Source organism: Roseibium sp. 10G30-5, from assembly GCF_055809635.1.
On record NZ_CM147918.1, the window covers coordinates 1,260,998 to 1,630,000 of the forward strand.

Genomic DNA, 369,003 nt, shown 5'->3' on the forward strand with positions numbered 1-369,003 from the left:
GATTTTGCAATTGAGCCGTCAACATCGTCAGGAACAGGTCATAGTTGGCCATCAGGCCACTCGTCGCGGCCGATGCTGACGCTGTATTGGACGAGACCGAACTTACATCACTCATAACAAGCACTCCTTGTCGTTACGGCATCCCCGATGGCTGAGTCCCCACTCAGATTCTAAGATCAAGCCCCGATGCACCCCCGCCAGCGAGCTGATACTCGGCCACAGAACCAGCGACATCCTCATCTACACCACTGGTGGCGTCCACAGACGACAGAGAGCCAGACCCGTTGCCATACTGCCCATCCTGTTGCTGCTGAAAGGCAGATGAGCCCTGCTGGCCGCTCTGGTCACCCAGAGAGAATTGCAAGTTGCTGCCGTCAGCATTCAGTCCGGCATTGGTCAACGCCTTTTCAAGTCCGCGCTGATCGCGCATGAACATGTCCAGTGTTTCCGGACGATCAACGATCAAATGCGCCTGAACCTTACCGTCCGACGAAACTTTCATATGCACGTCAACGCGGCCAAGCTCTGGCGGGTCAAAGCGCATCTTGAACTGCGTGTTGCCCTGATCGAAATTCTTGACCATGGCGCCAGCCACCTGTGCTGCCACCTGTGCGCTCTGTGCTTGCGGCGGCATACTCTGGACATCGGCCCGCGCCGTCTGGGTGGCATAGGCTTGAGTCGAGGCTCTTGCGTCGCCGAGCAAGCCAAGATCCGACAGGGTCTTGTCATCACCCTTCCTAGCCCCACCGGCGGCGGCTGCGCTGCCAATGGCAGCGGCAAATCCTGCGTCATCCGACTTGGCCGTTCCACTGCCAGCCTCAGCGGCATTGGCAGCATTTGTGTTGACCGCAAGCGCTGCCGCGGTCGGGGCCAACGGCACTTGCGCACTACTGTTCCCTGTAGCAACGGCTGCTGCACCAGCATCACTTGCTGTCGCCTGCGAGGCCGCAGTCGCGGTTGCCGCCGTTGTCGTCGCCGCCATCTGCCCCAAAATGGACGATGGGTCCGACGCGGCAGCAGCCCCCTGCGCCCCCGACGACGCCTGAGCGCCCGTTGCAACATTGGCAGATGCCTGCGCTGCGACATTTGCTGTATTTTGCTGCGGCTCATTGGCAGCCTGTGCCGCCTGCGCGCCAGCCGTGGCATTGGCAACCGCAGCAGATGCTGCCGTAGCGCTACCAGTGGCAGGAGCCTGAGCAGGCGCTGACGTCTGAGCCGTTGTGGCAACATTTGCGACTTGAGCCGCTTCAGCCGAAGACAGTTTTCCCGACACCGTCTTGAGGCCAGCCGCGTTCGCCTGATCAGCTGACAACAAGCTCGCCAGCGTCTGAGCTGCTGCCTGTGCTTGTTGCGTCTGCGAAGGCAGAGCCCCAGCTGCGGCCTGCAGTTGCGCGGCCTGTGCCTGACTGGCTTGCTGTGCCGCCTGCGCCGATGGCGTCGCACCTGTCGATACGACTTGTGCCGCCACCGCCTGATTTGCAGCCTTCGCCAACGCGACGTCCGGCAGCTCGGTTTTCCAACGGCGCACCGCAGGCGCGTCGCCTTGGGTCACAGCATTAGATTCATCAGCTTTTGACGTTCCTGCCGACATGTTTGCTGCGGTCGCCCCAACATTCGCAGGGGCCTGCAGGGCCGCATCCTGTGCCGTAGTCGCTGCTGTTGCAGCCAAACCTGCGGGCACCGCAGCCGGGGTTGACGTATCCGGTGTCCCATCTGAATTGGCCACCAGCGCGGCCGCGATCGCCGCTGCGTCATCACCGGAGGCCACTGCCTGTCCATTGGCCAGGACTTGCGCGGAAGACATTCCGTCTTGCAATGCAGAACCAGTCTGCGCCCCGGTTAAAGCAGGTTGACCCGGCAGTTGCGCACTCAGCGTTCCAGACGTCTTGGCACCACCCGCAGCCGTGCTGGAGACACCCGCCCCAAAAGACGCCGCCAGCTGGCCGCCAACAGAAGCACCCGTACCCGCAGCAGCCTGCGTGGCCCCATTTGCGCCAGAGGCCTGCTTCGCCGCCCCAACATCAGCACCGGACTGTGCCGAACCTCTAGCCGCCGTCTGTCCCGCGCTTGCCTGCCCAGCCCCACCGAGCCCTGGAGTGACAGAAGCACCCGCAGCGGCGGTCGCAGCATTGGCAGCAACAACATCGGCGGTGGTCTGCGCGCTTGCAACCCCTTGAACAGCGGCAGGACTATAAGCGACTTGCACCGCAAGGGTGGACGAAAGCGCGTCAAGAGCATCCGCTGACTGCCCGCCGGCCTGCGCAACATCTGTCGCGCCAGTGCCAGTGCTTGTGTCTGCATCAGTACCTTGTTGCGCCGTAGCATCTGCATCAGCAAGAGCCGTCGCATCATCTGACGTCTCGTTCTTGGCCGAAGACTGCCCTTCTGATTTGCCAGAAGAAGACTTTGTCGAGCCGTTCGCGGCCCCCTGTCCAGTCGCAGCGGAAGCGGTCTTTTTGCCATCCACAGCACTGGCTGACGCGGGAACTTGCGATTTTGCATCATCCGCCTTCGTTGAGGCGGCCGTTCCAGCCCCAACCATCCTCGTACCGGAGGATGCCCCGTCTGTGGTTTTTGCCTGACGATCAGACGCATCAGCGCTCAGGAATTGGCCGAACGCATTTCCGCGCTCGCCTGTATCAGATGCGGCACCAGCAGACCGGGAGGAGCCACCAGACACACTTCCCTTTGCAACAGCTTCCACAATCGGACCAACCGGCAACACATTTGATCCCATTTCACACATCCTCTTCAGGGCACAATCACTCACGCACTTGAATGCAAACAGCAAGCCAACTCTGGAAATTAAATAATCTATTATTTTCAATAAGTTGAAGAATTGTCATTTCTACAGATGTCTTGTTTGCATCAGCAGGTTTTGCCGCACCGGCAAAGCTTGCCGACCCGAACGCAGACGATTGGCAGACCTTGCCGATTTCTGTATAGTGCCCTTCAAAGAGCAAGATTTCCGCACGTAACAACGCTTGCAGGACCAGCAAGCGCTATGAGAACCCTACCGTGCGCTGACCTTAGCACCCTATATGAGGGCCACAGTTGAAGCGCAGGTTTGCCCGCCCCGAATGGCAGGCAGTCTCACATGCGACGGACAGACCCATTCGATCTAGGTGCAGTCGATGAAAAACAGTTTGGATCTCCCGGGACGCCCGGAAGACACCCGTGTCGTGGTTGCGATGTCCGGGGGCGTCGACAGCTCGGTCGTCGCCGCGCTGATGAAAGCGCAAGGCTATGATGTCGTCGGGGTGACCCTGCAATTGTATGATCATGGCGCCGCCGTCAGCCGGGCCAAATCCTGTTGCGCCGGTCAGGATATTCACGACGCCAGACGGGCAGCCGAGAAAATCGGCATTCCACATTATGTGCTGGATTACGAAAGCCGCTTCAAGGAAGCGGTCATGGATCGCTTTGCCGACAGTTATATTGCCGGCGAAACACCCGTACCCTGCGTGTCCTGCAACCAGACAGTCAAATTTCAGGATCTTTTGAAGACCGCTCGCGATCTGGGCGCCGACGCCCTTGCCACGGGTCATTATGTGCGTTCAGAACTTGAGGGCAACAAGCGCATCATGCGGCGCCCGTCAGACCTTGATCGTGACCAGAGCTACTTCCTGTTTGCCACCACACAGGATCAGCTCAATTTCATCCGCTTTCCGCTGGGCGGCATGCCCAAATCGAAAGTCCGCGAACTGGCGCATGAGTTTGGCCTGTCCGTAGCCGACAAGCCGGACAGCCAGGACATCTGCTTTGTCCCTGATGGTGATTATGCGGCCGTCATTCGCAAACTGCGCCCCCATGCAGCCGAACCCGGCGAGATCGTTCATATCGACGGGCGCGTTCTGGGCACACACGAGGGCATTATTCATTACACCATCGGGCAGCGGCGTGGCCTTGGCGTGGCAACGGGCGACCCGCTCTATGTTGTCAAGCTGGACGCCACCAGCCGCCGGGTTCTGGTTGGCCCGCGCGAGGCGCTGGCCACTCGCACGGTTGTTCTGCGTGAAGTCAACTGGATTGGCGACATGCCGCTGGACGACGGGTCGGAGATCGACATTTTCGCCAAGGTGCGCTCCACACGCCCGCCAGCCCCTGCCAAGCTGCGCATGGATCAGGGCGTCGCGCGCGTGGATCTGATGAGTGGTGAAACCGGCGTCGCACCAGTGCCAGGCCTGTGTGTTTTTCGAGAACGACAGCGAGACTGCCCGCGTAATGGGTGGCGGCTGGATTGACCGTGCGGAAAATCAGGGTGTCTGGGCAACAGATGTGCTCGCGACACCTGCCGCCGCGATAAAGGAAAATGTAACAGCATGAAGCGTATCGAGACCCTGCCCGACCGCCTGCGCAACCTTGCTCTTCAGCTCAAGGCGCGGCTGGCGCGCACGACCGGCAAGGTCTCGAAGCTCGACGAAATGGCCGTCAAGGCCGCCTATGCGCGCTGGGCCCCTTACTATGATCTGGTTTTCGGCCTGCCGTTCTATTGGGGGCGGCGCGCAGCCGTTCGCCACATCAATGCGCTCCCCGACGCCAACCATGTGCTGGAAGCCGGCATTGGCACCGGCATGTCACTGAAGCGCTATCGCAAGGATCTGCGCATCACCGGTATCGACCTTTCAAGCGAAATGCTGCAACGGGCAGCCGCCCGAGCCAGGAAGCTCGATAATGTCGACACACCTGTGTCGATGGATGCCAGTCACCTCGCCTTTCCCGACGCTCATTTTGATGTGGTGGTGGCCATGTATTTCATCACCGTGGTGCCGGACCCCGCGCAGGTGATGCGCGAACTGGCCCGCGTCACCAAACCGGGCGGGCGCGTCATTCTCGTCAACCATTTTTCAGCCGCGAGCGGCTTGCGCGCCAGCGTCGAACGGCTGATGGAACGCTTCGCCGACAAACTGGGCTGGAACCCGGACTTTCCCAAATCCCGCATCGTCAACCGCACGCGCCTGACCCTGACCCACGATGAACCCGTGCCGCCCTTCGGCTTGTTCACACTGTTGAGCTTCCAGAAGCTCGCCGAGCCAGACAGCTCTTCCAGCTAGATCAAGCAAGCACGGAGCACGGAGCACGGAGCACGGAGCACGGAGCACGGAGCACGGAGCACGGAGCACGGAGCACGGAGCACGGAGCACGGAGCACGGAAGGTACCTGCGCAAAGGGCCCATTCACAAGCCTATCCACAGCCGCCTGCGCCGGTTTGAAAGTCTTTTCACAGCTTCGCATTTTTCCATGCCGGGGCCGCTTGACAGAGACGCCCCGCCGTTACTATAAGCTGCCCACGCTTCACAATTTCAGAAGCGCTTGGCGGAGTAGCTCAGCCGGTTAGAGCAGCGGAATCATAATCCGCGTGTCGGGGGTTCGAGTCCCTCCTCCGCTACCAAATCTCATTGATTTTATTGATGAATTTTCAGTATAAGAAATTCTACCCACAATCTACCCCATGCGGAGCGAGGTTCAGGCGGGCACAAGATTGGCGATGCGCGCGGCGGGCCAGTTGTAGCCGGACGTGCTGAACGCGCGACGCGACGATACCTCTATCAACAGGTCTTCGGCCCCGTACGGCCCCTCTAGGCTAAGCTCCTTGAAGCGTTTGGAATACTTCCAGAACCCGCCGCCGTAGTTTTCTTCGCCGCCTTCTGAATACCACGTTGTTTCTTCGACGTAAGATTGGTGCCCTGCGAGACGACCTAGCCAAAACGCCTTGTCTTTGGGGTCGTACATCCACATACCGTTCTTGCCGTTGAAACCGTGAACCCACCGTTCAAAGGTGCGAGGCGAGTAACGCTCGACAAACCAGCCGTCGTGTCGTGGCGCGCCTTCATCCCAAACGTTCGATTTGAGGAAGGGTATCCAGATTTGAGCAATGCCCACACGCGCATACGACAAAGCGCGCTGCTCGATTTCGTCTAGACCTATCGGCGTGTGTTGCAGTTCGAACGCGATTTGAAGCCACTTCGGCGACCACGCCATAACATCGGCGCGGCGGTCGCCCGGCAAGGTGTTGACGATAAATTCAACTTCCGCCCGTAGCCTGCGCACCTTTAGCGCGTTCGACACGAGAATCTTTGCTTCCATATGGGCGCGTGTTTCGCCTGTCGCCCATGTGCAGTCTGTCGGCGGCTTGTGCGCGAAGTGGTGAACGACCTTCCGGCCCTTCTTAAGCACGACCTCGCCACGGCACTTCGGACAATGATAGGTCGGCCCGCGTTCGGCAGAAAATGCGTCGATTCGGCCCCCATTAAGTTTAGCAACAAGCATTGCCTAGGACGACCACTTTCCAAAATCCGCTTTTACCGCCGTTGGAACGCTCTTAGCACTGAGTTCGCCAACCAGCGATTTGAACTTGGTGCGACACTTCTCATAGTTTTTCAGCCGGGCCGCAATCGTTCCTGTTCCCTTTGTAAGTTGGAACATTATCTGGATTTCTGCCGGAGAAAACGAACGGACCATTTGCCTATATGATGGCATCGCTGCGTGAGAAACCCCGTACTGATTCCCAATGCCGCATGTGATCACGGCTTCGACAAATACGGCCTGCGCAGTGTTTGGAACGGAGTTCTTTTCGGAAAGTGCAGCAAGGCGTTCGGCGAACGGGGGTTCGTTATAGAAGTTGTCGAAACCGTTGTGGACAGTCAGCAGTTTCTGGCAAGCCTTGGTTATCGCGCCATGCACTTCGGCTTCGCCAAGCAGACCAAGCAAACCGATTTTTTCAAAAAACAAGCTGGATGCGGATGCGCGCTTGTCCTCGCCTTTCGCTTTATAATCTTGGTGCTGATCGATGAGCGCCGAACGAGCCTTTGGACTGAAGCTCTTCGCTAGTTTTTCACATATCGTAAGCGCGTTGTTTCTAGCTTCTTCGCCTGCTGCCGGATCACAATAAATGCCATGCAGCATTGGGAAAATAAGCTCCCGTTGCGCGTCAAATGTTTCTTCAATTCTACGAAGCCATTCGTCGCGTTGATCCTTCTTAAATCTACCAGCCTTTAGTGCCGCGATAAGCTTGCGTACATCTACCCCTTTGGGGTTTTTCTGGCTGACTAGCGCGTGCTTTCGACAGCGATTTACAAAATTGATGAATTCATACTCATCTATCGCGCCGTCGGCAGGATGAGCAGCGGAGAAATTGTTTCGGGTCGCGCGACATTGATCCAAGAAGAAAAAATCATCATCACCGATCAAATTCAACTTGAGACATAAATCGATAAGTTCGGAGTCTTTCAGATCGACGAGCGTTGATTCATCGAAGTTAGACTTATCAAGTACTTGTGGGATAATTTCGATGCCGAAGTGTCGAACTTTACTGCGAAGTTCCAGAACTGCGGCGTTCCAGATATAATTGATCCCAGCATCAAATAGGCCGCACGAAACTGCCACGCACATTTTGACAAGGCGCTCATCGCGTAGTTCTGGCGGAATGCTTGTAAGTAGGCGGGGCAATTGGTCCCAAGCGTGCTTAATCTGGTCATCGCTTGGTAAAATATCCCGTGGCAGCCCAAGGGCATCCGTCACCTTCACAATCATCGATTCAGACGAAGCCAGAACGTCCGGCATCGAAACCTTTTTGACTGCGACGGCAGTAGATTTAGCGGAACTACTCATTCAGAATTTCTCCGGCATACGCGAAAATCACAAATCATTTCCCATTGGCTTCATGATGCCTCATAACTCGTCTCTATCAGCGTAGATACCTTATCGATATCCTTCTTCGACTTAAGGGTGATTTCCAAGTCGCCCGTGCCGAAATGACCAATCTGGCGCACGTCGCGCATTACTGCTGGGTCTAGCTCAACCGCTTCGGGATCAAGGTTCAGGTAGACGCGCACAACACGTTTCTGGTTGTAGATTTGGACGGATGCGAAATTCCGGTTCCGACGAAACGCCATATAGTGCTTCTGTGGGTGAACGGTCACGTCATCGCCCAGCGCCCGAAGCTTTCCGGCCAGTTCGTCGTAGATAGCCCGCAAATCCTTCGGTGCTGCGTCGATCTTGTCCTTTACGGTGACGACCGGCTTCCCCGCTTTGGCTTTCCCGCCGCCGCCACGGCTCGGCACAGCCTCTTTCAATTCTTCGGCTAGCGTAGGAAGTACCAAGAGCCGGTGGATTAGCCCTTCAACGGTATCGAGGATGACGGCAATCTGTTCTTTTGTTGGTGCCCAACCACGGTGCGCAGCGGCGTTTCCAGCTTTCACCACGGGGTCTAGAATCTCACGCTCTTGCGGAGAAAGCTTCCCCTCGTCCTCCAAAGCTTGAAGACCTTTGGTAAAGTTGCCTTTGTCGCCGACGGTCAGAACAATCAGGCGGTCAATCAGAGTTCGAGAACCGAAGGTTGCGAGATAGTGCGACCCGGTTTGAAGCGACTTGTAAATTTCAGCAGAAATTTCCCTTAGTGTATCGTCAGGCAGGTCTTCGAACCACGTTGGAGGACTACGGTAGGTGACAGGCGGATAAATGACCTCATCCCACTTGCCTTCACTGTCCGGCTCACCGGTATCCGGGTTGTCGAAATACTCAACATCTTCCGAAAACAAAGTCATCTTGACGAGTTCAAGATTCTCGCAACCGCAGCACTCAATGATTAGCATACGGTGCTTGTACCAGTAGGCAGCGTCGCCATCGTGTTTGTTGTATTCGCCACGAATGAAGTGCTTGGTCTTCTGTTTGCAGGCATTGCAGAAAAACCGTTCGATCCGCTCTTCTGTCATTCGTCGTCCAACCAGTCGTCGTCGATGTCGTCATCTTCCTGATGTGTGGGCATCCATTCTAACCAACTCTGAGCATATTCGCGCGTTTTGAGGTCACCAAAGTTGGAGCCGATCCCGAGGACTGTTCCGCGAACGACCAAACGTCCTTCTTCGCGGCCCAAGTCCTTCACTTGTACAAGGCTGCCTTGATCGCGGGTTCCGGTAAGCCATTGGCTTTGCGCTGAACTCGAAGTTGCTTCCCACCGATCAAAAACGAAACGAACCTCAACTTCGTTTGCCCGCCGTACGCCCTCGCAAGTTTGCCCACGTCCTTGATACTTATGCCTGTTTTTTATAGGTGAAAAAACGTGTTTTCCCTGAACAAATATATAATCGCCCGCTTTCAAGGCAAAGCCCAAGACACCTTTGTCTAGAAAATCCGATACGTTGATTATTGGTATTCGCCTGACAACTTCGTTAAAGACGCCTGCTATGTAGAGATAGCGCGGTAGAATTGTTGGACCTTGGTACATGTAGAAGAGATTTTCGTTATCGACTGGAATTGGTATTCCATCTGATTCAATCACGGCTGCGGCAAGGGCGTTCGAAAAGTATTTGATCCTAGAAAAATTGATCCCTAATTTGTTCGCGATCTCAAAAACGCGTAGCTCATTGATGTAATTCCAATTGCTGTATTCGAGACGCATTGCTGCATATACAGATTCGGCGTCACGCTTCTTGACTTCAGATTCCCACTCCGCCTTCAAGCCGCGCAACGTGGTTGCGTCCAAATTCTGTGACAACGTGCTCTTGGTGTGCGCCCTGTCATGATGTTGGAGGCACAGGACGGCCAAGTTTTCCAAGTCATGGCTCCGGCTCTGCGCCCATTCATCTATGTGGTGGACGATAATTGACTGATTGGAGTCTCTGCACACGCAACATTGAAAGCGATTGTCAAACAGCACCTTCATGAGATTGTCGGTTGGAATAGGGGGACGCTGTTCCTTGAAAAGCGCATTGATGAAGCTTTCACCCAACCCTATGGCCTTCAATTCGGTCTCGCTGGACAACTTTAACTTGTTAAGCGTCCAACCATCTTGTGCGAGCTTCGCCGCGCCGTTCGAATCCATTCCACGCGCCATCAGCGCTTTTTGCGTTGCTCGCATCAGACGCCACCTCCCACATCCGCAAACAAGCTTTCAAGCTCGACCATCACGTTCTGGATCGACGCTTCGGTGAGGCGTAGCTTGTCAATCTTGGGACGCCATTCGTCGTCGGCTTCGATGTAGGAAAGGATCGCCGCCGGGGCTGGGCGGGTGCCGTCATGGTCTAGTGCCAGCACGGCGTAGTCGATGGTTGCGAGTGCTTCCCACAGGTCGTTGGATTTGTACTTGAAGCGGTCGCGTACCCACGCGGCAGCGGGGGCGAACTGGTAGCGCTCAATCCATTCGTCCATATCGTGGGCAGCTTTACCGAGTACGCTGCCTTCCCATTCGCCTTTCTTTCCGCGTGCAATCCAATTCTTATCAGTGGCAATCTTGATGCCGCCGGAATAGCGCATTTTGGGATTGTAGGGGCCTGCGGCTTTGCGGAGATAATCCTTGTCGAGCGCGCTTTCGCCCATCTGGCGACGCGCGAAGTAGACGGCCTTCTGTAGACGGAAGTTACCTATCGGTTGGCCATTGTCTTCGTGGAAGGCTTTGACGATAGCTCCGACTAGAACGGCCTCCTTGAACGGAGTGTCGATTTCAGCCTTTTGCTTAGCTGGAAGCTGAACAACGTTTGCTTCCGATGTCACAAGAGCTGCTTCAGGCTCGTTTGCTTGCCGCTCGAAAATCTCGTTCAGCATGGCGGGGATAAGGGCTTCCGTGTCTTTCGCTGTGGAAGCACGAATGGCACGCACTTGTTCGACCTGAGCGCATAGCTGCACAAATCGCTTCTGTACGTTGATATCGGGAACAGGAACGTGAATGTTTTCCGCTTTCTTGATCCCCAAAGTCCGGTTCCGTCCCGCCCCGCCGGGCGATGCTTCGCCAACTTTTTGCAGTCCTTCAGGGCTGAGAAGATAGAAGCGCAGGAATTCGGCAAGTGCGAGTTCGGGCTTGGGAACACAGGTCAAGAAGCGATGCGATCCGACACGGCCATTATCTTCGGCACCGGGAACAGCAATCGCGCCCTCCCATGCGAACACGATGTTGAATAGTAAGTCGCCTTGATGGATTTCGAACAAGCGTTTGTTGCCCACATCGGCACCGGTGAGCGTGGGCTTGTGAAAGGTTCCCTTGCCAAAAGAGCGAACGCCTAGCTCTGGATATTCTCCATCAAGTGCGACTTCGACGGGACGACGTACGAGCGGCGCTACTTCGGAAAGCGGTAAGTGCTCAACGCCGTCGGTTATTTCTTGAAACGCGTTGAACAACATAGCGTTGGCTTCGCGTTCGACGGCTGCTAGTTCGACTTCTCGTTTTCCGAGCTTTGCCTGAACTTCGTCAAGCCGAAGAATAATTTCTTTCTGTGCATCGAGCGGTGGAATGGGAATTGAGACATTAAGAAACGCTTGAGGTTTGAGCCTATTCTGCCCGCTTGTCCCGCGAGAAAGCTTGTCGCATTGGTCCCAAAGCAAATTGGACTTGGTGAACCAATAAAAGTATCTCGGTAGCAACTCCGTTTGGTCTATCTCGTAAAGCGGGAATTCTGGCGAAGCGTAACAACCATGCAATTCCTTACTGACTACGCTTACGCTACCATTTCGCGCCCAAATCTTATTGACGACAATATCGTCAGCCTTGAGCCGCGACAAAGCGGGGTAACGAGTTTCCGCGCCTAAAATGGTTTCGCGCTCGTACGCGCCCGCACCCCAGAGGCGGACCCCAACTTGTCGATATTGCTTAGTCGGTTCAACTGGTTCTGATCGCGCGGCCAAACGCGCCAGAGAACTTAATTGCATTGTTTTCCAGGCCACTATGCCATCTCCGACAGAGTGCGCTTGATGTCGCCCATTATGGAAAGAATGCGCTGTTCCTTGACCTCTATGCTTTCGACGATTTCGAGCGGGGTGCGATGATCTACCACACCGGTTGTGTTTGGGTTCTTCAGGTCAAGATTGCAGGCGCTAATCCGGCCTGCATCGTCGGTTTCGATAAGGTCGGGACCATGTACTTTCCACGCTTGTTCGTTTTCTTCGCGGGCGCTCCACCAATCGAGGCAGGGCTTGAGTTCGTCGAAGGTCAGCGGCGCAGTTTTGGAGTACTTCTTCCGCCCTTCCGGCTTGGGTTGTTCATAGAACCAAATGTCGCCGGTTGCCTTGGTGGTGTCGAAGAAGATTATGTTTGTGGAAATATCGGTATAGGGCGCAAAAACGCCTTCAGGCAGACGCATGACAGTGTGCAGGTTGAATTCCTTCAACAGGTCCGCCTTGATGCGCGCAGCAATGCCGCCGCCAAACAGAACACCGTGCGGCACGACAACAGCGGCGCGACCTTTGCCGCCCCGCTTCACCCGCCGCATGATGAGTTGCAGGAACAGCAGTGCCGTTTCCGCCGTGCGCCGGTCTTCGGGGAAGTTGTTCAGGATGCCGGTTTCTTCCTCCCCGCCGAAGGGTGGGTTCGTCAAAATAACGTCTACACGGTCGGCCTCGCCAATCTCCGACAGGCGAACTTTCAATGAATTGTCCGGCGTGATCTTTGGGGCCTCCAAACCGTGTAGCAGAAGGTTCATTTGCACCAGAAGGAAGGGAAGCGGCTTCGCTTCCCCGCCGAAGATGCTCGACGATTGGAGGATTTCGCGCTTTTCGACCGTATCGGCCTGTTTGGCCATGTGCGCATAGGCTTCGGTCAAAAAGCCGCCTGTGCCGCAGGCCGGATCAAGAACCGCTTCGCCAAGCTGTGGGTCCGTGACCTCGACCATGAAGCGCACAATGGAACGCGGCGTGTAGAACTCGCCGGAATCGCCTGCGGCATCGCGCATTTCGCGCAGCAGGGTTTCATATAGCCGACCGAGCGTATGAATTTCGTCAGAGGAATCGAAGTGAATGCCGTCAATAAGATTGATGACATCGCGGAGCAGATAGCCGCTTTCCATGCGGTTCGACAGACCCCGGAACACGGTCGCGATTACGTCCTTGCGTCCGCGCGTGCCATTGTTCCCGCGAAGGTTTCGCAGATAGGCGAACAAGCCCGGCCCTTTGGTTCCGTCCGGGCGTTCGGCTACGTCCAACGTCAAAAAGTCAATCAGGTCGGGACCGGTAATGCCACCTTCTTCCGCAGCCCAATCACGCCAACGGTAGGGTGCTTCGATAGCGCCCCGATACGCCTTGCCCGCAATCTCCGCGCGCTCTTCCTCGATATGCTCCATGTCGTCCAAGAACTTCAGGAACATAATCCATGTGAGCATCGGCAGACGATCAAGGTCGCCGCTCAGTCCCTTGTCCTTACGCATGATCTTGCGCGCCGACTTGATGATGCTGTCAAGGCGTTGGGCGGTTGTCTGTGGCTGCTTCTTCTTCGGTTGCCGGGCCAAGGATATTTCTCTTTCTTATGCGCCGTATAGGCGTTTTTGCAGTTCGTTGACGGCTTCGCGCATGGCCTTGCCGCCGCCGAAGCGGGCGGCGATTTCCACGACGTTTCCCCAATCGTTGAAAGGCGGGATTTCGAGCACGTCTGGCATTTTGAATTGCGCAGTTCCGTGCTCCGCATATTTCTCAATGAGCGCGTCGAGCACTTCGCGGGCTTTGTCCCCGTGCTGCTCGAAGAACGCCGATTCTTCACGCTTCAGACGTTCGGCGCGCTCACGGCGCGTGCGAAGTGGTGCGTTATAGGCAAGATGGCAAAGCAGGTCGAACGGGTCGGCATCGGGTTTGCCCACAGCCTCACCAAGCGTTTGGGTGTCGATGCCCTTGTCTTCAAGCTGTTCGATAATGTCGGCACGACGAGCGGGGTCGAGCCAATCCTTCCTGAGTTCGGAAGCGTTAGGATAGAGCGTGCGAACCTTTTCGCCCGTGTAGTCAGTTAGCTGACGGACGGCGAGTTGCTTGCCTTCGGAATCGAGTTCGTAGACCAGTTGGCGAATAATCTCGACGCTGCCACCGTCATAGTAGAATTTTCGTGGCAAGCCGGGTTCGGTGTCGTCGGGTAGGCCACCGTTCGTATCGTCTATTTCGGTGGTGTCGATGTCGCCGGGGGTATCGGTTTCTTCGGTGATTTCAGTTTCGTCAACAACATCGCCGTCTTCGTCGATGACCTGTTCACGCTCTCTGACCGGATCACCGTCAAAAGCAGGGTCAGCAAATTTTTCGGTGGCGGTACCGGTGTAATCAATGATGTTGAAAGCAAGCTTGCCATAGTCGGGCCGCAGCCGGGTTCCGCGCCCGATGATCTGCTTAAATTCCGACATTGAGCCAACGACACGCGCCAGCACCACGTTCTTGCATGTCGGCGCATCGACACCCGTTGTGAGCAATTGTGACGTTGTGAGAATAACGGGCGTTGCTTTGTCGATATCTTGAAACTTGGCGCGGTGTGCGGAGCCAATGTCGCCTTCGTCGGAAGTCACGCGGCACACATAGTCGGGGTGCTGTTTCACAAGATCGGCGTTGAGACGCGCAAGCGCACTGCGCATCTCAAGCGCGTGCTCTTGGTTCACACAAAAGACGATGGTTTTTGCGAAGCGATCTGTTTGCTTGAGGAAGCTTGTCAGGTGCGTTGCGAAGGCCTCGGTTCGCGCGCGCAGAGCAACCACGCGTTCAAAATCGCGGGTTCCGTACTGCGCATCGGGGATTTCACGCCCATAGCGGTCAAGTTCGCCTTGAGACGGACGCCAGCCCGCCGCATCGAAATCAGAAATCACACGGTGAACGCGGTAGGGTGCCAAAAAGCCATCGGCGATGCCTTGGGCAAGGCTGTATTCGTAGACTGGATCGCCGAAGTAATTGTAGGTGTCGGCGTTGTCTTCCCGCTTTGGTGTCGCGGTCATTCCGATCTGGTAGGCGGGTTCAAACCATTCCAGAATTTCACGCCAATTGCTGTCGTCGCGGGCGCTGCCACGGTGGCATTCATCGACAATGATGAGGTCGAAGAAATCCTTCGCATACTCCTTGAATAAGCCATCGCGGGATTCATCGCCCGCAATGGCTTGGTATATTGCGAAATAAATGTCGCGTCCCTTGCTGATTTCCCCGCCGCTGATTTTGAAGCGGGCATCACCAAAGGCGCTAAAGTCCTTGTCTTTAGGGTCGTCTACCAGCACGTTCCGGTCAGCCAAGAACAGGATTTTCGGTTTCCGGTTCTTGCCCTTCGGGTTCCAGCCGCCGTTCCAGAGCTTCCAACAAATCTGGAATGCAACAGCGGTTTTTCCCGCGCCGGTGCAAAGGGTTAGCAGAACGCGCTTGCGGTGCTGAAGGATCGACTGCACAGCGCGATTGACCGCGATTTCCTGATAGTACCGAAGCGGCTTGTCCTTGTCGGGAAAGGTCGGTGAGAGCAAGTGTTCCTTGATATCGTCGTCAAGCTTTTCGGATCGCGAGAGACGCTCCCAAAGCTCTTCGGGTGACGGGAATGAGGTCAGGTCGCATTCAATGCCGGTGGTGTAGTCTATCTCGACGATTTCCCGGCCATTGGTTGCGTAGGCGAACTTCAGACCAAGGATTTCCGCGTAATCCTTTGCCTGTTGAAGGCCGTCGGCAGCGTGTTTGTATTTGGATTTTGCCTCGACTACAGCAATGGGGAAGTCCGACCGATAGCGCAGGATGAAGTCGGCTCGCTTTTGCCGCCCCCGACGCGCCTTACCGCCAACGAACACGATGCGTCCGTCGGTGAATGACCGTTGCTCGTTGATGGCGTAGGGTGGGTTATCCCAACCGGCCTCAACAAGTTTCGGTATCACCTCTTTCCGGCATGTGTCGGCCTCGGTCTCCAAAAACGCTCTCCCACAATAATTTTACCAACAAGTTTCGAATCATTTCTTAGACGCAACTATCGCTTCGGCCTGTATGACACAGAGTTCAAGTTCTTCTCTGGCCATTCCTGAAGCAGCATTTGAAAATCTATCAATCAATGCAGCTTTTTCCGGTTCTTTCTCAAGCTTGTCGATCACGCCAAGCAGCCAGTTAGGCGTTGTCCCGAGCGCTTCCGATATAGTCTTCAAAGTGGCCAAGTCCGGTTCCCGTCGTCCCGACGCATAGTGTGCGTAGCGCCGCTCTTCCAATCCCCCACGCCGCGCAGCTTCGGCGTTTGATATGCCGAGTTGCTTCGCGCGTTCCTGTAGCCGTTTAGCGAATATCTCCATGGGAACATTTTGTTCCCTATAGACACACATCTGGCTACGTACGATATGTAGTGATATAAGAACATATTGTAGTCAACGTTCGTGTGGTGCTGGATATGTCGGAAGCATGGGTATCCGCCATAATTTGGGTGGTTTGTTTGTCGCCGATTTGGGGAATGATACTCTGGTCGGTCTGGCAGGGTTCCGTTCGCCCCCGCCTCATCCCGTGTCGCGAAATCGCCGCGAAGGTCGAAGAGGTCTACGCCCAGCACGGCGAGCTGGCGTTTGACATCGCCTGCATGGAAGAGCATCGCGCGTGGTACGACAGCGACATTCTTGAGCAGGGCAGGTGGGCGCGGGTGCGCTCTGAGATAATGCGACGGGAACGTGCGCTGGGTTTCAGTTTTTCTCGGGTTGACTGACCGTAGCGGCTTCGGTGAGCGCGCGCTGTTGTGTCCGCAGCTTGGCCTCCCACTCGGCATCCGTGCCGTGATCCTTGACGACCATTACGCGTCGCTGGTCTACGAGCGTGTTGTTGGTCACGTTGACTTCGGCCAACGGAACCTTGGCGGTAATGGCAGCAATGATTTGCAGGTAGGATTTCGGGTCCGTACGACGCAAAGCTTCGATTGCCTCCGTCCCATGCGTGCTGAAATCATCCGCTAAGCTCGAAAGAAATGCCTCGGATAGCTTGCTGCGTGCACCCCTCGGCCTGCCTGCCGGGTTACCGCTCTGCCCCTTTTTGAACGGCTTGCCCACAGCGCTGTTTTCCGCTGTATCATCAGCGAGTGAAGGCGTTTTTGGTTTCCGCGTCGTCAAAGTCACGCCCCTTTCTCTACGTTGCGGCGGTTCTTAGCCTCTAAGTCCTTCGTCGGCGGCATTAGATGCCATAAGTAATTGAAAATAATGTCAAATATAGAACTTTTCTAATGGTCTAAGGGTATTGCGTGTATTCCCCGGTTGGCATTTGGGCTGGTTTGATGTTTCTGGCGTTAGAAACATTAGAACATTATATTTTCGCAATTCCATGCACTTAGGCGATTATCGACCCTTTGAAACCTTAGATTTCCTCCCCCGGCGGCGTGCCCGCCATGATGCCCTTGAGGGCTTGCTTTGCCCTTCGGTCTTCGCCAACGCGTCGTTTGAATTCGCCGCCGAACACGTTGCTTTCTTCCGCCAGCATAAAAAATTCGGCGTTGCTATTTGTAATCTTCGCTAATTGCTCATTCGGCACACGTGCGATTTCCCCACAGGCCATCAATTCCCTGACGGCTTGGCGGATTGCGCTCGTTGCTCCGTTTCGGGCTTGTTTGAATGCCACAACGTTCGTTAGGCGCTTGGAAATATAGGACCACGGGATAACCTGCTTTCCGTGCACGTCAGCGTCCGCGATCTTGTAACGCTGCATTTCAGACCACGGGCGTTCGATCCACTCGCGGATAACACGTCGCACATGCTCTTGTTGTGCCTTGTCCGACTTCGATTGGTCGCCAACTTCGCCCGCTTCATAGCGACGCAAGAGGCGTTGGACGCTATCGTGTTCGATCATTGCGGCCCAACGGGCTTGGTCGAAGTTCACGACGGGGTTGAGCGGATCAACAGCGACGGCGGCAATTGCGGCAAGCTTCATTGCCTTGAGGTGCGCGCGGTTCCAAAGCTGGCGGTGCACTTCGCCGCTACCCCGGATTTGACTATCGCAATAATCGTTGAAACTGCGAAGTTCCCATCCCGCGTCTTCAGTCATATTGACCATTGTGGGCACACCCTTTTGGTTGATCCGGTGCGCAAGTTCGCAATGCTCGGTCAGCTTTCCCACTAAGGCGTCGGGCGGCTGTTTTAGCCGATGCTCATTCAGGTATGGGCGGTCGCCGGGGTAATCTATGATAGTCCAGCGCGGCATAAAGCCATCGGCGATTTGCGTTTCGTCCAGTAAAGCGAAGACCGTTTCAGGCACGCTTTCGGCCACGATGCTAAGTGCCGGGGATGCGATGGGCGCAATGTCTTTTTCTCGCTCGCTGTATTTGATGCCGCCAAGCGTCTCGCCTGCGCCGCTCTTGCTGTAGGACATGAGAAGAAGTTTCTTCATGTTCTGGACATGTTGCGGCGCTTTTGGGCTGTTCATCTGCGAAAAGCTGATCCCGGCTTCGCCGTTCACGAATAGCGTGCTGGTACACTTCGCTAGGTGCTTGTGCATGGCCTGCCCGGACGCCATGTCGCTGAACGACACGAATTCCTTTGCAGCGGGAAAGACTTCCGGTGCTCCCGGCGTCATGTTGCCGCCGTGAACGACCGCCTGCATTAACTTCGATAGGCTGGAAGCGATAGCGTCCTTGCCGGTGCCGGTCAGCGCGAGAAACAGCAACCACACGTTCAACCCTGTGCCAGACACGTTGAACGCCCGGCCATAGATGCCCGCCGAAAGCGCAATCGCTGCCACCATGGCGGCTTCTTGTGTCGGGCGCGGGGCTTGCCGGTAGACGTAATCGGCAATGTCTTCTAGCAAGCCAAGTGTGCCGGGCGATGGGGTTAGAAGTGGACTATTCGACATTTTCGCAGCACGCCTGTGGGTAGTATGTGGGTAGAGTGCTTTGATTTGCACATTCCCAGATATTTTTGACGGAATTCTAGTTATTTGAATGAAAAGCGCGGTAGAGATATTCTCTACCGTACGGCTACGCGCGATGCTTCCGCGCTTCCACGAGTTCGCCGACAAGCACGCGGATTTCGTCGTCACCCTTTCCGGCAATGCGGGCGTTCAAGATTGCCTGCACTTCGTCGGACGGCCACACGGCGAAACGCTCGCCCAACTTCACGGGGCGGGGGAACGTGCCCTTGTCGATATGGTTGTAGAGCGTGCTGCGCTTCATACCGGTGATGCGGGACACGTCGGCGGGGCGCATGAGGGTGCAGGCAGCGGGCGGCGCGGGGGTGTTGGCGTGGGTGTTCATGGTCGGGTATCCTTGTGCTTATCGAGACAAGGACGACCCTAACGGCTCGTTCCAGAGCTGGTCATGGTGACAAATTCCTACGAAAGTCAGATGCTTACGCTAGTTCTCCGCTCAAGTTCGGCTAATCTGCGCACGATGTACTTTATCTTGTCTTCGCGTTCGTCGTGCGGAAGCTGCGTCGCCCACTCGCCATAGTATGAAGGCAAGAATGCTTCGGCAGCTTGGCGCTTGCTTGGGAAGTCGCCCCGTTTGAACGCGGCCAAGGCGTCGCGGTCCAATGTGGCCTTGGCTGGGTCAGGTTGCTTCTTGCCCACAGGTGGGTGCGGTACGTTGTCGTCTATCGGAAAGGTCCGCTTCGCCATCACACGGCCCCCGCGTGAAGTTGCACGACGTTACCGGCGTTCGCCTCGCCACGAGAATACGCCGCCCAATCCGCCATCATGGCGCGGCGACGCTCTACCATGTCACTGCGCTGATACGCCCGTTCGACGGTCGAACCCACATTGTGGGCAAGGGCCATTTCCGACATGTGGTGGTCGTAGCCCCGTTCTGCCGTCCATACGCGGAAGGTCGAGCGCAAGCCGTGGGGCACCGCAGGAAGCCCGCTGTCCGGGTCTAGCCACCCTTTCCGCCCCGCCTTCAATTCGGTCGCGTGCATCCGGCGCATGACGGCTGACAGGGCCGCATCGGACAGGGCACCGCCCCGGACGGCAGGGAACACATAGTCGGACCCTTCAACGCGCGGAAGCGCCTCTAGCACCGCAACTGCGGCGTCAGACAACGGCACGCGGTGGTCGCGTTCCATCTTCATGCGCGCGCCCGGTATCTTCCACATGCGTGCGTCTAGGTCGATTTCCTGCCATTTCGCGCCGCGTATTTCGCCCGAACGCGACGCGCACAACGTCAAGAATTCCAACGCCCGCGCGGCCACGCCATCGCGCTTGCGCAGGGCGGCAAACCATTTTGGAAGGTCGGATTGCGAGAGGGCCGGTTGCTTCGTGACCTTCGCTACCTTGGAAGGCGTCGGCAAAAGTTCTTTTAGATTGCCCATCCATCGCGCCGGATTGTCGCCGGTACGGAAGCCCGCGACCGTGGCCCACGACAGGACGTTTTCAATGCGGCCACGAAGACGCGACGCGGTTTCGGTTCTGTTTTCCCACAGGGTGCCATCGTCAACCGGCTGGTTCAGCACTCGCAGAATGTCTTGTGTCGTGACGTGCGCAACGTTCATGTCACCAATGATCGGCACCGCATACGCGTCCATGCTGCGACGCCAGTTCTTGCGGTGCCTATCGCTGCGAAATTCGCCTTCCTTCCGCGCGATGCACTTTTCTACGGCGTCTTTGAATAGGATGGAAGTTGCGGCCTCTATCTGCGCTTTCAGCTTCGCGGCGTTGCGCGCCTCTATGGGGTCGTTGCCTTCGCGTACGACTTGACGAAGGGCTTCGGCTTCTTCCCGCGCCTTCTTGAGCGGCACAAGTTCGTACTGGCCTAGCCCCATGGTGCGGGTCTTGCCGTGAAGCGTGAACCGGAATTCCCAAGACTTCGTGCCCCACGTGCTGACTTGCAGGTAAAGCCCGCCGCCGTCCGACAGTCGCCCGCGTTGCTTGTGCGCTTTGATTTGCCGATCCGAAAGCCGGTGAATGCCGCTTGCCATAGCTGTTACCTACCCATTATCTACCCCTAAAATATGGAGGAAACATGTAGGCATATCAAGACCTATATGGACAAAAAGTGCAACTAAATTGCTGATTTACATAGACAACACAGGGTATCGGCGAACATCGCCAGACGGTAATTTGGTGGCCTCCTCCGCTACCAAATTTTCCCATAAATTCCTGACAGTTAGATCTCACTCACAGTGAGCCCGATTGCGCACGGAATGCTCAGGGTTGCATTCTGGGTTTCAAATGCGTGCGCTTGAATGCGACGGTTTGGAGGTAGATCACTATATCCAATAAGACGACCACAAAGACCTTGTCAGTAGACACTTAGGTGTTTGGTCCGCAATAAAAGCGCACCTCACCGAGACTCTCGCGCGAAGCGTACTGTGGTCTTTTTCAAGATGTTGCGCTCCTCCGTCACCCGGGCCAGTTCAGCCTTGACCCGGCGAAGCTCGACCGCCACCGCGTCATCTTCCCGCCTGAGCTTGGCTGGCTTCGGGACAAAGCCAACAAGACATCAAAATAAAGCCATCTGCAGCGGGACGGCCTCAAACCTGCGACAGGCCGGCGCATATCCCTCCAGCCTTTTTTGCTGTTCGGTCAAATAGCTCAGATACTTTCACGCGTCTTCGCGTCACAAATCGGCCTGCGCGAACAGGTTTGCAGCCCAGTCAACGAAAACCCGCAGCTTGTTGCTGACATGTCGATTGGGCGGATAGACGATGTGGATCGGCATTGGATCGCGCTCCCAGTCTGGCAAGACCTGAACCAGTCGCCGCTCCGCCAGCGCATTTCGGATCATGAAGGTCGCCGCTTGTGCAACGCCGTGCCCTGCCTCTGCCGCTGCGATATAGGTCGCAGCATCATCGACTGACACAGTGGTGTTGCCTACCATTTCGATGGTCTCGCCGCCGCGCTTGAAAACAAAAGGAATGGATTGCCCGTTCGGTGGACGAAAGAAGCGGACCGCCTTATGCCTCTCTTCCAGATCTCCTGGATGCATCGGCGTACCGTAGCGCCCAAGATAAGAGGGAGCAGCACAGGTGATCAGATGTAACTGCCCGATCCGCCGGGCAATGAGAGACTGATCACGCAAGACCCCGATCCGGATGGCGCAATCGACGTTCTCCGCCAGAATATCGATCTGCCTGTCCGAGACGCCAAGATCAATAGCAATATCCGGATAGCGCATGTGAAAATCACAAAGCGCTGGCACAACAATCTGGGTTGCAAGAGCGCCTGACATCTCGACGCGCAACCGACCTTGCGGCAAGGCTTGAGAGCTCGCCATCGTGCCATCAAGCTCGTCGATTTCGCCCAAGAGCCGGGCCGCCCGCTCGTAATACAATGCCCCATCAACCGTCACGAACACACGCCGGGTTGTCCGGTTCAACAACTTGGTTCGCAAATGGGCTTCCAACCCCTGCACCAATTTGGTCATCGTCGCCTTGGGGATGTCGAGTTGGTCAGATGCCCGCGTGAAGCTTCCGGCATCGACCACCCCAATAAAGGCACGCATTGCGGCAAGTTGGTCCATCTCAATTTCCTTCCCGCTAATCGAGGAACCAGAATACGCCTGATTGTTCCCATGTGGAAATAATCTTATTCATTTTCAGGCTCTTTTTCTAAAACCAAACAATCCTACCTTGGCAGCGGAAGAGGTGATGGCTTTTTTGTGTCACCAAAATGTCAACCGGATTGATGAGCATGTCCTTTGAACACACCCTTGATTGCAAAACGTCCGGTCTCGTAACCGTTCGCGTTCATGCGTCTGATGTGTTGTCAAAAAAGCCACCTCTCGTCCTCCACATGCATGGTGGACATTTCGTGTCCGGCGCCTGTGCCGGCAGCGACGTGGCTGCCAAAACGCTTGCCGACGCCGGTGCTGTTGTCATCTCACTCGACTATGCGCGAGCCACCGAGCGACCATTTCCCGCACCTCTTGAACTGGTCTTCGACGTTTTTGAAGCCCTGAAGCGTCAGTGCAGCATGTTTGCTGCACGTCAATCGATGTTGTTCGTCGCCGGAGAAGAAGCTGGCGGCAATCTCGCAGCAGGGGTTGCGCTTATGGCGCGGGACCGCGGCGAGACGGCGTTGCGGGGCCAGATCCTGATTTCTCCCATGCTGGATCCCACCCTAGCAACCCAGTCCGTTCGTCAAGGCTCAGGCAACAACAAAGACCTGTCGCTGGGCAGCGGGCTGGAACCGTTACCTTGGCTCCTCCGCCAAGGCTTGCCACCCCTATGCCGCCCCGGCGCTGTGCCAACGGCTTGCCAATGTGGCCCCGGCGCTGATCCTCACGGCGGAAGACGATCCGTTGAAAGACGAAAGCATCGCCTACGCCGAAAGACTTCGACAAGCAGGCATCACGGTGCGCAACCGTGTCCTGCAAAAACCAACCGGCTGGCCCGCCAGTCTGAACCAGAAGGTCGACCAGCCTCCCATCTGGCAGCCCTTCTTGCATACCCAATTTACCGAATTCTTCGAACAAACCGGTGCTTTGCCCCCCGCCCAGCGGGAGAGACGGCGACGGCCGGAAATCGCCATGGAGACGTCTCATGACCGTATTCACTCTTCGCCGCACGCTTTATACCACCGTTGCAGCGCTCGTTATCGCCGCAGGTGCGTCCACTTATCTGGGCGCTGTCTGGCAGCCGACAACGCCGGCCGTTGCCGCAGAAGCCGCCGCGGCCCCTTCCGGCATCCCCGTATCCGTCGCCCCGGTTGAAGTTCGAAAGATTTCGGCCATGGCAGGATTTTTCCGGACGGCTGGAAGCTGTTGATTCCGTCGAAATCCGGTCGCGTGTTGCCGGAGCCCTGCTCTCGACCGAGTTCGCCGAAGGCGCCCTTGTCAAAAAGGGTGATGTTCTGGTGAAAATTGATCCGGCGCCCTTTGAGGCCACTGTCGCACGGGCCAAGGCCCAGCTTGCCGCCGCCGCAGCACAGGCGTCCTACGCCAAACTGGAATTTGATCGCGGCAACAAACTGTTGAACGGCGCACTCGCACGCAGCGAAGTCGACCACCGCAAGGCCACCTATGATGAAGCACTGGCCAATCAACGCGCCGCCGAAGCCGCCCTGCAATCAGCCCAACTCGATCTCAACTATACTGACATTCGTGCGCCAATCTCGGGTCGTGTCGGCAAGATCCAGGTCACACCGGGCAACCTCGTCGCCAGCGGAGCAAGCTCTCCCGTCTTGACCAGCCTTGTATCGGTCGATCCGATTTACGCAAGCTTCAACGTCGACGAGCGTGTCGTCAACCAACTGCTGGCCTCCCTGCCCGCAAAGAAGGATGGCTCTATGTCGTTTGCCGCCATTCCGGTGCAGATCCAGAGCGATGGCATCGACAAGCCAATCGATGGGCACCTGCAGTTTATCGACAATCAAGTCGATACGGGCACCGGCACCGTGCATTTGCGCGCCACCTTCAAGAACCCACAGGACAAGCTGCGTCGCTGGCCAGTTTGTGCGCGTCAGACTGGGACAGCCAGAAGCCCAATCGCATGTGCTGATCAGCGAAAGGGCTGTTGGCACTGATCAGGATCGCAAGTTCGTCCTGCTCGTCGGCAAAGACAACAAGCTCGCCTACCGCGAAGTGACGCTGGGAAGCCGGTCAGATGGGCTGCGGATTGTCACCGCCGGGCTGAAGCCGGGTGACCGCATCGTGGTCGATGGGTTGCAACGTGTGCGTCCGGGGGCAACCGTCGCCCCCCAGCAAGTGGCTATGGGCTCCGTCGATACAGCATCCGCAAGCCAGTAAGCCGATCCTTTTGATTTCTCTGGCCCGGTGATCAGTCACCGGGCCAGTTCATTTCCTTCCGTTTTGGTTGGTTGCCTGCGTGTGTCCAAGCCCTCCCGCCAGCCACGCAAAGATCAACCCGAAGAGGCAAATCATGACCTTCTCTCGCTTCTTTATCGACAGGCCGGTTTTTGCCGGCGTTCTGTCTGTTCTCATCCTCGTTGCGGGGCTTCTCGGCCTTCGGGCACTGCCAATTTCGGAGTACCCGGAAGTCGTTCCGCCGTCCGTCGTTGTGACCGCCCAGTATCCGGGCGCAAACCCGAAGGTCATTGCGGAAACCGTCGCAACTCCCATTGAAGAATCCATCAATGGTGTCGAGGGCATGCTCTACATGTCATCGCAAGGCACGACCGATGGCAAGATGACACTGACCGTCACCTTCAAACTCGGCACCGACCCGGACAAGGCGCAACAGCTCGTTCAAAACCGCGTATCACAGGCCGAAGCTCGCTTGCCGGAAGAAGTCCGCGAGCTTGGAATCACCACCGTCAAGAGTTCACCAGACTTGATGATGGTCGTGAATATCTTGTCGCCGGACGGACGTTACAGCCCCGTTTATCTGCGCAACTATGCCGTCTTGAATATCAAGGATCGCCTCGCACGTATCGGTGGCGTCGGTAAGGTTCAGGTGTTTGGCTCAGGCGATTATTCCATGCGCGTCTGGCTGGATCCGGAAAAGCTGGCACAGCGGGATATGACGGCTACGGACGTCGTCACCGCCATCCGTGAGCAGAACGTACAGGCAGCCGCCGGCATCATTGGCGCATCTCCGGGCGTCAAGGGACTGGATGTCCAGCTCTCGGTGAATGCGCAAGGCCGTCTCCAGACGCCAGAGCAATTCGGTAACATCATCGTCAAGACCGGCGCCACAGGGCAGATTACCCACCTGCGAGATGTCGCCAGGGTCGAACTCGGTGCGGACGGCTATGCCCTGCGTTCTCTCCTCGACAACAAAGACGCCGTCGCTCTGCCGGTGTTCCAGTCTCCCGGCTCCAACGCCATCGAGATCTCGGACAACGTGCACAAGGTCATGGCAGAGCTGAAAAAGACCATGCCGGATGGCGTGTCCTACAGCATCGTCTATGACACCACCGCCTTCGTGCGCTCCTCGATTGAGGCTGTGGTTCACACACTGCTTGAAGCAATCGTTCTGGTGGTGCTGGTGGTGATCCTGTTCCTCCAGACATGGCGCGCGTCCATCATTCCACTCATCGCGGTTCCGGTCTCGGTAATCGGCACTTTCGCAGTCATGGAAGCGATGGGATTCTCGATCAACGCGCTGTCGTTGTTCGGGCTTGTGCTCGCGATCGGCATCGTCGTCGATGATGCCATCGTGGTGGTCGAAAACGTCGAGCGTAATATCGAACTGGGATTGAGCCCGCGTGACGCCGCCTATCAGGCCATGCGTGAAGTCTCTGGCCCAATCATCGCTATTGCGCTCGTGCTGGTGGCCGTGTTCGTACCACTAGCCTTCATCACCGGCCTCAGCGGCCAGTTCTACCGCCAGTTTGCGTTGACAATTGCCATTTCCACCGTGATCTCGGCCTTCAATTCACTGACCCTGTCTCCCGCGCTGGCCGCAATGCTGCTACGTGGCCATGATGCCCCCAAGGATCGCCTGACCCGGATCATCGAATGGCCTCTCGGCTGGTTTTTCCGAGGCTTCAACCGCGCCTTCAATGGCGGCTCCAATGCATACAGTGGGGGCATTCGTCGTCTGCTGGGCACCAAGACGCTGGTGATGATCGTCTACTTCCTGCTGGTTGGAGCGACCTACTTCATGTTCCAGACCGTGCCCGGCGGCTTCGTCCCGGCACAGGACAAGGGCTACCTTGTCGGCTTCGCCCAGTTGCCGGATGGCGCCACGCTGGATCGCACCGACGATGTCATTCGCAAGATGAGCAAGATCGCGCTGGATCAGCCCGGCGTTGAGCACGCCATCTCATTCCCCGGTCTGTCGATCAACGGCTTCACCAACTCCTCCAATGCCGGTATTGTCTTTGCAACGCTCAAGCCGTTCAGCGAACGCCAGTCTCCCAATCTGTCCGGAGGCGCCATTGCACAGGCACTGAACCAGAAGTACGCCGGGATCAAAGGCGCTTATATTGCCATGTTCCCGCCGCCTCCGGTACAGGGACTGGGCACCATTGGCGGCTTCAAGTTGCAGATCGAAGATCGCAATGGCACTGGGGTACTCAGCCCTCGACAAGGCAACGAAGGCTTTCCTTGCGAAGGCCTATCAGACCCCGTCGCTTGCTGGCCTGTTTTCCAGCTATCAGATCAACGTGCCGCAGCTCTACGCCGATCTCGATCGCGCCAAGGCGCACCAGCTTGGGGTTTCGGTCACAGATGTCTTCGACACGTTGCAGATCTATCTCGGCTCGCTTTACGTGAACGACTTCAACCGCTTCGGGAGAACTTACTCGGTCCGTGTACAGGCCGACGCGCCCTATCGCGCCTATCCGGATGACATCGGACGTCTTCAGGTCCGCTCGTCAAACGGCGACATGATCCCGCTATCGGCTCTTCTCACCGTCACGCCGACGGCGGGACCCGAGCGCGTCACACGCTATAATGGCTTCCTGTCCGCCGACATCAACGGCGGCCCGGCACCGGGCTATTCCTCCGGTCAGGCTCAGGCTGCAATCGACAAGATCGCATCTGAAACCTTGCCGAAGGGCATCGACTACGAGTGGACGGATCTGACCTATCAGCAGATTATCGCGGGCGACTCGGGCCTGATTATCTTTCCGCTGGCTGTTCTGCTCGTCTTCCTGGTGCTCGCAGCCCAGTATGAAAGCCTCGCCCTGCCACTTGCGATCATCATGATCGTGCCAACAGGACTGCTGGCCGCGCTGGCCGGTGTGTGGCTGACGCAAGGCGACAACAACATCTTCACCCAGATCGGCTTCATGGTGCTGGTGGGACTGTCGGTAAAGAACGCCATTCTGATTGTCGAATTTGCCCGCGAACTCGAAATCGACGGGCGAACGCCGGTACAAGCCGCCATTGAGGCCAGTCGTCTGCGACTGCGTCCCATCCTGATGACATCCATGGCGTTCATCATGGGCGTAGTGCCGCTCGCAACATCAACGGGTGCCGGGTCAGAAATGCGGACCGCGATGGGGATTGCGGTGCTGTTCGGCATGATTGGCGTCACTGCCTTCGGGATTTTCCTGACGCCGATCTTCTACGTCGTCATTCGGCGCTTGAGCGGCAACAAACCGCTGGTGACCCACGGCGACCACGGCACCTTGAGCGGTGAGCCGGCACACGAGGCAGACGCTTCGTAAACGGTGCCCAAGACCTCCGGGCACCCTTTGCGATGACGTTTCAGGCGACGCTGATCCCCCAGCGTCGCCTAAGTTTTTTCAGCATCCCTTTTATAGCAAGCCTGCCACACCACGCCCCTGTTCAGCCATCAATTGCGCCCGCAGGGACACACCTGGCCTTGCGATACCGTCATATGAACCGGCCGTTCCCGAACGGCGACTGTATCGGCTTGAAAGCCCCTCCCCTTTTCGACCCATTTCCCAGGCCGGAGACGGCAATGGAAACACGAGAAACCATGACACCCCTTTGGCTTTTCTGACGGTTGACGAGCGTTATACAGGGTTGTCATCGCGGCATGTCTCGATCAAATAAGTCATTAATATTCAGATATTTGTATGTTACCGATCAAAAACAATCAAAAATTAGATTGACTCTGACTTATTCCTTTTGTTGTATTCAATCCAGAATGTGTTTGAGGATTGAAACGTGAAAGACGATCGTCTCCTGGAAATTCGCAAGTTGCTCTATGCCGATGGCACCTGTTCGGTTCAGGACATCGCAGACGCTATCGGTGCCTCAATGGCGACGGTGCGCCGGGATCTGATAGAGCTTGAAGATCAGGGGATGATCAGTCGCACCCGAGGCGGCGCCAAGATTGCGGAATCTGCCGGTCAGGAAGTCGCTTTTTCCCTCCGCGAGCAGCAAAATCTAAGCCAAAAACGTGCCATTGCCGAGGCGGCGTATACCCGGCTCCGCCCCCGAAGCACGGTGCTGATGGACGCGGGAACGACTGTCCTGCAGCTTGCGCGATGCATCAGGCTGCGGCCGATGGCCCTGACGGTCTTCACCAACTGCATTCCGGTGGCGCAAATCCTGATGGACGTGCCTGATGTCAAGGTTACGCTTCTTGGTGGCATGCTGCGCACCGAGAATGCCTCAATGGTTGGCGGGCTGGCAGAACGGATGTTGGAGGAATTGTGGTTTGACCAACTCTTCCTCGGAGCTGGGGCTTTGGCTCCCGATGGCTGCATCTACACACTGGATGAAGCCGAAGCGAGCCTTAACGCCAAGATGATTTCTCGCTCATCAGAACGCATGTTGCTGATCGATTCCGGAAAATTCGGCAATCATCTGACCTACCGAGTTTCCCCCTTGAAAGAGACCCTTGAAGTCATCACCGACAGCAGTCTTGCGCGCGAGTGGCAAGACCGCTTTGCAGATCGCGGTATTGGTCTGACCTTGGCCCCCTTGCTTGCCGAGCAGAAAGGCGAAGGCTGAGATGACATTGGTATTCGGACTGGACAGCGGCGGCACCAAAACCCTGGCCGCAGTGGCCGATGAAACCGGCAAGATCCTGCGTTGCCAGAAAGCAGGCAGCCTCGATCCACTTGCCGTTCCGGACTGGCAGTCTCATCTTGATCATCTTGTCCACGGCATGACCAGCGACTTGCCTGAACCGATTGCAGCGGCGGTTCTCGGGTTGCCATTTCACGGCGAGATTAACGAGCTCTCGACAGCACAGATCCAAGCGGCAGCGGCACTTTTTTCGTGTCCTGTTGTGGTCGAAAACGATGTCCGCATTGCCTTTGATGGTGCGTTCGCCGGTGACGGTGGCGTGCTCATTCTGGCAGGCACCGGGGCCATGGCGCTGGGCCAGCAGCGGAGGCCCACAGGCACCGCAAGTGCGCACCAGCGGCTGGGGGGATCTGTTTGGCGACGAAGGCAGTGCGCACTGGATTGGCCGCGAAGCGCTCTCGCGCGTATCGCAAGAGCTGGATGGACGCGCTCCGAAAGGAGATTTCTCAGTTAACTTATTATCACGCTTAGGCATCCGTGCGGATGACCTCCTGACCTTGGCTATACGGGCAAAAGAACCCGCGTCAGGACATCGCTGGCGTGGCCCGCTTCATTGGCGAGTTGGCCGATGAAGCGGATCCCGTTGCCGTCACACTTCTAGAACGCGCCGCAGATTGCCTTGGCTTTGGCAGCACAGGCAGCCTGGAGGCAGACTTCTGGCGCAGATCCTCTGCGCTGGAGCTTCGCAGGAGGTGTCATGCAGAGCGACGTCGTCAAAGCTCATCTGACCAGACGGCTTGGTACACCACCGTCAGCCCCATGCCTCCCTCCTGTCGGAGGAGCGCTTTTGCGCGCAGCACAGATCGCTGATCTGCCTGCCTGTCAAAACTGGACAAAACAGCTTTCCAAGGAACTCGACGCGAACCAGCGTCAGTAAAAAATAAGTCAAAAAACCAACCAGAGGTACTGAAATGAAAAGAAGAACGTTCCTTGCGGCCCTCGGGGCGGCCAATCTTACCGCAGCCTTTCCTCGCATTGCCTTTGCAAACAGCAAGCAACTCAATGTCCTGTTGCCGCCATGGGGCACGTTGCCCAAAACCATGATTGACCGTTTCACAAAGGAAACGGGTATTCCACTACAGATCCAGACCATGGGCTGGGATGATATTCGCACCAAAGTCGTGACCTCCATGGTCGCCAGAACGGCACCGGCTGACGGCGTGGAATTCGACTGGTCCTGGGTTGGGCAGTTCGGAGCCGCAGGCTGGTTCGATAGCCTTGAAGACATTGTCCCGGCAGAAACGGTGGCCGACATTCCAACGGCGAAGATCTTCAACTACGACAGCAAGCTGCTGGCACTGCCATATAACAATGACTTCCGGGTACTGATCTACAACAAAGCCCATCTGGACAAGGCCGGCCTCAAGGAGGCCCCGAAGACACCGACTGACATGCTGGAAGCTGCCCGTGCCATCAAGAAGGCAGGCATCTCCGAGCATCCGATCGGCCTGCCGCTCTCGGCAACAGAAGGCACTTCAACAGCGTGGTATCTGCTGGCGATGGCCTTCGGTGGTGATCTCTTCGACAACGACCTCAAGCCTCTCTTCACCGATGAAAAATCTGGTGGCTATCTGGCTCTGAATTTCATCTTGACCGCGCTGAAGGAAGGCTTGATCGACCCGGCCGCGACCGGCCTCAAGGACACTCAAGTCCAGCAGGTTTTCCAAGCTGGTGAAAGCACGTTTGATGTCGCGGGTTGGGCTGGCAATCTCGCGGTCTATAGCGACCCGAAGAAGTCCAAGATCGCCGATCAGGTGGCTGCGGCGCTCATGCCGTCCGCAGTTGGCAAGTCGCGCACATTCGGTTTGCCGGAAGCTGTCGGTATCCCGGCCCTTGCCTCCAACAAGAAGGCCGCAGCAACTTTCATCAACTGGATTGCGAAGCCGGAAAACGAGATTGAAATTTACAACACTCTCGGCGATCTGCCGCCGCGTCTCAGCGTACTGGAGCAGCTCAACAAGGAAGGCAAGCTTTTCGCCGGTGATGTTCTCATTGCCCAGTCCAAGACAACGGAGCCGCTTTTCAAACAGGGCACGCCAGGTTGGTATCCGCAGTTCTCCAGCGCGGTCTGTTCAACGATCAACGCCGCGGCCAAGGGTCAGTATGACGCCAAGCAGGCCGTGACGGAGATCGCGTCGCAGGCTGAAAAAGCGAAGAACCGCTAAATCGAGAGAACAGGACACATGGCAAGCCAGTCCGGTGCCGATTTTCGGCAACCTTACAAGCGTGATGAAGTCGGCCTCGGCGCTGGCTTTCGTCATTCCCATTGTCGTCATCATGGGCGGGCTGGTCTTCGGACCGCTCGTCAATACGGTGGTCGACAGCTTTTACCGCGTCGATCCGATGCAGGCAGGACAGCCTTTCATCGGGCTGACGAACTACACCCGGCTGGTCAGCGACAGCGACGTTCAGACAGCCTGGGTCAACAGCGTCTTCTATGTCGTGGTGGCGGTTGTCGCCGAAACCCTGATTGGCCTTGCCATGGCCCTTCTTCTCAACCGCGTTCGGCATGGGCGGCAATGGCTTCTGGCCGCTGCCGTTCTGCCTTGGTGTCTTCCGCCAGTGGTCAATGCGATCGTTTGGATGTGGATCTATAACCCTGGCTACGGATTGCTGAATCATGTGCTCGAAGCACTCGGCATCATCGATCATACTGTCGTGTGGTCCAACGACCGGATTGCCGGACTGCTGATGGTTACAGTGGTTCACGTGTGGCGTATGGCCCCGCTAACGGCAATCATTCTTCTGGCATCCTTGCAAAGCGTACCGGAGGAACTCTATGAGGCAGCGCGTCTGGATGGAGCCGGGCCCTTGCGCAGTTTCCAGCAAGTGACGCTCCCATTGATTTCCGGCGGGTTGGCGATTGCCCTCAGTCAATCAACCGTCTTTGCCTTCAACCTTTTTGACGAAGCCTGGATCATGGGTGGATCAAGTCTGGGCACACGCTCGGTCATTATTCAGACCTATCTCTCCGCATTTCAGGATCTGCGTTTCAGCTATGGCATGGCCTTGTCGCTGCTGGCAATGATCGCTTCGCTAGTGGTCTCGCTGATCTACGTCCTCAAGATTTCCCGCGATACGAGGATGGGTTGATGACCTCGAAAAAGCTCTTTCATGCCGCCCTGTTCATTGGCAAGGCTGTTTCTGTTCTCTTTCTGCTCGTCTGGTCACTTGGACCCATCTACTGGGCACTGGCGACCAGTTTCACCCCGTCGAATGAGATCATCTCGAAAACTCTGCGTCTATGGCCCGAACACCCAACGCTTGCGCATTATGCCAGACTTCTGGGCGCGACCAGCATGGCAAACGGCAACGAGGCAGCATCCGTCTGGCCACAGTTCCATGCTGCGATGCTCAACAGCATCATCACATCGGGTCTGGCGACCATTGTTACGGTGACTATTGCCGCTTTCGGTGCCTATGCCTTCGTCCGGCTGCGCTTTCCCGGTCGCAACATCCTGTTTGCTCTCGTGGTCGCCACCATGGCGATCCCGGCCTATACGGTGATGATCCCGCTTTATCGGCTGATGATCAGCCTCCATCTCATCGACACCTACGTCGGCATCACGCTGATCTACGTCTCCGCCTTCCTGCCATTGGCCCTCTGGCTCATGCGAACGGTCTATGAGGCGATGCCGCTGTCATTGGAAGAAGCCGCATGGCTGGACGGCGCAGGGCGTCTATATACCCTGGTATTCATTGTCATGCCGCTGGCGGCTCCCGGCCTGATTGCTGCGGCGATCCTTACCTTCCTCAATGCATGGGGTCAGTTCATCGTCCCCTTGGTGTTCTCGCCGACGCTTGCCACCAAATCACTCACGGTCTTGATCCCAGAGTTCGCCACCCGCTCCAACATCGATTACGGGCTGATGAATGCTGCAGGCATCTTGGCAATCATTCCACCGGTGGCGCTGGTGCTTTTCCTCAATCGCTATCTCGTCAGTGGCCTGATGGCCGGAGCTCAGAAATGAGTCCCTTCCGTCTGCACGCTGCACCAGTCACGAAGCTGCGCCGCCTGAGGGCAGAGCGCGCCCACTTAACGGAGTTCAACGCATGGCTACCCTGAAATTCGAGGCGCTGAAGAAGCGGTATGGTCAGGTCGAGGTCATTCACAACATCGATCTTCAGGTCAATGACGGCGAGCTGATCTCGCTGGTCGGGGCTTCCGGGTGCGGCAAGTCTACGTTGCTGCGCATGGTCGCAGGTCTGGAAGATATCAGTGGCGGACGTCTGTTGCTGAACGACAAGGTGATCAACGATGTTGCTCCGAAGCATCGCGACATCGCCATGGTCTTTCAAAACTATGCGCTGTACCCGCATAAGACCGTGGCCGAGAATATGGGGTTCAGTCTGAAGCTGCGCTCCATCCCTAAGGCCGAAATCAAGGCGGCAGTGCATCAGGCGGCAGAACTTCTGGGCCTGACGCCCTATCTGGAGCGCTATCCCAAAGCGCTTTCGGGCGGCCAGCGACAACGTGTTGCAATGGGCCGAGCCATTGTGCGCAAGCCGCGAGTCTTCCTGTTTGATGAACCTTTGTCCAATCTGGATGCGACATTGCGTGTGCAGATGCGTTCGGAAATTCGTGCCCTGCAACTGCGGCTCGGCACAACATCGCTGTATGTGACCCACGACCAGTTGGAAGCCATGACCATGTCCGACCGGATTGTGGTGCTGAATGGAGGCAAAATCGAACAGGTTGGCACGCCGGTCGAGATTTATGACATGCCGCAGAACCTCTTCGTGGCACAGTTCATTGGTTCGCCGAAGATGAACCTGTTTGATGGCGTTGCATCGCCGGAAGGTGTGCGCCTCGGTGAAACCTTGCTTCCATTTAACGCCAACGTGGCACTAGGAACTTCGGTGGTGGTGGGCATTCGCCCGGAAAGTCTTGAGCTTTCCAACGAGGCCGATGGCCTTCTTCCCATGGCATTGGAAGCACGTGAACTGACTGGCGCGGAAACCTACCTCTTCGGAGAAATGGCAGGAACCCGTGGCATTGCCACACATGCTGGCCGCATTAATGCGGGGCCCGGCGATACGCTTTGGCTGAACAATCCATCTGGCGTCTTCCACTTTTTCGACAAGACCACTGGCAAGCGTCTTGACTGACCCCATCCAATCGGCTCTGCGCCTCCGGCGCGCACGCCAGACATAAGATACCCCGAAACGGGACCCAAGGAGATACTATGACGACCGCACTTGACAGCGCAACGTGGCGCGAAATTCATGCTCAGCCTGCAATCTGGGCGGATTGGGCGCCGAAGCTGACTGAGCGAGCCGCCGAAATCCGCGCGTGGATTGCAGCTTCTGGTTTTGAAGAGGTGATTTTTGCTGGCGCGGGCACTTCGGCCTTTATTGGCGAGATAGCTGCTTTCGCGTCGCAAGACCACCTGAAGCTGCATGAAGTGCCAACCACTGACATCGTCTCCAACCCGCACGAATGCCTGCGTGACGATGCCAAACTGCTTCTGGTTCAGTTCGGCCGTTCTGGCGACAGTTCCGAAAGTGTCGGCACGCTGGATATTCTCGACAGCCTGTTCCCTAAAGTTGGCCGTTTGCACATCACCTGCAACCCGGAGGGTGTGCTGGCGACGCGTGTCCCGGCACAAGGAGACCTGCAGCAGGTGCTGCTTTTGCCCGAGGCAACGCATGATGCAGGCTTTGCCATGACATCCAGCTTCTCCACCATGCTGTTGTCTGCACTTGCCTGTTTCGCACCAACGGAAGACTTGCCTGCCACAATCAATGCGTTGGCGAACAGGGCACCGCAGTTGCTGGAGGCCTATGACGCGATGACGCCTCCACGTCCGGACCGCGTGATCTTTTTGGGCTCAGGCGCCCTCAAGGGAGCCGCCCATGAATCCGCTCTCAAGGTTTTGGAACTCACCGCCGGTCAATCCGTCTCCAGTCACGACGGTACGCTTGCATTCCGTCATGGGCCGAAGTCTGTCATTACAGGCAAGGATTTGATTGTCGTGATGATCCATCCCGATGCGCTGACCGCCCGCTACGACAGGGATGTGGCCGCTGAAATCCTTGTTCAGTTTCCTGACGCGACGGTGCTGACCATGGGGGACGCCGGATGCGATGTGAATTTGCGCTGTATTGGCGATGCACGCTGGGAAGCGGCTCTCTACGTGATGGCAGCACAGATCTGGGCCGTTCGCTGGGCCGAGGCGCTGGGCCTCAATATCGATAATCCCTTTGTTGATCAGGGAAATCTCTCCCGCGTGGTCACAGGCGTCACGCTTTATCCGGCCGCTTGACCCCGCACGGAGAGAGAACCAATGACACAGAATGTTTTAAAAGACATCGCAACCTGGTCCGACGTGCAAGGACCGTCGGGCATTCCATCGGTTTGTTCTGCTCATCCGATCGTTCTGGAAGCGGCCATGCGCGCCACGCTGGATACGTGTCTTCCATTGCTGATCGAGGCAACCTGCAACCAGGTCAATCAGGATGGTGGCTATACCGGCATGACGCCTGCCGATTTCTGCCAATTTGTCGAAGAGATTGCTTTTCGAACCGGGTTTCCGACACAACGTCTGATCTTCGGCGGTGACCATCTGGGCCCAAACCCCTGGAAGGATCTGCCTGCGGACGAGGCCATGGACAAGGCAGAGGTGATGATCCGTGCCTTTGCGGCGGCGGGTTTCACCAAGCTGCATCTCGATTGTTCCATGGGCTGCGCCGGCGAGCCGATCGCGCTTGGCGACGACGAGACTGCACGTCGTGCTGTGCGTCTTGCACGGGCAGCGGAAGCCTCACTGCCCGGCGGGGATGTGCCGCGTCCCGTCTACATCGTCGGCACGGAAGTTCCGGTTCCCGGCGGTGCTCTGGGTGAAGAGGAAGAGCTTCAGGTAACGACGCCGGAAGCGGCCCTCAATACCTACCGCGTAACGCGGGACACTTTTCTCGCTGCGGGGCAAGGTGATGCCTTTGACCGGGTAATTGCCATAGTCGTGCAGCCTGGCGTGGAGTTCTCCAGTCATGGCGTGGATGATTACGACGCGTCAAAGACTCCGGCTCTGACCGCCAGCCTGTCAGAAATGCCTGGTCTGGTGTTTGAATGTCACTCGACCGACTATCAGACCCGCGACAATCTTGCGGCGCTGGTGGCCAACCGCTTTTCCATCCTCAAGGTGGGGCCGGGCCTGACCTTCCGTCTACGGGAAGCGCTTTATGGTCTCGATGCGATTGCAGCCACGCTGTATCCGCACCAACGCAGCGAAACCCTGCGCTCTACAATGGAACGGATCATGCTGGAAGAGCCAGATAACTGGAAGAAGTATTATCCCGGAAACGACGTCGAACAAGCCACGCAGAGGCATTATTCCTACAGCGACCGCATTCGCTACTACTGGCCGCATCCGCAGGCCTCGGCGGCGGTCAGTGAGCTGATGGACATGCTAAAGGGAGTGGACTTGCCTGAAACGCTTATCGGTCAGCATTTGGGCGCGCATTATGCGGCCGTGCGTGCAGGCAAACTCGCACCGCATTCAGACGCTCTGGTGCTCGCCAGCATCACCGACATGATGGACGACTACATCAGCGCCTGCCTCTGACAGCGGCTTTCACACAAACCTTGCGATTTCTCTGTTTGGAGCTGGGGGCTTATCGAGAGATAAAGCCCCCAGAGTTGCGCAGATGCCCCTGATCTTGCCCCGACCAACAGACCACGCTATCAGACGCGCGCGTTAGTGATCGGCAAAACGACCCGGAGGCCTGAGCTGGCAACCGGAACGGTCCAGAGCCACTGCCCTTAGCGCCGATGGGCGTGATGTCCAAAACGCCATAGTCAACTACCATGACCGTAACAAAGCTGTTGCTGGCCCCATCTCCTTGTCCGCATACGTCCAGCCGGAACGCCACCTTTGAAATCCCCACCGCAGAGCTCGCAATTATCTGGTGCGAGAAAACCCGCACGCCGGTCGGCAGGCAGGCCACGTAGCTTAGAAACTCACCGTGTCGTACTTGATGCCGCCTACGCCATTCTAGATTGTATCGAATTATAAAGTCGTTTTTGAAGCGGACCGATACCAGCAGCGCATCACATGATCGGACAGCACATGACTGCACTCGACGTTCCCGGATTTGGCCCCTCAATATGATCCGCACCGGGGCACAAAATGCAGATCGTATTGTCTTTTTGCATCCTGTCGGGCTGGACCTGACCGTGTGGGACACTCAGATTGCCGCATTTTCCAAGACCCACGATGTGATGGCTTTCGACATGCCCGGTCACAGACTATCGCCACGGCCAGATCAGCCGCCGACGTTTTCACTGATGGCGAGAGCGCTTGAAGCGGTGCTGGACGCTACCGGAGGTCAACCTGCACATCTGATCGGAATGTCTGTTGGTGGTATGATTTTACAGGAGTTTGCGCTGTATATCCGTCTGCGTCAGACGGCTCTTTGCGCTTTATGACGCCATTAAGCGGATTTATGAGTTCGCGCCCCACTCAGTGGCACGCGCTGCTGTGGGCACATGACTTCGCTCAAGACGCAACGCCATGTGCCTTTGGTGTTTTTACTCAGCAGCAATCGGACGCGGTTGCAGTGGTGGCATGACGTCGACGGGGATCGGGCAGATGTAAGGATCGCGGGCAAGCTGGTCCGCATGGGCCTTTTTGGCACGGGCCATCAACGTTTCGTCTTCTATGGCTTTCTGCGCCAGTTGCGCCATGGCCTTGGCGGCGTAAATCATGCCTTTATGGGCAATGCCGGATTTTCCTTGGGCCGTCACCTGCCAGCTATGCCCCGGTGTGCCGATGGCCCATGTGGCCGCATTCAACTGAACCGTTGGAACAGCCCAACTGACATCGGCCACATCCGTCGAGCCGCCCAACACGCGCGGCACCACAGGGCGCGGCAGAACGGTCTCGCACAGCACTTCCGGCTCATCAGCGAAGTTGCCCTGCCCCTTTTCCGCATAAGCAGTGCGAATGTCTTCGTCGCTCAGGGTCGCCTGAATATCAGCTGCAAACTTGCGATCCGCATCGTCAAACGGCACCGGCCCAAGCTCTTCCAGAACACTTTGCATAGCCACCTCAAGCGGCTCACACGGGATCAGATTGGACACCGCCGACATGACAGAATGAGACACGGACGTCTCCGTCATCAAGGCAGCGCCATCGGCAACCTTCTTCACGCGCTCGATCAGCGCAAACATACCTTTCAAGGTCACAGAGCGAACAGTATAGCGGATCTTGGCTTTTGCCTGCACGACATTGGGCGCCGTGCCACCCGCATCCAGATAGGCATAGTGCAGGCGGCAATCGCTGGTCATATGCTCACGCATATAGTTGACACCGACATTCATCAGTTCAATTGCATCCAGCGCGGAGCGACCCAAATGCGGCGCGCCTGCGGCATGAGCTGCCCGGCCGATGAACTCGAAGTCGATGCGTGTGTTGGCCAGACTGCTGGATTCTGCCACCTTGGTGAAAATCCCCGGATCGCCAGGTGACGGCAATGTCGACATCGTCAAAGCATCCTTCCCGCACCATGAAGGCTTTGGCAGCCCCCCTTCTTCGGCCGGACACCCATAATAGCGCACCCGCCCGGCCGTACCTGTTTCCGCAAGCCAATCCTTCAAGCCACAGGCAGCAAGAAGAGCAGCAGACCCAAGCAGGTTATGGCCACAACCATGCCCGGCACCACCAGTCTCCACAGGGCGGGGCTCGGCTACATTTGCCTCCTGGCTCAGACCTAGCAAGGCATCATACTCACCCAGGATGGCAATCACCGGACCACCTGATCCTGCCTCTCCCATGACCGCAGTGGGAATCCCGGCAAGATTTTCAGTGACCGTAAAGCCCTTGTCCTTCAGCATCGTCGTATGTTCAGCGCAAGAGGCATATTCAGCGTAAAGCGTTTCCGGCATGCCCCACACGCGATCAGCCAGTCCGATCAAATCCTCGGCATGGGCATCGACGTGATCCCAAATGGGCTCGGCGTTCTTCATCAGTTTCAACCTTTTTGTCAGTAGATAGTCAGCGACCACGAATTCTTGGATCAAGAGCGTCGCGCAATCCGTCACCGAGATAGTTCACGGAGAGAACCGTAAGCGAAATGGCAACCCCCGGCAGGATCACCCGCAAGGGATAGAGCTGGATCTGATCGACCGCATCAAAGAGAAGACGCCCCACAGGTCGGAAAGTCCGGCGGGAAGCCAAGCCCGAGGAAGGACAGAGACGATTCCGTGATGATGGCATTGGCAATGCCCAATGTGGCGGACACCATGATGGGGCTCAAAACATTGGGCAGCAGATGCCGGATGATCATCTTACCAGGCCGTGTCCCGATAGAGCGCGCGGCCAAAATGAACTCACGCTCCTTGAGAGCCAGCACATCACCACGCACAATCCGCGCCGTCTGCATCCAGCTCGTGACCCCGATCGCCGTCACGATCAGCAGAAAAACGCCCATTTCAGGTCCAAAGGCCTGATTAAGCGCCCCACGAAACAGCATCACCATGACCAGAAGAAGGGGGAGAAGCGGCAAGGCAAGAAACAGATCGGTGAACCGCATGAGCGGACCATCCAGTCTGCGGAAATATCCGGCCAAGACGCCAACGAGCGTGCCAAGCACCAGCGATAGCAGCATCGCCACCATGCCCACGGCCAGCGACACCTGCCCGCCGGCGATCAGGCGCGCCAGAAGATCACGGCCCAGTTGGTCCGTGCCCAAAGGATGTGAAAAGGATATTCCGGAGTTGCGCGCCAGAATATTCACCTTTGTCGGACTGTAGGGCCAGATATACGGCCCCACCAGACAGGCAAAGACAATGATCCCGAAGATCGTCGCGCCCAGCAAAGCACCGCGATGCCGGCGAAACTGCCGCCAGACATCCCCCCACTGCGAGGAAGACCCCGTGTCTTCGAGATTGGAAGAGTGAACAGCATCAGTCATAGCGAATTCTCGGATCAAGGACGCCGTACAGAACGTCTGCGACGATGTTGAAGAGCACGATGAGAATGGCGAAGATGAAGGTCAGGGTCTGCACCATTGGCAGATCATTGGCCTGAATGGCCGTGATCAGCAGCTGGCCGATGCCATTCACCTTGAACACCTGCTCCGTGATGATGGCGCCGCCGAAGATATGCGGCACGCTCATGGTAATGACAGTGACAACCGGGATCATCGAGTTGCGCAGCACATGGACCAGAACAACCGTGCGCTCCTTCAGCCCCTTGGCACGGGCAGTGCGAACATAGTCCTGGCGCAGGTTGTCCAGCATCGAAGCCCGCATGAAACGGCTCATCTGCGCCGTGATCTGCAAAGCCAGAACCATCACCGGCATGATCATCTGACGCACCTGCTCGACAAACGAACTCCAGTTCGTCACCTCCAGCGTCGTGTCGTAGACCGAGGGCAGCCAGTGAACGTAGATTGAGAACAGGATGATGACGGCGACACCGCTGAAGAACGGCGGGATCGAATAGCCGACCATCGAAACGAACGTTCCGACCTGATCAAAGATCGAATATTGACGATAGGCGGAAATAACCCCGATCGGCAGGGCAATCATGATGCCCACCACATAAGCCATACCCACGACCCAAAGCGTCTGCGGCAGGCGCTGCGCAATGATGTCAGCCACGGGGCTACGTGTCTGCCACGACAGGATGCGCTGCGCATTCTCAGCAAAATGGGTGCCGAAAAGGTTGTTCACCACATGCAGCGGCTCGATCCAGAAAAACTGCTTCAACCAAAGCAGATAGCGGATCCAGACCGACTGATCGAGACCCAGCGCAGCCCGCATTTTCTCACGCACTTCCGGGGGAATGGTCAGCGGCATGTTGGCCAGCGGATCGCCGGGCGCAAAATCAAGGAGGAGGAAGATGACCAGGCTGATGAACAGCAAGGTCGGGATCGCAATCACAAGACGGCGAAGGGTATAATTGAACATAAGGCAAGGCCTCAGTTGGGGTCATAAGACCCGCAGACGTCCGGTTTGGCTCTCGTTGCAATGCTCGGGAGGCCTCGCGCCTCCCGAGCATTGCCGGTATTGGAGGCGGAAAGACGAGCGTAAAGCCCACTCCTCATTCCGGTTCCCCATCGCCCTCCGGTCACGGCGAACCGCGACCGGAGGGCTGCGCCTTACTTCTTGATGCGATACCAGTCAGCGATATTCCAGAGTTCGGAATCCCAGCCGTTGATCTCGACATTGCCAATGGTGTTGGACTTGGCAGACTGCGTGCCGCGATAAACGATTGGCAGCAGAACCATAGCCTTGTGGGTCAGCATGTCATTGAGCTGCTGAACGATCTTGCCGCGTGCTTCGATACCTGCCGTGCTGCCCAGCTTCTTGACCAGCGCGTCATAGTCCTTGTTGCAATAGCGGTTGACGTTCTCACCCTGCCACCCAGTGGACGGCCGCGGGATCTTTTCGCAGGTGTACTGAGCCACATACTGCTCCGGATCAGTGCCGGGGAAATTGTTGGCGTACATTTCAACGTCTGCATAGAACTTCTGGAATGTGTCCGGAGAGTTCGGATCACCACCGAAGAACACGGAGCCATCAACGTTGCGAAGCTGCGTGTCGACGCCAATCTCAGACCACCACTGCTTGATGATCGACTGGAAGTCCTGACGCACGCCATTGGTCGAGGTCTGAAACAGGACGCTCAACTTGTGGCCATCCTTTTCGCGGATACCATCGCCATTGGTATCAACCCAGCCGTCGTCCTGAAGAATTTTCTTGGCTCCGGCGATATCCTGCGTGAGACACCAGTTGTTGTTCGGATTAACATAGGCGGCGGGAGCCGGAACCCAGTTACAGGAGGCCTTGCCGGCCTTGCCATAGCCGATTTCAGCCAGTGTCTTGCGGTCGATCGCCATGCTCAGAGCCTTGCGCACGGCAGGATCGCCGGTCACCGGGTTCTTGTGTTTGGTGGTCGAGCGGTCATCCGGGCCAAGCTCAGGAGACGCATCGGTCTGGTTCATCTGCAAACGCTCAACCAGGCTGCCAAAAGCCACAACCGTCTTGCCTTTGCCGCCCTTCATCATGTTGGCCAGAACGTCTGGTGCAAGCTGCGTGTTCCAGGCGTAATCAAATTCGCCGGTTTCCAGAACAGAGCGTGCCGCAGAGGCTGCATCACCGCCACCCTTCAACAGAGCGGTTGCGAAATGCGGCTCACCCTTGGTGCGATAATGTGGGTTTGCCTTGAATTTGATCGTATCATTCGGGCGGAAGTCAGTGACAACGAACGGACCTGTGCCATGTGGATAGAAGTTGGCTTTGGTACAGGTCGGCGCTTTGGCCCCAAGACAGTCAGCGAACTGGGCTTTCTCAATGATCGGCGATTCCTGCGTTGCAAAGAGAGAGTACGGATAAGGCTTTGGCGCATCGAACGTGACCTTGACGGTCATCGGATCAACCGCATCTACCGTCTTTACACCTTGGAAATGCGAGGCCTGTGCGCAACCACCACCCGGATCCATGCAGTATTTCGCCGTGAAGACCACATCGGCTGAGGTAAAGTCGGTGCCATCAGACCATTTGATACCTGGCTTCAGGTGGTAGGTGACCGTCGTCATGTCTTTCGAAATGCCACCGTTATCGACGGTCGGGATCTCGGTGATGAGCCAAGGCAGCATCTTGCCTTGCGGATTGAACCGGATCAACGGCTCAAGCACCATGCTGGCGGACACCAGATCCTTGGTGCCGCCGGAAAGATACGGGTTCAGGATGGACGGCGCTTGAGAGAACACCAGCTTCAATTCTCCGCCGGTCGCCTCTGCTGCCATCGCGTTTGTCGACAAGGAGGCCGCAAGTGCGAGGGCCCCAAGTGACAACGCTGTCAATTTCTTCATGCTTTCTATCCCCTACCAGCCAAAGTTCCGGCTCAAGCTTTTGGCCTGCTGCTGCGGTACGCATTGACTGCTCTGTGTCAAAAGGCGGGCCTCAGAGTGCCTTTGCGACATTTTTTCATTGAGGCCGATTGAACAGGAACAACTATTCGATTTTGAGGGACAAACCGGAAGTAGAGAGTTGCAGTACACCGCGTTGCCGGAACAGCAACACCGTGTACTTGGATGCATCGCTTCCCCTTTCCGGGCAATGTGGAAACACTCGCTGTAATGATGAATTCTGCCGAAATCAGAATGCATCACCCCGACGGCAGGTCTTTTCAGGCCGGATGGGTGACCCGGGACCAAATCAGCCTTTCCCGGCCCGCTTCTGACCAACGGCAGATCACTGCGAGAGAGTGCATGTTGCAAGATCAGATTTCCGCGTCTCTGAATACCGGACAGGGGTCGTCCGCCGCCAATACGTCAGACCAGCTTCTGTCTATCCGCAATTTGCGGGTGGCCTTCGAGACCCATGATGGCCCGGTGCTGGGTGTCGAAGATCTGAGTTTTGACATTGCCCTGGCGAATGCGTCTGCGTTGTCGGCGGATCCGGGTCGGGAAAATCAGTGTCGTCTCTGTCGCTCATGCGGCTGATCGAATATGGCGGCGGCACGATTGCCGGTGGCGAACTCAAGTTCCAACGTGGCAGCGGCGAAATCATCGATCTGGCGCAGGCCACCAACAACACGATGCGCAGCGTACGTGGCAATGAGATCGGCATGATCTTTCAGGAGCCGATGACATCGCTCAATCCGGTTTTTACCGTCGGGCGTCAGCTCATGGAAGGGCTGCGGGTTCACCGCGGCATGAGTAAGGCGCAGGCAAGGGACCGAGCGCTGGAACTGCTTAAAATGGTCAAGATCAACGAACCGGAGCGTCGACTGGACCAATTTCCGCATGAACTCTCGGGTGGAATGCGGCAACGCGTTGTCATCGCCATTGCCATGGCCTGCGAACCGCGGCTTTTGATCTGCGACGAACCAACCACCGCACTGGATGTGACCATTCAGGCGGAAATTCTCGCGCTCATCAACCAGCTCAAGGACGAAAGAGGGACGGCAGTCATGTTCATCACCCACGACATGTCTGTCGTGGCGCAGATGGCAGACCGCGTCGTTGTCATGTATCGCGGCAACAAAGTGGAAGAAGGCCCGGTCGAAACAATTTTCAACGCGCCACAACATCCCTACACACAAGCGCTGCTTGCAGCTGTGCCACATCTGGGAGAGATGACCGGCAAGGATGCGCCGGAACCCATGCGCATCCTGACCCGCGACAGTACGGCGGAGACAAGCCCTCTTGCCAGCACGGCAGCCGAACCCTTGCCTGAAAAACCCAAGATGGAAAAGCCGGTGCTGCTGGATGTCCGCCATCTCACAACACGGTTTGCCGTAAAGGGTGGTCTGCTGCGTCGGACCAAAGCCCACGTTCATGCCGTCGAAGATATCAGTTTCAAAATCCGTGCCGGAGAGACCCTTAGTCTCGTTGGCGAATCCGGTTGCGGGAAATCAACATGCGGCCGCTCGCTGCTGCGTCTCGTCGACCCGATGGACGGCAGTATCTGGCTGGATGGCAAGGACATCCTGGGACTCAATGAGGCCCAGTTGCATCTGGCCCGGCGGGACATGCAGATGGTGTTTCAAGATCCCTTCGCCAGTCTCAATCCACAGATGAAGCTGTTCGATCAGGTCGCCGAACCTTTGCGCAACTACGCCATCTGTTCAGGCTCGGAGTTGCAGGATCGTGTTGCTACTCTGTTTGAGCGGGTGGAACTGCCGCGTGCCTTCATGCGCCGCTTTCCGCATGAGTTGTCCGGTGGGCAACGCCAGCGCGTCGCCATTGCCCGCGCGCTGGCGCTCAATCCCAAGCTCATCGTGGCCGATGAGGCCGTCTCCGCGCTGGACGTCTCCGTGCAGGCACAGGTGCTCAACCTGATGATGGAATTGCAGAATGATCTCGGCGTCTCTTTCCTGTTCATCTCGCATGACATGGCGGTGGTTGAGCGGGTCAGTCATCAGGTCGGCGTCATGTATCTCGGCCGTCTGGTCGAAATCGGATCCCGTCAGGCGATTTTCGAAAACCCCACGCATGAATACACCAAAACCCTGCTCTCGGCAGTTCCCATTGCCGATCCCACCAAGCGCAAGCTGCGCGGTGACGTAAGCTACAAGCCGATCCCCTCGCCGATCTTCCCGCTCGATTACCAGCCAGAAGCCAGCGCATATGAAAAGGTCTCCGACGGCCATTATGTGCTGACCAACTGATCTCAACGCTAAAAATCTGATTAATTTGCAAGGAGTTGCCAGATGGCAATCAAGAACCGTTTCGCCGAACTTTTGCCGGAAATCACTGCATGGCGGCGCGACTTTCATACCCACCCCGAACTCGGCCTGGAAGAAACACGCACTGCGGGAAAAGTCGCAGAATTGCTGAGAAGCTTCGGCTGTGATGAAGTCACTGAAGGCATCGGCAAGACGGGGGTCGTTGGTGTTATCAAGGGACGCGGTGGCACTGGCCCGTCGATTGGCCTGCGCGCCGACATGGACGCCTTGCCGATCACCGAACTCACCGGCTTGGAGTATGCCTCTGAAAACACTGGCAAGATGCATGCCTGCGGCCATGATGGTCACACAGCAATGTTGCTCGGGGCGGCAAAATACCTGGCAGAGACGCGCAATTTTGCCGGTCAGGCAATCCTGATCTTTCAGCCGGGCGAGGAAGGCCATTTTGGTGCACGCGGCATGTTGGAAGACGGACTTTTCGAACGCTGGCAGGTAGATGAAGTCTATGGCATGCACAACATGCCCGGGATTGATGCGGGCAAGTTTGCCGGCTGCGCTGGCCCCTTTATGGCGGCTGTCGGCACCCCGACTTTCAAAATCACCGGCAAGGGGGGACATGCCGCCCAACCGCATAAATGCATCGACCCGATGCCGGTGGCCGCACAGCTCATTCAGGCATGTCAGACGATTGTGGCCCGTAATGCCAGCCCACTCGATTCCATGGTCGTATCGCTCACCTCGATGAAGACCGATTCTCCGGCCAGTAACGTGATCCCGGAGACGGTCGAGATTTTCGGCACAGTTCGGGCGCTCAATGATGATGTGATGGTTCTGGCAGAGAAGCGTCTGCGCGAGCTGTGCGAGGGCATTGCACTGGCCAATAACGTCAAGATCGAATTCGCTTTCGCTCCCGGCTATCCTGTCACCGTCAATGATGTGGCGGCCACGGAATACGGCCTGAAAGTTGCCAGCGACATCGTTGGGCCGGACAATGTCGATCCGGAATTGCCGCCAAGCATGGGCGGGGAGGATTTCTCCTATTATCTGCAACAGCGACCCGGCACCTTCGTGAACGTCGGCAATGGCGACAGCGCCGGCCTGCATTCGCCGTATTACAACTTCAACGACGAGATCATTCCGTTCGGCTCAAGTTGGCTCGTCGGCATGGTCGAGACCCGCAGCCCGCTGCAATAATATCACGACAAGAACCTGTCGCTCATCCAGAGCGGCAGGCCCCTGACACACTATGGAAGAGGAAAGCTTGTTTTCAAGACTACAAGCGTGTGGACCCGGTCGACAATTGGTCGTTTTACCGGACAGATCAACTGATGCTGGCGTCCTGAGAATTGACAAAAGTGAACATACTTCGAGACAGGAGAGTGGCGACTGTTTCAACATCCTTCGCCAATCGTCGTCGCCCTCGAACCATCAGCCGCACCTCGGTCTGCAACAGCGTCGCATCGGCGATCTCAACCACAGCCACGCGACCTTGCAGCTCCGGCATACTGGCAACGCTATAGGGCAGGAAGGTAACGCCCATGCCTGCGGCCACAAAATGCAGCAGGGATGCCACGGAATTCGTCTCAACCTGAGGCCGCAACGTGACGCCTTGTCGTCGTGAGGCCAAAGACAGAAGCTCGCGAATGGCGTGGTCCTTGCGGACCAATGCCAGAGGCAGGTCCGCCATTTCGGCAAGACTGATCTGATTGCACCGAGCAAAGGGTGACTTGATGGGGAAAACACCGCATAGCGGCTGCCGTGCAGCAACAGCAGTGCGCATCATCGGACTTTCTGCAATGCCATAGGCGATCCCGAGATCAGCTGTGCCCTGTGCCAATGCTTCTTGCACATCCGGCGAAGGCATTTGCGAAATCTGCACATTCAGGCCTGGTACCTTGCTCAGTATATCGCGCAGGCCATTTTCCATCAGATCCGCCATGAAGCCTTCGCTGCACGCAATGCGAACAGGCTTCACTTCAGCGCCACGAAACCGGTTGAGCTGATCCATCAGCTCAACCTGATCCTCATTCAGTTGCGCTGCGTGTTGCAACATCAACTCCCCCGCTGCCGTCAACACGACACCGTTGGAGCGGCGCTCCAACAGCTTGACCCCCAGCCGCAATTCCACATCTGAAATCTTGCGACTGATAGCAGACGGAACGATGTTCATTTGTTCCGCCGCTCTGCGGATGGATCCACTTTGTGCGACAACGGAAAATTCACGCAAGAACCTGGAATTCAAGTCGTCCAAAAGCATTTTGATCTTTGCCCCCTGCCATACGGCAGCCTGTTGAGATGCCTCTTCAGATCATCTTTTCAAACGGGCCAGCGTCTGGAGACACAGGATAACCCCTTGAATAAATTCACTATAGGAACCAGAAACAAAAGAAACGAAGCCCATTTAAACGCCATACAGCGACCAGCAATCGGGCATCCGCGCCAAGGGGGTGGCAAACATCTGTATCATGGCCCCCGCAATTTTAAATAAAGATAATTATTTCATACACTTAAATAAAAACAAAGGTTTCTAAGCCTTGTTTACAGAGCGGAAAAATCACGCAGTACGAGCTATTTAAGCTCACAAAAGCAGCAAGCCTATTATTAAATCAAATTTTCCCAAATTATCGCTGACGTAGGGATATCAAATAGCCGAGACTTCATGGAACCGGAAAGGTTGCCCGCCAGCGATGCAGGAAAGCCTGTCGTGTTTCCTGATCCAGCATCACCAGCAGCGCTGGCGACAACTCGATGGGGCGCTGCGCTGTTGCGGGCAAAGTGTCTGCACTGTCATCCTCCTTGGCATCCAGCAAGGGAGAAATCAGCAAAGCCTTGCGCAAGGCTATCTTGCCCGCAGTCGAGAGCAGGAAATTCAAAAATGCTGTTGCTTCACCGTAGTGTTTCGCGTGTTTAGGGATCATGAAAGCCCGCGACAGAACCAACGTATAATCGGTGGGCAGAACTATCCCGACCCGGTTGTCGCTCTGCTGATATTCCTGCGCATAGGATCCCAGCACATTATAGGCGATCAGATACCGCCCCTCGGCCACGCCACGAATAATGTCAAACGAACAGCAGGTGGAAACGGCTCCGGTCCGACTGAAAGATTCCTGCAAGGCACCAAAGGTTGTCGCCTCGCGCAGAATCTGCAAACGCAAACAGATACCCCAGCCCCGACGCTTCAATGTCGTAAGTTGCAACCCGACCAGCAAACCGGCTGTCAGAAGGGCGCAGCAGATCCAGCAGATCAAAGCGGGTTCTCGGCACTTCGTCCGGCTTCACCAGTTTCCGGTTGTAGACCATCACGGCCGGTTCGCGGGTCACCCCCCAAAGCTCGTCTCGCCAGCGCAGGGCTGACGGCAATTGCTCCGTCAAGGTTGAACGATAAGAAGCGGCACACGCGTCATTCACCAGTTTCACCATCTGATGCGCACCGGAACTGAACACCACATCCGCCCTAGGACGACCTGCCCGACATTCATTCATCGACAGAGAATAAAGATCATTCGTGCCCCACTGCTCATAACGCACGGAAATGTCAGGACGGACCTTGCGAAAAGCCTTCACCACCGCCCCGAAGATAGCCAGATCTGTAGGCGATCGCACGACCAATTCATGCGAAGTGTCCAAGGGGCCGAACTGCCCGACCATCTCTTGCGCCTGAACCGGAGCAATCAGCAGACCCGCACAGCCCACCAACACCAGCGCCTTCAACACCCCCGCCAGTCCTGACAGCGTTCTCATGCGGCATCCTCCTGCACCAGAGCAAAGACCAAAGCAGCCCGAAAACCACCCTCATCCGGACATTGCAACACCAGTCGTCCACCGAAGGCCTGCCCGACGGAGTGAGCAATCGCCAATCCAAGCCCGGAACCATTGCCACTTATCTGACGATCCGGACGATTGAACCGCGATCCAACCCCCTGAAGCACGATTGCGTCCGGTCCCCGCCCCGCGTCCCGCACCCACATTACGGCCTCGCCTTCCTCGACACCGGCACCAATAATCACCGGCGTTTCCCCGTATTTCAGCGCGTTGTTCAAGAGGTTCTTCAAGGCTTCCTGCAAGGACGGTGCATCGGCAAGCGTCAATGCCGGTTCATCACCCAAGTGAAGCCGGACATCGGCCAACGGTGCCAGAATGGAATGATCCCCGTCTTCATACACATCCAGTGCCAGATCGCGCAAATCGACACACTCGCGTTTCGCACTGTCGACGCGATGAGTGACAAGCGCCCGACTGAGAAGCTGATCAAGGAGGCGTCCAAGAGTCAGGGATCGACTGTGAATACGCTGTACAATGCGCTTGCGTCGCCCCTCATCCTCTTCGTCGGCCAGAAGATCCGCCTGCGCGCGCATGGCGGCCACGGGCGTGCGCAACTGATGTGCCGTGTCGGAGATCAGATGCCGCATGGACGACATTTGCCGATCCAGCCGATCCATGAAGCCATTGACGGCATTGACCATGACCACGGCCTCCCGTGGAACATTGGTGTCCATGGGCGTGAGATCATGCGGATCGCGCCGCGCCAGCCCCCCGGCAATCCGCTCCAGTGGTTTCAACGCAGACCGTACAACCACAGCCGCCAGAAGCAGCATCGCCACCCCAAAGGCGGCAAGCGCATAAAGCGCCTTACGGGTAATATCCAGAGCCAACGCGTTGCGGGCCCGCAGGGTCTGACCGACAACCACCTTCACCGTTCCCGTCAAGGTGCGTTCGGCAAAGCGACGCGACACCACTGCAAAGCGCGCAGGCTCGCCAAAAAAACGACCATCGAAATAGCCGTCGGTCATACGCTTGTCGCGCGCTGGCAGAGTGATCTGATCATAGCCGGTCAGAGTCTCGCCATCGACGCCAATCACCCGGTAGCCGATGCGGTCATCCGGGGCGAGGGCCAGAAGCTCAAAAGCTGAAATGGGCAACACCACATGCGGCGCACCATTCTGAATGGCAATAGACGAGGCAATGTCATTGGCCGCCCCAAGAAGCAACCTGTCATAAGCTTGTTGCGCCGCCTGACGGCCATAGGCAAAGGCCGCCAGAGACACCACCACGCCACCGATCAGCAACAAGGTTATAACACCGGTTGCCAAACGGGCCGACAACGACATGGTGACAAAAGGACGTCGCAGATCAATCAATCGTTTCAAGCCTATAACCAAGCCCTCTCTGCGTAGCAATGCGCACACCACTTCCCGAAACCTTTTTGCGCAACCGGGCAATGTAAAGCTCCACGGCATTCATGCCGACATCGACTTCGTCGAAACTGAACATGCCGTCGAAAAGCCTTTCCTTGCTTGTCACCTTGTCCCGATTGCGCACCAGAAGTTCAAGCAAGGTGAACTCACGCCGAGTGAGCGGGATCGGCGTATCGCCATTGCGGATGGTGCGCGCCGCTGGATTGAATGTCAGCGACCCCAACACGATTTCCTCCGCCTTGTCGGCGGCCTCTCGCCGATGCAGCGCCCGCAGTCGAGCTTCCAGCTCGCGGTGATCGAAAGGCTTGACCAGATAATCATCCGCGCCGGAGTTGAGGGACGAAATGCGGTCATCGACGGAAAACTCTGCTGTCAGCATAAGAACCGGCGTACGATCTCCGCGGGCACGCATCTGCTTCAACAGATCGGTCCCTAGCCCGTCCGGCAAATTGATGTCCAGAATGATGATGTCATACCGCTGCACGGCAAGGCATTCGCGTGCCCGCTCCAGAGACTTCGCCAGATCGCAGGCAACGCCGGAGCGGCCAAGCCTGATCATGATGGCCTCGGCCATGTCAAACGTGTCTTCGACAAGCAATACGCGCAAGATCTCATCCTCCCGCTTCGGGTTTGACTCGACTTTGCCTGCCTTGCAAGAGCCGATTGAAGTCCCGGTGACAGCTTCGTGACAGGCTTTGCCAGTAAACTATGCTTTCATGACCGCCGGGAGGTTTCCGCACATTGCGGATTGGCGGCAATTCGACACCCCGCGCAAGGGTTGTCATGAGGAGGAAATACATCATGGTATTCAAATTGGGCCGCGTGCTTCTTGCGGCTGCTTTCATCGGCGCTTCGGCGTTTGGCGCATCTGCTGCCGACTTCCAGCCAGAGAACCCGGAATGTATCGCACCGGCCAATCCGGGCGGTGGCTGGGACTTCACCTGTCGCCAGGTTGGCAAGTCCCTTCAGGATCAGGGTCTCATCAAAAAGACCATGCAGGTCGTGAACCTTTCTGGCGGCGGCGGTGGCGTGGCTTATGCTTCGGTTGTCAACAAGCGCAACACCGATAATGACCTGATTGTGGCTGCGTCTTCTGCAACTGCAACACGTCTGGCTCAGGGCGCCTTCCCGGGCAACACGATGAAACAAGTTCGCTGGGTCGCGTCCGTCGGTGCTGACTACGGCGTCATTGCCGTTGCCGCAAACAGCCCGATCAAGACGCTGCCGGAACTGTTGGACAAGATCAAGAAGGATCCGTCCTCCGTTGCCATCGCTGGCGGTTCGGCTGTTGGCGGCTGGGATCACCTGAAGGTTCTGATCGCTGCAAATGCTTACGGCATCAAGGACGTTCGCAAAGTCAAATACATCGCCTTCGCTGGTGGTGGTGAAGCTGTCACCCAGCTTTTGGCCGGGTCAGTTCAGGCTTTCACAGGCGATCTGTCCGAAGCCAAAGGCTTTGTGGATAGCGGCGACATTCGCGTTCTCGCCGTTCTGGCTCCTGAGCGCCTGAAGGGCAAGTTCTCCAAGTTCCCAACTGCCAAGGAACAGGGCGTTGATGCAATCGGTGCAAACTGGCGCGGTTTTTACGCCTACAGGTGGCATGTCCGACGAGGCTTACAATGCCTGGGTTTCCAAGATCGGCACGCTCTACAAGAGCGCCGAATGGCAGAAGATCATGGAAGCAAACGGTCTGGCGCCACTTGATCTTCAAGGCAAGGATTTCAGGATTTTGTTGCCAAATCGGTTGCGCAAATCCAGTCGATTTCCCGCAATATCGGCATCATCCAGTAAGATGCTCCCTTGAACTGATAGGGGTCGGAAGCGCTGCAACACGCCTTCCGACCCCTTTTTACACAATGAGGCGGGGCTCCTGTTTGCAAAACAAGGCCTCGAGGATGGAGGACGTCCAATGAGTGATCGCATATTCGGTGTGATCGGCCTGGTTCTGGCACTCGGCTATACCTTAGGCAGCACTTATCATCAAGGAGAGCTTTCTGTCCGATACGGTCGGCCCCAAAGCATTTCCCTTGATCATCGCCGCCGTTCTCGCGCTGGCGTCAATTGCAATTTTCCTGAAGCCTGATGCAGATCCCAAGTGGCCGTCATTCGCGCGTCTTCTGGAGATCGCCTTCGCCGTTCTCGTCATGGTCCTTTATGCCATCGCGCTGCCGGACGTCGGCTTCGTCGTCGCAACAGCGGTCGCCTCAGCCTATCTGACCTGGCGGCTTGGCACGGCACCTGTCGCCTCACTCATTGTCGGCGTGTGCACCTCTGTCGGCATCTACGTGATTTTTCATCTCATTCTTGGCCTCGCGCTGGCCAAGGGTCCCCTCGGATTTTGACGGAGCTGACTGATGGACACATTCTCATCTCTCTATGACGGCTTCGCCATCGCCCTGACTTGGCAAAACCTGCTGCTGGCCCTGTTTGGATGCTTTCTCGGCACCATCATGGGTGCGCTTCCCGGTCTTGGGCCCTCGAACGGCGTGGCCATTCTCATTCCGCTGGCCTTCACGCTCGGCCTGGGTGCAACCCCCTCGCTCATTCTGCTGACCTCAGTCTATTATGGCGCCATGTACGGTGGCCGTATTTCGTCAATCCTGTTGAATATCCCAGGCGACGAACCCGCGATGATGACCTGTCTCGACGGGTATCCCATGGCGCAAAAGGGACGAGCGGGCGAAGCCCTGTCCCTGTCTGGCATTGCCTCTTTCGTTGGCGCGTTTCTGGCTACCTGTGGGCCTGATCCTGCTGGCACCCCAGCTTGTCAAGATCGCCCTGCTGTTCGGTCCGGCTGAGTATTTTGCCCTGTTCACGCTTGCCTTTGCCACGTTGGGCGGCGTCGCCTCCAACAATCAGGCCAAGACAGCCTTTGCCGCAGCTCTTGGTCTGGGTCTGGCCATGGTTGGCGTCGACACGCAGACAGGTGTGCCGCGCTTTACCTTTGGCGAAGTCCACCTTTATGACGGCATCGACTTTCTCGTTGCCATTGTGGGTCTGTTTGCCCTTTCAGAGGTCTTTGTTTTCCTGGAAACCCGCCACGGCTCCTCGGATGCCGCCGGTAAAAAGGTCGAGATCGGCCGCCTGACCCCATCGTGGAGTGTGTTGAAGCAATGCACGCCAACGATGCTGCGCAGCAGTCTGCTGGGCTTCCTGGCAGGCGTTCTTCCCGGTGCAGGCGCCTCGCTTGGCTCTTTCATCTCCTATTCGATGGAAAAGCGGCTGGTCGACAAGGAAGGCACTTTCGGCACAGGCGATCCGCGCGGCGTGGCGGCTCCTGAGGCCGGCAACAATGCTGCCGCCGGTGGCGCGCTCGTCCCCATGCTCGCGCTCGGCGTACCGGGTTCTGGCACCACGGCCGTGCTGCTCGCTGTGCTCCTGTCGCTCAACATCACCCCCGGCCCCCTGCTGTTTTCGCAGAACCCGGATGTGGTCTGGGGTCTGATCGCTGCCCTGTTCATTGCCAATTTCATGCTCCTGGCGCTCAACATCCCGATGGTCGGCCTGTTCACCCGTGTGCTGATGGTGCCTCCGCGCATCCTTATGCCCATCGTTGCCATGGTCAGCTTTGTTGGTATCTATGGCATTTCCGGATCGTCCTTCGACCTTCTCGTGATGATTGCCTTCGGTGTCGCCGGCTGGCTTTTGCGCAAAATGGATGTGCCCCTGGTGCCGGTTATCCTGGGCACTCTTTTGGGCAACTCCATGGAGAGCAATCTGCGCCGCGCCGTCAGTATCTCCAATGGGGATTGGTGGACGCTGGTGCACAGCCCGCTGTCCATGGGTCTCTGGACCATCGCGATCATCGGCTTTCTGCTGCCAATCGTTATGGGCAAGGTAATGAAGCGCAAGGTTGGAATGCCGCCCAAGAACGACGAAGTGGGTCTCTGATCGCATAAGCGATCCTCCCTGAACGCAAGACATCAATGGCCCTGCCGAGCACCCTGTTCGGCGGGGCCATTGATTTTGGCCAGCGCATGGAAGTCACCATGGGCTTCAACTGAAGTGCTCTCGCTCAGACCAACTGACAGACTTGTCGTTCAAGTCCGAATATGGTTCAAAGATCGAAGATCTCATATGAACCAGCAGGACCGACGCCATGCAGTGCTTTTTTATCGAGTTCAAATGCAAGCTCGGCCGCACCTATGAAGTCGCTGACGAGTTGGCCGCCCGTGAGATTGCCTCCGAGATCTATTCCATCAGCGGGGATTTCGATCTGCACGCCAAGTTCTATGTCGACGACGGTATCGACATCGGTCACTTCGTCGCCAAGCAGGTTCAAACCATCGACGGCATTGAGCGCACCCACACGATCCTGACCTTCAAGGCGTTTTGATTACTCCCTGAGCGCGACCGCCCTGCCCCCTTCGCCAGAGGCAAGACCGCTGGCAAGATCCCGTACGATGGATGCAATGCGTTCCATCCGCGCAGGAAGCTGACGCCCTTGGCGATGCAACAGCCATAATCGTCTGTGCACCCTATGTGGCAGAGGTGAAATCCTCAGCCGCTCTTTCAAAGGAGAACCATCCACGCCACTGCGGGGAAGGACAGTGAACCCGACCCCCTCGGCGATCGGGGACAGGATTTGTCCGATCTGATTGATAAACCCGCGACTGGGAAATCTGTCCATTCCCTGAAACCCATGACGATAGTTCAAAGACAACAGACGCGCGGCATAGTTGAACCCATCCGGGTGGCCGATAAACCCCAGATCCATCAGGTCCTGAAGGCTCGGGACGGCATCTCGTGTCTGAGACGGCAGCACCAGACACAACTCTTCCTGCCCTATCATTTCGGCTGCAATCCGGGGATGCTTTGGTTTGCGATCCAGAATTCCAAGATCAAACTCACCCTCCGCAACGCCAAAAAGCACGCTCTCCTGTGGGGCTGCCGTCAGGTTCACCTGAAATTTCCGTGAGGCCCGCATCAGAGGCAGTAAGTGCGGAAAGAGCAGCATGGCAAAACTGCCCGAACAGCTGATCTTGGTTTCCCCGACCCCAGCATCATCCTCGCCAATGCTCTCGCGCAATTCGGCTTCTTGCAAACGCCGCGCCTGGCCCAGCGCCAAAACCGCCTCACCTGCCGCCGTGAGAGAGAAACTCCGGCCGGAGCGCGAGATCAGCGACTGGCCAAGGTCGGCTTCCAGCTTGCGCAAATGCTGTGAAACACCGGGCTGCGTCATGTGCAGCGCCTCGGCTGCCCGGGTGAAATTTCGCGTCTCGCAAAGGGTGGTGAATGTTTCCAGCCATTGATTGTTCAGCATTGCGGCACTCGTGTATCATTTCATTTTGTTATCAATAAACTTACAAATCATAATTTTTAAAACAAGCCAAGCTTCCTACATTCGGTGCAAAGAGAACAAGGAAATCCGCATGCTGCCTTATCCAAGAAGCTTTTCCCACATCGGCTTGTCCGTCCCTGACCTCGACGCTGCCCTGCGGTTTTATGGGGAAGTGCTCGGCTTTTATGTGATCATGCCACCGACCGAAGTCGTCGAAGATGACAGCGAGATTGGCCGCATGTGTAGCGATGTCTTTGGCGCGGGCTGGACAAAACTGCGCATCGCGCATCTTGCAACTGCCGATCGTATCGGAATCGAGATCTTTGAATTCGACGGCAATCATGCGCCACAGGCAAATCTCGATTACCGCAAGCACGGTTTGTTCCATTTCTGTATTCAGGATCCGGACGTCGAGGGACTGGCCGCCAAAATCGTTGCCGCCGGTGGAAAGCAGCGAATGCCGGTCCGCGAATATTTCCCCAACGAAAAGCCTTATCGCATGGTCTACGTCGAAGACCCGTTCGGCATCGTCTTCGAGATCTACAGCCACAGCTACGAACTCACCTATTCCGCCGGTGCCTATGCCGTGCCATCGCGTTGAACACCCTATCTCTGCCAAATCTCCCAAACAGGTTTTGCCAATGACCACTCTTTTTGACAGCTATGTCCTGGCGGGCAGGCCCTTGCGCAATCGTGCCGTCATGGCCCCGATGACGCGTGCCCGCGCTCAGGGCCATATCGCAAACGATGCCACGGTCACCTACTATCGCCAACGTGCAGGTGCCGGACTGATCGTTACCGAGGGAACCCCCATCAGCCAGGAAGGCACAGGCTTCGTCGCCTGCCCCGGCATCTGGTCCAAAGACCAGGTGGAGGCCTGCAAACCCGTGACTGCCGCAGTGCATGAGCAAGGGGGAACGATCTACGCACAGATCTGGCACGTTGGCCGGGTCTCGCATACGTCCCTGCAACCCGACAGCCGCGCGCCCGTCAGCCCCAGCACCCAGACTGCGGAAACCAGTTCCGCCTATGCGTATCAGGCCAATGGCACACCCGGCTTTGTGTCCGCCAGCACGCCGCGCCCACTCGAGACGCAAGATGTCTCCCGCATCGTCAATGACTTCGCAGAAGCAGCTATCAATGCGGCCCGCGCGGGCTTCGACGGCGTTGAGATTCATGGAGCCAACGGCTATCTCATTGAGCAGTTCCTCAATGCCCCAGTGAATGACAGAACAGATCTGTATGGCGGCGATACGATTGAAAACCGCAGTCGTTTCCTGCTGGAGGTGGTAGATGCCTGTTGCGAGGCCATCGGGCCAGAGAGCATTGCCCTGCGGCTGTCACCGTTCGGACGTCTGCACGATCTGAAAGCCTTTGATGGGGAAGATGATACATTTCTTCACCTCGCCCGAGAACTGTCGCGCCGCAAGCTGTCCTATATTCACCTGATGGATCAGGCGAGCCGAGGCGCGGCTGCCATGCCGGACGGGTTTCTGGAACGCTTCCGTGCGGCTTATGATGGAACCCTGATTTTGGCCGGCGGACTGACCCTGAAAACTGCCAATGAATTGATCGGCAACGGCACGATCGATCTTGCAGCCTTTGGCATGCCCTTCGTTGCCAACCCGGACCTGGTCGAACGCCTGCGCCATGACTGGCCCTTGGCAGAGACCAATCGAGAGACCCTCTATGGCGGAGGGGCCAAGGGGTACACCGATTATCCAGCCTACCCACAAAGCATCCTCATCTGATAAGGCTTGCCACCTGCCGACGATCCATGGCTCGGCAGGGGGGCAAAACGCCAACTCCCGTTGCTTTTTTCGTTATTGCCCAGATCTTTGTTGCGTATCGCATATTATTCAAAAATAAAGATCAGATGCAAAATACAAAACGTTTCATGACGCCATTTCGTCTCAATCTGTTCGCCCTCATTTTGGGTGTCGCCAGCATTGGCTCCAACTCGCTGATCATCAGTCCCATTGCCAGCCGTATCGCTGCAAGCTTTCCCGGAGCAACCGGCACATCGGTGTTGATCGCCTCGGCGGCTTATGGCCTTGGAACGGGCATCTCGGCGGCGGCTCTTGGCTGGCGCATTGACAGAATGGGAGCCACCCGAGCGCTGCGCATGGGACTGGCGACCCTGATGGCCGCCCTCACCGCGAGTACCTTTGCCCCGACACTTTGGGCGCTTATCGGTGCACAGACGATTGCCGGACTTGGCGCAGGCATCGCCTTACCTGCCATTTACGCCCTTTCTGCGAAAATCGCTCCGAAGGGACAGGAAAGCCGCACGCTCAGTCTGGTGTTGATGGGATGGACTCTCAGTCTGGTCCTTGGCGTTGCTGTCGCCGCATTCATCGCTGACGCACTGCATTGGCGTGTGGTTTATGCCCTTCTGACACTTGGCACATTGCTGTCGCTTTTGATGGTCAAAACGCCACAAACCACCTCGCACAAGGTGTCACCTGTTTCCCACACAAGCAGCCCCTGGGCAGTCCTAGGTCTACCGGGCGTCAGAATTCGCCTCGTACTTTGCGCAGGCTTCATGAGCGCTTTTTACGGCCTTTATGCCTTTCTTGGAGTGCAGGCAACCACAGTTCTGGGGGTCAGTGTCAGCGGCGCAGGTCTGCTCACCGCAGCTTATGGCATCGGCTTCGGACTAGGGGCCCTCAGCGGTGGCACCATGGACAGATTAGGGTCAGTCCGTGCGCGTCAACTGGTGTACACCATATTGGTTGGCGTCTACATTGTGCTCGGGTTACTGTCCGGCAGCTTTCTCACACTCGCTGCGGCCTGCCTTCTTCTTGGCATTTTCAACCATCTGGGGCTTAATCTGGTGGTCCGTGGCCTGACCGACATCAGCGCAGGACACAGCGGTGCCGTTCTGGGCCTGTACAGCGCGGTCAGTTACCTCAGTGTCTTCGTTGGCACCCTTCTCTACCGGCCAGTGTTTGTGCATCATTCATTCGAGGTTTGTGCATTCATCTCGGCTGCGCTGATCGCCGGGTCAGCTGTTCATGCCTTCGCAAAGACCCCGCATCAGCCAGAAACGGCTTCCGCTGACGGCTGATAACACGAGAAAGTCTGCGATCTGTCGTCTGCATGACACAGTCAATGGGGCATTCTGAAGGTTCTCTTTCCCTCTTCCATTTCCTCTCAGTCGAGCCCACATCTTGTCTATCCTCTACGCCATCGGCGATGTGCATGGTCGCGCCGATCTTCTTGAAGCGCTGTTGACCGCCATCAAGACCCATGCCTCCGCCCACGGCGCAACACCGCGTGTCTTTTTCCTCGGCGATCTGATCAACAAAGGCGCGCAGAACCGCGAAGCACTGGAGCTGGTTCGTGTCACCTTGGAAAAGTGGCCGGGTTCTGAATTCATTCTTGGCAATCACGAGGAATTCCTGCTGAACGTCCTGAGCGACGATGAGGATTCTGCTGCGGCCATGGAGCTTTGGCTCAAGAAGGGCGGCGGCAAAACCATCGCCTCTTACGGGCTGGAGGCAGCCGCAGACAACATCTCGGCCCTCTCACGAAAGTTTCGCCATGGAGCATGCCCTCCATTACGACATGCTGCTTCAGGCAAGCTCTGTGATCATCGAAGGGGATTTTGTCTTTGTTCATGCAGGCATTGACCCCGCTCTGCCGATCGACCAGCAGAATGCCCGCACGACACGCTGGATCGGCGAGCCCTTCTGGCAGCATACGCAAGATCTGTCACATTGGGTGATCCATGGCCACACGGTAACACCCGACTTCCGCCCCATGGTGCTGCGCACCCGCATCGCCCTCGACACAGGCGCGCAAATTTCCGGGCGTCTGACTGCTCTTGTCATCCCCGAAGACCAGAAAGACCTGCAGTTTCTGTCCACAGTGCCAGACACCCATCCCGTACAGACAGAACTCTCTGCTCCAATCCAGCGTCCTCCACGTCACTCCTGACAAGGAACCAGACGCGTGACGAGCATCCGGACTGGATCAATCCAGCCCTGCAATGCGGCTTTTGCGGAAAGTCAGCCGGATCAGAAAGATCAACAGCATGGGAATGAAGGTCGTGACGACGATAGCCACAAAGGCCATCGCCATGCCCAGTCCAAGCGATCCCTGATCAAACTGCCGCCAGATGAACGTGGCAATCGTGTCCATCCCCACAGGTGCCAGCAGAAGCGAGGCTACCAGTTCACGGGTTGCCACCGCAAACACCAGCAGCATGGACGTTAACACGCTAGGCAAGACCAACGGCAGCATAATCCGGCGGAACACCTTGAAAGGCGTTGCGCCGGACACCCGCGCCGCCGCCGCCAGATTGTCGTTCACCTGTTGGAAGGCCGCTGTTGCAAAGCGAACCGGTTGCGGAAGCAAGATGCAGCTATAGGCCAGAAGCAGGATCAACGCCGTGTTGTAAGGCGTAATTGGCAAAGATGGCTGGTTCCAGGCGAGAATGATGCCAACCGCGACCACCACCCCTGAAGCGCGCTCGGCAGAATGCTCAGGACATCCAGCACACCACGGCTTCGCCCCTTGCCCTTGACCACACAATAGGCGGCTACTGCGCCAAGTGCACCGGTAAACAGGGCCGTCGACACTCCCAGAATCAGAGAATTCTGCAAGGCGGTCAAACCACCGGAGGCCTCGCCAAGAAGACTGGTGAAATTGGAAACCGACATATTGGACCAGACCAGACCACCAGAGACGGTACGTGAGAAGGCCGTCGCCAGAATGGCCAGCAGGGGCAGAAACGTTGCCAGAAATGCAATGAAGGCAAAGGCAACTGTCACAGGCAGAGCCCAGATTCCCAAAGCGCGCTTGGACTGCGCCTGCAGGGCTTGCCGCTCGTCACCCGGTAGTCGCGCCGTGTCAAAATCCATCGTTGCACCAGAAAGGCCACCAGCGACAAAAGCACCAGCAACAACGACAAGGTGGCAGCGCCAGGAAGATCAATCGGCCAATCGGAAAGCTTTTCCTCCACGCCCGTCACAAGCACCTGATAGCCAAAACTGGAACCAAGGGCTGCTGGCGTACCAAATTCCTCGATGCTCATGGCAAACGCCAGCAACAGGCTTGCGGCAAGTCCAGGCGTTGCCAGAGGCAGAGTGATGCGCCAGAAGCTCTTGGCCGTTGTCGCGCCGAACACCCGCCCCACATCGCCGTAGCGCGCGCCGACAGCCTCAATGGTGCGGTAGAGCGCAAAGTAAACCACCGGAAACGCATGCAGCGTCATGATGATGACGATGCCCGGCACCGTGAAGAGGATCGAGGCAAGATTGAATCCGAGAAGCTGCTGAACATAGCCGCTGGGTTGCAAGGACATGATCCAGCCCAAAGTCGCGATATAGGGCGGGATCATGAAAGGGATCAGGAACAGAAGATCCCACACCCTGGCGAATGGAACCTTGAACAAGGCACGGGCAAAAGCCAGTGGCGCGGCAACAATCGTCACCGCGACAACAACCGACAGGCCGAGGGTCAGGCTGTTGCCAGCCAGCTCAAACAGCTTTGCATCACTCAACGTCTCGACAAGATGCGAGAACGGCGCCTGCAATGACCCGCTGCCCAGATCTGGAAAGATCGCCTGCAGAACAACAAAGACGAAGGGCACCGCCACCACGACACTGAGCCCGACAAGGGCAACCCAGCTGAGGACATCGGTTCTTTCCGTCTTTGCCAACATTCTGCGATCCAGGCCTTTCTTACTTGCCGAAAATCTTGTTGAACTTGGCGAGAACCGCATCACGATCCGGCTCTTCGCCAGACGTCTGGATCAGGGCCAGATCATTGATTGTCGGACGCGATGCCTTGATGTCGGTGCGAGCCGGCATCAGGTAAACGCTGGCAACGGCCTGCTGACCTTCTTCGGACAAAATGTAATCGACGAACTTCTTCGCGTCGTCTGCGTTCTTGGTCCATTTCATGATCATGACCGGGCGCGGAGCCGTGATGGTGCCGCTCTTCGGGAAGATGACGTCGACGCTTTCACCCTTGGCCTTGGCAGCCAGAGCAATGTAGTCGACAGCACCGAAGACGGCGGCCTTGGCACCCTGAAGAACCGGGTTGAGCGCTGCTGCGTTGGCCCCAGCCGCATTCATGTCATTGGCAGCCAGATCTTCAAACAGACCCCAGCCCATTTTGGCCTGCAACGCTGCCGTCAGTTCGTAAGCCGTGCCAGAACGTGCCGGATCCGGCATATTGACCTTGCCTTTGTAGACAGGCTTGGCGAGATCAGACCATTCGGCAGGCTTGGGCGTACCGGACTTGGTGTTCCAGGCGATGGCCAGACCGGCAGCGCCTTCAGCAACGGCATTGTCGGTCTTCAGGAAATCAGGAACCTTGGCAGCGTTCGGGCTGTCATAATGCATCAGCCAGCCACGCTTGTCATAATCCTTAGCGGTGCCCCAGCTTGCGGAAATCACAACGTCTGCAACCGGGTTGGCGGCTTCAGCCTCGACACGAGCCATCACCTTGCCGGTGGTTGCCTGAAACACATTGACCTTAATGCCGGTCTGCTTTTGAAAGCCAGCCGACAGTTTCTTGATAAGGCCGCCAGGGCCTGCGGAATAAACGGTCACATCAGCCATGGCGCTGGTGGACAGAAGGCTGGCAGCCAGCGTCAGAGATACGGTCAAAAGGCGCATTATGATTTCTCCTCTGTGTAGGTCAGGCCGGACCCTGCGAAAAACACCGCAAATCCCGGGATGCAAAAGTCAGGAATGTTCTGTCACCAGCGTGAAGCCGAACGGAGCTCGACACCTGGACATCATGGTCCGTGCCGCAGATCCGAACCACGGTCTCGAAATGCGCGCCGCGAAACTGGCAGCGACGCACGTCTGCGGGAAGGCCAGTGCCCGAGGCTGTGTCAAGGCGTGCCGAATGGCCGGGGATCAACACCTGTGCCTGTGCGGCCTCGCCAATGCTGGAAGGTACTTCAATCGGCAGATCCGTCCCCGCAATGACCCAGCCGTCAACCCCACGGTCAACCGGAACGATGCATCCAAGGCGCAGAAACTCGGCAATTTCAGGATCGGCGGGCGCTGCCACCAGATCTTCAGGCGGGCACATTTGCAAAATCTCGCCCCGCCGCATCACCGCAATTTCGTCGGCAAGCGCAAAGGCTTCAGAATGATCATGCGTGACATAAATCGCGGTCAGGCCCAGCGACGAGACAAGGTCCCCCAGTTCGCCGACCATGATCTCTCGCAATTCGCGATCAAGATTGGACAATGGCTCATCGAAGAGCACCAAAGGCGGCTCGGCGACAATTGCCCGAGCAATGGCAACGCGCTGCTGCTGACCGCCCGAAAGCTCTGAAGGCTGACGCGTTTCCATACCCGCCAGACCGACACGATCCAGCGCCTTGCGAACGCGGTCCTCACGCTCCCCTCTGGACACGCCACGCATTTCGAGCGGAAAGGACACATTTGCCGCCACAGACATATGCGGCCAAAGGGCATAATCCTGAAACACCAAACCCAGCCCACGCCTTTCAGGCGGCAGGAACACGGCTTCAGCCGGATTGCTGACGGTTTCTCCAAGAATGGAAATCGATCCAGCCGTCGGCACTTCCAGCCCGGCGATCAGACGCAGAAGGGTAGTCTTGCCACATCCGGATGCACCAAGCAGCGCCAACACTTTTCCACGCTCGAGAGAAAACCCCACGTTGCGAAGAATATGTGCGTCGCCATAAGAAAGAGAAACATCACTTACAGAAACCGCAAGTGCAGAGGAACCGACCATGTATGCTACCTTGTAGAATAGATGGGTGATTATCCTCCTAGCATGACAAAGCGGTGACACACTTCACATGCGAGACACGTTCAGAGACACACAACAGAGATGACCGCGTGTCTAACGTTGGTCTTGAACGGCCTTTTGCACCTTATCTCCACGGCTGGCCACCAGATCCAGAAACGCAAGAACCGCGCCGGATGTTTCATTTTTGCGGCTGACCACACTGAGCGAGGTTTCCGGCTCCAACCCCGCCACCGGACGGTAGACGACACCCGGCACCTTCAGCCGATCAACCTCCGCCGGGCCCAGGGCAATTCCGAAGCCGCTCGCAACAGCCGCCAGAACGCTCAAGGTGCTCGGCACATACAGAACACGCGAGAGATCACACCCACTTTCGCGCAAACGGTGCAAACGCCCCTCCTGCTCATTTTCATGGCCATACAACACAAGCGTCTGGCCTGAAAGATCGTCAACACGCAAGTCGTCTCGCGCGGCGAACGGATGATTCTCGCTCACAAAGACCCAGATCGGCGAAGACAGCACAGGCGTGTGGTTCGTTTGCGGATCCAGTGCCCGCAAGCTCTATCGGCACATAGGCAACGTCAATTTCCGCCGCAAGCAAAGCCTCTAGCTGAACGTCAGGGGCAGCTTCGAGAAAAGAGACATGCACTGCCGGATAACCTTGGTGGAACAGTTTGAGATCGCGGATCACAACACCGGTCAACACGGCATTGCCCACAAAGCCGACGCTCACAGTGCCAATATCGCCACGCAAAGAACGACTCGCGGTCGCCTTGGCCCGATCCGCCTGCATCAGCGTGCGTCGCGCTTCGGGCAACAAGGCCCGCCCGGCTTCTGTCAATTCGACCCGTCTGCTGGTGCGAGAGAAAAGGGGCCCGCCCAGTTCCTCTTCAAAGGAACGGATCTGCTTGCTGAGAGCAGGCTGCACGATATGCAGCCGTGCCGCCGCCCGGCCAAAATGCCCCTCTTCCGCCACCGCAACGAAGTATTTCAGGTGACGCAGGTCCATCGTATTAATCACTTTTAGTTATCAATCAATCACATCAATATATTTAAAATATCGCTTTGGTCGACCTATTTTCAATCCAATACAAAATGGATTGGAGACACAAATGAACACGACCGTTCAGGATCAGAGTGACATCGCAACCTTGATGACGGGCTGGATCCACCGTGATCTTGGCGAATGGGATCAACTGCGAGGTCTCTTTCATGAAGGCGCAACAATCGAGATCACCTGGTTCCGGGGTCTGGCGACCGATTTCGTCAACGGCTCCATGCGCATGGGCGCGTCAGCCCTGCGGAGCAAACATATGGTCGCCTCGCCTCTCATCACCTTTCAGGGGGATCGTGCACTGGTGGAAACCAACGCGATGATCATCATTGAGAATGCCAAGGCATCGCTGGGGTGCACCAGTTACAACCGGTTCTATGACCGTGTTGAAAAGCGGGACGGCATCTGGAAGCTCGTTCATCGGCAAAGCATCTATGATTTTGGCAGCTTCAACTTCCCGCTTGGCGCTGTCGAGATCGATCAGGAGAAGTGCAAGACATTCCCGATTGAATACGCAGCGCTCGCCTATCTTCTGGACACCGCTGGCTTTCCCGTCAAAGGCACTTTTGCAACGCAAAACAGCGATCTGGAAAGCGCCATGAAGGCAGAAGGCACCGCATGGCTCCAAGGCAGAAGCGTAACATACCCCATTCTCGCGGAGGCACTCCCATGACAGGCTTCGTGCCAAACCTTGACCTGCTTCGACGCCTGCGCGCGCCCACCGCCATGCTGGTGGGCAGCAGAAGCGACAATGCCTTTTACGCACAGACGGCTCGCTATCTGGCCAAAAGCCTGCCGTACCGCATCGAAACAGTTCCGGGCAACCACGTTGGCTAGCCCTTGAGACGGCGGCTTTTGGCGAAGCCTTGCACAGGGTCATCCAGTCCTGAGCTAGGATGCAGGCTCCCAGAGTGTGAACCTCACTCTGCCTCTGCTTGTGCGTACAATCGCAGGATAGCCTGAATACCGTCGATCAATGTTGCCTCACCCAGCTTTCCGGCTGCAACCGAAGGGGCATCGAACGGCAGGTACTGATGCGCAACAGGCGCGGGAACGCTCTTGTTGGACACCCGCGCCAGCAGATCTTTCACACCCTGTCGGGCTTTGGCATCGGGCCAATAATAGCGAATGCGGTCCGAGTAACTGAACTGACGCTGTAGCCAGAGATCCAGATCATCGCCCTCATAATACTTTTGCCAATGACCCGGTTGCGCCTGCATAACCTGATCCATTGTCGCCATCAGCCGTCCGCTTGGCACGGTTCCCTCCAACACATCGGCGATGCCGTCGAGACCATACAGCGCTTCACGCAACGCATAAGTCAGCCATGGCCCGACCTTGAGAATGGCAAATCCATCTTCCACCAGCGCCCTTAGGCCATCCGCAGACTGATAATCAGTGGAGTGTGCCTCAAACACAATATTCGGCAGACCAGACAGACAGGCTGTCAACTCACGGGATTTCGAGCGATCATACTGAATGACATCGGCATGGCCGAACTCAACACCCGGCTGCACCACCATCGCAATAACACGGGCAAAGGCATCATCCAGACCAAGATCCGCGAAGGCCGTGCGGTGCACATCATAGGTCTGTGCAACAGACTGCGGCGTAGTGATCTGCATATGATCCAGCGCCTCCACGGCCCCACCTAGCACAGGCACTTCCGTGCCGATGACATAGACCGGATCGACATCGCCCTTATGGGCTTCCGCAGTCTGCGCCAGACGCGCGGCACGCTCGGCCGTCAAGGCATCGGCCAGCGCCACTGGCTCGCCCTTACATCCCATCGACGTATCGAGATGAAGCTTGGTAAAACCGGCCTCCGCATAGGCTGCGATCATCGCGGTCGCCCTGAGTCATAGCTTCGTCCGGGGAAGATGCTTCCAGGGTTTGGCCCCAAATGATCACCACCCAAGATAATTTGGGAAAATGGCACACCAACCTTTGCGGCGATGGCCTCAACAAAGATGCGAAAGTCGCGCGGCGTCATACCGGTATAACCGCCGTCCTGATTGACCTGATTACAGGTTGCCTCGATCAAGGCTGGACGACCGCTGTCTTTGACGAGACGCAACGCGGCCTCAATCACCAACGGATGCGCGGAGCAGACAGAGGTAATGCCCACGACCTGACCGGAGCGATGCGTTGCGACAAGTTCACGAAGGACATGGGGCATCACGAAACCTTTTTCTGGCTGTCAGCGAACCGACGCAGCGTATCAAGATCGAAAGCGCCTTCCATCGGCCCCTTGTGGCTAACGGCAAGTGCCCCCGCAGCAGAGGCAAGCCTCAGTGCCTCGGAAATATCTAAACCGCGCAGCCAGAGCGCCGTGAATACGCCGCCAAAGCAATCCCCCGCCCCGGTCGGGTCGACTTCCTTAACCCTGAAAGCAGGCGCATCCAGCGACTTTTGCGCATCGACATAACACACGCCGTCACTGCCCCGCTTTTGCACGATTGCCTGAATACCCAGATCGAGAAGCTCGGCAATTGCGCCAGCTTCATCCTTGGCCTGTGTCAGAAGGGTCAATTCCTCACCACTTGGCAAAAACAAATCAGTCACCGCGAGAATGCGGTCCATGGCGGGACGCAAACCCGGCGCATCCAGAATTTCCTTGCGTAGATTAGGGTCGAACGACACCGTCCCACCCCACGACTTTACTGCTTCAACAACGGCCAGGTTCAACTCAACGAACTGGGTGCTCGACAGCGAAGACCCCATGACATGCACATGGTCAACGCTCTCGATCAATGGACTGTCCAGCGAAACACTTGGCACCTGTCCGCATGCGCTGTGGCGAATGTTGAAGACGAAATCGCGGGAGCCATCAGTCCGGTAGCGCACAAAGGCGCTGCCAGTCGGACGCTCGGTATCAATGGCAATGCCGGAGATATCAACGCCATCCCGCTTTAAACGATCCACATTCAAACGTCCGAAATCATCGTCCCCCACCGCTGACAGAATCGCGCAGGGTTGGCCGAGGCGCGCAACCTGGTCGATAAAGATTGCCGGCGCGCCGGAGGGAAAAGGCCCAATCAATGCGATCGGCTCATGGAACCCGTCTCCAGGCTCCACTGCCATGATCTCGACGAGAATTTCACCAATGACGACAATCTTTTTCACGCCAGTTCCTCTCCCAACGGGCTAAGTCACTCGCAAACAGACCAGATATACAGATCGCTTGCGACAGCCTCCACCTCCTCCTCGACACATTTCAAACGCGGCATCAAGATGCATCCGGACGTATCTAATAATTTTACGCGCGTCAAGTTTTACTTGACATCAATCCACTTGTGTCAAGCATGGACGTCTTGAGGATCATAAAGCCAACGCAGTAAAACACCTGCAGGCAGATGGACAGGACCAAAAAATGGACGATCAGAAAATTCGCACAATGGAGGAGTTCTCCAACGTCAGCGGCATCTCCCGGCCAACCGTGTCCAAATATTTCAACGATCCATCCAGCGTCCGCTCATCAACGCGGACCCGCATCGAAGCCGCCCTGAAGAAATACGACTATCGGCCAAACCTCTTTGCGGTCAATCAGAACCGCAAATTGACTCGAAACATCGGCATTGTCGTTCCGCATATCGTTGATCCATTTTATGCCGAGATCGTGCGGCGCATCGAAACACGCTGTATCGCCGAGGGCTATTGGGCCATCGTCCTCAGCTCACACGGAGAAGCAGAGCTGGAGGAAAATGCCCTTGAAATGCTGCGCTCATTGCGCATTGCGGGCGCAGTCATCGCCCCGCTTGGACAACCCCACGGTGTCGAGCGCCTGCGCAAATTCACAAGTGATATTCCCACAGTCATCTTCGACAGCAGCCTTGGCGAAGACGAGGTTTTCGTTGGCGCCGACAACTTCCATGGCATTGGTTTAATGGTGAATTATCTGTGCCGCACGGGCGAGCCGCCCTGCTTCTTTGAGATGCCACACGTCAATACCAATGCCCTTGAACGCCGTAACGCCTATATCCAGGCTGATGGACCGCCTTGGCTTTGAGCCACACGTTCTTTCGGCTCCGCACTCGACAGACTGGGAATTTGAAAAGCTCGGCCACCGCGAAGGCTCCAGGCTGATTTCCAGCCGATGTTTTCCGAGCTCCACCGTGCTTTGCGCCAACGACCGCCTGGCCATCGGCCTGCTATCTGCCGCTTACGAAAAAGGCCTGAGGGTTGGTCGGGGACCAGCCTGCGCCATGCGCATTGCCGGGCATGACGACCACCCGCTGTCGCGCTTCACCTGCCCGCCCCTGACAACCGTCGCCCAGGACTACAGCACGATCGCCGATCGCAGCGTCAGCACCCTGTTTGAAATGATCGACGCTGGCACGACAGATATAGATCAACGCCAGATGCGCCTCAAAGGCCGCCTCATCATGCGTGATTCCGCCTGACGTCAAACCGGCACATCTTCTTGTAGTCACAATCAATTCAGTCAAAAAATTTCCGCGCGTAAAAAATTTACTTGACGCGGCGATGCCGTCACCGTTAGCTGACCTCGGTTTACATCCTTGGAGATTAGGGAGGCTACGGATGAGACACTCGAAATTGCTCCTCGCTGCCACAGCGTTGGGCCTAGCCGCAACGAGCGGCGCGTATGCAGATACGATCACGATCGCGACCGTGAACAACGGCGACATGATCATCATGCAGCAACTGTCCAAAAAATGGGAAGAGAAAACCGGCAACAAGATCAACTGGGTCGTTTTGGAGGAAAACGTCCTGCGCCAACGTCTGACGACCGATATTGCCACAAATGGCGGCCAGTATGACGTCATGACCATCGGGTCCTACGAGGCACCGATCTGGGGCAAGCGCGGCTGGCTAAAGTCGCTTGATGATCTTGGCGCCGATTATAATTACAAGGATCTTATTCCGGCTGTCCGCAAGGGCCTGTCCGCCGATGGCAAGCTTTGGGCTGTGCCGTTTTACGCGGAAAGCTCTTTCACGCTGTATCGGACCGACCTTTTCAAAAAGGCCGGGCTGACAATGCCTGAGCATCCAACCTACAAGCAGATTGAGGGCTTCGCCGCCAAGCTGACCGACAAGGACAAAGAACAGTACGGCATCTGTCTGCGAGGCAAGCCGGGCTGGGGTGAAAACATGGCGTTCTTCGGCACGCTCGTGAACACCAACGGCGGTCGCTGGTTCAATCAGAAGTGGGAACCGGAAATCGATTCCCCCGCCTGGAAAACGGCGCTCAACTACTACCTTGACGTGATGCACAAGTATGGCCCTCCGGGTGCCACCAGCAACGGCTACAACGAAAACCAGTCGCTGTTTGCCAACGGTCACTGCGCCATCTGGATTGACGCAACGTCCGCTGCCGGTCGCGTCTACGATCCAAGCCAGTCCAAGGTTGCCAAGGATGTCGGCTTTGCCGCCGCTCCGACTGCCAAGGTCAAGAACGGCAGTTCGTGGTTCTGGGCATGGTCGCTGGCCATCCCGAAAAGCACCAAGCACACCAAGGTTGCCAAGGAATTCGTCAAGTGGGCAACCTCGCAGCAGTATGTCGAGCTTGTCGGCAAGGACAAGGGCTGGGTGGCTGTTCCTCCCGGAACACGTCTCTCGACCTACAAGAATGCCAACTACCAGAAGGCTGCGCCTTTTGCCGCAACCGTACTGAAATCCATTGAGTCGGCTGATCCTGAGCATCCGACTGAAAAACCGGTGCCCTACACGGGTGTCCAGTATGTTTCCATTCCGGAGTTCCAGGGAATTGGCAACACTGTTGGTCAGAACATCTCGGCCGCTTTGTCGGGCAAGATGTCTGCCGCGGACGCCCTCTCACAGTCCCAAACGTCTGTGAAGCGCACCATGGAGCGTGCTGGCTACATCAAGTAATCAGCCCCTCCCAAGAGGGGTGCAGGATGATTTCCTCATGATCCTGCACCCCGCCCTTTTCACCCAAACATGCCCTCGCTTTTCGCCAAGGACGGCTCAACCGACACCCGTCCTTGGCCAAGATCGATCCCGACATCCACCATGATAAACGCCCAACCTCACCAGAGGCCACGTCTGACTGGACGCCGGATCGAGCTGGAGACGACAGGCGGGACATATCGGATTTCTTGTAAAGTGTGAGCCCGCTCACCGCGATCTTCTTCTCCAAACCATTTCTCTCAAAATCAAGGACTTAGGGTCAAATGAGCAGACTGACAGGCAAGGTCGCCCTCGTAACGGGCGGCGCTCGTGGCATCGGTAAGGCAATCTGTGAGGCACTGGCCCGCGAAGGCGCAAAGGTGGCCGTGTCCGATCTGCAGGAAGACGCTGCAGCTGCAACCGCAGCACCGTTTGGCGACAACGGGATGGCGTTGGCTCTCAACGTGACGGATCTAACCTCGATCAAGACAGGCGTCGCTACGGTCGAAGAAAAATGGGGCGGCATCGACATTCTGGTCAATAACGCGGGTATCTTCAACATGGCCACGGTCGAAGAAATCACCTTTGAGGACTACCGCCGTCAGTACGATGTCAATGTGGCCGGAACGCTGTTCACCATTCAGGCCGTCGTGCCGGGCATGAAGTCCCGCGGCAAGGGCGGCGCAATCATCAACTTCTCCTCACAGGCAGGCCGACGGGGCGAGCCCAATATTGCTCTATATTGTTCGTCCAAGGCTGCGGTCATTTCCCTGACGCAGTCGCTGGCGCTTGAGTTGGCCGACAACAAGATCCGGGTCAATGCAATAGCCCCCGGCGTGGTCGATACACCGATGTGGGATCAAGTCGATGCCTTGTTCGCCAAATACGAGCACCGGGCACCGGGCGAAAAAAAGCGCCTTGTGGGCGACGCTGTTCCGCTTGGTCGTATGGGCTACCCGGAAGAGATAGCAGATCCTGTCGTCTTTCTCGCCTCGGACGATGCGCGCTACGTCACCGCACAGACCCTCAACGTGGACGGCGGCAACTGGATGAGCTGACGAAGTTCACCGCCCTTTGCGAGGGCGCACCTGACATCCTCCAGCCAGACAAGCGTAAAAGAAGGTCTGACTCATGAAAGCCGTTCTTTATCCTGCCCACAATGAGGTCAGACTTGACCAACTTGCCGACCCCATTGCCGGTCCCAGCGACGTGGTCATCAACGTGCGCGCTTCCGGCATCTGTCATACAGATCTTGACGTTCTGCATGGAAACTATGGCAGCTCGGCGTTCCCCCTTGTACCCGGCCATGAATTTGCGGGAGAGGTCATCGACATCGGCAGCGACGTGACCGGAGTTACAATTGGTGATCGTGTTGTCGTTGACCCGAACCTCAACTGTGGAGACTGTCAGGCCTGCCAGCGCGGCTGGGCGCATCTTTGTGAGAACCTCGGCGCTTATGGGGTCACCCAGAACGGTGGATTTGCAGAAAAGTGCGTCGTGAACGCCAGCGCTGTGCATTCGATCGGCACGATGAGCTGGTCCATGGCGGCGCTGGCCGAGCCTCTGGGGTGTGTTTTGAATGGCCTCTCCCCGCTGGACGGACGCATCATTGAACACAGCCTGATCTTTGGTGCTGGACCAATGGGACTTCTGCTTGGCATGGCCCTGCTTGCAACCGGACGCGGCAAGGTTACGGTGGTCGATCTGGATGAAGACCGCCTGGCACTGGCGCAAACCTTTGGCTGCACCGCTGTCCACGCCCACTCGGACGAGATCAAGGCTTTGCATCAAACCTGTGATCTGGCTGTCGCCGCAACGGGCGTGCCACAAGTTGCGGCCAAACTGCCAACCTACGTCTCCAATGGCGGCAGCGTGCTGTATTTCGGCGTTTGCCCGCAGGATACGCGCATCGAAATTTCACCCTTTGAAATCTTTCGCCGCCAGCTCTCTCTTTTCGGAACGCATTCGCTGAACCACAACATTCCAGCAGCCTTGAACGTGCTCGCTGACATTGGTCCGGCCGCCGAAAAGCTCGTGACCCATCATCTGTCTCTTGATGAGATCGCACATGTGTTCACAAGCCACGCCCCGAAAGGGGCCATGAAGATACAGTTGGCGCGCTGACCGGCGATCGCCCCCCTTGTCCCGGTCAAGCACCCCAACAGAAAGGCCGTCGTGACCAGATGTCACGGCGGCCTTTGTAATTCACCGGCCTACTCAATCCGGCTAGACGATCAGAACGTCGCTTCACGCGGATCAGGTCCAAGACGGCTGTCGGCCGCATCCAGCTTGGCCATCTTTGCCAGGTCTTCCTCATCCAGTGCAAAGTCGAAGACTTGGAAGTTCTGCTCAATCCGTGACGGGTTGACCGATTTCGGAATGACGACCAGACCTTGCTGAATGTGCCAGCGAATGATCACCTGCGCTGAGGTGCGGCCATGCTTTTCAGCAATGCGCACGATATCGCCCTGCTCAAGCAGTTTACCCTGCCCCAGCGGGCTCCAGCTTTCGGTGAGGATATTGTGCTTGTCGTGGAACGCCCGCAGCTCAGTCTGCTGGAAATCCGGATGCAGCTCGACCTGATTGATCACCGGCGTCACACCAGTCTCGTCAATAATCTTCTCCAGATGCTCCTGACAGAAGTTGGACACGCCAATCGACTTGGCTCGGCCATCCTGTTGCAGCTTGACGAAAGCCTTCCACGTATCGAGATAGAGATCATGGCTCGGGCGCGGCCAATGGATCAGATACAGGTCCACATAGTCGGTGCCCAGACGCTCAAGGCTCTTATCGAAAGCCTTCAACGTGCTGTCATAGCCCTGCTCTTCGTTCCACAATTTGGTCGTCAGGAAAATGTCTTCACGCGCCACGCCGGATGCGCGCATGCCTTCGCCAACGCCTTCTTCGTTGCCATAGATCGCGGCTGTATCAATATGACGGTAGCCAGCGTTCAGGGCAGCTTCCACGGCCGTGCCAGCATTCTCGTTCGGTGTCTGCCAGACACCAAGGCCGACCTGCGGGATGGACCGGCCATCCGTAAACTTGAGTGTAGGTTGCGTAACCACTTTAAACCCTCCTGAAATAATCATGAGACGGGTCCGAAAACTCGCCCACTAGAATAGCAACCGTGACGTGGTCATCTTGCCGGGGTGTTTCAAGCAAACATTCCCATTGTTTTGCTCAACGACCCCCTGCAAATCATGCAAGCAAGCTCAACGATCAAACAAAAGGCGCGGACGGGTGTCCGCCCGTTCGCGCCTCATTTCATCTCAATTTAGTAAAAGCAATCAGCGCCTTCACACGTAGCGGTTCAGAACGCCTTCCAGATACTCCTGTCGACCAGAGCGCGGCTGAGGATCAAGCGCCTCGGCCTTTGCCGCAATATCCTCCAGAGTATGCTTACCTGCCAGAATATCCTGGAATTCAGGCGCGTCCCAACCACTGTATCGCTCCGTGAGCGGGCCTTCGAGCGCCTTTTCCTCCAGCATCTTTTCAGCCGCCAGAAGGCCGCGCGCGCAAACATCCATCGAGCCGACATGAGCGATCAGAAGATCGTCCGGGTCAATCGACTGACGACGGATCTTGGCGTCGAAATTCATGCCGCCAGTTGTCATGCCGCCGTTCTTGAGGATCTCATGGAACAGCAGAGCCGCTTCTGGAACATTCATGGCGAACTGGTCCGTATCCCAGCCCAGCAGATCATCGCCACGGTTGATATCCACCGACCCGAAGATGCCCAGCGCATAGGCCAGACGGATTTCATGATCAAAGGAGTGACCTGCCAGAATGGCGTGGTTCTGCTCGATGTTGACCTTCACGTCTTTCAGCAGATCATAGCGCTCAAGAAAGCCATAGACGGTTGCCACATCAAAGTCATACTGATGCTTTGTCGGCTCTTTCGGCTTCGGCTCAATAAGGATCGGGCCATCAAAACCGATTTTGTGCTTGTAATCGACAAGCATTGACAGGAAGCGGCCCAGTTGGTCCAACTCGCGCTTCATATTGGTGTTGAGCAGCGTTTCATAACCCTCACGACCACCCCAACAGACGTAATTTGCACCGTTCAGACGCTTGGTCACGTCCATGGCGGCTTTCACCTGACCACACGCATAGGTGAACACATCCGGGTCTGGATTGGTCGCGGCCCCCGCCATATAGCGACGGTTGGAGAACATGTTCGCCGTTCCCCAGAGAAGACGAACCTTGGCGGTCTCCATCTTCTTTTCGAAAATATCCGCAATCGCATTCAGGTTGGACGTAGATTCAGCCAGCGTTGCGCCTTCCGGTGCCACATCAACATCGTGAAACGCGAAGAATGGAATATCAAGGATCTCGAACATGTCGAAGGCCACATCGGCTTTCTGGCGCGCAAGTTCCAGCGGATCGGCGCCGTGCATCCACGGACGGTTCAGCGTTTCACCGCCAAACGGATCGCCACCCGGCCACGTAAAGGAATGCCAATAGGCGGCGGAAAACCGCAGGTGGTCTTCCATGCGCTTGCCCATGACAAGCTTGTCCTTGTCGTAGTAGCGGAAGGCCAGCGGATCTGTGCTCTCCGGTCCTTCGTAGCGAAGCGGTCCGCGATCTCCAAAGAACGATGTAACAGTCATCCTAAATCTCTTTCCTTTGATTTCGGCACGGGACGAACTATCCGATATGTCCCGGCTTGCGTAAAGATACGTGTTCAAACTGCCGTTGCTTCAAAACGGCTTTCCATGCGCCAGTCACGCGGAAGCGGACGAACGTTGCCGACCACCTCCACGGTGCTGCGCAACCTGATATCCGCACTGGAAGCTCCGACCATGAGATCAAACGCTCCAGGCTCAACGATGCGATTGCCTTGTGCACCGGTAAAATTGAGCATATCGACGGGCACCGTGACGCGAACCCGTGCAGCCTGTCCGGCCTTGATTTCGACACGCCCAAAGGCCTTCAATTCCTTGACCGGGCGCACCATGGAGGCAAGCGTGTCACGCACATACAACTGCGGCACGGCAATGCCATCACAGTCACCTGTGTTGCGGATGACAAACGACAGACCAACCTCTCCCGTTTCAATATCAACCTGATCGTTCTCCAGCACGAGGTCTTCAAAGGTGAAGTTGGTGTAGGCCTGTCCATGTCCGAAGGGGTAACGACTGCCGAAATGGCGCGCAATCGGTGTGCCGGAACTCTTCAGACTGTGGTTGTAGAAATACGGCACAGCACCGACATTGCGCGGCACGGAAAGGGTCAATCGACCCGATGGCTGCTTTGTACCAGACAGCACATCGGCCAGGGCAGTGCCTGCCTCCTGACCACCGAAGAAGGCCATCACCTGCGCCGCAATCGCATCTTCCTGACCGCCAAGATTGTAAGGCCGCCCGCTGGTGATGACGACAATCACCGGCTTGCCTGTAGCGACGATCGCATCCAGCAGGGCTTGCTGAACGCCCGGCAGATCAAGTGTGTCAACGTCGGAGCCTTCGCCAACGGTTCCTGTCTGGAAAATGCCGGAGAGATCCCCGACGCAGACCACGGCGACATCGGCCGCCTGCGCACAAGCGACAGCTTCCGGGATGAGATCAAGACGGGTCGACAGAGACGAGGCCTGCTGCAAGCTGGTGCTGTCATCCACGTCGCCGGGAAACACCGGGGCTCCGGCATGGCGCTCTTCCAGAATGAAGCAACCCTGTGCATGACTGACCTGCCCCGCCCCGAACCGCTCCATGAACCCTTGCAACGGTGTCACGACTGAGGCTTTGCCGACCTTGTCGGACTGGATCAAATGCACCGGGAAACTATAGTCCCCCAGCATTGCCAACGGATCATTTGCCGTCGGGCCGATGACCGCCACGTTCGTGTTTTTATCCAACGGCAAGATACCGTTATTGTCCAGAATGACGACGGACTGCTCGGCTACCTCACGCGCCAGATCGATGGCCTCTTTCGTCTGCAAGGCAACTTTACCATCGTCTGCATAGGGCTGTTCGAACAGCCCTATGCGAGATCTTTTCCCGCAGCACCCGGCTGACAATCTCGTCAATCTTGTCCATCGAGATCAGGCCGCGTTCCAAAGCATCTTTCAGGTGCGGTGTGCAATCATCGCCGGGGAGCTCCACATCCAATCCGGCGTTGAACAGCCAGGGCAGCAGCTTCTGCCTGATCCGCTGCCAGCCCATGATGTTGGTAAAGCAAACTGATGCCGACATAATCGGCAACCACAAGTCCATCAAAGCCCCAATCCTCACGCAGCACCTTGGTCAAAAGGTGAGCGGAAGCATGTGAGGGTTCGCCGTCAATGTCGTGATAGGCAGGCATCACCGATCCGGCATTTGACGTTTTCACCGCCATCTCGAAGGGAAGCAGGAAAATATCGTTCAACTCGCGCCAGCCCATATGAATGGGAGCATGATTACGGCCGCCTTCGCTGAAGGAGTGACCGGCATAATGCTTCAAGGTTGCCAGCAACCGCCGGTCTTTACCTTGCAGTCCGCGCACATAGCGGCTCGCCAGAACGCCAACCAGATACGGGTCTTCGCCAAAGCTTTCTTCTGTGCGCCCCCACCGCGCATCCCGCGCCACATCCAGCACCGGCGCCAGCCCCTGATGACATCCAACGGAGCGCGCTTCAGCGCCAATTGCCTCGCCGACCCTTTCGATCAGATCCGGGTTGCAGGTTGCACCATAGTTCAGCGACGAGGGAAACAGCGTCGCGCCATCGGCCATCAACCCTGACAGGCATTCCTCATGCGACATGACCGGAATGCCAAGACGGCTTTCTTCCAGAAGGAATTTCTGCAAGCGGTTCAGGGCACGTACGCCTCTGGCCGGATCAACGCTACGAGTGCCGAGCGGCCGGGTAATCTGACCCAGACCTTTTTTGAGAAACTGTTTCAGCGTAGCCGGATCACTTGCGCCGGTAAACTGATCACTGCGGACCTGATGTTCGCCATTCTCTTCCAGAACCAGCCACATGGCATGCATCTGGCCAAGCTTCTCGTCCAGCGTCATCTGACCCAGCAGGTCATCAACACGGGACTCAACGGATTGTGCCGGGTCTTTATAAATTTGGGTCATAAGCTGTCCAGACATCTTGAAACAAACGACGTTGCAAAGCTGGCAGGGATGACGAATGACCAAGCACGCCTGAAGACGGCCCGGGAAGCGCGCATGATATTGATGTTTTGATCGACTAAATTGTTTGAAACCAGGCAGGAGACCCGCCGTCCGGAGAGCACGGCAATCCAGTTTTCAGCGCGCCAAAACCACGTGCTTGAAAGCAAGGCTGTCATCCTCTCCATCCTCCCGAATGCACTGCGTCCTCCCTCCCGAGAACGAGCGAACGTTATCGGTAACGTAATTTGATTGTCAATCTCCGTTTTGGTCTTCGGAGTTGTTTTTTTCGACCCCGGAAAAAATTCCAGACGCGTCAGCCGAATATGTCAAAGATGGCGCGAGGGCCTTGCAAGGTTAGGGTTTCTGTTTCAATCAAGAACAGTGATTTATTCAAGTGAGGCTCATGCATGACTGCTCGCCATCCAGACCGGCCTTCTGCTTTCGCAGCGCCTGCGCAAGGGGATGGAGCTGCCGAGATCCGAACGCGCGCAGCAGCCCCGGCATCCGCTGGCGAGACAAACGACAGTCAAGGCCTTCACGCCAACCGACCCGCCACTTTGGCGGAGGTCGCACGCGTGGCTGGCGTCTCGCGCATGACCGTCTCCCGAGCCATCAACAACCGGTCGGGCGTTTCACCCAAGGTGCGCGAAGACATTCTCCGCATTGCCAACGAAATGGGCTATGTCGTCAACTGGATGGCGCAAAAACTGTCGGCAGGGCGCAGTGGTGCAATGCACAATGTCATCGGCGTCACAGCTCATCTGCACACCCCTATCATCGGCGATTTTGTGACTGCCATTGGCGCGGCCTTGCGCGGTGCAGGTCTCGATATGATGGCCTATTCGTTGCCCGGCCAACCGCATCACCCGGTCGGTAGTATGCTGGACATTCTGCAACAGGTGACAGATGGCGTAATCGCCGTCTTGCCTTATGAAGTGGATTATCTCGCAGCTCTCGCCAACAGCCGGCTGCCGGTCGTCACCATCGACCGAAGTCTGGATGGCACCAACGGCATTCCCTCCGTCTCCGCCGACAACTTCCACGGCGGCTGTCTTGCAACTCAGCACCTGATTGACCTGGGACATCGCCGTATCGGGTTCATTTCCGGGCCAAGTCTGTTTGTCTCGGCACAGGACCGTCTGCGCGGCTACAAAACGACACTGGAAGCCGCCGGGATAGCCTTTGACCCTGCACTTGTCTCAGATGGCAATTACCAGCAACTCGGCGGCTTCAATGCAGCGCAAAACCTCCTCGCTCTCACCCCGCGCCCAACAGCAATTTTTTCAGCCAACGACCTCAGTGCCTTTGGCGCGATTACCGCCTGTCAAACCGCGGGATTGCAAATTCCGCAGGACATCTCGATTGTCGGCTTTGATGACATGGCACTTTCCGCCCACCTGCCGCCTGCTTTGACAACTGTTCGCCAACCGCTGACCCTGCTTGGCCTCTCTGCCGTGCGGTTGCTGTCCGACATGATCATCAACCCCGGAAAGACACAAACGGATGTGATTATTCCAGTCGAGCTGATCGTGCGGGACACCACGGCCAGACCCACATTTTAACCCCCTTTAAAAGGTCAAAGGACCATCAGACGCAGAGAGAGCCGGCGGACGCCGGCCTTGCAAAATGAGGCTCCTTCCCTTAGTAAAAATTTACTGTTCTTAACTGCAAGGATTTTAGGCCCGCATGGTCACGCTGCGCGAAATTGCCGAGGCGGTGGGCGTTTCCTCTGGAACCGTGTCGCGCGTCCTCAATTATGATCCGACCCTGTCGATCACGGACACAAAACGGCAAGCGATCATCGAGACAGCGGAAGCGCTCAACTACGCAACGCCGCGCAGCCGCAAACGGACCCGCCAGAACACTGCCAATCCAACCGATGAGCTTGCGCTGAACATAACGGGCCGCAAGGTCGCGGTGGTGCACTCGCTCCGCCAGGATGAAGAGCTGTTGGACCCCTATTATATCGGCGTTCGGCTGGGCATCGAGAACCGATGCCGGGAGCTACAACTTGATCTGACGAGAGTATTCAATGCCGATTTTACAGGCTTGATCGAGGGGCTTGAAGAAGTGTCCGGCATCATTGTGATCGGCAAGCATCCCGCAAAAATGATCAAGGCCCTCGACCGGCAATGTGACGCCCTGGTTTATGCCGACCATCACCCGCACCGGGACACGCATGACTGCGTCATCGCCGATCTCTATGCGTGCACACGCCAGATTCTCGATGCACTGGAAACCTCAGGATACCGCCGAATTGCAATGATCGGGGGCTATAATTCGACCCTTGACGCAGCAGAACTTCACAGCGAGCGACGTTATCAGGCCTATCAGGACTGGCAGCGGCAACGCGGCACCTTTGATGCGGACCTGCTTGGCCCCGGAGCCACACCGGATTTTCGTCAAACCGTCTACCTTGAAACAGGCTATCAGCAGGCAAAACGGCTGCTCGCTCTTGACGACCGGCCTGATGCTATCTTTACGGCGACGGACAATATGGCCATCGGCGCATACCGGGCCATTCAGGAGGCAGGCCTTGCCATTCCTGAAGACATCGCCATTGCCTCCCTCAACGATATTCCAGCGGCGCAATTCCTGAGCCCGCCGCTGTCAACCATGCATATACCGGCGGAGCCTATTGGTGAAACCGCTGTCGACCTGCTGGTTGAACGATTTAAGGGCCGCGACTATGCAAAACACATCACCATTCCGGCGCGCATGATGTGGCGTCACAGTTGTCGTACGCCAACGGCACGCAAGCCCAAACGCACCTGAAAAACAAATGTCTGTTCTGGTTCAAAGTCTGGCGCAAAACAGTTTCGTGCACGCGCTGCTTCAAGCTTCGCTGTCTTCTGGTAAAATATTTAGTAAATTTTACTTGCGTTTTCACAACTCTGTTCGATAGTAACGCCACGACACGGGAGGGTGTCGAGATTGAACAAGCTGCGCGCCAGCTCCGCGTCGAAACCGACACAGCCGAACGTGTGCCGCGATGCACTGCCGGTCCAGCCCAAACAACATGCCCTTCACCGTGATGCAGATTTCGTTTTCCGCCTGACATCCAAGCGGAACCAGTCAGGCCCGTTTATCAGGATCTCACATGCGCAGCATTTCCAGCTTCAATGCCGATTGGACCTTCAAAGACGGTTTCGACCCGCAATCGACGAAGGCTCCAATCTCCGGCGAAACCGTGCGCTTGCCGCATACCGCCGTCGAACTGCCGTATAATTATTTCGACGAAACAAGTTTTCAGAGACCTTTCACCTATCAGAAAACGATTTTCTGGCAGGATACCTTTGACGGCAAGGAAGTCAGCCTGGTCTTTGATGGCGCCATGGCCGACAGCGTCGTCTATCTGAACGGACAGGAAATTGCCGCCCACAAAGATGGCTACACACCATTTGAAGTGCGCCTGACGAACAAGCTCGCCAAGGGCAACAACCTGCTCACCGTCAAGATTGATGGCTCAGAAAATCCTGAAATTCCACCATTTGGCGGTCAGATCGACTATTTGACCTATGCTGGGATCTATCGCGACGTCTGGCTGAAAGTTACATCACCGGTGTCTCTTGCCAACGTCAAGATCGAAACGCCTGATGTCCTGAGCGCAAGCAAATCGGCTGTGGCGAAGGTGTTTCTTGCCAACCCGCAGGGGCTCGCGCTTGAAGGCACATTGAAGGCAAGTCTGACCGATGCAGATGGCAAGGTGATCGCCAGCCAAACTGTCGAAACTATCAACTCGGACGTGTCGCTGGTCTTTGATGGCCTGTCGGATATCACTTTGTGGGACATCGAAACGCCAACGCTTTACACGCTGGCTCTGACACTGGAGACGGCTGCCGGCAGCGACACGTTGGATGCCCGCTTTGGCTTCCGGCAGGTTGAATTCACCACTGAAGGTTTTTTCCTCAATGGCAAGCCTTTGAAGCTGCGCGGTCTCAACCGACATCAGGCATGGCCACACCTCGGCTATGCCATGGGCTGGCGAGGGCAGGTGAAGGACGCGGATATCCTGAAGCACGAACTGCGGTGCAACGTCGTTCGCACCTCGCACTATCCGCAGTCAAAGTATTTTCTTGATCGGTGCGATGAACTGGGTCTGCTGGTCTTTGAAGAAATTCCGGGCTGGCAGCACATTGGTGGCGAGGGCTGGAAACAGGAATCCGTTCAGAACGTCAAACGCATGATCGAGCGGGATTGGAACCATCCGTCCATCATCATCTGGGGTGTCCGGATCAACGAAAGCCCTGATGATCACGATTTCTATGTCGCCACCAACAAGATGGCCAAGTCGCTCGACACAACACGTCAGATCGGCGGTGTGCGCTGCATTCCCGACAGCGAATTGCTGGAAGACGTGTACACGATGAACGACTTCATTCTTGGCATGGACGAGCTTCCGGAAAACGACTTCGAGCGCCTGCACCTGCGCGACCAGCAGGCCGTCACCGGTCTGGATCACAAGGTTCCCTATCTGGTGACAGAATACAACGGCCACATGTACCCGACCAAGCGCTTTGATCAGGAGCAACGCCAGAACGAGCACGTCACCCGACATCTACAGGTCCTCAATGCGGCGGCAGGCGACGCCTCCATCTCCGGCAGCATCGGTTGGTGCATGTACGACTACAACACCCACTCCGATTTTGGATCCGGTGACCGCATCTGCTACCACGGTGTCATGGATCATTACCGCGAACCAAAGTTCGCGGCCTTCGCCTATGCCTCGCAAAGCGACCCGAAGGTCGACGGTCCGGTCATGCAGCCGGTGACATTCTGGGCACGCGGCGAACGCAATATCGGCGGAGTTCTTCCGTTGATCGTGCTGACCAACTGCGATTACATCGAGATCCAGATCGGCAACATGCCTGCGAAAAAAGCCTATCCCGACACCGAAACCTATCCGCATCTCCCACATCCGCCAGTCATCCTCGACAGCCGAACCGTGGAAAAGGGCGAGTTTGGAGAATGGGGCAAACAATGGCTGGACGGCAAGATTACCGGGTATGTGGACGGCAAGCCGGTCAAAACCATGGATCTGACAGCCAGCCCGTTGCCAACGACGCTTGAGATTGTCCCAGATGACCTGTCGTTGAGCGCCGCCGCAAAGGACACCGTGCGCGTGATCATCCGCGCCCTTGACCAATGCGGCAACGTGCTGCCGTTTTTTGACGACCCCGTTGCAATCAGCCTTGAGGGCGATGGACGCGTGATCGGTCCTGATCTGTTGACGCTGAAAGGCGGCTCAGTCGGCCTTCTCGTGGAAGCGGGTGAAAGCGTTGGTGAATTGAGCCTGACGGTCAAGTGCCGTCCATTCGACGATCAGACCATCACCTTTACAGTCGGCTGACCCTGTCTCCCAATTAAAAGGGCGCCCCGGTGCAGCACCGAGACGCCCTTTTTGCTTTAAAGAAAGTCCAGAGCGCTACATACTTGGTGCTGCAAGCAGTTCAAGCCGCTCTTGGCGCAGAATATCACGATAGCGTTTCTGACTGCCTTTCAGGTGCGTCTGCATGGCTTGGCGCGCGCCATCCTCATCAGCATTGGAAATCGCCAGAACAATCGCCTCATGCTCTGCGTGGATCAGCTTGCGATACGCAATTTTGGCATCTGTATTCCGATCGCGCACCGCGCTGGACAGGGGAATAGACCTGGTCTGTCGCATGAGCAGAAATTCAGCGAACAGCGGATTGTTCGTCGCCTCGGCAATCGCAAGATGAAGCGCGAAATCCGCCGCGCGAATTGAAGCCCCCTCCTGGATCAGGCGCGCCACTGCCGCGTGACCTTGAAAGATCTTCTCTTCTTGCGCAGGCGATCGTCGCAGAGCTGCAAGACCTGCCGCCTCAATTTCGATAGGCGTACGGATTTCAAGCAATTCGAGATCGGAATAAATGCCATCCGGATCCAGTCCCTGACCAGAAGCATTCCGCGCGTTCTCCGGCAGCACGAAAATACCCGCTCCCTGACGCACCTCGACCAGCCCATCATAGCGCAAGACGGCAACAGCTTCGCGCACCACGGTGCGGCTGACGCCAAAGTTTTCTGTCAGTTGCGCCTCGCTCGGCAGCTTGTCGCCCACTGCATAGTGACCTTCAAGAATAGCGGTGCGCAAGTCGTCACTGACCTTTGCAGCCAGTGTCCCGGTGCGTGCCCTGTTCTGCCCCCCACGTTCCTTCAAAAGGTCGTCCTTCCGGATACCGACAGTCAGCCGCCAGCCAACCCGCCACTAGATTTGTCTCAAACTTGTCATTATTTGTCAGACAATTCAAGTCATCCGGTCCAAGACATGGCCTGCTGCGCTCCTCAATCAGGTGATTGAAAGGACGAGCATTTCACTCCTCAGCTCCAGCACAACACGATAAAGGCATGTGGGCCAGGCGGCACGCAAACGCTCATCAGTGAGTGGCAAAGACTCCACCGCCAGCACATGCGCGCCCGAAAGGCGGATCACACAAGCCTCTCCAAGATGCAATTCATTGGCCGTCACAACAGGCTCTTCTGCAAACATCAAGGACAATTGAGCCGGTTGATCGCCGTCGAACCGATCTTCGATGATCACACTCTTGCCCTTGATCAGCCTGACGCTGCGCCGATATGACCGGAGAAGCGCATCTGCCGGATAAGCCCCTGCGATTTCCATTGCCAGGGAGACATACTCCTGCCCCAGATCAACGACCACATCGCGCGCACAGAACCGCGCCCCGGCGGCCTGCATGACACCGGAAAAACTGGGCAGGTTGTGAAAGGCGGATTGCATGGTCCAGATATCGTAGCGCTGGGCCGAAAACGTCTTGGCCTTGTAGGTTTCCACGCCGACATCGATCAGGATCGGGCGCTTGTCCTTATATAAAATGACGCTACCGACATCATTGTGATTGTGGCTGTCGCCGTTATGACCAGCCTTGACCGCCAGATCAAAGCGATCATCCCGCGCGATCATCAACCCAATGCTTGGATACCAAACGTCGGAAATCTCCTCGTGATGCTCCCCGTCGTCGATCGCCTTTTCTTTCAATGCTTTGACGGTAAAAGCCATTTGCAGCCGATAGAACAGATTGATCTCAAGCGGCAGAGTGACAGCGGCGTCCACGGCCCAGCTTAGCGCCGCGAACCGCGCCAGTCGCTCCGATCCGACGGACTGCCCAAAAAGAAACTCGCGCGCGCTGCAAAACCCCACCACGGCAGAACTATCAGCGAAATTGAAATAGCGCTTGTCGGCCACATGCATATTGGCAACAAACTCAGCCATATTGCGGATCTTCGTTTCGCTCCATAGCGGCGAGAAGCTGTCTGTTGCGCAACTTGACAGAACCAGCAAGGCATTGAAAAGGCACAGCGCAGCGTGGCCATAGTAAAGCACGCCTTCTGCACACGCGCCGTCGTCGCCATAATCTTTCACGAAAGCATCAAGGCTTTTGGCTGCCTTAGCAGAAAACGTCCGACCGGTCTTTTTCAAAAGCAGGACGGGTGCAAACCGTTAGCAAGATGTTCTGGGTACACCACGCTGTCCAGTTATTCATCGGCTCATTGCCGTGTCCCATCCACCAGAAATGCGAGGTAAGATAAGGGTGAACGATGCGTTGGCGCAATTCCGCGTCAATGCGCTCCAGCACCTGTGGTGCGACCTGCGCGAGATCCTCCGCCAGCACCTGAGCGAGCACGGCCAGCAACGCACCGGTTTCTGCGGCAAAAAGATCGATGACCGGCCGAGCAGGATCCGGCAGAGGCAAGCGACCCTCACCTCGCTTGCAAGCATTGTGCGCAGGCAATTGCCATCCGGTTTCTTCACAAATCAAGACGATTCCATCAATGATTTCATCGAGAAACCGCCCCTGCCGCTCAACACATTCGGCCAGCACAAGAGCATTCAGCCGCCGCCGTCTGGCGAAATACAACGCCTCAAAATCAACCCGATTGCCGGTGCGACTAAACGCCAGATAATCGCTGGCCGTGATCAAAGACCAAGTCCCCGCGAGCGCATCTTCCCCTTCGCGAAGCAAAGCCGATTTCACAGTCTGAGGCAGCGCATCCCAAGCCTCACGATCCCCAATACGAGGAGCGGCCATGAACACAGGCAGTACCTCGGGCAAGCCATTGAGCCTTTCAGTAAACACGCCCCATCCTCCTGTTTCCCTCTTTGTCATCCACGTCGACAGCCCTCTACCGTCTGTGCCGCCAAGCGAACCTAGTCAGAAAACTATACTTCTCTTATAATTTGTATGATTTATGGTAAGTTATAGTACAACATCATGATCATAAGGCCTCTTCACGGTGCGTGATCTGCGGTACGACCCACTCCAAATATAAAGGCTGATCACGTGACCTGGCTTGAAGAACTCACACGCCTTCCGTCAATTTCCGACACGGAGATCAACGCTGCGCTGACTGTCGCCGTTGACCAAGGTGCGCCGCAACCTTCCAGCCTTCACCTATCAGTGCCAGAACCACTCAAGCGTCAACAGCGTCTATCCCGCAGTAGCCAATGACCAATGGACCTCGGGCTTCTGGCCCGGACAGATCTGGCTGGCCTATGAGGCGACTGGCGACAAGATTTTTCAACATGCGGCGCAAATCCATGTGCAAAGTTTCCTGCACCGCATCCGCCATCGTATTGCCACCGATCATCACGACATGGGTTTTTTGTATTCTCCCACCTGCGTGGCCGCCTGAAGCTCGTCGGCGACACAGACGGACGCGAAGCGGCCATTCTGGCGGCGGATCAATTGCTGGACCGCTTTCATGAACGCGGCGGCTTTCTGCAAGCCTGGGGCGTCATGGGAGCGCCCGACAATTATCGCTACATCATCGACTGCCTGTTGAACCTGCCGCTGCTGTATTGGGCCAGCCAGTAAAACCGGCAACCCGCGGTACCGCGAGATTGCCCTGAGACATGCCCGCACGACGCTGGCCAACTCGATCCGGGATAACGCTTCCACCTATCACACGTTCTACATGAACCCGGAAACCGGCGCGCCCTCGCATGGAGCCACCAATCAGGGCTATCGCGATGACAGCGACTGGTCTCGAGGCCAGGCTTGGGGCATTTATGGCATGGCACTGTCCTATCGCTATGAAGCGCTCACAGACTATGCCGATACGTTCAACCGACTTCTCGGCTTCTACTGCAAACGACTGCCCGAAGACCTCGTCCCTTATTGGGACCTGATCTTCACGGAGGGCGACGAACCACGCGATTCCTCTTCCGCCAGCATCGTCATCTGCGGCCTTCTGGAAATGGCTGATCTGGTTGATGCCGCCAAGGCGAAAACCTATCGCGATCTGGCACGGCGCATGCTGAAAAGTCTGATCGATCACTACGCCGTCACCGACCCGGCCATTTCGAATGGCCAGCTTCTTCATGGCACCTACTCGAAGAAGTCGCCCTACAACACCTGCCGCGGTGAAGGGGTCGACGAATGCGTCGCATGGGGCGATTACTATTACATGGAAGCGCTGATCCGCCTGACCCGCAAATGGTCAAGCTATTGGTGACAAACGCCGCATGACCACAAGGCACCTCCCCTCCGCCCCCTCTCCGGACCGAGACATAAACGTCACTTGACTTCATTCGATGCGGGCAGCATCAAGATCTCGCACTGCAATATTCGCAGGGGTGAGCCTGCACAAAGACGCGGCGCAATCCCTCTGCCGACAGACATGAAAGGTCTGGGAATGGCACTCGAAAAGGTCGTTCTGATCGTACTCGATGGTCTGCGCTACGATGTGGCGCGTGAAACATTGGGCTGGATAGAAGGCATGGTGGAGCACGGGCGCTGCGGCGTTCACCGTATCAGCAGTGAACTTCCGGCGATTTCCCGTCCGCTGTATGAAACCATCCTGACTGGTCGCCCGCCTGTCGATCATGGGATCATCTCCAACGACATCATCCGTCGCTCTGTCGGCGATAATGTGTTTGCCCGGGTCCGCAAGGCTGGTGGCACGACAGCGGCTGCCGCGTATCACTGGGTAAGCGAACTTTACGTCTCTTCGCCATTTGATCCCCTCTCCGATCGGTTGCTGATTGATGCGGATGCCGACATTCAGAATGGCGTCTTTTATTGGGATGATACCTATCCCGACGACCATCTGTTTGCTGATGCGAACGCGTTGATCACCCGCAGCACGCCGAATTTCGTGCTGCTGCACCCGATGAATGTTGACGATACGGGTCATAAGGCTGGTGGCATATCGACAGCCTATCGCAACAAGGCACGCAAGCAAGGTGACCTGCTGGCCCGCTATGTGCCGGTGTGGCTGGAACGCGGATACAAGATCATCGTCACCGCAGATCACGGCATGTCCGATGATGGCAATCACGGTGGCCCGGTGGCCAGTGAGCGCGACGTGCCGCTCTATACGCTCGGTATGCGTCTTGACCCGGCACCCAAGCAAATCGAGATTGCCGGCATGGTCTGCCGCCTGATTGGTGTCGAGGCTGGTTCCCTGCCAACCTTCACTGGAACCATCGACGCGCTTTGATCCGCTTCTTCCCCACTGGAGCCGTGGTCCTGACCACGCTCCTTGCCTTTCAGATAGCCTTCTCATCAGGTCTATGCGGGAGGAAAACCTTTACCGTGGCGGGCAAAAAAACGACGTAAATCCTGATCACGCGGGGCAACTCCGGTGAAGGTTTCAACATAGGCTGGAACACGCTTCATTCTGAGGTCCTTGCCCTCATCAACGCGCATGGAAATATAGCCGATCTGCGCCAGATAGAATGTCCGCGCCCGTACATCCGCCAGCGCCTCGGGGCAACCGAATCGACGAAACATGACAGCCAGTGCCTCGAGCCTTATCCGGTCAGCCTCTTCGATAATTCCGGCCACTTGCGCGGATTGCAAGCCCCAGCCCCGCAAGGCAAATTCAAGCCGTGAATCAAACAGAGCCTCATCGAACCAGCAATCGTAAACGTTGAGAACGGCTTCGCCGATGGTCTCAGCGTAAGCCTCGCTTTGCGCCACAAGACTGCCGGTATTCTTATCACGCCAACGCCACATCAGTGCATCCAGAAGCGCTTCACGATCCTTGAAAAACCAATAAAAACTGGTGCGCGACAGGTTCATCGCCTTGGCCAGCTTCTGTATTCGCACCCCGTCGATGCCCGCTTCGATCAACGCCTGATGGGCCGCGTCCAGCCAGATCTTTTCAGAGCCGCGCCAGCCCGTATCATTGCTTGTATCCGTCATGCGGCTGCCTTCTATCAGGGCCTTTGGGCAAAGACAAACGTGAAATGTACACTTATGTCAATTTAATTGACGTTAGTGAACATTCACGTTTAGGATTTTCGACAGAACAAAAGAATTCCAGAGGTCAGCCATGTCGAACGATCCCCTTTTGCAGCCGTATCACCTCAAGCATCTGAAATTGAAGAACCGGATCATGATTACGTCGCATGAGCCGTTTTACAGCGAAGACGGAATGCCGAAGGAACGGTACCGAGCCTACCACGCAGAACGCGCCAAGGCGGGTGTCGCCCTGACGATGACAGCCGGGTCCGCCACTGTATCGCGCGACAGCCCCCCGGCCTTTGGCAATTTGTTGGTCTACAAGGACGAGATCGTAAAATGGATGCGCGACCTCTCCGATGCCTGCCACGAGCATGGCTGTGCGGTGATGATCCAGCTCACGCACCTTGGCCGCCGGACCCGCTGGGACACAGGCGACTGGTTGCCAACCCTGTCGCCGTCTCTGCAACGCGAACCCGCCCATCGCGCAGCACCCAAGCTGATTGAAGATTGGGACATTGAGCGCATCATCAAAGACTATGCCGATGGCGCCGAACGGATGCAGGACGCCGGACTGGATGGCATCGAAATCAATGCCTATGGCCATCTGCCGGACCAGTTTGCTTCACCGCGCACCAATGCACTCGGCGATGCCTATGGCGGCGGACTGGACAATCGACTGAAGTTCACCTTCGACATTCTGCAAGCCATCCGTAAGCGCTGTGGGCCGCGGTTTCTTGTCGGCGTGCGCGGCACCTTCGACGAGATGGCAGACGGCGGCATCGACAAGGAGGAAGGGTTGGAGATTGCTCGTCGTCTGAAAGGCAGCGGGTTGGTCGACTTCCTCAACATCATTCGCGGCCATATGGAGACGGATGCCGCCCTGACGGACGTGATCCCCATTCAGGGAATGCCCAGCGCACCACATCTTGATTTTGCTGGAGATATTCGCACTGAGACGAAATTCCCGGTTTTCCATGCCGCGCGTATTGCCGATGTCGCAACGGCACGACATGCCATCGCCTCAGGCAAGCTCGATATGGTGGGCATGACACGGCCCCACATCGCCGACCCACTGATCGTCAAGAAGATCATAGAAGGCCGTGAAGACCAGATCCGCCCTTGCGTCGGGGCTAATTACTGCCTCGACCGCATCTATCTGGGCGGGGAAGCACTTTGCATTCATAACCCCGCTTCTGGCCGCGAATTGACAATGCCAAACGAGATCCCACCTGCAACGCTCAAGCGTAAGATCGTCGTGATCGGCGCAGGACCCGGCGGCCTGGAAGCGGCCCGCGTTGCTGCCGAGCGCGGTCATACGGTCGTTGTGATGGAGGCAGCCGACAAGCCGGGAGGCCAGATCCTGCTGACCTCGCAAAACCATCGCCGCAAGGAGATGATCAGCATCATCGAATGGCGGGTGTCCGAGTGCATACGCCTTGGCGTGACCTTTCGATACAACTGCTGGGCAGAAGCCGATACGGTAACGGCTGAGCACCCGGATGTAGTCATCATTGCCACCGGCGGATTTCCGCAAACCGAAATCCTGTCGAAAGGCAATGATCTGGTCATCTCTGCTTGGGATCTCATCTCGGGTGACGTCAAACCAGGAGACAATGTGCTGGTTTACGATGAGGCAGGAGACAATGCCGGACTACAAGCTGCCGAAGTGGTAGCGGCCAACGGTGGGCACGTTGAGATCATGACACCTGACCGTTCCTTTGCACCGGAAGTTATGGGCATGAACCTTGTGCCTTACATGCGCGCCCTGCAAAAAGCCGATGCTACCTTTACCGTCACCTATCGTCCTGAAGTCGTGCGACGGGACGGCAACGGGCTGATGGCGACAATCGGTAGCGACTATGGTGGCATTTCCGTTGAAAAGCCCTTTGATCAGATCGTCATCAATGCCGGCATCGTGCCTTTGGACGAGTTGTATCTGGAGCTGAAACCCTTGTCACGCAACCTCGGCAGTATTGATCACGAGGCTCTGGTGGCAGGCCATCCCCAAACCTTGACGCCCAACGCAGATGGTGACTTCCAACTTTTCCGCATCGGCGATGCCATTTCCTCGCGCAACACCCATGCCGCCATTTATGACGCCTTGAGGCTGGTCAAGGACCTTTGATCCTTATCAGACGGACCGGCCGACATAGAAAAGAGCATCTGGCGCAATACCGATGCTCTTTTCATCCGTTCTGATTGATTAAGAGCGGGCAGACGCCCTCATGAGATCACGCGCCACTGTCGGTCATCAGCCTTTCCAGCGGCTGCCATGGCTGGCGCGGAACGCGATGCTGCATATCAAATTCAAACCAGCATCCGCCACCGCCAGCTCACTGATCGAAGGCACGACTGATCGGAATGCCTGACAGAGCGCAAAACAGCAGTGTACCGACTGCTCCATGTCCAACAATCAGCACATCCCCATGCCCATGGCCAGCCAGAGAGGCATCCATCTCTGCAACAATCCTCTTCTGTGCATCATATGCGGTTTCCCAATCGCGAATACTTTGAGCAGGATGCGCGAAGAACAGGTCTGCGATTTCTTCAAATTCGTGAGTTGGCAGAAAGCCCGTCGCACTGCAGTCATTTTCGTGCATGTGAGGGCGCACTTCGACATCAATTCGCAGCGCCTCCGCCAGAGGGGCGGCGATTTGCAGTGACTTGGTTTCGCCACTGCAGATAACTCTGGTGGTCGAAGTGAGGTCCCCAAGATCGCCTACCAATGGCATCAGCCCGCTTATGCCCAACGGCACTCAGCCCCCATTCCGGCACGGGCGTATCGCGCATCGACCTGAACCTGCGGATGGGTCAAGTATCGTACGGTTTTGGCGGTCATTTCATTGCTCGGCCATCAATTCCTGACAGCCGAGTGCAAGCAGTTCAAGCACATGCGGCGCAAATGAGCGCCAGACATCCAGCCGCCAGCTTGTTTGTCCATCCCGCCACAAAACCACAGACACACCGCTGAACACCGTTCGACGTCCTTCGCCAACAGCAATACTTTCCGGATCCCGCGGGCAGCCAATGGTCAAGAGAACGGTTGCGGCAGAACCATCGAGACGGACCGACAGATCCCGGTCACTGACCTCAACAAGGCTGTGTGGATGGGTTGAAAAAATCGCGGCCATTGCAGCAGAAACACTCTCCACCGCATCAGGCTCGCTCACAATCAGCCATTCATCCGGCCCAAGGCACAAGGCTTCCACCTCAGCCGACCCCTGACTGCGGGCACCGATGGTCTGCGGCAGAGCGACGCCGAGAACACCTGAAATCGCCTCAAGGCTGTCCGGTCGGGTCCGCAGCGAAAACCGCGTTCGAAATGGCAACAGACTGACAGATGCCGCGTCGGTTTCAACCAACAGGCCCGGCTTCAGATCGCTTGGAAGACTTGTCATGATCGCACCTTCCTTCAAGGATTAAGACGGGCGCCGTCGGGATCATAAAAAACCGTCCCGGTGACTGTTGCAGCAATGGTGCCCTCCGGCATGGGGATATGCACCGTTTCGCCTTTACGCGCGTGTCCGCCACTCAGCATGGCCAGCGCAATGGGCCGCCCCATGGCAGCACTATAATAGGATGATGTGACATGGCCCATCATGGTCATGGGAACAGACTGGTTTGGATCCAGCACGATCTGCGCGCCCTCTTCCAGCTTTGTCGCACCGTCGGTCGTCAGCAATCCAACGAGTTGCTTGCGATCCGCCAACAACATATCCGGACGATTGAGCGACCGCTTGCCAACAAAATCCGGTTTCTTTTTGCCAATGGCCCATGTGAGCCCTGCATCCGCTGGCGTTACTGTTCCATCTGTATCCTGACCAACAATGATGTACCCCTTTTCAGCCCGCAGCACGTGCATCGCCTCGGTGCCATAGCAGCACATGTCATGCTGGCGACCAGCGAGCCACAAGGTCTCCCACAGTCTGCGCCCATAGCGCGCCGGAACATTGACTTCAAAGCCCAACTCGCCGGTAAAGCTTATGCGAAACAGCCGGGCCGGGAACCCTGCCACCGTACAAGACGCAACGGACATATGCGGGAAGGTCTCGGCCGAAATATCCAGCCCTTCGACAAACGGCGCCAACAGCGCGCGGGCGCTGGGTCCGTTCAGGGCGATGGTAGCCCATTGCTCGGTCGTCGACGTCAGCCAGACTTTCAGATCCGGCCATTCCGTTTGTAGATAATCTTCCATCATGGCGAGCACGCGCGGTGCGCCACCTGTCGTGGTGGTGACGTGGAAGAGATCATCACTCAGGCGACCAATGACACCATCGTCGCGGATGAACCCGTCTTCGCCCAGCAACAGTCCATAACGACACCGCCCCGGCGCAAGCTTCGTCCAGGGGTTTGTATACATGCGGTTCATGAATTCAATCGCGTCAGGCCCTGCCACCTCGATCTTTCCCAGGGTCGAGGCATCAAACATACCAACATGCGCACGGGTTGTCCGACACTCTCGCAGCACGGCTGCGTCCATATCTTCGCCCGATTTGGGAAAATAGCGTGCCCGCCGCCACTGGGCTACCGGCTCGAACACCGCACCCTGCTCTACCGCCCAGTCATCAATCGGGGTCTTGCGTGTGATGTCGAAATGGCTGCCCTTGTGATACCCGGCAAATGCCCCGAAGGTTGTCGGCGTATAGGGTGGACGGAAGGTCGTCAGCCCCACCTCAGGTGCCGCCTTGCCAAGAGCATCTGCCGCAATGTTCAGGCCATTGATGTTGGACATCTTGCCCTGATCCGTCGCCATGCCATTGGTTGTGTAGCGCTTGACGTGCTCGATGGAATGCATACCCTCCCGCACCGCGAGGCGAATGTCCTTGGCCATCACGTCATTCTGAAAATCGACAAACGCCTTGATCTTGGAGGCCGGCACATTGCTTGGCAAATCCCGGCAACTTTCGCCGGTTCCTGTCCGATCATGACCAACGTCAAAGAGATGTGCGGCCCCAACAGACCTGCTCAGTGCCTCAGCCGCACGCCGTCCGGCATCCGCGCCATCTTCAAGCACGTCAGCGATGCCCCAAAGCCCACGCCCAGCCCCGGCAATCTGACAATCCTCGATGGTTGTATCCGGCAGAAAAGTCTCACGCACCTCATCCCAGATCAACTTGCCCTTGGTATGGGAAAACAGATGCAAGGTCGGCGTCCAACCACCACTCATCAAAAGACAATCGCACTCAAGCCGTCGCGGTGCACCCAGAACGCCATCGCGCACCGGTGCAACTTCAACACTTGCGACCCGCAAGCGTCCCTCGGTCGCACAGACAGTATGGGCAGCCAGAACGTCGATACCCAACGTCTGCGCCTGCGTCACAAGATCCAGGGACGCCCCCTCAACGCGCGTGTCAACGATGGCTCGAATGGTAACGCCGGCGGACTGAAGGTCAAACGCCGCGTACCAAGGCACTGTCATGACTGGTGACAACAACGGCTGCATTGCCCACCCGCACGCCAAAGCGGTTGAGATAAATCTGCGCCGATCCTGCCAACATGACGCCCGGACGATCATTGCCATTGAACACCAACGGCTTTTCCAGCGCCCCTTGTGCCAGGATCACCTGCCCCGCACGCACTCGCCACATCCGCTCACGCGGACTACCCTCGGGCAACGTCTCCAGATGATCCGTCAGCTTCTGGCACAGCCCCACCATGTTCTGATGGTAATAGCCAATCGCCGTCGTGCGCGGCATGATTTTGACGCCAAGTGCCGCCAAGGCCTGCATTTCCGCCGAAAGCCAATCCCATGCACCCAGACCATTGATGGACATTTGAGGCTCGCTCAAAAGGCTACCACCAACTTCCGAATTTTCGTCAACCAGAACAACCTTGGCCCCGGCTTCCGCCGCCGATCGCGCAGCGGCCAGACCAGCCGGCCCAGCCCCAACCACCAACACATCGGTATGCAGGTAGCGCGAAGCATAATGATCTGGGTCATCGGTATCCGGCGCGACACCAAGCCCGGCAGCGCCACGGATCAGGGGCTCATACACCTTGTCCCAGAACGATTTGGGCCACATGAAAGTCTTGTAGTAGAAACCCGCCGAAAACATCAGAGACAGACGGTCGTTGATGGCACCTACGTCGAACGACAAATTTGGCCAGCGGTTCTGACTGGTCGTTTCAAGGCCAGACCAGATCTCCTGCATAGTGGCCCGGGTATTCGGCTCCGCCCGTCCCGGCCCTCGTCGTGTGCCAATCAAGGCATTGGGATCTTCCGAGCCAGCCGTCACGATGCCACGCGGACGGTGATACTTGAACGAACGCCCAACCAGATGCACACCATTGGCAAGCAATGCTGAAGCGACGGTATCGCCCGCACGGCCCTCGAACGTCTTTCCATCGAACGTGAAAGACACGATCTTGTCGTGATCAACACGGCCACGACCGGGAACACGAAACACACTCATGCATCACCTCCAACAAGATCGCTCAGATCCGGCTTGGCTTCCCCGGCCTTGTAGGTGGTGACGAAGCGGTCGCTCACCGTATCCCGCACAGCGTTGAAAAATCGGCCGCAGCCATGCACATGCCGCCAACGCTCAAAATGCAGACCCTTTTCATTAGTGCGAATAAACAGAAAATCACGCCACTCTTCGTCGCTCAGGACTGAGGGATCGGCAGGACGTGCGATATGGGCCTCACCGGCATGGGCAAACTCTAATTCCGGCAGTGTTTCCTAGCAATAGGGGCAAGAAATCAGCAGCATGTCGTATTCCTCAATGAGCCACGGCAGCCGCCGCTGCCTCGTCGATCAAGCGCCCTGTGGTGAAGCGTTCCAGCGTAAAAGGCGCGTTGACGGGATGTGGCTCGTCCTTTGCAACGGTCCATGCCAGTGTGTGAGCGGCCCCTGGTGTTGCCTTGAACCCTCCCGTCCCCCAGCCACAATTAACGTAGAGACCGGACACCGGCGTCTTGGCAATGATGGCAGAGCGATCGGGCGTCACATCAACGATGCCTCCCCATTTGCGCAGCATTCTCATGCGCGAAAAGATCGGGAACATCTCGCAGATCGCTGCCAAAGTATGTTCGATCAATGGCAGGCCACCGCGTTGCGAATAGCTGGTGTATTGATCCGTGCCTGAACCGATGACCAGCTCGCCCTTGTCAGACTGACTGATATAGGCGTGCACCGTATTGGACATGGCGACACAGGGGAAAATCGGTTTGACCGGCTCGCTGACAAGCGCTTGCAAGGGGAAGCTTTCCAGCGGCATACGCACCCCAGCGGTCTCCATCACCACCGAGGTATGACCAGCGGCGGATACGGCCACTTTTTTGGCCCGGATAAAGCCTTTGGCCGTCTCCACGCCCGTCACTACGCCATCCGGGCCACGACGAATGGCAGTGACGGGACAGTTTTGAATAATATCGACGCCTCGCGCCGATGCCGCGCGTGCATATCCCCAGTGCCACCGCATCATGACGGGCAACACCGGCCCGCTGCTGCCACGCACCACCCAGAACGGGATAGCGGGCGGTGGGCGAAACATTGAGGGGAGGACACAGCGCGCTGGCCTCTTTGGTCGACACCCATCGATTATCAACGCCGTTCAACCGATTGGCGTGCACATGGCGCTGAAAACTCTGCACGTCATGCACGGTATGCGCCAGCATCAAAACACCGCGTTTGCTGTACATGACGTTATAATTCAAATCCTTGCTCAACCCATCCCACAGATCAAGCGCATGGTCATAGAGCTTCGCGCTCTCGTCGTAGAGATAATTCGAACGGATGATCGTCGTGTTGCGCCCTGTGTTGCCACCGCCAAGCCAGCCCTTGTCGATCACCGCCACATTGGTGATGCCGTGTTCCTTGGCAAGGTAATGCGCTGTGCCAAGCCCATGTCCACCCGCCCCGATGATGACGACATCATATTCCTCGCGCGGTTCGCGCTCCGGCCATTGCTGCTGCCAGCCGGCATGACCGTTCAAAGCGTTTTTCAGAAGGGACAAAGCCGAAAAATGGGTCATGAGCCGCAGCAATCCAATAAAGGGTCGGTTGACTATTGGTAGCCTTTTGTCTCTTTTGTGAAACGTATAATTGCGGCATATCTATTGTAGAATTACGCAAGTCACCGCTGAGGGATCCATGGCATCGTTGAATGCAGCCTCCGGAGGAAAATTGCGGGTCGGGTTCATCCTCTCGCAGAAGTTCACCCTCTCCGCCTTTGCCAACTTTGTTGATGTTCTGCGCCTCGCAGCCGATGAAGGCGACCGCTCACGGCCCATTCGGTGCGAATGGCATGTGATTTCTCCAACCCTCCAGCCGGTCCGGTCCAGTTGCGGCATTGATGTCCACCCGGACGCAACGCTGGCAGCCCCCGACGACTATGACTACATCGTCGTGGTTGGCGGCCTGCTGGACGAAGTCGCTCCAGTGCCGCCGCAGTGTCTCGACTATCTGAAACACGCCGCAAACCAGGGCACCGCACTGATCGGCATCTGCACGGGTGCTTTCATTCTGCACCGGGCCGGGCTGATGAAAAACTATCGCTGCTGCGTGAGTTGGTTTCACCACGAGGATTTTCTGGAACAGTTCGACGATCTGACGCCAATCTCCGACCAGATCTTCGTCGTCGACCGTGACCGACTGACATGTTCGGGAGGCGTTAGCTCCGCGCATCTGGCAGCCTATCTGGTTGACCGCCATATCGGCCGGGCCGCAGCCCGCAAAAGTCTCAGCATCATGATCATTGATGAAGCGCAGACCGCAGAAAATCCGCAACCCGGCCTGCCGATGGAACTGGTCAGCAAGGACCCGGTGGTGCGCAAGGCCCTGACCCGCATGCAGCAGAGCCTGCAAACGCCAGTGACCATCGAAACGCTGGCCAAAAGCTTGCAAATGAGCCGCCGGAAACTGGAGCGCCACTTTACCCAGTCGCTGGGTCTAACCCCGCTTGCAGCGTCAACGCGCATTCGCATCGCCCACGCCAAACTGATGCTCAAGGACAGGCGGTATCCAATCGCCGACATTGCGGAGGCCACAGGCTTCTGCGATCCCTCTCACCTGTTGCGGGTGTTCCGCAAACTGGAAGGCGTGACCCCTGCCGAATACCGCAGCGCACACAACGGATACTCGGAAAACTCCTGAAAATCAGGGGATTGAACAGACATATACTCTACATCCCTCCTGCAAGCTTCTTCGCCTAAATATTAATCTCCTGAGAAAAGTATAAGCTCAACCTGATTAAAGTATAATCTTGCGCCCGGTTTTTTCCAAATTTACGCTTTCTCGATTGGCAGCCCGGCGGCATCGGATTCTCATCCGATAAACGGACGAACACTTCACGTGGTCAATGAAGTAAAAATATAGCAAAGTCAGGTGCTTGAGGCTTTTAGAGACACTTGAACACCAGATATCGTGCTGAGGAATTGAGTTGCAAAGTCACCCTCGCCCATGCGCCGAACGCGCAAGCATGGAGACCGAACATGGAAGAGACTTTTACTCCGCAGGAGCTGCTGCAACGACGTAAGCCGGGCTTTTCTCTCGAGCAATCGCTTTATACGTCACCCGCCGTTTTCCAGACTGATCTGGAAGAGATCTTCTACAAGGACTGGTTGTTCGCTCTGCCAGCCTGTCAGCTGCCCAAGCCCGGCAGTTACATGACACATCGTGTCGGGACCTATGGCATCATCATCGTACGGGGGCAGGACCGTGAGATCCGCGCCTTCCACAACACCTGCCGACACCGCGGATCGGTGATTTGCAGCGCCCAGTCCGGTCATGTCGCCAAGCTTGTTTGTCCGTACCATCAATGGACCTACGAGCTGGACGGCCGCCTGTTGTGGGCACGGGATATGGGGCCGGACTTCGACCCGACCCAATTCGGCCTGAAATCGATCCATTGCCGCGAAATGGCGGGGCTCGTCTATATCTGCCTTGCCCGGCACGCGCCTGATTTCGATCGTTTTGCCGAGACCGCCCAGCCTTATCTGCAACCACACGACCTGTCGAATGCCAAGGTTGCCTTTACCAGCACCATTGTCGAGAAGGGCAATTGGAAGCTGGTGTGGGAGAACAATCGCGAATGCTATCATTGTGCCGGAAGCCACCCTTCGCTGTGTCGCACCTATCCCGAAGATCCGACGGTGACCGGCATCTCCGCCGATGGAACCGTGCCTGAAAAACTGGCGGCACATTTCCACCGCATGGAAAGTGCCGGGCTGCCATCACGCTATACGATCGCCGAGGATGGACAGTATCGCCTGGCCCGCATGCCGCTGCTGGAAGGGGCGCAAAGCTACACCATGACCGGCAAGATCGCCGTGCAAAAGCGGCTGGGCCGCGTGCCGTTCCTGGATGCCGGCGCCTTGCTGAAGTTCCACTATCCCAGCACGTGGAACCACTTCATGCCCGACCATTCCATCACCTTCCGGCTGACCCCTCTCAGCCCGACGGAAAGTGAGGTTACCACATGCTGGCTGGTCAATAAGGACGCCGTTGAAGGGGTTGACTACGACCTCAAGACGCTGACGGAAGTCTGGATGCACACCAACGATGAGGACCGTATCGTCGTCGAGAACAACCAGCTTGGCATCAACAGCCCCGCCTATGAACCCGGACCTTATTCGAGCATTCAGGAATCTGGCGTGACTCAATTCATCGACTGGTATTGCGCCCGACTGGGCCAGCGCCTGAGCCCTTCCTTGCTGGCAGCGGAATGATTGCATGACTTCTGGTGAAATGGTCCCCGCGTTGTCTTATTGGGATGACAGCGCGGAACTGGAATGCGTCTCGGTTCTTCCCGAGATGCCGAATGTCAAAACCTTCTGTTTTCAGGCACCGTCCGGAAAGCCTTTCAACTTTCGTCCAGTGCCAGTTTCTGACACTGGAACTGCCCGTTGCCGGAGGTCCGTTGTTGCGAACCTTCACCATTTCCTCCTCGCCGTCGCGCCCCTTGTCGCTGACAATCACCGTCAAGGCGCAGGAGGGGTCCATCGGCACCCGCTGGATGATTGATCACTTGCAGGCAGGCATGCGCATCCGCGCCATCGGGCCCGGCGGCAGCTTCTCGATCAGCAATCACCCTGCCGAAAAATATCTTTTCATTTCAGCAGGGTCCGGCATTACGCCGATGATGTCGATGACCACGCTAATCTATGATCAGGGGCGCGACGCCGACATTGTTTTCGTCAATTGCGCCAAGCGACCGTCTGAAATCATCTTCCGCGAACGGCTGGAACACATGGCCAGCCGGGTGAAGGGCATCGATCTGAAATGGGTCGTCAAGGAGACCGATCCTTATCAGCCATGGACAGGGTATCAAGGCTATTTCAATCAGCTCATGCTGGGGCTGATGGCACCGGATTATCTGGAGCGTGAGGTGTTTTGCTGCGGGCCGGAGGGCTTCATGCAATCGGTGCGTGACGCCCTGCAAGGCCTGGGCTTCGACATGGACCACTACCATCAGGAAAGCTTCCATGCGCCAATAGGCGAAACCCGCATCGTGCCCGATGACGTGATCCTGGATGAAGATGCCACCTCGGAAATCGAGTTTGCCGTGTCCGGTGTCAAGCAGAAGTGCACAGAGGCCGACACCATCCTGCTGGCCGCACGCACCGCTGGCCTGAACATTCCCTCAGGATGCACCTTCGGCGTCTGCGGCACCTGCAAGATCAAGAAAATTGCCGGGGAAGTGCATATGGTGCACAACGGCGGCATTACCGACGAAGACATTGATGAAGGCTATATACTCGCCTGCTGCTCTCACCCGCGCGGTGCGGTGACCGTCGAGATCTGACATCCGGCCCATGCGCGCCTGCGGAAGACGGCCTCACACGCAACAAAGGCGGCATTCCGAGACCCGGACACCGCCTTTGTTCTTTGTTGTCTTCAGCTCTGAGCACCATCCACAAGACCGGGATGGCATGCTCGCTCAGGTCCGCCCGAGGTAGTCCTTCAAAACAGCCTCGGTGCCTTTGGCCCAAAGATCATTCAGCCAGCCCGCAAACGCGTCAGCAAAACGTTCATCGTCCTTGAGCACGCCGTAGACGGCTTCCATTTCGAGCCAAGCCTGCGGACGCTCGCGCGCTTCCTTGGCCCGTGTCTGCAAGGCATCCCAGTTCGGATCATTCGGTTCAATCACGGCGCCACTGTCCGTTGTGCCAGCACAATAACGGCACCACAGAGCGGATTCCAACGCCAGACCTTCAAATTTACCACCGGACTTCAGTGCATCGCGCAGGGTTGGCACAATGAACTTCGGCTGGCGATTAGAGCCATCCAGACACAGACGGCGAATGGTGTCGCCAATCTTCGGATTGGAGAACCGCTCTTCGATCAGATCGAAATAGCCTTTGAGATCCGTATCCGGCACTGGGGGCACATTCGGGATCACTTCGGTTTCTTCCAGCTTGCGCAGAAAGGCCCGGATCAACGTGTTTTCCATGGCTTCATGCACAAAATGAATGTCCATGAGACCGCCCGGATAGGCAATCGTTGCGTGCCCACCGTTGAGGATGCGCAACTTCATCAGTTCGAACGGAGCAACATCATCAACGAACTGCACGCCAACATCTTCAAACGCCGGACGGCCGAGCGGGAAATTGTCTTCCAGAACCCACTGCGTAAAGGCTTCGCAGAACACAGGCGCTCCGTCGAAAACACCAAAGTCATCAGCCAGAATACCGCGTTCACGATCCGTCGTTGCGGGCGTGATGCGATCGACCATGCCATTCGGGAAGGCAACGTTTTCCTTCACCCAAGCGGCGAAATCCGTGTCGAACAACTCTGCCAAACCGACAAGCGCATTGCGCGTGACCGAGCCGTTGTGCGGAATGTTGTCGCAGGACATGACGGTAAACGGCGGCAGGCCTTTGTCTCGGCGCGCCTTCAGGCCCGCCAGAATAAGTCCGAAGACCGTTTTCGGGTTGTCCGGGTTGCGTCCATCTTCGGCAATTGCCGGATGCGTCGGGTCGAACCGGTCAGAACTGTCGAGGAAGTAGCCCCCTTCCGTGATCGTCAGTGACACGATGCGAATGTCTTCTTCGCTCATGCGTGCGACAATGGCTGCGCCATCCGCAGGCTCGACAAAATCGATCATCGACCCAATGACGTGCGCTTCGCTCGAAGTCGCTTCCTGTTCGACAACGCTTGTCAGCCAGTCCTGACCTTTCAGGATCTGCCAGACCTTGCGTTCCCCTTCGAAGATGCCTGCACCGACCAGCGCCCAATCATGGCTCTTGCCGGTTGAGAACAGCTTGTCCAGATAAGTCGCTTGGTGGGCTCGGTGAAAATTTCCGACGCCGAAATGAAAGATACCGGCGCTGAGATCGGAACGGTTGTAACCAGGAACCGCAACCTTCTCGGGCAGCGTGTCGAGGGTTTGCAGAGCGAGACGAGTAGCCATGCCTTCCTCCCTTTATACTATGTCGTGAGAAACCGTGATGAACATAAGCCGCACGCCTTTATGTAAGCCGCGTGGCACATGAAATTCCAGACAAAACAGACAGACAAGCCAGATCAGCTCATCCAGTTGCCACCATCCACGTTATAGGTCTGGGCAACGATATAATCGGCATCAGAGCTGGCAAGAAAAATAGCCATTCCGGTCAGATCTTCCGCCCGGCCCATACGTCCAAACGGGACAGCCTCACCGACCTCCCTCTTCTTCTCGCCCGGAGCCTTGCCTTCATGCATGGCAAAGAACGCGTCAACGCCATCCCAATGTTCGCCGTCAACAACGCTAAGGCGCAATCGCATTGACGTTGATGCCGTGCTCAATGAGATTGAGACCCGCCGATTGTGTCAGGCTGATGACCGCAGCTTTGGAGGCGCAATACACCGCAACCAAAGGTTCGCCGCGACGCCCCGCCTGCGACGCCATATTGATGATCTTGCCGCCTTTACCGCGTGCAATCATCTGCCGGGCCACGGCCTGCATCGTGAACAGAACCCCCGTCACGTTAATGTCGAAGACGCGCTGGTAATCGGCGCGGTCAATATCAACAATCGGGTTGGCCGTGAACAGCGCTGCATTATTGATCAGAATATCGATACAGCCGAGCGCCTCAATGGTCTGGCTTACCGCCGCATCAATACTGTCCTGCCGTGTAACATCCATTTCGATGGCAAGGGCGTCATTCCCCAGATCGGCAGCCGCAGATCGCGCGCGCTCGATATTGATATCGGCAATCGCGACCTGCGCGCCTTCAGCAATATAGGCTTTGGCGAAGGCAAGCCCGATCCCTCGGGCAGCCCCTGTAATCAGAGCTTTTTTGCCTTCAAGCCGCTTCATGCAATCCGCATCCCGGCCGCATCAAAGCGATGGATGCGATCTTCCTGCGGCGTCAGCCAGATGTCGTCGCCGTGGTGGAAAGAGACTTCCCCGCCTGCACGGATAGTGAACGGCTCGTCATGACCATCAAGATGAACATGGAAGAACGTGTCCGACCCAAGATGCTCGGAAACGCCCACGGTGCCCTTCCAGGTGCCGGTGGTTGCCGACGTATCAATATGCTCCGGGCGAATGCCGATTGTGTCGGCATTGCGCTTGGCTGCATCGGCACCCTTGATGAAGTTCATCCGCGGTGATCCGATAAAGCCTGCGACGAAGAGATTGCGCGGTTCACGGTAAAGTTCCAGCGGCGACCCGACCTGCTCGATGTTGCCAGCCTGCAAGACGACAATCTTGTCGGCCATGGTCATGGCTTCCACCTGATCGTGCGTCACATAAATCATGGTCGTCTTCAAGCGCTTGTGCAACTCGGAGATTTCCAGACGCATGCCGACGCGCAAAGCGGCATCCAGGCTCGACAAGGGCTCATCGAACAGGAAAGCAGATGGCTCGCGAACAATGGCGCGACCAATGGCAACACGCTGGCGCTGACCACCAGACAGTTCCCCCGGACGACGCTCAAGATAGGCCGTCAGGTTGAGAACCTCGGCAGCATTCTTGACGCGGCGCTCCTGCTCGGCCTTGTCCATCTTGGCCATGCGCAGCGGGAACGTGATGTTCTTGCGCACGGACATATGCGGATACAAGGCGTAAGACTGGAAAACCATGGCCAGCGACCGCTTGGCAGGCGACAGAGCCGTCGCATCATTGCCATCGATCAGGATCTGGCCCGATGTCACGTCTTCCAGACCGGCAATCAGACGAAGCAGAGTGGACTTGCCGCAGCCTGACGGCCCGACGAACACCACAAATTCTCCATCTTCGATCGTCAGATCCAGGGGCGGGATGACGGCCACTTCGCCAAAGTTCTTCGTGACCTTTTCGAGATTGATGCGTCCCATATCAAATCGTTCCCTATTTCACCGCGCCAAAGGTCAGGCCGCGGACAAGCTGTTTTTGGCTGAACCAGCCAAGAATGAGAATAGGCGCAATCGCCATGGTGGAAGCCGCACTGAGCTTGGCGTAGAAGAGACCTTCCGGGCTCGAGAAGCTGGCTATGAAGGCTGTCAGGGGAGCCGCCTTTGCCGCCGTCAGGTTCAGTGTCCAGAATGCCTCGTTCCACGCCAGAATGACATTGAGAAGCAAAGTGGACGCAATACCCGGCACCGCCATCGGCAGAAGGATGTAGAGAACCTCGTTCTTGAGGTCAGCCCCGTCCATGCGCGCCGCTTCCAGAATTTCGCCAGGAATTTCGCGGAAGTACGTGTACAGCATCCAGACAATGATCGGCAGGTTGATCAGTGTGAGCACAATCACCAGGCCGGTGCGCGTGTCGAGCAAACCTACATCACGGAATAACAGGTAGATCGGAACCAGCACACCAACTGGCGGCAGCATCTTGGTCGACAACATCCACATCAGGATGTCCTTGGTCCGCTTGCCTGGCGACGAAAGCCATGGACCAGGCATGGCCGGGATCCCGATGATCAGCCCCAGAACCGTGGACCCGACCGAGATAATGACCGAGTTCCAGAAGTGCAGGAAGTAATCCGAGCGGTCCTGCACCGTGACGTAGTTCTCAAGCGTCCAGTGGAAATTCAGAAACAGGGGCGGATCAGCAATCGCCTCGGCTTCTGTCTTGAAGCTGGTCAGGATCGTCCAGAGGATCGGAAAGAAGATAAGAAGTCCGAGAACCAGGCAGCGATCGTAAACAGGATTTTTCTTTGAGTGGTAACAGAACGAGCCATGATCACGCATCCAGGCTCTTGCCGATCATCCGCATCAGGAAGATCGCAACAATGTTAGCGAGAATAATCGCAACGACACCACCGGCACTGCCCGTTCCTACGTCGAAGTTCAGCAGGCTTTCCTTGTAAACAAGGTAGGTCAGGTTGGTCGAAGCATTGCCAGGACCACCGTTGGTCGTCACCAGGATCTCGGCGAAGACAGACAGCAGGAAGATCGTCTGAATGAGGATCACCACTGTGATTGCGCGCGAAAGGTGCGGCAGCATGATGTAGAAGAAGCGCGAGAATGGCCCCGCCCCATCCATCTCCGACGCCTCAAGCTGTTCGCTGTCAAGCGATTGCAAGGCGGTCAGGAGAATGAGCGTTGCGAACGGCAGCCAACTCCAGCTGACGATCCCGATGATCGACAGGAGAGGCGCTTGCGACAGGAAATCGTAGGGCTGCATACCCAACGCCGTCGCCAGATGCGCGAACAGACCATTCACCGGGTTCATGAACATGTTCTTCCAGATCAGCGCAGACACCGTCGGCATGATGAAGAACGGAGAAATCACCAGAATACGAACGAACCCCTGACCGAACATTGGCTGATCGATCAGCAATGCCATTAGAATACCGCCAACGACCGTGATGATCAGCACACCCACGACAAGCAGCAGTGTGTTGATGAGCGCGGTCAAAAAGGCCGGATCTGTCAGGAAGTAATAATAATTCTGGAATCCGATGAACGGATGCTGCCCCGGCATCAAAAGATTGTAGCGCAAGACAGAGAAATACAGGGTCAGCCCCAAGGGGACGAGCATCCACCCCAAAAGCAGAATCACCGACGGTGAGAGCATCGCTCTCGCGGCAGATCGGGAAGCCTTCGTTGACATGATTTATCTCTTGATCCCGGAATGATCAGAAGGTTTCTGAAGCAAGGTTGCTATGCGTGGAGCCGGCCCGTGAGGGGCCGGCTCCGTTACCCGTAAAGCTTACAGGTTTTACTTGATGTAGCCCGAACGCTTCATTTCGCGCATTGTCAGAGCCTGAGCGTTGGCAAGAGCCTTGTCAGCACTGATCTGGCCTGCAAGAGCAGCAGAGAACTGCTGGCCAACTGCCGTACCGATGCCCTGAATTCAGGGATCGCAACGAACTGAACACCGGTGTAGGGGACGTCGTCCACAGTCGGGTGGTTCGGGTCGGCAGCCTGCATGGACTTGAGGGTCATTTCCGCGAACGGAGCTGCCTTCAGATACTCAGGGTTCTTGTACAGCGAAGTACGCGTTCCCGGAGGCACGTTCGCCCAGCCTTCCTTGCTTGCAACAAGCTCGGTGTACTCCTTGGAAGTCGCCCAATCGACGAACTTCTTCGCAGCTTCGATCTTCTTGGAGCCAGCCGGAATAGCGAGGTTCCAGGTCCCACAGCCAGTTGCCGCGCTTGCCGAGACCTTTGTCCGGAGCCAGTGCGAAGCCGACTTCGTCAGCAACCTTGCTGTCCTTCGGATTGGTCACGAAAGATGCAGCCACGGTGGCGTCGATCCACATACCGCACTTGCCCTGCTGGAACAGAGCCAGGCTTTCGTTAAAGCCGTTAGACGATGCACCCGGAGGGCCTGCCTTCTTCATCAGATCGAGGTAGAAGTTCAGGGTGTCTTTCCAGGCTTTGGTGTCAAACTGCGGGTTCCACTTCATGTCGAACCAGCGAGCACCGAAGGAGTTCGCCATGGCCGTCAGGAACGCCATGTTCTCGCCCCAACCCGGCTTGCCGCGCAGACAGATGCCATAGACACCGTCCTTCTTGTCGGTCATTGCCACTGCGGCCTTCATGATGAAGTCCCAGGTGGGCTTTTCAGGCATGGTCATGCCAGCCTTCTTCATCAGGTCCTTGCGGTACATGACGAAGGAGCTCTCACCGTAGAACGGTGCAGCATACAGCTTGCCGTCAACCGTCAGACCACCGCGAACGGATGGCAGAAGATCGTCAGCGTCATAGCTTTTCGGCAGATCGTTCAGGGAAACAAGCCAACCGCGCTTGCCCCAGATCGGAGCTTCGTAAGTTCCGATCGTCATCACGTCGAACTGACCACCCTTGGTGGCAATGTCCTGCGTAACACGCTGACGGAGAACGTTTTCTTCCAACGTAACCCAGTCAAGCTTGATACCCGGGTTCTTGGCTTCAAAGTCGCTTGCAAGCTTCTGCATGCGGATCATGTCGCCATTGTTAACCGTTGCGATGGTCAGCGTTGTGTCCGCGGCGTAAGCCGTAGACGCAGTTGCGACCGCTGCAATGGTCAAACCAAGTACAGTTCCAAATGTCTTCCTCATGGATTTCCTCCCAAGTGAGCGAAGTTCCAGCTCGCTGTGAATTACCCATAGGAGGAGAAGCCTCGTCAACCAAAAACTCCGACACAACCGAGAAAAAACAACGCGATAGGCAAACGAAATGTGATTTCAGATTTTCGTTTTGCACTGCACTTTTTAAAAATCATATTTTTGAAAAACCGAGCCCGAATTTAGGGATAGATATATTTTCTCAAGCAATTAAAATTATTTAGGTCATACGCGACCATCCTCAAATCAGCGTCCTTATGGTTTCGAAACGCTGTTTTGAGGCTCGTCCGATCTCAGTCTACCGCAGGACAGCAATCCACTTCGGATTGGTATTTTTTTCCACATCAAGAGCGCCGGACATTGTGGGAAACACGCATCAAGTGCGCTCAATTTGCACGAACCTGACAAACAAGGCGAGAAATTGCAGGAATCGGCCCTGTAAAATCCACCGATCAGAATGCGGGAAATCAGCCATATAAATCGTTTTAAATATCAGGATAAAAACCCACAAAAAAGGCAGACCGATGGCTCGATCTGCCTCTCTGCATGATGGGCTCAACAGACATCTGTGTAACAGCCTGAAAAGGGTGCTCTGCCCCTCCCTCCGGCGAGTGTCAGATGGCACCCTTCAGACGACTGTCGATGTAGAGTTGGCGCAACCTGAGGGATACGGGTCCAGGCTTGCCGTCCCCGATCACCGTCTCGTCAATCTTGACGACCGGCATGACGAAGCTTGTCGCAGACGTAATGAAAGCTTCCGCCGCGCTCTTGGCTTCTTCAGGCGTGAATGCACGCTCTTCATAGTCAATACCCGCCTCACGTGCGAGATCCAGAACAGACGCCCGTGTAATGCCCGGCAGGATGATCTGACTCAACTGGCGCGTCACCAGTTTGCCGTCCTCGGTGATGATGTGAGACGTCGCAGAACTGGCTTCAGTGACGTACCCATCAGACACCAGCCAGGCGATCATCCGCGCCCCGCTTCTTGGCCTCCATCTTGGCAAGGCTTGGGTAAAGCAACTGAACCGTCTTGATGTCACAGCGACGCCAGCGCAGATCTTCGGTGGTGATGACCGTGATGCCCTTGGCGGCCTGCGGATTCTCGATAACCGACTTGGCCTGAGTGAACAACGTCAGCGTCGGCGTCATGTCCTTGGTGAAGGCAAAATCACGGTCTGCGGCCCCGCGCGAAACCTGCAGGTAGATAAGCCCCTCATCCAGATTGTTGCGCGTCACGATATCGCGGTGAATGGCCAGAAGCTCATCATCCGACACCGGAAACGGCATGTCGATCTCGCCAAGCGACCGCTTCAGGCGGGCTGAATGACCAGCGTAATCAAGCAGCTTGCCGCCCACCACACCAGTGACTTCATAAATGGCATCTGCAAACAGAAAACCGCGATCAAACACGGAAACCTTGGCATCCTCTTCGGGAAGCCACGCGCCATTCAGATAAACAATACGACTCATGACCTGAGATCCTGTCTTATAGATTGGGAAGTGAGAAGGGCCTGACCTCCAACCCTTCGTCTAGAAATGCCTGTCGCAAGGCGGCTGCCGTTGCGACCGCACCCGGCGTATCACCATGAACACAGATCGTCGTGGCGTCGACGGGCAATTTAGTGCCGGCAGTCGTGGGAATAAAGCCATCTTTGACCATGCACAGCGCGTGTTCGGCGCTGCGTGCCGGATCATGAATGACAGCCCCCTCCTCCTTGCGTGATGTCAGTGCACCCTGCGCCGTATAAGTGCGATCCGCAAACACCTCACAGGCAACCGGCAGTCCCGCCCGCTCCGCAGCCTTCATCGCTTCCGAATAAGGCAGCGTCACGAAGACAAGCGCCGGATCGTATGCCTTGACTGCGCGCACACAAGCCGCAGCCAGGTCGGCGTCTTCAGCAGCCATGTTGTTCAGCGCACCATGCAACTTCACATGGGTGATCGGCCAGCCAAGGGTTCTGGCCATGCCACCAATCGCCGCAATCTGATAAATCAATTGCGCTTCCAGATCTTCGGGACGATCGCCAACAATCCGCCGCCGACCAAAGCCGTAGAGATCCATGAAAGAGGGATGTGCACCGATTGCGACGCCCCGTGCCTTTGCTCCGAGGATCGCATTGCGCATCACGCTTGGGTCACCGCCATGAAATCCGCAAGCCACATTGGCAGTGGTCACAATCTCAAGCATCGCCGCATCGTCGCCAATCGTATAGGCGCCAAAACTTTCTGCCATATCGCAGTTCAGATCGATTGTCCCGACCATTGCCTCACCCTTTCAACACAACCAAAGCCTGCACTGCATGACCAGTTTTTAATCGCGCCGGACTTTGTCCAATCTTTTGGCAAATATCACTCTTTCGACATATAGACCCGATCCGTTCTGTACAAGTCTCGTCTTCTGTTCCTCCTCGCAAAGGCTGGGCAACATCAGGCGCGTGGACTTGCCAGCACCGGGAGGCGGCGCGTATACAAACGAAGGAACGCCTTACCGTCCGACGCAACTTCTGCGGAAGCTTGCAACTCCTGCCGAAGGCTTTTGCGCGCTCCCGGCGCGCTGACTTCGACACAGGACGAAACAGGACATACGGCGGCGCCATTTTCGACTTGAGGGCGGCGACGAGGCACGTCGACGCTGGATGCAGCTTTGCCGGATCCACCCTTGCGGGGACAGTCTGGCGCAACCCCGTTGGGTCATGTCATGAAAATCCATCCAGCCGGCGACCAGGCGCTGACTGTCGAGCTTTCCGATCAGATTGATGACGACGTCAATCGCCGGATCATCGCGCTAGCCTCGTCACTGAACGCCACCCCACTACAGGGCGTGACAGAGGTGGTCCCCACCTATCGCTCGCTGCTTGTGTGTTACGATCCCTCGCTTGTACGGGCCGCAGAGCTTGCGCCGCAGATTGGCGACCGACTTGAACACCTCGATCCCGGGACATCTTCGCCGCGCACCTGGACTGTTCCCGTGCATTACGGTGGCCCTGCCGCCCTTGATCTGGACGACCTGGCTGAGCGAAAAGACGATGACGCGCAACGACCTCATCGCGTTGCATGCGTCCGTCAGTTACCGCGTTTACATGATCGGTTTCATGCCCGGGTTTTCCTATCTGGGCGGACTGCCGGAGCCTTTGCACACGCCGCGCTTGCAGACACCGCGCCAACATATCGCTGCGGGGTCCATAGGTATCGGCGGCAAACAGGCTTGCATCAGTTCCGTTGCTGGCCCCAGCGGTTGGCGCTTCATCGGCCGGACGCCGCTAAAACTGTTTGACCCGCACCGCACCGAACCTGTTTTGCTGCGCGCAGGCGACACACTTCGCTTTGTCGCCATCGACGAGACCGAAGCCCAGCGCATGGATGCGCTTGTCTCCGACGGAAAAACCATCGTGGAGCCAACAACGACATGACTCAGCTCAAGATCATCAAGGCAGGCATGTTGGTCACTGTTCAGGACCGCGGCCGCCCCGGCCAGTTGCATTCGGGCATCTCGGCCTCCGGCCCCATGGCCCCGATGGATTTCCACATGGCCCAGGCTCTGGTCGGCAACAGCCCGGATCAGGCAGCGCTGGAATTTGCCTATATCGGCGGCTCCTACTCATGGCCGACGCACCTGTGCGTGTTGCCGTAACGGGCGGCGCGGTCGACATTCGCATCGACGCCCTGAGCGTACCCGCATGGGAAAGCCATGTTCTCTTGCCCGGACAAACGCTGTCGGTGGCCGCACTCCAAGGTCCGGTCTGGGGCTATATCGCCTTTTCTGGCGGCATTGATGTGCCTGAAATTCTTGGCTCCCGCGCCACGCACCTGCGCACCGGGCTTGGCGGCTTCGAGGGTCGCGCTCTGCACACAGGCGACTCCCTGACGCTCGCCCCCCAGTCAGATCTGGCCTGTCAGCGCCTGACCCTTCCGATCCACCGCGAGCGCGGGCCGATCCGCGTTGTGCCGGGTCCGCAAAACGACTATTTCGATGATGCCGCGTGGGAGACATTCCTCTCCGGCAATTATTCGGTGTCCACCAAGCGCGATCGTATGGCGGCCCTGCTCGATGGCCCCACCCTGCGCGCTGCAAAAGGCCACGATATTGTCTCAGATGGCACACCGCTCGGCTCTATTCAGGTACCTGGCTCCGGCCAACCGCTTGTCCTGACTGCGGAACGCCAGACCACTGGCGGTTATCCGAAGATTGCAACCGTTGCCTCGGTTGATCTGCCGCGTCTGGCACAATTGCCCAGCGGCCAGACCTTCCACTTTGTCAGCATCACGCAGGCTACCGCCGAAGAGCTACTGGTTAATCAGCGCGCCGTGTTCAAGGATGCCCTTGCTGCTTTGGAGATCAAGGACAGCCCGCCCCACTAGACCGACTCGCCTACAGGCCAACGCATTCGAACATCCTGCCCACTCTTGCAGCTGCCTTTCCAAGGAATTTGGACCCTCATGAAGTGCCTCATCATTCAGCCCGTTCACGAAGACGGTCTCGCCTTGTTGCGCGCAGCCGGAGTGACGCCGGTCATTTGCCCTGATACGCGTGATGCGACCATCGCGCAGCTTGTACCTGACTGCGACAGTGTCATCACCCGGAATGACGGGTTCCCGAACAGTGCGTATGCCCATGCGGACAAGCTGAAAGTCATTGTCGTGCATGGCGCAGGCCATGATGCCGTCGACAAGATCGCAGCCAGCGAGCATGGCGTTCTGGTCTGCAACACGCCGGGCATCAATGCCCGCTCAGTGTCAGAACTTGCACTGGCTCTGGCTCTGTCCGCTGCTCGCATGATCCCGGCCGGAGACCACGCAGAACGCTCGCGCCAGTCCGGCTTCCGTGAAAGGCAACAGACGCTGGAACTCTTTGGCAAGACGGCACTGATCGTCGGATGGGGGGCCACAGGATCTCAATTGGGGCACATGCTCAAGAGCGCATTCAACATGCGCGTCCTTGTTCACTCTCCACGCGTGTCAGATCTAAGCGGGTTTGAACGCGCCCTCACCTTGCGCGACGGTTTGGCCGAAGCCGACCTGGTTTCCTTGCACACCCCCTTGCGTGCGGAGACACACCACCTCATTGGTGAAGACGCACTGCGCAACATCAAGCCGGGCGCCATTCTGATCAATACAGCAAGAGCGGGTCTCGTTGACGAAGTAGCGCTTGCCAAAGCACTCGAGGACGGACGCCTTTTTGCGGCAGGTCTGGATGTGTTTTCCAAAGACGCTCCGCAGGGACCGCTGGCTGACACCAACCGGGTCATTTTCACACCCCATCTGGGTGGCTCAACGCTTGAAGCGCTTAAGCGCATGGCCGTTGGCGCAGCCAGCACTGTGCTGACCACACTTGATGGCAAACGCCCGCAAACAGCTCTGAATGAGCCGCAGCACCGCACATAAGTGCCAAATGCCAGACGGGCGACATATTGAGTTCATCTGGGCGCTTTAAGATACCTGACACCATTCAAGGCATCTGCCTCGCCTGCAGCCAAAGGCACGCCCTTCCATTTCAGTCTGTGAGAATTCAAAAATGGCCGACCCGCTCTCCTCACCAACCGCCCTGCCTGTTCTGGGTGCCTGCCTTTTGGGGAAAGACCTCAACAGATTCATGGACTGGCTTGTGCAGGACACGCGCGATGTGGAAATCCATGATTTCTATGATGTCGCTCTGCTGGACGGGGACTGGAAAGAACGCGCAGTCGGGATACGCGACCAGCTTGCCAACTACAAAGGTCGTATCGGAATTCACGGCCCGTTCTACGGCTTTGACATCAACACACCCGACCCGCTGGTGCGGCAGGCTGTCATTCAGCGACTGCATCAGGGACTTGACGCCGCCGACATGATTGGCGCCACACAAATGGTTGTGCACAGCCCACTCAAAACCTGGACTGCATTCAACACCGGCCTGAACGTGGAGCGCGAAACAGCCCATCTGAACGCAGCCGTTGAAGCCACGCTGGCACCCGTTCTCAAAGTTGCAGAGCAGCGCGGTATTACGCTGGTTCTGGAAAATATCGAGGACCGCGATCCCCGCACACGCGTTGATCTTGCCCGCCACTTCAACACGCCTCATCTGCAAGTCTCAGTCGATATTGGGCATGCCAATTATGCGCATCACGCAACCGGCGCAGTGCCACCCGATCTCTACATTCTCGCCGCTGGAGATATGTTGCAACACGTCCACTTGCACGATACCGACGGCTTCGTAGATCGCCACTGGGCACCTTGGCGAAGGCAATATTCTCTGGCCATCGGTCTTCAGAGCGCTGGCAAAATGCAACAGCAATCCCCGCCTGATGCTGGAATTGATGAATGTCGACAAGATCCACGCGGCAGTTGCCTTTCTGGAAAGTCTTGATCTGGCCCGCTGATACACTGCGCCCTTTTTGAACGCTCCGCACTCCCCGCAAAAACGATCAGAAGTCGCTGTGCGAATCGTTGTTTTCAATGTGCAGCGACACACGGTCGGCTGCAAAACGGGTTGATGAAAACTGAATGGGGCAACCGGCCTCGTCTATATTGACCGCCAGCGCCTGCAAGACGATGGAGCCCGGGCCAAGCTTCAGCCAATGGCGTTCCTGTTCGTCGGCATGGCGCCCGGTCACATCTGTCCAGGCGCGCGAATAGTCATCAACGCCGCAGGTCGCCAAAGCCTGCGTGATAGACCCGCTGGCGCGATACGCCTCGTCGATCCCGGCAAACCGGTCGAGCGGAAAGTGATGTCTCGCAAAGGCCATCGGCACGCCATCCGCAAGGCCCAGCACATCCAGTGCAATGCAAGCCGCGCCAACCTTCAGATCCAGATGCTTGGCGATGGCTGCAGGCACTGCAACCGTCTCTGCGGCAATGAACGTGCCACGCCCGCGACGCCCCTGACGGCCCAGCGTTGCCGAAAAGCGCGTTTTGCGTGAGATCGGCAAGGTCACACGCTCGGAGCGCAGGATTTCCGTTCCCCGACCCGGCATCGCCCGCACCATGCCTTCATCCTGCAAGGCAGAAATGGCGGCGCGGACAGTGTGACGATTAACGCCAAAGCGCTCAGCCAGAACGATCTCTCCAGGCAGTTTCGTTTCTTCCGCGAACTCTCCCGACGAAATCGCTTCGCGAATGGCATCGGCAATCTGTCGCCAGACGGCAACGCCACTTCTGCGATCAATCGTTGGTCGGTTCTCCGACATCGGCCACATCCTTTCTTTGCTCGCGTCACTTGCATGTCACAAAATTCCTGCAAGAATATGCAAACATCTAATTGTCTAGCACAATAGACATTTCAATACAAGGCAGAGTTGGCAAGGGCATGACGCAACACACATCCCGGCAGAGGCGGATAGAGCTTCTGGCCCGTGCAAAGAGACAAGAGCTGGAGGTCGCCGTCGAACCATTGTGCGATCCGGCGCGCGCAAAAATGCTGCGCGGCCCTGAAACGGGTCTCGTGATGGTACGTGGGCGTGCTGGGGGCACCGGTGCCCTGTTCAACCTCGGCGAGGTCACAGTCACGCGCGCCACGGTGCAGCTTGCAGGTGGCGAAGTCGGACACGCCCAGCGCCTTGGTGGCGACAAGGAAGCTGCTCGCCTGTCTGCCATGCTCGACGCACTTGCTGAAGCAGGCACAGGCACCACGAGCATTGAAACTTTGCTGGACAACATCGAGCAACGTCTCGCCACTGCCGATGCACTCGCAAAGCAGGAAACCGCGGCCACCAAGGTCGACTTTTTCACAATGGTACGCGGAGAAGACTGATGAGCCAGACGACCACAGCCCTCACGGGCGGCTTTGCCGACCCGGTCGCCAGCGCCCAGAGCGCTTTCCGCACCCTCATGGACGCCATGGCCCGTCCCGGTCAGATCAACACGTTGACAGTCCCCGCCGAAGGGCCCACCCAACTGTCTACCGCGCAAGCCGCTGTTGCCTTGACACTCTGCGACCACGAAACTGCCGCCTGGGTGTCTGAGGCGATTGATACGGCTCAGGTACGCGACTGGATCGCCTTTCACACCGGCGCAGCCCTCATGCCAGAGCCTGAGACCGCGCAGTTCGCCTTCTGTACCCTCGCTTCTGGCGACGATCTGCGTCTGGATCAGTTCCATGTTGGCGATCAGGCTTATCCGGATCGCTCCGCAACCCTCGTTATCGACGTACCAAGCCTGACGTCCGGTGCCACGCTCACAGCGAGCGGCCCTAGCATCAAGGACACGCAATCTCTTGCCCCAACAGGCCTGCCGGCAGACTTTCTCGTCCAATGGGCTGCAAACAATGCGCTTTATCCGCGCGGCGTCGATGTGATCCTGACGTGCGGCACGCAGATGATTGGCTTGCCCCGCACCACCCGCCTTCAACCCGCAGGAGCCTGATCCATGTATGTTGCCGTAAAGGGCGGAGAAACCGCCATCGCCAACGCTCACCGTCTGCTGGATGACCGCCGCAGAGGCGACCGAACACTTCCCTCGATCACCATCGAGCAGATCATCGAGCAGCTTTCCCTGTCAGTTGCGCGCGTGATGGGCGAAGCGTCGCTGTATGATCGCGATCTCGCAGCCCTTGCCATTCGGCAGGCCCGCGGTGACATGATCGAAGCCATTTTCCTGTTACGTGCCTATCGCACGACGCTGCCGCGTTTCGGCTATTCCAATCCTCTCGACACCGGCGAAATGCTCGTTCAGCGGCGTATTTCCGCCACTTACAAGGATCTGCCGGGCGGCCAGTTGCTGGGCCCGACCTTTGACTACACCCATCGCCTGCTCGATCCGTCGCTGCTCTATGATGAGCCCGTCGACATTGCGGAGACCCGTGAGGATGCGGACGAGCCGGTGATGCGAGTCACCGACATTCTGTCTCAGGAAGACCTGATCGAAACGGAAGTCCCCGACAACGGTGATCCAGCCCCCGGCGACATCACCCGCGATCCTTATGACTTTCCGCTCGGCCGCGATGAGCGCCTGCAAGCTCTGGCGCGCGGCGACGAGGGCTTTCTGCTTGCCCTTGGATATTCGACCCAGCGTGGCTTTGGCCGCACCCACCCCTTCGCTGGCGAAATCCGCTTCGGCGACGTCGACGTGGAAGTCGATATTCCCGAACTCGGCTTTTCCATCTCTCTTGGCAGAGTAGAAGTGACCGAGTGTCAGATGGTCAACCAGTTTGCTGGCTCTTCACAGAAACCACCACAATTTACCCGCGGCTACGGACTTGTTTTCGGCCAAAGCGAACGCAAGGCCATGTCGATGGCGCTCGTCGACCGGTCCCTGCGGGCGCGCGAATTCGGCGAGGACATCGTTGCCCCCGCCCAGGACGAAGAGTTCGTCATTTCCCATTCAGACAATGTTCAGGCCACAGGCTTCGTCGAACACCTGAAGCTGCCGCATTATGTGGATTTTCAGGCCGAACTCGATCTCGTCCGCCGTATGCGCCGCGACTATGAAGCCACCCACGGCACCAAGGAGGCGGCAGAATGACCAATCCGGCTGCATCGCAAATCGCGACCTACAATTTTGCCTATCTGGACGAGCAGACAAAGCGGATGATCCGTCGCGCCATCCTCAAAGGCATCGCCATCCCGGGATACCAGGTTCCCTTTGCCTCACGTGAAATGCCCATGCCTTATGGCTGGGGCACAGGCGGTGTTCAGGTGACTGCCTCCATTATCGGGGCCGACGACACGTTGAAGGTGATTGACCAGGGGTCTGACGACACGACCAACGCCGTATCGATCCGGGGCTTCTTCCAGAAAGTCGCCAACGTCGCGGTGACGACCAAGACCCGAGACGCCAGCATCATCCAGACGCGGCACCGCATCCCCGAAGAGCGGCTACAGAAAGGCCAGATCCTCGTTTATCAGGTGCCGATCCCCGAGCCGTTGCGTTTTCTCGAACCCCGTGAAACCGAAACCCGGAAAATGCATGCCCTCGAAGAATATGGCCTGATGTATGTCAAGCTCTACGAGGACATCGCCCGCAATGGCCACATCGCCACAACCTACGCCTATCCGGTGCTGGTCAATGATCGCTACGTGATGGACCCCTCGCCCATTCCGAAGTTCGACAATCCCAAAATGCATCAATCCGACGCATTGCAGCTTTTTGGCGCCGGACGCGAAAAACGCATCTACGCCGTGCCACCGCACACCAATGTCGTCAGTCTCGATTTCGAAGACCACCCGTTTGAAATCCAGACCTTCGAGCATCCGTGCGCCCTGTGTGGTGCCAAAAATGTCTATCTGGATGAAGTCATTCTGGATGACAAGGGACAGCGCATGTTCGTCTGTTCCGACAGTGATTACTGTGATGAGCGCCAGGAGGCTGGCCATCGCGGCGCCATAGCTGCCGACAATCTGGAGGTCTCCTCATGAGCGACGATCCGCTTTTCAAGGTTCGCAATCTGTCCAAATTCTATGGCTCTCACATGGGCTGCGAGGACGTCAGCTTTGATCTGTGGCCGGGCGAAGTGCTCGCCATTGTCGGCGAATCCGGCTCGGGCAAGTCAACGCTTCTCAACTGCATCTCAACCCGACTGAGCACAAATGCAGGCAGCATCAGCTACCGTATGCGCGATGGCCGCGATATCTTCCTCTCCGACATGACGGAATCCGAATTGCGCTTCCTGATGCGCACCGACTGGGGCTTCGTGCATCAGAATCCGGCTGATGGCCTGCGCATGACAGTGTCTGCGGGAGCCAATGTCGGCGAACGTCTGATGGCAATTGGCGAGCGCCACTATGGCGACATTCGCGCAACCGCCACCGACTGGCTGTCGCGCGTTGAAATCAATGAAAACCGCATCGACGATCTGCCGCGCACGTTCTCCGGCGGCATGCGTCAGCGCTTGCAGATTGCCTGCAATCTCGTGACCTCACCACGCCTCGTCTTCATGGATGAGCCGACCGGTGGATTGGATGTCTCTGTGCAGGCCCGACTTCTCGATCTGTTGCGCCAGCTGGTGCATGATCTCGGACTGGCCGTCATCATCGTGACCCACGATCTGGCAGTCGCTCGCCTTCTGTCGGATCGCATGATGGTCATGAAAGACGGCCATGTCATCGAACACGGCCTGACCGATCGCATTCTGGATGACCCGCGTGAGCCTTACACGCAGCTCCTCGTTTCTTCCATTCTTCAGGTCTGAGCAGAAAGGGTCTTGATATGACACATCGGCTTGTCGTTTCCGACGTTTCGAAGTCGTTCACAATGCACTTGCGCGGCGGACATCTCCTTCCCGTCGTGCAAAATGTCAATTTTACCCTGCGCGAAGGCACATGTGCCGTTCTTGGCGGGCCATCGGGGGCCGGCAAAAGCTCCATTCTCAAGATGGTGTACGGCAATTACGGCGTCGACACGGGACAGATCCTCGTTTGCCATACAGATGGTCAGGTGGATCTGGCGACCGCATCTCCGCGTGAGGTGCTGGCTGTGCGCCGGGACACCATCGGCTATGTCAGCCAGTTCCTGCGCACCGTGCCTCGTGTCTCGGCACTCGACATCGTCGCCGAACCTCTGACCGATCGCGGCGTTGATCTGGAAGAAGCGCGCGAAAAGGCCCGCACCCTGCTTGCCCGTCTCAATCTGCCGAAAGACCTCTGGTCGTTGCCGCCAGCAACCTTTTCTGGCGGCGAGCAGCAGCGCGTCAACATTGCGCGCGGCTTCATCACCGACCACCCTATGTTGCTGCTGGATGAGCCGACCGCATCTCTGGATGCGCTCAACCGTCAGGTTGTCATCGAGATGATCCGCGAGAAAAAAACGCAAGGCATCGCCATGCTGGGCATCTTCCACGATGAAACAGTGCGTGAAGCCGTCGCCGACGACATCATTGACGTCAGCCTGTTTTCAACCAAAAGGGACGCCGCCTGAATGACCAAACTTTCGCAAAAGCCTTTGATTCACCCAGTGCGCTGCGTTGCAGATGATTGCAAGCTTGGCCGCTACACCGAGATCGCGGAAGGGTGCCGGATCAGCGAAACCGAGCTGGGCGACTATTCCTACATCGAGAACAACGGCACAGTCTGGTGCGCCCGTATCGGCAAATTCGCCAATATCGCCTCAACGGTTCGCATCAATGCCACCAACCACCCAATGTGGCGGGCGACCCTGCACCACTTCACTTACCGCGCCGGGGATTACTGGCCAGATGCCGAAACCGAAGAGGACTTCTTCGACTGGCGGCGCAGCAACCGCGTCATCATTGGTCACGATGTCTGGATCGGCCACGGTGCCACAGTGTTGCCAGGTGTGACGATCGGCAACGGCGCCATTGTTGGCGCTGGCGCGGTCGTCTCCAAGGACGTCGCGCCCTATACGATTGTTGGCGGGGTCGCCGCCAAGAAGATCAAGAACCGCTTTGATCCAGAGATCGCAACCCGCATGGACGCACTCGCCTGGTGGGACTGGGATCATGACCGACTTCGCGTTGCGCTGGAAGACTTCCGCAAGCTCGATGCAGCCGGCTTTCTGGATCGCCACGAAAAGGGATAAACCAAGCATGAGATTTTTCCCAGCTTCGAGATACCCTTAATATTGAGCCAGACGCCTCTTATCCATAAGACATGAGGAGCGCCTGGCTTTTTTATCTTATATTCAAAACAAATACTTTAACAAAACTGACACATAAACTTCAAAATACTATAACCTATCCTAGAATTTTCTTACCCAGATTGTATCTGAAATACGTCAATCATGATTATATCTACCTCTCTATATTAATATAAGACATTGATATTTATATATATTAATTGGCTGTCCAATTTTTCAGCATCGCTTTTTGAAAAATACCAAAGCTTCCGCACCTTATGTAATCAAACTGACATGAAATGCTTTTATTTGTCCAAATCGAAAAGACAAAAATAACAAGTCGCCAACTCGCGATTTGAAAACCGATAAAAATTTTATCGAACTCGGACAAATATAGGCAGAGAAATATGCTGCAACTCACAGGCGTGTCGCGCGTCTTCGGTTCCAAGACCGCCGTAGATGATGTCAGTTTTGCCATTCCGTCAGGACAGATGGTTGGCATTATCGGACGCTCGGGCGCAGGCAAGTCTACTCTTCTGCGCATGTTGAACCGGTTGTCCAAGCCGACATCTGGCCAGATCCGTTTTGGCGATCTGGAAATCTCGTCCTTGCGCGGCAACAAGCTGCGCCATTGGCAGCGCGATTGCGCCATGATCTTCCAGCAGTTCAACCTTGTGCCGCGGATCGATGTGTTGACCAACGTCATGCTCGGTCGCCTGAACCACCGCAACACAGCCCTCAGCCTGTTGAACATCTTCTCGCAGGAAGAACGCATGATGGCGCTCGCCTCTCTGGAGCGCCTCGGCATTGCCCAGACCGCTTTGCAGACAGCAGGCACACTGTCCGGCGGTCAGCAACAGCGTGTCGCGATCTGTCGCGCCCTGATGCAGCAGCCGAAAGTCATGCTGGCGGATGAGCCGATTGCCTCGCTTGATCCGATGAACGCCAAAATCGTCATGGACGCTCTGGAAGACATCAACAAGCGCGACGGCATCACCGTTATCACCAACCTGCACACACTCGACACGGCCCGCCGGTATTGCGGGCGCATCATCGGCATGGCGCACGGCCGCGTCGTTTTTGATGGTTCTCCCGACGAGCTGACGACAGCCGCAGTCAACGAAATCTATGGCGCAGACGGCAGCATCGATGAATCGATGACATCGACCAGCCTGTCTTCGCCTGTTCCGCCTTCGGCTCCGGCCGACATCGAAGCTCTCGCTGTCGCCCAGTAAGCCGCATCCCATCGCCCGCCCGCGTCACAGGCATACATCTCTTTACTCTTGAACAGTCGTCCGGGGGGAACCGGACAACAGGAGACGTCTTATGTTGAAGAAAGTCCTTATCGCAGCGACGACCGTCCTGACGCTCGCTTCGTCTGCAAGCGCTGCAGAACTGAAAGAATTCCGCGTTGGTATTCTTGGCGGCGAAAATCAGACAGACCGTCTGCGTAACTATTCCTGCCTGTCCGACCACATCAAGAAGGCTCTTGGTGTCGACAAAGTCAGCCTCTTCCCGGCTGCCGACTATGACGGCGTTATCCAGGGTCTGCTCGGCGGCACGCTCGACTTCGCTGAACTCGGCGCTTCCGGTTACGCCAAGGCTTACCTGGCCGACCCGAAGGCTGTTGAGCCTGTTCTGACCACGGTTCAGACAGACGGTTCTGCTGGTTACCATTCCGTCATGGTTGCCCGCAAAGATTCCGGCATGACCAAGCTGTCCGACATGAAGGGCAAGAAACTTGGCTTTGCTGACCCGGATTCGACTTCTGGTTACCTGGTCCCGACCGTTGCTCTGCCAAAAGACATCGGCATGCCGGTTGACAAGTTCTTCTCGTCCACCGGCTTCGGCGGCGGTCACGAAAACCTGGTTCTTGAAGTTCTCAAGGGCACGTTCGATGCCGGCACAACCTGGGCTTCGGGCGTGGGCGACTTTGAAGACGGTTACACCTCGGGCAACCTTCGCAAGATGGTCGACAAGGGCGAACTGGACATGAACGACCTCGTTCAGCTCTGGGAATCCCCGTTGATCCCGAACGGCCCGATCGTTCTGCGGTCTTCGCTTTCCGATGAGAACAAGAAGAAGATCGTCGACATGCTGATCGATATGTCCAAGAACGACCGCGACTGCTTCTCGGCTGTCGAAGGTGGTGACTACAAGGGCTACAAGAAGGTTACGGCGAAGTTCTACGAAACCATCATTGCAGCACGCAAGCAGACCATCGGCGACTAATCGCCCCCTGTGTGAACCAGCACCGCGGCGTCCTCGCCGCGGTGTCTTTTTGTCAAGAAGCCGGTATCCCTGATGACGATCAATTCTTCGGTGCTCAGCCCGCAAAGCCAGCAGATCCTAAACCACTGGAACAAGCTCACAAATACGCGCAGGCTCTATACACTGATCGGGGTCGCGGTGATCCTTGTTGCGCTTGCCAGCTCGCTCTGGTTTGCCAACGACACGAATGCCGGTAAGTTCTGGGATCGTCTGCCCCATTTCTTCGATTTCTTCGGCGATCTGATCCCCCGCGACGGACTTGAAGTCTGGCGCGCGCTGTTCGACCGCCCCTCGCCCTATGACAACGGCAGCCTGATGTACAACTACCCGGTCGGCCGGGTGTACCTCACAAGCTGGTTCTATATCCCTGAATACTTCTACAAGATGCTCGAGACGCTGAATATCGCGCTTGTCTCGACAATCATCGGCTATGTCTTCGCCTTTCTGCTGTCGTTCCCATGGCTCGCAACCTTGGTGTACCCTACTGGCTGCGTACCATCGTTCGTCGTTTCATGGAACTGCTGCGCGCCTTCCCGGAAATCGTTCTGGCCGGCTTCGTCCTTGCCATCCTGTCCATCGGGCCGATCCCGGCAATGATCGCCGTGACGATCCACACGATTGGCGCGTTGGGCAAACTGTTCTTCGAGGTGATCGAGAATGCCGACCTCAAGGCAGACGACGGCCTCAAGGCTGTTGGCGGCAGCTGGATCGAGCGTGTCCGCTTCGGCATCGTGCCGCAGGTGATGCCGAACTTCCTGTCCTATACGTTGCTCCGCCTCGAAATCAACGTGCGCGCCTCGACCATCATCGGTGCCGTTGGAGGGGGCGGCATCGGGGAAGCGCTGCGTCTGTCGATCAGCCGCGGCCATGCTGCCAAGACCATCGCAATCGTTCTTTTGCTGTTCTGCACGATCATCGCCGTTGATCAGCTTTCCGCCTACATGCGCCGCAAGCTTGTCGGCGACCAAGCCTTTCAATTCGGAGGCACGGCCTGATGCCCATGACAACCATGAACGCCTCTCAGCAGCAGACCCTGCTTGACCGCTATCCCGATGTGTTCAAGCGCACCCTGATGCAGCGCTTTCGAATCCCGCTCGTCGCCTTCATTACCGTAATCTATCTGGTGTTTGCCTGGTGGCTGTTTGGCGTCAGCACGATCATCGGACGCGCGGATTGGGATATTGCTGGTGTCTATCTGTCTGACTGGGTGTCCTATGCCATCCGACCGGACGTGCGCATTGAAAACAATTCGCTGAAACTTCAGTTCCCGCGCTACAGCAAGCTGGGCAGTGACCCGCATCCAGCCTTAGCTCACGCAGGATATGGAAACGGTCACGCGCACTATTCCTGCGCCCGCGTCCAGCAATGACACCACACCCAAGACCTCAACGTCCAGCAGTTCCGGCAGCTTCATGACGGCCCCCACGACGTCGACGTCCAGCTCTGCCGGCAGTTTCATGGCGGCTTCCCCGAGTACGTCGTCGGACAGCAATGCACCTGCGACATCGACCAGCAGCAGCGCTAGCAGCTTCATGGCAGCTCCATCCGCTAACGATGATGCCACCAGCGAGACCGACAAGAGCAGTGCCAGCAGTTTCATGGCCCCAGCGCACTGACGATCAATCCGTTGACGCCTCGGCCAGCACACCCGCCGTGGCCGACGACACACAGCCTGCGCCAGAAGCAAAAACGATCACCGAAACGGTCGCCAAGCAGATCACCGTCGACATCGGCACGGCTCATGCCGTCATCGAGCCACATCAGGTCACTGCGACATATGAAAATCAGACCGTACACATCAAGATGGTCCCCGATCAGGGCGTCACGTTTCTTGATCCAAAACCGGTTTGGGCCAAACAGCACGGAACGAACGGGACGGTTCGCCTCAACTTCGGCTTCCGTGGCTCGCTGGAAGTGCGCGACGACAAGGTTCGCATCCGTCACCGTTTCTGGGGTTGGGCCAACTTCTTCTTCGACACCAACTCGCCGTTCTTCGGAATGCCTTACAGCGAAGTTCTGACGAAGATCACGTCCGGTCCACGCATCGATCCGGCTCAGTCCAACCTTTCGCTTGCCTTAGCAGAACATCCTCAACAACGCCGAATGGCAACATGGCGACGTCTGGATGAAACTGTTCCAGACCATCATCATGGCCTTTGCCGGAACGCTGCTGGCCTCTGTCATCGCCTTCCCGATGTCGTTCATCGCAGCGCGCAACATCTTCAACAACAAGCCGATCAACCAACTCACCAAGCGGTTCTTCGATTTCCAGCGATCCGTCGACATGCTGATCTGGGCCCTGTTCTTCACCCGTGCATTCGGACCTGGCCCACTGGCTGGTATTTCGGCAATTTTCTTCACCGACACCGGAACATTGGGCAAGCTCTATTCCGAAGCATTGGAAAACATCGACGACAAGCAACGTGAAGGCATCAAGTCGGTTGGCGCACCGCCGATCACTGTTCAGCGCTTCGGCGTCATGCCGCAGGTCCTGCCTTTGTTTGCCAGCCAGGCGCTTTATTTCTGGGAATCGAACATCCGCTCCGCCACCATCATTGGTGCCGTGGGCGCAGGTGGCATCGGTCTAAAACTGTGGGAAGCCATGCGGACCAACGCCAATTGGTCGAATGTCGCCTACATGGTTCTCCTGATCCTGCTTGTTGTGTATATCTTCGATGGTATTTCAGCACGCCTTCGCTCCGCCCTGATGGGTGGACAAAATGACTAATCTGATCGCATCCCCAGTCTCGATACCAGAGACGCGATCACCGGCTTTGCCCCCGCCCGACCGAACGCCTGGAGATCGCCTTGCGATACGCCATCTACTACACACCACCCGCAGACGACCCTCTGGTTCAAAACGCAAACGACTGGCTGGGCCGCGATGCCTTCACCGGCGCACGGTCTCCGGTCAAGGTTGATCCTGCTCTGATCGCCGACCCTGTCCGCTATGGGTTTCACGGCACACTGAAAGCACCGTTTCATCTGGCCGACGGGGCAAGCGAAGATGACCTGATCGCCGCCTTCGACACGTTTTGCAAGACAATGCCTGCCTTCACTGTGCCGGAGTTGGTGTTGGATCAGATCGGCCCGTTCTTTGCGCTTGTGCCCGGCACGACCAGTCATGATGACATTACAGCTCTTGCCGAAGCCTGTGTTCGAGAGTTCGAACCTTTCCGCGCGCCGCTGTCTGACACAGACGTTGCCCGTCGCAAGCCGGAAACACTCCCCGAGCGCCAGCGCACCAATCTCTTCGACTGGGGTTATCCCTATGTCTTTGACGAATTTAGATTTCACATGACCCTGACCGGTCGGGTGCCCGCAGAGCAACAGGCGGCGATGCGCGATACACTCGCCAGTCATTTTGCAAAGCACATCAACCGGCCCCGTCCTATCCAGCATCTGGCGCTGTTTACGGAAGCTGAACGCGGAGATCCGTTCCGTGTTTTCCAGATCAACGCCCTTGCCCAAACCGCATAAAGAAAGCCGACACGATGACACATGACTTGCTCATCAAAAATGCCCGGATCGTTCTCGAAGACGAGATCATCACCGGAGCCCTCAAGGTCGAAAACGGCAAGATTGCCGACATCACCGAGGGTCAGACAACAGCAGCAGGCGAAGATTTTGAGGGCGACTATCTGATCCCGGGCCTCGTTGAACTGCATACAGATCATCTGGAACAGCACTATTCACCGCGTCCCGGCGTGCAGTGGAATATGATGTCGGCCATTCAGGCCCATGACGCCCAGATCGCAACGTCCGGCATCACCACGGTGTTTGACTGCCTGCGCATGGGCGCCGACGAAAACGGCGGCTTTGAAACTGGCGAAATGCGCCGTATGGCCGATGCGCTGGCTGCAGCCCGCAAGGAAGATCGCCTGCGCGCTGATCACCTGATCCACCTGCGTTGCGAAGTATCTGCGCCCAATGTTCTTGAACATTTCGAAGGCTTTGAGGACGTAGACGGTGTAAAGTTGGCATCGCTGATGGACCATGCGCCGGGTCAACGCCAGTTCCAGACGATGGATCAGTACATTCTCTACTACAAGAAGAAGCGTGGTCTGACCGACAATGAGTTCGCTCATTTCGTCGAGACGCGCCAGGCCCAGTCGGCCGAATTTTCGCATAAGCACCGTGTCGCCATTTCCAAAGCGTGTCTTGAAAGAGGCATCACCATCGCCTCGCATGACGACGCGACCCTCGAACACGTTCAGGAAGCCAAAGGCTTTGGCATCCGTCTGGCCGAATTCCCAACCAGCGTTGAAGCGGCCAAGGCCTCGCATGAAGCGGGTATGAGCGTATTGATGGGCGCGCCGAATGTTGTGCGTGGCGGGTCGCATTCCGGCAACATCGCTGCAACAGATCTGGCCAGCATTGATGTTCTTGATGTGCTGTCTTCCGATTACGTGCCGTTCAGCCTGATCCATGCCCCGTTCCTGATTGCTGATGCACACGAGCATATTTCTCTGCCCAAGGCCCTAGCCATGGTCACCAGCACACCGGCCAAGACCGTCAGCCTCGATGATCGCGGTCGTCTGGCAACCGGCCTGCGCGGCGATCTGGTCCGTGTCCGTCGCGACGAAGGCGTGCCGGTCGTCAGCAGCGTTTGGCGCGAAGGCAAGCGGGTCGCCTGATATGGCCAAGACGGGCAAGATCATCGCGGTCGTGGGGCCAAGTGGCGCGGGCAAGGACAGCCTGATCGACGTCGCACGCCACACGCTCGCCGATGCGGGAACAAAGACCGACCTTCTGTTTGTGCAGCGCATGATCACCCGCCCCGGCGATGCCGGTGGAGAGGATCATTATTCCGTCAATGAGACCGTGTTCAAGGACATGCGCGCCAATGGCGCGTTTGCCCTGTCATGGGGCGCGCACGGACTGTTCTACGGCATCCCGGCCTCTACCCTGACGGCTCTTGAAAACGGACAGGTTCTGGTGGTCAACGGCTCGCGTTCGGCCCTGCCGGAATTCCGACGCGTATACGGCGACCGCTTGCGTGTCGTTCTGGTCACGGCATCGCCAGAAGTGCTCGCAGAGCGTCTGGCCTCGCGTGGGCGCGAGACAGCGGAGAGCATTTCCCGACGCCTGCAACGCAGCACGCTCACGGACACGGCGGAGACTGTCCCACCACATCTGACGATTATAAATGAAAGCACGTTGGAGGACGCTGGTCAAGAATTGATAACATTTCTTGAAAAATGCCGAACCGGCGAAGATGCATAACCGCATCTTCGCCAACGGACATCCTCAGACTTCATAAGCCTCAATGACCATGGAATGCACGAGACGGAAAGCTTGTTCGGCAGCTCGTATGGCCGTGTCAGTTTCATCCTCGTCCAGTATAATATCATCCAGTGCCGCAGCGAAGGCACGCCAATGCAGGCCACGACCTTTTGGATCAGCTGCAAGGTGCCTCGCACCAAACGTCTCGGACAATCCGAGGGCGCGCGCATTCTTCAAGAGATAGGCCGCGCCGAGATTGGACCCTTCGGCCACATACAGCCAGCCAAGAGCCTCCGGCGTGCCCGGTGCAACGGACACATCAGGGATGCTCGTCGGCACCGTCATCTTGATATCCATTAGATCTTGCCGGACAAAATCGACGCGACGTCGCCCTTCCAACGCAGGCAGACCTGCACTGAGACCAACATCATCGTAAAGCGGGTCAATCGCAGCATGAAAGCGATATTGCACCTGCAAAAAGCGGCCGTACCGTTCCAAATCCTCAAAAGGCTTTTGCGCCATAATTCTCTTGTCGAGATTATCATGCGCCTCACGCGTTCCGTCTTTCAATCTGGACGCGAAAGAGACGGCTGATGCGCTTGGGCCCACCTGAGTTTCACTGATACTCATTCCATCTCCTTCCCTGCACAGCGGCAGTTCGATTAATTAGCCTTTTTTGTTTCGTCAATTGGGAAACGCACGAACCCCCAAACAGGTTCATTTGTGACTTCAAGCACTTGGCGTTTAACGCATAAAAAAAGAGCTGCCTCGAAAGACAGCTCTTAGATTCAAACCTTGCTAAAAGAGTCCGGAAAACGCGGATTTTCAGCGTGCCAGACGGCTGCTTCCCAATGCTGCTTCCACCGCTTTTCCGGCGGCTAGAAGCGCTCCATCGCAGCCTTTTGCCCCAATCAACATGGCGCTGAGAATTCGCCCCTCATGTTGAAAGGGTAAGGCCAGACCACACCCGTCAGCAATGTTGCCAAGAGAGGGATTGCGCAGAGCCAAAAGGTTCATTTTGCCAAAGGTCGCATCATCTTCCATGCTGGCCATCGATGGCGGCAAGATTGGCGTTGTCGGCATCAACAGCAGATCATCGCCCAGCTCTTCGGAAAAGGCTTCGACGAACTGCGCCCTCAAATTGAGGGTTTGCCGATAGGACACAGCATTCAACTCGTCAGCCCGCGCCATACGCACATGAACACGTGGGTCAAACTGATCTGCCATCGTCTGGAATTGATGCTCAAAATGCGCGCGCGCTTCGATGGCTGTCAGATGCCACGTCGGGATCTTTGCATAGAGGTCCATGCAGACAAGATCCTGCTCAATAATATCGAACCCTTGTGCCGTTAGTTCAGACACGGCCGCCTCGAAACCTTGCGCAATTTCATCCTGCATATCGCCAAAGCCAAAATTGCGCGCGATCCGCAAGCGTCGCTTTTCAGCTGCACCTATAGCCTCACTGACTGCCCGGCCATCACCTGCCATGTTGCCTCACATGCGGCGACAGAGGTGGCCATCGGGCCAAAGCTGTCCAGCGTGTCTGACAGAGGTACGCCACCTTTCATCGATACCGACGCCTGGGTCGGTTTGAAACCGACAATGCCAGTAAATGCCGCCGGGATCCGCAAAGACCCACCAGTGTCGCTGCCGAGCGCCACATCGCATAGACCTAGCGCCACGGACACAGCACCGCCCGACGTAGACCCTCCGGGCACACACCCCGGATAAACCGGATTGTCCGGTGTACCGTAATGTGGATTGAGGCCGAGCCCGGAATAGGCGAATTCCGACATATTGGTCAGGCCCACGAACACAGCACCAGCGGCGCGCAGGTTGGCGATGGAAGGGGCATCTTCCTGTGCCGCTGGATCAATCGCCAGAACCTTGGTCGCCGACGTCGTCACTTCGCCTTTCACATCGAACAGCGCCTTGACGCTGATGAGGGCTCCGGCGAGCGGTGAACCATTGGCATCCGCGGCAGAGGCCTGCGCGCGCGATGTTTCAGGGTCAAGGATCTTTATGAAAATGGATTTGGTCGCAGGATCGCTCTCAACACGCTCCAGTGCTGCGTTCAGGCGCTCAGGGGCGGTCTCTGCGGACCATGAAAATTGTGCCGAATTTCTGCTCATTGAACCCTCGCGACCAGATTTTTTAAAACACGCTCCCTCAGGAGACGATCGTCAGAACACTGGATGTGTAAGACCATTCAATGGTCTTATCAGACTTCGGATCCCGCATCTGCATCTTGAAGTCAGCCCCCGGGCGCACACCACCAATTGCCGGCAGCGTGCCACACAACATGGCCTCGCCATCCTGCAGGCCAGCGCCTTCGATCAGGTATGCCAGTGGCAACATGGCAGCCAGCGTGCCCTGCTGATAAACGACCCACTCGCCGTTTTCCAGAATCCAGGAGGTCAATTCAATGTCGTCGAGATGATCCTCCACATCGGCCAGTGCCCACAACTCGTCTGCCACCGGCTTGGCGCAGATCTGCTTGGAATGTGCAACAGAATAGGCTTCCAATGCACGGTCTGTCTGGTCAGACGCAAGTCCAATCCAGATCTTGCCATCGACCTTGATCAGAAACGGTTCGGCTTCGCCGGATGTCTCTGCGCCCAACACCTGGATCTGCGTGGCTTGGGTCAAGGTCTGAGGCGCGCACTGGTAATAAAGAGGCACGGCCGAGGGAGCCGGAACACCCAATTCCGCCAACTCGGCAATGTGGTGATCAACTGCTGCCCGGTTGCGTCCGGTCCATCCGGCCACAGTGAGCTTGACGGGGGCGCATTCGAGCACCCCTTCTTGTGTCTTGAACTTCATGCATGTGTCTTTCAGAAAGTGGAAGGCAGGAACAGCGCGATCTGTGGAGCCAGGATCAACAGGCCAACCATCACGAGCATCGCGATGACATAGGGAATGCAGCCGATCATGACGTCGGAGAATCGCCCCCCTCGCGGGCAGATTGCACCACGTAGAGATTGAGCCCGACCGGCGGCGTAATCAGTGCCATTTCAACGAGAATGATCATCAGAATGCCGAACCAGACCTTGTCGTAGCCAAGGTGAACGATGATCGGCACAGTGATTGGAATTGTCGCCACCATCAGCGACAGCGTTTCGATGAAGAAGCCCAGCACGATATAGATCAGCACAATGACCAGAAGTGTGGCCAGCGGCCCGATGCCCATAGTATTCAGCATCGTTTGCAAGGCACGGGTGACGCCAGAAGCCGTCAGCACGAAGTTGAGGACATAGGCTCCAATCACAACGAGCATGATCATGGCAGAGGTGCGCACCGCACCGCGCAGCGCTTCCACCATCATCGGGATGTTAAGTGCCTTCTGGTGCAAGGCAATCAGGCAGGAAATCAACACACCAATGGCAGCCGCTTCGGTCGGTGTTGCCCAACCGGCATAAATGGACCCAACGATCGACAAAAACAGCACCAGAATAGGGATCAAATCCAGCAGAGCGCCGAATTTTTCGCCCCATGTGCTGGTGCGCCTTGGCCCTCCAAGCGACGGGTTGATAATGCAGAGCACGGCGGTCATCGCCATGAACAAAAGCGCCAGCAGAATACCCGGCAACAAACCAGCCAGAAACAGGCGAGGGATCGAGCTTTGCGTCAGGAAACCATAGACGATCAGATTGATCGACGGCGGGATCATGATACCCAGCGTTCCGCCCGCAGCAATCGCTCCGGAAAACAGCTTTTCCGAATACCCCAACTTGCGAGCCTGCGGCATGGCCACTGTGGCAACCGTTGCAGCCGTGGCGACCGACGAACCGGATGTTGCTGAAAACATGGTGGCGGTGGCGATGTTGGCATGTACCAACCCGCCGGGCAGCCAGTGCCACCCATTTTTCCAGTGCAGTATAAGTCCGGGCCGCGACGCCGCTGCGGACCAGAATTTCACCCAACAACACAAAGAGCGGAATGGCAATCAGCGTCGAGCTGTTGGACGATGACCAAACCACCTGACCAAGCCCCCGCATCAACGGAAACGGGCTGAAGAAAATATCGATCCCGAAGGCCAAAATGAAGAGAACGCTGCCAACAGGAATGGACAGCGCCAAAAGCGCCAGAAGGCCGATGCCTGTGAACGGGATCATGCCTCGCCCTTTCCGCCAGCAGTTTCATTGATGACGTCATGACGACCAAGGCCGAACTGGACGACGAGATAGATCAGCAAAATGCTGGCCGAAACAGCAAACCACAGCCAGCCAGCCCACCACAGTGTCTGCGGGATCCACAAAGGTGTTTCCATCTGCGTGTTGGCACGCGCCCCTGTTGCAAGGGTTTTGGAAAGCACATCCCAGCCATGAAAGGCCACGACGATAGCCGTGGCGGCAAGAGCCCCCAGGGCAATCACGTCAAGAACGGATCGCCCAAGGGGAACAAGGCGTTGGCGAAGCAGATCAATACGCACATGGGCCTGCTCCGTCATTGCGTAGCCGACACCCCAACTTGAGGTGATGGCCATCACATAACCGGAAATCTCATCGACACCGCCCAGAGATGCTCCAAGCTTGCGACTGATAATCTCGATCAGTGTCAGGACGACGCAGGCCAGCAGCATGATGCCGACCAGAATGGCGATCCTGTCATTGATCTTGCGAAACAAAGAGACGAACGATGTCATGAGATCCCGAACTTACTTCAGAGAAACCTGAATGCCGACAACCTTGCCAACACTGTCATTCCAGCGTTTGGCCCAGTCGCCGCCGGCACGGCTTGCCCAATCCGGAAGAACCTTGTTGACCAGCACTTCACGCGCCTTGGCCATGTCTTCCTTGGAGGGTTCGACAAGCACCATATCATGCGCCTTGCCGCTCTTGCACTCGGCACCCTTGCCCGTCAAACAGGCAATGCCCTGCGCCAATGCATCCTGCGCATTGTCCCGGGCCTTGTCTTCCAGGCCTTTCTTGACGCCATCGGCGAGAATCTTCTGGTCGTCTTTCGAAAGCGAGTTCCACTTGTCGTAGTTGATCGCGATCACGACCGGGTCCCAGCCGCCAAGCGGAATGGTCATAAGATGCGTTGACACGTCAAACCAGCCTGCGCTGTAGCCCGAACCGGCACCGGTCACGGCACAATCAATCACACCGCGCTGAAGAGCGCCTGGCACTTCACCAAAGCTGACGTTGGCGCTGGTCGCCCCAAGTGCTTCAAGGAACTTCGCAGTCATACGACCAGAGGCACGAACCTTCTTGCCCTTCAGATCAGCCAGTGAATTGACGTCTGCGTTACAGAAAACAACCTGCGGCGGGTAAGGTGCAATACCCAGAACCTTGGCGTTGAAGACGTTTTTGAAGATGTCATCCATCATCGGCTTGGCTGCATCAACGGCCGCATGAGCGGTCTTCGCATCGGTTGCAACCAAAGGCACATCAAGACCTTCAAGTGCAGGCGCATCGGCAACGGCATAATCGCCAACCGTCATGCCGACATCAAAAACACCCTGCCCCAGCATGCGGAACACATCACCACCGGAGATGCCCATCTGGTCATGCGTGGTCAAAGTGGCGGTCAGCTTGCCGTCAGAAATCTTTTCAAGAGTCTTGGTCCAAAACGGCACTTCATATTGCTTGTGCAGCGGCAAACTGCTCCAGCTTCCGACAACCGAAAGCTGCTCGGCCTGAGCCTGCGATGCAAACGCGAGGGCGATCAAAGGGATCGACGTTGCGAGTAGTTTCTTCATGGTATTGAACTCCATGCTCTGGAAGGACAATGACTGTTTGTCAGTCATCATAGGCGTAAAGTGGTGCGGTCGCTTCTGTGACGTCCGCAAGCAACATTGCTCCGGGCGCATGTGCGATGGAGAGTGCAGGCTTGGCCTGCATCATCGCAACCTGTGGCGTGACCCCACATGCCCAGAACACCGGGAGTTCCCCGTCCCGGATATCGACAGCCTCGCCCCAATCGGGCTGACTGACGTCACGAACACCAATCGCCTCCGGCGCACCGATATGAAGCGGCACACCATGAGCGAGAGGCATGGTTTTGCAAATCTCGAAAACTTTCTCGACTTGATCTTTCCTGATCGGCCGCATCGACACCACGGTAGCACCGGAGAATGGCCCGCACGGCGTTGTCTGAAGGGAAGACCGGAACATCGGCACAGTCACATTTCTCTCGATGTGGCGCATGCCGATTCCAGCATTGATCAGGGCATTTTCGAATGTAAAGGAGCAGCCAACGGCAAAGGAGACGAAATCATCACGCCACAGGTTAAGAAGATCCCGCTCCTGCCCTGACAACACCCCATTCCGATACACATTGTAACGCGGCGCATCGGTTCGAACATCGACTGCCGCGCCAAGGCGCGGAATGAAAGGGTTGCTCAGGAGTAGAGACACCCGCAAGCGGACACGCTTTGGGATTAAGCCGACAGAACTCATGAAAGTCTTCAGCCAGATTACCCGGAAGGATCGCCAGATTGCACTGAAGCCGGCCTTTGGCTAGACCCGCCGTATGACCGGAATACCGCCCACTTCGGATCGCGTCTCGCACAAAGTCGTCGTCCCGACCCAAAAGGTCGGACATCTGGTAATCCTCAAGCATGTCCACCTCAGTCTTATTGTTTTGCCAGATGCTGACGGAAACACCCCTATAAAGTCAAATCGCTATTTTCTGTCCTAAGTGATCCAAATTTGTTATCACCCTGAGTAACAAGGGACAATCCGTATGACACTGGACCAGCTTAAAACCTTTTTGTGGGTTGCGCGCACAGGCGGCGTGCGCCGAGCCGCAGAGCGCATGAACATTTCGCAACCCGCAGTTTCATCACGGATCACAAGTCTGGAAACGTATCTTGGAGCTACGCTTTTTACGCGCACTGCCTCAGGCGTTAGTCTGACAAAACAAGGCGTTATCCTGCGCAACCATGCCGAGCAGATTTCCGCCATCGTCGAGCGGATCAAGGCAGACGTTATCCCCTCAGATACTGTCAGCAGCCTGTTGCGCGTTGGGATTGCGGAAACCATCGCCCAGACGTGGCTGCCGGACTTTCTGACACGCTTGCATCAGACCTTTCCGAAGCTGAAAATCGAGGTAACGGTCGATATTTCCATCCATCTGCGCGAAATGCTGCTGGATCGAACCCTCGATTTGACCGTGCTGATGGGCCCTATTTCGGAATACAGCACCGACAACCTTGCCTTGCCGCCCTTCGAGTTGAGTTGGTACTGCCCGCTGCATCTCGATACGCCAGACCTCAGCACCACCCCGGTGATCACTTACAATCGCAACTCGCGCCCGCACCGCGAACTGACCCGCGAACTGCGTGAACGCTATGGCAGCTCGGCTCAGATTTTCCCCACCAATTCCCTCTCGACCGGGTTCGAGATGGTGGCAGCCGGCATTGGGGTCGGCATTCTCCCCCGCGCGCTCGGTCGACGTCTGGTCGCGGAAAAACGCATCAAGACGTTCGACCCGGGCTGGCAAGCAACGCCTCTTCTGTTCACAGCCACGTATATTGGCGAGCCTCGCGACGAACTGGTGGCAGAGGCCGCGCGCTGCGCGCAGCAAGTCGCCATCGATTACGATGCGCGCATCAGCCAACTTATGGACATCACTTAACCCCCACCAACCAAGCGCTCAGCGCATAAAAAGGGCGTCCGAACTCTCTTCAGACGCCCTGATACCGCACAATTGCCCAAAACAATCAAAAGTGGATTTTAAGCCATACCACCGTTGGCACGCAGGGTCTGCCCGTTAATCCAACCACCCTCCGGCCCGATCAGGAAAGCCACGGTATTGGCGATATCTTCCGGTTCAGCCAATCGCTCAAGCGGGTTCATCTTGGCCAGTTGATCGACCCATTCATCGCTCTTCCCCTCAAGAAAAAGCTCCGTTGCAGTCGGGCTACAGGTGCCACCGCATTTACCGTGATGGAACGCCCCCGCAACTCCTTCGCCAAAATGGGCGTAAAGGCTTCAACGGCCGCTTTCGTGGCGGTATAGACCGCATACTGAGGAAAGCGCGTCGCAACGACCGTGGTGGATAGATTGACCATGCGCCCACCATCCGGCATCCGATTTGCGGCTTCACGCAAGCAGTTGAAGGTGCCTTTAACATTGACAGCCATCAGCCGATCAAAATCTTCATCAGTGAAGTCAGCAAGGTTCGCAAGTGCCATGATGCCCGCCGAATTAACGAGCGCGTTCACGGGCCCCAGATCGGCTTGCACCTTGTCAAACATAGCTTTTACGGCAGATGTATCAGCCACGTCCGCCTGATAAGAACGCGCAAGGCCACCATCTGCCTTGATCGCGGATGTCACCTCGTCTGCGGCCTTGGCATTGCCCGCATAGTTGACGGCGACGGCAAAGCCATCCTTGGCCAAGCGCTTCGCAATCGCCGCACCGATACCCCGTGATGCTCCCGTAACCAATGCAATTTTCGATTTTTCTGACGTCATGCTGATTCCTTTCAAAGTCTGCAAACAGCTATCAACCTGAGAGATAAGAGTTTGAGCTATCCAGACAATCTGTTAGTTTTCGATCAAACAATGCGGAAATTACGAACAATGGATCGTTTCGATGAAATGCGGATTTTCATGCGTGTGGTCGATGCCAGAAGCTTCCGCGAAGCCGCCTGTGATCTTGGCATTCCCCCTCAACGGTAACCGATGCCGTCAAGCGCGCCGAAGCCCGGTTAAACACACGTCTGCTAGACCGAACGACACGTGTGGTTGCCCCAACTCTGGACGGTCTTGCATGGTACAAGCGGTGTCAGTCACTGGTTGCGTCGCTTGAAGATGCAGAAGCCGCCTTCCGAGATGCAGAACCGGAGGGACGTGTACGTCTGGAAATGAACGGCGCCATGGCACGACATTTCATCCTGCCGCATCTGCCCGCCTTTCTGGAGCGCTATCCCAAGCTGGACCTCGTGCTATCCGAGGGCGAACGCATGGTCGACCTGATCCGCGAAGGCATTGATTGCGTCATTCGCTCCGGCCCACTTCTGGACAGTGACCTCATCTGCCGCTCGCTAGGCCTTCTGCCGGAAGCAACCGTTGCCTCACCAGCTTATCTTGAAAGACACGGAATTCCTGAGACGCTGGACGATCTGGCGCAAGGGCACCGCGTCGTCGGTTTTCTGTCTTCACGAACCGGCGATGTGCTGCCGCTGGATTTTCAAGCCAACGGTCGGCTTATTGAAAAGCACCTTGCTTCCGCGCTTGTCGTGACAGGGGCCGACAGCATGGTTGAGGCCTGTTTGCATGGCATTGGCCTGATGCAGTCACCGCGATATCGACTGGAAGCGGACCTGAAAGCCGGACGTCTGATCGAGGTCTTGCCCGACACGCCACCATCACCCTGGCCCGTCTCTTTGCTTTTTCCGCGAGATCGGCACTTGTCCCCGCGGGTACGCGTGCTCATTGACTGGTTGTGCAGCATCGAGTTTGTACCGCCCGTTACCGCTCTCAGAAAGACCCATCACTCGAAATAGATAAACTCATGATCACCCGTGTAGCCTGCGCGATCAAAGACGAAGCCCCACTCGCGCGGGGTATGAAAGGCCCGACAGGTAAGCTGCCAATACATCAGATTGACCTTTTCCCGCTCCGTCCGATAGGCCTCGACGCACAGATACTTGGCGCCACGTCCCACTCTCTCGATTTCCAGCAAAGCCCGGTGCAATTCGAAATTATAAAGATTGTGCAAGGTATTGATCGAGATCACCAGATCAAACGACCCATCATCAAACGGCAAGTCTTCTGCCGTCCCAACCTGACACGCCCCTTGAACGCTGTCCACTGTGTGGTCAATGGCATAAGTCGAAACGTCAATGCCAGCCACCTCCAGCCCCGGGCAGCTTTCCTTCAGGTCATGCAGCAAGAAGCCCTTCCCCGACCCGACATCAAGAACCTTCATGCCAGGTTTCAGCCCATACACGGCCACCATGGCATCGGCCACCTTGCGCCAGCGGCCATCATAACGATAGCCGCCATAGCCGGTCTCACGACTGCCATCCCAATAATCATAGCCCCATTCTAACGCCCGTTCTGCGATCTCTGCCTTGTCGCCCTGCGTGACCCGCGCCAGATAATCCCGGCTGGTCTGCTTGTGAATGAGACCGACAAATTCCCGATACGCCATTCAAGTTCCCCTCAGATCCATTTCAATCTGGCGAAGCATCTCGTCCGCCTTGGTCAATTGGCGCAAACGCCGATCATTTTGCGCCCCATCTTCAGCAAAGGCGCGTCGGGCCTCGCCCAATTTGGAAAACTCATTGAGCACGATGCACACCCATTTCAGCCGGTAGAGCGGCAACAGCAAGCGAACGCGACGCCCCAATGCCCCACCCAGCGCCAACCCTTCTTCCAAACGAGACAGGAATAATCCCTGCCATGCCTCGGGGACGGGAATGGCAGGGCAGCATAGAAAGTCACAGGCCAGCTTGGCCGGATCATCCCGACCGGCATATTCAAAATCCACAAACCGACAAGTGTCTGTCTGATCGACAAGACAATTATGAAAGCCGAAATCCGAGGGCGATAGAAACCAGCCCTCAAGCGGGGCCATGTCGTCCACCCGACCAAGCTCACACCGCTGCTGGAACGCATCTGAAATCGCCCGCCATGCAGGCATCAGTCGTTTGGTAACCAACGCTTGCGCAACAGCGGATTGTGGCCCCTCGCCTTCCAGATGCAGCAAGCGATGAAGACGACCCTCAATGACTTGCAGATGCGCTGACAGCGAGAAACACCCCTCAGACGCCACAGGCACGGTTTCCATGAAGACTTTTGGTACAGGATCTGCCCCCTGATTGAGCGCAACAATGAAATCTGCCGCTTGAACGAGAAGATCGGACCGATGCGCTGTCGCCGCCACAAGCTTTTTCCCCTCGACAAACCCCAGCAAGGCGGAAGTGGTCTCCGGTTCCTGCCACAGGGGAGCAGGTACAAGGTCACCGCACCGTAACCGGGCGATTTCCAGGAAACGCCATTCATGGGCCAGTCGGTCACGGGGATCCCGCGGATCAACGTGATACTGCTTGAAGACACAGGCCGTTTCGTCAGCAAGCTCCAAACGCCAGATCCGGTTGTTGCGCCCCCCTGTCAAACGCTGCAGGGCAAGGGGCACGGCAAGCCCAGCGCGAGCACACAGTCTCGCCGCATGTTGCAAAGTCTCCCGGTCACTGATCCCGACGACATGTCCACTGGAAGAGGCGCGCCCCATTACGCCTCCTTTAACAAGGCGTTGGAGATAGCCTGCCAACTCCTCAATCGGGCGTAGCGCGCGTCGGACGAATGATGTGATGCCGGATCAAAAAGCACCCGATGCGTCAGCTTGGGAAAGTCCGGGTGCGTCAGAATTTCAGGCAGGTCGTCAATGAACACATCAAGATCGAGATCGTCGATACAGGCAATCTTGTCCACCTGAGTGTCCTCAAAATACACCGCTTGCATGGGAAAGCCTGTCAGATCATCGGTCAGTCCATGCTGATCCAGAAAGCCCAACGCTGCGGCATGGAGATCATACGGCGGCCCTGCGATCGGAAACCTCGTCTTGTGACTGATCAGGAACAAATGATGGCTTTGCCCACGTGCGTCTATCAGAAACTGCTGCACGCCGGGAAACAACGTCACCAGGTCCATCCGGGTGCCGTAGACCTGCCCCTGCAAGACAGTGAAGTCAGCATCACGCCCCTGCACCCGCAAATAGTTTCGCACTGCGAGTTTCGAACGGCCTAAAGTTTCCCTGTCGGTATCAGGCACCAGTCCAGCCTCAACGGCGACCTGATGAAAAGCATCGTCGTAACAGGCAATCGTATTGTCGAAATCAATCCCAATCCTCATGCGCTTTACCCCGGCCTCAAAGACGCATGTCGATCAGCGGACGGCCGATCTTTCCTGTTGCGAGATCATCAAGGGCAAAATTGATGTCATCCAACCGATACGGCAAGGACAACAATCCTTTGAGTGGGAACCGAGAGCCCGCGAGCAGGTTGGCATAGCGGGCAAAATCGCGTTGTGGAAGGCTGTCCCCCCACAGGTGCCCATCAGGCTCCGGCCCTGATTGAACAACGCCGGATCCAGGGACAGACGCGTACCGCTGCGGGCGTTTCCGATCACGACGGCCCGGCCGCCTTGCATACGGGTCGACTTCATTGCGGAAATCATCACGTCGGGCTGACCGGACGCCTCGACAGCAAGATCGACCCCACCGGGCGCAATGGCATTGATTTGTTCGATGGGATCAGCCTCGTCGGGATCGACAAGATGAGTCGCACCATACAGTGCCGCCAACGCCCGCCGCGTTGGGTTGGGATCAACGGCGATCACCGGACGGCCGCCACCCAGTGCTGCCGCCATACAGGCTGTCAACCCGATGCCTCCGGTGCCAAAGATGGCGATAGAATCGCCCGCCCGCATCTTGAGAACATTATAGACGGCCCCCATGCCGGTGGGCGCGGCGCATCCAAGCAGAACCGCAGCCTGTTCCGGCAGGTCCTGCGGCAAGAGCGTCAGGCGGTTTTCAGATACGACTGCGTGGCGTTGAAAGGTCGTAACACCGCCTGCGTTCACTGAGATTCCGTCCCAATCATAAACGGCTCCACCAGCTTCAATCCCGCCTCCCCGCAACTAAGGACAGCACCACCCTGTCATCCGCCTTGACACACCCCACACCTGCGCCCGTCTCCAGCACGACACCAATGCCTTCGTGTCCAAGACAATGGGGAACCCATTTATCTTCGCCTTTCAGGCCTTGTGCTTCCATGACCTGTGTCCCGCAGGCACCCGAATAGATAAGCTCAACCAGAACCTGCCCCGGTTTCAATGGCGGAATATCGAGACGCACCACCTCCAGAGGTTGCGCCGTTTGCACCAGAATTGCCGCATCGGTCTTCATGGCTGGTCATTCCTTTTTCAAAACGTGGACAGGATGCGCTCGGCTATTTGTGGAGCCGTTAACCCGCATGCCTGCCGGGCAAAGGCCTGTGTGCCGGACTGCTTGAAGAACCTGTCCGGGGTGCCAAACCTGAGGAAGGACTGTACCGGCGTGTCCGTGTCGATCAGCCATTCGGCCACAGCCGCGCCGAAGCCGCCAATCAAGGCGTGCTCTTCCAGCGTGGCAACACAGGCATAGCGCGCGAACACCTCGGCCAAACGGTCTTCATCAAGCGGCTTGATCGTATGAAACGACAGCACCGCGGTGGAATGGCCCTGCTGGCTCAGGATGTCCGCCACACCCACGGCCTCCGGCAACATGTTGCCAGTCGACAGCAGACAAATCTCGTCGCCGCCACGCAAGGACAGAGCCTTGCCGATTTCAAATGGCTCGGGCACATCTGCATGGACTTCCGGCTCCCCCTTCTTGCCGAGCCGAATATAAGCGGGAGCTTCCTGTGCCATCACAGCTCGCAGGGCCGCACGCACCTCCCATGCGTCCCCCGGAGCCATCACAACCATGTTGGGGATAGCCCGCAAGAAGGCCAGATCCTCGCAAGCATGATGTGTTGGTCCGAGACCGGCATAGGCAAGTCCGCCCCCAACAGAAACCACGGTGACCGGCACATTGTGATAAGCGACGTCCGTCCGGATCTGCTCCAGACAGCGAGTTGTGACAAACGGGGTGATCGTATAGGTGATCGGTCGCATCCCCGACATGGCAAGACCGGCTGCGACCCCTGTCATGTTCTGTTCGGCCACACCACAGTTGAAGAACCGCTCCCCTTGCACAGCCTTGAACTTGTCGAACAGCCGGTTGCCTATATCGCCTGACAACATGACGATGCGAGGGTCGACTTCCGCCAAGTGGGTAATCTCGTCGGCAAATGCGTTTCTCATAGCAGACCCAACTCCCTTTTCGCCTGGACCACCTCTTCAGCCGAAGGGGCGCGGTAGTGCCAGTTGTTGTCGTCTTCCATGAAGGACACCCCACACCCCTTGATCGTATGGGCGATCAGAACCTTCGGCTTGCCTTCCCTTGCCGGGGCTGACATGTGCCAGACAAGCCCGTTCATGTCATGACCATCGACTTCATGCGCCTCCCAGCCGAAAGCCCGCCATTTTTCGACAAGCGACGGCAGCAAGAGTGTCTCATTCGACCGCCCTGTCGCCTGCCACTTGTTGTAATCGACGAGAACACACAGCGTATCGAGCTGCCGCACTGCCGCGAACATCGCCGCCTCCCACACCGAGCCCTCGTTCATCTCGCCGTCCGACAACAATGCGAAGACGCGGTACGGCAGATGATGCAGCCGTCCGGCCAACGCCATGCCGACACCGATCGGCAGACCATGCCCGAGCGACCCGGTCGCGGCCTCCACACCGGGCAGAGAATTTGCCGGCGGATGTTCAGCCAACCGCCCGCCATTGCAATTGTAGGTGCGCAATTCCTCGACCGGAAAAAAACCCCGGTGCGCCAGCGTCGCATAGAGCGCCATGGCGGCATGGCCCTTAGACAGAATGAAGCGATCCCGGCCCGGTGCATCGGGCTGCGCCGGATCGATTGCCAGCACCTGCCAATACGCCGCCGTGAGAATATCCAGACACGACAAGCACGACCCCAGATGGGCGGAGCGTGCTTCGTGACACATGGTGATGACCTCACCGCGCAGATGACGGGCTTGCCGCTGCAACTTGTCGAGATCCTGCTGATGCCGATGTATCGGATCCATTGCATCACGCCTTGTGTTCATAGGTCGATGGCAAATGCGGCAAATCATCTGCAAAGGCCATCATCCAGCGGACCGTATCGGAAATGCCATCCTCGAGAGAAATCCGGTCCTGCCATCCCAACTCCTGGCGCAGTTTACGGCTGTCCAGCAGATAGGCCATGTCCTTGCCCGGTCGCTCAGGGCCAAGCTCAACGCAACTGTCGAAGTCACGCCCCATCTGTTCCAGGATCATCTCCACACAGGAACGGATGGAAACGGGCTGATAGCCTGAGATATGATAAGTATCCCCCGGCACACCATCCGTCGCGATGCGGAAGGTGGCGTCGCACACATCCTGCATATGGGTAAAAACCCGCACCGATGTGCCGCCACCATCAAGCCGCATACGCGCACCGGTCAGCCCCGCCAGAATAGTGCGCGGAATAATGCGGTAGAGCTGCTGACTAAGGGCCATAAACATTCGCCGCGCGCGTTGAGACAACCGGAAAACCGTAACGCTCGAAGTAGGTGGCAAGGCTCATGTCAGCCGCCGCCCGCGACACTGCATAAGGCGTTGAAGGATGATAAGATGTGCTCTCGCTCACCCAGCCTTCAGTCGATCCATACACCTCTGGTGTCGTGACATGCACGTAACGCTGCAATCGGTCGTACTGCCTGAGAATATCATGCAAACGAACCGTCGATACCACGTTGGTCATCATCCATTGATCCGGATATTGCCAGCTCTGCGCCACCATGGACTGGGCGGCAAAATTGACCACATGTGTGATCCGTTCGCGCTGCAACAGTCCGGTGAGATCCTCAAGGTCATGATTAATGTCGAGTGGATGAAATCGCACTCGCCCCTCGGCCTTGCGCCAACGATAGGGCAAGAACGCCGCATGGGGCTGCGCCGACCGGCTCGTCGCCAGAACGTCATAACCACGCGACGCCAGATAGGCGCAAAAGAACGCTCCGGAGAAGGAGTTGGCACCAAACACCAGAAACCGTTCTGTGCCCACCCTCATGAACACCCCCGTTTACCAACACCCAACGCAAAAAGATAATGCGCCATCTTGTGAAACCCGGTGTGCACCACTTCGTCGTTCATGCTGAACAGGAAGACATTGTGAAACTGCGCCGCCATCGTTGCCTTGAGGTCCGGCCCCGTCTTGCAGTTGATGTGCCCCGCCTTCGATTGGTCAGACGCAAAGGGCTGACTTTCAAGCGACGGCATACCGATCAGTCCCACGCCTTGCGCTCCAAGGGGGGCAAAGGCATTGGAGAGAAAGACCTGCTCCTGATCGGTTGCAATATGCTCCAGCACGTCAAGCGCATAGACGGCATCAAATGTCCCAGTGATCGGGCCATCCAGCACATCATGCACAAAGCTGTCGAATGGCCACTCCGGCATCATCCGCTCCCGCGCTTCGGCGATGAAGACCGGATCGAAGTCGGTGACGGTGACATGGCCCACTTCGGCTTGAACCAGCCGTGTTCCGAACGCCTCGCCACTGCCAACCTCCAGCACCTGCTCATAGCCATTCAACATCCTGGCAACGAACTTGTACCGCGCCAACCGAAACAGAATGTGCTTGGGGTCACGCACCCAGCTTTCGCTGCCTCGCATACCGAGAGTTTCGATCCCACGCTCGGCTGCGGCCTCAAGCATCACCTGATACTGAGCTTCCCGTGTCTGAGGCTGCTTGTCAGATCCGCTCATCGCCATCCTTTCCCACAACCCGTGTTTCCGGTGACAGAACGACAAAATGCCCCCCGCGCTCCAGATACTCCCGATTGCTGTCGATGATTTTTTGCGCGTGGACCCAGGCCAGAATGACGGTGTAGTCCGGCATGTCTTCCAGAAGACTTGCCGTAGGTCGCACTGGCAGACCGTCGCCTGTCTCGAATTTGCCGACCTTCTGCGGATGATCATCCACGACGAACTCAAGCGCTCCGGTCAGACCCAACTGCGCAATCAACGTCGGCCCGCTGCGCGCCGCGCCATAGGCGGCAATGCGCTTGCCTGCGGCTTTCCACTCGGCCACCAACGCCTGCGTCTTCGTCTTGAGAGTTTTGACCCTGCCGTCAAACTCGCGAAGGGTGGCGAGTTGATCCAGATTCTTGTCCGCCTCAAGCGCCAGCATCTCCGCCACCGAGGATGACACGGCCCGCGACCCACCTTTCAGCTGTGCCGTACCGATGATGGAGCCATGCTGAATATCATTGCGCTCCACCGCAATCAGCTCCAATCCGTGAGCCTCCAGAAAAGCCACCAACGGTTTGACAGAATGATGGCTCATGTGCTCGTGAAAAATCGTCGCGATGAGCACGCGGTCCAGAATATCGACGAGATACTGAACTTCGAAAAAGAACAGGCCCTCGGGCGCCAGCAGATCTCGCACACTGTTCGCCATTTCGGCCAGATCATCCGCATGCGCGAAGACGTTGAACGCACAGACGAGGTGCGCGGGACCCAACTCCGCACGAATTCTTTGTGCCACCGCACGGGACATGAACGCGCATTGCGTCGGAACGCCATTGTCATTGGCACGTGCCACCACCTCGCGGGCCGGATCAACCCCGAACACTCGCAGCCCGGCGGCTTGAAACCGCTTCAGGAAAGACCCGTCATTGCTGCCGATATCAACCACAAGACCATCTTTCGGGGGGGCTGCCGAAGCAATAAACGCCTTGGCCTTTTCATCAAAGTGCTCGGGAATTCCCTTTGCCGTTCCCGAGAAATAAGTGTAGTCGGCCCATAGATTGTCAGCATCGATCACATCGAGCTGCTGCACGTGGCCACAGCTGCGGCACATATAGACATCAATGGGAAAACGCGGTGCTGCATACGCCTGCGCCCGGTCAAGGCTATAGGCTTCCGACAAAGGGATCGGCTCGAGGTCCACGACCCGTTCAACCTTCTCGGACTGACACAGACGACAGGTCTGCCTATGAGTGACAGTGGCGGTCATTCACACTCTCTTTCCAGGATGAGGCAAGGTTGCGGGCAATGTCGGCAATGACATCTTGCAGAGGCTGCGGCCTCAAACCGCTCAGGCGTGTCGTGCGGTCCATCGACAAGCCACTGAACCGGGGCTTGAATGCCAACTCCAGACCGGCCTCCTGCGACGTCGTCGCACCCACAAGACCGGGAGAAACGCCGAGCGCCGCAGCCAACGCCCTTGGCAAAATCGACGTAAGACACATTGTCACGGCCTGAAAGATGCAGGCAGCCTGCAAGTCGCTGCTCGGCAATCTGAACCAGTGCGTCGGCAACGTAGCGACGCGACACCGGTGCAAACACGAGGTCGGTAAAAGGATGAACACTTTCACCAGCCCGCCATGTGGCCAGCCAGTTCGGGATCGGCGGCACCGTCTCATCCATGGTTTTGACCAGCCGCACGACTGAAAGCAGCGCATCACATCCCAACCGCTTGGCACTTGCGTGCGCCGCCTGTTCCGCCAGCCACTTATGATGCGCATAGGCAATTTTCGGCGCCGGGGTGTCTTCTTCTCCGGGCCACGCCAGATCGCCACCAAAGACCGAATTGGTCGACAGGAAGACAACAAAGACACCTTGTTGCAAAAGCTGCTCGATCACCTGCGGAATACGCAAAACGTTGATGCGATAGGCTTCCGGGTCGCCCGCGCAGCGGCTGAAATCAGCCACAGCCGCAATGATAAAGGCAACCTCAAGTGCTTCCGGAAAGACCGGTATCTCACCACACGATAGATCAAGGAACAGGCGGTTGTCCCGAGCCATATCCGACCGCCGCGTGGTCGTCTGGCACAACAATTTCTTGCGGGTGAGCGCTTGTGCAACGCCTTTGCCCACAAAACTGTCTCCTCCGATAACCAGATACCGACCCGGCTGTGTCATACGATTGGCTCACCCCCCAATTTCCCCTGCCCCTCGCTACAGGTGACGTGATCGCAAACGCTCCACCCGGCGGCACAATGCCAGAGGCACACCATGCCTCATTGCTGCCAACTGTCGGATTTCACGGCCTGATTACTCGATATGAGATCCTTTTTTCATTTTCAAGCAAGCATCTTAAGTAAGCAACGCTACGTCAAATTATCCCCTATCGATTGTTTTATTCTTTTGAAATAACCTTTTTATCATTGTCAATATTTACAGTTAATTTGAAAACGGCAATTGATTTCAACGTAATGACCAAGCGACAGTGAGTCGGTGTCTTCAACAAGCGCCTGATTCTGAAAGCGAGATCTGACAGCTGTGACTGAAAAACACTCCGCCCCCCACGACATGCAATTGCGCATGGTGTCAACAGAAGTGCTTTATTCCGATGGGCGTTTTCTGGCGGCCGGGCCCGACATCATCGCCAGACTGAAGGCGAATGCGACCCAATCGCTTCGTAAGCGCTGCCGCTTGTGCTTTCACGCAACGGCAGAGGATCAGCAGCAGGAAATGCTCATCGTTATGCACCGTGACGCCTATATCCGCCCGCATAGACATGCCGGAAAGGTGGAAACGCTGACGGTGATTGAGGGAACCTGCGAGGCCCTGCTGTTTGACGGCGACGGCCATCTTTCGCAACGACTGGCGATGACGCCACCCCATGGCCCCGGCCACTTCTTCTATCGCATGCCCGAGGGCCAGTTTCATACACTGGCCTTTCAATCAGACTGGCTGGTGTTTCTCGAAACCACAGTGGGGCCGTTTGATCGAGCGGCGACGGAAGAGGCCCTCTGGTCTCCCCCCGAAACCGCCCCGGAGGCAGGTCGTGCCTATCTGCACAAGGTGTTGACCGCCCAAACGCAGGAGCGCAGATGACCTGTCTCATATGCGGCGCAGCGTCGCTGTCCAATGATCTCGATCTCGGATCACATCCGGTCTCCAGTCATTTTCTGCAAGAGCAAGATGCCAATGAGGTCCTCGTACCCGTACATTTAGCGCAATGCCATGGCTGCGGCACCATTCAATCAGCGCGCCTGCCTGCCGCCGCCGCTCTCGTCTCACCCTACAACTGGATCCGCGCCCGTGAGCCGGAAGACCATTTGAACGCCGTTGTGGAGCAGACCCTCTCGCTAACACCGCATCCGCAACGCGTGCTTGCACTGACCTACAAGGACGACACGATGCTGGAGCGTTTTGCCCAGCGCAATATCCTGCACTGTCGACGACTGGCTGCCGATGAAGATCTTGGCATCACGACTGAAAACGCGGGCATCGAAACCTTGCAAGATGCTCTGACGCCCGACGTCATCTCCCGGTGTGTGCGCAAGCATAGACACGCGGATATTCTGATCGTGCGCCGGGCGCTGGAACACGCGCATAAACCCGCCCAGTTCCTGCGCGCACTGGGCGAACTCATGTCGCACAACGGCCTTGCGATGCTGGAGGTCCCGGACTGCACGCCCTGCCTGATCCAGCGCGATTACACGCTGATCTGGGAAGAGAGAACCTTTTACCCCACGGCAAGCAGCCTGCCCGCCCTCCTGGCACTGGCAGGCCTTGAAGCTGTTTGGCAGGAGACCTACCCCGGCGCCTTTGAAAACTGCCATGTCGTGCTGGCTCGCAAACGTGATCCCCGCCTGAACGGAGTGCACCTGTCGTCACCACATCCGGACCAATTCGCTCTCTATGAGGATTATGTTCGCCAGTTTTCCGCAGATCGGACGGCGCTGCGCCAAACCTTGATCCATTTACGCAAGACGCAAGGCCGCATAGCGCTTTTTGGCGCAGGTCATCTTGCCTGCGCCTTTGCAAATTTCCTGTGTGTCGGCGATCTGATCGACTTCGTTGCCGACGACACGCCGCAAAAACAGGGCTTGTTTCTACCCGGTGCCCGCTTGCCGATCCTGCCATCTGAGGCGCTGGTCGAAAAGGGGATTGGCGTTTGCCTGCTCGCCCTTGCAATCCAAAACGAGGACAAGGTCATTGCCCGCAATGAGGCTTTCCGGGCCGCGGGCGGGCGCTTTCATTCAATTTTTCGCGCCAGCACCCGCTCTATTTTTGACGTCGCATACGATCCTTAAAGCTCGGCTTCCGCTTCAATTTCCACACGGTAATTGCCCGCAAGCTGGGCAACCTGAAGCAGCGTATTGGCGGGACGAATATCGGCAAAAAACCGACCATGCGCGACAGAAACCGCCTCTGTATCAGAAATATCTGTCAGATAAATTCGCGTGCGCACGACATCTTCCAAAGAGCCCCCGAGAGACGAAATCGATGCCGCGATCCGGTCAAGAATGAAGGTTGTCTGTGCAGCCGCATCGTCGGGCGCAACCACCCGGTCGCTCGCATGCGTCGCAGTTGTGCCAGACACATGGATTCGACTGCCCTTGCGTACAGCGCGACTGTAGCCCGCAATAGGCTCCCATTTAGTCCCCGAAGACACCCGCTGACGATCTGTTTGTCCCGGAACAGTTTCAGCTGCATAGACAGGCGGCAAGGCATCAAGATGATGGCTCAAATCGCCCGAGGCTGTCAAAAACGGTGGCTTGCGATATTCATCACCACAATCACCCGGAAGAGGTGTCATCTCCGCAAAGGCACTTTCCAGCAATGCGTAGTCTGCATCATCGAAGGCAAACGAAAAGACATTGAGATTGTCGCCGCGATGTTCGGATTCCGTGATGCGCGCGCCGATGATCGTGGCCGCGACCGCGGGCTGTTCCAGAACCCAACGGCTGGCGACATTCGAGATCGACACACCATGACGGCACGCCACCTGATCCGCAGCCCGCAGCAGAGTCTGGAAAGCGTTCCAGCCGCCAATTGTGTCGATGAAGCGCTTGTATTTCGACCGGCTCCAATCCGTGATCGCCTCAGGTTCAGGCTGATCCAGCCAACGGTTTGACAAGAACCCACCGCACAACGTGCCATACGCCAGAAGCTTGACGCCGAACTGACCGCAGACCTCCGACAGCGCACCAGCAGCCCTGCGATCCACCAGAGAGAAGGACACCTGGTTCGACACCAGAGAAATACCATCCGACAGCGCCAGACGCAGATGCGCAGCATCAAAATTCGTCACGCCCAGTGCCTTGATCAGACCTTCTGCCCGCAACTCCTCCAACTCATGCAAGGCGTCGAGCCAGCGTGGATCGTCAAAAGTCCACCAATGGAACTGCAAAAGATCAAGACTGTCCGTCCGCAGGCGCCGCAACCGGTCTTCAACCCCGGCGCGCACTACATCAGCCGTCATTGGTCCCGGTGCAGGGCACCATTTGGTGAAGGCACGGACACTGGCGGGGGTCGTATCACGCGATATCAGTTCACCCGTGATGACTTCGGCGCTGCCATAGTGGTCGGCCATATCGAAGCTGTCGAAGCCCGCAGCCACATAGGCGCTGAGACGATCCGCCGCCGCCTTCGGGTCCAGTGTCTCGCCATCTTTCTCCAGATCCGCCACCTGCCACAACCCGCAAACGAGGCGGCTGATATTCAGCCCAGCGGCCAGATCGATACGTTCTGGTTTACCCGGCATTGTCATGTCCTTTCGAGGAAACTTTGGAAGCAAGGCGTGACCCTTGCTGACGCAGCAGATGGCGAGAGACGATCCGCGTCTCTCCCAGAATGCCACGCGGGCGGAACAACAACACTACGCAAAGGGCAACACCGATCAAAACAATGCGCAAGGCAGCCGCTTGTGCCTGTGCATCAGAAGGAACGGCAACCGACACCAAGGTGCCCGAGAGCGCCCAAATGGCCCAGACGATCACCGCGCCGACAATAGCGCCGCGCATGTTGCCAGCCCCTCCGACAATCAACATGATCCAGACCTGAAAGGTCAGAATGGGCAGGTAATTGTCCGGCGCAATAAAGCCGATGAAATGTGCTTGTGCCGCGCCGCCAAGCCCCATGACAAAGCCACCGATGGCGAAAGCTTGCAAACGCAACCGTACCGGGCTCTTGCCCAAGGCGCGCGCCGCATCTTCATCCTCGCGCACCGCCCGCAACGCCCGGCCCCATGGCGAGCGAACCAAATGCTCCAGCGCCAGATAGACGCCAAGCACAAGCCCTACAAGCACGCCCAGATTGGCGAGACTGAAAGCAAACGCATGGCCGGTCAAGGACGCGAACGGACGAGGAATAAAACTGATGCCAAACGGACCACCGGTGATCGATTGCAAGTTCAACAAGCAAAGCTGGATCACAACAGATGCACCAAAAGTGGCGATGGCCAGATAATCAGCCCTTAGCCGCAAGGTCAGGCTGCCAACCAGAAACGTCAGAAACCCAGACACAAACCCGCCACCGAGCCAACCGACAACAATCGGTAGACCGAAACCACCGAGATGCCCGGCAGCAGCGGGCGTCGTCAGAATGGCGGAGACATAGGCGCCGACAGCGACAAACCCGGCAATGCCAACGTTGAACAGTCCGGTCTGGCCCCACTGCACATTCAGGCCCAGACAAATGACCGCATAGGTCAGCGCCATCGTCAGAAAGAACGCACCATAGCTCAGGAGATCAATCATCTTGCGACCTTTCCAAACAGGCCCTGCGGTCGCACCAGAAGCACAAGAATAAGAATGACAAAGGAAACACCCGCCCGCCATTCGGCGCCGACAAGCTGCACTGCAAAGGATTCCGCCAAGCCAACGATCAATCCAGCCAACATTGCACACAGGCACCGAGCCGATACCGCCCAAAATGGCTGCGGCAAACAGCGGCAACAACAGGTCAAAGCCCATCTGCGGACGGATCTGCACCACCAGACCGGACATAATTCCGGCGATGCAGGCAAGCATTGCACCAAGCACCCACACCAGCCGCACGACACCCCGGACATCAACCCCGGCGATGCTGGCAAGTTGCGGGTTTTCCGCAACTGCGCGCATGGACCGTCCGGCAGCGCTGCGCGTCAACAACAGATGCACCGCAATCACTGCGATAACGGCTAGGAGCAAGACAAGCAACTGATCCGGCGTAGCCCGCATCCCACCAAACAATGGCTTGGAGATCTGCAAGGCGCGCGAGAAATACGCAGGATTGGAGGTGTAGATAAACTCGATCAGGCTGCGTAGCGCCAGCGATGCACCGAAACTTGCCATCACCAGAATGATCATCGCCGACCCGCGCCTGCGCAAAGGCCCAAACAAAGCCGCATCGACCAGAAGCGCCAGCCCGGCAGTCAGTACCATGGCGACAGCGCCGCCTACCGGCAACGCCCAGCCAAAGGAGAAAGGACCAAGTGGCGTCAGACTGCCTGAAAAGACCAGGCCGACGCCTGCGGCCACAGTCATGGCCAGATAGGCTCCACAGGACAACAGCTCACCATGTGCAAAGTTGGCGAAACGCAAAATCGAATACGTCAGTGTCAATCCGATAGCGCCAAGGCCGATCATCGATCCATTGATCAGGCCGTTCATCAAGACTTGCAGGGTCATACGTCACGCTCCTTTGCGGAGGAAAACGCAGGCACACCGCCCAAATACAACTCGGCCACAACCGGATCATCCATCATATCCAGGGCACAGGCGTCATGGCGAATATCGCCCTCCACCAGAATGATGCCACGGTCTGCCAGTTGCAGCGCTATCTTGACGTTTTGCTCCACCAAAATCATGGTCACACCAGTTTCATTGATGCGGCGCAAATGCACAAAAACCTCGGAGACCATTCGCGGGGACAAACCGGCTGACGGCTCATCCAGAATGAGCACCGATGGATTGACGACGAGCGCCCTTGCCACCGCCAACAGCTGTCTTTGCCCACCAGACAGGCTCCCGGCCCGCAAGCGCGGCCGCGCGCCAAGGTCCGGAAAAAGCTCGTAGACGGCAGAAATACGTTCTTCCCGCTGCGCTTTCGGCAGAACCTGTGCTGCAAGGCGTAAATTGTCCTGGATCGTCAATGTGGCGAAGATATTTTCGGTTTGCGGTACAAAGGCCAGACCGTGGCGCAATTTCATATGCGCCGGGATGCGGGTGATGTCATCGCCTTCTAGATGGATCGTACCGGAACGCACGGGAACGACACCGGCGATGGCCTTCACCAGCGTGGATTTCCCCGCTCCATTCGGTCCCAGAAGCACCAGAAGTTCACCTTGCGCCACACTAAGATCGACGCCTTTCACGATGGGCAGATCCGGCTCATAGCCTGCAACAAGACTTTGCAATTGCAAGATGGAAGTCTGCGTCATGCGCTTTCTCCCAGGTAAGCCTGAATGACACGCGGGTCGCGCACCACCTGCCCCGGCAGCCCTTGTGCCAACTCCTGACCGGCGGCCATAACGACAACCCGGTTACACAGACGCGCCACCATGTCCATGTTGTGTTCGATCAGTAAAATGGTTTTGCCACGCTTGTTGAGGATCAGAATGCGCTCGATGATCTGCTCAAGCAGCGTCGGATTGACGCCCGCCGCCGGTTCATCCAGCAGGATGGTCCCCGGATCGGCCATGAGCAAACGTGCCAGTTCCAAAAGCTTGCGCTGTCCGCCGGACAGAATGCGGGCTGGTTCATTTTCCAGATGCGACAGCAGAAGAAAATCAAGGAGATCACGCGCCTTGTCGATGGCGGCTCGTTCCTCGCGCGCCACCCGCCCTGGTGAAAACAGCGCATGAAACACGGTCTCGCCGGACTGTTGCTGGGCCCCTGTAAGGACGTTTTCCAGCACCGTCATCTCGGCGAAAGGGCGCGGGATCTGAAAGCTGCGACCAATGCCTTGACGCAAACGCTTGTCGGCGCCCTGCCCGGTGATCTCCGTACCGCCCGCAAAAATCGCCCCTGTGTCAGGTTTCAAAACGCCTGCCAGCATGTTGAAAACAGTGGTTTTGCCCGCACCATTCGGACCGATAAGACCCAGAAGATCGCCCTGAAATAGGCTCAGACTCATCTCGTCAACCGCCTTTAACCCGCCGAACTCAATCGACAGGGACCGCCCTTCGAGCACCGGTTTTCTGCGTGTTTCTTCAGATCTCACAAGCTGAAACTTCCATCTTCTCTATTGTCTGGATGTCGGCCATAGGTTTTGCGACATCCAAGACCAAGCTCCTCTACATAAACCTAAATTCGATCTTTGATCAAAGATTATTGACAAGATTTGTCAAGCCCCGCAAACTTTCCCCTCTGGGGGAGAAGGAACACCTATGGTCGAGGTAAAGAAACGTAATGCGTCCAAGCTAGGCTCTGGTCCTTCGCGTGTCGAACGGTCTTCCTTGCAGACGCGTGTCTACACCGAACTGTGCCAGAGCCTGATGCACGGTGCGTTTGAAGCGGGTCAGGTCTTGCGGATGCAGACCTTGGCCGACACTCTGGACACCAGCGTCATGCCAGTGCGTGAGGCGCTGGCGCGGCTGGTTTCCGACAGCGCGCTTGAAGTTCTGCCCAGCAGATCCGTGCGCGTCCCTCTGATCACCCATAAGCGTATGGAGGATCTGGCGCGCACTCGATGCCTGATCGAGGGGGACCTGATTACTCTGGCGGCCCGCCACATCGACGAAGAAGCACTGGCGCGGCTGCGTCGACTTACCGTTGAATGCGAAAGCGCTTTCACCACGCCGGATGCGGCTCTTGCACGCAAGACTTCGGCTCTGAACTATGCTTTTCATTTTGAAGTCTACCGCGCTTCGCGCTCGGAAGTCCTGCTCCCCATCGTCAAGAGCCTTTGGTTGCAATCAGGCCCTTACGTGCGTGCCGCCGCCTCTCTTCACACGCTGTTTCCCAGTGAAAACGCCGTCCGTCATCACTGGCAGATCATTGAAGCGCTGTCGAAGCACGATGCCGAATGGGCACACGAGGAGTTGCTCGCCGACATTACCCAGTCGTTCAACCTCATTCGCCGCAATCTGGTCATGCAGCACACAGAGAAAGAGCACTCCTCTCATGACGCAGAAGAGGTTCTCCTCCATGAATGATGATACATTCGACCTTCACGATCTGCGGGTTGAGGTTGTTGTCCCGGACAATGGCGCCATTCATTGCGGGGCTAAGGTCGGCGACTACTTCGAGTTGCACGGCGAGATGCTGTACCTGCCCGAGGGACAAGGTTTCTCAATCTATTCGCTGGCAGCGCTGTTACCGCTGCTCCCCGCCAAGCAGCGGCCCACCCACCCGAATGACTGGATGAGCACCGACGCCGAAGTGGCCTGCCCAGATCCCAATTGCACCACCCGGTTTCGCATCATCCGTCAGGCAAAACGCACATTTCGCCATTCCGAAACCACAGCCGTTCCCTTGAAATGAAGAGCAAGTCCAACATGGCCCCTACCCGTTATAAACTCGCGCCTGATTATGAAATTTCCCGGGTCATTCGCGGTGGCTGGCAACTGGCGGGCGGACACGGGGAAGTCGACAAGGCCCAGGCGATCGAGGATCTGATAGCCACCGCCGATGCCGGCATTACCACATTCGACTGCGCTGACATTTACACCGGCGTCGAGGAAATCATCGGCGCTTTTCGCGCAGAGTATCGCAATCGTCGTGGCTAAGGACGCACTGGACCAGTTGCATGTGCACACCAAATGTGTGCCGGACCTTGCAAAGCTTTCAACTTTGACACGTGACAACTTGAAAGAAACCATCAACCGCTCCCGGACCCGTCTTGGCATGGAACGTCTCGATCTGGTTCAATTCCATTGGTGGGACTACACGGCGGACCACTGGCTGGAAGCAGGACAATGGCTGGAAGAGTTCCGCCAAGAGGGGCTCATCCGCTTTGTCAGCGGCACCAATTTCGACAGCGATCACGTCGAAACCCTAATCGAAAACGGCGTACCGATCCGTACAATGCAGGTGCAATACTCCCTGCTCGACCGACGCCCGGAACAACGAATGGCAATGCTTGCCGCACAGCATGGCTTCAACTTCCTGTGCTACGGCACCGTGGCGGGTGGCTTTCTCAGCGATACATGGCTGGGTCAGCCTGAACCGGGCGCAGAGCTGGAAAACCGGTCACTGACAAAATACCGCCTGATCATCGAGGACATCGGCGGCTGGGAGCTGTTTCAAGCCCTGCTGCACACGCTGCGCGAGATCGCCGATAGCCACGATAGCGACGTCGCAACCGTTGCCAGTGCGGCTGTTCTGGCCCGTCCTCATGTGGCCGGGGTCATTGTTGGAGCGCGCAACCGGGCACATCTCGCAGCCAATCTGGCCATAAGTTCGCTGATCCTGAATGAGACGGAATTACACCGCATTCAAAACGTTCTGGATCAAGGACAGATTCTGGCAGGCGACGTTTATGAGTTGGAGCGCGACCGCACAGGCCGGCACGGCGCGATCATGAAATACAATCTCAACAAGGAAGAAGCCTGAGAACTCAGGCCCTTGCCGCAAAAGATCCGGAGCCTTCCATTCGGGCACACGCGAAGAGACAACACAAAGGGGATGACGGGAATGAAGACATATCTTTTGGGAACAGTCATGTTGCTGGCCTCAATGGCCACTGCGGTGGCGGCCGACTGCAAGACAGAAGTCGGTCTGGTGCTCGAACTGACAGGGCCAGCCGGCCCCTATGGGCAGGCTGGAGCCAAGGCTATCGAAATGGCCTTCGATGATATGAACAAGGCGGGCGGTGTACACGGTTGTGAGATCGTAGCCGACACCCGCGACAGTCAGAGCCAGGGCACCGTCGCTGTCGATCAGGCAACGCAACTTGTAACCATCAAGAAAGTGCCCGTGATCATTGGCGGCATCATTTCATCCGTCACACTGCCAATCCTGACCTCGGTCACAGCGCCTGCCAAAGTGGTTCAGATCTCGCCAGCCTCATCATCGCCAACACTGACCGACCTAGGAAAACAAGGCAAGACCAACGGCTACTTCTTTCGCACCATCACCTCGGATGCGTTACAGGGAACAGCGGCTGCGAAATATGCGATCGACAAGGGCTTGAAGAAACTGGCCATCATCCACGTCAACAACGACTTTGGCGTCAACATGATGAAAGAATTCAGCAAGGCTTATAAGGCGCTCGGAGGCACCATCACCTCGGTAACGCCCTATAATGAAAAGCAGTCGAGCTATTCCTCGGAAGCCACCGCAGCGTTGGACGGCGATCCTCAGGGTCTGTATCTCATCAGCTACCCTGTCGACGGTGCAACGATCGCCCGCGCATGGTTGCAAAACGGCGGGCCACAGACCTTCCTGCTCAATGACGGCATGAACTCGGCCGAGTTCATCAAAGCTGTTGGCGCACAATACCTCAACAACGCTTACGGCACCTCCTCTGGAACGGCCGAGACCGCGTCAACGAAATACTTCTATTCCAAATTCAAGGCGTATTCCGGTGGTATTGATCCGGCGGCTCCCGCAGCAGACCGCTCCTATGATGCGGGAGCCATCGTGGCGCTTGCGATGGCCGAGGCTAAAACGGAAAAGCCGTCAGATATCCGCGATGCAATTCACGCCGTGGTCGCAGATGGCGGCACGCCGATTTACGCAGGACCGGATGAATTCAAGAAAGCCCTCAAATTGATCTCCGAAGGTAAGCCGATCAAATACGAAGGTGTCATCGGCCCGGTCGACTTTGACACATATGGCGACATCACCGGCCCCTTCCGTCTCTGGAAGATCACAGACGGCAAGGTCACGACCACCGGCCAGATGAGTGCCGAGGATGTCTCCAAGCTGAAAGCTGAAATCAGTAAATAAGCGCAACCGCATCAGCCATTCGAGCCGCGCCGTTTTGAAAACGGCGCGGCTTTTTTTGACAAGGAGGTAAATCCCGCCCTCATAATCAAATCAAGTGTTTGCCGACATCCTGTTGCGCCGTATCGTCGTGGCAGGTTTAAACCTGCCGTCGCTTTAGCTGTTCAGTTCCGGAGAGTTTCATGTTCGATCTCATCATCCGCAATGCCAATTTACCCGATGGCCGCAAGGCGCAGGATATCGGCATCAAAGCCGGGCTGATCACCGCGATTGCAGCCGCCCTGCCCGCCAGCGAGGGCATACAGGAGATCAATGCAACGGACCGTCTGGTGACACCACCTTTCGTTGATCCGCATTTCCACATGGATGCGACCCTGTCACTGGGGAAGCCACGGATGAATGTCTCCGGCACCCTGCTGGAAGGCATTGCCCTGTGGGGCGAGTTGAGACCTATACTGACACGCGAAGAACTGGTCGAGCGTGCCTTGCGCTACTGCGATCTGGCCGTTTCCCAAGGTCTTCTGCATATCCGCAGCCATGTTGACACCTCTGATCCGCGCCTTGTGACCGTGGAGGCAATGCTGGAGGTCAAAGAGGCTATTGCGCCTTACATTGACCTGCAACTCGTCGCTTTTCCGCAAGATGGCTACTACCGCTCACCGGAAGGCGTGAGTGCATTGACCCGGGCACTCGACATGGGCGTCGATGTGGTTGGTGGTATTCCGCACTTCGAGCGCACCATGGAAGACGGGCGCAGATCTGTTGAATCCCTGTGCCGTCTGGCAGCGGATCGCGGTTTGCCTGTCGACATCCATTGCGATGAGACCGATGATCCGATGTCCCGTCACGTTGAGACACTGGCTGCTGAAACCATCCGCTTCGGCCTCCAGGGGCGCTCTACCGGGTCTCATCTCACGTCCATGCATTCCATGGACAATTATTACGTTTCAAAGCTGATCCCCTTGATGGCTGAGGCACAGCTCAATGTGACGCCTAACCCGTTGATCAACATCATGTTGCAAGGGCGACACGACACCTATCCCAAACGGCGTGGCCTGACCCGCATCCGCGAACTCATGGCTGCGGGCCTCAACGTATCTCTGGGACATGATTGCGTGATGGATCCCTGGTATTCCATGGGGTCTGGCGACATGTTGGAAGTCGGGCACATGGCCATTCACGTCGCACAAATGGCAGGCATCGACGAGAAGAAACAGATTTTCGATGCGTTGACAGTCAATTCAGCCCGCACCCTGCAACTGGAAGGCTACGGCCTTGAGGTGGGATGCAAGGCGAATATGGTCATTCTTCAGGCTGCCAATGTGCAGGAGGCTCTGCGGCTCAAGCCCAACCGTCTGTTCGTCTTACGCAATGGCACCATTATCTCGGAAACCGCCCCACGCCTTGGCAGATTGTCCTTGCCGGGCCGCCCCGTCAGCATTGATCCGGGCCTCGATTATGTCCCCGGCCACCCATCTGACTGATCCCGTTTGAGGATTGTGCCGAACCTTATGAAAAAACCCCGGCAAGCCGTGAGGCTGCCGGGGCAAGTGCAGTCTGAACAAAAGGAAAATCAGACCGCGCAGGGCATTGGAGACCCATTGCTTGAGGCGGATCAAACGCCCGGCGACCATGAGCCAGTCCAGTGAACTCAGTCGCAAGACGTCTGACTGGCCCTCCTAGGCCCTGACTTCCCGCCGCTGGAACACGACATAAGACAGCGTGAACAGCAGCAGCATTCCCGCCACCAGTGCCGGCAATCTGCGGCCAGATAATGCGAATGCTTTCCCATGTTTGCAGCGGCGCACCCATGACGGCGCCCTGCATCTGATTGATGAAGATCGGGCCCACTGACCGCGAACTCGGATCCAGCAACATGCGTGAGACTTCGCCATAAAGCACGGCTGGCGAGACACGTGACAGGCCCTGTATCCAGAGCATATTGATGAATGACCGTGATCGGATTATAGGGATCGACCGGTGAAATCACATTGGCGAGGAACGGCACGATCATCTGCCAGAACAGCGAGAAGATCAGCCACACGGCCAACGCGGCCAGTGCTGATGTCGCCGCCTGCTTGGTAAGCGTCGAGAACGCCATCGCCAGTGCCAACCAGACCCCGGCGTAGGCCAGAGTTGCCAGCAGATAGACCAGCCCTCGCGCCACATCAGCGGCAGACGGCGGCAGTCCCAAGAGGACAATGCCAAGGCCAACCATCAACAACCACAGCGTGACTAGGGCGATGGCAATGACGAGCAACCCTCCAAGGAACTTACCGAAAAGCACGGCATCCCGGTAGATCGGCTGGGCCAGAATGCGGCTCATTGTCCGACGCCCGAACTCGCCATTGACCGCATCAAAGCCAAGTGCGATCGCCACCAGCGGCAACAGAAAACTCATGAAGCTGGCAAACGAGGGCAAGGGTTTCTGCGCCACGGTAAAGAGCTTCAGGAACAGGAAGGCATCCTGTGCCGTCGTCGCCTTGATCTGATTGATCGCGGCATAGACCGCTCCGGCCGCAGTCAAAAGCACCAGCAACATGATCAGGTGCATGCGCGCACTGGTCATGTGATCCGCAGCCTCTTTCAAGGCGACGGTCATGACACCTTTGAGAGGAGAACCTGAACGCTGTTTCATTGATCCGCCTCCTTGAAGAACCGTGAGTATGCCTCACCCAAGGTGATGCGATGCGCATCAAGCCCGGTGAGAAGACCGCCATGCGCCAGGATCGCGGTGGCAAGTTCGGCCCGGATGTCATGCGTCGCGGACACCTGCCAACGACCCTCCTCCAGCGGCACAATGGCCTTGATGCCATGGGAACCGCCTCCGTCATGGTGACAAGATCGACGGATTCTGCCGACACATCACACCGGAAAAGACCATCCGTGACTTGTGTTGCCAGTTCCGGCACCGTACCGACAAAGCCGATACGCCCCCGGTTGAACAACGCCACCCGTGTGCAAATGGATTGCACAACATCAAGCAAATGCGATGACACGAGCACCGTCATGCCATCACGGGCAAAGCCACGGATGATCTCCAAAAGCTCGTCCGTGGAGCGTGGATCGAGCCCGGAGGTCGGCTCATCAAGGATCGCCACGCGGCAATCCCGCATGACCAGTTCGGCAAGACCGAGCCTTTGCCGCATACCGCGTGAATAGGTCGACACACGACGTTCGGCCACATTGGCAAGTTGAACCCGGCCTAGCGCCGCCATGATACGGTCATCGACATCCGCATTGACAATACCGCCAAGCTTGGCCGTATACCGCAGGTTTTCCAGCCCCGTCAGATTGTCGTAAAACCCAACGGCATCGGGCATGTAGCCCACCTGTTGCTTCACCTTGAGCGGATTGCGCAAGGGATCTGTCTCAAGCACCCGCACTGTTCCAGAGGACGGTTCTGTCAAACCCAGCAACATCAAGATGGTTGTCGTTTTGCCCGCCCCATTGGGGCCCAGCAAACCAATAACCTCGCCTTCCTCCACCGTGAGATCGACTCCGTCGACGACGGTGGAGCGGCCATAGCGCTTGGAAAGCCCTATGGCCTCGATCACCCGCTGGCTCATCGACGACCGTAGCGGAAGACCGCACCAACCAGGATCAGCAAGGCAATTGCGATAATGCCGACGCCGACAATGCCCCAAATGGTGGAGGTTTCAACCGTCACCCGAAACTGATCATGATCCGCCGAGCCATCGGCGCGCGCATTTAGGTTGACCATATAGTCACCCGCAATAGCCTTACCCGCAGGCTGCACATGCAAGGTCACCTTCTGCGAGGCTCCCGGCTTCAGACTGGGCAGGGTCTGCGGATCAAAACTGACCTTCCAACCCGACGATGCACTCGCAGTCAGCTTGACCTGCTTGGCCGGTGCGCTGCCGGTATTGGTAATGCTGAAGGGGAAGGTTGTCTGCTTGCCTGCGACGGCCTGCCCACTCAGACGACCTTCTGCACCGGCAAGATCCAGTTTGGGAGCGCCTGTCACCTGCAATTTGACCTGAGCCTTGGCGGAGGCTGCATCCGGCCCCGCAGTGGCCGACACACCGATGGGATAGGCACCAGCAGAGACACCCTGCCCCGGCTGGACTTCCAACGTAATGTCTTCGCTTTGTCCCGCCTTCACCGGTACGCCGGTGATCTCGGCAGAGCCATAACCATGCTTGAAATCTGCCTGAAATCCATCGGGAACATCGGCGTTCAGATTGAACAGAGCGTCTTTGGTGCCGCCGTTCGTCAACTTCATCTTGTATTTGAAAGTGGTTTTGGCAGTCCCGCGCAGGTTCGGCAACTCGGGCACCAGCTTGGTTTCACCGACCTTCACATCGGCCAGCTTGACGCTGAGAGGAAGCTTGATCAATCCCTGTGCCGTTTTGGCGTCCACTTCAAAACTATAGCTTTGCTGCGTGGCCTTGTTGGACGGCAAAACCTGCAAGGTCAGGCTGTCTGTCTTGCTCGGCAGGACCATGGAAGAGGACACCTGCGACCCCATGGCCTTCAAGGTGTAATTCCAATCCTTTGGCAGTCCTTTGACGGTGTAAGTCGCCCGTTGCGGACGTGTCGTGTCATTAAGGAGTTGCAACGAGAAATGAGCATTTTTGCCCGGCGCCACAGCAACATCCGGATGATCGGCGGTAAACCAGACCTGATGTGCATCGCTGGAGGCATCGGTCCCGGACGTCTGCGAAGCAGTAGTCGTCGGGCTCGCCGCCATGGCAGCTTTCGGCGTGCCGGATGTCGTATCTTGTGAGGTGGTGTCCTGCGCAAAGGCAGAGGTCGCCGCCACTGCGGGAAGCGAAATCAGAATGGCACCAGCCAGAGCGGCTCTTGCGCCAGAAAGAGACTGTTTCATGGGATCCTCATTGGCAATCATGATCGAGAGTATGGCCAGATGGCCGGTCCGAAACTCAAAGGATCACAATACTGGAGGCCCCCGGCTGAGGCGGTTGCGGCCAATATGACGCGGAGGCGCCGGGGAATCGCTCCACGACCAGTCTTCGAGAGCAGAGAACCGCGTGGGGACCAGAACCGCCGGGAACTTGGGAGGAACACTGTCACGGTCCGGCACCCAGCTGTCGTCCTGCGTCTCGAAGACGGCAGTGGCTTGTTGCAAGGACGCTGGGAGACGCCCGGACGCAACGAGACCTTTGGACAGAGCGGAGACACCAGACAGGGCTGGACCAGCAATCGCAGGCGCTTGCCCGTGTGCAAAGGCGATCAGGGCAAAAAGCATCGCCACTGTGCCATTGCGCAAGACCTGAAGCCAAGTCAAACGCTGAACTCCAACAGATGTTCTGTCAGCAGCCATTAAAGTCATACCACCCAGTAATCCGCCCAATAGTGCCACAAAATCAGCAAATTAATGCTCATCCAGCGCGATAAGTCATCGAAATCAAAGGTGGCTTAATTGTGTCAGACCGCTCGAATTCAGCGTTACAAATATGTAATTCTAAATATCTACATCCGGAGATTAAACGAAATACATATGTTTAAGCTTTCTATTTATTTCCAATACAAAAAGCAGAAATAAAAAATCCGAGGTGACAAAAAATAATCTGCGCATACTTCCCAATCTGAGGAGATGCACGAACCAACGAAAATAGCGTGATTGCGGCACTTGGTCTTGTTGACAGAATCCAATTGAAGCCCGTAGGTAGGGGCGTTTTCAAACTCAGGGCGAGCGTCCCGACAGCCGCGCATCCCAATGTCCTCTCCTGCATGTCTCCAGACACACGCAGGAGCATGGCTTGCGCCTCCGGTTCTCTCAACCGACCCCAGACGACCTAGGGTTCCAACGCTTTCCTCCCAAACCAGCGACGAACCCGACATCGAACAAGGAATTAATCCAATGCTTACAAGACATGTGCCCGACGTAACCTTCCGCACCCGCGTGCGCGATGACAGTATCGAAGGCCCCAACCCGTTCCGCTGGGAAGACAAGACGACGGCCGATTATTTTGCTGGCAAGCGCGTCATCCTGTTCTCTCTGCCAGGCGCATTCACCCCGACCTGCTCGACATTCCAGCTTCCAGACTTCGAAAAGCTGCATGAGGACTTTCAGGCCGAAGGCATTGATGAAATCTACTGCATCTCGGTCAATGACGCGTTCGTCATGAACAGCCTAGGGCAAGTCGCAGAACATTCAGAACATCAAGCTGATCCCGGACGGGTCTGGCGAATTCACGCGCAAGATGGGCATGTTGGTACACAAGGATAATCTCGGCTTCGGTCAACGGTCCTGGCGCTATGCAGCCATTGTCAACAACGGTCAGATCGAGAAGTTGTTCGTTGAAGAAGGCTTCTCCGACAATGCCTCTGACGATCCTTACGGCCTGTCCTCGCCACAGAATATTCTGGAAGCGCTGAAAGCAGAAAACGCCACTGAAGCTGCGTGAAGCAGCAAGATTCTAACGTTGAATACAAGAGCCCCGGAGCGATGTTTCGGGGCTTTTATTTCTGCTCATCCTCTGCACCGGGCAAACAGCTTCAGATGAATACTGACCAATCATCCCGCTTTTGAGTGGCCTTCTTGAGACTTCATTCACCACAACCATTACGAGAAATTGACGAAATTACCTATCGGTATTAATACTACTCGCAGATTGCGCTAGGAAAGCATTTTTCATCATGAATAAGTCCGATACGGTGCATGCACTTATCCAGGCGGGACGGCATACAATGACCAGAACGCATGGCTAAGGTTGCCGATTATATTATGGACCATCCCTTACAAGCTGCCACGATGGATATCGAAGGTCTGGCGCGTGCGAGCAGAGTTTCAGTTGCGACGATCACTCGCTTTGTTCGCAGTCTCGGTCTTGGATCTTACGACGAATTTCTCCAAAAATCGCTTGCTGCTTTTAGCAAGACCCTCCACCCGGTAGACAAACTCAAAACCAACAGACTTGCCGAAAAAGATACTCTGCATATCCTCGAAGAGAACCTTGCCTCGGTGGACCAGAACATGTCGACCATTCGAGAACTTCTCAACGTTCAAGACACGGACTACAGGCGGCACATCTGATCTGTAACGCACCCAAGCTGGCGATCGCAGGATTTGGAGCCAGCGCATTGACAACTCTCTATGCAGCGGAATTGTTTGCCCCATATTGCGATACCCCCATTTTGGCTAATGAGACCGACGCGCGCTCAATAGGTTTCCGGCAAGCAATGCAGCTTGGCAAAGGCGATACCGCCTTCATCATTTCGGTACATCGCTATTCCAGCGCCGCTCTTGAATTGGCTCGTACCTTGAAAGCGCACGACGTCAGGGTTGTCGGTCTCACCGATCAGCCGACCTCCCCCCTGCTCCAGCACACCGATATTCACCTCTTCGCCGGTGTCGATCACCCTGTTCTTGCCACTTCCCGCGTTGCCATTCTCAGCGCGCTTGAAGCCTTGGCCTCGGTCATGGCGCGCCACTACAGACCTCAGGACAAGGTAGCAACCACCAACGCCTTGAAAAATATTACCAAAGTGCATAGCTAGACCACCAGACATGATCCGTAGTAGATAAGATCCGAGCTTATCATTGGTCCTTGACCTCACGCCTTTCATCGGAACCGACACATGCCCCAAGACACATTCGTTCTGGCTATCCACGGGGGAGCCGGAACAATCCGGCGTGACTCGATGACGCCTGAGCGCGAAAAAGAATATAGAGCAGGCCTGGAAGACGCGCTGAGAGCCGGTGGCACTGTCCTGCAAAGCGGCGGAACCGCCATCGATGCCGTCACCGAGGCGGTAAAATCTCTGGAAGACAATCCTCTGTTCAATGCCGGGCGCGGTGCCGTATTCACATCGGCTGGCAAGTTGGAGATGGATGCGGCCATCATGGATGGACGCGACAAATCGGCCGGCGCGCTGGCAGGCATTTGCGGTCCGAGAAATCCGATCACAGCCGCCCGCAAACTGATGGAAACATCAGAGCATGTCTTCCTTGCAGGCAAAGGGGCGGCTGAATTCTGCAAGGTCTGCGGTGTGCCGTTGGAAGACGCCAACTATTTCTTCACCGAGCGTCGTTGGAAACTGCTGCAAGACGAGCTGAAACACCGCCGCTCAGGTACGTCTGACGATGGGGATGAAGAGCGCAAGCATGGCACTGTCGGGGCGGTTGCCCTCGACATACACGGAAACCTTGCAGCCGCAACCTCTACCGGCGGCATGACAGCCAAGGCACTAGGGCGGGTTGGAGACAGTCCGGTCATTGGCGCTGGCACTTTTGCCGAGAATGCCACCTGCGCCATTTCGGCAACGGGTCATGGCGAACTTTTCATACGCTATGCCGTTGCCCATGAAATCTCTGCCCGCATGAAATGGGCGGGGCACAGCTTGGCTGATGCAGCAGAAGCCGTGGTAGCGGAGATCGCCCCTGTTGGCGGCTCGGGCGGCCTGATTGCCGTCGACGCCAAAGGCAATGTCTCCCTGCCGTTCAACAGCTCCGGCATGTACCGCGGCATCTTTCATGCGGATGGATCGGTAGAGACCGGCATCTACAAAGATTGATCCCTTCACGCAAGCACGGCTTATTCAGCGGACATAGCAATCCCTGAATAAGCTGCTGCAAGACTATCCTTTTTCGCCCAAAACCACCTCCACTCCTGTGCAAGGATGGCATGAGGTCAGTCGATTTTTCGAATATTTTTCATCCGCCCATGCGTCTAGTCTTGTCACACCACAGACACAGACACGACCGGGGATATCACCATGACCGACGCGCCACGCGCCAGAGCCAGAGCTCTCGGTATTCGCATCGGTCACTATGAGACAGGCCCTTTCAACACCATCACCGATGTGACGGGCGTGAGCGTTGGTCACATGACCCTTCACGAGGGCGACAGGACACGCACCGGTGCAACGGCAATCCTGCCGCATACCGGAAATCTGTTTCAGGACAAGACTCCAGCCGCCCTTGCCATTCTGAACGGCTACGGCAAACTGGCCGGCGCGACACAAATTCAAGAACTGGGCGAGATTGAAACTCCAATCCTTCTGACCAACACGCTGGCTGTTGGCAGGGGCATGATTGCGCTGAATGCGCTGGACACTGGAACAGCCCGGCAACGCTCAGGTCACCTCCATCAACGCGGTTGTTGGGGAGACGAATGACTCGCGCCTCAACGACATTCGTGCAACGCGCCCGACAATCGACGAAATGAGGCAAGCCCTGGACTGCGCCACACCAGGCCCCGTTGCCGAAGGCGCTGTCGGCGCTGGCACCGGCACTGTCGCCTTTGGACTAAAGGGCGGCGTCGGCACCAGTTCGCGGCGGGTCCCAATTGGCAGGGAAACCTATACGCTGGGCGTCCTTGTGCAGTCCAACTTTGGTGGCCATCTCAAAGTCGACGGTATCCCCGTGCCTGTGGACCCGGCTCATGACACGGATGGATCCATCGTCATCATTCTGGCGACGGATGCACCGCTGGATCCGCGCAATCTGGCCCGACTGGCAGAACGTTGCTTCGGTGGGCTGGCCCGCACGGGTGCCGCCCTTAGCAACGGCTCGGGCGATTACGCACTGGCGTTTTCAACCGCCGAAAGCCTGCGGCGGACTCCCGATGTTCGCAATGGGCTGAACCGCGCAGCCTGTATTGGCACCGAAACTCTGTCGCCGCTGTTTGAAGCCGCCATAGAGACCACGGAAGAGGCCATCCTCAACTCTCTGACCATGGCGCAGGCGACCTCCGGGTTTGATGCCTCAACCAACCAGCCCACCACAATCGAAGCGCTCGATCTGAATAAAATCACACGCCTCTGAGCGGCGTTTCGTTTCAACCCCGCCTACCTTATGGAGTTTCCATGTCGTCCAGCCCCGATCGCATTGTCTATCTCAACGGTGCATTCGTTCCCGAACACGAGGCCAGAATTTCCGTTTTTGACCGGGGTTTTCTCTTCGGTGATGGCATCTATGAGGTCACAGCCGTTTTGGATGGCAAATTGATCGACAGCCCGCCGCACATGCAACGACTGGAACGCAGCATCGGCGAAATTGGCGCAAAGCTGCACCTGACGACCGATGAAATCGTTGGTATCGAACGCCGTCTGATCGCTGAAAATGATTTGCAGGAAGGGTTGATCTACCTTCAGTACACACGCGGCACTGAAGAACGCGATTTCCTGTATTCCGACGATCTGGAGCCAACGCTTTTCCTCTTCACTCAGAAAAAGAAGATCGAGACGACTGCGGCCTCGGAAAACGGCATCAAGATCAAGACGGTGCCGGATCAGCGCTGGGCGCGCCGCGACATCAAGACCGTCTGTCTTCTGCCGCAGGTTCTGGCCAAACGGGAAGCCAAGGCGGCAGGTTGCCAGGAAGCCTGGATGGTCGAAGATGGTTATGTCACTGAAGGGGCTTCTTCAACGGCATATATCATCACCAGAGACCGCAAGATCGTGACCCGTGGCAACAGCCGGACCACCCTGCCAGGCTGCACCCGCAAGTCGCTTCTCTTCTTCGCCGAACAGCATGGATTCGAGATCGTCGAGCGACCTTTTACCCTTGAAGAAGCCCTGAGCGTCGATGAGGTTTTCCTCACCAGCGCCTCCAATTTCGTCGCCTCGATTGTCGAGATTGACGGAAAGCCGGTTGGCGATGGCAAGCCGGGCGAGACTGTGCGCAAACTGCGCGAGATCTACATTCAGCACGCCCGTGAAAGCGCCATCTGATCTGGTGATCTGAAGGCATACGAAAAGGGTTCCAGCCTGATCGGTGGAACCCTTTTGGGCAGTGAAGAGTAGACTTGGCTCCACCGAGACCGCCGGTCAAAGCCTCCGTCAGATCACGTCCTGCCTCTGCCAGATGCGATTAACGATCGCCCTCGGATTGTTACGAGCTTTGTAGAGACGAATTTCGACATCCACATCCCACTCGCTGCCCCCTGCCTTGACCAGCCGACCGTCGCGCAATTCTTCACGGATCAGGCTTTCCGGCACCCATGCCACGCCCATCCCGGCCAGCGCCATGGCCTTCAATCCAACCGACATGCTGCCGAAATGCACCTTCTCGTCCACCGGCAGCCGGTTGCCAAGGCCACCGGCAATCATCTGGCCGAAAAAGGACAGCTTCGTATAAGCCGCATGAGCGAAACCCGGCTCGATCATGTGCAAGGGCGTACCGTTGGGAGCCGGCGCGCTGACCGGCAAAACCTTTTCCTTGCCAAGACGGCAATACTCGAAGAGCTGTGCGTCCAACGACAGCATCACATGCGGGTGGTGATAGACCAGTAGAAAGTCAGAATGTCCATCAACCAACGACAGCAGGTTTTCTTCAAGCGAGCCCAGATCCGGTCTCAGATGCGAAACGACTGGCCCAACCGCTTGATTGATCTTTTGCAACCAATCCGGGAAAAAGGTGAAGGACAGCGTATGCAAAGCGGTCAGGGTGACCGTGCGCGCACCGGTTTCTTCGCCTTCTTGCAGCGTGCGGCGCACCTGATGCAGATCATTGAGGATCTTCTCAGCCACCGGCAGAAAACGGTCGCCAGCCTCCGTCAAACGGGACGGATACGTCGTGCGGTCGATCAGATTGCTGCCAAGCCAGCCTTCAAGCTGGCGAATACGACGGCTGAAAGCGGACTGCGTGACATGGCGCTCTTCTGCCGCTTTGGAAAAATTCAGCGTATTGGCCAAAGCCAAAAATCTTCAAGCCACTTGGCTTCCACGGGCGTTCCAATCCGTTCAGTCTGGTGCAGAGAGTGACCTCATAACCGCGTTTTCGACGTGCCCACCTCTTATGTCAAGCGATGGTATTCGATCATGCGAGCACGGTTAAGAACCAGTTCAATTGTGTGGTCCGACAATATATGCAGGCAGATCCGACGCACCCACGGACCGTCTTTCAATGTGAAGAGAAACCGCCCGCGACCAAGGGAGCGCAGCGGCATGACGCGGTGGTTGGGCCCAACCCCCATGATCACTGCTCCATCCTGAACCTCCAGCATCGCTCCCTCCGACGAAAGCCAGCGCCCCGCCAACGCATCAGGCACACCGTCGTCCTTCGCAGGCACGTATCGACGGGACACATGACCAACCTCTCCGACCAGCGCATCGCCCTCCTGACGCAGCAGCGCCGGTGACGTGGCGGACCGTGAGATCACGTCGGCACCTCCTGTCTCGTAAAGCGTATCTTCATTGTCCAGAGAGACCATCGTCGTTCCTTCAACCGACAGCCAATATGGCCCGGTTTCGGTGACATAAAGCCCATCGGCAAGCATATCCGAGGCGACGGGCAAACGCTCTCCAAGAAGCTTGGACATAGTCTCAAGAGCAAAGCCGTAACAATTGGCGTCTTCACGGTTGGCAACAACGACGATGCCGGTGCCACTTTCAGGATCCATGAGAATATGGGATTTGTAACCAGGATGAGAGCCGCCATGGCCAACCAGCACACGGTCGCCCAACCCCACCTGTCGCAAGCCAAGGCCATAACCGGTCGGACGGCTATCGTCGAGAAAACGCACGGCCATCAGCTTGTCCAACATGCCAGACAAGACACCCGTTCCGTTCATCAACGCCCTGCCACAGGTCGCCAAGCTGGCAGCGCTGCCTGTCATACTACCGGACGCTGAGATATGCAGTCCCGCAACAGACTGCTGCCACCCCGTTTCAGCGTCGTGCCAATATCCCGGAGCCAGATCATCAACTGGTTCATTCCAGACATTCGGTGCATTCAGCGAAATCCCAAGGGAGTGCCCCTGCTTGCGGATGAAATCACGAAAGAATACGCCTTTACGCTCCAGAATGGCCTCAACAAGGCGGTAGCCCGTGTTGGTGTAGCTGACCTCAGTTCCCGCGTCGTAATTCAGCCGGGTCAATCGTCCGCAGTACGCCATAAGATCGGCGGCCTGAGTTTCTGTGAAGACCGAAAGCCCGAGCAGCGTCAGGCACTCACGAACATCGGGCAGACCGCCGGACATATCGAGCGCCTGCCCCACGCTGACATCCGACAAAGGCGCCTGCAGCTCTGCGAGATGGTCCCCCAGCCGGTCCTCAAGCGACACAAGATCCGGGTGCGACAAAACCAGCGTGCAGAAGGCATGTTTGGTGATCGAGGCATAACGAACGACACTTCCGGCAGAAAAAGGTTTGCGCGTCGCCAGACTTTCAAGCCCTGACGCCACCTGAAACCGGATGCCTTGCATATCAAACACGACAATGGCGCCACCGGGTTGATCCATGTGCCACAGGTCGACGAAAGTCTGGGCAATTGCCTCGGCGGCATTCCAATCAAGCATCTCGGCCATAAAGCTGGGTCCTTCATTCACAGTCTCTATCGGGGCAGTCCAATCCTGCATAAATCACCTTGAGCATATCAAGCAAATGCTTAATTGGACTGGCAAATTTCGCTTTCCCGCATGAGCTGAAAACAGCACTCACGCTATCTCTGCACTGGCTCTGGAAACCGTGCTGTTGTAAAGTGGCGCTCTCCCCGCCTCTCTTTTGCCGCCGAAAGAGACTGCACGCCCAAGAAGGAAAAATCATGTCCTCTGTGTCTCACCGTCTGGTTTTTGACGGCCACAACGACGTTCTGCTGCGCCTGCGCCGTTCTGGCAATCCACACGCTGCGGACGCATTCTTGAACGGTGAGACCGTTGGGCATATTGATCTGCCACGCGCCCGAGAAGGGCAGCTTGGCGGCGGACTTTGCGCCCTTTATGTCCCGTCCCCAGATCGGCAACAGGATGCGGACGGAAATTACCGTCCGCCCGAACAACGTGATGCGCTGAACGAGACACTGGCCATGGCCCGGCTGCTGTTTGACATCGAACGCAAGTCACAAGGCAACCTGACAGTCTGCCGGTCGTCAGCAGATTTGACCAAATGTTTCGAAACCGGCAGCTTCGCCGCTGTTTTTCACATTGAGGGAGCAGAAGCCATTGGCAGTGATCTGGACGCCCTCTACGTCCTGCATCAGGCTGGCCTCAGAACGCTCGGCCCTGTATGGAGCCGTCCCAACATCTTCGCCCATGGCGTACCCTTCCGCTACGAGTCCACCCCTGACATTGGCCCCGGTCTGACGGACGCAGGTCGGGATCTGGTCCGCAGTTGCAATGAACTGAAGATCATGGTCGATCTGTCGCACATGAATGAAGCTGGCTTCTGGGAGATCGCCACCCTCAGCGATGCACCGCTGGTGGCCTCGCATTCAAACGTCCATGCAATTTGCCCCCATAGCCGCAATCTCACGGACAAGCAGATCGACGCCATTGGAGAGACTGGCGGGCTGATCGGAACGAACTTCGGCGTCAAGTTTCTCCGTCCTGACGGACAGCCGGTTCGCTCGACGGAAGTGGGGCAGTTGGTGGACCACATCGACTACGTCGTGCAGCGCATCGGCATCGACCATGCGGCCTTGGGGTCGGACTTTGACGGAACGCTGATTTCCGACAAGCTTGCAGATGTACGCGGCACTGGCCCATATCGTCGATTGTCTTGCACAGCGAGGCTACGACGAGAATGCCATTGCCAAGATCACCCACCAAAACTGGACACGGGTGCTGAAGCAGGCCCTGGGGCGGGTAAAGGCGTTCAACAACCTTAGCGTCGACTTATTGAAAAGGGCTGGACCATTTGGTCCCGCCCTTTTTGTGTTGGGTGTTCCTTCTCTTATCGAGACGGCGTCCTCAGTACAGTACAACCGAGCGGATCGACTCGCCCTTGTGCATCAAATCGAACGCCTTGTTGATGTCATCCAGCGGCATCGTGTGCGTGATCATCGGATCGATTTCGATCTTGCCGTCCATATACCAGTCAACAATCTTGGGAACATCCGTGCGTCCGCGTGCGCCGCCGAAGGCCGTTCCTTTCCAGGTACGCCCGGTGACGAGTTGGAACGGACGGGTTGAAATCTCCGCCCCCGCTTCCGCCACGCCGATAATGATGGATTCACCCCATCCCTTATGGGCAGATTCCAAGGCCGTGCGCATGACATTGACACTGCCAGTGGCGTCGAATGTGTAGTCAGCACCACCTTTGGTCAGATCTACGAGATAGGAGACGAGATCGCCGTCAACTTCGCTCGGATTGACGAAATGCGTCATGCCGAAACGTTCCCCCATTTCACGCTTGCTGTTATTGAGGTCCACACCGACGATCATGTCCGCGCCAACCATACGCAAGCCCTGAAGCACGTTCAGACCAATGCCGCCAAGACCAAAGACAATAGCCTTGCACCCCGGCTCGGCCTTGGCCGTATTGACCACCGCGCCAATGCCCGTCGTTACACCACAGCCGATATAGCAGACCTTGTCGAAGGGAGCGTCTTCACGAATTTTCGCCAGCGCGATCTCCGGCACAACCGTGAAATTGGAGAAGGTCGAGGTGCCCATGTAGTGCAGGATGGGATCGCCATCGAGCGTCTTGAAGCGCGAGCTGCCGTCCGGCATGACGCCCTTGCCCTGAGTCGAGCGAACAGCCTGACACAGGTTGGTCTTCGGATTGAGGCAATATTCGCAATTGCGGCATTCAGCGGTATAGAGCGGAATGACATGATCGCCTGGTTTCAGCGATGTGACCCCCGGCCCAACTTCGCGAACGATGCCCGCGCCTTCATGGCCCAGAATTGCCGGAAACAAACCTTCAGGATCCGCCCCCGACAGCGTGTAGGCATCGGTGTGGCAGATGCCGGTCGCCTTGATCTCAACCAGAACCTCAAAGGCCTTTGGCCCCTCAAGGTTGACAGTCATGACCTCCAACGGCTTGCCCGCCTGTATCGCAACGGCTGCACGCGTTTCCATTGACTTACGTCCTTTCAACAATCTTGCAATTCGCTACAGCTAAAACGGGATTTCGACCCGGCGCAAGTCATGCGTTTTGCAAAAACAAGCCGCACGTTTCCTGACCACAGAATTCAAGACATTCCTGAGGGCATGGACGATGTCTTGTCATGGAAGACACAGTGTTCACGTCCCAACCTGATCAGAGTCACGTGACTTTTTTGCGCCGCACACTACATTGGAACGATCCGAGCGCGTGTCCCGCTGACCGGTGATAATTCGTCAGGACACGTCCACGCTGCATGAAAATCGAAGGAAAAACGATGACCGAGACCGCCCTCTCCCATGCCGAGATCAAGGATCTGTTGTTTCACAATGCTCGTACGTTCAATGCATGGCAGGACAAACCGGTCAGCGACGCGCTTATCGGCGAACTTTACGATCTGGTGAAGATGGCACCAACCTCGATGAACACCTCTCCTGCCCGCTTCGTCTTCATCAAGTCGCAGGACGCCAAGGAAAAGCTGAAACCGGCCCTGGCCGAGGGCAATGTGGCCAAAACCATGCAGGCACCGGTCACCGTCATTGTTGCCCGGGACGAGAAATTCTACGAGCACATGCCAACACTGTTCCCGATCCGCGATGTCAAACCGATGTTTGAGGCAAACTCCGCACTGGCAGGGGAAACCGCTAACCGCAACTCGATCCTGCAAGGCGGTTACCTGATTCTGGCGGCGCGTCTTCTGGGGCTGGATTGCGGTCCGATGTCAGGCTTTGACAAGGAAAGCGTCGACAAGGCCTTCTTCGACGGCACATCCTGCAAGACAGACTTTCTGATCAATCTGGGCTATGGCGACCCGGTCAAGAACTTCGACCGTCTCCCGCGTCTGCCCTTCGACGACGCTGCCCAGATCGTCTGATCAGACAAGTCTGTCAGGCTCACAAGAAATGCCCGGAAATTCTTCGATTTTCGGGCATTTATACAAGATCGCCCCCTCTGACAATCAAAGCGCCTTCGCGGCCTTGGCTGCGGCCAGAACCGACAGCATCTGCGCGGTGTGCTGGATGACGAAATCCTGACCATAAATAGTCTCGTCCGGTGCCTCAGTGATGAGCGTCAGCGGATAAAGGCTGTCAGCCTTTTCCTGCAAGAAACACGGCACGCCACGACGCACCTCGAATGGCATCGCATCCAGATACTGGCCAAGACGGTCCAACTGTTCAGCATTCAGATCCCGAATAGGCGCATAGCCGCATAGCGCGTCAACCACTCTGGTCAAGCACGTCTTCGGCCTGGGCCTTCCATCCGGGCTGAAAGCGCATGATCAGGAAGAAGCCCTTTGGCAGGCTCCACATTTCGAAACCTTTGGGCACATAACCGGAAAACGGGCGTGTCCATTCATGCGCCGGATAGCCATGCAAATTGACATGCAGCTTGGCCCCGGTTTTTTCCAGCCCCAGATGATGCGCCTCATTTTCATAGCTGCGATCGGAATATTCCAGATCATTGCCTCCGGCCGTATAACGCGCCGCATGGTTCATGTTGGTTGGAAACATCTGACAAAATTGCCGAAAAAGAGCAGAGCCATCCGGGTTCATCAGCGGAGCCAGCACCAGGTCATGTTCTCCCCTGTCCACGAGGGTGCGGGCTGCGCGCAGGGCGCCGACGGTTCCAGACGTTTCGTTAGGATGTTGGGCCGCACTCAACATGAGGCCGGTTGCGCCACTCTTGGCAAAGTGGCGAACTGGCACCGAGCGCCCAAGTCTCGACCGCACCGCAAGCGTCTCGCCGCCAAGTGCCTCAAGTTCTTTTTCGATCTGCTCTGGAGACACCCAATGTTCAGCGCTCGCCAATTCATGCAATTCGGCCGAGGCCTCATCCTGCGCCACAGGCGCAACCGCCGCGACAACGACATGCACGGCATCATCGCGCATGGACAAATCCGGCACCACTTGCCCCGGCGCCAGCTTGCGGCTTTGCGTGTTCAGCCCCTTGGCATGTTTGAAGAGTTCAAGGCACGAGAAATACAGATCTTCATGCATGGCCTCCGCCGTCGACAAGTGTTCCTGTCCGACAGGCAGCGCGCGCTCATAGAACGGCGCGGCGATCCGAATGTCCAACCGTGAGAAATAAGGACCGTCGCCCGAATAGTCCTGCCCAGACAGCACCTCCATCACCGCCAGATACGCCTTCTGCAAATCGCAGTCGAACGGCCGGTCGGTGTCGCAGGCAGGATCTGATGCACCGGCCACACGCAACCAGCCCGTCGGTGTGAAAATCTGATCACCGACATGGTCGCGCCGCCAGATGTTTGGTGCCGCAATAATCTGCGGGTCGCGGCGCTCTCCGCCCTTGGAGAACAAGATTTCATAGATGGCCGGGCCGTCCGCGGGATCCTGCACAGTCGGCTCGAAAGAGATGGAAAGGTCTTTCAAGAGATCCGTCACCGGATAGCTTTCCAGAAGGAACCGTTTGTCATCGACACCTTCGACAACAGGGTAGCGGATCAGGGCGGCATCTGCATCGCCCGGATCAATGTCTTCCAGCAGAGCACACACCAAAGGCTTATAAGCCGAATGCACTCGAACGCTGCGATCCTCCCGATGGAGTTCGGCAGAAAGCGCCTGACGACGGTCTGGTCCATCGAAGGTCCACAGGTCGATAGAAGCGCCTTGATACCCTTCACCAGACAAAAGCTTTCTCAGCTCGTCAGACGTGGTTTCAAACGTCTGATCAAGCAATACAGTCCCCGGTTCAATCATCAGCGTGTCTTTCCCATCGGATCGAGATGATCACGTAACCAGTCGCCCACGAGATTGAGGCCGAGCACGGTCAGCATGATCGCAATGCCCGGAAAGACGGTAACCCATAAGGCGGTTTGAACGTAATTGCGGCCTTCTGACAGAATGCCGCCCCAGCTTGGCACTTGTGGATCAGCGCCAAGCCCCAGAAAGGTCAAGCTGCTTTCAAGAAGGATATTGTTGGCCACATTGAGCGTGCCCAGAATGATGATCGGCCCCAGAGCATTTGGCAAAATATGCGAAAAGATGATCCGGTTGGCCGACATGCCATAGCTCTGTGCGGCCTGAACAAACTCACGTTCCCGCAGCGACAACACCGAGGAGCGCACCAGACGGGCGTATTGCACCCACTGCGTGACGATCATCAAAATGATGATGCGGTCCAGTCCTGGCCCGACAATCGCAATGATGGTGATGGCGAGAAGAATGAACGGCAGCGCCAGCTGCACATCAGCAAACCGCATGATCAGCGTGTCGAGAACGCCACGATAATACCCAGAGAAAAGCCCTGCAATTGTGCCAATGACGATAGCACCCAACGCAGACAAAAACCCCACCATCAACGAAATGCGGCCACCGATCACGATGCGCGCCAGCATGTCTCGACCAAGCGGATCCGTACCAAGCGGATGCGCCCAGGTCTGGAACGGTCCCGTGAGGCGCGACATCAGATCAATGGTCATGCCACCGCCGGGAAACAGCACACCGGAGAACAGCACGGCAATGACGATGATACCCGTCAGGCCAATCCCGAAGACGAATTCGAACTGAAGAAAAGGCAACTTGCGTGAGGACTTTTTGCTTTCCCCGGAAACCGTATTGAAAAACTTCATGACGTCATTTCACCCGGATTCGCGGATCGATCAGGCCGTAAAGGAGATCGACGATGAGGTTCACGGCGACAATCGTGACGGCCAGAATGGTCACTGATGCCTGCAACACGGGATAGTCGCGCTGCGCAATGGCATTGACGGCCAGCGTTCCGATCCCCGGCCAGTTGAACACCAGTTCAATGATGACCACTCCCCCGATCAGATTGCCGAACTGAAGGCCGAAGAAGGTGACGAGCGCGATGGCGCTGTTGCGCAGCGCGTGCTTGTAGATCACAACCCGCTCCTTCACGCCCTTGGCTCTTGCAACCATCACATATTGCGCTGACAGCGTGTCCAGCATGGTGCTACGGACCAGACGCACGTTGGTGGCAGCCAGAATGATGCCGATGGTGACAGAGGGCAGGATCAGCGATGAAGGCCCACTAAAACCGCTGGCGGGCAAGATCGGGAAGGTGATCGAGAACAGCAAGACGAACATCATCGCAAGCCAATAGTTCGGAAACGACAGCCCAACCAGCGAGATAACGCGGATCACCTGATCCGACACTCCGCCCTTGTGCAGCGCTGCATGAATACCGAGTGGCAGCGAAATGAGGATCGACAGCAGCATCGAGCACACCACCAGCGACAAGGTGGCGGGCAAGGCAATCGCAATCAGCGACGAGATTGGACCACGGAAGAAACTTTGGCCAAGGTCACCGGTCAAAAGACCATGGATGAAATGCCAATATTGCACCAGAAACGGATCATTGAGACCCAGTGCCTGACGAATACGTGCCAGATCCTCTGGCGTGACGGCATTGGCGTTGCTGGTCAGCATGACAGCCGGATCACCAGTCAGACGGATCAGAAACGCAACGAAGAGCGTAACGATCAGTAGAACCAGCACCGCCTGCAGCACTCTTTTCATGATGAATGTAAAAATGGACATTCTGCTGCTTGCGTTTTTTCGTGTGAAGAAAGACCGGTAGGGAATGGCCCCAACGGATCGGGGCAATCCTCCCGCGCCAGAGGCGCGGGAGGCAAAGCCGAAGCTTACTTCACGGACATTGTGTAGTAGCGCATGCGGTTGTCAGGAGCTGGGATGAAGCCCTTGATGCGCGGGCCGACACCGAACATGGCCGCATTGTTGTAAAGCGGAATGTCGTAGGCCTCATCATGGATGTAACGTGCGATCTGCTTCAGGATCTTCTCGCGCTTTGCCTGATCATAGGTGTTGCGCTGTTCTTCCAGCATCGCATCCAGCTTCTTGTCCTTGATGTACGGATTCCAGCGCTCGTCCGAATGGTAGAGCAGGTAAGCCGTGTTATCGAAGTCAAAGGTCCACCCACCCCAGCCGAACTGGAAGAGCTGACCTGTCTGGCCGTGCGGAATGACATCCGAGAAATAAACACCCACTTCATGCGACCGAATTTTCACATTGAGGCCGACCATCTGTAGATAGCTGCTGATGGCCTGAGCCACTTCGCGGAAGGTGTCGTCGTCGTTGCGGATGTCCATGACGATCTGCGTACCCGGCTTCACACCGGCTTCGGCCAGAAGCTTCTTCGCCTTTGCCGGGTCGTACGGCCAAGATTTCAGATCTGCCGAATAGCCGAAAGACATGGCAGACTGCAGGCTGGCGATTGTCGAACCGTGGCCATTGAGCAACGCCTTGACGATCGACTTCTTGTCGATGGCCATGTTGATGGCTTTGCGCACGCGAATGTCCTTGGTGATGGACTTTGTGACATCCATGCCCAGATACTCGACGCGCGGGTCAGGAACAGACACCAGCTTGGCCTTGCCACTCTTCTCGATCGTGTCAGCAGACGCAATCGGCACGTCCAAAATGAGATCGACACCACCGGACAGAAGCTCGGAGACGCGAGTGTTGTCTTCCGGAATAAAGCGAATGGTTACATTCTTCAGCTTCGCCGGTCCCTGCCAATAGCCATCGAAACGCTTCAGCTTCAGACTGACACCCGGAGTATATTTGACAACTTCAAACGGCCCCGTACCAACAGGCTTCTTGTCGAAATCTTCCGGCTTGGTCTCTTTGGTGTATTTCGGCGGCAGGATCATTGCGCCGTAGCCGGCAAGCTTCGTCAGCAGAACCGGATCTGGCTTGGACATGATAAAGTCGACGGTATAATCGTCAACGATCTTCACTTCCTTGATAGACGCATAGTTGGAGCGCTGCGGGTTGGTCCCCTTACTGGAATCCAACATGCGATCGAAGGTGAACTTGACGGCTTCAGCGTTGAACGGCTCGCCGTCCCGGAACTTGACGTTCTTACGCAGATGGAAGCGAACGCGCGAATTGTCGTCCAGAAATTCCCAGCTTGTGGCAAGACCGGGCTTCAGCTTCAGGTTCTCATCCCGAAAGGTCAGCCCTTCGAAGATATTGCTGGCAACCGCGCCCCACGCCACCTTGAAGGTGTCGATCGGGTCAAGATTTTGTGGATCCACGCGCTGCGCAACCACAATGGAATCGTCGGCTGCAAAAGAGGGGGAGGACATCAAGAACGGTGTTGCCAACAGGCTTGCGCATGCCAGCGCCGTCTTGAAAAGGAAGCGACGGCGCCCTTTCAGGGACGTCGGTTCTGTCAAATTCATGGAAGGCTCCTTTTTGATTATTCCCGGATGTTTTTAGCCCCGGGCAATTCTTGAATTCGGATCTCAGCCTGCAAATTGCGTCGCATTTGCCGCCAGAAGATGGCCCGGTTCAACTTCATAAAGATCGTGCAGGATCGGCTCATCTCCCACCTTGCGCACCGCACTGGGGATGTCTTGCCCCAGCACCACGCGCTCGGGACGCCGACCCGGCTCCATCACCGGCACAGCAGCCAGCAGGCGTTTGGTATAAGGATGCTGGGGATTTTCCAGCACCTGCTGCCGCGTGCCCATTTCGACGATCTGGCCCAGATACATAACCGCTACGCGGTGGCTGACACGCTCCACCACCGCCATGTCGTGGGTAATGAACAGGTAGGACAGCCCCTCATCTTCCTGCAGCTTCATCAGGAGATTAAGCACCTGGGCCTGCACCGACACATCCAGCGCACTCACGGCCTCATCAGCAATGATCAGCTTCGGCTTGCACGAAAGCGCCCGCGCAATACAAATACGCTGACGCTGCCCGCCGGAAAACTGATGCGGATAGCGGTCATAATGGTCGGCCTGAAGACCAACCTTTTCCAAAAGCTCGCCAACAAGTGCGCGGCGCGCCTTGTCGCCAGAGACCAGATCATGCACGACTGCAGGCTCGCTGATGCTCTGCCCGATGGGTTTGCGCGGATCGAGCGACCCGTAAGGGTCCTGAAAGACATACTGGATCTCGCGCGAGTAGGCTTTGCGCTCCGCTTTGGGCAGTGAGAACAGGTCACGTCCTTCAAATACGACCGCCCCCGAGACCGGCGCGACAAGTTGCTGGATCGTCTTGCCGACTGTTGATTTGCCAGAGCCAGATTCACCGACCAGCGCCAATGTCTCGCCCTTGGCAATTTCAAAAGACACACCTTCGGCGGCATGCACACGATGGGTCACCCGGTTCAACAGTCCGCCGCGCACGTCATAGCGCGTTGTCAGATCTTGAACCTCAATGACTTTATGCGATGGGTCGACGGTATTCTTTCGCCGCGCGTCTGCACTTCCTGCCGCATCGTCGGTCAACGGAAAATACTTCGGGGCTACTTCGCCCGTCATGCTGCCAATCTTCGGCACGGCCTGCAACAGCGCGCGAGTATAATCTGCGCTCGGAGTGGTGAGGACACGTTCAGCCGGGCCTTGCTCGACTTCGAGGCTGTTGCGCATCACCAGAACGTCGTCAGCCATCTCGGCCACGACACCCATGTCGTGACTGATGAAAATGACCGATGTCTCAAATTCCGCTTGCAGTTCACGAATGAGATGCAGAATTTCCAGCCTGGATCGTGACATCCAGAGCCGTTGTCGGTTCATCGGCCACCAGTACCTTGGGACGGCAGGAAAGCGCCATGGCAATCATCACGCGCTGACGCATACCGCCAGACAACTGGTGCGGATAATTCGTCATCAGGCGGTCTGCATTGGGCAAACGGACAAGATCCAGAAACTGCTTTGCTTCCCGCCACGCGGCCTGGGCGGACAGATGCTTGTGCAGCATCAGACACTCTGCCACCTGCGACCCAATGGTGAACACCGGGTTGAGTGACGTCATCGGCTCTTGAAAGATCATTGCCAATTCGCCGCCCCGGATAAGCCTCATCTGATTTTCTTCCAGCTTGAGCAAATCGACCGTGCGCCCCAGCAATTCGCTGCGAAACAAAATCTCGCCATGACTGGCCCGCGCACCAATGTGCTTGGCAAGTCCCAGCATAGCCAGCGAAGAGACCGACTTTCCCGAACCGGATTCACCAACAATTGCCAGAGTTTTATTGGCCTGCAGATCAAACGTCAGGTCCTGAACCGCATGGACAACATCAGATCCTTCACCGAAATCAACACTCAAACCCCTGACGCTCAGGAGAGTTTGTGGATCAAGCACGGATGAGTTGGTCACAGAGGTCATGGAAAGCTCGAAACGGTTTGAAGATGTTTCAGGTGTTGGCATAAAGATAAGCATGCCCAATTTCTATAACCCTGACGAGTCCTTGATATAATTTCAAATTCTTTTTTTCTATAAAATATGCGAAAATGTTATATTGATCCTTCTGTAAACGGATCATTTTGGCTGGTTCATCCAAGATGGCGGACGGAGTGTCTATGGAGTGGTCCAAACGTGAAAAGCGAAGTGTTTCATGCGGTTCAGACAACTTGAAGCCTTTCAGGCAGTCATCTCGACGGGGTCAATGAAGGCAGCTGCTCAAGCCCTCAAAGTCACACAGCCAGCGATCAGCCGTTTGATCACCGATCTGGAGCATAGCCTGCAATTCCGGCTCTTCAATCGACGGCAAGGCACCTTGTCTGTCACCAAGGAGGGACTGGCATTTTACGCCAGTGTGCAGGAAAACTTTCTCGGCCTGAAACGGCTTGAGAATGCCGCCGAACAGATCCGCAGCGAAGGCCACAGCCTGCGCATCGCGGTGACGCATTCGCTTGGCGCTACTCTAATTCCCGGTGCCATCCGACGCTTCAAGACCAAGTTTCCCGATCACACAATCATGCTGCATTCCCACCAGCTTGATCAGGTCATCTCGCGTATTCAGAACATGGCCGTCGATATTGCCATCGCCTCGCAACTCCCCGACATGCCCAACCTGCACACGCAGCCCATTGGCACCGCTGCGCAACTTTGCGCTTTGCCGATGGGTCACAGATTGACCGAGAAAACCGTAATCACCGCAGCCGATCTCGAAGGCGAAGTCCTTCTGGGGATTGCCCAGGACGGTCCAGCCTATTGGAACACGCCGTTGGACCTCATCAGAAACGAACGCATCAATGTCAGTCGTCTGATCGAAATCGACACCTCGCAATCCGGTTACGCAATGGTCGCTGCGGGTCTGGCCATCGGCATCATCGAGCCATTCGGCGGACGCATATGGGAACGCCACGGCGTTGCATTGCGGCCATTCCACCCGGCGATTGAAACGACGTTCTTTTGCGGCACCCTGTCCAAGACAGGAGCCAATGCCGATGTGGACTGGTTCCGCGATTGCGTGCTCAAGGAGGCTGCAACTTTCTCGGAATTTCAACATCCCACAGATCTCGACTGAACCGTTCCAATCCTGTCAATATTGCTGAAAAACCCGGGAGCATTGGAATTAGAGTTGGAAATCACCTTCATATTCAGCAAAATGCAATGTCTCAATCCCGAGTGCCTCTGGTGAAACGATGATGGAGAAACTGCATGGGTGCTGTGCTCGCCGTCATTCGGCCCCTGTCGTTCATGAACGAGCACCTTTTGCGATTTTGCCGTGGCCTCGGCTTTATAGCCATGATCCTGATGGTTGGCGCCATTCTGCTCCAGATCATCTGCCGCTATATTCTGTCCAACGCTCTGCCCTAGCCTGACGAGTTTGCCCGCTTCTGCATGTTGTGGATGGCTGGTCTCATGGCACCGATTGCCTTCAGACACGGCGGTTTCGTCGCTATCGACACATTGCCCGGACTGCTGCCGCGGTTGCTTGCAAGCCTGTTGGAGCTCATCCTTTTGATCGCCAGCCTTTGCGTTCTCCTGCTGGCATTGCGCATCGGGTGGTCCGAGGTAACCGGATTTGGCGGTCGCTTTGCCACCGCCAGTCTCTATGTGCCAACCAATGTGGTTTTCTCCAGTTGGTATCAGGTGCCACGGAGTTGGATGATGTTATCGCTGCTGGTCGGCATCGCGCTGCTGGTTCTGGTGAACATCGAATTGATCCTACGGGCTTTTTTCAGTCTCGGTGGCGCGTCAGAGCGTCTTCCCGATGTGATCTCATCTGAGCGATACGGGATGGAGTAAAGCCAGATGATCAGCCTTTTCCTGCCGCTTTTTCTCATTCTTCTGCTGATTGGCCTGCCGGTGTTTTTTGCGCTGCTGGCGGCACCGGGAGCCTTGTTGCTTCTCAATGGCCAAGAACGCGACCTGACGCTCCTCTATCGCAATCTTTACAATGGCATGGACAGTTTTCCGCTGCTTGCCATCCCGTTCTTCATGCTGGCGGGCGAACTGATGAACCGCGGCGGCATCACCGAGCGGCTGGTCGAATTCTCACAAGCCTTCATGGGGCATCTGCGCGGCGGGCTGGCCTATGTCAACATTCTCTCCTCGATGCTGTTTGCGGGCCTGTCCGGCTCGGCCGTTGCAGATACGTCGGCGCTCGGGTCTATGCTCATTCCGGCAATGGAGCGCCAAGGCTATAGCCGTCGTCTGGCAGCAGCGATCACCGCCGCAAGCTCCGTTATCGGGCCAATCATCCCGCCATCGGGCATTATGATCATCTATGCCTATGTGATGCAGCAAAGCGTTGCGGCATTGTTTCTGGCAGGCATCGTGCCCGGCATTCTTGTTGGACTGGGCCTGATGCTGGTGATCCGGCTACAGGCTGACAAACACGGTTATCCCGTCGCCAGCCGCAAGCACACATGGCCAGAGCGCGGTCAGGCCAGCCTCAAGGCCTTTTTCCCGCTGCTAACCCCGGTGATTATTCTGGGCGGCATTCTTGGGGGCGTCTTTACCCCGACAGAATCCGCAGCCATTGCTGTTGCCTATGCCTTGGTCATCGGCCTTTTCGTTCTCAAAACGTTGCGCCTGCGCGATCTGCCGGACGTGTTTACCAAGGCGGGGATCACCTCGTCAGTGGTGCTGCTACTCGTCGGCGCCGCCATGGCCTTCAAGACGGTGGTGTCACTCTCGCATGTGCCCGAGCAATTGGCCCAATTCATTCTGAGCCTGTCAGAAAACCCGCTCGTTCTGCTGTTCTTGATCAATGTGCTGCTGTTTATCGTCGGCATGTTCCTGGATGCAGGACCCGCAATCATCATCCTGGGACCGATCCTGGCACCAATCTTCACCTCCATGGGGGTGGACCCGGTTCATTTCGCCATTATCATGAGCGTGAACCTGACCATCGGGCTGGCAACACCACCGATGGGACTGGTGCTTTTCGTTGCCTCTTCCGTTTCTGGAGAGAAGGTAGAGGCCATTTCCCGTACAATCTTGCCGTTTCTGGCAGTGGAAATCGTGGTTGTATTCCTGATTACATATTTCCCTGCTTTGTCTATGACGATCCCCCGTCTTACGGGGTTTGCCAACTGACGTTGAAGGAGGAGACCACCGATGTTGCGTATATTTGCAAGACTGTTGACCTGCCTTGCTCTGCTGCTGATCATTCCAGCCACCAGCTATGCCGCCGCGATCACGCTGCGGGCGACAGCCAATTCCAACGAGAACGACGAAGACTATGACGGTCTCGTTGTGTTCAAGAATTATGTTGAAAATGCCTCAAACGGCCAGATCAAGGTCGAGATCTACATGGGCACGCAATTGTGCTCCAACGGAGCGGAGTGCCTGCAAGGCATCGCTGGCGGCCAGATCGACATCTACATGTCCACCTCGGGCGGAGCAGCGGGCATCTTCCCTTATGTTCAGGTTCTGGATCTGCCTTATCTGATGAACAGCGACCGGGTGGCCGAGCGCGTCCTATCTGAAGCTTTTCCGCGCAAGCTGCGCGAGATGGCCCTGCGCGATTCCGACAATTCGATCCGCCTGATGACCATCGGTAACACCGGCGGCTGGCGCAATTTTGCCAATACTGAGAAACAGGTCAAAACGCCTGCCGACCTGAAGGGCATGAAGATTCGCTCCATCGTTGCCGATCTGCCGCAACAGCTCATCAAGGCAATGGGTGCCTCACCCACGCCGATCCCGTGGTCGGAGCTTTACACCTCGCTACAAACCGGAGTGGTCGAAGGCACCAAGAACGGCATCACCGACATCATGGCAATGAAGTTCCCCGACGCTGGGCTGAAGTACCTGACGCTTGATCGCCATGCCTATATGGCTGCGCTGTGGTGGATGAACAATCAGAAATTCGAAAGCCTGCCAGACAACCTGAAAACGGTTGTTGTCGATGGTTTCTATGCCCTGCAACAGGCAACATTCGCGTCGCCGAAACGCAAATCCATCGCAGCCTATAAAGAATTCAAAGCTGCTGGCGGTGATGTTTATGTGCCGACGGACGCCGAAAAAGCCAAGTTCAAGGCTGCCGCCAAGCCAGTCTACGCCTGGTTCAAGGACAATGTGAAAGACGGCCCGGAAATCTTCGACACCTTTGAAAAGGGCGTGAAGACAGCTCAGCAAGAAATTGACGAAGAGCACAAGGCGGAATTGCAGTAGACGCCTCGCCTCTGCTTCCTGGACTTAAAGATCCGTGCATGAAGAAGGCCGGGAGGTGTAAACCTCCCGGCCTTTTCGCAGTCATAACGAGAGGACGGCTCCGTTGGCCTTACGCCGCCGCAACGCTGCTCAGGAAGCGGCTAATCTGTTCACTCAGGTTTTGAGTGCTGCGGGCAACGTTGCCCGACGCATCCATCACAGTTTCCGCGGTCCGCGATGTATCAGTCGCCGTCGTGGTCACCTTGGCTCATATCATCTGTCGCCCGCCGTGTTCCCTGCGCAGCTTCCTGCACGTTGGTGGAAATCTCGGTCGTTGCAAGGCCCTGCTGCTCAACAGCGTCAGCAATCGCGGTGGTGTAGCCACTCACCTCTTCCATGATAGCTGTGATCTCTTCGATCACCTCGACCGTTTCCCTGGTCGAACCCTGGATCGCGCCAATATGCGCTGAAATTTCCTCGGTTGCCTTGGAGGTCTGCGTCGCAAGCTCCTTCACTTCTGCCGCCACAACGGCAAAACCCTTGCCCGCATCGCCGGCGCGTGCCGCCTCAATCGTGGCGTTCAGAGCAAGCAGGTTGGTTTGCTCGGCAATTGCCTGAATGAGACTGACCACTTCACCGATTTTCTGGGCGGCATCGTCAAGACTTGCAACCTTGGTGTTGGAGGCCTGAGCAGACTGCGTGGCCTTTGCCACCACTTCACTGCTCTGGTTGACCTGACGGGTGATTTCACCGATGGACGCGGCCAGCTCTTCGGCAGCAGACGCAACAGTCTGAACATTCCGGGTCGACTGTTCGGAAGCCGAGGTTGCGCTTCCGGCATTCTTCTCAGTATGAGACGCGATCTCCTTTAGCGAACGAGCGGCATCATCCATCTGAGCGGAATTTTCCGACACGGACGCAAGAGCCGTCTCGACCTCGACCTTGAACGAAGAAATAAGACTCTCGACCGTCTGCTGGCGCTTCAAACGCGCCCGTTGGTCCGCCTCACCCTCATGCTCCAGTCGCATCCGTTCTTTGGCATTGTCTCGGAAGATAGCCACTGCACGGCTCATCTCACCAACTTCATCCTTGCGGTCCGTGCCGAGAATATCAACCTCGAGATTTTCCTGTGAAATGGCATTCATCTGGCCACTCAGCGCACGTAGAGGCCGCACGAGAGACCGAGCAATCGCCAAACCGAACGCGATCGCCGCAATCAGAAAGCCCATAGCCAGCACGGTGCTGTTAATCGCCTGCTGCCAGAAGGCCTCGTGAAGATCGGTCAGCAGAACACCAGACCCCAGCATCCACCCCCAGGGACGGAAATAGCCGACATAACTGATCTTATCAAAGAATTTACCGTCAGCGTCTTTGAAAACATAATCAACATAACCACTACCGGAGTTGACGGCGGTGTTGATCATCTCACGAATGTGCTCCTTGCCAGCGCCATCCGTCGCATTCATCTTGTTTTGCCCCTCATTCGCTGGTTTTGCCGGATGAACAAGCACAGTACCGTCACGATCATAGACAAACACATAGTCCGAGGCGTTGTACTTCATGCCGCGCAACACAAGCTTCGCCTGTGCCTGAGCTTGTTCGCGGGTCAATTCCCCCGAGGCAACGCGCGCCTCGTATTGTCCAAGCACATTTTGCGCGACATCGACAACACTGCGAATTTCATTCTTCTTGAATGTATAAAGGTTCGCATAGAGCGCATACATCTGGTAACTCACCAGCGCTGCAAAACAGATACTGAAAAAGCCGACAAGAAGGTACAACTTCCCGGCAAATGTACGGGGCATTTTAACAGGCATCTCAGTCTCCGCAGCCGATCAACAGCATAAAATGGATAATTACCTGAGAATTAGCTTAATAGAATTAAGAAAAATTGACGATCACGAGACAACATTAAAAATACGAACCTCAGTTCAATCCATACAAATAAATACAAGTATTTTTAACATAGTAAATTTTAATCATTACTTCGTGATGACTCAATTTCTTCTTCAAACAAAAAAGACCGACAGTGCAATGATGCACCGCCAATCCAACTGAATTTAGACAGTTCATTCTAACGCTTGCCAGAAACCGTGAAGGCCACTTCAATCCGGCCTAGGCGGATAAGGCTTTAAAAACACCACGCATTTCGGCAAGTCCGCGCAAACGCCCGATCAATGGATATCCGGGAGCAGTTTTTCGCGTTTGATCGTCGGCCATGGCGTGCCCATGGTCCGGCCGATACGGCAAGTCGCTCTTGTACTGCGCCTCGACCTCAAGCAACGCCTTGGCAAGAGCGACCATGTCAACATCGCCTTCCAGATGATCCGCCTCATGAAAACTGTGGCCATCAGCCTCGCGCAGGGTGGCTCGCAGATGTACGAAATGGATACGCTCGCCGTGCTGGCGCACCATGGCCGGCAGGTCATTTTCAGCCCGAACGCCGTAGGACCCCGAACACATGGTAAATCCGTTGAGCGGACTGTCATACATATCTGCAATCATCTGCATGTCTTCAGCCGTCGAAACAACCCGCGGCAGGCCAAAGAGCGAGCGAGGCGGGTCGTCCGGGTGAATAGCCAGCTTGACCCCGGCCTTCTCGGCATAAGGCATGACCACGCCAAGAAACGCCTTCAGATTGGCCCGCAAGACATCCGGTGTAACGTCAGCATAGGCGGCAAGACGTTCGCGGAATGCTTCCAGCGTATAACTTTCTTCCGCGCCCGGCAGCCCGGCAATGATCGTTGCAACCAACCGGTCAATTTCAGCCTGATCAATACCCACAAACCGCTCCGCTGCCTGGGTCACGATTTCCGCAGGGTGCTCATTTGCGGCATTTTCCCGTTCCAGCAAATGAATATCGAACAGGGCAATATCGACCGCATCAAACCGCAAGCAGGTCGACCCATCCGGCAGGCGGAAATGCAGGTCGGTACGTGTCCAGTCAATGACGGGCATGAAATTGTAACAGACCGTCTGCACACCCTCGGCAGCTAAATTCAAAAGGCTCTCACCCCAGCCTTCGGCATAGGCTTCCCAGCCTGCAGCACCCGTCTTGACATCCTCATGGATCGGAATGCTCTCCACGACACTCCAATCAAGGCCATTGGCGCGCAGCAGATTGCGGCGCTCAGCAATCCGATCACGCGGCCACACGACACCATTCGGCAAATCATGCAAGGCTGTGACAACACCACGCGCTCCCGCTTGAAGAATATCCTCCAGCGACACCACATCATCTGGCCCAAACCAGCGCCATGTTTCTTGCATCAAAAACTCCAGTGAATTGAAAAGGGCAATTAGCCTTTTTGGGAAATCGGCTGAAACAGATACCCGTCGAAATTGGGGTCCTCGACGTCGGAAAGCTCCATCAGGGTTTCTCGAACGTTTTCAAGGTGTTGCCACATCGTCATTTTCGCCGCGGCAGAATTCTTGCTCTGCAATGCGGCCAAGATTTTCGAGTGGTCATCCAGCCAGGATACGCGATAAGTGCGATTGAAAATCCGCCGATGCAAGCCTTGCCACATGGGACTGGCTTCGCGCTTGATCCAGAGTTCCTCCACCATATCGACCAAAACCGAATTCTGTGTTGCCTCGGCAATCAGCCGATGAAACAGACGATCGCCGGAATAGTCGACCTCGCCACTCTCGATTCCCTGCCGCTCCATCTCAAGCGCATCACGCATACGCACGATATCATTCTTGGTGACCATTTCTGCTGCGAAACCAGCAATATTGCTCTCCAGCAACTGACGTGCCTGCAACAGCTCAAACGGGCCGATGTCATCGCCAATACGGCGTTGCGCCACATCCGGCGATGCGGTCAAATAGACGCCCGACCCCTTGCGCACTTCCACCACGCCTTCGATTTCCAGCATGATCAACGCTTCGCGCACCAGCGAGCGAGACACGCGCAGGGTTTCGGAAATACCGCGCTCGGTCATCAGCCGGTCGCCGATCTGAACGTTATGGGTCCGGATCAGCTCCTTGACCGAGGCCGCAACTTGTTGATACCGCCGTTCCAGAATCACGATTCCGCTCCTGACTCCTGCTGCGCCAGGTCTTGGTAAAACGCTTGCAGGACGGCAAAGGCCGGCTTGCGCGTGGTCTTGTCACCAGCAATCAGACCTTTGCGATTAACGCCGCGCTGGAAAATGTTCTGCCGTCGCTCGACACGAAAATCGTAAAGAATCCAAGGAGAAATACCCTTGATATAGTCGAGCTGGCGTAAGGTTGCGATCTGACGGCGGTAGACATCTTCCTGATAGGCTTCGCTGAACAGACCCTTTTTCGGTCCGTGCGACGTGCTGTCCGCATCCGCGCCAGTTTCTGAGATAACCACCGGCCGATCAGGCGCCGAGTTGCGGCCAATCGTGATCAATTCATCAAAATTCTCTTCGTACCACCCGTAGTATTCATTGATGCCGATCACGTCGATATGCGCGGCAAGCCGGTCCTCGATCTTCAATTTCGCATGATTGATCAGACAGGCCGCTGACAGCAAACGGGTCGAGATCTTCTGCTCGTGCCGTGCGGGCCAGGTCGGTCATAAAGTCGAGCCGCGCATCCGTGTCCGGGTTTTCGTTCCCAAGCGACCAAATGATGACACTTGCCCGATTACGGTCGCGCCGGATTAATTCACAAAGCTGATTGCGCGCATCCTTGAGCGTTGCTGGGTTGGCGAAGTCGATAGCCCAGTAAACCGGAATTTCTTCCCACAGCAACAACCCAAGTTCATCGGCAATTTCAGCCGCTCTTTCATGGTGCGGATAATGCGCCAGCCGCAGGAAATTACATCCCAGATCCTTCGCATCGGCAAAGCGACGGCGCATATCCGCCTCACTGGTACACTTCCCCCGGGCTTCGTCGTCCTCGTGAACGGAAATACCCCGCAAGAACAAAGGCTCGCCATTCAGATAAATCTCGGTGCCACGACGCTCGATTGTGCGAAAGCCAACCTTGTCAGCAACTATGTCATCACCTGCCTGAAGCGTCACATCGTAGAGTTTGGGACGTTCCGTCGACCAGAGATCCGGTTGCACATCCAGAACAATCTCGGCGCGACCATCTTCAAGGGTCAACGTTTCGTCGATACCCAACTCAGGCATGTGCAAACGCGCATGGCGCGCCGGGCCATCGACACGACAGGAGACCACGATCCGTCCGCCGTCAAGGCGCACGAAGAGATCGCGCACCACATCCACGCCGGTCTCATACAGCGAGACTTCACGGTAAACACCGCCGTAGTTGAACCAGTCTGTATTGCGCATGGGCACACGGTCCAGCGTGCGGGTGTTGTTGACACACAGCATCAGCCAGTTGCGCCCGTTACGCAGGTGGTCTGTCAACTCGACACAAAACGGCGTCGATCCGCCATAATGATTGCCGAGGAAGACCCCGTTCAGAAAAACCTTGCAGTCATATTGGGCTGCCCCCACACGCAGAAACCGGCGCTTGCCGTCTGTGGATGCCCTCTCAAGGTCGAGAGGGCGGGTGTACCAAGCAGAACCCTCGAAAAAGTACCACTTTTCCTTCTGCATCTGCCAGCAAGACGGAACAGTGATCTGTTCCCCCATGTAGGGATCATAATCCCAAGGCTCGATCCGCTCTTCAGGTTGTTCCGGCAGCATGGAAAACCATTTCTGCCGCAAGCCTGTATCGAGCAGATCGACACAAAAATTCCAGAGCCCATCAAGGGGGCGCCCGTGGCGCCCCCTCGTGAAGATCATTGTGCCCGCATTCAGCGACTGCGTGTTGTAGGGACGATCATAGTCCTCGTCATGCAGACACTGCAGTGCATTTTCTGCAAGCTCAGATCGTTCAAGCATCAGGCAAACTCCTGCTCACACCCGAATCAATTGGCTTCAGCGGCCCGGATGCGCTTGATCAGATCAGCCACGCGCGGAGACTTTTTGGCAGCATCATCATACATCGGCTGAACAGCCTTGATGAACGGGGCCTTGTCGACTTCATAGACCTTGACGCCCATCTTGTCCTTGGCTTCCTTGATTGCATCTTTTGCAATGCCATCCCAAGCCTTGAACTGGCGATCCATGGATTCCATCGCAGCCTGATGCAGATCTTTTTTCTGCGCGTCGGTCAGATTCTTCCAGGCGCAGTTGGAGATCACGACAACGGATGGAATCATGGTGTGCTCATCGAGCGAGAAGTCCTTGGCCACTTCGCCATGACGTGCGGTGGTCAGAGCGGTCGGGTTATTCTCGGCGCCGTCAACAACACCCTGCTGAAGCGCGCTGTAAAGCTCACCTCAGGAAATCGGTGTCGGATCACCGCCAAGAAGCTTGACCATCTGAATGGCGGACGGGCTTGGCTGAACGCGGATCTTCATACCGTTCAAATCGGACGGCTTCAGGATTGGCTTGTTGCCGTAAAAGGAACGCGCGCCTTCAGTATAGAAAACAATGCCGTGGAAACCGTATTTGTCGGACAGATCCAGAATGTCCTGTCCGATCGGACCGGCCAGAACCTTCTTCAGATCTCCCTCTGACTTGAAGAGATACGGCAAGTTCAAAGCGGAGAAATCTGGGTCAAACGCTTCCAGTTCAGACGCATTGGACTTGGCCATGTCAAGCGCACAGCTCTGCACCAACTCCATGGACTCACGCTGCGTGCCAAGCTGGGCGTTCGGGTAAACGCGGATCTTGACCTCGCCGTTGGTCAGCTCGCTCATGCGCTTTGCCATGAATTCCATGGCCTTGTGCAAGGGGTGATCCGGCGGGTTATTGTGGTTCAGACGAAGGGTAACAGCCTGCGCAGCCATTGTGGTCATTGCAACAGTCGCCGCCGTCAGGGCAAACGTACGCATCAGGTTTTTCATATGAGAAGCTTCCTCCCAGCTTGATAATTTCCATCCCGGCGACGATTACAGATCGCGAAACGCCTTTTTCAGTCCCACATCCTCGGTCCGGGGCTGCATATAGATTTGCCAATTTGCCATATCTGTCAACCAAAACGATAAAATTGGTTGACCAATTTCCGGAATTGGGGGAGTTTGCACGCAAATTCCCTGGTTTTGAAACAAGCATTTGGGAGGATGCAACAGTGCTGCACATCATCTCAGGACGCCGGGAGAACGATCATGCGTAATGCCTTCGATCTTGTCCTCCGCCTCTTTCTGACACTTATCTTCACGATCCTGAGTCTGCTGCGTCGTGTGGCAGGTGACAAGCCGCTATCTGATCGGAATTCCGAGCACAATGACCGACGAACTGTCGCGGTTCCTCTTCATGTGGCTCGCTCTAATCGGTGGTGCTTATACACTTGGCCAAGGCAAGCACTTGTCCATCGACCTGCTGCAAACCATGCTGGTCGGACGGGCAAAAGCGATCTCTCAGGTGGTTGTCATCCTGATCATTGGCGCCTTTGCGGCCATCGTTCTGGTCTGGGGTGGCTGGCAGCTTGTATCCCGAACCCTGATGTCGGGTCAGGTGACACCAAGCCTGCAGATCCCGATGGGCTACATCTACGGTGCGATCCCGATCGCTGGCCTCATCATGGTCTACTACTGTCTGACCTTCCTCTATGACCTGCGTAAGGGCACCCTTGAGGCCCCTTCCGGCGCAGATCTCGGCCCCCTTTCCTGATGATGCGGACCTGAGGTCTCAAGGAGAAAATCATGGCTTACGCAGCTTTTGTTCTGTTCGGCTCTTTTGCCGCTCTGACGCTGATCGGCGTTCCGATTGCTTTCGCCATTGGCGCAGCATCGGCAGCGACCTTCCTACTCTTCATGGACTTCAGCCAGTCCATGTCGATCGTTGCGCAACAGATGGCGTCCGGTCTCGACAGCTTCACGCTGCTCGCGATCCCCTTCTTTATTCTCGCCGGGAATATTATGAACCGGGGCGGTATCGCGCTTCGCCTGATCGCACTGGCCAAGGTTCTTGGCGGGCGCCTACCCGGCGCATTGGCCCATTGCAACGTCATTGCCAACATGATGTTCGGCTCGATCTCCGGCTCGGCCGTTGCCTCGGCTGCCGCCGTTGGGGGGTGATGGCCCCCTTGCAGAAAAAGGAAGGCTATGACCCGGCTTTTTCCGCAGCGGTGAATATTGCTTCCAGCCCGACCGGCTTGCTGATCCCGCCCTCAACCACATTCATCGTCTATTCGCTCATCACCGGCGGCACCTCCATTTCGGCCCTGTTCGTGGCCGGGTATGTTCCGGGTATCCTGATGGGGCTGGGCCTGATGATCGTAGCAGGCATCATTGCCAAGAAGCGTGGTTATCCGCTGGCTCCCAAGCCATCGGCTAAAGAAATCCTGACCGCGCTCAAGGAAGCCATCCTTCCCCTTGGCCTGATCGTCATCATTATGGGCGGCATCATTTCCGGCGCATTCACGGCAACGGAAGCCTCGGCTGTTGCCGTGGTTTACACGCTGTTCCTGGCCGTGATCTGGTACCGCGAAATTCGCATCCGCGATCTGCCTAAGGTTGTTCTGGAATCAGCGGTGACGACCTCCATCGTGCTCTTGATGATCGGCGCCAGCATCGGCATGAGCCGTGCCATGGCGTTTGCCGACATTCCGATGACCCTGTCGGATGCTCTTCTCGGCATCTCCAACAACCCGCTCATCATTCTGCTGGCCATCAACATTGCCCTGCTGATCGTTGGTACGTTCATGGACATGACGCCGGCACTGCTGATCTTCACGCCGATCTTCCTGCCGGTGGTCAAGAGCCTGGGCATGGATCCGGTCCACTTCGGCGTCATGATGACGTTCAACCTGTGCATCGGCATTTGCACTCCCCCGTGGGCTCCGCCCTCTTCGTTGGCTGTTCCGTCGGCAACACAACAATCGGCAAGGTGATCAAGCCTCTGCTGCCGTTCTATGGCGTTCTCTTCGCCCTGTTGCTGCTGGTGACTTATGTTCCCGCAATCAGCCTCACCCTGCCGCACCTACTCCTGGGCTACAAATGAAGACACTTAAATCCTGGAGCCTGACAAAGCGCACCTCAACGGGCATCGAATTGCTTGTCGAGGGGCGCCATCTGCTTCAAATCCATGTGCTCGACACGACGCTCTTCCGTGTCAGCCTGCTGAAAGACGGCGCCTGCAGCGCCTTGATCGCACCTGGACTGTTGCGCCCGATGGCGATGACCCCTTTGAGGGGCGCAAACGTGATGCCTTGACCGGCTTCCCCTGCCCGGACTTCACGCTGGAGGCAGGCGGCACGCTCGTTCTGGCAACAGACGCGCTGCGCTTGACCATTTCCGATCCCTTGCATTTTTCCATGGGCAGCCAAACAGGCTGGCGACTGGGTGACCTTTGCTGAAGATCGCCCGACCGGGGCCATCATGCTTGGCGTGCGCGATCACAAGCATGCGCATTTCCTGCGCCGTGATCCCCGTGAAAAAGTGTTCGGGCTTGGCGAGAAGACAGGATTGCTGGAACGCACTGGCAAGCGCTACGAAATGCGTAATCTGGATGCAATGGGCTATGATTCCCAGACCACCGACCCGCTCTACAAGCACATTCCCTTCACCCTGACGAAGACCCCGGATGCCGGGTGCTGGTCCATCTTCTACGACAATCTCGCAGGTGCTTATGGTTCGATCTGGGCAACGAATTGGACAACTATCACCAACCTTACCGCGCCTACCGCACAGAAGACGGCGACCTGGACTACTATATGCGTTGGTCGCCGGACTTGAGCGAACTGGTCAGCAAGCAGGCGTGGCTTACCGGCGGCAGTGCCTTTTTCCCACGCTGGACACTCGGCTATTCCGGCTCGACCATGTCCTATACGGATGCGCCGAATGCCCAGGAACAGCTTGAAGGCTTTCTGGTGCATATCGCGGAACACGACATTCCCTGCGACAGTTTCCAGATGTCTTCCGGCTATTCCTCCATCGACGACAAGCGCTATGTGTTCCACTGGAACACCGAGAAAATGCCGGACGTGGAAGCGATGACGGCGAAGTTTGCCACTGACAAAGTTCATCTGATTGCCAACATCAAGCCCTGTCTGTTGCAGAACCATCCACGCTATGCGGCTGCATCGCAGGCGGGCCTGTTCATCCGCGACAGCGAAACCGGCGCCCCTGAACGCTCCAGCTACTGGGACGACGAAGGCTCGCATCTGGATTTCACCAATCCGGCAACGGTCGACTGGTGGCAGGAAAACGTCACCGAGAAACTTTTGGTGCGGGGCATCGGCTCCACCTGGAACGACAACAACGAATATGAAGTCTGGGACCACCACGCGGTATGCAACGGCTTTGGCGATGAGATCGCAATTGGCCTGATCCGTCCAGTGATGCCAATTCTGATGACACGCACGTCGGAACTGGCTCAAAAGGCCCATGCACCGGGAAAACGCCCCTATCTGATCAGCCGATCTGGGGCACCTAGTATTCAGCGTTACGCGCAAACGTGGACGGGCGACAACCGCACATCCTGGGCCAACATGAAGTGGAACATTCGCATGGGGCTGGGCCTCAGCCTCTCAGGGATCTTCAACATCGGACATGACGTTGGCGGCTTCTCCGGCCCGCGCCCGGATCCGGAACTGTTCGTCCGCTGGGTTCAGAACGGGATTTTCCACCCGCGCTTCACCATTCATAGCTGGAACGACGACAAGACCGTCAACGAGCCATGGATGTTCCCGGAAGTCACGCACCATATTCGTGACGCCATCAAGTTCCGCTATCGTCTGCTGCCGTATCTTTACACCCTGCTGTACCGCTCGGTCGAAGACGATGTGCCGATGATCCGCCCGACTTTCCTGGATTTTCCGGAAGATGCACGCTGCTGGGAAGACACGGACGACTTCCTGCTGGGGCCGGATCTACTGGTTGCAAATGTCGTCGCACCGGGCGCGTCGACCCGCAAGGTCTATCTGCCCCTCCATGAGGGCGGCTGGTGGAACTTCTTTGACGGCACCTGGCGACGAGGGCGGACAGGACATTGAAGTCGCTGTCAGCCTTGGCACCATGCCACTGTTTGCGCGAGCAGGCGCAGTCATTCCGCTGGGCAGCGGAGCCAACCGCGCTGCACCGGAAGCAGAGACAGGCCGCGAGATCGCCGTCTTTCCGATGCCCGCCGCACAGGCAGGCGCAGGGGAGCATGCAGGCGAACTCTACGAGGATGATGGTGTCAGCGTCGATACCACCTTCTCGCTGCTGCGCTTCGCGCTCACATCCGATCAGGACGGCATTGCTGTGAGCACGACGCAGTCCGGCACGACGGCTCCGCGTCTGAGCGACGCCACAATCGTGTTGCCGGCTGCGGAAAACCGGCCGATCACCGTCAATGGCGTTAACGTCACGCGTGGAACACCGGTCAGCCTTGGTCTGAGAACACGACAAAAACGGCGCAGACCAGCAAGCCTGCTCCAAAGCCAAATACTCAAAAGCGCCGGAGGTCCCCTTCGGCGCTTTTTTCTTTTCCTAGTTTGTCCGCCTATTCAGCCACCACTGGTGAGCCGGTTTCATCGCCTTCGTTCAGATATTTGCGAACCGTTGGCGTCATGCGGCGCGAGCGCTCCGGAATAACTTCGCACCGAGACAACAACGCCCGTTTATCCGGATTGCTGCCGACATAACGCCAGATCATCCGTGTCGCATATGGCAAGTTTTCAACGCGCCAGGACACCCCGATCGTCACACCTTTCAGATACGTGTTCTGGTGTTCTGTGAACGGCAACAAGACGGTCTCACAGACAAAAGGCTGTTCACTCACAGCGCGCTCCACCACGAAAATCCGATTGCGCGAGAACATTGCCTGTCCGACATACTTTGAAAATTGCCGAATTTCCGCGTCCTGATCATATATCCGTGCGATGGATTTGACCGTCACCGCCCCATCGTGGGCTTCAAGACGCACACAGGAACGCACCACCTGCCCCGGCCATGAGCGTGTCTTATGGTAAGTCTCGTAATAGCCAAGGTAGCATTGCAACGGCCCGACACTGCCCGCAAAGGCGCTGACAAACGAGCCCGGATCGGTTGTGCCCAGGCGTGGCTGTACCAGAACCTCGCGGAAGCGCTTCGGCGACAAACCGAGATCAGCAACCCGGACATCAAAATAACGAGCGATACGTTGTGTGTTGAAGGGCGAGGGCCGACTCTCTCCAGCCAGATAGCGATTGAATTGCTGACGGTTGATGCCGATGTCACGACAGACCTGCGCCACAGACTTTTTTGTTGCGCAAGCAGTGCGCAAATTTATCGCAAACGACCGACTTTCCATGCCCAGGATTTTAGCGGAACCCATAGATTCACGTCAAGTCGCGTCACATAGCGTCAAGTCGTGAAGTTGTAACACTTCTGCGAGGGCTATAAGCCTGTCCCTCAATATGCATCCTGCGACCACTTCGTTCTCGCACACCATTCTTTTGGTGGGCGCGAGACATCTGTGGCTAAGGCAGCAAGAGGACAGCGCACCGATCAACGGTGCCAATCTTCCAAAACCAGAAAGGGAACCGGAATGACAACATCCAAGTCCAAGCGTCCAACCGGAGGCATGACGGGCGAAGGCCTCAACCGACGCTCCTTCCTTGCCACCACAGCCGCAGCCGGCATGGCGCTTACTGCTTCTGGACTGCTTGTTCCGTCAAGTGCTTTTGCGGCTGACGAGCCGAAACACGGTGGACATTTGAAGCTGGGTCTCGACGGTGGTCAGTCGACCGACGTTCTCGATCCGGGCACCTATGCTGGTAGCGCCATGTTTGCTGTGGGTTACACGTGGGGCGATACCATTGTTGCCTCAGACCCCAAGTCCGGCGATCCGCTCCCCAACCTTGCAACGTCCCTGGACCTCCAGCGACGACGCCAAGGTCTGGACCTTCAAGATGCGCAAGGATGTCAAGTTCCACGACGGCTCCGCTTTCTCCGTCAAGGACGCTGTACAAACCCTGAAGCGCCACTCGGACAAAGCGTCCAAGTCGGCAGCACTCGGCTTGCTCAAGGACATAGAGAAGATTGAAGACAAAAACGGCGATCTTGTCCTGACCCTGAAGAACGGTAACGCCGACATGCCGTTGCTGCTGACGGACTACCATTTGCAGGTCCAGAAGAACGGCGGCATGGACAATCCGAACAGCGCCATAGGCACCGGCCCTTACAAGCTGGAGCATTTCGAGGCCGGCGTTCGCATCACCTTCACCAAAAACAAGGACGACTGGAACGACGCGCGCGGCTTTGTCGACAGTGTCGAGATCATCGTTATGAACGACAATACGGCCCGTATCGCCGCCCTGTCGTCCGGGCGTGTGCATTTCATCAACTCGCTCGATCCCAAGACGATGAAGCTGCTTGGCCGTGCTCCAACTGTGGAAACCATCTCGACCAAGGGCAAGGGCTTCTATTCCTTCCTGATGATGTCCGACATGGATCCCTTCACCAGCAACGACGTACGGACGGCTCTGAAATACGCCATCGACCGTCAGGGCATGCTGGATCGCATCCTCGGCGGCTATGGCTCCCTCGGCAATGATTACCCGGTCAACGACGCATATGCACTTGCCCCGACAGGCATTCCCCAGCGCGAATATGATCCCGACAAGGCTGCACATCTCATCAAGAAGGCTGGCCATACCGGGCCAATCGTCCTTCGCACTTCTGACGCAGCTTTCCCGGGCGCGGTCGATTCTTCCGTGCTCTTCCAGGCAAGCGCCAAGAAGGCCGGAATCGACATTCAGGTGAAGCGTGAACCGGCCGACGGCTACTGGTCAAACGTATGGAACAAGAAGGCATTCTGCGCTTCTTACTGGGGTGGCCGCGCCACACAGGACATCCGCTACACCACGACGCAGTTGTCAACCTCGACTTGGAATGACACCCATTTCAACGATCCGGACTTCGACAAGATGCTTCTGAAAGCGCGGGCCGAGACCAACCAGGACAAGCGCCGCAAGCTCTACCACGACATGGCTGTGACAGTGCGTGACAACTCCGGTCTCATCCTGCCAGTGTTCAACGACTACCTGAACGCCCGCTCGAAGAAACTTCAGGGCTGGATCGACGATGTTGGAAACGACCTCTCGAATGGTAAGATCGCCAGCCGCTGCTGGCTCGCAAGCTGATCAAGAAGGACAGGACAGATCGCGAGGCTCCACGGCATCGCGATCTGTCAACCAACCAGATGACCAACACAGTTTCCGAACCTTCAGATCCTGCGAAGCCCCCGAAGCCCGGTGTGCGGCAAATGCTGCGCAGCCGCTTCCCTTTGGCGGGCCGGATCCTCGAGCGCATCGTCCTTGGCCTGCTGCTGCTGTTTGCCAGTTCACTGCTGATCTTTGGCGGCATCGAAGCCCTGCCCGGTGATTTTGCAACGACCTATCTCGGTCAATCGGCCACCCCGCAGGCGGTTGCCAACATCCGCAAGGAGTTGGGCCTCAACAAGCCTGTCACGACCCGTTATATCGAGTGGGTGGGAGATGTGGTTCAAGGCGACTTCGGCAAATCCTGGGCCAGCGGCCAATCCGTCAGCAAACAGATTGGCCACCGACTTGGCAATTCCTTGCTGTTGGCCGGGTGTGCGGCGATCATTGCCATTCCTCTTGCCATCATCCTGGGCCTTTTCGCGGTGCTTTACCGCGACCGTTTTCCCGACAAGCTGATCAATATCCTGTCGTTGGCGGCGGTCTCCCTGCCCGAGTTTTTCATCGCCTACCTGCTGATCCTGTTTTTCGTGGTCAAGCATCCGGTCGCCGCTTTCCCGGCAACCGTTTATGACGGCATGTCCATCTGGGAAAAGCTGCATACGATCGTCTTGCCCGTGGCAACGCTGGTGCTCGTGGTGCTGGGCTACATGATGCGCATGACACGCGCTGCCATCATCGGCGTCATGTCCTCGGCCTATATGGAAACCGCCGAACTCAAGGGCCTCGGCGCGATGCGAGCGATCATCCGCCATGCCGCGCCTAATGCGCTGGCTCCGATCATCAATGTCGTCGCCCTCAATCTGGCTTACCTGATCGTCGGTGTCGTCGTTGTAGAAGTGGTGTTCGTCTATCCCGGCATGGGCCAGTACATGGTCGATGCCGTGACCGTACGTGACCTGCCTGTTGTTCAGGCCTGTGGCCTGATCTTCTCGGCCATTTACATCACGCTCAACATGATCGCCGACATTCTGGCCATTCTTGCAAACCCGCGTCTGAGGCATCCTCGATGAACCTGAAATCCATCCCCATTTCTGCGTGGATCGGCATGACGGGTATCCTGATTGCTTTTGTCTGCGCCCTTTTTGCCCCCTGGATTGCACCTTACGGCGAAACCCAGGTGGTTGGCGACGTCTGGGCTCCCGCCAGTGCCCAACACTGGTTCGGCCTCGACAATCTGGGCCGCGATCTTCTCTCCCGGTTGATCTACGGCGCCCGAACCACGCTGTTTGTCGCAATCTGCTCGACGCTTCTGTCGTTCTCGATTGGCATTGTTCTCAGCTTTACCGCCGCCGTCACTCGCGGCAGGGTCGACGCTGGACTGTCGCGTCTCAATGACCTGATGATGTCGATCCCAACCCTGATTTTCGCGCTGATCGTTCTGGCCGCTTTGCCGCAGAACATGACGACGCTGATCATCGTCATGGCGGTGCTCGATTCCACCCGCGTGTTTCGTCTCGGACGCGCCGTGGCGCTGGATGTTGCGGTGATGGACTTCGTTGAAGCCGCCAAGCTGCGCGGGGAAGGCACGATGTGGATTATCTTCCGCGAAATCCTGCCGAACACTCTGACGCCGCTTTTGGCGGAACTCGGCATGCGGCTGGCCTTCGCCATCCTGTTCATCTCCACCCTGTCGTTTCTCGGCCTTGGCATCCAACCGCCCACGGCGGATTGGGGCGGCATGGTGAAGGACAACAAGGACGGTATTATTTTCGGCATCCCGGCGGCGCTGGTGCCCGGCGCTACCATTGCCGTGCTGACCATCTGCATCAACCTGGTCGTTGACTGGCTGTTGAAGCGAACCTCCAGCCTGAAGGGAGGCCGTGGCGATGCCTGAGGACACTGCAAAGACAAACAAGCACATGCTGTCGGTCCGCAACCTTCAGATCGGGGCGATGACCTATCCGCCCGGCGAACGTCCGCGCAAGATTGAGATCGTCAAGGACGTCAGCTTTGATCTGGAACGCGGCAAGGTACTCGGGCTTATCGGCGAAAGCGGTGCGGGAAAATCGACCATCGGCCTGGCGCCCCTCGCGTATGGCCGAGGCGGTGTCGAGATCACGGGCGGCGAAGTGCTGCTTGATGGCGAAGACATTCTGAAGCTCGGTAAATCCGGCATCCGAAGCATTCGCGGAGCGCGCGTCTGCTACGTGTCACAATCGGCAGCCGCCTCGTTCAACCCTGCCCACAAACTGGGAAATCAAGTGATTGAGGCCACCGTGCGGCATGGCATTCTAAGCCGCTCGGAGGCACGCAAGAAGGCAGAACACATGTTCCGCGTTCTCGGCCTGCCTGACCCTGAAACCTTTGGCAACCGCTTTCCGCATCAGGTCTCCGGCGGCCAGTTGCAGAGGGCCATGACTGCAATGGCCCTGTGTTCCGATCCGGAACTGATCATCTTCGACGAACCAACGACGGCGCTCGATGTGACCACGCAGATCGATGTGCTGGCGGCCATCAAGCACGCTATCGAGGAAACCGGCACGTCGGCGTTGTATATCACCCATGACCTCGCGGTGGTCGCTCAGGTGTCCGACGATATCATGGTGCTGCGCGACGGCGAGACCGTGGAATATGGCAGCGTGCAGAAGATCATCGAAAATCCGGATGCGGAGTACACACGCGCCTTGGTCAATGTACGCTCGATCAAACACGCGGAAGCTGAAGATCAGTCGCAGCACTATTTCGAGATGACCAACATTGATGCCGCCTACAGCGGGGCCAAGCAGGTGCTCTTCGATGTCTCTCTGCATGTTCCCAAGGGGCAAACACTGGCCATCGTCGGCGAATCCGGCTCCGGGAAATCAACGCTTGCGCGCGTTGCGACCGGCCTGCTGCCTCAAACCGGTGGCCATGTGCGGTTCGATGGCGAAACCTTGCCGCCAGAGTTGAAGAAGCGCAACCGCGACCAGCTTCGCCGCCTGCAACTTATCTACCAGATGGCAGATACGGCGATGAACCCGCGCCAGACCGTCGGCAAGATCATCGGTCGTGCACTAACGTTCTACCACGGCACACGCGGAGCAGCCCGCAAGGCACAAGTGAAGGATCTGCTCGACCAGATCGAACTGGGCGACGGCTATGTCGACCGCTATCCGGCGGAACTCTCGGGTGGGCAGAAGCAACGTGTTGCGATTGCGCGCGCTCTTGCGGCCAATCCGGAACTGATCATCTGCGACGAGCCGACATCAGCTCTCGACCCCTTGGTCGCCGATGGCATCTTGAAGCTGTTGTTGAGCCTGCAAAAAGAAAAGCAGCTTTCTTATGTCTTCATCACCCATGACATCGCCATTGTCCGCGCCATCGCCGATAGTGTCGCCGTCATGTATCAGGGCCAACTCGTCCGCTTCGGGCCAAAATCCGACGTGCTCTCGCCGCCCTTCGATGACTATACGGACCTACTGCTGAAGTCGGTCCCGGAAATGAAGCTCGGCTGGCTGGAAAACGTTCTGGCAAGCCGACGCATCACAAGCGCGGGCAACTGATCCGCGAACCGCCCCCTATCACGCGTCAGGCCGCAACGGTCTGGCGCAACACTCCCCCGAATACAAAAGGTACATGGCCATGTCTCAACACGGCTTCACCACCTCTGAAGACCAGTACATCACCCTGAAAGATGGGACGAAGCTGGCCACCCGGATCTGGATGCCCGACACCGCAGCATCAACGCCTGTTCCAACCGTTCTGGAATTTTTGCCCTACCGCAAGCGTGGGGGCACGGATGCACGTGACGAATCGACCTACCCCGTATTCGCACAGGCGGGCATTGCAGGGATTCGCGTCGACATTCGCGGCTCGGGTGAATCCGAAGGCGTCATTGATGGCGAATACACCGAGCGTGAGCTTTCCGATGCCTGCGAAGTGCTGGAATGGATCGCCGAACAGCCCTGGTCAAATGGCAATGTCGGCATGATGGGTATCTCCGCAGGGTGGCTTCAACTGCCTTCAGGTCGCAGCCCTCAAGCCGCCGCAGCTCAAGGCCGTCTACTCGATGGCATCCACGGTTGATCGCTACAACGACGACATCCATTACAAGAATGGTACGCATCTTTACGCCAACCTGTCGTGGGCAGCCACGATGCTGGCCTATCAGTCCCGTACGCCCGATCCGGCACTGGTTGGCGAGCAATGGAAAGAGATGTGGCTGGAGCGGCTCGAAAACGAACCCTATTTCATGGAAGAGTGGCTCGACCATCAGCGTCGGGATGCCTTCTGGGAGCACGGCTCGATCTGCGAAGACTTTGACAGCTTCCCCATCCCTGCCATGGTTGTGGCCGGTTGGGCAGATGGCTATCGCAACACGCCCCTGAAGGCGGTTGAAGGCATGCCAGGCAAAGCCAAGGCGCTGATCGGCCCATGGGTCCATAAGTACCCGCACTTCGCCTGGCCAAAGCCGCGGACCGACTTCCACGACGAGGCCATCAAATGGTGGAACCGCTGGCTGCGCGACGAAGAGAATGGCGCGGAAGACATACCGCAGGTGCGGGCTTATATTCTCGACGGGCCAAAGCCAGCTCTGCGCCGTGAGGCCGATCCGGGCTATTGGGTCGCCAAGCAGGAATGGACCACGCCGGATTTTGACAGGCTGACAATTTCGGCCAATGGCATCTTGAACAGCGCAGGCGACGCAAAAGGTGTTGGCCCGCGCTTCATCCGGTCGCCCCTCGACACCGGCATTGCGTCGGGTGAGTGGTTTACGCTCAAGCCCGATGCCGAAATGGCGGGCGACCAGCGCATCGACGACGGCGGCTCGCTGGTGTTTGAGACAGCCCCTTTGAGCGAAGAAGCGGTGTACCTCGGTACGCCCACAATAACGATGACCGTCACCTGCGAAGCCGACTGGGAAAACCTCGCCGTGCGCATCGTCGATGTCCACCCGGATGGCACCTCGACCCGGGCCTGTTACGGTGTACTCAATCTTGCACACCGCGATAGCAATGCCCTGCCGAGCGCCTTGGAAAAAGGTGTCTCTACGCCGATCACCATGGCGTTGGACGCCATGGGCTACCGATTCCAACCAGGACATCGCATCCGTGTGTCGATCTCGACCTCCTATTGGCCGCTGATCCTGCCATCACCGGATGCCCCCGGCCTGACCATCGACACGGCCTCCATCTCGGTAGCCCTGCCGAAGCTCGGCGCACATGAGCGCATCGACATTGCAGAGCCTGAGAACCAGAACCCCCTGCCCGTCTATACCGAGCTGGAGGCCGGTGAGACCCGGCGCCGGGTAGAAAGGGACATGCAGAACGGGCTGACCCATTATCGCATTTATGAGGACACGGGCCTGAGTGAACACCCCGACACCGGCCTGCGATCGCAGGAGATCCGCGATGAAGATTGGGCGATTTCGCCGCAGGATCCGCATTCGATGACCGGGACAATCCATTGGATGTCGCGCAAGCAGCGCGCCAATGGCTGGGAAGTGACCACGTGCACCATTTCAACACTGGAGTGCACCCGCGACACATGGACCACGACCGCAAAGGTGACCGCTTACGAAGGCGATACGGAAATCTATAGCCGCAACTTCGAAAAAGTGGTCAAACGCGATTTCATGTAAACGCCTGCTGTTTACCATCTTCGCAAGTTTCAAGGCCTCGTCGGCAGACCGCTGACGGGGCTTTTTATTTGCAAACCCCCGGAAACACGCGCTTCATCCGCGGTGCTCGGCCCTAATGAGCCAGCACTCACCAGGGTCGGACCGGGAACCCAGTCGGGTTCCGAGAGTTTGCCTCACAACGGGCCTTGAGCCCGACGAATTTCGCTTGTCGAGGAAAGGCTGACCATGGAGACGCGCTCTACTTCATCATTCAGTGAGTTGTTGTCTGAGCTCATGCGAGAGCTTGGAAAATTATTGCGCATGGAAATCGCCCTCGCCAAGGCGGAGACGACAGAACAACTGATCAAAGCCAGCACCGGTCTTGGACTGTGCATTGTGGCCTTCATTTTTGTGGGGGCAGCCGTTCTCAGCTTCCTGGGCGCCGCGATCGCTGGACTGGTTACGGCCGCAGGTTTGCCCCTCTGGGGTGCGGCCCTTTGCGTTGGTGGCTGTGCCGTTGTCGTTGCCCTGCTGCTTTCCTGGATCGGCATAACCAAACTCAAGAACGTGCGTCTGGTCCCGGAACGCGCGGAAGCTCAGGTCCGTAAGGATGCCGCAAAACTCAAAGAGGTTCTGCGATGAAATCACAAGGGGTTACCGACTTGGAACGTGAAATCGAAGACCAACGCCGGAAAGTCGCCGATGTCGCCGACGAGATGGAACAGCGGCTGTCGCCAGAAGAACTGACTGCGTCCGTCAAGAAGGTCGTGACATCACCGCAGGCCAAGGAAATCTGGAGATCGACGCAGGAAACGCTGCGCAAGAACCCGGTTGCCAGCACTCTTGCGGGCCTGGCCGCAGGATACCTGCTGTATCAGGGGTTTGTCTCTTACTCAGCCCGCAAGCAAACAGCTGACGTTCTGACTGAAGAAGACCGCGAACGCCTTGACGCAGCAGTTGAAGCATTTGATCCGGCACCTCCAAATAAAAAAACAACCCCGGAACCAATGTAAGATTGCATCATTTACATAACAGATCGAACATAAAGGGGCATGAGATGACCTCAGGATACAAGTACGAAGATAAAACAACACAAGAAGACTTCGACGATCTGAAAAACACTGCCTACACGGAAGCATCTGCCTTAGGCGAGACACTTCGCAAGGAATTCTATTCTTGCGTTGCTGCTCAACAGGCAACGGCAGCTCAGACACTGTCCGAGGTTGCGGCATCCCTGCGAGATACACAAATCTCCGAGGACGGTTCGCCGACATTCACACTGGCAACGACGCTGAAGTACCCACTTGCGGACATGATTGAAATTTCCGCACGCAAGGTCAGCCAGGCCGACGCAGAAGAAACTCTGCAACAGGCCAAGGCCGCCGCCGCCAAGCATCCCGCTGCACTGGCCATTGGCGCCGCAGCGATCGGTTTCCTGGCTGCTCGTTTTCTGACGGCAAGCCAGACAGGAAAGGATACAGAAGAATGACTCCGGCTAAGTCCAGACCCTCAAAACTCAACCCTGAAACAATGAAGAGCGTTAAAAGCGAGGCTATCATGAAAAGCACCAATTCAAACGTGCGCGAATTCAAGAAGCAGGCCAAGCAGCGGACCCGTCATGCAACGAGCAAGGTTGCCGACAGCGCCGAACGTGGCACAGCTCAGATGCGGGATTTCGCGCGTCAGACAAGCCGCAAGGCATCCGATCTCGCACATGATGCGCGCGACACCGCAGAGCAGACGTACCGTGACGGTGTCGCCCGCGGCAAGAAGGCTTATGATACAAGCACGCGCCGCACAGCCGATTTCGCCCGTGAACATCCCTTCGCCGTGGGCGCTATGGGCTTGATTGCCGGCTTCGCACTCGGCGCACTTCTGCCGCGCACCAGCCGTGAAGATGCGGCCATGGGGTCCCAGCGCGACGAATTGCTGCACAAGGCCAGCGAAAAGGGCCGTGAAGCTCTAAAGACCGGCCGCAAGAAGGCAGAAGAATTCGTTGATGATACCGAGAACGAATTGGATCAGGCTGAGCAGGACATTTCCGACGATCTGGATGAAGCACTTGAGGAGACTTTCCCCGCAAGTGACCCAATCACTCCGTCGCGTGTGACAAGCTTCGACGACTGACACCAGCCACATCAGTGAGCTTGTGAAAATGTTTTGAAGGCCGAGACGCAATGCGTCCCGGCCTTTGATGTATCTGGCATCCGCTACTCGCAACACCAGTGAATGCGATTAACTGCAATGATACTGGTTCTCTCGGCAATCCACGCGTCGTCTCTCTCGGCATCAACAAAAACAGCACGAGACAAATACAGCGCTCTTTGCTGCAGGCGGCTGCCCACTCCGTCTCACTCCAGGCGCGGGCGCGCCGGAAGGCCTTGATGTTGTTGTACGTGGCCACGGCCATACGTCTGCGATGCGAACGAGCACAGCGTTTCACTTGGCCATCATCTGGGCGGGACGAAAAGAGTGATCCTTTCAAACACACGCCTGAAGAAATCTCCCATTTCACCCGGCATGATCATCTCATGTCTGGTCTTGAGCAACAAAAAGGGCGAGCAGAAAACCGCTCGCCCTATTGCGAAAATCATAAAGTCGCGTGACCAACCTCAAGGTCCGACGCCCTCATTCAGTTGCTCTAGAAACGACAGGAATTCTCCACCAAGTTTCTTGCTTTCCAGCGCATCAAGAAAATGCCGCGCCCACCAATTAACATCCTCATCCTGAACGGATTTCAAAAGCGCCGCGTGACGTTCCTGCCGTTCATCCAGAGGCATTCTGAGAGCCTCAACGATACAGCCCGTCATCTGATCGATGTCATAAGGATTGGCGATAAGGGCATGGTCGCCCATCTGTTCGACCGCGCCAGCGAAATTCGACAGGATCAGCACACTCTAGGTCTTTTGGATCCTGTGCGGCGACATATTCCTTGGCAACCAAGTTCATGCCATCAGCAAGGGGCGTCACAAGACCGACGACAGCCTTGCGCAACAAACCACTGAGGCGCTGGCGCGGCACAGAGCGATAGATGTACTGGATCGGCGTATAATCAATGTCAGCAAACTGGCCGTTGATCTCACCCGACAGGCTTTCAAGTTCCTCACGAATATCCCTGTAAGCCTTGACGTTTTCACGCGTCGGCTGGGCAATCTGCAAATAGGTGACTTTCCCGCGAAAGTCTTCTTCCGTCTTCAGCAAGTGTCGAAAAGCCTGAAAGCGCTGTGGCAAACCTTTTGAGTAATCAAGCCGCTCGGCTCCGATAATCAGAGGACGCTCTGGCGAGCGCGGATTGTCTTTCACCGCCTCTGCTGCAGTTTCGGTGAACCCCTTCGCCTCGATGCCGATGGGAAAGCTTTTGACATCAACACTGCGATGACCATAACGCACGGTTCCATCCATCAGGAAGGTGCTGCCGGGGAACTGTCGAAAAACCTCGAGGGCGGACGCTACATCGCGTTGAGTCTGCAAACCAACGAGATCGAAATTAGACAACCAGCCAGCGAACTCACGCATGTTCGACAAGGCACCAATGTTGGCAGCTGATGGAAATGGAATATGCAGGAAGAACCCGATAGGGTTGTGAACACCGTTGGCACGCAGAGAAGCTGCGAGCGGCAACAGATGATAATCATGCACCCAGATCACATCATCATGGCGAAGATCTGCGGCAATGGCCTTTGCAATCTTGTCATTGACGCTTTTGTAAGCCGTCAGATAATTGGGTACAAATTCGATCAGATCAGTTCGTCCATGGCATAATGGCCACAGAACAGAGTTGGCAAACCCGAGATAATAATCATCATATTCTGCATCGGGCACAGACACGCTCAACCGATCAAATGGACCGCCTGGATGTGAGCGCACGGTAAAGCCTTCGCCCTGTTCGACAAGAGCTCCCTGCGATGCCTTGCCTTCTGCATCGGACAAAACGCCGACCCAAACGCCGCCACTGGCTTCCATCGTATCCTGAAGGGCGACAACCAGTCCGCCGGACGGGTTCGCTCCCAGCGGCATCCTGTTCGCGAGCACAACCAAGCGCGACATGCACGTTCTCCTTATTTGTCTTAGTGGATGAGACAATACAAATCAGAAATATTGCACCGCACAGTAAACGCATCAAAAGGCACGAGGTTCCTCTGTTTTGCCCTTGCAAGATTTCCAAACGCCGAGACTTTTCGAGCATGGAAACCGATGAAGTTGCTTGGTTATGAAGGGAACCAGGTTCAAAGGCATGCGTTGATATATCAGCCAAGCAAACAGACGGGAAACAAGCCAAAATGGCTGGTTTCCTGAGTTTATGGAGGCGTCAGACTGTTTCGACCCCGTCTGTCTCCCGAGTTCGCTCATGTGCTTCAAACAGCAGGAATGAGAGATCAACCGGAGAGTGAAAAATCTGTTTCATGTCTCGTCGGGCGAGGACAGTGATCTTTTTGACCGCCAGAACAAAACGCACGCCACGCCTTTTCGAAAGAGCCTAGCCGATTGACCCAACCCAGCAAACAGGAGAGCCGAAAATGACATCCGCAGAAGTTCTCAAGGTCCGCACAAAAGACGATCAGGATCTCCACACCGGCATTGACACCGAGGCCCGCGAGCAGCTTGCCAAGCATCTCTCAACGATCCTGACGGATACTTATCTGCTTGTGCTGAAGTCGCATCTTTATCACTGGAACGTTGTCGGCCCCTTGTTCAAGTCGATCCACGAACTGACGGAAGAGCATTACGAAGACCTGTTCTCGGCTGCCGATGTTATCGCCGAGCGGATTCGCGCCCTCGGACATCCGGCACCGGTGAACATGAACAACATCACACTGAACCTGGGCACGCTCTCGTCCAATGGCACAAGCCCGGACGCCCTGCACATGATCCGCGACCTCGTCGACAGCCACGAACGCATTTCCGCAAAGATGCGAGATGTCGCCAAGTATGCTGGCGACAATCATGACTTGGTAACTGAAGATATGTTGACGGCCCGCCTGACCTTCCATGAAAAGGCATCTTGGATGTTGCGCGCAATCATTACAGAGTAATACTCAATGCAGGAGGGTGGTGATTCTTCACCTGCCCTCCTGCATAAGGCGGGTTAGAGAATTCATCACATTTTCGTGATATGTCTCTGTGCAGAAACCTCGAAATCAGATTTACAATACCATGCCAAGGCCAAACACATTTGCAGGGTTCACAAACCCATCTGCGGTTCTGTCAGATGACCTTTTGACCAAGACGCAAAAAGAAACAGCACTGAAAAGCTGGCGGGCAACATGCATGCGAATGAAACATCATGCTCTGACCCATCAGGACCGACAGAAGACCCTGATTGATGAGATTGATCGGTGCCTGAGTGAACTGGTCTCCAATGAGCGAAGCCATTAAAGGTCAAACGCTTCCCAAGCGCTTGAACAGATAAGTCTGTTCTGTTCATCCAGATCTGTCGCAATGAGGCTCCTTTCAAGCACCTCAAGGTCGCGACCGCGAAGATTGCGCACACACCGTGAGCCAATGATTACGCCTGCGCGATAATCAATTTATTTGGCGACAATGGTCTTGTCCGGAAAAACAATCTCGCAGCGCAAGCCTTCGGGCCGAAAGTCCATATCAACAGTGCCTCCCAGAGACGGTCCCACGGAATTTTGCAGCAAGACACTACCAAAACCGGATCTCTCCGGTGCACTCACTGACGGACCGCCGGTTTCCTCCCAGATCAAACGCACTGAATCACCTTCGTGGACCCAACTGATCTGCAAATGCCCATCCAGATTGGACAACGAGCCATATTTCGTCGCGTTGGTCGTCAGCTCATGCAAACCCAACCCCAGATTCTGTGCTGTATCTGCGGACACCTGCATCGTGTCTCCCTTGATGGTGATACGATCACTATAGGTGTCCAGCGTTTGCGCCAGTTGCGCGCGCACCAGCTCGCCGATCTCCGCCCCAACCCATGAATGCGATACCAGCAAGTCATGCGATGCGGCCATGGCTTGTAACCTGGCTGAGAATTTGCGCACGAAATCGTCTTTGTCCACGGTGCGTGCTGCCGTCTGACGTGCCATCGCCTGAATGACAGCCAACAAATTCTTGGAACGATGCGTCAGCTCACGCATGACAACGCGCATCTGGCGCTCATGGCGGCGGCGATCAGACAGATCAATGGCAGTGCCAAGCAAGCCAACCACCTCACCATCCACCGACAGCTTAGGGTCCAGTTTGATGGACAGATAGGTAGAATTTCCTATGTCGAGACCAAGCTCAACATCAAAGGATACAGGCTCTCCTGTCTCCAGAACATGCTTCTTCGGTGATACGATCTTGAAACGATCATCGCCGTCAAAAATCTCATAGTCAGATTTACCGATCAACTCCTCGTCGTCCTGAACGATCGAGGCATTCACCGCGCCAACGTAGCGCAAGTTCATGTCCTGCTCGAAAATCGAGGTAGGAGATCCCATCAAGACCCGTTCAAAGCGCTGGTTGGCCTCCGCAATTTGGGCAGCCATTGCGGCCAAACGAACCTCGAAAAAATTCTTCTCCGTCAGATCGACAATGGTTGCAAACAGGCCATCGATTTCATGGCGCGTATTACGGGTCGGTTGAATGCGAAGTTCGGCATGGATTTCCTGAGAATCTGCCGTCACCCAGGTGATTTCACAGGAACAGGTGGCCCCTTCCTTCAGCACCTTTTGCTTCATGGCGCGAATGTCAGAGGTGTCATAGCGCGCCAGCATTTTTTCGTTCACGGCCCGAGCGCTGCTGCCTTCGCCATTGCCGCTGAAAAGCGGGCTATAGATCCAGGTGTATTTTAGCTCACGGTTCTGAATGAAGGCGCAGATGTTGGAATCAAGCAAGGTATTGGAAAGCACATTGCTGAAACGCTCACGGTCCTTTTCACCTTTCCGAAGATACTCCAGAACTTTGGGGGTTCGAAACACAACCCACAGTGAGACAATCAATGCCGTGCAGGACGCAATAAAAACCAGATCGTTCAGCCAATCGAGAGGGGCGTCAACGGCATGATGCAGAACAGCCCGCATCGGAAATGCCGCCGTCAACAGGATCGAGGCGACATAACCAAGCGTACTATACCGGAAAAGATACTCTGCTCTTGGCCACCACCGCAAAAACAGCACAGCCGAGACGGCCAGTGCGATCGCGGAAACGACAAAAAACAACCCCGAAAGCAGAACGAGATCCAAGAGAATTCACCAATCAAGAAGCGAGGGCATTTCGGAAACAGGCCCTTTGAAAAAGCCCGTATTCAGATGCATGCATGTATCAGACAGAAAATGCAAAGTCGCCCGAGCAATACTGACTAAAACACGCAAGCTCTTGCCCGTTCGCGCATAGTTCTGACAAATCGCACAGACTTGCTTGCGACCAGAACACTCCGTTCCACGCAAGCAAGAACTGAAACCGTCAAGCCGCCTTGCGATTGCCTTGTCATGTCCTGAGAGAGGATCGCTGACATCAACAATCGCAAGGCAAAACAGGCTTCATCAAGCTATGCTCGCCCCACGCGCACCAAACAGTATCAAATGCACATCAGGCGAGCAGTTTTGCACGAACATCAAGCAGCTTCCGAAGACGCCGCCTTGAAGAACAAAGCCTGCGAAATAGCAGCTTTGACCGTATTCGGGTCGAACGGCTTGGTGATCAGGAAGGTCGGCTCAGGCCGCTCCCCCGTCAACAGGCGTTCAGGGAAGGATGTGATAAAGATCACCGGAACTTCGAATTCACCGAGGATCTCCTTCACTGCATCGATGCCGGACGAGCCATCTGCCAACTGGATATCGGCAAGAACGAGACCCGGACGTTCGCGACGTGCTGCATCAACAGCCTCGCCTGCAGTGCGGGCGACAGCGGTGACACGGTGCTCAAGTCCATTGACGATGTCAGCCAGGTCCATCGAGATCAACGGCTCATCTTCAATGATCAGCACGTCCGTGCGTGTCTGGCGATCAATTTCATCAATCGCTTCCTGAATGAAGCTACGCACTTCATCCTCGCTGCGATTGATGATCATGGCAGCTTCTTCCGTGCGAAAGCCTTCAAGCGTCGTCAGAAGCAATGTCTGACGGCTTTCCGGCGTCATGGCAAGAAGTCGCTGGCGTGCGGTTTGCTCGAAAATCGAAATGGCATTTTCCGAGACAAGCTGAGGCATCGCTGCTGCGTTCCACAAAGCATGGAACAAACGATAGAGCCCGATCTTTACTCCACCTGTGATGTCGAACGATGTCGGGTCCGAGACCAGAGCTTGAAGGCAGGCGCGTACATGCGCATCACCGCTGGACTGAGACCCTGCCAACGCACGCGCGTAGCGTCTCAGGTAGGGCAGATGCGGAGCAATCTCTTGGGCTAAACTTCCAGACATTACTATAATCCCTTTTCCGTCTTTTTTATAAGCCGGGGCACATATGAACCGCCCCCACTTCGCGCTCTTTGTGCATGAGCTTTCAACGGTAAACAGCACGCTCTAAAAAAAGTTCCCGCCACGTAGGAACTTTCTCATCTTTTCGTCGTTTATTCCCAAACACGAAGATAAATAAGCATCTCAGGTCAGAGCAGGTACCGCTGTTTTCGCCTAAGAGATTTAGGAGCTAAGATGGCCAACAAGGGACAGGAAAAAGACGCACGTCTTGCCGGCGGCGTCATTACCCCCCACTCATTAGGAGAAACGAGGGAAGACTGGATCGGGAACCAGCTCAAGCGCATCTATGATGAAGCGCTGCTGGAAGATATTCCTGACGATATGCTCAGCATCTTGACCGAACTTGATACCAAATCCGTAAAATCCGGATCCAACGAAGAGGATTCAAGGTGAGCGAAAGCACATTTAAAACGGATCTTGTTCAGGCGATACCGTCTTTGCGCGCGTTTGCCCGATCACTCTCCGGTAACAAAGACAGGGCCGACGATCTGGTGCAGGAAACCCTTGCCAAAGCGATCGCCAATCGGGCGCGCTTTACCGAGGGGACCAACCTTAAGGCTTGGCTGATCACCATCCTGCGCAACCAGTACTATACCGAAGGCCGCAAACGTCAGCGTGAAGTCGCTGATTCTGATGGAGATCATGCAGCAGGCTTAACCGCAAAGCCGCAGCAAAGCGGTCATCTGGAAATGCGTGACTTCCTAAATGCCCTGCAGTGTCTGCCTGAAGACCAGCGCGAGGCATTGGTTCTGATCGGAGCAAGCGGTTTCTCCTATGAAGAAGCGGCTGAAATTCTCGGAACACGCGTCGGCACCATTAAAAGCCGTGTTTCCAGAGCTCGAATGCGGCTCGAAGAACTCATGAATGGTACCGAAGAGTTCAAACGCGATGAAGCTGCTGTTGCAGCATCTGCCGAGATGCTCAACAAGGCTTTGTCAACGCACTACCGCTGACGGGCACTCAAACCAAAAATGGAAAAGAATTCGAGAGATGGCTTAGTCTCTCGTATCAGGTCTGGCTTAGCTCCAGATGATTGTGCACCAACCTCATCGACCACCAAGTTTCGGAGGCCGTGATCCTCATCCAAAAAAAGAGGACACGGCCTTCCGGCATTTCCTCGTAGCCACATCGAGGTCTTTATGCTTGAAGCGAAACAGAACCGCGAGTTGAATCAGCACTGCACGGGACATTCCTGATGGACCAGGCGCCCGGTGAATTTTCTCTGATGGTCAAGCTCAATCGTTTGACGCGCGATTTCATGTTCATCCCGATGGCCTTTGCTGCCGTGGGAGCGTTTATCGGCCTGTTCACCCCAATGGTGAACGATATCTCTGCAGTATCGCACGTCCTCCAACAAATCCCGACCCTGGACATCAGCCCGGACGGAGCTCGTTCTGTTCTGTCAACAATTGCTGGTGCCATGATGTCGGTGCTCAGCCTTGTATACTCGCTGACACTGGTCGTCTTCACGCTGGCGGCTGGCAACATCGGACCGCGTCTGCTTGAGACCTTTACCGACAATCGCGTCAACCAGGTCACTGTCGGCCTGCTCGGGGCTACTTTTCTTTACTCTCTCGTGACGCTTTATCAGATTGACGACAATTCAACGCCGCATCTGAGCGTGGTCATCGGCATTCTTCTGGCCGCAGCAAGTTTGTTCTGGCTTATTTATTTCGTCAATGACGTGGCGCAACGCATCATGGTCGACAATGAGATCGGCCGCGTTCAAAAATCCTTGCGGGCCTCCATCGATCACTTGATGCGCGATGATCCAGAACAGAATGACAATGAGCGCGCTGCAATTCCAGGATCACGATATACACTGATCAACAGCCTGCAAGCTGGTTACATTACGTCTATCGATGGCGACAAACTGGCCCAGCATGCCCAAAAAGCAGATGGCTTTATCGAAGTACTTGTGAATCCAGGCATGTACATCATTCCCGGTCAACCAATCATGCGCGCCTACGGCGGCACTGCCGATCTCGTCAAGACGCGGCACCTCACCGCCTGCGTCCAATGCGCTTATGCCCGCGCACCCGATGGCGACATTCGCTTTGCAGTTCATCTGAACGTTGAAATTGCGCTGAGAGCTCTTTCCCCCGGCATCAATGACAGCTACACGGCCATCAGTTCGATCGATCATCTATCGGCATCGCTGGCACAGATCGTCCAACGTGGAGCAGTCTCGGCCCTGGTTCTGGATGGGAATGACATTCCTCGTGTCTGGCTGAACCGGCTGCACGTCCACGACATGCTTTCAGCTGCACTTGACCCGCTTCGCGAAGCGGCCAAGCGAAATGTTCTGGTGTCCCACCATTTGATCGAGGCACTCGGACGAATGGCCATTGTGGCATTGCCAGGCTATCTGCCGGTGCTACATCGGCACGTCCTTGCCCTTGCCGAAGATGTGAATGCCTCCATTACCAGCCGCACCGATCGCAAGGCGCTTGCAGCCTCGTTTCGTCGAACGCACGCCCATTTTTCACTCAAGACATTCAGCTAAGTAGTTTTGAATTTTTTTAAGTAAAAGAATAAAATAAAAGGCTCTTCGGATTTCTCCGAAAGAGCCTTTTTTAGTCACTCAAGCTGGCGATGTGCTGACCGTCAGGCGCGTCCGCGCACAAGGTGCATGATTGCAGAGATCACGAAGAGAACGATCGCAACGAAGAAAATCAACTTGGCAATTCCGATTGCCGTACCGGCGATCCCACCAAACCCGAGAACTGCGGCGATCAAGGCCACAACAAGGAAAAACAGAGCCCAAGAAAGCATAACTAATCTCCAGAAAGCGTATATTGATATGCAATAAACTATTCACCTCGAAAGGCGTTCCCATTCGTTTCCAAAATTTCTAAAAAGAAAGAACATATATAAATAGACGCGCATATTTTCCCAGAAAAGAGTCTTTTCTTAAAATTCCCGGAACCGTTTTCACTCTCCTCACGTTTGATAGTCGAAGGTTTCTTCCGTCCTCATACTAAGGAGTGACATCATGGAATATGGGATTTTAGGTCTGATTATCGTCATTGCCGATCTTTATGCGGTGATCAAGACCATTGGCAGCGGCGAAAGCGCGGGTGCCAAAATTCTTTGGATTCTGGGCATCATCATCTTTCCGGTTGCAGGCTTCATTGTCTGGCTGTTTGTCGGCCCGCGCGGTCACGCCACTGCCAGACTTTAAGTAAAAAATTCGGAACGAATGAAAGTCTCAGTCGTTTTCAAAATAAAAATATAAAAACCTGACTCACGAAAGAAGGAGTAAATAAATATGCTGCGCTCTGTACTTACAACAACAGCTCTGATGACCGTTCTGGCCTTGCCGGCTGGATATGCAAATGCCGCATCCTCGAACGCCTCTCAGGATAACTAAGGCTCAGACACAGACCATGAAGAAGCAGGATGCTTCCAAGGGTCAGGATGCTACCATGAAGGCCGATGCCGACATGAAGGGCGACAATGCCAAGCCTGACAACAACCTTTATTCGGTCGATGTGAAGACGATTGATGCCGTCAATGGACGTGGCGTCTTGGCTTCAAATCTGATTGGCAAGGACATCTACACGTCCAACAAAAAAGACGCCAAGGAAATTGGCGACGTCAACGACCTGCTGATTGACCAGAATGGCAAAATCGGTGCCGTGGTTGTCGGTGTTGGTGGTTTCTTGGGCATGGGCGAAAAAGATGTGGCCATTGGCTTCAAGCGCCTGAAGATGAACAAGGCCGACGATGATACCATCCGCATCACGTCTGACGTGACCAAAAAGGAACTCCAGAGCGCTCAGGCTTACAAGCGCCCTGACAACGTTCCTGGCTGGATGAGCATGTCTTCTGCAAAGCAGGGCATGGATAATGCCAAGGACGGCGCCAAGACGGCCTATAACAAGACCAAGGAAGGCGCTAAGGACGCATACGACAGCGCAAGCAAGTCGGTTGCCTCCGCAACGTCCAGCATGAAGTCCGATAACGACGACATGAAGTCTGACGATCAGACCCAGGCGAAGGCCGACATGAAGTCCGATGACCAGACGCAAGCCAATGCGTCGATGAGCGGCAAGGCTCAGGGTAACATGGACAAGGGCACCATGAATGGCACCGCCCAGGCCAAGATGGACGCCCAGACCAAGAACCAGCAGACCGCTGATGCTTCCAAGGATCAGAGCGACTGGCCGAAGGACGTCACCATGCTCACCACCGACTCGGTCTCTTCTGACCAGATGATGGGTGCAACGGTCTATGACGTGAACGGCAAGGAAGTTGGCTCGGTCAGCGAACTGATCATGAAGCCGAAGGGCCAGGTTGACGCAGTGATCGTTGACGTTGGTGGTTTCCTCGGCCTTGGTGCAAAGCCGGTCGCGATCAGCATTGATGCACTTGGCATCTACAAGGAAAAAGATGGCAACGACATCGACATCAAGGCAAAGGTCAGCGACGCACAGCTTCACAATGTGACGCCTTACGACGCCAAGACCTTCAAGTCGAACCGTGATAAGATGCTCATCGACGGCAAGGACGCTCAGTAAGCGCCCTTGAAGACAAACTCTCCACAAAGAGTTGGCCCCACCCATCTTTTGATGGGTGGGGCTTTTTTGTTTGCGACCATGGAAGAAGCACAAGTCCATGCAGATCTTGCTGGTCAGCAAGGCCTTAAAGCTCAGCCTTCGCGGTTTTCAGGTCAGCCCATCAAGCACTGCGGCGGCGTCCTCCGCTTGTTTGCGATCTCGAATGCGCAGGATCATCTGGAAAAAGTTGCGCGCCACCGGCGTCGCAACACGGTCCGTCTGGGCGATCAGCGCATAGGGCGAGAGGTGAATATCATGATCCACAGCAACATAGGCCACCCGCGCCTGCCCCACGGGCGTCTGCACAAAAAAATCGGCCACGGGCGCTGCCAGAGCTGTCAAGGCATTGCTCTGTGTTACCGCAATCAGCGTCAGCAACATCGAGCTTGTGCTGACGACACGACCGGGCGGGGGCAATCCCCGTTCACGCAAATGAGCGCCGACGGAACTCCGAAGCATGGCCCCTTCCGGCTGCAGGACCCAGTCATAGCCAAGGCAATCGTGTAAAGTTACACCCTCTCCCATGCGCACCAGAGGATGTTCCGCCCGCGCCACAATCCGCACAGGTTCCTTATCCAGATAGGTGACATCAAAGCGCGCTGCTTCAACGTCGCGGGTCAGCCGCCCAATAAAGAAATCAATTTCCCCCGCCTCCAGAGCGGCCAACAGAACATCACTCGTGGCCACATCGACACTGACATTGACGTCCGGATAGGTCAGTCGCGTCTGACGGATTGCCGGCAACACATAGTCGACCGCAGCACCTGTGACAGCTCCGACCCGAACACGCCCCGCCAGACCGCTTTTCAGGTTGAGCAGTTCGCGATCCACCTCGTCCAGTTCGCGCAGAACGACATTGGCCCGATCTGCCAGACGTTGGCCGTAGACCGTCAGCGCCATTCCACGACCACTGCGTTCTGCAAGCTTCATCCCGGTAATGCGCTCTGCCTCACTCAAAAGACGAGAGGCTGCCGGCTGTGAGGTTGCCAGACTGTCGGCGGCCCGGCTGAGACTCCCCTCACGACCAAGCGCATGCACAAGGCGCAAATGCGCCAGCCGTAAGCCATGGCGCACAAGTCGCCCGTCCTGCGTCATCTCCGGCGTGGCAAATCGGTCGCTATTGGCGGCACCATTGTCAAATTTATCCAGAGTTTTGTCCGTCATACGTCCCTTCCCAATCAAGGGTCGTCGCGCCCTTTCAATCAAAATCATATCAGTTTTGATATAGTATGATCATGAAACAGAATTTGATTGATATAAGTTTTTCCTCTTACGCTGCGTGCGTTTGAACTAAGGCAGGAGGAGGTTCGTGCGTTTGCACGAGGCGTCGGGTTCATTCACGGCCTGTCGCAAGCAGGTGTAATCGGATCGCCGCGACGAGATATTGCCGCGCGGCCCTTGGGAGGGAAAAATGAAATTTATCAAGACAATGATGACTGCTGTCGCCCTGTCGCTGTCGGTCACCGCAGCCCCGGCATTTGCTGATGGTCTTGTGGGCATTTCCATGCCAACGAAATCGTCGGCCCGCTGGATTTCTGACGGCAACTCGATGGTCAAACAATTTGAAGCTGCAGGTTATAAAACAGATCTTCAGTATGCTGAAGATGACATCCCAAACCAGATCGCTCAGATCGAAAATATGATCCTCAAGGGCGTCAATGTTCTGGTTATTGCCTCGATTGATGGCAGCACATTAAGCACGACACTGAACCTTGCCCATGACGAAGGCATCAAGGTCATTGCCTATGATCGACTGATCCGCGACACCAAGAACGTCGATTATTACGCCACCTTTGATAATTTCAAGGTCGGCGTGCTGCAGGCAGATTCACTGGTCAAAGGTCTCAAGGACCGTTTCGGCGATGGCCCCTATAACGTCGAACTTTTCGGCGGCTCCCCAGACGATAACAACGCCTACTTCTTTTACAATGGCGCCATGTCCGTTTTGCAGCCGATGATTGACGCCGGCAAGATCAACATCGTCTCCGGACAGATGGGGATGGACAAGATCGGCACCTTGCGGTGGGACGGTGCGGTTGCGCAGTCGCGCATGGATAATCTGCTGAGCGCCTACTACACGAGCAAGAAAATCCAGGGCGTACTGTCCCCCTATGACGGCCTGTCCATTGGCATTCTGTCATCTCTCAAGGGGGTAGGATATGGCTCCGGCGATCTCAAAATGCCGATTGTGACGGGTCAGGATGCTGAAATTCCATCAATCAAGTCGATCCTCGCCGACGAGCAATATTCAACCATCTTCAAGGATACCCGCAAGCTGGCCGGTGTCACGGTCGGGATGGTCAATGCGCTTCTCGGTGGTAAAACGCCGAAAATCAACGACACCAAAACCTATAACAATGGCGTCAAAGTCGTGCCATCCTACCTGCTTGAGCCGGTCCAGGTTGACAAGAACAACTGGGAAAAAGTGCTGATCGAGAGCGGTTACTACAAGAAAGACCAGATCCAGTAACCCACTCCCGCATCCCTTGACGGAGGGCGTGCATTCACATGCCCTCCACATCTCGAAAAGTCAGGTCCCGTCCCTCCTCTTTGCCAGTCGTTCGGCAAGCTCGGCAGACCCGAGGGCGGCACTCATAAGGGCAACTCGATCAATGCAGTCGACATCATGAATGCGATTTTGGAAATGCGCCATATTTCCAAGACCTTTCCCGGGGTCAAGGCGCTCGACCACGTGAACCTGAAGGTGTTTCAGGGAGAAATTCACGCCGTCGTCGGGGAGAATGGGGCGGGCAAGTCCACGCTCATGAAAATCCTCAGCGGGGTTTACGGATCCGGCAGCTATGACGGCGAAATCATCTTTCAGGGTGAAACGCAGGCTTTTCGCCGCATTTCCGACAGTGAAGCCAAAGGCATCATCATCATCCATCAGGAACTGGCGCTCGTTCCCCTGTTGTCCATTGCCGAAAACATCTTTCTAGGCAACGAGCAAGCCCGAGGCGGTGTTATCGACTGGCACGAGACTTTTGAGCGCACTCAGGCGCTTTTAAAAAAAGTAGGCCTTCGGGAAACGCCCGCAACCCGCATTTCGGATCTCGGCCTCGGCAAACAGCAGCTAGTCGAAATTGCCAAGGCTCTGTCTAAGAAAGTAAAGCTGCTCATTCTGGACGAACCGACGTCGAGCCTCAACGAGACCGATAGTCAGGCCTTGCTTGATCTTCTGCTGGAGTTCAAGGCACAGGGCATCTCGTCCATCCTGATCTCCCACAAGCTCAACGAGATTTCGCGCGTTGCCGATCGCATTACGGTGTTGCGGGATGGCCAGACGGTTTCAACCCTCGATTGCCACGCGGAAGAAATCAGCGAAGAGCGTATCATCAAGGATATGGTCGGGCGCAATCTGTCGGAACGCTATCCGAGCCGGACACCCCGTATTGGCGAAACGATCTTCGAAGTCCGCAACTGGAGCGTGGCTCACCCCCAGCAGACAGACCGCCTTGTCATCAAGGACGTGAATTTCACCATCAAACGCGGCGAAATCGTCGGCATTGCCGGATTGATGGGGGCCGGACGCAGCGAATTATCCATGTCGCTGTTTGGACGGTTTTACGGACAGTACAAATCAGGGGACGTCTTCTTGCATGGCAAGGAGATCGACACATCGACCGTGTCACGCGCCGTCGACAATGGCCTGTGTTATGTCACCGAAGACCGCAAGGATCTCGGCCTGATCCTTGAAGACAGCATCGCCCACAACATCACCTTGGCGAACCTGCCGGGCGTGGCCCGCAAAGGTGTGCTAGATCCTTCGCAAGAACGCGAAGTGGGCGAAACCTATCGCCAGCGGCTCAATATCAAATGCGCATCGATCTTTCAGAACGTCCTCAACCTGTCCGGTGGCAATCAGCAAAAGGTCGTCTTGAGCAAATGGCTGTTTGCCGAACCGGAAGTTCTCATTCTGGACGAACCGACGCGCGGCATTGATGTTGGTGCGAAGTACGAAATCTACGACATTATCAACAAGCTTGCCGATGACGGAAAAGCCGTTCTGATGATCTCGTCGGAAATGCCGGAGCTGCTTGGTGTGACCGACCGCATCTACGTCATGAACGAAGGGCGGCTTGTCGGCCAGATGCAGACGAAAGACGCGTCACAGGAAAAAATCATGGAGATGATCCTCAGATCAGGAGAGACCAATGGCAAACGCTGACATGGATCAACCTGCACCAACTGGCGGTGAGAAACCGCATGGCCATTGGCACTTCCTCAAGAGCCATCTACGAGAATACGGCATTCTGCTGGCTCTCGTCTTCATCATGGCATTCTTTTCGGTATTGACCGATGGCATCCTGCTCAAGCCGTTGAACATCACGAACCTTGTGCTGCAAAACAGCTACATCATCATCATGGCCGTTGGCATGTTGCTGGTGATTGTCGCGGGCCACATCGACCTGTCTGTTGGCTCTGTCTGTGGTTTCATCGGCGCATTGGCCGCAGTTCTGATGGTCAACATGGATTACAACTTCATTGTTGTATCCATTTTCTGCCTGATTGTTGGTGGCCTGATCGGAGCCGCACAAGGCTACTGGATTGCCTATGCCCGCATCCCGTCTTTCATCGTCACTCTGGCAGGCATGCTTGTGTTCCGCGGCCTGACCCTGACCTTGCTTGAAGGCCAGTCCGTCGGCCCGTTTGATATCGGCTTCCAGCGACTGGCCTCCGGCTTCGTCCCCGACATCATCGGTGGCGCCGGTCGGCCCAACACTTTCGCCATGGTCATCGGTGTGGTGGTTGTCGCCGGATTGTTCCTGTTGAACTACCGCGTTCGGCGCAAACAGGAACGTCTGGGCCGCGCCGATGAACCGGCTACGGTCTTCTATGGCAAGAACCTGTTGTTTTCAGCAGCCATTCTCTACCTTTGCTACCTGCTTTACACCTACAAGGGCCTGCCAAATGTCCTGATCATTATGGCTGTTCTCATTGCCGCCTACACGTTCCTGACCAAGCAGACGATCCTGGGGCGGCGCCTCTATGCCGTTGGGGGCAACGAGAAAGCCGCCCAGCTTTCCGGCATCAACACACGACGGCTGACATTCCTCACCTTCGTCAACATGGGAATGCTTGCGGCCCTCGCGGGCCTTGTCTTTGCCGCACGCCTCAACACGGCCACCCCCAAGGCAGGCGTTGCCTTCGAACTGGATGTGATTGCCGCCGTCTTCATCGGCGGCGCCTCCATGTCCGGTGGCGTGGGAACCGTGGTCGGCGCGGTCATTGGAGCCTTCATCATGGGGGTAATGAACAATGGCATGTCGATCATGGGCGTCGGCATTGACTGGCAACAGGTCATCAAGGGCCTTGTGCTCCTCGCTGCCGTCATTTTCGATGTCTACAATAAGAACAAGTCCGCCTGAGCGCGGTCAGGGAGACCAACAAGATGCTACTTTCACAAATCAAACGACCCGACGGGTCGCAGGCCGTCGTCACCCGAGAGGGGACCGAAGCCTATATTCTCAATGGAGCCAGCTCAATTTACGACCTGGCCTAGGACTGCATTCGGCAGAAGACCAGCATCGCCGACCGGGTCAACAGCCTTGGCGTTGGTGAAGCAGTTGATCTTCACCGCGTTGCAGAAGAAGGAAACTTCCTCTTGCCGATCATGCCAAGCGATCCGGAGCACCTGCATTTGACCGGCACCGGCTTGACGCATCTGGGATCCGCTTCAACACGCGATTCCATGCATCAGAAAATTTCAGGCGCAGAGGAAACCCTTACCGATTCCATGAAGATGTTTCGCATGGGACTGGAAGGCGGCAAACCGACCGACGGCACGGCCGGAACCCAGCCCGAGTGGTTTTACAAGGGCAATGGCCATTGTGCCGTTGCCGCAGGAGGTCCCCTCACCTCGCCGAGCTTTGCACTTGATGGCGGTGAGGAACCGGAAATCGCCGGGATTTACGTCATTGGCGAGGATGGGACACCATTTCGCATCGGCTTCGCGCTTGCCAACGAATTCTCCGATCACGAGATGGAGCAGATCAACTATCTGTATCTCGCCCATTCCAAGCTGCGCCCCGCCTCCTTTGGTCCCGAAATTCTCGTCGGCGATCTGCCGAACAAAATCGAAGGCATGTCGCGCCTCTTGAGAGACGGCAAGGTCTATTGGGAAAAACCTTTTGTCTCGGGTGAAGACAACATGTCCTACTCGCTGGCCAATCTGGAACATCACCACTTCAAGTATGATGTGTTCCGCAAGCCGGGCGATGTGCATGTGCATATGTTCGGCACGGCCACCCTGTCATTTGCCGACAAGATCCGTGTTGAGCCCGACGATGTCTTTGAGATCTCGGCGGAGCCCTTTGGCTTGCCACTTCGCAACACCCTGGCAGGCGCCCCCACCAAGACGCCGCAGCAGATGGTCAAGGTCTCTGTTCTTTAAAAAGAACGCCTTACAGAACTTTGGAAATCACTATATGGTTTCCGCAAAGGTCGCCCTCGGGCGGCCTTTCGACCATTTCTTCGACGACCTTTCTCCCGTCTCTTGCAGCAAAGGGATCACATGTCAGACACAAAACCCACCAGGATCGCCATCGTCGGACTGGGCAAGATCGCACGCGACCAGCATGTACCGGCTATCGCAAAATCGCCCTTCTTTGAACTGGCAGCCGTTGTCAGCAGCAGCGCAACCAATGAAACTGTTCCAGTTTACGAGACGCTCGACGCGCTGTTGGCCAACGAACCGGAGATTCCCGCCGTTGCGCTTTGCGTGCCGCCTCAGGTGCGCTATGATCTGGCGCGTCAGGCTCTTGCCGCCAAACGCGACGTCCTGTTGGAAAAGCCCCTGGAGCAACTGTCGCCGAAGTGGCAACTCTGTCGCATATGGCCGAGCAGAACAATTGCGTACTTTACGCGACCTGGCGACTCCCGCCATGCCAAGCATGTGGCAGGTGCCAAAGAGTGGCTGTCTACACGCACTCTCACTGACGTGAAGATCACCTTGACGCGAAGATGTCCGTCATTGGCACCCTGGTCAAAAATGGATCTGGGAAGCTGGCGGTCTCGGTGTGCTTGACCCAGGCATCAATGCCTTATCGATCATGACAGAAATTTTGCCCATGACGGTTCATGTCTCCGGCGCTGAATTGACCTTCCCGGAAAACTGCGACACCCCGATTGCAGCCAGCATCCGCTTTGAAGGGGCTGATGGTCTGTCGGTTTCTGCCGATATGGACTGGCGCCAGACAGGCAAGCAGACGTGGGACATCGAAGTCACGACCACAGATGGATCGCTGCATATCTCGGATGGCGGTGCGACACTGGCGATCAACAATCAGCAGATCGACGCAGGTGAAGGTCTTGGCGGCGAATACGACGGCATTTACCAGGAGTTCGGCTCACTGTCCATAGGCACGCCAAAGCTACGTCGACATGTCACCGTTGATTCATGTTGCCGATGCCTTCATGCTTGGCAAGCGCATCCAGACGGACGCCTTTCACGACAACACGTGAGCAGCGGCATCTGTCCATGTCAAAAACAAAATCGGCACGCGATTCATCCAGATCGCGGGCCGATTACATTCAAAGGACAGGTTGCACCCCGCGCCTCACGCGCTGGCAGGCTCTTCGGTAAAGAAGTCTGGATTGTAGCCCTTGCTGGCGCGCAACAATTCCTGCGTATAGGCCTCTTTAGGCTCCTGGCTGCCGCATCTGCTCGACGCTCATGACTTCCACCACTTCGCCCCGATTCATTACAGCGATTTCCTCGCACATATGCGCCACCACGGCCAGATCATGCGTCACCATGAGATAGGTCAGATTCCGCTCACTTCGCAGGTCCTGAAGCAGGTTGAGGATTTCCGCCTGCACCGAGACATCCAGCGCCGATGTCGGTTCATCAAGCAGCAGAATTTCCGGTTCCAGCATCAAGGCACGAGCTACAGCAACACGCTGGCGCTGCCCCCCGGACAACTGGTGCGGATAGCGGAACCGGAAACTTTGTCCAAGTCCAACATCATCCAGCACCTTGCGTACCTTGTCGTCGCGATCCCGAATGCCGTGTAGTTTCAGCGGTTCTGTCAGGATACGGTCGATCGAGTGGCGAGGATGCAGCGACGCATAAGGGTCCTGAAAGACCATCTGCATCTGCGCATAGGACGCTTTGCTGCGTCGTCCGCCAATCTGCTTGCTATCAACACAGATCTCGCCTTCCCAGTCCTCAATCAGGCCGCTGATGGCGCGCAGCACGGTCGATTTGCCGGAGCCACTTTCACCAACGAGACCATAGCTGCCGCCCTGCCGGACAGAGAAAGACACGTCTTTCACCGCATGAACGATGTCATCGTCTGTTTCGAAATAGACGTCGAGATGGCTGATTTCGAGCGCGGGACGGGTCATGGATCCTACAGATGTGGACTTGGGGGATTTAGTCATGGGCTGAGACGCTTTCCTGCGTCATCCACGCATCTTCGCGACTGAGCACCTGAAGCCTTTCCCTGGGCGCGTCAATATCGGGCATAGCCGACAGCAAACCGCGCGTATAGGGATGTTGAGCGTTGTGCAGCTCACTCGCCTTGCAGGTTTCAACGATCTTGCCCTGATACATGATGATGACGCGGTCGCAGAACGACGACACCAGATGCAAGTCGTGACTGATGAAGATCAGCCCCATGCCACGCTGTTTCACAAGCTGGTCGAGAATACCGAGGACACGCATCTGCACGGTCACATCCAGCGCAGAAGTCGGCTCATCCGCAATCAGCAGATCCGGGTCCGGGATCAGCATCATCGCAATCATGATCCGCTGCCCCATACCGCCGGACACTTCATGCGGATAGCTTTTGAAAACACGTTCGGGATCGCGGATCTCGACCGCTTCCAGCATTTCCAGCGCTTTCATGCGCGCCGCAGATTTGGAAGCCCGTGTGTGCAATCGATATGCTTCGGTGATCTGCTCGCCAACGGTCATGACCGGGTTCAGAGAGAATTTCGGATCCTGCATCACCATGGAAATGCCTTTGCCGCGCACTGCCCGCATGCGGCGCTCCGAGACCTTCAAAAGATCCTCTCCCTTGAAGGCGATTTCCTTGGCACTGACCTCCCCCGGTGCCCGGATAAGGCGCAGGATGGAGCGGCCTGTCATGGACTTGCCAGACCCGCTCTCTCCAACAATCCCGACACGCTCACGTCCAACGGAAAAGGAAACGCCGCGCACTGCCTCCACAACACCCTTGCGGGTCGGAAAGCGAACCTTCAGATCATCAACGCGAAGCAAGGTGTCCTGATCACTCATGTCGTGCCTCACGATTTTGATTTCTTGGGATCGAGGATGTCGCGCAAGCCATCACCCAAAAGGTTGAAGCCAAGCGACACAACGAAAATGGCGATCCCGGGCACGGTGGCAACCCACCACTGATCCAGAATGAACTTGCGTCCGGACGCAATCATCGAGCCCCATTCGGGGGCAGGAGGCTGTGCGCCAAGACCCAGGAACCCGAGGCCTGCGGCCGTCAGAATGATCCCGGCCATGTCCAACGTCATCCGAATGATGATCGAGGACATGCACAAGGGCCAGATATGCTGCACGATGATGTACCAGGCGCCAGCGCCTTGCAGTTGCACCGCAGAGATATAGTCAGAGCGCCGGATCGAGAGGGTTTCCGCACGAGCAATACGCGCATAGGGCGGCCACGACGTCAGCGCGATAGCAAGCACGGCATTCTCGATGCCAGCTCCCAGAACCGCCACGAAGGCCAGCGCCAGAACCAACTTCGGAAAGGCCAGAAAGATATCGGTGATCCGCATCAGGACTTCTTCAGTCCAGCCACCGAAATAACCTGCGACCGTCCCCACGATAAGGCCGAACAACGGAGCGGTGAAGGCGACAAGTGCAACAATCATCAAGGTGATGCGCGAGCCATAGATAATACGGCTGAGAATATCACGGCCAAGATCATCGGACCCAAGCAGATATCCCGGCGATCCCGGCGGCATCAGGCGCTTTGCCAGATCCTGCGCGATGGGATTGGCGGGCGCAAGCAAAGGCGCGAAGATCGCGCTGAGGATAAGCACCACCAGAATGAGGAAGCCGAGAAACGCTAGAGGATTGGCGACCAGCTTGCACCAGCCAAGGTAGAATTGAATAGCACGGGCGTGAAAGCGGGACGCAGGGACATCTGCGTTCAACCATGCTCCAAGCCCGCCGGATGAAGGAGTGTTCGTCATGTCAGCGAGCTCTCGGATCAAAGACCTTGTACAAAAGGTCAGACAACAGGTTCAGGCCAACAAACACCAGCCCGACGACAACAGTGCCACCAAGAACGGCGTTCATGTCGGCCGACAGAAGAGCATTGGTGATGTAGTTGCCAAGCCCCGGCCAGGCTGAAGATGGATTCAGTCAACACCGAGCCTTCCAGAAGATTGGCATAACTCAACGCGATGACGGTAATCAGCGGGATCATTACGTTGCCCAGCGCATGACGCCAGATAACCCGCATCTCCGACATGCCCTTGACCCGTGCTGTGGTGATATATTCCTTACCAAGCTGCTCCAACATGAACGAACGCGTCATGCGAGAGATATAAGCCAGCGAAAAATAGCCCAGAATGGCAGACGGCAGAATGATGTGACTGACGGCATTCCAGAAGATCGACCAGTCGCCTGCAAGCGCACAGTCAATCAGGATCATGCCGGTCACACTCGGCACAACACCTTCGTAGAAAATGTCGACACGGCCTGCAGCCACCAACCCAGCCGAGGGTGCCGTAGAAGAACATCAACCCGACCAGACCCAGCCAGAAGACCGGCATGGAATAACCGAACAAACCAATCAGGCGGATCAGCTGATCCTGCCAGCGGTTTTCTTTGACCGCAGCCAGAACACCGGCAGGAATACCCAGCACCACACCAAAGATAGTGGCAAGCGTTGCCAATTCCAGCGTTGCCGGGAAAACGCGGCGGATGTCCTCGATGACCGGGTGGGCGGTCAACGTCGATATGCCAAAATGGCCTGTCACGACGTCACGCAGATAATAGAGAAATTGGACAATCATCGGCTGGTCGAGACCAAGCTGATGATAGGCCGCGTCATACACCTCCTTGGAGGCCCGGTCGCCAACAAGCGCCAGCACCGGATCCACAGGCATCACCCGTGAGATAAAGAAGGTAACAATCAGCAAACCCAGAAGGGTCACCACAAGAGAAGCAACGACGCCGACAGATTTCTTCGCACGTCGCCGCATGGGCGAGACAGCGCGTCTGCGCCGCCTCACCGGTGCTGGGGTCTCTACAAGAGCCATTCAGTCAGCCAACCTTATTTGGATTTGGTCACGTTTCCATAATAGGCATCCGAAATGGCTGCGCCGATGGAATATCCCGAGACATCCGTGCGCAGACCATTCTGCTCGTTCTTCTGGAACATGACAGCGAAGGGCGCTTCCTTCTGGAAAGCCTTCTGTTCCTTGACATACATGGCACTGCGCTTGTCGGTATCGCCTTCGCGCGAGGCATCCTGCGTTGTCTTGGTGAAGCCCTTGGCATCCCATGCCACACGCCATGCCAGAACGCCGGTCAGCTTGGCATCCTTGGAATTGTCCGGGTTATAAGCAAACGAGCTGGCGTTGGTGTTCGGATCCGGGTAATCCGGGCCCCAGGACGCTACGATGGCCTGCAAATCACGCGCGCGGTAACGGCCAAGAATTTCCTTACCTGTGCCCTGCGTAATCGAAACCTTGATGCCAGCCTTAGCCAAAGGTATTCTGAAGCGACTGCGCGATAGACGTGCGATCCTGATCCGAGCGGGTGATGATCTGAAGATCAAAACCATCCGGATAGCCTGCTTCTTTCAGCAGCTCCTTGGCTTTGGCAACATCGAGATGATACGGCGTGTCCTCGATCGCTCCCAGGAACGACTTCGGCAGGAACGACTGCTGAACAACGTACTGGCCCTTAAGGATCGAGCTGACCATGCCCTTGTAGTCAATGAGGTATTTCAGCGCCTCGATGACTTTCGGCTTTTTCAGGATCGAATTTTCCTGGTTCAGACCAACGTAATACAGCAGGCCGCGCATGCTGTCCTGGATCTTGACATCCTTGTCATCCTTGAGACCCTTGACGTCTTCCGGCGACAAATTACGTGCAATATCGATATCACCCTTTTCCAGCAGCAAGCGCTGCGAAGAAGATTCTTTGACTTCACGAATGATGACGCGCTTCATTTCAGGCGCGGTGCCGGAGTAATTCGGGTTGGCATCCAACATCAGGGCCTGACCGGCTTTCCAGCTCTGCAACTTGAACGGACCGGACCCGGCGGAATTGGTTTTCAGCCATGCGTTGCCGAAATCACCGTCCTTGACGTGCTCTTCGACCAGCTTGCTATCGACCACATTGGCGATCGGCGCGGTCAGACAGTTCAGCACGAAGGACGGTGCGTATGTCTTGTCGGTCTTCATCACGAAGGTGTGGTCATCCGTTGCGACCAGCGTATCCTTGACGTTGTCCTTGGTGAACCCGAACTGGGTCAGAATGAAAGACGGTGTCTTGTTGAGCAGCACAGCGCGACGAAGGCTGTACTGCACATCCTTGGCCGTGATCGGGTTGCCCGAGGCGAATTTCATGCCGTCACGGATCTTGAACGTAAAGGTCTTGCCGTCGTCTGAAACCTTCCAGCTCGATGCGATGACCGGCTGATAACCCTTGGTGAAATCCTTTGAATCATAATCAACGAGGGACTGATAGACGTTGTTGACGTAATCGTAGCCGGAAAACTCGAAAGCCTCCTGCGGGTCCAGCGTGATGATATCGTCGATATGCGCCGCGATCACCAGCATATTGGCCGGCGTTTTTGCTTCGGCGGCTGACATGCCTGCGAGCATCGGCAAGACAAGCGCCGATGACAGCGACAAGGCTGCAAAAGTCTTCTTCAACATCATGCTTCGTTCCCCTGTATTTTTTTAAGGTCAACGTGGACAGCGACGCCAAGTCTCTGTCCCGACTGCTGCCGCTACCTTGCACCGCTGGCGCCCTTTCAGGCAAGGTACACATTTTGTGCAAGGCAACACGTTGTTCCGTTGTTTTACGCACTCAAGGAATACGAGATAATTCCACCACGCAAGCAACCGAAAATTGCACAAGAAGCACGCACTCCAGGATCAGAACAGAAACCAAGCCTCTCAACTGCCCCTACGGGCTCTGCCGATATGCGTCAACTCCATACGTTATATCGTATAAAACGGGATTTCAAATTTTTGACCAAAACTCTATCCCTCGTCGAAAAAGTCAGGCAATTCCGCGGAAAAGAAACGAGCCTTCTTTTCCGCAACGCTGGCTTTGATCAATCAAACGTCACAACTGCCTGAAAAATGGGCGTAGATTTCAGACGCACAACTCAAAGACGCGGTCAAGAAATCCGTTGCAGCTTTCCAACTCAGAAATCGCAATGAACTCATCCGCCATATGCCCCTGTTCGATATTGCCTGGACCGCAGACAACCGTCGGGATGCCCGCGATTTGCTGAAACAGGCCACCTTCGGTGCCGTAAGCCACTTTCGAAACCCCATTGCGATGAGCCAACTGCTTGGTCAGCAAGACGAAATCATCATCGTCGGTCATATTGAGACCCGCCACGCCCGAAATGAGGTGAAAATCAAAGCCGCAGTCGGGTGAAATCGCTTTCATCGCAGGATTCAGTTCTTCAGCAACGTAGCGTTTAACGTCTTCCACCAAAGCCAGCGCATCAATGCCGGGCAGGCAGCGGAATTCAAAATCGAACTCACACGCTTCCGGAACGATATTGAGCTGTGTGCCACCACGAATGGGGCCGACATGCGCCGTGGATACAGGCATGTCGAACATGTCATCGCCAGCATCACGTCCCAGTTGCTTGCCCATTTCGCGGATCTTGACGATCAGCAGCGCAGCATACTCGACCGCATTGACAAAGCGCGGCGCAAGGGACGAATGGCCGGATTGTCCACGCACGCTCACTCGTACACTGGCCTTGCTTTTATGCGCAATGACCACCTGCATTTGCGTCGGTTCGCCTACAAAACAGCCAAGCTGCGTCACCGGCCAGGTTGCCAGATGCTCGGTCAGGGGCTGTGCCCCGATGCACCCCAGTTCCTCATCGTAGGAAAATACCATATGCACCGGACGTTTCAGGTCCATGGCGACAAGAGCTGGCACCTTCGACAAACAGCAGGCAAGAAACCCCTTCATGTCGGCAGAGCCGCGTCCATAGAGCTTACCATCTGCCTCGCGCAACGTGAAAGGATCGCTGGACCAATCCTGCCCAACAACCGGAACGACATCAGTATGGCCGGAGAACATATAACCCGGCTCATCCTTCGGTCCGATCGAGGCAATCAGATTGGCGTAATTTCCCGTCTCGTCATAAAGCCGATACGATGGCACATCGTACTTCGCCAAATAAGCCTCGATGTACTCGATCACCGGAAGGTTGGAATTGCCGGAAGTGCTGTCGATGCCGACGAGATCTGCCAGAATCTGTTGCGTGTCGCCCTGTTTGGTCACGGCTCAAAGGCTCCTGATACGATAGATAAAGAGTGAAAGGGATAAGCGACGGCTGCGAAATCCTAGACGCCGTAGTAGTCGCGGTACCATTCGACAAAACGGGAAACGCCCGTTTGAACATCCGTTTGCGGGCAATAGCCCGTCAAGCTCTGCAAGAGGTCGGCGTCGGCCCATGAGTGGCGGGAACATCACCGGGCTGCATTGGCAGCAGATTACGCTCTGCCTTGGTGCCAAGCGCCGTCTCAATCGCCTCAATGAACGTCCCAAGTTGGACCGGCGCGGAATTGCCAATGTTGACCACGCGCCACGGCGCAACCGGCGACAGGCTGTCCCCGTCCGGCACTGCCATGCCTTCGCCGACGCGCTCCGGTACGGCATCAATCAACAAGCGAATAGCCTGCACCAGATCTTCAACGAACGTGAAATCGCGCTGCATCCTGCCGTGATTGAAAACATCAATCGGACGGCCTTCCAGAATGGCCTTGGTAAACTTGAAGAGCGCCATATCCGGGCGGCCCCATGGTCCATACACCGTAAAAAAGCGGAACATCGTCACTGGCAAATCAAACAGGTGCGCATAGGAATGCGCCATGTTCTCGGTCGCCTTCTTGGTGGCGGCGTAGAACGACATCTGATGATCCGCCTTCACCGTCTCCTTGTAGGGCATCTCTTCGTTGGCCCCATAAGCTGACGACGTCGACGCCAGCAGCATATGCTGCGGAGGATGGGCTCGGGCTGCTTCCAGCAACTCAAAAGTGCCACAGATATTGCTTTCCAGATAAGACCGCGGCTGTTCGATAGAGTAGCGTACGCCTGCCTGCGCGGCCAGATGCACCACCACGTCCGGCGTCTCACGCTCAAACAAACGCATCAACAAATCCGGGGCTTCGACGCGGTCATCAATCTGCTGAAAATGCTCATGCTGCAACAGCATCTGGCGACGGCGCCGCTTCAGCGTCACGTCATAATAATCGGTCATCGCGTCCAGTACCAATGACCCGAAACCCATCCTGCAACAGCCGCTGACACAAGAAATAGCCGATGAAGCCAGACGATCCGGTAACCAGAGCAGTGCGCATGAAATCTCTTCCAAAACCGAGAACAGGGCGCGTCGTCTTCGGATCCTCAGCATGACAGCGCCACGCGAAAGGGAGCGATCACAAGAGGAGAAGGTCAAGCGAGTCCTGACATATCAAGACACTTGCTCTAACGCAGACGCGCCGTCTTTACAAACGCGTATCTGCCCCAAGACTGAACATGCCTACACAAACGCCATTTATTGGCCTGCCAGCCCGACAGCCCGTGCGCCCCGGGTCTCGACCAGGGCGCCGCGTGCCTGAATGACCTCTGCCGCCAGCTGCGCCCCGGCCTCAGCGGAGGCGATGCTGTCCTTTCCGCCAAGATAAGCTGCGAAAAATCCTGCGTTGAAACTGTCCCCAGCCGCAGTGGTATCCACCACATTTGCAACGCGGCATGGTTTGAACGGCGTGCTCGCACCTGCCTCTAGAACAAGACCATCCTCGGCACCATTCTTGACGATAACCAGCCCGCACCCTGCATCGGCATAGCGCTTGCCCGTTGCCGACACATCCGCATCGCCGAAAAATGTTGCTTCATCTTCAAACGATGGCAGCACAAGATCGCTGACCTTGGCGGCTTCCATAATCGCCTGACACATGACGTCCGTGCCCAACCACAACTTGGGACGCAGATTGGGATCAAATGCGATCATGACGCCATTGGCCCGTGCTTTCGCAAGGCTTTGCAGAAAGGGCTTGCGATCCTCATCCGACAGGATCGCAAGCGTGATCCCGGAGAAATATACGACGCCAGATTGAGCCATCGCCGCATCCAATGCGCCAACATCCTGCGCCAGACATTTGGCCGCAGAATGAGATCGCCAGTAGGAAAAACTGCGTTCGCCTTTATCCAGTTCGATCATGTAAAGCCCCACCGTGCGATCTGCGCGGCGTTGGATCGAACTCGTTTCCAACCCGGACCCTTGCAAGAACGACAGCATCCGGTCGGAGGTCTTGTCCTGCCCGACAGCCGTGTAATACGCGACGCTCCAGTCAGACGGCAAATAGCGGCGCGTGTACCAGGCGGTGTTGAGCGTGTCGCCCGCAAAGCCCAGGGAGAAGGTTCCCTGCTCGGTCGGCGCCATCTCGACCATGCACTCGCCAATGGCCAAAAAACTAGTCTTCACTGTCATTCTCTCTGGCAAAATATTCTATGTGATCGCCCCGGATTCGGACAATCTGGTCCGAGATCCGTGACAAATGGAGTTTCATCAGATCCATCGCCTGCGCCGTATTGCGCTGCTTGATGGCAGCACAGATGGCACGATGGTCGCTCAACGTGTCATCAGAGGCAAACGCCAGCGACAAAAACCGAACCCGGTCCATATGCGCCTTGTGTTCGCGGATAATATCCCAAGCAAAGCCGACACCTGCTCTCAGGCAGATTTCACGGTGAAACTGGTCATCGAGTTCGTGGAACAACATCGGGTCTCGGGCTTCCTTGGCCCTCAATTGATCCTCAAGCAAAGCCTCAAGCCGTTCATGATCCGTGCTGGTCAGTTTTTCACAGGCAGCACGGACCGTTTCGGCCTCGAGTGCATTGCGCACGAAACGTGCCTGATAAACCGCCGTTTCCGAAATCTCGGAGACGGTTGTGGCTCGCTGCGGGCGAATAATCAGAAAGCCAAGCCGCGACAAACGGTAGAAGGCATCGCGCACAGGTTGGCGTGATACGCCAAGAGCCTTGGCCACTTCAACTTCCGAAAGCTTGCGTCCCGGTTCCAGATCCAAGGTCAGAATGCGCCGCTGCAACTCATCACAAACAGCATCAGCCACCGAGGGCCTGTTCCCTGATTGCGATGCGCCCAACGGGCTCAACTCTGCCATATATCCCTCCGTTGACTCGAATTGCATACTAGCATATTACCAATCCAACAGGATGCAACCACTATAATGCAGGCACCTGATCCGCTGGATCTCTTGCCGTTTGAGGAGGACCCCATGGGACTTTTGGATCAGGATCGGCTTTTCCCGGTTGACCCGCGCACGCGCGATCTTGCGCGCGAACTTTACACCTCGATTGCCAAGATGCCGATCATCAGCCCGCACGGTCACACAGATCCGCGCTGGTTTGCCGAAAACGAGGCTTTTGCCGATCCGGCCCAGTTGTTCATCGTCCCGGACCACTATGTCTTCCGGATGCTTTGCTCACAGGGCATCCCGCTCGAGAGCCTCGGCGTCCCACGCCAGGATGGTGGCAAGACTGAAACTGACGGTCGTAAGATCTGGCGCATTTTTGCAGATAACTACTACCTGCTGCGCGCCACGCCGTCGCGCATGTGGGTCGACCACTCGTTGCAGGAAGTCTTCGGCTGGACCAAAGGTCTGTCAGCCGCCAATGCCGATGAAGCTTATGACCACATCGACGACTGCCTGAAGCGTCCCGAGTTCCGCCCCCGCGCGCTCTTCGATCGGTTCAACATCGAAGCCATTGCGACAACAGAATCTCCGCTGGATGATCTCAAGTGGCACAAGATGATCGGCGAAAGCAGCTGGAACGGCAAAGTCGTCACCGCTTACCGCCCCGATCAGGTCATCGATCCCGAAATGGAAGGCTTTGCGCAGAACCTTGAAAAGTTCGGCGAATTGACTGGCCATGGACACCGGCACCTGGAAGGCTATCTCGAAGCACACCGTATTCGACGTGCGTTCTTCAAGGAAATGGGCGCAACCTCAAGCGACCACGGCCATGCGACGGCTCGCACCGAAGACATGCCGCAGGCAGACGCCGAAAAGCTCTTCCTCAAGGCCGTTCAGGGCATCTGCACAGCTGAGGAAGCTGATGCCTTCCGTGGCCAGATGCTGACCGAAATGGCCCGCATGAGCCTTGATGATGGTCTGGTGATGCAGATCCATCCGGGCAGCCATCGCAACCACAACGCCTCCGTCATGGCCAAGTTTGGCCGCGACAAAGGCTTCGACATTCCAAGCCGCACCGATTACGTGAACAACCTCAAGCCGCTGCTCAACGCAGTAGGCATGGAGCCAAACTTCACGCTGATCATCTTCACGCTGGACGAAACCTCCTATGGCCGCGAGCTTGCGCCGCTGGCCGGGGCCTATCCATGCCTGAAGCTTGGCCCGGCATGGTGGTTCTTTGACAGCGCCGACGGCATGATGCGCTTCCGCGAGATGACAACGGAAACCGCCGGTTTTTACAACACAGTTGGCTTCAACGATGACACGCGCGCCCTGTGCTCGATCCCGGCACGTCACGATGTGGCGCGCCGCGTCGACAGTTCGTTCCTCGCCAAGCTTGTTGCGACGGGTCGTTTGAGCGAAGAAGACGCTTACGAGCTGGCGAAGGACTTGACCTACAACCTTACCAAGGCTGCCTACAAGCTCTGAAGCCACTTGCTTCCTGACATATCCGGAAGGGGAGCCTGCTCCCCTTCCCCGTTTCCAGAGGACCTTCATATGTCTGCCGATCTTCCGCGTTTCACCCGCAGCACGCCCGACAAGGTTGCAAACGGAATCGTTCACCTCGGTCTGGGGGCCTTTTTCCGCGCTCACGGCGCAATGTTTGTCCAGGAAGCCGTAGCCAAGTCTGGTGGCGACTGGGGCATCGTCGGCGTCAGCCTGCGCAGTGCGACCATGCGCGACAATCTGGCGCCGCAGGACTTTGCCTACACCGCTTGTGAACTGGGCCCTGAAAAAGAAACCCTGCGCGAAATGACCATCGTCAATGACGTTCTGGTCGCAAGTGAAGACATGCAGGCGGTTCTCGACAAAATGGCCGATCCGGCGATCCGTATCGTCAGCCTGACGATTACCGAGAAAGGGTATTGTCACGATCCGGCCACCGGCAAATTGAACCCGAAAAATCCGGACATCATCCACGATCTTGAAAACGAGATGCCCATCTCGGCACCGGGCACCATCGTGCGTGCCTTGCAGAGCCGCAAGGCTGCCGGCCTGCCGCCTTTCACCGTACTATCCTGCGACAATCTGCCCAACAACGGGCACGTCGTTCGGGATGTCATCCTGGAACTGGCGCGTCTGATCAACCCGGACCTGGCCAAGTGGATCGAAGCAGAAGGCCGTTTCCCCTGCACCATGGTTGATCGCATCGTTCCAGCCACAACAGCTGACGACGTCGACACGCTGGCAATGAAGATGGGCAAGCTCGATGCCGCCCCGGTTATGCACGAGCCCTTCCGCCAGTGGGTGATCGAGGATGACTTTGTGCCCGCTTATGGCACAGACGCGCGCCCGGATCTGGGCAGCGTCGGAGCCGAACTGGTTGAAGACGTGGCCGCCTATGAGCACATGAAATTGCGTATGCTCAACGGCACACATTCATCGCTGGCCTATCTCGGCTATCTCGGTGGTCATGAAACGATTTCAGCAACGGTTGCAGATCCGGTTTTTGCCGATTTCGTCAAGGCCTTGTGGCGCAATGAAATCATTCCATCTTTCAAGGCACCCGAAGGTGTTGATCTGGAAGATTACGCCGACGCCCTGTTCAAGCGCTATGAAAACCCGTCGATCCGCCACCGCACCTGGCAGATCGCCATGGACGGCAGTCAGAAGCTGCCGCAGCGCCTGCTTGCCACGATCCGTGACAACCTGAACGGTGACCGCAAAAGCCTGCAGGCCTCGTCACGGCTGTCGCGGCGTGGATGATCTATGTTGGCGGCACCGATCTGACCGGCTCGCCCATTGACGTGCGCGATCCTCTGGCTGACCGTCTCAAGACACTTTGCGAGGCGGTTGGCGACAGCAAGGATACCGATGCGAAGGTCGATGCCCTGCTGGGTGTACGCGAGATCTTCGATGCTGAACTGGCGAAGGACATCGCGGCCGACGTCAAGGCACGCTACAAGGATTTGGTGAATAACGGCGTCGCAAACGCCATCAAATCCCTAGACTGATCCGACTAAGTTCACCGGGTGCGACCACAATCCGGCGCACCCGGTGGAAAATCTTTCCTCTGTCCTTTTCAAAAAACACCCTATAAAAAGCCTCGCAGATGTTAGCCCAGCGCCGACACATCGGCGCTGCTGTCGTTGTGCGTCAGCAGTGCGACATCATATAGCGAGCCTTGAGAGGCTGCCATCGCCGCCATAGTTACGACAGACGGCGCAACTATTCCGGCTTTCCGGGCAGCACCAATCGGGATTTTTGAGGGACCAGCACGACGATGCGCGATGAGGTGAAAAGGCACAGTGACCTGATCGACCTCACGGATTTCATGGACGACCTGTTCCATGGTCCGACGGCGCATCTGGCTGACTGCTTCACACTGGATCCCACGTTTCGCGGCGGTATTCCGTGCAGTGAACTTCTGGACCCGGCCAAGGTCAAGCAGACGCTGGACCTTTATTGCGACCGGGCCTTTCCAGGCGATGACCGCCGTGCAGCCGCCTCCTACTGGGCGCAATGGTACTTCGGTTTTCTGGTCCCACCTCTGCTGATGCTGGCCTGCCGTGCCAACTGCTATATTCCCTGGGATCCATCGCAGGTGCGCCTCGTAATGGACGAGAGTGGTCAACCCAAGCGTTTCGTGCTCACCTGCGCCAAGGGCGAGACGGCTCCCTCAGGACTATCAGCCTATGACCGTGCTGCCGCGCTTTTAGAGGAACATCTCGCACCGCTGGTTTTTTCATTGACTGTCCGCTCCGGCGTCTCGGCCAAGGTCTACTGGATGGCGATTGCTGTTGTGATCGACTACACATCGACCTTGTTTCTTGCCGATCAGGACATTGATTTTCGTGTTCTCAATGCTGATCGCAAGCTGGCAAACGGCGAGCGGAACCCCTTGTTTCAGCCCTACAGACCAGCCGGATCGGAAGCCACGCGCACTCGCCGCGTGTGCTGCCTGCGCTATAATCTGGAAGGGGTTAACCGCTGCGGCGATTGTGCCTTGAAACCGGACCTCAGCAAGACCGAACGCCCACCCGTTTTGGGCATCGGCCCGCCTGAATAGCCCTGCCGCCCAGACAGGCTACTTGATTCCAGCACGCATGAAACTTTGAACGAACTGGCGCTGAAACAGCAAAAAGGCGACCAGCAGAGGACCAGATGTCATCAGCGTTGCCGCATTGATCACCGACCAATGCACGCCGGAATCGATTGACGAGAACACACTCAAGCCCACGGTAACCGGGCGCGTGTTGACCGAGTTGGTCACGATCAACGGCCACAGGAAGTTGTTCCAGTGATAGCTGACAGAGACCAGCCCATAGGCAAGATAAGTGGGCCGGGCCAACGGAATATACACCCGCCACAATGTGCCCAGTGACGAACACCCTTCAATGCGCGCGGCTTCATCCAGCTCTCGCGGGATCGTCATGAAGGTCTGACGCAGCAAGAAGATGCCAAAGCCCGATGCCAGATACGGCAAGGCAATCGCCGCAATCGTGTCGACCAGGTTCAGCATTCGCATGGTCTGGTAATTCTCGACAATCAGAATGTCAGGCATCACCAGAAGCTGTAGCAACACCAGCGCGAACAAAACATTGCGACCGGGAAAGCGATACCGTGCAAAGGCGTAAGCGGCCAATGTACACAAAATGAACTGACCGATCAGAATGACAGTGACCATCATCACCGTGTTCAAAAAGTAATGTCCGAAGGGCGCTGCGGCCCAGAGCATCCCGGAAGTTGTCCCACGTCAGGGGCGCAAACAGATCAAAATTCGCCTCATAGGCCGACGGATGGATAGCCGTCCACACGGCATAGGCCAGTGGCAATGCCCAGAGCAGCGCCAGAAACACAGGCGGCAAAGACATTCAGAATACGATCGTAGGTCCAAGACTGTGCAGGCACCGGCAATCCCCTATTTGTAATGGATCTTGCGATCGAACAGGAAAAACTGGGACAAGGCGATCAGCGACAGGATCCCCAGAAGGGCCACCGTCAGCGCGGAGCCATAGCCCGTTTCCCAATATTTGAAAGCCGTTTCATAGATATAATATAAGAGCAGCTTCGAGGCGTTATCCGGTCCGCCGTCCGTGAGGATGAAGATGTGGTCAATCAGTCGGAACGAATTGATGACCGCATTGATCGCCACAAACAACGTGGTCGGCATCAGGAGTGGAAAGGTGATGCGACGGAAGATGGTCCAGCGCCCCGCCCCTTCAACCCTTGCCGCTTCAATCAGGTCAATCGGCATCGCCTGCAAGGCCGCCAGATAAAAGATCATGAAGAAGCCACTCTCTTTCCAGATCGACACCACCATCAGCGCAGGTAATGCAGTGTCAGGCTGGGTCAGAAGTGGAGGCAGAGTGATCCCGAACACGGACAGGATCTGTGCAAACAGGCCAAAGCCGGGCAGATAGAAAAACAGCCAGATGTTGGCCACCGCAATCAGTGGCAGGATTGTGGGCGCGAAGAACGACATGCGCATGAACGCACGCCCGGCGATCTTGTCATTGACCCACAGCGCCATGACCAACGCCAATCCGACCGACAGCGGGATCGTGCCCAGCGCATAAAGCACATTGTTCCACAACACCTTCCAAAAGATGTCATCATGGACCATCCGGGTATAGTTTTCCAGCCCTATGAAGTGCGCGGGGCGCCGACCGCGGGGCGTCGAATAGAAACTGTTGAGGATGGTCTCAAGCGCCGGAATATGCGTGAACGCGAACAGAAAGATCATGGCAGGCAGCAACAGCAACCATCCATGAACCCAGTCCCGTTTGATTTTCAGATACCGCATTCCAGCGCATCCCCTTTGCACGGACAGTCTGCCCAGTCCGGAAACGAAAGAAAGAGAGCTGTCGCAACAACTCTCTTTCCAGGGTTGGTTTAGCGATAGTCCGCTAGGATGGTATCAGCCTTCGCCTGCGCATCTTTCATGGCTTCCGCCGGTGTCTTCTGACCGGTGAGAGCAGCAGCGAGCGCATCGTTGAAGACCGCCGTGACGCGCTGGTTCTGGTAGGTCGACAATTCGGCTTTAGCATACTTGAGCTGATCGCGGGCCACGAGAACCTGCGGGAAGCCTTCAGCATATTTTTTCATGGTCGGCGTGTCCCAGGTGGCGGGACGCGGAGCGACATAACCCGTTGCCATGGTCCACTTGGCCGACTGTGCCGGAGCCGTGATCCACTTGACGAAATCAACCGCAGCCTTGGACTGTTCCTTGCTGGCCCCCTTGAAGAGATAGAGGTTGCCGCCGCCAGTCGGCGCACCAAAGGTCTTCTTCTTCGGCAGAAAACCAACACCGAAGTCGAACGGCGCATGATCATGCACATTCGTCAGGTTGCCCGTGGTGGTCCACATCATGGCCGTCTGGCCTTCAAAGAAGGCTTTCGGCGTTGCACCCCAGTTCGTCATGCCCGGCTGCATGACCTTGTCCTTCTTGCTCAGATCGACAAGATACTGAATGGCTTCGATGACCTTGGGGTCATCAAAATTGGTCTTGGTGCCATCAGCACTGGCAAGCGTTGCGCCATTGGCAATGGCAAGGCCCTGGAAGAGCCAATACGGGAACCCGGCCATCGGGATGCGAACACCCCACTGTGTGACCTTACCATCGGCATCACGAATGGTGAGCTTTTTGGCATAATCAACCATTTCTGCCCAGGTCTGCGGAGCCTTGTCAGGATCGAGGCCAGCTTTTTTGAAGGCGTCCTTGTTCCAATAGAGCACCGGTGTGGAGCGCTGAAACGGAATGCCATAAGTCTTGCCGTCGAACTGGCTGTTTTCCATGAAGGCAGGATAGAAGCCCTTGAGCCACTTCTTGTCTTCATCCGAGGTCAGGTAGGTGTCGAACGGCTGCACCAGATCCTCGTCCACCAGCGTGAACATATCGGCCGCCAGAAGCACCGCCAGCTGCGGAGGATTGCCGCCACGCGCTGCCGTGATCGCCTTGGCGACCGTGTCCTGATAGGAGCCGGCATAAATTGCGTCAATTTTGACATTCTTATGCTGTGCGACGTAGTCATCGGTCAACGACTGGATGGTCGAAGCGGCCGTTCCGCCTACTGCCACAGGAAAATAAAATTGCAAATCAACGGCATGGGCAGAAGCCCAGGTGCTGACCGAAAGAGCTGCGGTCGCAACTGCCTTCAAGAAGGTAGATTTCAACATCTGCATGGTTCCTCAAGCTTGTGCTTCGAGATCCGCCGTTAGCGGCAAGTCTGCACCCCCCGGTGCATCTATCTGGATCGCAGACGCGACCCAATTTCACTGATCAGATCATCCCGGCGGCAACCGCTGGGCGCATGGAAAACGTGCAAGTCTTCCTGCGAAAACTCAAAAGCCACCGCGTCACCCGGTTGCAGCATCTGTGCGCCCTCAAGCCGGGCCTGAAACATCACGTCGCCGATGGAACAGTCCACCAGAACATCAGCGCCCAGATATTCGACAGCACTGACTTGCGCTCTCAGAGCGGCGGAAGAATCCGTCGCCTCACACAACCGCAGCACTTCCGGACGCAGCCCGATGACAAGGTCCTGATGAAGGTCTGTTGCAGCTGCCTGCGTTGCCCCTAAGGCCGCGCCTTGCGCCGCCAAAAGCCCTTCGACCGACACGACATTCATCGGCGGTGTGCCAATGAAGCGCGCGGCAAACGGTGATGCAGGCCGTTCGTACAGATCGCGCGGCGGAGCAATCTGCTCGGCGCGGCCCTGATTGAGAAGTACGACCTGATCGGCCATGGTGATGGCTTCGACCTGATCATGCGTCACATAAACCATGGTGAACCCGAGCCGCTTTTGCAGTGCTCGGATTTCCACTCTCATCTCGTGACGCAACTTGGCATCAAGGTTAGACAGCGGTTCGTCCATCAGGCACACAGGCTTTTCAGCGATGATCGCCCGGCCCAAGGCCACGCGCTGCTGCTGCCCGCCAGAAAGCTGACCCGGCTTGCGATCCAGCAAGTTTGCCAGACCCAGAAGCTCGGCCACCTGAACCAGCTTTTCACGCCGCTGAAGTGCGGACACACGGCGCACCTTGAGACCAAAGATAATGTTCTCGGCCACACTCAAATGCGGGAACAAGGCGTAAGACTGAAACACCATGGCGATATCGCGCTCGGATGAGGGGTGCCCGGTGACATCGTCGCCACCGATCAGGATGCGTCCGCCCGATGTTTCATCCAGCCCGGCAATCATGCGCAGGGTTGTGGACTTGCCACAGCCCGATGGTCCCAACAGCACGGTAAAAGAGCCCGCCGGAATGTCGATCGAAAGGTTATCCACGGCCCGGCTGTCTCCGAACGTTCGGGTCACATTTTCCAGACGGATGGCCTTGCCCGCTGACGCCAACTGCACGTGTGTCGTCATGCAGACGCCTCCCTCGTCGTTGGGATCAGGACGTCGACATTATGGCGGCTGAGTTCACGATTGATGTAGGCCGGAACCGGCCGGTCCGTCACCACATGCGTCACTTCGCTAATGTGCCCGCCGCGCACATGCGCCGGCCGACCGAACTTGCTGTGATCCAGCACGAGAAACGACTGGCGACAGTTTTCCAGAATGACCTGACGCACGGCCACCTCGTCTTCTGTGAAATCCAGCAATGCGCCGTCTTCATCAACTCCCCCAACACCAAAGATGCCAATGTCGACCTTGTAGTTGCGGAAGTGATCAAGAACGCTTTTGCCCAGCACATCCCTGTCGCCATTGCGCAACCAACCACCCGCAATGCTGACCTGAAAGGAAGCATTGCCCGATGCCACAAACGCAACGTTGAGGTTGTTCGTGACGACCCGCAAGGCATTGTGCCCCACCAGCGCTTCCATGACGATTTCCGGTGTCGTACCGATGGAAAAGGCCAGCGACTGACTGTCCTTGACGTGTTCGGCCACGACGCTTGCAATCATCTTCTTCTGCGAAAGATTGAGCACGCGCCGAGCGCTGTAGTGACTGTTGCCGGTTTCAACCGGTGGCTCGACACCGCCATGCGTGCGCCGCAGGAGACCCAACTCGCACAGCCCGTTGATGTCACGTCGGATGGTCTGGGTCGTCACATCGAAATGACGCGCCAGATCTTCAACCGAAGCCCCTTAGTCACCACGGACAAGATCGGCAATGGCTGCCTTGGCGTTTCGAAAGGCCGTCACGTCTTAACATCTGCGCTCATCCAAATCATGCCGGATACGCGACAGTGCCGCTCTCCAGGGGTCAGGGCCCTCACCAAAAATCAGTCCGAAAACCGATCATGGCGCAATCACCTTTGCTCATAAAGCGAGATACTCGGTTCGGATGAACCTTTTTCGTAGCTCATATGAACCTATTGTAACAATGAGAAAGAAACGGAGGGCCGATCTATAGAGTACTCAAGCCCTGAGGCGAGCAATATCGGCTTCCTATCTAAACAAGAAACGAACCGGATATTCAAGTGTCCGGTTCGTTTGCCAGCAAAACAACGGCGTCAGATATCAAAACCAAATTTACGCGGGGTTGCGATACAGAAATGAGATGCCATCCTTGTCGAACAAATGCAGCTTGTCCGGTGTGGTTTCCAGGCGGACAGCAGTTCGTTTGCTAATCTGCTGAATACCGGGCAGTTTTGCGATCAAGTCACCAGTTCGCCCCGCCACATTGAGATAGAGAACGGTTGTTTCTCCAAGCGCTTCAACGATCTCGACCGAGGCCTCAATCAAACAGATGTCGCCATGCGCAACACTCAGATGCTCCGGTCGAACGCCCAGCTTGACCGCGGTGCCTTCATCTGACGCAGGTGTGGCAATCGGCACGTTCACTTGTGATCCATCGACGAGCTTCACAACACTCTCAGGACCTGTGCCAATCAATGTGCCGTCCAGCAGGTTCATCGCGGGCGAGCCGATGAACTGCGCCACGAAGGTATTTGCAGGGCGCTCATAAAGCTCCAGCGGCGCACCAACCTGCTCAATCCCGCCGCCGTGCAAAACCACAATACGGGTTGCCAGCGTCATGGCTTCCACCTGATCATGTGTGACATAGACCATGGTGCTGTCGGGCATACTTTCCTTGAGTTGCGCAATCTCGATGCGTGTTGCCACCCGCAGCGCCGCATCAAGGTTGGACAAAGGTTCATCAAACAGAAAGACCTTGGGATCGCGTACAATGGCGCGCCCAATGGCAACGCGCTGGCGTTGGCCGCCCGACAAAGCCTTCGGCAGTCTGTCGAGATAGGGTTCCAACTGAAGAATGCGGGCGGCATTATCGACAGCAGCCGTAATTTCGGCTTTTGGCTTGCGGGCGATTTTCATGCCAAACGCCATATTGTCACGCACGCTCATATGCGGATAAAGCGCATAGGTCTGAAACACCATTGCAATGCCGCGCTGCGCGGGCGGCTGGTCATTCATGCGCGTGCCATCAATTTCCAGATCCCCCCGGAGATTGTTTCCAGACCGGCAATCATCCGCAGAAGGGTCGACTTGCCACATCCCGAAGGCCCGACGAAGACAACCAGCTCGCCCTGCTCGATGTCCAGATTGATATTCGCCAAGACTTCGATGTTACCGTAAGCCTTGCGAACGTTCTTCAAGGAGACAGAGGCCATAGCCCACCCTCTTGTTTCAAAATTTCAAAAACAGTGATCACTTCACCGACCCGGCCAACAGGCCGCGTACAAGGAAGCGCTGCAATCCAAAGAACACCGCCAGCGGAACCGCAATTGACACAAAGGCAGACGCCGTCAGGATTTCCCAATTGCCGCCGAAGGAGCCGAGAAGTTCGCGCAACCTCCCGGTCATCACCAATTGGTCCTCATTGTTACCCAGAAAGACCGTGGCGACGAGCAAGTCATTCCACACCCAGAGAAACTGAAAAATCGCGAAACTGGCGAGCGCGGGAAACGACAAGGGCAGAATGATTTTGCGGAAGATGTCGAAGTCGGACGCACCATCAACACGGGCACTCTCGATGATCTCCTTCGGCAATCCCTTGATGTAATTTCGCAAGAGATACACCGCCATAGGGAGACCGAAGGCCGTATGCGCCAGCCAAACGCCGGGATAACTCTTGCCAATGCCGACATCCGTATAAAGCCGCAAAAGCGGGATCAGTGACATCTGCAAAGGCACAACGAGCAGACCAACAATCACCGCGAGCAACAGCGAGCGCCCCGGAAACGTCATCCAGGCCAATGCGTAAGCAGCATAAGCTGCAATCAGGATCGGAATGACCGTCGCCGGAATGGTCACCGTCATGGTGTTGAGGAAAGACTGACCGATGCCGCGAGAGAACAGCACAGTGCGATAATTCTCCAACGTGAAATGCGGCGGTGCCGACGCGGTGTAGAAAATCCGCTGGCCGCGCCGGCCCGTCATTTTCGTGTCTGACGAAATGACGAAATCACCATTCTTGGCAACATCAAGCGTGGCATCGTCACCAAGCTTGACGCTTTTACCCGGCTTGTAGGCTTCCGGTTCGCGACTTGACGTGCCGAAAGCGGACAGAGTGCCACTCTTGCCAGCCTTGAAGACATTACCGGAAATCACCCAGCGGTCGCCATCCTGCTTTTGATGGTCAGCAGACGGAGCCCGGTAAATGCTGTTCGACCTGGTGGACGAAAGAGCCGTCCACCAGCCGGAGGCCGTGATCTGATCCGCTTCACGGAACGATGAGATCAACAGCCCGAATGTCGGGATTGTCCAGATGACGACGAGCGCCAGAACGGACAGATGGATAACCCACATCAGCAGCGAACGGCGGCCAACTACTCCATCCATGCCTCAGGCCTCCTTGCGTGCTTCACGAATGTTCCAGACCATGATCGGGATCACCATCACCATAATGACCAGCGCAATCGTGGATGCACGCCCGAAATCAAGCCCGCGGAACATCCAGTCGAACATGTAATTGGCCAACACCTGAGTGCCCCACTGGCCATTTGTCATCGCCAGAACGATGTCGAAAATCTTGAGAACCAGAATTGTGATCGTCGTCCAGACAACAGCAATGGTGCCCCAGATCTGCGGCACCTTGATCTTGAAGAAGATCTGCAACGGATTGGCCCCATCCAGAATGGCAGCCTCAACGGTTTCTTCCGGAATACCCCGCAGGGCCGCCGACAGGATCACCATGGCAAACCCTGTCTGGATCCAGACGAGGATGATCATCAAAAAGAAATTGTTCCAGAACGGCAGCGTGATCCAGCGCCTGTGGCTCAAAGCCAAGCCCGGTAACGATGGCATTCAGCAAACCGATCTGCTCGTGCCCGGCAGCACGATAGTCGTAGATGAATTTCCAGATAACGGACGCCCCAACGAAGGAGATTGCCATAGGCATGAAAATCAGAGACTTGGCAATGTTCCCCAGGAGATCCGGTCGGTGAGCGCCGCAGCGATCAGACCAATGAATGTGGCCATGGCGGGAACCACAATCAGCCACAACAAATTGTTGAGGATGCTCATATGGAAGCCGGGATCGTGCAACATCCAATCATAGTTGCCCAGCCCGACGAAACTTTCGCCTGACTTGTTGAAGAAGGAAAGCTGGATCGTGTCGACGACCGGATAAACCAGATAGATGGTCAAAAGCAAAAGCGCTGGCCCGAGGAACAGCCAGGGCCGTATTGAATTGGCCCGAATGATATTGCGTGATGCGTTCTTACCTCTGGCTGGAAAAACAAGATCCAACAGGGCGTTGCCGCCCCAGAAATAAAGCACGCAAACCCCGACGCCTGCCACCATCGACACAAGCGCAAACAGCACCTGATCCATTGTTCCTCCCCGTCGACGAACGCCTGAGAGCGCTCGCATCTTGCCAGTGCCGACGCAACAGCCAACCATCCCCTGAAGGCTGTCGCGTCGGTGTCAGGTATATCTGACCGTCACCTGACCTTGGATTGAGAAACTGGCAGGATCATTTTCACCCTGCCAATTCGCACGTCACCCATCAGTTCTTGATGGAATCCCAGAAGCCTGGATTTCCTTACCAACGTCTTCAGCCGACTTGCCACCAACGAAATCGACCATGCCTTTCCAGAAGGCACCTGCGCCGATTGCACCAAGGCATCTGGTCGGACCCGTCAAAACGGAAAGTCGTGGCACTAAGCAGGATCTTCCCCATCCGGCGCAACGTATCGTTTTCATAGACATCAGCGTTGACGTTCTTGTCTGGCGTCAGGAACCCGCCTTGAGCCATCCAGACCTCATGCGCAATCGGCGTCTTGAAGAAATCGATCAAAGCTTCCGCAGCAGGACTGTCCTTGGTGATGGTCCAGGTCGTGCCTGCGCCCAGCACAGGACGGCCAAGGTCTTTGTTTGCGTAAGGCGGGAAGTAGAAGAAATCGACATCAACACCCACCTTCGTTCCTTTCGGAAAGAACGTCGGAATGAAGCTTGCCTGCTTGTGCATGTAGCAGCGGGGCGGCGACGTAAAGAGACCCTTGGGACTGTCGCGGAAATCAGACGCGGCGACTGCGCCCGGCGCATCCACGAACTTCGGATTGTTGACGAACCAGCCGAATTCCTTGATCGCATTCACAACACGCGGATCATCGAAGGGAATCTTGTTGCTCACCCAGTCGTCGTAGACGGCCGGCTTCTGCGTGCGCAGCATCAGGTCCTCGACCCAGTCGGTCCCCGGCCAGCCGGTGGCAGCTCCTGATCCAAGACCAATACACCAAGGCGTGCCGCCATCTGCGACGATCTTCTTGGTCAGCGACTTCAAATCTTCCATGGTCTTGGGCACTTCGTAGCCCGCATCCTCGAAGTTGTCCGGGCTGTACCAGACCAACGACTTCAGATCGACCTTATACATGAAGCCATAGAGCTGCTTCTTGCCATCCTTGCCCGCATAGGTGCCCAGATCCACCCACGACTGACCGGCAGCGTAGTTGTTCTTGATCCAATCGGCAGTCTTGTCACCAAGCGGTGTCAGATAGCCTTTCTTCGCAAGTTCTCCCGCCAGACCCGGCTGTGGAAACACAGCCACATTGGGCGGCGATCCGGCCTGTGTGTCGATGACGATCTGCTGCTCGAACGAATCGGAACCGGAATAATCGACCTTGGCGCCAGTGGCAGCCTCAAAATAGGCCAGCATGTTCTCGACAAGGGTCTTGTCCCCGCCGAGCCAAGGCCCAAAAACAGTCACCGTCTGGCCAGACAGATCATGGTCCTTCTTGAATTTTTCATAGCTGTCCCAGTGGAACCGGCTGTCCTGACCCGGTTTGAACAGAAGATCAGCGGCGGCTGCGCTCTGCAATCCCCAAGCAGCGCGCCGATAACGGCAGCGCATGTCAAAAAGCGAAACTTCATTTATTCCTCCCAGAATACCAAGAATCACGGCATCACCCGATAAGCATCCGAACGTCCACGATGTTTCCAAAAGGACATTCAAACCGCTTTGAGTTTTCAACAACATGTCTGGACACGCAGCGTAAGTCAAGAAAACGTCAAGGTCCAATGGGAATCCCGTTGGCGATGCATGAAGGCATCCGCTATAGCGTGAAGTGTCCAGCGCAAGGTCCAGTCCGATGAATTTGAAGCAACTTGCCGAAGCCTTGAACCTGTCACAAACGACAGTGAGTCGGGCGTTGAACGGCTATCCCGAAGTCAGTGCAAAAACCCGCGATCTGGTCGTGCGCAAGGCGCGTGAGCTCAACTATGCGCCCAACACACAGGCCCAGCGTCTGGCAACAGGGCGAACTCGCCTCATCGGCCACGTCTTTCCCAAAAGCCTCTATGAGATTCTCAATCCGATCTTCATGGAATTTCTGGCCGGTGCTGGCGAGAGCTATGCCGCCCACGGTTATGATATTCTGCTGTCCGTAATCGAAAACGATCAGTTGGAGACCACCTACGAGGAAATGGCTCGCTTCAAGAAAGTCGATGCCATCATGGTGCATGCCCCCCAGATCAACGACACCCGACATCACAGTCTGGCACGGCTCGGTCTGCCATTTCTCATTTTCGGGCGCATTCCCGGATCTGAGGATACCGTGTCATGGATTGACCTCGACAACCGCACAGCCTTTCGAGAGGCAACAGACCACCTTCTTGATCTGGGGCACACACGCATCGCCCTCCTGAATGGCAGCGAGACCTTCGACTTTGCCGCCCGGCGCCGCCAGGGCTATGAGGACGCTCTGACGGCGCGCGGGCTGCAAATGGATGACACTCTGATACAGACAGATTTCATGACCGAGAATTTCGGTGCCGATGCCTCCCGCCACCTGTTACAGACAGACGCTCCTCCCACCGCATTTCTAACCTCCAGCATGGTCACCGCGCTGGGTGTTGAACGCACATTGGGACGGATGGGCCTGCAGTTGGGACGTGATGTGTCGCTCATCACCCATGACGATGCCCTGTCTTTTCTCCCCAACACCGATACCCCGCCCCTTTTCGCCTGCACCCGCTATCCAGTGCAAGACATCGGACGTCAGGCGGGCACACTGCTGATCGAGGATGTTCTCAACGGCACCGGTGCACCGGTTCACAAGGAGCTTCGAACGCAGCTCATCCCGGGCCGTTCGGCAGCCCTCCTGACAAAAGGCACGGCAAAATAAAACCGGCCTCACTGCATCAGCGAGACCGGCGAGATCATAACACCGGAGCCTGTCAGGATCTGCGCGTCAGAGGCTGGAGCCAATCATTTTTGCAGGATCGACCACCCGATCAAAATCCTCTTCCGACACATACCCCAGTTCAAGACAGACTTCGCGCAGCGTCTTGCCGTCTTCGTGGGCCTTATGCGCCACTTCACTGGCCTTGTCGTAGCCGATGACCGGACTCAGAGCCGTCACCAACATCAGCGAATTTTCAAGGTAGGTTGCGATCTGTTGCTCGTTGGCTTCCATGCCCTCAACAAGGAAGTCGGCAAAGTTTCGGCAGCCGTCAGCCATGATATTGCCAGACTGGAGAATGGCGTTGATCATGACCGGCTTATAGACATTCATCTCCAGAAAGCCGCCGCTGCTGGCCATGCCAACCACCACATCATTGCCAAAGACCTGAATGCCGATCATCGCCAGTGCCTCACACTGAGTCGGATTGACCTTGCCGGGCATGATTGAGGAGCCGGGTTCGTTCGCAGGCAGAACCAACTCATTCAAACCACAGCGTGGGCCGCAAGACAGCAGGCGAATGTCATTGGCGATTTTGTAGAGCGAACTAGCAAGCGACTTCTGCGCGCCTGACAGCATGACCAGCGCATTGTGTGCGCCTTGCACCGCGAACTTATTGGGCGCAGTGACAAATGGCAGCTCGGTCAATTCGGCGATATGCTTGGCGGACCGCACGGCGAATTCCGGATGGGTATTGATGCCTGTGCCAACAGCCGTGCCCCCCAGTGCCAACTTGTAAACATCGCCCAGCGCATACTCGATACGCGCAATATCCTCATCCAGCATATGAACGTAGCCAGAGAGCTCCTGACCCAAGGTCAATGGCGTCGCATCCTGCATATGGGTGCGGCCAATCTTGATAATCTTGTCCTAGCGCCTTGGCCTTGGCATCCAGCTTTTCGCGCAAATACCTGGCAGACGGCAGCAGATGGCGGGCCGTCTGTAGCGCTGCCGACATATGCATGGCCGTCGGATAGGTATCATTCGACGATTGAGACATATTCACATGGTCATTGGGATGCACCGGCGACTTGCTGCCAAGTGTGCCACCCGCCATCTCGATGGCGCGGTTTGAAATAACTTCATTGACGTTCATGTTGGACTGGGTACCGCTGCCAGTCATCCAGACGTGCAACGGGAAATGCTCATCAAGCTTGCCTTCGATGATCTCATTCGCAGCAGAGACAACAAGCTTGGCAACGTCAGCGTCCAGCAGACCAAGGTCTTCATTCGTCCGCGCCGCGGCCTTTTTCAAGATGCCGTAGGCATGGATCAGCTCGATGGGGACGATGTCCTTGCCAATCGAGAAATACGTCAGGGACCGTTGCGTCTGAGCGCCCCAATATTTGTCATCCGGCACTTCGATTTCACCGATTCCATCCGTCTCTTTGCGCATTGAGAGCCTCCATATAGCCGTGTGAGCAATGTCGTTTGGAGTTGGCCTGATGCAGCGATCTTCCGGGGAGGAAAACAAATATGGCTGCCAGCAGCTACGACCTTTCTGACACAGGAAAACAAGAATGTCGTTCGGATTTAATGATCCGACCAGTTTCATATAGGAAGCGTCAGACGCAATCGAAAGAGCAGAATACTGTTAGTTTTTACAGTAAAAATTAAAGCAGTTAATAGACAATATTGACAATATTTATCATTATAACAATATTAATGATGAATATTTAAACTAAACATATGTTCAATGCATGTAGAAAATGACAATGATTAGAGAAAAATTCAAATCATTTATCTTTAAAACATCCATTTTGTCCCTTGGCTGCATGTCATTCATTGCGTGTGCTTCGGCCCAAACGCTGGAGGATGCGATGAAGCAAGCCTACAGCATCAGCCCGTCGTTGAAGGCGGAACGCAATCGCTACAAAGCGACAAATCAGGATGTCTGGACAGCCCGCTCGGCCTTTCTGCCCACCGTGACGGGCAGCTATGTCCTCGAAAACAATGCATTTGACCGTCCACGCTCCGGCACCAGCGATCGCTCGGCGTTTCAGGGGTTTCAGCTCAATGTCAGTCAGACGTTGTTTCAGGGTATGGCGGGGGTCAATCGCCTGAACCAGGCGCACGAACAATCGATCTCCGGACGCAATCAGCTACTCGGAGCCGAACAGACGTTGATGTACAATACTGCCGATGCTTATTTAAGCGTGGTACGGGACCGGGCGATCCTGAACAGCCTGAAAATCTACCGGGGTCTGGTGCAAAAAGAAGTCGACGCCGTGCGGGCCCGGTACAAATCGGGAGACACCACCCGCACCGATATTTCACAAACCATGGCACGCATGTCGGAAGCGCAAGGCAACTATGAGCAGGCTGTAGGCCAGCTTGAGGCGTCGCGCGCGCTGTATGAACGCCTGACAGGACAAAAGCCCAGCCCCCGCATGGGCTGGCCGGGCATCCCCAAGGGCCTGATGCCCAACTCGATGAATGAAGCAATCAAGATCGCCTTCATCAACAATCCGTCCATTCGCACGGCAGTCGCCAACGCCCGGGCGGCTCATTATGCCGCACGTGCCGCTGTCGGCGATGCCTTGCCCGATGTGACACTCGAAAGCTCCTATCAAACCGGCTATCGAGGCAATTTGGGCAATCAGGACGTTGAGGATTTTCGCATTGGCTTGCGTGTGACCGCACCACTGTTTTCAGGCGGACGGGACGTTGCGGCCATTCGCAAAGCCCATTTCTCGGCCAGTCAAGCGGACTACACACTCGATGATGCCCGTCAGAACATTCGTGAAGGCATAACGCGCGCTTACCAGCAGGAAAAAGCAGCGGCACGTCGGGTGCAATCGACCTCGGATGCCATTTCCGCCAACGCCCGCACGGCGAAGGGACTTCAGGTAGAGTATCAAGGCGGTCAACGATCCCTGCTTGACGTTCTTAATGGCCAGCGCGAACTGGTCAACTCCAACATCAGCTATCACAGCGCGCGCTATGACGCCCTGATCGCCCGGTTCTTCTTGCTCGCAACGATGGGGCGACTGGCGCCCCATCACTTTGGTATCATGGAAAAGGTTCCGGTCAGTCCGACCCGTATCATTCCAACATTCAGCACCTGGACACTGCGCATGCCCCCCTCGGAAACGGAAACCTTTCTGGTCTCCCTTCCCGAGAAGAATGCAAAGATCGAGCTCAGAAAGTGATGTGCTCGATCTCGGAAAAGTCGATCCGTCCACCATCGCTCATGTCGATGTGACCGGACGCATCATCCGACAGGTCGATCGAGCCATTGGCGACATCGACGTTGTCAATCGTTCCGCTATCCAGAACAACGGTCCAGTCCGTGCCATACTCACCCACGGCCTGTGTTCCATCATGCAGTTCGATCACATCTGTCCATCCACCGCCGGCACCACCCACGATCGTGTCATGACCGTCGCCAACATTGTAGAGGAACAGATCGGAGCCATCACCACCATACATCGTATCGTCACGGGCCCCACCGACCAGCAAATCGTCTCCGCCCATACCATAAAGCGTATCCGATCCCGACAGGCCATAGATCTGATCGTCTGTCCCGGCACCAACAAGTGTATCATTCCCGCCGATGCTGATATTCGCACCGGTATAAAGAATATCGGTGAGATTATAGTTCGAGTAGACGAGACCAGAAGTCAGGTCGGCCGACAGATGGATCTCATCAAAGACAGCCCCGACATCAATATCAACATCCGTCGGTGTCAGCGCCAGGAGCGAGCCCGAGAACTGGCCCGTCCCGACCAAAACACCATCATCATAAGCATACCAATGTCCAGATTCCGTGCTCGACAGGCCCGACACGGTAATCGTCGCTGACTCCAGATCCTCATGGAAGTTGATAACGCCCCAATCAGAATAGCCATTGGCATGCCGCGCAACAGAGCCCAGCAGACCATTGAACGTGTAGTCAAGCAGATTGCTCACAAGCCCCTCGCCTGACTGATAGGAAAATATATCAACGTCAGCGATTGCATTGAGGTTCAGGATATTGCTGGCATCCAGATTCCCGGAAACACCTGCATAAATTGCTTCCTCCGTCCCGATGATGACGTTCTCGGCCTCGATATTGGCAACCTGAACAATAATGCTTTCGGTATCGGTCAGACCAGTGCTGTCGGTTACAGTTACGTTGACGGTGACACTCGTCTCCGTTTCATAATCAAGTGAAACACCGTCTTTCAGTTTCAACAGGTAGTCGCTGCCATTGCTGACCACTTCGAACCGTGCATCCGAAATGGTAAAGCTTTGCGTGTCATCGACATTCTGGTCTGTGACAGTCAGTGCAACCAGTTCGACGCCCTCCTGATTTTCCGCCACAACGATCGCCGCATCCGCATCTGTCATGCGGACGTTGTCGATCTGGGTGCCTTTCATATTATCGGTACCCAACTCCAGAAAGCCCAAGCGATCGGAGCCATCGCCTGCACCAGCGACGAGATCGAAGGAATAGGTGTTCCAATCAAGACCCTGATCCTGCGGATCAATGGTCGCAACCACAGCACCACCCCAGTAGATCTGAACAATGGAATCGCCCGCGTCGCCGCGGTGACGCAGATCCACCGAGAGAGAGTAGGTTTCCCCACTCGCCAGCCCCTGAACATCCTGGTACGCCCAGCCGTTGGTATGATCATCAGCCAGATCCAGGCGATAATCCCCATCGGTCGTCCCAAGATTGTTGTCCCAGCCACTCGAATGAATATCCGCATGATGGGTGACCCAGGAATTCACATGGGCATCGCCATACCAGATGGCATCACCTGACCCATATTCCTTACCGGACGAGGTAAAGTTTTCGAAGCTGCCATTGCTGACATAATTGTAGTTGCTCAACGACGCCCCGACGACAAGGTCCGGCGCATAGTCCTGCTGCTGAACATTCAACGTGAACGTTTCAGACGATGTGGATCCATCAGACGACGTAGCCGTGACCACCAGGTCAATGGAGCTTTCCGTGTCGAAATCAAACGTCGCGCCATCGGCTGTCGTGACAACACCCGTATTGGGATCAATATCAAAGCGGGCATCATTGACCGAATAGGTCACCGTATCCGACACGTCGCCGTCAGACGCAAACGCCGTCAGACCAACCGCAGTCCCGGCACCATCGTTTTCAACGAAAGTGTTGTCGGTGAAATCCACATCCGTGACAGCACTGACCGAAAACTCTGTGTTGTCGTCGCCAATGCTGATCGTGAACGTCTCAGTGGATGACGACCCATCTGTGGAAGTCGCCGTGACCTCCAGATCGATCGACGGAGTGATCTCTGCATCCAGAACAGTACCATTAGCAACCGTAACGACACCCGTATTCGCATCAATGACAAAGCGGGTATCTGTGATCGAATAACTGACCGTATCCGAGACATCGCCATCCGAGGCAAACGCCGTCACGCCAACCGTTGTGCCAGCGACAGAGTTTTCAAGAACGCTGTTGGCCGCCACATCGACGTCTGTCACCGGAGTGACCGAGAACTCGGTATTGTCATCTCCGATCGCAATGGTGAAGGTCTCGGACGAAGACGATCCATCCGAAGAGGTGGCCGTCACTTCCAGATCAATCGAGGACATGGCCTCGGCGTTCAGCGCCGCACCATTTGCCACCGTCACCACTCCGGTATCGGCATCAATCTGGAAACGGTTGTCCGTGATCGAATAGGTAACAGTATCGGACGCATCCGCATCCGAAGCAAACGCCGTGATTCCCACCACGGTGCCCGCAACAACGCCTTCCTTGACGAAATTGGCTGTCCCGTCCACATCGGCAACCGGAGAGATGGAAAACTCCGTATTGTCATCCGCCAACGTGATGGTGAAAGTTCCGACCGAGGTCGACCCGTCACTCGATGTTGCCGTCACATCAAGATCGATTGTCGGCGTCGTTTCCGCATCCAGCGTCGCACCACTTGCTACCCGAACGACACCCGTATCAGCATCAATGACAAAGCGGCTGTCGGTAATGGAATAAGTGACCGTGTCGGAGGCATCTGCATCGGAGGCAAAAGCCGTCACCCCAACCAGAACACCGGCACCGGCATTCTCAGCCACGATATTCGCCGCCGCATTGACATCAGAGACCGGCCCAACAGAGAATTCACTGGCGTCATCGCCAACCGTCACGGTGAAACTGCGTGTTGTCGTTGAGCCATCGGTTGACGTTGCCGTCACCTGAACACTGATCGTCGGGGTTGTCTCGGCGTCCAGCGTCGCACCGTCCGCCACCGTAATCACACCAGTATCGGCATCAATGTCAAATCGGCTGTCGTTGATCGAGTAACTGACACTATCCGTCAAATCCGCGTCATTGGCAAAGGCGGTGATGCCGACCGTGGTCCCGGCTGCAGAATTCTCGATCACCGTATTGGCGGTCGCATCCGTGTCGGAAATAGGCCCGACCGAGAACTCATTCTCATCACTCAATGTGATGGTGAAGGTCTCGCTCGAGGTCGACCCATCCGTCGACGTCGCCGTCACTTCCAAGGTCAATGGTCGGTGTAGCTTCCGCATTCAAGCCCGCTCCGGCTGCGACCGTCACAACGCCAGTGTTTGCGTCGATCACAAAGCGACTGTCGCTGATCGAATAGGTGACAGTGTCTGTCGCATCGCCATCGGAGGCAAAAGCCGTCACACCAACAAGAGTTCCCGCAGCACTGTTTTCCGCAACAAGATTGGCCGCCGCATCGACGTCGGTCACCGGCGTGACCGAGAACTCGGTGGTGTCATCACCAACCGTGATCGTGAACGTCTCACTCGACGTTGTGCCGTCCGAAGACGTCGCCGTGACTTCCAGGTCAATCGAAGACGTTGTCTCCGCATCCAGTGTCACACCATCAGCCACCGTCACGACACCCGTCGTCGCATCAATGTCGAACCGCGCATCGGTGATCGAGTAGCTGACCGTATCCGTGGCATCGCCATCCGAGGCAAACGCCGTCACGCCAACAGTCGTGCCACCGGCAGAGTTCTCAAGAACCGTGTTCGCAGACGCGTCCGTATCGGAGACAGGCGACAGCGAGAATTCACTGGTGTCATCGCCAACCGTGATCGTGAACGTCTCACTCGATGTTGTACCGTCCGAAGACGTTGCCGTGACTTCAAGATCGATAGACGAGGCCGTCTCCGCATCCAGAGTCACGCCATCAGCCACCGTGACGACACCCGTATTCGGGTCAATGTCGAAGCGGGCATCGGTGATCGAATAGGTCACCGTATCCGTGGCATCGCCATCGAAGGCAAACGCCGTCACACCAACAGTCGTGCCACCAGTAGAGTTTTCAAGAACCGTGTTCGCAGAGGCATCTACATCCGTCACCGGAGTGACCGAGAACTCGGTGGTGTCATCGCCAACCGTGATCGTGAACGTCTCCGATGATGTGGTACCGTCCGAAGACGTTGCCGTCACTTCAAGATCAATCGAAGACGTTGTCTCCGCATCCAGTGTCACACCATCAGCCACCGTCACGACACCCGTCGTCGCATCGATGTCGAACCGCGCATCGGTGATCGAATAGCTGACCGTATCGGCCGTGTCTCCATCCGAGGCAAAGGCCGTCACACCAACAGTTGTGCCACCGGCAGAGTTCTCAAGAACCGTATTAGCAGACGCGTCCGTATCGGAGACAGGCGAGATGGCGCTCTCATTGGCATCATCGCCAATCGTAATCGTGAACGTCTCACTCGACGTTGTACCGTCCGAAGACGTCGCCGTGACTTCAGGTCAATCGAAGACGTTGTCTCCGCATCCAGTGTCACGCCATCAGCCACCGTCACGACACCCGTCGTCGCATCGATGTCGAAGCGGGCATCGGTGATCGAATAGGTCACCGTGTCCGTTGCATCGCCATCCGAGGCAAAGGCCGTCACACCAACAGTCGTACCACCGGCAGAGTTCTCAAGAACCATATTGGCAGACGCATCGACGTCTGTCACCGGAGTGATCGAGAACTCGGTGTTATCGTCGCCAACCGTGATCGTGAAGGTCTCCGACGATGTGGTGCCATCCGTCGACGTCGCCGTGACTTCAAGATCAATAGATGAGGTCGTTTCAGCATCCAGTGTCACGCCATCAGCCACCGTCACGACACCCGTCGTCGCATCAATGTCGAACCGCGCATCGGTGATCGAGTAGCTGACCGTATCCGTGGCATCGCCATCGGAGGCAAAAGCCGTCACACCAACAGTCGTGCCACCAACGGAGTTCTCAAGAACCGTGTTCGCAGACGCATCCACATCGCTTACTGGCGAGATGGCGCTCTCATTGGCATCGTCGCCAACCGTGATCGTGAACGTCTCCGACGATGTGGTGCCATCCGAAGACGTCGCCGTGACTTCAAGATCAATCGAAGACGTTGTCTCCGCATCCAGACTTGTGCCATTTGCCAATTTCACGACGCCCGTATTGGTGTCGATGACGAAGCGGCTATCGGTGATCGAATAAGTCACCGTATCGGACACGTCACTATCCGAAGCAAAAGCCGTTACGCCAACGGTCGTGCCACCGGCAGAGTTCTCAAGAACCGTATTGGCAGAGGCGTCAACGTCGGTCACCGGAGTGACCGAGAACTCGGTGGTGTCATCTGCAATGGTAATCGTAAACGTCTCACTCGACGTTGTGCCATCCGAAGACGTTGCCGTGACTTGCAGGTCAATAGACGAAGTCGTTTCAGCATCCAGTGTCACGCCATCAGCCACCGTCACGACACCTGTCGTCGCATCAATGTCGAAGCGGGCATCCGTAATCGAATATGTCACCGTATCCGTTGCATCACCATCGGACGCAAACGCCGTCACACCAACAGTCGTACCACCAACAGAGTTCTCAAGAACCGTATTGGCAGACGCGTCCGTATCGGAGACAGGCGACAGTGAGAATTCGGTGTTATCATCGCCAATCGTGATCGTGAACGTCTCATTCGACGTTGTGCCATCCGAAGACGTTGCCGTGACTTCCAGGTCAATAGACGAAGTCGTTTCAGCATCCAGTGTCACGCCATCAGCCACCGTCACGACACCTGTCGTCGCATCGATGTCGAACCGCGCATCGGTGATCGAATAGGCCACCGTATCGGACACGTCACTATCCGAAGCAAAAGCCGTTACGCCAACGGTCGTGCCACCAACGGAGTTCTCAAGAACCGTATTGGCAGACGCGTCCGTATCGGAGACAGGCGACAGTGAGAATTCACTGGTGTCATCGCCAACCGTGATCGTGAACGTCTCACTCGACGTTGTACCGTCCGAAGACGTTGCCGTCACTTCAAGGTCAATAGATGGGGTCGTTTCAGCATCCAGTGTCACGCCATCAGCCACCGTCACGACACCTGTCGTCGCATCAATGTCGAAGCGGGCATCGGTGATCGAATAGCTGACCGTATCCGTTGCATCGCCATCGGACGCAAAAGCCGTCACACCAACGGTCGTACCACCAACAGAGTTCTCAAGAACCGTATTGGCAGACGCGTCCGTATCGGAGACAGGCGACAGTGAGAATTCGGTGTTATCATCGCCAATCGTGATCGTGAACGTCTCACTCGACGTTGTGCCATCCGAAGACGTTGCCGTGACTTACAGGTCAATAGACGAAGTCGTTTCAGCATCCAGTGTCACGCCATCAGCCACCGTCACGACACCTGTCGTCGCATCGATGTCGAAGCGGGCATCCGTAATCGAATATGTCACCGTATCCGTTGCATCGCCATCGGACGCAAACGCCGTCACACCAACAGTCGTACCACCAACAGAGTTCTCAAGAACCGTATTGGCAGACGCGTCCGTATCGGAGACAGGCGACAGTGAGAATTCGGTGTTATCATCGCCAATCGTGATCGTGAACGTCTCACTCGACGTTGTGCCATCCGAAGACGTTGCCGTGACTTCCAGGTCAATAGACGAAGTCGTTTCAGCATCCAGTGTCACGCCATCAGCCACCGTCACGACACCTGTCGTCGCATCAATGTCGAAGCGGGCATCCGTAATCGAATATGTCACCGTATCCGTTGCATCACCATCGGACGCAAACGCCGTCACACCAACAGTCGTACCACCAACAGAGTTCTCAAGAACCGTATTGGCAGACGCGTCCGTATCGGAGACAGGCGACAGTGAGAATTCGGTGTTATCATCGCCAATCGTGATCGTGAACGTCTCATTCGACGTTGTGCCATCCGAAGACGTTGCCGTGACTTCCAGGTCAATAGACGAAGTCGTTTCAGCATCCAGTGTCACGCCATCAGCCACCGTCACGACACCTGTCGTCGCATCGATGTCGAACCGCGCATCGGTGATCGAATAGGCCACCGTATCGGACACGTCACTATCCGAAGCAAAAGCCGTTACGCCAACGGTCGTGCCACCAACGGAGTTCTCAAGAACCGTATTGGCAGACGCGTCCGTATCGGAGACAGGCGACAGTGAGAATTCACTGGTGTCATCGCCAACCGTGATCGTGAACGTCTCACTCGACGTTGTACCGTCCGAAGACGTTGCCGTCACTTCCAGGTCAATAGATGGGGTCGTTTCAGCATCCAGTGTCACGCCATCAGCCACCGTCACGACACCCGTCGTCGCATCAATGTCGAAGCGGGCATCGGTGATCGAATAGCTGACCGTATCCGTTGCATCGCCATCGGACGCAAAAGCCGTCACACCAACGGTTGTACCACCGGCAGAGTTCTCAAGAACCGTATTGGCCGCCGCATCGACGTCTGTCACCGGAGTGACCGAGAACTCGGTGTTATCGTCGCCAACCGTGATCGTGAACGTCTCACTCGACGTTGTACCGTCCGAAGACGTTGCCGTCACTTCCAGATCAATCGAAGACGTTGTCTCCGCATCCAGTGTCACGCCATCAGCCACCGTCACGACACCCGTCGTCGCATCAATGTCGAAGCGGGCATCGGTGATCGAATAGGTCACCGTGTCCGTTGCATCGCCATCGGACGCAAACGCCGTCACACCAACAGTCGTACCACCAGCAGAGTTCTCAAGAACCGTGTTCGCAGAGGCGTCCGTATCGGAGACCGCGCCAATGCCGTGCTGGTTCTCGTCCAACACCTGCACCGCGAAAGTGGAAGCAGATGTTGACCCATCTGTCGAGGTCGCCGTGATCACCACGTCAATCGAGGATTCCGTCGTGGAATCAAAACTCGCTCCATCTGCAACACTGACGATGCCGGTGGTCGGGTCAACAACAAACCTCGCATCATCAATGGAATAGCTGACGGTGTCGGTGATATCAGCATCCGTCGCCAGAGCCGTAATTCCGACTTCAGTCCCCGCCGTTGCTGTCTCAGCAATCGAATTCGAAGTCCCATCGACGTCCGTCACCGGAGTGACCGAGAACTCGGTGTTATCGTCGCCAATCGTGATCGTGAATGTCTCCGACGATGTGGTACCGTCCGAAGACGTCGCCGTGACTTCAAGATCAATCGAAGACGTTGTCTCCGCATCCAGTGTCACACCATCCGCCACCGTCACGACACCCGTATTCGGGTCGATGTCGAACCGCGCATCGGTGATCGAGTAGCTGACCGTATCCGTGGCATCGCCATCGGAGGCAAAAGCCGTCACACCAACAGTCGTGCCACCAACGGAGTTCTCAAGAACCGTGTTCGCAGACGCATCCACATCGCTTACTGGCGAGATGGCGCTCTCATTGGCATCGTCGCCAACCGTGATCGTGAACGTCTCCGACGATGTGGTGCCATCCGAAGACGTCGCCGTGACTTCAAGATCAATCGAAGACGTTGTCTCCGCATCCAGACTTGTGCCATTTGCCAATTTCACGACGCCCGTATTGGTGTCGATGACGAAGCGGCTATCGGTGATCGAATAAGTCACCGTATCGGACACGTCACTATCCGAAGCAAAAGCCGTTACGCCAACGGTCGTGCCACCGGCAGAGTTCTCAAGAACCGTATTGGCAGAGGCGTCCGTATCGGAGACAGGCGACAGCGAGAATTCATTCACGTCACCGACCTGAAAGACAAAGGTCTCGGTCGACGTAGAGCCATCAGACGAAGTTGCGGTGACGACCACCGGGATATTGCTCTGGGTCTCTGCATCAAAGACGGCACCATCTGCCACGGTCATGACGCCTGTGTCAGGATCAATATCAAATCGTGGGTCATCGACGGAATACGTCACGGTATCAGCAGGATCAGGGTCGACAGCAAAAGCCGTTACACCCACGACCGTGCCAGCAGAGGCATCCTCGGAAAACCCGTTATCTGTCGCATCCACGTCGCTGACCGCGCCCAGATTGCCTGGTGCCGGATCATCCGGCGCATCAAGTGCAATGTCCACGCCGCCACCAACACCAACGCCCACACTTGAGGGACTGGCGGTCACGCCCGCGGCGTCATTCAACAGGTTGCCGAATGTGAAGGTTGGACTGGCAACCTGAGGTGCATCGCCGCTAGGCACACCGCCATCACCACCAGCCGCGGCGGTCGTCTCCACACCGCCCAGATCAGCTCCCGGAGCCACAGAGGTGTTTTCTGCACCGCCTACATCCGATGGAAGACCATTCCCGTTCTGGTCAAGAGACGCCGGGGTCTCGTTAAAGCTGCCATCCGGCTCGCCTTCAGTGGCAGCATCAAGCCCTTCCGGCTCTTCAGGGACGCTCTGGAAAAGACTGGCCACAGTCGACTCGTGCGATTCACCTGCATCGACATCAACCGAGTAGTCATTTTCGCCCTGAGGCCGGTAGGCGTCATTCATCTGGCCGACAGACCGCGCAACATCCGCGTCGACCGTGGGACCGCCATCATTCTGAGCAGGAGCACTGGCCGGCGCTGCGGTCTGTTGTTGATCAGCAGTCGGGTTCTGTGCGGTTTTGGAATCAACGTCGGTGGTGCTCATAACGTTTCCCTTTCTAGTTACTCCAATAAAAGGGTCACGCAGCCTTAAGATACAATAAAATTCTAAATGCAAACAAAAACATCGTGAATCAATTATTTCAAAACAGATAAACGATATTTTTAGAACCGCATGAACAACATGTGTGCAGCGGAGAACTATTATGCTATACTACATACGTAATTTTATCAATAGTATAACTCTACCAAAACTGAGCTTCTCACGCTCTGGTACGGGAGAGAGGGTCAAGCGACCCGCCCTGCCCTTGCAGGTCTTGCTGACTTCCGTCATCAACACGGTTCTCGGCTTGGCCCTGCCTCTGACAATTTTGCAGGTTTATGACCGAGTATTGCCGAATGGCGCCGTTGATACCTTGCTGATGCTGGTCCTCGGTCTTTGCGGAATCCTGATCCTTGATGGCCTCCTGCGTATTTTGCGCTCTTCCATCGTTGGCTGGCTGGCCGCCTCTTTCACACACAAGGCTCAGACAGAGGCCATTCAGCGGATTCTTTCATCCGGTACGGAAAACACGTCCGCTGCAACTGTCTCCAAGCAGATGGACTGCATCCGCGCCCTGCAATCACTTGGCAATCATTACGCCAGTCCGGCGCGGATGCTGGTGATCGACCTTCCCGCAAGCTTGGTCTTTCTGGCCGTTCTTTTCGTCATCGGCGGTCCGGTCGGCTTCGTTCCCCTGATCTTGCTGCTGCTGTTTGCCCTGAGCACCGCACCGATCAACGCTAAGCTCAACAAGCTGGTAGCGGAGCGATCGATGCAGGAACAGCGCAAGTACGACTTCATCATTGAAATCCTGTCCGGCATGACAACGATCAAATCGCTGGCCCTCGAACCGCTCATCTTGCGCCGCTACGAAAGGCTGCAACGGCAAATCTCGGAGCGCGTATACGACTATCTTGAACTGTCGAACCATGCCCGAAACACTTCGGGGCTTTTCACATCACTCACGACACTCTGCGTCGTCGCAGTCGGTGCGGTTCTGGCCATTCGCGGCAGTATCAGCATTGGCGCTGTTGCGGCCTGCACATTACTTGCGGGACAGGTGGTTCAACCCTTGCTGCGGGGCATCAATCACTGGACCGACATGCAGCGCATCACGCACGATTACTCAGGAAGCTGCGACCCTGTTCACCTTGCCGCCGGACCAATCTGACCCGGACAAGATCATCGACATATCCGGCAGCGTAAATCTGAGAAATATTTCCTATCAGAACAATGTCGCCAGTTCGGCTGTCTCGATCCATAACATCGATCTGTCTATCCCGGCCGGAGCGTCCGTGGTCTTTACCGGCGCGGACGGCAGTGGTCGCAGTACCTTGATCCGCTTGATTGCCGGTGAGATTACCCCGCAATCCGGGCAGATCGACCTGGATGGGTACGACCTGTTTGGACCGGACAGCCGCGCCCTGCGCAAACAGATCGCATATGTCGGCACGGACGCACAGGTCCTTGCCGGAACAATTTTGCAGAACCTGACCCTCTTCGGTATCGGGGCAACGCCTGTAAAGGCCCGTATGGCGGCGGATCTGATCGGACTGGAGCCAGATATTCATCTGCTGCCACGCGGCTATGACACCATGCTGGGTGAAGGCTTAGATGAAAATGTCACCGGCAGCTTCATTCAGCGGATCGCCATTGCCCGCGCGTTGGCGATGGAGCCAAAGATCCTGCTGCTTGATGACGCGAATAGCGTTCTCGATATGCCCGGCGAAACGGCCTTGATCAACGCGCTGAAACTCATCAAAGGGCAATGTACTTTGGTGATTGTCAGTCACCGCCCGTCTTTCCAGGCTATCGGCGACCAGAAATTCAATATCGAAGACGGTCGCTTATCGAAGGTCGAGAAAACGGCAGCGTCGCCTTCCCCTACACCGGGCGGGGCAAATGCGGCGGGTGTCCCAAACGAGACAGCAGAAGAACTTACGAAACCCGTTGCGCCCGAGCCGACCGAGGCTGACCCAACTTCCGGTTCAAAAGTTCCGCCCACACCGCAAAACCGTCCCGAGTGGAAAACAATCTCTGCAAGCGTGTCTTCTTCTCCCCGCGCTGCCCAGACCAAGGCCTCATGATGTCCGAAACACTCCAGAATTCCGAAGCCTCCAGAGCCGGCATCTTCAGCCGAACGGATACGGCCCAGCGCGATCTCGAAACCCGTCTGCATCAGCAGACCAGCGGATCATCTGCCGCCTCATCACCTGCCGAGAACTGCCTTGTACCGGTCTTGCGTGCACTCGGTTGGGATGGATCAGAGCGCCATCTTTTCGAAGCCTTGCCGCATCTGGAAAGCATCGCAACGATCTACGAATTACGCTCGATCCTGTCGCGGCTGAATTATCGAACCCGGCGCAGTCGCAAGCGCGTCAAGGACATTGGCCCCGAGCACTACCCTTGCCTGGTGGCGACAAAGGACGATGTGTTGGTGTGCCTGGAAAGGGAGCAGGGTGGCCTCGTGACTGTGTTCAGCGGCAAGGACAAGACCGTTACGACCATCAAAGCCGGCCACCTCTCCAGTGCCGATCTATTTCTGATTTCCTTTGAGGAAGTTTCACAAACAGCGTCTACGGCAGAGTTTGCCCATTGGTCGTCACGGTTGTCTCGCCAGTTCAGAGGCACATTGCTCGGGATCTTCTTCACCGGATTGCTGGTCAACCTGTTGGCGCTGGCCTTGCCCCTCTTCGTCATGAACATCTATGACAAGGCGATTGCCGCCAAGTCCCTGACCGTTCTTGCCACCTTGCTGATCGGCGCTGCGGCCATCGTCTTTCTGGAGATCCTCGCGCGAAAGACAAAAGGGAAGTTACAGGCCTATTTCGGAACGCGGCTCGACAACGTAATTGCAAACACGACCTTCCGACACTTCCTGCATATGCCAATCTCTCGCACTGTCTCCGCGCCCATCGGCGCACAGCTCAACCGGCTGCGGCAATTCGAAGGTGTACGAGACATTTTTCAGGGCAGTCTGGCCAATTCACTGGTGGATCTACCCTTCTCAACCATCTTCATTCTGGCTCTTGCAATCATCGGCGGGCCGCTCGCGCTTATTCCAGCCGGACTGCTGGTGATTTACACCATTCTAGCGGTGGTGATGGTGCCACGTGTGCGCCAGACGATCAACATTGCCGGTGAAGCCAAATCGCGGATGCAGAACCTGATGGTCGAAACCCTGAGCAAGCATCAGGACATCCACTCCTTGAGCGCAGACCGCATCTGGCTGGAGCGCTATCGCACCATGTCGGCAGATTTTGTGCTGAAAAACCTCAAGACGCAGCAATTTTCGACCGCCGTGCAGGTCACATCGCAAACGCTGATGACGATCTGTGGCATCTGTGTACTCGGCTTCGGGGCCATGCAGGTGATGGAAGGCACACTCAGTCCCGGTGCCCTGATTGCCGTCATGGCCCTGTCCCAGCGGGCACTGAACCCCATGCACCAGACCTTTGTCAGCCTGATTCAGATCGGCTATGGCCCAGCAAACCCTGCAACGCATCAACCGGCTCTTCCGGGTAGAACTGGAGCGCGAACCTTAGCCATCTGCCCAGCCTGCAAAGGATGTTGCGGGGGGATGTGCGGATGACAGGCGCGGTGCTGCGTTATCCCGGACGACAGGAACCCGCCTTGCGAAACGTCACATTCAACATTGGGCGCGGCGAAGTTCTGGCGATCACAGGACCAAGCGGCTCTGGAAAGTCCACGGTCTTGCGCGCAATTCTAGGACTGTACGAACCTCAAATGGGCGCCGTTCTCATCGACCGGCTCGACATTCGCCAGCTTGATCCGGGCGAACTGCGCAGTTTCATCGGCTACGCGCCAGAACGCTTTGACTTCTTCTACGGCACGATTGCGCAGAACATGCGCATGGTTGATCCAAAAGCCAAGGATGAAGATCTACAGGAGCTCTTCCGCAATTTCGGCCTGCATAACTATGAGGAACTTCTGCCGGAAGGCATTCAAACTCGACTGACTGGCAATCTTCTCGCACGGCTTCCGGACAACCTGAAGCAACGCATCGTCCTGGCCCGCGCCTTTACACGCCCCGCACCGATCTACCTGCTCGACAACCCGGCCGGAAACCTTGATTTCGAAGGTGACAAGCTCCTGATGCAACAGATCAACCGTGTGCGTGGCAAGTCCACAGTCATCATGACCACCTATCGCCCGAGCCATATGCGCATGGCGGATCAGGTGGCTCGGATGCAACTTGGCGTCCTCTCACATTTTGGCCCGCCAAACGAAGTTCTCGATGCTGTTCTTGCCGCATAAGACTTACCGCCAATTTATCATGTAAATAATGCCATTGTTAATTATTCAAATTAATTTTGCCAGAAATAAAATAAGTAAAACATCTTCTTCACTTTTATTATCTACCATCAACGTCAGTTTTAAAACAACCAGATAGTAGTCTTATGGCCGACGATAAAGATCCACTTCGCAAAGCTGTCTATGGCCGCGCCAGTCTTCCGCTCGATCTTGAGGACGGGATTCCACCGAAGGTCTACACCCGCCTGCTGATGGGGCTCGGCTGCGTGGCGGCTTTTCTTCTGGTCTGGGCCTCCTTCGGAGAAGTTCGGGAAGTTGCCGAGACAAAGGGCGAGATCACGCCAGCCGGACAGATCCTGACAATCGAGCACCTGGAAGGCGGTATTGTCGACACCCTGTTGGTCAGGGAAGGCGATATGGTAACGGCAGGGCAAGAGATCGCCCGACTAAAACGATCCGACACCACAGCGGAACTCGACCGGATCGACAACCGGCTTGACTATCTCACCCGCGAAGAACAACGCCTGCGCGCGCAAGGATACAACAACGATAACAATGGCGCAGGTCTGCGTCTGACGACCTCGACGACACGCGATCTCAGCTCCCAGCAACAGGATGCACTGGATGCCAATCGAATGGCGTTGTCGAACCAGCAGGACGGCCTTGCGGCGCGCGTCTCACAAAGAGAGGCCGAGGTCAAAAGCCTGGAGGGCCAATACGCGCTTCAGCAATCTCAGGTGGAATTGCAGAAGGAACAATTCGACATTCAATCCGATCTGCTGAATCAGGGCTACACATCCAAACGGCGCTACCTCGATGCAAAGGCGCAATACCAGACCACGAAGGTGACTCTGGCCGAAGTAGAGGGCAACCTCGCTCAGGCGCGACAAACACTTGCAGAAGCGAAGTCGGATTACATGCAGGCCGGCGCGGAGGTCAACCGGACAGTTGCCGACGAACGCGCCAAGGTGGCGCAGGAATTTGATGAACTGACCCGCGAGAAGACGAAACTGCAAGACCGCCAGAACCGTCTCAAGGTGGTATCGCCCGTTGATGGCTATATTCAATCGCTTGATCAAGCCGGCCCGGGCGCAGTCGTCAATCCGGGGGACCTGATCGCCGAAATTGTTCCAAGAGATCTTGATCTGGTGGCAGAAGTTCGGGTTGACCCGAAAGATATTGGTCACATCGAGGTCGGCTATCCCGCAGACATCACCATCACCAGCTATGACACCAACATTCAGGGCACCATATCGGGCAAGGTGAAAACCATTTCAGCGTCAAGTTTCAAGGATGAACAAGGGCAGTATTACTTCAAGGCTATTATCTCTTTGCCAAGCCACACGGTTGGCGAAGGCAAAAACCAACGCCCCATTCTGCCGGGCATGCAGGTCAACGCGCAGATTGTGACAGGTTCAAAATCAATCATGCTTTACCTGCTTCATCCGGTCACCCGCGCCATGAACAAGATCTTCACCGAGCGATAAAACATTGATCCAGAGCGCACAAAGGGCCCGGAGATATCCGGGCCCTTTGTTATGTCTCACCTCGCGGAAGACCTGCCGATCACGCAGATGGTGAATTGACCATTGCAGCCAGTGTTGCCTGAACAGTCAGGACACCGAGCGGCTGGTCTTGGGCATCCACCACATTGGCCTCCAGCGCACCACTCTCCGCAAAGGATCGGGCCGCCTCTTCCAGCACGAGGCCCTTTCTCAAAGGCACCCCATCAGGCAGCTTGCGCGAGGTGTCCATCACCGTCTCGACGCGAATGACACGCCCCCGGTTCACCTCACGCACAAAACTGGAGATATAGTCATCTGCCGGACGCAGCACGATATCCTGCCCCGTGCCATGCTGGATAATCGCACCGTCACGCAAAATGGCAATCTGGTCGCCAAGCCGCAGCGCTTCATCAAGATCATGGGTGATGAAGACAATCGTCTTCTTCAGCTCTTCCTGCAAATCGAGCAGAACGCTCTGCATATCCATGCGGATCAAGGGATCAAGCGCCGAGAAGGCTTCATCCATCAGCAGAATATCCGCATCATTGGTCAAGGCGCGCGCCAGACCAACGCGTTGCTGCATACCGCCAGACAATTGATTTGGATAGCTGTCCTCGAAGCCTTCAAGCCCGACACGAGCAATCCAGTGTGCGGCGCGCTGTTCTGCTTCCCTGGCTGACACCCCCTGCACTTCCAGCCCGTAGACAGTGTTCTTCATCACCGTGCGATGCGGCAGAAGAGCGAACTTCTGAAAGACCATCGCCGTGCGATGACGCCGGAACTCCCGCAGATCTTTGGAGGACATCTGACAGACGTCTTCCTCGCCACACCAAACCTCGCCGCTGGTCGGATCGATCAACCGGTTGATATGGCGAATGAGCGTGGACTTGCCCGAGCCTGAAAGCCCCATAACCACATGGATCTTGCCGGCTTCCATCGTCATGTTGATATTGTCCAGACCCACGACATGATTGAACTTCTCGTTCAACTCGGCCTTGGACATGCCTTCACGGACTTTTTGAACCATCTCGACGGCGTTCGGTCCGAAAACCTTGTACAGGTTCTTGATCTCGATGCCGTTCTTGGGATGAGCTTCTGCATCAGCCATGCACCACCTCCGAATGCTTCTGGAGACGGCGGCCATAAGCCTGCGTCGCCCGGTCGAAAATGATCGCAATGGCGACGATGGCCAGACCATTCATGACGCCCATGGTGAAATACTGATTGTTGATCGCCTGCAACACGGGCTGGCCAAGACCACGCACCCCAATCATCGAGGCAACGACAACCATCGACAGCGACATCATGATGCACTGATTGATTCCCGCCATGATCGTAGGCAGGGCCAAGGGAAGCTGAATATTCTTGAGTTTCTGCCACGACGACGACCCGAAGGCGTCCGCCGCTTCAAGCACATCGGCATCGACAAGCCGAATACCAAGATTGGTCAGGCGGATCATCGGCGGAATGGCATAAATCACCACCGCAATGACGCCGGGGACCTTGCCAAGCCCAAAGATCATCACCACCGGAATAAGATAGACGAAACTTGGCATTGTCTGCATGAGATCCAGGATCGGGTTGATGAACCCCTGCACCCGGTCCGAACGCGCCATCAAGATACCGATGGGAATACCCAACACGACAGCGACAAGCGTACATACAGCCACCACTGCGATGGTCCGCATCGTATCTTCCCACATTCCAAACACGCCAATGAGAACCAACGCAATCAACGTGCCGATTGTCACCTTGGCGCTGCGGCTGAGAAGAAAGACGATCGCACATAATGCCGCCAGCACAAATGGTCAGGGCGAATTGATCAGCAGGCCTTCCAGCCACACGAGAAACACCTGAAGAGGGTGGAAGAAGTTTTCCAGATCCTGCCCGTAGGCGCGGGTGAAACTGCGAAATACACCATCCACCGTCAGACGGATCATGCGCAGATCGCGCCGTCCGAAAGAGGGAAAATCATCGAGCCAGTCCATGGATTTCCTTGGGCTTGAAGCCAATATAATGAAGGAGCATGCCGAAACGACACACTCCTTCAGTCTTCTGTCGATTTCAGTGCGGGGCAGCCCGCAAGTTGAAAGCGCAGTGCATCAAAGTTCTGCCTCAACCTTTTTCACGGCTTCTTCCGAACCAACCCACTTGCTCCAGACATTCTTGTAATGCTCGAGGAAGTAGTAAGCACCGTCTTCGCTGGTGGCCTTGTTGGCGCTCATCCATGCGAGAACTTCACTAACCGTATCATTGCCCCAGCTTCGGCGTTTGACGTAAGCGGTTGCCTCCGGGCCGGCTTTGGCTTCAAACTTCTTGGTGATGACGGTGTAGACTTCGGTGTGAACCCAGGCCGTTGGCTTCGGGTTCAGACAATCCGCCTTGACCGTGCAATCGTTCCACATTTTCTTGTCGAATGGCACGCCGAAATCGAGCAGCGTCATCTTGTACTTACCCAGAATTGCGGTCGGAGCCCAATAGTAGCCAAGCCAACCTTCGTGGCGCTCAAACGCCCGCGCGATAGATCCGTCAAGTGCGGCGGCAGAGCCGGTTGGGACCAATTCAAAGCCCTTTTCCTTGGCGCCATAAGCCCGGAACTGGTTGCGCGAGGAAATCTGGCAATTCCAACCCGACGGGCAGTTGAACCAGGCTCCCTTCTTCGAATCTTCCGCACTATGGAAACAGCTCTGGATGCTTGAGGGCATCGTCAACCGTCTTGATGTTGTATTTGGTGGCGATGTAGGTCGGGATCCAGAACCCTTCCTGTCCGCCATCCTTGAGGATCTCACTGCCGATCACCAGACGGCCTTCCTTGACCGCTTTGTCGAGTGGATCACGCACCGCGTTGACCCAGAATTCCGGTGCCATGTCAGGCTCTTCTTTTTCGTTCATCGACGTGAAGGTGGGCATCGTGTCGCCTGTCACCAGCTCGACATGACAGCCATAAGCCGCGTCCATGATGATCTTGTCGATCTGAGCAATGACACCGGCCGACGCCCAGTTCATCTCCGCAACTTTCAGATCACCGCAGGATCCGGCGGCCATGGCTGATGTTGTCGCCAGTCCAAGCCCAATTCCAGCAAGAGCCCCAAACAGCTTCTTCATTTAGATTTCCCCTCACGTGTCAAACATAGTCGATTACAGCGGCTCGATAGATATTCCGGTCAGGTGACAGGCAGACGACAAGAGTTTTATGACCAACCAGTCATATTTTTCTGTGTTGAATTGCCCACATCCAAGGTCCGCTAAACTTTAAAACAGAACGTCATTCACGAAATCAAAGCATGTTTTCAACATCGCGCCAAGCCCATAAAGAGATTGACAGATTTCACGTTTTCAGAAACGCCTCAATTGTAACAAACTCTGCACCCCTACATTGGTTGCACTTATGTTCAAAAAATCTCCCAAGTTCTGTCAAGTTTACGCCACTTCGCAAGTCTCACCAGCGCAACGCTTAAAAACACTCTTCGAAGGCTAGGAAACACGCGTTGCGCTTGGCCACTGTGGTTTCTATTGTGCCTCATGAAAGGGCGAATAGATCCTCTGCCCATTTTTCAACCGCATATGTGAAAGAGCCAAGCATGCCTTCTTGTTTCCACCTAGCCTATCATGTCACGGATCTGGAAGACGCCCGTGAGTTCTACGGGACACTCCTTGGCTGCACCGAAGGCCGCAGCACCGAAACCTGGGTCGACTTCGATTTCTTCGGCCACCAGATTTCACTGCATCTCGGCACGCCTTTTGCCACCACAAACACCGGCAAAGTGGGTGATCACATGGTGCCAATGCCGCATCTGGGCGTCGTTCTGGATATGGAGACCTGGAAGGAATTGGCCGACCGCCTGGTACGCGCAGAGATCGCGTTCATCATGAAGCCAACCGTTCGCTTTAAAGGAGAGCCCGGCGAACAAAGCACCATGTTCTTCCGTGACCCTTCTGGAAATCCGATTGAGGTCAAAGGCTTCGCAGACACCTCCGGCATCTTTGCAAAGTGAGCGACCACATGCATGTACGCACGATTCCCTTCGTCAGCCGCGAAGACGCAGCAGACGAGAAGCACTGGCTCGATACACTGAATGCAAGCTTTCCCGAAGGATATTCAGTCAAAGCCTTCAATGACCTCGACGAAACCGAGCGACAGAGTGCGGAAGTTGCGATTGTTGCCAATCCTGATCCTGAAGAGCTGAAAACCCTGCCCAAGCTGAAATGGATCCACAGCCTCTGGGCTGGCGTCGAGCGCATGGTGAGCGATCTAGGAGAGAGCGCCGTCGAGATTGTGCGGCTGGAAGATCCGCGCATGGCTGAAACCATGGCCGAAGCGGCTCTGGCGTGGACCTTATATCTGCACCGCGACATGCCACACTATGCCGACAGTCAGCGCAACAAGACTTGGGACCAGAGAGACTATGTTATGGCAGAGGATCGTACAGTAGCGGTACTCGGACTTGGCAAACTGGGTCAGGCGGCTGCAGCAAAGCTGCATCAGAACCATTTCAAAGTCATCGGCTGGAGCCGCACACCTAAGACGCTGGCTGATATTCCGACGCAGTCAGGCAAGGACGGCCTGATGGCCACTCTGGCGGCCGCGGACATCGTCCTTTGCCTGATACCGCTGACACCTCAGACAACCGGGTTTCTCAATGCCGAAACGCTTGCGGGTCTGTCAAAGGGGGCGAAGCTGATCAATTTTTCCCGCGGCCCAATCATCGACGATGAAGCCCTTCTGGCAGCCCTCGACGCCGGCCATATCGGCCATGCGGTGCTCGACGTCTTCGCCATCGAACCCCTTCCCGAGAACGCCCCCTACTGGTCCCATCCCAATGTCACCGTGCTGCCCCATATATCGGGGCCAACCACACCGAAAACGGCAAGCGCGTTGGTTGCAAAAAACATTACGACGTATTTCGACACGGGTGCCATGCCGAAAAGCGTTGATCGCACCATCGGATATTAAAAAGACCAACAGTCAGGCACTGCAAACAAAAAAGGGCTGGCACTGTGCCAGCCCTTTTCAAAGTCATCTGGTTCGGCACAGGCCGAGACCTTAGCCCATCGCCCAAGGACCGTGATAATCCTTACCGTCCTTATCGGTACGCTCAAACCCATGCGCACCAAAGAAATCGCGCTGGCCCTGAAGCATATTGGCCGTGCCGCGTTCAGTACGCATCGCATCGAAGTAAGCCAGAGCCGACGACAGAGCCGGAACAGCAATACCTGCAAGGGAGGCCTGAGACACAACCTGACGCAACGCCTGATGGGTTTCCTTGAGCTTATCCGCAAAGAACGGCGCAAACATCAGGTTGCGGTTCGGATCTTCGCTCAATGCAGAAGCCATATCGTTCAGCATCGACGAACGGATGATACAGCCATCGCGCCAGATTTCAGCAATCTTCGGCAGTGGCATGGACCATTCATACTGGTCGGCGGCTTCCCAAATCAGGCCGAACCCCTGCGCATAGCAGACGATTTTGCCAGCGACGAGCGCAGCTTCGAGAGCATCCGTCGACAGAGCCGAGCGGTCGATGGCCTGCGGAGCAGCTCCAAAGACATCCTGACCCTTCTTACGCTCTCCCAGACGTGCGGACATGTTACGAGCCGCAACAGCCGCTTCGATGGCACTTGCTGGCGTCCCCAGCATCAGGCCTTCAATTGCCGTCCAACGTCCTGTGCCCTTCTGACCAGCCCGGTCAAGAATGATGTCGAGCATCGGCTTGCCGGTATCCGGATCAGCCGTCTTGGCAACTTCACTGGAGATCTCGATGAGGTAGGACTGTAGAACGCCCTTGTTCCAGTCTTCGAAAACACCACTGATGTCGTCGGAGGACAGACCAAAACCATCGCGCATGACGCCATAGACTTCGGCGATCATCTGCATGTCAGCATATTCAATGCCATTGTGGACGGTCTTGACCAGATGGCCTGCACCTGCCTGCCCCAGATGAGCCGCGCATGGTGTGCCTTCGTGGTGTGCCGAAATGGCTTCCAGAATATGACCAACCTGATCCCAGCCATCCATCGCGCCACCAGCCATGATGGAGGGACCATGACGGGCTCCCTGCTCGCCACCCGATACGCCAATGCCCATGAAACGTGGACCGTTTTCTTCAGCATCCTTCGCACGGCGGTTCGTATCGTGATAGTTGGCATTGCCTGCATCAATGATCAGATCGTCTGCATCCATCAGCGGCCGCAAAGCCTTGATCTGCTCGTCAACAGGGTCACCAGCAGGAACCATCAGGATAATTGCGCGAGGCTTCTTGATCGCTTGCACAAACTCTTCGAGCGATTTGGTTGGCGTCAATCGTTCCTGTAGATCGCCTGCCTTCTTGTAGAAGGCATCCGTCCGGTCATTGGTGCGGTTGTAAACGGCAGCAGAAAAGCCTTTTTCGGCAATATTCAGCGCCAGGTTTCCACCCATGGTACCCAGCCCGAGCACTCCGATCTCAGCCTATGGCCAATCTTGTCGTTGGACACTACGTACCTCCTTAGGGATAACCCATAGATAATTAGAACAAGGTGGTGTCGTCATACCGCAAGCGGTAGGGCACCCGCTAGTCTTTGGCTCAAAATTTATGCAAGGCAGTGCTCGTCGCACCTGTGCGACCCCACACTGACGCAGTCCACTTTCGGGCCCGCGCCAACCAAGATGGGCTCTACCGTCCAGGGGGAGGCCTGAATGGAAAGAATAGACAACGGGACCCTGCCAACGCTGTTTAGATAATGAAATTTACGCAGACGACAATGGCAGATTCCGCCAAATCAGACCTGTCACCACCTGAAAATTCAAGCAGGTTGCCGGCTTGCTCAAAACGCAAAAGGCCCGATGGATGGATCCACCGGGCCTGAGGGACCAAGGTAGGCGACCCGGGGATGGGCCGTCTGCCTTGAGTTTGACGCTAGGAGGCGCGATTAGAATGTGCGCTGAACGCGGACACCGAACTTCATCGCATCAGCATCGGCATTGTTGCTGTACTTGGCCTTTTCGTAGCCGAGGTCAGCACCAATATCGAAGCCGGAGACCGGGCTCCAGAGAAGCGAGCCGTCAACCGAGTATTCGTTCAGGTTGCCCGTGTCGTCGCCACCAAGGTTCAGGTGGGTGTACGAACCTTCGATGGTTGCACCAACAGTCTGGGTCAGCTGGTAGTTGAACGAACCAACCATGCTTACGCCCTTGGTTGTGTCAACGTCGCCGCTGTTGTCGTAAGCGAAGTCATAGCCGTATTCCTGAGCTCCGTAGCCGAGGTAACGGTTTGCACCGTCAGCATAGACAGCCTGGAATGCAACGTTGGAACCCTTGCTCAACATTGCAAGGTTGTAGCGTACGCCACCGCCGATTGCCCAGCCGAGCTGACCATCGGAGTTCGCACGATCACCACGAATGTCGTGCAATGCGCCCATCAGCTGAGCAGAACCCCAACCCTGGTCGACGCGCAGAGCAGCAACAACGTCAGGCATGCTAGAGCCGCCATAGTTGTCGTCAGAAACAGCAAAGCGGTCTGCTACAGTATCGCTGATGCTTGTGTTGCCGATCGAGCCATCTTCAACCGACAGAGTTGCCGAGAAGCCGTTGCCGAATGCAGCGGTGTAAGCAGCCATGTTGGTCTTGGTGTCGTCATAGGCAGCGTTTGCGAAGCCGATGAAGGGGTCACCAGTGTAGAAGTCGAAGAACGACTCAGAACGACCGAACGTGAAGCCACCGAACTGGACGTATGCATATTCCAGAGAAGTGCTGTCGGTGCCCTTGCTGTCCGTGACGTACATGGACGTGTATGCGCGCAACAGACCGTATTCGGTGTTCGTGCGAGCATCCAAGTACAGGTATGCACGTGCCTGCATGGCATAGTCGTCTTTGTTACGGCCGTAGTCGCCGTCGCTGGTCAGATCGCCCGAGTAGTAGTTTACACGCAGACGGCCACCAACACGCAGACATGTGTCTGTGCCAGGGGATGTAGAAGAAACGTGCGCCGTAGGCGTCGCAGACGCGAACGTAGTTGACCGGCTCCGGAGCGGTCGGAAGATCTGCAGCGTGAGCGGCAGAAGCAGCTGTTGCAACACCGGCAGCAGCAAGCATCAAGCTTTTAAATGACATTTGAAGTCTCCACAAAGAACAGTAGTGAGTGGGGCCGGCAGATCAGATCGGGCGACACATAAAACATCACGCAACCAATTTTCCGCTCGAATTGAGGAGCCCCTTGGCTCACCAACTTGCAATGCAACCTCTCAAACGAGCGGCCCAACTTCAACAGCCGTAGACATTGTGACAACACCCTCAAAAACCACGTGCCAAATTTACAACAAATTGAAAAATGGTCACTTTGAGGCAAAGAACAACACTCGTTGACAATCAATAAAATGAAAACGAAACGAACTCGACATTGCTAAATAGGTGCAAGATGGCACAAATGACAAAACCGAATCTATGTAATTTTTAATCCTTATTCAAAGAAATCAACACGCGTTTCTAAAAGCGAAAAAAAAGACCTTACGTCAGGGATGTGCCAGAGAAGATTTCTTTCATATTGCGACGCAGCAATGCATGAATATAAGTTATGAAAACTGATCACATTTTATAGCTCCCCTGTGGAAAACGGCACGCACCCGGTCCTTGACGAAAGTTTGAGCACATTTGCCTCGCTATTGCCTCATTCTCATCCTTCCGAAGGGAGCGTAAAAACCCAAGTGTTTGCTTCATAAAAAAGGTCCGACCCTGTAAAAAACTGTCACGAAACCTTGCTAGAGGAGACATTAAATTCGCCGTCCGGTGAATATTCGACCAATTTGCAAGGATGAAAAATGAAACGCTTCCTGATTGCAGCAGCTTTGACTGCCGCTACTTCACTTCCTGCTTTTGCCGCCGATGTTTCCGGAGATCTTGTTCTCTACACATCGCAGCCAAACAAGGATGCGCAGCAAACCGTTGACGCCTTCATGAAGAAATACCCGAAGGTCCATGTCGACTGGGTCCGGGACGGTACGACGCGGATCATGGCCAAGCTTCAGGCCGAATTCGCCGCTGGCGCGCCCAAGCCGGACGTTCTGCTGATTGCTGACATGGTCACCATGGAAGGTCTCAAGCAGGATGACCGGCTGATGGCTGACAAGGATGCAGACATCTCTGCTTATCCTGCTGGCCTGATGGATACGGACAAAACCTACTTCTCCACGAAGCTGATCACCACAGGCATCGTCTACAACACGAACGCTCCGATGAAGCCGACCTCTTACAAAGACCTGCTGAAGCCGGAAGCCAAGGGCAAGATCGCCATGCCCTCGCCGCTGACATCGGGTGCCGCCACCATCCACATGGATGCTCTCACGGCCAACCCGGATCTCGGCTGGGACTATTATGAAGCGCTGGCCAAGCAAGGTGCCATGCCCAAAGGAGGGAACGGCGGCACCTACAAGGCTGTGGCTGGTGGCGAGAAGCTTTATGGCTTCGTCGTCGACTTCCTGCCGATCCGCGCAGAAAAGAAGGGCGCGCCCGTCAAGTTCGTCTTCCCGAAGGAAGGCGTCACCGCTGTCACCGAGCCGGTTGCCATTCTGAAGACCGCCAAACACAAGGAAGCCGCAAAGGCTTTCGTCAACTTCCTGCTGTCGCAGGACGGCCAGAAGCTCGCCGCTCAGATGGGCTACTTGCCGGCTGATCCGGCTGTAAAGGCGCCGGAAGGCTTCCCGTCACGCGACGAAATCAAGCTGATGCCCTTCAACCCGGCAAAGGCGCTCAAAGATGACAAAGCCAACAAGATGACGTTCACCGAAATCTTTGGCGGCTGATTTCCGTCAGACCACTCGAAATGTCAGGTGGCGCTGTGAAGGCGTCACCTGTTTTCATTCAGGTCCGCCTCTTTCTCCAGAGACACTCCGGCACCATGACGAAATTCCGTTTCTTCTCGCTTGAACGCTCAACCCTTTTTGGTCTGGCGCTGATCGTCACGTTCATCTGCGGCGTACCGTTGCTGTTGCTGTTCAAGACAGGCCTGACGAACGCCACCGGTTGGACGCTGATCCCCTTGCTTGAAGCGCTTCAAAGCCGTGCCGTGCTGCATGCCTTGTGGAACTCATTGGAAAGCAGTGCTCTGGCCGCCGTCTTTGCAACACTATTAGGCACGTGTCTTGCTCTGGTCATTGGACTGACCAACATCCGCGCCAAGGGCCCACTGGTGTTTCTTGTTCTGCTGCCCATGATGATTCCGCCTCATGTCACCGCGATTGCATGGATTCAAGCGCTCGGACCCGGTAGTCCCGTGTTGAAAGCTCTGCATCTTGCCCCACCCATGGGATCGCCGCATCCGCTTTATTCTCTCGCCGGTCTTGTGCTTTTGTTGAGCCTCCAAGCCTCTCCCCTTGTCTTTCTGCTGGTACGCGCTGCACTCCGGTTTCTGCCGCGAGAATTATCCGATGCCGCGCGCGTTTCTGGCGCGCGTCCTGTGCGGATGCTGCTGCGCATCACCTTACCGCTTCTTGGCCCGACACTTCTGGCCGGATTGGGCCTTACCTTCATTGCTTCATTGGGAAATTTTGGCATCAATGCCCTGATCGGCATTCCAGCGCGTTTCACCACCTTGCCGGTGCTGGTCTGGCGTCGTCTGGCCAGCTTCGGGCCGGACATGCTACCGAACGTCGCTGTGATTTCCGTCATCCTGGCCGTTCTGGCTCTCGCCGTGATCACCTTGCAAAACATGGTGCAAGCAAGAATGCGCTCTGCCCTGATCGGCCTTCCACAGGCCCCCTTGGCGATTGACCTGAAACGCAAGCGACCGCTGGCCGAAACCCTTCTCTGGCTGTTCATCCTGGCAACGCTGGCCCTGCCCGCGCTTTCGCTTGTGGCCACGGCACTGGTAACGACCTATGGCGTGAACCTGTCCTGGACGACCTTCACTTTTGCCAATTTTGCAGAAATCCTCTGGCACCAGTCCGTTACTCTGCGTGCCTTTGCCAATTCCACCGGCATTGCCGCGCTGGCAGCGCTCATCATCGGAGGCCTCTCACTTGTGCTCGGCTATTTTCTTGCCAGCAAGAAGAGGGGTAATCGACGGATCGCAAATGTCCTGTCGAGTCAGTCGGACATTGCCTTCGCCGTTCCCGGACTGGTGATGTCGATTGCCTTCATTCTGGCCTTCATTCGTCCTCTGCCACTGATCAATATTTCGCTTTACGGCACGATCTGGATCATCCTCCTGGCATATATCGCCTGCTTCCTGGCAATCGGCCTAAAACCTGTCACGGCAGCATTCCTGCAAATCGACATGACGCTGGAAGATGCGGCCCGCGTTTCCGGTGCTGGATTTGCCCGACGCATGACCCGTATCTTTGCCCCTCTGGTTGCCCCCTCTGCGGCGTCCGGCGCAATCCTCGTGTTCTTGACTGCCTACAACGAGATCACAGTCTCCGCATTGCTCTGGTCAACGGGCAATGAGACCATCGGTACGACGATTTTCAACTATGAAGATGGTGGCTATACTGTGCTGGCATCCGCCATGGCTGTGATCGTCGTGTTGGCCACGGTTGTCATCATGATGGCGATGAACCTGCTGGCACGCCATGTGCCAGCCGGCACTATTCCGTGGCGTGAGTAGGATGTGGATCCATGAGTAAAGGCCATATGATCCGGCTCGCAACAGTCGGCGACATTCCAGCGCTGGCGATAATCGAGCGCTCGGCCTGTCAGGCGTTCAAAAGCATTCCGGGCGTCGACTGGGTGTCTGTTGGCGGTGTGCTACCAAGCGAAGCACACGCTCAGGCCATCAAGGCCGGTACGTGCTGGGTCGCGGAAAAGGAAAATGCTCAGACCATGAACGGTCGCCACCAATCGGAGCCCATCGCCTTTCTGACTGCCGAACCACAAGGCGACCGACTGCACATCGAAGAAATATCTGTCCAGCTCGACAAGCAGGGACAGGGCATCGGCACAACCTTGATTGCTGTCGCCATAGATCATGCGCGTGCTGAAAACCTGCCGCAAGTGACCCTGACGACCTTTAGAACCGTGCCGTGGAATGCCCCGTTTTATGCGCGCCTCGGCTTCACCATTTTGGCCCGGACGACGACGCGCGGTTGGCGGACATCATGGCTCAAGAAGAAAGTCACGGCATGCAACCTGACCTGCGCTGTGCCATGCGCCTCTTGCTATAAGGCCGCACACCCGCATTGCATCAGGTCGGCAGAAGCCAGCCTGACCGCAATGCCAGTGTGATCTCATCGCCCGGATTGACCCGTTGCGGCAGATTGACCAACACGGTTTCGCCTGCTTGGTACAAGGCGACATGTGCCTCATAGTAACCGCCACGATACGTCACACGTTCAACACGCGCGCTCCAGCCGTCGCCATCGGCCACCCGGTGCAAATGTTCGGGGCGGATCATCAGCCGCCCACGTCCGGCCAGATGATCCGGATGGCATCTCACCTCAACCGCACGACCTGCAAACAAAACCTGTGCCCGTTTGGCTGCACAACTGCGGACGTCAACATCCACAATAGTGCTGCGACCGATAAACCCTGCGACCTTCTCGTTGACTGGTTGCTCATAGAGCCGCTCTGGCGTATCTGCCTGAAGGATGCGACCATTCCACATCAACGCCACTTTGTCAGCCAGGGCCATGGCTTCGCGCTGATCATGCGTAATGAACAAGGTCGTTGACCCGCTCTTGGCATGAAAATCCGCCAGTTCATGCTCCATGGCCGTGCGCAAATGCGGATCAAGATTGGCCAAAGGCTCATCCATCAAGATGGTGTCGGCCGCCTGCGCGAGGCACCGTGCCAGCGCAACGCGCTGACGTTCGCCACCAGACAATTCCGCCGGCTTGCGATCTGCATAGGCACCAAGTTCGACAGTCTCAAGGCATTGACGGGTACGGTCGCGCACATCCGCCTTGCTCAAGCGTGCCGTTTCAAGCGGAAAGGCAACATTGCCCCCGACACTCAAGTGCGGCCAGAGTGCATAGGACTGAAACACCACACCAACATTGCGATCTTCAGGATCAACATGCATCTGCGGCCCCGCAACATGGCTTCCTGCGATATGAATGTCGCCGCTATCGATCGGCTCCAGCCCGGCGATGGCGCGCAACAACGTTGACTTTCCGCAGCCCGATGGGCCAAGGACGACGAAAAAATCGCCCTCGCCAATCTCGAGCGAAACATCATCCAACGCAGCGTGTGAACCGAATTTTTTACGAACGGAAGAGATCTTGATGGTCATATCGGCTCGTTTAGATAACTCCCGTGACGGTTTGATTACGACGGGTGCCCAACCTGTGCAGTTGCGCTTTTTGCCAGACTCATCTCACCAAAACACTCTTTTACATGTTCTGCGAAGGCCTGTGCGGCGCGTCCGGAGCGCGGCCGCGTCTTCATGATGATATGATACGAACCCAGGTCCGGCAGGCCATGCCGTTGGTCCATGATCTGCAATGGAGAAGCCACAACGCTTGCCGGGAACGGAGCAACCGCCAGATCTGCCAGCAGGGCAGCCTCCTGCCCCGCACTATGGAAACTGGTGTAGGAGATACGATAGGCCTTCTCACTGGCATCCAGCATGGTGCGAGCCGCACGCCGCCATGGACACCCCGGCGTGGAAACAGCAAGCGGCAATGGCGAGCGCTCATAAGCAATCCCCCCTTCCAGCCCCACCCACACCAGCGGCTCGGTAAAAACGATCTCACCACTTTTCGCCTGTTCCGTTTCGGGGCGCGCCGTATAAAGCGCCAGATCCAGATCACCGCGGTTCACTGCTTGCAGCAATTGCGGACTGCCGTCCAGATGCACATCCACCGAAACGCCGGGATGAGAGCGGGCGAAACGCGACAGAAAACTTGGCAACAAACGGGTGCCAAAATCCGACGGCGCACCAAACCGTACTTCGCCCTCGATGGACGGTGATAGAAACAACGCCACCGCTTCCTCATTCAACAGCAGGATGCGGCGCGCGTACCCTAACAACGCTTCCCCCTCGGAGGTGAGCCGGATAGTTCGCCCATCGCGGGAAAACAGCGAGACATCAAGCTGCCCTTCCAACCGCTTCATCTGCATGGAAACCGCAGACAAAGTGCGCCCGACAGTCTCAGACGTCTTTGTGAAACTTGAGGTTTCCGCAATCACCACAAAAGTGCGCAGCAACTCGATATCAATCAACAAAGAGGTTGGATTTACGGTGTTTGTCATCCCTGTTTCCCCTGCGAGCTTTAAGTTCAATTTAATTGAAGCAATACATAAAAACAATTCGATTGATTGAAGGGAAGATACGGGAGCATAAGCTCCCCATCTGCTGCCTATTTGTGCAAGCAGACCCACACCTCTTAAAATCGAAGACTGGGATCAGGCTTGTTATGACCTTTCTCTCACAGATCCTCGGCACAACGCTTTTGAGCATTGTGTCTCCAAACTCTCCGGCCCGCATTGGCCAGATGGAAGCACACCTGCGTGACGCAAAACAGCGTCAGGGACGGCGCTGATCCGACACTCTGTGCCGAATGCCGACCCGGGCGTGTCTGACACGCAGCCGACAAAAAGATAAAGCCGCCCGACACAAATCGGAGCGGCTTTTTTCTTGTCCGGAACACGGCACAACACCCTGACGGCATAGACCAGAATGCAGCTTACTTGCGTGACTTGTTCATCGCTGCGGCCAGTGCTGCAGCCATAGCACTGTTGCCACCACCGGGCGCATCGCGACCCTTCGACCGCTCACCGCCACCGGAGGGCTTGGGCTTGCCCCCAGCCAACGTGCCTGCTGTTTTGCCACCGCCATTGCGTTGACCAGCACCCTGCCGCTCTCCGATACGCCCTTTCGTATCGCTCGTGCGGCGTGCATCTCGCCCCGCTTCAGATTGGCGTTGCTGCTCGAAGTCCACCTGCGAGCGCATCGACAGCGCAATCCGCTTGCGCTTCACATCGACCTCCAGCACCGTGACTTTGACAATATCCCCCGCCTTGACGACCTTATGCGGGTCATCAACGAAACGGTCCGCCAACTGCGACACATGCACCAGGCCATCCTGATGAACGCCCACATCGACGAAAGCCCCAAAGTTGGTGACGTTGGTCACGGTGCCTTCCAGTTTCATCGCCATTTTCAGGTCCGAAATTTCTTCGACGCCATCTTGCAGCGTGGCAGTCTTGAATTCCGGGCGCGGATCACGGCCCGGCTTTTCAAGCTCCGACAATATGTCCCGCACCGTTGGCAAACCAAACCGGTCATCGGTAAAGTCAATCGCATCCAGACCCCGCAACAGCTCACTGTTGCCCATCAACTGGCGCAGATCCCGGCCACATGCTTTCACGATGCGCTTGGCCAACGGATAGGCTTCCGGGTGAACGGACGACGCATCAAGCGGTTCATCGCCGTTGTTGATACGCAGGAACCCGGCACAAAGCTCATAGGCCTTGGGACCGAGCCGGGCAACATCCTTCAATTGTTTGCGGCTTGTGAACCGCCCAATAGACGACCGATGCTCCACAACAGCGCGTGCAAGACTGTCTGAGAGACCGGAAATTCGGCTCAACAACGCAGCTGACGCGGTGTTCAGGTCCACGCCCACGGCGTTCACCGCATCTTCAACCACAGCATCCAGTGCCCGCGCCAATTTGGTTTGGTTGACATCATGCTGGTATTGCCCGACGCCAATCGACTTCGGCTCGATCTTGACCAGTTCCGCCAGGGGTCCTGCAAACGTCGGGCGATACTGGCCGCCCCGCGCAAGGACACATCAACGCCAAGGCAACTCACTTGCCGCCAGTTCCGAGGCAGAATAGACCGAGGCACCCGCCTCGTTGACGATAACCTTCACAGGACGGCTGTCCACCGGTACATCGCCCAGAAGATCGCTCACCAATCGATCCGTTTCACGGCTAGCCGTACCATTACCAATGGCGATCAGGCCAATCTTGTGCTTGGCAATCAACGCCAGAATAGCCGCGCGCGAACCCGCAACATCATTGCGTGGCTGAAACGGGTAAATTGTTGTCGTATCCGTCAAAGTGCCGGTTTCATCCACCACAGCCACTTTGACCCCGGTGCGAATGCCCGGATCAAGGCCCAGCGTAGCGCGAGACCCGGCAGGGGCTGCCAACAGCAGATCCTTAAGATTGCGCGCGAACACCTGAATAGCCTCAGCCTCGGCCTTTTCCCGCAAGTCGCCCATCAGATCAAGTTCCAGGTGCAGCGCCAGCTTGACCTTCCAGGCCCACCGCGCCACGTCCATCAGCCACTTGTCGCCCGGCCGACCGCGATCTTCAATGCCATGCGCATCGGCGACCATACGTTCAACCGGCTTGACCGGTGAAACGTCATCCGCATCGACCAGCAGATCAACAGCCAGAATGCCCTCATTGCGCCCACGCATAAGCGCCAGCGCCCGGTGACTTGGAATTTTGCCAAGCGGCTCTGAATAGTTGAAATAGTCCGCGAACTTGGCTCCAGCTTCGGATTTTCCGTCAACAACCTTCGCGGCAACAACGCCCTTGGCACTGACGTGCTTTCGAAGACGCCCCACAAGATCGGCATTCTCGGCAAAGCGCTCCATCAGGATTTGCCGCGCTCCGTCCAGTGCCGCCTTTGTGTCGGTGACACCCTTGCCATCATCGACAAAAGCCGCAGCTTCAGTGTCCGGGGTCTTTGAGGGATCATTCAACAGCAGATCGGCCAGCGGCTCCAATCCCGCTTCGCGCGCGATCTGTGCCTTCGTCCGCCGCTTCTTCTTGTAAGGCAGGTACAAGTCTTCCAACACCGACTTGGTGTCGGCAGCTGTGATGGCCTTGTCGAGAACATCGGTCAGCTTGCCCTGCTCATCGATGGACTTGCGGATTGAGGTCCGCCGGTCTTCCATCTCGCGTAGATAGATCAGCCGTTCTTCCAGCTTGCGCAATTGCGTATCGTCAAGCCCACCAGTCGCCTCCTTACGGTAGCGAGCGATAAATGGCACCGTCGAGCCTTCATCGAGCATCTGCACCGTCGCATTGACCTGTGCAGGCTGACAGGCAATCTCATCGGCAATCCTGCGCGCAATGCGCAGAGCTGTTTCAGCGGGACCAGCCGCGATCTTCTTCGGCGAGACAGACAGTTCAGACATGACTAAGGCAACCCTTCATTCCAAAAACGTGCCGGACCATAGAGCGCAATCACGGCAGCATAAAGCTCCGTATGAGCACCATCCACGGTCGGCGCGTCAAAGAGAGGATCAGCGCACCACGGTGATGCGTTCTGCGGCCCGTGTGACGGCGGTGTATAGCCAGCGATCGCGGTGTTCGCGAAAAGCCCAGCTTTCATCAAACAGCACGACGTTGTCCCATTGCGACCCTTGCGCCTTATGCACGGTCAACGCATAGCCGTAATCAAACTCATCGGCCTTACGGCGAAGGGCGTACGGCAATTGCTCAGCGCCGTCCTCGAACATGGCCGGCAGAACCTTGACCTGCACGCCAGTCTTTTTTGGCTCGTCCTCGGGGGTCACATCGAAGCGCAGTGTGTTGCCGCGCGGCTGACGAAGACGCTTCACAGTCCACAAGCCGCCGTTGAGCAAACCCTTGGTCTTGTCATTGCGCAGACACACGAGCTTGTCGCCAACACCCGGCATCGGCATATCAAACCCGCGCAATTCGCGGATGCGGGCATTGTAAAGACGGCGCGTACGGTTGGTGCCCACAAGAACCTGATCAGCCGACAGGATCTGATCCTTGTCGATATCCTTGCGACCGATGACCCGACTGTCACCAAACTCGCCATAGTCCAACTGCCCACCCTCTCGGATTGTCATTGACATACGAACGATCGGATTGTCCTGCGCCTGCCGGTGAACCTCGGTCAGCATCACATCCGGCTCGGCATCGGTAAAATAGCCGCCCCCCTTGACCGGCGGCAATTGCGCCGGGTCGCCCAACACTAGAACAGGCGTTCCGAATGACAAGAGATCGCGCCCAAGCTCTTCATCCACCATAGAACATTCATCAATGACAATCAGCTTCGCCGTGGCGGCTGCACTGTCGCGCTTGATAGTGAACTGGGGAGAACTGTCTTCTTCCTCGTCGCTTTCGTCTTCTTCCTTCACCCCACGCGGGCGATAGATCAGCGAGTGGATCGTGCCAGCATCTTCACAGCCTTTCTGGCGCAAGACATGTGCGGCCTTGCCTGTAAAGGCCCCAAAACAGACGTCCCCGTCAATGCCTTCTGCCAGATGGCGTGCAAGGGTGGTCTTGCCCGTGCCCGCATAGCCGAACAGCCGGAAAACCTGCCTGTCCCCCCTGCGGAGCCAAGCGGCGACCTCCGACAGGGCCTCTTCCTGGTTGGGCGACCACACCATTGCCAATGTCCTGCTGTAGAAACGTTTGTCGCTGCATAGCCTGATTTGCCTGCGTCTGCCAAGCTTTGCCGCCGGAAACACCCCCCACTTCGTGACAGATTATTTAGCTAAAATACGGATATGTCGAAGTGCAGAGATTTTGGGAACACAACGTAAATAATTATGACCTACACTCTAATTTGATTTGCACCCTCATGAAACAGATAGATGTTGAATGTCTCAGCGTTATCAAACTCGGCACTTTACAGTACACTCCCCTAACGTTCTCGCGTCCTCGGGGATTCTGGCGAGCCTTGCGAAAAGGGTGACGACATCATGGTAGCAAGATCCCACTCTGCCAACGCTCAAACTGCATTCAACGCCCACCAGGATTTAAACCGGCCACCAGACGGTCTGGCTGATCGTCTTGATGTTGCCGTCTGGATCTTTGACATCGACAATGCGCATGTGGTCTGGGCCAACAAGTCGGCGCTTGATGTCTGGGCCGCAGACAGCCTGGCAGAACTGGCTGCACGCGATCTCAAGTCGGACATGTCACCGGCGGTGACACGGCGCCTGAAACAGTATCAATCCGATTTCACCAACGGTGATGCGGTGTTCACTGAAATGTGGACGCTTTATCCGCAAGGCGAACCTCGCCCGCTGCTGGTTCAGTTCAGCGCCTCCCCTCTGCCCGATGGGCGCATGGGAATGCTGTGTGAAGCGCAGAGCGAAGCCGGACTTCAGCCGGACGCCATCCGCAGCGCCGATGCACTGCTGCACACACAGCTCATGATTTCTCTTCACGAGGAAGCTGGCGCAACGCTCTACATGAACCCGGCGGCGCGAACGACATTCGATTCCTGTCACACAGACCTCAAGGCGCGCTTCGTCAATCTGGCCGATTATTGCAAGCTGTTGCATGACATCAGCGCCAAGGGCGAAACGCGTATGATCGCCGAGGTCCACACCTCGGAAGGTCAGCGTTGGCATGACCTGACGGCCCGGTTCTGTCACGACCCTGCATCCGGCTGCCCATCTATCCTGATCAGTGAAACCGACGTCAGCGAGTTGAAGAACGCAGAAGCCCTGGCAAAGTCGCTGGCGCATACAGACCCGCTGACCGGCTTGCCCAACCGCCTGAAGTTGAGCACCATCTTCAATCAGATGGCGCACCGCGCGCGCATTCAAAAATGCAAGGTCGGGGTGTTCTTCATCGACCTAGACCAGTTCAAGATCATCAACGACACGCTCGGCCATCGTCACGGCGACAATCTGCTGATCAAGATCGCCTGTCGTCTGGACAGTCTGTATTCAGACCGCGAAGCAGTGATCCGCCTTGGTGGCGATGAGTTCCTGTTCCTGACCATGGTCAAGGCCGACGACCCACGGCCGATCCTGCAGGAGCGCGCCCAGACGATCATAGAGACCCTATCTGTACCGATCCTGTCAGAAGGGCGCCGCCTGTCGGTGACCCCCAGCATGGGCATTGCGTGTTTCCCGGACGACGGCAAAACCGCTCAGAACCTGATGCAATGCGCCGATCTGGCGATGTATGAAGCCAAAGCCTCCGGACGCAACCAGTATCGTTTCTTCGAACCGAGCATGCGCGAAGAAATGGAAACAGAACTGGAGCTTCTGACCAAGCTGCGCGAAGGTCTGGAAAACGGCGAATTCGAGCCTTATTACCAGCCGCGTGTGACGGCCGGGACGCATGAGGTCAAGATGATCGAGGCGCTTGCGCGCTGGAACCATCCAAGTCTTGGCTTGATGATGCCGGGCACATTCATTCCGATTTGTGAGAAGAACGGCCTCATCAACGAGTTAGGCTCGCTAATCCTGCATGATTCCGTCAGTCAGGTGTGCAAGTGGCGCGAAAAGGGGCTGGAAGTTGCGGTCTCGGTCAACGTTTCGCTGCGCCAGTTGAGCGAAAGCAATTTCGCGACAACTGTTGAGCAGACTCTGAATGAGTTTGACTGCCCGCCACATCTGCTGGAACTGGAAATGACCGAGACCATGCTGATCGAGGGCAATCCGACGATCACCGAAAACCTCGAGAAGATCCGTGCTCTCGGCGTGCGCATCGCGATTGACGATTTCGGCACAGGCTATTCCAACTTTGCCCGCCTGAGCGAAATGGCCGTCGACTGCATCAAGATCGACAGCAGCCTGATCAAGGGTCTGGCTCGCGATGATGGTCTGGTCCGCATGGTCATTGGCCTGTGCGAACTGATGGAAGCCAAAATCGTGGCGGAAGGTGTAGAAACCAAGGAAATCGGCGACAAGGCCGCAGCCCTGGGCTGCCACGAGTTGCAAGGTTTCTATTATGGCCGCCCAATGCCAGCGGATGACTATGGAAAAACTTTTGCGCGCAGAGCAGCACGGCACCACGCCTGACGCCTGACGCCTGAGTGAGCTTACAACCCGAGTTACGCGATCTGAAAAGATAACCCGATCTGGCCGTCAACGGTCAGATCGGTCTCGGGTAGTTTTTCACACCTGTGCCCGTGACCGAAAACCCGGTCATATAGGGATCGCGCTCATCCAGACTGATGGTGCTTGTGCCTGTCTTGATGGCCCAGCCCTCGATCGTCGGAATGATCCCCGGTCGCCCTCCAACGGTGACCGCGTCCTTCACCCCACCGACAAACAGTGATCCAATGACACTCTCGTGGACGAAGCGGTCACCCACGGCCAGTTTGCCTTTGCCAAAAAGCTGCGCCATTCGCGCAGATGTTCCCGTGCCGCATGGGCTTCGATCAATGGCCTTGTCGCCGTAGAACACGGCATTGCGTGCATCCGCTTGTTCGTTTGAAGCCTCTCCCGTCCATTGTAAATGGGAAATGCCGCGGATTTCCGGCTTCTCGGGATGCACCATCTCGAACGCCTCGTTCATGAGCTGGCGCAAAACCGGACTGACTGCGACAAGCTGATCGACAGCCACTTTGCCAACACCGGGAAAATTTTCCTGCGGTTCGATAATTGCATAGAAGTTGCCACCATACGCCACATCAAAAGTCAGGCGACCGAAATAAGGCGCCTCGATCTCCAGTCCCTCGGCAGCAAGGAAACTCGGCACATTCGTCAGGCGCACCGATGTGACGATGTCCCCATCACACTGATAGTGGGCCAGCACCAGTCCTGCTGGCGTCTCCAAACGCACCACACCTGGTTCCTTCGGCTGGATCAGCCCTTCTTCCAGTCCCATCGTGACGGTGCCGATGGTGCCATGCCCACACATGGGCAGACAGCCACTGGTTTCGATATAGAGCACGCCAACGTCATAAGCATCGCTGGACGGCGGATACAGAATAGACCCGGACATCATGTCGTGGCCACGCGGCTCGAACATCAGGCCAGTGCGGATCCAGTCATAATCAGCAATGAACTTCTGGCGCCGCTCCGCCATGGAGGCCGCCTCAATATGCGGGCCTCCGCCGGCGACAAGGCGCACCGGGTTGCCACACGTATGACCATCAACACAAAAGAAAGTATGGCGCGCCATGACTTCAATCCTCATTCACACCGTCAAAACCGAGAAGCCTGAAAAGGCGCTGGGTCGAGCGCCAGCGGGTCCCCGAACACATAAGAAGCGATCAACTCGGCTGTTGCAGCGGCCTGTGTCAGACCATGATGGGCATGGCCAAACGCATAGAGCACCGACGAACTGGCCGATGATGGACCGATCACCGGCAAACTGTCGGGCAAAGATGGCCGAAACCCCATCCAACGCTCTCCCCCGTCAAAGTTGAGACCTGGAAAGACACCCTGCGCCTTGGAAATCATCGCGTCGACGCGATGCCAGTTGGGAGGCAGAGACAGCCCGCCAAATTCAACAGCGCCCCCAAGCCGCACACCACATTCCAAAGGAGACAGGCAAAAGCCGTGACCCGGCAACATGACAAAATTATCAAGGGCAACCTGCCCCGGCGCAAAGGTGGCGTTATAGCCACGCTCTGTATCCAACGGCACCTTGTCACCAAGGCGTTCGGCCAAGGGTTTGGACCACGCCCCTAGCGCAATCACCGTGCGGTCTACGGGCCACTCGCGGCCATCCTGTGCAAGAACCAACGTCCCCGTTTCGCTCGGAGAAACCGCCTCTATGGTCGCTGTCTCGAACACAACGCCATTGGCATGCAGCCAGTCGGCAATCGTCAGACAGATCTTGCGCGGATCATCAACTGTCTTCCAAGCGGGCAGAAAGGCTCCTCCAACAACACCTGGCCCCAAAGCGGGCTCACGGGCGCGCAATTGCTCGCCACTCAGTTCGTCAACGGTGACCCCATACATACGCTGCTCGGCCCATGTGTCGCGCGCAGCCATAAGGCTTGCCTGCGTGTCATAGGCCTCCACACAGCCAATACCACGAAACTGATTGTGAGTTCCCGTCAGGCGGGAAAGCCGTTCCCATGCCCCGGGAGCGGCACCATTGAGACTGACAAGCGCATGCGTATTGCGCTCACGCGTGGCAGACCGGCCCGCCACCATGAAACGCAAAAACCAAGGCAAAATCTTCAAGGCATAGGCCGGGCGAACAGCCAAAGGCCCCAATGGATCCGCAAGCCAACGCAGAGCATCTTTCCAGACATCGGCGGAGGCCATCGGCGCAACATCGGTCCAGGCCAAACCGCCGGCGTTGCCCTGACTGGCCCCAGCGGCTGGCCCGGTCTTGTCGATCAAAGTGACCTTGCACCCGCGCTCAACCAAAGCGGCAGCCGTGGTCAGCCCAACAATACCGGCCCCCAGAACACACACAGATGGTGCAGTCATTCGTCCCTCGCCATTTCAAAGACGCTTCATCAGGATCATCTTGCCTGAAACGAACCGCACAAACAGCCCCTGCTCTGCGCGGTAACGCCATTAGCGCCGGGCCGCAACGGCTGAGGCTTCGACCTTATTGTGATGCTTTGTATACTATATGTCGACTGTCAATCGCAAAAACTGATCAGCCAATTATGCAGCCGCAAAAACCAAAGCAAACGGCCACGCACCGAAAGGAGCGTGGCCGTTCTTCATGTCGAGTAAAAGGCGGACCTGCCGTCAGGCGACTTTGGCCGCCATACGCTTACGAATGCTTTCAACATCTGCCCGTGGCGTCGCGCTGAACAGCTTCTTGGTATATTCGTGCTGCGGATTGGCGAAGACTTCTTCGCGGTCGCCATATTCAACGACCTCACCAAAATACATCACCATCACCTTGTCGGCGAGATAACGAACAACGGACAAATCATGGCTGATGAAGACATATGTTAGCCCCATCTCGTCCTGCAAATCCCGCAACAAGTTGAGAATTTGAGCCTGGACGGACAGATCAAGAGCGGACACCGGCTCATCGAGCACCAGCAACTTGGGCTCCAGCATGATAGCCCGGGCAATCGCCACGCGCTGACGTTGGCCACCCGAGAACATATGCGGATAACGCCCGTAATGTTCCGGTTGCAAGCCAACCTTGACCAGCATGTCGAGACCTTTTTCGCGACGCTCGGCAGCACTCATGTTGGTGTTCAACAGCAGCGGCTCTTCCAGAACGTCGCCGATCTTCTGGCGCGGGTTCAACGACCCATAAGGGTTCTGGAACACGATCTGCACCTTCTGGCGCATTTCGCGCGAGATACCGTTCTTGGCGATGTCGATGTCCATGCCGTCGACTTCAATCGAGCCGGACGTCTGAGCATCAATCATCGTCAACATGCGCGCCAATGTCGACTTGCCACAACCGCTTTCGCCAACCACGGTCAGGGTCTTGCCACGCTCGACGTCAAAGCTGATGCCCTTGACCGCATGCAAGTCTGTACTTGGCTTGAACAGGCCACCCTTGATCTCGTAGGTCTGAACGAGATCGCGGACCTTGAGAATGTTGTCGTCCGACATCAGAAACCTCCTGCCGTTGCAAAGTCACTGACTGTCGGCAACCGATCACCGGTCGCATTCTCCGGCAAGGCCGATAAAAGAGCCTTTGTGTAGCCGTTTTGCGGATTTTCAAACAACGTCAGAACATCCGCTTCTTCCATCTTGCTGCCCTTGTACTGAACAACAACACGGTCCGCAGTCTCTGCCACAACGCCCATATCATGAGTGATCATGATCAGGCCCATGCCACTGTCACGCTGCAAATCGATGATCAGATCCAGGATCTGCTTCTGAATGGTCACGTCCAGCGCGGTTGTAGGCTCATCGGCAATCAGCAACTTGGGCGAACAGGCAATCGCCATTGCGATCATGACACGCTGACACTGGCCACCCGACATCTGGTGCGGAAAGGCAGAGTAGCGTTTTGCCGGATCAGGCAGACCAACCGACGTCATCAACTCGATGGCCCGGTCCTTGCGCTGACGCCCTGACAGATTGGTGTGCGTCTTCAGTGTTTCCGCAATCTGATAGCCCACCGTGAAACACGGATTGAGGCTGGAGATCGGCTCCTGGAAAATCATCGAGATTTCCTTGCCGATCACCTGTCGTTTTTCGCGCTTGCTCATACTGCGCAGGTCGCGACCCGCGTACTCCATGACATCGGCCTTGATCGTTGCCGTGTCAGGCAAGAGCCCCATCATCGCCAACATGGCAACCGACTTTCCAGAGCCGGATTCACCAACAATGGCAAGAACTTCGCCCGCCTCGACCGAATAGTCGATGCCTTTGAGCGCCTGAAAAGCGCCCCGCGCGGTGTCAAACTCGACCGTCAGGTTTCTGATTTCAAGAAGTGACATGATCAGCTCCTCTTCAGCTTCGGATCAAGCGCATCACGCAGACCATCGCCTACGAGATTGATGGCAAGCACGGTGATCAGGATTGCAAGGCCCGGGAAGGTGACAACCCACCAGGCCCGCAGAATGAACTCACGTCCCTCAGCCAGCATGGTGCCCCATTCCGGCGTTGGTGGCTGTGCGCCCATCCCAAGGAAACCCAGAGCGGCCGCATCCAGAATGGCGTTGGAAAACGCCAGAGTGGCCTGAACGATCAGCGGTGCCAAACAGTTCGGCAGGATCGTCTTGAACATCAGACGTATATGCCCTGCCCCGGCAATCCGGGCAGCAACCACGTAATCACGCGACCGCTCGGCCATCACAGCAGCACGCGTCAGACGCACGAAATGCGGTTGCAGCACGATGGCAATGGCGATCATGGCGTTCATCAGCCCAGGGCCGAAGATAGCGACAAGCACCAGCGCCAGCAGCAACGAGGGGAACAGCCAGGATCACATCCATGATGCGCGTGATGATGGTATCGACAGCGCCACCGACATAGCCCGCGATCACACCGATAATGATACCGCCGACAAGTGCGATGGCCACCACGATGACGCCGACAAAGAGCGAGAAGCGCGAGCCGAAGATCAGGCGCGACAGAATATCGCGTCCGACGGCATCGGTGCCCAGCAGATTGGAAAGGGTGCCACCCTCCGCCCAGAACGGCGGGGCGAGCAGCAGGTCCGTATTCTGCGCATCCGGGTTATGCGGCGCCACAAAGGGAGCGAAAATGGCGATCAGGATGAGCGCCACGAAGATAAAGAGGCCGATCACGGCCCCCTTGTTCTGGGCAAAGTAATACCAGAACTCGGCCAGCACTGCGCGCGTCGCGTTGCGGCTTTCCTTTTCGACGACCGACTTGTCGACGGTCTTGGCAGAGGAATTTTTGGTCATTCTTGTAACCTCTCCCTACTGGTGACGAATGCGTGGATTGATAAAGCCGTAGAGCAGGTCCACGACAAGATTGACCAGCATGATGATGGCCGCAATCAGCAGCAGACCGCCCTGCACGACCTGATAGTCACGCCGCGAGATGCTGTCGACCATCCACTTGCCAATGCCCGGCCATGAGAAGATCGTCTCGGTCAAAATGGCGCCCGCCATGAGGACGCCAACCTGCAAACCAATGGTCGTGATCACCGGGATCAGTGCATTGCGCAGGGCATGCAGTCCGATGACACGACGCAGTGGCAGCCCCTTGGCCCGAGCGGTGCGCACATAGTCTTCGCCCAGAACTTCCAGCATAGCGGAGCGAGTCTGACGCGCGATTACAGCCAGCGGAATGGTTGCCAGAACGATAGTCGGCAGAATGAGATGCTGCACAGCCGACAGGAACGCGCCCTTTTGCCCCGACAGCAAACTGTCGATCAGCATGAAGCCGGTCACCTGCGGGAAGTAGTACATCAGCGAAATGCGACCCGACACTGGCGTCCAATGCAGAATGCCGGAGAAGAAGATGATCAGCAACAAGCCCCACCAGAAGATCGGCATGGAATAGCCCACCAGTGCAGTGCCCATAATCGCCTGATCCGCAACCGTTCCACGCTTTACTGCGGAAACGACGCCGGCGGGAATGCCAAGCACGATAGCCAGAATAATAGCGCAGAGCGACAGTTCCAGAGTGGCTGGGAACAACGTCAGAAACTCGGTCAGAACCGGCTTTTTTGACGCGAAGGAGATCCCGAGATCACCATGCAGGATGTTGATGATGTAATCGAAGTATTGCTGCCAAAGCGGCTTGTCGAACCCCAACTGAGCCATCAACTTGGCCTTGCGTGCAGCGGAAATGCCGCGCTCACCAGCAAGAAGTTCAACGGGGTCACCCGGCAGGAGCCGAATGAAGCTAAAGGCCACCAGCGTCACACCGAAGAACGTCGGAATGAGCAACGCCAGGCGGCGAATGAGAAAGCGAAACATACTTGGGTTCCGGTTGTCAGAACGGGAGTATTGTCATTTTTGACAATACTTAGAGGCACAGATCATACAAAGACGCCGGAGATTTCTCTCCGGCGTCGCTTGTTTTTCTGTGACTTACTCGTCGATGTCGACGGTGTCAAACTGGTGTGTTCCCAGCGGGTTCAGGACGTAGCCTGAAACCTTTTTAGACATCGGCATGTAGACCACCGAGTGAGCGATGGTTGCCCATGGAGCCTGCTCCTTGAACACAACCTGTGCCTGCTCGTACAACTTTGCGCGGGCGTCACGATCAGACAGGCTTTTTGCCTTCTGGATCAGACCGTCGAACTTCTTGTTGCACCACATGGCACGGTTCGAGCTTCCAACCGCATCACAGCCCAGCAGAACTGCGAGGAAGTTGTCGGGGTCACCATTGTCACCCGTCCAGCCGAGAAGCACTGCACCGTCGCGATCCTTTTCCTTCGAACGGGACAGGTATTCCCCCCATTCGTAAGAGACGATCTGCACCTTCACACCGACAGCAGCAAAGTTCGACTGAATGATTTCAGCCATGCGACGTGCGTTCGGGTTGTAAGGACGCTGAACCGGCATGGCCCAGACCTTCATCGACAGGTTCTTGACGCCCGCTTCCTTGAGCATCTTCTTGGCAAGTGCAGGATCGTAGGAGTCATCCTTGATGCTCTTGTTGTAAGACCACATTGTCGGCGGGATCGGGTTGACGGCAACCTGGCCCGTGCCCCGAAAACAGCCTTGAGGATCGCCTGCTTGTCGATGGCGTGGTTCAGAGCTTTACGAACTTCAACCTTGTCGAACGGCGGCTGGGTCGTGTTGTAGGCAAGGTAGCCCACGTTCAGACCAGGGCTGCTCTTCAACCTTAATGTTCGGATCTTTCTTCAGCGATTCAATGTCAGCCGGTGCCGGGTACGGCATGATCTGACATTCGCCAGCCTTCAGCTTCTGCAAACGCACGGACGCATCCGGCGTAATTGCGAAGATGAGGTTGTCGATCTTCGGACGTCCGCCCCAATAGTCGTCGTTGGCCTGAGTAGCGGATAACCGCATCCTTCTGATAGGCCACAAACTTGAATGGGCCTGTGCCGACCGGCTGCTGGTTCAGCATTTCCATCTTGCCGTCAGCCTTGAGCTTGTCAGCATATTCCTTGGAAACAATGGATGCGAAATCCATGGCAAGGTCGGCAAGCATCGGAGCTTCCGGACGCTTCAGAACGAACTTGACCGTATAGTCATCAACCTTCTCGATCTTGGAGATCAGGTCAGGCATGGACATGGCGTTGAAGTATTCCCAGGCAGCACCCGGGGTATATTCGTGCCAAGGGTTCTTCGCGTCGAGCTGACGTGCGAACGAGAAGACAACATCGTCTGCATCGAAGTCGCGTGTCGGCGTGAAGAAGGACGTCGTCTGGAACTTGACGCCCTTACGAAGATGGAAAGTGTATTCCAGACCGTCGTCGGAGACGTCCCAGCTCGTTGCTAAGGTCGAGGCTTGATTTCAGTCGTGCCCTTCTTGAACTCAACGAGACGGTCATAGATTGGCTGAGAAGACGCATCGAACGTCGTGCCAGCGGTGTAAAGAGCTGCGTCGAAGCCTTCAGGAGATCCTTCAGAGCAATAGACCAAGGTCTTTGCCTGCGCGGCTCCGGCTGCGAGAACCGCAAGGCTGACGCCCAAACACGCCGCCCGGATGGTTCTTGTGATATTCATTACTTGCTTCCCCTTTTTCAAGTCGGCCAGTGGTTCAGGCCGGATCGAAAACCGCGAAACCGGTTCCTCGATCATTTTTGCGCCTCTTGAGGTCGACAGCGAAAGCCACAGTCGCACCAGAATACAAGAGGCATATCTCTCTCACTCGCCCTTTGAGCCGCCCGCGGATTTAATCCTTGTCATGGGCAGCGCTCTCCTCACGAATGAGAGATGGAGACGGGGTATACCCGTCTTTTCTCATATGTCGCTATGACATAATCGAAGTTTTCACGGAATTCACACCGGATAAAATACATATTCCTCAAAGAAAGACAACACGCGAAAAATAAACCCCAACGACCAACCAAAACCAATAAAACCATCCAATTACAGAAAAGGCGGGAGAAATTCTCCCGCCTTTTCATGTCTTTAATTGACTGAAGGTCTCTGACCACAAAACCTTATCCGACCGACTTCGTCCGCCGCACCGCATCCTGCCAGCCTTCGATCAGGTGCGCGCGATCAGCAGCTTTCATATCAGGCTCAAACTGACGATCAAGATGCCATTGCGCAGAAAATTCTTTCTGCCCAGGCCAGACGCCGCTCTTCCAGCCGGCCAACCAGGCAGCGCCCAGAGCCGTGGTTTCAGCGACCGTCGGGCGATCAACCGGCGCATCAAGAATGTCGGCCAGAAACTGCATGGTCCAGTCGGATTCCACCATACCGCCATCAACGCGCAGCACCGTGTTTCCATCGCCGCTCCAATCGTCCTGCATGGCGCTGATAAGATCAAGTGTCTGATACCCAACACTTTCCAGCGCGGCCCGGGCGAACTCGGCAGGCCCCGTAGCGCGGGTCAAACCGAAAATCGCTCCACGCGCATCCGCATCCCAATGCGGAGCGCCAAGACCAACGAACGCGGGCACGAGGTAGACCGCCTGATCAGGATCAGACTTTTCAGCAAGGCTCGCTGTTTCAGACGCATTCGAAATCAGGCCTAGGCCATCACGCAGCCATTGCACAGCCGCACCTGCCACAAAGATCGAACCTTCAAGCGCATATGTCGTCTCCCCATTGAGACGATAGGCAATGGTGGTCAATAGTCGGTTTTTGGAAGCAACCGGCGTCGTGCCAGTGTTGATCAGCGCAAAACAGCCGGTGCCATACGTGGACTTGACCATCCCGGGCTCGAAACATGCCTGACCGACAGTGGCTGCCTGCTGATCCCCGGCGACACCCATGATCGGCAAGGGGCGCTCGAAAATACCATCGGCGGTTGTGCCGAAATCGTCTGCGCTATCCAACACCTCTGGCAACATGCTGACAGGCACGCCCAGAATTTCACACAACTCGGCGTCCCATTCATTGTTATGAATGTTGAATAGCAAGGTGCGCGAGGCATTGGTCGCATCACAGACATGGCGCTCGCCGCCCGTCAGGTTCCAGATCAACCAGCTATCAACAGTTCCAAAAGCAAGATCACCCGCTTCTGCCCGTGCTCTTGCACCATCGACATTGTCGAGGATCCAGCAGATCTTGGTTCCGGCAAAATAGGGATCAAGGATCAGGCCAGTCTTGGCAGTAAAGGTCTCTTCCAGATCCTGTGCCCTCAGCTTTGCACAGAAACCGGCTGTACGCCGGTCCTGCCAGACGATGGCGTTGTAGACAGGCTCGCCCGTCTTGCGATCCCAGACCAGCGTTGTTTCACGCTGGTTGGTGATACCGATAGCAGCGATACCTTCGATACCGCTTTGGCCCAGCGCATTCCGGCACACATCCAACGTCGTCTGCCACAGGTCAGCGGGATCATGTTCAACCCAACCGGACCTTGGAAAATGCTGCGGAAACTCGGTCTGAGCCGTCGCCCGCGGACGAAAGTCATCCCCAAACACGATGGCACGCGTGGACGTTGTTCCCTGATCAATGGCCAGTACGCCTCCCGAGATGGTCACTCCCGCAACTCCCTGTTCTTCATTTTCTGTCCCTCCGCGGCGTGGCCCGACCCTATCTTTGCAGGAGGCCCAACGAACACGAGGCGAAGATGTGTATTTATGACCATATCGTCATGGCCACGTTGTGCAATGGATAGGCGGCACGTGGTGTCAGACGACACCCTGCTTGCGCCTTTCAAGGCGATCGGCAACATAGGCATCCAGCGCCAAAACGTCGTCCGTGCTCAAGCGAAGCTTCAATTTCGACCGCCGCCAGACGATGTCTTCTGCCGCCATCGCCCATTCCCGATCCATCAGCCAATTGACCTCGACCTGATAAAGGTCATGCCCGAAACACTGGCCCATGTCCTCGAGGCTTTTAACATCTTGCAGCAGGACGCCCGCGTCGGTGCCATAAGCCCGGATCAAACGGCTGGCATGCGCTTCGCTTAAATACGGATGGTCGTTCATCAGTTTTTGTTGTTCAGCCTCAACTTCACTGACCTCGAAGTCGCCGCCGGGCAAAGCAGCATGTGCCGTCCATGCCCCTGTTTCGAAGCCAAGGAATGGGTCAAGTTTCGCCAACACCTGCTCAGCCAGCTTACGGTAAGTGGTGATCTTGCCACCGAAGACCGAAAGAAGCGCGGCCTGTCCCGGCTCGCCGCCTTCCAGCTCCAGCACATAGTCACGGGTTGCCGATTTGGCGTCCTTGGCACCATCATCATACAGCGGCCGCACGCCGGAATAGGTATGGACGATGTCCTCGACATGAACCGGCTTCTCGAGATACTCGCTCACCGCCTTGCAGAGATAAATACGCTCTTCATCAGAGATCGTCACGTCGCGCGGATTGTCGTGATAGTCAACGTCCGTTGTTCCGATCAGGGTAAAATCCCGCTCGTAAGGGATGGCGAAAACAATCCGGCCATCACCGTTTTGGAAGATGAAGCAGCGATCATGATCAAACAGGCGCGGCACGACAATGTGGCTGCCCTTGACCAGACGCACACTGGCAGACCGGTTGGCCCCAATAACCGAGCCGAGAAGATCAGAGACCCAGGGACCGCCTGCGTTGACGAGAACCTTTGCGGTCACCATGGCTTTCCTCGCTTGTCAGCACATTTTGCAGGACAACGCGCCAGTGGTCGCCTTCACGCCGGGCGCTGATCACTTTGGTGCGCGTCAGGATGTTGGCACCGCGAGAGGCCGCATCGCGTGCATTCAGCGCCACCAACCTGGCATCATCGACCCAGCAATCGGAATATTCAAACCCACGCCGGAACAGCGATTTCAGGTTCTGGGAAAAGAGACCTTTGTCGAGGCGCACAGTCCTGGTAGCAGGCAGCATCTTGCGGCCACCAAGATAGTCATACAAAAACAAGCCAACGCGCAGGATCCAGGCCGGGCGCAAGTCCTTGTGATGTGGCAGAATGAACCGCAGCGGCCATGCAATATGCGGCGCGGCGTTCAAGAGAACCTCGCGCTCTTTCAGCGCTTTGCGAACTAAGGTCAAACTCGTAATATTCGAGATAGCGTAAGCCACCATGAATAAGCTTGGTGGATGCAGAAGACGTCGCCCCTGCCAGATCGCCCATCTCCGCAAGCAGGACAGATGCCCCCCGGCCAACGGCATCGCGTGCGATCCCTGTTCCGTTGATACCCCCACCAATGACGACAAGATCATAATCCGGCTGCATCTCAACCCCCGACAGTCTGCTGAAAATCCTCGTCCGCTTGATCGAAGTTCACGTTGCCGTGCCTTCACGCAGACGGCCCGGGAGCAAGCCCAGTGTCTCATGAGTGGACTTACCGCACCAAAAAGCGAAAGTAAAACGAAACCAAACGAAGCTTTATCAAAACGTGGTGTTTTTAGCCTGCCTTGAGGAAAAAAGCCCGCCGATCTGAGGATGGCGGGCCTTTCAAGCAATCAGTCGTCGTTTTCGGGCATATCCGTGTCCACCTTGGTGGTCACCCCATCGCCATCGCCGCGCGGGTTCATGACAGGCCCTGCTCCCTGCGTCTTTGGTACAATCTGTTGCGGGGCCTCAACATAGGGTGGAGTGCCATTATGATAGGTCACCTGCGGGAACGGGATCTCAATATCCCATTCGTCAAACACTTCCTTGACGAACTCATTATAGGCCCGACCTGTGCCCCATTGTTCACCCGGCAGCGTCTTGATCCGTACACGCAGATCAATGGCACTGTCACCGAAGTTGGTAATGCCGTGCATTTCCAGATCATCAATAATCGGACCGCCGAAGTCACTTTCACGCAAACGTCGGAACGCCTCTTCAAGGGCTTTCTTGGCCTTCTTGATGTCAGTGTCATAGGCAACCCCGATGACACCAACGTGGTAGGAGAAGTCACGCATGAAGTTGGAGACCTGATCAACCGCCGAGAACGGCACGATGTGGGTTGTCCCATTGAGATCACGCAACCTCACAGACCGCACCGTCAAACGCTCAACCACGCCGGTCGTGCCGCCTGCCGTTACGACATCACCTTCATTGATGGCATTCTCGATCTGGATAAAGGCACCCGTGATGATGTCCTTCACCAAAGTTTGCGCACCAAACGAAATAGCCAGACCAACAACACCAGCACCTGCGATCAGTGGCCCGATGTCTATGCCGATTTCGGAGAGCATCGACAACGCACCCAGCACGATGATCACGACGGTGAAGGCATTGCGGAAGAGCTGAAACAAGGTGCGTTCACGCGAGGTGACGACGTAGCCAGTGCGTTCCCGCAAACGCAGATCCACCCAGGACATTACCGCCAGCCAGATACCGAAAGTCACCACGATCACCAGAAAGGCAGAGCTGTAGCGACTAAGTATCTCAAGGCCTGAGCTCGACGCCAGCCAAGCTCTCATATCCAGAAGGCCCCAGATGCTGACAATCGTAGTTACGGTCGCAATGAAAACGATCAGACGCAAGATCTTGAGAACCTTGGGCACAAACGCGTTCAAACGACCTTGCAGTGCAGGCAGCGAAGAATGGATATTTTCCGGCACACGCACACCGCCATCGATGGCTTTGGTCATGATGAAGCTGACGATAAACCCGGCCATAATCGCAAGGATCGACAGGACGGACGCGCGGATGATGTAGTCGAAAGCATCAAACGGCCGCGAAAACCAGATCCCCAGAACCGCCAGCACATACAGGAAGGCAGCCCAGTGCCAGTAACGCGCCAATGACCCGAGAACGCGGCCAGCCATTTCACTTTCAAGTTCTTCGGAGTACTTGCGGATATTCCGTGTCACCGTCTTGCGATTTCCATGCACGAGCAGCAGCGTTACGGCAGCAGCCAACAAGACGACAAAATACTTCACGGCCACGCCAACGGCGTAGGATGCAATGATATTGGCCAGCGGCACTGCCAGCATCACACCATAACCGAGAAGCAGCACAATGCGCCCCAATCGGCTTTGCCAATAGGCCGCACTCGCATCTCCGAAGGGCAGAATGCGCAGGCTTGACCGATCAGCCGCAAACACAAAACGGACGCCCACATTGGCAAGGTTTGTCAGGAGAAACGCATTCAGCGCCAAACTTTCCAGAAGCGAGACATTCGTCCCGAGGCTGCCCCAACTCAGAAGAGACACGCCATAACCTGCCGCCCAGCCGACCGCTACGGTCAGCGCATCAAGACCCGTGGTGAAGAACAGCAACAAAAGCCGCAGATACAAACTGCGCCGCTTTGCGCCAATCTTCAGTCGCTTGAACCCTCGCGCCAAAATCCGATGCAACACCCAGACGACCAGACCAGCCACACCAATGACGATGAAAATTTCCAGCGCAGATTTCTGCATCTGGTCCCAACGCACCTGAACATCCCCATTGGCCAGCAAAACAAAGCCGCGCAGAGAATGCGTGATCCGCGTCACTGTCTCCCCAGCCTTTTCCGCAATGTCCATGGTATATTCGCCAAGCTGCACGGCAAATGTCTTTTGCGAGGCAGCCTCTGCCGCAGCGTCTGCCTTGGACTTTTCATCAGTCGCAGATGAGGACTGGCCAGATGGATTTACAGCCGCATCGCCCGAAGGGCCGTTATCTTGATCCGCTGCGCGCGCCCCGTCATTCGATTTTTCTTGCGCCTGGCTTTGCAGCCGCTCGATCAGCGCCTTGCGCGCATCAGGGTCCTGCAACACCTGGATCAACGCCTGCGTCGCTGCATCAACGGATGGCGCTTTCTTGTCTGTAGCTGAATCTGACGGCTTTGAGGAAGACTTACCCTGAAGCGCAGCCGCCATGCTGGAGGTCAGCCCCTGTGCCGAAACGGGCGGTGCCGAAAAAAGGCAGAGGGCAAAAGAGAGAAAAATCGCAGAAAGACAGAATGATCGAAACATGCAGGCTCTCGTGGAGTTGGACATCGAAGCAAACTTATAGCCTGCCAATAAGGCAACGCATTGCACTGTCCCGAAGTTCCAAACAGAAAAGGCGCCAAACGGCGCCTTTTCCACTTTCACCTCACAGAAGCCAATCAGACTGATCCGTGTGACCACGCCCCATTGTCAAGACGTGGCACAGTTGCATCGTCGCGGGTTTCGGCAGGCAACATCTGGGGCATGAAGTTTTGATACGACACAGGGCGCAGGAACCGTTCAATTGCCTTGGTGCCGACAGAGGTGCTGCGCACGTCTGTGCTGGCCGGATATGGCCCGCCGTGCATCATGGCGTGTGTTACCTCGACCCCTGTCGGGAACGCATTGCGGATCAAACGGCCCGCCTTACGCTCAACGATCGGCAACAAGGCCAGCGTCGCATCGAGATCTTCGTCGTCCATCAAGAACGAAATGGTCAACTGCCCTTCCAGGGCCTTGGCCACCTGCATCAACTGAGTAGCGTCCTGACAGCGAATGACAACGCCTGCTGGACCGAAGACCTCTTCATGCAACGACGGATTGTTGAGCCACACATCGGCCATCACCTCAAAGACTGCGGCCCCCGATTTTGCACCTGTCTCTTCGCTCTCGCCCTTGATCTTGACATCGGCCAGATCTGCCTGAACGCGCTGTTCAACCGCATCACGATACGCCTTGGCTATACCCGGCGTCAGCATTGTCTGGGCCGGGACATTTTCCAGCTCGCTTACGGCAGCCGTGACAAATTTCTCCAGATCCGGTCCATCAATGCCAAGCACAACGCCCGGATTGGTGCAGAACTGACCGACCCCCATGGTCAACGACTGTGCCCAGCTCTTGCCAAGCTCTTCGCCACGGTTAGCCAGTGCATGTGGCATGGCGAACATCGGATTGATGGAGCCAAGCTCACCGTAAAACGGAATCGGCTCAGAGCGTGAAACCGCCAGATCATACAAGGCGCGACCACCGCGCAAAGATCCTGTGAAACCAACAGCCTTGATCAACGGATGACTGACCAGCGCTCCGCCTGATGTCTGGCTTGCCCCCTGAACAAGGTTAAACGTCCCCTTTGGCATGCCCGTCTTTTCCATCGCCCGACTGATCGCCAGAGCTACCAGCTCACCAGCGCCAGCGTGGGCAGGATGGCCCTTGACGACTACAGGGCAGCCAGCGGCAAGAGCGGACGCCGTATCTCCACCTGCCGTCGAAAACGCCAAGGGGAAATTGGATGCGCCGAACACGGCAACCGGGCCAATAGGCCGCAGTGTCAATCGCAGATCAGGACGCGGTGCAGGTGTGCGGTCCGGCAAGGCTCGATCAATGCGCGCCCCAAAACAACTGCCCTCCTCGATCCAGTCCGCAAACATGCGGAGCTGGCCCATCGTCCGCCCTCGCTCGCCAGTGAGGCGTGCTTCAGGCAGCGCTGATTCCCGCGATGCGGTCTGCACCAATTCATCGCCCAGCGCTTCAATCTCATCAGCAATTGCGCGCAAGAAAGCGGCGCGCTCGCTCGGCGTGGTGGTACTGTATTCAAGAAACGCGCTTTCGGCAGATTCTGCGGCCTTGCTCACAGTCTCTGCGTCGGCATCCCACACAGCGTCCAGAAGGATTTCACCTGTTGCAGGAGCTGCAACCTTGAACGTGCTGCCACCCTCAACCCAGTCGCCATGGATCAAATGCTTACCAGTTGGCATCGTCATTCCTTCCCTTAGTATGATTATTTGACCGTAAGTAAGCATTTTGCCCCTCAGGCTTCAACCTGTGAAACCGCATTCGAGGCGAAGATGTGAAAATATTCGACCCGGCAATTTTTTCCTGCATAGTCAAAAACTGCATTGAGATTTGACCGGAGCGTTACCCAATCGCTAACTATACGCTAACAACTTATGGCGTATTTTGGCGAAATCCGGAGACACGTATGACTCACGATCTAATTGATTTGGCCAAACAGAAATCACCCGAAGGTCGCGGTGCGCTGCTGCTCGCTCTGGCCGACGCTGTTCTGCGCGGAATCGACAAGATCACAACTGCCGAGCTTGAGAATTTTTCTCAACTGGCGCTTCAACTCTACGATGGAGCCTCCAGCGCCCATCGGTTGAAACTTTCACAATGCATAGCCCATGAACGGCGAATTCCCGGCATTCTGGCCTACACTGTCGCAAAAGATGATGCGCAGATTGCCCGCCCCGTACTCGCCTACTCGCGCGCCCTCTCACAAGACCATCTCGTCGCTCTATCGCGTGAGACCGACGATTCACATCTGCAATTCATCGCCCGGCGCGCCGATCTCGGACCCAATGTGAGTGACATTCTGGTGCGGCGCGGCGGCAAGCAGGTGCGCCGCATTCTGGCTGCCAACCGCAACATCACTCTGTCGCACATGGCCATCAGGGCACTGATCAGGCATGCCCTGCACGATGTTGTCCTACGTGAAGATCTGTCGCTGCGACGCGACATGACACCCGACATGTGCCGACTGCTGCTGCCTCAAGCCAATGAAGAGACGGCTCTCAGACTGCGCCAATTGATCAGCGGTGTCCTGTCATCGGATGACCTGGAGCGCGTTGCACGACTGCGCAAATTACGCCGCCGGTTTGGTCTCCAACTTGATAACATGGAGACGCATAATCTGGCGGCTTTTGCCCGCGAACATCACATCTCGCTGGATGATCTGCTGACCCTGCTGCTGCAATCCAAACGCCTGACACCAGCCATCGAACTGCTTGCTCTGACGACTCGGCTCCCCTCCAGCTCGGTGCGCGAAGCAATTTACACCGGCAACATTGAGCAGGTCATTTCGTTCGTGCGGGCAGTTGGCCTGACCAGCGAAACATTCACCCTGCTGGCCAAGGTGCGGTGTCAGACCCTGAACATGCCCGCGAGCCAGGTGGTGGAATGGGTGAAGGCCTTCGCGGCCAATCAGGCAGGGCTAACAGGCAAGCAGACTCCGACGTCAAAGAGAACCACCAAGGCGGGCTAATCACGCACAAGGTGCGCCCTCCTCTGCGATGCCCTGGGCTCTACCCAAGTTTCCGCGCGCACATTTGCGCCGCCAGAGCCGAGCTGATGGTTGCCGTACCATAAAACCACAGCCCCGGCAGCACGCTTGCCGCCGCCAGGACCACTGGTTTTGGCCGCGAACAGCACAAGAGCAACCAGCATGACATCCAGCATTGACCACTTACTGACAATGCTGAGAAGCACCAGAGAGCGGCTCTTCTGTCCACGCACCACTGCGACATGCAACAGGATAAGCTTGATTGCAGGCAGCACGACCGAAAACAGAATGATTATCGCCGCCAGCAAGGGCTCGCTATCCTGCCACAAGCCGTCGATCATCCGCAGAATGGAAGGACGGTCTTCAAAGAAATACAGCCGCTCGAAACGCATCAGAGGCAGCGTCAGCCCAAGGGCGAAGCTGAACGTTGCCACCGGCAGCAGAAAAGCCAGAAACAGTCTCATCGTTTAAAAAAGGCTCTCCAAATGCCTGCACCTCGGGATGCAGCGGCCAGAGGGTCTATACTGCCTCAACACAACAGGTTTCAGGCGCAGACGCAACTCCCCGACGACAGCGTACGGTCCGCGCCCTCAGGGACCTGCAGACAGCAAAAAAGCGCCCGCAGGGGCGGAGCGCCTTTTAGTCGCAACACAGATTTTCAAAACTGCCAGATCACTAGGGGGGCCGCGATCTATTTCGTTGCATGCGCACGACCAGCGATATCGTCAAGCTCGTCCTGCTCCGCCAGCTCCTGGGCTGTCTTCTCGCGCTGCTGATCACGTTCTTCAAGCTGCTCAAACTTTTTCAGCTCTTCAATCGCAGCGGTCAGTTCATCCCGTGCCCGCTCAAGCTGCTCATCCAGCTCATGAGCCGAATTGCGAAGATTGTCGCGGCGGGTCGCCGCAGCCTTGGCAAAGGTTGGATAGGCAAAATGCCCAACATCGGTAATCCCAACCCGCTCCTGCTCCGAACGGATCTGGTCGTCCAGCTCATCGGCCATCCGGTTGAATTCAGCGATCATCGACTCGATCTGAGCCAGTTGGCGGCGCTTGTCATCAACTGGAAGCGCTTCAAACGGATAAGACTGTCACGGCTTTTCATTACGCAATACTCCCCTAGCGACCTGACACTATCACGGAGTCATTTCCAAAAGGTTGGCAAGTTGAGCATAGCACTCTTCCAAAGACGTGGATTCATCCTTCCATTGTGTCAGGAATTTTTCAATCGGACCGAACCGCGCAATCGCCTCATCCACAACCGGGTCGGACCCCTTTCGATATGCCCCCAGCCGGATCAGCTCTTCCATATCGGTATACGTCGACAGCAATTGCTTTGCCCTGGTCAGCACCGGACGCTGCTCCTCCGGCACGCAGCGTGGCATCGTTCTCGACACCGACTTCAGCACATTGATGGCCGGATACCGACCACGTTCCGCGATGGCACGCTCCATCACAATATGACCATCCAGAATACCACGCACCGCATCGGCAACCGGTTCATTGTGGTTGTCGCCTTCCACAAGGACAGTAAACAGACCAGTGATCGACCCCGTCCCGACCTTACCCGGCCCAGCCCGCTCCAGCAGACGCGGCAACTCGGTGAACACGGTCGGCGTATAGCCCTTGGACGTGGGAGGCTCGCCAATCGACAGGCCGATTTCACGCTGCGCCATGGCAAACCGGGTGACTGAATCCATCATGCACAGGACATTTTGCCCCTCATCACGAAAATGTTCCGCAACTGTCATCGTCAAATAGGCAGCCTGCCGCCGCATCAACACGCTCTCATCCGAGGTGGCGACCACGACGACGGATCGCGCCAGACCTTCTTCGCCCAAATCGTCCTCGATGAACTCCTGAACTTCACGACCACGTTCGCCGATAAGGCCGATCACCGCGACATCACAATCAGTGTTGCGCGCCAGCATCGACATCAAAACTGACTTGCCGACACCCGATCCAGCGAAGATGCCCATGCGCTGCCCCTGACAACAGGTCACGAATGTGTTGAGCGCCCGGACGCCAAGATCAATGGCGCCACCGACTCGCGCACGCTCGGATGCGGACGGAGGTGAACTGCGCAAACGCCTGCCAACCGCTCCGCCCGGAAGTTCTCCCTTTCCATCCACAGGCTCGCCCATAGCGTTGATAACTCTACCAAGCCACGCGTTGGAGGGATGCACTGAGCTATCCCGCGCACTGATCACCGCCTTGCAGCCCATCCGCACCCCCTCAAGGCCTGCGAAAGGCATGCACAAGGCCTTATCATCGCGGAAACCTACCACTTCGGCGGGCACATCGGGCACTCCTGCACCCCGATGGATGGACAGACGCGACCCCACACTCATCTCGTGAATAGGCCCGGCAACCTCGACCAGAAGCCCCTGAACAGCAGCCACTCGACCGTAAATTTCCGTCGTCAACATCGAGATCAATTTCGGCAAAAAGCGACTTCACGAGCAATTCCTTTACAGATCTGGAGGCTTTGGTAACGGATCATTTACGTCTGTGCTTAATCTTAATGAACGGAACGTTGACGGGCGAGAGCCAAATCGAGGGTCCAACGGCATTGTGAAAATGAATCTTGAAGGAATCGGTTAGCCCAATCTCTTCATGCAAAACATTAAGTGGCATTTTTTCCGTTTTTACACGGTTTTCAACCGCTTGGTTGTTGTGCACAGATTCGTTAAAACAAAGGCTACAGCTACGAAACGGTTTTTGTTAACCATAACCCATTAACCTTGGGTCGGGGTTGAAGACAGTCCTTCGTAGCAAGCACCGGCGCTGTCGTTGCGACATGCTCAGGAAAGGCAACATAAGGGGATTGGCATGCGTGTATTGTTGATTGAGGATGACAGCGCTACAGCACAAAGTATTGAGCTGATGCTGAAGTCCGAGAACTTCAACGTCTACACGACGGACCTTGGCGAGGAAGGTATCGACCTCGGCAAGTTGTACGATTACGATATCATTATGCTTGACCTCAACCTGCCGGACATGTCCGGTTACGAGGTTTTGCGCACACTTCGCGTGTCCAAGGTGAAGACACCTATCCTTATTCTTTCCGGCAACGCTGGCATTGAAGATAAGGTTCGTGGTCTTGGCTTTGGTGCCGACGACTATATGACCAAGCCCTTCCACAAGGATGAGCTGGTTGCGCGTATTCACGCGATTGTTCGTCGTTCGAAGGGACACGCTCAGTCCATCATCGTGACGGGCGATCTCAAGGTCAACCTTGACACCAAGACAGTTGAAGTTGGCGGTCAGCGCGTACATCTGACCGGCAAAGAATACCAAATGCTTGAGCTTCTGTCCTTGCGCAAGGGAACCACCCTGACCAAGGAAATGTTCCTCAACCACCTGTATGGTGGCATGGATGAGCCGGAACTGAAGATTATCGACGTGTTCATCTGCAAGCTGCGCAAGAAGCTGGCGGCAGCTACGGCTGGTAAGAATTACATCGAAACCGTTTGGGGACGTGGATACGTCCTGCGCGAACCGGAAGCAGAAGCTGCCGCCTGATCGTGTCAACAAACACAGAGTTCAGAAAAAAGCCCTCGCTGGATGCGAGGGCTTTTTTTTGCGTAAACGCCATCGTTTTCGGAAAGACCTGTGTTCGAAACATGGTTTTAGGTCAACCTGTTAACCCGGCTTCTTAAGAAAGCAGGCTCAAACCGGTCCTTGGCCACAAATCGGCCCTAGAGCTTAAAGTCACCAAAGCCGATTTGAGTTGCAAATCGCGAAAACTTACAGTGTTAATTGATAACTATGCGGCACATAGCGAAAACCGCTGTCACGGGTCTCGACAAATCCGACAGCCGGAAATGGCATGTGATAACCCGCGTAGGGAATGCGGTCATGCGCCACCATTCCAAGGATCTTCCTGCGTGTTTCAGCCGCTTTGGTCTTGTCCATGTCGAAACGCACTTCCCAATCCGGATAGGCCAGCGACCAGACGTAATGATTGGCTGTATCAGCCCCCAGAAGCAGTTGCTGATCGCCATTGTCCAGCATGAAAACCATATGCCCCGGGGTGTGTCCGAAGGCGTTCATCGCCGTAATGCCGGAGACGACACTGTCCCCATCCTTGACGAAGGTCATCTTGTCGGCCAGCGGCACAACATTTTTTGGAAAAGCGCTGCGCCACCGGAAGAGCCATCCATCTTTGACCATGCGTCATATTCGGTTTCACCAGCCACATAACGTGCGTTCCTGAACGTCGGCTCACCGCCCCACATCAATCCGCCAATATGGTCGCCATGCATATGAGTCAGCACCACGATATCGATGTCTTCAGGGGTGTGACCGGCATTCGCCAGAGCCATCTTGATGTTGCCGCGATCAGGCTGCCCGCTTTCACCAATCCCGGTGTCAAACAGGACAAGCTCCTTGCCGGTGTTCACTACCATGGGGGTGAAAGTATTGCGGAAGGCATTGGTTGGCAGAAAATTCGCCGCGCTTACCTTTTCGAAGGTCGCTTTATCAACATTCATGGCGAAGGTCTTTTGCGGTTCTTCATAGAGCGCGCTGCCATCCATCATCGTTGTCAGCTGAAAATCGCCAACCTTGAAACGCGCCACTGGCGCCTTGAGGGCATCTTGCATCTCGCCTCCCGTTTTAGGCTCCGTTGCAAAAGCTGCGGTCGCAGGGAGCCCAAATCCGCTCACAACTGCGCCCGCCGCCAATGCGGAACTTGTCATCATCATCTGTCTGCGGGAAATCTGAACTCGAACGTCGGACATCGTGCTCTCCTTCTGCAAGATTGCAAGCCCACCCCTCCGTCATCCAGAGTTGTCGTAAAAACCGGCAGGCTCGAACGCCAAGGGCTCTGTCTCTTGCCTGAGAACGGCACCAGCCCCTTGGGAAATCAAGCGGCATCCTGTCACATCATGGCCTGCGACCACAGTGCAAGCAGCACACGCGCCTTTCACCTTGCTGTTATTTACGATCCCTGCGCCAGTGAGATCAGGTCCACTGACCCGTCTCACTGAGTAACACTACCTGCGCCTCCGGGTTCCACCCCTCGGGCAAAGGATCCGGACGGCGAATTTCGACTGCTTCCAAGACAAGCCCCGCGATGTTCTGCGCGAACAGCCCCGGCAGGCCGCCGGGATAGGGAACCAGCCCGATGATTGCTCCCGAAGCGTCTCGCACGAAAGCATTGGCCCGTCCGACACCATATTTTTCCGGTTCCAGATCGAACCGGCTCGGGCGCAAGTCATAGACCCTGCCTCCATGTCGTCCCTTGTCCTGGATCAGCGACACACGCTCCAACACGACATCGACAATACCAGCCGGCGCATCGGCAACCAGATTGATCGCCCCTTGTGCCCGCCCGGCAATATCGCGAAAGACAACGTTCTCAACGCGGCCCGCCGGGCGCGCCCTGCGGCGGTCTAATGCATTGACGGTAATCGCCTCCCCGGACCCCCAATAGCCTTCCGGCATTTCATCGCAATCGACCGTGATGCGTTCAAAGCGAATGTTGGAGATCCGCCCGCCGTCGCGCGAAAAAATTCCCAGCGCACGGTTGGATCGGATAACCTCGCAATCCGCAAAAACAATGTCTTCGAAGTCACCATGGCTTTCCGTGCCAAGCTTCAAGGCGCAACTGCGGCTTTCAATGCGACAGTTCATCACTCGAATGTCGCGGCAGATGCCCACTGGCAGACCGTCCTTGCCCTGACTGGTCTTCAACACCACGCCGTCATCTGCTGTGGCAATATCACAGTCGGAAATCGTCACCCCTTCGCAAGAATCGATTACCAGCCCGTCGGTATTCGGCATACGGCGATCGTTATCGACTGTCAGCCCTCGGACCTGCACCTTGCGACAGCACACCAGGTGGATCGTCCACATAGGCGAATGATGCACATGAACGTCTGAGATGCGCACATCGAAACAGTTTTCCAGCACCATTACACGCGGACGCAATTTGGCTGGGACGTGCACACCCATGTCTTCCAATGTGTCGATGATAAACGCCTCACCGGCAGCTTCAATTGTTCCTAGTCCGGTCAACGCAATGTTGGATGCATTCCTGGCGACGAGCGCGGCGCGGTAGGAGTCCTCGGCCACAACACCCACCTCGTTCGCGGCATAAGCATCATAGCTGCCCGCGAACTGTAAAACGGCCCCCTCGGCAAAATGCAAATGCGTATCAGACACAAGCGTCAGACCTGCACAGGTGTGCTGGCCTGCATCCAACACCACTCTTGTCCCGGATTGCGCACACGCCGTGATCGCAGCTTGAAGGGCTTGCGTACAATCACCGGGCCGCGCTGCAAAATGAAAATCCCGGTCAAAGGGCGTCTCCGGTTGCGTCATTGTCTGTCTCCCGACACGTGCATGGGCACCAAACCGCAGCCGGTCCCTCTGATGTCTCAATTCATGAATGGTCTTGCGCGCGGGTGCACGCAAATTATCAGAGACGCCCGTCTGCCAAGGCACACTCAGCTCAGGCTCATCTGGCGGCTCAGATGGTAGAACGCAGCGCATCAGCCGCACTTTTCAGCGTCTCGGCACTGGCCTGCATCTGCTTCAGTTCGCCCTGATCCAGCGATGGTGTCAAGGTCATTTCAACACCATTCCTGCCAATGACCCGTGGGATCGACAGGGCAATATCCGCAATACCCTGAAACGTTTGCATCTGACCCGTCAGGCTCATAACGGCTCTCTCGTCACTCAAGATGGCCCTGACAATGCGAGACAGCCCAGCGCCGATCCCGAAATTGGTCGCACCTTTGCCCTCGATGATCGAATAGGCCGCACCACGCACACGCTGATCGATGCTCTGGCGCCCCTCATCTGTCAGGGGATTGCCTGACTGCCTGAGCGAAATCAGCGAGCGGCACATTACCGACCGACGCACCAGACCAGACCAAGACCTCGCTGTCCCCATGCTCGCCGAGCACATCCGCATTCACGGAGGACGGCGAAATGCCCAGATAGTGCCCAAGAAGCGTGCGAAACCGCGCCGTGTCCAGCATGGTGCCCGAGCCGATGACCCGGTGGCGCGGCAGACCAGACAGATCGGTGGCAATCTGGGTCATGATGTCGACCGGGTTGGTGGCAATCACCAGAATGGCATCCGGCGCATATTTCAAAATACTGGAAATCACCGTGTCGAAGACCGCCGCGTTGCGGGAGAGAAGCTGCAAACGAGTTTCGCCCGGCTTCTGGCTCACGCCGGCAGCGATCACGACAACGGCCGCACCGCGCAGCGCTTCATAGTCCGCCGCATAGACCGAGACTGAATGCGCAAAAGGCGTCGCGTGATAGATGTCTTCCGCCTGCGCCAAAGCCAGCTTCGGATTGTGGTCAACCAGTACGATCTCCGTACCAACGCCGTTGAGAACCATGGCGTAAGCCGCAGTGCTGCCCACTGCCCCCACACCAACAACACCCACTTTCATGACACTCTCCTGCGCAGTCGCACACTATGGATGTTCGTATCTAAGACACGATCATCTGTTCGCGAAATTTCTCGCATCCTGCATCAAAAGATCAGTTTCTCCAAATGCATAACAGACAGTGCGCAGCGCGACAGATTGCCCCGCCTGCATCGCTCTCACGCCCGCCGGAGCCATTGAAGTGACGCCCCGCCCTCTTATCTCCAAGAAAGCGCATTCAAAGAAAGCGAGTTTAAAATGGCCAAGATTGCATTTCTGGGACTGGGAGCCATGGGGTCCCGCATGGCGACAAATCTGCTCGACACCGGACATGAGGTAACGGTCTGGAACCGGTCGACAGCGGCCACAGAGCCGCTGGTCAAAGCCGGTGCACGGCAGGCCACAACGCCGCGCGAAGCAGCAGATGAGGCGGAATTCGTCTTCTCCATGGTCAGCAATGACGAGGCGTCGCGCGACGTCTGGCTGCACAAAGACACCGGCGCGGCTCTTGGCTTGGGCGAGACGGCCATCGCGATTGAAAGTTCGACGATTACCCCGGAGTGGGCGAAAGAACTGGGCCAAGCCCTTGCCGCCCAAAACCGCACTTTTCTGGAAGGCCCGGTTTCAGGCTCGCGCCCACAGGCGGAGGCAGGAAAACTCGTCTTTCTGATGGGCGGTGATGCCGCCCATGTCGAGACCGTGCGACCGGTTCTGGAAACGATGGGATCAACGATCAATCATATCGGCCCTTGGGGAACCGGTGCGATTGCCAAACTCAGCACAAATGCATTGCTGGGCATTCAGGTCGCGGCCTATGCAGAGTTGATCGGCTTGGCCCGGCGCAACGGCGCGGATCCACAAAAGGTGATGGACGCCATCTCCACAACATCCGTATGGGCACCTTGCGCTGGCTATCTCACTGGCTCAATGCTGAACGAGGCCTTTGATCCGCAGTTTCCTGTCAGTCTGATTGAGAAAGACTTCCGCTACGCCCTTGGCGTCGCAGGTGACACCAGCAAAACCCCAACGACTAAAGCCGTGCATGACGTGTTCAAAACCGCCATTGATCAGGGACTCGGCGACCTCAACATGACCAGCGTCGCCAAGCTCTACAAAACCATCTGACCGCCCTGCGGTTGCGACCGATTTTCCGTTTACACTCAAAAGGCTGCGTTCCATGACGCAGCCTTTTGAGAAGCAGCATAGGACATGCATTTCAGTGACTTATTTTTAGAAGTCTAACTTGACAGGTAGACTTCCTATCATTAGATAGCAAACATGCAGAATGACAATGATCCGCTTTCAAAAGAACGCGCCTTCGCACTGGCGACAGAGCTGCGGTCTCTGACACGGCAGATCAAGCGACGTTTGCGCGAACAAACCCCGAGTGACGGCCTCACTTCAAGCCAGATGGCCGTGCTTTTTCGCCTCGACCGGGACGGACCGGCAACCATTGCAGATCTCTCCCGCATGGAACGGGTTCGTCCGCAGTCCATGGGCGCGACAGTAGCATCACTGGAAACCACCGGGTTCGTGCAAGGCACCGCCGATCCAACAGATGGCCGGCGCACCATTCTAACGCTGACCAACCAAGGCACGTGAGCGGCTGACACATGACCGCGCCATCCGTCAGGACTGGCTGACGCGCAATATCGACATTACTTTTTCTCCGCAGGAGCAGGAGTTTCTGGCGAAAGCCGTCTCAATGCTTCAGCGGTTAACAGATCCTGATCACTCCTGATCTCAACGCGCTGACGGTCGCCCCGTCTTCGGTGAGCGCCAGAGTTCCCCGCCCCGTCTTCGCTGAAAGGACCACTTCATGGCCTTGACCACACTTGACCCACAAACCGCCCTCCTGGTCGTCGACTTGCAAAAAGGCATCACCGCAATGCCGCTGGTGCATTCAATCGCTGAAGTTGTAAAAAATGCGGCAAGTCTTGCTGACACGTTTCGAGCGAACAAACTGCCGGTCGTGTTGATCAATGTCACCGGCGGCGCACCCGGACGCACTGAAGAAGGCGCACGGCTGCCCGCAGATCTGCCCGCCGACTTTGCCGATATCGTTGCCGAACTGGGGCCTGAAGCCGATGACATTGAAATCACCAAGACAAGCTGGGGAGCGTTCCCAACAACCGATCTCGATGCGCAACTCAAGACACTTGGTGTTACGCAAGTCGTCGTGTGCGGTGTAGCAACCGGTACTGGCGTAGAGGCAACGGCCCGTCAGGCCTATGAGCTAGGCTACAACGTTACGCTGGCCACTGATGCCATGACAGATCGTCGCCCGGACGCGCATGACTACAGCATCACCAAAGTTTTTCCCCGGCTTGGCGAACGCGGCACCACCACCGAAATCATAGGCATGCTGAAAACGACGCTAGGTGCCGCATGAACTGGCCACATTTGATTGCCTTGGTTCTTTGGCGGGGTCTTTCTTGCCAACGCACTGCCTCACGTTCTTGCCGGGTTGATGGGCAAGCCATTTCAAACGCCTTTCGCGACCCCACGCGGCGAAGGGCACTCCTCCTCCACGTTGAATGTGGTGTGGGGCTTCTTCAATCTGGCCGTCGCATACGGCCTTCTCTGCCATGTTGGGTCTTTTGATCTGCTCATTACACGTGACGTCGTTGCGGCCGGTCTCGGCATGTTCGCCATCTCGTTGATGCTCGCACGCCATTTTGGTCGCTTCAATGGCGGAGACTTGTCGGAACAGTCCTGATCATGGCACTTCCACGTGTTCTAAGATCCTTTAAAAGCTACAACTATCGTCTATGGGCTGGCGGTGCGCTCGTCTCCAACATCGGCACCTGGATGCAGCGCACGGCACAGGACTGGCTTGTCCTGACCCAACTGACGCATCACAGTGCCAGTGCGGTGGGCCTTGTCATGGCGCTTCAGTTCGGCCCCATGCTGTTGCTGCTGCCGTTGACGGGCTATGCCGCCGATCACTTTAATCAGCGCAAAATGCTGATGGTGACACAGGGCATGATGGGCAGTCTTGCGTTGGTGTTGGGGCTCCTCACCGTCACGGGCGTCGTGCAACTGTGGCACGTCTACATCTTCGCCTTCCTGCTGGGGTGCACCGCCGCGTTTGACGGCCCCGTGCGCCAGACATTCGTTGGCGAGCTGGTGGGCGATGCCGATTTGCCCAATGCCGTTGCTCTGAACTCCACATCGTTCAACGCGGCCCGCATGATCGGCCCCGCCGTTGCAGGTCTGATGATTGCCGCGATTGGAACCGGATGGGCTTTCCTGATCAACGGAGCATCTTTTTCCGCCGTTCTTCTGTCCCTGAGCTTGATGCGTGTTGCCGAATTGCGCCAGAGCAAGCGTCTGATGCGCAGCAAAGGCAGCATGATGGCGGGCTTTCGCTATGTCTGGGCGCGTCCTGACCTGAAGACAATCCTGGTGATCCTGTTCCTGATTGGCACCTTTGGATTGAATTTCCCGATCTTCATCTCGACCATGTCGGTCAAGGTGTTCCATACCGATGCCCGTGGTTATGGTATTCTGTCATCCTTTACGGCCTTCGGCACGGTGGCTGGCGCATTGATGGCAGCGGGACGCGAGCGTCCCCGCTTCAGCACCTTGCTGACTGGCACCATCCTCTTTGGTGCCGGCGCAACAATTGCGGCTCTTGCGCCCAGTTACTGGTGGTTTGCAATCACGCTGGTTTTCCTGGGCGTCGCCCAGCTCACAATCACCAACACATCCAACAGCCTGATGCAACTCACCACCGATCAATCCATGCGCGGGCGCGTCATGGCTTTACGTCTCGCCATTGTTTTCGGTGGCACACCCATCGGTGCGCCTATTGTTGGCTGGGTGGCAGACACCTTCGGACCCCGCTGGTCTCTGGGGCTTGGCGCAGCAGGTGGATTTCTCGCCGCCATTGCCGGACTGATCTACGTCTTGCGGGTTCAAGACCGGCCCGACAAGCACGTAACGCCACCGCCCGCCCGATCCTGACACGTTCAGGTGTGGACCCATAAATCAGACCGATGACCCACGTTTTGACGTCAGACGTCTTGGACAAGTCTGTAGGTCCACACCCGGCCAACTCGGAGGGTATTGCTGTAAATCGTCAAACTCGCAAATTACGATGCAGCACGCATGGACACGGCCTCAATCTCGGCAAACTGAAAGGTTTGATCGAGCAACTTTAGTCCATAGGAAAAATCCGGCGCTTTGGTCGAAAACAAGTTGCGATAAATCAACGGTGCCATCAGGTGATTGATAATCAATTCGCAACTGAGAACAGGCTCTTGCCGGGCAGCGGCGCGCTGGCGCATGACTTCGAACTGTTCTTTCACAACACCTGCGCACAAACCGGCGTTGCGGCTGTCTGCGCTATTCAAGACATCACACAACATGGCTCGGCCAAAATCAGTTGCCATTTCTTCAAGATACTGCTCAAGCCAAGCTTGCAGTCCCCACGAAACGACCCTGTATCCACCGGCGTCATGTCAGGTTGCATGGTTTCCATAGCCACGTCAGACAAAAGCTGCGGCAAATCTCCCCAGCGACGGTAGATGGTCGAGGGCGTCACGCCTGCCCTTTCTGCGATGGCAGGCACAGTTAGCGCATCGCGACCCGCCTCATCCTGGATCGCACGAACCGCCTGATGCACAGCCTCCTGAACCCGAGCACTGCGCCCGCCCGGGCGCAGTCCCTTCGTGGTCTTCGCAACCATCTCGTTTCAATCCCTCCAAACAATCGGCACGCTCACTAACGCAAAATATTTGCTTTAGTGAGCAACATACTCTATATCATCCAAACGCAAGATATTAGCTTTTTGACGAATGGACGGTCTCATGTCAAATGTCAGCTCTTCCGGGCCTCAAAGCAAGAGCAAGCCGCCCTTGCCTTTCGCGCTCATTGTTCACGCCCTCTCGCTGATCCTGTTTCTCGGCGCATCCAGCGCCCCGACACCTCTTTACCGGCTCTACCAGCATCAATGGCACTTCTCGCCGTTAATGCTGACTGTGATCTTCGCAGTCTATGCCTTTGCCCTGCTGAGTTCACTTTTGGTGGCAGGCGCGTTGTCGGACCATATTGGCCGTCGCAGGGTGATCAGTCTGGCGTTGACGCTGGAAATCGTCGCGATGCTGTTGTTCTTCCTGGCTGCAAGCCCTGTCTGGCTGATTGCCGCCCGTATCGTGCAAGGTGTTGCGACTGGTCTTGCGACGTCCTCGCTTGCTGCCGCCCTGATTGACGTGGAGCACGACCGGGGTTCCCTCGCCAACAGTTTGTCACCAATGATCGGCATGGCCTTCGGAGCCCTTGGCACAACCGCTCTGGTCGAGCTGGCTCCGGCCCCGTTGCATCTGGTGTTCGCCGTTCTGGTGGCTGCATTTACGCTGCAATTGTTTCTGCTCTGGCAGACCCCCGAAACTTCTGGCGGCAAGCCCAACGTGTGGAGATCCCTGCGACCGAACATCTCCGTTCCGCATCAGGCGCGGGCAGAACTTCTCGCTATCACACCGATCAATATTTCCACCTGGGCTTTGGGTGGCTTTTACCTGTCGCTGATGCCAAGCCTGATTGCTGCGGCCACCCATTCCAGCTCCATTTGGCTGAGTGGGTTCGTGGTCGCCGCCCTGACCCTGAGTGCCGGGGCCTCCATTCTGGTGATGCGCAAACGGCGACCTCTGGTCGCCTTCATGGCCGGTGCGTCCGCACTGATCGTCGCACTGCCGATTATCCTCATAGGCGTCAACACGGGGCACGCGACCATCATGCTCGTAGGATCGGTTGTAGCAGGTACCGGATTTGGCTCCGCCTTCCTCGGCTCACTGCGCACGATCATGCCCCTGGCCCATCCCAGCGAGCGCGCCGGACTGATGGCGGCTTTCTATGTCGAAAGCTATCTGGCGTTCAGCCTGCCTGCCATTCTGGCCGGCTATCTGTCGCAAACCTATGGCCTGCTGGCCGTCGCCAACGTGTACGGCAGCACAATCCTGATGTTGATTGGTCATGGGGTTAATCTTCACGATCGCTCGCCACCGCAGATCCCTGCAAGTGACGGCCTGAGCACACCAAAACCGTAAAACCAGCCCTGGCAGGACAGTCTTCGGGGCAAGCATCCGCCCATATAACACAAGCCGCAAGTGCCTCTATGCAGTTGCGGCTTGTCGTGACACAAGGTGCTTTTACGAGCTCAAGCGCCTTGCCAACGGCGAAACACCGCACTGGCGTTGACGCCGCCAAAGCCGAAGCCATTTGAAATGGCATAGTCCATCGCCATTGGCCGCGGTTGGCGGCCAACAAACGTCAACCCATCGCCCGCAGGATCCACTGTGCCCAGATTTCGCGTCGGCGGAGCCATCTGATCGCGCAGGGCCTGTACGGTAAACACCGCTTCCAACCCGCCGGCGGCTCCGAGCAAATGCCCCGTTGCCGACTTCGTGGCACTAATTGCCAAGTCACTTGTCTCACCAAAGACCCGCTTGATCGCGATCAATTCCCCCGGTCACCCACAGGCGTCGAGGTTGAATGGGCATTCAGATGCTGGACGTCCGACGCCGAAATTCCTGCCTGCGCCAGCGCAAGTTCCATGGCACGGCGCGCACCATCGGCATCTTCTGGCCCGGACGTGATGTGATACGCGTCTGCCGTCGTGCCATAGCCGACGAGTTCGGCCAGCGGCACAGCGCCACGCGCGAGCGCATGATCCAGCTCCTCGATCACCACGAGACCTGCCCCTTCGCCCATAACAAAACCATCGCGGTCAACATCAAATGGACGCGACGATTCCTCCGGTGTGTCGTTGAAGCTGGTGGACAGAGCACGAGCTGCCGCAAAGCCACCAAGACTGACCGAACTGATACAGGCTTCCGTTCCGCCGCACAGGGCAACATCCGCTTCCCCCGCCCGGATCAGCCGCGCGGCATCACCGATAGACCTGGACACCCGCCGCGCACGCCGTAACAGGCGCCCCCAACGGGCCCTTCAGCCCATAGCGGATCGACACCTGACCGGCCGCAAGATTGACCAGAAAAGATGGCACCGTAAACGGAGACAGACGGCGCGGACCGCGCTGATCGACAGTACGTACAGCTTCTGCCATAGCCGAAAAGCCACCAATGCCGGAAGCGATGATCGTTGCCGTGCGCAAACGATCCCGCTCGCTCTCCGGTGCCCATCCAGCTTGCGTCAACGCCTCTTCGGCTGCGGCAAGGGCAAACAGAATGAACCGATCAACCTTGCGTTGCTCCTTACGTGGCAACACGGCATCAACATCAAAGCCCGCTTCTGCGTCTTCCTCGATCGTTGGGACAGAACCGCCAACCTTGGCAGAGAGATCCGCCACCACATCTTCAGGCAGCCGACGTATGCCGGAGTGTCCCGCCAAAAGACGCGGCCAGGATGCTTCCGCATTGGCGGCAAGCGGGCTGACAGCGCCTGAGGCCCGTGACAACGATCCGTCGCATAGTTTATCCAATCTTCTTGATTTGTCTGAATTGCTTGCACTGGAGAAACTGCGCAAACGCAACGCTCATATGCACCGTCTTAGCAGATCTGCGGGCAAGTGAACTGGAACATTGCAAGGCTTTTCAGCTTTTTGCGATTTTTCGAACCGTATCGGCCGCTGCTTCGAGAAAACTCGCAGACAGCGCTGCGTCATCGACAATCCGAGACAACTGCAAGCCTCCCAGCATTGTCGACAGGATGACCTGCGCGCGCGGATCAACCCTGTCTGAACGATTTCGCTCGCTCGACACAGAGCCTAACGCGCCGGTGATCAATTGCAAAAGGTCTGAGATGCCATCTGCAAAGCTTGCACGAATTTCCGTGCTTGCGCGAGCGACATCCGTGCTCAACGCCGCCAAAGGGCAGCCCTCCCCCAACCTGTCACGGTGTTCTGGCGAAAGATAAATTGCCAAAAGAACTTCAAGCGCGTTGTCCGGATCTTCCTCCATTCGGGTACGCCAATGCTGGATGGCGAAATCACGTGCTCGATCAGAGGCCTGAACCGCAAGGTCCTCCTTAGAGGAAAAGCGTTTATAGAAGCCACCCTGCGTGAGGCCAGCCCCTTTCATCAAGTCCTTGAGACCGATTCCGTCAAATCCATATTGCCGAAAAAGGATACTGGCGGCATTGATGATCGCCTGATGATTGGCTTCGGCCTGCCGACGTGACACACGCATGTTAAACCCCATATAGATTACGATTAAAATCTATATGGGGTTTTGATGTCGATTGCAATCTATTTTAATGACAAAGCAGCCACTGGCCTTCGCAGCAGATCATACGCTCATCCTTTGTCCCGTTCTGCCAGACAACGCAAAGGCATGAATGACTTCTTCAAAATGCAACGCATCTGAAAACGCTGGATAAGCCGGCCGATCCTCGGCAATCGCCTTTAGAAAGGCATGGACTTCAATAACTTTCAGGTCGTTGAAGCCAAGCTGATGCCCGGGAGCAGGAACAAACGCACCGTAAGGCGGGTGCGCAGGACCTGTCAGGATAGTCTTGAACCCCTGCTCCGCCACAGGTCCGCTGTTTTGGTAAAGCTTCAGTTCGTTCATTCGTTCCTGATCGTAGGTGATCATGCCCTGCGTGCCGTGAATCTCGAAGCCGATATGGCTTTTTCGACCCCAAGCACTGCGCGAGGTGGACATAAGACCACTGACCCCGCTTGAAAAACGCAACAACGCCGAGGCGATATCTTCATTTTCGACTGGCTTGCGGTCCTCTTCACCGGCAACCCGGCGGGTTTCATGCACCGTCTGCACATCCCCGATCAGGCTTTCGATCGGCCCCAACAGCGTCGTGGCAATGCTGATCAGGTGACAGCCCATATCTCCCAAGGTACCAAGCCCTGCCTCAGCTCGGGTTGCCCGCCACGTCCACGGCAAGTCCGGATCGGCTTGATAATCCTCATCAATCGAGCCACGGAAGTGGATGACCCGCCCGATCGCCCCGTTCCCAATCAGCTTGCGAGCATGAGCAATTACCGGATTATGCAGATAATTGTAGCCGGTGATGGTCTTGCCGGAGGCGGCTCGGGCGGCGGCCTCCATCTCGCGGGCATCCTCCAGCGTCAATGCCATCGGCTTTTCCAGATGCACATGTTTTCCAGCCGCCAGGGCTGCAAGTGCCATCTCCTTGTGCACCTTATTAGGCGTTGTCACACAGACAATATCAACGGCGGGGTCCGAGACCAGATCCCGCCAATCATCCGTGGAGCGGGCAAAGCCGAACTGATCGGCAAAACCCGCCGCCTTGTTGCCCGGCACATCACACAGCACCTCCAGTCGGGGACGCGGCACATCCCCGAACACCGCCCGGACCGCGCCATAGGCCAGCGCATGGCTTTTGCCCATAAAGCCGGTCCCGATCAGACCGACACCCAACGTTTTACGATCGTCGGACATGCATTCTCCTCCCCGACACACGGGATCCTATCAGCTTCCGCTCTTGTTTCAGATTTCGCTGAGTGCGATGGCGCGCTTTTCCGCAACGGACCGCACCGCCGCTTCGGCAAGCACCAGTGCTGCCAGCCCATCAGCACCACTTGGCGTGGGCTGAGAACCCGTCTCGACCATCGCGACAAAGGCTGCAATTTCAGCAGCATAAGCCTCGGTGTAGCGTGTCATGAAAAAATCATGCAGAGGCGGGCGCGTGTAGCCATTCCGCGTGGCAATTTCGATGGACACCGGCCGTTGATTTTCAGCCGAAATCGCTCCAAGTGATCCCAAAACCTCGATTCGCTGATCATAGCCATAAGTGGCGCGACGCGAATTGGAGATGGCACACTGCCGGCCACTGGCGGTCGTCAAAATGAGCGAGGCGCTGTCGAAATCACCCAGCACGCCAATCTGCGGATCAACCAAAGCGGCCGCACTGGCCTGCACCGTGGCAATTTCCTCTCCCAAAAGAAACCGCGCCATATCGAGATCATGAATGGTCATGTCCCGAAAGATCCCACCGGACGATTTGATATAGGCAGGCGGCGGAGCACCCGGATCCCGCGAGATGATCTGCACCATCTCCACATCACCAATACGACCGGCATCAATTTCTGCCCGCACCGCCATGAAGTGCGGGTCAAAGCGGCGATTGAACCCAACCATCAGCTTGGCGCTGGTGTCCTCCACCACCTTCAGGCAGTTCCGCACACGCGCGATCGACAGATCCACCGGCTTCTCGCAGAAGATCGCCTTACCGGCACGCGCAGATCGTTCGATCAGATCGGCATGTGTATCTGTGGGCGTGCAGATGATCACCGCATCGACATCGGATGCCGTCTCGATCTCGTCAATGCTGCGAGAGGCTGCCCCATAGGACAACGCCAGTGCGTCTGCTGCATCACTGATGGCGTCTGCGACTGCAACCAGTTGCGCCCCCGCTGTGGCGGCGATTGCCTTTGCATGGACCTTGCCGATCCGGCCAGCGCCCAAGAGCGCGACATTGAGTGTCATGATGGTCTCCTCCCGAGAACGTCTGGCACCTCCCGTCCGATGGAATGTCGGACTTGCCAGAGTGGAATAAAAATTCCAAAATCACTTTCAATAGAACCTGTCAAGCATGAAAAGAAAAGCGGCCCATGTCAGCCAGCAGTGCACCTCAGACCATCGACGACGTCATCAACCGCATCGGAGAGTGCTCCGAAAGCCTGCCCAAACGATTGAAACAATGCGCGGATTTCATTGCCGCCAACCCCGACCGGATCGCTGTTTCGACGGTTGCGGAATTATCTGAAGGCGCGGGGGTTCAACCCTCGGCTTTCATGCGTTTCTGCCAAGAATTGGGATTTTCCGGATTTTCGCAGATGCAGAAAGTCTTTCGCACCGGCCATTCGGAAAAATGGCCCGACTATGGCACCCGGCTGCAAAAATTGCGCGAGCATGGGGCCGAATCGCCCTCGGCCCTGCTGGCTGAATTTGTCGATGTCGGTCGCATGTCTCTGGAAAATCTGATCACCTCTGTTGACGCCAAGTCCTTGCGCGATGCCGTGGAAACCCTTGCAAAAGCACGCACAATCCATCTCGTTGGGTTTCGCCGCGCTTTTCCTGTCACCTCTTATCTCGCCTACGCCTTTGAAAAGATGCAAGTGCCAGCGCTGTTGCACAGTGGCATGGGTGGAATGCATCTCGATCACCTGTTCCAATACTGGCGACGCCGTGATTGCCGTGACGTTTGCCCCCTATACTCAGCAGACGCTGGATATGGCCGAGGCGGCCAAGGCCAGCGGCGCAGGACTGGTGGCCATCACCGATCTGGTGACCAGCCCGTTGACGCGACTTGGCGCCATTCCCCTGCTTGTTGCCGAACTTGACGTGGGCGCGTTCAGAGCACTGTCCGCCAGTTTGTCGCTCGCCATCACGCTCGCGGTTTCGGTCGGCGCAGAGCGCGAAAAACTCGGCATTGGAAAAAATACATTGCAATCAAAATGAAATGGAATTTAAATTCTATTTGTGGCGACCAATAGGTTCACGCCACACGGGGACTGAAAAACCCGGCGGCAGGGAGGCCGCCGAATTTTTGTTCTGGGAGGAACACCATGAGAAAAACGCTTCTTGCGATGGCCACTGCTGCCATTGCCTTTTCCGGCCTTGCCATTCCGGCAGCCCATGCCGACGGCGAACGGTTTGTTCTCGTCAGCCACGCACCCGACAGCGACAGCTGGTGGAACACCATCAAGAACGCCATCAAGCTTGCTGGCGAGCAGATGCATGTGACGGTGGAATACCGCAACCCGCCAACCGGCGATCTGGCCGACATGGCCCGCATCATCCAGCAGGCCGCAGCCTCCAACCCGGACGGCATCATCTCGACAATCGCTGATTATGACGTCCTGTCAGGCCCCTTGTCCGACGCGGTCGCCAAAGGCATTCCGGTCATCACCATCAACTCGGGCACAGAAGAACAGTCGAAGAAGATCGGCGCTCTGATGCATGTCGGTCAGCCAGAATTTGCCGCTGGCAAAGGCGCCGGGGAACGCGCCAAGAAGGCGGGCGTAACCAGCTTCGTCTGCGTCAACCATTACATCACCAACCCCGCATCGGTTGAGCGGTGCCAAGGCTTTGCAGCTGGTCTCGGCGTCAAGCTGGGCAACCAGATGATCGACAGTGGCTAGGATCCGTCCGAAATCAAGTCCAAGGTCATGGCCTACCTCAAGGCTCATCCGAAAACAAACGGCATCCTGACGCTTGGGCCGACGTCTGCCCACCCGACTCTGGCAGCCCTCAACGACATGGGCAAATCCGGCCAGATCTACTTCGGCACCTTTGATCTGTCCCCGCAGATCGCCAAGGCCATCAAGGCGGGCACAATCAACTTCGCCATTGATCAGCAGCCGTTCCTGCAAGGGTATCTGCCAGTCGTCATTCTGACCAATTACGTGCGCTATGGCGTTGTTCCGGGCAATTCCATCAACTCCGGCCCGGGGTTTGTCACCAAGGCGAACATCGCCAAAGTCGAGAAATACGCAGGCGAATACCGCTGATCAGCGAATTTCGCGGACCGAAGGCAGCAAACTCGCTGCCTTCGGGATCCGATTGCCCCTCAGAATGAAAACATTTTCGCGCGCAAGACGCAGCAGAACGTGCCACCGCCTCGGCGGCTGGCGGGAGGAGACCCATGGCTGACACAGGCGGCCGGACACCGGAACAGATCCAAAAAATCGTGCAGGACGAACGGGTACGCCCTATGTCTCCGTTGCGAAAGGCCCTCGTGCGGCCCGAGCTGGGAGCTATCTGCGGCACGATCCTTGTTTTTGTCTTTTTCCTGAGCATTGCAGGCGACAGCGGCATGTTCGGGCCGGAAGGCATCATCAACTGGTCGACGGTATCCGCACAATTCGCCATCATCGCCGTTGGCGCATGCCTTTTGATGATCGCAGGCGAATTCGATTTGTCAGTTGGCTCGATGATTGGCTTTTCCGGTATTATCATTGCGCTTCTGACCGTCCATTACGGGTTTCCCGTCTGGCTTTCCATCATCTGCGCCTTTGTTCTCGCCCTCGCCATCGGCGCGTTGAACGGCTTCCTTGTTATCAAGACGGGGCTGCCCTCCTTTATCGTCACGCTGGCTTTTCTTTACATCCTGCGCGGCGCAACGATTTTTCTGGCGATCTCGACCACCCGCAAAACGATCATCGGCGGACTGCATGAAGCAGCCAAAGGCGATCCAATCAGCCTTAGCTATTTGGCGGCAAGGTCTTCACCGGTCTGTTTATCTGGCTGGCAGATCAGGGTCTGATCGGCAAATTTGTCGCCGGTCCAAAAGCCGGACAACCCATTGTCTCAGGCATTCCCATGCTGATCATCTGGGCCATTGCACTGATCATCTTTGGTCATATCCTGCTGACCCGCACCAAGTTCGGCAACTGGATCTTCGCCGCAGGGGGCGATGCACAAGCGGCCCGCTACGTTGGCGTTCCCGTCAACCGGGTCAAGATCCTGATGTTCATGCTCACCGCCTTCTGCGCGACGATCTTTGCCACCTGTCAGGTGATGGAGTTCGGGTCTGCGGCGGCTGATCGTGGACTTCTGAAGGAGTTTGAGGCCATCATCTCCGTGGTGATCGGCGGCGCGCTTCTCACCGGCGGCTACGGCTCGGTGATCGGCGCAGCTCTTGGAGCCTTGATCTTCGGCGTCGTTCAACAGGGACTGTTCTTTGCCGGGGTCGAAAGCTCGCTGTTTCGCGTGTTCCTCGGCGTGATCCTGCTCATGGCCGTGCTGCTCAACACCTATATCCGTCGCATGATTACGGGAGAACGCTAAGATGTCCGTTCCCTTCATTGAACTTGTCGACATTGCAAAACACTTCGGCCCGGTGATCGCCCTCAATGGTGTCTCCGTGTCCGTCAGACCCGGCGAATGCCATTGCCTTCTGGGCGACAATGGCGCGGGCAAATCCACCTTCATCAAGACCATGTCCGGGGTTCACAAACCCACAAGCGGCAAGATCCTGATCGAAGGCAAGGAAGTTATCTTCGACAATCCCCGCGATGCGATGACCGCAGGTATTGCCACGGTCTATCAGGATCTCGCCATGATCCCGCTGATGTCGGTCACACGAAACTTCTGGATGGGAAGCGAGCCAGAGCGCAAGGTTGGCCCCTTCAGGTGGTTCGACTTCCGCAAGGCTAACGAGGTGACCATGTCCGAAATGGCGAAAATGGGCATTCAGCTTCGCTCGCCGGACCAAGCTGTCGGCACACTTTCGGGCGGAGAGCGCCAAACCGTGGCCATCGCCCGTGCCGTCTACTTTGGAGCCAAGGTGCTCATTCTGGATGAACCGACATCGGCACTCGGTGTGCGCCAGACCTCCAACGTTCTGGCCACCATCGACAAGGTTCGCAAGAAGGGCATCGGCGTCATTTTCATCACCCATAATGTCCGCCACGCCATGGCCGTGGGAGATCGCTTCACCGTGCTCAACCGCGGCAAGACACATGGCACAGCCGAGCGCGGCGACATCAAGGCCGAGGAGCTTCAGGAGCTTATGGCTGGCGGACAGGAACTTGCAGAACTGGAAGGGTCCCTTGGCGGGACAGTCTAGATGGAAAAACTCGATGTCATCACCATTGGCCGCTCATCGGTCGATCTTTACGGCGCACAGGTCGGCGGTCGGCTGGAAGACATGTCGTCTTTCAACAAGTACATCGGCGGCTCGCCCACTAACATGGCGGCAGGCACGGCGCGGCTGGGCCTGAAATCCGGTCTTATCACCCGTGTCGGCGATGAACATATGGGCCGTTTCATCCGCGAACAGCTTGTGCGCGAAGGCGTCAACGTAGATGGCGTCAAAACCGATCCGGAGCGGCTGACGGCACTGGTCCTCCATGGGCATCCGGGATCAGGAACAATTTCCGCTGATCTTCTACCGTGAAAACTGCGCCGACATGGCGCTGTGTGAAGATGACATTGACCCTGCCTATATTGCGTCTGCTGGTGCGGTTGTTGCGACCGGAACCCACCTCAGCCACCCCCGCACAGCAGCGGCTGTACGCAAGGCTCTGGTGCTGGCACGTGAGAACGGCGCCCGCACCGCCCTCGACATAGACTACCGGCCCAACCTCTGGGGATTGGCTGGGCATGGTGATGGCGAAAACCGCTTCATCGCCTCCGGCGAGGTCACGCAGAAGCTGCAGTCGACACTTCCCCTGTTCGACCTGATCGTCGGCACGGAAGAAGAATTCCACATCGCTGGCGGCACCACCGACACCTTGCAAGCGCTTCGCAATGTCCGCAAGATCTCCGCAGCAACACTGGTGTGCAAACGCGGACCGATGGGTGCCTCTGCCTTTGAAGGCGACATTCCAAACACACTTGATAAAGGGCAGTCCGGCCCGGGATTTCCCATCGAGGTCTTTAACGTTCTGGGTGCTGGCGACGGGTTCATGTCCGGTTTGCTGAAAGGCTGGTTGACGGATCAGGACTGGGTTACCAGCCTGACCTATGCCAATGCCTGTGGTGCGCTTGCTGTGTCTCGTCATGGCTGCACTCCGGCCTATCCAAGTTGGGAGGAATTGTCGTTCTTTCTGGAACAGGGCGTCACAACACCCGCGCTGCGCAAGGATGCACCGCTGGAACAGATCCATTGGTCAACCAACCGCACCGGCGACTGGCCGGACATGCGCGTCTTTGCCTTCGACCACCGCATTCAACTTGAAGAAATTGCCATCGAGCTTGGAGCCGATGAAAAGCGTATCGGCATATTCAAAACGCTGTGCCTTGATGCCGTTCTGTCGGTTGCCGATGGCAAGCCAGGATACGGACTGCTGTGCGACAGCCGCCATGGACGCGATGCGCTTTACAAGGCGGCAGGAACGGGGCTCTGGATCGGACATCCGGTCGAATGGCCAGGTTCACGGCCATTGACCCTTGAACCGGAGCTCGGGGCTGACTTCGGCGGCCTTGCCGAATGGCCGGTCGAGCATGTCGTCAAAGTACTGTGCTTCTATCATCCTGATGATGAGCCTGCATTGAAGGCCCAGCAGGAAGACACGCTGATCCGGCTCTTTGCCGCTGCCCGCCGCAACCGGCTGGAAGTGTTGCTGGAGGTCATCCCCTCAAAGGCAGGGTCGGTGGACGACGAAACAACCGCCACGGTCATCCAGCGCATGTATGACATCGGGCTTTATCCAGACTGGTGGAAGCTGGAACCGATGACTTCAGCCAATGCCTGGTCACTGGCCTGCAACGCCATCCGACGCAATGACGCCAATACACGCGGCATCGTCATTCTGGGGCTGGAAGCCAGTGAAGACACGCTGGCGGCAAGCTTCGCGGAAGCCGCGCAGTTTGATCTGGTCAAAGGCTTTGCCGTTGGCCGCACGATCTTCGTTGATGCCGCGCGCAAATGGCTCGCAGGCGAAATTGACAACACGCAGGCCGTGGAAGACATGCAGCAGCGCTTTTCCCGGCTGTGCCGCCTCTGGGACGATGCCAGACAGGCCTGCGTCACGCACAAAACCCAAGGACAGTCAGCATGACGACCATCCGTCTTACCGCCGCACAGGCATTGGTGCGCTATCTTTCTGCCCAGACCAACTCGGACGGCCACCCCGTCATTCCCGGATGTTGGGCCATCTTTGGCCATGGCAATGTCGCAGGAATGGGCGAGGCGCTGGAGCAGGCAGGCGACAGCTTTCCCACGTGGCGCGGCCACAATGAACAGGGCATGGCCCACGCCGCCATTGCCTTTGCCAAGGCCAAGAACCGCAAGCAGGCCATGGCCGTGACCACGTCTATTGGCCCCGGCGCGACCAACCTGATCACGGCCGCGGCCCTTGCGCATGTGAATCGCCTCCCAGTGCTTCTGATCCCAGGTGATGTCTTTGCAGGCCGCGGCCCTGATCCAGTGCTCCAACAGCTTGAAGACTTCGATGACGGGACGGTTTCAGCCAACGACGCCTTCAGGCCGGTCAGTCGATACTTCGACCGCATTACTCGCCCGGAACAGCTTTTGAACGCTCTGCCCCGCGCTCTGCACACGCTGACAGACCCTGAGCGCTGTGGCCCGGTGACGCTGTCATTCTGCCAGGACGTGCAAACACAAGCTTATGACTATCCCGAAAGTTTCTTCATCCCGAAGATATGGCAGCGCCGCAGACCCCGCCCAGACGATGCAGAACTCACTACAGCCGCAGAGGCGATCAAGGCGGCTAAAAAGCCGATTATCATCGCAGGCGGTGGTATTCTATATGCCGAGGCCTCTCAGGCCCTTGCACAGTTTGCCGAAAACCACGGCATCCCGGTTGCCGAAACGCAGGCGGGCAAATCGGCCCTGCCCCAGGACCATCCGCTGAACCTCGGATCAATCGGCGTCACGGGATCATCGGCTGCCAATACAGTGGCAGAAGAAGCCGATCTTGTCATCGGCGTCGGCACGCGGTTTCAGGATTTCACCACCGGATCGTGGGCCTTGTTCAAAAACCCGGACCGCCGTGTTCTGGCGTTGAACATCGCCGCCTATGACAGCGCCAAACACAATGCCTTACCATTGGTCTGCGATGCAAAGATCGGTCTTGAGGTCCTGAGCTCAGCGCTCGGGTCGCATCAGGTGGCCCCTCCTGAGGCATCATTGAAAGAAACCTGGCTCACAGCGGTAGAGGCGGTTACCGCCACACCGCATGACAATGCCCTGCCAACGGATGCACAGGTTATCGGTGCGGTTCAGCGCGCGTCAGATGAAGACACAGTCGTGCTGTGTGCAGCAGGAGGACTGCCCGGCGAATTGCACAAGCTTTGGAAAACCAGCAAGCCAAACGGCTATCATATGGAATACGGCTATTCCTGCATGGGCTACGAGATCGCCGCAGGTGTTGGTGCCAAAATGGCTCTGCCGGACCGCAATGTCGTGGTCATGGTGGGAGATGGCTCCTACATGATGATGAATTCCGAGTTGGCCACCTCCGTCATGCTCGGCCTGAAGATCACCGTCGTGCTGCTCGACAATCGTGGCTACGGCTGCATCAACCGATTGCAGCAGGCGACAGGCGGACGCAGTTTCAACAATCTGCTCGACACGGCCCGCCATGTTGTGCCCAGCGCCATCGACTTTACGGCTCACGCAGCCTCGCTTGGGGCCATCTCCGAGAAAGTGGCTTCAGTCAAAGAGCTGGAAGCCGCCCTGTCTCGGGCCACGGCTTCAGAGCGTTCGCATGTGATCGTCATCGACACGGATCCCCTGCCCTCAACCGAAGCAGGCGGTCATTGGTGGGACGTCGCAGTCCCCGAAGTCTCCAATCGCACCGAGGTCACTCAGGCCCGTGCCTTTTACGAAACAGCCTTGAAACATCAGCGCCGCAGCGACTGACCACGCACACACGCATCAGGACACACATCATGATCCTTTATGGCACCAACCCGATTGCCTGGTCCAATGATGACGACCAGAGCACTGGGCAAGGATATTCCCTTGTCGACATGCCTCGATGAGACATCACAGATCGGCTTCGATGGCATCGAAAAAGGCCACAAGTTTCCAACCGAACCGGACGCCCTGAAGGCTGAACTTGAGCCGCGTGGCCTGAAGTTCGTCTCGGGCTGGCATTCTCTCAACTTGCTGACCCAGTCGGTCGAGGCTGAGAAAAAGGCCATTCAACCCCATCTTGAGTTGCTCAAGGCCATGGGATGCAGCGTTTGCATTGTTTGCGAGACCTCAAATGCCATTCACGGGCGCGACGATCTGCCGGTCAACGACCGCCCGCATCTCAACGACGAGGATTGGCAGGACTTTGGCACCAAGGTCGAGGCGATCGCCGCCTATTGCGCCGATCAGGGCATCGCCCTCGTCTATCACCATCACATGGGCACCATCGTGGAAAGCGAAGCCGAAATCGACCGGCTGATGGCTGCCACCGGTCCAGCAACCAGACTGTTGCTCGACACCGGGCACATCTTTTTTGGCGGAGGCAACCCTGAAGCTGTCGCAACGCGCCATATGAGCAGGGTCAGTCACATTCATGCCAAGAATGTGCGGCCCGATGTCATGGCTCAGGTGCGTGACGAAAGCCTCAGTTTTCTGGAGGGTGTGCGACGCGGCGTCTTCACTGTTCCCGGAGATCCCGAAGGCGGCGTTGCCTTCGAGCCAGTCCTCAAGATCGCCGCCAATCATGGCTATCAGGGGTGGCTGGTGATCGAAGCCGAGCAGGACCCACAGGTGCGCACCCCGCTGCACTATCAATCCATGGGCCTGAAGGCTCTCAAGGACATGGCCCGCAGCACGGGTCTGGACACGGCAAAAGGAGCGATCTGATGGCCGATCTTCTCGTCAAACCAAACGGCACACACGGCAAGGTGCATGACATCACCCCGGACAGCGCAAAGTGGGGCTATGTCGGCTTCGGCCTCTACCGGCTCAAGGCAGGTGAGCAGGCAGCGGAGGACACCGGCGACCGTGAAGTCATTCTCGTGCTCGTCGAAGGCAAGGCCAAAGTCTCCGCCGCAGGCAACGATTTCGGCGAATTAGGCGACCGCATGAGTGTTTTCGAACGCAAAAAGCCGCATTGCGTCTATGTTCCCGATAAGGCCTCATGGTCGCTTACGGCCACCACGGACTGCGTTGTCGGCGTGTGCACAGCGCCGGGCAAGAGTGGTCATGAGGCACAGGTGATCACCGGCATCGGTCAGGAACAACGCGGCAAGGGCGCCAACACGCGCTACATCCATCCAATCGCAATGGAAGACAGCGACATCGCCGACAGCTTGCTTGTGACGGAAGTTTTCACGCCCGCTGGCAACTGGTCGAGCTATCCACCCCACCGGCACGACGAGGACAACTTCCCCGAGATGACCTATCTTGAGGAAACCTATTACCACCGTCTCAACCCGTCCCAGGGCTTCGGCTTCCAGCGCGTCTTCACCGAAGATGGTGAGCTGGATGAAACAATGGCAGTGTCTGACGGTGATGTGGTTCTTGTGCCCAAAGGCCACCATCCCTGCGGTGCGCCCTATGGCTACCAGATGTATTATCTCAATGTGATGGCTGGGCCTTTGCGAAAGTGGCGTTTCAAGAACCACCCGGACCACGATTGGATTGCCAAACGGGACGCGTAAGGGCGCTATCGCTCAGGTCTCATCACATCAGCCAAGGCAGTCTTTCAATAGTCAGACCCGGCCATCCGGGTCTGACCCAGACATTCCCCCAGACAACAATCGCTATGCCTGCGTCTGAGCCTGGGTCTCAGTTGCTCGCAGACGGATCAGCAAGAAGTGCCTTATAGGCCTGCATCTTATTACCCTTGTTACGATTGAGAACGTCGGACAGCGTTTCACTTTCGGAAACGTTGGACATGCCAGAGGCCTTGAGGCGCGTGACGACCTCTTGCGGCGTCAACCGAAGAACCGGTGCAAGATCGGACAAGGGGGCCTGTTGCACCTGCGCCAAGAGCTGAAACGCCGGGTGGCCACCACGCGTATCGCTCATCGACGAAACGGCAAAACCCGCTGCAATCACCACCGAGCCGATCAGAGACAAAGCCATGACCTTGCCGCGAAAATAATTGGCCAGCGGACGCCAGTTGCGCCACAGGTGCACGACGAAAGGCACGAGCAGCACCATCGACAGCACCACATGCATCTCATGAAACAGGCTGTTGCCGACATGGAAATAAAGCGCAGTACCGGAAACAACCGAGACGAGAAAAAGTCCCGCCGTCAGGGGTGTCGCCCAGCGAAAGAAAATTGTTCTGATCCGCTTCATGAAACCCCGCCACGGTCTATAGCCCAATCGAACCTATGGATTCGATCATTACATGCAGGATCTTAGGCGGTTTCCGACGTCAATGCTTGCCATCCGTGTCGCCAATTGTATCGTTTTGTATCTGGAGCGCCGTTTTCGTGTAAATGCAAAACAGCCAGTCGCTGCAAGCTCCTGGCTGTTTCGCATTCGAAGTATCGACGGTTAGTCGCCCAGCACAATCTGCAATTTGATGTCGTCCGGACGCGCTTCAACAGCCCGATCGAAGGCCGCAATACTGTCCTTGAAATCGAAGGTGTCAGCAATCAGCGGTTTGAGATCCACCTTGCCTGAGGCAATGAGTTGCAGTGCCCGGTCAAAGATATTGGCGTAGCGAAAAACTGTTTCGATTCGCAGCTCTTTGGAAATTGCACCGGGCACATCAAAGTGCACCTCGTCCACCGGCAGCCCCACGAGAACAACCGTCCCGTCAGTGCCGCAGCGGTTTGAACAGGCCGTCATAAGCCTTGGCATTACCACTCGCCTCAAACAACACATCCACACCCCAGCTTTCGGTTTCGCGCGCGATCACATCCGCCACAGTTTCCTCAGCCAGGTTGATGGGGGTGATACCGGGATACTGTGCCGCAATCTTCAATTTCGGCGCACTGAAGTCCGACACGAACACGCGACTGCATCCACCCGCCAACGCCGCCAAAGCAACCATGATTCCGATCGGCCCACACCCCACAACCATGGCCACATCACCGGGAACGATCTTTGCCTTTGCTGCCGCCTGCATGCCAATGGCGAACGGCTCGACCATGGCCCCCTCGGCAAAGCTGACATTCTCTGGCAGCTTGTAGGTAAAGGACGCAGGGTGAACCGTGAACGGCGTCAGAACGCCATGAACTGGCGGCGTGGCCCAGAAACGAACGGCGGGATCGACGTTATAAAGCCCCAGCTTGCTGGCACGCGATGAGGGATCCGGCACGCCGGGTTCCATGCAAACCCGATCTCCCGGAACAAGGCCCTCGACGTTTTCACCAATTTCGACAATGGTGCCCGACGCTTCATGGCCCAGCACCATCGGCTCTTTGACGACAAAATCGCCGATCGCTCCGTGCGTGTAAAAATGCACATCACTGCCACACACGCCAACCGTGTGGATCTTGATCTTGACGTCATCCGGTCCAACAGTTGTCGGCAGCTCAATGTCCCTGATCGACAGGACGCCTTTTTCCTCGAGAACAAGCGCTTCCATCACAGGTGTCCTTTTTGATTGTTTGAGGGCGGCACCTGAGCCAAGGCGATTGCCCAGCGTCAGGTCACCTGATGTTGGCATAGTATTGCGTTGGCAACAGCTCTGCCGCTAGCGCGACTGATGCAACAAACCTGTATTTTCTTTCACACCGTCGGCTTCATGTTCTGGCTCCTGGTGCAAAGCGATCCGGCGCGACCGCGCACGCTTGCGATAGACGGAGGGTGTCATCTTGTGCAGGCGCATGAAGGTGCGATTGAAGTTGGAAATATTCATATACCCAACGTCGAAGCAGATATCCGTGATTGATCGGTCACTGGTGGTCAGCAACTGGCATGCCTTCCAGATGCGAAGCTTGTTGAGATGATCGGTGAAGGTATTGCCGGTGTTCTTTTGAAAAAATCGCGAGAAAGCTGAATCGCTCATTCCCGCATAAGACGACACCTTGCCGATCGGCAACGATCCGGTGCTGTTTTCAAAAATGTAAAACAACACTCTTTGAAGGAGATCCAATGTCTCCGCCTCAAGCTTGGGTGCCACTGTGATCGATGACAGGGTTTCACACTCCGCTGTGGTCGACAGCACCTCAAGCAAATGAAGCAAATGCGCCAGCCTTGCAAGGCCACTGAGATGCTCCATCTCTTCCAGCAACGCCTGACCACGGACAAGAGCCTGCCCATGGAAAACCAGTCCCCGCTCGGCACGCCGAAAGAAACTCTTCAAGCCTGAAAGCTCCGGCATGGCATCGGCAACCCGAAGCAGCCGGTCACTGTCGACCTGAAGCACAATATCCCGTCGCGGTATGATTTCGCCCGGAGCTGTATCCGTCACCCAATCATGTGGCAGATTACGCCCCACAACCGCCAGATAAGGTGCCTGAAACTCGCCGATATAATCCCCCACGAAGGCCAGACCATCGGTTTTCCGGACCAGATGGATCTCGACTTCAGGGTGAAAATTCCAGATGTTTCCTGCCCAGGGATAGTGATCCATTCGCCAGACGAACGTCTCATCCGGCGCAGGAATAATCTGCTCAAACCTTGGCTGCCCGGCAGCCATCAGGATGGGCTGACTGGCAGTTCCCTCCCGCTCAAGGCTCCACGCCTGCGGTTTCCCGGTGATCGACAAGTGACCCTCCCTCACCAGACGCCCGGATCGTTCTGCCCGGCCCTTCCGTCTGACATCTCATCATACAGACGGATCTGGCCCGCGAACAACACCATCAGATCAAACGGCCGGTGCACGATGACATCTCCGCGCGGTTTAAAAGGATGGTTTTTGTCGCATCTATAGGGAAATTTCTCTATGATTCATCTATACATCACCCTCAAGCGAGTCTTTAGCGGAAGCTCATCACTCAGTTTTACGAGCAGGGAACACCTCCGATGCTGGATCTGCGAACACTCTTGTTCGTTCTGCTTGTCACCGCCACTCTTGAGGGCATCGTCTGGATTTTCGTCTGGCGCGTCTGGCAACGGCTTTATGAGCTGAAATTTATCGCGGCAGGGTTCATCGCCATGGCCGTGGGTGTCTGCCTGATGATCTTCAGAAGCGACTCCCCTGCTGCATGGCAAATCATTCTCGACAATGCGGCGATCAAGTTGGGCGTCGTTCTCATGGCGGGCGGGCTATCGAGGTTTCTTGAACAACGTAAATTCGATCGTTTCTACTGGAGTTTTTACGCGGTTTATCTGGCATTCTGGATAATGGTCATGCACGTCTGGCCGGATGAACTTGCCTTGCGGATTCACGCCTCGACAGCGTTCACCTCCACCATCATGCTGCTGATGTGCTGGACGCTCTGGCACGACCGGACCCAGCCCAAACTGCTGCGCCTGATCACGATCGCCAGCCTGCTGGAATACGTGTTTGCAAGTCTTCTTCTCAGCTATTGGCAATTTCATATGCCAGTGACGAATACTGATGTCGTCATCAGCAACCGCAATGCCTATGGTACGTCTTTCAGGCAAATTTCTTCCTGATCACCTTTTTCGCCTGTCTTCTGTTCATGGTCAGCTTCCGGCTGTCTGCCGATTTGCGCAGCCGCAACGAAGCCCTTCTGGTCGAAATTTCCGAACGCAAACGGCTGGAAACAGAACTCGCCACAAGCCTCACGGCAGAGCGCAGTCTACGGGAAGATCAACAGCAATTCATTCAGTTGGTCAGCCACGAATTTCGCACCCCGCTGGCAATCATCCAGCGCGCCCGCGAGATGATCGAGATCCTGCTGAAATCTCCGCCGCGCGAGGTTGAACAACGGCTCACTGCGATCAACGAAGCCACCGGCAGGTTGTTCAAGCTGATCGACAGGTTTCTGGTACCGGATCAACCACTGAATGGCGTCTATCAGCCAGAGCAAATTGCCCTGAAAACAGTGTTTGAAGATGTGCAAGGCCATTTCCGCGCCACCGGCGACATGAAACGCCTGTCTATCCACTTGCCGGAGGACCTGCCCGATGTGTATGGCGATTCTCACATGCTGCAAACCGTGCTGGTCAACCTGGTCGACAACGGCCTGAAATACTCGCCAAAATCCGAACCGGTCGCTATTTCAGCCTCCGTCAGGGATGGCGATCTGGTCATCGAGGTCAAAGACAGAGGCATCGGCATCCCACCCAAGGACCTGCATAAGATTGGACGCCGGTTCTTTCGCGCATCAAACACCATCGCAGCTACCGGTAGCGGCATCGGTCTCTATAATGCCGCGAAACTGCTTTCCTACGCCGACGGCACATTGGAGATACACCCGTTGACCCCAAAAGGCATCAACGCCGTGATCCGTTTGTCCTGCCCCTCAACTCCAACTGCATCTCGCTCGGAGCTTGCACTATGAATACGATTCTGGTGGTCGAAGATGAACCAACCTTGCGCAACGATCTTGTCGACTTTCTCGGGCTATGCGGATTTCAAGCGACCGGCGCTGCCACGGCACAAGATCTACGCACAGCACTCTCGGTCCCGCCCCCTCCCGACATCATCATCCTTGACATCGGTCTGCCCGATGGCGATGGCTTCGAGTTGGCAAAGTCCATTCGCCGGGCCCATCGCAGCGGCGTCATCATGTTAACCGCCCGTGGCGAAGTCGATGATCGTATCCGTGGTTTCCGATCAGGAGCCGACATCTATCTTGTCAAGCAGAGCCCCTTGCGCGAAATTGAAGCAGCCGTGCGCAGCCTGTTGCGGCGCGTTGCCCCTCCAGCACCTGAGCCAACTGGCGCACCCCAAGCGCAAGCAGAGACGCGGGATTCTGGCGTCTGGTGTCTGGCCACCGAGAGCTGGACATTGGTTGCCCCCAACCGCAAAGAGGTCAAGCTGACCGCCAATGAGCTGGCCTTTCTGCTGATGCTTTTTGAAACCAAAGGCGAGCCGTGCCGTCGAGACGATCTGGTGCAGAACCTCTCAAAGCGCAACAAGCATTTCGATCAGCGCCATCTGGATTCCGTCGTCAACCGCCTCCGCCGCAAGATCGAAAAGGCAACCACTCTTGAGGGACCGATCCGGTCGATTTATGGCGTGGGCTATTCGTTCTCCGGAGCATGCGCAACCAGCACACCTGCTCCGGATCGCGCACCGTCCGAAGGATTTACGGTGTCATCCGGAGACCAGATGGACGGTTAGAGCATGCACTCTTCCATGAACTTGAGAGACGACACTTGAGTTGAAGACCGACACCCCGCGCCAAGAGCGTTGCGAATGTGATAAGGCGAGAGATAACGACAGCTATCAACGGAAGAGAGATCTCATGCCTTCGCTTGACGCGCGCGCTTCACCGGCTGGCCGCTATGGCGGCTTGGCTCAGCTTCTTTGCCTGCAATTCTTCCTAGCAGAAGGATTTTCGATCGCCTTCTGGCGCGGATCTTATTCCTTGGCCAACAATTTCATCAGCGATCTGGGGGTCGGCTGTCAGCCCGGCCAGACCACCGACTGTGCGACACTGCCCGCCTTGATGAACGGCTCGTTCATGCTGCAAGGCCTTTTGATCGGGATTGGCGCGGTGCTGCTTTTTCGAAATGCCCACAATTGGGGGCAAAAGCTCGGCTTCATTCTGGCGGGCCTTTCCGCACCTTGGCCTGTTTCTGGTTGGTGTTTTTCCCGAGAACACACTCGCCCAGTTGCATCATGACATGGCGGCCTTGCATTTCATTCTCTTGAGCCTATCGGCCTTCTGCTTTGCTTTTGGCTTTGCAAGCAGCCGTCCAAGACGGTTTCTGCTCGCAAGTCTAAGCCTGATTGCCGCATTAACCGGCACAATCGGCACCAGCTTGCTTGGGCTGCAACTGGACTTCGGCTTTGGTTTCGGCGCGGTCGAACGGTTGGTTGGCTACCCCTTTCCCATCTGGCTTGCCATGCTTGGCTACTGTTATTTGAGCAAACCCACTTATGAGCGGAAGTCTTTGGATGGTTGACCTGACCAATCTCGCAGGGCGGCTTCTGATCGCTTTTCTGTTTCTTGCAGGCGCGCTTCAAAAGTATGTCGACCCGGCACCGGTGCAAACGATGATCGCCTCGATTGGCCTGCCCGTTTGGCTCGTCTGGCCCGTGGCACTTTTTGATCTGGGCGCTGCCATCTGCCTTGGTCACCGGTCCAAACGTGCGCCGCTGGGCCTTGGTGATGGCGGCCTATTGCATCTTTACCAGTTGGTTTCACTGGCAATTGCGCGCTGATCCCTGGCAGGTGACGATCATGGTGAAGAACTGGTCGATCGCTGGGGGGCTCCTGATCCTCGCCGCACAAGGACCAGGGCGGTATGTGATCTTTCGCAATCGCAAAGAGTGATGATTTTACCATGCAGCGTAGGTTCACTTGAACGCTGAACCATCCGAAATAATACTGTCATGAACTGAGGATAGGAAAGCTCTGCAAATTGACGTCCCGCCGCCCTGCGCTTTTTGCCCAAGCGGAGCGGGCCTCGCCACTGGAGCTTATCCGATGACATCGACCCTGAAAAAGGTCCTGACCGTTTCTGTCGCAATGGTCGTGACTTCTACCAGCTTCGCATATGCAGCCCCGTCTCAGGAGCTGATCGACGCTGCGAAGAAGGAAGGCACACTGACGACCATCGCCCTGCCGCACAGTTGGTGTGGCTATGGCGAAATCATTGCCAACTTCAAAAAGAAGTACGGCATCCAGGTCAACGAACTGAACCCGAACGCCGGGTCCGGTGACGAACTGGAAGCCATCAAGGCGAACAAGGGCAACACCGGCCCGCAGGCTCCTGACGTTGTCGACGTTGGCCTGTCGTTCGGCCCTGCCGCCAAAAAAGACGGCCTGTTGCAGCCTTACAAGGTCTCGACCTAGGACACGATTCCGGACAGCGCCAAGGATGCTGAAGGCTATTGGTACGGCGACTATTACGGCGTGCTCGCCATGGGCGTGAACAAAGACGTCTACCCGGATTCGCCAAAGAGCTTTGCTGACCTGAAGGGAAGCAACTATGGCAATGGCGTTGCTCTGGCTGGTGACCCGCGCACCGGCAACAGCGTCATGATGACCGTTTACGCCGCTGGCGTTGCCGAAGGTGGCAAAGCCGGTGCCGATGCGCTGAACAAGGGCATTGCCTACTTCAAGGACCTGAAGAGCAAGGGCAATCTTGTGCCGGTCAATGGGTCTGCCCAGAACATCGCTCAGGGCACCACACCGATCTATTTCGATTGGGATTACAACCTGCTGGCAATGCGCGACAAGCTGAACGGCAACCCGCCGGTCGACGTTGTCGTACCGTCTGACGCGGTTATCGCTGGTGTCTATGTTCAGGCGATTTCGGCCTACGCACCGCACCCGAACGCAGCAAAGCTCTGGATGGAATACCTCTATTCCGACGAAGGTCAGCTTGGCTGGTTGCAGGGCTATTGTCACCCGATCCGCTTCAACGACATGGCAAAGCGCAAGGCTGTTCCTGCCGCTCTGCTCGACAAGCTGCCGCCGGCAGAAAACTACTCCAAGGCGATTTTCCCATCGCTTGCAGAGCAGTCTGAAGCCAAAACGGCTGTTGCCAAGAACTGGGGCAAGGAAATGGGCGTTCAATAAACCCATTCTTTATTGCCTTTGAAACAACTCCGCGACTGCCGCCCTTCACCGTGCGGCAGTCACTGGTCTGAAGCGAGACAGGACACATGGCAGAGGCACAGGACGTTGACGGCATACCAATTCCGATCGTCAAACCTGCAACACGATCCTTGCTGACGCGGCTCAACTGGAATTGGCTGGGTCTCGCACCCTTTCTGCTTTTCGTGTTGCTGTTTCTTGTCCTACCGGTTCTGTATCTGGTGCAGGGCGCCTTTGAAAACGGCAACGGCCAGTTTACCTTCGACAACATTCTGGCGCTCGGATCGCCAACGATAGCGGCCTCCTATTCCCTGTCACTTCGCCTGAGCCTTGTGTCTGCGGCCCTTGGGGCAATCTGCGGGCTGCTGGTTGCCTACGCAATCATTCTGGGCGGCCTGCCGCAATGGGTCCGCCACGCCTTCACCACCTTCTCCGGTGTGGCCTCGAATTTCGCCGGCGTACCGCTCGCCTTTGCCTTTATCGCCACATTGGGACGGCTCGGCCTGGTGACGCTGCTGTTCCGCGACATGGGTCTGAATATCTACGCCAAGGGATTCAGCCTGTTCTCTTTTTGGGGACTAGCGATCACCTATCTCTATTTTCAAATGCCCTTGATGCTTCTGGTCATCACGCCAGCGATGGAAGGCATGAAAACGGAATGGCGTGAAGCTGCCGAAAGCCTGGGCGCAACGCGGCGTCAATACTGGTGGCTGGTGGCATTGCCGGTTCTCATGCCCTCCGCCATGGGCTGTTTCCTGCTGCTCTTTGCCAATGCTTTTGGCACACTGGCAACAGTGATCGCCCTCACCGGCTCCAATTTCTCGGTAGTACCCATTCTGTTGTTCCAGCAGATCCGTGGCAACGTTCTCTACAACCCGAATCTGGGTTATGCGCTGGCGCTGGGAATGGTGGCCATCATGGCCATCAGCAACCTGCTTTATCTCTATCTGCGCAACAGAGCCGAGCGGTGGCAGAAATGAAGAAGTACCCATTCCTGTCTTACATCATCGTCATTCTGGCAGCGCTGTATTTCCTTCTACCGCTTTACGCCACGTTCCGCTTTTCCTTGCAGATGAAGCGCGGCAGTCTGACGTTTGATTCCTATCGTTCGGTTTTCCAGAGCGACCGGTTCGTCGACACATTGACCTTTTCAGCAGTGGCGTCCGTTCTGGCAATTGTGGTCGGTGCTCTGCTTGTCGTTCCGACCGCTTATTGGGTGCGTCTGAAACTGCCGAAACTACGCCCCTTGATGGAATTTCTTACGCTGCTGCCTCTGATCATCCCGCCGGTGGTGCTGGTCTTCGGTTATATGCGGATCTACGGCAATGGTTCATTCCTCCCGTTGACCACGAGCGAAAGCGGCACCAACGCGCTGCTGATCATTGGCTACGTGGTGCTGTCACTGCCCTATATGTTCCGCGCCGTCGACAATGGCATGGCTGCCATCGACATCGCCACCCTGACAGAGGCAGCCGAAAGTCTGGGCGCCTCGCGCCTGCGCACCATCACGCTGGTGATCTTTCCAAATGTCCGCTTGGCCATCGCCTCAGGCGCTTTCCTGACCTTCTCCATTTCGCTGGGCGAATTCGTCATGGCCAGCCTGCTGAACCGACCGGCATTCGGTCCCTATCTCGTGCAGATGGGCCAGGATTACGCCTATCAGCCGGCGGCTCTGGCCATAATGGCATTTGGCGTCACCTGGGTGAGCATGGCTTTGATGCAATTCTTCGCCGTGCGCAAACCCGGCCAGCGCTTTCTACCGCGCCTTTTCCCGACCTTCAGAAAGACGACCACGCCATGAGTTTTCTGTCACTTGACGCTGTCAGCAAGCAATTCGGTTCCAACACTGTGGTCAGGGAATTCCAGCTAGGCATTGAAAAAGGCGAGTTCATCTCCTTTCTAGGCCCATCGGGCTGCGGAAAGACGACTATTTTGCGCATGGTCGCCGGGTTCGAACACCCCTCATCAGGCCGTATCAACATTGCCGGGCGCGATGTGACGCGCCTGCCCGCCAATCAGCGTCGCATCGGCATGGTGTTTCAGGCCTATGCCCTGTTCCCGAACATGAACGTCTTCGACAATGTCGCCTTTGGTCTGAAAATCGCCAAGGTTGACAAGGCAGCAACCCGCAAGCGGGTTATGGAAATGTTGGAGATGATTGCACTGGGCCATCTGGCCGATCGCTATCCCTATCAGCTGTCTGGCGGCCAGCAACAACGTGTGGCGCTGGCACGCGCCCTTGCACCGCAGCCCGAAGTTCTGCTGCTCGATGAGCCCCTCTCCGCTCTCGACGCCAAGATCCGCGTCTCCTTGCGCGAAGACATTCGCAGCATTCAGCGCGACCTTGGTATCACGACGATTTTCGTGACGCATGATCAGGAAGAAGCCCTGTCGATCTCGGATCGCATCATTGTCATGAACGGTGGCAAGGCCGATCAGATGGGCACACCGGCAGAGATCTACAACAGACCGGCCACGCGCTTCGTCGCGGGGTTCGTTGGCACGCTCAATATTCTGGAAGTCGGTGTGGTGGATTCCGTGACCCGGACATTAACGCTGAATGACCAGAGCTTCCGCCTGCCGGACACAACACGGGCAGGCGATCCTCTGGAAACAGGCATGACAACCCACATTGCGCTGCGTCCGGAAGCCTTATCCATGCAGCGTCGTCATGCGGATGATGTCATCATCAGCGGCAAGGTCGTCAGTTTCAACTTCCTTGGATCCGTTATCCGCGCCAAGATCGAGATCGATGGCAAGGCTCTGTCGTTCGACATGTTCAATCAGTCGAACCACGCCCTGCCAAAGATCGGCAACACAGCAAAACTCTTCTTTTCACCGGAAGATATCCTGTTGCTACGCGACTGAATGTACAAAGCGTGAGAACAGCGCCGTCATATGCGGCCTCATGCTGGGCCGTCAGGGTCTTGGACCGCCTACGGCCTGCTGGAGCAAGCATCCCCCTGCCGCGGCAGGGGGATCTCGGGGTCATTGACCCATTGTGTAAATCAACCCTGTCAGGGCCTCATCCAGAGGCCCGCTCGGCGTCGGAATATACAAGACCGACGACATCAGCACACCGAACACACCCGCCATCACCACTGCCGTCACAAGGGCACCGATTGCAAAGCGCACCGTCAACGGTTTAGCCACCGCACACAGCGACAGCGTGACGAGGATCGTGGTTGAGACAAGAAAGCCCAGACCTGCCATCAGCACGGGGTAGAAAACCCACAGCACGATGAAGACCGCAAGTCGGGCGAGAATCAGTCCGCGCGCAGCGATCAATTCTGCCAGTTGGCCGCTTGGCAAAAGCACCGCTGCGCGATTGATCGTCTCGTGCAGGATGATCCCGACAAGCAGCACGGCCGAGGCACAGATGAGCAAAAGCGGATAACCGCCTGCCTCACCCGCTATACCAATGCTTTTCCACCCCATCACCGCACAGATCACCCCGAGGAGGATCATCGACACAAGGTTGAAGAGATACATGGAATTCTTCTTCGCATCTTCGCTCATTTCGCGCCCTCCTTGGCAACTGACGCCGACTCATCCGGAGCAGACGGGCGCACTCTGCGGAAAATTCCGTAGCCAAGCATGGCAAGCGAAATCACCAAGAATACATCGGCCACCGGCCGTTGTAGCACTGGCAAAATGCTGTTGTAGCTCGATGACATGATGACGATCTGCTGCTCAAAAAGCTTGCCCAGCGTGATGGCCATGACAATCGGCAAAATGGGGACCCGGATAAAGCGGAACCAGACCGTGATCGCAGTCGCCCCCAGCATGGTCCACACATCGAACATCGAGTTGTTGATGGCATAGGCCCCAAGTGTCGAGAACACTGCCACAAAGGTGGCCAATGCGCTGGTTGGCACCTTCAGCACAACTGCAAAGTAGCGTGCGCCAAAAAGACCAAAGAGCAGCATGAAGATGTTGACCGCCATAAAGCCCCAGAAGAAGGTGTAGATCAGCACCTTGTCATTGGCGAAAAGCGTTGGCCCAGGTTGCAGACCATGCAGGGTCAGCGCCCCGATGAACACTGCTGCCGCGCCACTGCCGGGGATCCCCAACGAAATCAGCGGCACAAGCGAGCCACCGACGTTGGCACTGATCGACGTCTCCGAGGCAAGCAAGCCGGTAATGGAGCCCTTGCCCCATTTTTTGTCACGTGGATTAAAGCGACGCTCAATCGCATGCGCCAGAAAAGGCGTCGTTGTCGGGCCAATGGCGGGCAAAATGCCCAGCAAAATACCGGAGATCGACGCGCGGATCAAAGTAAAGGGTCGTGCAATGATCTCGCGCAGGGTTTCGCGATGATCCGCAGATCGGCCACTATCGAGAACTTTTTCCTTGTTGGCCTGCAAGCTTTCAAGTGCCAGGAAGATCGCCTGACTCATACAGAAGAACCCGAGCAGCACGGCCACCAGATTAAAGCCGGACATCAGATTGACGCTGCCAAAGGTAAAGCGCGGCGCACCATTTACCGGATCAAGGCCGATGCAGGTCACCAGAAGCCCCAGAAACAGACTGAGGAAGTTCCGCTCGATTGGCGTTTCAAGCATGATGATGACGATTGCGAAACTGAAGATCAGAAGAGCACAATATTCCGGCGCGCCAAACGTCAGCGCCAGTGCTCGACAAGGCCGGCGTCAGAAACAGCACGGCCACGGCGGAGAGGATACCACCGATGCCTGAGCTCATGGCAGCAAGGCTGAGTGCCAGCGGGGCCTTGCCCTCGCGCGCCATCGTGTGGCCTTCCCAGCCGGTGACGATGGAGGCCGGCGTACCGGGAACATCCAGAAGAATGGCCGAAATGCTGCCACCGAAGATTGCGCCAGCATAAATACCACTGAGCATGATCATGCCATGATCGGCACTCATCAGGAATGTCACGGGGACGAAAAGCGCAATGGCCAGCGTAGCCGTCAAACCGGGGATCGCGCCAAAAATGATCCCGATCAAAACACCCAACAGCTCAAATGTCAGAGCCATAGGCGAAAGCGCATGGATGAAACCTTCTAGCAAGAGAGGTCTCCTGAAAAATTGGCCCGCCGTGCCCGGTGGCCAAAAAGGGGAACCCGGCGTCACAGTGACGCCGGGAGTAAGGAAGAGACGTCAGTTACCCGAGGTTGGGTTCTTCTTGACGTAATCCGACACCGAGGAATAGGCCGCTTCATAGCCCTTTTGTTCCTCTGCTGCAGTTTTCGGCTTGAGCGTAATGCCGACCTTCTTGAACGCCTTGACCGTTTCCGGGTCTTTCAGCGTCTTCAGAATAGCCGCTTCAAGATACTTGCGGATCGGAGCTGGCGTGGCCTTGGGAACCGCTGCAAAACGGTCAGCACCCCAAGTGTCATCGGTGACTTTTACACCCAGCGTATCAATCGTCGGCGTGTTCGGAAGCACGTCCAGCGTCTTGTTGTTGGCCACGGCGATCGGTTGCAATTGGCCTGCCGACACATACTGCGCAACTTCCGAATAGTAATTTGCGGCAATATCGACGTTCTTTCCAAGCAGTGCGACCATCGCAGGCTTACCGCCCTGGAAAGGCACCATCTTGAACTTGGCCCCGGTCTGCTCTGCAACAATCTGAGTGACCATGGCGAAGGCAGAACCCGGAATGACACCAACGGTGACTTCGCCCGGATGCTTTTTGGAATAAGCGATGATGTCCTTGAAGCTCTTGCCTGCGAACTTGCCCTTGGCATTCGTGAGCCAGACGGCAGGCGTAAAGGTAATGCCAGCCACCGGAGTAAGGTCGCCCTGCTTGAACGGTGCTTTTTGCACCACAAGGTTCACGGCCAATGTCGGATTGGCGAGAATACCGATCGTGTATCCATCCGGCTTTGCCTGCTTGGCGAGGTAGCTATTGCCAACAACGGCACCACCGCCTGGACGGTTCTCGACGCGAATCTGATCGCCGGTCACGCGTTCCATTTCCTTGGCAAGCGTACGCGCGGTAATGTCCATGCCACCGCCTGTTGGATAAGCGACCATCAGGCTGATGGGGCGGCGCGGAAAGTTTGCGGGCTTTTTGAGGGCTTCGTCGGCTTTCGCTACGACGCTCGCCGACAGCGCGAGCGTTGCCGCAAGCACCAGGGTTTTGGCTAGCTTCATATTGTCCTCCCTGACAAGTAGATTTGGCTTGTTTTCTGGCCTTCGACTGAAGGCAAATATCTATAAGGCGAAAACATTCCCACGATTTCACCATGCGCAGAGAAAAGCCCACTTGCGAGCCATTGACGAATTGAAAGTCAGACCCTCGACATAAGAAGCCGCTATAGCCCATTCCGCAACGTACGAAAAAACAACGTCAGAAACCCAGGTCCACAGGAGGTTTTCTCGCCTGACTGCCCGTCATCATCGGCTTCTGGAAAACCCTACAGACGGCTTTCAACCCAGTCAGGTTCTCTGTCCCTCCCCTTTCTGGACGAGCGAACCGAGATAAGCTCATGGACAAGATCCTCGGACCCGAACTCATGAATGCTTTTCAGTCTTCAGAACCAGTCTGTCTGCGTCAGGCGGCTCAACCGGGCAGAAGCCCGCCTGACGCGATCTGGCTGAGATGTTTGCGCGCGGCGCGGGGGCCTTACCGGACTTCTTTCACAGCAATTTCAGCCATTTTCAAGATCGCTTCGCGCGAATTGGCAACCGCAATAAAACGGGCATTGTGACAAAATTTGGCGCCCTTGACGCCACACGCGGCCTCCAACGCTGCATCCGTCAGACCGGCCCAAGCCGCTGGCAGATCCGCACGCTGATCAAAAGTCTCACTGGACAGCTTGATACCATTCAAGGTCCAGTCCTCACCCCGAGGGTTGACAACGAAGAGAATATGATCGGCCTCAGCACTCTCAAGCGCCGAGCGATAAGGCATCCCCATAGGCAGTTCCAAAATCGGAGAGGCACCCGCCGCCGCGATTGCCTCCAGGACGATGCTTTGCGAGCGCGCTTTCGCCGCCAGATTGCGGATGAGGGCCTCAACGAAACTCCGTGCGATCGGAAGAGCAGCAAAGAAGGCATCATTGTCGGCCGTGGGCGAGGGATCATCAAAGACAGGCTTCAAGCTGCCCAAAAGCGCTGGCAGCGTCAGAATAGACAAGGGACCCGCAACCGACGGCTCAATCGCGCCGTTGTCCAGCAAATCGATCGGCAACACGAATTTGGTATCAAAGGCACCATGAATGTCTTCAATATCGTGCTCGGGCACATCCATTGCAGCCAAATAAGCCCGTCCATAATGAGCCCAGATCAGGCCAAATGAACTGAACGGCTGCTCATCCTCACGCAAGGGACCGGGGCGCTGATGGTGGTCGAAGATCTGCGCCTCTGCATTGAAGGCCCCGCCCACGTCAAAAATGATCTTGTCCTTGGCTGGAACAAGCAGTTTCTTATCGCGGCTGCGCAAAAGCTCTGCCTGCGGGAAAAGCCGCGTGAGAATGACGGACGACAGAAGTTCATCTGCATGAAAGCCGCCGGAATGCGTGACGAGTTGCGTGATGGTCATGGGTGCTCCAAAGGGTCTTCCAGAACAAGAAGCCAGACATTGCGGCCGTTCAAGAGGATGTCAAACGCCCTGTTCACAGCAAAAAGCCACCAGATCAATCATTTTCTGAGAGAAAATGGCACAAAACAGCTCTCAACGAGACGATCGGGAAACGATACTCTACGAGGCATCTGTCTTCCCATGGCCGCTGTCGTCCGAAGGGCGACATGGAGTTCGATGCCCGACTTGGCAATACACTCCGCTAGAAGGGAGGCGAAGACAGCCCAAAAAGCCACTCACCCAGTCGCGGAAAAGAGCAGGGATCTGGACGAAGGGACCCCGTGATTTGGGGATTTCGGCCGTATGCAATCTGACGGTGTCGAACGCTTGGCAAAGACCTGACCGATACCGATCAGCACCGGATGCTCATAGCCAATGCGAGCCATGGCGTCGCCCAATTCACCGAGTTTTCCTTGCCACATAGTCTGTCCATCCCGGCTGACATTGGAAGCCACGACCACAGAGGTTTCAGGCAAGAGGCCATGTTGCATCAAGCGCGACTGGATTTCTCCTGCCGTGCGCCCGCCCATATAAAAAATCGTACTGGTGGATGGATCAGCCACAGCTTGCCAGTCCAACGTGTCGGGAAGCACACCCTTGCGGGAATGACCCGTGACAAATCGTACGGATTGCGCGCAATCGCGATGAGTCAATGAGGTCTTCAAGTTTGCTGCCAATGCGCTGGCTGCGGTTATGCCCGGTACGATGGAGACCGGGATACCCGCATCTTCCAGATAGGCGACCTCCTCTCCCGAGCGTCCGAAAACAGACGGATCCCCGGACTTCAGCCGCACCACGCGCTTTCCGTCACGGGCAAAGCGCAGCATCATGGCATTAATGTCTTCCTGGCAGCAGCTCTCGCGTCCGCCTCGCTTTCCGACCAACATACGCTTTGCTTCACGCCGCGCCATTTCCAGCACCTCTGCCGAAACGAGATTATCAAACAGAATGACATCTGCGCTTTGCAGCGCACGCATTGCCTTCAGCGTCAGAAGTTCAGGATCACCTGGGCCTGCGCCCACCAACGTTACGGAACCAAGAGCTGGTGTTGCGGTAAGACTATCCGCTTCGTCCAGAAGTATTGTTTCCTCCAGGTAATCAGGAGCTTTCGTACCGGAAAAGGTCCGGTCAACAAAGTGTTCCCAGAACAGTCGGCGCGGTGTGCCCGGAGAAAGGCGATCACAGACGCGCGCACGAAGTCGAGCTGCGAGCCTGCCTATGGCAGAAAGGGTGACCGGAAGCAGTGTTTCGATGCGTCGGCGTATGGCCTGCCCCAGTATGGGGGCTGCTCCATCAGTGGAGATGCTGATAACGACTGGAGACCGATTTACGATAGAGCCGAACTGGAATGAGCAGAAGGCAGGTTTATCGATGACATTGACAGGCAATCCATACGCCCGGATATGCTGCATGAAAATGGCAGCATCCTCGTCTCTCTCGATATCCCCAATAGCCAACTGAAACCCGGAAAGATCCACCGATTGCCAGTGCTGACCGGCCAGATGCAATCTTTCGTGTGGCATCAGCGCCTGCATGTCCTCTGAAAGGTCATCCGTAAAGAGATGAACCATTGCACCTGATGCCAGCAGAAGTTCGGTTTTCCAGGCTGCCGCTTCACTCCCGCCCACCATCAGAACCCGCTTATCGCGGAGGTTGAAGAATACCGGCAGGACCGATAAGTCCTCCATACGACGTGGGAGAGAGAGCGGCTTGAGCTTTGTTTTGACTGCCATTGTTATTCTCCGCTTTCAGGTCATCAGTTTGCGCGGCAAGGGCCGATAAACTCAAGGAAATGAACAGGTCGTACTAATGGGATCACCGTGTATCCAGCAGGCAACGAAGAGCTTATTCGGCCACAATTGCGAAGCTCGACAGATCGATCCAGAGCTGGCCATCCAGAACCTTCAACGACCAGCGGCGCACTTCACCTTCATCTGGACCAAAGGCCTTGCCTGTTTCCAACGAGAAGACCCAATTATGCAGCGGACAGGTGACAGCGTTGCCATGCACAATACCATCAGACAGCGGGCCACCCTTATGCGGGCAGCGGTCCTCAATTGCGAAGACCTCGTCAGTCGCAGTTCGAAACACCGCCACCTTGCCGTGCGGCGTCTTCAGACACCGCGCGCCGCGTACCGGGATCTCGTCAAGAGATCCAATAGAGACAAATTCAGTCATAGGCCCTCTCTTCACTCTGCCGGTTCTGCCACGCCGACCACGGCCATGGGCTTGAACTCATGCTTGTCCTTGCCCGAGACACGTTCCGACCACGGATCGACCTGGGCATACTTCTGGCTTTCAACAAATCGGTCAAAATAGGCCTTGCGGCGTTCCGTATCATCCATGATCTGACGGCGAACTTCGTCGTAACCGATCCGCTTGGCCCACTTGTAAATGCGTTCCAGATACCGCGCCTGTTCACGATACATCTGGGTCAGGGCAACGATATGCTCCAACGCCTCATCCTCAGTCTTGACCAGCCCCAGAACTTCAGTTCCCTTGATATCTAGGCCAGCCGCCCCGGCAAAATGGATCTCGAAGCCGGAGTCTACGCAGATCACTCCGACATCCTTGCACGTGGCTTCAGCGCAATTGCGCGGGCAGCCGGAGACCGCCAGCTTGACTTTGGCAGGCGTCCACGATCCCCACATAAAGCGTTCCAGACGGATACCAAGACCGGTGGAGTCCTGCGTACCAAAGCGGCACCAATCCGAACCGACACAGGTTTTGACCGTGCGCAGGCCCTTGGCATAGGCTTGACCGGACACAAAACCAGCTTCGCCGAGGTCGGCCCATACGGCAGGCAGGTCATCCTTCTTGATCCCCAGCATGTCGATGCGCTGTCCGCCAGTACACTTGACCATCGGGATGTCGAACTTGTCGACCACATCAGCAATGGCACGCAGCTCTTTCGAGGACGTCACGCCACCCCACATCCGCGGCACCACGGAATAGGTGCCATCTTTCTGGATGTTGGCATGCACACGCTCGTTGATGAAACGGGACTGATAGTCATCGGCGTATTCGCCCGGCCAGTCGCTGACCAAGTAATAGTTCAGTGCCGGACGGCACTTTGCACAGCCGCAGGAAGTCTTCCACTCCAGCTCCTGCATCACTGCCGGGATTGTCTTCAGTTCCTTGGCGCGGATCAGTCGACGTACGTCATCGTGGCCAAGATCGGTGCAGCCGCAGACCGGCTGAACGGCAGCCGGATTGTAGGCATCACCCAAGGTCAGTGACATCAGCTGTTCAACCAGTGCCTGTGCAGGATCCACAGGAGGCCGAAGCCTTGGTGTGGGCCCGGACATCATCAAGCGAGGTCAGACCCTTGTCCTTGATCGACGAGACGATCTTGCTCTTGCAGACACCATTACAACCGCAGATCTCCGCATCATCGGGCAGAGCGGCAACGGCAGCTGCCGGATCCAGGGCTTCGCCACCGCCTTGATACATCTGGCCGTAGATCAGCGTCTCTCGCAGCTCACTGACGTCGGTGCCGCGCTTCAGCATGTCGAAATACCAGGCACCATCCGCCGTATCTCCGTAAAGCACGGTCCCGATAATCTTGTCATCCTTCAGAATGACACGCTTATAGACGCCACGCGTGGCATCGCGCAGAACAATTTCCTCACGGTCAGGACCTTCCGCAAAATCACCCGCAGAGAAGAGATTAACGCCGGTCACCTTCAACTTGGTGTTCACCTGCGAGCCCTTGTAAACGCCCTCCCCACCGCTTAGGCGAGTTGCCAGAACACGAGCACTTTCATAAAGCGGAGCCACGAGGCCATAGCAGGTGCCGCGATGTTCGGCACACTCACCAAGTGCAAAAATATCCGGGTCTGATGTGGCCATGCCGTCATCAACCACGATGCCGCGATTGACGTCCAGACCCGCGTCTTTCGCCAGACCGGATGCCGGACGGATGCCGACAGCCATGACCACCATTGTGGCATCGATGATGCGGCCGTCCTCCAGTTCGACGCCCTCCACCTGCGCATCCCCAAGAATGCGCTTGGTGTTGGCCTTGGTGATGATCTCGATGCCACGCTCGTCGAGCGCCTTTTCCAGAAGATAAGCCGCAGCCGGGTCCAGTTGGCGTTCCATGATTGTCGGCATCAAGTGCAGAACGGTAACGTCCATGCCACGCTGCTTCAGTCCATAAGCAGCTTCAAGACCAAGAAGGCCTCCACCGATGACAACAGCACGACCGCCCTGTTTAGCGATCTCCAGCATGCTGATCACATCATCCAGATCACGATAGGCCAGAACACCCGACAGTTCATGTCCAGGCACCGGAATGATAAAGGGCGACGACCCTGTCGCAATGACAAGCTTGTCATAAGCGACCGTGATGCCACCCTCTGAGGTCACGAACTTGGCATCGCGATCAATGGCGACCACCTTCTCGCCACGATGCAACGTCACGCCATGCTCTGCGTACCAGACATCATCATGAATGATGATGTCCTCGTAAGTCTTCTCGCCGGAAAGCACGGGCGACAGCATGATGCGGTCGTAGTTCACACGCGGTTCGGCGTTAAAAATCGTGACATCGTAAAGATCTGGGGACGTATCAAAGAGCTCTTCGAGCATCCGGCCCGGCGCCATGCCATTGCCAATAATAACGAGCTTTCTCTTTTCCTGGACCATGGTCTTACTCCGCTGCAGGAACAGAATTCAGGGACTGACGCGCAACACGTTCGGCGCGTTTCTGACGAATGGCGGCCAGTTGTGCTTCATCCGGGTTCGCTCCGCCCTCATAAGCTTCCAGAAACTCCAGCAGTTCTGCGCGATAGGCGTAGTAGTCAGGATGGTTAAGCAACTCTTTACGCGACCGGGGGCGTGGCAGATCGACATCCATGATGTTGCCGATCCCAGCGTGAGGTCCATTGGACATCATCACCACTCGGTCAGCCAGCAGGATCGCCTCGTCGACGTCATGGGTGACGCAAATGGCCGTCACCTTGGTACGCGACCAGACTTCCATCAACACCTCCTGAAGTTCCCAGCGTGTCAGGCTGTCGAGCATGCCAAAGGGTTCGTCGAGCAGCAGAAGCTTGGGTGACAGAGCAAAGGCACGGGCAATGCCGACACGCTGCTTCATGCCATTGGAAAGGTCAGCGGCACGGCGGTGCATGGCATCGCCGAGACCAACACGTTCCAGATAATATTCCACCACGTCCTTGCGCTCTGTCGGGCTCGCCTTCGGATAAACGCGATCCACTCCAAGGGCGACATTCTCGCGCGCGGTCAGCCAAGGCAAAAGCGAGGGAGCCTGAAAGACAACAGCCCGGTCAGGTCCTGCTCCCGCAACTTCGCGACCATCCAGAATGATCCCACCTGAAGTGATTGGATTAAGGCCTGCGACCATCGACAGGACAGTGGACTTGCCGCAGCCGGAATGGCCGATGACCGAGATGAACTCGCCCTTGCGCATCTTCAGGTCGAAGCCGTCTACGACCGTCAGCGGGCCTTTCGGAGTCGGATAGGTCTTGGTGACCTGGGAAAACTCGACATAACCCTTGTTGATCGGAGATCCGGCTTTCTCGGCATAGGCTGCAGGTAAGATCCTTTTCGCACGCAGCTCCATCGGCACGACGTTGGGCAGGATCTCGGCGGGGATCCTGAGCCGCCTTGCTCTGTGCGCCGAGGCCAATCAGATACTGGGTCACCTGATTGCGGATGCGGATGAACTCCTCGTTGTCGTTCATCTCGGCGCGTTCCCGCGGATGCGGCAGATTCACCTTGAAAGACGGACCAAAGGTCGCATTCGGGCCCGGCGTCAGCGGCACGATGCGATCAGCCAGCAGAATGGCCTCATCCACATCGTTGGTAACCAAAATGATCGTCTTCTTCTCGGCCTGCGAAATGGCAGCGAATTCGTCCTGCAGCTTGGAGCGCGTCAGGGCGTCGAGCGCCGACAGCGGTTCGTCCAGCAGCAGAATGTCCGGCTGCATGGCAAGGGCACGGGCCACTGATACGCGCTGGCGCATACCGCCAGAGAGTTCGGCAGGTTTGCGATCGCGGGCATGAGCCAGACCAACCATGTCGACGTAATGGGTGACGAGTTCCGCGCGCTCTGTCTTCGACTTCGTCTTGTGAACGGCATCAACAGCCAGTGCAACATTCGCCTGAACTGACAGCCAAGGCATGAGGGCGTAATTCTGGAAGACAACGCCACGCTCAGGTGCCGGACCTTCTACCTTCTGACCCTTGAACAGCACCTCTCCCTGATCCACCGCCGACAACCCTGCCAGAGAGAGATCAATGTCGACTTGCCTGCTCCGGAGAACCCGAGAATGGCGATGAATTCACCCTCCCCGACTTCGAGATTGATATCCGACAGAATCGAATTGTACTGAGGGCCTGTACCGTAAGCCTTGGAGACGCTTTTTAATTCGACGATCGTGCTCATTTTGCGTTCCTCACCGGCTGGAGGAGTAGGTAAAGGCGGACTGCAATGCCAGCATCACCCGGTCAAGGAAGAAGCCAATAAGACCAATGGTAAAAACAGCAACCATGATACGGGCCAACGAATTGGATGAACCGTTTTGAAATTCGTCCCAGACGAATTTGCCGAGCCCTGGATTTTGCGCCAGCATTTCCGCAGCGATCAGAACCATCCAGCCAACACCGAGCGACAACCGCAGACCGGCAAAGATGAGCGGCAAAGCAGACGGCAACACCAGTTTGCGGATAGTGGTCCAGGTGGAAAGCTGAAGGACCTTGCTCACGTTGAAAAGATCGCTATCAATCGAGGCCACACCAAAGGCAGTATTGATCAGCGTTGGCCAGAGCGAACACAGGGTGACAGTGACGGCGGAAATGACCATTGACTTCGGCATCAGCTCAAAGGGGTGAGCATAAAGCGCCGAGACAATCATCGTCACGATGGGCAACCACGCCAGTGGCGACACCGGCTTGAATATCTGGATCAGAGGATTGAACGCGCTGTTGATGGTCCGCGACAACCCACAGGCAATGCCAAGAGGAACGGCAATGACCGTCCCGATCAGAAAACCAAGGCCGACAGTCATCAGCGAGGTGACGATCTGATCGATGTAGGTTGGGCGGCCGATATAGGTGCGCCACTTGACCCGATCTTGCTTTCCAGCCGCGGTCAGCTTTGCATTGCGCTCCTTCTGGCGCTCGTAGAACGCTGTGGCCTTCTGACGCTCGGCCCAATGGTCCTGCCACAAGCCTTCGGCCTGCTGCCAGACGGCGACCGGTCCCGGAATGGCTCCGAGCGAAGTGTGAACACGCGGAGCCAGCGATGCCCATGCGGCCAGGAAAATCAAAATGCCCACAAGCGGGATGACCAGAACCCGTTTCAGCTCGTGTAGCTGCTCGGAGACATTATCGCCCACAATGATCTTCAGGATCGGCGTCATCCAGCCAAACCCAAGAGCGTTCAACCATGCAACTGCCTTGTTGACCCACTGGAAACGTTGCTCCTTGCGGGCCTGACGCTCTGCGTTGCCGGTCGGCAGACTGTCAGTCACATTCGTCATGGCATCGTCCTTTTCAAAATAGTTCGACAGTCAGGAATGAAGGCCATCCGGCCCGGTTCGTGAAATTGAGGTCAGCCTGTTGATCTGCGCGTATCGACAGACCAGCGTTCATCCCGTCAGTCGGTCACGACCTTGGCATCGCGCACCACCTGCTTGTCCTTGAGCCCAATCTTCAGCGCATCGATGTAGGCATTCGGCTTGCGACCATCGTAAGCGATGCCGTCGATGAAGGCGGACGTCGGCTTGCGATAGCCATCGGTCTGCCAGGGAAGTCTTCCTTGTGGGCCTTGCCCTCATCCACCAGCATCTGTGCGGCCTTCAGATAAATGGCCGGCTTGTAGACGGACTTGGCTGCATCTGCGTACCAGTCATCGGTCTTGGCTTGCGGAAGCTGACCCCAGCGGCGCATCTGCGTGAGATACCAGACGGCATCCGAGTAATAGGGGTAGGTGGCGAAGTAGCGGAAGAAGACGTTGAAGTCCGGAATAGAGCGCTTGTCGCCCTTCTCATACTCGAAGGTGCCCGTCATGGAGTTGGCGATGACCTTTTCATCCGCGCCCACATATTCCGGACGCGACAGGATCTTCACGGCTTCAACACGGTTGGCGTTGTTGTCTGCATCCAGCCACATGGCGGCACGGATCAGCGCCTTGGTCAGCGCCAGAGTGGTATTCGGATACTTCTGGGTGAAGTCTTCCGTCAGACCAAAGACCTTTTCCGGGTTGTCTTTCCAGATCTCATAGTCGGTGATGACCGGAACACCGATGCCCATGAAGACGGCCTGCTGATTCCATGGCTCGCCCACGCAGTAACCGGAGATGGTGCCAGCCTCGAGGGTAGAGGGCATCTGCGGCGGTGGTGTTACGGACAGCAGTACGTCGGCCTGGATCTGACCGGATACATCATCCGGAGAATAGAAACCTGGGTTCAGTCCCCTGCGGCAAGCCAGTACCGCAGTTCATAGTTGTGAGTGGAGACCGGAAACACCATGCCCATGTTGAAGGACTTGCCATCGGCCCTGAACTGCTCGACGACCGGTTTCAGCGCCACTGCCGAAATCGGATGCTGCGGCCTTCCGTCAGCCTGCATCTTCAGATGCGGCTTCATCATGTTCCAGACCTTATTGGAGACGGTGATGGCGTTCCCGTTCAGATCCATCGAGAACGGCGTCACGATGTTGGCCTTTGTTCCATAGCCAATGGTCGCAGCCAGTGGTTGACCCGCCAGCATGTGCGCTCCATCCAGCTCACCAGTGATCACGCGGTCCAGCAACACCTTCCAGTTGGCCTGCGCTTCCAGCGTGACGTAAAGACCTTCATCTTCAAAGAAGCCTTTTTCAACTGCGATGGCCAATGGTGCCATATCAGTAAGTTTGATGAAGCCGAACTTCAGTTCGTCCTTTTCGACATCCAACATATCTGCTTTGGCAGAGAATGGTCCCAATCCCGTAAAAATAGCCGAGCTGGCCAGCAGCATGGAGCAGCTCTGCAACAAACGACGTCTGGTTACCTTCATGACCCTCTCCCAAGGTTCCTGTGCCCCAGACAGCAACACGTCTGCGGCCTGTACTCGTATGGATCTGATGTGCGAAAACAAAAAAAGGCCGCCGAACAACCCGTGGTTCTCGCGCAGACGAGAAACGGTTGATCAGGCAGCCTTGCCAAGGAACCCCCTTCGTTGGGCGCTCTTTCTTTTATTAAAGTCCCAAAAAAAATACCAAATGCAAAGACAAGATTTTAGCCAATTAAAAAAATAAAAAATTATTTATTATCAATATCTTGCATTAAAATAAGCATTTCCTCTCGCTGAAGTCGACGATTGAGGCTAAAAAATAATCACCCCTCGAAGGAGGCTTCCTCCTTCAGTTGTGACTGCAACTCCAGATAGTTTTTCAGATGATCCGGATCAAACATCTGCTTATCGAAGAAGCCATCCGGGCCAAGCTCCAGAATACCACCCGTCGCACCGACGGATTGAGGGCGACCAAGAGCGCCTTCGACCTTGAGATTGGCGCCGGGAATGGGCACTGACAGCGAGTTGAGCGCACGTCGGTAGAGATCCGGACGATAGCTCTGCTTGACCTTGAGGACATTTTCGGGCGAATGGCTGCAATGACCCCATCGCACCATCTGGCTGTAGAACCACAGAGCATGGCTCTGCCAAGGAAAGGTTGCTGCGGTGCGGTTCAGCACGAAGAAGTCATCGACCTGATGCGCCACCCCGGCGGCCACATGCAAATGACCGCTGAGAGCTGGCATCAATGCTCCAGGTGGCACGCCTAGCCACTGCGGATGCGCCAGGAGGACCGCAAGTTCTTCATGGTTTTCAACGGCTCCACACCATTGCGCCGAGCGATAAAGTGCACGCAGCAGCGCATCCAGTTGCTGCGGATGGTCTTGCGCCCATTCGGCTGAAACACCCAGCACCTTTTCCGGGCTGTTGCGCCAGATCTTGGACTTGACGGTTACAAGGCGGGCAAGACCCTGTTCCACCGCCACGGTGTTCCAGGGTTCACCGACACAACAGCCATCAATCCGGCCCTTGCTGAAGGCGTCCGGCATAAGCGGCGGCGGCACAATGACAATCTCGACGTCCTCGTCCGGGTGAATGCCGCATCCCGCCATCCAGTATCGCAGCTCATAGTTATGGCCCGAAAACGCATGCACGACGGCAAAAGTCAGTTTCGGCTGACTGTTCTTCTGGCGCCGCTTAATAACGGCCTTGAGCGCGCGACCGGCATCAATCGGATCCAGATTAGGCTGAAGTCCGTACTCTGCCATCTCATCGTGCAGGGCATTCGATACGGAAACCGCGTTGCCACCAAGACCGAGCGCCATGGGAGCAATAAGGTCGCGTGCCAATGGAGCGAGAGCGAGATTACTGCTAATCGGCATGGGAGCCAGCATATGGGCGGCCTGAAAATGCCCGACGGCAATGCGATCGCGAATATTGGCCCAGTAAACCTCACGCACCAGTTTGACGGCGATCTGCTCTTCCTGCGTAAACCCTTTCTCAACCGCAGCGATAAGGATCGCTGCATCGAGAAGCGGAATGAACCCCAGAGCAATGTCTGCTTCCATGATCATCATCTTACCCCTGCAACATACCAGCAGCCATAACCAGCCCCTGCGCAACGTCTGCGATCTTGCGATTCTGGTTCATAGCTGTCTTGCGTAACAGTTGATACGCCTCGTCCTCGTTCAGTCCGCGAGACGTCATCAAAATTCCTTTTGCCCGCTCGACAGTCTTGCGGTTTTCCAACTCGAAACGGACTTCTTCCAGTTCACGCGACATACGATTGAAAGCGTTGAACCGGCTGATCGCCACATCCAGAATGGGCCTCACTCGTTCTTGACGCATACCATCCACGATGTACGCCGAGACCCCGGCATCGATCGCAGCCTCGATCATGCCCGCTTCTGAATGGTCGACAAACATGGCGATAGGTCGTTGGATGGAACGGGAAAGCTGAAAGAGATTTTCCAGCATATCGCGGTTTGGGTTTTCCAGATCGATCACAATCACATCCGGATCGATCCTCTCGATTTCGCGCGCCACTCCCGTCAACTCGTAAATGACATAGACGCTTTCAACACCGGCTTCCGTCAGTCCCTGCCTGATGATGGAAGCACGAATGTTGTTTTCATCGATTACAAGGACTGTGAGATCGTTCTTGTTCATGGTCAGGCTGACACGTCCCGCAATACAATCAGATCAATAAACGTCGCGACAGTATCGGCGATCCGCAGCCAGATACTTGATGAAATTAGCGGCATCATCGCTTGATTTCCCGCCGTATTTCTGCGCAATCGCCAAAAGCGCCGCATCCACATCCTTTGCCATGCGACTGCCGTCACCACACACATAGATATGTGCGCCCTCCTCCAGCCATGCCCAGAGATCACGACCACGCTCCAACATACGATGCTGAACATAGATTTTTTCAGCTTGATCCCGTGAAAACGCCGTCTCAAGATCATTCAGCAGGCCCGCTCTCTGCCACTGCTCCAATTCCTGCCGATAATAGAAACCGGTTTCTCGGTGCTGTTCTCCGAAGAACAGCCAATTGCGCCCCATAGCACCTGTGGCCTGCCGCTCTTGCAAGAAACCGCGGAACGGCGCGATACCTGTTCCCGGTCCGATCATGATGATCGGCACTGAGGTATCCTCAGGAAGACGGAAATGCGTCTGCTGCTGAACTTTCATTTTCACGTCGCATGCGTTCGCTCGGTCCGCCAGAAAGGTGGACGCAACACCTTTGCGCAGCACCCCATGGTGCGCATGTCGCAGGACGGAGACGGTCAAATGAACCTCACGAGGCATCAGTCTGGCGCTGGACGCGATAGAGTAGAGCCGCGGTTGAAGCTTGCGCAGATTGTCGACGAAGTCTTGCGCATTGACACGAGCTGAAGTCTGTAACACCAGGTCCACGATCTGGCGTCCCCAAAGCCAACGCTCCAGCGCCGGACGATCTTCCGCAGCCAGCAGAGTAGCAAGCTCTTCATGACGGGCGACATCCGCCCACCACTTCAAAAACCGGCAGTCGGTCGCGCAATTTCCAGCTGGGTCAGCAAGGCTTCGACAAGCGGCACGGCCTGACCGGAAACCTGCACCGTCGTTTCAGGGGACCACCGCATGGCAGCGACAAGGTCATCGACAAGATCCGGACAATTGGTCGCATGAATGCTAAGAGCATCACCTGCTTCGTACATCATATCAGGTGGAATGATAAAGCCGAATTGGCGAACGTCCTTGTCCCCAGCTCCGTCTCCACTGAGGCGAGTGTTAATGTGGAGACGGGCGACATGGGTTGGTGAACTGCTTCTGATGCCAGACGCCTGTGCAGCGCTTTTGATATGTGTGCCTTCTTTTTCAAAAATATTTTCGCCAAGAAAGGCAGCAAGGCCTGCAAGCACTTTTGCTTCTCCTGCATCTTCCTCACCCACATCGCAGGCGATGAAATCACCAAGCCGTTTAGCGCCTGCTTCTCCCAGTTGCTCGTCCAGCTTGCGGCCAAAGCCACAGAACTGTGCGTAGGTGCTATCGCCAAGCCCTATGACCTGAAACGAGAGGCCCGAAAGATTGGTCATCCGGTCAGCCCTCAGCTGATCCCAAAACGTTGAGCCGTTGTCGGGTGGATCGCCATCGCCAAAGGTGCTGACGACAAAAAGGGCCGCTTTCAATCCGGCAAGAGAGGCCGGGTCCACATCATCCAACGACTGAAGAAGCACTGAATGTCGTTGGTCACGCATGGTCGCGGTAACCCGCTCCGCCAGTGTCTCGGCCGTACCAGTCTGAGAAGCAAAGAAAACAGCAAGATCTGCCTGCACGGCTGGACCAGAAGCAGCGACTGGTGCTCTGGTCGCCTGCGGATAGATACCAGCCAGCAGACCATTCAGCACAAGTTTTGCCGGGTTTGAAAGCGGTGCGGTCTCCGGCAGTTGCGGTGGCATCGTCAGAAGATCACGCCTGAAATCCAGTCCCGCGAGATAGCCCGACAGCCACCGCAAAGCTGTTTCATCCAGATCGAGTGGTGAGAGGTCGCCCAGATTGATCGCCTTTGCGATACTGGCCAGTTCCGGTTTAAGGGGCATCAACGCCCCACCTAGAAGATCTTTTCCAATCAGTGTCTTGGCCGATTTTTTTTCTACGGAGACGGCAGTGACCTTGAACCCTATGCTGTAGCGAGATCGGATCGGTCGCAGGATCCGTGGTGGCATTGACGCAAAGATCTTCACCAAAAACATCGTTCCAGTGGAAGGGCGCGAAAAGGCTTCCTTCCTGAACCCGGTCCGTGATTTCCACCGAGAGCACCGCACGTCCACGGCGTGAGGTGATGGCCACACTGTCGCCCTTACGAAGGTCAAGCGCCGTGGCATCGCGCGGGTTCACCTCCACAAAAGGTCCTGAGTTGAGCTTGTTCAGCACAGGGACCTTTCTGGTTTTCGTCATGGTATGCCACTGGTGCTGCAAGCGACCCGTGTTGAAGATGAAGGGATAATCGGCATCCGGCGCCTCGCCCGCATTCATATGCGGGCGAGGCCAGAATTTCGCCTTTCCATTGACCGTGGCAAAGCGCACCTCCCCCTCAAGCGTCCGATAGCGAATTGGTGCACGAAGCGCCATACCGGGACTTACTCCGACATTGCCGTTGCCCTCCTTCTGCGCCATGTCCGGGGCCGGCCATTGCACCGAGCCCTGGCGGCAGTCGGTCGTGGCTGACACCCGAAATATCGTAGCCTGTCTGCGGATTGGCAAAGCGCGCCAGTTCATCAAAAACTTCAGCAGCACTGGAATAGGTAAAAGCCGACTCGAACCCCAGTGCACAGGCAACATCAGCAACGATCTTCCAATCCGGCAAAGCGTCGCCTGGAGCCTCTACCGCCTTTTGCGTTAGTACCATGTTACGCTCGGAATTGACCATCACACCGTCGGCTTCAAAACTCGTGGCCGCAGGCAGCAGGATATCGGCGTAGGCAGCAGTCTCGGTTTGACCAAAAATATCTTGAACGACAACAAGATCTGCCTTTTTCAGTGCCTCGATCACAATATCGCGTCCAGCTACACTGGCCACCGGGTTGGTACAAATTACCCAGAGCGCTCGAACATCTCCCGCTTGCATGGCGCGAAACAGCCCAATCGTGCCCAGCCCCGCATCGGCCCGCAGGCTGCCCGTAGGCAAACCCCATATATCTTCACAGAAGGCCCGGTCATCTTTCATCAACGCGGTGCGCTGGCCAGGAAGACCGCCCCCCATATATCCCATCTCGCGCCCGCCCATGGCGTTGGGTTGTCCGGTCAAGGAAAACGGCCCGCTTCCCGGCCGACAGATCTGGCCTGTGGCCAGATGCAGATTGCAAATGGCATTGGTGTTGAAAGTCCCTTGCACCGACTGGTTGAGACCCATGGTCCAAAGCGTCATGAACTCTCCCGAGAGCAAGATCATATCGGCGGCCTGCTCAATCTCTGCAACACTCAGCCCGATGATGTCAGCCACCTTTTCCGGCGCATAATCAGCCAGGAAGACGGGCATATCCTCCCAGCCTTCCGTGAAGCGCTGCACGAAGGTCATATCCACACCACCCCGGCGATGAATGACATGCAGCAATGCGTTCAACAGCGCCAAATCCGTTCCAGGCTTTATGGCAAGGTGCAAATCTGCCTTGTCGGCGGTCGCAGAGCGCCGCGGGTCGATCACGATCAGCCGCGCCCCTTGCTTCACCCGGTCCATCATCCGCAGAAACAGGATCGGATGACAGTCAGCCATATTGGCTCCCATCACCAGAAACAGGTCGGCCTTTTCGAAGTCGTCATAAGATCCCGGCGGCGCATCCGCTCCCAAGGACAGCTTGTATCCAGTGCTGGCACTGGCCATACACAACCGTGAATTAGACTCGATATGGCGGGAGCGCAAAAAACCCTTCACCAACTTGTTGCTGAGATATTGCGCTTCCAGCGACATCTGACCTGACACGTAAAGTGCGATCGCATCCGGGCCGTGTACATCGATAATCTCGCTTATGCGGCGCGCTGTTTCCTGTATGGCTTGAGCCATAGGCCGTTCGCAAAGCGGACCACTGCGATTCTCACGGATGAGGGCCCCTGTCAGACGCCCGGGTGCTGCAATCGCCTCATGCGCCGTTTTGCCTTTGGTACAGAGCCTGCCGAAGTTGGCAGGATGATCCTTGTCGCCTTGAACGCGTAGGATACGCCCCTTCTCCACCTCCAGCACCAGACCACATCCGACACCGCAATAGGGACAAGCGCTGCGCACCGAGCGGGTCTCACTCATCGCGAAGCCTCCATCCGTGGCGCATCCAACATGCCGCTCATTTGCAGATGAAAGGCACTAGCCTGATTGCCGATCTCCAAAATGTCTCGAACGCTCGCGCTCACCATTCTTGCCCGCTCTCAGCCAAGGACCCGGCAAGGGGTCCACAAACAAAAAAAGCTGCGGACACGAGCAGCCTGATTCCACTTGGAATCTCCACTACACGTCTCCGCAGCTTTGCGATGACAGGCCCGCCGTTGGACCTTTATGAAAAGATTAGATCAAAGAATAGATCGAGTTTTCCCCGTCGAGCAAGGGGTCGCCCTGCGGAGATAAGTCGCAAAAAGTATCGTTACTTGACTAAATTCGCAGCATTTTTGCAATTGCATGGATATGACCCATTGTGCGGCAGTCCATGCATAAGAGATCCGTCCCCGTCGTCGACGTATCTCCTTTACCCTTGTGGCGATCACACCGGAATGTTTCAGGACATTTTGCAGAGTACCCGAATGCAAGCGCTTGAACCGCCCCGGGTTTGCTAGAGGCTGATTTCGGTTAGTTCCGCGGCCATGTCTTCAGTTTCCTGAGCGGCGTAGAAATTTGCCTCATCTTCGGCCGGTGGGAGACATCCTCACGTCACGCCATGCACTACCTGAACTGACAGATTTGACGAAGCGCCTAGGTTTGCTATCCTCAGAGGACCACCCACGCGAAGATTTCTCGTTTTGCGAGACGAATCCATGGCCCGTCTCCGGGCCCCTACGCGGATTTGCGCGTCGTTGAGGGCTCTGACCGCAGAGCACTCTGTTCAGGCACCTGACTGAGAGAGCCAAATGACAGATGACACCCCGACTTATACAACATCCTCAGGCATTTCCGGCGAGGCTGAAGCGCTCGCCAACATGACCTTGGCCCGGGCTCAGGACCTGCAAGTTTACTATGACACCTGATCCAGAACTTATGAGCAAGACCTGCTTGATCTTGGCTATGAAGCGCCAGGCTGTCGCGGCAAAATTGATGGCAAAACACGGCGCGGATCCATCGAAGTCCGTTCTGGATGCTGGATGCGGCACAGGTCTGACAGGATTGGAGTTAGCGCGCGCGGGGTTCGCACATGTGTCTGGCATCGATCTGTCGCCGGAATCACTGAAGCGCGCGGCGGAAAAGGGATGCTACGAGACACTGAAAGTGCAGAATATGAACGAGCCGCTGGAGTTTGCTGACAACAGCTTCGGTCACGCCCAATGCATTGGCACATTAACTTATCTCGATAATATTTCAGGTCTGATGCGCGAGTTCTGCCGGATTGTCAGCAAGGGCGGTCTGGTGCTTTTCACGCATCGCCAAGACCTCTATGACGACGCTTTCAAAGCGGCTCTAGCAGGCTTGACCAACGACTGTCTCTGGAAACCAGTGCTGCATACAGATCCACAACCGTATATCCCGGGTCACAAGGCCTTCGATGCGCAGAAGAACATCATCTACGACATGTTCGAGGTGACGGCTTAAGCCGCGCATTGGTTTCGTGCAAACAGAATGCGTTTCTAAAAGGGAGACTTTCCGTGGCACGCAGATATCCTCTACGCCACAGATCTATTTCGCGCCGAGGTTTCTGATTTTTTTTAATTTTGAACGCAAACAACCCGCTTTTGTAGCGGGTGTATTTCATCATATTTGTTATAATTTGGTTGCGGGAGCAGGATTTGAACCTGCGACCTTCAGGTTATGAGCCTGACGAGCTACCGGGCTGCTCCATCCCGCGTTATTATTTTATGTATCCGAGATTATTTTCTGCGTTTTGCAGGCCTTAGCAGCGACCTACTCTCCCACATCTTGAGATGCAGTACCATTGGCGCTGGGGAGTTTCACGGCCGAGTTCGGGACGGGATCGGGTGGGGGCTCCCCGCTAGAGCCACCAGTGCCGGCGAAGCGCAGAAAATATCGAGAACTGGTCTGTTTTGAGTTTTGCGGTTTGAGCGTTTGGGATTCTGGATCCCTGAGAGGGCCTGAACAGATGTGTGTCTGTCCTTGCACTTTCGCAAAACTGGTCAGTTGATTTGATGAACATTGACTAATGAGAGGATCAAGCCGAACGAGCTATTAGTAAAGCTAAGCTTCATGCGTTGCCACACTTCCACACGCTTCCTATCGACGTGGTGGTCTTCCACGGCTCTTCAGGGAGAACTCGTTTTGAGGTGGGTTTCCCGCTTAGATGCTTTCAGCGGTTATCCCTTCCGTACATAGCTACCCTGCAATGCGGCTGGCGCCACAACAGGTCCACCAGAGGTACGTCCATCCCGGTCCTCTCGTACTAGGGACAGATCCTCTCAATTCTCCTACACCCACGGCAGATAGGGACCGAACTGTCTCGCGACGTTCTGAACCCAACTCACGTACCACTTTAATTGGCGAACAGCCAAACCCTTGGGACCTGCTCCAGCCCCAGGATGTGATGAGTCGACATCGAGGTGCCAAACAATGCCGTCGATATGGACTCTTGGGCATCATCAGCCTGTTATCCCCGGCGTACCTTTTATCCGTTGAGCGATGGCCCTTCCACGAGGGACCACCGGATCACTATGGCCGACTTTCGTCTCTGCTCGACTTGTCAGTCTCGCAGTCAGGCAGGCTTATGCCATTGCACTCAACGAGCGATTTCCGACCGCTCTGAGCCCACCTTCGCGCGCCTCCGTTACCATTTGGGAGGCGACCGCCCCAGTCAAACTACCCGCCACACACGGTCCCGGATATTGTAGTACCGCGGTTAGATATCCATAACGACAAGGGTGGTATTTCAAGGATGACTCCACATCAGCTGGCGCCAATGCTTCAACGTCTACCACCTATCCTACACATGTCGTCACGAATACCAGTGTGAAGCTGTAGTAAAGGTGCACGGGGTCTTTCCGTCTGACCGCAGGAACCCCGCATCTTCACGGGGAATTCAATTTCACTGAGTCTGTGCTGGAGACAGCGGGGAAGTCGTTACGCCATTCGTGCAGGTCGGAACTTACCCGACAAGGAATTTCGCTACCTTAGGACCGTTATAGTTACGGCCGCCGTTTACCGGGGCTTCAATTCGGAGCTTGCACACCTCCTCTTAACCTTCCGGCACCGGGCAGGCGTCAGACCCTATACGTCGTCTTGCGACTTCGCAGAGCCCTGTGTTTTTGATAAACAGTCGCCACCCCCTGGTCTGTGCCACCCCACAATGGTTGCCCACCATGAGGTCTCCCTTCTCGCGAACTTACGGGAGCATTTTGCCGAGTTCCTTCAGCACAGTTCTCTCAAGCGCCTTGGTATGCTCTACCAGTCCACCTGTGTCGGTTTCGGGTACGGTTTATAGCGGTGGAGCTATTTCCTGGAACACCTTCACCGCATCCCCAATCCAATAAGGGAATACGATACACGGCATCCGTCACTACCACCAAGTACAGGAATATTAACCTGTTTCCCATCGACTACGCCTTTCGGCCTCGCCTTAGGGGCCGACTAACCCTGCGCCGATTAGCGTTGCGCAGGAACCCTTGGACTTTCGGCGAGGGTGTCTCTCACACCCTTTATCGTTACTCATGTCAGCATTCGCACTTCTGATATCTCCAAGAGCCCTCACGGGTCTCCCTTCGCAGACTTACAGAACGCTCCGCTACCGCATGCACATAAGTGCACACCCGCAGTTTCGGTGTATGGCTTGAGCCCCGGTACATTTTCGGCGCGGAACCCCTTATTTAGACCAGTGAGCTGTTACGCTTTCTTTAAATGATGGCTGCTTCTAAGCCAACATCCTAGTTGTTTTGGGAGTTCTACATCCTTTCCCACTTAGCCATAACTTAGGGACCTTAACTGGCGGTCAGGGTTGTTTCCCTCTCCACAATGGACGTTAGCACCCACTGTGTGTCTGCCAGATACTACTTCTCGGTATTCGGAGTTTGGTTAGGATCAGTAAGGCGGTAAGCCCCCATAGCCCATCCAGTGCTCTACCCCCGAGAGTATTCGTCTGACGCTCTACCTAAATAGATTTCGCGGAGAACCAGCTATTTCCGAGTTTGATTGGCCTTTCACCCCTAGCCACAACTCATCCCCGACTTTTTCAACAGGCGTGGGTTCGGTCCTCCAGTGCGTGTTACCGCACCTTCAACCTTAGTCATGGCTAGATCACTCGGTTTCGGGTCTAATCCAACGAACTAAAACGCCCTATTAAGACTCGGTTTCCCTACGCATACACCTATCGGCTTAAGCTTGCTCGCTAAATTAAGTCGCTGACCCATTATACAAAAGGTACGCTGTCACCCAGGACAAACCTTGGGCTCCAACTGTTTGTAGGCATCC

At 56.4% G+C, this 369,003-nt stretch carries 290 protein-coding genes, 2 tRNA genes, 2 rRNA genes and 66 pseudogenes (2 of these 360 only partly in view); 163 read left to right on the forward strand and 197 right to left on the reverse strand.

What is annotated here, in order from left to right; all coding sequences use genetic code 11:
* The 3 genes in view from AC0L7U_RS06425 to AC0L7U_RS06435 are tightly spaced (at most 48 nt apart) and all read right to left on the reverse strand, a layout consistent with a single transcriptional unit that may run on beyond the window.
* Positions 1–115, reverse strand: the 5' end (the start) of a protein-coding gene (locus tag AC0L7U_RS06425; protein ID WP_473694692.1) for a flagellar hook assembly protein FlgD. Its footprint begins 545 nt before the window's first position; 115 of the gene's 660 nt are visible here — the first part of the coding sequence; the start codon lies at positions 113–115; its stop codon lies beyond the left edge, outside the window.
* 48 nt (positions 116–163) lie between these two features.
* Positions 164–2,737: a flagellar hook-length control protein FliK gene (fliK, locus tag AC0L7U_RS06430; RefSeq protein WP_473694694.1), complete on the reverse strand. Its 2,574-nt coding sequence runs from the start codon at positions 2,735–2,737 to the stop codon at positions 164–166.
* A gap of 25 nt (positions 2,738–2,762) precedes the next feature.
* Entirely contained in the window at positions 2,763–2,999 is a 237-nt protein-coding gene (locus AC0L7U_RS06435) for a hypothetical protein (RefSeq protein ID WP_473694696.1), read from the reverse strand.
* Between the two features lie 135 nt (positions 3,000–3,134).
* On the opposite strand from AC0L7U_RS06435, the pseudogene mnmA reads away from it, so the two are divergent.
* The 3 genes and pseudogenes from mnmA to AC0L7U_RS06450 all read left to right on the forward strand — a co-directional run bounded on the left by mnmA (position 3,135) and on the right by AC0L7U_RS06450 (position 5,392).
* A pseudogene (mnmA, locus tag AC0L7U_RS06440) lies at positions 3,135–4,326 on the forward strand (tRNA 2-thiouridine(34) synthase MnmA).
* A complete protein-coding gene (locus AC0L7U_RS06445; protein ID WP_473694697.1) occupies positions 4,323–5,054 on the forward strand; it encodes a class I SAM-dependent methyltransferase in 732 nt (243 codons plus the stop codon). The pseudogene mnmA and the gene AC0L7U_RS06445 overlap by 4 nt, the downstream one beginning before the upstream one ends.
* A gap of 261 nt (positions 5,055–5,315) precedes the next feature.
* A tRNA-Met gene (locus AC0L7U_RS06450) sits at positions 5,316–5,392 on the forward strand.
* 74 nt (positions 5,393–5,466) lie between these two features.
* Here the strand turns inward: AC0L7U_RS06450 and AC0L7U_RS06455 are convergent.
* The 15 genes and pseudogenes from AC0L7U_RS06455 to AC0L7U_RS06525 all read right to left on the reverse strand — a co-directional run bounded on the left by AC0L7U_RS06455 (position 5,467) and on the right by AC0L7U_RS06525 (position 22,102).
* Entirely contained in the window at positions 5,467–6,087 is a 621-nt protein-coding gene (locus tag AC0L7U_RS06455) for a competence protein CoiA family protein (protein WP_473695691.1), read from the reverse strand.
* 75 nt (positions 6,088–6,162) lie between these two features.
* A pseudogene (locus AC0L7U_RS06460) lies at positions 6,163–6,270 on the reverse strand (hypothetical protein); the annotation flags it as partial.
* Between the two features lie 3 nt (positions 6,271–6,273).
* The gene (locus tag AC0L7U_RS06465) at positions 6,274–7,611 is read right to left on the reverse strand and encodes a hypothetical protein (protein WP_473694699.1); all 1,338 of its coding nucleotides are present in this window, start codon (positions 7,609–7,611) and stop codon (positions 6,274–6,276) included.
* Positions 7,612–7,661: 50 nt separating this feature from the next.
* A complete protein-coding gene (locus AC0L7U_RS06470; protein ID WP_473694701.1) occupies positions 7,662–8,714 on the reverse strand; it encodes a DUF5655 domain-containing protein in 1,053 nt (350 codons plus the stop codon).
* Entirely contained in the window at positions 8,711–9,859 is a 1,149-nt protein-coding gene (locus tag AC0L7U_RS06475; RefSeq protein ID WP_473694703.1) for an HNH endonuclease signature motif containing protein, read from the reverse strand. Before AC0L7U_RS06475 ends, AC0L7U_RS06470 begins: the two co-directional genes overlap by 4 nt.
* A complete protein-coding gene (locus AC0L7U_RS06480; RefSeq protein WP_473694705.1) occupies positions 9,859–11,655 on the reverse strand; it encodes a restriction endonuclease subunit S in 1,797 nt (598 codons plus the stop codon). Before AC0L7U_RS06480 ends, AC0L7U_RS06475 begins: the two co-directional genes overlap by 1 nt.
* Entirely contained in the window at positions 11,655–13,211 is a 1,557-nt protein-coding gene (locus tag AC0L7U_RS06485; RefSeq protein ID WP_473694707.1) for a class I SAM-dependent DNA methyltransferase, read from the reverse strand. Before AC0L7U_RS06485 ends, AC0L7U_RS06480 begins: the two co-directional genes overlap by 1 nt.
* 15 nt (positions 13,212–13,226) lie before the next feature.
* Complete coding sequence (gene hsdR / locus AC0L7U_RS06490; RefSeq protein ID WP_473694709.1) at positions 13,227–15,605, reverse strand: EcoAI/FtnUII family type I restriction enzme subunit R; 2,379 nt, start codon at positions 15,603–15,605, stop codon at positions 13,227–13,229.
* A 39-nt stretch (positions 15,606–15,644) separates the two neighbouring features.
* Positions 15,645–15,842: a hypothetical protein gene (locus AC0L7U_RS06495; RefSeq protein ID WP_473695935.1), complete on the reverse strand. Its 198-nt coding sequence runs from the start codon at positions 15,840–15,842 to the stop codon at positions 15,645–15,647.
* Positions 15,843–15,845: 3 nt separating this feature from the next.
* Positions 15,846–16,004 (reverse strand): annotated as a pseudogene (locus AC0L7U_RS06500) (helix-turn-helix domain-containing protein); the annotation flags it as partial.
* 348 nt (positions 16,005–16,352) lie between these two features.
* A complete protein-coding gene (locus tag AC0L7U_RS06505; protein ID WP_473694711.1) occupies positions 16,353–16,778 on the reverse strand; it encodes a DUF5681 domain-containing protein in 426 nt (141 codons plus the stop codon).
* Positions 16,779–17,013: 235 nt separating this feature from the next.
* Entirely contained in the window at positions 17,014–18,456 is a 1,443-nt protein-coding gene (locus tag AC0L7U_RS06510; protein ID WP_473694713.1) for a hypothetical protein, read from the reverse strand.
* A gap of 169 nt (positions 18,457–18,625) precedes the next feature.
* Entirely contained in the window at positions 18,626–18,901 is a 276-nt protein-coding gene (locus AC0L7U_RS06515; protein ID WP_473694715.1) for a helix-turn-helix transcriptional regulator, read from the reverse strand.
* A gap of 361 nt (positions 18,902–19,262) precedes the next feature.
* Positions 19,263–20,558 carry a tyrosine-type recombinase/integrase gene (locus tag AC0L7U_RS06520; RefSeq protein ID WP_473694717.1) on the reverse strand — a complete coding sequence of 432 codons (1,296 nt, stop codon included), beginning with the start codon at positions 20,556–20,558 and terminating at the stop codon, positions 19,263–19,265.
* A gap of 641 nt (positions 20,559–21,199) precedes the next feature.
* Entirely contained in the window at positions 21,200–22,102 is a 903-nt protein-coding gene (locus AC0L7U_RS06525; RefSeq protein WP_473694719.1) for a LysR family transcriptional regulator, read from the reverse strand.
* Between the two features lie 272 nt (positions 22,103–22,374).
* Here AC0L7U_RS06525 and AC0L7U_RS06530 point away from each other — a divergent pair.
* The 14 genes and pseudogenes from AC0L7U_RS06530 to AC0L7U_RS06595 all read left to right on the forward strand — a co-directional run.
* Positions 22,375–22,662 (forward strand): annotated as a pseudogene (locus AC0L7U_RS06530) (alpha/beta hydrolase fold domain-containing protein); the annotation flags it as partial.
* A 145-nt stretch (positions 22,663–22,807) separates the two neighbouring features.
* Positions 22,808–23,293, forward strand: a pseudogene (locus tag AC0L7U_RS06535) (alpha/beta hydrolase fold domain-containing protein); the annotation flags it as partial.
* Positions 23,202–24,328, forward strand: a pseudogene (locus AC0L7U_RS06540) (efflux RND transporter periplasmic adaptor subunit). The pseudogenes AC0L7U_RS06535 and AC0L7U_RS06540, both read left to right, overlap by 92 nt.
* A 133-nt stretch (positions 24,329–24,461) precedes the next feature.
* Positions 24,462–27,660 (forward strand): annotated as a pseudogene (locus AC0L7U_RS06545) (efflux RND transporter permease subunit).
* 466 nt (positions 27,661–28,126) lie between these two features.
* Positions 28,127–28,918: a DeoR/GlpR family DNA-binding transcription regulator gene (locus AC0L7U_RS06550; RefSeq protein WP_473694721.1), complete on the forward strand. Its 792-nt coding sequence runs from the start codon at positions 28,127–28,129 to the stop codon at positions 28,916–28,918.
* Between the two features lies 1 nt (position 28,919).
* Entirely contained in the window at positions 28,920–29,450 is a 531-nt protein-coding gene (locus AC0L7U_RS06555) for a hypothetical protein (RefSeq protein WP_473694723.1), read from the forward strand.
* A 243-nt stretch (positions 29,451–29,693) separates the two neighbouring features.
* Positions 29,694–29,873, forward strand: a complete 180-nt coding sequence (locus tag AC0L7U_RS06560) for a hypothetical protein (RefSeq protein WP_473694725.1) — start codon at positions 29,694–29,696, stop codon at positions 29,871–29,873.
* Positions 29,874–29,907: 34 nt separating this feature from the next.
* Positions 29,908–31,161 (forward strand): ABC transporter substrate-binding protein, encoded by a 1,254-nt coding sequence (locus tag AC0L7U_RS06565; RefSeq protein ID WP_473694727.1) that lies wholly within the window; start codon positions 29,908–29,910, stop codon positions 31,159–31,161.
* A 34-nt stretch (positions 31,162–31,195) separates the two neighbouring features.
* Positions 31,196–32,089, forward strand: coding sequence for a carbohydrate ABC transporter permease (locus AC0L7U_RS06570; protein WP_473694729.1), 894 nt, complete (start codon positions 31,196–31,198; stop codon positions 32,087–32,089).
* Positions 32,089–32,967, forward strand: a complete 879-nt coding sequence (locus tag AC0L7U_RS06575; protein WP_473694731.1) for a carbohydrate ABC transporter permease — start codon at positions 32,089–32,091, stop codon at positions 32,965–32,967. Before AC0L7U_RS06570 ends, AC0L7U_RS06575 begins: the two co-directional genes overlap by 1 nt.
* Positions 32,968–33,049: 82 nt before the next feature.
* Positions 33,050–34,105 (forward strand): ABC transporter ATP-binding protein, encoded by a 1,056-nt coding sequence (locus AC0L7U_RS06580; RefSeq protein ID WP_473694733.1) that lies wholly within the window; start codon positions 33,050–33,052, stop codon positions 34,103–34,105.
* Positions 34,106–34,182: 77 nt separating this feature from the next.
* Entirely contained in the window at positions 34,183–35,262 is a 1,080-nt protein-coding gene (locus tag AC0L7U_RS06585; RefSeq protein ID WP_473694735.1) for an AgaS family sugar isomerase, read from the forward strand.
* Between the two features lie 21 nt (positions 35,263–35,283).
* The gene (locus AC0L7U_RS06590; protein ID WP_473694736.1) at positions 35,284–36,561 is read left to right on the forward strand and encodes a D-tagatose-bisphosphate aldolase, class II, non-catalytic subunit; all 1,278 of its coding nucleotides are present in this window, start codon (positions 35,284–35,286) and stop codon (positions 36,559–36,561) included.
* 542 nt (positions 36,562–37,103) lie between these two features.
* Positions 37,104–37,424, forward strand: coding sequence for an alpha/beta fold hydrolase (locus AC0L7U_RS06595; protein WP_473694738.1), 321 nt, complete (start codon positions 37,104–37,106; stop codon positions 37,422–37,424).
* A gap of 102 nt (positions 37,425–37,526) precedes the next feature.
* Here AC0L7U_RS06595 and AC0L7U_RS06600 read toward each other — a convergent pair whose 3' ends face one another.
* The 4 genes and pseudogenes from AC0L7U_RS06600 to AC0L7U_RS06615 form a co-directional block, all read right to left on the reverse strand.
* Positions 37,527–38,963: an amidohydrolase gene (locus AC0L7U_RS06600; RefSeq protein WP_473694740.1), complete on the reverse strand. Its 1,437-nt coding sequence runs from the start codon at positions 38,961–38,963 to the stop codon at positions 37,527–37,529.
* Between the two features lie 28 nt (positions 38,964–38,991).
* Positions 38,992–39,910, reverse strand: a pseudogene (locus AC0L7U_RS06605) (ABC transporter permease).
* On the reverse strand, positions 39,903–40,910 hold the full coding sequence (locus AC0L7U_RS06610; RefSeq protein WP_473694742.1) for an ABC transporter permease: 1,008 nt from the start codon (positions 40,908–40,910) through the stop codon (positions 39,903–39,905). Before AC0L7U_RS06610 ends, AC0L7U_RS06605 begins: the two are co-directional and overlap by 8 nt.
* Before the next feature lie 191 nt (positions 40,911–41,101).
* Positions 41,102–42,817 (reverse strand): peptide ABC transporter substrate-binding protein, encoded by a 1,716-nt coding sequence (locus tag AC0L7U_RS06615; protein WP_473694744.1) that lies wholly within the window; start codon positions 42,815–42,817, stop codon positions 41,102–41,104.
* 399 nt (positions 42,818–43,216) lie between these two features.
* On the opposite strand from AC0L7U_RS06615, the gene AC0L7U_RS06620 reads away from it, so the two are divergent.
* The 3 genes from AC0L7U_RS06620 to AC0L7U_RS06630 are packed head-to-tail and all read left to right on the forward strand — an operon-like array spanning position 43,217 to position 46,332.
* The gene (locus AC0L7U_RS06620; RefSeq protein WP_473694746.1) at positions 43,217–43,450 is read left to right on the forward strand and encodes a hypothetical protein; all 234 of its coding nucleotides are present in this window, start codon (positions 43,217–43,219) and stop codon (positions 43,448–43,450) included.
* Positions 43,423–45,120, forward strand: coding sequence for an ABC transporter ATP-binding protein (locus AC0L7U_RS06625; RefSeq protein WP_473694748.1), 1,698 nt, complete (start codon positions 43,423–43,425; stop codon positions 45,118–45,120). The genes AC0L7U_RS06620 and AC0L7U_RS06625 overlap by 28 nt, the downstream gene beginning before the upstream one ends.
* Positions 45,121–45,162: 42 nt before the next feature.
* A complete protein-coding gene (locus AC0L7U_RS06630; protein ID WP_473694750.1) occupies positions 45,163–46,332 on the forward strand; it encodes a M20 aminoacylase family protein in 1,170 nt (389 codons plus the stop codon).
* Between the two features lie 127 nt (positions 46,333–46,459).
* On the opposite strand, the gene AC0L7U_RS06635 is transcribed toward AC0L7U_RS06630, so the two are convergent.
* From AC0L7U_RS06635 to AC0L7U_RS06655, 5 genes are all read right to left on the reverse strand, one after another.
* Entirely contained in the window at positions 46,460–47,308 is an 849-nt protein-coding gene (locus AC0L7U_RS06635) for a LysR substrate-binding domain-containing protein (protein WP_473694752.1), read from the reverse strand.
* A 487-nt stretch (positions 47,309–47,795) separates the two neighbouring features.
* Entirely contained in the window at positions 47,796–48,293 is a 498-nt protein-coding gene (locus AC0L7U_RS06640; protein WP_473694754.1) for an ABC transporter substrate-binding protein, read from the reverse strand.
* A complete protein-coding gene (locus AC0L7U_RS06645; protein WP_473694755.1) occupies positions 48,199–48,879 on the reverse strand; it encodes an ABC transporter substrate-binding protein in 681 nt (226 codons plus the stop codon). The genes AC0L7U_RS06640 and AC0L7U_RS06645 overlap by 95 nt, the downstream gene beginning before the upstream one ends.
* The gene (locus tag AC0L7U_RS06650) at positions 48,876–50,285 is read right to left on the reverse strand and encodes a sensor histidine kinase N-terminal domain-containing protein (protein WP_473694757.1); all 1,410 of its coding nucleotides are present in this window, start codon (positions 50,283–50,285) and stop codon (positions 48,876–48,878) included. Before AC0L7U_RS06650 ends, AC0L7U_RS06645 begins: the two co-directional genes overlap by 4 nt.
* Positions 50,269–50,940, reverse strand: a complete 672-nt coding sequence (locus tag AC0L7U_RS06655; RefSeq protein WP_473694759.1) for a response regulator — start codon at positions 50,938–50,940, stop codon at positions 50,269–50,271. Before AC0L7U_RS06655 ends, AC0L7U_RS06650 begins: the two co-directional genes overlap by 17 nt.
* Positions 50,941–51,134: 194 nt before the next feature.
* Here AC0L7U_RS06655 and AC0L7U_RS06660 point away from each other — a divergent pair, with 194 nt between their 5' ends.
* From AC0L7U_RS06660 to AC0L7U_RS06675, 4 genes and pseudogenes are all read left to right on the forward strand, one after another.
* Positions 51,135–52,037: a Bug family tripartite tricarboxylate transporter substrate binding protein gene (locus AC0L7U_RS06660; RefSeq protein WP_473694761.1), complete on the forward strand. Its 903-nt coding sequence runs from the start codon at positions 51,135–51,137 to the stop codon at positions 52,035–52,037.
* Positions 52,038–52,360: 323 nt separating this feature from the next.
* A complete protein-coding gene (locus AC0L7U_RS06665; RefSeq protein ID WP_473694763.1) occupies positions 52,361–52,675 on the forward strand; it encodes a tripartite tricarboxylate transporter TctB family protein in 315 nt (104 codons plus the stop codon).
* Between the two features lie 12 nt (positions 52,676–52,687).
* Positions 52,688–54,224 (forward strand): annotated as a pseudogene (locus tag AC0L7U_RS06670) (tripartite tricarboxylate transporter permease).
* A 208-nt stretch (positions 54,225–54,432) separates the two neighbouring features.
* Complete coding sequence (locus AC0L7U_RS06675; RefSeq protein ID WP_473694765.1) at positions 54,433–54,669, forward strand: Lrp/AsnC ligand binding domain-containing protein; 237 nt, start codon at positions 54,433–54,435, stop codon at positions 54,667–54,669.
* Here the strand turns inward: AC0L7U_RS06675 and AC0L7U_RS06680 are convergent, their stop codons facing one another.
* The gene (locus tag AC0L7U_RS06680) at positions 54,670–55,596 is read right to left on the reverse strand and encodes a LysR family transcriptional regulator (protein ID WP_473694767.1); all 927 of its coding nucleotides are present in this window, start codon (positions 55,594–55,596) and stop codon (positions 54,670–54,672) included. It abuts the gene before it with no gap.
* 109 nt (positions 55,597–55,705) lie between these two features.
* On the opposite strand from AC0L7U_RS06680, the gene AC0L7U_RS06685 reads away from it, so the two are divergent.
* The 5 genes from AC0L7U_RS06685 (at position 55,706) to AC0L7U_RS06705 (ending at position 59,556) form a co-directional block, all read left to right on the forward strand.
* A complete protein-coding gene (locus tag AC0L7U_RS06685) occupies positions 55,706–56,215 on the forward strand; it encodes a lactoylglutathione lyase family protein (RefSeq protein ID WP_473694769.1) in 510 nt (169 codons plus the stop codon).
* Between the two features lie 40 nt (positions 56,216–56,255).
* The gene (locus AC0L7U_RS06690; protein WP_473694771.1) at positions 56,256–57,365 is read left to right on the forward strand and encodes an alkene reductase; all 1,110 of its coding nucleotides are present in this window, start codon (positions 56,256–56,258) and stop codon (positions 57,363–57,365) included.
* A gap of 146 nt (positions 57,366–57,511) precedes the next feature.
* Entirely contained in the window at positions 57,512–58,684 is a 1,173-nt protein-coding gene (locus AC0L7U_RS06695; protein WP_473694773.1) for an MFS transporter, read from the forward strand.
* Between the two features lie 103 nt (positions 58,685–58,787).
* On the forward strand, positions 58,788–59,249 hold the full coding sequence (locus AC0L7U_RS06700) for a metallophosphoesterase (RefSeq protein ID WP_473694775.1): 462 nt from the start codon (positions 58,788–58,790) through the stop codon (positions 59,247–59,249).
* Positions 59,206–59,556: a hypothetical protein gene (locus AC0L7U_RS06705; protein WP_473694777.1), complete on the forward strand. Its 351-nt coding sequence runs from the start codon at positions 59,206–59,208 to the stop codon at positions 59,554–59,556. Before AC0L7U_RS06700 ends, AC0L7U_RS06705 begins: the two co-directional genes overlap by 44 nt.
* A gap of 36 nt (positions 59,557–59,592) precedes the next feature.
* Here the strand turns inward: AC0L7U_RS06705 and AC0L7U_RS06710 are convergent, their stop codons facing one another.
* The 8 genes and pseudogenes from AC0L7U_RS06710 to AC0L7U_RS06745 form a co-directional block, all read right to left on the reverse strand.
* The gene (locus AC0L7U_RS06710) at positions 59,593–60,033 is read right to left on the reverse strand and encodes an ABC transporter permease subunit (RefSeq protein ID WP_473694779.1); all 441 of its coding nucleotides are present in this window, start codon (positions 60,031–60,033) and stop codon (positions 59,593–59,595) included.
* Positions 60,003–60,392 carry a hypothetical protein gene (locus tag AC0L7U_RS06715; protein ID WP_473694781.1) on the reverse strand — a complete coding sequence of 130 codons (390 nt, stop codon included), beginning with the start codon at positions 60,390–60,392 and terminating at the stop codon, positions 60,003–60,005. Before AC0L7U_RS06715 ends, AC0L7U_RS06710 begins: the two co-directional genes overlap by 31 nt.
* Entirely contained in the window at positions 60,389–61,285 is an 897-nt protein-coding gene (locus AC0L7U_RS06720) for an ABC transporter permease (protein WP_473694783.1), read from the reverse strand. Before AC0L7U_RS06720 ends, AC0L7U_RS06715 begins: the two co-directional genes overlap by 4 nt.
* 19 nt (positions 61,286–61,304) lie before the next feature.
* Positions 61,305–62,246 (reverse strand): ABC transporter substrate-binding protein, encoded by a 942-nt coding sequence (locus tag AC0L7U_RS06725; protein ID WP_473694786.1) that lies wholly within the window; start codon positions 62,244–62,246, stop codon positions 61,305–61,307.
* A 22-nt stretch (positions 62,247–62,268) separates the two neighbouring features.
* Positions 62,269–62,799, reverse strand: a complete 531-nt coding sequence (locus AC0L7U_RS06730) for a TOBE domain-containing protein (protein WP_473695693.1) — start codon at positions 62,797–62,799, stop codon at positions 62,269–62,271.
* A 90-nt stretch (positions 62,800–62,889) separates the two neighbouring features.
* Positions 62,890–63,246, reverse strand: a pseudogene (locus AC0L7U_RS06735) (ABC transporter ATP-binding protein); the annotation flags it as partial.
* A gap of 210 nt (positions 63,247–63,456) precedes the next feature.
* Positions 63,457–63,882: a LysR family substrate-binding domain-containing protein gene (locus AC0L7U_RS06740; protein ID WP_473694788.1), complete on the reverse strand. Its 426-nt coding sequence runs from the start codon at positions 63,880–63,882 to the stop codon at positions 63,457–63,459.
* Entirely contained in the window at positions 63,809–64,381 is a 573-nt protein-coding gene (locus tag AC0L7U_RS06745; protein ID WP_473694790.1) for a LysR family transcriptional regulator, read from the reverse strand. Before AC0L7U_RS06745 ends, AC0L7U_RS06740 begins: the two co-directional genes overlap by 74 nt.
* A 91-nt stretch (positions 64,382–64,472) precedes the next feature.
* Between AC0L7U_RS06745 and AC0L7U_RS06750 the strand changes: the two genes are divergently transcribed.
* Together AC0L7U_RS06750 and AC0L7U_RS06755 are read left to right on the forward strand one after the other, a co-directional pair.
* Positions 64,473–65,087 (forward strand): nuclear transport factor 2 family protein, encoded by a 615-nt coding sequence (locus tag AC0L7U_RS06750; protein ID WP_473694792.1) that lies wholly within the window; start codon positions 64,473–64,475, stop codon positions 65,085–65,087.
* Positions 65,084–65,251 (forward strand): hypothetical protein, encoded by a 168-nt coding sequence (locus AC0L7U_RS06755; RefSeq protein ID WP_473694794.1) that lies wholly within the window; start codon positions 65,084–65,086, stop codon positions 65,249–65,251. Before AC0L7U_RS06750 ends, AC0L7U_RS06755 begins: the two co-directional genes overlap by 4 nt.
* Positions 65,252–65,334: 83 nt before the next feature.
* Here AC0L7U_RS06755 and AC0L7U_RS06760 read toward each other — a convergent pair whose 3' ends face one another.
* The 3 genes from AC0L7U_RS06760 to AC0L7U_RS06770 are packed head-to-tail and all read right to left on the reverse strand — an operon-like array spanning position 65,335 to position 67,540.
* Complete coding sequence (locus AC0L7U_RS06760) at positions 65,335–66,258, reverse strand: class II D-tagatose-bisphosphate aldolase non-catalytic subunit (protein ID WP_473694795.1); 924 nt, start codon at positions 66,256–66,258, stop codon at positions 65,335–65,337.
* Positions 66,255–66,593 carry a class II D-tagatose-bisphosphate aldolase non-catalytic subunit gene (locus AC0L7U_RS06765; protein ID WP_473694797.1) on the reverse strand — a complete coding sequence of 113 codons (339 nt, stop codon included), beginning with the start codon at positions 66,591–66,593 and terminating at the stop codon, positions 66,255–66,257. Before AC0L7U_RS06765 ends, AC0L7U_RS06760 begins: the two co-directional genes overlap by 4 nt.
* Positions 66,593–67,540, reverse strand: a complete 948-nt coding sequence (locus AC0L7U_RS06770) for a tagatose kinase (RefSeq protein WP_473694799.1) — start codon at positions 67,538–67,540, stop codon at positions 66,593–66,595. The genes AC0L7U_RS06765 and AC0L7U_RS06770 overlap by 1 nt, the downstream gene beginning before the upstream one ends.
* A gap of 247 nt (positions 67,541–67,787) precedes the next feature.
* Here AC0L7U_RS06770 and AC0L7U_RS06775 point away from each other — a divergent pair, with 247 nt between their 5' ends.
* The 5 genes from AC0L7U_RS06775 to AC0L7U_RS06795 all read left to right on the forward strand — a co-directional run bounded on the left by AC0L7U_RS06775 (position 67,788) and on the right by AC0L7U_RS06795 (position 72,409).
* Complete coding sequence (locus tag AC0L7U_RS06775) at positions 67,788–68,423, forward strand: LacI family DNA-binding transcriptional regulator (RefSeq protein WP_473694801.1); 636 nt, start codon at positions 67,788–67,790, stop codon at positions 68,421–68,423.
* A gap of 106 nt (positions 68,424–68,529) precedes the next feature.
* Positions 68,530–68,817, forward strand: a complete 288-nt coding sequence (locus tag AC0L7U_RS06780; protein WP_473694803.1) for a substrate-binding domain-containing protein — start codon at positions 68,530–68,532, stop codon at positions 68,815–68,817.
* 139 nt (positions 68,818–68,956) lie between these two features.
* Positions 68,957–70,267, forward strand: coding sequence for an ABC transporter substrate-binding protein (locus AC0L7U_RS06785; RefSeq protein ID WP_473694805.1), 1,311 nt, complete (start codon positions 68,957–68,959; stop codon positions 70,265–70,267).
* Between the two features lie 302 nt (positions 70,268–70,569).
* Entirely contained in the window at positions 70,570–71,343 is a 774-nt protein-coding gene (locus AC0L7U_RS06790; protein ID WP_473694807.1) for an L-iditol 2-dehydrogenase, read from the forward strand.
* Between the two features lie 73 nt (positions 71,344–71,416).
* The gene (locus tag AC0L7U_RS06795) at positions 71,417–72,409 is read left to right on the forward strand and encodes an alcohol dehydrogenase catalytic domain-containing protein (RefSeq protein WP_473694809.1); all 993 of its coding nucleotides are present in this window, start codon (positions 71,417–71,419) and stop codon (positions 72,407–72,409) included.
* A gap of 110 nt (positions 72,410–72,519) precedes the next feature.
* Here the strand turns inward: AC0L7U_RS06795 and AC0L7U_RS06800 are convergent, their stop codons facing one another.
* The 4 genes from AC0L7U_RS06800 to AC0L7U_RS06815 form a co-directional block, all read right to left on the reverse strand.
* On the reverse strand, positions 72,520–73,350 hold the full coding sequence (locus AC0L7U_RS06800; protein WP_473694810.1) for an aldo/keto reductase: 831 nt from the start codon (positions 73,348–73,350) through the stop codon (positions 72,520–72,522).
* A 231-nt stretch (positions 73,351–73,581) separates the two neighbouring features.
* Positions 73,582–74,895, reverse strand: a complete 1,314-nt coding sequence (gene xylA / locus AC0L7U_RS06805) for a xylose isomerase (RefSeq protein WP_473694812.1) — start codon at positions 74,893–74,895, stop codon at positions 73,582–73,584.
* 74 nt (positions 74,896–74,969) lie between these two features.
* Positions 74,970–76,223: a glycoside hydrolase family 3 C-terminal domain-containing protein gene (locus tag AC0L7U_RS06810; protein ID WP_473694814.1), complete on the reverse strand. Its 1,254-nt coding sequence runs from the start codon at positions 76,221–76,223 to the stop codon at positions 74,970–74,972.
* A gap of 143 nt (positions 76,224–76,366) precedes the next feature.
* The gene (locus AC0L7U_RS06815; protein WP_473694816.1) at positions 76,367–77,344 is read right to left on the reverse strand and encodes a glycoside hydrolase family 3 protein; all 978 of its coding nucleotides are present in this window, start codon (positions 77,342–77,344) and stop codon (positions 76,367–76,369) included.
* 446 nt (positions 77,345–77,790) lie between these two features.
* On the opposite strand from AC0L7U_RS06815, the gene AC0L7U_RS06820 reads away from it, so the two are divergent.
* The 3 genes from AC0L7U_RS06820 to AC0L7U_RS06830 all read left to right on the forward strand — a co-directional run bounded on the left by AC0L7U_RS06820 (position 77,791) and on the right by AC0L7U_RS06830 (position 82,733).
* On the forward strand, positions 77,791–78,945 hold the full coding sequence (locus AC0L7U_RS06820; protein ID WP_473694818.1) for a LacI family DNA-binding transcriptional regulator: 1,155 nt from the start codon (positions 77,791–77,793) through the stop codon (positions 78,943–78,945).
* A gap of 124 nt (positions 78,946–79,069) precedes the next feature.
* On the forward strand, positions 79,070–80,158 hold the full coding sequence (locus tag AC0L7U_RS06825) for a LacI family DNA-binding transcriptional regulator (RefSeq protein ID WP_473694820.1): 1,089 nt from the start codon (positions 79,070–79,072) through the stop codon (positions 80,156–80,158).
* A 325-nt stretch (positions 80,159–80,483) separates the two neighbouring features.
* Positions 80,484–82,733 (forward strand): glycoside hydrolase family 2 protein, encoded by a 2,250-nt coding sequence (locus AC0L7U_RS06830; RefSeq protein ID WP_473694822.1) that lies wholly within the window; start codon positions 80,484–80,486, stop codon positions 82,731–82,733.
* 75 nt (positions 82,734–82,808) lie between these two features.
* On the opposite strand, the gene AC0L7U_RS06835 is transcribed toward AC0L7U_RS06830, so the two are convergent.
* Positions 82,809–83,561 carry a FadR/GntR family transcriptional regulator gene (locus AC0L7U_RS06835; protein ID WP_473694824.1) on the reverse strand — a complete coding sequence of 251 codons (753 nt, stop codon included), beginning with the start codon at positions 83,559–83,561 and terminating at the stop codon, positions 82,809–82,811.
* 129 nt (positions 83,562–83,690) lie between these two features.
* Positions 83,691–85,497, reverse strand: a pseudogene (locus AC0L7U_RS06840) (heparinase II/III domain-containing protein).
* A 240-nt stretch (positions 85,498–85,737) separates the two neighbouring features.
* On the opposite strand from AC0L7U_RS06840, the pseudogene AC0L7U_RS06845 reads away from it, so the two are divergent.
* Positions 85,738–86,875, forward strand: a pseudogene (locus AC0L7U_RS06845) (glycoside hydrolase family 88 protein).
* Positions 86,876–87,055: 180 nt separating this feature from the next.
* Entirely contained in the window at positions 87,056–87,862 is an 807-nt protein-coding gene (locus tag AC0L7U_RS06850; RefSeq protein WP_473694826.1) for an alkaline phosphatase family protein, read from the forward strand.
* 71 nt (positions 87,863–87,933) lie between these two features.
* On the opposite strand, the gene AC0L7U_RS06855 is transcribed toward AC0L7U_RS06850, so the two are convergent.
* A complete protein-coding gene (locus tag AC0L7U_RS06855) occupies positions 87,934–88,569 on the reverse strand; it encodes a TetR/AcrR family transcriptional regulator (RefSeq protein WP_473694829.1) in 636 nt (211 codons plus the stop codon).
* A gap of 130 nt (positions 88,570–88,699) precedes the next feature.
* Between AC0L7U_RS06855 and AC0L7U_RS06860 the strand changes: the two genes are divergently transcribed.
* Positions 88,700–90,736: an oxidoreductase gene (locus AC0L7U_RS06860; RefSeq protein ID WP_473694831.1), complete on the forward strand. Its 2,037-nt coding sequence runs from the start codon at positions 88,700–88,702 to the stop codon at positions 90,734–90,736.
* Positions 90,737–90,944: 208 nt separating this feature from the next.
* On the opposite strand, the gene AC0L7U_RS06865 is transcribed toward AC0L7U_RS06860, so the two are convergent.
* From AC0L7U_RS06865 to AC0L7U_RS06885, 5 genes and pseudogenes are all read right to left on the reverse strand, one after another.
* Positions 90,945–91,343, reverse strand: a complete 399-nt coding sequence (locus AC0L7U_RS06865; protein ID WP_473694833.1) for a histidine phosphatase family protein — start codon at positions 91,341–91,343, stop codon at positions 90,945–90,947.
* A gap of 108 nt (positions 91,344–91,451) precedes the next feature.
* Positions 91,452–92,009 carry a sarcosine oxidase subunit gamma gene (locus AC0L7U_RS06870; protein ID WP_473694835.1) on the reverse strand — a complete coding sequence of 186 codons (558 nt, stop codon included), beginning with the start codon at positions 92,007–92,009 and terminating at the stop codon, positions 91,452–91,454.
* 14 nt (positions 92,010–92,023) lie between these two features.
* A pseudogene (locus tag AC0L7U_RS06875) lies at positions 92,024–95,024 on the reverse strand (sarcosine oxidase subunit alpha).
* On the reverse strand, positions 95,021–95,287 hold the full coding sequence (locus tag AC0L7U_RS06880) for a sarcosine oxidase subunit delta (RefSeq protein WP_473695695.1): 267 nt from the start codon (positions 95,285–95,287) through the stop codon (positions 95,021–95,023). Before AC0L7U_RS06880 ends, AC0L7U_RS06875 begins: the two are co-directional and overlap by 4 nt.
* A gap of 46 nt (positions 95,288–95,333) precedes the next feature.
* Positions 95,334–96,588 (reverse strand): annotated as a pseudogene (locus tag AC0L7U_RS06885) (sarcosine oxidase subunit beta family protein).
* A gap of 118 nt (positions 96,589–96,706) precedes the next feature.
* Here AC0L7U_RS06885 and AC0L7U_RS06890 point away from each other — a divergent pair.
* From AC0L7U_RS06890 to AC0L7U_RS06900, 3 genes and pseudogenes are all read left to right on the forward strand, one after another.
* A complete protein-coding gene (locus tag AC0L7U_RS06890) occupies positions 96,707–97,708 on the forward strand; it encodes a GlxA family transcriptional regulator (RefSeq protein WP_473694837.1) in 1,002 nt (333 codons plus the stop codon).
* A 338-nt stretch (positions 97,709–98,046) separates the two neighbouring features.
* A complete protein-coding gene (locus AC0L7U_RS06895; RefSeq protein ID WP_473694839.1) occupies positions 98,047–99,282 on the forward strand; it encodes an aromatic ring-hydroxylating oxygenase subunit alpha in 1,236 nt (411 codons plus the stop codon).
* Positions 99,283–99,301: 19 nt separating this feature from the next.
* Positions 99,302–100,358: pseudogene (locus tag AC0L7U_RS06900) on the forward strand (FAD-binding oxidoreductase).
* A 135-nt stretch (positions 100,359–100,493) separates the two neighbouring features.
* Here the strand turns inward: AC0L7U_RS06900 and AC0L7U_RS06905 are convergent.
* From AC0L7U_RS06905 to AC0L7U_RS06940, 8 genes and pseudogenes are all read right to left on the reverse strand, one after another.
* Complete coding sequence (locus tag AC0L7U_RS06905; protein ID WP_473694841.1) at positions 100,494–101,966, reverse strand: mannitol dehydrogenase family protein; 1,473 nt, start codon at positions 101,964–101,966, stop codon at positions 100,494–100,496.
* 113 nt (positions 101,967–102,079) lie between these two features.
* A pseudogene (locus tag AC0L7U_RS06910) lies at positions 102,080–102,854 on the reverse strand (L-iditol 2-dehydrogenase).
* Complete coding sequence (locus AC0L7U_RS06915; protein ID WP_473694843.1) at positions 102,851–103,855, reverse strand: ABC transporter ATP-binding protein; 1,005 nt, start codon at positions 103,853–103,855, stop codon at positions 102,851–102,853. Before AC0L7U_RS06915 ends, AC0L7U_RS06910 begins: the two are co-directional and overlap by 4 nt.
* Positions 103,856–103,868: 13 nt before the next feature.
* Positions 103,869–104,701: pseudogene (locus tag AC0L7U_RS06920) on the reverse strand (carbohydrate ABC transporter permease).
* Positions 104,702–104,703: 2 nt separating this feature from the next.
* Positions 104,704–105,576 (reverse strand): carbohydrate ABC transporter permease, encoded by an 873-nt coding sequence (locus tag AC0L7U_RS06925; protein ID WP_473694845.1) that lies wholly within the window; start codon positions 105,574–105,576, stop codon positions 104,704–104,706.
* A 108-nt stretch (positions 105,577–105,684) separates the two neighbouring features.
* Positions 105,685–106,977 (reverse strand): annotated as a pseudogene (locus tag AC0L7U_RS06930) (ABC transporter substrate-binding protein).
* 650 nt (positions 106,978–107,627) lie between these two features.
* A pseudogene (locus AC0L7U_RS06935) lies at positions 107,628–108,483 on the reverse strand (D-amino-acid transaminase).
* Positions 108,484–108,499: 16 nt separating this feature from the next.
* Entirely contained in the window at positions 108,500–109,276 is a 777-nt protein-coding gene (locus AC0L7U_RS06940) for a LamB/YcsF family protein (protein WP_473694847.1), read from the reverse strand.
* 435 nt (positions 109,277–109,711) lie between these two features.
* Here AC0L7U_RS06940 and AC0L7U_RS06945 point away from each other — a divergent pair.
* The 6 genes and pseudogenes from AC0L7U_RS06945 to AC0L7U_RS06970 form a co-directional block, all read left to right on the forward strand.
* Positions 109,712–109,975: pseudogene (locus AC0L7U_RS06945) on the forward strand (carboxyltransferase domain-containing protein); the annotation flags it as partial.
* A gap of 118 nt (positions 109,976–110,093) precedes the next feature.
* Positions 110,094–110,423 (forward strand): 5-oxoprolinase subunit B family protein, encoded by a 330-nt coding sequence (locus tag AC0L7U_RS06950; protein WP_473694848.1) that lies wholly within the window; start codon positions 110,094–110,096, stop codon positions 110,421–110,423.
* Positions 110,420–110,644 carry a hypothetical protein gene (locus AC0L7U_RS06955; RefSeq protein WP_473694850.1) on the forward strand — a complete coding sequence of 75 codons (225 nt, stop codon included), beginning with the start codon at positions 110,420–110,422 and terminating at the stop codon, positions 110,642–110,644. The genes AC0L7U_RS06950 and AC0L7U_RS06955 overlap by 4 nt, the downstream gene beginning before the upstream one ends.
* Entirely contained in the window at positions 110,614–111,372 is a 759-nt protein-coding gene (locus AC0L7U_RS06960; protein ID WP_473694852.1) for a 5-oxoprolinase subunit C family protein, read from the forward strand. The genes AC0L7U_RS06955 and AC0L7U_RS06960 overlap by 31 nt, the downstream gene beginning before the upstream one ends.
* Before the next feature lie 78 nt (positions 111,373–111,450).
* The gene (locus AC0L7U_RS06965; RefSeq protein WP_473694854.1) at positions 111,451–112,395 is read left to right on the forward strand and encodes an NAD(P)-dependent oxidoreductase; all 945 of its coding nucleotides are present in this window, start codon (positions 111,451–111,453) and stop codon (positions 112,393–112,395) included.
* A 130-nt stretch (positions 112,396–112,525) separates the two neighbouring features.
* Entirely contained in the window at positions 112,526–113,356 is an 831-nt protein-coding gene (locus tag AC0L7U_RS06970; protein WP_473694856.1) for a sugar phosphate isomerase/epimerase family protein, read from the forward strand.
* Between the two features lie 58 nt (positions 113,357–113,414).
* On the opposite strand, the gene phnF is transcribed toward AC0L7U_RS06970, so the two are convergent.
* A complete protein-coding gene (phnF, locus tag AC0L7U_RS06975) occupies positions 113,415–114,176 on the reverse strand; it encodes a phosphonate metabolism transcriptional regulator PhnF (RefSeq protein ID WP_473694858.1) in 762 nt (253 codons plus the stop codon).
* 119 nt (positions 114,177–114,295) lie between these two features.
* Between phnF and phnG the strand changes: the two genes are divergently transcribed.
* The 11 genes and pseudogenes from phnG (at position 114,296) to AC0L7U_RS07030 (ending at position 123,136) form a co-directional block, all read left to right on the forward strand.
* Positions 114,296–114,739, forward strand: a complete 444-nt coding sequence (gene phnG, locus AC0L7U_RS06980; protein WP_473694860.1) for a phosphonate C-P lyase system protein PhnG — start codon at positions 114,296–114,298, stop codon at positions 114,737–114,739.
* Positions 114,739–115,350 (forward strand): phosphonate C-P lyase system protein PhnH, encoded by a 612-nt coding sequence (gene phnH / locus AC0L7U_RS06985; RefSeq protein WP_473694862.1) that lies wholly within the window; start codon positions 114,739–114,741, stop codon positions 115,348–115,350. The genes phnG and phnH overlap by 1 nt, the downstream gene beginning before the upstream one ends.
* Positions 115,351–115,353: 3 nt before the next feature.
* Complete coding sequence (locus AC0L7U_RS06990; protein WP_473694863.1) at positions 115,354–116,448, forward strand: carbon-phosphorus lyase complex subunit; 1,095 nt, start codon at positions 115,354–115,356, stop codon at positions 116,446–116,448.
* Positions 116,445–117,341 carry an alpha-D-ribose 1-methylphosphonate 5-phosphate C-P-lyase PhnJ gene (locus tag AC0L7U_RS06995; protein ID WP_473694865.1) on the forward strand — a complete coding sequence of 299 codons (897 nt, stop codon included), beginning with the start codon at positions 116,445–116,447 and terminating at the stop codon, positions 117,339–117,341. Before AC0L7U_RS06990 ends, AC0L7U_RS06995 begins: the two co-directional genes overlap by 4 nt.
* Positions 117,338–118,114: a phosphonate C-P lyase system protein PhnK gene (phnK, locus tag AC0L7U_RS07000; RefSeq protein WP_473694867.1), complete on the forward strand. Its 777-nt coding sequence runs from the start codon at positions 117,338–117,340 to the stop codon at positions 118,112–118,114. The genes AC0L7U_RS06995 and phnK overlap by 4 nt, the downstream gene beginning before the upstream one ends.
* A 17-nt stretch (positions 118,115–118,131) precedes the next feature.
* Positions 118,132–118,839 carry a phosphonate C-P lyase system protein PhnL gene (gene phnL / locus AC0L7U_RS07005; RefSeq protein ID WP_473694869.1) on the forward strand — a complete coding sequence of 236 codons (708 nt, stop codon included), beginning with the start codon at positions 118,132–118,134 and terminating at the stop codon, positions 118,837–118,839.
* On the forward strand, positions 118,840–119,460 hold the full coding sequence (locus AC0L7U_RS07010) for a DapH/DapD/GlmU-related protein (RefSeq protein ID WP_473694871.1): 621 nt from the start codon (positions 118,840–118,842) through the stop codon (positions 119,458–119,460).
* A 443-nt stretch (positions 119,461–119,903) separates the two neighbouring features.
* Positions 119,904–120,731 (forward strand): phosphonate ABC transporter ATP-binding protein, encoded by an 828-nt coding sequence (gene phnC, locus AC0L7U_RS07015; protein WP_473694873.1) that lies wholly within the window; start codon positions 119,904–119,906, stop codon positions 120,729–120,731.
* A gap of 91 nt (positions 120,732–120,822) precedes the next feature.
* Positions 120,823–121,728 (forward strand): phosphonate ABC transporter substrate-binding protein, encoded by a 906-nt coding sequence (gene phnD / locus AC0L7U_RS07020; RefSeq protein WP_473694875.1) that lies wholly within the window; start codon positions 120,823–120,825, stop codon positions 121,726–121,728.
* A 72-nt stretch (positions 121,729–121,800) separates the two neighbouring features.
* Positions 121,801–122,762: pseudogene (phnE, locus tag AC0L7U_RS07025) on the forward strand (phosphonate ABC transporter, permease protein PhnE).
* Entirely contained in the window at positions 122,762–123,136 is a 375-nt protein-coding gene (locus AC0L7U_RS07030) for a hypothetical protein (protein WP_473694876.1), read from the forward strand. The pseudogene phnE (AC0L7U_RS07025) and the gene AC0L7U_RS07030 overlap by 1 nt, the downstream one beginning before the upstream one ends.
* Here the strand turns inward: AC0L7U_RS07030 and AC0L7U_RS07035 are convergent.
* The gene (locus AC0L7U_RS07035) at positions 123,074–123,301 is read right to left on the reverse strand and encodes a hypothetical protein (RefSeq protein WP_473694878.1); all 228 of its coding nucleotides are present in this window, start codon (positions 123,299–123,301) and stop codon (positions 123,074–123,076) included. The two genes, AC0L7U_RS07030 and AC0L7U_RS07035, sit on opposite strands and share 63 nt — an antisense overlap.
* Before the next feature lie 104 nt (positions 123,302–123,405).
* On the opposite strand from AC0L7U_RS07035, the pseudogene phnE (AC0L7U_RS07040) reads away from it, so the two are divergent.
* From phnE (AC0L7U_RS07040) to phnN, 4 genes and pseudogenes are all read left to right on the forward strand, one after another.
* Positions 123,406–124,495 (forward strand): annotated as a pseudogene (phnE, locus tag AC0L7U_RS07040) (phosphonate ABC transporter, permease protein PhnE); the annotation flags it as partial.
* Positions 124,496–124,575: 80 nt separating this feature from the next.
* Positions 124,576–125,247, forward strand: a complete 672-nt coding sequence (locus AC0L7U_RS07045; protein ID WP_473694880.1) for a DUF1045 domain-containing protein — start codon at positions 124,576–124,578, stop codon at positions 125,245–125,247.
* Between the two features lie 14 nt (positions 125,248–125,261).
* Entirely contained in the window at positions 125,262–126,404 is a 1,143-nt protein-coding gene (locus AC0L7U_RS07050) for an alpha-D-ribose 1-methylphosphonate 5-triphosphate diphosphatase (RefSeq protein ID WP_473694882.1), read from the forward strand.
* Position 126,405: 1 nt separating this feature from the next.
* Positions 126,406–126,993 (forward strand): phosphonate metabolism protein/1,5-bisphosphokinase (PRPP-forming) PhnN, encoded by a 588-nt coding sequence (phnN, locus tag AC0L7U_RS07055; RefSeq protein ID WP_473694884.1) that lies wholly within the window; start codon positions 126,406–126,408, stop codon positions 126,991–126,993.
* Between the two features lie 24 nt (positions 126,994–127,017).
* On the opposite strand, the gene AC0L7U_RS07060 is transcribed toward phnN, so the two are convergent.
* The 8 genes and pseudogenes from AC0L7U_RS07060 to AC0L7U_RS07095 all read right to left on the reverse strand — a co-directional run bounded on the left by AC0L7U_RS07060 (position 127,018) and on the right by AC0L7U_RS07095 (position 133,560).
* Positions 127,018–127,623, reverse strand: a complete 606-nt coding sequence (locus AC0L7U_RS07060) for a biliverdin-producing heme oxygenase (RefSeq protein ID WP_473694886.1) — start codon at positions 127,621–127,623, stop codon at positions 127,018–127,020.
* Positions 127,624–127,818: 195 nt separating this feature from the next.
* Positions 127,819–128,481 (reverse strand): amidase family protein, encoded by a 663-nt coding sequence (locus AC0L7U_RS07065; protein ID WP_473694888.1) that lies wholly within the window; start codon positions 128,479–128,481, stop codon positions 127,819–127,821.
* Positions 128,445–129,125: an amidase family protein gene (locus AC0L7U_RS07070; protein WP_473694890.1), complete on the reverse strand. Its 681-nt coding sequence runs from the start codon at positions 129,123–129,125 to the stop codon at positions 128,445–128,447. Before AC0L7U_RS07070 ends, AC0L7U_RS07065 begins: the two co-directional genes overlap by 37 nt.
* Before the next feature lie 37 nt (positions 129,126–129,162).
* Positions 129,163–129,816, reverse strand: coding sequence for a DUF2848 domain-containing protein (locus AC0L7U_RS07075; protein ID WP_473694892.1), 654 nt, complete (start codon positions 129,814–129,816; stop codon positions 129,163–129,165).
* Between the two features lie 11 nt (positions 129,817–129,827).
* Positions 129,828–131,108, reverse strand: a pseudogene (locus tag AC0L7U_RS07080) (TRAP transporter large permease).
* A complete protein-coding gene (locus AC0L7U_RS07085) occupies positions 131,105–131,638 on the reverse strand; it encodes a TRAP transporter small permease subunit (RefSeq protein WP_473694894.1) in 534 nt (177 codons plus the stop codon). The pseudogene AC0L7U_RS07080 and the gene AC0L7U_RS07085 overlap by 4 nt, the downstream one beginning before the upstream one ends.
* 12 nt (positions 131,639–131,650) lie before the next feature.
* Complete coding sequence (locus AC0L7U_RS07090; protein WP_473694896.1) at positions 131,651–132,697, reverse strand: TRAP transporter substrate-binding protein; 1,047 nt, start codon at positions 132,695–132,697, stop codon at positions 131,651–131,653.
* A 40-nt stretch (positions 132,698–132,737) separates the two neighbouring features.
* Positions 132,738–133,560, reverse strand: a pseudogene (locus tag AC0L7U_RS07095) (putative hydro-lyase).
* Between the two features lie 123 nt (positions 133,561–133,683).
* Between AC0L7U_RS07095 and AC0L7U_RS07100 the strand changes: the two are divergent.
* Positions 133,684–134,577, forward strand: a complete 894-nt coding sequence (locus AC0L7U_RS07100; protein ID WP_473694897.1) for a LysR family transcriptional regulator — start codon at positions 133,684–133,686, stop codon at positions 134,575–134,577.
* Between the two features lie 98 nt (positions 134,578–134,675).
* Here AC0L7U_RS07100 and AC0L7U_RS07105 read toward each other — a convergent pair.
* Positions 134,676–135,418, reverse strand: a pseudogene (locus tag AC0L7U_RS07105) (SDR family oxidoreductase).
* A gap of 108 nt (positions 135,419–135,526) precedes the next feature.
* On the opposite strand from AC0L7U_RS07105, the pseudogene AC0L7U_RS07110 reads away from it, so the two are divergent.
* Positions 135,527–136,452, forward strand: a pseudogene (locus tag AC0L7U_RS07110) (LysR family transcriptional regulator).
* On the opposite strand, the gene AC0L7U_RS07115 reads toward AC0L7U_RS07110, so the two are convergent.
* Genes AC0L7U_RS07115 through AC0L7U_RS07170 form a run of 12 tightly spaced genes read right to left on the reverse strand, consistent with a single transcriptional unit; the run spans position 136,440 to position 145,492 of the window.
* On the reverse strand, positions 136,440–137,102 hold the full coding sequence (locus tag AC0L7U_RS07115; protein WP_473694899.1) for a class I SAM-dependent methyltransferase: 663 nt from the start codon (positions 137,100–137,102) through the stop codon (positions 136,440–136,442). The pseudogene AC0L7U_RS07110 and the gene AC0L7U_RS07115 sit on opposite strands and share 13 nt — an antisense overlap.
* Positions 137,103–138,185, reverse strand: coding sequence for an aminoglycoside phosphotransferase family protein (locus tag AC0L7U_RS07120; RefSeq protein ID WP_473694901.1), 1,083 nt, complete (start codon positions 138,183–138,185; stop codon positions 137,103–137,105).
* Positions 138,185–138,805: a hypothetical protein gene (locus tag AC0L7U_RS07125; protein WP_473694903.1), complete on the reverse strand. Its 621-nt coding sequence runs from the start codon at positions 138,803–138,805 to the stop codon at positions 138,185–138,187. Before AC0L7U_RS07125 ends, AC0L7U_RS07120 begins: the two co-directional genes overlap by 1 nt.
* A gap of 33 nt (positions 138,806–138,838) precedes the next feature.
* Positions 138,839–139,534 carry a zinc-binding dehydrogenase gene (locus AC0L7U_RS07130; RefSeq protein WP_473694905.1) on the reverse strand — a complete coding sequence of 232 codons (696 nt, stop codon included), beginning with the start codon at positions 139,532–139,534 and terminating at the stop codon, positions 138,839–138,841.
* 37 nt (positions 139,535–139,571) lie between these two features.
* Positions 139,572–139,859 carry an alcohol dehydrogenase catalytic domain-containing protein gene (locus AC0L7U_RS07135; protein ID WP_473694907.1) on the reverse strand — a complete coding sequence of 96 codons (288 nt, stop codon included), beginning with the start codon at positions 139,857–139,859 and terminating at the stop codon, positions 139,572–139,574.
* A 17-nt stretch (positions 139,860–139,876) separates the two neighbouring features.
* Positions 139,877–140,797, reverse strand: coding sequence for a transketolase family protein (locus tag AC0L7U_RS07140; protein ID WP_473694909.1), 921 nt, complete (start codon positions 140,795–140,797; stop codon positions 139,877–139,879).
* On the reverse strand, positions 140,794–141,630 hold the full coding sequence (locus AC0L7U_RS07145) for a transketolase (protein WP_473694911.1): 837 nt from the start codon (positions 141,628–141,630) through the stop codon (positions 140,794–140,796). Before AC0L7U_RS07145 ends, AC0L7U_RS07140 begins: the two co-directional genes overlap by 4 nt.
* A gap of 4 nt (positions 141,631–141,634) precedes the next feature.
* Positions 141,635–142,084 carry a GDP-mannose 4,6-dehydratase gene (locus AC0L7U_RS07150; RefSeq protein WP_473694913.1) on the reverse strand — a complete coding sequence of 150 codons (450 nt, stop codon included), beginning with the start codon at positions 142,082–142,084 and terminating at the stop codon, positions 141,635–141,637.
* Entirely contained in the window at positions 142,074–142,637 is a 564-nt protein-coding gene (locus AC0L7U_RS07155; protein ID WP_473694915.1) for an SDR family oxidoreductase, read from the reverse strand. Before AC0L7U_RS07155 ends, AC0L7U_RS07150 begins: the two co-directional genes overlap by 11 nt.
* Entirely contained in the window at positions 142,634–143,332 is a 699-nt protein-coding gene (locus AC0L7U_RS07160) for a class I SAM-dependent methyltransferase (protein WP_473694917.1), read from the reverse strand. Before AC0L7U_RS07160 ends, AC0L7U_RS07155 begins: the two co-directional genes overlap by 4 nt.
* Positions 143,319–144,584, reverse strand: coding sequence for a methyltransferase domain-containing protein (locus AC0L7U_RS07165; protein WP_473694919.1), 1,266 nt, complete (start codon positions 144,582–144,584; stop codon positions 143,319–143,321). Before AC0L7U_RS07165 ends, AC0L7U_RS07160 begins: the two co-directional genes overlap by 14 nt.
* A complete protein-coding gene (locus tag AC0L7U_RS07170) occupies positions 144,581–145,492 on the reverse strand; it encodes a sugar nucleotide-binding protein (RefSeq protein ID WP_473694921.1) in 912 nt (303 codons plus the stop codon). Before AC0L7U_RS07170 ends, AC0L7U_RS07165 begins: the two co-directional genes overlap by 4 nt.
* 402 nt (positions 145,493–145,894) lie before the next feature.
* Between AC0L7U_RS07170 and AC0L7U_RS07175 the strand changes: the two genes are divergently transcribed.
* Both AC0L7U_RS07175 and AC0L7U_RS07180 read left to right on the forward strand, forming a co-directional pair.
* Positions 145,895–146,410, forward strand: a complete 516-nt coding sequence (locus tag AC0L7U_RS07175) for a WbuC family cupin fold metalloprotein (protein WP_473694923.1) — start codon at positions 145,895–145,897, stop codon at positions 146,408–146,410.
* Complete coding sequence (locus AC0L7U_RS07180; protein WP_473694925.1) at positions 146,407–147,615, forward strand: hypothetical protein; 1,209 nt, start codon at positions 146,407–146,409, stop codon at positions 147,613–147,615. The genes AC0L7U_RS07175 and AC0L7U_RS07180 overlap by 4 nt, the downstream gene beginning before the upstream one ends.
* Here the strand turns inward: AC0L7U_RS07180 and AC0L7U_RS07185 are convergent.
* The 5 genes and pseudogenes from AC0L7U_RS07185 to AC0L7U_RS07205 all read right to left on the reverse strand — a co-directional run bounded on the left by AC0L7U_RS07185 (position 147,612) and on the right by AC0L7U_RS07205 (position 152,422).
* Positions 147,612–149,069: an aldo/keto reductase gene (locus AC0L7U_RS07185; protein WP_473694927.1), complete on the reverse strand. Its 1,458-nt coding sequence runs from the start codon at positions 149,067–149,069 to the stop codon at positions 147,612–147,614. The genes AC0L7U_RS07180 and AC0L7U_RS07185 overlap by 4 nt on opposite strands.
* The gene (locus tag AC0L7U_RS07190) at positions 149,059–150,063 is read right to left on the reverse strand and encodes a branched-chain amino acid ABC transporter permease (protein WP_473694929.1); all 1,005 of its coding nucleotides are present in this window, start codon (positions 150,061–150,063) and stop codon (positions 149,059–149,061) included. The genes AC0L7U_RS07185 and AC0L7U_RS07190 overlap by 11 nt, the downstream gene beginning before the upstream one ends.
* A pseudogene (locus AC0L7U_RS07195) lies at positions 150,060–150,975 on the reverse strand (branched-chain amino acid ABC transporter permease). The gene AC0L7U_RS07190 and the pseudogene AC0L7U_RS07195 overlap by 4 nt, the downstream one beginning before the upstream one ends.
* Entirely contained in the window at positions 150,972–151,727 is a 756-nt protein-coding gene (locus AC0L7U_RS07200) for an ABC transporter ATP-binding protein (RefSeq protein ID WP_473694931.1), read from the reverse strand. Before AC0L7U_RS07200 ends, AC0L7U_RS07195 begins: the two are co-directional and overlap by 4 nt.
* The gene (locus tag AC0L7U_RS07205; RefSeq protein ID WP_473694933.1) at positions 151,724–152,422 is read right to left on the reverse strand and encodes an ABC transporter ATP-binding protein; all 699 of its coding nucleotides are present in this window, start codon (positions 152,420–152,422) and stop codon (positions 151,724–151,726) included. Before AC0L7U_RS07205 ends, AC0L7U_RS07200 begins: the two co-directional genes overlap by 4 nt.
* Positions 152,423–152,675: 253 nt before the next feature.
* Between AC0L7U_RS07205 and AC0L7U_RS07210 the strand changes: the two genes are divergently transcribed.
* The 5 genes and pseudogenes from AC0L7U_RS07210 to AC0L7U_RS07230 all read left to right on the forward strand — a co-directional run bounded on the left by AC0L7U_RS07210 (position 152,676) and on the right by AC0L7U_RS07230 (position 157,661).
* Positions 152,676–153,443, forward strand: coding sequence for a GntR family transcriptional regulator (locus AC0L7U_RS07210; protein ID WP_473694935.1), 768 nt, complete (start codon positions 152,676–152,678; stop codon positions 153,441–153,443).
* A complete protein-coding gene (locus AC0L7U_RS07215; protein ID WP_473694936.1) occupies positions 153,436–153,771 on the forward strand; it encodes a TIGR04076 family protein in 336 nt (111 codons plus the stop codon). The genes AC0L7U_RS07210 and AC0L7U_RS07215 overlap by 8 nt, the downstream gene beginning before the upstream one ends.
* A gap of 14 nt (positions 153,772–153,785) precedes the next feature.
* Positions 153,786–154,842, forward strand: a pseudogene (locus tag AC0L7U_RS07220) (aldo/keto reductase).
* A gap of 81 nt (positions 154,843–154,923) precedes the next feature.
* A complete protein-coding gene (locus tag AC0L7U_RS07225; protein ID WP_473694938.1) occupies positions 154,924–156,180 on the forward strand; it encodes an ABC transporter substrate-binding protein in 1,257 nt (418 codons plus the stop codon).
* 179 nt (positions 156,181–156,359) lie between these two features.
* The gene (locus AC0L7U_RS07230; protein WP_473694940.1) at positions 156,360–157,661 is read left to right on the forward strand and encodes an amidohydrolase family protein; all 1,302 of its coding nucleotides are present in this window, start codon (positions 156,360–156,362) and stop codon (positions 157,659–157,661) included.
* 167 nt (positions 157,662–157,828) lie between these two features.
* On the opposite strand, the gene AC0L7U_RS07235 is transcribed toward AC0L7U_RS07230, so the two are convergent.
* The 4 genes and pseudogenes from AC0L7U_RS07235 to AC0L7U_RS07250 all read right to left on the reverse strand — a co-directional run bounded on the left by AC0L7U_RS07235 (position 157,829) and on the right by AC0L7U_RS07250 (position 161,449).
* Positions 157,829–158,815, reverse strand: coding sequence for an ABC transporter permease (locus AC0L7U_RS07235; RefSeq protein WP_473694942.1), 987 nt, complete (start codon positions 158,813–158,815; stop codon positions 157,829–157,831).
* Between the two features lie 409 nt (positions 158,816–159,224).
* Positions 159,225–159,746, reverse strand: a pseudogene (locus tag AC0L7U_RS07240) (ABC transporter ATP-binding protein); the annotation flags it as partial.
* Positions 159,743–161,029 (reverse strand): COG1470 family protein, encoded by a 1,287-nt coding sequence (locus AC0L7U_RS07245; protein ID WP_473694944.1) that lies wholly within the window; start codon positions 161,027–161,029, stop codon positions 159,743–159,745. The pseudogene AC0L7U_RS07240 and the gene AC0L7U_RS07245, both read right to left, overlap by 4 nt.
* Before the next feature lie 63 nt (positions 161,030–161,092).
* Complete coding sequence (locus AC0L7U_RS07250; protein WP_473694946.1) at positions 161,093–161,449, reverse strand: hypothetical protein; 357 nt, start codon at positions 161,447–161,449, stop codon at positions 161,093–161,095.
* 576 nt (positions 161,450–162,025) lie between these two features.
* On the opposite strand from AC0L7U_RS07250, the pseudogene AC0L7U_RS07255 reads away from it, so the two are divergent.
* From AC0L7U_RS07255 to AC0L7U_RS07285, 7 genes and pseudogenes are all read left to right on the forward strand, one after another.
* Positions 162,026–162,572: pseudogene (locus AC0L7U_RS07255) on the forward strand (redoxin family protein).
* 296 nt (positions 162,573–162,868) lie between these two features.
* Positions 162,869–163,201 (forward strand): MurR/RpiR family transcriptional regulator, encoded by a 333-nt coding sequence (locus tag AC0L7U_RS07260; RefSeq protein WP_473694948.1) that lies wholly within the window; start codon positions 162,869–162,871, stop codon positions 163,199–163,201.
* A 47-nt stretch (positions 163,202–163,248) separates the two neighbouring features.
* Entirely contained in the window at positions 163,249–163,665 is a 417-nt protein-coding gene (locus AC0L7U_RS07265) for a MurR/RpiR family transcriptional regulator (protein ID WP_473694950.1), read from the forward strand.
* Positions 163,666–163,746: 81 nt separating this feature from the next.
* On the forward strand, positions 163,747–164,682 hold the full coding sequence (locus AC0L7U_RS07270; RefSeq protein ID WP_473694952.1) for an isoaspartyl peptidase/L-asparaginase family protein: 936 nt from the start codon (positions 163,747–163,749) through the stop codon (positions 164,680–164,682).
* A 201-nt stretch (positions 164,683–164,883) separates the two neighbouring features.
* Positions 164,884–165,285 (forward strand): P1 family peptidase, encoded by a 402-nt coding sequence (locus AC0L7U_RS07275; protein ID WP_473694954.1) that lies wholly within the window; start codon positions 164,884–164,886, stop codon positions 165,283–165,285.
* Positions 165,212–165,934, forward strand: a complete 723-nt coding sequence (locus tag AC0L7U_RS07280; protein ID WP_473694956.1) for a P1 family peptidase — start codon at positions 165,212–165,214, stop codon at positions 165,932–165,934. The genes AC0L7U_RS07275 and AC0L7U_RS07280 overlap by 74 nt, the downstream gene beginning before the upstream one ends.
* Positions 165,935–165,975: 41 nt before the next feature.
* The gene (locus AC0L7U_RS07285; protein WP_473694958.1) at positions 165,976–166,842 is read left to right on the forward strand and encodes a D-amino-acid transaminase; all 867 of its coding nucleotides are present in this window, start codon (positions 165,976–165,978) and stop codon (positions 166,840–166,842) included.
* 108 nt (positions 166,843–166,950) lie between these two features.
* Here the strand turns inward: AC0L7U_RS07285 and AC0L7U_RS07290 are convergent, their stop codons facing one another.
* Positions 166,951–167,811, reverse strand: coding sequence for a LysR family transcriptional regulator (locus AC0L7U_RS07290; protein WP_473694960.1), 861 nt, complete (start codon positions 167,809–167,811; stop codon positions 166,951–166,953).
* 95 nt (positions 167,812–167,906) lie between these two features.
* Positions 167,907–169,418, reverse strand: coding sequence for a serine hydrolase domain-containing protein (locus AC0L7U_RS07295; RefSeq protein WP_473694962.1), 1,512 nt, complete (start codon positions 169,416–169,418; stop codon positions 167,907–167,909).
* Between the two features lie 236 nt (positions 169,419–169,654).
* Here AC0L7U_RS07295 and AC0L7U_RS07300 point away from each other — a divergent pair.
* Positions 169,655–170,693: pseudogene (locus AC0L7U_RS07300) on the forward strand (dipeptidase); the annotation flags it as partial.
* Between the two features lie 105 nt (positions 170,694–170,798).
* On the opposite strand, the gene AC0L7U_RS07305 reads toward AC0L7U_RS07300, so the two are convergent.
* A complete protein-coding gene (locus AC0L7U_RS07305; protein WP_473694964.1) occupies positions 170,799–171,911 on the reverse strand; it encodes an S-(hydroxymethyl)glutathione dehydrogenase/class III alcohol dehydrogenase in 1,113 nt (370 codons plus the stop codon).
* A gap of 302 nt (positions 171,912–172,213) precedes the next feature.
* Between AC0L7U_RS07305 and AC0L7U_RS07310 the strand changes: the two genes are divergently transcribed.
* Complete coding sequence (locus tag AC0L7U_RS07310; RefSeq protein WP_473694966.1) at positions 172,214–172,810, forward strand: malonic semialdehyde reductase; 597 nt, start codon at positions 172,214–172,216, stop codon at positions 172,808–172,810.
* A gap of 84 nt (positions 172,811–172,894) precedes the next feature.
* On the opposite strand, the gene AC0L7U_RS07315 is transcribed toward AC0L7U_RS07310, so the two are convergent.
* From AC0L7U_RS07315 to AC0L7U_RS07340, 6 genes and pseudogenes are all read right to left on the reverse strand, one after another.
* Positions 172,895–173,170, reverse strand: a complete 276-nt coding sequence (locus AC0L7U_RS07315; RefSeq protein WP_473694968.1) for a hypothetical protein — start codon at positions 173,168–173,170, stop codon at positions 172,895–172,897.
* Positions 173,154–174,653 (reverse strand): M14 family metallopeptidase, encoded by a 1,500-nt coding sequence (locus AC0L7U_RS07320; protein WP_473694970.1) that lies wholly within the window; start codon positions 174,651–174,653, stop codon positions 173,154–173,156. Before AC0L7U_RS07320 ends, AC0L7U_RS07315 begins: the two co-directional genes overlap by 17 nt.
* On the reverse strand, positions 174,653–175,525 hold the full coding sequence (locus AC0L7U_RS07325; protein ID WP_473694972.1) for an ABC transporter permease: 873 nt from the start codon (positions 175,523–175,525) through the stop codon (positions 174,653–174,655). The genes AC0L7U_RS07320 and AC0L7U_RS07325 overlap by 1 nt, the downstream gene beginning before the upstream one ends.
* Positions 175,526–175,529: 4 nt before the next feature.
* Entirely contained in the window at positions 175,530–176,450 is a 921-nt protein-coding gene (locus tag AC0L7U_RS07330; RefSeq protein WP_473695697.1) for an ABC transporter permease, read from the reverse strand.
* Between the two features lie 110 nt (positions 176,451–176,560).
* A complete protein-coding gene (locus AC0L7U_RS07335) occupies positions 176,561–178,123 on the reverse strand; it encodes an ABC transporter substrate-binding protein (RefSeq protein WP_473694974.1) in 1,563 nt (520 codons plus the stop codon).
* A gap of 63 nt (positions 178,124–178,186) precedes the next feature.
* Positions 178,187–180,056: pseudogene (locus tag AC0L7U_RS07340) on the reverse strand (ABC transporter ATP-binding protein).
* 229 nt (positions 180,057–180,285) lie between these two features.
* Here AC0L7U_RS07340 and AC0L7U_RS07345 point away from each other — a divergent pair.
* From AC0L7U_RS07345 to AC0L7U_RS07365, 5 genes and pseudogenes are all read left to right on the forward strand, one after another.
* A complete protein-coding gene (locus tag AC0L7U_RS07345) occupies positions 180,286–181,200 on the forward strand; it encodes a LysR family transcriptional regulator (protein ID WP_473694976.1) in 915 nt (304 codons plus the stop codon).
* A 134-nt stretch (positions 181,201–181,334) separates the two neighbouring features.
* Complete coding sequence (locus tag AC0L7U_RS07350; RefSeq protein WP_473694978.1) at positions 181,335–181,493, forward strand: hypothetical protein; 159 nt, start codon at positions 181,335–181,337, stop codon at positions 181,491–181,493.
* Positions 181,494–181,508: 15 nt separating this feature from the next.
* Positions 181,509–181,925 (forward strand): annotated as a pseudogene (locus AC0L7U_RS07355) (TRAP transporter small permease subunit); the annotation flags it as partial.
* A gap of 6 nt (positions 181,926–181,931) precedes the next feature.
* The gene (locus tag AC0L7U_RS07360; RefSeq protein WP_473694980.1) at positions 181,932–183,221 is read left to right on the forward strand and encodes a TRAP transporter large permease; all 1,290 of its coding nucleotides are present in this window, start codon (positions 181,932–181,934) and stop codon (positions 183,219–183,221) included.
* A gap of 21 nt (positions 183,222–183,242) precedes the next feature.
* Complete coding sequence (locus tag AC0L7U_RS07365) at positions 183,243–184,301, forward strand: TRAP transporter substrate-binding protein (RefSeq protein WP_473694982.1); 1,059 nt, start codon at positions 183,243–183,245, stop codon at positions 184,299–184,301.
* A gap of 221 nt (positions 184,302–184,522) precedes the next feature.
* Here AC0L7U_RS07365 and AC0L7U_RS07370 read toward each other — a convergent pair whose 3' ends face one another.
* The 6 genes and pseudogenes from AC0L7U_RS07370 to AC0L7U_RS07395 all read right to left on the reverse strand — a co-directional run bounded on the left by AC0L7U_RS07370 (position 184,523) and on the right by AC0L7U_RS07395 (position 191,118).
* A complete protein-coding gene (locus tag AC0L7U_RS07370; protein ID WP_473694984.1) occupies positions 184,523–186,097 on the reverse strand; it encodes a methyl-accepting chemotaxis protein in 1,575 nt (524 codons plus the stop codon).
* 298 nt (positions 186,098–186,395) lie between these two features.
* Positions 186,396–187,550 (reverse strand): mannonate dehydratase, encoded by a 1,155-nt coding sequence (gene uxuA, locus AC0L7U_RS07375; protein WP_473694986.1) that lies wholly within the window; start codon positions 187,548–187,550, stop codon positions 186,396–186,398.
* 29 nt (positions 187,551–187,579) lie between these two features.
* Positions 187,580–188,311, reverse strand: coding sequence for an FCD domain-containing protein (locus tag AC0L7U_RS07380; protein ID WP_473694988.1), 732 nt, complete (start codon positions 188,309–188,311; stop codon positions 187,580–187,582).
* Complete coding sequence (locus tag AC0L7U_RS07385; protein ID WP_473694990.1) at positions 188,308–188,748, reverse strand: glycoside hydrolase family 2 TIM barrel-domain containing protein; 441 nt, start codon at positions 188,746–188,748, stop codon at positions 188,308–188,310. The genes AC0L7U_RS07380 and AC0L7U_RS07385 overlap by 4 nt, the downstream gene beginning before the upstream one ends.
* Positions 188,696–190,108 carry a glycoside hydrolase family 2 protein gene (locus tag AC0L7U_RS07390; RefSeq protein ID WP_473694991.1) on the reverse strand — a complete coding sequence of 471 codons (1,413 nt, stop codon included), beginning with the start codon at positions 190,106–190,108 and terminating at the stop codon, positions 188,696–188,698. Before AC0L7U_RS07390 ends, AC0L7U_RS07385 begins: the two co-directional genes overlap by 53 nt.
* A 26-nt stretch (positions 190,109–190,134) precedes the next feature.
* Positions 190,135–191,118 (reverse strand): annotated as a pseudogene (locus AC0L7U_RS07395) (TRAP transporter substrate-binding protein).
* A 379-nt stretch (positions 191,119–191,497) separates the two neighbouring features.
* Here AC0L7U_RS07395 and AC0L7U_RS07400 point away from each other — a divergent pair.
* The 8 genes and pseudogenes from AC0L7U_RS07400 (at position 191,498) to AC0L7U_RS07435 (ending at position 195,792) form a co-directional block, all read left to right on the forward strand.
* Positions 191,498–191,884: a TRAP transporter small permease gene (locus AC0L7U_RS07400; protein ID WP_473694993.1), complete on the forward strand. Its 387-nt coding sequence runs from the start codon at positions 191,498–191,500 to the stop codon at positions 191,882–191,884.
* A 32-nt stretch (positions 191,885–191,916) separates the two neighbouring features.
* Positions 191,917–192,291 (forward strand): TRAP transporter large permease subunit, encoded by a 375-nt coding sequence (locus AC0L7U_RS07405; protein WP_473694995.1) that lies wholly within the window; start codon positions 191,917–191,919, stop codon positions 192,289–192,291.
* Positions 192,291–193,216, forward strand: a pseudogene (locus AC0L7U_RS07410) (TRAP transporter large permease). The gene AC0L7U_RS07405 and the pseudogene AC0L7U_RS07410 overlap by 1 nt, the downstream one beginning before the upstream one ends.
* The gene (locus AC0L7U_RS07415) at positions 193,213–193,428 is read left to right on the forward strand and encodes a hypothetical protein (protein WP_473694997.1); all 216 of its coding nucleotides are present in this window, start codon (positions 193,213–193,215) and stop codon (positions 193,426–193,428) included. Before AC0L7U_RS07410 ends, AC0L7U_RS07415 begins: the two are co-directional and overlap by 4 nt.
* A complete protein-coding gene (locus AC0L7U_RS07420) occupies positions 193,425–193,571 on the forward strand; it encodes a hypothetical protein (protein ID WP_473694999.1) in 147 nt (48 codons plus the stop codon). Before AC0L7U_RS07415 ends, AC0L7U_RS07420 begins: the two co-directional genes overlap by 4 nt.
* Positions 193,558–193,950: a hypothetical protein gene (locus AC0L7U_RS07425; RefSeq protein WP_473695000.1), complete on the forward strand. Its 393-nt coding sequence runs from the start codon at positions 193,558–193,560 to the stop codon at positions 193,948–193,950. Before AC0L7U_RS07420 ends, AC0L7U_RS07425 begins: the two co-directional genes overlap by 14 nt.
* Positions 193,929–195,209 carry a TIM-barrel domain-containing protein gene (locus AC0L7U_RS07430; RefSeq protein WP_473695002.1) on the forward strand — a complete coding sequence of 427 codons (1,281 nt, stop codon included), beginning with the start codon at positions 193,929–193,931 and terminating at the stop codon, positions 195,207–195,209. The genes AC0L7U_RS07425 and AC0L7U_RS07430 overlap by 22 nt, the downstream gene beginning before the upstream one ends.
* Positions 195,172–195,792: a hypothetical protein gene (locus tag AC0L7U_RS07435; protein WP_473695004.1), complete on the forward strand. Its 621-nt coding sequence runs from the start codon at positions 195,172–195,174 to the stop codon at positions 195,790–195,792. The genes AC0L7U_RS07430 and AC0L7U_RS07435 overlap by 38 nt, the downstream gene beginning before the upstream one ends.
* Here the strand turns inward: AC0L7U_RS07435 and AC0L7U_RS07440 are convergent.
* Complete coding sequence (locus AC0L7U_RS07440; protein WP_473695006.1) at positions 195,701–196,432, reverse strand: helix-turn-helix domain-containing protein; 732 nt, start codon at positions 196,430–196,432, stop codon at positions 195,701–195,703. The two genes, AC0L7U_RS07435 and AC0L7U_RS07440, sit on opposite strands and share 92 nt — an antisense overlap.
* 294 nt (positions 196,433–196,726) lie before the next feature.
* On the opposite strand from AC0L7U_RS07440, the pseudogene AC0L7U_RS07445 reads away from it, so the two are divergent.
* The 9 genes and pseudogenes from AC0L7U_RS07445 to AC0L7U_RS07485 all read left to right on the forward strand — a co-directional run bounded on the left by AC0L7U_RS07445 (position 196,727) and on the right by AC0L7U_RS07485 (position 206,070).
* Positions 196,727–198,323, forward strand: a pseudogene (locus tag AC0L7U_RS07445) (ABC transporter substrate-binding protein).
* A 59-nt stretch (positions 198,324–198,382) separates the two neighbouring features.
* Positions 198,383–199,414, forward strand: a complete 1,032-nt coding sequence (locus tag AC0L7U_RS07450) for an ABC transporter permease (protein WP_473695008.1) — start codon at positions 198,383–198,385, stop codon at positions 199,412–199,414.
* Positions 199,411–200,238 carry an ABC transporter permease gene (locus AC0L7U_RS07455; protein WP_473695010.1) on the forward strand — a complete coding sequence of 276 codons (828 nt, stop codon included), beginning with the start codon at positions 199,411–199,413 and terminating at the stop codon, positions 200,236–200,238. Before AC0L7U_RS07450 ends, AC0L7U_RS07455 begins: the two co-directional genes overlap by 4 nt.
* A gap of 25 nt (positions 200,239–200,263) precedes the next feature.
* Positions 200,264–201,886: an ABC transporter ATP-binding protein gene (locus AC0L7U_RS07460; RefSeq protein WP_473695699.1), complete on the forward strand. Its 1,623-nt coding sequence runs from the start codon at positions 200,264–200,266 to the stop codon at positions 201,884–201,886.
* Between the two features lie 79 nt (positions 201,887–201,965).
* Positions 201,966–203,964 (forward strand): annotated as a pseudogene (locus AC0L7U_RS07465) (CocE/NonD family hydrolase).
* A gap of 225 nt (positions 203,965–204,189) precedes the next feature.
* A complete protein-coding gene (locus AC0L7U_RS07470; protein ID WP_473695012.1) occupies positions 204,190–204,585 on the forward strand; it encodes a phage holin family protein in 396 nt (131 codons plus the stop codon).
* Positions 204,582–204,956 (forward strand): hypothetical protein, encoded by a 375-nt coding sequence (locus AC0L7U_RS07475; RefSeq protein WP_473695013.1) that lies wholly within the window; start codon positions 204,582–204,584, stop codon positions 204,954–204,956. The genes AC0L7U_RS07470 and AC0L7U_RS07475 overlap by 4 nt, the downstream gene beginning before the upstream one ends.
* Before the next feature lie 44 nt (positions 204,957–205,000).
* Positions 205,001–205,432 carry a hypothetical protein gene (locus AC0L7U_RS07480; RefSeq protein WP_473695015.1) on the forward strand — a complete coding sequence of 144 codons (432 nt, stop codon included), beginning with the start codon at positions 205,001–205,003 and terminating at the stop codon, positions 205,430–205,432.
* A gap of 68 nt (positions 205,433–205,500) precedes the next feature.
* Positions 205,501–206,070 carry a hypothetical protein gene (locus AC0L7U_RS07485; RefSeq protein WP_473695017.1) on the forward strand — a complete coding sequence of 190 codons (570 nt, stop codon included), beginning with the start codon at positions 205,501–205,503 and terminating at the stop codon, positions 206,068–206,070.
* Positions 206,071–206,555: 485 nt separating this feature from the next.
* Here AC0L7U_RS07485 and AC0L7U_RS07490 read toward each other — a convergent pair whose 3' ends face one another.
* Positions 206,556–206,798: a trehalose-6-phosphate synthase gene (locus AC0L7U_RS07490; protein ID WP_473695019.1), complete on the reverse strand. Its 243-nt coding sequence runs from the start codon at positions 206,796–206,798 to the stop codon at positions 206,556–206,558.
* Positions 206,764–207,990 carry an alpha,alpha-trehalose-phosphate synthase (UDP-forming) gene (locus AC0L7U_RS07495; RefSeq protein WP_473695021.1) on the reverse strand — a complete coding sequence of 409 codons (1,227 nt, stop codon included), beginning with the start codon at positions 207,988–207,990 and terminating at the stop codon, positions 206,764–206,766. Before AC0L7U_RS07495 ends, AC0L7U_RS07490 begins: the two co-directional genes overlap by 35 nt.
* 470 nt (positions 207,991–208,460) lie before the next feature.
* Between AC0L7U_RS07495 and AC0L7U_RS07500 the strand changes: the two genes are divergently transcribed.
* Entirely contained in the window at positions 208,461–208,976 is a 516-nt protein-coding gene (locus AC0L7U_RS07500; RefSeq protein ID WP_473695023.1) for a Dps family protein, read from the forward strand.
* 495 nt (positions 208,977–209,471) lie between these two features.
* Here the strand turns inward: AC0L7U_RS07500 and AC0L7U_RS07505 are convergent, their stop codons facing one another.
* Positions 209,472–211,136 (reverse strand): sensor histidine kinase, encoded by a 1,665-nt coding sequence (locus tag AC0L7U_RS07505; RefSeq protein ID WP_473695025.1) that lies wholly within the window; start codon positions 211,134–211,136, stop codon positions 209,472–209,474.
* A 371-nt stretch (positions 211,137–211,507) separates the two neighbouring features.
* A complete protein-coding gene (locus AC0L7U_RS07510; RefSeq protein ID WP_473695027.1) occupies positions 211,508–212,311 on the reverse strand; it encodes a response regulator in 804 nt (267 codons plus the stop codon).
* Positions 212,312–212,542: 231 nt separating this feature from the next.
* Here AC0L7U_RS07510 and AC0L7U_RS07515 point away from each other — a divergent pair, with 231 nt between their 5' ends.
* The 3 genes from AC0L7U_RS07515 (at position 212,543) to AC0L7U_RS07525 (ending at position 214,874) form a co-directional block, all read left to right on the forward strand.
* The gene (locus AC0L7U_RS07515) at positions 212,543–212,761 is read left to right on the forward strand and encodes a NepR family anti-sigma factor (RefSeq protein ID WP_473695029.1); all 219 of its coding nucleotides are present in this window, start codon (positions 212,543–212,545) and stop codon (positions 212,759–212,761) included.
* A complete protein-coding gene (locus AC0L7U_RS07520) occupies positions 212,758–213,321 on the forward strand; it encodes a sigma-70 family RNA polymerase sigma factor (RefSeq protein ID WP_473695031.1) in 564 nt (187 codons plus the stop codon). The genes AC0L7U_RS07515 and AC0L7U_RS07520 overlap by 4 nt, the downstream gene beginning before the upstream one ends.
* Before the next feature lie 242 nt (positions 213,322–213,563).
* Positions 213,564–214,874 (forward strand): DUF2254 domain-containing protein, encoded by a 1,311-nt coding sequence (locus AC0L7U_RS07525; RefSeq protein ID WP_473695033.1) that lies wholly within the window; start codon positions 213,564–213,566, stop codon positions 214,872–214,874.
* Between the two features lie 101 nt (positions 214,875–214,975).
* On the opposite strand, the gene AC0L7U_RS07530 is transcribed toward AC0L7U_RS07525, so the two are convergent.
* Positions 214,976–215,143: a DUF1328 domain-containing protein gene (locus AC0L7U_RS07530; protein ID WP_473695035.1), complete on the reverse strand. Its 168-nt coding sequence runs from the start codon at positions 215,141–215,143 to the stop codon at positions 214,976–214,978.
* A gap of 220 nt (positions 215,144–215,363) precedes the next feature.
* Here AC0L7U_RS07530 and AC0L7U_RS07535 point away from each other — a divergent pair, with 220 nt between their 5' ends.
* Together AC0L7U_RS07535 and AC0L7U_RS07540 are read left to right on the forward strand one after the other, a co-directional pair.
* Positions 215,364–215,552, forward strand: coding sequence for a PLD nuclease N-terminal domain-containing protein (locus AC0L7U_RS07535; RefSeq protein WP_473695037.1), 189 nt, complete (start codon positions 215,364–215,366; stop codon positions 215,550–215,552).
* Positions 215,553–215,757: 205 nt separating this feature from the next.
* Positions 215,758–216,891, forward strand: coding sequence for a PRC-barrel domain-containing protein (locus AC0L7U_RS07540; RefSeq protein ID WP_473695039.1), 1,134 nt, complete (start codon positions 215,758–215,760; stop codon positions 216,889–216,891).
* A gap of 147 nt (positions 216,892–217,038) precedes the next feature.
* On the opposite strand, the gene AC0L7U_RS07545 is transcribed toward AC0L7U_RS07540, so the two are convergent.
* Complete coding sequence (locus tag AC0L7U_RS07545) at positions 217,039–218,094, reverse strand: LysR family transcriptional regulator (protein ID WP_473695041.1); 1,056 nt, start codon at positions 218,092–218,094, stop codon at positions 217,039–217,041.
* 247 nt (positions 218,095–218,341) lie between these two features.
* On the opposite strand from AC0L7U_RS07545, the gene chvE reads away from it, so the two are divergent.
* From chvE to AC0L7U_RS07570, 5 genes and pseudogenes are all read left to right on the forward strand, one after another.
* Positions 218,342–219,400, forward strand: a complete 1,059-nt coding sequence (gene chvE / locus AC0L7U_RS07550) for a multiple monosaccharide ABC transporter substrate-binding protein (RefSeq protein WP_473695043.1) — start codon at positions 218,342–218,344, stop codon at positions 219,398–219,400.
* 156 nt (positions 219,401–219,556) lie between these two features.
* Positions 219,557–221,098, forward strand: coding sequence for a multiple monosaccharide ABC transporter ATP-binding protein (mmsA, locus tag AC0L7U_RS07555; protein ID WP_473695044.1), 1,542 nt, complete (start codon positions 219,557–219,559; stop codon positions 221,096–221,098).
* A 1-nt stretch (position 221,099) separates the two neighbouring features.
* Positions 221,100–222,299, forward strand: coding sequence for a multiple monosaccharide ABC transporter permease (mmsB, locus tag AC0L7U_RS07560; RefSeq protein ID WP_473695701.1), 1,200 nt, complete (start codon positions 221,100–221,102; stop codon positions 222,297–222,299).
* A 23-nt stretch (positions 222,300–222,322) separates the two neighbouring features.
* Positions 222,323–223,324 (forward strand): annotated as a pseudogene (gene araD1 / locus AC0L7U_RS07565) (AraD1 family protein).
* Positions 223,325–223,444: 120 nt separating this feature from the next.
* A pseudogene (locus AC0L7U_RS07570) lies at positions 223,445–224,394 on the forward strand (Gfo/Idh/MocA family protein).
* Between the two features lie 95 nt (positions 224,395–224,489).
* Here the strand turns inward: AC0L7U_RS07570 and AC0L7U_RS07575 are convergent.
* From AC0L7U_RS07575 to AC0L7U_RS07615, 9 genes and pseudogenes are all read right to left on the reverse strand, one after another.
* Positions 224,490–225,279: pseudogene (locus tag AC0L7U_RS07575) on the reverse strand (ABC transporter ATP-binding protein).
* A gap of 28 nt (positions 225,280–225,307) precedes the next feature.
* Complete coding sequence (locus AC0L7U_RS07580; protein WP_473695045.1) at positions 225,308–226,174, reverse strand: ABC transporter ATP-binding protein; 867 nt, start codon at positions 226,172–226,174, stop codon at positions 225,308–225,310.
* A gap of 8 nt (positions 226,175–226,182) precedes the next feature.
* On the reverse strand, positions 226,183–227,106 hold the full coding sequence (locus AC0L7U_RS07585; RefSeq protein WP_473695047.1) for an ABC transporter permease: 924 nt from the start codon (positions 227,104–227,106) through the stop codon (positions 226,183–226,185).
* Between the two features lies 1 nt (position 227,107).
* A pseudogene (locus tag AC0L7U_RS07590) lies at positions 227,108–228,180 on the reverse strand (ABC transporter permease).
* A gap of 14 nt (positions 228,181–228,194) precedes the next feature.
* Positions 228,195–229,812: pseudogene (locus AC0L7U_RS07595) on the reverse strand (ABC transporter substrate-binding protein).
* A gap of 442 nt (positions 229,813–230,254) precedes the next feature.
* Positions 230,255–231,412, reverse strand: a complete 1,158-nt coding sequence (gene argE, locus AC0L7U_RS07600; RefSeq protein ID WP_473695049.1) for an acetylornithine deacetylase — start codon at positions 231,410–231,412, stop codon at positions 230,255–230,257.
* Between the two features lie 62 nt (positions 231,413–231,474).
* Positions 231,475–232,491: pseudogene (locus AC0L7U_RS07605) on the reverse strand (NAD-dependent epimerase/dehydratase family protein).
* 197 nt (positions 232,492–232,688) lie between these two features.
* The gene (locus AC0L7U_RS07610; RefSeq protein ID WP_473695051.1) at positions 232,689–233,618 is read right to left on the reverse strand and encodes a sugar kinase; all 930 of its coding nucleotides are present in this window, start codon (positions 233,616–233,618) and stop codon (positions 232,689–232,691) included.
* Positions 233,608–234,318, reverse strand: coding sequence for a GntR family transcriptional regulator (locus AC0L7U_RS07615; RefSeq protein ID WP_473695053.1), 711 nt, complete (start codon positions 234,316–234,318; stop codon positions 233,608–233,610). Before AC0L7U_RS07615 ends, AC0L7U_RS07610 begins: the two co-directional genes overlap by 11 nt.
* Before the next feature lie 114 nt (positions 234,319–234,432).
* Between AC0L7U_RS07615 and uxaC the strand changes: the two genes are divergently transcribed.
* The 3 genes from uxaC (at position 234,433) to AC0L7U_RS07630 (ending at position 237,365) form a co-directional block, all read left to right on the forward strand.
* Positions 234,433–235,839: a glucuronate isomerase gene (gene uxaC, locus AC0L7U_RS07620; RefSeq protein WP_473695703.1), complete on the forward strand. Its 1,407-nt coding sequence runs from the start codon at positions 234,433–234,435 to the stop codon at positions 235,837–235,839.
* A gap of 69 nt (positions 235,840–235,908) precedes the next feature.
* Entirely contained in the window at positions 235,909–237,117 is a 1,209-nt protein-coding gene (locus AC0L7U_RS07625; protein ID WP_473695055.1) for a mannitol dehydrogenase family protein, read from the forward strand.
* On the forward strand, positions 237,114–237,365 hold the full coding sequence (locus AC0L7U_RS07630; RefSeq protein WP_473695057.1) for a hypothetical protein: 252 nt from the start codon (positions 237,114–237,116) through the stop codon (positions 237,363–237,365). The genes AC0L7U_RS07625 and AC0L7U_RS07630 overlap by 4 nt, the downstream gene beginning before the upstream one ends.
* Before the next feature lie 101 nt (positions 237,366–237,466).
* On the opposite strand, the gene AC0L7U_RS07635 is transcribed toward AC0L7U_RS07630, so the two are convergent.
* On the reverse strand, positions 237,467–237,703 hold the full coding sequence (locus tag AC0L7U_RS07635; RefSeq protein WP_473695059.1) for a hypothetical protein: 237 nt from the start codon (positions 237,701–237,703) through the stop codon (positions 237,467–237,469).
* Here AC0L7U_RS07635 and fhuF point away from each other — a divergent pair.
* The gene (gene fhuF, locus AC0L7U_RS07640) at positions 237,686–238,420 is read left to right on the forward strand and encodes a siderophore-iron reductase FhuF (RefSeq protein ID WP_473695061.1); all 735 of its coding nucleotides are present in this window, start codon (positions 237,686–237,688) and stop codon (positions 238,418–238,420) included. The genes AC0L7U_RS07635 and fhuF overlap by 18 nt on opposite strands.
* An 18-nt stretch (positions 238,421–238,438) precedes the next feature.
* Here fhuF and AC0L7U_RS07645 read toward each other — a convergent pair.
* From AC0L7U_RS07645 to AC0L7U_RS07685, 9 genes and pseudogenes are all read right to left on the reverse strand, one after another.
* Positions 238,439–239,262 (reverse strand): annotated as a pseudogene (locus tag AC0L7U_RS07645) (carbohydrate ABC transporter permease).
* Between the two features lie 10 nt (positions 239,263–239,272).
* A complete protein-coding gene (locus AC0L7U_RS07650; RefSeq protein WP_473695063.1) occupies positions 239,273–240,157 on the reverse strand; it encodes a carbohydrate ABC transporter permease in 885 nt (294 codons plus the stop codon).
* Between the two features lie 89 nt (positions 240,158–240,246).
* Positions 240,247–241,530 carry an ABC transporter substrate-binding protein gene (locus AC0L7U_RS07655; protein WP_473695065.1) on the reverse strand — a complete coding sequence of 428 codons (1,284 nt, stop codon included), beginning with the start codon at positions 241,528–241,530 and terminating at the stop codon, positions 240,247–240,249.
* 68 nt (positions 241,531–241,598) lie between these two features.
* Positions 241,599–242,726 carry an ABC transporter ATP-binding protein gene (locus AC0L7U_RS07660; protein WP_473695067.1) on the reverse strand — a complete coding sequence of 376 codons (1,128 nt, stop codon included), beginning with the start codon at positions 242,724–242,726 and terminating at the stop codon, positions 241,599–241,601.
* Positions 242,723–243,412: a DeoR/GlpR family DNA-binding transcription regulator gene (locus tag AC0L7U_RS07665; protein WP_473695069.1), complete on the reverse strand. Its 690-nt coding sequence runs from the start codon at positions 243,410–243,412 to the stop codon at positions 242,723–242,725. The genes AC0L7U_RS07660 and AC0L7U_RS07665 overlap by 4 nt, the downstream gene beginning before the upstream one ends.
* A 423-nt stretch (positions 243,413–243,835) precedes the next feature.
* A pseudogene (locus AC0L7U_RS07670) lies at positions 243,836–244,935 on the reverse strand (ABC transporter ATP-binding protein).
* A gap of 37 nt (positions 244,936–244,972) precedes the next feature.
* The gene (locus AC0L7U_RS07675) at positions 244,973–246,106 is read right to left on the reverse strand and encodes a carbohydrate ABC transporter permease (protein WP_473695071.1); all 1,134 of its coding nucleotides are present in this window, start codon (positions 246,104–246,106) and stop codon (positions 244,973–244,975) included.
* Between the two features lie 3 nt (positions 246,107–246,109).
* A pseudogene (locus AC0L7U_RS07680) lies at positions 246,110–247,099 on the reverse strand (carbohydrate ABC transporter permease).
* A 175-nt stretch (positions 247,100–247,274) separates the two neighbouring features.
* Positions 247,275–248,618 (reverse strand): annotated as a pseudogene (locus AC0L7U_RS07685) (ABC transporter substrate-binding protein).
* 238 nt (positions 248,619–248,856) lie between these two features.
* Between AC0L7U_RS07685 and AC0L7U_RS07690 the strand changes: the two are divergent.
* Positions 248,857–249,891: a LacI family DNA-binding transcriptional regulator gene (locus tag AC0L7U_RS07690; protein ID WP_473695073.1), complete on the forward strand. Its 1,035-nt coding sequence runs from the start codon at positions 248,857–248,859 to the stop codon at positions 249,889–249,891.
* Between the two features lie 66 nt (positions 249,892–249,957).
* Here AC0L7U_RS07690 and fumC read toward each other — a convergent pair.
* Positions 249,958–251,344 (reverse strand): annotated as a pseudogene (gene fumC, locus AC0L7U_RS07695) (class II fumarate hydratase).
* Positions 251,345–251,663: 319 nt separating this feature from the next.
* Between fumC and AC0L7U_RS07700 the strand changes: the two are divergent.
* Positions 251,664–253,100, forward strand: a complete 1,437-nt coding sequence (locus AC0L7U_RS07700; protein WP_473695075.1) for a TolC family outer membrane protein — start codon at positions 251,664–251,666, stop codon at positions 253,098–253,100.
* On the opposite strand, the gene AC0L7U_RS07705 is transcribed toward AC0L7U_RS07700, so the two are convergent.
* The 4 genes from AC0L7U_RS07705 to AC0L7U_RS07720 form a co-directional block, all read right to left on the reverse strand.
* Positions 253,090–256,440, reverse strand: a complete 3,351-nt coding sequence (locus AC0L7U_RS07705; RefSeq protein WP_473695077.1) for a beta strand repeat-containing protein — start codon at positions 256,438–256,440, stop codon at positions 253,090–253,092. The two genes, AC0L7U_RS07700 and AC0L7U_RS07705, sit on opposite strands and share 11 nt — an antisense overlap.
* A complete protein-coding gene (locus AC0L7U_RS07710) occupies positions 256,346–257,488 on the reverse strand; it encodes a cadherin repeat domain-containing protein (protein ID WP_473695078.1) in 1,143 nt (380 codons plus the stop codon). Before AC0L7U_RS07710 ends, AC0L7U_RS07705 begins: the two co-directional genes overlap by 95 nt.
* A complete protein-coding gene (locus AC0L7U_RS07715) occupies positions 257,485–259,341 on the reverse strand; it encodes a beta strand repeat-containing protein (protein ID WP_473695080.1) in 1,857 nt (618 codons plus the stop codon). Before AC0L7U_RS07715 ends, AC0L7U_RS07710 begins: the two co-directional genes overlap by 4 nt.
* Positions 259,342–259,497: 156 nt before the next feature.
* Positions 259,498–262,794: a beta strand repeat-containing protein gene (locus AC0L7U_RS07720; protein WP_473695081.1), complete on the reverse strand. Its 3,297-nt coding sequence runs from the start codon at positions 262,792–262,794 to the stop codon at positions 259,498–259,500.
* 271 nt (positions 262,795–263,065) lie between these two features.
* Here AC0L7U_RS07720 and AC0L7U_RS07725 point away from each other — a divergent pair, with 271 nt between their 5' ends.
* The 5 genes from AC0L7U_RS07725 to AC0L7U_RS07745 all read left to right on the forward strand — a co-directional run bounded on the left by AC0L7U_RS07725 (position 263,066) and on the right by AC0L7U_RS07745 (position 268,553).
* The gene (locus AC0L7U_RS07725; protein WP_473695083.1) at positions 263,066–263,962 is read left to right on the forward strand and encodes an ABC transporter transmembrane domain-containing protein; all 897 of its coding nucleotides are present in this window, start codon (positions 263,066–263,068) and stop codon (positions 263,960–263,962) included.
* Positions 263,943–264,878, forward strand: coding sequence for an ATP-binding cassette domain-containing protein (locus AC0L7U_RS07730; RefSeq protein ID WP_473695085.1), 936 nt, complete (start codon positions 263,943–263,945; stop codon positions 264,876–264,878). Before AC0L7U_RS07725 ends, AC0L7U_RS07730 begins: the two co-directional genes overlap by 20 nt.
* Positions 264,875–266,383 carry an ABC transporter transmembrane domain-containing protein gene (locus tag AC0L7U_RS07735; RefSeq protein WP_473695087.1) on the forward strand — a complete coding sequence of 503 codons (1,509 nt, stop codon included), beginning with the start codon at positions 264,875–264,877 and terminating at the stop codon, positions 266,381–266,383. The genes AC0L7U_RS07730 and AC0L7U_RS07735 overlap by 4 nt, the downstream gene beginning before the upstream one ends.
* Complete coding sequence (locus tag AC0L7U_RS07740; protein ID WP_473695089.1) at positions 266,380–267,069, forward strand: ATP-binding cassette domain-containing protein; 690 nt, start codon at positions 266,380–266,382, stop codon at positions 267,067–267,069. The genes AC0L7U_RS07735 and AC0L7U_RS07740 overlap by 4 nt, the downstream gene beginning before the upstream one ends.
* A 143-nt stretch (positions 267,070–267,212) precedes the next feature.
* Positions 267,213–268,553: an HlyD family type I secretion periplasmic adaptor subunit gene (locus tag AC0L7U_RS07745; RefSeq protein ID WP_473695091.1), complete on the forward strand. Its 1,341-nt coding sequence runs from the start codon at positions 267,213–267,215 to the stop codon at positions 268,551–268,553.
* A gap of 79 nt (positions 268,554–268,632) precedes the next feature.
* Here the strand turns inward: AC0L7U_RS07745 and AC0L7U_RS07750 are convergent, their stop codons facing one another.
* From AC0L7U_RS07750 to AC0L7U_RS07760, 3 genes and pseudogenes are all read right to left on the reverse strand, one after another.
* On the reverse strand, positions 268,633–269,679 hold the full coding sequence (locus AC0L7U_RS07750; RefSeq protein WP_473695093.1) for a quaternary amine ABC transporter ATP-binding protein: 1,047 nt from the start codon (positions 269,677–269,679) through the stop codon (positions 268,633–268,635).
* Positions 269,672–270,559 (reverse strand): annotated as a pseudogene (locus AC0L7U_RS07755) (ABC transporter permease). The gene AC0L7U_RS07750 and the pseudogene AC0L7U_RS07755 overlap by 8 nt, the downstream one beginning before the upstream one ends.
* Before the next feature lie 114 nt (positions 270,560–270,673).
* Positions 270,674–271,676: pseudogene (locus AC0L7U_RS07760) on the reverse strand (ABC transporter substrate-binding protein).
* Between the two features lie 476 nt (positions 271,677–272,152).
* Here AC0L7U_RS07760 and AC0L7U_RS07765 point away from each other — a divergent pair.
* Positions 272,153–272,566 (forward strand): VOC family protein, encoded by a 414-nt coding sequence (locus AC0L7U_RS07765; RefSeq protein ID WP_473695095.1) that lies wholly within the window; start codon positions 272,153–272,155, stop codon positions 272,564–272,566.
* Positions 272,567–272,574: 8 nt separating this feature from the next.
* Complete coding sequence (locus AC0L7U_RS07770) at positions 272,575–273,525, forward strand: 2-hydroxyacid dehydrogenase (protein ID WP_473695096.1); 951 nt, start codon at positions 272,575–272,577, stop codon at positions 273,523–273,525.
* Positions 273,526–273,615: 90 nt separating this feature from the next.
* On the opposite strand, the gene gndA is transcribed toward AC0L7U_RS07770, so the two are convergent.
* The 3 genes from gndA to AC0L7U_RS07785 form a co-directional block, all read right to left on the reverse strand.
* Positions 273,616–274,989 carry an NADP-dependent phosphogluconate dehydrogenase gene (gene gndA / locus AC0L7U_RS07775; RefSeq protein WP_473695706.1) on the reverse strand — a complete coding sequence of 458 codons (1,374 nt, stop codon included), beginning with the start codon at positions 274,987–274,989 and terminating at the stop codon, positions 273,616–273,618.
* A 491-nt stretch (positions 274,990–275,480) separates the two neighbouring features.
* A complete protein-coding gene (locus AC0L7U_RS07780) occupies positions 275,481–276,497 on the reverse strand; it encodes a porin (RefSeq protein ID WP_473695708.1) in 1,017 nt (338 codons plus the stop codon).
* The gene (locus AC0L7U_RS07785) at positions 276,424–276,660 is read right to left on the reverse strand and encodes a porin (protein ID WP_473695098.1); all 237 of its coding nucleotides are present in this window, start codon (positions 276,658–276,660) and stop codon (positions 276,424–276,426) included. The genes AC0L7U_RS07780 and AC0L7U_RS07785 overlap by 74 nt, the downstream gene beginning before the upstream one ends.
* Before the next feature lie 704 nt (positions 276,661–277,364).
* Between AC0L7U_RS07785 and AC0L7U_RS07790 the strand changes: the two genes are divergently transcribed.
* The 3 genes from AC0L7U_RS07790 to AC0L7U_RS07800 all read left to right on the forward strand — a co-directional run bounded on the left by AC0L7U_RS07790 (position 277,365) and on the right by AC0L7U_RS07800 (position 280,764).
* Entirely contained in the window at positions 277,365–278,345 is a 981-nt protein-coding gene (locus AC0L7U_RS07790; RefSeq protein WP_473695100.1) for an ABC transporter substrate-binding protein, read from the forward strand.
* A 95-nt stretch (positions 278,346–278,440) separates the two neighbouring features.
* Positions 278,441–280,147: an ABC transporter permease gene (locus tag AC0L7U_RS07795; RefSeq protein WP_473695102.1), complete on the forward strand. Its 1,707-nt coding sequence runs from the start codon at positions 278,441–278,443 to the stop codon at positions 280,145–280,147.
* An 11-nt stretch (positions 280,148–280,158) separates the two neighbouring features.
* Positions 280,159–280,764, forward strand: a complete 606-nt coding sequence (locus AC0L7U_RS07800) for a GNAT family N-acetyltransferase (RefSeq protein WP_473695104.1) — start codon at positions 280,159–280,161, stop codon at positions 280,762–280,764.
* Here AC0L7U_RS07800 and AC0L7U_RS07805 read toward each other — a convergent pair.
* A complete protein-coding gene (locus tag AC0L7U_RS07805; protein WP_473695105.1) occupies positions 280,724–281,770 on the reverse strand; it encodes an ABC transporter ATP-binding protein in 1,047 nt (348 codons plus the stop codon). The two genes, AC0L7U_RS07800 and AC0L7U_RS07805, sit on opposite strands and share 41 nt — an antisense overlap.
* Before the next feature lie 35 nt (positions 281,771–281,805).
* A complete protein-coding gene (locus AC0L7U_RS07810; RefSeq protein ID WP_473695106.1) occupies positions 281,806–282,732 on the reverse strand; it encodes a LysR family transcriptional regulator in 927 nt (308 codons plus the stop codon).
* Between the two features lie 164 nt (positions 282,733–282,896).
* Between AC0L7U_RS07810 and AC0L7U_RS07815 the strand changes: the two genes are divergently transcribed.
* A complete protein-coding gene (locus tag AC0L7U_RS07815; protein ID WP_473695108.1) occupies positions 282,897–283,022 on the forward strand; it encodes a hypothetical protein in 126 nt (41 codons plus the stop codon).
* 144 nt (positions 283,023–283,166) lie between these two features.
* Here AC0L7U_RS07815 and AC0L7U_RS07820 read toward each other — a convergent pair.
* Positions 283,167–285,638, reverse strand: a pseudogene (locus AC0L7U_RS07820) (Tex family protein).
* A gap of 108 nt (positions 285,639–285,746) precedes the next feature.
* On the reverse strand, positions 285,747–286,865 hold the full coding sequence (locus tag AC0L7U_RS07825) for an ATP-dependent DNA helicase (RefSeq protein ID WP_473695110.1): 1,119 nt from the start codon (positions 286,863–286,865) through the stop codon (positions 285,747–285,749).
* A 315-nt stretch (positions 286,866–287,180) separates the two neighbouring features.
* On the opposite strand from AC0L7U_RS07825, the gene AC0L7U_RS07830 reads away from it, so the two are divergent.
* Complete coding sequence (locus AC0L7U_RS07830; RefSeq protein ID WP_473695112.1) at positions 287,181–289,241, forward strand: putative bifunctional diguanylate cyclase/phosphodiesterase; 2,061 nt, start codon at positions 287,181–287,183, stop codon at positions 289,239–289,241.
* A gap of 73 nt (positions 289,242–289,314) precedes the next feature.
* On the opposite strand, the gene AC0L7U_RS07835 is transcribed toward AC0L7U_RS07830, so the two are convergent.
* The 11 genes and pseudogenes from AC0L7U_RS07835 to AC0L7U_RS07885 form a co-directional block, all read right to left on the reverse strand.
* The gene (locus tag AC0L7U_RS07835; RefSeq protein ID WP_473695114.1) at positions 289,315–290,349 is read right to left on the reverse strand and encodes a 4-hydroxyproline epimerase; all 1,035 of its coding nucleotides are present in this window, start codon (positions 290,347–290,349) and stop codon (positions 289,315–289,317) included.
* 23 nt (positions 290,350–290,372) lie between these two features.
* The gene (locus tag AC0L7U_RS07840) at positions 290,373–291,614 is read right to left on the reverse strand and encodes an NAD(P)/FAD-dependent oxidoreductase (RefSeq protein WP_473695116.1); all 1,242 of its coding nucleotides are present in this window, start codon (positions 291,612–291,614) and stop codon (positions 290,373–290,375) included.
* A 270-nt stretch (positions 291,615–291,884) separates the two neighbouring features.
* Positions 291,885–292,715, reverse strand: coding sequence for a dipeptide ABC transporter ATP-binding protein (locus AC0L7U_RS07845; RefSeq protein ID WP_473695118.1), 831 nt, complete (start codon positions 292,713–292,715; stop codon positions 291,885–291,887).
* Entirely contained in the window at positions 292,715–293,551 is an 837-nt protein-coding gene (locus tag AC0L7U_RS07850) for an ABC transporter ATP-binding protein (protein ID WP_473695120.1), read from the reverse strand. The genes AC0L7U_RS07845 and AC0L7U_RS07850 overlap by 1 nt, the downstream gene beginning before the upstream one ends.
* A 2-nt stretch (positions 293,552–293,553) precedes the next feature.
* Positions 293,554–294,484 (reverse strand): annotated as a pseudogene (locus tag AC0L7U_RS07855) (ABC transporter permease subunit).
* 15 nt (positions 294,485–294,499) lie between these two features.
* Positions 294,500–295,507, reverse strand: coding sequence for an ABC transporter permease subunit (locus tag AC0L7U_RS07860; protein ID WP_473695122.1), 1,008 nt, complete (start codon positions 295,505–295,507; stop codon positions 294,500–294,502).
* Between the two features lie 114 nt (positions 295,508–295,621).
* Positions 295,622–297,229 (reverse strand): annotated as a pseudogene (locus tag AC0L7U_RS07865) (ABC transporter substrate-binding protein).
* Positions 297,230–297,669: 440 nt separating this feature from the next.
* A complete protein-coding gene (gene glpK, locus AC0L7U_RS07870; RefSeq protein ID WP_473695710.1) occupies positions 297,670–299,154 on the reverse strand; it encodes a glycerol kinase GlpK in 1,485 nt (494 codons plus the stop codon).
* Between the two features lie 156 nt (positions 299,155–299,310).
* Positions 299,311–300,836, reverse strand: a pseudogene (glpD, locus tag AC0L7U_RS07875) (glycerol-3-phosphate dehydrogenase).
* Positions 300,837–301,066: 230 nt separating this feature from the next.
* Positions 301,067–303,400, reverse strand: coding sequence for a mechanosensitive ion channel domain-containing protein (locus AC0L7U_RS07880; protein WP_473695124.1), 2,334 nt, complete (start codon positions 303,398–303,400; stop codon positions 301,067–301,069).
* Positions 303,401–303,630: 230 nt separating this feature from the next.
* Positions 303,631–305,205, reverse strand: coding sequence for an aldehyde dehydrogenase (NADP(+)) (locus AC0L7U_RS07885; RefSeq protein WP_473695126.1), 1,575 nt, complete (start codon positions 305,203–305,205; stop codon positions 303,631–303,633).
* A gap of 224 nt (positions 305,206–305,429) precedes the next feature.
* Between AC0L7U_RS07885 and AC0L7U_RS07890 the strand changes: the two genes are divergently transcribed.
* Positions 305,430–306,491: a DUF2336 domain-containing protein gene (locus AC0L7U_RS07890; protein ID WP_473695128.1), complete on the forward strand. Its 1,062-nt coding sequence runs from the start codon at positions 305,430–305,432 to the stop codon at positions 306,489–306,491.
* Here the strand turns inward: AC0L7U_RS07890 and AC0L7U_RS07895 are convergent.
* The 3 genes and pseudogenes from AC0L7U_RS07895 to fliI all read right to left on the reverse strand — a co-directional run bounded on the left by AC0L7U_RS07895 (position 306,488) and on the right by fliI (position 308,934).
* Positions 306,488–306,973 (reverse strand): paraquat-inducible protein A, encoded by a 486-nt coding sequence (locus tag AC0L7U_RS07895; RefSeq protein ID WP_473695130.1) that lies wholly within the window; start codon positions 306,971–306,973, stop codon positions 306,488–306,490. The two genes, AC0L7U_RS07890 and AC0L7U_RS07895, sit on opposite strands and share 4 nt — an antisense overlap.
* A 227-nt stretch (positions 306,974–307,200) precedes the next feature.
* A pseudogene (fliJ, locus tag AC0L7U_RS07900) lies at positions 307,201–307,610 on the reverse strand (flagellar export protein FliJ).
* Between the two features lie 31 nt (positions 307,611–307,641).
* The gene (gene fliI / locus AC0L7U_RS07905; RefSeq protein ID WP_473695711.1) at positions 307,642–308,934 is read right to left on the reverse strand and encodes a flagellar protein export ATPase FliI; all 1,293 of its coding nucleotides are present in this window, start codon (positions 308,932–308,934) and stop codon (positions 307,642–307,644) included.
* 403 nt (positions 308,935–309,337) lie between these two features.
* On the opposite strand from fliI, the gene ctrA reads away from it, so the two are divergent.
* Positions 309,338–310,030 carry a response regulator transcription factor CtrA gene (gene ctrA, locus AC0L7U_RS07910; RefSeq protein WP_473695132.1) on the forward strand — a complete coding sequence of 231 codons (693 nt, stop codon included), beginning with the start codon at positions 309,338–309,340 and terminating at the stop codon, positions 310,028–310,030.
* A gap of 225 nt (positions 310,031–310,255) precedes the next feature.
* Here ctrA and AC0L7U_RS07915 read toward each other — a convergent pair whose 3' ends face one another.
* The 5 genes from AC0L7U_RS07915 to AC0L7U_RS07935 form a co-directional block, all read right to left on the reverse strand.
* Positions 310,256–310,609: a hypothetical protein gene (locus tag AC0L7U_RS07915; RefSeq protein ID WP_473695134.1), complete on the reverse strand. Its 354-nt coding sequence runs from the start codon at positions 310,607–310,609 to the stop codon at positions 310,256–310,258.
* A complete protein-coding gene (locus AC0L7U_RS07920) occupies positions 310,606–311,250 on the reverse strand; it encodes an MBL fold metallo-hydrolase (RefSeq protein WP_473695136.1) in 645 nt (214 codons plus the stop codon). Before AC0L7U_RS07920 ends, AC0L7U_RS07915 begins: the two co-directional genes overlap by 4 nt.
* A gap of 223 nt (positions 311,251–311,473) precedes the next feature.
* Positions 311,474–312,835 (reverse strand): polygalacturonase PglB, encoded by a 1,362-nt coding sequence (pglB, locus tag AC0L7U_RS07925; protein WP_473695138.1) that lies wholly within the window; start codon positions 312,833–312,835, stop codon positions 311,474–311,476.
* 148 nt (positions 312,836–312,983) lie between these two features.
* Positions 312,984–313,379, reverse strand: a complete 396-nt coding sequence (locus AC0L7U_RS07930) for a Rossmann-fold NAD(P)-binding domain-containing protein (RefSeq protein WP_473695140.1) — start codon at positions 313,377–313,379, stop codon at positions 312,984–312,986.
* Positions 313,312–313,923, reverse strand: coding sequence for a lactate/malate family dehydrogenase (locus AC0L7U_RS07935; RefSeq protein WP_473695142.1), 612 nt, complete (start codon positions 313,921–313,923; stop codon positions 313,312–313,314). Before AC0L7U_RS07935 ends, AC0L7U_RS07930 begins: the two co-directional genes overlap by 68 nt.
* Positions 313,924–314,157: 234 nt before the next feature.
* Here AC0L7U_RS07935 and AC0L7U_RS07940 point away from each other — a divergent pair, with 234 nt between their 5' ends.
* The 5 genes from AC0L7U_RS07940 (at position 314,158) to AC0L7U_RS07960 (ending at position 317,868) form a co-directional block, all read left to right on the forward strand.
* Positions 314,158–315,024: an NAD(P)-dependent oxidoreductase gene (locus AC0L7U_RS07940; protein WP_473695144.1), complete on the forward strand. Its 867-nt coding sequence runs from the start codon at positions 314,158–314,160 to the stop codon at positions 315,022–315,024.
* A 153-nt stretch (positions 315,025–315,177) separates the two neighbouring features.
* Complete coding sequence (locus AC0L7U_RS07945) at positions 315,178–315,501, forward strand: MarR family winged helix-turn-helix transcriptional regulator (protein ID WP_473695146.1); 324 nt, start codon at positions 315,178–315,180, stop codon at positions 315,499–315,501.
* A gap of 217 nt (positions 315,502–315,718) precedes the next feature.
* Positions 315,719–316,291 (forward strand): isochorismatase family protein, encoded by a 573-nt coding sequence (locus AC0L7U_RS07950; protein ID WP_473695148.1) that lies wholly within the window; start codon positions 315,719–315,721, stop codon positions 316,289–316,291.
* 15 nt (positions 316,292–316,306) lie between these two features.
* Positions 316,307–316,618, forward strand: a complete 312-nt coding sequence (locus AC0L7U_RS07955) for a hypothetical protein (protein WP_473695150.1) — start codon at positions 316,307–316,309, stop codon at positions 316,616–316,618.
* Between the two features lie 2 nt (positions 316,619–316,620).
* Complete coding sequence (locus AC0L7U_RS07960) at positions 316,621–317,868, forward strand: MFS transporter (RefSeq protein WP_473695152.1); 1,248 nt, start codon at positions 316,621–316,623, stop codon at positions 317,866–317,868.
* A 128-nt stretch (positions 317,869–317,996) separates the two neighbouring features.
* On the opposite strand, the gene AC0L7U_RS07965 is transcribed toward AC0L7U_RS07960, so the two are convergent.
* Positions 317,997–318,212: a TetR family transcriptional regulator C-terminal domain-containing protein gene (locus tag AC0L7U_RS07965; RefSeq protein ID WP_473695154.1), complete on the reverse strand. Its 216-nt coding sequence runs from the start codon at positions 318,210–318,212 to the stop codon at positions 317,997–317,999.
* 41 nt (positions 318,213–318,253) lie between these two features.
* Complete coding sequence (locus AC0L7U_RS07970) at positions 318,254–318,592, reverse strand: TetR/AcrR family transcriptional regulator (protein ID WP_473695156.1); 339 nt, start codon at positions 318,590–318,592, stop codon at positions 318,254–318,256.
* Positions 318,593–318,713: 121 nt separating this feature from the next.
* Here AC0L7U_RS07970 and AC0L7U_RS07975 point away from each other — a divergent pair, with 121 nt between their 5' ends.
* A complete protein-coding gene (locus AC0L7U_RS07975) occupies positions 318,714–319,949 on the forward strand; it encodes an MFS transporter (RefSeq protein ID WP_473695158.1) in 1,236 nt (411 codons plus the stop codon).
* 110 nt (positions 319,950–320,059) lie between these two features.
* Here AC0L7U_RS07975 and fabF read toward each other — a convergent pair.
* The 4 genes and pseudogenes from fabF to iolG all read right to left on the reverse strand — a co-directional run bounded on the left by fabF (position 320,060) and on the right by iolG (position 324,326).
* Positions 320,060–321,332 (reverse strand): annotated as a pseudogene (gene fabF / locus AC0L7U_RS07980) (beta-ketoacyl-ACP synthase II).
* A gap of 123 nt (positions 321,333–321,455) precedes the next feature.
* Complete coding sequence (locus AC0L7U_RS07985; protein ID WP_473695160.1) at positions 321,456–322,049, reverse strand: TetR/AcrR family transcriptional regulator; 594 nt, start codon at positions 322,047–322,049, stop codon at positions 321,456–321,458.
* A gap of 99 nt (positions 322,050–322,148) precedes the next feature.
* A complete protein-coding gene (locus AC0L7U_RS07990) occupies positions 322,149–323,279 on the reverse strand; it encodes a Gfo/Idh/MocA family protein (protein WP_473695162.1) in 1,131 nt (376 codons plus the stop codon).
* 48 nt (positions 323,280–323,327) lie between these two features.
* Positions 323,328–324,326: an inositol 2-dehydrogenase gene (iolG, locus tag AC0L7U_RS07995; RefSeq protein ID WP_473695164.1), complete on the reverse strand. Its 999-nt coding sequence runs from the start codon at positions 324,324–324,326 to the stop codon at positions 323,328–323,330.
* A 125-nt stretch (positions 324,327–324,451) separates the two neighbouring features.
* Between iolG and AC0L7U_RS08000 the strand changes: the two are divergent.
* Positions 324,452–324,619: pseudogene (locus AC0L7U_RS08000) on the forward strand (RpiR family transcriptional regulator); the annotation flags it as partial.
* On the opposite strand, the gene AC0L7U_RS08005 reads toward AC0L7U_RS08000, so the two are convergent.
* Positions 324,599–325,015, reverse strand: coding sequence for a hypothetical protein (locus AC0L7U_RS08005; RefSeq protein WP_473695937.1), 417 nt, complete (start codon positions 325,013–325,015; stop codon positions 324,599–324,601). The pseudogene AC0L7U_RS08000 and the gene AC0L7U_RS08005 overlap by 21 nt on opposite strands.
* A gap of 13 nt (positions 325,016–325,028) precedes the next feature.
* On the opposite strand from AC0L7U_RS08005, the gene AC0L7U_RS08010 reads away from it, so the two are divergent.
* The 8 genes and pseudogenes from AC0L7U_RS08010 (at position 325,029) to iolB (ending at position 333,917) form a co-directional block, all read left to right on the forward strand.
* Positions 325,029–325,301 (forward strand): SIS domain-containing protein, encoded by a 273-nt coding sequence (locus AC0L7U_RS08010; protein WP_473695166.1) that lies wholly within the window; start codon positions 325,029–325,031, stop codon positions 325,299–325,301.
* Positions 325,302–325,408: 107 nt separating this feature from the next.
* Positions 325,409–326,353, forward strand: a pseudogene (locus AC0L7U_RS08015) (sugar ABC transporter substrate-binding protein).
* A gap of 134 nt (positions 326,354–326,487) precedes the next feature.
* Positions 326,488–327,632 (forward strand): annotated as a pseudogene (locus tag AC0L7U_RS08020) (ABC transporter permease).
* A 1-nt stretch (position 327,633) separates the two neighbouring features.
* The gene (locus AC0L7U_RS08025) at positions 327,634–328,413 is read left to right on the forward strand and encodes an ATP-binding cassette domain-containing protein (protein WP_473695168.1); all 780 of its coding nucleotides are present in this window, start codon (positions 327,634–327,636) and stop codon (positions 328,411–328,413) included.
* A pseudogene (locus tag AC0L7U_RS08030) lies at positions 328,414–330,349 on the forward strand (bifunctional 5-dehydro-2-deoxygluconokinase/5-dehydro-2-deoxyphosphogluconate aldolase).
* Positions 330,346–332,175, forward strand: a complete 1,830-nt coding sequence (gene iolD / locus AC0L7U_RS08035; protein ID WP_473695170.1) for a 3D-(3,5/4)-trihydroxycyclohexane-1,2-dione acylhydrolase (decyclizing) — start codon at positions 330,346–330,348, stop codon at positions 332,173–332,175. Before AC0L7U_RS08030 ends, iolD begins: the two are co-directional and overlap by 4 nt.
* A gap of 29 nt (positions 332,176–332,204) precedes the next feature.
* A pseudogene (iolE, locus tag AC0L7U_RS08040) lies at positions 332,205–333,117 on the forward strand (myo-inosose-2 dehydratase).
* Complete coding sequence (gene iolB, locus AC0L7U_RS08045) at positions 333,117–333,917, forward strand: 5-deoxy-glucuronate isomerase (RefSeq protein WP_473695172.1); 801 nt, start codon at positions 333,117–333,119, stop codon at positions 333,915–333,917. The pseudogene iolE and the gene iolB overlap by 1 nt, the downstream one beginning before the upstream one ends.
* Positions 333,918–334,044: 127 nt before the next feature.
* Here the strand turns inward: iolB and AC0L7U_RS08050 are convergent, their stop codons facing one another.
* From AC0L7U_RS08050 to AC0L7U_RS08060, 3 genes and pseudogenes are all read right to left on the reverse strand, one after another.
* Positions 334,045–334,563, reverse strand: coding sequence for a DUF4405 domain-containing protein (locus AC0L7U_RS08050; protein WP_473695173.1), 519 nt, complete (start codon positions 334,561–334,563; stop codon positions 334,045–334,047).
* Positions 334,564–334,764: 201 nt separating this feature from the next.
* Positions 334,765–335,803, reverse strand: a pseudogene (locus tag AC0L7U_RS08055) (NAD(P)-dependent alcohol dehydrogenase).
* Between the two features lie 108 nt (positions 335,804–335,911).
* Positions 335,912–336,928, reverse strand: a complete 1,017-nt coding sequence (locus AC0L7U_RS08060; protein WP_473695175.1) for an AraC family transcriptional regulator — start codon at positions 336,926–336,928, stop codon at positions 335,912–335,914.
* Between the two features lie 257 nt (positions 336,929–337,185).
* On the opposite strand from AC0L7U_RS08060, the gene AC0L7U_RS08065 reads away from it, so the two are divergent.
* From AC0L7U_RS08065 to AC0L7U_RS08110, 10 genes and pseudogenes are all read left to right on the forward strand, one after another.
* A complete protein-coding gene (locus tag AC0L7U_RS08065) occupies positions 337,186–337,782 on the forward strand; it encodes a hypothetical protein (protein WP_473695177.1) in 597 nt (198 codons plus the stop codon).
* Between the two features lie 26 nt (positions 337,783–337,808).
* On the forward strand, positions 337,809–338,633 hold the full coding sequence (locus tag AC0L7U_RS08070; protein ID WP_473695179.1) for a sensor histidine kinase: 825 nt from the start codon (positions 337,809–337,811) through the stop codon (positions 338,631–338,633).
* Positions 338,630–339,418 (forward strand): response regulator transcription factor, encoded by a 789-nt coding sequence (locus tag AC0L7U_RS08075; RefSeq protein ID WP_473695181.1) that lies wholly within the window; start codon positions 338,630–338,632, stop codon positions 339,416–339,418. The genes AC0L7U_RS08070 and AC0L7U_RS08075 overlap by 4 nt, the downstream gene beginning before the upstream one ends.
* A gap of 124 nt (positions 339,419–339,542) precedes the next feature.
* On the forward strand, positions 339,543–339,923 hold the full coding sequence (locus AC0L7U_RS08080; RefSeq protein ID WP_473695183.1) for a hypothetical protein: 381 nt from the start codon (positions 339,543–339,545) through the stop codon (positions 339,921–339,923).
* Position 339,924: 1 nt separating this feature from the next.
* Positions 339,925–340,206, forward strand: coding sequence for a hypothetical protein (locus AC0L7U_RS08085; protein WP_473695185.1), 282 nt, complete (start codon positions 339,925–339,927; stop codon positions 340,204–340,206).
* The gene (locus tag AC0L7U_RS08090; RefSeq protein WP_473695187.1) at positions 340,181–340,465 is read left to right on the forward strand and encodes a DoxX family membrane protein; all 285 of its coding nucleotides are present in this window, start codon (positions 340,181–340,183) and stop codon (positions 340,463–340,465) included. The genes AC0L7U_RS08085 and AC0L7U_RS08090 overlap by 26 nt, the downstream gene beginning before the upstream one ends.
* Before the next feature lie 265 nt (positions 340,466–340,730).
* Positions 340,731–341,828: pseudogene (locus AC0L7U_RS08095) on the forward strand (ABC transporter substrate-binding protein).
* Between the two features lie 86 nt (positions 341,829–341,914).
* A complete protein-coding gene (locus AC0L7U_RS08100; RefSeq protein ID WP_473695189.1) occupies positions 341,915–342,826 on the forward strand; it encodes an ABC transporter permease in 912 nt (303 codons plus the stop codon).
* A complete protein-coding gene (locus AC0L7U_RS08105; RefSeq protein WP_473695191.1) occupies positions 342,823–343,647 on the forward strand; it encodes an ABC transporter permease in 825 nt (274 codons plus the stop codon). The genes AC0L7U_RS08100 and AC0L7U_RS08105 overlap by 4 nt, the downstream gene beginning before the upstream one ends.
* Complete coding sequence (locus AC0L7U_RS08110) at positions 343,644–344,714, forward strand: ABC transporter ATP-binding protein (RefSeq protein ID WP_473695193.1); 1,071 nt, start codon at positions 343,644–343,646, stop codon at positions 344,712–344,714. The genes AC0L7U_RS08105 and AC0L7U_RS08110 overlap by 4 nt, the downstream gene beginning before the upstream one ends.
* Positions 344,715–344,834: 120 nt before the next feature.
* On the opposite strand, the gene AC0L7U_RS08115 is transcribed toward AC0L7U_RS08110, so the two are convergent.
* The 18 genes and pseudogenes from AC0L7U_RS08115 to AC0L7U_RS08200 form a co-directional block, all read right to left on the reverse strand.
* Positions 344,835–345,365 carry a hypothetical protein gene (locus AC0L7U_RS08115; RefSeq protein WP_473695195.1) on the reverse strand — a complete coding sequence of 177 codons (531 nt, stop codon included), beginning with the start codon at positions 345,363–345,365 and terminating at the stop codon, positions 344,835–344,837.
* Positions 345,362–346,480, reverse strand: a complete 1,119-nt coding sequence (locus AC0L7U_RS08120) for a tripartite tricarboxylate transporter permease (protein WP_473695713.1) — start codon at positions 346,478–346,480, stop codon at positions 345,362–345,364. Before AC0L7U_RS08120 ends, AC0L7U_RS08115 begins: the two co-directional genes overlap by 4 nt.
* Entirely contained in the window at positions 346,404–346,874 is a 471-nt protein-coding gene (locus AC0L7U_RS08125) for a tripartite tricarboxylate transporter permease (protein WP_473695197.1), read from the reverse strand. Before AC0L7U_RS08125 ends, AC0L7U_RS08120 begins: the two co-directional genes overlap by 77 nt.
* Before the next feature lie 90 nt (positions 346,875–346,964).
* Complete coding sequence (locus tag AC0L7U_RS08130; RefSeq protein ID WP_473695199.1) at positions 346,965–347,963, reverse strand: Bug family tripartite tricarboxylate transporter substrate binding protein; 999 nt, start codon at positions 347,961–347,963, stop codon at positions 346,965–346,967.
* Between the two features lie 472 nt (positions 347,964–348,435).
* Entirely contained in the window at positions 348,436–349,353 is a 918-nt protein-coding gene (locus AC0L7U_RS08135; protein WP_473695201.1) for an MYG1 family protein, read from the reverse strand.
* A gap of 275 nt (positions 349,354–349,628) precedes the next feature.
* On the reverse strand, positions 349,629–351,125 hold the full coding sequence (gene cysG / locus AC0L7U_RS08140; protein ID WP_473695203.1) for a siroheme synthase CysG: 1,497 nt from the start codon (positions 351,123–351,125) through the stop codon (positions 349,629–349,631).
* Between the two features lie 112 nt (positions 351,126–351,237).
* On the reverse strand, positions 351,238–351,570 hold the full coding sequence (gene nirD, locus AC0L7U_RS08145; protein WP_473695205.1) for a nitrite reductase small subunit NirD: 333 nt from the start codon (positions 351,568–351,570) through the stop codon (positions 351,238–351,240).
* Between the two features lie 11 nt (positions 351,571–351,581).
* A pseudogene (gene nirB, locus AC0L7U_RS08150) lies at positions 351,582–354,042 on the reverse strand (nitrite reductase large subunit NirB).
* A 4-nt stretch (positions 354,043–354,046) separates the two neighbouring features.
* Positions 354,047–354,829, reverse strand: a complete 783-nt coding sequence (locus AC0L7U_RS08155) for an ABC transporter ATP-binding protein (protein ID WP_473695207.1) — start codon at positions 354,827–354,829, stop codon at positions 354,047–354,049.
* Positions 354,747–355,807 (reverse strand): annotated as a pseudogene (locus tag AC0L7U_RS08160) (ABC transporter ATP-binding protein). The gene AC0L7U_RS08155 and the pseudogene AC0L7U_RS08160 overlap by 83 nt, the downstream one beginning before the upstream one ends.
* A 10-nt stretch (positions 355,808–355,817) precedes the next feature.
* Complete coding sequence (locus AC0L7U_RS08165; RefSeq protein ID WP_473695209.1) at positions 355,818–356,903, reverse strand: ABC transporter permease; 1,086 nt, start codon at positions 356,901–356,903, stop codon at positions 355,818–355,820.
* A gap of 116 nt (positions 356,904–357,019) precedes the next feature.
* A pseudogene (locus AC0L7U_RS08170) lies at positions 357,020–358,379 on the reverse strand (CmpA/NrtA family ABC transporter substrate-binding protein).
* Positions 358,380–358,738: 359 nt separating this feature from the next.
* Positions 358,739–359,983 carry a CmpA/NrtA family ABC transporter substrate-binding protein gene (locus tag AC0L7U_RS08175; RefSeq protein ID WP_473695211.1) on the reverse strand — a complete coding sequence of 415 codons (1,245 nt, stop codon included), beginning with the start codon at positions 359,981–359,983 and terminating at the stop codon, positions 358,739–358,741.
* Positions 359,984–359,993: 10 nt separating this feature from the next.
* Positions 359,994–360,584 carry an ANTAR domain-containing response regulator gene (locus tag AC0L7U_RS08180; RefSeq protein WP_473695213.1) on the reverse strand — a complete coding sequence of 197 codons (591 nt, stop codon included), beginning with the start codon at positions 360,582–360,584 and terminating at the stop codon, positions 359,994–359,996.
* Positions 360,585–360,617: 33 nt separating this feature from the next.
* On the reverse strand, positions 360,618–361,436 hold the full coding sequence (locus tag AC0L7U_RS08185; protein ID WP_473695215.1) for a diflavin oxidoreductase: 819 nt from the start codon (positions 361,434–361,436) through the stop codon (positions 360,618–360,620).
* Positions 361,433–362,497 carry a flavodoxin domain-containing protein gene (locus AC0L7U_RS08190; RefSeq protein ID WP_473695217.1) on the reverse strand — a complete coding sequence of 355 codons (1,065 nt, stop codon included), beginning with the start codon at positions 362,495–362,497 and terminating at the stop codon, positions 361,433–361,435. Before AC0L7U_RS08190 ends, AC0L7U_RS08185 begins: the two co-directional genes overlap by 4 nt.
* Positions 362,487–363,029 carry a molybdopterin oxidoreductase family protein gene (locus AC0L7U_RS08195; RefSeq protein WP_473695218.1) on the reverse strand — a complete coding sequence of 181 codons (543 nt, stop codon included), beginning with the start codon at positions 363,027–363,029 and terminating at the stop codon, positions 362,487–362,489. The genes AC0L7U_RS08190 and AC0L7U_RS08195 overlap by 11 nt, the downstream gene beginning before the upstream one ends.
* Complete coding sequence (locus AC0L7U_RS08200; RefSeq protein WP_473695220.1) at positions 362,992–364,695, reverse strand: molybdopterin-dependent oxidoreductase; 1,704 nt, start codon at positions 364,693–364,695, stop codon at positions 362,992–362,994. The genes AC0L7U_RS08195 and AC0L7U_RS08200 overlap by 38 nt, the downstream gene beginning before the upstream one ends.
* A 996-nt stretch (positions 364,696–365,691) precedes the next feature.
* Between AC0L7U_RS08200 and AC0L7U_RS08205 the strand changes: the two genes are divergently transcribed.
* Positions 365,692–366,183 (forward strand): class I SAM-dependent DNA methyltransferase, encoded by a 492-nt coding sequence (locus AC0L7U_RS08205; protein WP_473695222.1) that lies wholly within the window; start codon positions 365,692–365,694, stop codon positions 366,181–366,183.
* Positions 366,184–366,359: 176 nt separating this feature from the next.
* On the opposite strand, the gene AC0L7U_RS08210 is transcribed toward AC0L7U_RS08205, so the two are convergent.
* From AC0L7U_RS08210 to AC0L7U_RS08220, 3 genes are all read right to left on the reverse strand, one after another.
* Positions 366,360–366,436, reverse strand: a tRNA-Met gene (locus AC0L7U_RS08210).
* Between the two features lie 43 nt (positions 366,437–366,479).
* Positions 366,480–366,594 (reverse strand): 5S ribosomal RNA (gene rrf, locus AC0L7U_RS08215).
* Between the two features lie 159 nt (positions 366,595–366,753).
* Positions 366,754–369,003, reverse strand: a 23S ribosomal RNA gene (locus AC0L7U_RS08220); it runs 487 nt beyond the window's last position.

Coding starts and splice junctions, on each gene's coding strand:
- fliK (WP_473694694.1), bottom strand. CDS start 2,737: ATGGGATCAAATGTGTTGCCGGTTGGTCCGATTGTGGAAGCTGTTGCA.
- AC0L7U_RS06445 (WP_473694697.1), top strand. CDS start 4,323: ATGAAGCGTATCGAGACCCTGCCCGACCGCCTGCGCAACCTTGCTCTT.
- AC0L7U_RS06455 (WP_473695691.1), bottom strand. CDS start 6,087: ATGGAAGCAAAGATTCTCGTGTCGAACGCGCTAAAGGTGCGCAGGCTA.
- AC0L7U_RS06465 (WP_473694699.1), bottom strand. CDS start 7,611: ATGAGTAGTTCCGCTAAATCTACTGCCGTCGCAGTCAAAAAGGTTTCG.
- AC0L7U_RS06470 (WP_473694701.1), bottom strand. CDS start 8,714: ATGACAGAAGAGCGGATCGAACGGTTTTTCTGCAATGCCTGCAAACAG.
- AC0L7U_RS06475 (WP_473694703.1), bottom strand. CDS start 9,859: ATGCGAGCAACGCAAAAAGCGCTGATGGCGCGTGGAATGGATTCGAAC.
- AC0L7U_RS06515 (WP_473694715.1), bottom strand. CDS start 18,901: ATGAACACCCACGCCAACACCCCCGCGCCGCCCGCTGCCTGCACCCTC.
- AC0L7U_RS06520 (WP_473694717.1), bottom strand. CDS start 20,558: ATGGCAAGCGGCATTCACCGGCTTTCGGATCGGCAAATCAAAGCGCAC.
- AC0L7U_RS06525 (WP_473694719.1), bottom strand. CDS start 22,102: ATGGACCAACTTGCCGCAATGCGTGCCTTTATTGGGGTGGTCGATGCC.
- AC0L7U_RS06555 (WP_473694723.1), top strand. CDS start 28,920: ATGACATTGGTATTCGGACTGGACAGCGGCGGCACCAAAACCCTGGCC.
- AC0L7U_RS06560 (WP_473694725.1), top strand. CDS start 29,694: ATGCAGAGCGACGTCGTCAAAGCTCATCTGACCAGACGGCTTGGTACA.
- AC0L7U_RS06565 (WP_473694727.1), top strand. CDS start 29,908: ATGAAAAGAAGAACGTTCCTTGCGGCCCTCGGGGCGGCCAATCTTACC.
- AC0L7U_RS06575 (WP_473694731.1), top strand. CDS start 32,089: ATGACCTCGAAAAAGCTCTTTCATGCCGCCCTGTTCATTGGCAAGGCT.
- AC0L7U_RS06580 (WP_473694733.1), top strand. CDS start 33,050: ATGGCTACCCTGAAATTCGAGGCGCTGAAGAAGCGGTATGGTCAGGTC.
- AC0L7U_RS06585 (WP_473694735.1), top strand. CDS start 34,183: ATGACGACCGCACTTGACAGCGCAACGTGGCGCGAAATTCATGCTCAG.
- AC0L7U_RS06590 (WP_473694736.1), top strand. CDS start 35,284: ATGACACAGAATGTTTTAAAAGACATCGCAACCTGGTCCGACGTGCAA.
- AC0L7U_RS06595 (WP_473694738.1), top strand. CDS start 37,104: ATGATCCGCACCGGGGCACAAAATGCAGATCGTATTGTCTTTTTGCAT.
- AC0L7U_RS06600 (WP_473694740.1), bottom strand. CDS start 38,963: ATGAAGAACGCCGAGCCCATTTGGGATCACGTCGATGCCCATGCCGAG.
- AC0L7U_RS06610 (WP_473694742.1), bottom strand. CDS start 40,910: ATGTTCAATTATACCCTTCGCCGTCTTGTGATTGCGATCCCGACCTTG.
- AC0L7U_RS06615 (WP_473694744.1), bottom strand. CDS start 42,817: ATGAAGAAATTGACAGCGTTGTCACTTGGGGCCCTCGCACTTGCGGCC.
- AC0L7U_RS06620 (WP_473694746.1), top strand. CDS start 43,217: ATGTTGCAAGATCAGATTTCCGCGTCTCTGAATACCGGACAGGGGTCG.
- AC0L7U_RS06630 (WP_473694750.1), top strand. CDS start 45,163: ATGGCAATCAAGAACCGTTTCGCCGAACTTTTGCCGGAAATCACTGCA.
- AC0L7U_RS06635 (WP_473694752.1), bottom strand. CDS start 47,308: ATGAACATCGTTCCGTCTGCTATCAGTCGCAAGATTTCAGATGTGGAA.
- AC0L7U_RS06645 (WP_473694755.1), bottom strand. CDS start 48,879: ATGAGAACGCTGTCAGGACTGGCGGGGGTGTTGAAGGCGCTGGTGTTG.
- AC0L7U_RS06660 (WP_473694761.1), top strand. CDS start 51,135: ATGGTATTCAAATTGGGCCGCGTGCTTCTTGCGGCTGCTTTCATCGGC.
- AC0L7U_RS06675 (WP_473694765.1), top strand. CDS start 54,433: ATGCAGTGCTTTTTTATCGAGTTCAAATGCAAGCTCGGCCGCACCTAT.
- AC0L7U_RS06680 (WP_473694767.1), bottom strand. CDS start 55,596: ATGCTGAACAATCAATGGCTGGAAACATTCACCACCCTTTGCGAGACG.
- AC0L7U_RS06685 (WP_473694769.1), top strand. CDS start 55,706: ATGCTGCCTTATCCAAGAAGCTTTTCCCACATCGGCTTGTCCGTCCCT.
- AC0L7U_RS06690 (WP_473694771.1), top strand. CDS start 56,256: ATGACCACTCTTTTTGACAGCTATGTCCTGGCGGGCAGGCCCTTGCGC.
- AC0L7U_RS06695 (WP_473694773.1), top strand. CDS start 57,512: ATGACGCCATTTCGTCTCAATCTGTTCGCCCTCATTTTGGGTGTCGCC.
- AC0L7U_RS06720 (WP_473694783.1), bottom strand. CDS start 61,285: ATGTTGGCAAAGACGGAAAGAACCGATGTCCTCAGCTGGGTTGCCCTT.
- AC0L7U_RS06725 (WP_473694786.1), bottom strand. CDS start 62,246: ATGCGCCTTTTGACCGTATCTCTGACGCTGGCTGCCAGCCTTCTGTCC.
- AC0L7U_RS06730 (WP_473695693.1), bottom strand. CDS start 62,799: ATGGTCGGCGAACTGGGGGACCTTGTCTCGTCGCTGGGCCTGACCGCG.
- AC0L7U_RS06750 (WP_473694792.1), top strand. CDS start 64,473: ATGAACACGACCGTTCAGGATCAGAGTGACATCGCAACCTTGATGACG.
- AC0L7U_RS06755 (WP_473694794.1), top strand. CDS start 65,084: ATGACAGGCTTCGTGCCAAACCTTGACCTGCTTCGACGCCTGCGCGCG.
- AC0L7U_RS06760 (WP_473694795.1), bottom strand. CDS start 66,258: ATGATCGCAGCCTATGCGGAGGCCGGTTTTACCAAGCTTCATCTCGAT.
- AC0L7U_RS06765 (WP_473694797.1), bottom strand. CDS start 66,593: ATGCCCCATGTCCTTCGTGAACTTGTCGCAACGCATCGCTCCGGTCAG.
- AC0L7U_RS06775 (WP_473694801.1), top strand. CDS start 67,788: ATGGACGATCAGAAAATTCGCACAATGGAGGAGTTCTCCAACGTCAGC.
- AC0L7U_RS06785 (WP_473694805.1), top strand. CDS start 68,957: ATGAGACACTCGAAATTGCTCCTCGCTGCCACAGCGTTGGGCCTAGCC.
- AC0L7U_RS06790 (WP_473694807.1), top strand. CDS start 70,570: ATGAGCAGACTGACAGGCAAGGTCGCCCTCGTAACGGGCGGCGCTCGT.
- AC0L7U_RS06795 (WP_473694809.1), top strand. CDS start 71,417: ATGAAAGCCGTTCTTTATCCTGCCCACAATGAGGTCAGACTTGACCAA.
- xylA (WP_473694812.1), bottom strand. CDS start 74,895: ATGACTGTTACATCGTTCTTTGGAGATCGCGGACCGCTTCGCTACGAA.
- AC0L7U_RS06815 (WP_473694816.1), bottom strand. CDS start 77,344: ATGACCCAAATTTATAAAGACCCGGCACAATCCGTTGAGTCCCGTGTT.
- AC0L7U_RS06820 (WP_473694818.1), top strand. CDS start 77,791: ATGACTGCTCGCCATCCAGACCGGCCTTCTGCTTTCGCAGCGCCTGCG.
- AC0L7U_RS06825 (WP_473694820.1), top strand. CDS start 79,070: ATGGTCACGCTGCGCGAAATTGCCGAGGCGGTGGGCGTTTCCTCTGGA.
- AC0L7U_RS06830 (WP_473694822.1), top strand. CDS start 80,484: ATGCGCAGCATTTCCAGCTTCAATGCCGATTGGACCTTCAAAGACGGT.
- AC0L7U_RS06850 (WP_473694826.1), top strand. CDS start 87,056: ATGGCACTCGAAAAGGTCGTTCTGATCGTACTCGATGGTCTGCGCTAC.
- AC0L7U_RS06855 (WP_473694829.1), bottom strand. CDS start 88,569: ATGACGGATACAAGCAATGATACGGGCTGGCGCGGCTCTGAAAAGATC.
- AC0L7U_RS06860 (WP_473694831.1), top strand. CDS start 88,700: ATGTCGAACGATCCCCTTTTGCAGCCGTATCACCTCAAGCATCTGAAA.
- AC0L7U_RS06865 (WP_473694833.1), bottom strand. CDS start 91,343: ATGCCATTGGTAGGCGATCTTGGGGACCTCACTTCGACCACCAGAGTT.
- AC0L7U_RS06870 (WP_473694835.1), bottom strand. CDS start 92,009: ATGACAAGTCTTCCAAGCGATCTGAAGCCGGGCCTGTTGGTTGAAACC.
- AC0L7U_RS06890 (WP_473694837.1), top strand. CDS start 96,707: ATGGCATCGTTGAATGCAGCCTCCGGAGGAAAATTGCGGGTCGGGTTC.
- AC0L7U_RS06895 (WP_473694839.1), top strand. CDS start 98,047: ATGGAAGAGACTTTTACTCCGCAGGAGCTGCTGCAACGACGTAAGCCG.
- AC0L7U_RS06905 (WP_473694841.1), bottom strand. CDS start 101,966: ATGGCTACTCGTCTCGCTCTGCAAACCCTCGACACGCTGCCCGAGAAG.
- AC0L7U_RS06915 (WP_473694843.1), bottom strand. CDS start 103,855: ATGGGACGCATCAATCTCGAAAAGGTCACGAAGAACTTTGGCGAAGTG.
- AC0L7U_RS06925 (WP_473694845.1), bottom strand. CDS start 105,576: ATGTCAACGAAGGCTTCCCGATCTGCCGCGAGAGCGATGCTCTCACCG.
- AC0L7U_RS06940 (WP_473694847.1), bottom strand. CDS start 109,276: ATGGTCGGGACAATCGATCTGAACTGCGATATGGCAGAAAGTTTTGGC.
- AC0L7U_RS06950 (WP_473694848.1), top strand. CDS start 110,094: ATGATCGGTTTCATGCCCGGGTTTTCCTATCTGGGCGGACTGCCGGAG.
- AC0L7U_RS06955 (WP_473694850.1), top strand. CDS start 110,420: ATGACTCAGCTCAAGATCATCAAGGCAGGCATGTTGGTCACTGTTCAG.
- AC0L7U_RS06960 (WP_473694852.1), top strand. CDS start 110,614: ATGGCCGACGCACCTGTGCGTGTTGCCGTAACGGGCGGCGCGGTCGAC.
- AC0L7U_RS06965 (WP_473694854.1), top strand. CDS start 111,451: ATGAAGTGCCTCATCATTCAGCCCGTTCACGAAGACGGTCTCGCCTTG.
- AC0L7U_RS06970 (WP_473694856.1), top strand. CDS start 112,526: ATGGCCGACCCGCTCTCCTCACCAACCGCCCTGCCTGTTCTGGGTGCC.
- phnF (WP_473694858.1), bottom strand. CDS start 114,176: ATGTCGGAGAACCGACCAACGATTGATCGCAGAAGTGGCGTTGCCGTC.
- phnG (WP_473694860.1), top strand. CDS start 114,296: ATGACGCAACACACATCCCGGCAGAGGCGGATAGAGCTTCTGGCCCGT.
- phnH (WP_473694862.1), top strand. CDS start 114,739: ATGAGCCAGACGACCACAGCCCTCACGGGCGGCTTTGCCGACCCGGTC.
- AC0L7U_RS06990 (WP_473694863.1), top strand. CDS start 115,354: ATGTATGTTGCCGTAAAGGGCGGAGAAACCGCCATCGCCAACGCTCAC.
- AC0L7U_RS06995 (WP_473694865.1), top strand. CDS start 116,445: ATGACCAATCCGGCTGCATCGCAAATCGCGACCTACAATTTTGCCTAT.
- phnK (WP_473694867.1), top strand. CDS start 117,338: ATGAGCGACGATCCGCTTTTCAAGGTTCGCAATCTGTCCAAATTCTAT.
- phnL (WP_473694869.1), top strand. CDS start 118,132: ATGACACATCGGCTTGTCGTTTCCGACGTTTCGAAGTCGTTCACAATG.
- AC0L7U_RS07010 (WP_473694871.1), top strand. CDS start 118,840: ATGACCAAACTTTCGCAAAAGCCTTTGATTCACCCAGTGCGCTGCGTT.
- phnC (WP_473694873.1), top strand. CDS start 119,904: ATGCTGCAACTCACAGGCGTGTCGCGCGTCTTCGGTTCCAAGACCGCC.
- phnD (WP_473694875.1), top strand. CDS start 120,823: ATGTTGAAGAAAGTCCTTATCGCAGCGACGACCGTCCTGACGCTCGCT.
- AC0L7U_RS07030 (WP_473694876.1), top strand. CDS start 122,762: ATGCCCATGACAACCATGAACGCCTCTCAGCAGCAGACCCTGCTTGAC.
- AC0L7U_RS07035 (WP_473694878.1), bottom strand. CDS start 123,301: ATGAAGCTGCTAGCGCTGCTGCTGGTCGATGTCGCAGGTGCATTGCTG.
- AC0L7U_RS07050 (WP_473694882.1), top strand. CDS start 125,262: ATGACACATGACTTGCTCATCAAAAATGCCCGGATCGTTCTCGAAGAC.
- phnN (WP_473694884.1), top strand. CDS start 126,406: ATGGCCAAGACGGGCAAGATCATCGCGGTCGTGGGGCCAAGTGGCGCG.
- AC0L7U_RS07060 (WP_473694886.1), bottom strand. CDS start 127,623: ATGAGTATCAGTGAAACTCAGGTGGGCCCAAGCGCATCAGCCGTCTCT.
- AC0L7U_RS07065 (WP_473694888.1), bottom strand. CDS start 128,481: ATGGCAGGTGATGGCCGGGCAGTCAGTGAGGCTATAGGTGCAGCTGAA.
- AC0L7U_RS07070 (WP_473694890.1), bottom strand. CDS start 129,125: ATGAGCAGAAATTCGGCACAATTTTCATGGTCCGCAGAGACCGCCCCT.
- AC0L7U_RS07075 (WP_473694892.1), bottom strand. CDS start 129,816: ATGAAGTTCAAGACACAAGAAGGGGTGCTCGAATGCGCCCCCGTCAAG.
- AC0L7U_RS07085 (WP_473694894.1), bottom strand. CDS start 131,638: ATGACATCGTTCGTCTCTTTGTTTCGCAAGATCAATGACAGGATCGCC.
- AC0L7U_RS07090 (WP_473694896.1), bottom strand. CDS start 132,697: ATGAAGAAACTACTCGCAACGTCGATCCCTTTGATCGCCCTCGCGTTT.
- AC0L7U_RS07100 (WP_473694897.1), top strand. CDS start 133,684: ATGACACTGGACCAGCTTAAAACCTTTTTGTGGGTTGCGCGCACAGGC.
- AC0L7U_RS07115 (WP_473694899.1), bottom strand. CDS start 137,102: ATGGCGTATCGGGAATTTGTCGGTCTCATTCACAAGCAGACCAGCCGG.
- AC0L7U_RS07120 (WP_473694901.1), bottom strand. CDS start 138,185: ATGGGGCGCGCCTCTTCCAGTGGACATGTCGTCGGGATCAGTGACCGG.
- AC0L7U_RS07125 (WP_473694903.1), bottom strand. CDS start 138,805: ATGAGGATTGGGATTGATTTCGACAATACGATTGCCTGTTACGACGAT.
- AC0L7U_RS07135 (WP_473694907.1), bottom strand. CDS start 139,859: ATGAAGACCGATGCGGCAATTCTGGTGCAAACGGCGCAACCTCTGGAG.
- AC0L7U_RS07140 (WP_473694909.1), bottom strand. CDS start 140,797: ATGAGAAACGCATTTGCCGACGAGATTACCCACTTGGCGGAAGTCGAC.
- AC0L7U_RS07145 (WP_473694911.1), bottom strand. CDS start 141,630: ATGGATCCGATACATCGGCATCAGCAGGATCTCGACAAGTTGCAGCGG.
- AC0L7U_RS07150 (WP_473694913.1), bottom strand. CDS start 142,084: ATGGCCCTTAGTCAGCAGCTCTACCGCATTATTCCGCGCACTATTCTG.
- AC0L7U_RS07155 (WP_473694915.1), bottom strand. CDS start 142,637: ATGAGGGTGGGCACAGAACGGTTTCTGGTGTTTGGTGCCAACTCCTTC.
- AC0L7U_RS07160 (WP_473694917.1), bottom strand. CDS start 143,332: ATGAGCGGATCTGACAAGCAGCCTCAGACACGGGAAGCTCAGTATCAG.
- AC0L7U_RS07165 (WP_473694919.1), bottom strand. CDS start 144,584: ATGACCGCCACTGTCACTCATAGGCAGACCTGTCGTCTGTGTCAGTCC.
- AC0L7U_RS07170 (WP_473694921.1), bottom strand. CDS start 145,492: ATGACACAGCCGGGTCGGTATCTGGTTATCGGAGGAGACAGTTTTGTG.
- AC0L7U_RS07175 (WP_473694923.1), top strand. CDS start 145,895: ATGGTGTCAACAGAAGTGCTTTATTCCGATGGGCGTTTTCTGGCGGCC.
- AC0L7U_RS07180 (WP_473694925.1), top strand. CDS start 146,407: ATGACCTGTCTCATATGCGGCGCAGCGTCGCTGTCCAATGATCTCGAT.
- AC0L7U_RS07185 (WP_473694927.1), bottom strand. CDS start 149,069: ATGCCGGGTAAACCAGAACGTATCGATCTGGCCGCTGGGCTGAATATC.
- AC0L7U_RS07190 (WP_473694929.1), bottom strand. CDS start 150,063: ATGATTGATCTCCTGAGCTATGGTGCGTTCTTTCTGACGATGGCGCTG.
- AC0L7U_RS07200 (WP_473694931.1), bottom strand. CDS start 151,727: ATGACGCAGACTTCCATCTTGCAATTGCAAAGTCTTGTTGCAGGCTAT.
- AC0L7U_RS07205 (WP_473694933.1), bottom strand. CDS start 152,422: ATGAGTCTGAGCCTATTTCAGGGCGATCTTCTGGGTCTTATCGGTCCG.
- AC0L7U_RS07210 (WP_473694935.1), top strand. CDS start 152,676: ATGGTCGAGGTAAAGAAACGTAATGCGTCCAAGCTAGGCTCTGGTCCT.
- AC0L7U_RS07215 (WP_473694936.1), top strand. CDS start 153,436: ATGAATGATGATACATTCGACCTTCACGATCTGCGGGTTGAGGTTGTT.
- AC0L7U_RS07225 (WP_473694938.1), top strand. CDS start 154,924: ATGAAGACATATCTTTTGGGAACAGTCATGTTGCTGGCCTCAATGGCC.
- AC0L7U_RS07230 (WP_473694940.1), top strand. CDS start 156,360: ATGTTCGATCTCATCATCCGCAATGCCAATTTACCCGATGGCCGCAAG.
- AC0L7U_RS07235 (WP_473694942.1), bottom strand. CDS start 158,815: ATGAAACAGCGTTCAGGTTCTCCTCTCAAAGGTGTCATGACCGTCGCC.
- AC0L7U_RS07245 (WP_473694944.1), bottom strand. CDS start 161,029: ATGAAACAGTCTCTTTCTGGCGCAAGAGCCGCTCTGGCTGGTGCCATT.
- AC0L7U_RS07260 (WP_473694948.1), top strand. CDS start 162,869: ATGGCTAAGGTTGCCGATTATATTATGGACCATCCCTTACAAGCTGCC.
- AC0L7U_RS07270 (WP_473694952.1), top strand. CDS start 163,747: ATGCCCCAAGACACATTCGTTCTGGCTATCCACGGGGGAGCCGGAACA.
- AC0L7U_RS07275 (WP_473694954.1), top strand. CDS start 164,884: ATGACCGACGCGCCACGCGCCAGAGCCAGAGCTCTCGGTATTCGCATC.
- AC0L7U_RS07280 (WP_473694956.1), top strand. CDS start 165,212: ATGCGCTGGACACTGGAACAGCCCGGCAACGCTCAGGTCACCTCCATC.
- AC0L7U_RS07285 (WP_473694958.1), top strand. CDS start 165,976: ATGTCGTCCAGCCCCGATCGCATTGTCTATCTCAACGGTGCATTCGTT.
- AC0L7U_RS07295 (WP_473694962.1), bottom strand. CDS start 169,418: ATGGCCGAGATGCTTGATTGGAATGCCGCCGAGGCAATTGCCCAGACT.
- AC0L7U_RS07305 (WP_473694964.1), bottom strand. CDS start 171,911: ATGGAAACGCGTGCAGCCGTTGCGATACAGGCGGGCAAGCCGTTGGAG.
- AC0L7U_RS07310 (WP_473694966.1), top strand. CDS start 172,214: ATGACCGAGACCGCCCTCTCCCATGCCGAGATCAAGGATCTGTTGTTT.
- AC0L7U_RS07320 (WP_473694970.1), bottom strand. CDS start 174,653: ATGATTGAACCGGGGACTGTATTGCTTGATCAGACGTTTGAAACCACG.
- AC0L7U_RS07325 (WP_473694972.1), bottom strand. CDS start 175,525: ATGAAGTTTTTCAATACGGTTTCCGGGGAAAGCAAAAAGTCCTCACGC.
- AC0L7U_RS07335 (WP_473694974.1), bottom strand. CDS start 178,123: ATGAATTTGACAGAACCGACGTCCCTGAAAGGGCGCCGTCGCTTCCTT.
- AC0L7U_RS07345 (WP_473694976.1), top strand. CDS start 180,286: ATGCGGTTCAGACAACTTGAAGCCTTTCAGGCAGTCATCTCGACGGGG.
- AC0L7U_RS07350 (WP_473694978.1), top strand. CDS start 181,335: ATGGGTGCTGTGCTCGCCGTCATTCGGCCCCTGTCGTTCATGAACGAG.
- AC0L7U_RS07360 (WP_473694980.1), top strand. CDS start 181,932: ATGATCAGCCTTTTCCTGCCGCTTTTTCTCATTCTTCTGCTGATTGGC.
- AC0L7U_RS07365 (WP_473694982.1), top strand. CDS start 183,243: ATGTTGCGTATATTTGCAAGACTGTTGACCTGCCTTGCTCTGCTGCTG.
- AC0L7U_RS07370 (WP_473694984.1), bottom strand. CDS start 186,097: ATGCCTGTTAAAATGCCCCGTACATTTGCCGGGAAGTTGTACCTTCTT.
- uxuA (WP_473694986.1), bottom strand. CDS start 187,550: ATGCAAGAAACATGGCGCTGGTTTGGGCCAGATGATGTGGTGTCGCTG.
- AC0L7U_RS07390 (WP_473694991.1), bottom strand. CDS start 190,108: ATGCTTGAACGATCTGAGCTTGCAGAAAATGCACTGCAGTGTCTGCAT.
- AC0L7U_RS07400 (WP_473694993.1), top strand. CDS start 191,498: ATGACCGACGAACTGTCGCGGTTCCTCTTCATGTGGCTCGCTCTAATC.
- AC0L7U_RS07405 (WP_473694995.1), top strand. CDS start 191,917: ATGGCTTACGCAGCTTTTGTTCTGTTCGGCTCTTTTGCCGCTCTGACG.
- AC0L7U_RS07415 (WP_473694997.1), top strand. CDS start 193,213: ATGAAGACACTTAAATCCTGGAGCCTGACAAAGCGCACCTCAACGGGC.
- AC0L7U_RS07430 (WP_473695002.1), top strand. CDS start 193,929: ATGCGTTGGTCGCCGGACTTGAGCGAACTGGTCAGCAAGCAGGCGTGG.
- AC0L7U_RS07450 (WP_473695008.1), top strand. CDS start 198,383: ATGACCAACACAGTTTCCGAACCTTCAGATCCTGCGAAGCCCCCGAAG.
- AC0L7U_RS07455 (WP_473695010.1), top strand. CDS start 199,411: ATGAACCTGAAATCCATCCCCATTTCTGCGTGGATCGGCATGACGGGT.
- AC0L7U_RS07460 (WP_473695699.1), top strand. CDS start 200,264: ATGCTGTCGGTCCGCAACCTTCAGATCGGGGCGATGACCTATCCGCCC.
- AC0L7U_RS07470 (WP_473695012.1), top strand. CDS start 204,190: ATGGAGACGCGCTCTACTTCATCATTCAGTGAGTTGTTGTCTGAGCTC.
- AC0L7U_RS07475 (WP_473695013.1), top strand. CDS start 204,582: ATGAAATCACAAGGGGTTACCGACTTGGAACGTGAAATCGAAGACCAA.
- AC0L7U_RS07480 (WP_473695015.1), top strand. CDS start 205,001: ATGACCTCAGGATACAAGTACGAAGATAAAACAACACAAGAAGACTTC.
- AC0L7U_RS07485 (WP_473695017.1), top strand. CDS start 205,501: ATGAAAAGCACCAATTCAAACGTGCGCGAATTCAAGAAGCAGGCCAAG.
- AC0L7U_RS07490 (WP_473695019.1), bottom strand. CDS start 206,798: ATGGGCGACCATGCCCTTATCGCCAATCCTTATGACATCGATCAGATG.
- AC0L7U_RS07495 (WP_473695021.1), bottom strand. CDS start 207,990: ATGTCGCGCTTGGTTGTGCTCGCGAACAGGATGCCGCTGGGAGCGAAC.
- AC0L7U_RS07500 (WP_473695023.1), top strand. CDS start 208,461: ATGACATCCGCAGAAGTTCTCAAGGTCCGCACAAAAGACGATCAGGAT.
- AC0L7U_RS07510 (WP_473695027.1), bottom strand. CDS start 212,311: ATGTCTGGAAGTTTAGCCCAAGAGATTGCTCCGCATCTGCCCTACCTG.
- AC0L7U_RS07515 (WP_473695029.1), top strand. CDS start 212,543: ATGGCCAACAAGGGACAGGAAAAAGACGCACGTCTTGCCGGCGGCGTC.
- AC0L7U_RS07525 (WP_473695033.1), top strand. CDS start 213,564: ATGGACCAGGCGCCCGGTGAATTTTCTCTGATGGTCAAGCTCAATCGT.
- AC0L7U_RS07530 (WP_473695035.1), bottom strand. CDS start 215,143: ATGCTTTCTTGGGCTCTGTTTTTCCTTGTTGTGGCCTTGATCGCCGCA.
- AC0L7U_RS07535 (WP_473695037.1), top strand. CDS start 215,364: ATGGAATATGGGATTTTAGGTCTGATTATCGTCATTGCCGATCTTTAT.
- AC0L7U_RS07540 (WP_473695039.1), top strand. CDS start 215,758: ATGAAGAAGCAGGATGCTTCCAAGGGTCAGGATGCTACCATGAAGGCC.
- AC0L7U_RS07545 (WP_473695041.1), bottom strand. CDS start 218,094: ATGACGGACAAAACTCTGGATAAATTTGACAATGGTGCCGCCAATAGC.
- chvE (WP_473695043.1), top strand. CDS start 218,342: ATGAAATTTATCAAGACAATGATGACTGCTGTCGCCCTGTCGCTGTCG.
- mmsA (WP_473695044.1), top strand. CDS start 219,557: ATGAATGCGATTTTGGAAATGCGCCATATTTCCAAGACCTTTCCCGGG.
- mmsB (WP_473695701.1), top strand. CDS start 221,100: ATGGATCAACCTGCACCAACTGGCGGTGAGAAACCGCATGGCCATTGG.
- AC0L7U_RS07580 (WP_473695045.1), bottom strand. CDS start 226,174: ATGAGTGATCAGGACACCTTGCTTCGCGTTGATGATCTGAAGGTTCGC.
- AC0L7U_RS07585 (WP_473695047.1), bottom strand. CDS start 227,106: ATGACGAACACTCCTTCATCCGGCGGGCTTGGAGCATGGTTGAACGCA.
- AC0L7U_RS07615 (WP_473695053.1), bottom strand. CDS start 234,318: ATGGCAGAGTTGAGCCCGTTGGGCGCATCGCAATCAGGGAACAGGCCC.
- uxaC (WP_473695703.1), top strand. CDS start 234,433: ATGGGACTTTTGGATCAGGATCGGCTTTTCCCGGTTGACCCGCGCACG.
- AC0L7U_RS07625 (WP_473695055.1), top strand. CDS start 235,909: ATGTCTGCCGATCTTCCGCGTTTCACCCGCAGCACGCCCGACAAGGTT.
- AC0L7U_RS07630 (WP_473695057.1), top strand. CDS start 237,114: ATGATCTATGTTGGCGGCACCGATCTGACCGGCTCGCCCATTGACGTG.
- fhuF (WP_473695061.1), top strand. CDS start 237,686: ATGGACGACCTGTTCCATGGTCCGACGGCGCATCTGGCTGACTGCTTC.
- AC0L7U_RS07635 (WP_473695059.1), bottom strand. CDS start 237,703: ATGGAACAGGTCGTCCATGAAATCCGTGAGGTCGATCAGGTCACTGTG.
- AC0L7U_RS07650 (WP_473695063.1), bottom strand. CDS start 240,157: ATGCGGTATCTGAAAATCAAACGGGACTGGGTTCATGGATGGTTGCTG.
- AC0L7U_RS07655 (WP_473695065.1), bottom strand. CDS start 241,530: ATGTTGAAATCTACCTTCTTGAAGGCAGTTGCGACCGCAGCTCTTTCG.
- AC0L7U_RS07660 (WP_473695067.1), bottom strand. CDS start 242,726: ATGACGACACACGTGCAGTTGGCGTCAGCGGGCAAGGCCATCCGTCTG.
- AC0L7U_RS07675 (WP_473695071.1), bottom strand. CDS start 246,106: ATGGATGGAGTAGTTGGCCGCCGTTCGCTGCTGATGTGGGTTATCCAT.
- AC0L7U_RS07690 (WP_473695073.1), top strand. CDS start 248,857: ATGAATTTGAAGCAACTTGCCGAAGCCTTGAACCTGTCACAAACGACA.
- AC0L7U_RS07700 (WP_473695075.1), top strand. CDS start 251,664: ATGATTAGAGAAAAATTCAAATCATTTATCTTTAAAACATCCATTTTG.
- AC0L7U_RS07705 (WP_473695077.1), bottom strand. CDS start 256,440: ATGCGGAAGCTACACCGACCATTGACCTTGGAAGTGACGGCGACGTCG.
- AC0L7U_RS07720 (WP_473695081.1), bottom strand. CDS start 262,794: ATGAGCACCACCGACGTTGATTCCAAAACCGCACAGAACCCGACTGCT.
- AC0L7U_RS07735 (WP_473695087.1), top strand. CDS start 264,875: ATGATGTCCGAAACACTCCAGAATTCCGAAGCCTCCAGAGCCGGCATC.
- AC0L7U_RS07740 (WP_473695089.1), top strand. CDS start 266,380: ATGACAGGCGCGGTGCTGCGTTATCCCGGACGACAGGAACCCGCCTTG.
- AC0L7U_RS07745 (WP_473695091.1), top strand. CDS start 267,213: ATGGCCGACGATAAAGATCCACTTCGCAAAGCTGTCTATGGCCGCGCC.
- AC0L7U_RS07750 (WP_473695093.1), bottom strand. CDS start 269,679: ATGGCTGATGCAGAAGCTCATCCCAAGAACGGCATCGAGATCAAGAAC.
- AC0L7U_RS07765 (WP_473695095.1), top strand. CDS start 272,153: ATGCCTTCTTGTTTCCACCTAGCCTATCATGTCACGGATCTGGAAGAC.
- AC0L7U_RS07770 (WP_473695096.1), top strand. CDS start 272,575: ATGCATGTACGCACGATTCCCTTCGTCAGCCGCGAAGACGCAGCAGAC.
- gndA (WP_473695706.1), bottom strand. CDS start 274,989: ATGGGTGGAAACCTGGCGCTGAATATTGCCGAAAAAGGCTTTTCTGCT.
- AC0L7U_RS07785 (WP_473695098.1), bottom strand. CDS start 276,660: ATGTCATTTAAAAGCTTGATGCTTGCTGCTGCCGGTGTTGCAACAGCT.
- AC0L7U_RS07790 (WP_473695100.1), top strand. CDS start 277,365: ATGAAACGCTTCCTGATTGCAGCAGCTTTGACTGCCGCTACTTCACTT.
- AC0L7U_RS07795 (WP_473695102.1), top strand. CDS start 278,441: ATGACGAAATTCCGTTTCTTCTCGCTTGAACGCTCAACCCTTTTTGGT.
- AC0L7U_RS07800 (WP_473695104.1), top strand. CDS start 280,159: ATGAGTAAAGGCCATATGATCCGGCTCGCAACAGTCGGCGACATTCCA.
- AC0L7U_RS07805 (WP_473695105.1), bottom strand. CDS start 281,770: ATGACCATCAAGATCTCTTCCGTTCGTAAAAAATTCGGTTCACACGCT.
- AC0L7U_RS07810 (WP_473695106.1), bottom strand. CDS start 282,732: ATGACAAACACCGTAAATCCAACCTCTTTGTTGATTGATATCGAGTTG.
- AC0L7U_RS07815 (WP_473695108.1), top strand. CDS start 282,897: ATGACCTTTCTCTCACAGATCCTCGGCACAACGCTTTTGAGCATTGTG.
- AC0L7U_RS07825 (WP_473695110.1), bottom strand. CDS start 286,865: ATGGTGTGGTCGCCCAACCAGGAAGAGGCCCTGTCGGAGGTCGCCGCT.
- AC0L7U_RS07830 (WP_473695112.1), top strand. CDS start 287,181: ATGGTAGCAAGATCCCACTCTGCCAACGCTCAAACTGCATTCAACGCC.
- AC0L7U_RS07835 (WP_473695114.1), bottom strand. CDS start 290,349: ATGGCGCGCCATACTTTCTTTTGTGTTGATGGTCATACGTGTGGCAAC.
- AC0L7U_RS07840 (WP_473695116.1), bottom strand. CDS start 291,614: ATGACTGCACCATCTGTGTGTGTTCTGGGGGCCGGTATTGTTGGGCTG.
- AC0L7U_RS07845 (WP_473695118.1), bottom strand. CDS start 292,715: ATGTCGGACGACAACATTCTCAAGGTCCGCGATCTCGTTCAGACCTAC.
- AC0L7U_RS07850 (WP_473695120.1), bottom strand. CDS start 293,551: ATGTCACTTCTTGAAATCAGAAACCTGACGGTCGAGTTTGACACCGCG.
- AC0L7U_RS07860 (WP_473695122.1), bottom strand. CDS start 295,507: ATGTTTCGCTTTCTCATTCGCCGCCTGGCGTTGCTCATTCCGACGTTC.
- AC0L7U_RS07880 (WP_473695124.1), bottom strand. CDS start 303,400: ATGGCGGCTGCGCTTCAGGGTAAGTCTTCCTCAAAGCCGTCAGATTCA.
- AC0L7U_RS07885 (WP_473695126.1), bottom strand. CDS start 305,205: ATGCCAACTGGTAAGCATTTGATCCATGGCGACTGGGTTGAGGGTGGC.
- AC0L7U_RS07890 (WP_473695128.1), top strand. CDS start 305,430: ATGACTCACGATCTAATTGATTTGGCCAAACAGAAATCACCCGAAGGT.
- AC0L7U_RS07895 (WP_473695130.1), bottom strand. CDS start 306,973: ATGAGACTGTTTCTGGCTTTTCTGCTGCCGGTGGCAACGTTCAGCTTC.
- fliI (WP_473695711.1), bottom strand. CDS start 308,934: ATGTTGACGACGGAAATTTACGGTCGAGTGGCTGCTGTTCAGGGGCTT.
- ctrA (WP_473695132.1), top strand. CDS start 309,338: ATGCGTGTATTGTTGATTGAGGATGACAGCGCTACAGCACAAAGTATT.
- AC0L7U_RS07915 (WP_473695134.1), bottom strand. CDS start 310,609: ATGACCTTCGTCAAGGATGGGGACAGTGTCGTCTCCGGCATTACGGCG.
- AC0L7U_RS07920 (WP_473695136.1), bottom strand. CDS start 311,250: ATGTCCGACGTTCGAGTTCAGATTTCCCGCAGACAGATGATGATGACA.
- pglB (WP_473695138.1), bottom strand. CDS start 312,835: ATGACGCAACCGGAGACGCCCTTTGACCGGGATTTTCATTTTGCAGCG.
- AC0L7U_RS07935 (WP_473695142.1), bottom strand. CDS start 313,923: ATGAAAGTGGGTGTTGTTGGTGTGGGGGCAGTGGGCAGCACTGCGGCT.
- AC0L7U_RS07940 (WP_473695144.1), top strand. CDS start 314,158: ATGGCCAAGATTGCATTTCTGGGACTGGGAGCCATGGGGTCCCGCATG.
- AC0L7U_RS07945 (WP_473695146.1), top strand. CDS start 315,178: ATGCAGAATGACAATGATCCGCTTTCAAAAGAACGCGCCTTCGCACTG.
- AC0L7U_RS07950 (WP_473695148.1), top strand. CDS start 315,719: ATGGCCTTGACCACACTTGACCCACAAACCGCCCTCCTGGTCGTCGAC.
- AC0L7U_RS07960 (WP_473695152.1), top strand. CDS start 316,621: ATGGCACTTCCACGTGTTCTAAGATCCTTTAAAAGCTACAACTATCGT.
- AC0L7U_RS07970 (WP_473695156.1), bottom strand. CDS start 318,592: ATGGTTGCGAAGACCACGAAGGGACTGCGCCCGGGCGGGCGCAGTGCT.
- AC0L7U_RS07975 (WP_473695158.1), top strand. CDS start 318,714: ATGTCAAATGTCAGCTCTTCCGGGCCTCAAAGCAAGAGCAAGCCGCCC.
- AC0L7U_RS07985 (WP_473695160.1), bottom strand. CDS start 322,049: ATGCGTGTGTCACGTCGGCAGGCCGAAGCCAATCATCAGGCGATCATC.
- AC0L7U_RS07990 (WP_473695162.1), bottom strand. CDS start 323,279: ATGTCCGACGATCGTAAAACGTTGGGTGTCGGTCTGATCGGGACCGGC.
- iolG (WP_473695164.1), bottom strand. CDS start 324,326: ATGACACTCAATGTCGCGCTCTTGGGCGCTGGCCGGATCGGCAAGGTC.
- AC0L7U_RS08025 (WP_473695168.1), top strand. CDS start 327,634: ATGTCCGTTCCCTTCATTGAACTTGTCGACATTGCAAAACACTTCGGC.
- iolD (WP_473695170.1), top strand. CDS start 330,346: ATGACGACCATCCGTCTTACCGCCGCACAGGCATTGGTGCGCTATCTT.
- iolB (WP_473695172.1), top strand. CDS start 333,117: ATGGCCGATCTTCTCGTCAAACCAAACGGCACACACGGCAAGGTGCAT.
- AC0L7U_RS08050 (WP_473695173.1), bottom strand. CDS start 334,563: ATGAAGCGGATCAGAACAATTTTCTTTCGCTGGGCGACACCCCTGACG.
- AC0L7U_RS08065 (WP_473695177.1), top strand. CDS start 337,186: ATGCTGGATCTGCGAACACTCTTGTTCGTTCTGCTTGTCACCGCCACT.
- AC0L7U_RS08070 (WP_473695179.1), top strand. CDS start 337,809: ATGGTCAGCTTCCGGCTGTCTGCCGATTTGCGCAGCCGCAACGAAGCC.
- AC0L7U_RS08075 (WP_473695181.1), top strand. CDS start 338,630: ATGAATACGATTCTGGTGGTCGAAGATGAACCAACCTTGCGCAACGAT.
- AC0L7U_RS08080 (WP_473695183.1), top strand. CDS start 339,543: ATGCCTTCGCTTGACGCGCGCGCTTCACCGGCTGGCCGCTATGGCGGC.
- AC0L7U_RS08085 (WP_473695185.1), top strand. CDS start 339,925: ATGGCGGCCTTGCATTTCATTCTCTTGAGCCTATCGGCCTTCTGCTTT.
- AC0L7U_RS08090 (WP_473695187.1), top strand. CDS start 340,181: ATGAGCGGAAGTCTTTGGATGGTTGACCTGACCAATCTCGCAGGGCGG.
- AC0L7U_RS08100 (WP_473695189.1), top strand. CDS start 341,915: ATGGCAGAGGCACAGGACGTTGACGGCATACCAATTCCGATCGTCAAA.
- AC0L7U_RS08105 (WP_473695191.1), top strand. CDS start 342,823: ATGAAGAAGTACCCATTCCTGTCTTACATCATCGTCATTCTGGCAGCG.
- AC0L7U_RS08110 (WP_473695193.1), top strand. CDS start 343,644: ATGAGTTTTCTGTCACTTGACGCTGTCAGCAAGCAATTCGGTTCCAAC.
- AC0L7U_RS08115 (WP_473695195.1), bottom strand. CDS start 345,365: ATGAGCGAAGATGCGAAGAAGAATTCCATGTATCTCTTCAACCTTGTG.
- AC0L7U_RS08130 (WP_473695199.1), bottom strand. CDS start 347,963: ATGAAGCTAGCCAAAACCCTGGTGCTTGCGGCAACGCTCGCGCTGTCG.
- AC0L7U_RS08135 (WP_473695201.1), bottom strand. CDS start 349,353: ATGACCATCACGCAACTCGTCACGCATTCCGGCGGCTTTCATGCAGAT.
- cysG (WP_473695203.1), bottom strand. CDS start 351,125: ATGGCAGTCAAAACAAAGCTCAAGCCGCTCTCTCTCCCACGTCGTATG.
- nirD (WP_473695205.1), bottom strand. CDS start 351,570: ATGACTGAATTTGTCTCTATTGGATCTCTTGACGAGATCCCGGTACGC.
- AC0L7U_RS08155 (WP_473695207.1), bottom strand. CDS start 354,829: ATGCGCAAGGGCGAGTTCATCTCGGTCATCGGCCATTCCGGCTGCGGC.
- AC0L7U_RS08165 (WP_473695209.1), bottom strand. CDS start 356,903: ATGACGAATGTGACTGACAGTCTGCCGACCGGCAACGCAGAGCGTCAG.
- AC0L7U_RS08175 (WP_473695211.1), bottom strand. CDS start 359,983: ATGGAAGCAGACATTGCTCTGGGGTTCATTCCGCTTCTCGATGCAGCG.
- AC0L7U_RS08180 (WP_473695213.1), bottom strand. CDS start 360,584: ATGAACAAGAACGATCTCACAGTCCTTGTAATCGATGAAAACAACATT.
- AC0L7U_RS08190 (WP_473695217.1), bottom strand. CDS start 362,497: ATGCCCCTTAAACCGGAACTGGCCAGTATCGCAAAGGCGATCAATCTG.
- AC0L7U_RS08195 (WP_473695218.1), bottom strand. CDS start 363,029: ATGGCGCTTCGTGCACCAATTCGCTATCGGACGCTTGAGGGGGAGGTG.
- AC0L7U_RS08200 (WP_473695220.1), bottom strand. CDS start 364,695: ATGAGTGAGACCCGCTCGGTGCGCAGCGCTTGTCCCTATTGCGGTGTC.
- AC0L7U_RS08205 (WP_473695222.1), top strand. CDS start 365,692: ATGGCAAAACACGGCGCGGATCCATCGAAGTCCGTTCTGGATGCTGGA.